The 461,373-nt window shown below is 70.1% G+C and carries 360 protein-coding genes, 1 tRNA gene and 28 pseudogenes (2 of these 389 cut by a window edge); 224 read left to right on the forward strand and 165 right to left on the reverse strand.

Annotated features, from left to right (window positions below):
- Window positions 1-146, reverse strand: the start of a protein-coding gene (locus tag ACH4SP_RS10435) for a sensor histidine kinase (RefSeq protein WP_398412699.1). It extends 1,603 nt beyond the left edge of the window; the window shows 146 of its 1,749 coding nt (coding positions 1-146); the start codon lies at window positions 144-146; its stop codon lies off the left edge, out of view.
- Window positions 147-450: 304 nt separating this feature from the next.
- On the opposite strand from ACH4SP_RS10435, the gene ACH4SP_RS10440 reads away from it, so the two are divergent.
- Window positions 451-1,986: a LuxR C-terminal-related transcriptional regulator gene (locus ACH4SP_RS10440; RefSeq protein ID WP_398412701.1), complete on the forward strand. Its 1,536-nt coding sequence runs from the start codon at window positions 451-453 to the stop codon at window positions 1,984-1,986.
- Here the strand turns inward: ACH4SP_RS10440 and ACH4SP_RS10445 are convergent.
- Together ACH4SP_RS10445 and ACH4SP_RS10450 are read right to left on the reverse strand one after the other, a co-directional pair.
- Window positions 1,875-2,525, reverse strand: a complete 651-nt coding sequence (locus ACH4SP_RS10445) for a TetR/AcrR family transcriptional regulator (RefSeq protein ID WP_398412703.1) — start codon at window positions 2,523-2,525, stop codon at window positions 1,875-1,877. The two genes, ACH4SP_RS10440 and ACH4SP_RS10445, sit on opposite strands and share 112 nt — an antisense overlap.
- 197 nt (window positions 2,526-2,722) lie before the next feature.
- On the reverse strand, window positions 2,723-4,009 hold the full coding sequence (locus ACH4SP_RS10450; protein WP_398412705.1) for an MFS transporter: 1,287 nt from the start codon (window positions 4,007-4,009) through the stop codon (window positions 2,723-2,725).
- Window positions 4,010-4,313: 304 nt separating this feature from the next.
- On the opposite strand from ACH4SP_RS10450, the gene ACH4SP_RS10455 reads away from it, so the two are divergent.
- The 6 genes from ACH4SP_RS10455 to ACH4SP_RS10480 all read left to right on the forward strand — a co-directional run bounded on the left by ACH4SP_RS10455 (window position 4,314) and on the right by ACH4SP_RS10480 (window position 18,264).
- A complete protein-coding gene (locus ACH4SP_RS10455) occupies window positions 4,314-11,609 on the forward strand; it encodes an amino acid adenylation domain-containing protein (RefSeq protein WP_398412708.1) in 7,296 nt (2,431 codons plus the stop codon).
- 1 nt (window position 11,610) lies between these two features.
- On the forward strand, window positions 11,611-12,849 hold the full coding sequence (locus ACH4SP_RS10460) for an FAD-dependent monooxygenase (RefSeq protein WP_398412711.1): 1,239 nt from the start codon (window positions 11,611-11,613) through the stop codon (window positions 12,847-12,849).
- 14 nt (window positions 12,850-12,863) lie between these two features.
- Window positions 12,864-13,799 (forward strand): SDR family oxidoreductase, encoded by a 936-nt coding sequence (locus ACH4SP_RS10465; RefSeq protein ID WP_398412713.1) that lies wholly within the window; start codon window positions 12,864-12,866, stop codon window positions 13,797-13,799.
- 20 nt (window positions 13,800-13,819) lie between these two features.
- Entirely contained in the window at window positions 13,820-15,643 is a 1,824-nt protein-coding gene (locus ACH4SP_RS10470) for an aldehyde dehydrogenase family protein (RefSeq protein ID WP_398413523.1), read from the forward strand.
- A 417-nt stretch (window positions 15,644-16,060) separates the two neighbouring features.
- A complete protein-coding gene (locus tag ACH4SP_RS10475; RefSeq protein WP_398412715.1) occupies window positions 16,061-17,152 on the forward strand; it encodes a hypothetical protein in 1,092 nt (363 codons plus the stop codon).
- A gap of 2 nt (window positions 17,153-17,154) precedes the next feature.
- Window positions 17,155-18,264 carry a hypothetical protein gene (locus ACH4SP_RS10480; RefSeq protein WP_398412717.1) on the forward strand — a complete coding sequence of 370 codons (1,110 nt, stop codon included), beginning with the start codon at window positions 17,155-17,157 and terminating at the stop codon, window positions 18,262-18,264.
- A 49-nt stretch (window positions 18,265-18,313) separates the two neighbouring features.
- On the opposite strand, the gene ACH4SP_RS10485 is transcribed toward ACH4SP_RS10480, so the two are convergent.
- Genes ACH4SP_RS10485 through ACH4SP_RS10520 form a run of 8 tightly spaced genes read right to left on the reverse strand, consistent with a single transcriptional unit; the run spans window position 18,314 to window position 32,453 of the window.
- Window positions 18,314-19,084, reverse strand: a complete 771-nt coding sequence (locus tag ACH4SP_RS10485; protein WP_398412718.1) for a thioesterase II family protein — start codon at window positions 19,082-19,084, stop codon at window positions 18,314-18,316.
- 38 nt (window positions 19,085-19,122) lie between these two features.
- A complete protein-coding gene (locus ACH4SP_RS10490; RefSeq protein WP_398412720.1) occupies window positions 19,123-20,361 on the reverse strand; it encodes a cytochrome P450 in 1,239 nt (412 codons plus the stop codon).
- On the reverse strand, window positions 20,358-22,199 hold the full coding sequence (locus ACH4SP_RS10495) for an amino acid adenylation domain-containing protein (RefSeq protein ID WP_398412721.1): 1,842 nt from the start codon (window positions 22,197-22,199) through the stop codon (window positions 20,358-20,360). The genes ACH4SP_RS10490 and ACH4SP_RS10495 overlap by 4 nt, the downstream gene beginning before the upstream one ends.
- Window positions 22,196-23,023, reverse strand: coding sequence for a hypothetical protein (locus ACH4SP_RS10500; protein WP_398412723.1), 828 nt, complete (start codon window positions 23,021-23,023; stop codon window positions 22,196-22,198). The genes ACH4SP_RS10495 and ACH4SP_RS10500 overlap by 4 nt, the downstream gene beginning before the upstream one ends.
- 4 nt (window positions 23,024-23,027) lie before the next feature.
- Window positions 23,028-23,399 carry a nuclear transport factor 2 family protein gene (locus ACH4SP_RS10505; protein WP_398412725.1) on the reverse strand — a complete coding sequence of 124 codons (372 nt, stop codon included), beginning with the start codon at window positions 23,397-23,399 and terminating at the stop codon, window positions 23,028-23,030.
- Complete coding sequence (locus tag ACH4SP_RS10510) at window positions 23,399-26,599, reverse strand: amino acid adenylation domain-containing protein (protein WP_398412728.1); 3,201 nt, start codon at window positions 26,597-26,599, stop codon at window positions 23,399-23,401. Before ACH4SP_RS10510 ends, ACH4SP_RS10505 begins: the two co-directional genes overlap by 1 nt.
- Complete coding sequence (locus tag ACH4SP_RS10515) at window positions 26,596-30,657, reverse strand: amino acid adenylation domain-containing protein (RefSeq protein ID WP_398412730.1); 4,062 nt, start codon at window positions 30,655-30,657, stop codon at window positions 26,596-26,598. Before ACH4SP_RS10515 ends, ACH4SP_RS10510 begins: the two co-directional genes overlap by 4 nt.
- Complete coding sequence (locus ACH4SP_RS10520) at window positions 30,654-32,453, reverse strand: condensation domain-containing protein (protein ID WP_398412733.1); 1,800 nt, start codon at window positions 32,451-32,453, stop codon at window positions 30,654-30,656. The genes ACH4SP_RS10515 and ACH4SP_RS10520 overlap by 4 nt, the downstream gene beginning before the upstream one ends.
- 489 nt (window positions 32,454-32,942) lie before the next feature.
- Here ACH4SP_RS10520 and ACH4SP_RS10525 point away from each other — a divergent pair, with 489 nt between their 5' ends.
- The 10 genes and pseudogenes from ACH4SP_RS10525 to ACH4SP_RS10570 all read left to right on the forward strand — a co-directional run bounded on the left by ACH4SP_RS10525 (window position 32,943) and on the right by ACH4SP_RS10570 (window position 41,053).
- Window positions 32,943-34,517, forward strand: a complete 1,575-nt coding sequence (locus ACH4SP_RS10525) for an AMP-binding protein (RefSeq protein WP_398412736.1) — start codon at window positions 32,943-32,945, stop codon at window positions 34,515-34,517.
- Window positions 34,514-34,777: an acyl carrier protein gene (locus ACH4SP_RS10530; protein WP_398412738.1), complete on the forward strand. Its 264-nt coding sequence runs from the start codon at window positions 34,514-34,516 to the stop codon at window positions 34,775-34,777. Before ACH4SP_RS10525 ends, ACH4SP_RS10530 begins: the two co-directional genes overlap by 4 nt.
- A 2-nt stretch (window positions 34,778-34,779) precedes the next feature.
- Window positions 34,780-35,817, forward strand: a complete 1,038-nt coding sequence (locus ACH4SP_RS10535; RefSeq protein WP_398412740.1) for an anthranilate phosphoribosyltransferase — start codon at window positions 34,780-34,782, stop codon at window positions 35,815-35,817.
- Entirely contained in the window at window positions 35,814-36,647 is an 834-nt protein-coding gene (trpA, locus tag ACH4SP_RS10540) for a tryptophan synthase subunit alpha (protein WP_398412742.1), read from the forward strand. Before ACH4SP_RS10535 ends, trpA begins: the two co-directional genes overlap by 4 nt.
- The gene (locus ACH4SP_RS10545) at window positions 36,644-37,018 is read left to right on the forward strand and encodes an ectoine synthase (RefSeq protein ID WP_398412745.1); all 375 of its coding nucleotides are present in this window, start codon (window positions 36,644-36,646) and stop codon (window positions 37,016-37,018) included. The genes trpA and ACH4SP_RS10545 overlap by 4 nt, the downstream gene beginning before the upstream one ends.
- A gap of 29 nt (window positions 37,019-37,047) precedes the next feature.
- The gene (locus tag ACH4SP_RS10550; protein WP_398412747.1) at window positions 37,048-38,187 is read left to right on the forward strand and encodes an acyl-CoA dehydrogenase family protein; all 1,140 of its coding nucleotides are present in this window, start codon (window positions 37,048-37,050) and stop codon (window positions 38,185-38,187) included.
- A 6-nt stretch (window positions 38,188-38,193) separates the two neighbouring features.
- Complete coding sequence (locus tag ACH4SP_RS10555) at window positions 38,194-38,904, forward strand: N-(5'-phosphoribosyl)anthranilate isomerase (RefSeq protein ID WP_398412750.1); 711 nt, start codon at window positions 38,194-38,196, stop codon at window positions 38,902-38,904.
- Window positions 38,901-39,542 (forward strand): annotated as a pseudogene (locus ACH4SP_RS10560) (indole-3-glycerol-phosphate synthase); the annotation flags it as partial. The gene ACH4SP_RS10555 and the pseudogene ACH4SP_RS10560, both read left to right, overlap by 4 nt.
- A 69-nt stretch (window positions 39,543-39,611) precedes the next feature.
- Entirely contained in the window at window positions 39,612-39,827 is a 216-nt protein-coding gene (locus tag ACH4SP_RS10565; protein ID WP_398413525.1) for an MbtH family protein, read from the forward strand.
- The gene (locus ACH4SP_RS10570) at window positions 39,824-41,053 is read left to right on the forward strand and encodes a Glu/Leu/Phe/Val dehydrogenase dimerization domain-containing protein (RefSeq protein ID WP_398412752.1); all 1,230 of its coding nucleotides are present in this window, start codon (window positions 39,824-39,826) and stop codon (window positions 41,051-41,053) included. The genes ACH4SP_RS10565 and ACH4SP_RS10570 overlap by 4 nt, the downstream gene beginning before the upstream one ends.
- A gap of 200 nt (window positions 41,054-41,253) precedes the next feature.
- Here the strand turns inward: ACH4SP_RS10570 and ACH4SP_RS10575 are convergent, their stop codons facing one another.
- Entirely contained in the window at window positions 41,254-42,933 is a 1,680-nt protein-coding gene (locus ACH4SP_RS10575; protein WP_398412755.1) for a fibronectin type III domain-containing protein, read from the reverse strand.
- 248 nt (window positions 42,934-43,181) lie between these two features.
- Window positions 43,182-43,925, reverse strand: coding sequence for a VOC family protein (locus tag ACH4SP_RS10580; protein WP_398412758.1), 744 nt, complete (start codon window positions 43,923-43,925; stop codon window positions 43,182-43,184).
- 163 nt (window positions 43,926-44,088) lie between these two features.
- Between ACH4SP_RS10580 and ACH4SP_RS10585 the strand changes: the two genes are divergently transcribed.
- On the forward strand, window positions 44,089-47,922 hold the full coding sequence (locus tag ACH4SP_RS10585) for a hypothetical protein (protein WP_398412760.1): 3,834 nt from the start codon (window positions 44,089-44,091) through the stop codon (window positions 47,920-47,922).
- Window positions 47,923-47,926: 4 nt separating this feature from the next.
- Window positions 47,927-52,231 (forward strand): hypothetical protein, encoded by a 4,305-nt coding sequence (locus ACH4SP_RS10590; protein WP_398412762.1) that lies wholly within the window; start codon window positions 47,927-47,929, stop codon window positions 52,229-52,231.
- Window positions 52,232-52,289: 58 nt separating this feature from the next.
- Here the strand turns inward: ACH4SP_RS10590 and ACH4SP_RS10595 are convergent, their stop codons facing one another.
- Window positions 52,290-53,081 (reverse strand): DUF2785 domain-containing protein, encoded by a 792-nt coding sequence (locus ACH4SP_RS10595; protein ID WP_398412766.1) that lies wholly within the window; start codon window positions 53,079-53,081, stop codon window positions 52,290-52,292.
- A 238-nt stretch (window positions 53,082-53,319) separates the two neighbouring features.
- Here ACH4SP_RS10595 and ACH4SP_RS10600 point away from each other — a divergent pair, with 238 nt between their 5' ends.
- Entirely contained in the window at window positions 53,320-54,324 is a 1,005-nt protein-coding gene (locus ACH4SP_RS10600) for a glycoside hydrolase family 5 protein (protein ID WP_398412769.1), read from the forward strand.
- A 205-nt stretch (window positions 54,325-54,529) separates the two neighbouring features.
- Window positions 54,530-55,225, forward strand: coding sequence for a restriction endonuclease (locus ACH4SP_RS10605; protein WP_398412771.1), 696 nt, complete (start codon window positions 54,530-54,532; stop codon window positions 55,223-55,225).
- Window positions 55,226-55,317: 92 nt separating this feature from the next.
- Here ACH4SP_RS10605 and ACH4SP_RS10610 read toward each other — a convergent pair whose 3' ends face one another.
- Window positions 55,318-56,400: an alpha/beta hydrolase gene (locus ACH4SP_RS10610; RefSeq protein ID WP_398412773.1), complete on the reverse strand. Its 1,083-nt coding sequence runs from the start codon at window positions 56,398-56,400 to the stop codon at window positions 55,318-55,320.
- Window positions 56,401-56,704: 304 nt separating this feature from the next.
- On the opposite strand from ACH4SP_RS10610, the gene ACH4SP_RS10615 reads away from it, so the two are divergent.
- Window positions 56,705-60,559 (forward strand): FG-GAP-like repeat-containing protein, encoded by a 3,855-nt coding sequence (locus ACH4SP_RS10615; RefSeq protein WP_398412775.1) that lies wholly within the window; start codon window positions 56,705-56,707, stop codon window positions 60,557-60,559.
- A gap of 161 nt (window positions 60,560-60,720) precedes the next feature.
- On the opposite strand, the gene ACH4SP_RS10620 is transcribed toward ACH4SP_RS10615, so the two are convergent.
- The 12 genes from ACH4SP_RS10620 to eccD all read right to left on the reverse strand — a co-directional run bounded on the left by ACH4SP_RS10620 (window position 60,721) and on the right by eccD (window position 93,632).
- Complete coding sequence (locus tag ACH4SP_RS10620) at window positions 60,721-62,166, reverse strand: hypothetical protein (protein ID WP_398412777.1); 1,446 nt, start codon at window positions 62,164-62,166, stop codon at window positions 60,721-60,723.
- Between the two features lie 55 nt (window positions 62,167-62,221).
- Complete coding sequence (locus ACH4SP_RS10625) at window positions 62,222-65,074, reverse strand: hypothetical protein (protein ID WP_398412779.1); 2,853 nt, start codon at window positions 65,072-65,074, stop codon at window positions 62,222-62,224.
- Between the two features lie 94 nt (window positions 65,075-65,168).
- Window positions 65,169-65,465: a hypothetical protein gene (locus ACH4SP_RS10630; protein ID WP_398412781.1), complete on the reverse strand. Its 297-nt coding sequence runs from the start codon at window positions 65,463-65,465 to the stop codon at window positions 65,169-65,171.
- Window positions 65,462-85,162 carry a hypothetical protein gene (locus tag ACH4SP_RS10635; protein WP_398412783.1) on the reverse strand — a complete coding sequence of 6,567 codons (19,701 nt, stop codon included), beginning with the start codon at window positions 85,160-85,162 and terminating at the stop codon, window positions 65,462-65,464. The genes ACH4SP_RS10630 and ACH4SP_RS10635 overlap by 4 nt, the downstream gene beginning before the upstream one ends.
- Before the next feature lie 42 nt (window positions 85,163-85,204).
- Window positions 85,205-85,528, reverse strand: a complete 324-nt coding sequence (locus ACH4SP_RS10640; protein WP_398412785.1) for a WXG100 family type VII secretion target — start codon at window positions 85,526-85,528, stop codon at window positions 85,205-85,207.
- On the reverse strand, window positions 85,525-86,031 hold the full coding sequence (locus ACH4SP_RS10645; RefSeq protein ID WP_398412788.1) for a YbaB/EbfC family nucleoid-associated protein: 507 nt from the start codon (window positions 86,029-86,031) through the stop codon (window positions 85,525-85,527). Before ACH4SP_RS10645 ends, ACH4SP_RS10640 begins: the two co-directional genes overlap by 4 nt.
- Before the next feature lie 77 nt (window positions 86,032-86,108).
- Window positions 86,109-89,210, reverse strand: a complete 3,102-nt coding sequence (locus ACH4SP_RS10650) for an AAWKG family protein (RefSeq protein ID WP_398412790.1) — start codon at window positions 89,208-89,210, stop codon at window positions 86,109-86,111.
- Window positions 89,211-89,273: 63 nt separating this feature from the next.
- Complete coding sequence (locus ACH4SP_RS10655; RefSeq protein WP_398412792.1) at window positions 89,274-89,732, reverse strand: type VII secretion system-associated protein; 459 nt, start codon at window positions 89,730-89,732, stop codon at window positions 89,274-89,276.
- A gap of 70 nt (window positions 89,733-89,802) precedes the next feature.
- Complete coding sequence (locus ACH4SP_RS10660; protein WP_398412795.1) at window positions 89,803-90,141, reverse strand: WXG100 family type VII secretion target; 339 nt, start codon at window positions 90,139-90,141, stop codon at window positions 89,803-89,805.
- Window positions 90,142-90,208: 67 nt separating this feature from the next.
- Window positions 90,209-90,562: a hypothetical protein gene (locus ACH4SP_RS10665; RefSeq protein ID WP_398412797.1), complete on the reverse strand. Its 354-nt coding sequence runs from the start codon at window positions 90,560-90,562 to the stop codon at window positions 90,209-90,211.
- 186 nt (window positions 90,563-90,748) lie between these two features.
- Window positions 90,749-92,227 carry a type VII secretion protein EccB gene (eccB, locus tag ACH4SP_RS10670; protein WP_398412800.1) on the reverse strand — a complete coding sequence of 493 codons (1,479 nt, stop codon included), beginning with the start codon at window positions 92,225-92,227 and terminating at the stop codon, window positions 90,749-90,751.
- Window positions 92,228-92,240: 13 nt separating this feature from the next.
- Window positions 92,241-93,632, reverse strand: coding sequence for a type VII secretion integral membrane protein EccD (gene eccD, locus ACH4SP_RS10675; RefSeq protein ID WP_398412802.1), 1,392 nt, complete (start codon window positions 93,630-93,632; stop codon window positions 92,241-92,243).
- Window positions 93,633-93,804: 172 nt separating this feature from the next.
- On the opposite strand from eccD, the gene eccCa reads away from it, so the two are divergent.
- Entirely contained in the window at window positions 93,805-97,794 is a 3,990-nt protein-coding gene (gene eccCa / locus ACH4SP_RS10680; protein ID WP_398412806.1) for a type VII secretion protein EccCa, read from the forward strand.
- Window positions 97,795-97,815: 21 nt separating this feature from the next.
- Here eccCa and ACH4SP_RS10685 read toward each other — a convergent pair whose 3' ends face one another.
- The 3 genes from ACH4SP_RS10685 to ACH4SP_RS10695 all read right to left on the reverse strand — a co-directional run bounded on the left by ACH4SP_RS10685 (window position 97,816) and on the right by ACH4SP_RS10695 (window position 104,463).
- Window positions 97,816-99,015, reverse strand: a complete 1,200-nt coding sequence (locus ACH4SP_RS10685) for a S8 family serine peptidase (RefSeq protein ID WP_398412807.1) — start codon at window positions 99,013-99,015, stop codon at window positions 97,816-97,818.
- A gap of 99 nt (window positions 99,016-99,114) precedes the next feature.
- Window positions 99,115-102,414 carry a right-handed parallel beta-helix repeat-containing protein gene (locus tag ACH4SP_RS10690; protein ID WP_398413526.1) on the reverse strand — a complete coding sequence of 1,100 codons (3,300 nt, stop codon included), beginning with the start codon at window positions 102,412-102,414 and terminating at the stop codon, window positions 99,115-99,117.
- Between the two features lie 162 nt (window positions 102,415-102,576).
- Window positions 102,577-104,463 carry a protein-arginine deiminase family protein gene (locus ACH4SP_RS10695; RefSeq protein WP_398412809.1) on the reverse strand — a complete coding sequence of 629 codons (1,887 nt, stop codon included), beginning with the start codon at window positions 104,461-104,463 and terminating at the stop codon, window positions 102,577-102,579.
- Window positions 104,464-104,752: 289 nt separating this feature from the next.
- On the opposite strand from ACH4SP_RS10695, the gene ACH4SP_RS10700 reads away from it, so the two are divergent.
- The 4 genes from ACH4SP_RS10700 (at window position 104,753) to ACH4SP_RS10715 (ending at window position 106,246) form a co-directional block, all read left to right on the forward strand.
- Window positions 104,753-105,310, forward strand: a complete 558-nt coding sequence (locus tag ACH4SP_RS10700; RefSeq protein ID WP_398412810.1) for a DM13 domain-containing protein — start codon at window positions 104,753-104,755, stop codon at window positions 105,308-105,310.
- Between the two features lie 136 nt (window positions 105,311-105,446).
- Window positions 105,447-105,629: a hypothetical protein gene (locus ACH4SP_RS10705; RefSeq protein ID WP_398412813.1), complete on the forward strand. Its 183-nt coding sequence runs from the start codon at window positions 105,447-105,449 to the stop codon at window positions 105,627-105,629.
- Between the two features lie 114 nt (window positions 105,630-105,743).
- Window positions 105,744-106,001 carry a hypothetical protein gene (locus ACH4SP_RS10710; RefSeq protein ID WP_398412815.1) on the forward strand — a complete coding sequence of 86 codons (258 nt, stop codon included), beginning with the start codon at window positions 105,744-105,746 and terminating at the stop codon, window positions 105,999-106,001.
- Window positions 105,998-106,246: a hypothetical protein gene (locus ACH4SP_RS10715; RefSeq protein ID WP_398412817.1), complete on the forward strand. Its 249-nt coding sequence runs from the start codon at window positions 105,998-106,000 to the stop codon at window positions 106,244-106,246. Before ACH4SP_RS10710 ends, ACH4SP_RS10715 begins: the two co-directional genes overlap by 4 nt.
- A 137-nt stretch (window positions 106,247-106,383) precedes the next feature.
- Here the strand turns inward: ACH4SP_RS10715 and katG are convergent, their stop codons facing one another.
- Window positions 106,384-108,633 (reverse strand): catalase/peroxidase HPI, encoded by a 2,250-nt coding sequence (gene katG / locus ACH4SP_RS10720; protein WP_398412819.1) that lies wholly within the window; start codon window positions 108,631-108,633, stop codon window positions 106,384-106,386.
- 251 nt (window positions 108,634-108,884) lie between these two features.
- Between katG and ACH4SP_RS10725 the strand changes: the two genes are divergently transcribed.
- Window positions 108,885-109,295: a Fur family transcriptional regulator gene (locus ACH4SP_RS10725; RefSeq protein ID WP_398412822.1), complete on the forward strand. Its 411-nt coding sequence runs from the start codon at window positions 108,885-108,887 to the stop codon at window positions 109,293-109,295.
- A 19-nt stretch (window positions 109,296-109,314) separates the two neighbouring features.
- Here ACH4SP_RS10725 and ACH4SP_RS10730 read toward each other — a convergent pair whose 3' ends face one another.
- The 5 genes from ACH4SP_RS10730 to ACH4SP_RS10750 form a co-directional block, all read right to left on the reverse strand.
- On the reverse strand, window positions 109,315-109,728 hold the full coding sequence (locus tag ACH4SP_RS10730; RefSeq protein WP_398412823.1) for a nuclear transport factor 2 family protein: 414 nt from the start codon (window positions 109,726-109,728) through the stop codon (window positions 109,315-109,317).
- Window positions 109,729-109,863: 135 nt separating this feature from the next.
- Window positions 109,864-110,838: a toll/interleukin-1 receptor domain-containing protein gene (locus tag ACH4SP_RS10735; protein ID WP_398412825.1), complete on the reverse strand. Its 975-nt coding sequence runs from the start codon at window positions 110,836-110,838 to the stop codon at window positions 109,864-109,866.
- Window positions 110,813-112,267, reverse strand: coding sequence for a VWA domain-containing protein (locus ACH4SP_RS10740; RefSeq protein ID WP_398412827.1), 1,455 nt, complete (start codon window positions 112,265-112,267; stop codon window positions 110,813-110,815). Before ACH4SP_RS10740 ends, ACH4SP_RS10735 begins: the two co-directional genes overlap by 26 nt.
- A gap of 454 nt (window positions 112,268-112,721) precedes the next feature.
- Entirely contained in the window at window positions 112,722-113,093 is a 372-nt protein-coding gene (locus ACH4SP_RS10745; protein WP_398412829.1) for a TraR/DksA family transcriptional regulator, read from the reverse strand.
- A 63-nt stretch (window positions 113,094-113,156) separates the two neighbouring features.
- Entirely contained in the window at window positions 113,157-113,486 is a 330-nt protein-coding gene (locus ACH4SP_RS10750; RefSeq protein WP_398412831.1) for a TraR/DksA C4-type zinc finger protein, read from the reverse strand.
- Between the two features lie 346 nt (window positions 113,487-113,832).
- Between ACH4SP_RS10750 and ACH4SP_RS10755 the strand changes: the two genes are divergently transcribed.
- The 4 genes from ACH4SP_RS10755 to ACH4SP_RS10770 all read left to right on the forward strand — a co-directional run bounded on the left by ACH4SP_RS10755 (window position 113,833) and on the right by ACH4SP_RS10770 (window position 119,813).
- Window positions 113,833-114,792, forward strand: coding sequence for a histidine kinase (locus ACH4SP_RS10755; RefSeq protein ID WP_398412833.1), 960 nt, complete (start codon window positions 113,833-113,835; stop codon window positions 114,790-114,792).
- Window positions 114,793-114,794: 2 nt separating this feature from the next.
- Window positions 114,795-115,505 (forward strand): response regulator, encoded by a 711-nt coding sequence (locus ACH4SP_RS10760; RefSeq protein WP_398412835.1) that lies wholly within the window; start codon window positions 114,795-114,797, stop codon window positions 115,503-115,505.
- Window positions 115,506-116,400: 895 nt separating this feature from the next.
- Window positions 116,401-118,719 carry a protein translocase subunit SecD gene (gene secD / locus ACH4SP_RS10765; RefSeq protein WP_398412837.1) on the forward strand — a complete coding sequence of 773 codons (2,319 nt, stop codon included), beginning with the start codon at window positions 116,401-116,403 and terminating at the stop codon, window positions 118,717-118,719.
- Between the two features lie 353 nt (window positions 118,720-119,072).
- Window positions 119,073-119,813: an SGNH/GDSL hydrolase family protein gene (locus tag ACH4SP_RS10770; protein ID WP_398412839.1), complete on the forward strand. Its 741-nt coding sequence runs from the start codon at window positions 119,073-119,075 to the stop codon at window positions 119,811-119,813.
- 45 nt (window positions 119,814-119,858) lie between these two features.
- On the opposite strand, the gene ACH4SP_RS10775 is transcribed toward ACH4SP_RS10770, so the two are convergent.
- Window positions 119,859-120,854: an alpha/beta hydrolase family protein gene (locus ACH4SP_RS10775; protein ID WP_398412841.1), complete on the reverse strand. Its 996-nt coding sequence runs from the start codon at window positions 120,852-120,854 to the stop codon at window positions 119,859-119,861.
- Between the two features lie 166 nt (window positions 120,855-121,020).
- On the opposite strand from ACH4SP_RS10775, the gene ACH4SP_RS10780 reads away from it, so the two are divergent.
- Both ACH4SP_RS10780 and ACH4SP_RS10785 read left to right on the forward strand, forming a co-directional pair.
- On the forward strand, window positions 121,021-121,617 hold the full coding sequence (locus ACH4SP_RS10780; RefSeq protein WP_398412843.1) for a TetR/AcrR family transcriptional regulator: 597 nt from the start codon (window positions 121,021-121,023) through the stop codon (window positions 121,615-121,617).
- A 50-nt stretch (window positions 121,618-121,667) separates the two neighbouring features.
- Entirely contained in the window at window positions 121,668-122,054 is a 387-nt protein-coding gene (locus ACH4SP_RS10785) for a hypothetical protein (protein WP_398412845.1), read from the forward strand.
- A gap of 193 nt (window positions 122,055-122,247) precedes the next feature.
- On the opposite strand, the gene ACH4SP_RS10790 is transcribed toward ACH4SP_RS10785, so the two are convergent.
- The gene (locus tag ACH4SP_RS10790) at window positions 122,248-122,961 is read right to left on the reverse strand and encodes a TetR/AcrR family transcriptional regulator (RefSeq protein ID WP_398412847.1); all 714 of its coding nucleotides are present in this window, start codon (window positions 122,959-122,961) and stop codon (window positions 122,248-122,250) included.
- Between the two features lie 131 nt (window positions 122,962-123,092).
- Here ACH4SP_RS10790 and ACH4SP_RS10795 point away from each other — a divergent pair, with 131 nt between their 5' ends.
- The gene (locus ACH4SP_RS10795) at window positions 123,093-123,485 is read left to right on the forward strand and encodes a nuclear transport factor 2 family protein (protein WP_398412848.1); all 393 of its coding nucleotides are present in this window, start codon (window positions 123,093-123,095) and stop codon (window positions 123,483-123,485) included.
- An 89-nt stretch (window positions 123,486-123,574) separates the two neighbouring features.
- Window positions 123,575-123,946 carry a nitroreductase/quinone reductase family protein gene (locus ACH4SP_RS10800; protein WP_398412852.1) on the forward strand — a complete coding sequence of 124 codons (372 nt, stop codon included), beginning with the start codon at window positions 123,575-123,577 and terminating at the stop codon, window positions 123,944-123,946.
- A gap of 15 nt (window positions 123,947-123,961) precedes the next feature.
- Here the strand turns inward: ACH4SP_RS10800 and ACH4SP_RS10805 are convergent, their stop codons facing one another.
- Together ACH4SP_RS10805 and ACH4SP_RS10810 are read right to left on the reverse strand one after the other, a co-directional pair.
- Complete coding sequence (locus tag ACH4SP_RS10805; RefSeq protein WP_398412854.1) at window positions 123,962-125,071, reverse strand: sensor histidine kinase; 1,110 nt, start codon at window positions 125,069-125,071, stop codon at window positions 123,962-123,964.
- Complete coding sequence (locus ACH4SP_RS10810) at window positions 125,064-125,759, reverse strand: response regulator transcription factor (protein ID WP_398412856.1); 696 nt, start codon at window positions 125,757-125,759, stop codon at window positions 125,064-125,066. The genes ACH4SP_RS10805 and ACH4SP_RS10810 overlap by 8 nt, the downstream gene beginning before the upstream one ends.
- Before the next feature lie 401 nt (window positions 125,760-126,160).
- Between ACH4SP_RS10810 and ACH4SP_RS10815 the strand changes: the two genes are divergently transcribed.
- The 9 genes from ACH4SP_RS10815 to ACH4SP_RS10855 all read left to right on the forward strand — a co-directional run bounded on the left by ACH4SP_RS10815 (window position 126,161) and on the right by ACH4SP_RS10855 (window position 141,124).
- Window positions 126,161-127,156, forward strand: coding sequence for an endonuclease/exonuclease/phosphatase family protein (locus ACH4SP_RS10815; RefSeq protein WP_398413529.1), 996 nt, complete (start codon window positions 126,161-126,163; stop codon window positions 127,154-127,156).
- Between the two features lie 92 nt (window positions 127,157-127,248).
- Window positions 127,249-127,479 carry a hypothetical protein gene (locus ACH4SP_RS10820; RefSeq protein ID WP_398412858.1) on the forward strand — a complete coding sequence of 77 codons (231 nt, stop codon included), beginning with the start codon at window positions 127,249-127,251 and terminating at the stop codon, window positions 127,477-127,479.
- Between the two features lie 73 nt (window positions 127,480-127,552).
- Complete coding sequence (locus tag ACH4SP_RS10825) at window positions 127,553-127,864, forward strand: trypco2 family protein (protein ID WP_398412861.1); 312 nt, start codon at window positions 127,553-127,555, stop codon at window positions 127,862-127,864.
- Between the two features lie 107 nt (window positions 127,865-127,971).
- Window positions 127,972-132,171, forward strand: coding sequence for a trypsin-like peptidase domain-containing protein (locus tag ACH4SP_RS10830; protein ID WP_398412864.1), 4,200 nt, complete (start codon window positions 127,972-127,974; stop codon window positions 132,169-132,171).
- Between the two features lie 155 nt (window positions 132,172-132,326).
- The gene (locus ACH4SP_RS10835) at window positions 132,327-133,109 is read left to right on the forward strand and encodes a S1 family peptidase (RefSeq protein ID WP_398412865.1); all 783 of its coding nucleotides are present in this window, start codon (window positions 132,327-132,329) and stop codon (window positions 133,107-133,109) included.
- A gap of 240 nt (window positions 133,110-133,349) precedes the next feature.
- Window positions 133,350-135,476, forward strand: a complete 2,127-nt coding sequence (locus tag ACH4SP_RS10840) for a DUF4157 domain-containing protein (protein WP_398412868.1) — start codon at window positions 133,350-133,352, stop codon at window positions 135,474-135,476.
- A 185-nt stretch (window positions 135,477-135,661) separates the two neighbouring features.
- Window positions 135,662-136,624, forward strand: coding sequence for a hypothetical protein (locus ACH4SP_RS10845; RefSeq protein WP_398412870.1), 963 nt, complete (start codon window positions 135,662-135,664; stop codon window positions 136,622-136,624).
- 1,171 nt (window positions 136,625-137,795) lie between these two features.
- Window positions 137,796-140,438, forward strand: a complete 2,643-nt coding sequence (locus ACH4SP_RS10850; RefSeq protein WP_398412872.1) for an NPCBM/NEW2 domain-containing protein — start codon at window positions 137,796-137,798, stop codon at window positions 140,436-140,438.
- A 32-nt stretch (window positions 140,439-140,470) separates the two neighbouring features.
- Window positions 140,471-141,124 (forward strand): hypothetical protein, encoded by a 654-nt coding sequence (locus ACH4SP_RS10855; protein WP_398412874.1) that lies wholly within the window; start codon window positions 140,471-140,473, stop codon window positions 141,122-141,124.
- Between the two features lie 70 nt (window positions 141,125-141,194).
- Here ACH4SP_RS10855 and ACH4SP_RS10860 read toward each other — a convergent pair whose 3' ends face one another.
- Window positions 141,195-142,169 carry an ABC transporter substrate-binding protein gene (locus ACH4SP_RS10860; protein WP_398412876.1) on the reverse strand — a complete coding sequence of 325 codons (975 nt, stop codon included), beginning with the start codon at window positions 142,167-142,169 and terminating at the stop codon, window positions 141,195-141,197.
- A gap of 139 nt (window positions 142,170-142,308) precedes the next feature.
- On the opposite strand from ACH4SP_RS10860, the gene ACH4SP_RS10865 reads away from it, so the two are divergent.
- Window positions 142,309-143,361: a FecCD family ABC transporter permease gene (locus ACH4SP_RS10865; RefSeq protein ID WP_398412878.1), complete on the forward strand. Its 1,053-nt coding sequence runs from the start codon at window positions 142,309-142,311 to the stop codon at window positions 143,359-143,361.
- Window positions 143,358-144,440, forward strand: coding sequence for a FecCD family ABC transporter permease (locus ACH4SP_RS10870; protein ID WP_398412881.1), 1,083 nt, complete (start codon window positions 143,358-143,360; stop codon window positions 144,438-144,440). Before ACH4SP_RS10865 ends, ACH4SP_RS10870 begins: the two co-directional genes overlap by 4 nt.
- Window positions 144,441-144,530: 90 nt before the next feature.
- On the opposite strand, the gene ACH4SP_RS10875 is transcribed toward ACH4SP_RS10870, so the two are convergent.
- Entirely contained in the window at window positions 144,531-148,196 is a 3,666-nt protein-coding gene (locus ACH4SP_RS10875) for an ABC transporter ATP-binding protein (protein ID WP_398412883.1), read from the reverse strand.
- A 6-nt stretch (window positions 148,197-148,202) separates the two neighbouring features.
- Window positions 148,203-149,462 (reverse strand): glycosyltransferase, encoded by a 1,260-nt coding sequence (locus ACH4SP_RS10880; RefSeq protein ID WP_398412885.1) that lies wholly within the window; start codon window positions 149,460-149,462, stop codon window positions 148,203-148,205.
- A gap of 226 nt (window positions 149,463-149,688) precedes the next feature.
- On the opposite strand from ACH4SP_RS10880, the gene ACH4SP_RS10885 reads away from it, so the two are divergent.
- Complete coding sequence (locus ACH4SP_RS10885) at window positions 149,689-150,900, forward strand: alpha/beta hydrolase (RefSeq protein ID WP_398412887.1); 1,212 nt, start codon at window positions 149,689-149,691, stop codon at window positions 150,898-150,900.
- Window position 150,901: 1 nt separating this feature from the next.
- Here ACH4SP_RS10885 and ACH4SP_RS10890 read toward each other — a convergent pair whose 3' ends face one another.
- From ACH4SP_RS10890 to ACH4SP_RS10900, 3 genes are read right to left on the reverse strand one after another with little or no spacing between them, the layout of a single operon-like run.
- Window positions 150,902-151,891 carry a hypothetical protein gene (locus tag ACH4SP_RS10890; protein ID WP_398412889.1) on the reverse strand — a complete coding sequence of 330 codons (990 nt, stop codon included), beginning with the start codon at window positions 151,889-151,891 and terminating at the stop codon, window positions 150,902-150,904.
- Entirely contained in the window at window positions 151,888-153,165 is a 1,278-nt protein-coding gene (locus ACH4SP_RS10895) for an MFS transporter (protein WP_398412892.1), read from the reverse strand. The genes ACH4SP_RS10890 and ACH4SP_RS10895 overlap by 4 nt, the downstream gene beginning before the upstream one ends.
- Complete coding sequence (locus tag ACH4SP_RS10900) at window positions 153,165-154,514, reverse strand: discoidin domain-containing protein (protein ID WP_398412894.1); 1,350 nt, start codon at window positions 154,512-154,514, stop codon at window positions 153,165-153,167. Before ACH4SP_RS10900 ends, ACH4SP_RS10895 begins: the two co-directional genes overlap by 1 nt.
- Window positions 154,515-154,863: 349 nt before the next feature.
- Between ACH4SP_RS10900 and ACH4SP_RS10905 the strand changes: the two genes are divergently transcribed.
- Window positions 154,864-155,769, forward strand: coding sequence for an NADP-dependent oxidoreductase (locus ACH4SP_RS10905; RefSeq protein ID WP_398412896.1), 906 nt, complete (start codon window positions 154,864-154,866; stop codon window positions 155,767-155,769).
- Window positions 155,770-155,842: 73 nt separating this feature from the next.
- Here the strand turns inward: ACH4SP_RS10905 and ACH4SP_RS10910 are convergent, their stop codons facing one another.
- On the reverse strand, window positions 155,843-156,268 hold the full coding sequence (locus tag ACH4SP_RS10910) for an SsgA family sporulation/cell division regulator (RefSeq protein ID WP_398412898.1): 426 nt from the start codon (window positions 156,266-156,268) through the stop codon (window positions 155,843-155,845).
- A 179-nt stretch (window positions 156,269-156,447) separates the two neighbouring features.
- Between ACH4SP_RS10910 and ACH4SP_RS10915 the strand changes: the two genes are divergently transcribed.
- Window positions 156,448-158,043, forward strand: coding sequence for a sigma factor (locus ACH4SP_RS10915; protein ID WP_398412900.1), 1,596 nt, complete (start codon window positions 156,448-156,450; stop codon window positions 158,041-158,043).
- Window positions 158,044-158,316: 273 nt separating this feature from the next.
- Window positions 158,317-159,216 carry a hypothetical protein gene (locus ACH4SP_RS10920; protein WP_398412903.1) on the forward strand — a complete coding sequence of 300 codons (900 nt, stop codon included), beginning with the start codon at window positions 158,317-158,319 and terminating at the stop codon, window positions 159,214-159,216.
- On the opposite strand, the gene ACH4SP_RS10925 is transcribed toward ACH4SP_RS10920, so the two are convergent.
- Window positions 159,198-160,256: a methyltransferase gene (locus ACH4SP_RS10925; protein ID WP_398412905.1), complete on the reverse strand. Its 1,059-nt coding sequence runs from the start codon at window positions 160,254-160,256 to the stop codon at window positions 159,198-159,200. The two genes, ACH4SP_RS10920 and ACH4SP_RS10925, sit on opposite strands and share 19 nt — an antisense overlap.
- Before the next feature lie 156 nt (window positions 160,257-160,412).
- Here ACH4SP_RS10925 and ACH4SP_RS10930 point away from each other — a divergent pair, with 156 nt between their 5' ends.
- On the forward strand, window positions 160,413-160,670 hold the full coding sequence (locus tag ACH4SP_RS10930) for a hypothetical protein (protein WP_398412907.1): 258 nt from the start codon (window positions 160,413-160,415) through the stop codon (window positions 160,668-160,670).
- A gap of 72 nt (window positions 160,671-160,742) precedes the next feature.
- Here ACH4SP_RS10930 and ACH4SP_RS10935 read toward each other — a convergent pair whose 3' ends face one another.
- The 5 genes from ACH4SP_RS10935 to ACH4SP_RS10955 all read right to left on the reverse strand — a co-directional run bounded on the left by ACH4SP_RS10935 (window position 160,743) and on the right by ACH4SP_RS10955 (window position 166,389).
- Window positions 160,743-162,077, reverse strand: coding sequence for a cytochrome P450 (locus tag ACH4SP_RS10935; RefSeq protein WP_398412911.1), 1,335 nt, complete (start codon window positions 162,075-162,077; stop codon window positions 160,743-160,745).
- Between the two features lie 151 nt (window positions 162,078-162,228).
- Window positions 162,229-162,906, reverse strand: coding sequence for a class F sortase (locus tag ACH4SP_RS10940; RefSeq protein ID WP_398412913.1), 678 nt, complete (start codon window positions 162,904-162,906; stop codon window positions 162,229-162,231).
- Window positions 162,907-162,992: 86 nt separating this feature from the next.
- Window positions 162,993-163,457, reverse strand: a complete 465-nt coding sequence (locus ACH4SP_RS10945) for a sortase-dependent protein (RefSeq protein ID WP_398412915.1) — start codon at window positions 163,455-163,457, stop codon at window positions 162,993-162,995.
- 126 nt (window positions 163,458-163,583) lie between these two features.
- On the reverse strand, window positions 163,584-165,698 hold the full coding sequence (locus ACH4SP_RS10950) for a sensor histidine kinase (RefSeq protein ID WP_398412917.1): 2,115 nt from the start codon (window positions 165,696-165,698) through the stop codon (window positions 163,584-163,586).
- Complete coding sequence (locus tag ACH4SP_RS10955) at window positions 165,667-166,389, reverse strand: response regulator transcription factor (RefSeq protein WP_398412920.1); 723 nt, start codon at window positions 166,387-166,389, stop codon at window positions 165,667-165,669. Before ACH4SP_RS10955 ends, ACH4SP_RS10950 begins: the two co-directional genes overlap by 32 nt.
- Before the next feature lie 194 nt (window positions 166,390-166,583).
- Here ACH4SP_RS10955 and ACH4SP_RS10960 point away from each other — a divergent pair, with 194 nt between their 5' ends.
- Window positions 166,584-167,396, forward strand: a complete 813-nt coding sequence (locus ACH4SP_RS10960) for an SDR family NAD(P)-dependent oxidoreductase (protein WP_398412924.1) — start codon at window positions 166,584-166,586, stop codon at window positions 167,394-167,396.
- Window positions 167,397-167,414: 18 nt separating this feature from the next.
- On the opposite strand, the gene ACH4SP_RS10965 is transcribed toward ACH4SP_RS10960, so the two are convergent.
- Window positions 167,415-167,768, reverse strand: coding sequence for a hypothetical protein (locus tag ACH4SP_RS10965; RefSeq protein ID WP_398412925.1), 354 nt, complete (start codon window positions 167,766-167,768; stop codon window positions 167,415-167,417).
- A gap of 175 nt (window positions 167,769-167,943) precedes the next feature.
- Here ACH4SP_RS10965 and ACH4SP_RS10970 point away from each other — a divergent pair, with 175 nt between their 5' ends.
- Complete coding sequence (locus ACH4SP_RS10970; RefSeq protein ID WP_398412927.1) at window positions 167,944-168,627, forward strand: isochorismatase family protein; 684 nt, start codon at window positions 167,944-167,946, stop codon at window positions 168,625-168,627.
- A gap of 105 nt (window positions 168,628-168,732) precedes the next feature.
- Window positions 168,733-169,644, forward strand: a complete 912-nt coding sequence (locus ACH4SP_RS10975) for an endo-beta-N-acetylglucosaminidase H (RefSeq protein WP_398412929.1) — start codon at window positions 168,733-168,735, stop codon at window positions 169,642-169,644.
- 64 nt (window positions 169,645-169,708) lie between these two features.
- Here ACH4SP_RS10975 and ACH4SP_RS10980 read toward each other — a convergent pair whose 3' ends face one another.
- From ACH4SP_RS10980 to ACH4SP_RS10990, 3 genes are all read right to left on the reverse strand, one after another.
- Window positions 169,709-171,190: an oxygenase MpaB family protein gene (locus tag ACH4SP_RS10980; RefSeq protein WP_398412932.1), complete on the reverse strand. Its 1,482-nt coding sequence runs from the start codon at window positions 171,188-171,190 to the stop codon at window positions 169,709-169,711.
- A complete protein-coding gene (gene uppS / locus ACH4SP_RS10985) occupies window positions 171,187-171,975 on the reverse strand; it encodes a polyprenyl diphosphate synthase (protein WP_398412935.1) in 789 nt (262 codons plus the stop codon). Before uppS ends, ACH4SP_RS10980 begins: the two co-directional genes overlap by 4 nt.
- A gap of 217 nt (window positions 171,976-172,192) precedes the next feature.
- Window positions 172,193-172,615 carry a MarR family winged helix-turn-helix transcriptional regulator gene (locus ACH4SP_RS10990; protein ID WP_398412937.1) on the reverse strand — a complete coding sequence of 141 codons (423 nt, stop codon included), beginning with the start codon at window positions 172,613-172,615 and terminating at the stop codon, window positions 172,193-172,195.
- A 202-nt stretch (window positions 172,616-172,817) separates the two neighbouring features.
- Here ACH4SP_RS10990 and eno point away from each other — a divergent pair, with 202 nt between their 5' ends.
- The 4 genes from eno (at window position 172,818) to ACH4SP_RS11010 (ending at window position 177,884) form a co-directional block, all read left to right on the forward strand.
- Window positions 172,818-174,134, forward strand: coding sequence for a phosphopyruvate hydratase (eno, locus tag ACH4SP_RS10995; RefSeq protein ID WP_398412939.1), 1,317 nt, complete (start codon window positions 172,818-172,820; stop codon window positions 174,132-174,134).
- 199 nt (window positions 174,135-174,333) lie between these two features.
- Window positions 174,334-175,914: an alpha/beta hydrolase gene (locus ACH4SP_RS11000; RefSeq protein WP_398413531.1), complete on the forward strand. Its 1,581-nt coding sequence runs from the start codon at window positions 174,334-174,336 to the stop codon at window positions 175,912-175,914.
- Window positions 175,915-176,029: 115 nt separating this feature from the next.
- Window positions 176,030-176,905: an SAM-dependent methyltransferase gene (locus ACH4SP_RS11005; RefSeq protein ID WP_398412941.1), complete on the forward strand. Its 876-nt coding sequence runs from the start codon at window positions 176,030-176,032 to the stop codon at window positions 176,903-176,905.
- A 175-nt stretch (window positions 176,906-177,080) separates the two neighbouring features.
- Complete coding sequence (locus ACH4SP_RS11010) at window positions 177,081-177,884, forward strand: S1 family peptidase (RefSeq protein ID WP_398412944.1); 804 nt, start codon at window positions 177,081-177,083, stop codon at window positions 177,882-177,884.
- Window positions 177,885-177,969: 85 nt separating this feature from the next.
- Here ACH4SP_RS11010 and ACH4SP_RS11015 read toward each other — a convergent pair whose 3' ends face one another.
- From ACH4SP_RS11015 to ACH4SP_RS11025, 3 genes are read right to left on the reverse strand one after another with little or no spacing between them, the layout of a single operon-like run.
- Window positions 177,970-178,671: a response regulator gene (locus tag ACH4SP_RS11015; RefSeq protein ID WP_398412946.1), complete on the reverse strand. Its 702-nt coding sequence runs from the start codon at window positions 178,669-178,671 to the stop codon at window positions 177,970-177,972.
- Window positions 178,668-179,879 (reverse strand): sensor histidine kinase, encoded by a 1,212-nt coding sequence (locus ACH4SP_RS11020; RefSeq protein ID WP_398412948.1) that lies wholly within the window; start codon window positions 179,877-179,879, stop codon window positions 178,668-178,670. Before ACH4SP_RS11020 ends, ACH4SP_RS11015 begins: the two co-directional genes overlap by 4 nt.
- 2 nt (window positions 179,880-179,881) lie before the next feature.
- Window positions 179,882-180,406, reverse strand: a complete 525-nt coding sequence (locus tag ACH4SP_RS11025; RefSeq protein WP_398412951.1) for a hypothetical protein — start codon at window positions 180,404-180,406, stop codon at window positions 179,882-179,884.
- A gap of 555 nt (window positions 180,407-180,961) precedes the next feature.
- Here ACH4SP_RS11025 and ACH4SP_RS11030 point away from each other — a divergent pair.
- The 22 genes and pseudogenes from ACH4SP_RS11030 to ACH4SP_RS11135 all read left to right on the forward strand — a co-directional run bounded on the left by ACH4SP_RS11030 (window position 180,962) and on the right by ACH4SP_RS11135 (window position 212,181).
- Window positions 180,962-182,440 carry a 3-phosphoshikimate 1-carboxyvinyltransferase gene (locus ACH4SP_RS11030; RefSeq protein ID WP_398412953.1) on the forward strand — a complete coding sequence of 493 codons (1,479 nt, stop codon included), beginning with the start codon at window positions 180,962-180,964 and terminating at the stop codon, window positions 182,438-182,440.
- The gene (locus ACH4SP_RS11035) at window positions 182,440-183,882 is read left to right on the forward strand and encodes an aminotransferase class III-fold pyridoxal phosphate-dependent enzyme (protein ID WP_398412955.1); all 1,443 of its coding nucleotides are present in this window, start codon (window positions 182,440-182,442) and stop codon (window positions 183,880-183,882) included. The genes ACH4SP_RS11030 and ACH4SP_RS11035 overlap by 1 nt, the downstream gene beginning before the upstream one ends.
- Entirely contained in the window at window positions 183,879-185,132 is a 1,254-nt protein-coding gene (locus tag ACH4SP_RS11040; RefSeq protein WP_398412957.1) for a Coenzyme F420 hydrogenase/dehydrogenase, beta subunit C-terminal domain, read from the forward strand. The genes ACH4SP_RS11035 and ACH4SP_RS11040 overlap by 4 nt, the downstream gene beginning before the upstream one ends.
- Entirely contained in the window at window positions 185,125-186,261 is a 1,137-nt protein-coding gene (locus tag ACH4SP_RS11045) for a 3-hydroxyacyl-CoA dehydrogenase NAD-binding domain-containing protein (RefSeq protein WP_398412959.1), read from the forward strand. The genes ACH4SP_RS11040 and ACH4SP_RS11045 overlap by 8 nt, the downstream gene beginning before the upstream one ends.
- Entirely contained in the window at window positions 186,258-188,225 is a 1,968-nt protein-coding gene (locus tag ACH4SP_RS11050) for a non-ribosomal peptide synthetase (protein ID WP_398412961.1), read from the forward strand. The genes ACH4SP_RS11045 and ACH4SP_RS11050 overlap by 4 nt, the downstream gene beginning before the upstream one ends.
- The gene (locus ACH4SP_RS11055; RefSeq protein ID WP_398412963.1) at window positions 188,218-193,008 is read left to right on the forward strand and encodes an SDR family oxidoreductase; all 4,791 of its coding nucleotides are present in this window, start codon (window positions 188,218-188,220) and stop codon (window positions 193,006-193,008) included. Before ACH4SP_RS11050 ends, ACH4SP_RS11055 begins: the two co-directional genes overlap by 8 nt.
- 2 nt (window positions 193,009-193,010) lie before the next feature.
- On the forward strand, window positions 193,011-194,042 hold the full coding sequence (locus tag ACH4SP_RS11060) for a MupA/Atu3671 family FMN-dependent luciferase-like monooxygenase (protein ID WP_398412966.1): 1,032 nt from the start codon (window positions 193,011-193,013) through the stop codon (window positions 194,040-194,042).
- A 136-nt stretch (window positions 194,043-194,178) separates the two neighbouring features.
- Window positions 194,179-194,394: pseudogene (locus ACH4SP_RS11065) on the forward strand (pentapeptide repeat-containing protein); the annotation flags it as partial.
- A 67-nt stretch (window positions 194,395-194,461) separates the two neighbouring features.
- Window positions 194,462-195,529 (forward strand): condensation domain-containing protein, encoded by a 1,068-nt coding sequence (locus ACH4SP_RS11070; protein ID WP_398413533.1) that lies wholly within the window; start codon window positions 194,462-194,464, stop codon window positions 195,527-195,529.
- The gene (locus ACH4SP_RS11075) at window positions 195,526-196,512 is read left to right on the forward strand and encodes an acyl carrier protein (RefSeq protein ID WP_398413535.1); all 987 of its coding nucleotides are present in this window, start codon (window positions 195,526-195,528) and stop codon (window positions 196,510-196,512) included. Before ACH4SP_RS11070 ends, ACH4SP_RS11075 begins: the two co-directional genes overlap by 4 nt.
- Entirely contained in the window at window positions 196,509-197,504 is a 996-nt protein-coding gene (locus tag ACH4SP_RS11080) for an acyl carrier protein (protein ID WP_398412968.1), read from the forward strand. Before ACH4SP_RS11075 ends, ACH4SP_RS11080 begins: the two co-directional genes overlap by 4 nt.
- Window positions 197,492-197,773: an acyl carrier protein gene (locus ACH4SP_RS11085; RefSeq protein WP_398412970.1), complete on the forward strand. Its 282-nt coding sequence runs from the start codon at window positions 197,492-197,494 to the stop codon at window positions 197,771-197,773. The genes ACH4SP_RS11080 and ACH4SP_RS11085 overlap by 13 nt, the downstream gene beginning before the upstream one ends.
- Window positions 197,770-199,173 carry an MFS transporter gene (locus ACH4SP_RS11090; protein ID WP_398412973.1) on the forward strand — a complete coding sequence of 468 codons (1,404 nt, stop codon included), beginning with the start codon at window positions 197,770-197,772 and terminating at the stop codon, window positions 199,171-199,173. The genes ACH4SP_RS11085 and ACH4SP_RS11090 overlap by 4 nt, the downstream gene beginning before the upstream one ends.
- Window positions 199,173-202,364, forward strand: coding sequence for an amino acid adenylation domain-containing protein (locus ACH4SP_RS11095; RefSeq protein WP_398412976.1), 3,192 nt, complete (start codon window positions 199,173-199,175; stop codon window positions 202,362-202,364). The genes ACH4SP_RS11090 and ACH4SP_RS11095 overlap by 1 nt, the downstream gene beginning before the upstream one ends.
- Complete coding sequence (locus ACH4SP_RS11100) at window positions 202,361-203,557, forward strand: alpha-hydroxy-acid oxidizing protein (RefSeq protein WP_398412978.1); 1,197 nt, start codon at window positions 202,361-202,363, stop codon at window positions 203,555-203,557. The genes ACH4SP_RS11095 and ACH4SP_RS11100 overlap by 4 nt, the downstream gene beginning before the upstream one ends.
- Window positions 203,554-205,518, forward strand: coding sequence for a CocE/NonD family hydrolase (locus ACH4SP_RS11105; protein WP_398412980.1), 1,965 nt, complete (start codon window positions 203,554-203,556; stop codon window positions 205,516-205,518). Before ACH4SP_RS11100 ends, ACH4SP_RS11105 begins: the two co-directional genes overlap by 4 nt.
- A gap of 143 nt (window positions 205,519-205,661) precedes the next feature.
- Entirely contained in the window at window positions 205,662-206,624 is a 963-nt protein-coding gene (locus tag ACH4SP_RS11110) for a GNAT family N-acetyltransferase (RefSeq protein ID WP_398412983.1), read from the forward strand.
- A gap of 763 nt (window positions 206,625-207,387) precedes the next feature.
- A complete protein-coding gene (locus tag ACH4SP_RS11115) occupies window positions 207,388-207,843 on the forward strand; it encodes a hypothetical protein (RefSeq protein WP_398412985.1) in 456 nt (151 codons plus the stop codon).
- Window positions 207,844-207,910: 67 nt separating this feature from the next.
- Window positions 207,911-208,990, forward strand: coding sequence for a PLP-dependent cysteine synthase family protein (locus ACH4SP_RS11120; protein WP_398412987.1), 1,080 nt, complete (start codon window positions 207,911-207,913; stop codon window positions 208,988-208,990).
- Entirely contained in the window at window positions 208,990-210,345 is a 1,356-nt protein-coding gene (locus ACH4SP_RS11125; RefSeq protein ID WP_398412989.1) for an MFS transporter, read from the forward strand. The genes ACH4SP_RS11120 and ACH4SP_RS11125 overlap by 1 nt, the downstream gene beginning before the upstream one ends.
- A 267-nt stretch (window positions 210,346-210,612) precedes the next feature.
- On the forward strand, window positions 210,613-211,269 hold the full coding sequence (locus tag ACH4SP_RS11130; protein ID WP_398412992.1) for a M15 family metallopeptidase: 657 nt from the start codon (window positions 210,613-210,615) through the stop codon (window positions 211,267-211,269).
- 345 nt (window positions 211,270-211,614) lie between these two features.
- Entirely contained in the window at window positions 211,615-212,181 is a 567-nt protein-coding gene (locus ACH4SP_RS11135; protein ID WP_398412994.1) for an EF-hand domain-containing protein, read from the forward strand.
- A gap of 24 nt (window positions 212,182-212,205) precedes the next feature.
- Here the strand turns inward: ACH4SP_RS11135 and ACH4SP_RS11140 are convergent, their stop codons facing one another.
- From ACH4SP_RS11140 to ACH4SP_RS11155, 4 genes are all read right to left on the reverse strand, one after another.
- Complete coding sequence (locus ACH4SP_RS11140) at window positions 212,206-215,109, reverse strand: hypothetical protein (RefSeq protein ID WP_398412996.1); 2,904 nt, start codon at window positions 215,107-215,109, stop codon at window positions 212,206-212,208.
- A gap of 201 nt (window positions 215,110-215,310) precedes the next feature.
- Window positions 215,311-217,248: an SMI1/KNR4 family protein gene (locus ACH4SP_RS11145; RefSeq protein WP_398412999.1), complete on the reverse strand. Its 1,938-nt coding sequence runs from the start codon at window positions 217,246-217,248 to the stop codon at window positions 215,311-215,313.
- A 79-nt stretch (window positions 217,249-217,327) separates the two neighbouring features.
- Complete coding sequence (locus ACH4SP_RS11150) at window positions 217,328-218,635, reverse strand: cytochrome P450 (RefSeq protein WP_398413004.1); 1,308 nt, start codon at window positions 218,633-218,635, stop codon at window positions 217,328-217,330.
- 34 nt (window positions 218,636-218,669) lie between these two features.
- Window positions 218,670-219,677, reverse strand: a complete 1,008-nt coding sequence (locus ACH4SP_RS11155) for a terpene synthase family protein (RefSeq protein WP_398413008.1) — start codon at window positions 219,675-219,677, stop codon at window positions 218,670-218,672.
- 652 nt (window positions 219,678-220,329) lie between these two features.
- Here ACH4SP_RS11155 and ACH4SP_RS11160 point away from each other — a divergent pair.
- From ACH4SP_RS11160 to ACH4SP_RS11185, 6 genes are all read left to right on the forward strand, one after another.
- On the forward strand, window positions 220,330-221,817 hold the full coding sequence (locus ACH4SP_RS11160; RefSeq protein WP_398413010.1) for a DUF4157 domain-containing protein: 1,488 nt from the start codon (window positions 220,330-220,332) through the stop codon (window positions 221,815-221,817).
- Window positions 221,818-221,978: 161 nt separating this feature from the next.
- Window positions 221,979-222,719 (forward strand): FHA domain-containing protein, encoded by a 741-nt coding sequence (locus tag ACH4SP_RS11165; protein ID WP_398413011.1) that lies wholly within the window; start codon window positions 221,979-221,981, stop codon window positions 222,717-222,719.
- Window positions 222,716-224,089, forward strand: a complete 1,374-nt coding sequence (locus tag ACH4SP_RS11170; protein WP_398413013.1) for a protein kinase — start codon at window positions 222,716-222,718, stop codon at window positions 224,087-224,089. Before ACH4SP_RS11165 ends, ACH4SP_RS11170 begins: the two co-directional genes overlap by 4 nt.
- Before the next feature lie 76 nt (window positions 224,090-224,165).
- Window positions 224,166-225,173, forward strand: coding sequence for a peptidoglycan DD-metalloendopeptidase family protein (locus ACH4SP_RS11175; RefSeq protein WP_398413016.1), 1,008 nt, complete (start codon window positions 224,166-224,168; stop codon window positions 225,171-225,173).
- Between the two features lie 85 nt (window positions 225,174-225,258).
- Window positions 225,259-226,221: a hypothetical protein gene (locus ACH4SP_RS11180; protein WP_398413018.1), complete on the forward strand. Its 963-nt coding sequence runs from the start codon at window positions 225,259-225,261 to the stop codon at window positions 226,219-226,221.
- Window positions 226,218-226,682, forward strand: a complete 465-nt coding sequence (locus ACH4SP_RS11185) for a hypothetical protein (RefSeq protein ID WP_398413020.1) — start codon at window positions 226,218-226,220, stop codon at window positions 226,680-226,682. The genes ACH4SP_RS11180 and ACH4SP_RS11185 overlap by 4 nt, the downstream gene beginning before the upstream one ends.
- Window positions 226,683-226,758: 76 nt before the next feature.
- Here the strand turns inward: ACH4SP_RS11185 and ACH4SP_RS11190 are convergent, their stop codons facing one another.
- From ACH4SP_RS11190 to ACH4SP_RS11220, 7 genes and pseudogenes are all read right to left on the reverse strand, one after another.
- Window positions 226,759-227,142: a VOC family protein gene (locus ACH4SP_RS11190; RefSeq protein WP_398413022.1), complete on the reverse strand. Its 384-nt coding sequence runs from the start codon at window positions 227,140-227,142 to the stop codon at window positions 226,759-226,761.
- A 157-nt stretch (window positions 227,143-227,299) separates the two neighbouring features.
- Window positions 227,300-227,650: a tRNA-binding protein gene (locus ACH4SP_RS11195; RefSeq protein WP_398413024.1), complete on the reverse strand. Its 351-nt coding sequence runs from the start codon at window positions 227,648-227,650 to the stop codon at window positions 227,300-227,302.
- A 71-nt stretch (window positions 227,651-227,721) separates the two neighbouring features.
- Window positions 227,722-228,660 carry a DMT family transporter gene (locus ACH4SP_RS11200; protein ID WP_398413027.1) on the reverse strand — a complete coding sequence of 313 codons (939 nt, stop codon included), beginning with the start codon at window positions 228,658-228,660 and terminating at the stop codon, window positions 227,722-227,724.
- Window positions 228,647-229,483, reverse strand: a complete 837-nt coding sequence (locus ACH4SP_RS11205; RefSeq protein ID WP_398413030.1) for a Rossmann-like domain-containing protein — start codon at window positions 229,481-229,483, stop codon at window positions 228,647-228,649. Before ACH4SP_RS11205 ends, ACH4SP_RS11200 begins: the two co-directional genes overlap by 14 nt.
- A 101-nt stretch (window positions 229,484-229,584) precedes the next feature.
- A complete protein-coding gene (locus ACH4SP_RS11210; RefSeq protein ID WP_398413034.1) occupies window positions 229,585-231,522 on the reverse strand; it encodes a B12-binding domain-containing radical SAM protein in 1,938 nt (645 codons plus the stop codon).
- Window positions 231,523-231,526: 4 nt separating this feature from the next.
- Window positions 231,527-232,927: an MFS transporter gene (locus ACH4SP_RS11215; protein ID WP_398413036.1), complete on the reverse strand. Its 1,401-nt coding sequence runs from the start codon at window positions 232,925-232,927 to the stop codon at window positions 231,527-231,529.
- Window positions 232,928-233,048: 121 nt separating this feature from the next.
- Window positions 233,049-233,768 (reverse strand): annotated as a pseudogene (locus tag ACH4SP_RS11220) (alpha/beta hydrolase fold domain-containing protein); the annotation flags it as partial.
- On the opposite strand from ACH4SP_RS11220, the gene ACH4SP_RS11225 reads away from it, so the two are divergent.
- The 3 genes from ACH4SP_RS11225 to ACH4SP_RS11235 all read left to right on the forward strand — a co-directional run bounded on the left by ACH4SP_RS11225 (window position 233,767) and on the right by ACH4SP_RS11235 (window position 235,764).
- Window positions 233,767-234,243, forward strand: a complete 477-nt coding sequence (locus tag ACH4SP_RS11225; RefSeq protein ID WP_398413037.1) for a MarR family winged helix-turn-helix transcriptional regulator — start codon at window positions 233,767-233,769, stop codon at window positions 234,241-234,243. The pseudogene ACH4SP_RS11220 and the gene ACH4SP_RS11225 sit on opposite strands and share 2 nt — an antisense overlap.
- Before the next feature lie 658 nt (window positions 234,244-234,901).
- A complete protein-coding gene (locus ACH4SP_RS11230) occupies window positions 234,902-235,486 on the forward strand; it encodes a DUF3291 domain-containing protein (protein WP_398413040.1) in 585 nt (194 codons plus the stop codon).
- A gap of 107 nt (window positions 235,487-235,593) precedes the next feature.
- The gene (locus ACH4SP_RS11235) at window positions 235,594-235,764 is read left to right on the forward strand and encodes a hypothetical protein (protein ID WP_398413041.1); all 171 of its coding nucleotides are present in this window, start codon (window positions 235,594-235,596) and stop codon (window positions 235,762-235,764) included.
- Between the two features lie 25 nt (window positions 235,765-235,789).
- On the opposite strand, the gene ACH4SP_RS11240 is transcribed toward ACH4SP_RS11235, so the two are convergent.
- Window positions 235,790-236,428, reverse strand: coding sequence for an HAD-IA family hydrolase (locus ACH4SP_RS11240; RefSeq protein WP_398413043.1), 639 nt, complete (start codon window positions 236,426-236,428; stop codon window positions 235,790-235,792).
- A gap of 681 nt (window positions 236,429-237,109) precedes the next feature.
- Between ACH4SP_RS11240 and ACH4SP_RS11245 the strand changes: the two genes are divergently transcribed.
- The 7 genes from ACH4SP_RS11245 (at window position 237,110) to ACH4SP_RS11275 (ending at window position 245,296) form a co-directional block, all read left to right on the forward strand.
- A complete protein-coding gene (locus ACH4SP_RS11245; protein WP_398413045.1) occupies window positions 237,110-237,586 on the forward strand; it encodes a hypothetical protein in 477 nt (158 codons plus the stop codon).
- A 596-nt stretch (window positions 237,587-238,182) separates the two neighbouring features.
- Window positions 238,183-238,986, forward strand: a complete 804-nt coding sequence (locus tag ACH4SP_RS11250; protein WP_398413047.1) for a DUF6193 family natural product biosynthesis protein — start codon at window positions 238,183-238,185, stop codon at window positions 238,984-238,986.
- A 381-nt stretch (window positions 238,987-239,367) separates the two neighbouring features.
- On the forward strand, window positions 239,368-240,105 hold the full coding sequence (locus tag ACH4SP_RS11255; protein WP_398413049.1) for a helix-turn-helix domain-containing protein: 738 nt from the start codon (window positions 239,368-239,370) through the stop codon (window positions 240,103-240,105).
- 69 nt (window positions 240,106-240,174) lie between these two features.
- On the forward strand, window positions 240,175-241,620 hold the full coding sequence (locus ACH4SP_RS11260; protein WP_398413051.1) for a CoA transferase: 1,446 nt from the start codon (window positions 240,175-240,177) through the stop codon (window positions 241,618-241,620).
- A gap of 181 nt (window positions 241,621-241,801) precedes the next feature.
- A complete protein-coding gene (locus ACH4SP_RS11265; protein ID WP_398413054.1) occupies window positions 241,802-243,013 on the forward strand; it encodes a CaiB/BaiF CoA transferase family protein in 1,212 nt (403 codons plus the stop codon).
- Between the two features lie 61 nt (window positions 243,014-243,074).
- A complete protein-coding gene (locus ACH4SP_RS11270; RefSeq protein ID WP_398413056.1) occupies window positions 243,075-244,247 on the forward strand; it encodes an acyl-CoA dehydrogenase family protein in 1,173 nt (390 codons plus the stop codon).
- Window positions 244,244-245,296 (forward strand): acyl-CoA dehydrogenase family protein, encoded by a 1,053-nt coding sequence (locus ACH4SP_RS11275; RefSeq protein ID WP_398413059.1) that lies wholly within the window; start codon window positions 244,244-244,246, stop codon window positions 245,294-245,296. Before ACH4SP_RS11270 ends, ACH4SP_RS11275 begins: the two co-directional genes overlap by 4 nt.
- A gap of 257 nt (window positions 245,297-245,553) precedes the next feature.
- Here the strand turns inward: ACH4SP_RS11275 and ACH4SP_RS11280 are convergent, their stop codons facing one another.
- Complete coding sequence (locus ACH4SP_RS11280; protein ID WP_398413061.1) at window positions 245,554-246,330, reverse strand: MerR family transcriptional regulator; 777 nt, start codon at window positions 246,328-246,330, stop codon at window positions 245,554-245,556.
- 304 nt (window positions 246,331-246,634) lie between these two features.
- Here ACH4SP_RS11280 and ACH4SP_RS11285 point away from each other — a divergent pair, with 304 nt between their 5' ends.
- Entirely contained in the window at window positions 246,635-247,864 is a 1,230-nt protein-coding gene (locus tag ACH4SP_RS11285; protein ID WP_398413062.1) for a serine hydrolase domain-containing protein, read from the forward strand.
- Between the two features lie 578 nt (window positions 247,865-248,442).
- On the opposite strand, the gene ACH4SP_RS11290 is transcribed toward ACH4SP_RS11285, so the two are convergent.
- Window positions 248,443-249,081, reverse strand: coding sequence for a TetR/AcrR family transcriptional regulator (locus ACH4SP_RS11290; protein ID WP_398413064.1), 639 nt, complete (start codon window positions 249,079-249,081; stop codon window positions 248,443-248,445).
- 154 nt (window positions 249,082-249,235) lie between these two features.
- Between ACH4SP_RS11290 and ACH4SP_RS11295 the strand changes: the two genes are divergently transcribed.
- Complete coding sequence (locus tag ACH4SP_RS11295) at window positions 249,236-250,105, forward strand: SDR family NAD(P)-dependent oxidoreductase (protein ID WP_398413067.1); 870 nt, start codon at window positions 249,236-249,238, stop codon at window positions 250,103-250,105.
- Here the strand turns inward: ACH4SP_RS11295 and ACH4SP_RS11300 are convergent.
- Complete coding sequence (locus ACH4SP_RS11300) at window positions 250,102-251,046, reverse strand: helix-turn-helix transcriptional regulator (protein WP_398413069.1); 945 nt, start codon at window positions 251,044-251,046, stop codon at window positions 250,102-250,104. The genes ACH4SP_RS11295 and ACH4SP_RS11300 overlap by 4 nt on opposite strands.
- Window positions 251,047-251,251: 205 nt before the next feature.
- On the opposite strand from ACH4SP_RS11300, the gene ACH4SP_RS11305 reads away from it, so the two are divergent.
- Both ACH4SP_RS11305 and ACH4SP_RS11310 read left to right on the forward strand, forming a co-directional pair.
- The gene (locus ACH4SP_RS11305; RefSeq protein ID WP_398413072.1) at window positions 251,252-252,103 is read left to right on the forward strand and encodes an oxidoreductase; all 852 of its coding nucleotides are present in this window, start codon (window positions 251,252-251,254) and stop codon (window positions 252,101-252,103) included.
- Between the two features lie 132 nt (window positions 252,104-252,235).
- Window positions 252,236-252,601 carry a hypothetical protein gene (locus ACH4SP_RS11310; RefSeq protein ID WP_398413074.1) on the forward strand — a complete coding sequence of 122 codons (366 nt, stop codon included), beginning with the start codon at window positions 252,236-252,238 and terminating at the stop codon, window positions 252,599-252,601.
- Window positions 252,602-252,991: 390 nt separating this feature from the next.
- On the opposite strand, the gene ACH4SP_RS11315 is transcribed toward ACH4SP_RS11310, so the two are convergent.
- Window positions 252,992-253,402, reverse strand: a complete 411-nt coding sequence (locus ACH4SP_RS11315; protein WP_398413076.1) for a winged helix-turn-helix transcriptional regulator — start codon at window positions 253,400-253,402, stop codon at window positions 252,992-252,994.
- Window positions 253,403-253,502: 100 nt separating this feature from the next.
- On the opposite strand from ACH4SP_RS11315, the gene ACH4SP_RS11320 reads away from it, so the two are divergent.
- On the forward strand, window positions 253,503-254,360 hold the full coding sequence (locus ACH4SP_RS11320) for an alpha/beta fold hydrolase (protein WP_398413077.1): 858 nt from the start codon (window positions 253,503-253,505) through the stop codon (window positions 254,358-254,360).
- Between the two features lie 192 nt (window positions 254,361-254,552).
- On the opposite strand, the gene ACH4SP_RS11325 is transcribed toward ACH4SP_RS11320, so the two are convergent.
- Window positions 254,553-255,407, reverse strand: a complete 855-nt coding sequence (locus tag ACH4SP_RS11325; protein ID WP_398413080.1) for a methyltransferase domain-containing protein — start codon at window positions 255,405-255,407, stop codon at window positions 254,553-254,555.
- Window positions 255,408-255,793: 386 nt separating this feature from the next.
- Window positions 255,794-255,970: pseudogene (locus ACH4SP_RS11330) on the reverse strand (transposase); the annotation flags it as partial.
- A 91-nt stretch (window positions 255,971-256,061) separates the two neighbouring features.
- Here ACH4SP_RS11330 and ACH4SP_RS11335 point away from each other — a divergent pair.
- Window positions 256,062-256,619: a DinB family protein gene (locus tag ACH4SP_RS11335; RefSeq protein WP_398413082.1), complete on the forward strand. Its 558-nt coding sequence runs from the start codon at window positions 256,062-256,064 to the stop codon at window positions 256,617-256,619.
- Here ACH4SP_RS11335 and ACH4SP_RS11340 read toward each other — a convergent pair.
- The gene (locus tag ACH4SP_RS11340) at window positions 256,616-256,789 is read right to left on the reverse strand and encodes a transposase (protein WP_398413085.1); all 174 of its coding nucleotides are present in this window, start codon (window positions 256,787-256,789) and stop codon (window positions 256,616-256,618) included. The two genes, ACH4SP_RS11335 and ACH4SP_RS11340, sit on opposite strands and share 4 nt — an antisense overlap.
- A 329-nt stretch (window positions 256,790-257,118) precedes the next feature.
- On the opposite strand from ACH4SP_RS11340, the gene ACH4SP_RS11345 reads away from it, so the two are divergent.
- Complete coding sequence (locus tag ACH4SP_RS11345; protein WP_398413088.1) at window positions 257,119-260,838, forward strand: helix-turn-helix domain-containing protein; 3,720 nt, start codon at window positions 257,119-257,121, stop codon at window positions 260,836-260,838.
- Window positions 260,839-261,042: 204 nt separating this feature from the next.
- Here ACH4SP_RS11345 and ACH4SP_RS11350 read toward each other — a convergent pair whose 3' ends face one another.
- Window positions 261,043-261,588 carry a hypothetical protein gene (locus ACH4SP_RS11350; RefSeq protein ID WP_398413090.1) on the reverse strand — a complete coding sequence of 182 codons (546 nt, stop codon included), beginning with the start codon at window positions 261,586-261,588 and terminating at the stop codon, window positions 261,043-261,045.
- Between the two features lie 1,119 nt (window positions 261,589-262,707).
- On the opposite strand from ACH4SP_RS11350, the gene ACH4SP_RS11355 reads away from it, so the two are divergent.
- The 6 genes from ACH4SP_RS11355 (at window position 262,708) to ACH4SP_RS11380 (ending at window position 269,534) form a co-directional block, all read left to right on the forward strand.
- Window positions 262,708-263,436 carry a flavodoxin family protein gene (locus tag ACH4SP_RS11355; protein ID WP_398413092.1) on the forward strand — a complete coding sequence of 243 codons (729 nt, stop codon included), beginning with the start codon at window positions 262,708-262,710 and terminating at the stop codon, window positions 263,434-263,436.
- Between the two features lie 360 nt (window positions 263,437-263,796).
- Complete coding sequence (locus ACH4SP_RS11360) at window positions 263,797-264,570, forward strand: glycosyltransferase family 2 protein (protein ID WP_398413094.1); 774 nt, start codon at window positions 263,797-263,799, stop codon at window positions 264,568-264,570.
- 634 nt (window positions 264,571-265,204) lie between these two features.
- Window positions 265,205-266,401, forward strand: coding sequence for a radical SAM protein (locus ACH4SP_RS11365; protein WP_398413097.1), 1,197 nt, complete (start codon window positions 265,205-265,207; stop codon window positions 266,399-266,401).
- A 437-nt stretch (window positions 266,402-266,838) separates the two neighbouring features.
- A complete protein-coding gene (locus tag ACH4SP_RS11370; protein WP_398413099.1) occupies window positions 266,839-267,000 on the forward strand; it encodes a hypothetical protein in 162 nt (53 codons plus the stop codon).
- 4 nt (window positions 267,001-267,004) lie between these two features.
- Window positions 267,005-268,903 carry a RiPP maturation radical SAM C-methyltransferase gene (locus ACH4SP_RS11375; protein WP_398413102.1) on the forward strand — a complete coding sequence of 633 codons (1,899 nt, stop codon included), beginning with the start codon at window positions 267,005-267,007 and terminating at the stop codon, window positions 268,901-268,903.
- Window position 268,904: 1 nt separating this feature from the next.
- A complete protein-coding gene (locus tag ACH4SP_RS11380; RefSeq protein ID WP_398413104.1) occupies window positions 268,905-269,534 on the forward strand; it encodes a DUF5825 family protein in 630 nt (209 codons plus the stop codon).
- Window positions 269,535-269,583: 49 nt separating this feature from the next.
- Here the strand turns inward: ACH4SP_RS11380 and ACH4SP_RS11385 are convergent, their stop codons facing one another.
- Window positions 269,584-270,951 carry a cytochrome P450 gene (locus ACH4SP_RS11385; protein ID WP_398413106.1) on the reverse strand — a complete coding sequence of 456 codons (1,368 nt, stop codon included), beginning with the start codon at window positions 270,949-270,951 and terminating at the stop codon, window positions 269,584-269,586.
- 297 nt (window positions 270,952-271,248) lie between these two features.
- On the opposite strand from ACH4SP_RS11385, the gene ACH4SP_RS11390 reads away from it, so the two are divergent.
- Window positions 271,249-272,010 carry a helix-turn-helix domain-containing protein gene (locus ACH4SP_RS11390; protein ID WP_398413108.1) on the forward strand — a complete coding sequence of 254 codons (762 nt, stop codon included), beginning with the start codon at window positions 271,249-271,251 and terminating at the stop codon, window positions 272,008-272,010.
- 48 nt (window positions 272,011-272,058) lie between these two features.
- Here ACH4SP_RS11390 and ACH4SP_RS11395 read toward each other — a convergent pair whose 3' ends face one another.
- The 4 genes from ACH4SP_RS11395 to ACH4SP_RS11410 form a co-directional block, all read right to left on the reverse strand.
- Window positions 272,059-272,742: a response regulator gene (locus ACH4SP_RS11395; RefSeq protein ID WP_398413110.1), complete on the reverse strand. Its 684-nt coding sequence runs from the start codon at window positions 272,740-272,742 to the stop codon at window positions 272,059-272,061.
- A 554-nt stretch (window positions 272,743-273,296) separates the two neighbouring features.
- The gene (locus ACH4SP_RS11400) at window positions 273,297-273,683 is read right to left on the reverse strand and encodes an RICIN domain-containing protein (RefSeq protein WP_398413113.1); all 387 of its coding nucleotides are present in this window, start codon (window positions 273,681-273,683) and stop codon (window positions 273,297-273,299) included.
- A gap of 243 nt (window positions 273,684-273,926) precedes the next feature.
- Entirely contained in the window at window positions 273,927-274,352 is a 426-nt protein-coding gene (locus ACH4SP_RS11405) for a peptidase inhibitor family I36 protein (RefSeq protein ID WP_398413116.1), read from the reverse strand.
- Window positions 274,353-274,440: 88 nt separating this feature from the next.
- A complete protein-coding gene (locus ACH4SP_RS11410; protein WP_398413118.1) occupies window positions 274,441-275,379 on the reverse strand; it encodes a hypothetical protein in 939 nt (312 codons plus the stop codon).
- 1,293 nt (window positions 275,380-276,672) lie between these two features.
- On the opposite strand from ACH4SP_RS11410, the gene ACH4SP_RS11415 reads away from it, so the two are divergent.
- The 3 genes and pseudogenes from ACH4SP_RS11415 to ACH4SP_RS11425 all read left to right on the forward strand — a co-directional run.
- Window positions 276,673-277,320, forward strand: a complete 648-nt coding sequence (locus ACH4SP_RS11415; protein WP_398413120.1) for a DUF6629 family protein — start codon at window positions 276,673-276,675, stop codon at window positions 277,318-277,320.
- Window positions 277,296-277,421: pseudogene (locus ACH4SP_RS11420) on the forward strand (transposase); the annotation flags it as partial. The gene ACH4SP_RS11415 and the pseudogene ACH4SP_RS11420, both read left to right, overlap by 25 nt.
- A 99-nt stretch (window positions 277,422-277,520) precedes the next feature.
- A pseudogene (locus ACH4SP_RS11425) lies at window positions 277,521-277,649 on the forward strand (IS5/IS1182 family transposase); the annotation flags it as partial.
- Between the two features lie 194 nt (window positions 277,650-277,843).
- Here the strand turns inward: ACH4SP_RS11425 and ACH4SP_RS11430 are convergent.
- The gene (locus tag ACH4SP_RS11430) at window positions 277,844-279,127 is read right to left on the reverse strand and encodes a hypothetical protein (RefSeq protein WP_398413123.1); all 1,284 of its coding nucleotides are present in this window, start codon (window positions 279,125-279,127) and stop codon (window positions 277,844-277,846) included.
- A gap of 200 nt (window positions 279,128-279,327) precedes the next feature.
- On the opposite strand from ACH4SP_RS11430, the gene ACH4SP_RS11435 reads away from it, so the two are divergent.
- Window positions 279,328-280,623, forward strand: a complete 1,296-nt coding sequence (locus ACH4SP_RS11435; protein ID WP_398413125.1) for a hypothetical protein — start codon at window positions 279,328-279,330, stop codon at window positions 280,621-280,623.
- Window positions 280,624-280,789: 166 nt separating this feature from the next.
- On the opposite strand, the gene ACH4SP_RS11440 is transcribed toward ACH4SP_RS11435, so the two are convergent.
- Together ACH4SP_RS11440 and ACH4SP_RS11445 are read right to left on the reverse strand one after the other, a co-directional pair.
- Window positions 280,790-281,524 carry a S1 family peptidase gene (locus tag ACH4SP_RS11440; RefSeq protein ID WP_398413127.1) on the reverse strand — a complete coding sequence of 245 codons (735 nt, stop codon included), beginning with the start codon at window positions 281,522-281,524 and terminating at the stop codon, window positions 280,790-280,792.
- Window positions 281,525-282,237: 713 nt separating this feature from the next.
- Window positions 282,238-282,610, reverse strand: a pseudogene (locus ACH4SP_RS11445) (ISAzo13 family transposase); the annotation flags it as partial.
- A gap of 213 nt (window positions 282,611-282,823) precedes the next feature.
- Between ACH4SP_RS11445 and ACH4SP_RS11450 the strand changes: the two are divergent.
- From ACH4SP_RS11450 to ACH4SP_RS11475, 6 genes are all read left to right on the forward strand, one after another.
- Window positions 282,824-283,159, forward strand: a complete 336-nt coding sequence (locus ACH4SP_RS11450) for a hypothetical protein (RefSeq protein ID WP_398413557.1) — start codon at window positions 282,824-282,826, stop codon at window positions 283,157-283,159.
- A 438-nt stretch (window positions 283,160-283,597) separates the two neighbouring features.
- Window positions 283,598-286,066 (forward strand): class III lanthionine synthetase LanKC, encoded by a 2,469-nt coding sequence (lanKC, locus tag ACH4SP_RS11455; protein ID WP_398413129.1) that lies wholly within the window; start codon window positions 283,598-283,600, stop codon window positions 286,064-286,066.
- Window positions 286,067-286,338: 272 nt separating this feature from the next.
- Complete coding sequence (locus tag ACH4SP_RS11460) at window positions 286,339-286,455, forward strand: class III lanthipeptide (RefSeq protein WP_398413131.1); 117 nt, start codon at window positions 286,339-286,341, stop codon at window positions 286,453-286,455.
- Between the two features lie 312 nt (window positions 286,456-286,767).
- A complete protein-coding gene (locus ACH4SP_RS11465) occupies window positions 286,768-287,904 on the forward strand; it encodes a YcaO-like family protein (RefSeq protein WP_398413134.1) in 1,137 nt (378 codons plus the stop codon).
- Between the two features lie 13 nt (window positions 287,905-287,917).
- Window positions 287,918-289,336 (forward strand): TfuA-like protein, encoded by a 1,419-nt coding sequence (locus ACH4SP_RS11470; RefSeq protein ID WP_398413135.1) that lies wholly within the window; start codon window positions 287,918-287,920, stop codon window positions 289,334-289,336.
- 19 nt (window positions 289,337-289,355) lie between these two features.
- Window positions 289,356-290,465 (forward strand): methyltransferase, encoded by a 1,110-nt coding sequence (locus ACH4SP_RS11475; RefSeq protein ID WP_398413137.1) that lies wholly within the window; start codon window positions 289,356-289,358, stop codon window positions 290,463-290,465.
- Window positions 290,466-291,049: 584 nt separating this feature from the next.
- On the opposite strand, the gene ACH4SP_RS11480 is transcribed toward ACH4SP_RS11475, so the two are convergent.
- On the reverse strand, window positions 291,050-291,319 hold the full coding sequence (locus ACH4SP_RS11480) for a hypothetical protein (protein WP_398413140.1): 270 nt from the start codon (window positions 291,317-291,319) through the stop codon (window positions 291,050-291,052).
- 732 nt (window positions 291,320-292,051) lie between these two features.
- Between ACH4SP_RS11480 and ACH4SP_RS11485 the strand changes: the two genes are divergently transcribed.
- The 12 genes and pseudogenes from ACH4SP_RS11485 (at window position 292,052) to ACH4SP_RS11540 (ending at window position 303,214) form a co-directional block, all read left to right on the forward strand.
- Window positions 292,052-292,636 (forward strand): RNA polymerase sigma factor, encoded by a 585-nt coding sequence (locus ACH4SP_RS11485; RefSeq protein ID WP_398413142.1) that lies wholly within the window; start codon window positions 292,052-292,054, stop codon window positions 292,634-292,636.
- A gap of 4 nt (window positions 292,637-292,640) precedes the next feature.
- On the forward strand, window positions 292,641-293,441 hold the full coding sequence (locus ACH4SP_RS11490; RefSeq protein ID WP_398413144.1) for an Ada metal-binding domain-containing protein: 801 nt from the start codon (window positions 292,641-292,643) through the stop codon (window positions 293,439-293,441).
- A 64-nt stretch (window positions 293,442-293,505) separates the two neighbouring features.
- A pseudogene (locus tag ACH4SP_RS11495) lies at window positions 293,506-293,598 on the forward strand (MGMT family protein); the annotation flags it as partial.
- A gap of 148 nt (window positions 293,599-293,746) precedes the next feature.
- A complete protein-coding gene (locus ACH4SP_RS11500) occupies window positions 293,747-294,025 on the forward strand; it encodes a 2OG-Fe(II) oxygenase (RefSeq protein ID WP_398413147.1) in 279 nt (92 codons plus the stop codon).
- 698 nt (window positions 294,026-294,723) lie between these two features.
- A complete protein-coding gene (locus ACH4SP_RS11505; protein WP_398413149.1) occupies window positions 294,724-295,737 on the forward strand; it encodes a 50S ribosomal protein L11 methyltransferase in 1,014 nt (337 codons plus the stop codon).
- Between the two features lie 65 nt (window positions 295,738-295,802).
- Window positions 295,803-297,221 (forward strand): iron-containing redox enzyme family protein, encoded by a 1,419-nt coding sequence (locus tag ACH4SP_RS11510; protein WP_398413151.1) that lies wholly within the window; start codon window positions 295,803-295,805, stop codon window positions 297,219-297,221.
- A complete protein-coding gene (locus ACH4SP_RS11515) occupies window positions 297,209-297,631 on the forward strand; it encodes a Rieske 2Fe-2S domain-containing protein (RefSeq protein WP_398413154.1) in 423 nt (140 codons plus the stop codon). The genes ACH4SP_RS11510 and ACH4SP_RS11515 overlap by 13 nt, the downstream gene beginning before the upstream one ends.
- A gap of 80 nt (window positions 297,632-297,711) precedes the next feature.
- A complete protein-coding gene (locus tag ACH4SP_RS11520) occupies window positions 297,712-298,962 on the forward strand; it encodes an acetyl-CoA carboxylase biotin carboxylase subunit family protein (RefSeq protein WP_398413157.1) in 1,251 nt (416 codons plus the stop codon).
- Window positions 298,959-300,293 (forward strand): MFS transporter, encoded by a 1,335-nt coding sequence (locus ACH4SP_RS11525; RefSeq protein ID WP_398413158.1) that lies wholly within the window; start codon window positions 298,959-298,961, stop codon window positions 300,291-300,293. Before ACH4SP_RS11520 ends, ACH4SP_RS11525 begins: the two co-directional genes overlap by 4 nt.
- A gap of 68 nt (window positions 300,294-300,361) precedes the next feature.
- Window positions 300,362-301,318 (forward strand): alpha/beta hydrolase, encoded by a 957-nt coding sequence (locus ACH4SP_RS11530; protein ID WP_398413160.1) that lies wholly within the window; start codon window positions 300,362-300,364, stop codon window positions 301,316-301,318.
- Window positions 301,305-302,567, forward strand: coding sequence for an ATP-grasp domain-containing protein (locus ACH4SP_RS11535; protein WP_398413163.1), 1,263 nt, complete (start codon window positions 301,305-301,307; stop codon window positions 302,565-302,567). The genes ACH4SP_RS11530 and ACH4SP_RS11535 overlap by 14 nt, the downstream gene beginning before the upstream one ends.
- Window positions 302,561-303,214: a LysE family translocator gene (locus tag ACH4SP_RS11540; RefSeq protein WP_398413164.1), complete on the forward strand. Its 654-nt coding sequence runs from the start codon at window positions 302,561-302,563 to the stop codon at window positions 303,212-303,214. The genes ACH4SP_RS11535 and ACH4SP_RS11540 overlap by 7 nt, the downstream gene beginning before the upstream one ends.
- Window positions 303,215-303,367: 153 nt before the next feature.
- Here the strand turns inward: ACH4SP_RS11540 and ACH4SP_RS11545 are convergent.
- The 4 genes and pseudogenes from ACH4SP_RS11545 to ACH4SP_RS11560 all read right to left on the reverse strand — a co-directional run.
- A pseudogene (locus ACH4SP_RS11545) lies at window positions 303,368-303,658 on the reverse strand (hypothetical protein); the annotation flags it as partial.
- Window positions 303,659-303,964: 306 nt separating this feature from the next.
- Complete coding sequence (locus ACH4SP_RS11550) at window positions 303,965-305,050, reverse strand: BTAD domain-containing putative transcriptional regulator (protein ID WP_398413167.1); 1,086 nt, start codon at window positions 305,048-305,050, stop codon at window positions 303,965-303,967.
- 187 nt (window positions 305,051-305,237) lie between these two features.
- A complete protein-coding gene (locus ACH4SP_RS11555; protein ID WP_398413169.1) occupies window positions 305,238-305,405 on the reverse strand; it encodes a hypothetical protein in 168 nt (55 codons plus the stop codon).
- A complete protein-coding gene (locus ACH4SP_RS11560) occupies window positions 305,399-305,839 on the reverse strand; it encodes a hypothetical protein (protein WP_398413171.1) in 441 nt (146 codons plus the stop codon). The genes ACH4SP_RS11555 and ACH4SP_RS11560 overlap by 7 nt, the downstream gene beginning before the upstream one ends.
- Before the next feature lie 756 nt (window positions 305,840-306,595).
- Here ACH4SP_RS11560 and ACH4SP_RS11565 point away from each other — a divergent pair.
- The 7 genes from ACH4SP_RS11565 (at window position 306,596) to ACH4SP_RS11595 (ending at window position 313,534) form a co-directional block, all read left to right on the forward strand.
- Window positions 306,596-307,909, forward strand: coding sequence for an ACP S-malonyltransferase (locus ACH4SP_RS11565; protein ID WP_398413174.1), 1,314 nt, complete (start codon window positions 306,596-306,598; stop codon window positions 307,907-307,909).
- Entirely contained in the window at window positions 307,906-308,649 is a 744-nt protein-coding gene (locus ACH4SP_RS11570) for a 3-oxoacyl-ACP reductase family protein (protein ID WP_398413176.1), read from the forward strand. Before ACH4SP_RS11565 ends, ACH4SP_RS11570 begins: the two co-directional genes overlap by 4 nt.
- 81 nt (window positions 308,650-308,730) lie before the next feature.
- A complete protein-coding gene (locus ACH4SP_RS11575) occupies window positions 308,731-308,991 on the forward strand; it encodes a phosphopantetheine-binding protein (protein WP_398413178.1) in 261 nt (86 codons plus the stop codon).
- On the forward strand, window positions 308,988-310,250 hold the full coding sequence (locus ACH4SP_RS11580) for a beta-ketoacyl-[acyl-carrier-protein] synthase family protein (protein ID WP_398413180.1): 1,263 nt from the start codon (window positions 308,988-308,990) through the stop codon (window positions 310,248-310,250). Before ACH4SP_RS11575 ends, ACH4SP_RS11580 begins: the two co-directional genes overlap by 4 nt.
- Window positions 310,247-311,527: a beta-ketoacyl-[acyl-carrier-protein] synthase family protein gene (locus tag ACH4SP_RS11585; protein WP_398413182.1), complete on the forward strand. Its 1,281-nt coding sequence runs from the start codon at window positions 310,247-310,249 to the stop codon at window positions 311,525-311,527. The genes ACH4SP_RS11580 and ACH4SP_RS11585 overlap by 4 nt, the downstream gene beginning before the upstream one ends.
- Window positions 311,524-312,312 (forward strand): SDR family oxidoreductase, encoded by a 789-nt coding sequence (locus ACH4SP_RS11590; protein WP_398413185.1) that lies wholly within the window; start codon window positions 311,524-311,526, stop codon window positions 312,310-312,312. Before ACH4SP_RS11585 ends, ACH4SP_RS11590 begins: the two co-directional genes overlap by 4 nt.
- Before the next feature lie 31 nt (window positions 312,313-312,343).
- On the forward strand, window positions 312,344-313,534 hold the full coding sequence (locus tag ACH4SP_RS11595; protein ID WP_398413187.1) for a thioester reductase domain-containing protein: 1,191 nt from the start codon (window positions 312,344-312,346) through the stop codon (window positions 313,532-313,534).
- A 171-nt stretch (window positions 313,535-313,705) separates the two neighbouring features.
- Here the strand turns inward: ACH4SP_RS11595 and ACH4SP_RS11600 are convergent, their stop codons facing one another.
- Window positions 313,706-314,587 carry a GyrI-like domain-containing protein gene (locus ACH4SP_RS11600; RefSeq protein ID WP_398413190.1) on the reverse strand — a complete coding sequence of 294 codons (882 nt, stop codon included), beginning with the start codon at window positions 314,585-314,587 and terminating at the stop codon, window positions 313,706-313,708.
- Between the two features lie 354 nt (window positions 314,588-314,941).
- Between ACH4SP_RS11600 and ACH4SP_RS11605 the strand changes: the two genes are divergently transcribed.
- Window positions 314,942-316,057 (forward strand): serine hydrolase domain-containing protein, encoded by a 1,116-nt coding sequence (locus ACH4SP_RS11605; RefSeq protein WP_398413192.1) that lies wholly within the window; start codon window positions 314,942-314,944, stop codon window positions 316,055-316,057.
- Between the two features lie 512 nt (window positions 316,058-316,569).
- Complete coding sequence (locus ACH4SP_RS11610; RefSeq protein WP_398413194.1) at window positions 316,570-316,953, forward strand: hypothetical protein; 384 nt, start codon at window positions 316,570-316,572, stop codon at window positions 316,951-316,953.
- A 482-nt stretch (window positions 316,954-317,435) separates the two neighbouring features.
- On the opposite strand, the pseudogene ACH4SP_RS11615 reads toward ACH4SP_RS11610, so the two are convergent.
- Window positions 317,436-317,749 (reverse strand): annotated as a pseudogene (locus ACH4SP_RS11615) (IS110 family transposase); the annotation flags it as partial.
- A gap of 615 nt (window positions 317,750-318,364) precedes the next feature.
- Here ACH4SP_RS11615 and ACH4SP_RS11620 point away from each other — a divergent pair.
- The 3 genes from ACH4SP_RS11620 (at window position 318,365) to ACH4SP_RS11630 (ending at window position 320,944) form a co-directional block, all read left to right on the forward strand.
- Window positions 318,365-319,717: an MFS transporter gene (locus ACH4SP_RS11620; RefSeq protein WP_398413197.1), complete on the forward strand. Its 1,353-nt coding sequence runs from the start codon at window positions 318,365-318,367 to the stop codon at window positions 319,715-319,717.
- A 223-nt stretch (window positions 319,718-319,940) separates the two neighbouring features.
- Window positions 319,941-320,681, forward strand: coding sequence for an SDR family NAD(P)-dependent oxidoreductase (locus ACH4SP_RS11625; protein ID WP_398413200.1), 741 nt, complete (start codon window positions 319,941-319,943; stop codon window positions 320,679-320,681).
- A 50-nt stretch (window positions 320,682-320,731) separates the two neighbouring features.
- Entirely contained in the window at window positions 320,732-320,944 is a 213-nt protein-coding gene (locus ACH4SP_RS11630) for a hypothetical protein (RefSeq protein WP_398413202.1), read from the forward strand.
- 474 nt (window positions 320,945-321,418) lie between these two features.
- Here the strand turns inward: ACH4SP_RS11630 and ACH4SP_RS11635 are convergent, their stop codons facing one another.
- Window positions 321,419-322,555 carry a PQQ-dependent sugar dehydrogenase gene (locus ACH4SP_RS11635; RefSeq protein WP_398413204.1) on the reverse strand — a complete coding sequence of 379 codons (1,137 nt, stop codon included), beginning with the start codon at window positions 322,553-322,555 and terminating at the stop codon, window positions 321,419-321,421.
- 801 nt (window positions 322,556-323,356) lie between these two features.
- On the opposite strand from ACH4SP_RS11635, the gene ACH4SP_RS11640 reads away from it, so the two are divergent.
- Window positions 323,357-323,680 (forward strand): hypothetical protein, encoded by a 324-nt coding sequence (locus ACH4SP_RS11640; RefSeq protein WP_398413206.1) that lies wholly within the window; start codon window positions 323,357-323,359, stop codon window positions 323,678-323,680.
- Window positions 323,681-323,819: 139 nt separating this feature from the next.
- Here ACH4SP_RS11640 and ACH4SP_RS11645 read toward each other — a convergent pair whose 3' ends face one another.
- Both ACH4SP_RS11645 and ACH4SP_RS11650 read right to left on the reverse strand, forming a co-directional pair.
- On the reverse strand, window positions 323,820-324,485 hold the full coding sequence (locus tag ACH4SP_RS11645) for a hypothetical protein (protein WP_398413208.1): 666 nt from the start codon (window positions 324,483-324,485) through the stop codon (window positions 323,820-323,822).
- A gap of 90 nt (window positions 324,486-324,575) precedes the next feature.
- A complete protein-coding gene (locus ACH4SP_RS11650; protein ID WP_398413211.1) occupies window positions 324,576-325,112 on the reverse strand; it encodes a dihydrofolate reductase family protein in 537 nt (178 codons plus the stop codon).
- Between the two features lie 46 nt (window positions 325,113-325,158).
- Here ACH4SP_RS11650 and ACH4SP_RS11655 point away from each other — a divergent pair, with 46 nt between their 5' ends.
- On the forward strand, window positions 325,159-325,740 hold the full coding sequence (locus tag ACH4SP_RS11655; protein ID WP_398413214.1) for a hypothetical protein: 582 nt from the start codon (window positions 325,159-325,161) through the stop codon (window positions 325,738-325,740).
- A gap of 244 nt (window positions 325,741-325,984) precedes the next feature.
- Window positions 325,985-326,650, forward strand: coding sequence for a DUF998 domain-containing protein (locus ACH4SP_RS11660; RefSeq protein WP_398413216.1), 666 nt, complete (start codon window positions 325,985-325,987; stop codon window positions 326,648-326,650).
- A gap of 322 nt (window positions 326,651-326,972) precedes the next feature.
- Here ACH4SP_RS11660 and ACH4SP_RS11665 read toward each other — a convergent pair whose 3' ends face one another.
- Window positions 326,973-328,097, reverse strand: coding sequence for an ISL3 family transposase (locus tag ACH4SP_RS11665; RefSeq protein WP_398413218.1), 1,125 nt, complete (start codon window positions 328,095-328,097; stop codon window positions 326,973-326,975).
- A gap of 181 nt (window positions 328,098-328,278) precedes the next feature.
- On the opposite strand from ACH4SP_RS11665, the gene ACH4SP_RS11670 reads away from it, so the two are divergent.
- The gene (locus ACH4SP_RS11670; RefSeq protein ID WP_398413221.1) at window positions 328,279-329,529 is read left to right on the forward strand and encodes a transposase; all 1,251 of its coding nucleotides are present in this window, start codon (window positions 328,279-328,281) and stop codon (window positions 329,527-329,529) included.
- 135 nt (window positions 329,530-329,664) lie between these two features.
- Here the strand turns inward: ACH4SP_RS11670 and ACH4SP_RS11675 are convergent, their stop codons facing one another.
- Window positions 329,665-330,231, reverse strand: a complete 567-nt coding sequence (locus ACH4SP_RS11675; protein ID WP_398413223.1) for a TetR/AcrR family transcriptional regulator — start codon at window positions 330,229-330,231, stop codon at window positions 329,665-329,667.
- A 101-nt stretch (window positions 330,232-330,332) separates the two neighbouring features.
- Here ACH4SP_RS11675 and ACH4SP_RS11680 point away from each other — a divergent pair.
- Together ACH4SP_RS11680 and ACH4SP_RS11685 are read left to right on the forward strand one after the other, a co-directional pair.
- Window positions 330,333-331,257: pseudogene (locus tag ACH4SP_RS11680) on the forward strand (NmrA family NAD(P)-binding protein).
- 612 nt (window positions 331,258-331,869) lie between these two features.
- Window positions 331,870-332,301 carry a hypothetical protein gene (locus ACH4SP_RS11685; RefSeq protein ID WP_398413226.1) on the forward strand — a complete coding sequence of 144 codons (432 nt, stop codon included), beginning with the start codon at window positions 331,870-331,872 and terminating at the stop codon, window positions 332,299-332,301.
- A 301-nt stretch (window positions 332,302-332,602) separates the two neighbouring features.
- Here the strand turns inward: ACH4SP_RS11685 and ACH4SP_RS11690 are convergent, their stop codons facing one another.
- Together ACH4SP_RS11690 and ACH4SP_RS11695 are read right to left on the reverse strand one after the other, a co-directional pair.
- Window positions 332,603-333,028 carry a hypothetical protein gene (locus ACH4SP_RS11690; RefSeq protein WP_398413228.1) on the reverse strand — a complete coding sequence of 142 codons (426 nt, stop codon included), beginning with the start codon at window positions 333,026-333,028 and terminating at the stop codon, window positions 332,603-332,605.
- A gap of 110 nt (window positions 333,029-333,138) precedes the next feature.
- A complete protein-coding gene (locus ACH4SP_RS11695) occupies window positions 333,139-333,444 on the reverse strand; it encodes a transposase (RefSeq protein WP_398413536.1) in 306 nt (101 codons plus the stop codon).
- Between ACH4SP_RS11695 and ACH4SP_RS11700 the strand changes: the two genes are divergently transcribed.
- Complete coding sequence (locus tag ACH4SP_RS11700) at window positions 333,367-333,540, forward strand: hypothetical protein (protein ID WP_398413231.1); 174 nt, start codon at window positions 333,367-333,369, stop codon at window positions 333,538-333,540. The two genes, ACH4SP_RS11695 and ACH4SP_RS11700, sit on opposite strands and share 78 nt — an antisense overlap.
- 19 nt (window positions 333,541-333,559) lie before the next feature.
- Here ACH4SP_RS11700 and ACH4SP_RS11705 read toward each other — a convergent pair whose 3' ends face one another.
- Window positions 333,560-334,351 carry an IS982 family transposase gene (locus ACH4SP_RS11705; protein ID WP_398413233.1) on the reverse strand — a complete coding sequence of 264 codons (792 nt, stop codon included), beginning with the start codon at window positions 334,349-334,351 and terminating at the stop codon, window positions 333,560-333,562.
- Between the two features lie 218 nt (window positions 334,352-334,569).
- On the opposite strand from ACH4SP_RS11705, the gene ACH4SP_RS11710 reads away from it, so the two are divergent.
- Window positions 334,570-335,361 carry a hypothetical protein gene (locus tag ACH4SP_RS11710; protein WP_398413235.1) on the forward strand — a complete coding sequence of 264 codons (792 nt, stop codon included), beginning with the start codon at window positions 334,570-334,572 and terminating at the stop codon, window positions 335,359-335,361.
- 366 nt (window positions 335,362-335,727) lie between these two features.
- Here ACH4SP_RS11710 and ACH4SP_RS11715 read toward each other — a convergent pair whose 3' ends face one another.
- Both ACH4SP_RS11715 and ACH4SP_RS11720 read right to left on the reverse strand, forming a co-directional pair.
- A complete protein-coding gene (locus ACH4SP_RS11715) occupies window positions 335,728-336,378 on the reverse strand; it encodes an SMI1/KNR4 family protein (protein WP_398413238.1) in 651 nt (216 codons plus the stop codon).
- A 366-nt stretch (window positions 336,379-336,744) separates the two neighbouring features.
- The gene (locus tag ACH4SP_RS11720) at window positions 336,745-337,392 is read right to left on the reverse strand and encodes a DUF4360 domain-containing protein (protein ID WP_398413240.1); all 648 of its coding nucleotides are present in this window, start codon (window positions 337,390-337,392) and stop codon (window positions 336,745-336,747) included.
- A 535-nt stretch (window positions 337,393-337,927) separates the two neighbouring features.
- Here ACH4SP_RS11720 and ACH4SP_RS11725 point away from each other — a divergent pair.
- Both ACH4SP_RS11725 and ACH4SP_RS11730 read left to right on the forward strand, forming a co-directional pair.
- Window positions 337,928-338,509 carry a sigma-70 family RNA polymerase sigma factor gene (locus ACH4SP_RS11725; RefSeq protein WP_398413242.1) on the forward strand — a complete coding sequence of 194 codons (582 nt, stop codon included), beginning with the start codon at window positions 337,928-337,930 and terminating at the stop codon, window positions 338,507-338,509.
- Window positions 338,494-339,186, forward strand: coding sequence for a hypothetical protein (locus ACH4SP_RS11730; protein ID WP_398413244.1), 693 nt, complete (start codon window positions 338,494-338,496; stop codon window positions 339,184-339,186). The genes ACH4SP_RS11725 and ACH4SP_RS11730 overlap by 16 nt, the downstream gene beginning before the upstream one ends.
- Before the next feature lie 233 nt (window positions 339,187-339,419).
- On the opposite strand, the gene ACH4SP_RS11735 is transcribed toward ACH4SP_RS11730, so the two are convergent.
- On the reverse strand, window positions 339,420-340,514 hold the full coding sequence (locus tag ACH4SP_RS11735) for a YncE family protein (protein WP_398413247.1): 1,095 nt from the start codon (window positions 340,512-340,514) through the stop codon (window positions 339,420-339,422).
- A gap of 1,321 nt (window positions 340,515-341,835) precedes the next feature.
- Between ACH4SP_RS11735 and ACH4SP_RS11740 the strand changes: the two genes are divergently transcribed.
- The 5 genes and pseudogenes from ACH4SP_RS11740 (at window position 341,836) to ACH4SP_RS11760 (ending at window position 345,015) form a co-directional block, all read left to right on the forward strand.
- Window positions 341,836-342,675: a class I SAM-dependent methyltransferase gene (locus tag ACH4SP_RS11740; protein ID WP_398413250.1), complete on the forward strand. Its 840-nt coding sequence runs from the start codon at window positions 341,836-341,838 to the stop codon at window positions 342,673-342,675.
- Window positions 342,675-343,706 (forward strand): L-histidine N(alpha)-methyltransferase, encoded by a 1,032-nt coding sequence (locus ACH4SP_RS11745; RefSeq protein ID WP_398413253.1) that lies wholly within the window; start codon window positions 342,675-342,677, stop codon window positions 343,704-343,706. Before ACH4SP_RS11740 ends, ACH4SP_RS11745 begins: the two co-directional genes overlap by 1 nt.
- A 314-nt stretch (window positions 343,707-344,020) precedes the next feature.
- A complete protein-coding gene (locus tag ACH4SP_RS11750; protein ID WP_398413254.1) occupies window positions 344,021-344,179 on the forward strand; it encodes a hypothetical protein in 159 nt (52 codons plus the stop codon).
- Window positions 344,179-344,322: pseudogene (locus tag ACH4SP_RS11755) on the forward strand (winged helix-turn-helix domain-containing protein); the annotation flags it as partial. The gene ACH4SP_RS11750 and the pseudogene ACH4SP_RS11755, both read left to right, overlap by 1 nt.
- Window positions 344,323-344,384: 62 nt before the next feature.
- A pseudogene (locus tag ACH4SP_RS11760) lies at window positions 344,385-345,015 on the forward strand (transposase).
- A gap of 5 nt (window positions 345,016-345,020) precedes the next feature.
- Here the strand turns inward: ACH4SP_RS11760 and ACH4SP_RS11765 are convergent.
- A complete protein-coding gene (locus ACH4SP_RS11765; RefSeq protein ID WP_398413258.1) occupies window positions 345,021-345,560 on the reverse strand; it encodes a GNAT family N-acetyltransferase in 540 nt (179 codons plus the stop codon).
- 1,159 nt (window positions 345,561-346,719) lie between these two features.
- Here ACH4SP_RS11765 and ACH4SP_RS11770 point away from each other — a divergent pair.
- Both ACH4SP_RS11770 and ACH4SP_RS11775 read left to right on the forward strand, forming a co-directional pair.
- On the forward strand, window positions 346,720-347,097 hold the full coding sequence (locus ACH4SP_RS11770; protein ID WP_398413537.1) for a transposase: 378 nt from the start codon (window positions 346,720-346,722) through the stop codon (window positions 347,095-347,097).
- Window positions 347,060-347,371: an NIPSNAP family protein gene (locus ACH4SP_RS11775; RefSeq protein ID WP_398413260.1), complete on the forward strand. Its 312-nt coding sequence runs from the start codon at window positions 347,060-347,062 to the stop codon at window positions 347,369-347,371. Before ACH4SP_RS11770 ends, ACH4SP_RS11775 begins: the two co-directional genes overlap by 38 nt.
- Here ACH4SP_RS11775 and ACH4SP_RS11780 read toward each other — a convergent pair.
- Window positions 347,368-348,054 (reverse strand): hypothetical protein, encoded by a 687-nt coding sequence (locus ACH4SP_RS11780; RefSeq protein ID WP_398413262.1) that lies wholly within the window; start codon window positions 348,052-348,054, stop codon window positions 347,368-347,370. The genes ACH4SP_RS11775 and ACH4SP_RS11780 overlap by 4 nt on opposite strands.
- A 23-nt stretch (window positions 348,055-348,077) precedes the next feature.
- Here ACH4SP_RS11780 and ACH4SP_RS11785 point away from each other — a divergent pair, with 23 nt between their 5' ends.
- The 3 genes and pseudogenes from ACH4SP_RS11785 (at window position 348,078) to ACH4SP_RS11795 (ending at window position 349,428) form a co-directional block, all read left to right on the forward strand.
- Window positions 348,078-348,410: a hypothetical protein gene (locus ACH4SP_RS11785; protein ID WP_398413264.1), complete on the forward strand. Its 333-nt coding sequence runs from the start codon at window positions 348,078-348,080 to the stop codon at window positions 348,408-348,410.
- A gap of 449 nt (window positions 348,411-348,859) precedes the next feature.
- Window positions 348,860-349,093 (forward strand): annotated as a pseudogene (locus ACH4SP_RS11790) (hypothetical protein); the annotation flags it as partial.
- 200 nt (window positions 349,094-349,293) lie between these two features.
- Entirely contained in the window at window positions 349,294-349,428 is a 135-nt protein-coding gene (locus ACH4SP_RS11795; protein WP_398413266.1) for a hypothetical protein, read from the forward strand.
- Window positions 349,429-349,510: 82 nt separating this feature from the next.
- Here ACH4SP_RS11795 and ACH4SP_RS11800 read toward each other — a convergent pair whose 3' ends face one another.
- The 3 genes from ACH4SP_RS11800 to ACH4SP_RS11810 all read right to left on the reverse strand — a co-directional run bounded on the left by ACH4SP_RS11800 (window position 349,511) and on the right by ACH4SP_RS11810 (window position 351,019).
- Entirely contained in the window at window positions 349,511-349,828 is a 318-nt protein-coding gene (locus ACH4SP_RS11800; protein WP_398413539.1) for a hypothetical protein, read from the reverse strand.
- A gap of 87 nt (window positions 349,829-349,915) precedes the next feature.
- Window positions 349,916-350,260: a hypothetical protein gene (locus tag ACH4SP_RS11805; RefSeq protein ID WP_398413268.1), complete on the reverse strand. Its 345-nt coding sequence runs from the start codon at window positions 350,258-350,260 to the stop codon at window positions 349,916-349,918.
- Window positions 350,261-350,512: 252 nt separating this feature from the next.
- A complete protein-coding gene (locus ACH4SP_RS11810) occupies window positions 350,513-351,019 on the reverse strand; it encodes a MarR family winged helix-turn-helix transcriptional regulator (protein WP_398413271.1) in 507 nt (168 codons plus the stop codon).
- 307 nt (window positions 351,020-351,326) lie between these two features.
- Between ACH4SP_RS11810 and ACH4SP_RS11815 the strand changes: the two genes are divergently transcribed.
- Window positions 351,327-351,830 (forward strand): cupin domain-containing protein, encoded by a 504-nt coding sequence (locus ACH4SP_RS11815; protein WP_398413273.1) that lies wholly within the window; start codon window positions 351,327-351,329, stop codon window positions 351,828-351,830.
- A 53-nt stretch (window positions 351,831-351,883) separates the two neighbouring features.
- Window positions 351,884-352,381 (forward strand): annotated as a pseudogene (locus tag ACH4SP_RS11820) (IS5 family transposase); the annotation flags it as partial.
- Here ACH4SP_RS11820 and ACH4SP_RS11825 read toward each other — a convergent pair.
- Window positions 352,370-352,781, reverse strand: a pseudogene (locus ACH4SP_RS11825) (transposase); the annotation flags it as partial. The pseudogenes ACH4SP_RS11820 and ACH4SP_RS11825 overlap by 12 nt on opposite strands.
- A gap of 200 nt (window positions 352,782-352,981) precedes the next feature.
- Here ACH4SP_RS11825 and ACH4SP_RS11830 point away from each other — a divergent pair.
- The 3 genes from ACH4SP_RS11830 (at window position 352,982) to ACH4SP_RS11840 (ending at window position 356,409) form a co-directional block, all read left to right on the forward strand.
- Window positions 352,982-354,001, forward strand: a complete 1,020-nt coding sequence (locus ACH4SP_RS11830) for a hypothetical protein (RefSeq protein ID WP_398413275.1) — start codon at window positions 352,982-352,984, stop codon at window positions 353,999-354,001.
- 546 nt (window positions 354,002-354,547) lie between these two features.
- Window positions 354,548-355,729 carry a hypothetical protein gene (locus tag ACH4SP_RS11835; RefSeq protein ID WP_398413278.1) on the forward strand — a complete coding sequence of 394 codons (1,182 nt, stop codon included), beginning with the start codon at window positions 354,548-354,550 and terminating at the stop codon, window positions 355,727-355,729.
- Between the two features lie 134 nt (window positions 355,730-355,863).
- Window positions 355,864-356,409 (forward strand): transposase, encoded by a 546-nt coding sequence (locus ACH4SP_RS11840; RefSeq protein WP_398413541.1) that lies wholly within the window; start codon window positions 355,864-355,866, stop codon window positions 356,407-356,409.
- 335 nt (window positions 356,410-356,744) lie between these two features.
- On the opposite strand, the gene ACH4SP_RS11845 is transcribed toward ACH4SP_RS11840, so the two are convergent.
- Window positions 356,745-357,332, reverse strand: a complete 588-nt coding sequence (locus ACH4SP_RS11845) for a TetR/AcrR family transcriptional regulator C-terminal domain-containing protein (RefSeq protein ID WP_398413543.1) — start codon at window positions 357,330-357,332, stop codon at window positions 356,745-356,747.
- A 79-nt stretch (window positions 357,333-357,411) separates the two neighbouring features.
- On the opposite strand from ACH4SP_RS11845, the gene ACH4SP_RS11850 reads away from it, so the two are divergent.
- The 3 genes from ACH4SP_RS11850 to ACH4SP_RS11860 all read left to right on the forward strand — a co-directional run bounded on the left by ACH4SP_RS11850 (window position 357,412) and on the right by ACH4SP_RS11860 (window position 359,788).
- The gene (locus ACH4SP_RS11850) at window positions 357,412-358,770 is read left to right on the forward strand and encodes an FAD-dependent monooxygenase (protein WP_398413280.1); all 1,359 of its coding nucleotides are present in this window, start codon (window positions 357,412-357,414) and stop codon (window positions 358,768-358,770) included.
- Window positions 358,771-358,982: 212 nt separating this feature from the next.
- A complete protein-coding gene (locus tag ACH4SP_RS11855; protein ID WP_398413282.1) occupies window positions 358,983-359,651 on the forward strand; it encodes a hypothetical protein in 669 nt (222 codons plus the stop codon).
- Complete coding sequence (locus tag ACH4SP_RS11860; RefSeq protein WP_398413285.1) at window positions 359,648-359,788, forward strand: hypothetical protein; 141 nt, start codon at window positions 359,648-359,650, stop codon at window positions 359,786-359,788. Before ACH4SP_RS11855 ends, ACH4SP_RS11860 begins: the two co-directional genes overlap by 4 nt.
- Before the next feature lie 1,689 nt (window positions 359,789-361,477).
- Here ACH4SP_RS11860 and ACH4SP_RS11865 read toward each other — a convergent pair.
- The 3 genes and pseudogenes from ACH4SP_RS11865 to ACH4SP_RS11875 all read right to left on the reverse strand — a co-directional run.
- Complete coding sequence (locus ACH4SP_RS11865) at window positions 361,478-361,828, reverse strand: hypothetical protein (protein ID WP_398413287.1); 351 nt, start codon at window positions 361,826-361,828, stop codon at window positions 361,478-361,480.
- Between the two features lie 620 nt (window positions 361,829-362,448).
- Complete coding sequence (locus ACH4SP_RS11870; RefSeq protein ID WP_398413288.1) at window positions 362,449-363,522, reverse strand: glycosyl hydrolase family 18 protein; 1,074 nt, start codon at window positions 363,520-363,522, stop codon at window positions 362,449-362,451.
- 562 nt (window positions 363,523-364,084) lie between these two features.
- Window positions 364,085-364,717, reverse strand: a pseudogene (locus ACH4SP_RS11875) (bifunctional metallophosphatase/5'-nucleotidase); the annotation flags it as partial.
- Between the two features lie 757 nt (window positions 364,718-365,474).
- On the opposite strand from ACH4SP_RS11875, the gene ACH4SP_RS11880 reads away from it, so the two are divergent.
- From ACH4SP_RS11880 to ACH4SP_RS11890, 3 genes are all read left to right on the forward strand, one after another.
- Window positions 365,475-366,113 (forward strand): hypothetical protein, encoded by a 639-nt coding sequence (locus ACH4SP_RS11880; protein WP_398413291.1) that lies wholly within the window; start codon window positions 365,475-365,477, stop codon window positions 366,111-366,113.
- A 156-nt stretch (window positions 366,114-366,269) separates the two neighbouring features.
- Window positions 366,270-366,647 (forward strand): hypothetical protein, encoded by a 378-nt coding sequence (locus tag ACH4SP_RS11885; protein WP_398413293.1) that lies wholly within the window; start codon window positions 366,270-366,272, stop codon window positions 366,645-366,647.
- A 49-nt stretch (window positions 366,648-366,696) separates the two neighbouring features.
- Complete coding sequence (locus ACH4SP_RS11890) at window positions 366,697-367,146, forward strand: hypothetical protein (RefSeq protein ID WP_398413295.1); 450 nt, start codon at window positions 366,697-366,699, stop codon at window positions 367,144-367,146.
- Window positions 367,147-367,450: 304 nt separating this feature from the next.
- On the opposite strand, the pseudogene ACH4SP_RS11895 reads toward ACH4SP_RS11890, so the two are convergent.
- Window positions 367,451-368,080 (reverse strand): annotated as a pseudogene (locus tag ACH4SP_RS11895) (ATP-binding cassette domain-containing protein); the annotation flags it as partial.
- Here ACH4SP_RS11895 and ACH4SP_RS11900 point away from each other — a divergent pair.
- Window positions 367,965-368,585 (forward strand): annotated as a pseudogene (locus tag ACH4SP_RS11900) (cation transporter). The pseudogenes ACH4SP_RS11895 and ACH4SP_RS11900 sit on opposite strands and share 116 nt — an antisense overlap.
- 128 nt (window positions 368,586-368,713) lie before the next feature.
- Here the strand turns inward: ACH4SP_RS11900 and ACH4SP_RS11905 are convergent.
- From ACH4SP_RS11905 to ACH4SP_RS11915, 3 genes are all read right to left on the reverse strand, one after another.
- On the reverse strand, window positions 368,714-369,943 hold the full coding sequence (locus ACH4SP_RS11905; protein WP_398413298.1) for a cytochrome P450: 1,230 nt from the start codon (window positions 369,941-369,943) through the stop codon (window positions 368,714-368,716).
- A 72-nt stretch (window positions 369,944-370,015) separates the two neighbouring features.
- Window positions 370,016-372,271 (reverse strand): MMPL family transporter, encoded by a 2,256-nt coding sequence (locus ACH4SP_RS11910; RefSeq protein WP_398413300.1) that lies wholly within the window; start codon window positions 372,269-372,271, stop codon window positions 370,016-370,018.
- A gap of 524 nt (window positions 372,272-372,795) precedes the next feature.
- Window positions 372,796-373,548 carry an SAV_915 family protein gene (locus ACH4SP_RS11915; RefSeq protein ID WP_398413302.1) on the reverse strand — a complete coding sequence of 251 codons (753 nt, stop codon included), beginning with the start codon at window positions 373,546-373,548 and terminating at the stop codon, window positions 372,796-372,798.
- Between ACH4SP_RS11915 and ACH4SP_RS11920 the strand changes: the two genes are divergently transcribed.
- Window positions 373,478-374,233: a DUF4118 domain-containing protein gene (locus tag ACH4SP_RS11920; RefSeq protein ID WP_398413304.1), complete on the forward strand. Its 756-nt coding sequence runs from the start codon at window positions 373,478-373,480 to the stop codon at window positions 374,231-374,233. The genes ACH4SP_RS11915 and ACH4SP_RS11920 overlap by 71 nt on opposite strands.
- Before the next feature lie 496 nt (window positions 374,234-374,729).
- Here ACH4SP_RS11920 and ACH4SP_RS11925 read toward each other — a convergent pair whose 3' ends face one another.
- The 11 genes and pseudogenes from ACH4SP_RS11925 to ACH4SP_RS11975 form a co-directional block, all read right to left on the reverse strand.
- Window positions 374,730-375,899 carry an XdhC family protein gene (locus tag ACH4SP_RS11925; RefSeq protein ID WP_398413546.1) on the reverse strand — a complete coding sequence of 390 codons (1,170 nt, stop codon included), beginning with the start codon at window positions 375,897-375,899 and terminating at the stop codon, window positions 374,730-374,732.
- A 383-nt stretch (window positions 375,900-376,282) separates the two neighbouring features.
- Window positions 376,283-378,430, reverse strand: a complete 2,148-nt coding sequence (locus ACH4SP_RS11930) for a xanthine dehydrogenase family protein molybdopterin-binding subunit (RefSeq protein WP_398413306.1) — start codon at window positions 378,428-378,430, stop codon at window positions 376,283-376,285.
- On the reverse strand, window positions 378,430-379,404 hold the full coding sequence (locus ACH4SP_RS11935) for an FAD binding domain-containing protein (protein WP_398413308.1): 975 nt from the start codon (window positions 379,402-379,404) through the stop codon (window positions 378,430-378,432). The genes ACH4SP_RS11930 and ACH4SP_RS11935 overlap by 1 nt, the downstream gene beginning before the upstream one ends.
- 4 nt (window positions 379,405-379,408) lie before the next feature.
- Entirely contained in the window at window positions 379,409-380,014 is a 606-nt protein-coding gene (locus ACH4SP_RS11940) for a (2Fe-2S)-binding protein (protein ID WP_398413310.1), read from the reverse strand.
- A gap of 123 nt (window positions 380,015-380,137) precedes the next feature.
- Complete coding sequence (locus ACH4SP_RS11945) at window positions 380,138-380,713, reverse strand: TetR family transcriptional regulator (RefSeq protein ID WP_398413313.1); 576 nt, start codon at window positions 380,711-380,713, stop codon at window positions 380,138-380,140.
- A gap of 270 nt (window positions 380,714-380,983) precedes the next feature.
- A complete protein-coding gene (locus ACH4SP_RS11950) occupies window positions 380,984-381,370 on the reverse strand; it encodes a hypothetical protein (RefSeq protein WP_398413315.1) in 387 nt (128 codons plus the stop codon).
- A gap of 298 nt (window positions 381,371-381,668) precedes the next feature.
- Entirely contained in the window at window positions 381,669-382,040 is a 372-nt protein-coding gene (locus ACH4SP_RS11955; protein WP_398413317.1) for a luciferase family protein, read from the reverse strand.
- A 73-nt stretch (window positions 382,041-382,113) separates the two neighbouring features.
- On the reverse strand, window positions 382,114-382,461 hold the full coding sequence (locus ACH4SP_RS11960; protein ID WP_398413319.1) for a hypothetical protein: 348 nt from the start codon (window positions 382,459-382,461) through the stop codon (window positions 382,114-382,116).
- Between the two features lie 296 nt (window positions 382,462-382,757).
- A complete protein-coding gene (locus tag ACH4SP_RS11965; protein ID WP_398413322.1) occupies window positions 382,758-383,996 on the reverse strand; it encodes an FAD-dependent monooxygenase in 1,239 nt (412 codons plus the stop codon).
- 142 nt (window positions 383,997-384,138) lie between these two features.
- Window positions 384,139-384,810, reverse strand: coding sequence for a DUF4331 family protein (locus ACH4SP_RS11970; RefSeq protein WP_398413323.1), 672 nt, complete (start codon window positions 384,808-384,810; stop codon window positions 384,139-384,141).
- Between the two features lie 580 nt (window positions 384,811-385,390).
- Window positions 385,391-385,842 (reverse strand): annotated as a pseudogene (locus tag ACH4SP_RS11975) (oxidoreductase); the annotation flags it as partial.
- Here ACH4SP_RS11975 and ACH4SP_RS11980 point away from each other — a divergent pair.
- Entirely contained in the window at window positions 385,799-385,921 is a 123-nt protein-coding gene (locus ACH4SP_RS11980; RefSeq protein WP_398413559.1) for a hypothetical protein, read from the forward strand. The pseudogene ACH4SP_RS11975 and the gene ACH4SP_RS11980 overlap by 44 nt on opposite strands.
- Window positions 385,922-385,980: 59 nt before the next feature.
- Here the strand turns inward: ACH4SP_RS11980 and ACH4SP_RS11985 are convergent, their stop codons facing one another.
- From ACH4SP_RS11985 to ACH4SP_RS12000, 4 genes and pseudogenes are all read right to left on the reverse strand, one after another.
- Window positions 385,981-388,806 (reverse strand): AAA family ATPase, encoded by a 2,826-nt coding sequence (locus ACH4SP_RS11985; protein ID WP_398413326.1) that lies wholly within the window; start codon window positions 388,804-388,806, stop codon window positions 385,981-385,983.
- Between the two features lie 121 nt (window positions 388,807-388,927).
- The gene (locus tag ACH4SP_RS11990; protein ID WP_398413328.1) at window positions 388,928-390,253 is read right to left on the reverse strand and encodes an RICIN domain-containing protein; all 1,326 of its coding nucleotides are present in this window, start codon (window positions 390,251-390,253) and stop codon (window positions 388,928-388,930) included.
- Window positions 390,254-390,331: 78 nt separating this feature from the next.
- Window positions 390,332-391,024: an alpha/beta fold hydrolase gene (locus ACH4SP_RS11995; protein WP_398413330.1), complete on the reverse strand. Its 693-nt coding sequence runs from the start codon at window positions 391,022-391,024 to the stop codon at window positions 390,332-390,334.
- Window positions 391,025-391,162: 138 nt separating this feature from the next.
- A pseudogene (locus ACH4SP_RS12000) lies at window positions 391,163-391,896 on the reverse strand (SDR family NAD(P)-dependent oxidoreductase).
- Between the two features lie 53 nt (window positions 391,897-391,949).
- Here ACH4SP_RS12000 and ACH4SP_RS12005 point away from each other — a divergent pair.
- A complete protein-coding gene (locus tag ACH4SP_RS12005; protein ID WP_398413332.1) occupies window positions 391,950-392,171 on the forward strand; it encodes a hypothetical protein in 222 nt (73 codons plus the stop codon).
- A 426-nt stretch (window positions 392,172-392,597) separates the two neighbouring features.
- Window positions 392,598-392,894, forward strand: coding sequence for a hypothetical protein (locus tag ACH4SP_RS12010; RefSeq protein WP_398413334.1), 297 nt, complete (start codon window positions 392,598-392,600; stop codon window positions 392,892-392,894).
- Window positions 392,895-393,281: 387 nt separating this feature from the next.
- Here ACH4SP_RS12010 and ACH4SP_RS12015 read toward each other — a convergent pair whose 3' ends face one another.
- The 4 genes from ACH4SP_RS12015 to ACH4SP_RS12030 form a co-directional block, all read right to left on the reverse strand.
- Entirely contained in the window at window positions 393,282-394,358 is a 1,077-nt protein-coding gene (locus ACH4SP_RS12015; RefSeq protein ID WP_398413337.1) for a polyprenyl synthetase family protein, read from the reverse strand.
- Between the two features lie 118 nt (window positions 394,359-394,476).
- Window positions 394,477-395,328 carry a geranyl diphosphate 2-C-methyltransferase gene (locus ACH4SP_RS12020; RefSeq protein WP_398413339.1) on the reverse strand — a complete coding sequence of 284 codons (852 nt, stop codon included), beginning with the start codon at window positions 395,326-395,328 and terminating at the stop codon, window positions 394,477-394,479.
- Window positions 395,325-396,473 (reverse strand): 2-methylisoborneol synthase, encoded by a 1,149-nt coding sequence (locus ACH4SP_RS12025; RefSeq protein WP_398413340.1) that lies wholly within the window; start codon window positions 396,471-396,473, stop codon window positions 395,325-395,327. The genes ACH4SP_RS12020 and ACH4SP_RS12025 overlap by 4 nt, the downstream gene beginning before the upstream one ends.
- Window positions 396,470-397,885, reverse strand: coding sequence for a family 2B encapsulin nanocompartment shell protein (locus ACH4SP_RS12030; protein WP_398413343.1), 1,416 nt, complete (start codon window positions 397,883-397,885; stop codon window positions 396,470-396,472). The genes ACH4SP_RS12025 and ACH4SP_RS12030 overlap by 4 nt, the downstream gene beginning before the upstream one ends.
- Window positions 397,886-398,839: 954 nt before the next feature.
- Between ACH4SP_RS12030 and ACH4SP_RS12035 the strand changes: the two genes are divergently transcribed.
- The 11 genes and pseudogenes from ACH4SP_RS12035 (at window position 398,840) to ACH4SP_RS12085 (ending at window position 411,291) form a co-directional block, all read left to right on the forward strand.
- Window positions 398,840-400,165 (forward strand): tol-pal system YbgF family protein, encoded by a 1,326-nt coding sequence (locus ACH4SP_RS12035; protein WP_398413346.1) that lies wholly within the window; start codon window positions 398,840-398,842, stop codon window positions 400,163-400,165.
- Between the two features lie 700 nt (window positions 400,166-400,865).
- Window positions 400,866-401,852, forward strand: a complete 987-nt coding sequence (locus ACH4SP_RS12040; RefSeq protein WP_398413348.1) for a beta-ketoacyl-ACP synthase III — start codon at window positions 400,866-400,868, stop codon at window positions 401,850-401,852.
- Between the two features lie 62 nt (window positions 401,853-401,914).
- Window positions 401,915-402,157 carry an acyl carrier protein gene (locus ACH4SP_RS12045; RefSeq protein ID WP_398413350.1) on the forward strand — a complete coding sequence of 81 codons (243 nt, stop codon included), beginning with the start codon at window positions 401,915-401,917 and terminating at the stop codon, window positions 402,155-402,157.
- A gap of 231 nt (window positions 402,158-402,388) precedes the next feature.
- On the forward strand, window positions 402,389-403,435 hold the full coding sequence (gene mvk / locus ACH4SP_RS12050; RefSeq protein WP_398413352.1) for a mevalonate kinase: 1,047 nt from the start codon (window positions 402,389-402,391) through the stop codon (window positions 403,433-403,435).
- Window positions 403,432-404,442: a diphosphomevalonate decarboxylase gene (gene mvaD / locus ACH4SP_RS12055; RefSeq protein WP_398413354.1), complete on the forward strand. Its 1,011-nt coding sequence runs from the start codon at window positions 403,432-403,434 to the stop codon at window positions 404,440-404,442. Before mvk ends, mvaD begins: the two co-directional genes overlap by 4 nt.
- The gene (locus tag ACH4SP_RS12060; RefSeq protein WP_398413356.1) at window positions 404,439-405,641 is read left to right on the forward strand and encodes a phosphomevalonate kinase; all 1,203 of its coding nucleotides are present in this window, start codon (window positions 404,439-404,441) and stop codon (window positions 405,639-405,641) included. Before mvaD ends, ACH4SP_RS12060 begins: the two co-directional genes overlap by 4 nt.
- 140 nt (window positions 405,642-405,781) lie before the next feature.
- Window positions 405,782-406,573 (forward strand): annotated as a pseudogene (fni, locus tag ACH4SP_RS12065) (type 2 isopentenyl-diphosphate Delta-isomerase); the annotation flags it as partial.
- Between the two features lie 160 nt (window positions 406,574-406,733).
- Window positions 406,734-407,840 (forward strand): hydroxymethylglutaryl-CoA reductase, encoded by a 1,107-nt coding sequence (locus tag ACH4SP_RS12070; protein ID WP_398413358.1) that lies wholly within the window; start codon window positions 406,734-406,736, stop codon window positions 407,838-407,840.
- Window positions 407,830-409,032, forward strand: coding sequence for a hydroxymethylglutaryl-CoA synthase (locus ACH4SP_RS12075; protein WP_398413360.1), 1,203 nt, complete (start codon window positions 407,830-407,832; stop codon window positions 409,030-409,032). The genes ACH4SP_RS12070 and ACH4SP_RS12075 overlap by 11 nt, the downstream gene beginning before the upstream one ends.
- 214 nt (window positions 409,033-409,246) lie before the next feature.
- A pseudogene (locus tag ACH4SP_RS12080) lies at window positions 409,247-409,615 on the forward strand (methionine adenosyltransferase); the annotation flags it as partial.
- Window positions 409,616-409,875: 260 nt separating this feature from the next.
- On the forward strand, window positions 409,876-411,291 hold the full coding sequence (locus ACH4SP_RS12085) for an FAD-dependent oxidoreductase (protein ID WP_398413362.1): 1,416 nt from the start codon (window positions 409,876-409,878) through the stop codon (window positions 411,289-411,291).
- A 760-nt stretch (window positions 411,292-412,051) separates the two neighbouring features.
- Here ACH4SP_RS12085 and ACH4SP_RS12090 read toward each other — a convergent pair.
- Window positions 412,052-412,726 (reverse strand): helix-turn-helix domain-containing protein, encoded by a 675-nt coding sequence (locus ACH4SP_RS12090; RefSeq protein ID WP_398413364.1) that lies wholly within the window; start codon window positions 412,724-412,726, stop codon window positions 412,052-412,054.
- Window positions 412,727-412,969: 243 nt separating this feature from the next.
- Entirely contained in the window at window positions 412,970-413,494 is a 525-nt protein-coding gene (locus ACH4SP_RS12095) for a hypothetical protein (protein ID WP_398413366.1), read from the reverse strand.
- A gap of 688 nt (window positions 413,495-414,182) precedes the next feature.
- Between ACH4SP_RS12095 and ltrA the strand changes: the two genes are divergently transcribed.
- Window positions 414,183-415,967, forward strand: coding sequence for a group II intron reverse transcriptase/maturase (gene ltrA, locus ACH4SP_RS12100; RefSeq protein WP_398413548.1), 1,785 nt, complete (start codon window positions 414,183-414,185; stop codon window positions 415,965-415,967).
- Window positions 415,968-416,235: 268 nt separating this feature from the next.
- Here ltrA and ACH4SP_RS12105 read toward each other — a convergent pair whose 3' ends face one another.
- Entirely contained in the window at window positions 416,236-416,994 is a 759-nt protein-coding gene (locus tag ACH4SP_RS12105; protein ID WP_398413369.1) for an SDR family NAD(P)-dependent oxidoreductase, read from the reverse strand.
- A gap of 151 nt (window positions 416,995-417,145) precedes the next feature.
- On the opposite strand from ACH4SP_RS12105, the gene ACH4SP_RS12110 reads away from it, so the two are divergent.
- Window positions 417,146-417,781: a TetR/AcrR family transcriptional regulator gene (locus ACH4SP_RS12110; RefSeq protein ID WP_398413371.1), complete on the forward strand. Its 636-nt coding sequence runs from the start codon at window positions 417,146-417,148 to the stop codon at window positions 417,779-417,781.
- 60 nt (window positions 417,782-417,841) lie between these two features.
- Here the strand turns inward: ACH4SP_RS12110 and ACH4SP_RS12115 are convergent, their stop codons facing one another.
- From ACH4SP_RS12115 to ACH4SP_RS12125, 3 genes are all read right to left on the reverse strand, one after another.
- Entirely contained in the window at window positions 417,842-417,973 is a 132-nt protein-coding gene (locus ACH4SP_RS12115; protein WP_398413373.1) for a hypothetical protein, read from the reverse strand.
- Between the two features lie 226 nt (window positions 417,974-418,199).
- On the reverse strand, window positions 418,200-418,523 hold the full coding sequence (locus ACH4SP_RS12120; protein WP_398413375.1) for a helix-turn-helix domain-containing protein: 324 nt from the start codon (window positions 418,521-418,523) through the stop codon (window positions 418,200-418,202).
- Window positions 418,524-419,248: 725 nt separating this feature from the next.
- Window positions 419,249-419,731 (reverse strand): hypothetical protein, encoded by a 483-nt coding sequence (locus ACH4SP_RS12125; protein WP_398413377.1) that lies wholly within the window; start codon window positions 419,729-419,731, stop codon window positions 419,249-419,251.
- A gap of 783 nt (window positions 419,732-420,514) precedes the next feature.
- Here ACH4SP_RS12125 and ACH4SP_RS12130 point away from each other — a divergent pair.
- A pseudogene (locus ACH4SP_RS12130) lies at window positions 420,515-420,895 on the forward strand (transposase); the annotation flags it as partial.
- Between the two features lie 48 nt (window positions 420,896-420,943).
- Here the strand turns inward: ACH4SP_RS12130 and ACH4SP_RS12135 are convergent.
- Window positions 420,944-421,903, reverse strand: a complete 960-nt coding sequence (locus ACH4SP_RS12135; RefSeq protein WP_398413379.1) for a phosphotransferase enzyme family protein — start codon at window positions 421,901-421,903, stop codon at window positions 420,944-420,946.
- A gap of 149 nt (window positions 421,904-422,052) precedes the next feature.
- Here ACH4SP_RS12135 and ACH4SP_RS12140 point away from each other — a divergent pair, with 149 nt between their 5' ends.
- Window positions 422,053-422,274: a hypothetical protein gene (locus tag ACH4SP_RS12140; protein ID WP_398413381.1), complete on the forward strand. Its 222-nt coding sequence runs from the start codon at window positions 422,053-422,055 to the stop codon at window positions 422,272-422,274.
- Window positions 422,275-422,462: 188 nt separating this feature from the next.
- Complete coding sequence (locus ACH4SP_RS12145) at window positions 422,463-422,993, forward strand: hypothetical protein (protein WP_398413383.1); 531 nt, start codon at window positions 422,463-422,465, stop codon at window positions 422,991-422,993.
- Between the two features lie 129 nt (window positions 422,994-423,122).
- On the opposite strand, the gene ACH4SP_RS12150 is transcribed toward ACH4SP_RS12145, so the two are convergent.
- Window positions 423,123-423,287, reverse strand: a complete 165-nt coding sequence (locus ACH4SP_RS12150; protein ID WP_398413384.1) for a hypothetical protein — start codon at window positions 423,285-423,287, stop codon at window positions 423,123-423,125.
- 132 nt (window positions 423,288-423,419) lie between these two features.
- Here ACH4SP_RS12150 and ACH4SP_RS12155 point away from each other — a divergent pair, with 132 nt between their 5' ends.
- Entirely contained in the window at window positions 423,420-423,851 is a 432-nt protein-coding gene (locus ACH4SP_RS12155) for a hypothetical protein (RefSeq protein ID WP_398413386.1), read from the forward strand.
- Window positions 423,852-423,984: 133 nt separating this feature from the next.
- On the forward strand, window positions 423,985-424,152 hold the full coding sequence (locus tag ACH4SP_RS12160) for a hypothetical protein (protein WP_398413388.1): 168 nt from the start codon (window positions 423,985-423,987) through the stop codon (window positions 424,150-424,152).
- Window positions 424,153-424,363: 211 nt separating this feature from the next.
- On the opposite strand, the gene ACH4SP_RS12165 is transcribed toward ACH4SP_RS12160, so the two are convergent.
- The 5 genes and pseudogenes from ACH4SP_RS12165 to ACH4SP_RS12185 form a co-directional block, all read right to left on the reverse strand.
- Window positions 424,364-424,717 carry a hypothetical protein gene (locus ACH4SP_RS12165; protein ID WP_398413390.1) on the reverse strand — a complete coding sequence of 118 codons (354 nt, stop codon included), beginning with the start codon at window positions 424,715-424,717 and terminating at the stop codon, window positions 424,364-424,366.
- 57 nt (window positions 424,718-424,774) lie between these two features.
- Window positions 424,775-424,960, reverse strand: coding sequence for a DUF1737 domain-containing protein (locus ACH4SP_RS12170; protein ID WP_344360816.1), 186 nt, complete (start codon window positions 424,958-424,960; stop codon window positions 424,775-424,777).
- 77 nt (window positions 424,961-425,037) lie between these two features.
- Window positions 425,038-425,586, reverse strand: coding sequence for a transposase (locus ACH4SP_RS12175; RefSeq protein ID WP_398413550.1), 549 nt, complete (start codon window positions 425,584-425,586; stop codon window positions 425,038-425,040).
- Entirely contained in the window at window positions 425,583-425,852 is a 270-nt protein-coding gene (locus ACH4SP_RS12180) for a winged helix-turn-helix domain-containing protein (RefSeq protein WP_398413393.1), read from the reverse strand. Before ACH4SP_RS12180 ends, ACH4SP_RS12175 begins: the two co-directional genes overlap by 4 nt.
- 142 nt (window positions 425,853-425,994) lie before the next feature.
- Window positions 425,995-426,123, reverse strand: a pseudogene (locus ACH4SP_RS12185) (transposase); the annotation flags it as partial.
- A gap of 74 nt (window positions 426,124-426,197) precedes the next feature.
- Between ACH4SP_RS12185 and ACH4SP_RS12190 the strand changes: the two are divergent.
- A complete protein-coding gene (locus tag ACH4SP_RS12190) occupies window positions 426,198-426,914 on the forward strand; it encodes a gamma carbonic anhydrase family protein (RefSeq protein ID WP_398413395.1) in 717 nt (238 codons plus the stop codon).
- A 172-nt stretch (window positions 426,915-427,086) separates the two neighbouring features.
- Entirely contained in the window at window positions 427,087-427,503 is a 417-nt protein-coding gene (locus ACH4SP_RS12195) for a hypothetical protein (protein WP_398413398.1), read from the forward strand.
- Between the two features lie 413 nt (window positions 427,504-427,916).
- Here the strand turns inward: ACH4SP_RS12195 and ACH4SP_RS12200 are convergent, their stop codons facing one another.
- Both ACH4SP_RS12200 and ACH4SP_RS12205 read right to left on the reverse strand, forming a co-directional pair.
- Window positions 427,917-428,183 (reverse strand): hypothetical protein, encoded by a 267-nt coding sequence (locus ACH4SP_RS12200; protein ID WP_398413400.1) that lies wholly within the window; start codon window positions 428,181-428,183, stop codon window positions 427,917-427,919.
- Between the two features lie 28 nt (window positions 428,184-428,211).
- Window positions 428,212-428,451, reverse strand: coding sequence for a hypothetical protein (locus ACH4SP_RS12205; protein WP_398413402.1), 240 nt, complete (start codon window positions 428,449-428,451; stop codon window positions 428,212-428,214).
- Window positions 428,452-428,679: 228 nt separating this feature from the next.
- On the opposite strand from ACH4SP_RS12205, the gene ACH4SP_RS12210 reads away from it, so the two are divergent.
- On the forward strand, window positions 428,680-430,344 hold the full coding sequence (locus ACH4SP_RS12210) for a hypothetical protein (RefSeq protein ID WP_398413404.1): 1,665 nt from the start codon (window positions 428,680-428,682) through the stop codon (window positions 430,342-430,344).
- Between the two features lie 404 nt (window positions 430,345-430,748).
- Here the strand turns inward: ACH4SP_RS12210 and ACH4SP_RS12215 are convergent, their stop codons facing one another.
- Window positions 430,749-431,681: a ScbA/BarX family gamma-butyrolactone biosynthesis protein gene (locus ACH4SP_RS12215; protein ID WP_398413406.1), complete on the reverse strand. Its 933-nt coding sequence runs from the start codon at window positions 431,679-431,681 to the stop codon at window positions 430,749-430,751.
- Between the two features lie 168 nt (window positions 431,682-431,849).
- On the opposite strand from ACH4SP_RS12215, the gene ACH4SP_RS12220 reads away from it, so the two are divergent.
- Both ACH4SP_RS12220 and ACH4SP_RS12225 read left to right on the forward strand, forming a co-directional pair.
- Window positions 431,850-432,437, forward strand: a complete 588-nt coding sequence (locus tag ACH4SP_RS12220; protein ID WP_398413410.1) for a ScbR family autoregulator-binding transcription factor — start codon at window positions 431,850-431,852, stop codon at window positions 432,435-432,437.
- Window positions 432,434-433,396, forward strand: a complete 963-nt coding sequence (locus ACH4SP_RS12225; RefSeq protein ID WP_398413412.1) for an NAD-dependent epimerase/dehydratase family protein — start codon at window positions 432,434-432,436, stop codon at window positions 433,394-433,396. The genes ACH4SP_RS12220 and ACH4SP_RS12225 overlap by 4 nt, the downstream gene beginning before the upstream one ends.
- Window positions 433,397-433,520: 124 nt before the next feature.
- Here ACH4SP_RS12225 and ACH4SP_RS12230 read toward each other — a convergent pair whose 3' ends face one another.
- Window positions 433,521-434,225, reverse strand: coding sequence for a TetR family transcriptional regulator (locus ACH4SP_RS12230; protein ID WP_398413414.1), 705 nt, complete (start codon window positions 434,223-434,225; stop codon window positions 433,521-433,523).
- A gap of 880 nt (window positions 434,226-435,105) precedes the next feature.
- On the opposite strand from ACH4SP_RS12230, the gene ACH4SP_RS12235 reads away from it, so the two are divergent.
- The 9 genes from ACH4SP_RS12235 to ACH4SP_RS12275 all read left to right on the forward strand — a co-directional run bounded on the left by ACH4SP_RS12235 (window position 435,106) and on the right by ACH4SP_RS12275 (window position 442,725).
- A tRNA-Leu gene (locus ACH4SP_RS12235) sits at window positions 435,106-435,192 on the forward strand.
- Window positions 435,193-435,283: 91 nt separating this feature from the next.
- On the forward strand, window positions 435,284-436,234 hold the full coding sequence (gene yidC / locus ACH4SP_RS12240; protein ID WP_398413416.1) for a membrane protein insertase YidC: 951 nt from the start codon (window positions 435,284-435,286) through the stop codon (window positions 436,232-436,234).
- Window positions 436,235-436,371: 137 nt separating this feature from the next.
- Window positions 436,372-436,989 (forward strand): ATP-binding cassette domain-containing protein, encoded by a 618-nt coding sequence (locus ACH4SP_RS12245; protein WP_398413419.1) that lies wholly within the window; start codon window positions 436,372-436,374, stop codon window positions 436,987-436,989.
- On the forward strand, window positions 436,986-438,629 hold the full coding sequence (locus ACH4SP_RS12250; RefSeq protein ID WP_398413421.1) for a DUF6297 family protein: 1,644 nt from the start codon (window positions 436,986-436,988) through the stop codon (window positions 438,627-438,629). The genes ACH4SP_RS12245 and ACH4SP_RS12250 overlap by 4 nt, the downstream gene beginning before the upstream one ends.
- A 182-nt stretch (window positions 438,630-438,811) precedes the next feature.
- On the forward strand, window positions 438,812-439,252 hold the full coding sequence (locus ACH4SP_RS12255) for a peptidylprolyl isomerase (RefSeq protein WP_398413552.1): 441 nt from the start codon (window positions 438,812-438,814) through the stop codon (window positions 439,250-439,252).
- A 1,517-nt stretch (window positions 439,253-440,769) separates the two neighbouring features.
- Complete coding sequence (locus tag ACH4SP_RS12260; protein ID WP_398413423.1) at window positions 440,770-441,303, forward strand: hypothetical protein; 534 nt, start codon at window positions 440,770-440,772, stop codon at window positions 441,301-441,303.
- The gene (locus tag ACH4SP_RS12265; protein WP_398413425.1) at window positions 441,300-442,013 is read left to right on the forward strand and encodes a hypothetical protein; all 714 of its coding nucleotides are present in this window, start codon (window positions 441,300-441,302) and stop codon (window positions 442,011-442,013) included. The genes ACH4SP_RS12260 and ACH4SP_RS12265 overlap by 4 nt, the downstream gene beginning before the upstream one ends.
- A gap of 44 nt (window positions 442,014-442,057) precedes the next feature.
- Window positions 442,058-442,273, forward strand: coding sequence for a hypothetical protein (locus tag ACH4SP_RS12270; RefSeq protein WP_398413426.1), 216 nt, complete (start codon window positions 442,058-442,060; stop codon window positions 442,271-442,273).
- A gap of 104 nt (window positions 442,274-442,377) precedes the next feature.
- Window positions 442,378-442,725, forward strand: coding sequence for a hypothetical protein (locus ACH4SP_RS12275; RefSeq protein WP_398413427.1), 348 nt, complete (start codon window positions 442,378-442,380; stop codon window positions 442,723-442,725).
- 304 nt (window positions 442,726-443,029) lie between these two features.
- On the opposite strand, the gene ACH4SP_RS12280 is transcribed toward ACH4SP_RS12275, so the two are convergent.
- Together ACH4SP_RS12280 and ACH4SP_RS12285 are read right to left on the reverse strand one after the other, a co-directional pair.
- Window positions 443,030-443,332: a zinc ribbon domain-containing protein gene (locus ACH4SP_RS12280; protein ID WP_398413429.1), complete on the reverse strand. Its 303-nt coding sequence runs from the start codon at window positions 443,330-443,332 to the stop codon at window positions 443,030-443,032.
- 135 nt (window positions 443,333-443,467) lie between these two features.
- Window positions 443,468-443,842 (reverse strand): hypothetical protein, encoded by a 375-nt coding sequence (locus ACH4SP_RS12285; protein ID WP_398413431.1) that lies wholly within the window; start codon window positions 443,840-443,842, stop codon window positions 443,468-443,470.
- 1,515 nt (window positions 443,843-445,357) lie between these two features.
- Here ACH4SP_RS12285 and ACH4SP_RS12290 point away from each other — a divergent pair.
- Entirely contained in the window at window positions 445,358-446,203 is an 846-nt protein-coding gene (locus ACH4SP_RS12290; protein WP_398413433.1) for a class I SAM-dependent methyltransferase, read from the forward strand.
- Here ACH4SP_RS12290 and ACH4SP_RS12295 read toward each other — a convergent pair.
- The 3 genes from ACH4SP_RS12295 to ACH4SP_RS12305 all read right to left on the reverse strand — a co-directional run bounded on the left by ACH4SP_RS12295 (window position 446,087) and on the right by ACH4SP_RS12305 (window position 448,925).
- Window positions 446,087-446,746: a transposase gene (locus tag ACH4SP_RS12295; RefSeq protein WP_398413435.1), complete on the reverse strand. Its 660-nt coding sequence runs from the start codon at window positions 446,744-446,746 to the stop codon at window positions 446,087-446,089. The genes ACH4SP_RS12290 and ACH4SP_RS12295 overlap by 117 nt on opposite strands.
- Window positions 446,747-446,806: 60 nt before the next feature.
- Entirely contained in the window at window positions 446,807-447,433 is a 627-nt protein-coding gene (locus ACH4SP_RS12300) for an ISAs1 family transposase (protein WP_398413436.1), read from the reverse strand.
- A 61-nt stretch (window positions 447,434-447,494) separates the two neighbouring features.
- Entirely contained in the window at window positions 447,495-448,925 is a 1,431-nt protein-coding gene (locus ACH4SP_RS12305; protein WP_398413438.1) for an endonuclease/exonuclease/phosphatase family protein, read from the reverse strand.
- A 214-nt stretch (window positions 448,926-449,139) separates the two neighbouring features.
- Between ACH4SP_RS12305 and ACH4SP_RS12310 the strand changes: the two are divergent.
- The 6 genes and pseudogenes from ACH4SP_RS12310 to ACH4SP_RS12335 all read left to right on the forward strand — a co-directional run.
- Window positions 449,140-449,289: pseudogene (locus ACH4SP_RS12310) on the forward strand (transposase family protein); the annotation flags it as partial.
- A gap of 20 nt (window positions 449,290-449,309) precedes the next feature.
- Window positions 449,310-449,825 (forward strand): annotated as a pseudogene (locus ACH4SP_RS12315) (ISAs1 family transposase); the annotation flags it as partial.
- Between the two features lie 74 nt (window positions 449,826-449,899).
- Complete coding sequence (locus tag ACH4SP_RS12320) at window positions 449,900-450,178, forward strand: ATP-binding protein (RefSeq protein ID WP_398413439.1); 279 nt, start codon at window positions 449,900-449,902, stop codon at window positions 450,176-450,178.
- Window positions 450,179-450,192: 14 nt separating this feature from the next.
- Window positions 450,193-450,558: a hypothetical protein gene (locus ACH4SP_RS12325; protein ID WP_398413441.1), complete on the forward strand. Its 366-nt coding sequence runs from the start codon at window positions 450,193-450,195 to the stop codon at window positions 450,556-450,558.
- Between the two features lie 43 nt (window positions 450,559-450,601).
- The gene (locus ACH4SP_RS12330) at window positions 450,602-450,739 is read left to right on the forward strand and encodes a hypothetical protein (protein WP_398413443.1); all 138 of its coding nucleotides are present in this window, start codon (window positions 450,602-450,604) and stop codon (window positions 450,737-450,739) included.
- On the forward strand, window positions 450,705-451,136 hold the full coding sequence (locus tag ACH4SP_RS12335) for a hypothetical protein (RefSeq protein ID WP_398413445.1): 432 nt from the start codon (window positions 450,705-450,707) through the stop codon (window positions 451,134-451,136). Before ACH4SP_RS12330 ends, ACH4SP_RS12335 begins: the two co-directional genes overlap by 35 nt.
- A 192-nt stretch (window positions 451,137-451,328) precedes the next feature.
- Here the strand turns inward: ACH4SP_RS12335 and ACH4SP_RS12340 are convergent, their stop codons facing one another.
- A complete protein-coding gene (locus tag ACH4SP_RS12340) occupies window positions 451,329-452,519 on the reverse strand; it encodes a hypothetical protein (RefSeq protein ID WP_398413447.1) in 1,191 nt (396 codons plus the stop codon).
- Between the two features lie 685 nt (window positions 452,520-453,204).
- On the opposite strand from ACH4SP_RS12340, the gene ACH4SP_RS12345 reads away from it, so the two are divergent.
- Entirely contained in the window at window positions 453,205-453,906 is a 702-nt protein-coding gene (locus tag ACH4SP_RS12345) for a histidine phosphatase family protein (protein WP_398413449.1), read from the forward strand.
- A gap of 1,159 nt (window positions 453,907-455,065) precedes the next feature.
- The gene (locus ACH4SP_RS12350) at window positions 455,066-455,824 is read left to right on the forward strand and encodes a hypothetical protein (protein WP_398413451.1); all 759 of its coding nucleotides are present in this window, start codon (window positions 455,066-455,068) and stop codon (window positions 455,822-455,824) included.
- A gap of 852 nt (window positions 455,825-456,676) precedes the next feature.
- Here the strand turns inward: ACH4SP_RS12350 and ACH4SP_RS12355 are convergent.
- Window positions 456,677-458,167, reverse strand: a complete 1,491-nt coding sequence (locus ACH4SP_RS12355) for a carboxylesterase/lipase family protein (protein ID WP_398413453.1) — start codon at window positions 458,165-458,167, stop codon at window positions 456,677-456,679.
- Between the two features lie 96 nt (window positions 458,168-458,263).
- Between ACH4SP_RS12355 and ACH4SP_RS12360 the strand changes: the two genes are divergently transcribed.
- On the forward strand, window positions 458,264-458,863 hold the full coding sequence (locus ACH4SP_RS12360; protein WP_398413455.1) for a TetR/AcrR family transcriptional regulator: 600 nt from the start codon (window positions 458,264-458,266) through the stop codon (window positions 458,861-458,863).
- A gap of 60 nt (window positions 458,864-458,923) precedes the next feature.
- On the opposite strand, the gene ACH4SP_RS12365 is transcribed toward ACH4SP_RS12360, so the two are convergent.
- On the reverse strand, window positions 458,924-459,577 hold the full coding sequence (locus ACH4SP_RS12365; RefSeq protein WP_398413456.1) for a transposase: 654 nt from the start codon (window positions 459,575-459,577) through the stop codon (window positions 458,924-458,926).
- A 462-nt stretch (window positions 459,578-460,039) separates the two neighbouring features.
- Here ACH4SP_RS12365 and ACH4SP_RS12370 point away from each other — a divergent pair.
- Window positions 460,040-461,117 (forward strand): annotated as a pseudogene (locus ACH4SP_RS12370) (UDP-N-acetylglucosamine--N-acetylmuramyl-(pentapeptide) pyrophosphoryl-undecaprenol N-acetylglucosamine transferase).
- 12 nt (window positions 461,118-461,129) lie between these two features.
- On the opposite strand, the gene ACH4SP_RS12375 reads toward ACH4SP_RS12370, so the two are convergent.
- Window positions 461,130-461,373 carry the 3' portion of a low molecular weight phosphotyrosine protein phosphatase gene (locus ACH4SP_RS12375; protein ID WP_398413457.1) on the reverse strand. 104 nt of this gene lie beyond the right edge of the window, so only the last 244 of its 348 coding nucleotides appear in the window; the start codon falls outside the window, past its right edge — the gene reads right to left on this strand; the stop codon is at window positions 461,130-461,132.

Raw genomic sequence — 461,373 nt, forward strand, 5'->3', positions numbered from 1 at the left:
CACACCGCCTCGACACCGGCCCGCCGCAGCCGCCGCCGGGACCCGCCGGCCCCGCCGTACTCGCTGGACCCGGCGCACCCGCCGTACTCGCCGGCGGCTGTGAAGGCGCTGCGCTCGGCGGACAGCAGGGACGTGAGGGAGGGCATACGCCCGATTATCGGGCACCACGGGGACGGGGCCGTGGGCCGGAAGGTTGATCGGGGCCTCTGCCTTTCGGCAGAGGCGCAGGAGACCGAGGGGGATGAACTCCTCTTTAACAATCTTGGGCGTGATGTCCGGTCAACCCGGCGGAACGCCCCGTGCCCAGGCGCCCTCTCAGCTCATATCCGGAGTTCGGGGCGGGTCGGGCCGCCTGTCCGGAACTCGAACGACTACGTGGAGGCGGTGCTGGGACTCGTGACAAGATCAGAACCACGTGCACACCGGGGGGTAGCTCAATATATGTCGTCTATGTCTCGAATATCGATGGTGCTCGACGCCCCGGCCCTGCGGGGCCGGCAGCGCGAGATGGCAGTGGTGCGGCAGATCCTCGTGGCCGGGCGCACCCAGGGCTGCGCACTCCTGGCGGTCGAGGGAATGCCCGGAATGGGCAAGACCCGGCTGCTGCGGGAGGCCGTGATGCTCGCCGGTGAGATGGGGTTCGTCACCGCGCGCGAACCCGCCCACATCCCGCGGCGCGAAACCAGCCGCTTCGACCGGGTGACGGGGGCTGCCCGGCACCACGGCGGCTTCACCCGGCCCGTACTGGTCGTGGTGGACGACGCGCACTGGCTCGGTGAGGAAGCGGCCGGCACCCTGCTGGCACGTCGGCACCAGCACCACGGAGCCCCGGTCGTCTGGATGGTGGGACGGCGCTCCGGGCTCGGCCCCAAGACCCTCGACGCGCTGATGGCGAGCCCTGTCGGACGGAGCGAGCGGATCACCCTGGGTCCGCTGTCGCCGTCGGCCTCGCTGGAGCTGGCGGTCGGGGTCCTGGGGGCGCAGCCTTCGCCCGCCCTGGCCCGTCTGGTGAGCTTGGCCGGTGGCCATCCGCGGTTGACCACCGATCTGCTGCGGGGTCTGGTCGAGGAGGGCTCGGTCAGTGTGGGCGGTCACGAGGCGCGGCTGCTCGTGGAGCGGCTGCCCGAGCGGTTGCACAGCCTGGCGCGCTCCACGCTCCAGGACTACTCCGAAGAATGCCGCCAACTGCTGCGGGTCTCCGCCGTGTTGGGGCGGCAGGTCATGTTCGAGAAGCTGAGCGCGATGCTGGAGATCTCGCCGTCCGGCCTGCTGCCCGTACTGGAAGAGGCGTGTGCGACCGGTGCGGTCGGATGCGACGACCTGGGCCTCTCCTTCCGCAACGAACTGCTGTGGCGGCTGATCGCGGAGTCCGTGCCTCCGTCCCTGCGCCAGGCGCTGCTGAGGCAGGCGACCGCGGTCGGTCCGCAGCCGGACGGGCTTGCCGTGACAGTGGCCGCACCAGCCGCACCAGCCGCACCAGCCGCACCAGCCGCACCAGCGGTACCGGCCGAGCTGGCCGAGCCGGCCGTCCCCGTCGTGCCACCTGCACCTGTCGTGCCTGTTGCACCTGTCGTACCCGTGGTACCTGTTGCGCCGGACGTACCCGTCGCGGCCGCAGCCCGTATGTCCACGGCCGCCCCGGCCACCACGGCTGTCCCGCCGGCCCCGTCCGATCGCAGGAAGCTCAGTGAACAGGAGCGCACCATCGTGCGATTGGTGGGGGAGGGGCTCACCAACCGGCAGATCGCACGGAAGATGGACATTTCGCCGCACACCGTCGGCTACCACCTCCGGAAGATCTTCCGGATCCACCAGGTGAACTCGCGCATCGAGCTGTTGCGCGCGGTCAAGCTGTCCGGAACCCTCGATCCCGCTCAACTGCCGATCTCGTTACCACCTTTAGCGATCGCTGGGCCACCCGTGCCGGAGGGGGCGAGCAGAAGTGACCTGAGCACCGCCTCGAACTCCGCTGCCGATGGCGGCTGATCGGTCAGCAGAGCCTGCAGCAGCAGACCGTCGACGACGGCGGTGACGGTCCTGATGCGTACCGGATCATCGGTGAAGCGGCGGGCGAAGTCGGCGAGTGCGTCCAGCCACCGGTCGGTCGCCTCGCGCAGCTCCGGCCGGCGGGCGGCCAGCAGAAACAGCTCGTACTCGGCCAGCAGGTGGCCCGGAGTGGCGACGACCTCGGCCATCAGCCCGGCCATGGTGTGCAGACTGTCGGCACCGGCGTCGGTCTCCGCGATGAGCTGCCGCATCCGGGCCGCGTCCTCGTTCATCACGCTGGTCAGCGCCGCGGTCAGCAGGTCGTCCAGGCTCTGGAAGTAGTACGTCGACGCCGTGGTCGGCAGCCCCGCCTCGCGGGCCACGGTGCGGTGGCTGACGCCGGCGGCGCCGTCCCGCTCGACGACGCGCAGGGTGGCCTCGATGATCGCGCGCCGACGGCGCTCGCCCTTGGCCCGCCGGCCGTCGGTCACGGCGGCAGGGACAGGGGCAGGGACGGGGGCAGGGGCGTTCAGGGCCATCTCCCTACTGTGACGGGGCGGGCACGGGTACGGACGGGTACGGGGATACGGGGGTACGGAGGTCCACGCGCGCCGAGGATTACGGCGCGACATTACTAGCCCGGTGGCCCCTGTCGGGGGACAGGGGCCACCGGTCGGTCGGACCGGCGGAACGGGGGAGACGCCGGCCCGAGTCTGTGGTGGAGGGCTGCCGTCGCCTACCGGGGCTCTCCGGCGGGCAGCGGCTCTCCTGCGGCGGGCGCCGAATCCGGCGTCCCGGCATCCGCCGTCCCGCTCTCGGCCGCCGCGGCCTCGGTCGCCCGGGCCAGCGTCCTTCCCAGCAGCCGGTAGCCGAGCAGCCCGACGAGCAGGGCGACGGCACCGGCCGTGATCGCGACGGCGAAGCCGCCGCGCGGGCCGAACTCGTCGACGACCGCGCCCGATACGGCCGCGCCGAGCGCCGCGCCGATGGCCAGTCCGGTGGTGGACCAGGTCAGCCCCTCGGTGAGCCGGGACGCGGGCACGATCTTCTCGACCAGACCCATGATCGTGATCATGGTGGGGGCGAAGAAGACGCCGGAGAAGAACACCGCGATCGCGAGCGTGGCGATGTTGTTGACCCACAGGAGCGGAAGCGTGGTGACGGCCGTGCCGGTGACGCCGTACAGCAGCAGCCGGGGGAGCGGCACCGACAGCTTGAGCGTGCCGAAGACCAGTCCGGCCAGGCAGGACCCGACCGCGTAGACGGACAGCACGATGCCGGTGGCGCCGGGCTGCCCCTGCTGCTCGGCGAAGGCGACGCTGACCACGTCCACGGTGCCGACGATGGTGCCGCCCGCGATCAGGGTGCCCACCAGGATCTGGAGCGCTCCGATGCGGATCGCCGAGCCGTTGCCGTCCTGGGTCTGCGGCTGTACGGGCGGCTCGGACTTGCGCTGCATGCTGAACAGCACCACGCCGACGGCCAGGAAGACGGCCGCCACCGCCGGTCCTGCCTCGGGGAAGAAGGTGGTGCACAGGATCACCGAGAGGGCCGGGCCGACGATGAACGTCAGCTCGTCGATCACCGACTCCAGCGCGAAGGCCGTGTGCAGTTTGGGCGAGTCGTGGAAGAGCTGGCTCCAGCGGGCACGCACCATCGAGGCCATGCTCGGCATGCAGCCGGCCGGCACGGCGAAGGCGAACAGTGTCCAGGCCGGGGCGTCGTAGTGCGCGCAGAGCAGCAGCGCACCGATGCCGGCCACGCTGATGCCGGTGGCCGGCAGCAGGATCCGGCCCTGTCCGTGCCGGTCGACCAGGCGTGAGATCTGGGGGCCCAGCAGCGCCATGGACAGGGTGAACGTGGCGGCTACCGCGCCCGCCAGACCGTACTGCCCGCGCAGTTGGGACAGCATCGTGATCAGGCCGATGCCGGTCATGGACAGCGGCATGCGGGCCACGAAGCCCGCGGCGGAGAAGGCCTTGGCGCCGGGCGCCGCGAAGATCTCACCGTAGGGGTTGGGCATGGTGCGCACCTCCTCCGGAGCGAAGGCGGGGGCGAGGGCTGAAGGACATGCGGGCCTCTCCGAGTCGGGTGTGCCGGTGGTGCACGCCGAAGAACTGGGACGTGTGTTCAGCTTTCTATCACAGGGTGCGCCGCCCCGACAGCCGGTCGCCCGGTGACTGCGTGAACACGTAGGGCAGCGACCGCATGTGTGGTCGCTCGGCTACCCGTTGATGTAGTGGAGTGCGCAGCACCTCCTGAACTAGCTTCGGTTGGGCCCCGGAAGATCCCGGAAATTCCCCAAGCTCCGCTGGAAGGAAACCCTGATGGTGCTCCCCCGTCGTTACCCGTTGACCGCTTATCAGCGCGATATTTGGACGGCGGAGCTCTACGCGCCGGGAACGTCTCAGTTCAATGCCGTCATGTGTGAACGGTTCGAAGGCGAAGTGGACGTCGAGGCGCTGCGCTCGGCCCTCGGCCGGGTGCTGCGCGCCAACGACGCATTCCGGCTGCGCTTCGACGATGCCGATGGAACTCCCGTGCAGTGGCTGGCGGACGAGGAACCCGTCGGCGAAACAGCGCGAATACCCGTCGTCGACTTCTCGGCCGGACCGGATCCGGCGGCCGCGAGCAGCGCCTGGCTCGGGCGCACCCTGGTCCGCGGATTCGCCCTCAGGAACGCTCCGCTCTTCGAGGCGACGCTCCTGAAGGAGAGCGACTCCGTGGTCACCCTCCATCTGAAGGCCCACCACCTCCTGGTCGACGGATGGGCGCTCAACCAGCTCAGCCACCAGATATCCGCCGACTACCAGCAGATCGGGCAGGTGGCCGAGGGCCAGGAGCCGACCGCGCCGGCCGGTGCGCCGTCCAGCCTCGCGGCGCTGGAGGACGAGGCCCGCTACCGCGCGTCCGACGCGTACGAGCAGGGCCGCGCCCACTACCGCGAGACGCTCGCCACCCTCACCCCCGCGCTCTTCGGCCGCAAGCGCAAGAGCGGTGAACGCCCCTCGTCCGCAACCTCTTTCACCATTCCCGGCGAGGTCGTCGAGCGAATCAAGCAGGGCGGGAATTCGCCGTTCGCCTACATCGCCGCGGCCTTGGGCGCGTATCTGTCACGCGTCCACCGCACCGAGGAAGCGGTGATAGGGATACCGCTCCTCAATCGCCGTACGGACGAAGAGAAGGCCACGGTCGCCGAGTTCGCCAACACGCTGCCGCTGCGCATACGTACGGCACCCGGACAGACCCTGCGGGAAGTCGCCACCGACGTACGGAGCGCGACCCGTGAACTCCAGAAGTACGAGCGATTTCCGTTGGGTGACGCGCTGCGTGAAATGCCGGTCGGCGAATCCGGTTCCCGGCAGCTCTTCGACGTGACACTCTCCTATCTGCGCTATCCCCGTCCGGCCGCCCTGGACGGGATCCGGCGCGACGTGGCCTTCATCGCCCAGCCGCACGACCAGGAGGCCCTGGCCGTCGTCGTCCGGGCCCTTGAGGACTCCGCCGACCTCCAGGTCGATCTCAACTACGCCCGCGACGTGTTCGACGCGGACAATCCCGCCGAGGCACTGGCCGGTCACCTCCAGGCACTGCTCGTCGGCGGCCTCGACCAGGCAGCCCCGCCCGCCGGTGAACTCCCCCTGCTCTCCGCCGCCGAGCGCGAGAAGGTCACCGCCTTCGGCACCGGCCCCCTCGTGCCGTACGCGAGCGGGAAGACCCTGCACGCCCTCTTCGAGGAGCGCGCCGCACTCGTCCCCGACCAGGTGGCCGTGTACGCGGCGGACGGCGAGGACTCCCTCACCTACGCCGAGTTGGACGCCAGGTCCAACCAGGTCGCGCACGCCCTGCGCGAGCGCGGTGTACGCCCCGACGACCGGGTGGCCGTCCTCCTGGAGCGCGGCCCGCGGATGTTCGTCGCCGTCCTCGGCGTGCTCAAGTCCGGCGGGGCGTACGTCCCGGTGGACCCCGGCTACCCGGCCGAGCGCATCGCGTACCTGCTGTCCGACAGCCGCGCCAAGGTCGTCCTGACCGGCCCGGCGGGCGGACCGACGGACGCCACGCAGCCCACCGTCGTGCTCGACAGCCTGCTGACCGGACCGACCGCGCCGCCGGAGCCGGTCGCCACCTCCCGCAACCTCGCGTACGTCATCTACACCTCGGGCTCCACCGGCAGGCCCAAGGGTGCGATGGTCGAGCACCACTCCGTCGTCAACCGGCTCGCCTGGATGCAGCGCGGCTACCCCATCGGCGAGAACGACGTCATCCTGCAGAAGACCCCGATCTCCTTCGACGTCTCCGTCTGGGAGCTGTTCTGGTGGGGCGTCGAGGGCGCGGCATCGGCCCTGCTGCCCGTGGGCGGCGAGAAGGACCCGCAGGAGATCCTGCGCACCATCGCCGAACGCCGCGTCAGCGTCATGCACTTCGTCCCCTCCATGCTCGGCCCCTTCCTGGAGCTGCTCGACAACAAGCCCGAACTGCTCGACGACGCCGCCTCGCTGCACACCGTCTTCTGCAGCGGCGAGGCGCTCACCCCGTCCGTCGTCGAGCAGTTCGCCGAGGTCTTCGCCCGTGCCGACAGGCCCGCGCCCAGGCTGGTGAACCTCTACGGCCCGACCGAGGCCACCGTCGACGTCTCGTACTACGACTGCCCGACCGAACCCGGACAGCCGGTCGGCCGGATCCCGATCGGCCGTCCCGTCGACAACACCCGGCTGCGGATCCTGAGCGCGGACGGATCCCTCCAGCCCGTCGGCGTACCCGGCGAGCTGTGCATCGGCGGCGTCCAGGTCGCCCGCGGCTACCTCGACCGGCCCGAGCTGACCGCCGAGAAGTTCATCCAGGACCCGTACGGGAACGACGAGGACGACGAGAGCACCGGCCGCCTCTACCGGACCGGCGACCTGGCCCGCTGGCTGGCCGACGGCACCGTCGAGTACCTCGGCCGCATCGACGGACAGGTGAAGATCCGCGGCAACCGCGTCGAACTCGGCGAGGTGCAGGACACCCTCGCCCGGGTGCCCGGCGTCCGCGCCGCCGTCGTCATCGACCACACCACGCCCGCCCGCGGCACCTTCCTGGCCGGCTACTACGTGGCCGACGACTCCACCGGTGCAGACCTCGACCCCGCCGTGCTGCGCACCCAACTGCTGCGCACCCTCCCGGAGTTCATGGTCCCGACCCACTTCCTGCGGATCGACGCGATCCCGCTCACTCCCAACGGCAAGGCCGACCGCAGGGCACTTCCCGCCCCGAACGCCGCCGCGCACCAGGCCGCCCCCGACCAGGGCCCCCGCAACGCCACCGAGGAGGCGCTCGCGGCCATCTGGCGCGACGTCCTGCAGACCGACCGGGTCTCCGTGCACGACGACTACTTCGCGCTCGGCGGCGACTCGATCCTCAGCCTGCGCATCCGCGCCGGGGCCGAGGCGCGCGGCATCCGCTTCTCCCTGACCGACCTGGTGCAGAACCCGACCGTGGCACGGCTCGCGGCCCTGGCCACCGTCGCCTCCGAACCCGCCGAACCCGAGCCGGACCTGCCCCCCTTCGCCCTCGTCTCCAGCGTCGACCGCGGCCGCCTGGAAGGCGCCGAGGACGCCTACCCGCTCACCCGGCTCCAGCTCGGCCTGCTCTACCACAGCCGCCAGCACGAGACCTCGGCCGTCTACAAGGACGTCTTCCAGTACACCCTGCGCATCGGCTGGGACGAGGCCGCCTTCCGCCGCGCCTTCGACCGGCTCGTGGCCCGGCACCCCGTGCTGCGCTCCTCCTTCGACCTGGCCGGCTTCTCCGAGCCGCTGCAGATCATCCACGCACAGGCACACGGCGGACTGGAGATCGCCGATCTGCGCGAGTACGACGAGGAGACCGCCGCCGCCGCGGTACGCGCGCACATCGACGAGCGGCGCTACCACCCCTACACGTTCGAGCAGGCCCCGCTCCACCTCTTCCGCGCCCATCTGCGCCCCGACACCGTGGAGCTGGTGTTCAGCTTCCACCACGCGATCCTGGACGGCGGCAGCGTCGCCAACCTGCTGAGCGAACTCCTCCAGGACTACGCGCACCACCTGGGCGCCGGTATCGGCCCGGTCGCCGAGGGCACCTTCCCCTCGGCCGTCCACCACGTGCGCGAGGAGCGGAGCTCCCTCGCGTCCGCGGCCGACGCGGCGTACTGGCGGCAGAAGCTGGACGGGGCCGAGGCGCTCCGCCTGGACGCCTTCCGGCCGGCCGAGCCGCCCCGCGGCGACGCCCAGGTCGTCCACCATGTCGACGTGCCCGAAGCGCTGAACCGCGACGTACGCGCCTTCGCGCGCACCCATGCCGTCCCCCTGAAGTCCGTGCTGTTCGCCGCACACTGCCTGACCCTGCGGATGTTCACCGGCGCGGGGGACCTGATCACCGGCCTGGTCACCCACGGGCGGCCCGAACAGGACGGCGGCGAGCGCACGGTGGGCCTCTTTCTGAACACCATGCCGGTACGGGCGGCAGCCGCACCGCAGACCTGGCTGGAGACCGTGCGCGAACTCTTCCGGCAGGAGCAGGAGAGCCACCCCCACCGGCGCTACCCGCTCAGCGCGATCCAGGAGGACCGGGGCGGCGACACCGTCGTGGAGACCGCCTTCAACTACGTCCACTTCCATCAGCTGGCCGAGGTCCTGGACCTGCCCGACGTGGCCCTTGAGTCCTTCCGCACCTGGGAGGAGACCAACTTCCAGCTCCTGGTCAACGCGATCAGCGACCCCACCGACGAGAGCATCCGGCTGCGCATAGACGGCGACGGCCGCTCCCTCACCCCCGCACAGGCGGCCCTGTACGCGGACGCCTACACCGGGATCCTGCGCCGAGTGGTCGAACACCCCGACGAGAAGCCGGACTTCGCCTTCCTCGCCCCCGCACCGGAACAGCGCGCGGACGACGTCGCGGACAGCGCGTACACCGATGTGGTGCGGCTCTTCGACGACACGGTCGCCCGGACGCCCGAGTCCGTCGCCCTGGTCTTCCACGAGCAGCACCTGACCTACCGGGAGCTGGACCGGTGGGCCGGGCGGGTGGCCCGTCGGCTGGTCTCGCTGGGCGCACGCCCCGGAGACCTGGTCGGCATCGCCATGGACCGGTCGCCCGAGGCGGTCGCGGTGACCCTCGGCATCGCCAAGGCCGGAGCGGCCGCCGTACCGCTGGACACCGGGTACCCGCAGGAGCGGCTCACCTCGATGCTCGACCAGGCCGAGCCCTTCAGGGTCGTCGCGCAGGCCGCGCACGCACACCTGATCGCCGACGCCTCGCTCCTGCTGCCCGCCGAGGAACTCTTCGCCGACGGGGCCGAAGGGGACGACGGCGACCGCGACGTGGAACTGCCCGCCGTCCTCGCGGCCGACACCACCGCCTACGTCCTGTTCACCTCCGGCTCCACCGGCGCGCCCAAGGGCGTGGCGATGCCGCACCGCTCGCTCGCCAACCTCATCGCCTGGCAGAACAGCGTGGACAGCGGCGCCGTCGGCGCCCGCACCCTGCAGTACGCCCCGCTGAGCTTCGACGTCTCCTTCCAGGAGCTGTACTCGACGCTGTGCTCGGGCGGCACCCTGCACATCGTCACCGAGGCCGAACGGCGCGACATGCCGGGGCTGTTGAGGCTGATCGACACCGCGGGCGTGGAGCGGGTCTTCCTCCCGTACGTCGCGCTCCAGCAGCTCGCCGAGACCGCGGACAGCCTCTCCATCGCACCGCGCGCCCTGCGCGTGCTGATCTCGTCCGGCGAGCAGCTGCGCGTCACCGACGAGATCCGCCGGCTGTGCGCCGCACTGCCCGGGATGATCCTGGAGAACCAGTACGGGCCCACCGAGTCGCACGTCGTCACCCGCTACTCCATGACCGGGGACCCGGCGGGCTTCCCCGCCCTGCCCCCGATCGGCACCGCCATCGACGGCGCCCTGGCCGTGGTGCTCGACGCCCGGATGCGCCCGACCCCTCCCGGGGTGAAGGGAGAGATCCACCTCGGTGGCGCGGCGCTGGCCGACGGCTACCTCGGCCGCCCCGACCTGACCGACGAGCGCTTCGTCCCGCACCCCACCCTCCCCGGCGAGCGGCTCTACCGCACCGGCGACCTCGGATTCACCCTGCCGGGCGGTGAGATCGTCTGCGTCGGCCGCGCCGACTCCCAGGTCAAGGTCCGCGGCTTCCGCGTCGAGCCCGCCGAGGTCGAACTCGCCATCACGGCCCTGGTGTCCGACCACCCCGGCATCCGCGAGGCCGCCGTGGTCGCCCGCCGCCGCGACGGCAACGACGCCTTCCTCGCCGCCTTCCTGGTCGGCGACCCGGAGCGGGCCGACCTGACCCGGCTGCGCGAGCAACTCCGCTCGACGCTCCCGGAGTTCATGACTCCGTCGCACATCGAGTGGCTGGACGCCCTGCCCTGGACCCCGAGCGGCAAGCGCGACGACGCCGCGCTGCGCCGGGTGCCGCTGACCGCCGCCGCCTCGCGCGACACCACCGAGCCGCGGGACGCGTACGAGCGGGGCCTGGTCGAGATCCTGCGCGACCTCCTCCAGGTCCCGCAGCTCGGCGTGCACGACAACGTCTTCGACCTGGGCGCCACCTCGCTCACCGCGATGCGGTTCGTGGTCTCGGTCGAGCAGCGCTACGGCGTCGGCATCCCGCTCTCCGGCTTCATCGCCGCCCCCACGGTCGCCGGCCTCGCCGAGCGGCTGCGCAGCGGCGACGCGACGGCCACCTTCGAGCCGCTGGTGCCGATCAGGCCGGGCGGCGACCGCCCGCCGATGTTCCTGGTGCACCCCATGGGCGGCAACGTGCTCTGCTACGTACCGTTCGCCAAGCACCTCCCCGAAGACCAGCCGCTGTACGCGTTCCAGGCGGTCGGCAGCGACCCCGGCACGGAACCGCTGGGTTCCGTCGAGGAGATCGCGGCGTCGTACATCGCGGCCATGCGGAAGCAGCAGCCCGAGGGGCCGTACACCATCGGCGGCTGGTCGTTCGGCGGCTTCGCCGCCTTCGAGATGGCCCGCCAGCTCCAGGACGCCGGACAGGAAGTGTCCAGCATGATCATGCTGGACACCGTCGCACTCAACCAGGGACGGCGCGAGACCTACTCCGACGAGGGCCTGCTCGCCTGGTTCTTCTGGGAGTTGCTGTGGCTGAGCCGGGGCGGCGACTCGCCGATGGAGGTCATCCCCGAGGAACTGACCACACTGGACGAGAAGTTCGACTTCATCGCCCAGCTGTCCGTGGACGAAGGGGTGCTGCCCGCGGGCAGCAACGGCTCGATCGTGCGCCGACTCTTCAAGGTGTACGCCGCCAACTGGCAGGCCACCGCCGCCTACCGCCCCGACAAGCGCGAGCTGGACTTCACCCTCATCCGCGCCACCGAACCACTGCCCGAGGTGCTGCGCTCCATGCACGGGGCCATCGGCAGCCTGCACGCCGACCCGGCCAACGGCTGGCGGGCGCTGACCAGCGGCGTGCTGGACGTCGTCGCGGTGCCCGGCGACCACCTGACCATCATGGAAGAGCCCTATGTCGAGCTCGTCGCCAAGACCGTCGCGGACATCGCGGACGCGGCCGGCAGCGCCCGTAACACCGATACCCGTAACACCGAAAACGGAGGAAAGTGACATGACCGCGAACCAGTCGGGCACCCGGCGGCAGGACGGGCGCCGCACCCGGGCCATCGTGATCGGCGCCGGCATCGGCGGCCTCGCCGCCGCCGTCGCCCTGCGCAAGGTCGGCATCGACGTCCAGGTCTTCGAGCGCGCCTCGAAGCTGCAGGCGGCCGGATCCGGTCTGTCGGTGATGAGCAACGCGCTGGCCGCCCTGGACTCCCTCGACATCGACCTGGAACTGGAGAAGTACGGGCAGACCCTGGAGTCGTACGACATCAGGAATCACCAGGGCGAGCTGATCAGGTCGCTGCCGATCGCGGAGGTCATCGAGGGGCTCGGGGCGCCCAGCGTGTGCATCAGCCGCCCCGCCCTCCAGACCGCCCTCCTCACGGCGGCGGGGGACGTGCCCATCGCCCTCGGCGCCGTCGCCACCGGCTTCGAGCCCGTCGGTGACGGGGTACGGGTCACCTTCCAGGACGGCAGCCACGCGGAAGCCGACCTGCTCATCGGCGCCGACGGCTTCCACTCCGCGATCCGCCGCGAGCTGGTCCGCCCCGAAGGGGCCGACGCCGAACAGTCGGGCCCCGAACCGCACAAGGACAGCGGCTACATCTGCTGGCTCGGCATCATCCCCTTCGAGCACCCCCGGATGACCACGGGTTCGGTGCACCACTACTGGGGCAGCGGACGCCGCTTCGGTCTGATCGACATCGGCCACGGCAACGCCTACTGGTGGGGCACCAAGAACATGCCCGCGGCCGAATCGGCCGACTGGCGCGGCGGCCCCGGCGGCAAGGAGCAGGTGCTGAGCGCCTACGAGGGCTGGGCGGACGAGGTGCAGCAGGCGATCCTGCAGACCCCCGAGGACAAGATCCTCGGCGTGCCCTCGCGGGACCGGGTCTTCCTGGAGCGCTGGGGCAAGGGCCCGGTGACGCTGCTCGGCGATGCCGCACACCCCATGCTCACCAGCCTCGGCCAGGGCTCGGGACTGGCGATCGAGGACGCCGTCGTGCTGGCGCAGAGCCTGCGGGACAGCACCGACCCGGTCAGCGGGCTGCGCAGCTACGAGGACACCCGCCGTGAGCGGACCAGGCAACTGGTCGCGGCCTCCCGGTCGTTGAGCGACTTCGAGCAGGTGGAGACCCCGGAGGCGTGCGCGGAGCGCGACGAATACTTCCGTACGGTGCCGCACCGGACGCTGGTGGAGCAGCAGACGGACTCCATGACCTTCCCCCTCCCCGCAACCACCTAATGAGGAGGGCGACCATGCTCCGAACCAAGGCGAGGACCGGCGGATTCGTCTCTCCGCGGGGGCGGTCGGTGCTGGTCACCGGTGCCTCCTCCGGGCTCGGCCGGGACTGCGCGCTGCACTTGGTTCGGGCCGGCTTCCGGGTGTTCGCGGGTGTCCGCCGCGCCGAGGACGGCGAGAGGCTCGTCGCCGGGACCGCGGCGGGCCGCATCCACCCCGTACGGCTGGACGTGACCGACGAGGAGTCGGTCCGCACAGCCGTCGGGGAGATCGCGGAGGCCACGGAGCTCGCGGAGAGCGCCGACGGGGCGGCCGGGCCGCCCGGTCTGTGGGGGCTGGTCAACAACGCGGGGATCTGCGTCTCGGGACCGCTGGAGTGCGTGCGGCCCGCGCAGCTGCGCCGGCAGTTGGAGACCAACGTCGTCGGCCAGCTCTCGGTGGTCCAGGCGGCGCTGCCGCTGTTGCGCGAGGCCAGGGGCCGGATCGTCAACATCACGTCCGGACTCGGCAACGTCGCGGTCCCCTACCTGGGGGCGTACGCGTCGGCCCAGTTCGCGAAGGAGGCGTTGAGCGACGCGCTCCGCCGCGAACTGCGGCCGCACGGCGTCGGGGTCAGCGTGGTCCAGCCCGGCGCGATCAGTACGCCGATCTGGGACAAGGCGTCCACGGCCGGGAACGACATGCTCGCCGGGTCGCCGGAAGCCGTCGCTGATCTGTACCGGGCCACGTTCGGCCGGTTCCTGCGCGCCCACGTGGACCAGGCGCGGGCCAGCAGGACCAGGCCCGAGGAGTTCACGCGCGCCGTGGCACACGCGTTGGGCGCGGCCCGGCCCCGTACCCGCTACCGGGTCGGAGCCGACGCCTGGCTGTCCGCCGTACTGTCCCGGGCCCTCCCGGACATCGCGCTGGACCACCGTCTGCGACCGGTCACGGCCGCAGCGCCCCAGGTGTGACCGTGGATCTCGACGTCCTGATGCGCCGTCACCGGCCGTTGCTGGAACAGGCCTTGGCGGCCATCAGGACCCGTGAGCAGTGGACGCCGTACCCGGACGATCCGGCCCGCTACGGTCCGGGGGCGTGGGTCGAAGGGGAGTCCGCCTTCCGCGCGCTGCTCGGCAAGCCGCTGGAGCTGGGCCAGCCGGGACTCGACGGCCACGTCGGGCCGAGTCCGGACCAAGGGGGCGAAGTGTCCCCGTACGGGCCGGAGTTGGGCATCCGCTATCCGCACGCCGACCCGGCGGTACTGCTGCCCGCCATGCAGGCTGCCCAGCCCGCATGGCGGGCGGCGGGGCCGGAGGTGCGGGCGGCGGTCTGCCTGGAGATCCTGGCCCGGATCAACGCACGCAGCCACGAGTTCGCCCTCGCCGCCCAGCACACCGGCGGTCATGGCCGGCTGATGGCCTTTCACGTCGGGGCGGCGCATGCGCAGGACCACGGCCTGGAGGCGGTCGCGCACGCCTACGCGGAGCAGACCCGGCTGCCCGCGGCGGTGCCCCTGCCCTGCGGCTCCCCGGGCAGCACCTTCACCCCGGTGCCGCGCGGCGTCAGCCTGCTGATCGGGTGCTCGGTCTTCGCCGCCTGGAGCGCGTACCCGGGGCTGTTCGCCTCACTGGCGACCGCCAACGCCGTACTGGTCAAGCCGCATCCACGCGCGGTGCTGCCGCTCGCACTCACGGTCCGAACCGCCCGCGAGGTACTGGCGGAGTGCGGGTTCTGCCCGGATCTGATCGCGCTGGCGGCCGAGCGGCCGGGCGAGAACACCGCACTGACCCTCGCCGCCCGCCCCGAGGTGCGGATCATCGACTACACGGGGTCCGCGCCGCTGGGCGAGAGGCTGGAGAAGCTTCGTGGGGGTGTGGAGATGCCTGACGGGGGTCCGGAGAGGCCGTGTGGGGGTGTGGAGATGCCTGACGGGCGTCCGGAGAGGCCGCGTGGAGGTGCGGGCCAAGTACGGGTGTACGCGCAGAAGTCCGGCGTCAACACCGTCCTGATCGACTCCACCGACGACTACGCAGGTCTGGTCGCCAACCTGGCCTTCACCCTCTGCCTGCACAGCGGCCAGCTGTGCACCACCCCGCAGAACCTCCTGATTCCCCGCACCGGCATCACCACGGACCAGGGGCACAAGAGCCACGACCAGGTGATCGACGACCTCGGGGCGGCCGTACGGGACCTGCTCGCCGACCCCGCGCAGGCGGGCGAACTGCTCGGCGCGCTGTCGGGACCCGAAGTGCTGCAGCGGGTGGAGCGCGCTTCGGCGGGCGAGCTGGGCGAGGTGGCCCTGCCTTCGTCGGCGATGGCACATCCCGACCACCCGGGCGCGGTGGTACGTACCCCCGTCCTGGTGAAGGCGGACGCCGGAGCGTCCGGAGACACGGCCGAACCGGCCTACGCCCGTGAGTGGTTCGGGCCCGTCTACTTCGCCGTGGCCGTCGAATCGACGGCGCACGGCATGGAGGTGCTGGACTCCACGCTGCGCGAACGCGGCGCCCTGGTGGTCGGGGCGCACACCGTCCGTGCGGAGGTGGCGGAGGCACTGGAGGAGATCTGCGCCCAGGCCGGAGCCCCGCTCTCGCTGAACTTCACGGGCGCGCGGTTCCTCTCGCAGTCCGCGGTCTACTCGGATCTGCACGGTGCGGGTGCCAATCCGGCGGCGAACACCGTCTACGGCGACGCCGCGTTCGTGACCGGCCGCTTCCACTGGGCACAGGTACGGCGCCACGGGCCGCCGCCGGGGAACGCGGACCCGGGCTCGCCCTGCCCGCGCACCCGAGCGGCGGAACCGTCACGGTCTTAAGGCGAAGGCCAGCGTGCGCAGTCGATTGCGCAGCCTCCGCCGAGTGCGCTGTTCCGGTTCAGGAACGCGGGCGCCCGACCCGAGGTGGAGATCGGCGCAGCGGTCGGCGTGCAGATGGTGCAACTGCTCGGGATGCAGCGGATTCACGGTGGTGCTCCTGTCTTGAGTGTCTTGCGTGCCCTGTGGCAGACGTCGCCAACGGCAGGCACGGAGGCCTGGAGTTGATCTTTGGGGAGGGGTTCACCGTAGGACGGTGAGCGGGTGCGGCGCGAGGGATTTATGGCGAGGGCGGCCTCCAGCGGGAGCCGGTGCCACCGGAGTTGGAGCCGGAGCCGGAGTGGTAGTCGGCCGAATGCCGCCTGTTCACGGGTGGTTGAACGCCAGTAGCCTGTGCGACCTTCGTGCCCTGGGGGTCTCGTGAACGGTCTCCGTGCGGTTGTTGTCTGTCTTGTGCTCGCTTGTGCCGCTGTGGTGCCGCCGGCTGTGTCGTCGGCGGTACCTGCACCTGTGCCCGTACCTGTGGCGCGGAGTTGGTCGGTGCTGCCCGTGCCGGCCGCGGCCCCGCCGGTGACCGTGTCCGACCTCGCCGCCCGCGGTCCGGGCGAGGCCTGGGCGACCGGGTACGAGCACGCGGCCGATGGACTGCGGCCCCTGCTGTACCGGTGGGACGGCGCCGCCTGGAGCCGGGACGCCACCTTCCCCGGCGCCGGTGAGCCGGGCCGGCTCGGCAAGGTGCGGTTCGTCGGCGAGGAGACGTGGATCTTCCACAACCGGGCGGGGGCGGGGGAGATCCTGCGCCGGTCGGCGGGCGGGTGGAGTGCCGTCCCGCTGCCGCAGACCCTGTGGACCTACCAGGACTTCACCGCGGTCCCGGGCGCCGCGTGGGTGGTCGGTGAGGACGACACCGGGCTGAAGGTGCTGCACTACGACGGGTCCGGCTGGACCGCGCAGTCCGTCCCTGACGGCGTGCACTTTCTGCTGGGGATCACCGCGCGTACCGCCACTGACGTCTGGGCCTGGGGAGACACCGGCACCGGGACCGCCGTCCTGCGCGGGGACGGCACGGCGTGGCGGGACGCGAAGGTGCCGCTGCCGCCGAACAGCAACGTGCACACGATCCTGCTGGAACCGTCCGGCCGGGTCACGATCACCGGCAGCCAGTACACCGAGGGCGTGGCCCGCACCTACCTGATGACGCGGAACGGGCCCGCCTGGCGCACCACTTACCCACCGCTGGGCGGCGACACATACGCCGGGGCCGTGGTGCGCGGTCCGGACGGCGCGCTGTGGCTGCCGGTGCGCAGCGACCGCGCGTTCCAGTCGAAGTACGCACGGGTGGACGGGGCGGACGGGACGCGTACCGCCTTCTCCTACGGCCTCAGGCGCACGAACGCGATCGACGTCGCACCGCGGGCCCTGGCGAAGGCCGGGAAGTCACTGCTGTCCTTCGGAACCGTCGAGATCTACGGCTCGAAACCGAACCTGATGAGCGAACGGCTGGGAGGCTGACCATGGCACGCAGACTTCTCGTCGCGGCCCTTGCCGTCGCCATGACCTGCATGGCCGTCATCGCGTCGGCCTCGGCGCGAGCCCCGTCCTGGCAACACGTTCCGGTCCCGGCAGAGGTACGCCCACAGGCCGGGCTGAACGAGGCCGTGGCGTTCGGGCCCGACCGGGCGTGGGCGGTGGGTGCCGATGCCGTCGGCCGCTCGGCGCCTGGCTTCCCGCTGGTGCTGCGCTGGAACGGAACGGCCTGGCAGCGCCAGAGCCTGCCCGGGGTCGGCTGGCAGGGAGAACTGCTGTCGGTCGCCGCGACCTCGCCGACCGCGGCCTGGGCGGTCGGCCGCGACGCGGCGGGCGGCGCCCGACTGCTCCGCTTCGACGGCACCGCCTGGCGCGAGAGCCGCCCCCCGAGAGGTGTCGTCCTCACGAAGGCCGTCGCGGGCGGCGGCGAGACCTGGCTGATCGGATCGCGGGACGGCGCGCAGGTGTTGCTGCGCAGGGACGGGCACGGCTGGCGGGACGTGCCGGCACCGCCCGGGTCCGTGTACGGCCTGCACGTGCGGGCTGCCGACGACGTCTGGGCCGCGGGCGCCACCGGCTCGGGCGCGGCCGTGTCGCACTGGGACGGGCAGGCGTGGCAGCAGACCCTCGTGAACGGGTTCCCGCGCTCGGCCGTGAGCAGCGTGCTCGCGGTCTCGCCCACGGAGGTGTGGGCGGGCGGTACGGCCGGGTTCGTCGGCGGCCCGGTCGGTAAGCCGATTCCGCCACTGCTGGTCCGCTTCGACGGGCAGGCGTGGAACCAGGTCACCGTGCCCACCGACTTCGGCTCGATCACCTCGCTGGCACCCGCCACGTCGGGCGCGCTGGCCTGGGTCTCGGTGGCCCGCTCGCTGAAGTGGGGCCCGCCGGGCAGCAATCCGCCGTTCGTCCCCGGGCCGGACTTCCTCGGCTGGAACGGGCAGTCGTTCACCGAGCACAGCGAACCCGCGGTGGCCGGGGAGGGCGACTCGTCGGTGCTGCGGCTGGCGCCGGTGCCGGGCACGGCGACGGTGTGGTCGGTCGGCCGCGCGGGCGGCCCCGAGGGCACCTTCGCCCCGCGCATCCTGCGGTTCGGCTGACCCGGTTCGGCCGACCCCGGGTCAACCGAACCGGGTCAACCGAACCGGGTCAGCCGTTCTCACCCCGACCCGCCCCGACCTCGGAGGCCAGGAGCGACAGCAGTTCCTCCGGCGCCTCGATGAAGCGGTAGTGGCCGCCCTCCAGCAGCTCGAAGCTCGTGTCGCCGCAGGCCGACCAGCCCGTCATCAGGGACGGCGGAATGCCCGTGTCCGCGGTCCAGCCGATCGCGGTGATGCGCGACGGCAGCCGGACCGGTTCCGGCACGTGGTAGCGCGTGTTCATGTCCACGTCCTTGCGCAGCACGCCCAAGTACAGGTCGAGCAGGCTCGGTTGCAGGGTGCCGCCCAGTTCCGCGACCAGTTCGTGCAGCTCGGCGGCCAGTTCCTCGTCGGTCATGTCCAGGAAGCGGCCGTACGGGCCGTCCTGCGGCGCCACCTCGGACGAGACGAAGAGCCGGGCCGGGGCGGGAGAGCCCCGTTGGACGAGGCGTACCGCTGTCTCGTACGCCGCCAGCGCGGAGCCGCAGTGGCCGAACAGCGCGTAGGGCCGGTCCAGATAGGGGTGCAGCGCCTCGGCCAGGTCGTCCGCCATGGACTCGTACGTGGCGTAGGCCGGTTCGCGCATGCGGTTCTCCCGGCCGGGCAGCTGCACCGGGCAGATCTCCATGCCGTCGATCATCGTCGGCCAGCGGCGGTACATGCTCGCGCCGCATCCCGAGTAGGGCAGGCAGAAGAGGCGGGCCGTGGCCGTGGGCGACGGTTCGCGCAGGAACCACTTCTTGCGGGGCGGTCCTGTGGGGGGAGGAGCGGGTGTGTTCATGATCGCGGGCTCTCTGTACGGGACCTACGGGTACGGGGCTACCGGCGGGGCTTCGCGGTGATCGGCAGGTGGGCGTAGCCCGCGATGATGTTCGAGCGCAGCCGGCTCGGTTCGCCGGCGGGTGCGAAGTCGGTGAACCTGGCCAGCAGTTCCGCGAAGAAGATCCGCAGGGTCACCCGGGCGACGGTGTGCCCGATGCAGTAGTGCGCGCCCACGCCGAACGCGATGTGCTTGTTGGGGGTGCGCCGGATGTCGAAGGTGTCCGGGTCGGCGAACACCTTCTCGTCGCGGTTGGCCGAGCCCAGCCACACCACGACCGGGTCGCCCGCCGGGATGCGTACCCCTTGGACCTCCACGTCGCGCGTGGTGTGGCGCATGAAGTGCTGGGTGGGCGAGGCCCAGCGCAGCGACTCCTCCACCCCACCGGTCAGCAGCTCCGGGTGGGCGGCCCAGTCGTCGAGGACCGGTGTCCCGGCGAGCGCGGCCATCGCCGCGTTCGGGGGCTGGGCCGTGGTGACGGTCGCGCCCAGCAGCAGGCTGTAGCAGTTGGACACGATCTCGCCGGGCGACAGCCTGCGCCCGTCCAGCTCCATGGTCAGCAGCACGCTGATCAGGTCGTCGCCCGGAGCGTGCCGCCGCCGGGTGACGACGTCCTGGAAGTAGGCGAAGAGTTCGCGGTGGGCGGCCCGCAGGGTGGCCTGCGGCCCCGCGGCGAGTTGGAACTCGGGGTCGTCCGCCGCGATGCACGCGTGCGTGAGTTGGATCAGCCGCGGCCAGTCCTCGTCCGGCAGCGCCATCATCGCGCCGATCACCCCCATGGGCAGGGCGGCCATGGCGGTGGCGAAGTCGAACGGGCCGCCGTCCGCGAGGGGTTCGATGAGGGCGACGACGGTGCGGCGGATCCGCTCCCGGTCGTTCTCCACGGTCTTGATGGACAGCGCCTGCTGCAGCGGGCCGCGCAGCCGGGCGTGGGCCGGCGGGTCGGTCACCGCCATCTGCCGTCCGCCCGCCGGGTCGCCCTTGCCGAGGAGATTGAGCAGCGTGCCCTGTTCGGAGGTGAAACTGTCGTGGTCGCGCAGGATCCGGCAGGCGTCGGCGTGCGAGACGACCGACCAGTACCCGATGTCGCGGACCGGCTGCCAGCTCACCGGAGCGTGCCGGCGCAGCTGCCGCCAGGCCTCGTGCGCCCCGTCCCCCCGGTAGAGGTCGGGGTCGATCAGATCGACCTGCTGCGGCGCGGTGACCGGGCACCGCCCGCCGGAAGGAACCGTCGTCATCGGGGCTGCACCTCCAGCTGCTCCACGAGCGCGGTGGCGAACTCGGCCACGGTCGGCGAGAAGAACAGGGTCTGCGCCGGGACGTCCACCCCGAACTCCCGTTGCACGGTGACCAGCAGCTCGGTGGCGAGCAGCGAGTGGCCGCCGAGGTCGAAGAAGTCGTCCTCGATCCCGATCGGCTCGATGCCCAGGAGTTCGCCCCACAGCTCGGTCAGCCGCGACTGCACCGTCGTGAGCGGTGCGACGAACTCGTTGGCCACGTTCCTGGGCACCCGGGTGGCGGTCGGCAGGGCCCGCCGGTCGACCTTGCCGTTGCGGTTCAGCGGCAGCTCGGGGCGGACCAGGATCGCCCAGGGCACCAGATATGCGGGCAGCTTCTCCCGCAGTTCCAGGCGCAGTTGGCGGCCGAGGCCGATCGCGCTGTCCGGATCCGGGTCGGTCGGCACGACATAGGCGAGGAGCCTGGTGCCACCGGCCGGGTCGGCCTGCGGCAGCACGACCGCGTGCCGCACCCCTGCCAGGTGCTCCAGTTCCGCCTCGACGGCGCGCGGCTCGGCGCGGTAGCCCTGCACCTTGACCTGCTCGTCCGCGCGCCCGACGAACTCCAGCGTGCCGTCCGGGGCCTGGCGCACCAGATCGCCCGTCCGGTACATCCTGGCCCCCGGCTCGGTCGCGAACGGGTCCGGGAGGAACCGTTCGGCGGTCGCGCCGGGCCGGCGCAGATAGCCGCGCGAGAGTCCGGCGCCCGCCGCGTACAGCTCACCGCATTCACCCCTGGGCACGGGCCGCAGGTCGCCGTCGAGCACGGCGACCCTGGTGCCGCTGATCGGACGGCCGATCGGCACGCTCTGCCCGGCCGCGAGGGTGCTGCTGGTCCAGCAGGTGGTGTACGTGGTGTTCTCGGTCGGCCCGTAGCCGTTGGTGAAGACCAGCTGCGGGTACGTGGTCAGCAGCCGTCCGACGTGGCTCGGCGACGCGACGTCGCCACCGGTGAGGACGTGGCGCACACCGGCGAACGCGTCCAGCCGGGAGCCCGCCATCTGGTGGAAGAGTCCGGTCGTCAGCAGGAGCACGGTCACGCCCTCGGCGCGGACGGTCTCCGCCACCTGTTCCATGGTGATCGCGACCGGAGGGAAGACGACCAGACGGCAGCCGTTGACCAGGGCGGCCCAGATCTCCAGCGTCGACGCGTCGAACGCGACCGGCGCGATGTGGAAGAAGACGTCCTCCGGCCGGACCTCCATCCAGTCCGCGCCACGCACCAGGCGGTCGACCGCCCGGTGCGGTACGGCGACGCCCTTGGGCTCTCCGGTGGAACCCGAGGTGTAGCTGACGTAGGCGAGCCGGTCGGGATGGCCGGGCAGCGACACATCCGACGACACAGATGTACCGGGGCCTTCCGCTATCGCGGTGATCCCGTCGGGCACCCGGTCCCGGAGCGCGTCGTCGACGAGCACCGTGCGCACACCGGCGTCCTTGAGCAGCGCCTCCCGTCGGCCCGGCGGATCGTCCGGTTCGAGTCCGAGGTACGCCCCGCCCGCGATGAGCACGGCGAGCAGGGCCACGATCAGCTCGGGCGAGCGCCGCATCAGCACCCCGACGACGTCCTCCTGCGCCAGACCGGCGGACCGGAGCCGTTCGGCGAGGTCCTGGGCGCGGGCGAGGAGCTGCTGGTACGTGAGGGTCTCGCCGTCGCAGGTCACCGCGGGCGCGTGGGGCGTGCGCCGCGCCTGCTCGGCGACCAGCTCATGAATCGGCCGTGCGGCGAACGGCGGCTCTCCACTGCCGATGAACCCGGACCTGTCGGTCGTGTCTGTGGTCGAGGCCGTCTTGGTCAACTGTTTTCCGCTTTCGTGTCCTGGGGCATTGCTGTCGGGCGCAGACGCACCCATGTCGCCGTCGAGCGGGCGAGTTCGGTTCCGTCGGGGAGGAAGAGCGCGGTGCCGCAGGTGTGCACCCGGCCCTCGCCGGGAACGCCGCGTCCCACCGCGACCACGGCCTCGCCGACGCGGGGAAGGGCCGTGATCCGGGCCGACATCCGGCCGAGTACCAGCGGGCTGCGCAGCGGGTCGAGCGTCCATCCGCCCGGACAGTCCAGCGCCGCCCAGACCAGCTCCTCGGCGACGGTGCCGGTTCCGGTCCCGTCGTCGGTGGTGGCGTCCGGCGTCCAGACGCAGGCGACGTGACCGCCGAGGCCCGGCACCGGGCCCGGCGCCAGCCGCAGCCCGTCCGGGTGGTCGGGACCGCACACGAAGCAGGTGGGGAAGGGGTTGGCGCTCTGCTTCTCGGCGCCCCGTCCGTCGGAGCTCTGTCCGTCGGCGCCCCGCCCCTCGGCGCTCCTTCCCTCGTACCCGAGCATTGCCTGCTCGGCGAGGTCCAGGGCAACGGATGCAGGGGCGTCATTGCCCGGCGCCTGGAGCGACGCGGTCGCGATCAGCACGTCGCCGTGCCAGACGTGGGCCCGCCGGCCGGCCCGGGTCGTGCGGAGATCGGTGTCCAGCGGTGGCGGGACGTGCAGCTGGACCACGAGGTCGTCGTCGGACGACCCCAGCAGCCGTCTCGCGCGCTGTGCGACGAGACCGGAGACATAGCCGCCGTTGGCGCTGTCCGGCGGGCCGTTGTAGCGGCGGTCGACCCGGATCGTGTCTTCGTGGATGCTCACCGGCTCAGACCGCCGGGACGAAGAAGAAGGTGTCCCGGGACGCGATGCGGCCCCGGGGCGCCATGCGGAAGAAGTCCGCGAACCGCAGCTCGACCTGGGCTCCGTCGCGCAGTACGCCGCGGAACAGTCCGTGCACCGCGATCTCGTCGTCCTCGGCGACCACCGTGGACAGCGTGTGCTCGCCCTCGCGGATCACCCGCTGCTCGCGGTAGAAGCGCTCCAACTCGGCGTGCCCCACCAGTGGTTGATAGCCGGGGCGGCGGTAGTGCGCGTCCGGCGTGAACAGGTCGACCAGCGCCGGTACGTCTCCGGCGTCGACGAGTTGGTAGTAGCGGCGTATTCGGGACACCCCGAGTGCGGCCGTCGTCTGGACCATTACGAGACACTCCCTGTGATCTCTGTCCGAGTGACTTCTGTCGGAGTGACTTCTTTCCGAGCTGTGGAACGTCGTACGGGGCCCGGCGCCGCCGAGGCCTCCGGGGCGCTGTCGACCGCCTCGGCCAGGAGGGCCGGGGTACGCGCCTGGAACAGCGCGGCCAGCGTGAGTTCGCGGCCCGTGCGCACCCGCACCCGGTTGACCAGCCGCGTCGCGAGCAGCGAGTTGCCGCCCAGCGCGAAGAAGCTGTCGTGGACGCCCACCGAGGGCAGCCCGAGCACCTCGGCGAACAGTGCGCACATGTCCTGCTCCGCAGGACTGCCGGGCGCCGACCCGGACGGCGGTGGCGTCAACTCGGGTACGGGTAGCGCGGACCGGTCGATCTTGCCGCGCGGCGTCAGGGGGAATCCGTCCAGGGGGACGAGCGCCGTCGGCACCATGTAGTTGGGCAGCACCGCCGCCGCGTGCTCCCGCAGCGAAGCCACGTCGAGCCCCTTGGGCCCGGTCGGCACCACGTAGCCGATCAGCCGCTTCTCACCCGCGGTGTCCCGGCCCGCGAGCACCGTCGCCTGGGCGACCTCGGGATGCCCGGCGAGCACCGCCTCGATCTCCCCCAACTCGATCCGGAATCCCCGGAGTTTGACCTGTTCGTCGACCCGGCCGAGGAACTCCAGTTCGCCGCCGGGGTTCCAGCGCACCACATCGCCCGTGCCGTACATCCGGTCGCCCGGTTCGCCGAACGGGCACGGCACGAAGTGCAGGGCGGTCCACCGGGGACGGTTCAGATAGCCGCGCGCCACGCCCGCACCGGCGACGTACAGCTCACCGGCCACGCCCGGCGGCACCGGCGAGAGCGACTCGTCCAGTACGTACACCCGCCTGTTGTCCATGGGGCGGCCGATCGGCACGACATCGGGCACGGGCAGGCCGGGGCGCAGCACGCTGCGGGTGGTGAACGTGGTGGCTTCGGTCGGCCCGTACCCCGCCACGACCACGGAGTCGGGACACCGGTCGAGCACGCGCCGCACCGCGTCGGCCGGGACGATGTCGCCGCCGGTCCACACCTGGGAGACGCCCGCCAGCACGCCGGGCGACTCCTCGGCGAGCACCCGGAACAGCCCGGCCGTCAGCCACAGTGCGCTGATCCGGTGGTCCACGACGAGGCGCTGGTACGCCGCGAGGTCCAGGTCACCGGGCGGGGCCATGACCACCTGTCCGCCGTTGAGCAGCGGCACCCACCACTCGAAGGTCGACGCGTCGAAGGCGTGCGGGGAGTGCGCGAGTACCCGTGCCGGGCCGTCGCCGCGCCAGCAGCGGTCCGCCGTCATACCGAGGACGTTGCGGTGGCTGAGGGCCACGCCCTTCGGCGCTCCGGTCGATCCCGAGGTGTACAGCACGCACGCCAGATGGTCCGGACGCAGCGGTACGCAGGGGTCGTCGGCCGGCTCGCCGGAGAGGCCCGATCCGGCGGCGTCGACCACCAAGTCCGTTGTCCCACAGGCAAGTTCATGGTTCTCGGTGGCCCGGTGGGTGAGCAGTACCGTGGCGCCGGTCCCGGCCAGGACGTCACGCAGCCGGGCGGCGGGGGAGCGGGTGTCCAGGGGCACGTAGGCGCCGCCGGCCTTGCTGATCGCCAGGACCGACACGACCACGTCGACCGAGCGTTCCATGAGCACGGCGACCCGGTGTTCGCTGCGGACGCCCAACGCGACGAGCCGGTGGGCCAGTTGGTTGGCGCGTGCGTTCAGCTCCGCGTACGACAGGGTGGTGTCGCCGAAGGTCACGGCCGTCGCACCGGGGGTGCGGGCGACCCGCGCGGCGAAGGCCTCGGGCACCGTCGTCGAGGGGAACGGGTGCGCGGTGTCGTTCCACTCGACGACCGTCCGGCGCCGCTCCTCGGGGGTGAGGACGTCGTGGCTGCCGAGGGGCCGGTCGGGTTCGGCGGCGACGGTCTCCAGGAAGTGCAGGAACCGCCCCTGGTGCGCGGTGAGTTCGGCCTCGGAGTAGAGCGCCGGGTTCGCGTCGACGTCGAGGCGCGGCTCGGTGCCGTCGGACCGGTCGTACACGGAGATCGAGAGGTCCTCGACCGGCCCGTTGGAGAGGTTGTGCGCCGTGGCGCGGACGCCGGCGAACTCCAGCCGGTAGTAGAAGGACATGATGTTGGCCACGGGGCCGAACGTGACCCGCTGCGGCTCGTCGGCGCCCAGATCCCGGCGGAGATCCTCGCCCCGGTAGCGCTGGTGATCCCTCGACTCGCCTATCTCGTCGGCGACTTGACGGATGAGTGCGGTCAGGCCCTGTTCGGGATCCACGCGGATCCGCAGCGGCACCACGTTCGCCACCATGCCGGGGACGGCCCGCTCGGCGGGCGCCGTACGGCCCGTCACGGGCATGCTGAGCACGACGTCGCGGGTGCCGGTGACGCGATGGAGGTACGCGGCGATCGTGGCGAGCACCGTGACCGGCCAGGTCGCCCCGGCGTGCTGCGCGGCACTGCGCAGCGCGGCCATGGTGGGGGCGGGGAGGCTGCTCGTACGGCGCAGGAAGCTGCCCGAAGCCGCAGCCGAACGGCCCGCCGGGCTCACCGGATCCTGCCGGTCGGCCAGCCGGTCCGTCCAGAACTCCCGGTCGCGCGCCCGCTGCTGTGATGCGCGGTAGTCCGCGTCGTGGGAGAGGAGGACGTCCAGGGGGCCGAAGGCGGAGCCCGCGCGGTGCGTGCCCTCGACCAGCCCGGTGTACGTCTTGGCCACGCGCCGCGCTATGAGCGACATGCTGAAGCCGTCGACCACGATGTGGTGGACCCGCTGGTACCACAGGAAACGGTCCGGTGCGATTCTGAACAGGGCCTGGCGGAACAGCGGGCCGCGCGTGAGATCGACCGGGGTGGCGAGATCCGTCCTCATCCACTCCTCGGCCGCCGCCCGCGGATCGGGTGCCGAGCCGAGGTCCGCCCGGTGCATCGACCAGTCGGGGGAGGGCTCGACGACCTGCCGGGGGCCATCGGCGCCCGGGGTGAACCGGACGCGCAGCGAATCGGTCTCGTCCACCACGCTGCGCAGGGCACGCTCGAACAGGTCCGGGTCGATCGGACCGGGGATGTCGAAGTACTCGCCGGTGTTGTACGCCGGGCTGTCCGCATGCAGATGGTGGGCGAACCAGATTCCGGACTGGGCCGACGTCAGTGGCAAGTCGGCACTCATGTGGCGGCCTTCCTGGAGGGGTCGAGGATCGAGGACAGGGTCTCGGCGAAGGCAGCGGCGTACGGCGGCGACAGCATGTCGAAGTGGTTGCCGGGCACGTCGAACACGCTCAGCCCGCCGTCGGTGTGCCGCTGCCACAGCGCGCGGTCCACCTTCGGGGTGCGGCGCGTGGGATGGTCGTCGGCGCTCACGAAGAGGTGGATCGGCGTACGCAGCCGCGCTGTCGATCGGTAGCGCGGGACGGCGTCACCGTTCGCGGCGAAGATGCGCTCCATACGGCGCAGCAGTGCGGACCGGCCGCGCGGCGGGAGTCGGTCCGCGCCGGAGTCGAGCAGGAACGGCGCGGTCCCGTCCCCCGCGCGGTCGCCCCGGTAGGTTCCGGGCGCCCCGACGTCGATGATCCCGAGGAACTCCGGTGCCTCGCCCGCTTCCTCCAGCTGCCGGGCCATCTCGAAGGCGACGAGCCCGCCGAAGGACCACCCCATCAGCAGGTACGGGCCTTCGGGCGCCACGCTCCGCAGCTCGCGGAGGTAGCGCTCCGCCTGCTCCTCGACGGTGGCGAGCGGCTGCTCGTCGGTGTCGTAGCCGACGGCCTCGATGCCGTGCACCGGCCGGTCCGCGTCGAGGTGTGCCGTCAGCGAGAGGTACCCGGACACGCCGCCGCTCTGCGGATGCACCAGGAACAGCGGCGCCCGCCGGGGGCCGCCCTCCACCAGGGGAACCACGAGCCGGCGCAGCGCGGCCGGTGCGGCGGGGAGTTCCGCGCACAGCCCCTCGACGGTGGGGTGGCGGAACACCGTGTGGAGCGGTGCGCGCACCCCCAGCTCCCGGTGGATCTCCTCCATCAGCTCCACCGCCCTGAGCGAATGCCCGCCCAGGTGGAAGAAGTTGTCCCGCACGCCGACCTCGGGGGAGCCCAGCACGCGCTGCCAGATCCTGGTCATCCGGAGCTCCAGCACGTCCCGAGGGGGCAGCGCCGGGGCGCCCTGGTCCCGGCGGGCGGGGGCGGGCAGGGCCGCGCGGTCCACCTTGCCGTTCGTGGTCAGCGGCACCCGGTCCAGGGCCGTCAGGGTCGCGGGGACCATGTACTCGGGGAGGGTCTCGTGCAGGGCCTGCCGGAGTGCGGTCAGCTCCCCTTCCCCGTCCTGCCGCACCACGTATCCGGCCAGTTCGACGTCGGCCCCGGTGCCCCGCACCGTGACCACGGCCCTCGCGACACCGGGCAGCGCGCACAACGCGGCTTCGATCTCGCCGAGTTCGATGCGGTACCCCCGCACCTTCACCTGTTCGTCGGTGCGGCCGAGGAAGACGAGGCTGCCGTCCGGCAGGTACCGGCCCAGGTCACCGGTCCGGTACAGCCGTCCGCCACCGCCGTACGGATCGGGTACGTAGCGTTCGGCGGTCAGCCCCGGCCGGTTGGCGTATCCCCGGGTGACCCCGACGCCCCCGATGTGGATCTCGCCGGGGACGCCGGCCGGCACCGGATTGCCCGCACGGTCGAGGAGGTGGATCCGGAGGTTGCCGAGCGGGCGGCCGATCGGCACGGAGGCGCCCGGCCGGTCGAGGTCCCGCGCGGCGTCCACGCGGTGGGTGACGGCGCCCACGGAGGCCTCGGTGGGCCCGTAGCCGTTCCACAGGGTCGACACCACGCCGAGCAGGCGGCGGGCCAGCTGCGGCTGGAGCGCCTCGCCCACGCAGATCGCCTGGAACCGGCCGCCCTGCCAGCCGCTGTCCAGTAGCAGGAGCCAGGTGGCAGGGGTGGCCATGAGGGTGGTGACGCCGAAGCGGCGCATCATCTCCGCGAGCCGCGGCCCGTCGACGGCGACCTCCGGCGGGGCGATCACCACGCTCGCGCCCCAGGCCAGGGGCATGAACACCTGGGGGACGAGTACGTCGAAGGAGATCGAGGCGACCGAGGCGACGACGTCGGAGCGGTCCAGGTCGAGCTGACGGCCGCGCACCACGAGGTAGTTGACGACGCCCTCGTGGGGGACCAGTACGGCCTTGGGGCGGCCGGTGGACCCCGAGGTGTAGATCGAGTACGCGAGGTTGGCGGGCGCCGCGAGGGCCGGCAGCGGCTCGTCGGACCGTGCCGCGATCAGGTCCGCCTCGGTGTCCGTCCGCACGACGTCGGCGCCGGTCTCCGGGATCCGGCCGGCCAGCGTCCGCTGGGTGACCAGCAGTGGCACCTCGGCGTCGGTGAGCATGAACGAGAGCCGCTGCTCGGGGAGTTCGGGGTCCAGCGGCAGATAGGCGGCCCCGGACTTGAGTACCGCCAGCAGGGCCACGACCAGGTCCACCGACCGCGGCAGGCACACGCCGACCAGCTGCTCGGGGCCCGCGCCCCGGTCGCGCAGATGACGGGCCAGCCGATTCGCACGGCGGTCGAGTTCCCCGTACGTGAGCCGCTCGTCGCCGCAGTGGACCGCCGGCGCTTCGGGGTGGAGCCCGGCCTGTCGCTCGATCAGCTCGTGCAGGCACAGTCCCGCGGGGACGGTCTCGGCGTTGTCGTGGGCCGCCGCCGGTATCTCCCGGCGCTCGGCTTCGGTGAGCAACTCAAGCCGTGAGAGCGGGAGTTCGGGGTCGTTCGCCGCGCTGTCGAGGAGGCGCAGATAGTGGCCGACCAGGCGCTCGACGGTCGGGCGGTCGAAGAGGTCGCGGTCGAACGCGACGGTCCCGGTGGTGCCCGTCGGCCGTTCGGCGACCACCAGACTGAGGTCGACCTTGGCGGTGCCGTTGTCCAGGTCGACCTGCTCGACCTCCACCCCGGGCAGCCGGGGCCCGGCGGCACTGCCGGACAGGCTCGCGAACAGCACCTGGAACAGCGGGTTGCGATCCAGACCGCGCTCCGGCCGCAGCTCCTGCACGAGCCGTTCGAACGGGACGTCCTGGTGCGCGTAGGCGTCGACGGCGGTGCGCCGGACCCGGCCGAGCAGCTCGGCGAAACCGGGGTCGCCCGACAGGTCGGTCCTGACGACCACCGTGTTGATGAACGCGCCGACCAGCCCTTCGAGTTCGGGCCGGGTCCGGCCCGCGACCGGCGTACCGACCGGCACGTCGTACTGGCCGCTGTAACGGGCGAGCAGGGCCTGGAAGGCGGCGAGGAGCGTCATGAACAGCGTGGTGCCGTGCCGCTGCCCCAGCAGGCGCAGCCGGTCCACCAGTGCGTCGGGGACCGTGAAGGTGATCCGCTCGCCGAGGCCCGAGCGGACCGGGCCGCGCGGCCGGTCGGTCGGCAGGTCCAGCGTGGCCACGTCCGCGAGCCGCTCGCGCCAGTGGTCGAGCGGGGCCCGCAGCGCATCGCCGGTGAGCCGGCCGCGCTGCCAGTGGGCGAAGTCCGCGTACTGGATCGTCAGCTCGGGCAGCTCGTGCTCCCGGCCCTCCAGGCGGCTCCGGTACATCGCGGAGAGGTCGTCCCACAGCAGTGGCATCGACCAGCCGTCGACCGCGACGTGATGGATGACGACGACCAGGAAGTGGTCGTCCTCGTCGACCCGGAACAGGGTCGCGCGCAGCAGCGGGGCGCGGGTCAGGTCGAACGGGCGCCGGATCTCGGCATGAGCGAGCGCGAGCGCCTGCTGCACCCGGCTCTCCTCGTCGTTCTCCCCGTTGCTGTTCTCCCTGTTGCTCTCCCCGTGCTCCTCGGATCCGACTCGCAGGTCCACCAGGGGCAGTTCGCAAGGGTGCGCCGGTGAGACCGAGGGCTCGGGCCGCCCGTCCCGCTCGGTGAAGACGGTGCGCAGCACCTCATGGCGGCGGATCAGATCCGAGAGCCCGTGCCCGAGTGCGGCCACGTCCAGCGGGCCGCGCAGCCGGAAGACCTCGTGGACGTTGTACAGGGCGGGGCCCTGGGACAGCTGCTCGACCAGCCACATGCGTTCCTGGGTGTACGAAGCCGACTGCGGGCCCTCGGGGCGGGGCTCCACCGCGTCCCCCGTGCCGCCTTCGGCGGTCTTCCGGCGTGCGGCGCGAATGCGCTGGTCGAGCAGGGCCCGGGTGGTGGCCGGGGCGGTGCCCGGCCGTGCGTCCGGTTGGGGGCGACCGGGGTGTGCCTTCATGGTTGCTGGTCCTCTCCGGCCGGAATCAGGGCCGGGTGGGAGTCGGGGCTGTCGAGGTCGGCCAGCAGCACCGCGTCGATGCCCTGGGCCAGTTCCGCGACGGTGGGGTGGTAGAAGAGCAGGGTGACCGGCAGTTCGAGGTCGAGCGTCCGGCTGAGCCGGGACATGACCCGCGACGCGAGCAGGGAGTGTCCGCCCAGCTCGAAGAAGTCGTCCCGCACGCCGCCGGGGGCGACGCCGAACACCTCGGCCCAGACCTCCAGCACGAGCAGCTCGGTCTCGGTGGGAGGAGCGCCGTCCGGCGCGTCCTGGTCGGCGTCCTGACCGGCGTCGCGACCGGTGTCCTGTCCGGTGTCCTGTCCGGCGTCGAGACCGGCGTCGCGACCGGTGTCCTGTCCGGCAGCCGGTCCGGCTTCCGGCCGGTCCGCGGGACCGGCCGGGCCCGTACGCGGAGCGAGCAGGGGCTCCCACGCCGAGATCGGCCGCTCGGGACTGCCGACGAGTCGGCCGAGCAGTTCCGCGTAGTCCAGGGCCAGCTGCTCCATGGTGGCGCGCTCGAAGAGATCGGTGGCGTAGCGGACCACGCCGGTGAAGCGGTCGCCGCAGTCCGTCAGGGAGACCTCGACGTCGAACTTCACGATGTCGTACGGAACCTGATGGGCGGTCACCTCGATGTCCGGCAGCCCGGACGGGAGCGCGGGCTCCCCCTCCACCTGGAACATCACCGTGAACAGCGGGTGCCGGCCGAGGTCGCGCCCGGGGCGCAGCTCCTCCACCAGACGCTCGAAGGGCACGTCCTGGTGGGCGTAGGCGTCCACCGCGCACCGGCGCACGCGACCGAGCGCCTCGGTGAAGCTGGGGTCGCCCGACAGATCGGTGCGCAGGACCAGGGTGTTGACGAAGAACCCGATCAGCGGTTCCACCTCGATGCGGGTCCGCCCGGAGATCGGGGTCCCCACCGGCACGTCGGGCTCGCCCGAGCTGTGCGCGAGCAGCACCTTGAAGGCGGCCAGCAAGGTCATGAACGGCGTCACCTCGTGGGTGCGCCCCAGCGCCCGTACGCGTTCGGTGAGTTCCGCCGGAATCCGGAGCTCGACCTGGTCGCCGCGCCCCGACCACAGCGCGGGGCGCGGCCGGTCCGTCGGGAACGCCGACGGGATCCGGCCGGCCAGCCGCTCCCGCCAGTGGGCGAGCTGGTCCCGCAGCGCAGGACCGGTGAGGTGGTCCCGCTGCCACTCGGCGAAATCCTCGTACTGGACGGGGAGTTCCGGCAGCTCGACCGGCCGGGCGGAGACGGCGGCCCGGTACGCGGCGGAGAACTCCTGCCAGAGCACCGAGAGCGACCAGCCGTCGGCGGCGATGTGGTGGATCACGAGGACCAGCAGATGGTCGTCGGCGGCGATCCGGATCAGCCGGGCGCGCAGCATCGGCGCGGTGCCGAGATCGAACGGGGTCGCCGCGTCGTGGACCACCAGTTCATGGGCCCGCTCCTCGGCCTGTGCCGGGGGCAGGGCGGTCAGGTCGGTGAGGGTCGGTACGAACGTGTCGACCGACTCCGTGACCTGGTACGGGCTGTCGTCGACCACGACGACTCTGCCGCGTAACACCTCGTGCCGCCGCACCACTTCGGTCACTGCCTCCACCAGCGCGCCCCGGTCCAGCGGACCCCGCAGGCGTACCGCGGCCGGCACGTTGTGATCGGGCCGGTCCGGCCTGAGCCGGTCGAGGAACCAGAGCCGCTGCTGCGCGAAAGACAACGTTGCCCGAGTGTCCACGCGCCGTTCGGAGGAAGGCATGACGGATTCACCTTTCACGGCATTCGGGAACTCTGCAGAGACATGGAAAGCCCCGCTGATTCGCTTCATCACGAACAGTAAGTCGGACGCTAGTCGACGTTCGCCCGACTCGGCAAGATCAAGTAGTCAGTAAGACGTCAAGAAATCTTCTCGTTGCATTCGGGCGCGTTCGATGGATAGCATCGCACCGTCGAACGCCAACGTGCTGTGCCGGGCCGTGAGTTGAATGGGTGCCCAGGTGTCAGCACCCGGAAGGTCGGGCGTTGATGCTGGTCAGATGTGGACTCGTGGGGGCGAGAGCATCGCACTGCGACCAGCGTGACAGTCTCATCTCGATGATTACCGGGCAGTATTTCGTGGCAATTAACTGTCACTTGCCGGGTGATTGTCGGTGCTCATTCATGCCGGTTTGTCATTTCGGGCCAAGTGCTTTAGGGAACCCTGTTGCAGGCACGTGGACAAGCAGGCAAGCAGGAACTCGGAGAAGTCATGACGCAACCGCAGAACTTAGTGAGTTCCTTTATCTCGCACGCCACCGACCACCCCGACGACCCGGCGTTGGTCTGGCACGGAGAGAAGACGACCTATGCGGAACTCCAGGGGCGGGCGGACCGGGAGCGCGCGCGGCTCACCCGGCTCGCACCGGGTCCGGACGCGCCGATCGGCATCCTGGCCGCCAAGTCGCCTGCGGTGATCGCACTGATACTCGCCTGTCTGATGGAAGGGCGCCGTTTTCTACTGCTGTCACCCTTGTTGACGACAAGATCACGGAATCGGTTGTTCGAGCAGGCCGGTTGCTTGCACGTACTGACACCGCAGGGCCCCGGGACGCCTCCGGCCGGGCCGGCCGCATCGCTGGAAGCAGCCGAAGCGGCCGAAGCGGCCGAAGCAGCCGAAGCGGCAGCGTCGTCGGAGCGTGCTGCCTTCGCGGAGCCGCGCCGGACCGAACCCGTCGACGTGTCCTTCATGCTGACCACCTCCGGTTCCACCGGCCAGCCGAAGATCGTCCCGCTGAGCACGGGCGCGGTGGACCGCTTCACCGACTGGGCGGGCGAGCACTTCCGGATCCGCCGGGGTACGACCGTGCTCAACTACGCCCCGCTCAACTTCGACCTCTGTCTGCTGGACATCTGGACCACGCTCAAGAACGGCGGCTGCGCGGTCCTGGTCGACCCCGAGCGGGCCACCGACGCCCGCCATCTGCTCGACCTCATCGCCGACCACGAGGTCCAGGTCGTCCAGGCGGTGCCGATGTTCTACCAACTCCTCACGGACGCGGCCGCACGGCGCGACCAGCGGCTCGACACGGTCGAGCACGCCGTCTTCACCGGCGACAGCATGCCCGCCCGCTGCCTCGCCCGGCTCCCGGAACTCTTCGGCAAGGCACGGCTCTACAACATCTACGGCTGCACCGAGACCAACGACAGCTTCCTCCACGAGGTCGACCGCGGCGCACCGACGGACGACGCCCCGGTCCCCCTCGGCAGCCCGCTGCCCGGGGTGCACGCCGTGATCGTCGACGCCGACGGCGAGATCCTGACCGGGCCGGCCACCGGCGAACTCCACGTCGCGACACCGTTCCAGACCGACGGCTACCTCGACGGGGCACAGGACGCCGACAAGTTCGCCACCCACTTCGACGGGCAGCACGAGCGCCGCCACTTCCGCAGCGGCGACCTGGTGCGCCGCCACCCGGACGGCCGGATCACCCTGGAAGGCCGCAACGACCACCAGGTCAAGGTCCGTGGCGCGCGGGTCAACACCCACGAGGTCGAACAGGTGCTGCTCAAGCACCCGGACGTCGTGGAGGCGGCGGTCCTTGCGGTGCCCGACCCCGTGGCCGGCCGCCTCCTGCACAGCGTTGTCCGGCGCACCCCCGCCAGTCGGCTCAACAGCCTGGAACTGCGCAGACACTGCGTGGACCTGCTGCCCGCCACCGCGATCCCCTCGACCGTGCTGATCGTGGACGACCCCTTGCCGAGGACGTCCACCGGCAAGATCTCCCACGCGCTCGTCGCGGCCGCCCACCCCCCTCGCGCACGAACGGAAGGAACGCTGACATGAAGCACGACACGGTGGTCAAGGAGTTCATCATCGAGGAGTTCCTGCCGGACGTCGGCATCGCCGAACTGGCCTCCGACTACGACCTGATGGCCGGCGGCGTCATCGACAGCCTCGGCCTGCTCAAGACGATGGCCTGGCTGGAGGACAGGTTCGAGCTGCGCGCCGACCAGATCGACCTCAAGCCCGAGAACTTCCGCTCCGTCGCCGAGATCAGCACGTTCATCGAGCGGGCCCAGAAGCAGCAGGCGGAGGCCGAGTAGCGATGCACGAGGTGCCCTTGGCGCTGCTCACCCGGGACCGCCCCGTCGAGCAGCGGATGTGGCGGTCCTTCTGGGACCGGCTGCACGAAGGCGGTCTCCAGCGGGGCGAGACGGTGGCCCTGCTGGCCTCGCTCTCCACCCGCATGCCGGACCCGGAGACACTGGGCGGGTTCCTGCGCTCACTGGACGAGCGCCGCCCGCAGCCCGTCGGGCGGCCGGACGGCACGGTCAACATCGTCGGTACCGGCGGCGGGCCCAGCACGTTCAACATCTCCACCGCCGCGGCGTTCGTCGCCGCCGCGATGGGGGTCCGCGTGGCCAAGACCGGCTCCCGCGCCTACACGAGCAGTTGTGGATCGTACGATCTCCTTGAACTGCTCGGCATCCCGCTGACCACCTCGTACGAGCAGACCGATGCCACTCTGGAGCGGTACGGCATCGCCTTCCCCGGGCCCTTCGTGTACCCCCGCGAGCTGATGCTGCTGGCGAAGAGCATCCTGCCGCTGGAGCTGCGGACGCTCGGGCGGTTCATCAACTCCGTCGGGCCGTTCCTGGCGGCGCTGCCCGTCTCGTACCAGCTCATCGGTGTCGCGGACCCCGCGCTGCTGCCGAGCCTGCGGTACGTCGCGGACGGCACGGCCGACCGGAGGATCTGGCTCTGCGGCAACGCCCTGGGAATCGACGAGCTGGTCAGCTCCGTCGACAACGTCATCCACGTGAACGACGGCTCGGGCGAGCAGCGGCTGCGTGCCGATGAGCCTGCCCCGACCTCGATCGCCGATCTGCGGCCGGCCGGCCACAAGGACACGGTGGTCGCCCACTTCCTTGAGGTGCTGTCCGGCAAGGGCGGGGAGCTCGCGACACGTACCGTCTGCCTGAACGCCGCCGCGCTGGCCGTCGCGAGCGGGCTCGCCGACGACTGGGCCGACGCGCGGGCGGCCGCGGAGGACGCCCTGATCAGCGGCGCCGCACTCGACCTCGTCCACCGGCTGCGGGCCCGACCGGTGCACTCGACCGCGGACGGGGCGGGCCGGCGGTGAGCGGGTTCTTCGCACGGCGAGCCCCCGACCGGCCGGGACTCGCCCTGTTCCTCAACGCCGGGGATCCACCGCTGCCCGTACTGGCCGACCTCCTGCGGATGCTCGACGACTGCCGGGTGGACTGCCTGGAACTGGCCGTGCCCTTTCCCGACTCCGTCACCGACGGGGAGGTCAACAGGCGCTCCGCACAACGGGCGTTGGAGCAGGGCGTCGGCCTCGACGAGGTGCTCGACCTGATCGGCGGGATCCGCCCGCACCTGCGCCATCTGCGGGTGGCGCTGCTGGCGGACTGGAGCCACACGGTCAAACCCCGGCCGCTGCCGGACTTCGTCGGCCGGGTCGCCGCATCCGGCGCCGACGGACTGCTGGTCCACGGTCTGCCGCCACGGCTGCGCACCGGCCTCCGCGAAGCGGTGCGGGAGGCCGGGCTGCCCCTGGTGACCACCTGCTACGCGAGTTCGACCGCCGAGGTGAAGGCCGAGGCCGCCGCGCACGCCACCGCGTATCTGTACCTGGTGGCCCACTACGGCCGCAGCGGCTCCACACCCACCGCCGAACCGGCCCAACTGGCCTCCACCATCGAGCTGTTGCACGAGAGGACGACGGCACCCGTCGCCGTCGGCTTCGGCATCCGCTCCCGGGACGACATCGCCAGGGTGCACGCCCTCGGCGCCGACGCCGCGATCGTGGGCAGCGCCGGAGTCGCCCGCGTCGAGCACGCACTGGCTCAACAGGCCGACGTGGTCGACGAGTTCCACACCTTCGTCACCACCCTTCTGCCCGCTTCCCCGACCCGCTTCCCCCACCCAGTCAGGAGTTCCACCCCATGATTGTCCGACGTCTTGACGATGTAGTGGCCGTGGACTGGGGCAACGGCCTCAGCCGCAGATTTCTCGTCGAAGCCGACGGCATGGGCTATTCGATGACCGACACCACGGTCCGCGCGGGCACCAAGTCCCCGCTGGAGTACCGGCGTCACCTCGAAGCGTGCTACTGCATCAGCGGCACCGGAGAAGTGGTGGATTCCGACGGTACGTCCCACCCGATCGAGCCCGGCACGCTCTACGCACTCGACCAGCACGACGCCCACTTCCTCATCGCGGGACCCGACGAGGACCTCCGGCTGGTGTGCGTCTTCACCCCCGCGCTGCACGGAGGCGAACGGCACAGCCTGGACTCGCCCGAGTTCTCCCAGTACTGACGGGACCGGCACATGATCAGGACTGAGACATGATCAAATGGAACGCCGACCAGATCGCCCTGCGCCAGGGCCTCGGCCAATGGCACCAGGCGCTCAGCGCCGGTCACATCGAGCGGGACGCCGCAGGTGTCTTCCCGCGGGACAAGTGGAAGCTGATCCAGCAGTCCGGAATCCTCGGCCTGCCCTTCGACGAACAGTGGGGCGGACTCGGCCAGTCCCTGCTCACCACCATGTACGTACTGGAGGAGCTCGGCGCGGGCTGCCGCGACGGGGGACTGAGCTTCTCGGTCTCCACCCACATGGTCAGCGTCGGCGTCCCCCTGCAGCGGTTCGGCTCGGAAGCGCTCAAGCAGCGCCATCTGCCCGGCATCTGCTCCGGCGAGACGATCGGGGCGCACGCGATCACCGAGTCCGAGAGCGGCTCCGACGCGCTCGCCATGCGGACGACGGCGACGCGCGAGGACGACCACTTCGTACTGCGGGGCACCAAGTGCTTCGTCAGCAACGGGCCGGTGGCCGATGTCTTCGTCGTCTACGCCCGCACGCACCCGGCGGGCGGGCCGCTGGGCATCACCGCCTTCCTGGTGGAGCGGGACACCCCGGGGCTCTCCGTCGGGGCACCCGTCAGCAAGATGGGCCTGCGGACCTCGCCACTGGGCGAGCTGCACCTCGACGACTGCAGGGTTCCCGCGTCCGCCGTCATCGGCAGCGTCGGCTCCGGCTTCCTGGTCCTGGACCACGTGATGAAGTGGGAGATCCTCTGCTCCTTCATCATCAACACCGGACAGATGCGCCACCGGCTCGACCGCTGTGTCGCCCACGCGGCGACGCGCACCCAGTTCGGGAAGCCGATCGGCGCGAACCAGGCGATCGCGCACCGCATCGTGGACATGCGGACCGGCCTGGAGACGGCCCGGAAGTGGCTCTACGACACGGCGGTCCGGCTGACGGACGGCGAGAACGTCACAACGGACATCGCCACCAGCAAACTGCTCGCGAGCGAGAGCAACGTCGCCTCCGCACAGGCGGCCGTGCAGATCTTCGGCGGCCAGGGGTATCTCACCGAGTGCGGCCTGGAGAAGGACCTGCGCGACGCGACGGCGAGCACCGTCTACTCGGGCACCTCGGAGATCCAGCGCAACCGCATCGCGTCGATGCTGGGGTTGTGACGCCCGATGCCGGTCAAGAAACGCCCGATGCTGGTCAAGATCTGCGGTGCCGGCTCCACCGGGGACATGGAGCTGCTCGCCTCGGCGGGAGCCGACCTCGTCGGTGTGTGGCACGGGGTTCCCGGCGGCCGCACGGACCTGTCCGCACAGCGACTGGCGGTACTGGCGGCGGCCGCACACCGCACGGAACGCCTCCGCCCCGTCCTCGTCACCTTCCTCAACGACGCCGAAGCACTGCAGGCCGCGCTGACCTCCGCACGGGTCGACTGGGTCCAGCTGCACGGCTACCAGACACCGGGCACGGTCCGGGCGCTGAAGAGCGCCGGGGACTTCACCGTGGTCAAGGTCGTGCACGTCGGAGCGGGGCGGTGCCCGGAGCTGCCGCTGATCCCGTCGTACGAGCGGGCGGGAACGGACCTCTTCCTGGTGGACGCCACGGCCGAGGACGGCCGCATCGGCAGCACCGCACAACAGGTGGCAGCCGGGGCCGTCCTGGAGGTCGCGGAGCGCATGTCGCGGCCCTTCCTGCTCGCCGGTGGCATCTCCGGGGACAACCGCCCGGACTACCGGGCCGTGCTGGAGCACCCCCTGTTCCTCGGCATCGACGTGGACACGGCGGCCAAGGACCCCGACAGCGGCCGGATCACGGCCGAGCGGGTCGCGGCGGTGGTCCGGGGCTGGCGGGCGGGCGGCGACGGCACGGGGGCGGCGCCATGACGACCGCGTTCATCGAGGCGCTGCGGGGCGCCCACCGGCCGGTGATCATGGAGCTCAAGCGGCGGGACTCCACGGGCCGCGACCTGTTCGGCGGCAGATCCGTCGCCCGTATCGTCGCCGAGTACGAGGACGCGGGGGCGGCGTGCCTCTCCGTGGTGACGGGAGAGTGGTTCGGCGGCACCCCGGCCCTGCTGGACGAGGTCGCGGCGGACACCGGACTCCCCGTACTGCAGAAGGACTTCATCACCCGGCGCAGCCAGCTGCAGCGGGCGAGCGAGAGCGGTGCGTCCGCCGTGCTGCTCACCGCCGCACTGCTGCCGCGATCCACTCTGAGCAGTCTGATCGACCACAGCGTGGGGCTCGGCCTGACCCCGTTCGTCGAGGTGACCACGGAGGTGGAGACGCTCCGGGTGCCGCGCGGCGAGGACTGTGTGATCGCGGTCAACAACAAGGACATCGCGACCCGCGAACGCGGCCCGGGGGACATCGGACGGAGCACGCGGCTCCTGCCCGCGCTGCTGCGCACCGGCACCCCGTGCCCGGTCAGCGCCAGCGGCATCGAGCAGCCGGACGTCGCCGCCCGGCTGGTGCGGGACGGCTTCGCCGGAGTCCTCGTCGGTACGGGACTGCTGCGCGCCGACAGCGTGAACGGCTGGCTCGACGACTTCGACCGACACCTGAATCACCCGACAACTGGAGGCAGGGCAATGAGCAGCGGTACGGCAGCACAGGAGCAGTGGAAGGTCGTCGTCAACGACGAGGAGCAGTACTCGGTCTGGAGCGCCGACCGCGAGTCCCCGGAAGGCTGGCGCGAGGTCGGCGTACAGGGCACGAAGGACGAGTGCCTCGCGCACATCGAGCGCGTGTGGACCGACATGCGCCCCCGGAGCCTGCGGACCGCGACGGAGACCGGTGCCCGGTGAACCAGGCACTCTCACCGGGCAGTTCGGTCGACCCTGGCAGTTCGGTCGACCCTGGCACTTCGGTTGACTCGGGCAGGTCGATCGACCCGGGCAGCTCGGTCGACACGGCGCGGCCCCTGCTCTCCACCACCCTGCACCTGCCGTCGGGCGAAGCCCAGGGGTGGGTCGTCGTCGACCGCATGGTCGACGGTCTCGCCATGGGCGGGACCAGGATGACCGCGACGGTGACCGAGCAGGAGCTCGCCCACCTCGCCAGGGCCATGACCCAGAAACTCGCGCTGGTCGGCCTGCCCATCGGGGGAGCGAAGGCCGGAATAGCACCCGCGCCCGGCGCGCCCGTCCAACGGGCCGACCTGATGCGGGCGTTCGGCCGTGCGGCGGCCCCGCTGCTGCACGGCGGCGTCTACCTCGGCTGCGACCAGGGCACCACCTACGCGGACCGGCAGACGGCCTTCGACGCCGCCGGGTACGACGTCGCCCACCGGCCGGGCGCGACCCGGCTCACCGTCGGCTGGGACGAACTGTGGACCCACATGGCCGACATCACCGGGTACGGCGTGGCCGTCGCGGTGCTCGGCGCCCTGCGGGCCGCCGGTACGCGGACCCCGCAGCGCATCGTGATCCAGGGGTTCGGCACGGTGGGCCGCGCGGTCGCCCGCCATCTGGCCGACCACGGGCACCGGGTGGTGGCCGTGGCCGACGTACGGGGCACGATCGAGGATCAGCGCGGGCTGCCCGTCGCCGATCTCACCGCGCTCACCAGCAGCGACGGCACGATTCGTAGGACCGGGCTGCCCACGACGGCCCGGGTCCACCCGCCGGGCAGGGCATGGCTGCAGGTCGACGCCGACGTCTTGGTCCTCGCGGCGTCCGCGGCGGCGGTCCGGGAGGACACGGTGTCCGAGGTCAGGGCCCGGACGGTGGTCGAGGGCGGCAACATGAGCTGCACGGAACCCGCCCGCCGGCTCCTGCGCGCGGCCGGACACACCGTCCTGCCGGACGTCGTCGTCAACGTCGGCGGCGCGGCGGCGACCGGCTGTGTACTGGCGGGACTCGCCCCCTCCGGCCTGCCGCTGCCGAGACTGTCCGCGTGGCTGCGCGCCTGGATCGCCGCCAGGATCACCAGGAACTGCGAGCTCGTCCAGGAACTGCAGACCTCGGGCAGCACCGACCCGGTCGCACAGCTGCTCACCGCGAAAGGGGTGCGCCAGGACCCCGTCGCGTAGCGGCCTGTGCCAGGGCGAACCGCAGAGCGGCCAGGACCGGCAGCCCGTCCGTGATGAGGGGCGGGCTGCCGGTCCTGGCCGGTGGTCGTTCAGCGGGGTCGTACCCGGTGGTTCAGCGGGTCGTACGGACCTGGACCAGTGGGTCGTACGGCTGGTTCAGCGGGTCGTACGGACCTGGATCAGCGGGCCGTACGGCTGGATCAGCGTCCGCCGAAGGAGATCTGGCCGCCGGCGCCGCCGATCCGGCCGCTCACACTGGCGCCGCCGCCGTTCTTGTAGAGCGCGATGATCTTGCTGAAGTCGAACGGCCGCTGGTCGATGCACGTACAGCGGTACAGGTCGGGGCAGCCGGCGCCGACCGTGCAGGCGGGCACGACGTCGGGGTTGCCCTGGTTGTGGTCGCGGGTCGCGTCCCAGCCCGACAGACAGCCGAGCTTGTGCTCGTGCGCGAACTCCACGAGCTGGCGCATGTGCTCCAGGGTGAAGCACTTGCCGTTGATGTGGTAGCCGAACATCGGGCAGGCGCCGATGCGGTGCCAGACGGTCTCGGACGTCCAGTTCGGCCACAGTGTGGAGACCTGGGAGTGCATGGCCCGCAGCCCGATGATGGTGCACTCACCTGCGTCGGCCGGGGAGCCCTGACCGAACTCCATCAGCATGCCGTTGATCAGCCCCGGCTGGATGCCGGCATTGGCGACCACGGTGAGGAAGCGCAGGCCGGACGGGCTGAATCCGGCGGATCCCGCGGTGAGCTGGGCGTCGGCCGGCAGCGTGTAGGAGATCTTGAGCTTGGGGTGCTTGCGCAGGAGTTCGGCGACGGCCGACACGTGCCGCTCGTGGGCGGCGGAGTCCTCAAGGAAGCCGCCCTCGAAGTCGAAGTCGAGGTGCGTCAGCTGGTAGTTGGCGATCACGCCCGAGTACTCGGCGACGATCTTCTGCACGTTCTCCTCGACGGCTTCGAGCGGCTGCCCCGAGGCCCCGCCCACGGACACCACGACCTTGCCGCCCGCGGCGCGGAACGCGGCGATGTCGGTCTTGCCGTGCGAGCTCTTGTCGGCCTGCCACTCCTCGCCCGCGATGCCGCCCCAGGACAGCTTCTTCTGCGGGTTGGCGACCAGGAAGCCCAGCATGAAGCCGTCCAGCCCGCTCTCCTCGCCGTACCGGCTGACCTGCGGGTTGGGCCAGGCCATGTAGTCCACGAACGGCGCGCGCGGGACGTCCCACTGCCCGGGGTCCGGGATGGGCTCGGTGGTGGTGAACTCCAGCTGCGGCGACAGCCCGGACCGGTTGCCCGCCAGGTCCACCGCCTCCACCTGCACCCGGTACCCGGTGGTCGGCTGGAGGTTGCGCACCTGCGCGGACGGCTTGGTCACCCGCATCACCGGCAGGTCGCCGGACAGGTGGACGTCGTACCCGGCGACCGCGATGTTGTCGGTGGAGGGGTCCCACGCGATCGTGGCCTGGGTCGCGCTGAGCAGCTCGGTGCGCAGGTTGGCCGGGACGGTCGGCGGCTCCTTGTCCTCGGGCGGCACCGCGTTGTAGCCGTTGACGGTGAACTCCCGGGGCAGCGGGCCGACTCCGGCCGCGGCGCGGCTGATGCCAATGGTGAAGACCTGCGAGTCGCCGGCGGGTATCACCTTGCGCTCGCCGACGAACCGGCCGGTGATGGCGTCGCCCTCACGGGTCCAGACGAGGCCGTAGTTGTTGGTGATGTTCTGGTCGGAGTCGACGCGGAAGGCGATCTCCGGGTCGATCAGGTCCTCGTTCTGGTAGTTGCTGACGGTGATCTGTGCGTTGGCGTACCACTCGCCCTGCGACAGCCACTCCGGTACCGCGTACACACGCTGACCCTGGTCGGCCATGACGATCCCACCCCTCATGATTCGCTGGATGACTCCGTGGTTCCCCCGGTCAACCGCAACCTAGGCACAGGGGAATGCACCGACAAGGGGTCCGTTGTCCGCTCCGGGGGTTTCCGGTCAAAGAGCCGGGTTGCATCGAATGGCCGGTTTGGCCATGGACGTTCGCACGGACCTTCACCGGCTGCGGGGCCGCGGCCCGGAGCACCCGGGATCATGGCCGACGGGCACACACGGCGCACGGGCCGGAGTGTCGTGAAGACTCCGCGTCAGCGGAGCCCGAGCACGCAGAACTCGTGGCCCTCCGGGTCGGCCAGGCACTTCCACGGGGTGTCGCCCCTGCCCGGGTCCAGGTCGGTGGCGCCGAGGGACCGCAGCCGGGCCACCTCCGCCTCCCGGTCGTCACCGGGGTACGGCAGCAGGCCGATGCGGACGCAGTCCGGCACGGTCTTCGCACCGGGCGTGCGGAGGAATTCGAGGTACGGGCCGACGCCCCGGGCGGAGCGCAGCACGGCACGGTCGTCGGCGACCTCGTGCAGGGTCCAGTCCACGGCCCCGCCCCAGAACTCGGCCATGGCCCGCGGGTCCGCGCAGTCGATCACCACCGCGGCGATCGGCCCGGTGTCCCGGTAGACCTCCCGGGGCTCCAGTACGCAGAACTCGTTGCCCTCCGGGTCGGCGAGGACCGTCCACGGCACGTCGCCCTGGCCCACGTCGGCGGGCGTCGCACCGAGAGCCAGGAGACGCGCGACCAACTCCGCCTGGTGGGCCGCGGATGTGGTCGCGAGATCGAGGTGCACACGGTTCTTCACCGCGGTCCTGGGCTCCGGGACGGTCACCACGTCGACGCAGAGGGCGACCGGGTCCGGCCGGACGAATCCGCCGGCGGGTCCGACACGGGTCACGCCGGGGCCCTCGCTGGAAACGCCCCAGCCGAGCGCCTTCGCCCAGAAGCGGCCGAGCGCCGCGTCGTCAAGGGCCTTCACGTTCACATTCACAGGTCGCAGCGCCATGCCGGCGACCCTAACAACGCCCGACGGGTGTACCCGATTGGGCTAACTCGCGGTGCTCCGTCCGGGGTAGGTCACAGGTGCCATCCAACCCGGCCCGGGGTCTCTGTCGTACGAAGCGTTCCACCGCGTGAGTGCCCGCCGCCGTACAGCACGAGGGGGCGTCATGAGCACTCCGGCACCGGTGCGCATCCTGCGCGGCACCGATCTGTTGGATCTTTCCTTCAGCTTTCCCGGGCTGAAGTCCGAAGGCACCGCGGGGGACAGGCGACTGGTGCGGGCGGGGCCGCAGAGCGACGGTCTGATCGTGGTCACGTTCGGACCGCAGCACGTCGTGGAGCAGGCGTTCAGCGACGAAGTCCCGGGCGAGCCGCGTGACGTGCCGGTGGGATCGCTGATCAGCGGCAGCAGCGCCCTCGTCTTCGAGGTGGGTCCTGGGGAGTCCGTTCCCTTCTCGGAGGAAGGGTTGCTCGACGCCATGCGCAGGCTGCCCCTGCGCGTCGTCGACGCGGCGCGCGAACCGGACCCGCCGCCGGTCCTGTCGATCCGGCTGCCCGGGGCCGACGCGAGCGGCGGGGGCGAGGGCCAGGACTCCGCGGACCGGGCCGTCGCGCTGGTGCGGATGCTGCGCACCACGGCGGAACTGACCGCGCGCTACGGCCTGGAGACGACCCTCGCCGCGGCGCGGGCGGCGGGCGCGGTGATCGAGACCGGCGGTCCGGGGGTCGGCGGTCCGGGGGTCGGTGATCCAGACACCTGTGATCCGGACACCTGTGATCCAGACACCGGGGGTCCTGGCACCGGTGGTTCGGGAACCGCTGGTTCCGGTGCGGATGCCTCGGCCGCACCGGCAGGTCCGCAGGACCCGTTCGCCGACCCCGCCCGGCCCCGTACTGGCATCGAACTGCCCTACCGCCTGTACCTGTCGCCTTCGCAGAAGGGGCGGTGGATCCACCGCGGCGGCCTCCCGGAGCCGGAACCCGGCGCTCGCGTCGAGCTCTGGCACACCAGGCTCGAAGGCGACACCGTGCGCGCCGTGTGGAACAGGGAGCGCGGGGGCGACCCCGGCGCACCGTACGACTTCCGGCAGGCGCTGGAACCGGCGGACCGCCGGGACATCGTCGACCTCACCACCGGGGCGGGACTGGTCAAGCCCGACGGGACCCCGTACCTCCCCCGGCCGGTCGCCGCGCGGCTGCTGATGCTGTCGGCGGTCGGCGGCTGGCTGGACGCCCTCGGCAGCTGGCCGGAGCGCCCGGTGAACGTCTCGCTCTCCGAGTGGCGACACCGTACGTCCATGGGCCGGGACCACTACGTCCGGGTGATGCGGGAGGGCTATCTGTGCCCCTTCGGGCACAAGGCGGTCCATGTCCGCGTCACGGAGCGGAAGTTCGACGACTCCCGTGGTGCCTCTCTCGTACAGCGCGAATTCGTCGTGGTCCGACAGCCGCTGAAGACGTACGACCCCGCCGTGCCGCTCCCGGCGGGACCCGGCGCGGCGGACGAACTGACGAACATGCTGTTCCCGTTCACCAGCGTCCGGCTCGACACCCTGGTCACACCGAATCTCGTCCCGCCCGCCGACCGGCTGAAGTTCTTCCCCGAGACGCCCGCCGAGAGCCCGTTCCACTTCAAGGTCACCGCGGTCGACCACGGTGGGAACGTCGTGGAGTTCCGCACCCCGCTGCGCTTCCTCGACGAGACCCTGGCGTCCGGTGCCGCGCTCGCCGCCGCCGCGCAGGAGTACAACGCCAAGGACAGCAGCCCGCCGACGGTGCCCACGGCCGGGGCCGACGCCACGGCCGTGGCCGTCGCGGCGGTAGACATTCCGCCGGAGACCAGCGCCGAGCTGCTCGGCCAGGCCGTGGCCCTCGCGCCGACCGTCAAACCCGACGACACCCGGCTCGACGTGGTCCGGATGGTGTGGGGCATGGCGACGCCGCCCGCCCTCGCCGATCCGTCCGCCACCGACCCCGCCGTCTCGAAGAACGCCCAGTTCCTGCCCCAACTGCGCTGGGCACACGCCGTGGTGCCCGCCGTCGGCCGGCTGAGCGGCGCGGACGCGGTGGTCCCCGTCGGCTACGCGAAGCGGTACGCCCTCTCCGGCTTCGACACCGTGGGCGGCCCCGTCCGCACCGCGAACAAGGGGCAGGTATTCCTGAACCTGCTCACCCCGGCCGGCTCGCCCCTCAAGATGGACTTCGGCGACCAGAGCGACCGGTCAGGCGCGCTCGCCGCCCCCAGCATGATCGTCTCGGGTCTGTCGCGGCTGACCGGACCGGTCTCGGGCCTCGCAGAGACCGCAGGGCAGGACCCGCTCGACAAGATCGCCAATGGCTCGTTCCAACCGGAGGAGTTCTTCCGCCCGTTGAGCGTGCTCGACTCCGTCGGCCCCAGTCTGCTGGGCGTGATCCCGCTGGCACAGGTGATCCAGCGGGTGGACGGGCTGACCAAGTCCCTGAAGGTGCCGAACTTCTTCACCGAGACCATCAGCACGGTCACCGGCCTCCTCTCCGACCTCGGCCGCGCCCGGCAACTGCTCACCCACGAACTCGACCGCTACCCGCCCGCCGCCCACCAAGTCGCCGACACCGCCGAGAAGTTCCTCACCGTCGTCGGCGACTTCATCCGCCAGGGCCTGGCGGGGCGCACCGGGCCGATCACGATGGTCCAGGTCGACGACGCCTTCAACGCCTTCGCAGCCGCGCTCACCCAGCTGCTCGACACCCTTCCCGCCGATGTGGACCCAGGGGTACGGGCGCTGCTGGCGCGCGTCCAGCAGCAGTTGGCGACCTGGACCCGGGCCGCCGGGGAGGTGATCTCCCTGCGCGACGCCGTCCAGCAGGCCGCCGCAGGGTTCCGGCTGCCCGAGACGGTCAATGTACGGCTGGAGTGGAACCCGGACCTCCAGCCCGTACTCCTCGACGGCTCCCCGGTCTTCCTCCCGGACCCACCGGGCGTACCGAACGCACCCGCCGGCCGCTTCTCCCTCGTCGTGGACCTGCGCGGCTCGCTGCGCCGGGACCTCGCCGTCGGCGCCGACGTCAGCTGCAGCCTGGAGAACTTCAGCCTGATCCTGGTGCCGAAGTTCCAGGCCCTTCAACTGCGCTTCAAACACGTGCGGTTCATCGCCCGCGCCGGTCGCAAGCCCGAGATCGACGTCGTCCTCAAGGGCGTCGACTTCATCGGCCCGCTCTCCTTCGTCCAGACGCTGCGCAAGCTCATCCCCGTCGACGGCTTCAGCGATCCGCCGGCCGTCCAGGTCACCCCCACGGGCATCGTCGCGCGCTACGCACTGCCCCTGCCGAACCTGGCGATCGGGGTGTTCAGCCTGGAGAACCTGCGGCTTGCGGCCTCCCTCGACCTGCCGTTCATCGGTTCGGCGATGGAGGTCGGCTTCTCCTTCTGCACCCGGGAGGCCCCCTTCCGGCTCACCGTCTCCCTGCTGGGCGGCGGCGGCTTCTTCGGCATCGTCCTCACCCCGAAGCGGGTGGCCGTACTGGAGGCGGCCCTCGAATTCGGCGCGGCACTCTCGCTGAACTTCGGTGTCGCCAGCGGAAGCCTGTCGGTGATGGCGGGCATCTACTTCCGGCTGGAGCTCGGCACCGGCGAGTCCCGGCTGACGGGCTACTTCCGGGCCAGGGGCGAGGTCGACGTCCTCGGCATCGTCTCCGCGTCCATCGAGATCTACCTCGACCTCACCTACGAGTTCGCGACGAAGACCGTCTACGGCCGGGCGAAGATCTCCATCAGCATCCACATCGGCTTCTGGTCGCAGTCCGTCACCATCGAGTGCGAGAAGCGCTTCGTGGGCTCCGGCAACGCCCTGGCCGGTACGTCGGTCGACTCCCCGGCCGGTACGTCGATCGGGCCGGCCGCCGCCGGACCCCCGAGGCCGCCCACCTTCGCCGAAATGATGGCGCCGTACGTCGACCCGGTCACCGGCGCCGGCCGCGACCCCGTCACCGAGTACTGCACCGCCTTCGCGGAAGTGAGCTGACACCATGCCCGAGACGATCCGGTGGACCGTACTGCCCGACGGAACGACGCCCGAGGGAGCGCTCAGGCTGACCGTACTGATCAGCCCGCGCCTGACCGGGGGCACCGTCCTCGGCGACTTCCCCGGCTTCCGCGACTGGCCGAAGACCCTGCGCGACGTCCTGCCCGCGCTCCAGGTGGAGTTCGCCGCACCGGGTGCACCGGGCCCGGGGGGCATGGTGGCGACCGCCGCCAGGCCTGGCGGCTTTCCGTCGGCCGACAGCACGCTGTGGGCCGGGCTGTTCACGCCGGGCACCAGGGTCAGCCCGCCCGCCGGTGCCTTCACCGCCGCTGCGGCGGCCGGACCGCCGACCCTGCGCTCGTTCCCCAGCAAGGCCGTGCACGCCCAGATCGCCGCCCTGTACGAGACGGCCGTGAGCGCGACGGCGGAGCGCAGGGCCTTCCCGAGGCCCCCGGGCGGCAGCCACGAGAGCACGGGGGACGACGCGTACGCGGCACGCGCTGACGCCGAAGCCGGGGCCGATGCCGGGACCGCCGCTGTCGCCGAAGCCGGACCGCCGCCCCGCTGGGACCACCCCGAGCGGGGTGACCTCCTCGGCGTCCTCACCGGCGACCTCAGGACCTTCTCCCGCCGGGTCGACGGGAGTTACACCCGCCTCGACGACCTCCTCACGCGCCCCGCCGCCACCGGACAGGACGCCGCGCCGCAGCCGAACGACTTCCGGCCCCGCCACATCGACCGCACGCGGCCCCCGTACACGGAGGACGGCCCGCTGCTCGCCCTCGCCGAGCTGTACCGGTTCTACGACCGTACGCCCCGGCCCGCGACGCCCGAAGAGGCCCCGGCGCGCGGCGATGCGGTCGCCGAACCACCCCCGGAACCACCGGAGTTCGACTTCCACTCCGCTTGCGCCCTGCTCGCGGACTACCCCGAGCTCCTGCGCCGCTTCGGCCTGGCCGTCGACCTGCTGGTCACGCCCCCGGCCGGGCTCGCCGACCGCTGGCAGGCGCGGGTGTCCTTCGCGGCCCCCCGCGGCGACCTCAACGCCGACGAGACGCTCCGCCCCTGGACCGCCCTGCGCCACGTGCCGGGAAAGCGCTTCGAACCGTACGCCGAGGACGACGGGTTCTACGGCCACCGGATGCTCAGGCTGAGCGCGGACGAGGTCCACACCCTCGACCTCGACGTGGACGGCGCGGCGCTGAAGTTCGTCGAGTTCTCCCGGATCGTCGACCAGTTCCTCCAGGGGCGCAACGAACCGGGAGCGGCCGTCGCCGCCGACCCCACCGCGCCGCCGGCACTCCAGGGCGCGGGCCTCACCGTGCTCCACGAGAGCCGCGACAGTTCGCTGGCGGACCAGCTGGAGGCCGACGCCCGGCACATCGCGGGCGTCGACTCCGGCGGGCGCCCGGTCACCGCGGCGGTCCTGCACGCCGCCCACCTCGTGCGCGGCTACCGGGTCGACGTCGGCACCGTCGACGGCACGACGGGCCGCGTCGCCGTCTGGCACCCCCTGTGCGCCCGTACCGGCGACTACGCGATCAGGCGCCCCGGCCAGCCGCCCGTCCCCCTCACCGCGGCCCCCGACGAGGGGCACGTCAACGCGGCCGCGGTGACCCAGCACCGGACGGCCGCGAACGAGCTCTACGTCCACCAGGCGCTCTTCGGCTGGACCGGCTGGAGTCTGGCGGCCCCGCTGCCCGGCCGGACGATCGGCGCCGACAACCACGTCCAGGTGCCGAACCCCGAGGTCTCCGCCGACTTCCCGCTCGACACCAAGTTCCGGCCGACCCCCGGCACGCTGCCCGCCCTGCGCTACGGCCGCACCTACCGGCTGCGCGCCCGGCTGGTCGACCTCGCGGGCAACAGCCTCGGCCCCGGGGCGGCCGCGGTCGAGGGCAGCGCGACGGATCCCGTCACCTACGCGCGCTGGGAGCCCGTACCGCCGCCGGTGCTCGTCCCGCGGTGGCCCTTCCTGGAGGGCGAGTCGGAGCCCCGGCTGGTCGTCCGCTCCACGGTCGACGACCGGGGGCGCCCGCTGACGCCGCAGCAGTGGGCCGCCCTGCGCAACCCGCAGGTCCCCGACCACGAGGAGACCTCGCCCGCCGACGGACTTGACCGCCGCTACCGCGCCTTCGACGAACGGCACATCAGCCCGCCGAAGAGCTCGCTGCAGATGGCCGAGCAGCACGGCGTGTACGACGACGCCTTCGGTCCCGACACACCACCGGCGGTACGGCGCGCGTACTTCGCCGCGGCGTCCCGCGAGGCCGGTACGTACCTCGACACCGTGGTCAGCCTCCCGGAGGACCCGCGGGTCACCCGCGATCTCGCCGCCGCCGGCGAGATCCACGTGGCCAAGCACAACCCGCACGACCTGTCGCCCCTCACCCCGCTGCCCGTCCCGCGCGGCGACGGCCTGGCGAACGGCGAGTACGTCGTGCACGACGCCGGTCAACTGCTGCTGCCCTACCTGCCCGACGTGCTCGCCCGCGGTGTGTCGCTGCGCGGGCTGCCGGGCGACGGCGCACCGTCCGGACTCGCCCACGACTTCACCGGAACGTGGCCGCAGGCCCGGCCGCTGCGGCTGCGGATCGTGGAGGGGGACGGGCCGGTCGGGCCGCCGGTGAACGGGGTGCTGACCGTGCCGCTGCCCAAGGCCGAGGTCGTGACGCTCCGGATGAGCTGCCGGGTCGACGCGGGCGACCTCGCGCTGTTCCGCGTCTGGCAGCTGCTGACCGGCTCCCCGATGTGGAACGACCCGATGCGCCTCCCCGAGCAGAAGAAGGCGGAACTCACCGCGGCGTCGGCGGCCGGCGAGAACTGGATGATCACCCCCTGGACCGAAGTGACGCTGGTCCACGCGGTCGAAAGGCCGCTCGCCCCACCGGTTCTGGGAGACCTGGCCGTCCGCCGCGAGGGCGGCGAGACCTTCGCCCTCCTCTCCGGCACGGTCGGATCGCACGCCGGGAGCACCGGCCGCATCGACCTGGACGCCACCTGGAGCGAGTGGCTCGACGACGTGCGGGAGGACGCGCCGCGGCGGATCACCGGATACGACCACGTCGGCGAGGTCACCCCCCACCCCTTCCAGAACGACCTGGACCTCGACGAGCTGCGCCACGAGTTCCGCGACACCCGGCACCGCAAGGTCTCGTACACGCCCACCGCGACGACCCGGTTCCTTGAGTACTTCCACCCCTCCCTCACCGCGCGTCCCGAGCTGATCACCAGCGTGGGGCCCGCGAGTTCCGGTCCCATCGGGCAGGGCTGGCCGATCCCGAGCAGCCGGCGGCCGGAACCGCCGGAGGTGAGCCACACCGTGCCCACCTTCCGCTGGACCAGGACGGTCGACCACGCCCTGCACCAGGTGACCCGGACCCGCAGGACCGCCGGGGTCAGGGTCCACCTCAGGCGTCCGTGGTTCTCCTCGGGGGACGACGAACTCCTCGCGGTCGTCCTGGACCCGGGGAGCACCCTGCCGGCCGAGCTCGTCACCCGCTGCGGCAACGACCCGGTGTGGGCGGACGACGCGGTCCTGCCCCGCCTGCGGCAGGCCAACTTCCCCCGGGCGGCCCGAACCGCCACGGGGCGGCTGCTGGCCGAGACCGTCGGCGGCCGCCCGGCGGCCGTCTCCCTCACCGCGTACGTCCCGCAGTACGACGCGCAGTTGGGGCTGTGGAACTGCGACATCGACCTGGACCTCGGCGACCTCGCCGACAGCACCGCGTACTTCCCCTTCGTGCGCCTCGCCCTGGCCCGCTACCAGCCGTACTCCGTCGAACCCCACCACCTGTCGAAGGTGGTCACCGCGGAATTCGTCCAGCTGCCGCCCGAGCGGACGACCACCGCCGCCATGACGGCCGACGGGCGGATCCGCATCGAGCTGAGCGGACCCACCGCGACCGACGACGTCGGGCAGTTCGTCGGCCGGGGCGTGGCGGGAACGGCGGCGAGCCGCCGCGTCGTCGCCACGGTGCAGCAGCGCGGCCGACGCACAGGCGACCTGGACTGGGAGCCCTCCGGGCCCCCGGTGGAACTGACCTGTGCGGCACGCGGATCCGGCTTCGTCTGGACCGGCCGACTGACCCCGCCGACCGGGCAGTTCCCCGCCGTCTCGCTATACCGGATGCTCATCGAGGAGTACGAGACGTACTTCACCGACCGTACGACGGCCACCGCCTCGGTCACCGCGAACGGCGTCACGCGCCCGGTCGCCCGGCGGATCGTCCACGCGGACTGCTTCGCGCTCACGACGACGCTGCTGGGAAAGGTGGTACTGGACGAGGACGAGCAGGCCGCCGGATGAGAATCCCCCGCCGCGACGTCTGCTGAGGCACCGTCAGAGGTCACCCGGGTGCCGTCGGTCAGCGTTTGACGATCCGGTCGAGGACGGTGGCGACGGCGGACTTGACCGCGTCGCGGTGGTGGAGGGGTTCCGCGGGCAGTTCGCTGGTGGGGCGCACGCCCCGGTCGGCGAGGATGTGGAGCAGGCGCAGGGTGCGCAGGCAGTTGCTGATGTGGGCGGGCATCGGGCCGCTGATGTTGTCGGTCCCGAAGCGGTCGGCGATCGGCTCCAGCCAGCCGACGGCGTCGCGTTCGCTCAGGTCGGTGCGGGTGAGGACCCGGGCGATCGCCCGGGCCAGACGGTCGTCCTCCATCTGGTCGTAGACGTGGCTGGTGGGTGCCGTCAGCCGGGCGGCGGCGAGGTCCAGCATCCGCACCGGCGCCACCTCGGGGCGATGGCCGAGACTGGCGAGCAGGTCCGCGCCGTGCGCCACCGCGTGCAGCCAGCCGAGCGTCCCGTCGTGGCCGCGCAGATCCCGCTCCGCCGGGTACCAGCGCTCGAACGCGTCCACCCAGCCGGCCTTGAAGTCCCCCGCGGTCACCAGCATGTCGAGCACCAGCGGCGCGAAGGTGCGGGCCTCGACCCGCGGGTCGGTGAACCGGGTGGCCATCTCGTCCCCCAGCTCCAGCCGCCGCTCCGTCCCGATCGTCCCGCGGGCTATCCAGGTCGCGAGGACGGTGTAGGGCGCGCCGTCCCGGACCAGCGGATCGGGATCCGCCAGCGCACGGGACAGCTCGCGGACGAGGTCGCCCATGGGTCGGTCGGAGGGCACGGCACAGTCGTCGGCCTCGATGTTCTTCCAGTCGATCATGGCGGGCAGAGTAGGTCCTCACCGGTGCCGTGCGCCTGCGAATTATGTCCAGGAATCCACCTCGACCCATCAACTGCCCGACAGGTAACGGCAGTTCCGACGCCCCCTTAATAGTTAGGAAGGTTTCCCAACACTCTTGACGCTCCCGGTGAAGGGCCCTAGCTTTCACGCCAGGAACGCACGCCCACCCCCACTCCTGGAGCCCGTGATGCATCGCTCACGTCGATCTGTCATGTCCATGGCTGCCGGTTCCACTGCGGCTGTCCTCCTCGCGCTGTCCGGCACCACCTCGGCGACCGCTGCCGGGTCCCACCCCTCCGCCCCCGGAACACAGGAGATCAACGGCCCGCTGAAGGTCTGCGGCACCCAGCTCTGCGACGGCAGCGGGCAGGCCGTCCAGCTCAACGGCATGAGCACGCACGGCACGCAGTGGTACCCGAAGTGCGTCACCAGCAAGTCGGTCGGCGCGCTCGCCACCGACTGGCGCGCGGACGTACTGCGCGTCTCCACGTACGTCCAGGACGGTGGCTACGAGGACGACCCGGCCAAATTCACCGCCCGCGCGCAGAAGTTCGTCGACATGGCCCACGCCAAGGGCATGTACGCGATCATCGACTGGCACATGCTCGACCCGGGCGACCCCGACTTCAACCTGGATCGCGCCCGGACCTTCTTCACCGCCATGGCGAAGAAGTACAAGGACCACCCCGGCGTGCTCTACGAGATAGCCAACGAGCCGTCCGGGGTCAGCTGGTCCCGGATCAAGTCGTACTCCGAAAAGATCATCCCGGTCATCCGCGCGCAGGACCCCGACTCGGTGGTCCTGGTGGGGACCCGCGCCTGGTCGTCCTTCGGAGTCTCCGAGGACTCGGACGAGTCCGAGGTGGTGAAGAACCCGGTACAGGCCTCGAACATCATGTACACGTTCCACTTCTACGCGGCCTCGCACCGCGAGGAGTACCTGTCGGCCCTCGACCGGGCGTCCGACAAACTGCCCGTCTTCGTGACCGAGTTCGGCACTCAGAACTACGAGGGCGAGGGCGCCAACGACTTCGCGATGTCGCAGAAGTACCTCGACCTCATGAAGCGCAAGAAGATCTCCTGGGTCAACTGGAACTACTCCGACGACCACCGCTCGGGCGCCGTCTTCAAGGACGGCGTCTGCGACTCCGACGACAAGTGGACGGGCACCTCGGTCCTCAAGGAGGCGGGCGTCTGGATCCGGAACAAGATCCGCGCGTGACCTGCCCGCGCACGCTCAGCACGCTCCGCATGCTCGGCACGCTCCGTACCTGAACACCCGGCCCCCGTCGCACGCGCAGTGCGGCGGGGGCCGGGCCGTTCCCGGATGCGGGTACGGGTACGGGAGTAGGCGGTCTTGCCGTGACCGTCCCCGCTTCCCACACTGCGGACAGGGGGTCCGGAAGTCCGGAAGGGGGCGGGGGAGCATGTCGGCTCGGCGGCGCCGGAGGCGCTCGAAGCGGCAGCGGCGCAGCACGGCAGTCGGGTGGGCCGCGTCGGCGGCCGGGATCCTGATCCTGGTGCTGGCGGCGAACTGGCGGAGTGCGTGGCCCTATCTGCTCGGTGTGCTGGTGACGGCCGTCCTCGGCGTCGCGGGTCTCTGGCTGTGGCGGTCGCACCGCAGGGCGAGGGCGGGGGACCTGGCCTGGCGGAAGGGGGAGGAGCGCAAGGCGAGAGAGCTGTCCATGGCGGCGGTGGACGCGCTGTCGTGGCAGGAGTTCGAGGAGTACGTCGCCGAGCTGTGCCGCCGCGACGGCTGCACCCGGGTGGAGGTGAGCGGCAGGAGCGGTGACCTGGGCGCGGACGTGGTGGGGCTGCTCCCCGACGGACGCCGTCTGGTGGTGCAGTGCAAGGCCTATGCGCGTGAGCGGTCGGTGCCATCGGCGGACATGCAGAAGTTCGTGGGTACCGCCAGGCCCGAACACCGGGCGGACGTGGCCCTGTTCGTGACCACCTGCCGCGCCTTCACCCGTGACGCGCTCGGCCTTGCGGTGCGGCAGGACATCTTCGCCATGCACCGTGACCTGCTGGGGGCGTGGGTCGGGGGCGCGACCCTGGAATCGCTGCTGCCGCTGAACGGAGCTGGGGGAGGAGCCGCTCGCCGCCCTTGGGGTCGGACTTGAGCGGCACGGTGACGTCGTCGCCGAGCGAGCCGTTCTGCATGTCGAGGGCGCGGCCGTTGCCCAGCGACGTGAGGCACAGGCCGGCACCGGGGTCAGGTGGCGGCGAATCCCGCTTCCAGGCGAGGTACGAGGTCCACGAGGTCCTGGGCCCAACAGCCGCTGGTGTGACCGCCCTTGCAGTGGGGGCCCCAATTGGCCCCGTTGCCGTAGTCCACGTAGTGGTACGGGATTTTGTGCGCGTCCAGGCCGTTCCTGGCGTGTTCGGCGGCCGACTTGACCCAGAACTCCATGTCGGTGGCCGCGCCGTTGCCGTTGCCGGTGTAGAGGGAGATGTTCATTCCGGCCAGGGCGCCCATGTGCGAGGAGGGATCGGCCGCGTTCCAGCGCCAGTCGGCGTCGAGCACCGGATACGGCGTGCCGAAGATCGCGTCGCTCGACACCGTGGGGCCGAAGTCGAGGCTGCAGGTGGGAGCCGAGCTCCCGCAGAGCGCGGCGCCGGCGTTGGTCAGCGTGCCGACGACGGCGCCGCGCATGACGGCGTGGTTGCGGGACAGGTCGCTGGCGCCGGAGAGCGACGCGACCTGGCTGAAGAGTTCGGGTCTGGTCTGGGCGTAGTGCAGGGCGCCGAAGCCGCCCATGGACAGGCCGCCGACGGCACGCCCCTCTTTGGTGGCGAGGGTGCGGAGGTTGGCGTCAATGAAGGGGATCACCTGGCCGAGGTGGAAGTTCTGCCAGTTCTGCGCGCCCGCGGCGGTCTTCTGGTCGAGCCAGTTGGTGTACCAGCCCCTGAGGCCCCCGTCGGGGATGACCGTGATCATCGACTGTGCCGCGGTGAGTGCGGGGTAGGCCAGGCCCGGGTTGCCCGGGTCGTCGGAAGCCCCGTGCAGGAAGTAGAACACCGGGTAGCGCTTGGTGGGGTTGTCGGCGTAGCCGGCGGGCAGCAGGATCCGGATGCGGTGCTCGCCGGAGACCTGGGGCGTGGACACGGTGATCACGAAGTTGGTGGCGGTGCCGGTGATGGGCGCGGTCCTGGTCAGTCCGAAGCCGTCCGTCATCTCCGGCGGTGCGGGGGTGTCGGCGCGCGCGGCGGGCGTCGCCAGTACGAGGAGCGCGGTGACCAGTGCCGCGGCCACCGCCTTCACGCGTGCGGCACAGGCGGACCGGGCTCGTCTCATCAGCAGTCCTCAGGTGGGCCGGATATGTGGTGAAACCCGTGTTCGAGGCTTCAACGTGCGGAATCTCAGGGGCAGTTGCTTGATCGCGATCGCAGCGGACCAGGACCGAGTGTGGCCCAGCGGGCGGTCCGTGCAGAGACGGTTTCCGGAAAAAATCTCTGGTCCGATTCCGGGCGGTTCACATGGTGTCCGCGAGCGAGCGCCGCACGGGTGCGCCAAGTGTTCATTTGTTCAAAGCGGCCCAATGGACTAGACCTTGGGGCTCTTGTCTTCGCACGGCCCGCACATCTCCGAAGGATCTTGAATGAAACGCCTCCCCGCCTTCTCCCGAAGACGGTCCGTCGCCCGCGGTTTCCGCCACAGGACGCGTCTGCTCGCGCTGTCCCTGTCCGGCGTACTGCTCGTCTCCGTGGCGCAGACGGCCGCCGCGCTTCCCGCGGCCGCCCTGCCGGCCGCCCCCGCTCCCGCCCCCGGGGCGGCTGCCCTTCCCGCCGGTCCTCCCACCGACACGACCGTGGTCATCCAGAGCGTCGGCGGCTTCCTGGACGGCGAGGGACGGCCCGACGGCCTGGGCGGCGGCGGATATCAGATATCGGGCACGGAGCTGCTGTTCCGCGCGACCCCTCCCAAGGGGGACGAGGCCGACCAGTGGTGGTACCTCCAGCCGTCCAGGACCGTCAGCGGTGCGTACCAGGTCAAGAGCCGCACCAAGGGCGACCGTTGCATGGGCCGTGATTCCAACTCCGAGGGGGAGGCGCGGCTCGCCTTCCGCGACTGCGCGGGATCGGGCACGGACTGGCTCTTCGAGCGGGTGAAGGGCGAGCGGTACAAGATCCACCCCGTTGGTTACGAGGAAACCCTCCAGACCCCCGCGAAGGTCGACCAGAAGGACCGCAAGCAGGGCGGCGACGTCACCTTCGCCTCCGGTCCGCAAGGCAACGCGGACTCCCTGACCTGGTACGTCACCCAGGTCGAGCCCCCGCACCAGGCGATGCCCGCCGACCCCACGTTCGACCAGCGGACCTTCCTGACCTCGCACAACGCGTTCAACAACCAGGAGGACGCCGACGGCGGCGCCCCCCTGCCCAACCAACCGCACTCGATCCGCAAGCAGCTGGCGAACGGCGTACGGGCCCTGATGCTCGACGCCGCCCAGTCCAACGGCAGGGTCCGTATGTGCCACGGCGGCGCCTGCCTGCCCACCTTCCGGCCGCTGTCGGACGTGTTCACCGACATCGCGGACTTCCTGAAGGCCCCGGGCAACGAGAAGGAGATCATCACGGTCTTCATGGAGGACTACACCTCCTACGCCGACCTGAACGCCGAGGTCGGCGACGACCTCCGGCCCGGCGGACAGCTCCACGGCATGGTGTTCAACCCGGAGACCCAGAACGTCAGGACCCAGGGCTGGCCGCGCCTGTCCAAGATGGCCGCCGACAACACCCGGCTGCTGCTCTTCACGGACAAGGGGGTCGGCCCCGAGGCGGAGGGCCAACCGGGCAAGCGCGACCTGGGCTTCCAGCACCAGGCCGACTGGACGACCGAGAACTACTGGTCGATGGGCAGCGGCATCGGCAACTCCGACTGGACCTGCCGCACCCGCTGGGACGGGATTCCCCTCTCCCAGGAAGAGAAGGGGTTCCGCCGGCTGTCCGTCATGAACCACTTCCGGGACGGCCCGGTCGACGGAACCGCGGGCACCGACAACGAGAAGGTGCTCAACAGGGCCCAGCGGTTCTGTTCCCCCGCCTCCCGCCGGAAGCCCAACTTCCTCGCCGTGGACCGCTACCAGAGCGGCAACCCGATGAGCGCCGTCGACACCCTCAACACGTACGCCTACAGCGGTGACACCCCCGGCTTCGGAGGCACCCCCGACGAGCCGGCCGACAACTGGACCGTGCCGCGCCTCGCCGTGATGCCGCTCGGCGACTCGATCACCGAGGGCGCCGGCAGCACCACCCGCTCCAGCTACCGGGCCGAACTGTGGAACCTGCTCAAGGGCCGCGCACCCGTCATCGACTTCGTGGGGTCGCAGAAGCACGGGCAACTGCCCGACACCGACCACGAGGGCCACTCCGGCTGGCTGATCGAGGGACTCGCCGCCAACATCGACACCTGGCTCGCCGAAGCGAAACCCAACGTGGTCCTGCTGCACATCGGCACCAACGACATGGACCGTGACCACCAGGTCGCGACCGCCCCCGCCCGGCTCGCCGCACTGATCGACCAGATCATCGCCGCGTCCCCGGACACCGCGATCGCCGTCTCCTCCCTCGTCCCGTCCGCCTCCCCGGCGGTCCAGTCGAGGATCAACGCGTACAACGCCACCATCCCCGGCATCGTGGCCGCCCGGCAGGGCCAGGGCCACAAGGTGTCGTACGTCAACATGTCCACGGCCCTGACCACGGGCGACCTCAACGACCGCCTGCACCCGAACAACGCGGGCTATCTGAAGATGGCCCGCGTCTTCTCCGACGGCGTCTCCCACATCGCGCAGCAGGGGCAGATCGTCCCTGAGGTCGTCGTCAGGCCCGCCCCGCCGCGGACCTCCCTGGGCGACTACCAGGTGGACCTGAACGCGGACGGCCGCGCGGACTACCTCGTCGTCGAGGAGAACGGTGCCGTACGGGCCTGGCTGAACAAGGGCGGCAACGGCCGCGGCGGCTGGACCGACGCCGGCCGGATCGCCTCCGGAGTCGGCGCCCCCGGCTCCCAGGTCCGCTTCGCCGACCTCAACGGCGACGCCTACGCCGACTACCTGGTGGTGGACCCGGCCGGTGCGGTGCACGCCTGGCTCAACAAGGGCGGTACGGGCACGGCCGGCTGGACGGACGCCGGTCAAGTGGCCTCCGGCGTCGGCGCCCCGGGCTCCACGGTCCGGTTCGCCGACCTCAACGCGGACCGCCGCGCCGACTACCTGGTGGTCGACGCGAACGGTGCGGTGCGCGCGTGGCTGAACAAGGGCGGCACGGGCACGGCGGGCTGGACGGAAGCCGGCCAGATAGCCTCCGGCGTCGGCGCCCCTGCCGACCAGCTCCGCTTCGCCGACGTCAACGCGGACGGCTACGCCGACTACCTGGTGGTCGACGCGAACGGTGCGGTGCGCGCGTGGCTGAACAAGGGCGGCACCGGTACGGCGGGCTGGACGGACACCGGCCAGATCGCCTCCGGCACCCACTCGCCCGGCTCCTCGGTCCGGTTCGCCGACCTCAACGCCGACCGCCGCGCCGACTACCTCGTCGTGGACGCCAACGGCGCCGTACGCGCCTGGCTCAACAACGGCGGCGACGGCACCGGAGTCGGCACCGGCTGGACGCCCTCCGGCACCATGACCCCGGGCCCCGGCGACGCCGGCTCCCAGGTCCGCTTCGCCGACATCAACGCCGACGGCCGCCCCGACTACCTGATCGTGAACGCTGCCGGAGCGGTACGCGCCTGGCTCAACAACGGCCCGGTACAGGGCGGTTGGACCCTCGTCGGCCAGATCACCGCAGGGGTGGGAGCCCCCGCCGACCAGGTCCGCCTCGCGGACATCAACGCCGACGGCCGTGCCGACTACCTCGCGGTAGCAGCCGATGGCTCGGTGCGCGCCTGGCTGAACAACGGCGGCGACGGCCAGGGCGGCTGGACCCCGCTGGGCACGTACGCCTCCGGTACGGACTCACCCGGCTCCTCGGTCCGCTTCGCGGACGTCAACGCCGACGGCCGCGCGGACTACCTCGCGGTCGCGGCGGACGGCTCGGTGCGCGCCTGGCTGAACAACGGCGGCGACGGCCAGGGCGGCTGGAGCCCCGGCTTCCGGCTGGCCTCCGGCACGGGTGCGACCGGCGACCAGGTCCGTTTCGCGGACGTCAACGCCGACGGCCGCGCGGACTACCTCGCGGTCGCGGCCGACGGCTCGGCGAAGGCCTGGCTGAACAAGGACGGCAAGGGAGCCTGGACCCCCCTCGGGGCCTACGCACCGGGCGTGGGTGCACCGGGCGCCCAGGTCCAGTTCGCCGACGTCAACGGCGACGGCCGCGCCGACTACCTCACCGTCGCCCCCGACGGCTCGGCCGGCATCTGGCTCAACAACGGCGGCGAACTCACCGGCGGCTGGGCCGGCCTCGGCACCATCGCCTCCGGAGCCGGCGCCCCGGCAAGCCAGGTCCGCATCTGACCCCGGCTGCCTGACGCGACGACAAGGGCCCACCGGCACAGTGCCGGTGGGCCCTCCGCATGCCCCGGCCGGTCGGCCACGACGCCCACGCTCACGTACGGGCTTCAGGACGCGAGACGGGGTTCAGCACGCGAGGCACGGCTGAGCACGCGAGGTGCGGCTCAGGACGAGCAGCTCACCTTGACCGGTGCCGCGGCGGCGTGCCGGTTGCCGGAGGTCTTGCCGCGGTTGTCCATGACGACGGAGACCTTGCCCGTCGCCGGGAACGAACCGGCGTAGACCCACTGGCCCAGGTGTGCGGTCTGGTTGATCTCGAAGGTGCCGATCACGGTGCTCGACTTGGGGACGAAGGCGCGGTGGACGGTGTAGTAGGCAGGGCTGCCGCCGACGTAACTGATGTCCTTGACCTTCGGGATGTAGACCGAGACCTTGCAACTGCCCTTCGTCACCGACCCGGTGGAGAACTTCCACTGGGCGAAGCCGTTGGACTTCGACGTGCTGTTGGAGAGCGGGACGCTGTAGTAGAAGCCGCTGCAGCCGGAGACCGTCTGGCTGCCGTTGCTGCCGCGCCATCCCTTGTTGCTGTCGCGCCACTGGTCGGAGGTGGCGAAACCGGCGGTGTTGCAGCCGGGGCCTATGAGGTGGTTGTACGTGACCGGCGGCGCTGCCTGCTTCTCGTTGCCCGCGGGCTTGTCGGCAGGGGGCGGCCCGGCCGGGACACCGGGCTTGGCCGGGGTGCCGGGGGCGGCGGGCACGCCGTTCTTCTCGGCCGGAACGGTCTGCACCTCCTTGCCGTTGGGGCCGGGGCCCGCTCCCGTCGTGCCTTCGGTGTTGGCGGTGCCCTTCTTCTCGGCGCCACCGCCACCCTCGTGGATGCCGCCCGCCTGGCCGGAGCTGCGCTCCGCGGTCGCCCCGCCCGGCTGGGCGTTGCCGCCACCGGTGTTGGAGACGTTCTCGCCGGGGGCGTTCTGCTGGCCGGGCACGAGACCGGGCCCCGAACCGTCCGGCCCGATCCGGCTGCCCGCGGGCGCCTGCGCGGACGCGGGGGCGACGTCGTCGCCCGAGTCGGACAGCCCGGAGATCAGGAACGGCACGCCGACCAGGATCAGCCCACCGGCCACCGCCGCCGCGAGCATGGGCTTGCCGGGACGGCCCAGGGGGAGACCGCTGGTGCGGCGCGGAGGGGTGGCCGTGGCCGTCGCTGTGGTGGTGGCGTTGCCTGTGGTGGTGGTGGCGGCGGTGGTCGCGGCTGTGGCTGTGGTGGCAGCGGCTGTGGTGGTGGTCGCCTTGCCGGTCGGCTTCTTCTTCTCCTTCGCCTTCTCCTCGGTCTTCGAGGCAGCAGAAGGCGTGGAGGCCGAAGTGACGGCGGGCTTCTTCGCCTTCGCCTCCTCGGCGGCCGGCTTCTCCGACGCCTCCTCGGCGGCCGGCTTCTCCGATCCCTTCGGCTCCGGCTTCGGCTCCGGCTTCTTCGGCTTCTCCGACTTGTCCGGCGGGAACAGGCCGGACGTCGGTTCCTCGGCCAGTACCGCAAGTGCCGCCGCGCGGGGGACCGGTGAGCCGGTGGTGCCGGCCGTTGCTCCGGCCGTGGCTGACTCGCTGGTTGCCATGACGTGCCTCTCTGAGGGGGACGGGATGAAGACGGGGGTCTACGGGGCTACTGGCTCACGGGGTGGGGAACGGGCCGGAACAGCGTTCCGGCCACTGCGCCCCCGCCGGGTCGGCACTCCGGCAGGCCGCCGCGTCCAGCCGGGCGACGGCCTCGTCCGAAGGCGCCCGGAACTGTGCGCTGCCGGACGGCACTTCGGCGAGCAGGACCCGTGCAGGAAGGTCGTCGGTGGCCCGGTGCACGTCCAGTACGGAGAACTCGGTTCCCGCGGCGAAGAGCGCCGCCGCGCCGCTGCTCCCGGGGCGCGCCAGCACCGACGTACGGCGCGCGGTCACCGGTCGCACGACGTACCGCACGTACTCCTCGGGCGGGAGCGGCGCACCCTTCTGCTCCAGATGTACGACGTCCAGTGGCGCGGCGCAGTACAGGTACGCCCCCGGAACGATGTCCTCCGGGATCTCGGGTCCCGGCACGGCCCGCATCAGCGTGCCCCGCAGCGCCGGCAGCCTGCGCAGCCCGGAGGACAGGCACGCGGCGTACGGTCCCAAGTCGCCCGAGCCTGAGCCCGCTTCCGCTTGCGCAGCGAGCGCGCGGGCGCCGAACCGGCTGTCGGGCGGCGACGACAGATACAGGTGTACGGCGATGAGGTCGGCCCGTGCGGCGGCTTCGCCGGGGCCGCGCAGGGCGGGCAGCCGGATCAGCGCCTGGTTCACCGGCCCGGTGTGCTCCTCCCAGACCGCCGCCGCCAGCTCCCGGAACGCCTCCCGGTCCGCGTCGCTGCTGAAGCCGACGGGGGCGACGGCGAGGCGACGGGCGGACGCGACGGAGACGCGGACCGGGGGCGTCGTCACCTTCGGTGCCGGGGATTCGCCCGGAGGGGTCTGTTCCGAGGGGACGGTGGCCGGTGCTTCCGAGGGCTCCGTGTGCGCGGAGCGCTCGGCAGGCGACTCGCCGGACCGGGTGAGGGGTTCGGCCGTCGTCGCGGGGGACACCGGCTCGCCGACCGGGGCCGGGGACCCGACCTGGAGGGCAGCGGTGTGCTCCGCCGCGGCGTTCCCCTGGCGTGCCCCGGTGGGGCCGTTGCTGGTGGGACTGCTGGCAGGGCTGCTGCTGGTGGACGGACGGGGAGCAGGAGCGGAGACCGCGGGCGTCGTCGCGACAGCGGCCGCCGCGGAGTTGCGTACGGCGGTGACCATGGCAGTGACGGAGGAGGTCGCGGTGGAGGCGGTGGTGGAGGTGGCGGTGGAGGTGGCGGCGCTCGACGCGGAGGCGAGCGAGTCCGGCCGGACGGGCGTTACCGGCGTTACAGGCGTTACAGGCGACCACGGCGTATCCGGAGCGGGGGCGGGGGCGGGTGCCGCGTGCTCGGTACGCGCCGGGACGGCGGCTCCTGCCTCGGAAGGGCCGGGCGTCGTGGCGAACGTCAGGCCGTTGCGTACCCCGAAACGGCGCAGCGCGGTCACCGTCTCGGGGCCGGCCCCGGCCGGAGCGGTGATCTCGGCGTGCTCGCGCACCTGGCCGTCCAGTTCCGGCAGCAGGGCGGCGAGCGCCTTTAGAAGTGCGCCGCGGGCCCTGTCGTCGTCGGCCGTGTCCTCGACCTCGATCCGTACGGCCCGCGCCTCGGCCGGCCGGTCCCGGACCGGGGCAGGGGCGGTGGCGGAACCGCCCACCCACAGCCCGGCCCGTACCGCGACTACGTACTGGCCGTCGGGCAGCCGCAGTGCGGCGGGTTCAGGACCTGCCGTGCCCACGGCGTCGGGAAGCAGCCAGTGCACCGGGCGCGGCGCCGGACGCGGCTCGCCCGGTTCCGTCGGGGCGCAGACCACGGCGGTGAGCAGGGCGGGCCAGGTGCACTCGCCCTCGGGGGAGTGCAGCCGTACGGACTCCGGGTGCCCGGCGGTGCCCGGGGCGGCGGCAGCGGGCAGGGGGTGGGGCAGGGGGAGTCCGGTGCAGACCTCCACCTCGGTGCCGAGCAGGTCCGCCACGTGCTGGGCGACCGGCAGCAGATCGTGCCCGTCGCCGGGGGCCAGCCGTACCCGGCCGCGCAGTTCCCCCGGGAGCCGGGCCAACAGCGCCGCCAGGTCCTCCGCGAGGTCCTGCCCGGCCGGTGCGCCGCTCACCAGGACGGTCAGCCGGTCTGGGTGCACGGTCAGGGCGAACGCCAGATCGCCGGGGCGGGGTGCCGCCGTGCCCGAGGGATGCAGCAGCAGCCCCGCGGGTATCTGCCGCACCGTGCAGCCGCCCAGTTCGCCGAGCGGCACCCGGGCCAGTGCCCGCTGCCAGTTCGGCGCGGGTATGCGCGCGCCCAGCGCCTCGGGTTCCGCGCCGGGTGCGAACCGCCACCAGCCGCCCGCCGGGCTCGCCGGTTCGGTCACGTACAGCCCGCCACCGGGCACCAGGACGGCCGCGGCATCGGGTGCTTCGAGCTCCAACTCCCAGGCGTCCGCGAGACGTTGGGCGAGGGGCGGCTGACCGTCGGACTTCCGGGCCGCGGCACCCGACATGACCAGGCGAGCGGCGGTGCGCCGCTCGTCGCGGAGCCTGCCGAGCAGGCCGCCCAGTTCCTCGCCGAGATTTCCGGCGGCGTCGGCGGCGACGTCGACGATGACGACAGGGCGCTCCCGTTCGACGGGCAGGCTGCGGGCGAGCTCCTGCACGGAGGTGCGGCGGTCGGCGGACGAACGCAGCAGGAAGCCTGCCGCCTCGTGCGCGCTGTGTGCACCGTGTGCGACAGGTGTGCCGTGCGTGCCCAGTGCGCCACGTGTGCCGTCGGGTCCTGACCTGCCGAACTCCTCCAGGACCGTGTGCGGGGCCCGCTCGGCGGCGGAGCCAGGGCCGGGGTCGGGAGTCGACGTCGTCGCCGAGCGCCGTCCGCGCCACCGGGGCAACCGCGAGGTCAGTCCGCTCATCGGGAACCCTCCCGACGGCTGAAGCTGCTGCGCTGCACTGACCCTCCATCAACGGTGGTGCTGGGGTGTGACGTTGACCATAGCTTCTGCATGGTCATGCGGTGCTCTTGGGGTTGGTGGTACGGGAGGTGGTTCCGCCGGTGAGTATGTCGAGGGCGCGGTCGGAGAGGGCGGAAGCGGGCGCGGGGGCCGTGGCAGCCCCGGACGCCGGGTGTTCCTCGTCCTGCGCGTCCCGCGCCCCGAACCGTTCGACGGCGCGACTGGTCCGCTCCACCTCCCGCGTGGCGAGGCGCAGTTGCTCCCTGCGGAACAGGGTTTCCCGCTCGGCGAGGGCGACCCGTGCCACCAACTCCTCGGTGGAGACGACGGTCGGCCGGGAGGATGTGGTCACGAGCCCTCCCGCGCGTCGAGGGAACCGGAGCCCGGTCCGTCACGGTGGGAACTCGAACCCGGTCCGCCGTGCCGAGGGGCGGAGCTCCCCGTCGAACCACCGAAGCCCGTGCCCGCCAGGATGTCGGCGATCTCGGTGGCGCCCCGGCGCAGGGTCGGCGGGGCGAACTCCTGCTTCTGCGGGTCCTCCTGGCTCTCACGGCCCCTCTGTGCCTCCCGGTTCTTCTGGCCGTCCCGGTGGTTCCTGGCTCGCTTCGGGTCGCTGGGGCCTTCCCCGCCCCTGCCCTTCCTGGGTTCGTCACCATCGGAGTCGGAGTCGTCGGGCCTCCTGCCGCCGTCGCGGTACGTCTCGTACTCGAACCTCGCCCGCCAGCTCCCGAGGTGCCTCGTGGACCCAGGGATCTCGGGCGTGACGGGGATCTCCTGGATCTGTCCCGGGGGAACGGGCGTGACCGCCCCCGGGGCCACGGGCCGGACGGGGTTGCCCCACAGGTCCAAGTGGGGTGCCACCTCCTCCAGGACTTCCCAGGTGAGCAGCAGGCGGGAGTGGCTGCCGATACCGGGCGGCCTGATCAGCTGCTGTATGCCGTTCGGGGCGGTGACGTGGATGCTCACCTCCAGTGCCCTGGCGTACTGGGTCAGCAGGAAGACGGCAGCGGCGTCGAGGCCGAACTCGTTGCCGGGAACGCGGAATTCGGTGAACGGGGTCGATCTCACGCTCACCGAGCCCGTCGACGTCTTGACGTTCGGGTGGAGGGCGCCGGTGGACAGCCTGGTGAAGAACTCCTGGACCTGCATGCCCGTCGCGAGCGCACCCGTGGTCAGTTCCCGCAACCGCACCAGGTTCTTGAGGTCGTCGGCGCTCTGCCTCCTCGCGTCCACCAGGGCATAGAGGTTGTTCAGCATGGTGGTCAGGGCGTTCTCGCCGGCCGTGGCGTTGGGGAGGCTGGTCGCCTGGAGCGCGGCGAAGAGAGAGCCCTTCGGGGGCTGGAGCGTGCTCTTGGGTTGGTGTTGGTGGTCCTCGGCGAATCCGGGCAGGTACTCGTGGGCGAAGTACCTGAGGTGTCGCAGCAGCGTGTGCTCGTCGGAGCTGAGGGTGAGCGCCTCGGCGAACAGCGCGACCTGTGACGGGTCGAGACCGAACCACACGCCGTCCGTGTCGTTGAGGGGAAAGCCGTCGGGGAGGTCGTCGGGCACCTTCATGGCGATCGCCATCGTCACCGGCTGGCCGACTCCGAGATGCGGATTCCGGTGCGCCTCCGGGTACTTGACGACGTCGGGGGTGTTCTCCCACTCCTGCCTCCTGCGGAGCGTCGCCTCCTGGTGCTCCGCCTCCCTGGTGGCCCGGGTCGCCGGGTCCGGGACGTTGCTGTCCCAGTGCACCGGGCTCTTCGCATGGTGGACGGGCCACTGCACGTCGTGGGTGCCGACCTGCCGGAACGTACCGAGTTGCTGCTTCACGCTGTTGCTGAGGTTGGTCTCGGGAATCGCCACGAGGAGGGACCCGTTGTCGTGGTAGGCGGCCTTTGTCCAATTCTCCAGGAAGGCCGCGAAACTCACTCCCTTGCGGTTCCCCCGAATTTGCTTCTCGACCAGGTTCTGCGCTTTCCCGGCGAAGTCCGTGTGGAACATTCGGCTCAGCACGTTCGTGAGCTTCAGATGGCTCTGCGGCAGGCTGCCTGTTGCCATCAGTCCGCCCACCAGACGGGAGAGGTCGGTCTCGATCGAGGCGTTCTGGAACTCGGCGACGTATGCCGGTCCGCGCAGCGGCAGGACGCGATGGGCGGCGTCCATCTTCCGGAGGTTTTTCTGGTCGTTGGCGAACGTGACGGGATCCCGTGGATCCGCGGAATGCTCCCCGGTCTTCACGAGAGGGAGGCGCTGGGAAAGCTCCCAGGCCCCCAGCAGGTTCAGGGATTCTCCGAGGCCACGGAATTCCGACGTGCCCTCGCTGAATTGAATCGGGAATGCCAGACCGGTCACCAGGAGCGTGGCGGCAGCGTCCACGAAGAGGTTCGGCTCCGGGGAGTAGGGGAGTAGCGGGTGGGTCATCGCCAGTCTGTCGCGGGTCCGCATGTCGTGCTCGATGGCAGCCCGGCCGGCGCCCACGAGGTAGGCGGCGGCAAGCTCGTCCAGGGCGGCTTCCTCGCCGAACGTCCGGTTGAGCCAGGCCCCCTTCCTCCTGAGCAGCGTTTCGAGGGGCCTGCCCGCCCCCGCCCACCGTTCGGCAGCGGGCCTCGCGAGCAGATGGCCGAGCTGTGCCTGGTCCCTGCTCCGCTGTTCGTTCACCGACGCGACCCTGGGGGCGAGAATGGCTTCGGCGCTCTGTTCGTCCGCTGTCTTGTGCGCCCCCGGATTCCGCTTGCTGAGGGCCAGGAAGAGGTTCTTCTGATCGTCCTTGAGGTTTCCCGCAACCTTCTTCAGCAGGGTTTTCCGGTCGCTTCGATCCGTGGGCGACAGGGTTCCGGGCGCAGATTCCAGAAGTCTGAGAAGGCTCGCTTCATCGATCTCCTTCTGCACGTCGTCACCCCATTTCTTCTTCAGTTCCTTGTCGAAGTTCTTCCGTGTTTCGGCCCGTGCGCCCTCCATTGCCATGAGGTCGCCCGGAGTGGGCAGCCGATATCCACCGGACATCATCAAGGGGCGGAAGTGCGCCGGGTCTTGGCCGAGAGGGCCATCGGTGAGACGCGATTCGAAGTAGTTGAAGATGTGCTTTCCGCGCGGAGTGATGTGCGGGTACTGGTCGAAGTCCATGAAGGAGAGGTACGGGTGCTTCTCCGAGGCCATCATGGTGCGTATCACCTGGCGGTTGGCCTCGCTGGTCAGTACGGCGTTGCGGGCCTTGCCGTACTGGAACCCCTGGGTCTTCTGCTGCCCGATGACGGTGGGAACCAGTGCCAGCGGGAAGGCGAACTGAGCGTGTTGCGCAGCTGCCGTGATGGCGGTGTGGATCCTCAGATACTCCTGCCGGACGGCCTCGGCGGCCTGTTCGGCGTCCCGGATGGCCTTCCGCTGCTGTCGAGGGGTCATCGGCACCGGTGGCAGCTGCGGGTTGGTGGGCCGCGTCTGGACGGTGCTGTTGACGCCCACCACCACGGCGACCCGCCCGTGGAAACCGGTCAGGTCCTTGGTGACCGAGTCCAGGAACGCCTGCAACTTGCCCGGATTCTCCGCCAGTTCCCTGGCACTGACCATGGAGTTGACGACGTAGGAGATCGGGTGCTTCTCGTCGACGCTCCTGGTGACCCAGTTGAGGTATTCGTTGCCGGACAGCAAGGGGTTGCCGGACGGGGTCCGATCGGTGCTCAGCAGGTCCTGGAACGCCTGGTTGACGTAGGTCTGCTCGTGCGGATTCGTGACGGGGGTGGGTGCGGCCCACGGGCGGTCCGGCCGGCTCGGCAGCGGGGTGTCGAGGTCCATCGTGGCGGAGCTCTGCGCGGCAGCCGCCTGCGGTGTTTGGGACTGGGCCTGAGCCTGGGACTGGGTCTGGACGGGGGCTGCGGACATCGGCGTGTCCGTGTCCATTGCCATGTCCATGTCGGTGTCCAGGTCCATCAGGTTCGAGGAGCCGCCGGGTGCCTGGGAGCCGCCGCGCAGACCACCGCGCTGTCTGCCGGAGGCTCTGTCCGCGGCCCTGTTGGCGAACTCGACGAGCTTGGCCATGGCGTCCGGGAGGATGTTGCGGGCGCGCAAAGCGGCTTCCGAGCGGGTCAGTTCACCGCGTGCGTCGGTGAGCTGCCGGTCGGCGGACTGCTGCGCGACGGTAGGTCCCCGTGAGGAACCCTGTCCCGACGGCGGCGTGACCCGCGTGACCTGCTGCTGCGCCACGGCGACGGCGACGAGCGCGCTCTGGTAGTCGGACCAGGCCCGGATTCTGGCCTCGGCCTCCGTGCCGGTGGTGTCTCCCACCACGAGCCGGTGCACGGCGTTCATACGGTCGTCCTCGGCGGTCACCAGGCGGGGCGGGGCGGCTGCCCGGCGCTCGGCCTCGCGCGTCTGTGCGGCCAGGCGCTGTTCGGCGGCCCGCGCGGCCTTCTCCGCCCGGTCATGGTGTTCGGCCCGGCGTGCGGCTTCTTCGGCCTGGCGCTGTTGAGCCGCCTCCTCGGCCCGGCGGGCCTCGCCTGCGGCTACCGTCGACTGTTCGGCCTGGCGCCGAAGCGCTGCCTGCTCGGCCCTCTGCCGGAGTTCGGCCGCGGCGGCACGTTCGGCACGGGCGGCCTGATCGACCTCGTCGGCGAGGCGTTGCTGCTCAGCCTGCTGGGCCTGTTCCGCCAGATGCTGCTGCTCGGCCTCTTCGGTCTGTTCGGCGAGGCGTTGCTGCTCGGCCTGGCGCTTGGCCTCGTCGGCGAGGCGTTGTTGCTCGGCATGGTGCTCGGCTTCCTCGGCCTGGCGCTGCTGCTGGGCCTCTTCGGTCTGTTCGGCGAGGCGTTGCTGCTCAGCCTGCTGGGCCTGTTCCGCCAGACGCTGCTGCTCGGCCTGTTCGGCCAGGCGCTGCTGCTGGGCCTGTTCGGCCAGGCGCTGCTGCTCCGCCTGTTCCGCCCCGCGCTGCCGCTCCAGTTCCGCTGCCAGGCGCCGCTGTTCGGCCTGTGCGGCTTCTTCTTCGAGGCGTTGGGCCAGTGCCTGACGTGCCGCCGCCTCAGCCCGTTCGGCCTCGCGCAACAGTCGTTCGGACTCCTGCTGGTGCAGCAGGGCCGCCTCCGCCTCGGCCCGCAGTTCCTCCGGCGACCGGTGGTCGTCGCCGTCCTGGGTGGTGTCGGCCTGCTCGTTCGTGGCCTCGGCCTGGGTGGGCGTGTGGAGGGTCGGTACGACGCCGGCCGAGGTCAACAGGTTGAGCTCGACGGGCCGGTTGAGGAACTGCGCCACCTGATCCGCGAAGAGGCGCTCGCGCTCCCGCGCGGTGTCCTCGTCCGGGGTCCCGGTCCTGGCGGGCGCTCCGTCGCGCACGTCGAGCCACAGTTCCGCACCCGGCACGTTCGGTTCGGCCGTCGAGATGTGGTGCGCCAGGTCCTGCGCCAGTTCGTTCCGGGGGCGCTCGGTGTGCGACGGCTGGTCCAAGAGCCATCTCGTGACGTCGAAGACGTGATCGGTGACCCGGAACGGCAGCACGCCGAGACCCAGCAGGTCGCGTTCCTGCACCCGTATCAGGGCGGATCCCCGCACGTGGCGCACCTCGCCCGACGGGCCCGACACCGTGATCAGCGTGGTGGCCGTCGCCAGGTGCGTCTGCCAGGTGCGTGCGCCGGCCGGTTGCGACGTGACCCCCTGCCGCTTCCAGTCGCGAGTGGTGGCCGTGTGTGCGTCGGCGGAACCGGGCTGCTGGGTCTGGGTCTGGAGGAGCGGCACGTTCGGGCCGAACGAGGCGGTCTTCGACTCGTTCAGGTCGTACTTGGTCTGGAGGGTGAGGGCGGTCGCGCTCGACCGGGCCGCCGACGAAGTGCCCGAGGTGGCCTGGATGAGCACCCGGTCCATCGCCAGAGCGCCGGTGGGGGAGAGCAACGAGGGGTTGTGGAGCTGGACGGACACGGACACGGGCCCCAGGGCCGCGGAGTGCGTCGACAGGGTGCCGTCGAAGAGCGCGGCCAGAGCGACCTCGCTGAGCCGCGTCGCGTCGAGCGCCCCGAGCGCGGTGGCCCGGGCGAGTTCGGTGAACTGCACCGCTGCCCGGTCCCCCGCCTCCGTGCCGTCCGTGCCGTCCGTGCGGACGTCGGCGTCCGCACGCGGCGGCACCACGCCCCGCGCCACGAGCTCCGGCGCCACCTCGGCCAACGCTGTGCGCAGCTGGTCGAGCCCGGTGAACCGGTGCACCGTCACCGGCCCGGACACGATCATCGACCGTGGCAGCCCGGCCGGCCGCTCGCGCGTCGGCTCCAGCGCCGGAGCCAGCCGCGACTCGGCCTCGTGCACGTCCGTGCCGGTCAGCCGGAGATCCACCCGCACCGGCACCGAGCCCCGGCCCGTCTCCGGGTCGGCCCGGTCCGCCCACTGCCGCAGCGAGTCGAGCCCGGTGAGGTGCAGCAGCGACCGGCCCAGCAGGGACGGCAGCTCACTCGGTGAGAAGGGGAGCGTGTGGGTACGGACCTCCACGTGGTAGTCGTATTCGGCCGTGTATTCGACCGCGTTGTCCGTGCGCAGCCAGTAGCGCTGGTCGCTGGACGTACCCGAAGCGGTGCTCACCGCACGCGTCGAGCTGTGCATCGCCTTCGGGGTCGTCACATCGGTGTGCGCGCCGACCATCTGGCGTTCGTAACTGGTGCCGATGGTGGCGTTGACGCTGTGCTGCACCGAATTCGACGCGGAGACCTGGGTGTTTCCCGGCGAGTGGGCGAAGACGTTCTCCTGCCCCGACCCTCCGGTCGCCTCCTTGCCCCTGAGCTGTGCCAGGTCGGTGAAGGGGCTCGCGTGGACCGACAACTCCACCAGCTTGACCGTTCCGTTCCGCACGTGAACGAACTGGTGGCGGATCGGATCGTCCTGCCCCCGCGAGGGGAGCGCCCGCATGCCTGCCGTCGAGCTCAGCCCGTGGATGCGCTCGCGCGCGCCGGGGCTGAACGAGTCGCCGGGCGTCAGCAGACCGGGCGCCGCCCGCTCCACCAGGTCGCTCATGAGCGAGCCGAACCGGTCGCGTACGGCCGTGTCGGGTACCCGCTCGCGGGCGTCGCCGTTCGTCGGGTGGCCTTCCGGACGGGCGCTCAGCGGCACGGCGTTGAGCACCGCGCCCACCCCGAAGCCGCGCCCGTCCCGCAGTGACTCCGGGAAGGCCCGGGTCGTCGGCGGGAGGGGGGCCGGGATCTCCAGTCCCTCGATGCCGTCGGCGAAGAACTCGTTGTTCCGCCTCAACTGGTCCGGTGTGGTGAGGTACTGAAGGCCGCCGGGCACCTGGACCGTCACCCGGAACTCCCGCGGGGCGAGCCCTGCCAGGTTCTGCAGTGCCTCAGGGGCGGCGTTCAGGAAGAGGTTGCGGTGACCGCTGCGGATGGTCACCACGAAGGTCGCGTCCGACTCCAGCCGGCGCAGCGGCATCGACTCGGCGGGCGTCCGCGTGACGGTGGTGCTCGTCGTCAGGCCAGTGGTCCGGTCCTGGCGCGAGGTGTACGAGTAGCCCCCCGACGGCTGGATGCGCGGGAACTTCGCCAGCGTCGTGGTGAGGCCGCCGCTGTGTTCGTCGGCGTCGCCCACGGTGCGCTGGAAGGCGCGCGAACGGGAGGTGTTGGTCCCGGTCTCGATGTACTGGGCGTTGATGTCTGCGCCGGTCAGCGTACGGACCGGACCCGCGTACGCCTGGATCTGTACGGAGTACTCGGTGTCGGCCGTCATGCCGGGCAGCACCAGGCCCTCGATGACGTAACTTCCCTTGAACAACTGGTGTGCGCGCGCCGCGAGTTGGGTCGAGTTCAGCGCCGTGTGCAGTTGCTCGGTCAGCGGGGTGCCCCGGTCGCCGACCTGCCCGCCGAAGGTGGCGCGGGCGAGCCGGTTCCAGGAGGAGGTGCCCGTGGCGGGGGCGGTGCCGGGAGAGGGCGTGGCGGAGCGGCCGTTCGCCTCGGGCCCCCCGTTCTCGTCCGTGGCGAGGAGCTGGCGGAATCCGGCGGTGACGGCCTGACGCAGTTGCTTCGCACCCCGTACGAGGTCCACGAAAGCGTCGTCGGGAAGCCGCGAGGTGCCAGGACCGAAGGCCAGCGAGTCCGCGTCGTCCTGCGAGGTCTCCCTGATCACGGGGTGCGCCACCGGAGCGTTCTGCGGGCCCGTGGGGAGGGTCCGCTCCGACGGCACGGCCAGCAGTACGCGGCCCGCGGGCGTCGGCTCCATGGCGATCGTCGTCGAGTCCGGCGGAGCCGGCGAAGGGGCCGAGCGGTAGGACCTGACCGGGAGCTCGCCCGTGCCTTCGTACAGCGAGAGCGTGTAGTCCGTGGGGATGGAGAAGACCTCGGTCGGGCCGTTCCTGGTCAGGACCAGCTGGTCGTGGCCGAGCCCGTTGCCACTGGTCACGGTGGCGCCCCAGCGGTTGAACGTCCGGGTGAACTGGTAGTTGCCCGCGACCGTGGCGCTGGGGGCGACCCCGGTCGAGGGCGCGCCGGGCGTGCGGGAGAGCGTGGGGCCCGACAGGGAAGGGCCGCCGCCCAGGCTCGCGGCCGTGGTCGCCGCCCGCTGCTCGGTGCCGGGCAGTGACAGCGCCACCATGTTGATGGTCTCGACGTCCGCGAGGGACCGCTCGTGGGTCGAGTGGTCACCTTCGCGCCGCAGCGCCGACAGTGCCAGCTCCACCCGGCGCTCGCCCCTGGTCAGGCCCCCGGGCAGGGTGAGCCAGGTGCGGTGCGCGTCGCCCGCCATGTCGTCGAGCGCCGCCCGCAGCCCGAGCTGCGACCGCTTCTGCTCGAACAGCCGCAGGTTGGCGAGCTGCGCCGCGCGCGTCGCCTCGTCCGGACGGCTGAGCAGGTCGGACGTCAACAGCCGCGCCCTGTCCAGCAGTTGGCCGAGAGTCCGGGGCCCGTCGGAGGAGAGGTGGTGGGCGGGCGGCAGGAAGCCCTCCTGGCGCAGCCACTGCTCGGCCCGGTCGAAGAGGTGATCCGTACCGTCGACGCGCAGCGGGGTGGCCGACACCCCGACGCCGTGGAGCCGGTCCAGCTCGGGCGGGGGGCGCCGGGAGCCCGATGCGGGGGACACGGCCCGGTCCTGCGGCAGCATCCGCAGCCGCAGCGACGTGTCCCCCGGCAGGGGGAAGGGCCGGCTCTGCCCGTGCCGGTCGATGAGGTGCACGGTGTACGAGGCGAGGTAGGGCACGGTCTGGTGCGCCCTGACGGTGCGCAGCGTGTGGTTGACCATGGCGGAGCCGCCCGAACCGTGTCCGTGGGTCCAGGCGCGCTTCGCGCCACCCTTGCCGCCGAAGCCGAGTCCGGCACCCGCCACCGCGCTCGAAACCTTGCTCCAGAGGGTGGAGTTGATCAGGAAGGAAGGGTTCACGGCCACGTCGAGGCCGAGCCCCGAGGTGACCTTCAGCTGGGTGTCCAGCTTCACCGTACGGGTGAGATGGCTTTCCAGGAAGAAGTCGCCCGAGAGCGAGGAGCGGGTGCCGTTCGGGTCCGGTCGCAGGTCGGCGGTGAGGCGCAGCACGCCCATGACTTCGCCGCCCGGGGTGTAGAGGCGCGGGCTGTACTGGCCGCCGCGGCCGCCGTCCACGAGGCGTCGGCCGCCGGGGGTTCCCGTGCCGTCGGTGTGCCCGGCCCGAGGCTCGTACGCCGGTGCCTGGTGCAGCCGCTGGACCGGGAGCCCGCCCCGCAGGTTGGCCTCGCCGAACAGGGTGGCGACCTCGGCACGCGACTGGTCGGAGAGCGTCTCCAGGAAGTCGCGGAGGGTCGGGACCGCTTCCGCGTGGCGGCTCACGAACCCCGGGTCCCGCAGGGAGTCCACGGCCCACAGCGGTAGGTCGTCGAGGTCGGCGTGCGGCGCCGGCACGACGGTTTCCTGCGCCTGCGCTTCTTGGATCTGCGCTTCTTGGGACTGTGTTTCGTGGGTCTGCTCGGCGGTTTCGGACACGGTCGCCACCCGGTCGGGGAACTGCACGACGAGCGATGAGCGCACAGGCGTCTGCCGCTGGTCAGGGCCGGGCCGCGTCGAGTCCTGGCCCACCTGCCACACGGCCGTGAACTCGACCGGGTGCGAAGGGGTGTTGTTGCGCATCGCCTGCGTCTGGGCGACGCTCTCGGCGGTGGTGGCGCTGAAGGCCCGCTGGTTGTGCGTCACCGTCAGGGCGGGACTGATGGCGGTGCCGGTGTAGAAGGGGGTGAGTGAGGTGAGGAGGTTGCCGGTCAGCGGGATCGGCAGCGTACGCGGATTGACCGACCCGGACGCCGAACTGTTGTCGAGGGAGCTGGTGGCCCGCTTCTCGATGCGCCGCTGGGGGTCCTCCGCGGCGTATGCCCCGTGGCGCGAGGACGTCCGGGGGTCGGAGAGCGCGAGCCGCAGGGTGATGCTGCGCGGTCCTGCGGACAGCGGCACGGTGAGCCGGTGCCCGTGCTCGCTGAGCAGGTACGGCATCCGCGAGTCCAGCGCGGAGGGCCCCAGCTCGCGCTCCAGCGTCTCCCGTACGGTCTGCCCGTCCGCCTCGTCCGGCCCGGTGCCCAGCGCCGCCATGACGCTCTGCTGCAACCCGGTCATGGTGGCCGGGGAAAGCGGCTCGAAGTGCTCCATGCCGACGCCGGGGAAGTTCGCGGTGCCGAAGCTCCGTACGTACTCCGACAGCGGCCTGCTCCAGCCGGGCGGTGCCGAACTGGTCGGCCGGTCGTCCGAGTCGGCGTCCGATCCCGCGAGGCGCGGAACCCCGGAGCCGGGCACGTTCGTGGACACCGTGTGCAGCGGGATCACCGCATGTTGGCTGACCTGCTCGATCGTACGGAGATAGTCCTGTGGCAGCGTACGCAGCGACTCCTCGTCGGTACGCACCATCAGACCCTCCTGCCGCACCCCGGAAGCGTCGGGGGCGCGCCGGAACAGGTGCCGGGTGTCGGGTCCGGTCCTGGGCTTCGTCTCGGAGTACTCGTCCGCGAGGCCCAGGTAGTGCAGGATCTCGTGGGTGAGCACGGCATCGCTGTGCCCGACGTCCCAGGTGCGCTGGTCGGCGCGCGGCGGCGTGCCGTCCGACCGGGACAGCGTTACCGCCTCGCTGTGTGCGGACGACTCCAGGAACTCGGCCGTCACGTGCAGCTGGTCGCCCGAATCCGGCAGCCGGTAACCGGTGTTGACGTACGTGTCCAACGTGGACCGCACCCGGGCGTGCAGCGCGGCCAGGTCCACCCGGGTCAGCCCGTCGGCGAGCCTGAACGGGAGGGTCACGTAGAACTGCCGGACCGTCCGCCCGTCGTCCGTCCGCACCCGCCGGACGTGATTGCGGATCAGCGTCATGGAACCGTCGAGCCGTCCCCCGGCACGCCGCGACTGCACCAGCTTCGGGTCGAAGCGCTCCGTGTGCACGGCGGCGGTCGTTGTCGCGCGGAAGGCCGCCACCTCGTGCGGCAGTACCGGATTCTCCGCCCGTCCGCCCGCCGTGCGCGAGCCGGTCGTGCCGGGCGCGGGCACCGAGTCGCCCGGAGCCCGAGGAGCCCTCGGCGCAGGCCACTCGGGAGTCAGCGAGGCCAGTGACTGGGCGGTCGGGTCGGCGGGCGGCGGCACCGGGAGGCCGGGGACCTGAGCGCCGTCGGCGCGGTGCGCCTCGGCGACCCTGCGGCCGAGGGTGAGCAGCTCCACGTTGGCCGCGATGTGGTGGTCGTTCGCCCTGTCGCGGTTCTGCCGCGCCTCGTGCCACTGGAGGTCCAGCCGGGCGGCGGCCTCCTCGCGCACCCGAAGCTCCAGCAAGGTCCGTGCGTCGTTCCTGGTCCGTTCGGCCGTGCGCAGATTCTCGTACGCCCTGACGTCCCGCTCCAGCGGGTCCCGCGCGTCGAGCAGCATGGACTCGCGCCGGGTCAGCGACTCGACCCGGTCGGGGCCCGCCGTGGCGAGCCGGTCGCGGGTGGACTCCAGCATGCGGGTGGCGCTCGCGAGGGCGGCGCGTGCGTCGGTCTCGGTCCGGTCGAGGCCGGCCACCAGGGTGCTCTGCTCGGTGTGCGCCAGCTGTGCCCCGAGCAGGTCGCTCTCGGCGGCGGTACGGAGGTCGGTGGCCCGCCGGAGCGCCGCGTCCGGTTCGGGGCCCGGGGTGCGGGGGCCGTGCTCGGCCTCGAAGAGGCGCAACTGCTGCCGTGCGGCGTCGAGTTGGGCCTGTGCGCCGTCGACGTCGGGGAACACGGAGCTGTCCGGGCGCAGGGTCCAGACGCGGGTTCCGTCCCCGTCGCGCAGCGCGAGCTCCACCGTCAGACCGCTCGCCCCGGCCACGGACTGTGCCCGGTAGAGCGCCATGACGCGCTCCTGGGGGGTGGGGGTCGTCCCCAGGTCCAGCCACAGCTGCGGGACGGCCCCCGTCGGCAGTCCGCCGACGGAGGGGGTTGCGGTGATCAGGCCGGCGAGAGCGGAGGGGGTGAGGTTCCGGGCGTCCGGGGCGGACAGGTCCCACACCCCGTCGCCCCGGTCCGCCTCGGGGAGCACTCCGAGGCCCAGCAGGTCGCGCTCGGGCAGCCGCAGCACCGCGGTGCCCGTCGCGTACCGCACCTCGCCTGTCGGGCCGGTCACCGTGGTGACGGTGTCGACCTCTACCTCGTACGTACGCAGCCCCGTGCCGGCCTCGGGCGCGCCCGGGGTGCCGGTCTTCTCCCAGTGCCGGGCGAGCGCGGACACCCCGCCGCCCTGGCCGCCCGGGGTGGACTGGTGCGAGAGGACGGGCGCCGAACCGCCGAAGGTGAAGGCGCCCTTCGCATCCGGGGTTCCGGACACGCCCAGGGTGAAGGCGCCGCTGCGGGACGTCGAGGAGCCGGAGGTCGTACTGAAGCCCGTCACCCGCACCCGGTCGACCGCCACGCCCCTGGTGTCGGAGATCGGCCGGGGGCGGAACACCTCGGTGGACAGGGTGACTTGGGGGTGGGTCGAGGTTCCGGTGAGGGCGCCGCCCGCACCGGCCGCCGCGCGCACCGGGTCCACGGTGATGCTGCCGCCGTGCAGCAGCTCGGTCAGCCTGACCGCCGCGCCGTCGGTGGAAGTGCCGGACGTGAGGCCCTTCTCGGCGAGAGCGGGGGCCAACTCCTCGATGACGGTGAGCAGTTCCTGCTGATTGCTGAGTGCGTACGCGACCTCGTTGCCGGTCGGTCGCAGCGGCGTCTCCGCGTTGAGGGGGCGCGAGGTCCGCGGGTCCTGCTCGCTCACCCCGTACGTCAGGTCGTCACGCCCGGCCAAGGACGCCTGAGCCTGCTCGGGGTCACCGGCGAACCGCAGGGTGACCCGCCCGTCGACGGGCTCCGCCAGCCGGTGCACGGTGTCGTCGCCGTCGAAGCGCAGCTCGGCGTCGAAGAGGTACCCGAGGGTGAACTCGTTGCCGCCCTCGGTGCGTTGCCACACCCGGTCCTCGGCGGTACGGCTCGTACTCACACTGTCGGTGCGGGTCGTCGAGCCGCTCACGGAGGGGGCGACGGCCAGCTTGCGGGAGGACTCGCCCGACGTCGGCACGGTGAGCGTGCCCGGCACGGTGAAGCCCCAGCGGGTGGTGCGGCTCGTGGACTCGGTGACGTTCGCGGGGGAGTGCGCGGAGAAGTTCTCCACCGCCGCACCCGGTCCCGACCTGCGGCCACGCACGTACGAGAGTTCGGCCGGGTTCCAGGCGGGCCGGCCGTGCACCGACACGGTGATGTTCCGCGTGGTCAGTCCGGCCAGGCCGCCCGTGTACGGGAAGGTGAAGGTCAGCCGCCCGTCGCTGCCACGGCCCGGCAGCGCGCCGAGAGCGGCGGGCGAGGTGTAGTCGGCGATGCGCTGGCGCAGCCCCGGCACGTAGTCGCGGTGGCCGGGGGTGAGACTGCCCGGCGCGTGCTCGGTCACCAGGGCGGTGAGCCGCTCGCGCAGGAGATCGGGCCGCCGAGGGTCTTCGTTGGCGGTGGGCGGGGTCTGGACGGGCTCCTGCTGGACGGGCGCGGGCGAGGACGGGGCCGTCGTGTCCTGCCCTGTCGTGGCCGGCGCCGGAGCTGTCGCGGTCGGCTGCGGCGCGGTGGCCGGGTTCACCGGCGTGGGCAGCGGTGTTGCCAGTGGGGTGGCCTCCAGCACCGCCGCCAGTCCGAGCGCACCGTGCTGGACGAAGCGGTACGGCAGCCGGACGTCGGTGGGGCGCGTCGTGTCGGTGTCGGCTCCCGCGATGTACCCCAGCATCGTTCCGCTGCGCCGCAGTTGGTCGGCGGTGGCGAGGAACGTGATGCCGCCCTCCACATGCACCGTACGGGTCACGGAGTCCGCGCTCCGGTTCCCCGGGGAGGGCCGCCGGTGCCCCCGGTGGACGGTCACCTCGTAGGTGATGTCCGCACTGATCCGGTGCTGCTCGCCGCTCTCGGACGGCACCCGCGTCATGCTCGTCGTCGCGGACGTCGTCGCCGAGCTGCTGCTTCCCCGCCCGTAGACGCCCTTGGCGCCCGCGCCGCCCGTGGCGGGTGGCGCAGACTTGGGCGCGGCCGGATCGGTGGACGCGGGCTGCGCGGCGGCGGCCTCGACCTCGGCCCGGCTCTTGCCGTACTTCATGGTGATGCCGGGGCCGCCCTCGTGCGAGGTGGCCTCGGTGACCTGGTGGGAGGCGCTGTCGGTGGCGCCCAGGTCCGTCTCGCCGTACTGCCGTACCGTGCCCAGGCTCTGCGGATTGGTGAGCACGGCCCGCACCTCGACCACCAGGTCGGTGCCCGCCAGCACCCCCGGCACGAACAGGTCGTCGATGACGAACTGCCCCTTCACCATCTGGTGCGCCCGCGACATCAGGGCGGCCGGGGCCAACTGCGCGTGCAGCGCCTCGTGCAGCAGCAGCCCCTGGTCGGAGCGGTCGCCGCCGGACACGGTCTGCTGGACCACCGTGCCCAGGTGGATGACGGAGTCGACGACGGACTTCGCGGTGTCCGCGGCGGCCGTCCACCAACTCGACGACGCGGGGGCTGTGGCGGTGCCTTCCGGGCGGGGTGCGGTGGTCGGCAGGCCCTGACCGACGGCGCTGGTGGTGGCCCGGTTGTCCAGCGCGATGTCGTCCCTGTTCATGCCCGGGAACGTGTTCATGCCCGGGAACGAGCCCGGCATGGACGACGACGGCTGCGGTACGGAGTTCTGGTGCGGTGCGGAGTCCTGGTCGGAGGCCGGGGGTGCGGAGAGCTCCGACAGGATCGAGTCGACCGCCTCGTACAGCGTCCTACTGCCCCGGATGACGTCGACGAGGGAGCTGTCGGGCAGCAGGAAGGTCTCGTTGGCGGCGGGCAGCGGGGTGCCGGCGGGCTGGAGCTGGGCGGGTCCGTACGCGTACGGACCCTCGGGCGTCCCGGTGCGCTTCTCCGGTACGGCGAGGTCGACGAAGACCTCCTGACCGTGCGAGGTGAACGAGGTGTCGGCCCCGTTGGTGGTGGCGGCCCCGTTGGCGGTGCCGGTGACGCTGGCGTGGCCTGTGACGCTGGTGATCTCCACGCCGAACACGGCCGGGATCCGGAAGACCTCGGTCGTCTGATTGGTCGTCAGGACGAACTGCGAGTGCGCGACCGACGCGCCGACCGTCGACGTCTCCGTCGACTGCCGGGCGCCCTTGTAGTCGGCGGTGAAGCTGCCCCGGAGATTGCCGGGCGCGAGTCCCGTGACCTCGCCGCCCGCCTGGAAGGCGTAGGTGGTGCCGGACGACTGCTGACTCGTGCCGGGCACGGACATCCCGCTGGAGTTGGGCAGGTGGACGTCGTTCAGCGTGGTGCGGTGGTCGACGGCCGAGGAGGTGTCGCGGTCCAGGGTGAAGCGCAGCCGGGCGCGCTCCACGCCGCCGCCGGGTCCTGGCTTGCCGAAGTGCAGGGTGAGACCGCCGTCGACCAGCTCGTCCATGGTGCCGAGGAGCCCGTTCTGGGAGCCGAGCAGGGAGAGCTTGCGCAGGTTCTCCAGCCGGGCCTTGACCAGGGACTGGTCCATGAGCGGGCTGCCCTGCTCGCCCCGCTTCGGCAGATAGCCGTTCTCCTGGAGCCAGGCGCGTGCTTGGTCGAGCACCGGACCGGCGCCCGCGCCGTGCACCCGCAGCGGGGTGGTGGACAGCCCGATGCCGTCCAGCTGCGCCACCTCGCGGGGCGGCTGCTTCCGCGCGCCCGCCGCGGGTGTGGTGCCCTGTGCGGCCTCCGGGGTGAGGGTCCTGATCCGTACGGGCGTGGCGGGCGCGTCCCAGGACTGGCCCCGGGTCCCGTCCGACGCGATGAACTCCACGGTGTACGTCACGTTGGCCGGGGTCAGCACGTGCCCGCCGTTGGTGCGGATGTTGTGCGTCACGCTGTGCGTGGCACCCGCGCCCAGGCTCTGGTCCTTCTGGTGGCTGACGGTTCCCTTGGGCAGTACGGAGCCGCCCAGGTGGAAGTCCCGGAACGACTTGTCCGACTCGGCCGGCTTCGAGTTGAGGGCCACGCCGAGCCCGCCCTCGACGCCGTACGCACGGGACACCTTCGACAGGGAGTCGGACTTCAACTGCCGGTCGAGGAAGCGTTCCAGGCTGTACTTCGGACCGACCTTGATGTCCTGGCCCGCGCGGGGGGCCACCTGTGCGGTGACCTGGAACAGGCCGACGGCGTTGCCGCTCGCGTCCAGCAGGACCGGCGACCAGGTGCCGGTGGAGCCGCCGGGGTCGGTCGTGCTCCGTTGCAGGGGGAGGGCCCCGAGCAGGTACTCGCCGCCGAAGAACTTCTCCGCCGCTGCCAGCGACTCGGGCGAGAGCAGGCCGAGTTGTTCGTCGAACCGGGTCCGTACGTCGCGCAGCAGACTGCCGGGGTCGGACATCGAGTCCATGACCCACAGCGGCGAACCGTCCAGGCGGGTGTTGAACTCGGTGGAACTCAGGCCGGCGAAGACGTTACCGGTCTCCGTGCCGTAGCCGGGCGTGGCCAGGTGCTCGGGGAACCAGGCGGTCACCGTACCGAGTGAGGCGGTGCCGTCCGGGTTCGGGGCGAGCGGCGCGAACGGGGTGGCCGAAGCCTCCCGCACCCGGCCGAGCGCCGTGAAGTCGAAGGGGCTGGACGGCTCCGTACTGCGCAGCAGGCTGGTGGAGTTGACGGTGCCGCTCACGGTCGTCGACAGGCTTCGCTGCTGGTGGGTGAGCTGGAAGCTGAGCGTGGCGGGCAGACCGGTCAGCGGGCCCGCGCTCACGCCGATGGTGTGCGAGAACGGGTTGACGGAGACGGTACGGACGGCCGTGGTGGAGGCCGTCGACGTGCTGTCGAACGCGGCGGTCTGACGCTGCTCGTTGTTGTGCGGCGGCATGCGGTTGCCGGCGCCGAACTGTGCGGAAGGCCTGGGCCGGTCCAGCTGGAGCTGTACGTCGAGGGCGCGCGGAGTGCCGTCGACGTCCACGGTGACGCGGTGACCGTCCCTGCTGAGCAGCATCAGACGGTTGTCCTGGAGCGCCTGCGGGGACAGCAGCACGGCGAGCTGGTCACGGGCCCCGGCGCGCTGTGTCTCGGTGAGGGGGCCGGCGATCCGCTCCAGCTCGGTCAGCGTCCGCCCCTGGAGGGCCGTGGCCACCCGGTCAGGGATCGGGGCGAGATGGACACCGCTGACGCCTTCGCCGGTCTGCCGACCGAAGCTCCGCACCTCGGCGGAGAGCGGGGAATGCGGGGGCGGGGGAGGGGGAGGCGGCGGGGCGAAGTTGCTCGGGCCGGGACCGCCGTCGTTCTCGTTGGTGTTGGTGTCGAGGCTGCTCATGTCGACGATGTGCGACGGGGACAGCGGTGCTTGGCTGTTGGCCCAGGCGGGGACGTTGGCCGTGGATTCCGTGGATTCCGTGGACTGTGTGGATTGCGTGGACTGGGGCTGCGTGGTGTCGGCGGAGTCGTCGGACGGTGCGAGGCGGGACTCGGCGGATGAGGGGGCGGGCGCGGTCTCGTTCTGCGAGAGCGTCTGCGGTGCGGACTGATGCTCGGACTGCTGCTCCGGCGAGGGGTTCTTCCCGTGCTCCTGGCCCTGCTCCTGCTCCTGCTCCTGCCCCTGTTCCTGTTCCTGTTCCTGGGTAGTGGTGTCGTCGGTGGAGAGGGTCTGGAGCGGGGCGGGCGAGTCCTGCCCGGAGGACGTCTCGCCGGAGTTCTCCGTGGAGGTGGTGTCCGACGAGGTGGTGTCCGACGAGGTGGTGCTCGGCCCCGTTGTCGGGCTGCTGGAGTCCGTGGAGTTCGCCGAATTCGAGTTCGACGTCGAGTTCGAAGTTGAGCTTGAGGCCGCCGAGTTGGACGAACTCGAAGTGTTGGACGGTGTGTTGGAGCTCGAAGCCGCTGGTGCTGAGGAGGACGGCGCGCTCGCCGAGGTCGTCGAGGGCCCTGCGGCCCCCTGACCCGTGGGCGACGGCTGGCCGGCGAAGGGCTGGGCCGTGTTCGGCGCGTCCTCGTCCTGGGAGTCGGGGACGACCTTGCCGTCCTCGTCGCGGGAGGGCCCCGACACGTCGAGCAGCTCGTTGCCCTCGTCGTCGTACAACGGCCCTGATTGCGCAGGGGAGTTGCCTGACTCCGAGCCGTCCGCAGACTCGTTCGACTCGTTCGACTCGTTGGAGTGGAGCGACGAGGTGTCGGAACCGTTGTCGTCGCCATCCAGGGAGAGGTTGTCCGTGGAGGTGTTGTCGGACGAGAGCAGTGACGTGTTGCCGGACCCGCTGCCAGAGTCGGAGTCAGAGCCGGATCCCGACCCCGAACTCCCGCCATCACTGGCCGTGTTGGGGCCCGCACCGGCGCTCGTACCGGATCCCGCGCCCGTACCACTGCCCGCCCCGGCTCCCGCGGAGCCGCCCCCGCCCGAGAACTCCATCCCGCTGCCAGGCAGCTTCAGCCCTGCCTCCAGGACCGAGTTCCGCAGGTTGTTGCCGAGCTGCCCGCCCAGGCTCTCCATCCCGCTGCTGACGCGTCCTTCGACCATGCCCGAGCCGAAGGTCAGTCCTGAGGTCTTGAAGGAGTGCTCGTCGCTGAAGATCAGGTTGTACATGCCTTCGGAGACCGCCGCGTGCGCGCCCTCGAAGAGGCCCTTGCCGGTGTGATTGAGGCCCGCCCGGAGGATGTTGCTGCCGAGTACGTCGGCCGCGCCCTGGCCGAGCACCTTCCCCAGTGGGCCGTTCGCCACGTCGCCCAGCGGCTTGAGGGTGTTGCCCAGGGTCTTCGGGAAGTCCTTCTTCCCGGTGTTCTCCAGCAGTTCCCGCGCCCACTTGCGGCCGACGTCCCGGGCCTCGTTGCCGCCCAGGTGCTTCTTGAAGGACTCGCCCACCGAGTGGACGAACTTGTCACCCGCCTGCTTCGCGCCGGGGCCGAAGGTGCGGGGCAGGTGGTCCTTGAAGTTCTTCGCGATGTCGTCGCCGAAGGTCTTCGGCGGCTTGGGACCGACGCCCTTCGGCCCCTTCGGGCCCTGTACCGGCGGCGGCGGAAAGGCGTCGTCGATCTTCTTGCCGAGGTTCTTGCCGCCGTCCTTGCCGAACAGGTTGGCGAGGCCCTTGCCGAACTTGTTGCCCAGGAACTGGAACGGCCCGGCCAGCAGGCCCTGGACCATCCCGGACAGGGCCGCGTTCTTGGTGAGGGAACCGTCGTACTCGTCCCTGCTGCCCTGGTTGAGCTGCGACCACTGGACGAGGAGGTCCATGGCGACGCCCATGCCCACGTTGATCACCTGGTGCATGAGCAGCGTCAGGACCATCCGCCCGAGCCACGAGCGGATCAGGAACCGTGTGATCGCCATCTTCGCCAGGTACGCCTGGATCGACGCCCCGAAGAAGAACGACAGTGCCGCCGCGACGATCGCCTCGACCAGCAGCTCCACCAGCTGGGCGATGATCATGTACTTGGTGTACTGGAGCTGGGTGGCGCCCTTGCGGGTGTAATCGCCGAGCAGTTTGGCCTGGTCGGCGACCGCGTCGAAGTAGCTGAGCCCCTCCTCGCCGATGAAGCTCTTCATCGCCGCCTGGTACATCTGGGCGGCGTCCCCGTCGAAACTCTGCCTGGTGAAGCCGAGGGCTTCGGAAATCTGCTGCTTGAGGTCGTTCGACAGCTTGCCGTGCAGGTCCTTGTGGACCTCGGCAAGCGCGAACAGCTTGTCCTCGTCGCCGTTCGGCGGCTTCTCTCCGGTCAACGCCATGAACAGCCAGGCACATTCGGGTGGGAACTCAAGGGACACGGGTCAGCGCCTGCTTCCGCCGTGCTGGCCGAGCCCGTCGAGGATCTGCTGCTGCTGGTTCTTGAAGTCCTTGGCCGCGTCCTTCAGGCTCTGCGAGCTGCCTTCCAGCGCGCTGCTGAGTTCCTTCACGCCCTTCCGGGCGGCGTCGACACCGGGCAGGTACTTCTTGGCGAACGCCTCGCCGAACTCGCCGTCGCCCCAGCACCCGTGGTAGGAGGTGATCTTGTCGATGTAGTCCTCCTTGATCAGCTTGATCTTCTCGGCGACCTTGTCCAGGTCCGCGCTGCTCTTGCCGAGCTTCTCCGGGTCGACGTCCAGCGTGCTCATCGCCCGGTCTCCCCGCCCCGTACGCCACCCGTGGCGCCGTCTTCCTCGTCCTCGACCAGTTCGTCCAGCAGTGCGCCCGAGGACTTGGCCGGCGGTGCCTTCACCGGCGGCGTCGGCAGGCCCTCCTCGCGCATCGGCGCGAACAGCGCGTCCCAGTCCAGCTCCTGGAAGCCACCCTCGGCGTCCGCCGACATGCCGGGTATCGGCCCGAACGGCCGGTAGACGTCGGCGAGTTGCTCAGCGGCCTGAGCCCTCGCCGCGCTGATCGTGGCCATGAGCACGTCGGCGAGCTGCGCCGGGGGCATGGTCCGGTAGCGGGCGGTGGGGAAGCGCAGCTGGGTCAGCTCGCCCTGGGCGCCCACCGTGGCCTCCACCGAGCGGTCCTTGGCCGTGACGGTCGCCGAGATCCTGGCCGCCGCGGCTCCCGCGTCGCGCAGCTTCGCCCGGGTCTCCTCGAACTCGGCCAGTGCTGCCGCCAGTTGCTCTTCCATCGGGTTGCTCATGTCTTGTTCCGCCGTATTCGTCGATGCCGGGTGGAGTGGTGGAGCGGTGGAGTGTGCTGTGGAGGGTGTGGGGCGGCTCAGCGGCCGATCACCGCCGAGACGCCGCCCTCGTCGGTGCCCCAGGTCTCCTCGTCCTCGCTCACCCAGGTGGACCGCTCCCGCTCGTCGCTCTGGGTGTTGGCGCCCCCGCCGCCCATGCCGCCGCCCATCGGGGGCATCATCGGCATGCCGCCGTTCGAGCTGGTGCTGGGCCGTCGCGCCAACGCGGCCTCCTCGGCGGCGAGTTGAGCCGCCCTGCCCTGGCGTGCGGCGTTCGCCTCGCCCGCGGCCACCGCCCGGGCGCGCTCCCCGGCCAGGCCCGCTCCCGGCGCCCCTCCGGCACCGCCCGGTCCGCCCGGGGTCAGTCCCTGCCCGCCGAGCGGGTTCAGCGGAATCCGGGGGTTCTGGCTGCCGGTGTCCCCGCCCCCGCCGCCGTAACCACCGCCGCCCAGCGGCGACTTGCCGTTCTTGCCGTCCGGGTAGTCGTAGTAGTCGAAGCCGCCCGAGCCGCCGCCGATCTTGTTGGGGCCGAGTCCGCCTCCGCCGCCCGCACCGCCCGTGCCACCGGTCGTCCGGCCGTACACGTCGGTGGTGACCGTCCGCCCGTCCGGGTAGGTGATCTGGTGGCCGCCGTTCTTGAGCTGCTTGTCGACGGTGCCGTCCGGGTACTTCGTGGTGGTCGAGCCGTCCGGGTTGTGGGTGGTCTGCGGAGTGCCCGGGCCGCCCGTGGTGTTCAGGTGCTCGGTCTTCTTGTGCCCGTCGGCGTCGGTGGTGGTGTACGTGCCGTCCGGGCCGAGCTTGGTGGTGCTGCCGTCCTTGTACGTCGTCGAGACGGTGCCGTCCGGGCCCACCTGGGCGACGGAACCGTCGGCGTACGTGATGGTCGACGTGCCCTTGCCCAGGTGCGAGACGGTCTTCGTGCCGTCCGGGTCGACCGTGGTGACGGTGCCGTTGGCCGCCACGGTGGTCTTCGTGCCGTCCTCGTGCGTGGTGGTGGTCGCGCCGTCCTTGCCGTACACCGTGGACGAACCGTCCGGGTTCTTCACGGTCGAGCCGGGCTGCGGGTGGCTGGTGGTGCTGTTGCCCTGCGCGTCGGTGGTGGTGAGCGTGCCGTTCGGGGCGAGCTTCGTCGACGAGCCGTCGGGGTACTGCGTGACGGTCGAGCCGTCCGGCTTGACCGTGGTCTTCGTACCGTCCTGGTACGTGATGGTCTCGCTGCCGTCCTTGTTCAGGACCGTCTTCGAGCCGTCGGGGTTGTTCGTGACGGAGGTGCCGTCCGGGCTGACGGTGGTGGTCGTGCCGTCCTTGTGGGTGGTGGTGCGCGAGCCGTCGGAGTTGTACGCGGTCGTACTGCCGTCGGGGCCCTTGACCGTCTTGACCGGTGTGCCACCGGTGCCTGTCCCGGCGCCGCCGCCCCAACCGCCGCCCACTCCATTGGGGTTGAGGGGAGGCGGCGGGAGAATGCCAGGAGGCACGATCTCCTTGCGCCCGTCCGGGTGGGTGATGGTCGTGGAACCGTCGGGGTTCTTGGTGGAGAGGGACCCGTCGGGGAGCTTGGTGGTGTTGCCGGCGCCGCCGCCGTTCAGACCGTCGCCGTTGTTGCCGCCGATGCCGTTGAGGCCGAGAGGCGGGGGCGTCTGACCGGTCGGAGGCTTCTTGCCGTCGAGCCCGCCGGTGCCGCCCGCACCGCCGCCTGCGCCACCGCCGCCGAACTCGTTGCCGCCGATCTTGTTCGGGTCGAGCGGGGGAGGCTTGATGTCACCGGTTCCGCCGCCGCCCTTCTCCTTGAGGTCCTCCATCTCCTTCTTGGCGTCCTCCTTCTCCTTCTTCATCTCCTCCTTCTGCTGGTCCAGCTCCTTCTTGGCATCCGCCTTCTCCTTCTCGGCCTCGGCCTTGGCCTTGCCCGCTTCATCGACGGCGTTGGCCTCCTTGAGGCTGTTGACGCCGGCCTTGAAGGGGAAGGCGGAACCGCCCGAATTCAGGTTGTACAAGGCTTCGTTGAGATCCGTCATGACCTTTTCCGAGGTCACGTCGAGAGGACCGAGGGTGGCGAGCCAGTTGCTGCACGCGAGAGTGGATATGTTCTTCCAGTCGCCCTCGACGGTGAGGTTCCCGTAGACGGGATGCTGGTAGAGAAATCCCTCCCCCGTCTTGTTGTTGCCGAAATGCTGCCACATCTTGCTGATGTTGTTCTTGTTCAGCCAGTCCGCCAACTCATTGAGCAGGGCGTCGAGATGGGAGGTGCCAAGCCATACGTTCGCCGGTCGGAAAGCAGGATTCGCGTACTTGCTGTCGACGACTGCCTTTATTGCTGGTTCCTGACCTGATTGCCAGCCTCCCCAGGCCGTGGCCAGCCTGTCGACAGCCGTCCAGATGGCGAGTTCCCCGTCGATGAGTCTGTCTCCGACCGCGGACCTCGACTTGAAGGTGCTGTTGCTCTTGAAGGCCCTGCCGCCCCCGGGTGCGACCACACCCGATTCAGGAGCGATCAGAGTGAGGAAGTCCTTGTAGCCGAGGCTCACCGCGTCGACGAGGTCACGGAAGACGTCCGCACCATTGCCCTGGTAGGCCGAGAACTCTCCGTCGAGTTGCTTCACCCATTGTTCGAGATCGATGGATTTGGCGGAGAAGTAATCGACGACCCGATTGAATGCCTCGGCCATCGGGCTGAAGTTCTTGAGATTTATCGCGTCTGCTTCGGTGACGGCCTTGTGGTGAGGGTACCCGCTTCCGAAGCCCTGACTGGTGTAGGTGTCCCTCAGGGTTTCCAGCGCTTTCCCGTAGCCCCAGTCGTAGACTCCCGCATTTCCGGCGTCGCTCCAGTCGGCGCCGGTGGAGGAGCTCCAAGGGAGGGAGATGGTCGCCTTGTAGACGACAAGGGTCGTGCCCGCCTGTCCGCTCGGCGGGCCGTAGAACTGTATGACTCGTTCGTGCTTACCGGCCGTATCGACGTCGCCCGCGGTGTTCCGGTCGTCAGCTACGGCCACCTTGATGACCTTTTCCACCTTGACCTGCATCCACTCGCTGCCGTTCCCGACCGCGGCGTCCGCCCCGCCCACGGCCGCGACATTTTCCCGGGTGCCGCCGTCGAAACCGGTGATTTGCTTGACGACGGATTCCCATTTTGAATCAGCGGCCACGAGCAGAACTCTCCTTGTACGACAGGCAATTGCGTCGAGAGTGGAAGGGGGGTGCGGAAGGGGTCAGGGCTTCTGGGGAGCGAGGTCCCCGTCCACATCACGCAGGTCGTTCAGGAATTCCTGACTCTTGATCTTCGTCAGGCTGTCCGCCTGGTTCTTCTTCATCTTCTCCAGCACGGCATTCATGTTCCTCTTGATGTCCTGGAAGAGCTTCAGCTGGTTCTTGATGACGGTTCCCTGCTCTGTCGAGGAACCCTTGAGATAAGCCACCAACGGGCTTGCGTCAATCGGCGTCGCCTTCTCCGCGCCCAGCTTGCCCAGTTGGAGCGTGTGGCTGCTGAGGCCGACTTCGAGATTGGCCATTTGAGGGCCGAGGTATTTCAGTGCGGTGATCCTGTACCCGTCCTGGTTGCTGTCCTCGTCCAGCGCTTTCAGCAGGGTGATGATCGACTCTATGTCGTTGTCGATGAACTTCCTGAGGGTGGGGATGTCCAGGTGCGACAGATCGGTGGGGGACGCCATGTCATCTCGCAATCAGGCACGGGGAGAGGGAGCGCGCAAGAGGTGGGACGGGAGCGGGCGGGACGCGGGATCACCCGCCGATGCGGACGTTCCCCCACTCCTGTGCGTTCCGGTTCTCGTGCTTGCGGTACAGGTCCGAAATCTCGTTCAGGGTCGCACTGTGCTTCGTCAGCACCTGACCCAGCTGCTCCGTGGCGCTGTTCCACTGGTTCTGCAGACCCCCGTACGTGGACGCGTCCGCGCCCTGCCAGGCGCCCCGCAGGCCCGCGAGCTCCTCGTTGAGGGCGGTGACGAGGCTCTTGATGCGCTGCGTCTGCATACGCATGTCCTCGGCGGCCTGGTCCACGGACTTGTACTCGACGTGGATGATGCCGTCGGTCTTGTTGGAGTGGTCGTACGGAGTGGTCATGGCGAACTCCTGCGGGGAGAGGGGGAGCCGGGCGGCGGAGAAGGGTGGGCACCGAAGTGCCGGTCCGTCAGGTCAGCTGGTCGAAGACGTTGTTCGACGCACCGCTGCCGGTGATGATGTCCGTCGTCTGCGCCTGGAGGCCCTTCTGGGCCAGGCCGGTCTGCTCCAGCTTGGTCATCATGTCGCCGATGTTCTTCTTGATGAGGTCCACCTGGCCGTTCCAGTCCGAGAGCAGCTTCTGGAACGCGCCGCCGTCCTGGCCTCCGTACGCCGTCATCAGCGCGGACATGGTGGTCTGGACCTCCTGCTGCGACCTCTCGATGCCCGACTTGACGGTGCCGAGGGCGGTGTGGCCCTTCTGGTTCTCCGACTGCGACGAAGTCTGGAGACTGCCCGGGGGCGGGGGAGTGGGAGTGGCCATGAGACGTCCTTCCAGGGGGCATGAGGTGCCCCTGATGCTAGGGATGCTGATGTGACATGAGCAATGCTTTGACGGAAATCTGAGCTCAGCTTGATCTTTGGATCGCCGAACAAAGGGAATTGGCCGTTCCGTGGCTGGAAATCAGCCGCTGACCGGGGAAGTTGGCGTCTGACGGACACTCACTGTTCATCCGCAGGACGCCTCAGGACCCGCCGATCGGGCCGCCGCGGCGGGCCGTTCGCCCTTCGCCGCCGCCACGTCAAGCACCGGCCCCGTCGGCAGCATGTCGAGCAGCCGGGACGGGACCGCCTGCGCGTGACCGCCCTTCAGCCCGAGCCTGGCCACCGCGTCGGCCGTCGGCAGCCGGTACTTCACGCCGACGTCCGTCACCAGGTACGTCGTCGTGCCGATCACCGTGCCGCCCGCGCCCAGCGCCTGTACGAGGGCGCCGCCACCGGGACGTACCGCCACGCCGTCCACCGCCAGGCACGCCCGGCCGATGTCCGGGCCCGACGCCGGGGCGTCCGCGCGCTCCGGGCCCGGCAGCAGCGCGAGGTGCACCCTCGGTGCCGCCCCGTCCGGCTGGATCCGGGCGCACACCGAGGCGCCGGGCGCCACCGGCTGGACCGCGGGGGTACGGGCGGGCCAGCGCGCCGGGTCCTTGGCGGCCTTCGCCGCCGGGGCCTGATACCGCGTCAACTGGTCGGCGGTGAGCCGGATCGCGGCCGGTGCCTTCCCCGGGTAGGCGAGCTTCGCCGTCCGGTCGTCGCCCAGTACGAGGGCCGCGCCGGTGGCGCTCAGCGCCCGCAGCCCGGCCTTCTCCAGGAGGAAGTGCTGCGGCGCGGCACCGGGCGAGTCCAGGGCGTACACCTGGCCGATCCGGCCGGTGGCGCCGCCGATCCGCGGGCCGGCCGAGCCCCGGCCCGCCACCTCGGGCGCCGTCAGGTCGGGGCCTGCCGGGACGCTGTCGAGGAACGCCGCCGACACGTGCACCGGGGCCGCCCCCGAGTAGCCGAGCGCCTCGGCCGCGCCGTGCGCGCCCAGCCGCAGCCGCCGGTCGCCCCACAGGGCGTACCGGCGCCCGTCCGGGCCCTGCACCAGGACCGCACGGTCCGCGCCCGGCGACGTACCGGCCGGTGCCGCGCCCAGGCGCAGCGAGGTGACCGGCTTGCGGCCGGTGCCGTCGGGGCCCGTACGGGCGGGTTCGTCCGCGCACACCTGCCAGGCGCCCTGCTCCAGGTCACCGAGTGCCGGGAGGGAGTCCGGGGCGCCGGGAATGCCCACCGGGGTGCCGTGCTGCTCGCCGGAGAGGGAACTGCCCGACGCCGAGACCGCCTTGAGCTTGTCGGCGGCGATCAGCCGCGCCGAGGCGTAGTTGCGCACCGGGTGGAGCTTGCCGCCCAGGTAGAGGTAGCGGGTGCCGGTGTCCTTCTGGACGATCAGTGCGGAGTCCTGCCGCCACGCCTTGTTCCCCGCCGGGGAGATCATCCCGTACAGCAGGAATCCGACGACGAGCACGACGCCGAGGCCGATGCCCCACGCCATGCCCCGGTTGGTGCGGCCCACGGGCGACTCCGGGGAGTCCGGATCGCTGCGCAGCATGCCGCTGGTGAGCCGCCCCATGACGAACATGTGGGCCTGGACCTGGTCCTTCTTCGACTGCATCGCGCGTTCCCCCTCAGCCGTTCGCGCCGCGCAGGGCCGCGTACACGCCCAGCACCCACAGGGCGAGCGGGATCAGCGCCACCGCGGACAGGGTGTGCAGGATGTCGGCGGCCCGCCCCCAGTGCGGGATCATGCGCCGCCCGGGAACCGTCCACGAGGCGATCGCCGCCCCCGCGGCGATCGCGAGCAACGCGGCCAGCAGCACCGGGCGCTGTGCGGCGGGCAGTGCCCCGGCCGCGTGCACCGCCATCAGCACCAGTCCGTACAGTCCGGGCAGCAGCACGGCGGGCCGCTGCCAGACATTGCCGATGCCGCGCGAGTGCAGCAGCAGGAGCAGGCACAGCACGCCGGACGTCACCAGGGCGGCCGTGCCCGGGCGGTCCAGGACCAGCGCGGTCAGCACACCCGCGCAGACCAGGCCGGTGGCCGAGTAGAGGGCGGTCATCCACTCCTCGGCGAGCGCCGTGCGGGTCACCACCCCGGGCTGCGGGTGCGGTTCGATGCCCTCCTGCAACTGCTCGGCGTTCGAGGGCAGCGCGGGCAGCTTCAGCCCGGACAGCCGGAACGCGATGCCCGGCACCATCCCGCCGAACACCACCGCCAGCACGGCGACGATGCTCGCCGCGTGCGCGGCCGGCACGTCCATGGTCAGCATCAGTACGCCCCACACCGCCCCGGCGACCGCGACCACCGCCGTGCACAGCAGCAGCGGTACGAACGCGGCGACCGCGGCCACCGCCAGGATCGCCCCGCCCGCCGCCGCGGCGGAAGCGGCAAGCAGCCGCGAGCCGAGCAGCTGCGGTCCCGGATCGCCCACCGGCAACAGCGCACCGGCCAGGGCCAGATACGGCGCGACCAGCACGCCGAGCGCCGCGCCAGCCGCCGAGTCGCCCACCGCGCGGCTCGCGGACGCCGCCCCGAACAGGATCAGCAGACCGGTGCCCGCCGCGACGGCGGCCCGTACCGGCGCGGAACCGCCCGGCAGCGCCAGCACCAGCAGGCCCGCGGCCAGCATCGCCACGGCCGTGCCGCGCAGCAGCCACCGGCTGGTGCGGGCCGCCCAGCCGTGCGGGCGCCCGCGCATCGTGGTGGCGACCCCGTCGACCAGGTCGTCGAAGTGGATCGGCGGCAGGGCTTCGGTACGGGGCCGCAGCAGCAGGGTCTCCCCGTCGCGGAGCTGGAGCGACTCGGGCGTGCCCTCCTCGTCCAGGGGCTTCTCGCCCAGGCGCTGCAGGATCCAGCCGCCGTGCTCGATGCCCTTCTCCGCCAGGCCGTCGCCCGCGTGGTCGAGCAGGATGGGCAGCAGATCGGCGACGGGTACGTCCGCGGGCACCGCGAGGTCGACGAGCCGCTGAGGGGTTCTTACCGTGAGCCGGCACAGGCCGGGGGCGGATATTTCAGTCATGGCGGCGGGGCCACACCTCTCCGAAGGGTTCGAGGGGCCGGGATACCGAAGTAGATCACGGCACACTACCTTTGAGCGCACGTCAGTTCGTACGGCCCTCGCCGGAAAGCCCCAGGTGGCCCCGGTCGCCGACGGCTGCGTCCGGCGCGACGAGCTCAAGGAGAAACCCCGCGTGAGCACAGTTCTGTTCCGCCGTCCCGCCCGCAGGCGCGGGCCCGACATGCCGGACGGCGAGATCAGCCTCCAGGAGCCGCCCACGCTCCCGGAGGCGGAGCCCAACACCTCCGCCATGTGGATGTACCTTCCGATGGGCCTCACGTCGCTCGCCATGCTGATGATGTTCATCAGGCCGGGACAGGCGACCGCCTTCAGCTACTTCGCGATAGGGCTGATGCTGCTGTCGTCCGTCGCGATGATCGTCGGCCAGGTGATCCGCACCGCGGGCGACCGCAAGCGCAAGCTCAAGGGCGAACGCCGCGACTACCTGCGATATCTGGCGCAGACCCGCCGCAAGATCCGCCGCACCGTGGCGGAGCAGCAGAAGGCGCTCGCCTGGCGGCACCCCGACCCGGCCGCCCTGTGGGCGCTCACCAACACCAGCAGGCAGTGGGAACGCCGCCCGGCCGACGAGGACTTCGCGGAGGTGCGCGTCGCCGTCGGCGAGCAGAAGCTCGGCACCCGCCTCGCCCCGCTGGCCACCAAGCCGGTCGAAGACCTGGAACCGCTGTCCGCGCACGCCCTGCGCAGCTTCATCCGCGCCTACGGAACCGTGCCCGAGCAGCCCATCGCGCTCTATCTGCGGGCCTGGTCGCGCATCCTCCTGGAGAGCCCGGACGACGGCGACGACGGGTCCGGGGCCCGCGCCCTGACCAGGGCGCTGATCGCCCAACTCGCCGCTTTCCACGCCCCGGAGGAGCTGACAGTCGCGCTGTGCGTGTCGGACGCGCGGCGCCCCGACTGGGAGTGGACGAAGTGGCTGCCGCACGCCCAGCACGCGTACCAGCGCGACGGCGCGGGCACCGCCCGTACCGTCGCCGCAGGCCTCGTCGAGCTGGAGGAACTGCTGGGCGCCGACTTCACCGAGCGCCCGCCCTTCGACCCGGACACCGCGCCGGGCCGTGAGGAACCCTTCACCGTGATCGTCGTGGACGGCGGCATCGTGCCCGGCGGGCACCGCCTCGAAGGCCCCGGCTACCGCAACACCGTCGTCCTCGACCTGTCGGGCTCCTTCGCCTGGAAGCCCGCCCGGGGCACCCTGCGGCTGCGGCTGACCGGCGAGGGCCTGCACCTGGTGCGCACCGACCGCGAGCGCAAGGAACAGTCGACGCTGCTCGGCACCCCCGACGCGCTCGGCCCGGTCGCCGCCAGGACCCTGGCGGCCCGGCTCGCCCCGTACCGGCTCGGCGGCGGCGCGGTCTCCGCCGAACCCTTCGCCACCGACACCGAACTCACCACCCTGCTCGGCATCTCCGACCTGCGCAGGCACGACCCCGAACGGCTCTTCGGCCGTCCGCTGGAGAGCCGCGAGCGGCTGCGGGTGCCGATCGCCGTCGGCGAGGACGGCACCCCCGTCGAACTCGACATCAAGGAGTCCGCGCAGGGCGGCATGGGCCCGCACGGCATGCTCATCGGCGCCACCGGATCCGGCAAGAGCGAACTGCTCCGCACCCTGGTCCTGGGCCTCGCCCTCACCCACTCCTCCGAGACCCTGAACTTCGTCCTCGTCGACTTCAAGGGCGGCGCGACCTTCCTCGGCATGGACACCCTGCCGCACACCTCGGCCGTCATCACCAACCTCGCCGAGGAGACCCCCCTCGTCGGCCGTATGCAGGACGCCCTGCACGGCGAACTGATGCGCCGTCAGGAGCTGCTGCGGCGGGCCGGAAACTACTCCTCGGTCCTGGAGTACGAGAAGGCGCGCGCGGCCGGCACCCCGCTGGCCCCGCTGCCCTCCCTCTTCATCGTCGTCGACGAGTTCTCCGAACTCCTCGCCGCCCACCGCGACTTCATGGACCTCTTCGTGATGATCGGCCGCCTCGGCCGCTCGCTCGGCGTCCATCTCCTGCTGGCCTCCCAGCGGTTGGAGGAGGGCCGCATGCACCAGCTGGAGTCCCACCTCTCCTACCGCGTCGGCCTGCGCACCTTCTCCGCGATCGAGAGCCGCGGCGTCCTCGGCGTCCCCGACGCCTACCACCTGCCGCCCACCCCCGGCAGCGGCTACCTCAAGAGCGGCGTCGAAGCCCTCACCCGGTTCCGCGCCGCGTACGTCTCCGGCTCGTACAAGCCCAAGCGCGGCAGCGTCCAACAGGCGCAGATCGCCCGCCAGGTGGTGCCGTGGGGCACCGGCTGGGTGGTGCCGCGCACCCTGCCCGCAGCACCCGACCCCGACCCGGCGACCGTCGAGCCCGACACCGGCGAGTCCCTCCTCGCGCTGGCCATCGAGCGGCTGCGGGACAGCGGACCGCCCGCCCACCAGGTCTGGCTGCCGCCGCTCGACACCCCGCCCGCCCTCGACGCTCTGCTGCCGCCGCTGGTCCCCGACCCCGACTTCGGACTCACCACCGCAGGCTCCCCGGACCGGGGCAGGCTCCGGGTGCCGGTCGGCATCGTCGACAAGCCCTTCGAGCAGCTGCGTGAGCTGCTCACCGTCGACTTCGCAGGAGCGGGCGGGCACTTCGCCGTGGCGGGCGGCCCGCAGAGCGGCAAGTCCACGGTGCTGCGCACCCTGATCACCGCGCTCGCTCTCACCCACACCCCGCGCGAAGTGCAGTTCTACTGCCTGGACTTCGGCGGCGGCGCCCTCCTCGGGCTCGCCGGGCTGCCGCACGTCGGCGGCGTCGCGGGCCGCCTCGACCGCGAACGGATCTCCCGTACGCTCGCCGAGGTCACCTCGCTCCTCAACCGGCGCGAGGTGTTCTTCCAGGAGCAGGGCATCGACTCCATGGCCACCTACCGCAAGCGGCGGGCGGCCGGACAGTACCCGGACGAACCCTTCGGCGACGTCTTCCTCGTCGTCGACGGCTGGTCCACGGTGCGCAGCGACATGTTCGACGACATCGCCGTCTTCAACGGCCTCGCCACCCGCGGCCTCAACTACGGCGTCCACCTCATGGTCAGCACCTCCCGCTGGGTGGAACTCTCCGCCGCCCTCCGCGACCAGGTCGGCAACCGCCTGGAACTGCGCATGGGCGACCCGATGGACTCCATCGTCGACATCCGCAAGGCGGGCACCGTGCCCGCCCTGCCAGGCCGCGGCCTGAGCGCCGACAAGCTGCACTTCCTCGTCGCACTGCCCCGCATCGACGGCGGCGAGGACGCCGAAGACCTCACCGAGGCCCTCGCCGACCTGGTCGAGGCGGTGGCCGAGCACTGGGACGCCCCGGCCGCCCCGCCGGTCCGCATGCTGCCCACCGGCTTCACCTCGGCCGAACTCCCCGCAGCGGCACCTGACACCCCGCTGCGCATCCCGCTCGGCCTGGACGAGGCCGAACTCGCCCCGGTCTGGCACGACTTCGCCCAGAGCCCGCACCTGATGGTGGTCGGCGACACCGAGAGCGGGAAGACCAGCGCACTGCGTCTGATCGCCCAGCAGATCGTCGCCACCCACACCCCCGAGCAGGCCCGGATCCTCGTCGTCGACTACCGCCGCGAACTCGTCGAGGCGGTGCCCGAGGCGTACCGCCTGGGCCACGCGGTCGCCGCCGACCCGCTGCGCGAACTCGTCGACGGCGTCACCCGGGCGATGGTCGTCCGCGCCCCCGGCGAAGACATCTCACCGGCCCGGATGCGCCGCGCCGACTGGTGGACGGGCCCGCGCCTGTTCGTCCTGGTCGACGACTACGAAATGGTCGGCTCCGCCTTCAACGGCCCCTTCGAGCCGCTGCTCCCGCACCTCCCGCTGGGCTACGAGGTCGGCCTGCACATGGTCGTCGCCAGGTCCGCCACGGGCGCCTCCCGCCCGGACCCCCTCATGCGCAAGCTCCAGGAGGTCAACTCCCCGGCGCTGCAGCTGTCCTGCCCGCCCTCGGAGGGTTACGTCTTCGACAGCGTCAAGGCCCGCATCCTGCCGCCGGGCCGCGCCCTGCGCATCGCCCGCCGCAAGGCGGCGCTGGTGCAGCTGGCGCTGCCGGCGGACGTGCCGGAGACGGAAGAGGAGAGCTGAGCCAGTCCTTACGAGGAGGCGCTACGGCGTACGGGGCGTGCCGGGACCCTCGGGTCCCAGCCGTCCCGGCCGCCACCTGCGGGCCCTGCCGCGCGGCAGGACGGCGCCCAGCAGTACGACCAGCAGCACCGTCGCCGTCGCCCCCGCCGCGACGAGCAGCGCGGTGTTCCGGGCGCCCGCCGTCTCCGGGGGCGTTCCGAGCCGTACGGGCTCGGGGCGGGCCGCCGCGGCGGGCGCGGCGGCCGCGGTGACGCCCGCCACCGCGCCGTACGGGTCGAGGGCGGGCAGGTCGCCCGGATAGGCGGTGCGCAGCAGCCGCTCCCGCACCTGCGGAGCCGTCAGCTCCGGGTGGTACGAGCGGACCAGGGCCGCCGTGCCCGCCGCCACCGCCGCCGCCAGCGAGGCCCCCGAACCCGTCCACTTGCCGTCGCCCACCGGCCCGGGACCCACCAGCGCGTCGCCCGGCGCCGTGAGATCGGCCCTGGTGAAGCCCGGCGCGGTGTCGGGCCTGGTGCCCTGCGGTCCCGTGTCGAGGACGGCCAGCGCACCGGGCGGCGCGGCGGGAGCGGGCTTCGCCTGGCCGGCCGTGGTGCCCGGCGGGACGCTGTCGGCCGCCGCCGGCACCACCACCAGGGCGTCCTTCTTGGCGGCGACCGCCAGCGCGTCCCGTACCGCCTTGTCCGCGCCGTCCAGCGGGGCCGTCACCGTGATCACCCGGGCCCCGGCCTGCGCGGCCTCCCTGACCCCGGCCGCGAGGCGGCCCGGGTCAGGGTCACCACGCTCGCCGGTGCCCCGTACCGCGAGGATCTGCGCCTGCGGGGCGACCCCGGAGAAGCCCTGCCCCGGGGTCGTCGCCCCGGCGACCAGACCCGCCTGGAAGGTGCCCCGGCCCACGCAGTCCTCGCCCGCGTCGCCCAGCGCCTTCACGCGGCCCGCGAGCACGGCGGGCGCGTCGCTCACCCCGGTGCCGACGACCGCGACCGTCACGCCCCGGCCCTGCGAGAGGGCCCACACCTGGTCGAGCCCGAGCGCACCGCGCGTCCAGGGCGCCTCGGAGGTGGCCCGCCCCTTGAACGCGGTGCACTTCTGCCGCGCGTCCAACCGCTCGGGCACCCCGGGCAACACCACCTTCCCGGGCTTGCCCTCATCGGCCACGGCAAGGGGGCCGGGCAGGGCGAGGGCAGTACAGAGCAGCAGGCTGACGGTCGTACGACGACGCATGGGGGCCGTTCCTCGGTTGGGGAGACACAGGCTTAGGGAGCGCCCGAAGGGGCGCGGGGAACTGCGCGACCAGCCACAACGGACCCGCACAGACAAAACTCACCGTTCCGACGCCAAGTCCTCCGGCAGCAGAAGCCTCAGATCGTCCAGACTCGGCGCGGCAACGCCACTCAACCGCCCCGCCTGCCGCGTCATCATCTGCTCCAACGTCTGCCGCGCCAGCCGCGCATTGCCGAACGTACGCCCCCTCGGCAGCCCCTCGAAGTGCTCCCGCAGCGCACTCGCCGCGCCCGGCGCGCACTCGTAGCCGTTGTCCACGGCGTGCTGGCGCACGATCGTGACCAGCTCGTCCGACGAGTAGTCAGGGAACTCGATGTGCCTCGGGAAACGGGACGCGAGCCCGGGGTTGGAGCCGAGGAAGCGCGCCATCTCCTCCGTGTAGCCCGCCACGATCACCACCACCTCGTCCCGGTGGTCCTCCATCAGCTTCAGCAGTGTGTCCACCGCCTCCTGCCCGAAGTCGGAGGTCCCGCCGCCGCCCGCCGGGGTCAGCGTGTACGCCTCGTCGATGAACAGGACGCCGCCCAGCGACCGCTCGAAGACCTCCCGGGTCAGCTGCGCGGTGTGGCCCACCCAGCGCCCCACCAGGTCCGCGCGCGAGACCTCGACCAGCTGGCCGCGCGGCAGCACCCCCAGCGAGGCGAGCAGTTCGCCGTACAGCCGGGCCACCGTCGTCTTGCCGGTGCCCGGCGGTCCCGCGAAGACCAGGTGGTTGCTGATGCGCGGGGCCGGCAGACCGGCCTCGGTACGGCGGCGCGCCGCGGCGAGCAGGTTGACCAGGTCGCCCACCTCACGCTTGACCGCCGCGAGACCCACCAGCGCGTCCAGCCGCAGCAGCGGGTCGTTGCCCTCGGCCGCGGCCGCCGCGTGCTCGCTCACACCGACGTCCTCGGCGGTCAGCACCGCCAGATCGCGCTCGTTGACCTCCAACAGGCTGGACAGGCGCGAGGCCTGACGGTCCACCATCTCCTCGAAGACCTTGCGCGCGGTACGCCCGTTGCCGAAGCCCGCGTCGCGCGGGATGGACTCGAAGTGCGTGCGCAGCGCGGTGCGGGCCGCCGGCGCCAGCTCGTAGTGGTGGGCCGTGCACATCCGCTCGGCGATGGTGACCAGCTCGTCCGACGTGTAGTCGGTGAACTCCACGCTGCGGGTGAAGCGGGAGGCCAGACCCGGGTTGGAGGCGAGGAAGTCGGTCATCTCCTTGGGGTAGCCGGCCGCCACGACGACGACGTCCTCGCGGTGGTCCTCCATCAGCTTCACCAGGGTGTCGATGGCCTCCCGCCCGAAGTCCGCGCCCGAACCGCCGCCGTCCGAGAGCAGCGTGTACGCCTCGTCGATGAACAGCACCCCGCCGAGCGCCTTGTTGAAGGTCTCGGTGGTCTTGATGGCGGTGCCGCCGACGATCTGCGCCACCAGGTCCGCGCGCGACACCTCCACCAGGTGCCCGGAGCGCAGCACCCCCAGCGAGGCCAGGATCGACCCGTACAGCCGGGCCACCGTCGTCTTGCCGGTGCCGGGCGGGCCCGCGAAGACCAGGTGGCGGCTCATCGGCGGGGCGGGCATGCCGAGACTGGCGCGGCGCTGCGCCAGCCGGTTCAGGTTGATCAGCGTCAGCACCTGCTGCTTGACGTCGTCGAGGCCGATCAGCGACTCCAGTTCGGCCACCGGGCCCGTGCCCTTCTCCGGCTCGGCCGCGACCGGGACCGCGCCGCCCGGCAGCCGTCCGTCGCCCGCGGCCTCCGCGCCCGCGGCGCTGCCCCAGGCGTCCGGCGACCCGTTCTCCGCACTGCTGAGGCCCTCGACGGCGAGCCTGTCGCCCGGCATCGCCTGCCGCAGCCCGCTGCCCCTGTTGTCCCGTACGGTGCAGCCGATCAGCGACACCGGGTCGGTGCCCTCGACCCGTACGCCGTCGGCGCCCGAGCCCGTCACCTCGCACGCGTTCAGCGCGGCCCGCGCACCCGCAGCGACCAGCACACCGTGCTCGCCCGCGCCCGTCACCCGCAGCCGGGCGGCGGACAGTTCGCCCTCCGCGTCGACCTGGACGCCCGCGCCGCCCGCCGCGTCCACGGAGGTGTCGCGCAGGGTGAGCGTGCCGAGCTTGCCGACCACCGCCCCCGCCTCCGCCGCGGTGCGCAGCGTGCTCCCGCCGACGTACAGGTTTCCGTGCCCCGACACGTGCACGGCCGAACCGCCCGACTCCTCGACGACGCACTCCTCAAGACGTCCCCGGCCGTCCTTGGCGACCTCCACCCCGTGCGCGGCGGACCGGGCGACGGCCGCGCGGCGCAGCAGCGGATTGGCGCCGCTGCGCACGACGATGCCCGACGCGCCGCTGTCCCGTACCTCCAGCCGGTCGAACTCGGCCGCCGAGTCCTCGTCGAGCAGCACCCCGACGGCCTTGGCGTCCTGCACCACGGTGCCGGTCAGCACGGGCGATGAGAGGCCGGTCACCCGGATCCCCGCGTCCTGGGCGGCGGCGAACACGCACTCCGTGAACGTCCCGCGACTGCGCTCGGTCACGAACAGGCCGTGCCCAGCCGTCCGTTCGGTACGGCAGCGGGTCACGGCGGGAGAGCTGCCCGCGCCAAGGACCAGCCCGTGCCCGGTCGTGTCGCCGACCGTGATGTCCTCCAGCACCGTCTGCCCGGTGGAGCTGACGTACACGCCCACCACGGACTCGCGCACCGTCCCGCCGGACATCCGGACCGAGCTGTCCTCCTCGACGGCGACCCCCGGCTTGTCGGCTGCGGATATCGCACAGTCCTCCAGGACCACCTGGGCCTGACCGTTGGTCAGCACCCCGTTCCCCCGGGTGTCCCGCAACCGGCTCCTGCGCACGGTGATCCGCCCGCGCTCGCCCGCCACCACGGCGGAGGTCCCCAGATGCTCGACGAGGCAGTCCTCCAGGAAGCTCTCACTGGCCGAGGTCGACACGACCCCGGCCCCCGCCGGATTGCTCACCCGGCACTCGCGCAGCGCCAGCGACCCGCTGCCGCGCGCGAACAGCGCGGCCCAGGCGGAGCCGTGCACCTCGCACCGGTCCATCGCGAGCTGGCCGCGCGGTGCGTCGACCACCGGCAGCTCGTCGTCGTGCCCGCGCAGCACCAGGTCGCTGACCATGACCGCGTCCCCGGTGAGCGTCAGTGCCGTCCCGCGCCGGGGCACGATCTCCACGCTCCCGGCGCCTTCGGCGGCCGTCAGGGTGATGGCCGCCGAGACGGTCAGCGCCTCCTCGTAGCGGCCGGGAGCGATGCTGATGACCGCTCCGGTACGGGCCCTGGCCACGGCCTCCGTGATGGTGAGGAAGCCGCCCGTACCGTCCGCTGCGACGGTGAGCATCTGACGTGACACTTATCTGACCTCCCGGCCCCCGGGGCCGGTGAGGCACGACGGGGACGCGCGGCATGTGGGGCGTACGGAACTGGTGTGCCCATCATGCCTGTTGTCGCAGGTGGCCCGCCACGGCTGTGGATCATGTGCCGGTCCTGGCCTTCGCGTCACTCACCCCCGCCACCACGGCGCGGCTCCGGACGTGTCCCGCAGGGCGTTCGTCGCGCAGTGCACCTCGCCGCCCGCCAAGTGCGCCCACTTGAAGTTCTCCACCCAGTGCACGCGCACGCCCTGGCGGCGCAGCGCGCGCTCCGTCGCCGTACGGAACAGGTCCTCGCCGCCCACCCTCGGGCCGTGCGGGTCCGGGGCCGCGTAGTCCCGGGCCGTGAGGGACAGCCCGTTGGCGAGGCCGGGGGAGAAGGCGATGGAACGCTCCTCGGGCACCGAGGGGTCGAACCTGCCCGTCGCGTACAGCACGGGGACCCGCACCAGCTCCGACTCCTTCAGGCCGGTTTCCCGTATCAGCGTCGCGATCTGTCCGTCGATGTGCCGGGCGGCGCTCTCGTTCCCGGCGAGGAACTTCGCGTCGCCGAGCACGGCGTCCACCGTCGGACGGTCCTCGACGGTCGTCCCCTCGAAGAGCCGCCGACCGCCCTCGCCCCGCTCGGACGCCTCGCGCAGCAGCCGTGTCGCCAGCCGGGGATCGGAGACCATCAGGGTCCAGCCGCGCGCGCTGTCGGCACGTACGACGTGGACGGTCTCGTCCGTGTGGCCCACGAACAGCCAGGAGGTGTCGATCGCGATCGGCCGCTGCTGCCCCTGAGCGGCCAGCATCCGCACGAAGGACGGGTCGGGCGCGCGCTTCGCACTGGTGCCGTGGACGATGCGGCCCTGCGGGTGGCCGGGGTACGGGGGTACGGACTCGAAGTTCCCGGCGAAGTTCTGCAGGTCGTCCACGTTCGCCGGGCGGTCGCGGGTGAACTGCTGGACGACGCCGACGTCAGGACCGCGCAGCTCCCGGAACAGCAGCCGCGCCGAACGGCTCAGCGTGCTCGGCCCCAGCTCGCTCTTCGGCCACACCACCGGTGCGCGCAACAGGATCCGCATCCGCTGGACCCCGCCCGCCGCCGGCACGCTCACTGTGCCCGGCTCGACCATGTCCTGCCGCCAGATGTCCCGCCACCACTGCGCGGTACCGGGCGTGAACGTCACCTTGTCGCGCGGCAGCCCGGCCCGCTCGGCCGCCTTGCGGAGCGAGTCCGCGAACGGCTTCCACTCGGTCGGCCTGTACCGTGCGCCGATCCAGTTCGGCACGATGCCGCTGCCGGGACCCGGCGCGGCGGCGAACACGGACTCGGCGCGCTGGAGGTCGTGCTGTACGAGCACCGGCGCGACCTTCATCCGCACGCGGTCCGACGCGCTGCGCGCGGCCGCCCCATCGCCCTGGCGCACGGTGAGGACGATGTCCACCTCGCCGTTCCAGCGCCGCGTGTCGCGCACCACGTCCCGCCCCTCGACGGCGAGCTCGACCCCGGCGCGCAACTCATCGGCGGTCAACTTGCCTTGTAGTGGCGTGAGTTGACCGCCCCGGCGGATGAAGATGCGTACGTACGGAGATCCGGCCGGCGCGACCTCGACCCGGCCGGCCGCATCGTCGCCGACCCGCATCGGCCGCACCCGCAGCGGGGCCAGGTCCTTGGCGTCCTGCTCCCCGTTCACCTGCTCGTCGGCCGCGTCGTGGCAGGCGGCGAGACGCTCGTCCACGGCGGGGTCGACACGGTCCAGATCGCCGGGGGTCGTCCGGCAGCGACGGGCGTCGTCGTCCAGGTTCGGCAGGAACACCGCTCCCCGCCCCGGCCGCCACTGCTCCTCGCCGCTCTCGTCCGTACTGCCGGTCATGTCGACGCGCCCGTCCTGATCGACGTCGGCACGCAGGTCGGGAGAGAGCGGTGGTGCGGTCGCCGAGACCGGAGAGGGCGCCAGCGTGACGGCCGCTCCGGCCAGCAGGGCGACGAGCGCGGCCGAGGCGGTGCGGGTGAGGGTACGGGTACGAGGCATGACGCGTCCTTCCGGAAGAGGGAAGAAGAGGGAAAGGCGAGAAGGGGAGAAGACCTGCTCCACTTCTTCCAGATTCGGGCCCTTGCACCGTGTATGCGTCGTCCGGCAAGACGAAACGGAGGTACACCGTTGTGCGCAGTCGCACCTTCCCGCGCTGGTCAGCGAGGTATTACCGGTCTCTTACGACAGGGCCCCAGCACTGGCCGACCAGGTACGGCTGCGGCTTTGCTGGACACACGAGGGCCGGACCGATCGTGGTCGGTCCGAGCACCACCCCACGGAGGCCCCGGTGTCCACAACTCGCAAGCCCCGCCTGCCCCACTTGCCCCGTCGTGTCGTCCTGCCCCTCCTGCTCGTCCTCGTGGTGGCCGCCGGTGCGGGGCTCTACGCCTTCCAGCCCTGGAAGGCGTTCACCACCACCACGGTGAACGAATCGCTGCCCGCCGCTCCCCCCTCGTCCGCCGCCTCCCCCTCGTCCCCCGTCGCCCCTGCCGCGCCGACGGACCTCGCCCGGGGCGCCTTCGTCAGTCACGAGCACACCACCAGTGGCACCGCCCGCACGGTCCGGCTCGCGGACGGCGGGCAGTCGGTGCTGCGGCTGGAGGACCTCGCGACCTCGGAGGGGCCGGACGTACGGGTCTACCTCTCGCGCCGTGACGCGGCGGCGGCAGAAGGGGGACTCGGGGAAGGGGCCGTGGAACTGGGCAGGCTCAAGGGCAACCGGGGCAACCAGAACTACACCGTCCCGACCGGCACCGACCCGGCCGCCTACCGCTCCGTCGTGATCTGGTGCGCACGCTTCTCGGTGTCCTTCGGCGCCGCCGATCTGGCCCCGACGGGCGTCTGAACCCGGCCGGACCCGTCTTCCCGCGGTTCAACTCGCCATGTCCGGGGCATCCGTGAAACCCAAGGGGCACCACGCACCCTGGTGGGCCCGTGTGACAGCCGTCCACAGTGACGGTGCCGGTGGTTCGGGAGGACGTATGCACGATCGCGGATTCTTCTGCCTCATGGAGCGGCTGGCGGCCCAGGCCGACGAGGCGCAGGGCGCACGGGCGGCCGGGCGGCTGCTCGGCACGCCCCGGCTGCGCCACGTGGTCACGCTCGCCGGAGCGGTCGCGGTGACCGCGGTCGGCGTCAGGCTGGCGCGCGCCCGGCTGGCGTGACCGGGCGTCGTACGAGTGGTGGATCGTCCGACGCCCGGTGGGCCGCCGTACGAGTGGTGGACCGGCGCGACAGGGCCGGTTCCCGTAGCGGTAGCGGATCGCTAGGATTCCGCTATGGCAACGACTCAGTTGAACGCGCGAGTGCCGGAGGAACTGGCCGCGCAGGTACGGGCCTCCGCCTCCCGGGCCGGTATGAGCATCGGGGACTACGTTGCCTCCGTGCTGGAGGCGGACCAGGCGGCGGCCGCGGGCAGCCGCGAGCTGCGCGAGGCACGGGCCCGGATGCACGCGGCGGCGGCGTACCGGAAGTGGCTGGCGGCCGGGCAGCCGGAGTCCGGTGCGATGAGCATGGACGAGGTCTTCGGCGGGTGACCGCGATCCCGGCACGGTTCGCCGCGCACGTCGGCCGGACCATCAAGGACCTGCCGGCCCCGGCCAGGGAAGAGCTCCGGGCCGCCGTCCTCCGGGCGTGCGCCGACCCCTGGTCCTGGCCGCAGGCCGACAAGTACGAACTGGACGACACGGTGCGCGTGATCACCACGCCCGCCGCCATCGTCCACTACGCGGTCCTCACGGGCGCCGACCCCCACCTCTGGGTCTTCGCCGTCGTCGTCTGAGGGCCCGCGACCCGGCATGCCGGGGGCAGACCCCGCGCGGGCCGGTACGGAGCCGGGTGCACGGCTCCGTACCGGCCCGAACAGCGCGGTCGGACCGGCCGTCGGACCGTCCTTCAGGCCGTCCTTCAGGCCGTCCTTCAGACCAGGTCGAACCGGTCCAGGTTCATCACCTTGTGCCACGCCGCGACGAAGTCGGTCACGAACTTCGCCTTCGCGTCGTCGCTCGCGTAGACCTCGGCGACCGCGCGCAGCTCGGAGTTCGAGCCGAACACGAGGTCGGCCCGGGTGCCCGTCCACTTGACCTCGCCCGAGGACGCGTCGCGGCCCTCGAAGGTGTCCGCGTCGCCGGAGACCGACTGCCACGTCGTGCCCAGGTCGAGGAGGTTGACGAAGAAGTCGTTCGTCAGCGTCCCCGGGGCCTTGGTGAGGACACCGGCCTGCGAGCCCTGGTGGTTGGCGCCGAGCACGCGCAGCCCGCCGACGAGGACCGTGAGCTCGGGAGCGCTCAGGTTCAGCAGGTTCGCCCGGTCGATCAGGAGGTACTCGGCCGGCAGCCGGTTGCCCTTGCCGAGGTAGTTGCGGAACCCGTCGGCCGTCGGCTCCAGCGCGGCGAACGACTCCACGTCGGTCTGGTCCTGCGCCGCGTCGACACGACCCGGGGTGAACGGGACCTGCACGTCGGTGCCCGCGTCCTTGGCGGCCTTCTCGACGCCCGCGCCGCCCGCGAGGACGATCAGGTCGGCGAGGGAGATCCGCTTGCCGTCGCTGCGGCCGGAGTTGAAGGACTCCCGGACGCCCTCCAGCGTACGGAGGACCTGCGCGAGCCGGTCGGGCTCGTTGACCTCCCAGCCGCTCTGCGGCTCCAGGCGGATCCGGGCGCCGTTGGCACCGCCCCGCTTGTCGCTGCCGCGGAAGGAGGAGGCCGACGCCCAGGCGGTGGACACCAGGTCGGACACCGAGAGACCGGAAGCCAGTACCCGCTCCTTGAGGTCGGCGACCTCGGCGGCCCCTACGCTCTCGTGCGCGGCCTCGGGCAGCGGGTCCTGCCACAGCAGCGTCTCGCTCGGCACCTCAGAGCCCAAGTACCGTACGACAGGGCCCATGTCACGGTGCGTCAGCTTGTACCAGGCGCGGGCGAAGGCGTCCGCGAACGCGGCCTGGTCGTCCTTGAAGCGCCGCGAGATCACCTCGTACGCCGGGTCGAAGCGCAGCGACAGGTCGGTCGTCAGCATCGTCGGGGCGTGCGACTTCGACGGGTCGTGCGCGTCGGGCACGGTGCCCGCGCCCGCGCCGTCCTTCGGACGCCACTGGTGCGCGCCTGCGGGGCTCTTGAACAGCTCCCACTCGTACCCGAAGAGGATGTTGAAGAAGGTGTTGTCCCAGGTGGTCGGGGTGTCCGTCCAGATTCCCTCAAGACCACTGGTGATCGCGTCGCCGCCCTTGCCGGTGCCGTGGCTGTTGCTCCAGCCGAGCCCCATCTGCTCCAGCGGGGCGGCCTCGGGGTCGGCGCCCACGGCGTCCGCGGGCCCGGCGCCGTGCGTCTTGCCGAAGGTGTGGCCGCCCGCGATCAGGGCGACGGTCTCCTCGTCGTTCATCGCCATCCGGCGGAACGTCTCCCGGATGTCGCGGGCCGCCGCGATCGGGTCGGGAGTGCCGTTGGGGCCCTCCGGGTTGACGTAGATCAGACCCATCTGGACGGCGCCGAGCGGGTTCTCCAGCTCGCGGTCGCCGGTGTAGCGCTCGTCGTCGAGCCAGGTGGTCTCCGGGCCCCAGTAGACGTCCTCGTCGGGCTCCCAGACGTCCGCCCGGCCACCGGCGAAGCCGAAGGTCTCGAAGCCCATCGACTCCAGGGCCACATTGCCCGTCAGGATCAGCAGGTCGGCCCAGGAAAGGCTCTGCCCGTACTTCTTCTTCACCGGCCACAGCAGACGGCGCGCCTTGTCGAGGTTGCCGTTGTCCGGCCAGCTGTTGAGCGGGGCGAACCGCTGCTGACCGGCGCCCGCGCCGCCGCGGCCGTCACGGATGCGGTACGTGCCCGCACTGTGCCACGCCATCCGGATCATGAACGGGCCGTAGTGGCCGAAGTCGGCGGGCCACCAGTCCTGCGAGGTCGTCAGCACCTCCGCGATGTCACGTTTCACGGCGGGGAGGTCCAGGCCCCGGAACGCCTTCGCGTAGTCGAACTCCTCGCCGAGCGGGTTCGCCACGGCGGGGTTCTTGGCGAGGATCTTCAGATTGAGGCGCTCCGGCCACCACTGACGGTTCCCACCGCCCTGAGTGGGGTGTGCGGCACGTCCGTGCGCGACGGGGCAGCCCCCCGTCTCGCCCGCTGCACCTGTTTCGTCAGTCTTCGCGTCGGTGACGATCGCGTCGTGGTTGTCAGCCATGAGGGTCCTCTCGCAACTGGGCAGTTCTGCAAGTTGAGTGAGCGGGTGGCCGTACCGGAGTGCCGGGGTGTTCCTCGGCAGGTCCGGAGCGTCGCCAGGAAGCGATCCTATGGTGGACAGGTTCCAGGTCAAGAAGCCCACCTGTTCCATAATTCATTCGCACTCTGACAACTGCCTTTAAACTCCCGGTACTTCTCCGAACCTCTCCGCACTTCCCCTGAACTTCTCCGACAGCGATTGGGTGGTCCGTCATGAGTGACCTGCTTCAGCGGCTGCGCGGGCGCGGCTGGCGAATGACCTCCCAGCGGCGTGTCGTCGCGGAGGTGCTCGACGGCGACCACGTGCACCTCACGGCGGACGAGGTGCACGCGCTCGCGGTGGACCGGCTCCCCGAGATCTCCCGGGCGACCGTCTACAACACCCTGGGCGAGATGGTCTCCCTCGGCGAGGTCACCGAGCTCTCCACCGACGGCCGCGCCAAACGGTACGACCCCAACGCGCACCGCCCGCACCAGCACCTGGTGTGCTCCGGGTGCGGTGTCATCCGCGACGTGCACCCGGCCGGCGACCCCCTGGACCGCCTTCCCCCGGACCAGCGCTACGGCTTCGAGGTCTCGGAGGCGGCGATCACCTACCGGGGGCTCTGCCCGGCCTGCGGTTGACGGCGGCGAGGAGGCGGGGTCAGTCCACCAGCCCGGGTGCGAAGTAGTCGCGCACCCGGGCGATCTTCCCGTCCCGGAGACGGAAGATCTGCACCAGCGAGACGGTCACGCCGTCCCCGCTTCCCTCCGTGTCGAAGACCGTGTCGATCTCGGCGATGAACACGTCGGGGTCGGAAGTGGTGTGCAGTACGTACGCGGACTTCGCGAGGTTCGGCGTGCGGACGCTCTCCACGGGCTTCGCGTAGTACGCGGCCATCGCCCGCCGGATCTCCTCGCGGCCCACCATCCTCCGGGGGAAGGAGCTGTCGGCGGACAGGAGCGGCGCTTCGAAGACGGCGTCCTCGGTGAAGTGTGCGGCGAGGGCGTCGGCATCCCGGGAGAGGGAGCCGGCGTGGACGTAACTCTCGAAGATCTGCTGCGGCGTGCGGGACACGGCGGCCTCCCTGGGCTCGGGCACGGAAGACCACCGCATCACGTCGGCACCGCATCTGTCAGCACACCGGCGGAAGTCGCCGGGCGGCAGCCGGTCGCCGCTGTCGGCGTTCGTCCCACGGGACCGGACGCTCGGTCAGTTGCTCAGGAGGAAGTCGATGAACCTGTCGAACTCCACCTTGTTCGTACTGGAGACCCAGAGTTTGTCGCGGAACAACAGGGGGATGTCGTCCGTCACCGCCTCGGCCAGCAGCAGCGGGACCACGACCCTGGTCGAGTCCCCGCTCAGCTCGGCATTGAGGATGCCGCCGTACTCGGCCCTGGTCCAGCCTCGTTCGGAGATGTGGCTGCTCACGCACGGGATGACGTAGTGGCTGCCCCGGAGCCCTTCCTCGATCTTCTCCGAGACCCGGTCGCCGAAGGTGATCTGCTCCTTGTCCAGCCAGTAGCTGACGCCCCTGGCGGCCAGCGCCTCGGCAATGGCGGACACCTCTTTCGCCGTCTCCGACGCATGGCAGAGGAACACGTCGTACTGGAACATTTGCCCTTCCTTCCGTCGCGACCCCGCCGACACGAAAGGAATCCTGGTCCGTTCCACGGACCAGGAACGCGCCAGCACCCCCGCCGCGTAGAACTTGACCAGTCCCGCGTACCCGGGGAAGGGGATGTGGGCGCAGCTGGTCTCCAGCTCGTACGTCCGCTTTCCCGCCCGGATCTCGCCGCGCACCTGGTCGGAGTAGAACTCCAGGGAGAAGTGGTTGAATCCACGCTCAAGCCGGACCGGCTCCTGGAGCTGGGCGATCGGCGTCAGAACCCCTTCGAGGAACACGCCCAGCCTGGCGACGGTGGACTCGTCGGCCATGTCCTGAGGCGCCGTGTAGAACGCCAGGAACGTCCAGTCCTGGTCCGCCCGGCACACGAGACCGGCGCCCGTGGCGGCCGAGTCGGTCAGCCGGACGTCCGCGGAGACAGAACCGTTCAGGATCCTGCCCGGCGCGCGATCGACGGTGTACGACGCCTCGTAGGGGCCCATGCCGCTACCGATACCGGCGATCAGCGCGTCGCCGACCCGTGTCCACTCCCGGCTATCGGAAGAGTGCCAGTCGCTCACTGAGTCTCTCGCGCTTCTCTTCCAGGTCGCTCCGGTGTTCGGGGAGCCGACGGGCCAGCAGGTCGGCGACGGTGATGGCGTCCACCAACAGTGAGGTTTCGACCTCGATGTCCTCCTTGTGCACGTCCAGCCAACCGCCGCCCCGGCGTGCCTCTTCGTGCATGACGCTCTTGCGCCAGTCGTTGAGCAGCCCGGCCACCTCGGGCTCCTGGACGTAGGTCTCCACGAGTTCGTAGACGAGCATGGACGTCTCGTCCATGCGACGGTGCTTTTGAATGTCGCCGAGCTCGTCCCCCATGCGCGTCGCATCGAGCGAGTTCCCCATGGCCAGTACCTGGGCCTCGGTCCTGAGCATCCGTGCGATCTCGGCCTGGAGCATCTCCTTCATCCCGGCGAGGTCGCCGGAGGCCATGCCCGCGAGCATCTTCTCCTTCGTGCGCTCGGCCAGATAGCGGGAGACCACGCTGTTCACCAGGGCGTGCACGGGACTGGTCACCACCTCGGCCCGGGACGCCAGCGCGACGGTCTCCACGGTGGACACCATCTCGCGAGTGCCCTCGTAGAGCGTCGCCCCGATGGTGAACTCCGAACCGTCCACCTGCGCCGGGTCGATGCCCAGGCGCAGCGCGAAGCTGAAGGTGTCCTGACCCCGCAGCGGCCGCAGCGAGTAACAGCGGTTGACCTTCTGGAGCGAAGCCAACTCCTTGTTGATCGTCACTCCGGCCGGCAGGCTCAGCTCCACCCGCGGCCGATCGAGGACGATGGTGAGGGCGCTACGGAACTCCTCCTCAAGGATGTTGTCGATGCCCGAGTCTGATATGTACCAGAACCGGCCTCCCGAGGCCGTGGCGATCGCTTCCAGGAGATCCTCCTGGAAGTCGGCGCCGATCCCGATGGTCGAGGTGGTGATGCCCTCGTCCCGGGCCCGGGAGGCCACCGCGGCGAGAGCCGTCTTCTTGGTCTCGCCCGCGTTGGCCTGGCCGTCCGAGAGAAGGATCAGACGGCCGTAGTGACCGGCCGTCATATGGCTCTGCAGTTCCAGCAGTCCCTGGTACCAACCGAGGGAGAGATTGGTCATCCCGCCGGACTGGATGGCCCTGATCCGCTCCTCGACCTGATTCTTGGGAGTCTGCGGGTTGACCGCGACCTGGGCCATGTCGTCGAAAGTGACCACGGTGAACAGGTCGTCACCTTTGATCCGCCGGAAGATGTCCACGCAGCTGCGCTTGGCGGTTTCGAGTTTGTCCGCCGAATCCATGCTGGCGCTGCGGTCGATGACCAGGCAGAGATTCATCGCGCCGTCCGAGCGGTCGATGTTCTCGTCCGAGCGGCAGCGGACCTCGATGACCACATCGAATTCCGTCACCACGTCGCTGCGGGCCAGAGGCCGCTCAGGCAGGACGAGGATCTGAACGGGTAGATCGTCCATGTGTGTCCCCCTAGGTCTGACCAGACAACCACAATCCGGCTTCTTCGGGGAGATGTTGGGCGGTGGCAGTGAGCCGCTGGAGCGCGGCGCCCAGCGGCATTCGCCCCTTCCCTGCGGATGCTCCTGCCGGCCCCGGCTCCGCGATGCCGGAGGACGCTACGGCGGGCCGAGCGCCTGCGCGCGCGCCTGACCGTCGGGACCTGCGCCAACGTGCCCCGTTCCGAGCGGGGGGACTCGCTCGGGACAGCAGGGGACTCACTCGGAACAGAGGGGGACGCACTCGGGACACTGCTCCCGAGCGCCCGTGGATCTGGGCCTCGCCGTCCCGCTCAACGCCGGTCGGCCTCGGGTTTTCGCCCAGCCGTGGCTACGTACTCGTACGTAGCCGAAGGAGGCCGGGGGGAGGGAGGGGGTGCGGGAGCTTCGGTCGCGGAGGAGTCCGCCGAGGCAGTCGTCATCGGCCGGCCTCCCGCACCTGCTGGCACCGTGTGCAGTGGCGGGCCTGCGGCACGATCACCAGGTGCTCGCGGTCGACGGGCCTCCGGCACAGGTGGCAGGTGCCGTAGCGGCCTTCGGCGATGCGTTGCAACGCCGCCCGGACATCGGCGAGGACCATGCGGGCGGAGGCGGCGAGCTTGACGTGCACCTCGGCCTGGGCGGCGGAGCGGAGCGGGCACGCTCCCTGGGCACGGGGCGCCGCGGCGGCGATCTGCCGTAGCTGTTCCTGGCGGAAGAGGAGTTGTTCGCGCAGGTTCTCCCGCAGCGCGGCAAGGTCCTCGGGCGACAGGTGCGTGGCACGGTCGCGGATCATCTGGTGGTTCACCACTTCACCCCTTGTGAGCAGGGCAGGAGACGGACGGGACGGTCGGTCGCAGCCGGTGGCGGAGGGTCAGGCGGCGGCGCGGCGCTGGCAGGCGACGCAGTACCGCGTGTAGGGGAGGATCTCCAGGCGCTCCACGGGGACGGCCTTGGAGCAGTTCAGGCAGGCGCCGTAGGTGCCGTTCTCGATGCGGGCGAACGCCTCCTCGATCTCCTTGAGGACTCGTCCGATCGCCTCGGCCTGGGCGGACATCAGGTGGTCGTCCGCGCTCTGCCCGCTTGCTTCGAGGGCCTGCAGCTGGGCTTCGCGGGTGTGGTGGGCGTGTTCGAGGCGCTGGCGCGCGTCGGGGGCGGTCAGCCGTCCGGGGTGGGGGCCGGTCCGGGAGGTGTCCAGGGACATGTGCCGAGTCCTTTGTGAAGGGGAGAAGGGGGTGCGGGTGCGGGATGGGGTGCGGGACGGGTGCGGGGATGCGCACCAGTTGGTGACCCCGACTCTGCTCGTCTCCCGGTCGAAAACCCATCGGGCACGGGCCCCATTCGTGCGGGGCCGCAATAGCCACGGGGCGGAGACGGGTGAGCATCGGATGACCTGCGATATGGGTAGCAAAACCCATGGACCGTGCGGCAAATCCAAGGCAGAGTGGGCCGAGATCGGTTGCAATGAGAGGCTATGGCTCCGTCCCGGGGTGTGCGACGACCGACGGTAGAGCTCCACGAGGTCGGACCGCAGAAGGAGGAGTTTCCCGGTGTCGCTGTTCTGGCGGGTCTTCGGGCTCAACGCGCTGGTGCTGGGCGCCGCGACGGCGCTGCTGCTGTGGGCGCCGGTGACCGTCTCCGTACCGGTGCTGCTGACCGAGGCGGTCATCCTGGTGGGCGGTCTCGGCGTCATGCTGATCGCCAACGCAGCCCTGCTGCGCTGGGGCCTCGCTCCGCTGGGTCGGCTGACCCGGCTGATGGCCACCGTCGACCTGCTGCGCCCCGGACAGCGGCTGCCCGCGCCAGGTCCCGGCGGTGGCGGGGAAGTGACCGAGCTGATCCGTGAGTTCAACGCCATGCTCGACCGGCTGGAGCACGAACGGGCCACGTCCAGCGCGCGCGTACTGCTCGCCCAGGAGTCGGAACGCCGCCGCATCGCCCAGGAGCTGCACGACGAGGTCGGGCAGAGCATGACCGCGATCCTGCTGGTGCTCAAGCGGGCCGCCGACGCCGCCGACGAGCCGCTGCGCGAGGAGCTGCAGCAGGCCCAGGAGATCACCAGGGGCGGCCTGGACGAAGTCCGCCGCCTCGTACGCCGCCTGCGCCCGGGTGTCCTGGACGACCTGGGGCTGGTCAGCGCCCTGACCTCGCTCTCGCACAACTTCGCCACCCACACCGGGCTGCACGTGGTCCGCCACTTCGACGGCGACCTGCCCGCCCTGGACCAGCAGACGGAACTCGTGCTGTACCGGGTGGCCCAGGAGAGCCTGACGAACGCGGCCCGGCACGCGGAGGCGGGCCGCGTCGAGGTGAACCTGCGCCGGGCCGAAGAGGCCGTGGTGCTGGAGGTCGCCGACGACGGCCGCGGCATCGAGGCCGCCTGCGAGGGCGCCGGGATCCGCGGCATGCGCGAACGGGCCCTGCTCGCCGGGGCCGCGCTGGACCTGACCTCCACGCCCGGTACCGGCACCCGCGTCCGCCTCACCACCCCCGTCCCCAGGAAGTCCTGACCATGCCCGACCCGGCACAGCCCCCCGAACCCACCGCCGCCCCTGGGCCGTTCGCGGCCCCGTCGGCGCCGATCCGCATCCTGCTCGCCGACGACCACGCCCTCGTACGACGCGGCGTACGCCTGATCCTGGAGCAGGAAGCGGACCTGCGGGTCGTCGCCGAGGCCGGGGACGGCGCCGAGGCCGTCGAGGCGGCCCGCGGCCAGGACATCGACCTGGCCGTCCTGGACATCGCCATGCCGAGGCTGACCGGCCTGCAGGCCACCCGCGAACTGGCCGCGCTCAAGCCGGGCCTGCGCATCCTGATGCTCACCATGCACGACAACGAGCAGTACCTGTTCCAGGCGCTGAAGGCCGGGGCCTGCGGATACGTACTGAAATCCGTCGCCGACCGCGACCTGGTCGCCGCCTGCCGGGCCGCGATGCGCAACGAGCCGTTCCTCTACCCCGGTGCGGTCACCGCCCTGATCCGCAACTACCTGGACCGGGTCCGCCACGGCGAGGAGAACCCCGACCATCTCCTGACCCCGCGCGAGGAGGAGGTCCTCAAGCTGGTCGCCGAGGGCCACTCGTCCAAGGACATCGCGGAGTTGCTGTTCATCAGCGTCAAGACGGTGCACCGCCACCGGGCCAACCTGCTGCACAAGCTCGGCCTGCGCGACAGGTTGGAGCTGACCCGGTACGCGATCCGAGCCGGCCTGGTCGAACCCTGACCACTGTCACTCCTGCCCCTGCTCGCCGGGGGCTCCGGCACCCGACCACTCGACCACCCGGACCGGAAAGGGAACGGTGCATGCGCTCAATACCCAGCACCGTCCCGTCGGCACCACACGGCACCGCCCCGTCGGCCGGCCACCGGTTCGCCGCGTCGCTCGCCGTGCTCCTGGCCGTCCTGCTGGCGATGCTCCCGGCGGACACCGCGCACGCCGACACCGGTCCGATGCGGAGCGCAACCGCGCCGACGACCACGGGCACGGACCGCGCGCACACCGCCCCCCGCACGGACGCCCCACGCACCGACGAAGGCACACCCACGGGCCCCCGCGCCTGCGTTCCGAGCGAACCCACAGCCACCGACGCCCGCGCCTGCACCGCGAGTGAGCGCGCACCCGCTGACTGCCGCGCCGGCGCCCTGGGGGGAGGTACGGCCGCTGACACCCGCGCCGCGAGTGAACGTGCACCCGCAGAATTCCGCGCCTGCACTGCGAGCGAACGCGCCCCCACCGACTCCCGCGCGGGCACCGTGAGCGAACGCGCCCCTACCCACCCCCGCCCCGACCCCGAGCACACGCACACCGCCCCCCACGCGAACGACCCATCGGTCCCCGGCTGCTTGGCCCAGGTCAGGGTCCGGTGCGACCACCCTGTCGACCGTCCCTCCCTGCCGGACCGTCATCCCGCAAGCCTCCGCGGTACCGCCCTCGCCCCGTCCCACGGGACGTACGCCCCCACGCCCTGTGCGTGCCCGCCCGTCTCTCCCGGCAGGTCGGCCCACGACCGTGGCCGGGCGCCTCCCGCACCCACCGGTAGCTGACGCGTCACCACCCCTTCTTCTCTCCGCCGCGGTCGCGCACACCGCTGCCGCGGCATGCCTGCCGGAGGCTCCTGTTGAAACGCCGGAAACACTCGCTGCGCACGCGCGCACTGCTCGCCCTCGCCGTGATCGTCGGATCGTTGGCGATCGCTCTGACCGTGCCGGTCCGCCTCGGACTCGACCTGCGCGGCGGCACCCAGATCGTGCTGGAAACCCGCTCCACCCCCACCACCCACGCCGACCGCGAGGCCACCGACCGCACCGTCGAGGTGCTGCGCGGCCGCATCGACGCGCTCGGCGTCGCCGAACCCACCCTGGTCCGCTCCGGCGACCACCGCATCCTCCTCGAACTGCCCGGCGTACAGGACCCGAAGAAGGCCGCCGACGTCCTGGGCCGTACCGCCCAACTCACCGTTCACACGGTGCTCGGCGAGGCCAAGGGCTCCGAGGCCAAGGCAGCCGACGCCCCCGCAGCGAAGGGTGACGCGGCCGAGCAGCGCGTCCTGCCGGACGAGTCCGGGCGGCCGCTGCGGCTCAAGGCCGCGGATCTGACCGGACAGGACGTCAAGGGCGCGGACGCCAGGATCGACCAGCAGAACGGTGCCGGATGGCACGTCACCGTCGACTTCTCCGGCACCGGCCGTGACCGATGGACGCAGGTCACCGCCCAGGCCGCGTGCCATCCGGCCGGAGACCCGCAGCGCCGGGTCGCCATCGTCCTCGACGACAAGATCATCTCCTCGCCCCAGGTCGACCCCTCCGTGGCCTGCGGGGCGGGCATCCCGGGCGGCAGCACCCGGATCACCGGCTCCTTCGACGACACCGAGGCCCGTGAACTGGCCCTGCTCATCTCCGGCGGCGCCCTCCCCGTACCTGTGGAGACCATCGAACAGCGCACCATCGGCGCCACCCTCGGCGACGAGGCCATCACCGCGGCAGCGAAGGCCGCCGTCATCGGCACCGTCCTGACCGCACTGTTCGTCATCGCCGTCTACCGGCTCATGGGCCTGCTCGCGACCGTGGGTCTGGCCTGCTACGGCCTGATCTCCTACGCGGCACTGGCCGCGCTCGGTGCGACCCTGACCCTGCCCGGACTCGCCGGTTTCGTCCTTGCCATCGGCATGGCCGTGGACGCCAACGTCCTGGTCTTCGAACGCGCCCGCGAGGACCATGCCGCCCGCAGCCGCCCCAGTACCCGCTCGGCCCTGACCGCCGGATTCCGTGGCGCGCTGAGCGCCATCGCCGACTCCAACATCACCACACTGATCGCCGCCGGCCTGCTGTTCGCCTTCGCCTCGGGCCCGGTGCGCGGCTTCGGCGTCACCCTCGGCATCGGCGTCCTCGCCTCCATGATCAGCGCGCTGCTGATCACTCGGGTGCTCGCCGAGTACGCGGCGAACCGCCCCGCCGTCCACCGCAGCCCCCGCATCACCGGCATCGCGAGCACCGGATGGGTCCGCGACCGGCTGCTGCGCCGCGACCCCGCGCTGATGCGCCGTCCGCGCCGCTGGCTGGCCGTCTCCGCCGCGCTCCTCGTCATGGCGGTCTCCGGCATCCTCGTACGCGGCCTCGACTTCGGCATCGAGTTCACCGGCGGCAGGCTCGTCGAGTACGCCACCAGCACCCCCGTCGATCCGGACCGGGCACGTACCGCCCTCGCCGACGCCGGGTTCCCCCGCACGCTCGTTCAGTCGTCGGGCGACGCCCGGCTCACGGTCCGCTCCGAAAGGCTGACCGACATCGAGGCGGTCACCCTCACCGAGACCATCAGCGGGCTCGGTGGCGAAACGAAGAAGGTACGCGACGAACTGATCGGCCCCACCCTGGGCGAGGAGCTCCGCCGCAACGCCCTCATCGCCTTCGGCCTCGCCCTCGGCGCCCAACTGCTGTACCTCGCCGCCCGCTTCCGGCTGCGGTTCGCCACCGCTGCGGTCGGCGCACTCGCCCACGACGTGCTCATCCTCGTCGGCGTGTTCGCGTGGCTCGGCAAACCCGTCGACGGCATCTTCCTGGCCGCCCTGCTCACCGTCATCGGCTACTCGGTCAACGACTCCGTCGTCCTCTTCGACCGCATCCGCGAACTCCTCGCCAGGGACCGCCACATGCCGCTGGCGCGCCTGTCCGACCGAGCGATCCTGCAGACCCTGCCACGCACCGTCAACACCGGCATGGGCGCGGCGCTCATCCTCACCGCCCTCGCCGTCCTGGCCGACGACGCGCTCACCGACTTCGCCCTCGCCCTGCTCATCGGCCTGGCGGTGGGCACGTACTCCTCCGTCTTCACCGCGACCCCGCTCGCCATCGAACTGCACCCGCGCCGACGGACATCCGGACCGGAGAGGAGCGCCCGAGCGCGGACCGGCTCACCCACCCGCACCCATATGAATGAGTGAGCGATTGACCGGACAGCGATCAAGGGAAGTGGTGAGGAGCCGATTCCGCTTCCTGTCCCGAAGGGCAACGCCTTGCCAGGTCCTCCTCACATGTGGCCGCGTTCCCGCTCCCGGAGACGCACCGCCCCAGAGCTCCTCACGCTCCCTCCGACCGGTTCCCATCTGACGGTCCCCGGCACGGCTCCGGCGACGCCCCGCGTCTCCGGAGCCGTGCCGACGGGCTGGGGGCCAGGGGCCCAAGCCGAAGTCTCCGTCGCCCCTTTCGCTGTCCTGCCCCCAGCCCTGCCTCCAGTCCTGCCCAGCGCCCTTCTCCCTGCCCTTCTCCCTGCCCTTCTCCCCGTCAGGACCGCCCGATGATCCTCGACCGCCGTACGCTGCTCACCACCGCTGCCCTCACCGCCTCCGCCACGCTCCTCCCGGTCGCCGCGGGCGCGCCCGCCACGCCCGTGCCCACCCTGGTGGCCCCGGGCAGGCCGCTCCGATACGCGGTCCTCGGCGACAGCATCACCGGCCGTGGTAGCTTCGCCTCCCACGAAGCCAGGCCGTGGACCGCCCTGCTGCAGGCCAGGTTGGCGAGGACCTGGCAGATCACGCGCGTCAACGGCGCGACCTCCCGGGACAAGCAGGGCGTGACGTGCCTGGCGACCGTGGACACCGTCCCCTTCGGGTGCGACCTGGTCGTCGTCGGCCTCGGCTCCAACGACTGCCTCGCACAGCGGGACGGCAGATACGTCTACACGCCCGACGACACCTACGCCGCCGCCCGAACCCTGTTCACCGCGCTGGCCGCCGCCAACCCGGACGCGGTCGTCGTCAGTCTCGGTGTGTGGGGCGACAGCACCGTCCGGTGGACGAGGAGCGGCTCCGCGCACCCGGTCTCCAGGGTCGAGTGCTTCGACGAACTCATCGGCGAGTGCTGCGCGGAGAGCGGCGGCACCCTCATCCCCTGCTCCGATCTCTACAACCGCTCCGTCAACCGGCTGCCTGCGGGCCGCCGGGCATTCGGCGGCTACACCACGGACGGATACCACCCGAACGACACCGGGCACGAGGCGATCTACCAGCGGGTGGCGGGCTGGCTGGACCTGCCGTGACCCCACCGCGCCCCGCCCCGGTGCACGGCCAGGCCAACTGCCCCGCTACTTGAACTCGATTCGCCCCACCGGGTCGGGACCGGACAGCAGCGCCTCGCACGCGGTCTGCCACGCGGCCTGCCGCTCGGGGTCGCCGGGGTGGAGCCGGGCGCGGAGGTAGGCCGCGGTGAGCAGGGCGAGGGCCGCGACCCGCTCGGGGTTCTCGTCGGTGGTCTCGGCGGCGTCGTAACCGGCGATCCCGCCGAGTCCGTGCTCCGCGTCGAACAGGGTGAGGAGGGTCTTGGGGCCGGGGGCGAGGGCGTACGGGTCGGCGTGCCACGCCGGCCCCATGTCCGTGAAGTGCCGGGAGTCGTCCTTGTCGCCGGCGACGACGAGCGCGGGTGCGGTCATGGTGGAGAAGTCGACGGCCCCGATGATCGGCCACAGCTCGGCCATGGGCCCGTTGAGGACGTCGCCGCCCCTGCCGGGCGCGGCGAGCAGCACACCCGCCTTGATCCGGGGCTCGGCCACCCGCACCAGGTTCCCGGTGGCGGGGTCGGTGATCCCGGCACCCAGCAGGAGGGCGCCGGTGAAGCCGCCGAACGAGTGCCCGGCGAGGGCGACCTTGGTGTGGTCGATCCGTCCGGCGAGCTGCGGCACGGCGCTCTCGATCAGGTCGATCCGATCGAGGACGTGCGTCATGTCCTCGGCGCGGGAGCGCCAGAAGTCGGGTGCTCCGGGGGCGTCCGCGACCAGGTGGCTCAGGGTCCTGGAGGTGAGGTGGGTGGGCTGGACGACGACGAATCCGTGTGCCGCCCAGAAGTTGGCGAGCGGCGCGTAGCCGTTCAGCGAGGAGAGGTGGTGCGAGGGGCCGTGGCCGTGCGAGAGGAGGACGACCGGGAGGCCGGTTCCCGTCGCGGGTGCGGAGACGCGCACCTGGAGGTCCACGGGACGTCCGGGCACGGCGAGTACGACGGGGCTGAAGGACAGGACAGGGACGGGCGTGCCCAAGACGGTGGCGCTGGTGGATGTGGCAGCGGAGGTGGACGTGGATGTGCTCACGAGTGGGTTCCCCTTCGGTGGCACCTGCCGTGGGCCGGTCTCCGGGACCGGCGACGGACAGGACGGTCCGGAGCGCCCCGCTTCGGTTAACCTGAAACGGAACGTCGCTCCATTTAATATTCGGAGCGCTGCTCCGCTTTGTCAATCGGTAGTGAGGGAGAACGTGATGGTCGTCGAAGGCCCTGCCGGGGAGCCGCCGTCCCGAAGCAAGCGGGCCGACGCCCAGCGCAACCGGCAGACGGTGCTCACCGCCGCCGCCGAGGTGTTCGTCACCTCCGGCGTCGACGCGCCGATCCGTCAGATCGCGGCTCGGGCCGGCGTCGGGATGGCCACGATCTACCGCCACTTCCCGACCCGGGCGGACCTTGTCACTGCCGTCTACCGCCACCAGATCGAGGCATGCGCCGATGCCGGTCCGAACCTGCTGGCCGGTGCCGACTCCCCGCTCGACGCGCTGCGCCAGTGGATCGACCTCTTTGTCGACTTCCTGGTCACCAAGCACGGACTCGCCGACGCCCTGCAGTCCGACAGCGACCGATTCGCCGCGCTGCACGCCTACTTCCTCGACCGGCTGCTGCCCGTCTGCGCCCAACTGCTGGACGCCGCGGTCGAGGACGGCGGCATCAGGCCGGGCGTGCAGCCCTACGAGCTCATGCGCGGCATCGGCAACCTCTGCATCGGACGCGACAACGACCCCCGATACGACCCCCGACGTCTGATCGCCCTCCTCCTCCAGGGGCTTCAGCAACCTCAGGCGTCCTGATGCCGACGGGTGGAGGGTGTCGAGGAGGACATGTCGGAGAGGAGAGCGGAATGTCCGTGGTGACCCACCTGGTCACGCATGCCGATCTGGACGTCGGCGCTACGAGCGTTCGGCAGATGTCGGTGTCGGCACGGCTTGAGGCCGTACTCGCGGACGGCCGAAGCCTGGTCCTGCTCGACGATCGCGGCTGGACCTCCTCGGGCCCCGCGGGCCTGAGGGCGCTGATCGCGGTCGAGGACGTCGAGAGTACGGCCCGGACGGTGGTCGGGCCGGACGAACCCTTCGACGGCCGGACGCACGAAGAGATGGAGGCCGGTCACTGGAGCTTCCTGGCCGAAGTCCTCGGGCAGCAGGGCGTTGACGTGGCGGCGGAAGAGCTAGGGCGGCTGCCGCATGACGTCGTGCTCAGCGAACGCCTTCGCGCATGGCTGACCTGACGACCCGTCTGACCCACCGGGCGTGTGGCCAACCGCGCGTGTGAAGACGCACTAGGTGTCACTCGTTACGGGGGTGGCGGCGAGCGCGTCGACGGACGCTCGCCCGGGGCTTTCGTACTCCCGGCGGTTTGCCCAGCCCCGGAATGCCGCCGGAATGCCACCCTGGGCGTACCCCCGTTCATGCGGCGCTCTTTCAGGCGCCTTCGCGTTCGTCGGCCGGGCGTACTCGGTGGTCGGCGGCCGGGCGTGCTCCGTGGTCGGCGAGGCCGTGGGCGAGGAGGGCGAAGGCCTTCGCGCCGTACTCGCGGACCTCGGTGGCGAGCCGGTCGGGCGTCTCGTCGGCCAGGACGCTCCGGCGCACGTGGTCGATCAGTGCGCGGTGGACGCCCATCAGGGCGTTCGCGGTCACGTACGAGGTGACCTCGGCGTCCGGCGCGTCGGTCTCGGCGGCGAGCCGGGCGGCCAGCGCGGCCGTGGTGTCGGCGATCGCCCGCTGCTCGCGGGCCCGCAGCGCGGGGCTGTCGGCGACCATCCGGTTGACCGTCCGCAGCCGCGTGAGCGCGTCGTGGTCCCCGGCTCCGGCCTGGGCGAGCATCCCGGCCGGCTGGAGCAGGAACCGCCGTACGGCATCCAGGACCGACTCACCGGCGGCCCGGGAGTCGACGGCCTCGACGAGCCGTTCCCCGAACCCTTCGAGCCGGGAGTAGAGCAAGTCCTCTTTGCGCGGGAAGTAGTTGAAGACCGTGGCTTCGGAGACCCGGGCCTCCCGGGCGATCTCGGCGACCGGCACGGCGTCGAAACCCCGGTCGGCGAACAGCCGCCAGGCGGTGTCCGCGATCAGCGTCCGCGTCTCTTCCTTCTTCAGCTCGCGAAGGCCCCTCTTCGCCCCGTCGCCCGGAGGATTCATCCGCACCTCTGCTCCCTGGATCCCTGCTCGTTTCCGCCTCTCTTCGGACAAGAGGGGCGACAAATAGTTAGGGTGACCCTATGCTTAGGGTAACCCTAGCAAGGTCCGTGGATCTTCCTCAAGGAGGTCGCATGACCACGCAGTCCGACATCCTCGACCTGGTGGAACGCTGGGCCGCGGCGGAGCAGCACAACGATGCGAAGCTGCTCGACGGACTCCTCACCGACGACTTCACCGGCGTCGGCCCCGTGGGCTTCGTCATCTCGCGCGCGCAGTGGCTCGACCGTTTCGACAAGGGCCTGGAGAACCGCGCGTTCACCGTGGAGGAACCGCAGGTGCGCAGCTACGGCGACGCGGCGGTCGTGGTCGGCGTCCAGACGCAGAAGACGAGCGTGCGGGGGAGCGACAGCTCCGGCCGTTTCCGGGTCTCCCTGCTGGCCGTGCGGCCCGGTGACCACTGGCTGCTCGCCAACGTCCACATCGGTCCCCTCCAGTACCCGGGCGCCACCCGGACGTCCGTATGAGCACCGGGGAGGTTAGGGGCGAAGGGAGGGCGGCGCCCCGGATTCCGTACCTGCGTCCTCCGTGGGGAGCGCGGGTCGTCGGAAACCGGATGGCCAGGCTCTTCGCCCGGTCGGTACTGAGCACCCTGAGCGTCCGCGGCCGGAGGAGCGGCCGTTGGCGCAGCGTGCCGGTGGCCGTGCTCGACCACGGGGAGGAGCGCTACCTCATCGCGCCGCGCGGCAACACCGAATGGTCCCGCAACCTGCGTACCGCGGGGAGCGGACGGCTGGACCGCAGGGGCCGGGCGGAGGAGTTCGACGCGGTCGAAGTGCCGGTGGCCGAGCGGCCGCCGCTGATCGCGGTCTACCTCGAACGGTTCGGCCGGTTCCCCACCGTGGCCGAGACCTTCCGCCGACTCCCCGATCCCGCCGACCATCCCACCTTCCGGATCGTCGGGTCCCGCCCGTCCCCGTCCGCCTGACGCGGCGGCCGCGCATCAGTTCCCGGATGCTGCGCCGTCGACGTGCGGGAATGCCGCGGGCAGTTCCACGGTGACGCGGATCCCGCCGGAGGAGCGCGGGACGAGGGTGAGGGTCCCGTCGTGTGCCTGGGCGATGGTCTTGACGATGGCCAGGCCCAGACCGACGCCCGCGTGGGCGGAGTGGACGCGCTCGGTGCCGCGCAGGAAGGGTTCGGTGAGGGTCGAGACCAGTTGGGGGGTGAGCCGCTCCCCGGTGTTCTCGACGGTGAGCACCACCGTCCGGGGGCGGACGCCGGTGCGGACCCGTACGGTGCCGTGTTCCGGCAGGTTGTGGACGATCGCGTTCTGTACGAGGTTGGTGGTCAGCTGCAGCAGGAGCGCAGGCGATCCGAGCGCGGGGGCGATGTCGCCGCGGGTCTCGATGATGACGCCGTGGTCCTCCGCGAGGGGGAGGAGCGTTTCGGTGGCCTCTTCCGCCAGGAGGGACAGGTCGACGGGTTCCGGGGTGAAGGACCGCTGGCTGGTGCGGCTGAGCAGGAGCAGCGCCTCGGTGAGGTCGATGGCCCGGGTGTTGACGGCGCGGAGGCGGTCGACGAGTTCGCCGGTGTCGTGGTGCGGATCGGTGCGGGCCACGTCGAGCAGCGTCTTCGAGATGGCCAGCGGGGTGCGCAGCTCGTGAGAGGCGTTGGCCGCGAATCTCCGCTGTTCCGCGACGTGCGCTTCGAGCTGCGCGAGCATCATGTCGAAGGCGTCGGCGAGTTCGCGGAACTCGTCCTTGCGGCCCGGCAACCGGATCCGGTGGGACAGCGATCCGGCCGCGGCCGTGCGGGTGGCGTGTGTGATGCGGTCCAGAGGGGCGAGCATGCGGCCGGCGAGGATCCATCCTCCCAGGAGGCCGAAGACCAGGAGGAACGCCAGTACCGCGGCTGCCGTGGGGGCGAAATCGCGCACGAAGAGGGTGCCCGGAGTTACTCTCACCGCCCCCGTTTCGTTGGTCTGCCACCACCCCTGTCGCAGCAGGAACACCCCCACGGCGACGAGCAGGAAGGCACCGGCGAGCATGAGGAATCCGGCGTAGCTGAGGGTGAGCTTGAGGCGGACGCTCACCCCGGGCCGCCTATCCACGGTCTCCTCCCGCACTCCCGGCGCCGGATTCCGCGCCGATGCGGTAGCCGACGCCCGGCACGGTGGCGATGATCCAGGGCTCGCCGAGCCGCTTGCGCAGGGCCGAGACGGTGATGCGTACGGCATTGGTGAACGGGTCGGCGTTCTCGTCCCACGCCCGCTCCAGAAGATCTTCGGCGCTGACGACACCGCCTTCGGCGCTGACGAGGACTTCGAGCACGGCGAACTGCTTCCGGGTGAGCGCGACGTAGCGGCCGTCCCGGTAGACCTCGCGGCGGAACGCGTCCAGACGCAGACCCGCGATCTCTTGTACGGGCGGCCTGTTGTGCGCGCGCCTGCGGTCGAGCGCTCGGAGCCTGAGCACGAGTTCCTGCAGTTCGAAGGGTTTCGTGAGGTAGTCGTCGGCGCCGAGTCCGAACCCGGTGGCCTTGTCGTCGAGCCGGTCGGCCGCGGTGAGCATGAGGATCGGCATGCCGCTGCCCGAGGCGACGATGTGTGCGGCGATCTCGTCACCGGAGGGGCCGGGGATGTCCCGGTCGAGGACGGCGATGTCGTAGGCGTTGATGCCCAGCAGCTCCAGAGCAGTGTCGCCGTCCCCCGCGATGTCGGCCGCGATCGCCTCCAGACGCAGGCCGTTGCGGATGGCTTCTGCCATGAAGGGCTCGTCCTCGACGATCAGTACACGCATGCTCCGAGGCTACGAGCCGGCACATATCGTCCGCATACCGAAAACCGGCTACACGCCGGCAACACCGCGCTGCCTTGACTGGCGGCATGACGCGAACCCCACCAGACGAGGCCGCCCGCTGGGTGGCCACCGCGGCGACGTCTCCGCATGTGTCGGGCGACGCGGTCGACATCGGGTGCGGCGCCGCGACGGCGTGGCTGCCCGCGGACGTACACCGACCCGACCCAGGACCCGAGGACGCAGCAGTGACCGGCAGCACACAAGGACAGACGATGACGCAGCCGGAGACGGAGACGGAGACGGAGACGGAGGCGGCGGAGGCGGGCACGGCGGAGGCGGAGTCCGGCCAGGAGGAAGGCGCGGGCCGCCGCGACACCCGCTCGGGCACCCGGCGCGCGCGCATGCGCCGGGCACTGCGCAGCGTCTCCCGGCCGGGGCCCTGGAGGCGCGGCCTCGTTCTCGCTGCGCTTGCGCTCCTGCTGGGCCTGCTCATGCTGCTGCACGCGCAGATCACGGACCGCGGGGGCCTCGGCAGTCTGGTGGAGTCCTTGCTGCCGTGGTTCGGGCTGTTCGTCCCGGTGCTGCTGGCCGGGGCACTGCGGCGCCGCTCCGCATCAGCGGTGGTCGCGCTGCTGCTGCCGGTCGTCGTGTGGCTGAATCTCTTCGGCGGGCTGCTCGGCGACAAGTCCCGTCCGGGCGGCGACCTCACCGTGGTCAGCCACAACGTCGGCGCCGAGAATCCGGACCCGGCCGGCACCGCGCGCGACCTGGCCGCCTCCGGGGCGGACGTGCTGGCCCTGGAGGAGCTGACCGCGGAGGCCAGGGGCACGTACGAGAAAGAGCTGGCGAAGGCGTACCCGCACCACACGGTGCTGGGCACGGTCGGGCTGTGGAGCAGGCTGCCGCTGTCGGACACCCGGCCGGTCGACACCCAGCAGGACGTCGGGCCGCTCGGGGACAGCAAGCCGACCGAGGTCAAGCTGGCCCACAACCGGGCGCTGCGCACCACCGTGGCCACGGACCACGGGCCGCTGGCGGTGTACGTGACCCACCTGGGATCCGTACGCGTGCAGCCAGGGGAAGGCTTCTGGACGGACAGCCGGGACAGAAACGCGCAGGCGCTCGCCGCGGCCCTCGCCACCGAGCAGAACGAGCGGGTGGTGCTGCTCGGCGACCTGAACGGCACCACGGACGACCGCGCGTTCGCCGGTCTCACCTCGCGACTGCGCTCGGTCCAGGACACGGCAGGGGACGGCTTCGGCTTCAGCTGGCCGGCGAGGTTCCCGGTGGTACGGATCGACCAGATCCTGGTCCGCGGCGTGGCGCCGAAGAACTCGTGGTCGCTGCCGGCCACCGGAAGCGACCACCTGCCGGTGGCGGCCCGCGTCAGCTGGTGACCATCGCGCGAGGACGGCGGGGGCGACCGGCCGACGAAGCCGGCCCGGCGCTATCGTGACCGCGGGAGTCCTGCCGAGGCGCGGAGGTCCGGATGGCGAGGTTCAAGTGCCAGTGCGGTCACGGGCGTTACCAGCACGGCGTGCCGGACCGGTGGGGCCGGTGCGGGAAATGCGCGTGTGCGGCATACGTGTACGCGGCCCAGGCCGTCGCGCAGTCCCGTACCCGCGCCGACGAGCAACCGGAGGGGGACCGCGCACCGCACCCGCTCTGCCCGCTCGGAGACCCCGACTGCACCGGCTTCCACCCGACGATCGGCTGGTAGCCCGAACAGGGGGCGCAGGAGGCGGACTTGTAGGATCTGGTTCCGGCTACCAGGGGATGCGAGAGGAGAGCACGTGATTGAACTGTCGGACATGATCCGGGAGTTGAGGAATCAGTTGACGGCGGCCCTGACCGACGGCGCGGACGAGGCGGTGCGCTTCGAGCTCGGTCCTGTCGAGCTGGAGGCGACGGTCGCCATCAGCCGTGAGGGGGGAGCGGACGCCAAGGTGCGCCTCTGGGTCGTCGACGCCGGGGCGAACGGGAAGTACGCCCACGCCCAGACCCAGCGGATCACGGTCACGCTCATGCCGAAGGCCGAGGTGCCCGGCGGGGCCGGGACGCGGCCGCTCCTCATCGGCGGCGAGGAAGTCGAGGGCGAGCGGTGAGCGTGCCCGGATGCCGGATCTGAACGGCTCGCGTCCGCACGGCGCGCATTCCCACGGCTCGGCACCGAACCTGCCGCGTCCGAACGGCTCGTACGAGAGGTGACCGGGTGCTGAGGGCGGAGCGGGTCGCCGAGGTCGTCGTCGCGTCGGCCGACGGCGGCCGTGGACGGCGCGGTTCGGGCTACCTGGTCGCACCCGGCCGGGTGCTGACCGCCGCGCACGTCGTCGACGGGGCGTCGGACATCCGCGTGCGCTTCGAGGCCGACCGGCCCGGTGAGCGGACCTTCACGGCAGCCGTGGAGTGGCAGCACCGGGGAATCGACGTCGCCGTACTCGCGGTTCCCGACGACGGATCGGATGTCACCACCGTCTCGTACGGCCGCCTCGGCGAGCACGACGCCGTGGTGCGCTGCACCGCCGTGGGGTTCCCGCGCTTCAAGCTCCGTACGGACAGCGACGGTTCGCGCTTCAGGGACGCGGAACACATCCACGCGAGCTGCGCCGCACTGTCCAACCGGCGCGAGGGAACCCTCGACCTCGGCGTCGACCCGCCGCCCGCCGAGGACCCTGCCGCCGGACGGGACAGCTGGGAGGGGATGTCCGGTGCGGCCGTCTTCAGCGGCGGCCACCTGATGGGCGTGGTCACCCGTCACCACCTGTCCGACGGACCGGGCCGCATCGCGGCGGGCCGTGTGGACCGGTGGGCCGAGGCCCTGACACCCGACGAACTCACCTCCCTGGAAAGGGCGGTGAAGGGCGGACTGCGTCCGCACTCGCTGCCGGACGTCCTGCCCGCGCCCCCTCGCGGCCTCCTCCAGGAGGCCTACCGGGCACAACTGGACGACTTCGCACCGCAAGAGCTGGTGGACCGCAGGACCGAGATCGGCTCCCTCGTCGAGTTCTGCGGCGGCACCGAACCGTACCTCTGGGTCCAGGGCGCCCCCTGGGCGGGGAAGACCGCACTCACGGCCTGGTTCGCCCTGCACCCGCCGCGCGGGGTGGTGCCGGTCTGGTTCTTCGTCACCGCGCGCTATGCCGGCCAGGCGGACAGCGGCGCCTACGTCGAGGCCGTCGTCGACCAGCTCGCCGCGATCGCCGGGCGCGAACCGGTCAGCCGCGACCCGTCGCCCGCGCACAACGGCGAGCGCAGCCTGCTGCTGCGCCACGCGGCGGAACGGGTGCACAGGGACGGCGGCACCCTCGTACTGATCGTGGACGGCCTCGACGAGGACCAGTCCCTCCTGCCGGGCGGCACCGGACGGAGCATCGCCTCGCTGCTCCCGGAGCGCCTTCCGCCCGGCGTCCGCGTCCTGGTCACCAGCCGGCCGGGCCCCGGTGTCCCGGCGGACGTCAGGGGCGGACATCCGCTGCGCTGCTGCCCCGTACTGCGGCTTTCGGCCAACGCCGCGGCGCTGCACACCGAGCACGAGGCCAGGTACGAGCTCCGCCGGGCGCTGTCGGGCACCAGCACGGAACGCGACCTGGTCGGTCTGTTCACCGCCGCGCGCGGCCCTCTGCAGGTGCAGGACCTGCGCGCGCTCACGCAGGAGCCCGAGTTCGCACTGCGCGGGCTGCTGGACAGCGGCTTCGGCCGCATCCTGCGGTCCAGCGGCGGTGCACCGGACCCGTCCGGCGAGGATCCGGCCCCCTCCGGGCGGGAGCGCGGCCATGTGTTCTCGCACGAGACCCTCCTCGCGGTCGCCCGGGAGGAGTTCGGTCCTGATCTCGCCCCTTACCTGGAGCGGCTGCGCGCCTGGGCCGCCGGGTACGCCCGGGAGGGATGGCCCGCGAGCACCCCGGCGTACCTTCTGCAGCCGTACGGTCGCATGGCGGCGGCCCTGCGGAACCCCGAGGACGCCCGGCTGGCCGTCTCGCTCGTCACGGACCCCCGACGGCACGCGCGGCTGCGCGCGGAGACGGAGAACGACGCGGCGTGCCTCGCGGAGATCGCCGCGGTGCACGAGACGGTACGGGGCCTGGGCACGGACGACCTGGACGCGTTGACGGCGCTGGCGGTGGCGGGCGACCTGGTGGCCCGCCGCAACGAGGAGCTGCACCTGGACGTACCGGCGGCCTACGGCCGGCTGGGCAAGGTCCGGCTCGCCGTGGGACTGGCCCGCAGCGTCTTCCATCCGCTGAACCGGGCGATCGCCATGGCGAAACTGGCCCGCGTCCTGGGCAGCGCGGGCGACCGGCGGGCGGTGAGCCTGGCGGAGGAGGCAGTGCGGCTCGTCGAAGGGGAAGCCGGCGGAGAGCACAGGGACGTCGCCGTGCGGTCCTGGTGGAATGCCCAGGGGGTCCGGGCGGCGGCCCTGGCCGGCACCGGTCGGCCACAGGAGGCGGTCCGGCGGCTCGCCGAGCTGCCCCGGCCGGAGGCCCCCGAGGACATGGCGGGGTACGCCCGGGCAGTGACCTTGGCGGCCGTCGGCGTACGGAACGCGGAATCGATGTCGGGCCTGCTGCGTGCGGCAGAGGAAGCCCTTGGCCGCTACGGGTACGCGACCCACCGTGCGCGTCTGCTGGCGGACCTCGCTCAGGCGTGGGAGGACTGCGGTTCCCCGGGGGAACGGGACCGGCTGTACGACGAACTGCTGGCCCTCGTCGGGCAGCACCCCCAGGACCTGCGCCTTTCGCAGATCGTTGCCGAAGCTCTGCGCGTGGCGCGCCCCGGGACGGCGCAGGCCCTGAACGCGACGGCCCTTGCCGAGTGGTTCGATCCGAACGCGCACGTGGGGACCGGAGGCGCGCCCGGCGCCGTGCGCGCACTCGTCGCGGCCCACCGGATGGAGGAGGCCCAGCAACTCGCGTCGACCATGGTCCCCGATGCCACCAGGGGGAGTTGGGTCGACGAGATGTACGCCTGGGGCGAGATCTCAAGGACCCTCGCCGAGGGACGGGCGGGCGCAGGAGAGACCACGGCGGCCTGGACCGCCCTCGCGCCTTCGTGGAGCAGCGACACCGTGGACATCTACCAGGCCGGCAGCGCGGCGGCCGTCGCCGGGCTGCTCGCCGAATCCGGGCGGAGCGAAGAGACCGAGGCCTGGCTCGCCACGGCGGTCGGGGTGCCTCGGGCAGTCACTGACGAAGCGTTGTGCGCACTGGCCCTCCACCACGCGGCGGGCGATCGGGAGCGGGCGCTGCGGCTGCTCCACGGGGCGGTGAACGGGTTTCCCGGCGACGGGCGGACGCTCTCCTTCTACCAGCAGGACCAGTTCGTCGACCTGGCGGGCCCGGTCGCCTCGGCGGGGCGTCCCGAAGACGCCGAGCAGCTGGTCGCCGCGCTCGCCGACACGACGGTACGCGCCCGGGGTTGGGCCGCGGTGTCCCTGGCGGTGCAGCCGTCGGACCGGGGCCGGGCCCTGCGGCTCGCCGAGCGGGCGGTATCCGTGCTGTCCGAGGCAGACGACGTCGGCAGGTTCCCCGGCGTGGTGACCGCAGCCGTTCAGGCGCTGGCCCGCGCCGGTGCGGAGGGAAGGGTGGAGGAGGTGATCGAGGCACACACCGGAGGGGTGTTCTCGCCCTTCTCCGACTATCTGCTCCGGACCCGGATCCAGGCGGTCGCGCAGCTGTGGGAGCACGCCCCGGACACAGCGGGCCGCCTGGCCGACCTCGTCCTCGGTGAACTGACCGACCAGACGGGTGGCAACCCGCTCATCGCCGAACTGCTCGTGGCCGTCGGCCGCCACGACGACCAGCGAGCTTCGGCGGTCAGGGAATTGCTCGACGCCCGCTCCCCGGGTTCGTACCTGCGCCACCTCGACCCGCAGCGGACGCGGTGGTCGCGGGTCGGGATCCCCCCACCGAGCTGGGTCGACACCATGCTGGCCGGTCTGCTCGAAGCTTCGGACGACCGCGACCACGCACTCCGCCACTACATTGGCCCCATCGCCACCGAGGGCCGGGAGAAGCGGCTGCCTGGTACGCGGGCCGGGACGGTCGCGCTCGCGTACGCGGCACTCGGGGACCACGACGAGGCACTGACCCAGGCCCGGCAGGCCCGGAGCGAGGCCGAGCGCTCGGAGGCGCTGGCGCATCTCGCCGCCCACGCCGCCTGCCTGCCGACCGACTCCGTGGTGGTGCCCCGCTACGAGGACCAGTACGACGTCCTCCCCGTGGTCCGCGGGCTGGCCACCCTGCTCCTGCCTCCTCCGGCAGGACCCGACCTCCCGCGAGCCAGGGCCCTGCTGGCCGAGGCGCTCACCCCGGGCGGCTGGCACCACGCCGTACCGGTGCTCGTGCACCTGGCTCCCGACGCTGTCCTTCAGGCGGGGGCGAGCGTGCTCGCGGAGCTCGAGATCGACACATGAGCCATCGACTGAGGACTGGCTGAAAACAGGTCCTTGTCGGACGGCCGGTCAACTTCACATAATCCAGCAGCACGTTGACGAGCTCATGCCATCACTTCGTCGGTGTGCGCTCTCCACGTGCACTTCCTTCTCCATCCCCCACGAAAGGCACTCCGTTGAAGAACGTACTCCGTGCCCTCAAGAGATCCGCGGTCATAGGCGCCGTCGCCCTCGCCGCCGTCAGCCTCCAGCCCGCCGGGGCCTCAGCGAGCTCCACCCCCAGCCCGCAACCCGTCGTCGGTGGAACGCGCGCCGCCCAGGGCGAGTTCCCGTTCATGGTCCGGCTCTCGATGGGCTGTGGCGGCGCGCTCTACGCCAAGGACATCGTCCTGACCGCCGCCCACTGCGTGGACGGCTCCGGCAACAACACCAGCATCACCGCCACCGGCGGTGTCGTGGACCTCCAGAGCGCGAGCGCGATCAAGGTCAAGTCCACCAAGGTCCTCCAGGCCCCCGGCTACAACGGCAGCGGCAAGGACTGGGCGCTCATCAAGCTCGCGAAGCCGATCAACCAGCCCACGCTGAAGATCGCCACCAACACGTCGTACAACTCGGGGACCTTCACGGTCGCCGGCTGGGGCGCCAACCGTGAGGGCGGCGCCCAGCAGCGCTACCTCCTCAAGGCGCAGGTGCCGTTCGTCTCCGACGCCACGTGCAAGTCCTCGTACAGCGACCTGATCCCCGGCGAGGAGATCTGCGCCGGGTACGCGCAGGGCGGCACCGACACCTGCCAGGGTGACTCGGGCGGCCCGATGTTCCGCAAGGACAACGCGGGCGCGTGGATCCAGGTCGGCATTGTGAGCTGGGGCAACGGGTGCGCGCGGCCGAACTACCCGGGCGTGTACACGGAGGTCTCCACCTTCGCGTCGGCGATCGCCAAGGCGGCTTCGACGCTGTAGCCCGGTGGGCCCTGTAGCCCGGTAGGCCCTGCGGCTCGGCAGGCCTGGTGGGTTCCACGGGCCCGGTGGGGTGGGGAGGGGTGCGTGAGCGGGGCCGGTGGGAGCTGCCGGTCGGCCCGCGGGCGGCGCAGGCCCCTCCCCGCCCCTTGGCCGATCGTGCACTCAGGACTGCCTGTTCGGACCTTCCCGGTCGGCCTCCGTCTCTGTAGAGAGGGACAGAGCCCCGAGGAAGGTCCCGCCATGCACATGAAGGAACAGCCGGAGAAGGGCACTGCTCCACGGCACGTGCCGAATCCGCCGGAGCAGGCAGCCGCAGTGGTGCGGCTTCCCCTCGGGGACATGTCCCCGGCGGCACTGGTGAGTTTGCAACGTACGGCCGGAAACGCAGCGGTGGCACGGATGGTCGAGGAGCGGCGGCGCGGTGCCGGCGCGGACCGCGCGGACGCACCGGCTGTGCAGCGGTCCACGGTGCACGACACGCTGAACTCGGCCGGGCGGCCGCTGGACGGGCCGCTGCGCACCGAGATGGAGGACCGGCTGGGCGCGGACTTCGCCGACGTCACCCTGCACACCGGCGCCGGCGCACAGCGTGCCGCGGCCGACGTGGGCGCCCGTGCGTTCACTTCCGGCAACCATGTGGTCATCGGCGACGGCGGCGCCGACAAGCACACCCTGGCGCACGAGCTGATCCACGTCATCCAGCAACGGCGGGGGCCGGTGGCGGGAACGGACGACGGAACAGGGTTGAGGATCTCGGACCCGTCGGACCGTTTCGAGCGCGAGGCGGAGGCGGGTGCGACCGAGGCTCTGCGCGGGGAACCCACGCGCACGGCGGAAGCATCCGCCCCCGTACAGGACGAGACCCGGGCCGGGGCTCCGGTCGCCCCGGTCCAGCGGGTGAAGCGCTCGGCCTCCCAGGCCCATCTCGATCTGCCCTTCCACAATGCCGAGTTGGCGGAGCAGGGCCCGCACCAGATGGGTGTGCACGGCCGTTTCCACACCCCCACGCCCGCCCTGACGGACGAGCAGAGACAGGACGGGCGGCTGCGCCGGCAGATCACCCCGGACCAGGCGGAACAGTACAAGCGGATACAGCAGGAGGTCATCGCGAAGGAGGATGAGCACGGCGCCGATCACTACCCCTTCTTCCACGCCCAGGATCCCCGGATCCGGGTGGCCCAGGACATCTACAAGAAGGTCTACTCCCACCACCACGGTGAGGAAGTGCCGGAGGATTTCCACTTCCTGAGGTATCCGGGGCCCAAGGACACCGACTACGCGCAGTACGAGAACATGGCGGAGTTCTTCGAGACGGACATGAAGCAGCACGGGCTGATCGACGACAACATCGTCCCCACCAAGTCCAGCATCATCTCCGCCAACCTGTCCCTCCACGGTGGCCTCAACCACTCGGGTGAGGAGACCTTTCACTACTTCCAGGTCGGCAAGGGCCAGACGGAAATCCCTGTGGCGTCCTTCATCGAGGACTTCCTGACGAAATTCGGTCTGGACACCAGTGGCGTGGCCAGGATCTACCAGGAAGCCGAAGCGCTCAACGACACCGCAGAGGGCAGCCTGTTCCAGATCCTCGTCCCCAAGCAACTGGCCGACGACGTCGCCTACATCGCCCATCCGCACGGTCTGCCGCACGACGACGAGCTTCTCGACGACCTCCACACGCTCGGCCCCATCCGCTACGACAAGCCCACGGCCTCCTCGCTGGAGGAGCCCGACGGCACGAGGTCCGGGCTTCCCGTCAACAACGAGCGGGAGAAGATGAACGACGAGATCACCAGAAACCTCCACGACGTCCGCGAAGTATGGAACGAGGACGTCGAGGAGCCGTCCCCCGTCCCGGACAGGGGCACTTTCCCGCCCGGCCCCGGCACGACCGCGAAACAGGTGGAAGCCGCACGTCCGGAACTTGCCGCGCGTACGGAGCAGCGGCGCAAGTGGCGCCTGAAGCAGCAGGCCACAGAGCTCCACGACAGGACCGTCGAACGGTTCCGGCAGGGCGCGTACGCACCGACCAACCACCTCGACGACTACGTGAACGAACCGGAGAAGCTGAGCCATCCGGAACTGCCGCGGCAGCGTGAACTCGTCGAGCAGAACCCCGAGCACTTCCAGGGCCAGGGAAAGAAGAGCCGCCACGAGATGATGCGGGTGGCGAACCGGCAGAACTTCATGCAGGCCCGCGTTCTCCTGTCGGAGAAGTACATGCTGAACCCCCGCAGCGGAATCAAGATCGTCCGGCACACCACCATGGACGAGGAGAACGCCGCGAAATACGAGAAGCTTCTCGCCGGGTACGTCGAGAAACTCTTCGCCGAGCAGGCGGCGAACCGGCAGAACCCCGGCGATTGAGCGGCACACCCCGGGCGCAGGCAGGGTGCTCATGGCGCCGAGGCCGGGATCCCATGCCCGGATGTTATGAGGCGGATGACATTGGGCACGGGGTGCGCAGGGCCCTAGGTTGCTTGGTCAGCGACGGGCGGCGCAGCGCCCCACCCTGCGGCGCCTCCGCACGATCGCTTCGAGATGAGGTCCTCGTGAGCCGTAGAGTTTCCCGCCGTCTGCTGACCGCATGTCTCGTCCTGACCCTGGGGTCGGGCACCGCACTCGCGTCCGGCCCCGCGTCGGCCAGCCCCTCCGGAGACACCGGGCAGATCCGTGTCCCCGATCCCTACTGCTACGACGAACCGTCGCAGCCGAACGCCGACCTGAGCGACCTCAAGGCGGCCTTCAACTCCTCGAACTGGATGCGGACCCTCCAGGCGATGTACAAACGGCGCTGGCCCAGCGGCGAGGCGCTGGCGATCGCCCAGGCCAACGATCAGTACTGGGACCAGTTCGTGGACAAGCGGAGCTTCGACGGGTTCGCCGAATCGATGATGGTGGCGATCCACGAGGAGACCCACATGTGGGACCTCGACCCGTCCCGGACCGACTGGGACGTCCGGACCGCTGCGTGGATCAACGGCAGTCAACAGGCGCTGAAGGTGCCCGTGCACGGTGGCTTCCCCCGCAAGGAGATCCTGCCGCTGATCAAGGACAGCCTGAGCTCCACCATGGACGACATCTACCTGCGGGACAGGACGCAGGGGGAGTACCGCCTCCAGGGGATCCTTGCGGAGCAGAACGCGGGGCTGACCGGACTGCCGGCGGTGACGGTGCTCCAGGAGTACATCAAGGGGGTCGGCGCCAGCAACGCCCGGGACATCGCCGCCACCAACCTGCGGTACCTGCTGCTCTACCTGCGCGTCGCCAAGAACAAGCACCCCGACTACTGGGCCAGGATCAAGGCCGAACCCAAACTGCGCGACCTGGCTCTGACGCAGTTCCTGCGGACGGCCTACTGGCTGGAGAAGTCCGCGCCCTACACCGGCAAGCTGGGCAGCCGGGACGCCGACAGGATCACCGCGACGAACTACTCCCCGGAGAACATCGCCGTCCTGGAGGAGTTCACCGGCCGCAAGGTGCGCCTGGACGCGCAGAAGCACTGCACCGCGTGACAGACCGCCGCGGACCGTCCTCCAGGACGTAGCCGCGCCCCGGCGCCCGTGGGCACCCGCTCCGATGGGTGCGGTGGTTGGGGCGCCCGGGGTGTGCGGGCTGCCTGGTACGGGGCCGGGGGCAGGGTCCGCCGCTGCTGGAGCAGGGTCACCGCGTGCGCCTGAGTCCGCGCGTCAGGGACTCCGCCCGCGTCACGCACGCGCGTCCGGGCGGTGGCGTACGCGGTTCCCAAGGCCCTTGCCACGACCGGGAGTTCCTCGCCGGAACCCAGCGGGCGGCGAGCGGCAGGCCGACACTGGCCCTGTCGGCATCCGGGTCGGCCGGGACGCTCGTCGGCAGCCGCACCGTCTGCCCGTTGGTGGCGAGGCGGGGACTGCGTCCCGTACAGCTGCGGCTGCCGAGTCCTCCTCGCCGACCGGGGAACGGCCGGGCCGCCGGAACTTGGCGGATGCCTGCGTCGATGGCCAACGGCAGACCGGCAACCGGCAGACCGGCAACCGGCAGACCGGCAACCGGCAGACCGGCGGTCCGGCGGACGCCCGGCCGATGCCTTTCGTCGGCGGACCGGGACCTCACCTCGGTGGTCGGCTCCAGGTCTTCGAGGACCTCGATCAATCCGGCTCGACGCTGCTCAGCCTGGAGGCGACCCGGTACGCCTCCACCGCTGACGCGCCAGCCTGCCTCCCCCTCGGCCAGAGCAGAGCTGTTCCGGGTGTGCGGTTGTGAGTCTTGCGGGTCGGAAAGTTACTCGCGCTTGCCGCACTATGCAATGTCACATGGGAAATTTTATGAATCAGCGCCGGTCGGCGACTGCAAGTTGATGATCGGGCCCGCCTCGGATGCTCGGTCGACCCGCTCGTTTCACGCCCCTGGCCTGCGGATACCTGACCTTGTCCAGGCGGACGCGATGGGGATCGGGGCGGGGTGCCGGGTCCGTTCGGGAGTGCGGGAGCAACAGCCGGGTCCGTCACAGCTCTTGACAGTGCTTCGCCGTGAAGTCCTCAATATTCAACGCGGTTCAACGTCTTCCAACATGGCGAGTGACGGATGGAGCCGCCGAAAACCGCCGGGAGCGCTCCACCCCGGCACGTTCCACATCCCCCCACGGTCGGGCGGTCGAGGTCGACCGTCCCCGGAACGAGAACCCCCACTCGAAAGGACCGATCGCGCATGCGCAGATTGGCTTGTGCCTTAACCGCCGTACTGGCGATGGCCGGTACCGCGACAGCCCTGCCCGATTCGCCCGCGGCGGCGGAGGCGGCAGCAGGGCCCTACGTGCTCGAAGTCGAGAGCATGTCGCTGACCAACTTCGCGACGGAGACCGTCGACCACACCTGGCAGGACAAGCCGGTCGACAAGGTCACCTACGCCCTCGGCGCTTCGGGGCGGACGAGCACCGCCAAGACGGTCTTCGACGGCGCCGACGGGACGTACGACCTCATCACGCGCTACAACGGCAAGGCCGAGAAGGGCGTGACGTACAAGCTCTCCGTGAACTCCACCGAGGTGGACTCCTGGGCGGCGTCCCTGCGCCACGGCCGTGACCACACCGACCCGGTGAACATCGACACCCGGACGTCCAGCAAGGTCGCCCTCAAGGCCGGTGACACCATCGAGCTGACCGCCACGTCCGCCGGCGACGTGCCGCGCGTGGACCGGATCACGATCCAGGCCCACGTCGGCCCGCCGACCAGCACGCTCACCGTCAACTCGCCGAACGCGACGCTGAACGACGGCTTCAACTGGGGCAAGAACCGGGCCCTCGGCATGACCTTCTACCCGGGCAACCCGATGATGGGACACGAACCGGAGTGGTGGCGCCTCAAGGACGCCACCCACACCTCGGTGACCCCCGGCTACTGGGGCGCGTACACCAACCGGGAGTCCTTCTACAACCGGGACATCTCCCACCAGTCCGACGGCGCGCACGCGGTCGGCCTGGACAAGGAGACCTTCAGCATGCTGAAGACCTTCGCCGCCGACGCCGACGATCCGGGCCAGAACGGCTGGCCGCTGTGGGCACACAGCTCGTACGGCGCCATGTACTACATCGACGGCACCGGGTTCCGGGAACTGCCGTCGCCGTTCAACGTGATGGCCAAGGCGTACAAGCAGTACCAGTGGACGGGCAACGCGGACTGGATCAACGATCCGACCCTCTCCGCGTACTACGACTCGACGATGAACGAGTTCCTGACCGACCACGAGGTGGTCTGGGACGACGCGAACCCCTCCGCCGAGCAGCCGGTCTCGAAGAAGCAGGAAGGCGAGTACACGGCGACGTACTTCGAGTTCCCGAACGAGAAGCTGGTCTCGGCGGGCGACTCGCTCGGGTACCAGTACCAGTCGATGCTGGCCTACTCGGAGATCCTCAAGGCGAAGGGCAACACCGCCGACAGCACGAAGTGGGCCGACCGCGCCAAGCGGGTGCGCGACCACTTCGAGGCGAAGTGGTGGGACGCGTCGAACAACCGGTACGTCCGGGGCAAGGACGCGGCCGGTACGGGCTTCAGCAGCTGGGGCCACGAGGCCAGCTTCCTGATGATGCTGACCGGTCTCGGCGACCACGGCCCCAGGACCAACAGCTATCTGGACTTCATCGCCGCCAACGACGACGACCTGAACGTCGAGGCGACCTCCTACCTGCCGGAGATGTACTACCAGTACAACCGGCCGGACGAGGGCTGGGCCTGGCTCAAGAAGCTCATGACCGGCCGCAACACCTACCCGGAGATCGCCTTCCTCGCGGTCAGCAGCGTCACCGACGGCATGATGGGCGTGCAGCCGGACGCCCCGAACCACAAGGTGGCCACCGTCTCCCGGCTGACCGCCGAGACGCCGTGGGTGGAGATCGACCACCTCAAGGTCGGTGACAGCGACCTCAAGCTGAAGCACACCGGCACGACGGCCTCCACGCTGACCAACAACGCGGGCTCCGCCGTCACTTGGGAGGCCCAGTTCTACGGAACCCCCGCCTCGATCACCGTGAACGGTGTCGCGCAGACGCCGAAGACCAAGTCGCTGTACGGCAAGACGGTCTCCTATGTGGAGGTCCCGGTGGCCGCCGGTGCGTCCGTGACCGCGAGCACCGGCGCCACGGCCGGTGACACCGAGGCCCCCAGCGTCCCGGCCGGACTGACGGCGGCCGGCACCACCGCCACCAGCGTGGACCTGAAGTGGACGGCCTCGACCGACGACGTCGGTGTGACCGGCTACCAGATCTACCGGGGCAGCACGCTCGTCGGTACGTCCACAGGCACGAGCTACACCGCCACGGGTCTGACGGCCTCGACGTCGTACTCGTTCACGGTCAAGGCGGTGGACGCCGCCAAGAACTCCTCCGGCGCCAGCACCGCCGTCTCCGTCACCACCACCGCCGGGAGCGGGGGCGGCCAGTCGGTCGATCTGAGCGATCTCACCTGGAGCGACGCCCGGAGCGACTTCGGTACGGTGCGCAAGGACCGGAGCGTCGACGGCAATCCGATCGGGCTGAACGGCACGGCGTACGCCAAGGGCATCGGCACGCACGCCAACAGCACTGTGACGTACGCCCTGAACGGCGCCTACTCGCGGTTCCGGTCGGACGTGGGCGTCGATGACGAGGTCGGTGCGAACGCGACCGTCGGGTTCGAAGTCTGGGGCGACGGCACCAAGTTGTACGAGACCCCGGCGGTGCTGACGCCGACGAGCCCGGCCCAGACCGTCGACGTCGACGTCAAGGGCGTGAAGTCCCTGGTCCTGAAGGTCACCGACGCGGGTGACGGCATCAACAGCGACCACGCAGACTGGGCGGGTGCCAAGTTGCTGGCATGACGTCCGACCCCCTACCCCACAGGAGACAATCCGTGCGCCCGACCCAGCCGTTCCGCAATCCGCTCCGAGCCGCCCGTGCACCCGGGCGCGGACTCACCGCGGTGTGCGCCCTGGCCCTCCCGGCGGTGCTCCTCGCGTGCCAGGTCGGGCTCGGCTCCGCAGCCCATGCCCAGGAATACGGGCCCGCAGCGGCAGGGACGCACGCAGCGGCCGACCCGGCGGTGCAGGGCCGGGCGAAGGTCCAGGACCGGGCGAAGGCCCAGGACCGGGCGACGATCACGGAGGGCCAGGTCAAGGAGGTCGGGCCCGGGGGTGTGATCACCTACCCCAGTGTCACCAGCTGCCTCACCGTCACCGTGCGACTCGGCGACGGTGGGCTGGCAGGTGCGCACGCCAGCCTGTTCCAGGTGCCGGGCGAACTGCGGTCAGACGAGATCCTGACCGCACTCGCGAAGCTCGTCGGCGGCCGCTCCGTGACCGCGGTCCAGGTCAAGGGGGCGGTGGGTGCCTGGCACCCGAGCTACTTCACGAAGGCCGTGGAGAGTTACGGCGAGGGCGAGCAGGTGCCGGTCCCGGCCGGGCCGGACTTCGACGGGCTCGGCCGCGAGGTCGCACAGGGGCTCGGGCTGCCCCGCGACCTGGTCACGGTCGAGGACGTACCCGACGGGGACCAGATCGTCGACTGACGACGCCCGGCCCCGGAACGCCCGGCCCCGGAACGCCCGGCTCACGGCGGGGCGTTCCGGGGCCGGGAGGTCACTTGGTCAGGGCCCCCTTGAGGTCGTCGAGGACGACCTGCGCGGAGAGCGGCCCGCCGGAGCTGTTCCACGCCGAGCCCTGGATGACCACGACGTGTCCCTCCTTCTCGGCCTTCAGGCTGCTGAAGTTGGTGACCTTCCGGGCCTCGCCGAACGCCTTCTCACTGTCGGCCTTGTCGCCGAGAGTGCCGAAGAACATCCAGTCGCCGTCGATGGTGTCGAGCTTCTCCAGGGAGACCGGCTCGCTGTGCCCGCTGCTCGCACCCTGCTGGTCCTTCGGCCGGGTCATGCCGAGCGCCTTGAGGGTGGAGCCGACGACGCCGCTGCCCTTGCCGACGACGGACGGCGCGCCGTCCTGCCAACGGATCACGGAGACGGACTTTCCGGCATTGCCGCCCAACTTCTTCTTGGTGTCGGCGAGTTGGGTGTCGAAGTCCTTCAGCCACTTCTCGGCCTCGGGCTTCTTGTTGAGGGCGTCCGCGGTGTCGGTGAAGGACTTCTTCCAGTCCTCCTTGAGCTTCGCCGTGACGACGGTCGGTGCGATCGCCTGAAGCTTCTCGACGGTCTTCTTCGCGCCTGTCGTCTCGTCGAGCAGGATCAGGTCGGGTTCCAGTACGGATATCTTCTCCAGGTCGGCCTCGGCGACGGTGGCGACGACCTGCGCCTTGCCCGCCTTGTCCGCGAGGTACGTGGAAACGCCCTTCTGGCCGCGGCTCGCCGTCGCGCCGATCGGCTCCAGGCCGAGCGCGAGCGCGGCGTCCAGGGTGGGTTCGCTGAGCGCGACGACCTTCTTGGGGGCGCTGGGCACCTTGACCGTACGGCCCTTGGCGTCGGTGATCTGGCGGTCGCCGGCCGACCCGGCCTTCTGCGTGTCGCCGCTGTCACCGCCGCAGGCGCTGAGGGACAGGGCTCCCGCGACGGCGACGGCGCAGGACATCAGGACCGTACGGCGGAAGGATCGGGGGGAGGACATGTGCGTGATGCTCCTAAGCGCGATGGGCGGAACGGTTCGGCAACTACCGCGGAACGGTTCGGCAACTACCGATACCGGCTGCGGGAGTTCGACGGCGCAACGATGAACAAGGTCAGTAAGGTTAGCCTAAGCTAACCATATGCTCACTGAAACGCGGCTCCGTCCTGGAGAAACCACAGCACCACCACCGGCCCCCTCCCGAAGTCGCCCGCCCCGCCTGATGGGTCTGGTCATCGGCGTGCTGCTCCTCGTCGTGGCGGCCCTGCTGTCGCTGGCCGTGGGCGCGCAGCGGATTCCGCTCGGCGACGTCTGGTCCGGCCTTTTCTCGCCCTCGGGTTCGCGGTTCGACAACATCGTGCGGGAGCTGCGGCTGCCACGGACGCTCATCGGGATCGCGGTCGGTGCGGCGCTCGGTCTGGCCGGCGGTGTGATGCAGACCCTGACCCGCAACCCCCTTGCCGATCCGGGTCTTCTGGGGGTGAACGCGGGAGCGTCTGCCTCCGTCGTCACCGCCATCAGCGTGTTCGGCATCACGTCGTTCACCGGGTACCTGTGGTTCGCGCTGGCGGGCGCGGCCGTCGCCGCCGTCGCCGTGCACGCGCTCGGGGGCACCCGCTCGGCCACCCCGGTCCGGCTCGCGCTCGCGGGGACCGCCGTCAACGCGGCCCTGTTCGGCTACGTCAACGGACTGCAGCTGTGGGACCTGAGCACGCTCGACCAGATGCGCTACTGGGCCGTCGGCACGCTCGAAAAGCGGGACCCCCAACTCCTGCTCGCCGCACTGCCGTTGCTGATCGCCGGCGCCCTGCTGGCGTTCGCCCTGGCCCGGCCGCTCGGTGCCCTCGCGCTCGGCGACGACCATGCCCGCGCGCTCGGCTCCTCGGTCCGGCGCACCCGGATCCTGTCCATCACCGCGATCACGCTGCTGTGCGGCAGTGCCACCGCCGTGTGCGGGCCGATCGGCTTCATCGGCCTGATGATCCCGCACGCGGTGCGCGCGTTCACCGGGCCCGACCCGCGCTGGCTGCTCCCGTACTGCACCCTGTTCGCGCCAGGACTGCTGCTCGTGGCCGACGTGATCGGCCGGATCGTGGTGTCGCCCTCCGAGATCCAGGCGGACCTCGTCACGTCGTTCCTCGGCGGCCTGCTCTTCATCCATCTCGTACGCCAGCGGAAGGTGGCCAAGCTGTGAGCCTGGTCGAGGACACGAAGAAGAGGAGCGACCAGGTCCGCCTCGAACTGCGCGGCGACCGGCTCCGTACCGGCCGCTACTCGGTCCGCCTCAGACCGCGCACGATGCTCGTCTGTGTCGCGCTGCTCGTGCTGACGGCGTGCGTGGTGGTGCTCTCCGTCGGTACGGGCAGGGTCGAGCTGTCGCCCCTGGAGGTGCTGCGGACGTTCGCCGGGGACGGGCCGCCCGGCGCCGGTTTCATCGTGCTCGGCCTGCGGCTGCCGCGCGCGCTGGTGGCCGTCCTGATCGGCTTCGCCTCGGGCATGGCCGGCGCCGTGTTCCAGTCGCTCACCCGCAACCCGCTGGGCAGCCCGGACATCATCGGGTTCGGCAACGGCGCGTCGGCCGGCGCGCTCGTCGCGATCATCATCCTCAACGCGGGCACCGCGCAGACCGCGATCGGCGCCCTGCTCGGCGGCTTCGCCACGGCCGCTGCGGTGTACCTGCTGGCGTGGCGCCGCGGTGTGCACGGCTACCGGCTCGTCCTGGTCGGCCTCGGGGTGTCCGCGGTGCTCGGATCCGCTACCGGCTTCCTCTACATACGCGCCGACATCGGCAAGGCCGCCCAGGCCGCGAGCTGGATGTTCGGCTCCCTCAACGACCGGGGCTGGAACGAGGTCCTCATCGCCGCCGCGGGCCTGGTCGTCTGCGTCCCCGTCGTCCTGGTCCACGGGCGGCGGCTGACCATGCTGGAGATGGGCGACGACACGGCGGGCGCGCTCGGCGTGCCGCCCGAGCGAAGCCGGCTGATCCTGCTGTGCGCGGGCACAGGACTGACCGCCATGGCGGTGGCCGCGGCAGGACCGATCCCGTTCCTCGCGATGGCCTCGCCCCAACTGGCCCGCCGCATCACGCGGGCGCCGGGACCGAACGTACTGCCGTCCGCGTGGACCGGCGCCCTCCTGGTGACGACCGCGGATCTCGTGACGCAGCGGGTGACGGGATCGGCGCTGATGCCGGTGGGTGTGGTGACGGGGGTGGGCGGCGGCCTGTTCCTGGCGTGGCTGCTGCTGCGGGAGCGCAAGGCGCAGCACGTGTGACGACGTACGCACCACGAGGACGACGTACGAACAACGGAGAAGCCCCCTCGCACGTGCCGTTCGCGAGGGGGCTTCCCCATGGGGAGTACGTCAGACCATCGAATCGACCTCCTGCCTGGGCTCCGGCGACTTCCGGGACGGCTCCTGCGGCTGCGCGCTGCGCCACAGCCGCGCGTACGCCCCGTTCTCCACGAGGAGTTCCTCGTGCGTGCCGTACTCGACGGGCTTCCCCGCGTCCATGACCAGCACGCGGTCGCACCGCGCGGCCGTGGTGAGGCGGTGTGCCACCAGCAGGGCCGTCTTGTTCCGCGCGGCCCGGAACATGCCGTCGAGCACCGTGCTCTCCGTACCGGAGTCGAGCATCGCGGTGGCCTCGTCGAGCAGCAGTACGTCCGGGTCGACGAGAGCCACCCGGGCGAGCGCGACGAGCTGCCGTTCACTGGCCGACAGATTGCCGCCCGCCTGACGCACGGCGTGCCGGAAACCGCCGGGCAGGCGGGCGATGGTCGCCGTGGCACCCACCGCCTCCGCCGCGGCGGCGACCTCTTCGTCGCTCGCGTCGGGGCGTCCGTAACGGATGTTCTCCGCGATGTCGCCCTCGAACAGGTGGGCCTCCTGCGGGACGATGCCGACCCGCTGCCGGTAGCCGGCGAGGTCGTACCTGCCGATGTCGACCCCGTCCAGGCGTACGGTGCCGGACGCCGGGTCGTAGAACCGCGCGAGGATCTTCACCAGGGTCGACTTGCCCGCGCCGGTGGCGCCCACGACGGCGATGCTCTGCCCGGCCTCCAGGGTGAGGCTGCTGACGGTGAGCGTGTCCTCGGCGGCCTGCTCGTACCGGAAGGTCACGTCCCGCAGTTCGATGTGGCCGTGGAAGCGTCCGGAGACCGGGACCGGGTCGGCGGCGGGGCGCTGGGTCGGTTCGGTGGCCAGGAGCTGGGTGACCTGGCGGACGCTGGTGCGGGTCTGGAGGTACGAGTCGTAGATGGACGACAGCTGCTGGATCGGCCCGTAGAACTGGCCGAGGAGGAGCAGGAACGCCGCGAGCACACCCGTCGTCACCGAGCCGCTCGCCACGAGGTATCCGCCGGCCAGTACGACCAGGGCCATGGACAGTTCGGAGCAGAACGCCAGGAACGGGAAGTAGAGCGAGATGTAGCGCTGGCCCTTCACCTGGATGAGCCGGTTCAGGTCGGACAGTGCGCTGAAGTGCTTCGCCGTGCTCTTCTGCTTGCCGTGGGCCTGGGCGAGGCGCAGGCCCGCGACGTTCTCCCGCAGCGAGCTGTTGACCTTGCCGAGCTGGTCGCGCGCTTCCTTGTACGCACCCGAGCTCAGCCGCCGGAAGACCGGCGTGATCAGCGCGATCACCGGGAACGGAGCCAGTGCGGCCAGCGCGAGCCGCCAGTCGAGCACGAACATGGCGACGGCGATGCCGCCCATCGTCAGGACGCTCACCAGGCCCTGCACCATGCCCTGTTGGAGGAACTTCGACAGGGAGTCGATGTCCACGGTCATCCTGGTGAGCAGGCTGCCCCCGCTCTCCTTCTCGTAGTGGTCGAGCCCGAGCCGGTGGAGGTGGCGGTAGCTGCGCAGCCGCAGGGCGTACTGGAGCGCCTCGGACGCGCGGGCGCTGATCAGCGTCTGGTACGTGTAGACGCACCAGTTGGCGGCGCAGAGCAGCAGGGAGAGCCCGGCGATCCACCAGACCGTGCTCATGGTGCCGGGCGAGATGCCGTGGTCGATGCCGCGTTGCAGCAGTACGGGGACAAGGACTCGGGCCAGCGCGTCGAAGGCGATCAGGCCGAGCGCGACGGCCAGCAGGCCGCGCACCGGGCGCAGGATCGTCCTCAGGGTGGGCCGGGTCTCCTCCTGTCCGACGTCGGCGAGCACCTTGGCCGGGATCTCGGCGAACCGGTCGCGGCGCTCCGCCGGAGGGTCCTCCTCGTCCGCGGGCTCCGGGTCCGGCCACAGCTCGCTCGCCGTGCGGGCCGTACGGGCGTCGATGTCGTCCGTGTCACCCGCGATCAACTCCTGGAAGACCACGCTCCGTTCGGCCAGTTCGGCGTACGTGCCGCTGTCGGCGACCCGGCCCCCGTCGAGCACCACGATCCGGTCGGCGAGCTCCAGGGTGGACCGGCGGCGGGCGATGAGCACGGTGACCCGGTCGCCGCCGACGTAGTCCTCCAGGGCGCGGTGGATGGCGGCCTCGGTGGTGGCGTCCACCGCGGAGGTCGCGTCGTCGACGATGAGGACCGGGGGCCGCTTCAGCAACGCCCGTGCGAGCGAGAGGCGTTGGCGCTGTCCGCCGGAGAGGTTCTGGCCGCGTTCGGTGAGTTCGGTGCCGTACCCGGCGGGCAGTGCGGTGATGAACGCGTGCGCGCCCGCCGCCTCGGCCGCGGCGACGATCTCCTCGTCGGTGGCGTCCTCGTGGCCGTAGGCGATGTTCTCGCGGACGCTGCGGGCGAGGAGGAACGGTTCCTCGAAGACGACGCCGACGTGCGACCGCAGGGAGTCCAGGCGCAGGTCGCGGATGTCGGTGCGCCCGTTCGCGGTCCCCAGGGCGACGGTGCCGGACGTCGCGTCGTAGAACCGGGGGATCAGCAGCGACAGCGTCGACTTGCCGGACCCGGAGGGGCCGACGACCGCCACGGTCTCCCCGGCGCCGACGCGGAAGGAGACGTCGCGCAGGACCGGATCGTCGTGGGTGTAGCCGAATCCGACGTTCTCGAAGATCAACTCGGTGGGTTCTCCGGCAAGTTCGGCGGTGCCGTCGTGGATCTCCGGCCGGGAGTCGATCAGCTCGAAGATCCGCTCGGCGGACGCGCGGGTGCGCTGGCCGATCACCAGGTACGAGGCGAACACCCGGGTCGGCCCCGTCAGCATGGTCAGATACGCGGCGAAGGCGATGAACGTACCGATGTCGATCGAGCCGTCCATGACCATGCTGCCGCCGTACACCAGCACGGCGATCTGACCCAGGACGGGGAGGGCGAGCATGGTCGCGCCGGGTGCGGCGTGCACCCGCATCATCCGCATGCGCCTGCCGAACAGGCCGCGGGTGGCCCGCTCCAGCCAGCGGATCTCGCGCTCCTCCTGGCCGAAGCCCTTGACGACGCGGACGCCGTCGATGACCTCCTTGAGGTGCTCGGTCACCTCCGCCGCGTCGTTGGCGGCCCGCGCCGAGGTCTCGAAGACCCGGCGCCTGGTCCACATCGCGACGGCGCCGAGCGCGAGGACCACGACCACGGTGACCACGGTCAGCCGGGGCGAGAGCCAGAGCATCGCGGCGATGCCGAAGAGGTAGTACGTCACGACGGTGAGCGGCACCGGCAGCATCGTCAGCATCTGCTGGATCTGCTGGAGGTCGCTGTTGGTGCGGGAGATGACCTGGCCGGTGCGGAGCCTGTCCTGGCCGGGACCGTCGAGCCGCTGGATGCTCCGGAACACGTCCTCGCGCAGGCCGTGCTGGACGTCGAGGGCGAGTTTGCCGCCGGTGAAGCGGCGTACGTAGTTGCCGACGAAGTCGATGACCGCGATGAGCACGAGCCCTGCGGCGACCTTGGCGATCCCGCTGTTGTCACCGGCGACGGCCTGGTTCACGCCGTCCTTGGTCAGGAGCGGGCCCAGTGTCACCAGGACGATGCTGAGGATGGACGAGAACACGATCGCGGTCATGAGCCGTCGGCGGCTCAGGCAGATGCGTATCAGCCGACGCAGCCAGCCGGCGCGGGCTGTGGGGGGAGGTGAAGTCGGCATGTCTCCTCAGACGTTCTTGAGTGCGGGTACTGCCACCAGGTCGGGGTGGGCGTCCGGGCCCGGTGCCTGACCGGAAGTGGTGGCCGGGCCCGCGGCGGGACCGGAAGCGGCGTCCGGGGCCGAGGTCAGGCCGGGGCGCGTGCCCGACCCGAGGCGGGAGCCCCAGGAGACGAGGTCGGCCAGCCGCCTGGCGACGACCACCGGCGGGTCCTGCTGCCGCATCTCGTCCCGCACCTCGGCGGCGGCCGCCTTCAGCGAACCGTCCGTCAGCAGCCGGTCGATGTCCGCCTTGACGAGCCCCTGCTCGCCCGGCACGAACCCGCAGCCGCGCCGTTCCACGGTCCTGGCGTTGGTGGGCCGGTCCGCACCCTGGCCGAAGACGATCTGCGGAACGCCCGCCGAGAGAGCGGTCAGCGTGTTGCCCGCCCCGCCGTGGTGGATGAACCCGGAGGCGCGGCCGAGCAGCGGCCCCATCGGGATCCACGACACCAGACGGACGTTGTCGGGCAGCGAGTCGATCTCCTGCTGCCCGTGCTCACCGAGCGACAGGACGAACTCCGCGTCCACCTCGTGGGCGGACTCCACCACCCACTTGATGAGGTCGATGCCGTCGACCATCGGCTTGAGCGTGCCGAGGCTGACGACGATGCGCGGCCGTCCGGTGTCGGCGCTCCACCAGTCCTCCAGGACGGTGCCGCCGTTGAAGGGCACGTACCGCATCGACCAGAGGTCGGGCTCGTCGAGCACCCGCATGCTGGGCGGGGCCACGTCCAGCCACAGCAGGTCCCGTTGGGGCGCGGCGACGCCGTGCCGGGCGTACGCGTCGGCCATCGAGCGGGTGACGCCCTCGACGTGCCAGCGCTGGTGTCCGAAGCCGACGGTCTGCATGACCACGGGCACGTCGTACTTGGCGGCCACCAGCGGTCCCGCGACGCCGAGCGGCGGATAGACCACCAGATCCGGCCGCCACTGACCGGCGAAGTCCACCAGGGCGTCCGCCATCTCGTCCCCGAAGAAGGAGAACTTCCCCATCTTCGTACCCAGGTTGAGCTTCTTGCGACGGCTCTCTCCCCGGCGGTACTCGGCCTCGGAGTCCAACTCCGGTGCGGCGTCGAAGCCCACGAGCCCGGCCTCGGCGACGCGCTTGGTGAAGTCCCCGGCACTGGCCACCACGACGTCGTGACCCTCTGCCCGGAACGCCTGCGCCAACGACAGGACCGGGTACAGCAGTCCGTACAGGGGCGGTCCGACGAAGAGCACTCGCATAGATCTTCTCCCGACTTGCTTAGGTTAGGCTTACCTCAGTTGCTATCACAAGTTTCCCGGAGGGGGCGAGCAGGCCATGGCGATCTCGACAGTGGGCGCGGAGGTCGAAAGTCCACGACTGGCAAGGCTGTTGGGGGAGGTGAAGGCGCAGGGCAGAGAGGCTCTCGATCACTTTTGGCGAGAACTCGCCGCTACGGGTGCACCATTGATCGAACCCGTCCCGGGGGTGCCCGATGAACGTCTGGTGACGGTGGTGTGGCGCGAAGACCAGGACGAGGGCAAGGGCGAGGGCAAGGGCGAGGGCAAGGACCAGGACCGGGGTGGGGACCAGGGCGGGGGCCAACCCGTCGCGGGCGTCTATCTGTTGGCCAACCGCATCACCGACAAGCACCGTGTACGGCGCGGGATGATGCGCCGCCTCGACGGCACCGACGTCTGGTACGTCAGCCTGCGGCTGCCCGAAGGCCTGCGGTGCGGCTACCGCATCCACCCGTTCGGTCCCGACGATCCGTACCTGACACCGGAGGGCCCCCGCAGCGGCTCGTCCCGCGGACTGCCCGACGACAGGATGGACCCGCTCAACCGCCGGGCCGCCGGGCCGTTCGGCTCGCTGATCGAACTCGACGGCGCACCCTCACTGGCCGACTGGCCCACGGAGCCCGCCGTTTCCCCAGGGGACGCGGGCATGGGCGCGGACGTGGGCCGGACGGATGCCTTCGACTTCACCGCCGCCGACGGAACCACCTACCGCGTACGCCGGTTCGTCCCCGCCACCGAGGACTCCGGGGCCGAACTCGGACTGCTCGTCGTGTTCGACGGCGAGCAGTGGTTCGACCGGTACGGCATCACCGCCGCGATCACCACGGCCGCACGGGCCGGCCGGATCCCGCCCATGGCCGTCCTCGGCATCGAAGCGGGGGCCGACCCCGCGGCGCGCATGCGCCAACTCGGCGCCAGCCCGCACTTCATCGATATGCTCACCGACGAACTCCTGCCCGCCGTCACCGCGGAACTCCCGAACTGGGCCGGGCCCCGGCACACCGTCCTCTGCGGACAGAGCCTGGGCGGACTCACCGCACTGGCGACGGCCCTGCGACGCCCGGCCGCCTTCGGCACGGTGCTCGCCCACTCGGCCTCCACCTGGTGGCGCCCCGGAATGACCGCACGCCCGGAGGCGACCGCCCCCGGCGCCGACACGTGGATAGCCGAGCAGGCCGCCGCCGCACCGGTCGGCGACGTCACCATCCGCATGGACGTCGGCTCCAACGAAGGCGCGATGGTCGACGACCTGCGCACCCTGCACGCACGCATGACGGCCCGGGGATTCGACGCCTCGCTCAGCGTCTACTCCGGCGGCCACGACCACTCCTGCTGGGCAGCCGCCCTCATGGAAGGACTCGGCGACACGGCCGCGAGGGACCGCGGACGGGACGCCTGAGTCAGCGCACCGCGACCGGTGAGGAGCCGCCCGGGACCATGAGACGGGCAGCGCCGGTGCCGTCCGCGGGGGCCGACCAGATGTCACTCCTGCGGCCGTCGCGCCCCGGCAGGGCGTAGCCGACGGTCGCGTCGTCCAGCCAGGCGGCCTGGTCGTCGACGCTGCGCGTCTCGGCCAGGGGGTGCTCGCGCATGTCCGCCAGCTCGATGACATGGAGCCGCCAGGGCGCCCCGGGGTCGTCGGAGACCTTCTTCTTGAAGGCGAGCCGGGTGTTGTCCGGTGACAGCGAAGGGCATTCGGCGTTCTTGCGCAGCGCCCTGGCCGACCACTTCCGCAGGTCGCCCTCGACGAGGTAGGTGCTGCCCTTGGACGAGACGGTGGCGTAGAAGCGGTTGTCGTCGCGGGCGAAGGTCACGCCCCAGTAGTTGACGTCGGGGGAGTGGTAGCGGGCTCCGTCGACGGTCAGCGGGATCCCCTCGATCGACTTGACCAGATAGCCGGTGCGCAGGTCCAGGATCGAGGTACGGGTGGAGAAGGCCGAGGTGGCGTACGAGTCGCCGGTCGCGAACGTCGTCCAGGACAGGAGGTGCCCCGAGGCGGACACCCGGGCCCGGTTGGGGATCCCCGCGACCGTCACCCGGCGGACCTCCTTCAGCCGCCGGTCGAGCACGAGGGCCTGGGAGCGGGCGGGCACCCCGGGTAGTTTCCGCAGGCACAGGGCGCGCTGCCCCGCCGCGTAGAACCGGTCGCAGGAGGGGCCGCCGCTCACGCGCGGCGCCGCGCGGCCGGGCTGCCGCGCGACCCGTCCGGTGGCCGCGTCCCGGAAGTAGAGTCCGGGCTCGGCGAGGGTGAACGAGGCGTCGGCGTGGGCCTGTTGCGGCGGAAGCTCGCGCTGCCGTGCCTGCAGTACGTACCCCAGGGAGCCGCCCCCGAGAAGGAGCACGGCGGCGACGACGAGGCCGAGGCGGAGCTGCCGGTTGCGGAGATTCATGATGCCTCCGGAGCGGGAGAGGGCGGGGACGGCGGGGACGGCGGGGTGGCGGCCGGGGTGACCGCGGCGGGCAGGACGCGCCAGGCGGCGGCCAGCGCCCCGGCCAGCGCGAGTGCCGCCACCCACAGGGCGGGCCCCTGCCCCCAGAACGTCCAGGCCGCCCCGAACCCGGCGGCGCCGACGAGCCGGGCCAGCGCCTGGCCGGTCTGCAGGATCGCGAGCCCGCTCGCCCGGCCGTGCGCGGGCAGCACGGGACCCGCGAGCGCCATCAGGACCCCGTCCGTGGCGGCGTAGAAGATCCCCAGAAGTGCCAGGACGACCACGAGGGTGGTCCAGGAGACGGGGGCGAGCAGCATGGCGTACGCGCCGAGCAGGGCGGTGTGCCCGAGCAGGAACGGCAGCCGGCGCCCGGTCCGGTCGGCGATCCGGCCCGCCGGGACGGCGAGCAGCAGATAGCCGGCGGCGGCGCCGAGCGGCAGCAGCGGGAACAGGGTGGGCGGGAGGTCGAGAGAGCGCTGGAGCAGCAGGTAGAGGAAGGCGTCGCCGATGGTGGCGGCGCCGAGCAGGGACGCCGCGTACAGGATGCGGCGGAAGGCGGGGTCGCGAAGTGGCCTGTGTTTGACGGTGGTTGTGGGGGCGGGCGGTCCGGAGACGGCGCCCGGGACGTACAGGACGAGCAGCAGCACGCCGAGCAGGCCGACGGAGAAGCTGACGACGAACACCGCGTCGTAGGCGTCGGCGGTCGCCCACAGCACGGCGAAGGCGACGAGCGGTCCGAGGAGCGCGCCCGTGGTGTCCATCGCACGGTGCACGCCGAAGGAGCGGCCGAGTGTCTCCGGCGGGCCGCTGAGCGAGATCAGGGCGTCGCGCGGTGCGGTGCGGATGCCCTTGCCGAGCCGGTCGGCGGCGAGCGAGGCGGCGATCCCTCCGGTGGCGCCGCCCGCGAGGAGCAGGCCGAGCCGGGAGAGCGCGGAGAGCAGATAGCCGGCCCCCGCGACCCGCTTGTGCCGGCCGCCGCGGTCGGCGAGCCGCCCGCCGAGCAGCCGGACGAGCGCGGTCGCGCCGTTGAACAGGCCGTCCAGAAAGCCGAATTGGAGCGGCGAGAGGCCGAGGCCCAGGACCAGGTAGAGCGGCAGCACCGCCGTGACCATCTCGGAGGAGACGTCGGTGACGAGGCTGACCGCGCCGAGCGCGAGGACGGTGCCGGGAACGCGCCGCCGGGCCCCTGCGGGGCGGGGCGGCGCGTCCGGGCGGCCGTTGGCTGCCAGATACATCAGTGGCAGCTGTACTTCGGGCTCGTGTCCTTCACCTGACCGTCGGTGCCGACGTAGCTCCAGCCGTAGCCGGAGTCGGTGAAGTCCATCTTCAGCACGCCGTAGGGGCCGCTGATCCGCTTCTGGCTGTTGGGCTGGATCTCCTCGATCGGGTAGGGCTCGGCGCCGCCCATCCCGCCGACGATCTCCACGATCCCGTCGGCCTTCGCCTTGCCCTCGGGGTCCTGCGGGGCGAACCGCTCGTAGTGGTGGTCGTGCCCGTTCAGGACGAGGTCGGCCTTGGCGCCGTACAGGATCTTCCACACCGGCTTGGAGACCGGCTCGTTGCCGTGCCCGCCGGACGAGAAGAGCGGGTGGTGGAAGTAGGCGGCGACGCACTTCTTGCTGTTGGCGGCCAGGTCGGCCTTGAGCCAGTCGATCTGGGCGCTCTTGTCGAAGGAGTTGGAGTCGAGGGCGATGAAGTGCCAGTTGCCCTCGTCGTAGCTGTAGTAGCTCTTGCCCTGCGGGTAGGCGATGGAGCCGAAGTACGACTTGTATCCGGCGAGGGAGCCGGCCGGGTCGTACGTCTCGTGGTTGCCGGGGACCGGGCGGGTCTTCGCCTTGAAGGCGCCCCAGGTCTTGTCGTAGTAGTTGCGGTAGTCGACGAGCCGGGCGTCGTCGTACTGGTTGTCACCCATCGTCAGATAGAACTTCGGGTTGATCTGCTGGGCGAGCTTGGCGGTCTTGGGGTGGGCGCACTTGCTGTCGGACGCCGTGCACTGGGCGGCGATGTCACCGGCCGCGACCACGGTGAAGGCACCGGTCGGCGGCGGGCCGCCGTCGAGGGTGCCGTACACCTCGGCCTCGAAGAGCGAGTAGCCGTACGAGGTGCCGCGCGCGGTGCCGTACACGCGCAGGTACCTGCCCGTGCCGGTGAGGCCGGTCAGGTCGTCGGTGCCGCCGTCGCCCGCAGTCTCCTGGGCGATCGGGGTCCACGTCACCCCGTCCGTCGACATCTCGACGCGGTACGCCTTGGCGTGGGCGGCCTCCCAGTTCAGCTTGACCCGGGAGACGGCGGCGGTGGCGCCGAGGTCGACCCGGACCCACTGCGGGTCCGTGCCCTCGGTGCTGGCCCAGCGGGTGGCGGGGTCGCCGTCGAAGGCGTACTGGGCGCCGAGCGCGGAGGTCTCGGCGGATGAGGCGGTGGCGGGTTTCCCGGTCGAGACGATCGGGTCGGCGGCCGCCCCGGCCCGTCCGGACGAGGCGAGCAGAAGTCCGCCGACGAGCGCGAACACGGCGGCGAAGGTGAGGAGGAGGGTGGGATGTCTGCCGTGGGACGTGGGGAGGTGGGCTGAGACGTTCAGGCGCATACCTGGACTCCCTGGCATGGGGGGACGGCGAGAGCTGGACACCGGTGCGGATCGCCGCACCCGGAGCAGGGGGCGGCGACACGGCGGCCGGGTCAGAGCTCTCGCTGAGCGCGTCATGCCCATGGCAAGTCGGGCACCGCGCCAAGCCGCCGTCAGGGAGAGTAGTGGATAGGAAGGTTTCCTACCAGTGCTTCAACAGAGGCTCTGGGGAGCGGAGTTGAGGGCCGGGTTGAGGGCTGAGTCGAGAGCGGTGTCGAGAGCGGCGTCGAGGTCGGGGCCGGGTCGGGAATCCCTTGATCATTACGGGTGTTGGGCCCTGTCGTCAGACCCGTCATGTGAAGGGCTTTTCGTGCGCGCCATACAGATAGACCGCTTCGGCACCCCTGACGTCCTCGACATCGTCGATGCCGCCGAGCCCGAACCCGGCCCCGGAGAGGTGCTGATCCGCACGGTGGCGACCAGCATCAACCCCGTCGACGACAAGACGCGGGAGGGAGCCATCGGTGAAGGAACGCCGCCGCTGCCGATGACGCTCGGCTGGGACCTGGCCGGCGTCGTGGTCGACGCGGGCGACAGCGGGCTGCGAGCCGGTGAACGCGTCATCGCCATGTCGCACCAACTCGGCGCCGGGCGAGGGACCTGGGCCGACCTGGTCGCGCTGCCCGCACACGCCGTCGCCGCGGCACCGCGGTCCGTCGGCCCGGCCGAGGCGGCCACGTTGCCGCTCCCCGGGCTGACGGCCCTGCAGACGCTGGACTGGCTGGCGGTCACGGCCGGTGACCGGCTGCTGATCGCCGGAGCCGCAGGGGCGGTCGGCGGGCTGGCGCTGCAGATCGCCCGTGCGCGCGGCGCCAGGGTCGACGCGCTGATCTCCCGGGACGAGCAGGCCGCCTTCGCCCGCGACCACGGCGCCGACCTCGTCACCACCGACCGCGACGCTCTGCGAGAGCGCCACTACGACGCGGTCTTCGACACCTTCGGGGCGTTCGTGACCGGGGCGGTGGCCGACGGCGGCCGGTACGCGTCGATCGCCACCCAGGCCGGTCCGGTCCCCGACCTGTCCGCCCGTGGCGTACGCACCACCGTCAACCAGGTGCGCGAGGACGGTGCGGGACTCAACGAGCTGACCGGGCTCGTCGACGACGGCTCCCTGCGACTGCGTGTGCACTCCACCTTCGCCCTCCAGGAGATCCGCGCCGCGCACGCCCGCTTCCTCCAGGGCGGTCTGGCAGGAAAGATCGCCGTGGTCCTCTGAGCCTTCGAGGTCGTCCGCGTCGTCTGCGTCTTCTGGGTCGTCCGCGTCGTCCGCGTCGTCCGCGTCTTCCGGGTCAGACTCCGCCGAAGAGCGTGGCGAGCCCGCGCTCAAGGCCGGGGCCCAGATCCTCCTGCCCGGCCGGCACCATCGCGTACGAGCGCAGCAGGAAGCGGCGCAGGACGGCCGTGTCGAACTGCACCAGGGCCAGCCCGTCCGGCGAATGGAGCTCCACCACGGTCTGCGCCCTGCCGCACGGCCAGATGTGCACGTCTCCGCTGCCGGACGGGGCGCGCAGCCCCGCATCCAGCAGCTCGCGGGCGAACGTCCAGACCGCAGGGGTGCCGTCGAGCGAGAATTCGGCGGCGAAGGTGGCGTGGACGGCCAGGGGGTCGTTCGCGTCGTAGTGGAGGACGACCGGCACGGCCCGCTCGTACTGCTCCGGCTGCTCCGACGTGATCAGGCGGGCACGGGTCGGCTGGTCGAATGCGGTGATGGTCATGGTCGGCTCCACTTCTGCGTGTTTCCTGTGCCCTTACGACCACCGGTGACCGACTTTTATTACGGCGATCCGGCGAGCATCTGATGTGACCTGCGCCACAGGGGCCCCAAAAGCGGACATTCAATCCTTAAGCTTTCGAACTCATCCAATCCCTCGCAGTGGGACAGGAGCGTTCTGCCATGCCCGACGGCCCTACCGCCGTGTCGAAGACCGCTGTCCCGACCGTTGCCGGGCCGCCCGTCGCCGGGTCGGCCACCGCCTCGTACGCGCAGATCTACGAGGAGCAGCAGCCGCAGCTCGTCGCCTACGCGCGCTCGCTGACCGGCAACCCCTGGCTCGCCGACGATCTGGTCGCCGAGGCGCACTTCCGCGTCTGGCGGCGTCTGTCCGCCGGGCACTCCATCGACAACGTCCCGGCCTACCTCACGACCACGGTGCGCAACCTCGCCGCGACGGTCGGTCGCAGCACCCGGGAATCCCCGCAGGACCCGCAGGACGACCAGGGTCCGTGGGGCGCCGAGCCCGTCGCCGCCACGGGCGACGACCACGACCCCGGCACCCGGATCGCCTCGGTGGACCTGCTGACGCGCGTCCTCGGGCAGCTGCCCGAGCGGTGGGTGAAGGCGCTCTGGCTGGCCGAGGCGGAGGACCAGCCGCTGGAGGCGGTGGCCAGGGGAGTGGGCGCCGGGCGCGGCGCCACGGCGGTGCTGCTGCACCGGGCGCGCGAGGGGATGCGGCAGGCGTTCCTGCGGGCACATCCCGGCACGCCGATGGACCCGGCCTGCGACGCGTACTGGGAGCGCATACCCGCGCACGTACGGGGTGCGGACTCCGAGCGTCAGTCGGACAAGCTCCAGCGGCACCTCGACGACTGTGCGGACTGCAGGGACCGGCTCGCCGTGCTCATGCAGGCCAATACGCGGCTGCCCGCGCTGGTGGGACCGGCGCTGCTGATCTTCGTGCTGGGTGGCGCGGCCAAGTTCCTGGTGCCGGCGGCCGGTGGCGCAGCTGTCGCGTCGGCGTCGGCGGCGTCCGGGTCCGGGTCGGCGTCGGCAGCGGCGGGCGGGCACGGGTCCGGGCCGCTGCATGCGGTACGCCACGTCCTGACCGGCGGCTCGAAGGTTCCCGCGACCGTGCTCGGAGCGGTGGCGGTATCGGTGGCCGGTGCCGTGGTCGCGGCAGGGCTGACACTCGGCGGTTCGGACGCGCCGGTGCCGCAGCAACGTACGGCGACGGTGGAGAGTGCGGTGCCCGCACCCGCGCCCACACCCCCACCCAGGGCTGAGCCCCCGGCCACCCGGCCGGAGCCGGTACCGGCGACTGAGGATGCGCCCCGGGCTCCGGAGCGGCGCGACGAGCGGGCACCCCTATCGGTACCTGCCCAACAGGCCCCACCGCAGGCGCCGGACGAACCTGATCGGGCCGCGTCCCAACCCGAGGCACCCGTACCCGTACCCGAACCCGTACGGACGGAGGCTGAGGCAACGGCCCCGGCGCGGACGGAGGAGCCGACCACGGAGCCGACTCCTGTGCAGCCGACTCCTGTGCAGCCCACGCCCGTTGAGCCCACACCCGTGGAGCCGACTCCGGTCGAGCCCACGCCCGTCGAGCCGACACCTGTGGAGCCGACCCCTGTGGAGCCGACCCCCGTGGAGCCCACGCCCACGCCCGTCGAGCCGACTCCGGTCGAACCGGAGCCTGTTGAGCCCACGCCCCCGCCCGAGCCGGTCTGCAAGCCCTGGCTCGGTCCCGTCTGGCTCTGCCGCCTGCCCTGAAGTCGTACGCCTGCCAAGGGCCGACAGATGCCGCGCGGGCCCACGTCCGGCCGGGTGGTGGCCGAAATCCCTTCCAGGTAAAGGGAGTTCACCGATGTGGTGGTGGGTCGCCCGGTGTTGTGCCATCGAATGGCAAAGGTGCCTGGCACAACTGGTGGCGCTGGGAGTACTGGAACCGCTGTGCGACCCCGGCGGACCCGGCCGGCCCCGGTACCGGATGGCCCGGCTCGCCCGGGACTTCGGCAGGGAGCACTGCGGGAGGCGGACGAGCTCATGGCCACGTACGAGCGGCGTCTGATCCACTACGGCAACCTGGCCGTGGCCGCCGGGCGCCTGTGGGACAACGGCTGCCAGAGCCAGGCCGCCCTGCTGGTCCAGGAGGAGCACGAGGACCTCACCGCCACGATCCAGTACGCGCTCGGCGACCCCGGCCACGCGGAGGCCGCGCTGGAGACCGTCACCGGTCTGTGGTTCTGGTGGGCGGTGCACGGCAGGGCGGACGAGGGGCACGCCCATCTCCTGCAACTCCTCGACGGGCGCCTACCGGACGGTCCCGGGACGGCACCCGCCCTGCTGCTGGCGGCGTGGCTGACCGCGGGCAGCGACCCGCACTCCGCCCGTGTCCTGCTCGGCCGGGCCTGGACCTGTGCCGTGCTGGCCGGCGACAGCGTTGCCCTCGGCCGGATCGCCCACGTCCAGGGCCTCCTCGCACTGCACCGGCAGGACCACGAGGCCGCCGCCGCCCACTTCCAGGAGGCTGCCGACACCATTCCGCGCCACGCCACGGGCGGTCTTTCAGCGGCCGTCAGCCAGGCTGCCGCCGCCCTCGCCCAGGCCTCCTTCGACCCCGGTGCCGCCCGCGTCAGCGCACGACGCGCCCTCACCGCTCCCGGCGCCCAACCCGATGACTGGGCATGCGTCACCGCCCGATACGCCCGGGCGTTCGTCGACCACCAGGAGGGCCGCAGCGGCCGTGCCTGGCGCCGCGCGCAGCGCACGCTCGCCACCCTGGACGACCGGCTTCCCACGCCCCACGGCCATCTCGCCCTGCGCCGGTTGGTCAGCGACATCGAATCCGGCGCACCGGCCGCGCCGTCCCTGTCCTGCGGCCCCCCTCCCCGCGCACGAGTTCCCGCACCCGTCACGGACCCCGGTCAGGTCGTCGGCCCGTGACCGTCCTCGGGCCGGGGCAGCCGGGTGGCCTCGACGACGCACATCGGGCCGCCCGTCTCCCGGATCCTGTCGAGGCGGAAGTCCGCTCCGCCGAGCAGGGACCGCCAGTCCCCGCGGGTACGTTCGCGGCCGTGGAGCATCCCCATCATGGTGAGGTCGAGCAGGGTGGCGATCTCGGGCGGGGTGCCCTCGCCGAGCACGGTTTCGACGAGGAACAGCCTGGCGCCGGGGGCGGCCGCCTCGTGGATGCGGCCGAGGATGCGGGCGGCCTGCTCGTCGTTCCAGTCGTGCAGGATGAAGCAGGCGAGGTAGCAGTCGGCGCCGGACGGTACGGCGGTGAAGAAGTCGCCGCCCACGGCGGCGATCCGGTCCTCGACGCCGCGGCCGCGCAGGAGGCCGGGCGCCGCCGCCACCACGTGCGGCAGGTCGAAGACGGTGCCGCGCAACTGCGGGTTTCGTACGGCGAGTTCGGCCAGGGCGGTGCCGTCGGCGCCGCCGATGTCCACGAGGGTGCGGACGCCGTCCAGTTCCAGGGCGGCCAGCGCGTCTGCCCGTACCGCACGCATCAGGTCGCCCATCGCGCCGCTGAAGGTGGCGACGCCCGCCGGGTCCTTGGCCAGCCAGTCGAAGAACGGCATGCCCAGTTCCGCTTCGGCCGCGGGGATCCCGTCGTGCAGAGTGCCCCAGAGCCCGGCGAACGGGCGGTAGTGGGTTTCCATCCACATCAGCGCCACGTTGCGCACGGATTCGGGGACGTCGGTGCGCAGCGTGTGGCCGAGCGCGCCGAGCGACACGCCGTCCGACGTCTCGTCGTAACCGAACACGCCCTCGGCGGCGAGCGTGCGCAGCAGTCTGCGCAGCAGCTCAGGGCGCAGGCCCGTCCCCTCGGTCAGTTCCGGTACGGTCCGCGGTCCCGCCGCGAGCCGATCGGCGATGCCGGCGCGCGCCGTGACGTACAGGGCCTGCGAGATCTGGAAGCCGCCGAGCAGCCGGAGCATCGACACGGCGGGGGTGGGAGCCGTGGTGGGTGGGGTGGTCATGGCGCGAAAGTACCGGTCCCGCGGGTCCGCGACCGGGCGTGTGCGGGCGTGGTTCACCCGGTCGGCACCGTCGATCGGGGGCGGCCGGACGTTCCCTTTCCTGTTCCCGCGTGCCGGACGGGCGATCGAGGGGTTCAGGCACTTGAATGACGGACCATGACCACGCAACCGCCGCACTTCACGGTCCTGTTGATTCCCGAGCACATCGAGGGCGGTGGCACAGTCCCCGCAGAGGACTCGGCCGTCCGCTCGGCGGTGGTCGAGGCGACCGGCGAGACGGGTTCCTCGGGCTACCCCCGTTACGCGGGAGAAGGCATGGAGGCCGACATCGACCCGAGTTCACGCACGGTGGAGGCCCTGCTCGTCGACGGGCAGGAGCTGGTCTACGGGCTGACCGCCAGGATCGCCGGCTGACAGGCCGGGGCGCAGAGCCGGGGCGCCGGGCCGGGGCACGGGCCCCGGTCCGACGCACGGACCGCAGGAGCGTCAGGGTTTCAGGGTGGCGCAGGCGGGTCCTTCGGGGCGGACGGTGATGCCGTACGCCGTCCTCGTGGGGACGGCGGAGAACACCGGAGTGTGCACCGGCAGCAGATGCTCCAGCAGGACGGTCGATTCCCGGATCGCGAACTGCAGGCCGAGGCAGGCGCGCGGGCCGATGCCGAAGGGGTAGTAGGCGCCCGGCCGGGCCGGGCGGCCGTCCGGGTCGGTGAAGCGCCGGGGGTCGAACCGCTCGGGATCCGGCCAGAGTTCGGGGTCGCGGTGCGTGAGGTACGGGCAGACCAGCAGGTCCGTACCGGCCTCGACGGTGAAGCCGCCGACGAGGTCGTCCTCGGCGGCGTGGCGGGGCAGTATCCAGGCGGACGGGTAGAGCCGGAGCGTCTCGTGGACCAGGGCCTGGAGGGCCTGTCGGCGTTCCGCCGAGCCTTCGCCACCGGCGGCCAGAGCTTCTTCGCGGGCGTCGGGGTTTTGGTCGAGGAGCAGATGGAGCCAGGTCAGGGTGGTCGCGGTGGTCTCGTGTCCGGCCGCGAGCAGGGTGACCAGTTCGTCGCGGACCAACTGGTCGGTGTACTCGGGGCGTTCGGCGCCCGCACCGGTCAGGACGTGCAGCAGGCCCGGCCCGTCGGGGCCCGCCGTGCCGCTGCGGGCGGCGTCGATGGCATGCCGGGCCAGCGCGTCGATGCGGGCGAGATCGGCGGCCACCGTGTCCTGGGCTCCGACGGCATCGGCGGGCAGCGTCGGCAGGGCCTCCATGACAGCGCCCACCGAGGTCAGTACGTCCGCGGTCGCCTCGTCGAGCGGATACCCGGTGAGGGAGCGCCAGATGGAGTCCAGGGCGAACCGGCGCATCTCGTGCCCGACGTCGAAGGTCTGCCCGGTGCGGGCGTACTCGTCCCAGCGTGCGGCGGTGGTGCGGGCGGCCTCGGTGATCCGGTGTTCGTAGCGGCGCATCCCCGGGCCGGTGAACTGGGACTGCAGCAGGCGGCGTTGCCGCTTCCACGCGTCACCGGTGGCCGCCAGGACACCGTCTCCGACCAGTAGCCGGGCCCGGTGGGAACGCTTGACGTACACGTCCGCGTGCTGGGCCAGGACGTGCTGGACCGCCTCCGGGTCGGTCACGAGAACGGTCCGGGCCGAGCCGTTGCGGAACGCGGCCACACCGCCGCACCGCTCACGCACCCGGGTCAGCAGCTCGACCAGTTGGCCGCCCTCGGCACGCCACCGCTCCACGAGTCCCGGCTCGGCCTCCGGGACCGGCCGCCCCTCCGGCCGCCCCTCCGGGCGGGGGCAACTCCGAGACACGTCGGCCGTATTGGTGTCCATGCTTCGCCTCCAGGTCGACTGCCGGAACTGCCACACGGAATGTACGGGCTCGGGCACGGCCGGTAAAACCGGGCCCGCTCCGTTCACGCCGAGTCCGGCAGCCGGTGCGACCGCTCCGCGACCCTTCGGGGAGCCCTCCCCGCTGCGGGGGTCAGACCTTCATCGCGTACACGATCAGGTTGTCCAGCGTGTGTCCCTGGGCGTCGAACGCGCCGTCGCAGGTGATCAGCCGCAGCACACGCCCCTCGGTGCGGCCGTAGACCCGCTCGGTGGGGAACGTCTTCTTGCCGACCGTCTCGCGTCCTGTGACCTTGAAGCGGATCTTCGTTCCCCCGGCGTCGCGGACGACGATGTCCGCACCCTTGGCGATCTTCTTCAGGTCGTGGAAGACGGCCCGCCCGTAGCGGGTGTCGTTGTGTCCGATCAGCACGGCGGGACCGCGCGCGCCGGGCACCGGGCCGCCGGAGTACCAACCGGTCGTCATGCCCTTGTCGGAAGGCGGCACTTCCACTGTGCCGTCGGTGTTGAGACCGAGCCGCATGATGTCGCTCTCGACCCCGATCGAGGGGATGGACACATGCGCGGGCGTCCCCGGGCGGGCCTCGTCGGAAGACGAGGAAGAGGAAGAGGGGGAGGAAGGAGGAGGGGCTGTACGGGAAGCGGGGCCGCTCGGTGGCGGGTCGGCCTGGGCAGCCGCTGCCCGGCCGGATCCGGGCCGGGCGTCGACGGCGGCGGTGGTACAGCCGGTCAGGGCGAACAGCGCGGTCGTGCCCAGGCAGGTGAGTGTCAGCAGAACGGAGGGCCGGCCGGGCCGGGACGTACGGGACATGGGTGCAGGCTCCTGGGAAGGCCGACGGCCGGTGGGACGGCGACCCGTGCGGGACGTCGCCTCCACCGGCCGTCGGATCGGGTGGGTCAGCCGTCGCGCCGGTCGGCGGTCCGACGGCGGATCACCACGGTCGTGGCTCCCGCGAGCAGGAGCGCCGCTCCTGCGGCGGCACCCAGGGTCGCAGTCGAACCGCCGTTGGACGCGGCCTCGGGCTGCTCGCCCGCGGCGACCCCGCCGCGCGGCGGGGTGACGGACGGGCCGCTCTCGCCGCCGCCCGCCGACGGGGTGGCGGTCGGGGCGGACTCGCCACCGCGCGACGGGGTGGCACTCGGGCCGGTCTCGCCGCCGCCCGCGGACGGGGTGGCGCTCGGCGGGGTGGCGGTCGGGCCCGTCTCGCCGCCGCCCGCCGACGCCCCACCGGCCGTGGAGGGAGCGGCCGGCTTCGGGGCGGTGTCGGCGAAGGCCGTGGTGGCCGGGAGGCAGATCGCGCCCGCCGTGACAGCGGCGAGTACGGCATGGCGCAGGGGAGTCTTCAGGGACAGCAACGACATCTACAGGGCTCCGTTCCGATTCGGCCTCTTCGACGGCGCGGGTACGGACGCGTACCGCGCCGCGAGGCGTGCCCACAGGCTGGCGCGAAGTTATGAAGAAGCTGTCAGGAAGCTGTGGTCCTCGGATCAGGCCCGTTCTGGGCCGAGTTTCGGGCCGGGGCCGAAGCCGGGGCCGAAGCCGGGGTCGAGGCCGGGTTCGAGGCCGGATTCTGGGCCGGATTCAGGGCCGGATTCGGGCCCCCGCCCGGGGCCCGTCGGCGCGGTCCGTTCCGGCGCGGTGGGAAGGCGGAGGGTGAACACCGATCCCGCGCCGGGAGAGCTCGTGGCGGACACCGTGCCCCCGTGCGCCTCGATGAGTTTCCGTACGATCGCCAGTCCGAGCCCACTGCCTCCGGTGCGCCGGCTGCGCGACTTCTCGGCGCGCCAGAACCGGTCGAAGACGTGCGCGAGGTCCTCGGGCGGAATGCCGACACCGGTGTCCGCGACCTCCACCAGCACCGCTTCCCCGTCCGGTGACCCCAGCGCGCGCAGGGTGACGCGGCCGCCCGCGGGAGTGTGGCGCACCGCGTTGGAGACCAGGTTGCCGACGGCCTGACGCACGCGGACCGGGTCGGCCGTCAGCGCCGGAACGGGGCGCTCCGGCGGCGGGGAACACACCGTGAGCGCGACGCCCGCCGTCTCCGCGTGCGTCCGGTGAGCGGCGGCGACCTGTGCGAGCAGCCCCTCGACGCGCACCGGTTCCAGGTGCAGCCGCAGCGCCCCGGCGTCGGCCTGGGCGAGGTCCTGGAGGTCGTCGATGATGTGCTGGAGCTGCATGGCCTCCTCGTGCAACGAGGAGATGAACGCGGGATCGGGTTCGGCCACCCCGTCCTGTACGGCCTCCAGCCAGCCGCGGATGTTGCTCAGCGGGGTGCGCAGCTCGTGCGCGACATCGCTGACCATGGCCTTGCGCTGCCCCTCCAGTTGGGAGCGGTGCGCGGACATGTCGTTGAACGTCGCGGCGAGCCGGCCGATCTCGTTGTCGGCCGCCACGCGCACCGGCGTGGTGTCCGCGCCGTCGCGCATCCGCTGGGCGGCGCTCGTCAGCGCCTGGAGGGGACGTACGAGCCGGATGCCCGCCAGCACCGAAGCGCCGACCGTGAGGGCCAGTACGAGTGCGGCGGCCCCCGCGATCTTGGCGGTGTTGGCGGGGGAGAGGTCGAACCCCGGCACGGTGGCCGCCCCCGCGTCTCCTATGAAGAGCAGCGCGGGCGAGGCGACGTACGAACTGAGCTGCTCGCGGCGGGCCGTTCCCACGCAGGAGGCGATCGCCCGGTCGTCCTCGGAGTCGCGGGGGACCATCCTGGTCTCGCCGCCGCCCAGGTAGCTGGGCGTCGCTCGGGGAGGGACCACCTGCGGGGGCTCGACGGGCCCGGCCTCCTGACCCCAGGAGAGGTCGAGTCTCAGCCGGATGCCAGGTCGGCCCTGTCGTTTCAGGCAGGCGTCGGCGAGTTGGTTGAGCGCGCCGAGCGCCTTGCGCTCGGTGGCGGTGGGCAGGTCCAGGGCGTCGGTCGGACACCGGGACTCCTGGAGCCGTCCGGGATCGTTGCCCACCACCTGGACCGTGGGGCGCCCGCTGGGACTCGTCACCACGTCCGAGGCGATGCCCGAGCCGTCGAGACAGGACACCAGCCGGTCGGCGCTGCGCCGCAGGTTCCTCAGCTCCGCCGCCGGGAGCCGGAACGGGCCCACCGCCCGCGGATCGACCCGGTCCGCCGGGGTCCCTGCGCTTCCGGGACTCTCCGCCGCCAGCGCGGTGTCCACGGAGAGCGGGTCGACGACCGCCGAGGCCTGGGCGGGCAGTGCGGACGAGGCCGACGGAGGGGCGGAGTCGGCGAGCGGCGTCCTGACCTCGGTGGTCAGGGCGACCCTGCGGCCGGACTGCTCGGCCAGTTCGCGCACGGTCTTCTCGACCCCGTCCCAGGTGCGGTGGGCCGCCGCGTAGCCGAGCAGGGTGTGGTAGATCCGGGCGTCGGCGGTCAGGTTCTGGCCCTGCTCCTGCCGGATGGCGCCCGATGTCGTCTGGACGGCGATCCAGGCGGTGGCGGCCACCGAACACGCCGCCACCAGCGCGGACACCGCCAGCAGACGTCCCAGCAGACTCTTGCGCAGCGGCAGTCTCGTGCGCCGCGTCGCAGCCCCCGGCACCGGGGCGTCCCGGTGTCCGGCCCTACGACGACGCACGGGACGCCTTCGCCGCATCCGTCAGCTTGTAGCCGACACCGAACACGGTGAGCAGCCGGACCGGGCGGCGCGGGGCCGGTTCGATCTTCTTGCGCAGGTTCATCACGTGCACGTCGACGGTCCGGTCGCTGATGTACCGGTCGAAACCGTGCAGTTCGGCGAGCAGTTGCTGGCGGGAGAAGACCCGGTCGGGCTCGGCCGCGAGAGCCGCGAGGACGCGGAACTCCCCGGGCGTGCAGTCCACCGCCCGGCCGTCGACCGACACCAGGTGCCGGGCGGAGTCGATCACCAGCCCGCCCACGCTCAGCACGCCGTCGGCCACGGGGGCGCCGTCGGGGGCACGCCGGGCGCGGCGCAGCAGCGTACGTACCCGGGCCATCAGTTCCCGCGGACTGTACGGCTTGGTGACGTAGTCGTCCGCCCCGAGGTCGAGGCCGAGCAGCAGGTCGTCCTCGGTGGAACGGGCGGTCAGCATCAGCACCGGCACCTCGCGCTGTTCCGCCCGCAGGATGCGCACCACGTCCAGTCCGTCGGCCCGCGGCATCATCACATCGAGGATCAGCAGGTCAGGCTCTCCCTGCCGGACCGCCTCCAAGGTCGCGAAGCCGTCGCCGACCGCGGTGACGGCATGACCTTCGCGTTCCAGGTAGCGCCGCAACAGCTCGGCCTGCTTTTCGTCGTCCTCGGCGATGATCACATGAGCGCACACGGGTCAGATCGTATAGGCATGCGAGCGGCGGGCGGCCGGGGCGGGGAACGGCGGCCCGCACCGGCCGTGCGGTCGAGGGCCGGTTCCGTACAGGATTTCCGGCACCACCACCACTCCCGCCAAAGCTCCCGCCAAAGCCCCCGCTCTCCAACGGAATTGACTTCACCAAGACCGCTCGGCGCAGAATCACTCCCATGGACAACACACCGACCACCGACACCACCGACACATCCACCGCCCCTGCCGCGCCGGGCCTGTTGGCCGGCAAGGTCGCCTTCATCACCGGTGCGGGTCGCGGCATCGGCGCCGCAGCGGCCCGGCTTTTCGCCAGGGAAGGCGCTCGGGTCCTGCTCGCGGCCCGTACGGAGGACCAGCTGAAGGCGGTCACCGAGGAAGTCAGGGCGGCGGGCGGCATCGCGGACTACGTGGTGTGCGACCTGGCCGACGCGGACAGCGTGCGCGCCGCCGTCGACCGGACCGTGGAGGTGTACGGACGACTCGACGTCGCGTTCAACAACGCGGCGACGGGCATACCCCCCGGCCCGATGGACCAGGTGTCCGAGGCTGATTTCGACCACATCTACGCCGTGAACCTCAAGGGCCCGTGGCTGGCCATGGTCGCCGAGGTCGCCGCCATCCGCGCCACCGCCGGAACGGGGGCCATCGTCAACAACTCCAGCATCGGCAGCTTGAGGGGCAACCCCGAACTGCCCGCCTACGGTGCGACGAAGCGGGCGCTCAACAGCCTCACCGAATCGGCTGCCGTCACCTACGGCCCGGAAGGCATCCGCGTCAACGCGATCGCCCCCGGCACCACGCTGACCGAGATGATCCGTTCCTGGGAAGCGGATTCGCCCGGTGTGATCGACCGGCTCAACGCGAAGACTCCGCTGCGCCGCGCAGCCGACCCCGACGAAATCGCCCAGGCCGCCGCCTGGCTCCTCAGCGACCGCTCCTCCTATGTGACCGGCACGGTCCTCCGGGTCGACGGCGGCATGCGGGCCTGATCCGGCCGAGAGGTCATCTCAAGGGTGCTCGGGCGGCGTGTGCGTGGGGTCCAACTCCGCCCAGGCGCGATGGACATGGCCGCGGGCCCTGCCGAGGTGCAGGGCGAAGCGCGCGTGGGACAGCGGACGGGTGAGGAAGTTGCGGCGGTGCGCGAGTGCCGCCGCCTGCGCCGCCTCCAGGACGCGGACGGCGGAGGCGAGATGCTGCCGCGCGGCGCCGGAATCGCCGACGTCGGCCAGGCCTGCGGCGCATGCGCTGAGCGTCTCCGCGGTCTCCGCCAGTTCGGCCGTACGCCGGATGCTGGAGGGTTCGGCGAGGGCCTTGAGTCCGGCTTCCGCCTTGCGCAGTTCAGTGATGTGCTCCGTATGCATGCGTGCATTATGCATACCGGAATTGGCCGCCGCCCTTGACGGCATCGAACGGAAGGTTCCGGCGTTCCTGCCCCGCCTGAGAACATCCAGATTCCCGATGGCAGGGGACGCGGTGTGCAGGGCTGCGCCGACCTTTGATCTGTACGTCCCCATTCTTGGCAAGCAAGCGAGGGCAATGATGCAGGCCGATTCCAAGCTTCACGACTGGCGGATCGAACCCCGGGAGTACGCGCGGCAGGAGGAGCGACGCGGGAGGAGGCACGCGTACGAGTACCTCGACCCGGCGCGTACGGCACTGATCGTGATCGACATGGTGGAGTTCTTCGCCAGGTCGAATCCCTACGCCCGCGGCATCGTGCCCCACATCAACCACCTCGCCGAAGCGCTGCGTACCGCTGGCGGTCTGGTCGCCTGGGTGGTCCCGGCCAACGAGGCGCCGCTCGGCGATGTCAGCGACGAGTTCTACGGACCGGCCGTCAGCGCGATGTTCGCGGCGACCGGCGGCGAGGGCCCGCCGCGCTCGCGCCTGTGGCACGCGCTCGACGTCCGGCCCGACGACCTGGCCGTGGAGAAGAGCGCGTACAGCGCCTTCTTCCCCGGGCGTTCGCCGCTGCCGCGACTGCTGGCGGAACGCGGGATCGACACCGTCCTCGTCACGGGGGCGCTCACCAACGTCTGCTGCGAGTCATCGGCCCGGGACGCTGCCACCTCGGGCCTGCGCGTACTGATGGTCGCCGACGCGAACGCGGCCCGGCGCGACCGGGACCACAACGCGGCGCTGCACACGATCTACCGGTCGTTCGGCGACGTACGGACGACCGGGGAGGTACTGGACCTGATCGGGCGACACCCGCGCTGACGGTTTCCGGCTCTGCCCACGGTGGGCAGGTACACGACACCTCTTTGCCCTGATGCTCGGAACAGGGTTCAGGAAGCGAACCTCTCGAAGGGAAACCGACCAAAGATGCTGACTTCTGGTCGAAACAGAGTGCGGACGGCTGCGTTTGCCCTCCTGGCAGCGGTGCTCGTGGCCGGCCCCGTGACCACCCCCTCCGCGGCGGCGGCGCCCGCCGAGAAGGAAGGGCCGATATCGGTGGCCTACGTCGAGGTGAACAGCAACAGCATGCTCAACGTCGGCAAGTACACACTGGCCAACGGCGGCGGCAACGTGTTCGACGTCGCGGTCATCTTCGCGGCCAACATCAACTACGACAGCGCCAAGAAGTCGGCGTACCTGTACTTCAACGAGAACGTGCAGCGCGTCCTGGACAATGCGCAGACCCAGATCCGGCCGTTGCAGGCCAAGGGCATCAAGGTCGTGCTGTCGGTGCTCGGCAACCACCAGGGCGCCGGCTTCGCCAACTTCCCGTCCAAGGCCACGGCCTCGGCGTTCGCCAAACAGCTGTCCGACACCGTGAGCAAGTACGGGCTGGACGGCATCGACTTCGACGACGAGTACGCCGAGTACGGGAAGAACGGAACCGGTCAGCCCAACGCCGGTTCCTTCGTCCACCTGGTCTCCTCGCTGCGCGACAGCATGCCCGACAAGCTCATCTCCCTCTACAACATCGGACCGTCCGCGACGAGGCTCTCCTACGGTGGTGTGAACATCGCGTCGAAGTTCAACTACGCCTGGAACCCGTGGTACGGCACCTGGCAGGTACCGGGCATCCCGCTGCCCAAGTCGTCTCTCTCGCCCGCGGCCGTCGATATCACCAGGACGCCCGTGAACACCGCGGCCGACCTCGCCAGGCGGACCGTGAGCGAGAACTACGGCGTGTACCTGACCTACAACCTCGACGGATCCGACCGGCACACCTACGTGTCCGGCTTCACCAAGGAGCTGTACGCGAGCGAGGCCGTCTACACCCCCTAGGTTTCGGGAGGGCTGTCCCGCGACGGCCCGGGTGCGAGGCAGGCCGCCGCGTGAGGTCGGCCGGTCACGCTCCGGCGAGCAGCGGGTCGAACGGGGTGCTGCGCTGCCGGCCGGACATGAAGGTCAGGAACTCCCGCACGAAGGCGCTACGGGTGTACGTCACGCCCCCGGCACCGGAGACGTCCCGGTGGAACGCGGTGCGGAACAGGGTCCGGTACTCGTCCGCGTCGATCTGCTGGTCGCCGTTCCTGTCGGTGACCTCGAAGAGGGTTTCGGCGACCCTGATGAGAGCGGGCCCGGCGAGGCCGGGAGCGGCGGCGGCGTACTCCTGGGCGCTGATGCTGCCGTCGCCGTCGCTGTCGAGGGCGCTCTGGAGTTCGCGCCACCAGTCCGCGAAGGCGTGGTAGAGCCTGGTCTCCTCGGGTTCGTCCAGGTCGAGGCGGCCGGCGAGTTCCCGGGCCATGGCGGCGAGGTCCGGCCAGTCCAGGGAACCGTTGCCGGTCTGGTCGAGCACCTGCCGGAAGAAGCCCTCCGCGTCCTGTCGCTGTGCCGAGTCGGTGGCCGACGCCGTGCGGCTGGCGGGGGCGCTCTGGGCGGGCAGCGGGGTGATGAGCCTGAGCAGGGCCCCGGCGCGCTTCATCCTGGAGTGCAGGGCCGCGACCGTCCGGGCGCGCGGGTCGTCGCTGTCGGGAGACAGGGCGAGGAGGTCGATGACGGCTTCCGGCTGGATCCAGCCCGCGGGGAGGAAGCGGGCCAGGCCGACGGCCAGGTAGGTGCCCTGCATCAGGGTCTGGGCGCCGGGCATCTCGGGCAGCCCCGCGCGGCGGCGGAAGGACTCGGGGAGAGAGGCGACCGCGATCGCCCCGACGACCGGCCCGGCGACGGCGCGGCCGGTGGCCCACAGGGTGGGGAACCCGCTCAGGAGAGGAGGGGCGGGGAGGTGGTCGAAGAGCTTGTACAGGATGATGCGCATCGCCTCCGTGTTCTCCAGCTCCTCCTCCACCGTCCTGTCGAAGTACTGCCAGAACTCGGGGAGGGAATCGGGCAGTTGGCCGGGCTCGTCCCCCATGGTGGCGAGCACGGCCCGGAATTCGGCGTACAGCTCCTCCATGAACGCCTGGTCCAGGGGCTGCCCGCTCAGCCGGCACATGGTGACGGAGCTTTCGTACAGCGTCGCCACCACCCAGGCGCGCGCACCGGGGTCCATCGCGTCGTAGGGACGGCTCCGGGGGTCGGTTCCCTTCAACCGCTCGTGCATGCGGTTCAGCCGTGCCGCTTCCCTGCCGCGCACCTGCGCGTCGGCTCCGATCATGCGCTGCATGCTCAGGAAGGTGTTGTGCAGACGCCGCCAGGGGTGGGCGACGAACGTGGAGTTGTCGATGAGGGCGGCCCCGATCTGCGGGTGCGCGGCCTCCAGCACCGTTGCCCTGACCATGGCGAGCGCCCAGCGGGGGTCGTTGAAGAACGTGTGTAACCGCGAGTCAGGGCCGGCTACGGGCTCGGGCCCGGCGTCGGTGCCGGGGTTCGTGGTGTCCGAGGTGGTCACGGTCGTGATGCTCCGTTCTCGTCCGGCAGCACGCCGCCGAAGCGGCGCTTGCGGTGCCGGTATTCGCGTAGGCATTCAAGGAAGTGGGAGGAGCGGAAGTCGGGCCACAGGACGGGCGGGAAGACCCATTCCGCGTAGGCGACCTGCCAGAGCATGAAGTTGGAGATCCGTTGTTCCCCGGAGGTACGGATCACCAGGTCCACATCGGGCGTGTCCGGGTACGGCAGGTGGCTGGCGAAGGTCTGCTCGGTCACCGCGCCGGGGGGCGTTCCACTGCGGAGCAGCGAGCGCGCCGCCTCGACGATGTCCCTGCGGCCGCCGTGGTCGAAGGCGACGGTCAGCGTCATGCCCCGGTTGTCGCCGGTCAGCGTCATCAGGTCGGCGAAGTCCTGGGCCAGGGCCGGGGGAATGCGCGGGTCGCTCACGCCCAGGAAGCGGCAGCGGATGCCGCGGGCGTGCAGGAGCAGTGCGTGCTTGCGCACCACACGTCGCACCAGTTGCATCAGGAAGTCGATCTCGCCGCTCGGCCGCCCCCAGTTCTCGGTGGAGAACGCATACAGGCTCAACCACCCCACTCCGGCCGTCCGCGCGGCCTCGATGACGTCGATCACGGTCGCCTCCGCTGCGCTGTGCCCGGAGGTGCGCGGCAGCGACCGCAGTTGCGCCCATCGGCCGTTGCCGTCCATGACGCAGGCGACGTGTCGAGGCACTCCGTCGGGGCTCCCGTCGCCTCGGTGGGGGAGGGCGCCGGGAAGCGGGGATGCCCCGTCGACTGTCTGCTGCATGCTGGTGTCTTCCCTGCTGCGGTGCGCTGATCTGATCAACACGAGCAGTGTGTCACCGGTCCGACACGTGGAGTGTCCAAAGTGCCGCGGAATCACTCTTGGGGCGTCCCCGCGAGTCAATTCGGGTGCCCGTCAGGGGAATTCCGCCGCGGGCCTCGAAGAAACGAGCGAAGCCGCGCCTTGTGCAGCCGGCGCCAAGCCCTGCGTTTCGGGCGTACTAGCGGGTGGCGAGCCGATCCAGCAGGGCGGCGCTCCGTGCCAGCAACGCCCGCTCCTCGTCCGTGAGTTCGGCCTCGATGGCCTGTGCGAGCCAGCCGACCCTGCGGCCGCGCTCCGCTTCGAGTGCGGCCCGGCCCGCGTCCGACAGCTCGACCAGTGACTTGCGGCCGTCCGTGGGGTGTGCCCGGCGCGTGATCAGGTTCTGTTCCATGAGCAGCCCCACCGCCCGGGCCATCGACTGGGGGCGTACGCGCTGATCGGCGGCGAGGTCGCTGGTGGTCATGGCGCCGTCGCGGTCGAGTGCGCCGAGCACGGCGACCTGGCCCAGCGGGATGAGGTCCTCGTGGGTGACGCGCCGGGTGAGCTTGCCCATCGCGGTGCGCAGTTCGGCGGCGATGGCGGCGGCTTCCGAGATGGGCATAGGGCACTTTACCCCGGTGGACAGCATTGCTGTGCACCTGACCTGCACGGCAACGGTGCGCAGCAATGCTGTGCAGCAATTCTGCACAGCAGAACTGAGCAGCAAAACTGAGCAGCATTGCTGTATGGTTTGGCGTTGTCGGGCTCAGCGCCAGCGTTGTCGCAGCCGGGGCCACGGCACACGACAACGGCAAGGAACTCCCATGTCCGCAAAGGCAGTCGAACCCGTCGGAATCACCGACGCCACCATCGAGACCGTCGCCGCCCGCCGGATCATCGACAGCCGGGGCAACCCCACGGTCGAGGTCGACGTCGTCCTGACGGACGGGTCCCTGGGGCGCGCGGCTGTCCCCTCCGGCGCCTCCACCGGTGCCAGGGAGGCCGTGGAACTGCGCGACGGGGACTCCGCGCGCTGGCACGGCAAGGGCGTCGACCGCGCGGTGGCCCACGTCAACGGGGAGATCGCGGCGTCCGTGCGCGGCCGGGACGCGACGGACCAGGCGGGCCTCGACGCCGGGCTGGTCGCCCTCGACGGCACCGCCACGAAGTCCCGGCTCGGCGCCAACGCGATCCTCGGGGTCTCCCTCGCCGCCGCCAAGGCCGCTGCTGCGGCCCACCGCCAGCCTCTGTACCGCTACCTCGGCGGCGCCGACGCCCACCTCCTGCCGCTGCCGATGATGAACATCGTCAACGGCGGCGCCCACGCGGACAATCCGCTGGACTTCCAGGAGTTCATGATCGCGCCCGTGGGTGCGGACACCTTCGCCGAGGCCGTCCGCATGGGCAGCGAGGTCTTCCACACCCTGCGCCGCGATCTGCTGACCGCCGGGCACTCCACGGGCGTCGGCGACGAGGGCGGCTTCGCGCCCGCGCTGCGTACCGCCGAGGAGGCGCTCGACTTCGTGATGGCCGCCATCGAGCGCACCGGCTACCGCCCCGGCACGGACATCGGCCTGATCATGGACCCGGCGTCCTCGGAGTTCTTCCGCGACGGGGTGTACGACTACGCGGGCGAGGGCGTGCGCCGCACCCCCTCCGAGAACGCCGACTACCTGGCCAAGCTCATCGACGCCTACCCGGTCCTCTCCATCGAGGACCCCATGGCGGAGAACGACCTGGACGGCTGGCGCGAGCTGACCGCCCGCGTCGGCGACCGCTGCCAGCTCACCGGTGACGACGTGTTCTGCACCAACGAGACGCTGCTCCGCGAGGGCATCCGCACCGGCGTGGGCAACTCGGTCCTGGTCAAGGTCAATCAGATCGGGACCCTGACCGAGGCGTTGGCCGCGGTGGACACGGCCCACCGGGCGGGCTGGACGGCGGTCATGTCGCACCGCTCGGGCGAGACGGAGGACACCACCATCGCGGATCTGGCGGTGGCGACCGGCTGCGGCCAGATCAAGACCGGCTCGCTCTCCCGCTCCGACCGCACGGCGAAGTACAACCAACTGATCAGGATCGAGGAGGAGTTGGGCGGATCGGCGCGCTTCGCCGGCCGTTCGGCACTGCGCCGGGCGTGAACAGCGGGTGGAGGTGACCCCAGTGAGGTTGGGGGGACAGCCGTAGTGAGTGGGAGGGAGTGCTCCGCTTAGCGTCTGACGTATCAGGCACATGCGGAACAGGGCAAGAAGCCCTCTTCCGCAGACGTCGGCCCGTGGGCACTCCCGACCGCAACACCCAGCACCTCCAGGAGATTTCGTGATCACCCCCAGTTCGGCCATGCGCTCCAGCTCGGTCATGCGCCGCACCTCGGCCGTGGGCCTCGCCCTCGCCGCCTGTCTCGGCGCGGCCCCCACCACCACGGCCACCGCCACCACGGCCACCGCCACCGCGGCCCCCGCCGCGTCGAAGTCCGGGGCCGGGCTCGACCGCTACTACAACCAGCGCCTGGGCTGGGGCGGTTGCTCCAAGGGCCCGGACGACACCATGGGCCGGGACCTGGACAAGGCCGGTGTGCAGTGCGCGGACGTCACCGTACCGCTCGACTACACCGCCCCCCGGGGCCGTACGATCACCGTCGCGATATCCCGGCTCAAGGCCACCGACACCCGCCACCGCATCGGCTCGATCCTGCTCAACAACGGCGGCCCCGGCAACACCGCCCTCCAGTCCCCGCCGGAGTTCCACACGTGGATGAAGAAGACCGGACCGCGGTACGACATCATCGGCTTCGACCCGCGCTTCATCGGCCGCAGCACCCCGCTGGACTGCGGCCTGCCCGTCGGCACCAACCTCTTCTCGGCCGGTCTCGGCAGGGCGAGCTTCGAGCGCCAGGTCGCGCTCCAGAAGGGCCTGGCCGCCAAGTGCCGCGCCACCAACGCCGCCGTGCTGCCGCACGTCAGCACCCGCAACACGGCCCGCGACATGGACGTCGTCCGGGGTGCGCTCGGCGAGAAGAAGATCTCGTACTTCGGCTATTCGTACGGGACCTACCTGGGCACCGTCTACACCCAGATGTTCCCGGGCCGCACCGACCGCATGGTCCTGGACGGCGCCATCGACCCGCGCAAGTTCGGCCCCCGGCTGCTCCGGGAGGCCGTCGGCGAGAACGAGCAGGCGCTCGCCGACTGGGCCACCTGGGCCGCGCGGCGCGACGGCACCTACGGCCTCGGCCGCACCCGGGCCCAGGTCCTCGCCACCATCGACCGCGTCATCAGGACATCCGCACGCGGCCCGCTGACCGTCGGCACCGCCCCTGACGACTTCCGGCTCGACGACACCCAGGTCCCGTTCGTCCTCCTCGCCGGGCTCGACAGCGACACCGACACCTCCCGGGCGTCCCTCGCCGAGCAGGTGTCCGTGCTGAACAAGGCCGCAGCCGGGCGGCCGACCAAACTCTCGCCGCAGTTCGCCGGGCTCCTGCGGCTCGCGACGACCGGCGACATGTCGCCCATGGCCAGTTCGCAGTCCGCGGTCATCTGCGGGGACGCCCCGGCCCCGCGCGATCCGGAGGTCTACTGGCGGGACATCCAGCGCAGCCGCGCCGCGTACCCGCGCTTCGGCGCGCTGAACAACAACATCGGCCCGTGCGCCTTCTGGGACCGGCCCCGTGAGAAGCCCACCCAGGTGGAACGCGACGCCAAGGTGCTGATCGTGTCCGCCACCGGCGACCCGCGCACCGCGCACAAGGGCGCCGTCGCCCTGCACGGCCTGCTGCCGAGCTCCAAGCTGATCACCGTCAAGGGCGCCAACCGGCACGCGGTCTACGGCCTGTACGAGAACGCGTGCGTCGACAACAACGTCAACCGGTACCTGGCCACGGGCAAGCTGCCCGCGAGCGACCGGACCTGCGCCAAGTAACGGAGGGTCAACCCCCGGTTGGCCGACTTGTCACTGTTGATCGTCCCCCGGGGCAGCGCCAGGCTGGTGCCGGCCGTCATCGCGGCGGTGAGCGAGGAGCGAGGAGCGCGCGCACATGAGCAACGACAGGACCGCACTGGGCAGCAACGAGGACGCGACCCGCAGCTACTACGAATCCAGCGACGTGGACGGCTTCTACGACGCCGTGTGGGGCGGCGAGGATATCCACACCGGCATCTACGCCGACGACCGGGAGCCCGTCGCCGACGCCTCCCGGCGCACCGTCGAGCGCGTGGCCGACCGGCTCGCGGACCACCTCGGCCCCGGCAGGACCGCCCTCGACCTCGGCTCCGGCTACGGCGGCACCGCCCGGTACCTGGCCGACCGCTTCGGCTGCCGCGTCGTCGCGCTCAACCTCAGTGCCGCGCAGAACGAACGCCACCGCGCGGCCAACGCCCGGCGGGGCCTCGACGGCCTCATCGAGGTCGTCACCGGCTCCTTCCACGAAGTTCCGTACGAGGAAGGCCACTTCGACGCGGTCTGCTCCCTGGAGGCGTTCTGTCACAGCGGCGACCGGCCCCGCGTCCTCAGTGAGGCCGCACGCGTCCTCAAGCCCGGCGGGGCCCTCGCCTTCACCGACATCATGGCCGACGAGGGCGCGTCCGCCGAGGCGCTGCATCCGGTCGTCTCCCGCCTCGGCGTGGACGCGCTGGCCACCCCGTCCTTCTACGTCGACCGGCTCACCGAGCTGGGCCTGGCCCCAGTCGTCTTCGACGACCACAGTGCCCAACTCGGCCACCACTACGTCCGGTTGACCGCCGACACCCGCGCCAAGGAGGCCGAGCTGCGCGCCACCATCAGCCCCGCCTACGTCGACGGCCTGCTCGCCAACCTCCCCCTCTGGGTCGACGCCACTCGCGCCGGACGGCTGCGCTGGGGCATCTTCAGCGCCCGGCGCACCGCCGCGCGAAGTGGGATCAGCGGCGCCTGATCAACTTCGCGCCGGTACGGGGGAACCCGAGCCGGGGGCGGACCGTCATGATCAGTGACCGTAACCGTGTTCCTGACGTACGGCGCACGGGCGGCACCGGTACCGGCATCGACCGGGCCGCACACCGCTCGTGCCACCGCTCGTACGACGTGAACCTTCCCCGGGGGGAACCCTCGTGCCGATCCACCACCGCCGTTCCAGGGCCGCCGTGTTCACCGCCGCCGCGGCCCTCGCAGCCGCGGGCCTGGCAGCCACCGCGACTCCCGCCGCCGCGATCCAGGGCGGCAAGAACGCCACCACCACGGACCACCCGTACACGATGCAGCTCCGCAGCAAGGCGAGCGACGGCACCGCGAGCGAGCACATATGCGGCGGCACCCTCGTCGCGCCGAACAAGGTGCTGACCGCCGCCCACTGCGTCGCCGAGGAGGAGGGGCGGCCCCCCGTCACCTACGAGGTGGTCGGCGGCCGCACCGACCTGCGGACCACCAAGGGCACGGTCCGCCAGGTCGCCTCGATCAAGATCCACCCGAAGTTCGAGGCGGCCAACTACCTGTATGACGCGGCCGTCCTCACCCTCGCCAAGCCGATGCCGTACAAGCCGCTGCCCGTCGCCGGGGCGAAGGACACCGAGCTGGTCAAGTCCGGCCGGTCCGCGACCGCCCTGGGCTGGGGCCTCACCGCCACCGGCACCAAGGGCGTGCGGCTGAAGGCGGCACAGCTGACCCTGTCGCCGCTCAAGGGCTGCGACCCGTACACCGCACCCACCGACACCCCGCTCCTCAAGCTCTGCGGGACTCCCGCCACCGGCACCTTCGACAGCATCTGCCATGGCGACTCGGGCGGCCCGCTGGTCGTGGGCGGCAAGCTGGTCGGGATCACCTCCTCCGGCAACAGTTACTGCAACAAGGAGTACCCGACCGGTCTCTTCACCCGTACCAGCGCGATCGTCGCCGGGCTGGGTCTGCCGACCGGCTGACCGGAGGCCGTACGCGCCACCGAACGGAGTCGTCTGCCGCGATGAGGGGGGTGCGCCGGGTCCCGGGCGTGAGACCCCGCACCGCTCAGGCCAGGCCCGCCTCGATGGCGCGGCGGACGGCGTCGGCCCGGTCGCGGATCCCCGCCTTGGCGAACAGGTTGTTGATGTGGGTCTTGACCGTGGCCTCGCTGATGAAGAGCTTCTCGGCGATGCCCCGGTTGGGCAGCCCCCGGCCGATCAGCGTGAGCACCTCGCGTTCGCGGGGTGTGAGGTCCTCGGGCAGGGCCTGCCCGAGGACCGGTGCCTTGGCCCTGACGGTGGCGAGCAGCCGGTCCTGGACCTCGCGGTCGAGTACGGACTGACCGGCGGCAGCGGCCCGGATCGCCCGGATGATGTCCTGGCGTCCCGCGTTCTTCGTCAGGTAGCCGCGGGCCCCCGCGCTCAGCGCGCCCAGGATCGAGTCGTCGTCGGCGAATGTGGTGAGCACGACCACCGCCACCTCCGGATACGCCTCGCCCAGCCGACGCGTCGTCTCGATCCCGTCCAGCACGGGCATCCGCAGGTCCATCAGTACGACGTCCACCGGCCCTGCGGCGACAGCCGTCAGCACCTCGCTCCCGTCGGCGGCGGCCGCGACGACGTCGATGTCGTCCGACAGCCCGAGCACCGCGGCGAGCGGCTCCCGGACGGCGGCCTGGTCGTCGGCGACGACTACCCTCAACCGCCGCGGATTCTCCGTCGGTTCACTCGGTTCACTCGGTTCATTCGTCCCACTCGTCCCACTCATCCCGGGATCGCTGCCTCCACTTGCCAGCCGTCTCGGTCCGGCCCCTCGGCGATCGGCCCCGCGGTCACGGACCCGCCCAGCAGAGCGACGCGTTCGCGCATTCCGATCAACCCCATTCCGCTGCCGGCCCCCGCCGTCACCGTACGGGTGGCGGAACGGTTGCGGATCCTCAGGGTGGTCGACGAGGCGCCGAACACCAGCTCCACGCGGACCTCTCCGCCGGGAGCGTACCGAGTGGCGTTGGTCAGTGCCTCCTGGGCGATCCGCAGCAGGTTCTGGGTCACCGCTGCCGGTGTCGTGCGGACGGTCCCGGTCACGGTGAGCGCGTCACGGTGGCCCGACGATTCGAGCATCGCGGTCAGGCTCTCCCGCAGGGGCAGCGTGTCCTCGCGCAGTGCGTGCACGGTCCACTGCGCCTGTTTCAGGCTCTCCCTGACCAGGTCGTGGGCCTTGTCGTTGGCCTCCCTGACCTTCTCCAGGTCACCGGTGTCGAGCAGTGCGTCGGCCAGCTCCAACTGCATGTTGATCCCGGCGAGAGAGTGCGCCAGAACGTCGTGCACGTCCCGGGCGATCCGGCTGCGCTCGGTCAGCACGGCGGTCCTGGCCTCGGCCCTGGCGGCGCGTTCGGCCGACTCGGCCGCTGCGATCGCCGCCGTGACGGCCCGGCGCTGACTGCGGTTGACGATGCCGACCAGGACCGGGGCGCCGGAGGCGAGACCGAGCGTCCAGTGCGTCTGGTGGTACCCGGGACCGAGGTGGAAGTACAGGACGGCGCCGCAGATCAGGCTGCAGATCCCGGCGAGGACGAGGGCCTCCTTCGGCTCCAGCCGGTAGCCGATGTGACCGGCGATGAAGAAGGCGAAGAGGAAGCCCGTACCGCTGCTGCTGACGCCGATCAGGGCGGCCGCCGCGACGACGCCGAAGGAGAGCCAGAGGAGAGCGAGGTGCCGGGGAACCCTGTGCTCGGGCAGCCGCCGGGCCAGCAGCGACGCGGAGTTGAGCACGAAGAGGACGGCGACGGCCAGGCCCCGGCCGCTGAAGCCCATGGGGCGGATCGTCAGTGCGCCGATGACGACGACCGTGAGGGTCAGCACCCACTGCACCCGCGGGTCCTGTCCGGTGACCGGCCGCGGGGCCGCCCCCCGGGCCGTGGACTTCCCAGGGGGCGGAGCGCTCTTGGTCAGGGGCACCTGCCGAACATAACGCACGGTCAGACCGTGCGGTCGAGGACGGCCACGGGACGGGTCACCGTCCGCGCCCGGCTGCGTACGAAGATCGTGGCCAGCCGCGTGACCACTTCGGTGACTGCCATCAGCACGAACGCCGTCACCCAGGCCTGGTCGCCGGTGATCTGGTGGGCGATGCTGAACCGGGCGACGTCATCGGCGCCACCGCCGTGTTCGACCCACAGCTGGAACCCCATCCGTGCTCCCATCCCCACGATCCACAGGATCGCCGACACCGCACCGGCCTTGATCAGAAGGTGCCCGTCGACGGCGCGGATCCGGGTGTAGACGCCCCCGGCGACACCGAGCGCGGCACCCACGCCCGTCAGGACCCCGACCAGCACCAGGTCGTTGCCAGCGGTGGGAAGGGTGTCCAGGTACGAATGGGCCACGAAGGCCACGATGCCCAGGGGGATCAGGAAGGTCTTGAGGTCGAGTCGGCCTTCCCGCAGCTGCCGGAAGACGACGAGGAGGAGGGCGATGTCGGTGATCCACTCGGTCGTTGTCATGCCCTCAAGACTGCTGCGACGCGGCCCGCAGCACCTGGACCCCTGGGTGGAGTAGTGGGTGGAGTTCCACCGCCCATGTCGTGTCCACCCCCGCCGGGCGGACCGCACACTCCCTTTTGAATTGGTGCGTGAAGTCGGTGAATGGATCCTTGCTGCGATGAGCCTTTTCGGAGTGACTTGGATCGCCTTTGCGGGTGGTGTGATTGCGGGGGCTCGCCGGGGGGAAGTGGTCTGTATTTCAGAGGTGTTGGGTGACTGGTGAGACTTGTTGAAGCGGTCAACGTTTCATTGACAGTTGCTCTGTGCGGGTGATTGAGTCGGGCTCGTCGCGAGGCCGTGGTCACGGCTTGTCGAGCAAGGTGGAAGGGGTGCGCTGTCAGCGGATTCTGTATCTTTCACCAGTTCGTTTCCGCCACGGTGGCCGGTTTATTTCCACTGCGGCCACCGGTTCGTTTCCGTGACGACGGCCGTGGATTTGACCGAGGTTTTTCCTTTTCTTTTCCCGCGCTGTTGGTCTGCTCGTAGGTCCCCGAAGTCCAGGAACAGGAGCAAGGTGTGCTTGACGCCCGGAGAGGGGCCCGGAAGGTATTCGACAAGCCGGGTACCGACTCGGCGGACCTGGCGGTGGACGGCGGGCGGAGTGAGGAGGCCGTCGGCGCCGACGCGTTGAGCGTCGGAGTGCCGGGGGACAAGTCGGTCACCCACCGGGCGCTGCTGGCGGCGCTGCTGCCCGGCGCGCCCGAGGTGCTGACGGTGCGCAACGCCAACCTGGGCGGCGCCGTGCGTGCGCTGCTGCCCGCGATGCGGGCGCTGGGGGTGGAGACCCGTACGGACGGCAGCACGCTCACCGTGCGGCGCGGCGCGTTACCGGTGCCGCAGCAGGTGCGCGACCACCCGGACGTGTCCGGCTGGCCGGAGGGCGTGCCGTACCTGGAGACCGGAGGGTCGAGCGCCGCGGCCCGGCTGCTGATCGGGGTACTGGCGGGCAGCGGCACCGCGGCGGTGGTGGACGGTGACGAGGTGCTGCGGCACCGCCCGATGGACTGGCTGATCGATCCGCTGGTCGAACTGGGCGCGGACATCGCCTACTTGGGGGACGAAGGCCGCCTTCCCGTCCGGGTCAAGGGGGCGGTGTGCCGCTCGGGGACGGTGAAGCTGCGGGTGGGAAGCGCGCAGGCGCGGTCCGCCGTGCTGCTGGCCGTGGCCGCCGCGGGGCTGCCGGCGACCGTACGGCACCCGGTGCGCTCCCGGGACCACACCGAGCGGATGCTCGCCGCGTTCGGCGGCGGACTGCACGAGGACGACGACGAACTCGTCTGGGACGGCGCGGCGTTCGAGGTGCCGGAGGTCATCGACGTGCCGGGCGATCCGTCCCTGGCGGCGTATCCCGTGGCGGCGCACCTGCTGTGGGGCGACGGCGGGACGCTGCGGGTGCCGGGCGTCTGTCTGAACCCGACCCGCACGGGCTTCTTCGACGTGCTGCGCACGAGCGGGGCCGACATCTCCTACGAGGACCCGCACGGGAATTCCTGGGAGGGCGGGCACGCGCGCGGCGGCGAACCGGTGGGGACCGTGGTGGTCCGGGGCGGACTGGACCGGGTCGAGTCCGTCCGGGTGGACGAGCCCGCACTGCTGCACGCGCTGATCGACGAGGTGCCGTTGCTGGCCCTGGTCGCGGCCCGGCTGCCGGGAGTGTCGTGGATCGGGTGCGCGGAGGAGCTCCGCTTCAAGGAGACGGACCGGCTGACGGCCACGGCACGGATGGCCGGGGCGTTCGGCGCCCGGGTCGAGGTGGCCGAGGACGGACTGACCGTGCGCGGCGGCGCACCGCTGCGGGCCGGTGAGGTGCCGGGCTTCGAGGACCACCGGATCGCGATGGCCGCCGCGACGCTCGCGGGGTGCCTGTCCGGGCGCACCACGGTGCGGGGCGGCGCCTGTCACCGCACGTCGTTTCCCGACTTCGCCGATGTGCAGCGGGCCGTCGGCGCCCGGATCGCAGAGGACCCGACGAACCGAACGAAGGACTTCCGGTGATGAACAGTGATGTGGGTGCCGAAGCGCGGTCCACGGGGAGCGCCCTGGGGCCGGAGTTCAGCGGTGGCAGCGGTCCCTGGCTTTACACCGAGGACGGCACCGCCTGGTTCGACGGGACCGCGGGCAGCGGCGCGGCGACGCTGGGACACCAGCACCCCGAGGTCACCGCCGCTGTGACCGCCCAGGCCGCACGCCTGGCCCACACCGGCTGCAAGCTGGCATCGGACGTCCGCAGACGGATGATCGAGCGGCTCTGCGCACTGTCGCCGTACGAGGAGCCCGCGGTGCTGCCCACCGCGACCGGCTCGGAGGCGGTGGAGTCCGCGCTGAAGATCGCCCGTGCGGCCACCGGGCACCGGGCCGTGGTCGGCTTCCGCTACGGCTTCCACGGCAAGACGGCCGGGGCGCTGGCACTCACCTGGCGCGCGGAGTTCAAGACCTACAGCGGCTACGGGAAAGACGGCTCAGGGAAAGACGGCTACGGGAAAGACGGCTACGGGAAAGACGGCTCAGGGAAAGACGGCTACGGGAAAGACGGCTCCGCGGACGACGGCGCCGAAGGCTCCCCGCCGGTCGTCATCGCGGAACTGCCCGACCCCCGGGAGCCGGGAGCCGACGACGTCGCCGGTTTCGCGGCCGGGCTGTCCGCGGCGCTGGACGCCGCCGACCGGCGCGGCGGCACCGCGGCCGTGGTCCTGGAACCGGTCCAGGTGACCGAGGGGGTTCTGGACGTACCGCCGGCGCTGCTCGACGAGATCGCCCGGCAGGCGCACTCCCGGGGCGCGCTGCTGGTGCTGGACGAGATCTACACCGGGCTCGGCAGGGCCGGGCGGCTTTTCACCGCCGAGCTGATGACCGAGAAGCCGGATCTGACGCTGCTCGGCAAGACCCTGGGCAATGGGTTCCCGGTCGGCGCCGTGGTGGGGGAGCGTGCGGTGCTCGACGCGCTGCCGCCGGGCGTGCAGACCTCCACCTTCTCCGGGCATCCGGTCTCCTGCGCGGCCGCCGAAGCCGTACTGGACATCGTCGTACGGGAGGACGTGGCGGGCAGGGCGCGGGAGTTGGGCGCGCGGCTGCGTGCCGACCTTGAAGCGCTGGCCGCCCGGCACCCCTGGATGCGGGCGGTCCGGACGGCCGGTGCGCTGGCGGCCTTCGACTGTGTACGGGAGGGGCGGCCCGATCCTGAGCTGGCGCGGGCCGTCACGGGCGGCGCCCTGCGCGGCAGGCTGCTGCTGTTCGGCGGCGGGCCCGAGGGCGCCACCGTCAAGATCGTGCCGCCGGCGCTGCTGGACGAGGACGGCTACCGGTTCCTGATCGAGGGCATCGGGGCGGCGGTGGCCGAAGCGGCCCGGCAGGAGGAGCACACCGGGGCCGGCCGCGACGGCGGAACACGGCATGCCGCGTCACACGGTGCGCCCTTGTCGGAAGGCGGTCGCTTATGAGCTTCCAGCAGCTTGAAAGGGACGTACTGGAACCGGAGTTGTGCACCGTGTGCGGGGTCTGCGAGCTGGCCTGCCCGGCCGGGGTGATCGGTTTCGAGGGGCTGGACCCGGTGCTCACCGTGGCCTCCTGGACCGCCGCCGACTGCGGGGAGTGCACCGACTGCGTGGACGTGTGCCCCGGGGCCGACCCCGGCACCCCGGCCACCGAGGAGCGGCTGTTCGGCCGCACCCGCACCCCGCAGGAGCGCTGGACCGGGGTCTTCGAGGAAGTGGTCGCCGGGCACGCGCTGGACCCCGTGGTGTACGAGGCGTCCGCCAGCGGCGGCAGCCTCACCGCGCTGCTGCAGACCGCCATGCGTGAGCTGGGCGTGACGGCGGTGCTGTCCATGGGGCGGGACGCCGATGAGCCCTGGCGGGCGGCGCCCGCGCTGACCCGCGATCCGGGTGAACTGGTGGAGACCGCCCAGTCCACCTATCAACTCGCCCCGTATCTCGGCCTGTTGCGGAAGATGATGACCGAGGAGCCGGACGCCCGGGTCGCCATGTCCGGCGTGGCCTGCCACATCCAGGCGATGCGCAAGCTCCAGGCCATGGACACCGAAGCCGGGCGGTGGGCACGCGATCGCGTGGTGCTCCTGGTCGAGCCCGCCTGCTCGTCGAGCACACGCCCCGAGGGCACCGCCGCGGTGATCCGTGAACGCGCCCACGTACCCGTCGAGTCGGTGGTGCGACTGCGCTACCGCGAGGGCGAGTACCCCGGGAACATCGGCATCCGCACGCGGGACGGCATGGACCACGAGGTGCAGTTCTGGCAGGCGGTCCGGGACTTCGCAGGCAACAAGACGTACCGCTGCCTGTCCTGCGGGGACTGGATGTCGGGGCTGGCCGACGTGAGCGTCAGCGACGGCGACCCGAACATCTTCGCCGCGAGCGTGAGCGGCGAGGGGCAGACCAAGCACGGCCGGGTGTTCATCCGCACCGCGGCAGGCGCCGATGCGGTGGCCGCCGCCCGGGAGCACGGGCTGTTCACCCACGAACCGGTGGACCTGGCGGGCCTCAACCTGGGCCTGGAGCGCAAGCGCAACCGGCGCGCCAGCTACGAACGCGGCGACCGGGCAGTGCCGTTGGGTCCGATCCCCGGACACCGCGAGGAACTGGACGTCGTGCCGGACGAGCGGTGGATCCCGGCGCCGGACCGGGCGGGGAAGCAGCAGGCAGAGGGGACGACGAGGGAGTGCGGCGATGACTGAACAGGCGTCGGTCCGGTCGCTGCGACGGGTGCCGGACGCCCCGACAGCCGGCCCGTCCGGTGACGTACTCCCGCTGCCCGTACGGCAGTTGGTGGCAGCGGGCGGTACGGATCCGGTCCTTGAGGATGTGCTGCGCCGGCCCCCGGGCCGCGGCGAGATACGGCTGCGCGCCGAGTGGAGCCTGGTGAGTCCGGGCACCGAGCTGCACTATCTGGACCGGTCGGCCCGCACCGGCGAGCGCTTCGTCCTCGGGTACTGCTCGGCCGGGGTGGTGGAAGCCGTCGGCCCGCAGGCCCCCGGGTTCGCGCCGGGCGACCGGGTGATCGCCATGGGCTGGGACGAGGCCGTGCACAGCGGAGCGGTCACCGTGCCGCACCGGCTGTGCCGCCGGGTCCCGGACGGCCTGGACCTGGCGGACGCGGTGGTGGCGGGTCTTGCGGCGACCGCCGTGCACGCCGTGGACCGGGCGGTACTGGAACCCGCGGACGAGGTCGCCGTGGTGGGCGCCGGAATGGTCGGCCAGCTGGTGGCCCAGACCGTGGTGGCCCGGGGCGTCCCCGTCACCCTGCTGGACCTCCGCCCGGAGCGGCTGCGTACGGCGGCGGCCCTCGGACTGGCCACCGCCGACGGGGCGTACTTCGCGACGGAGCGGGAGGGCTCGGACCCCGGACGGGCCGGGAACGGCGGCCGGTGCGTCTTCCTCTGCGGCACCGGGGACGCCGGCGCCACCGTCGCGGCGGCGGCCCGCTGGGCGGGCCGGGCCCCGGGACGCCCCCGGCTGGTCGGCGTCGGCCGGTTCGCGGCACACATCGACTTCAGCGTGGAGCTCGGCAACCTCGACATCCGGTACGCGGCCCGCTGCGGCGCCGGATACCGGGACGCCTCCTACGCCCGCGGACTGACCGACGTCACGGCGCCTGACGGCGAGGGCACGGTCACCGAGAACCTCCAGCGGGCACTGGACCTGATCCGCTCGGGCGGGATCCGCCCCGCCGCCATGGAACTGCCGCGTTTCCCGCTGGAACGGGCCGCCGAGGCCTACGCACAACTGCGCGAGCGACCCGCGCACCCCGCCGTGCTCTTCTCCCACGGCCCGGTCGACGGGACGGAAAGGGGTGCGACGCCGTGACCACGTCCCTGACCGAAATACCCACAGGACACCGGCCGTTCCCGCCCGCCGAGCAGGCCGGAACGCTCGTCCACCGCTTCCTGGAGCAGGCCGCCGCCCACCCGGAACGGGAAGCCGTGGTCACCCCCGAGGTGCGCTGGACCTACCGGGAGACCGCCGGGCGCGCGTCCCGGATCGCCGCCTCGCTGGCCGCTGCCGGGCTGCGCCCCGGCGACCGCGTCGGCCTGCTCTTCTCGCACGGTGCGGAGATGATCGCGGCGCTGCTCGGCGTGCTGCACGCCGGACTGTCCTACGTACCGCTGGACGCCGCCTACCCCGAACAACGCCTCGCCCTCATGGCGCGGGACGCGGGCGTACGGGCCCTGGTCGCCACCGCACCGCACCTGGCTCTGGCCGGTCAACTGGCCGAGGAGCAGCCGGTGTTGGTGTACGACGACCTGGCGTCCCGGCGGGCGGGGAAGAGCGAGGACCCGGAAGTGCGGGCGCGGCCCGACGGGGAGGCGTACGTCCTCTACACTTCCGGGTCCACCGGGCGGCCCAAGCCGGTCGCGCAGACCCACCGCAACGTGCTGCACCACACGCGGGTGTGGACCGACGGCCTGGGCGTCGGCCCGCGGGACCGGCTCACCCTGCAGTCCGCGTACAGCTGGGACTCGGCGGTGCAGGACACCTTCGCAGCCCTGCTCAACGGCGCGGCCCTGTACCCCGTCGACCTCAAGTCGCTCGGCATCAGCGGCCTGCTGGAGTGGATGGCGGCCGAGGACCTCACCGTCTACCACTCCACGCTCCCGGTGTTCCGGGCCCTGGTGCGGGCCATGGAGTCGCGGCGGACGGCACTGCCCGCCATGCGGATGCTCGCCCTCGGCGGTGACACCCTGCACCTGGCCGATCTCGACGCCGCCCGGCGGGCGTTCGCCGAGCACTGCCGGGTCGCCGGGGCCTACGGCTCCACCGAGTGCTCCTGCGCTCTGTTACGGGTGGCAGACAGGGACTACCGGCCGCCGACCGGCGTCTTCCCGCTGGGCCTCCCGGCGGCCGACACCCAGGTGTGGCTCCAGGACGAGCGCGGGCAGCCGGTCGAGGGGCCGGGCGAGGGTGAACTCGTCGTCGCCAGCGACTACTTGGCGCCCGGCGCGGTCCCGGACGGCCGCACCTACCGCACCGGGGACCTCGCCCGGCGGCTGCCGGACGGCACGCTCCTGCTGATCGGGCGCCGCGACTTCCAGGTGAAGATCTCCGGGATCCGGGTGGAGACCGGGGAGGTGGAGAGCGCGCTGAAGGGCCTGCCCGAGGTGCGCGAGGCCGTGGTGATGCCGTTCACCGACCGGCTGGGCGAGCGGCAGTTGGCCGCGTACCTGGTGGTGGCCGACGGAGCGCGGGCCGAACCTGCCGTGCTGCGGGCGACGCTGCGCGGGGTGCTGCCCGACCACGCCGTACCCACCGCGTACGTCCTGCTGGACGCGCTTCCGCTGACGCCGAACCACAAGATCGACCGGGCGGCACTGCCCGACCCCCTCGCCGCCCGGGAGCCGGGACCGGACGCGGGTGTACGCGGCGCCGGGCCGCTGGAGCGGGCCGTGGCCGAGGCGTGGCGCGAGGTGCTCGGCACCGGCGCCGTCGCCCTGGACGACAACTTCTTCGATCTGGGCGGTACCTCCCTGCGGGTGGCCGCCGTCCACGAACTGCTCACCAGGACCGTCGCGCCCGGACTGCGGATGACCGACCTGTACCGGGCACCGACCGTCCGCGCGCTGGTGCGGCTCATCGGCAGCGGCCGGGCGGACCCCCCGGAGGATTCCGGGGCGCCCGCCGCACGGGGCGCCCGCAGACGCGCCGCGGCCCGCGGCGGCGCCCGCCGCACCGCGGCCCGCACCCGACCGGCCGTGCCGCCACCGGACCCGCCGCACGCAGGACCGGCCGTTCCGCCGCCGAACTCCCCTCACACAGGAGGTACTTGTGACTGACCGCCCCTACGCCGCCGTGGCGGACGGCGCCGATCTCGACGGACGGATCGCCGTCGTCGGGCTGGACTGCCGGCTGCCGGGCGCCCGCGACCACCACGAGTTCTGGCGCAACCTGCTCGCGGGCACCGACCAGATCCGCGACGTGGACGAGGAACAGCTCGCCGCAGCCGGGGTGGAGAGCAGGACCCTGGCGGACCCCCGCTACGTGCGCAGGGCCGCGACCGTCGACGACGCCGACCTCTTCGACGCCTCCTTCTTCTACCTCAGCGCCCGCGAGGCCGAGCGGATGGACCCGCAGCTACGGCTGTTCCTGCAGTCCTCCTGGAAGGCGCTGGAGCACAGCGGCCACGACTCCGAACAGTACGAGGGCCGCATCGGCGTCTTCGCGGGCGCGCTGAACAGCACCTACCTGCTGCACAACGTGCTGACCGGCGAGAAGGGCTTCGGGGGCTCGCTGCCCAAGCTCCGCCAGGACCTGTCCGCGCTGATGGGGAACGACCCCAACTACCTCTCCACCAGGGCCTCTTACCACCTCAACCTCACCGGCCCGAGCCTCTCCGTGCAGACCGCCTGCTCCACCTCGCTGGTGGCGGTGCACCAGGCGGCGCAGAGCCTGCTGGGGCAGGAGTGCGACGTGGCGCTGGCCGGAGGCGTGGCGCTGCGCTTCCCGCAGGAGGCGGGGTACCTCCACGAGACCGACGGGATCGCCTCGGCGACCGGCACGGTGCGGCCCTTCGACGCGCACGCGGACGGCACGGTCTTCGGCAACGGCGTCGGCGTGGTGGTGCTCAAGCGCCTGTCGGACGCACTCGCCGAGGGCGACACCGTCTGGGCGGTGCTGCGCGGCTCCGCGATCGGGAACGACGGCGCCGACCGGGTCGGCTACAGCGCACCGGGCGTCACCGGCCAGGCCGCCGTCCTCGCGGAGGCGCTGGCCGTCGCGGACGTGGACCCGGCGACCGTCAGCTACCTGGAGGCCCACGGCACCGGCACCACGATGGGCGACCCCATCGAACTGGCCGCCGCCGCACAGTCCTACCAGGTGGACGGCGCGCCGCCGCTGACGATCGGTTCGGTGAAGGCCAACCTCGGCCATCTGAGCACCGCGGCCGGCGTCACGTCGCTCATCAAGTGCGTGCTGATGCTGCGCCACCGCACGCTGGTGCCCACCCCGCACTTCACCGAGTGGAACCCGCGGTGCGAGGTCGACGGCACCCGCTTCCGCATCGGCACCGAGACCGAGCCGTGGCAGGCGCAGGCCGACGGCGGCCCGCTGCGCTGCGCGGTCACCTCCACCGGCATGGGCGGCACCACCGCACACGTCGTACTGGAGGAGGCCCCTGCCCCCGATCCGGCGGCACGGCCCGCCGCGCCCGCCGCCCCCGTCGCGCTGCTGCCGCTCTCGGCGAAGTCCCCGGCCGCGCTGGAGAAGGCGCGCCAGGAGCTGGCGGACCACCTGGAGGCCACGGCAGCCACGGCAGCGGCAACGGGGCAGGACGCATCCGGGGGGCTCGGCGACACCGCCCTTGAGGACGCCGCCCACACCCTGGCGACCGCCCGCCGCACCTTCAACTACCGTGCTGTGATCACCGCCCCGGACCGGGAGACGGCCGTGCGCGCACTGCGCAGCGGCGACCCGCGCTTCACCCACCAGGACTCCGGACAGCCCGCCGACCGGCCCGTCGTACTGCTCTTCCCCGGCCAGGGAACCCAGCACCCCGGCATGGGCCAGGGCTGGTACGAGCACCTCCCGGTGTTCCGCCAGGTGCTGGACGAGTGCGCGGAGCTGCTGAAGCCGCACCTGGGCCTGGACCTGCGGGACGCCCTCTACCCCCGGCTTCGGGAGTACACCGGCACCCCGTACGACCTGGGCCGCACCCGGCTGACCCAGCCCGCGCTGTTCACGGTGGAGTACGCGCTGGCCCGGCAGTGGGCCGCCTGGGGCGTGCGCCCGGCCGCGCTGGTCGGGCACAGCGTCGGCGAGTACGTCGCCGCCACGCTCGCCGGGGTCTTCGCGCTCCCCGACGCGCTGCGGGTGATCGCCGAGCGCGGCCGACTCGTGGACGGGCTGCCCGGTGGCGTGATGGCCGCGGTGATGCTCTCGCCCGAGGAACTCGCCCCGTACCTCGACGGAGAATCCGAGGACTCCGGGACCGGACGGGTCGCGCTCGCCGCGGTGAACGAGCCTGCGGTGTGCACCGTCGCCGGATCCAGGGAAGCCGTCCGCGCGCTCACCACCCGCCTCACCGCCGACGGCGTCGCCCACCGCAAGGTCGTCACCTCGCACGCCTTCCACTCGGCCATGATGGACCCGGCCGTAGGCCCGCTCACCGAGCTGCTGCGCGGCGTCCCGCTGCGCCGCCCCGAGGTCCCCTTCCTGTCCAACAGGACCGGCACCTGGATCACCGACGAGCAGGCCACCGACCCCGCGTACTGGGGCGGGCACCTGCGCGAGACCGTACGGTTCGCGGACAACCTGGCCACGGTGCTGGACGGCGAGGCCCCGGTCTTCCTGGAGGTGGGACCCGGCCAGACGCTGGCCACCTTCACCCGTCGCCACCCGGACCGGGAGACCGGCGTACCGGTCGTGACCTCCGCCGCCCGCGGGCGGGACGCGGGCGCCGACCTGACCGCGGTCACCGCCGCCCTCGGCCGGCTGTGGGCGGCCGGACTGCCCGTGGACTGGCAGGGCTACTACGCGGGCCGCGGGCGCGGCCGGGTGCCGCTGCCGACGTACCCCTTCGAAGGCACCCGCTACTGGGTCGAGCCCGGCACCGGGACACTGACGGGGGCGGGCGGCGGCACCGGGAACGGGGTGCGCAAGCTGCCGCTCGACCAGTGGTTCTCCGCGCCCGTGTGGCGCCCCGCCGTCGGCACCCTCGACGCGGCCGCCGAACCGGTCACCGACCCCGTACTGCTCTTCGCCGACGAGCAGGGCACCGCCGGCCGGATCGCCGCGCACGCCTTCGAGGGCGAGGTGCTCACCGTACGGGCCGGAGCCGCGTACGGGAGGGAAGGCGACACCTGGACGCTGCGGCCGGACTCCGAGGAGGACCACGCCCGCCTCGTCGCCGACCTGTTGGCGGACGAGCGGCTGCCGGACCGGGTGCTGCACGCCTGGTCCACCGCACCGCTGCCCGCCGAACGCGGCAAGGAACGCTTCGAGAGCGCCCAACGCCACGGCCTCTACAGCCTGATCGCGCTGGTCAAGGCCTTCAGCGAACACGGCGTCACCAAGCCGCTGCAGCTCGACCTGATCAGCGCGGGCGCCTACGCCGTCACCCCGGCCGAGCCGGAACCGGCGGCCGAACTCGTCACCCTCGCCGTCGCCGCCCGCGTCATCGGCCAGGAGCACGGCAACATCGGCGCCCGGCACTTCGACCTGCCGGCCGCCGTCGACGAGCACTCGCTGCGCACGCTCGCCGCCGAACTGGCCGGGCAGCGCCGCCCCGAGGTGGCCACCACGCTGCGCGGCGCCACCCGCTGGATCACCGACATGGCTCCGGTACGCGCCGACTGGACCGCCAAGGCGGCCTCCCGGCTGCGCGAGGACGGCGTCTACCTCATCACCGGCGGCCTCGGCGAGATCGGCTCCACTCTCGCGCACTGGCTGCGCCGCGAGTGCCCCGGCGCCCGCCTGGCGCTGCTCACCCGCGATCCGCTCCCGGACCGCGCGGAGTGGGACGGCTGGCTGGAGAGCCACGAGGACGACGACGGGACGTCGCTGCGCATCCAGCGGCTGCGCGCCCTGGAGAGCGACGGCGACCGGCCCTTCCTCGTCCACGCGGACGTCGCCGACGAGGAAGCGCTGCGTGCCGCGGTGGATCAAGTCACCGCCCACTTCGGTGCGTTGAACGGCGTCGTGCACGCGGCAGGACTGCCCAGCGAGCAGTGGGACCGGGCGATCACCGCGGCCAGTGTCGAGCAGTGCGAGTGGCACTTCGCCTCCAAGGCGTACGGACAGATCGCCCTGGAGAAGGTCCTGGCCGACCACGACGTGGACTTCGCCCTGCTGCTCTCCTCGCTGGCCGGTGTGCTCGGCGGGCTGCGGCTGCTCGGCTACGGCGCCGCCAACCACTTCATGGACGCGGCCGCCGAACGCGCCAACCGGGGCCTGGACCGTACGGTGTGGATCAGCGCCGCCTGGGACGTGTGGCAGCACCACCAGGACGAGAAGCGGGCCATCTCCGCCATCGGCCGCAGCATGGACGACAAGGCGATCCAGCCCGAGGAGGGGCTGGAGGCCGTCCGCCGTCTGCTGACGCTGCGCGACGTCTCCCACGTCGCCGTCTCCACCTGGGACATCGGGCACCGCCTGGACCAGTGGGTGCGCGACGAGCGGATCGCGCGGCCCGCGGCGGGCGCCGTCGCGGCGGCGGGCACCGAAGGAGAGCAGGCCGGGGACGACCTCGTCGGCCAGGTGGCGCGCCTGGTGCGCGACGCGCTGGGCGCCGAGGAGATGCCGCTGGACGCCGACATCTTCGAGTTCGGCGGCGACTCCCTGCTGATCGTGCGGCTGCTGTCGAACCTGCGCGACCAGTTCTCGGTGGAGGTGCCGCTGGCGGACGTGCTCGGCGAGCCGACGCCCAGGGCGCTGGCCACGTTCGTACAGGAGCGCCTGGACGCCCGGACGGAGACCGCGACCGGGGCGGACGCAACCGCAGGGAGCGGCGAGGACGACATCGAGTCGCTGGCGGCGCTGCTGGCCGAACTCGACCCGGACGACATCGAACGCCTGCTGGCCGACGCCCAGCAGGACGGCGACAAGGAACAGGAGCGCTGACCGTGGACTTCAGCCTGATCTTCTTCTCCGGGGACGAGAAGAACAAATACCGGTTCGTGCTCGACGCGGCCCGCTACGCGGACGAGAACGGCTTCACCGCGATATGGACCCCGGAGCGGCACTTCCACCGGTTCGGCGGTCTCTACCCCAACCCCTCGGTGCTCGGCGCCGCCCTGGCCATGCACACCCAGCGCCTGCAGATCCGGGCCGGCAGCGTCATCCTGCCGCTGCACAGCCCGATCAGGGTCGCCGAGGAGTGGGCGGTGGTCGACAACCTCTCCCGGGGGCGGGCCGGCATCGCCCTGGCCACCGGTTTCAGCCCGCTGGACTTCGCCATCAGGCCGGACGGCTGGTCCGACCGCAGGCAACGCACCTTCGACGCGGTGGGCACCATCCGCGAGCTGTGGGAGGGCGCGCCGGTCTACGTCCAGGACGGCCTGGGCAACCACGTCGAGGTGGAGCTGCATCCCCAGCCCGTCCAGCCCGAACTCCCCATCTGGCTCACCTGTTCCAAGAACCCGGAGACCTTCGAGACGGCCGGACGGCTCGGCTGCAACATCCTGACCGCGCTCATCGACATGACCAACGAGGAGCTGGAGGAGAAGCTCGCCCTCTACTACAAGACCCTGGAGGAGTACGGGCACGACCCGGAGAGCACCACGGTCACGCTGATGCTGCACACCTTCATCGGCACCGACCTGGAGGAGGTCCGGGAGACCGTCTGGCCACCCTTCAGCGACTACCTGCGGTCCTTCTTCACCGTCATCGACTCGCAGAAGAAGAACCTCGCGCCGGGCGCGGGCGTCCGCGACATCTCCTCCGACGACCAGGACGAACTGATCAGGTTCGCCTTCGACAAGTACTTCGAGAAGGGCGCGCTCCTCGGCACCCCGGACTCCTGCGCGGCCGTGGTCGACCGCTTCGGGGGCATGGGCGTCAACGAGATCGCCTGCCTGATCGACTTCGGGGTCGACGAGGAGCTCGTCGTGCAGAGCCTGAGCCACCTCAACGAACTCCGGAGGCGCTACGCATGACCGCCGCCCCCTCCCGGGCCGACCTCGCCGCCCGGCTCGCCGACCTCACCCCCGGCCAGCGGGCCCGCCTGCGCGACCGGATCAACCGCCAAGCAGTGCCGGGACAGGGCCGGTTGACCCCGGGCCAGCACCGGCTGTGGCAGACCCAGCAGCGGCTGCCCGGCAGCCCGGTGGACGTGGTCTGCCAGGCCGTGCACCTCACCGGCGGCCCCGTGGACCTCGACCGGCTCGGCGAGCGCGTCAGGGGCTTCGCCGAGCGGCACGAGGCGCTGCGCACCACCTTCGAGGAGCACGGCCTCCAGGAGCACGGCTCCGGGGAGCGCGGCTCCGGGGAGCGCGGCTCCGGGGAGCGCGGCTCCGGGGAGCGCGGCTCCGGGGAGCGCGGCTCCGAGGTGCGCGGCCGGGACATCCGGCCGGTGGTGCACGAGCACCTGCCGCCCCGGCTGACCCGCACCCGCGTCACCGGCGCCGCCGATGCCCACCGGCTGGCCCGGGAACTGGCCGCCGAGCCGTTCGACCTGACGGCGGGACCGCTGCTGCGGGTCACCCTCGCCGAGGGGCCGGCCCCCGACGAGTCCTGGCTGCTCGTCGTGGTGCACAACCTGGTCTTCGACGCATGGTCCTTCGAACTGCTGCTGGACGAGCTGGCCCGGCCCGAGGGCACCGCGCCCGCCGCCGCGCCCGCCTTCAGCGGCTTCGCCGGGGAACAGCGGCAGTGGCTCGAAGGCCCGGCCGGCCGGGCTGCGGCCGCGTACTGGGCCGGCGAGGTGGCCGACGCGCCGCCGCCGCTGCCCACCGACCGGCCGCGCCCCGCCGACGGCACCGCGCGCGGCGGCGGCCGGGTGGAGTTCGCGGTGTCCCGCGCCGTGACCGAGGGGATCGCCGCGGCGGCGCAGCGCGAGGCGGCCACCGCGTACACCGGATGGCTGGCCGTGGCCTGGTCCGCGCTGGCCGAGTTCGGCGGACAACAGGACGTGCTGCTCGGCACGTTCACCGCGGGCCGGGACCGGCCCGGCACCACCGAAGTGGCCGGCTATCTGCTCAACGTGCTGCCGGTGAGGCTGCGGGAGGCGGACGACGGCTCGCACGGCGCCCGCACCCGCGCCGTCCGCACGGCGACCCGGGCGGGCCTCGGGCACGCCGCGTATCCGGGCGAGCTGATCGCGGCCGGGGCGGAGCACCCCCGGGTGCCGGGCACCCACCCCCTCCTGGACGTGGTCTTCGTCTTCGACAACCTCGGGGCGGACGGCCGCGAGATCCAGGGCGCCCGCGCGGACACCGCCGACCTGGACAAGGGCACCACGCGCTACGACCTGACACTGGCCGTCTACCCGGGCCCGGACGGCACGCACGGCTGGCTGGAGTACGACACCGAGCTGTACGACGCGGCCACCGCACGCCGCCTCGCCGAACGGTTCACGGCGCTGGCCGAGTCGGCGGCCGACGGTGCGGCCGACGCGCGCGGCGCAGCCGGAGGGCAGGGGTGATCACCGCACGGCTGAGCGCCCCGGCCTACGAACTGGGCGAGTACGCCGACCCGGTCACCGAGCTCCCCGAGCTGCTGGCCGACCCCCGGGCGGCGGCCGAACTGACCGCGCCGGCCGCCGGGTTCGACACCTACCGCTGGTCGGACGCGCCGGTGGGGGAGCTGATGGCGGCCGCCGCCCAGCGCACCCTGGGCGAGGCCGGGGTGCCGGGCGACGAGGTCGATCTGGTGCTGCTGGCCACCGACTCGCTGCCCCCAGGCCGCTCCGCCCACCGGGACGTCGCCGAACTGCTCGCGGAGGCCGGGCTGACCCGGGCCACCGCGAGCACGCTCAGCCTGATGGACTGCGCCACCGCCATGGCAGCCGTGGGCACCGCGGCCTCGCTGGTCCGGGACGGCAGCGCCCGGCACGTCCTGGTCGTCTCCGGCGACCTGGCCGACCGTGCCACCGGCGGCGAACGCATCGTCGCGGGCGGCGCGGCCATCGCCAGTGACGCCGCGGCCACCGCCCTGGTGTCGGCCACCGCGGCGGGGCTGCCGGTGCTGGGCATGGCCCATCACACCGCCCCGGAACCCGTCCGGGAGGATTCCCCGCGCCGACAGTTGGCGTCCAGGATCGCCGCGCACCGCGAACTGTTCGCCCGGCTCGCGGACCGCCACCCCTTCAAGCCCGAAGAGGTGCGGGCCGTCCTGCCCAGCAACTTCGCGCGCAACGTGCTGGAGATCTACCTCTCCGACGTCGGCTACGGCGGCGCCAGGCTGGCCCTGGGCAACGTCGGCCGGATCGCGCACTGCCTGGGCAGCGACCCGCTGATCAACCTCGCCGACCGGCTCGCGGAGGCGAAGACCGGCGGACCGGCGCAGGAGGACCGCGCCGAGGACCGGCTGATCCTCCTCGGCGCCGGAATCTCCCACCTGGCGGCCGTGCTGCTGGGCGCGCGCCCGCTGCCCGCCGTGGAACGGGCCGGAGAGGGGGCGGGGTGAGCTCCGCGACGGCGGGGGCGAGCGCCGCGACGGCGGCCTATGTGCACGGCTGCGCCGCGCAGTTGGGCGCGCTCCGCAGAAAGGTCGCCGAACTCCCCGAGTACGCGGCCGGACCACCGGACCCGGGCACCGGCTTCGTCGAGTACCGGGAGGCCGAGGGCGACATCCTCGGCCTCATCGGCCCGGCCGTGCAAGGCGCCCTGGACGCCTCGGGGACCGACCCGGCGGCGGTGGACACCGTGCTGCTCGCCACCGAGTCGCTGCCCGCCGACGGCCCGTCCGGCAGTCCGTCCGCAGGCCCGGCCCGGCATGCCGTCATGGAGCTGCTGAGCGGCCTCGGACTGCGCCGCGCCTACCCGCTGATGCTGGGCCTGGCCGACTGCTCCACCGCCACCGCCGCACTCGACGTCGCGGCGTCCCTGGTGAGGTCCGGCGCGTCAGGCACGGTCCTGGTGGTCTCCGGCGACCTGGTGCGTACGGTGCTGCCGGACTCCAGAGTGGTGCTGGGCGGCGCGGCCGTCGCGGGCGACGGGGCCGCCGCGGCCGTGGTCTCGGGGCGGCGGCACGGCTGGGAGGTGCTCGGCGGAGCCCGCCGGATCGCCCACGAGCTCTTCGAGCCGGTGCCGTCCGGCCGCCGACTCGGCGCCCAACTCGCTGCGTACCAAGGGGTGTTCGCCGACCTGTGGGCCGCCACGGGGCTGACCGCCCGCGAGCTGGGAGCCGGTGCCGTGCTGCCCAGCAACCTCTCCAGGGACACCCTGCGGGTGTTCCTGGGCGAGGCCGGATTCACCGAGGAACAGCTGTATCTGGACAACGTCCCGCGCACCGCGCACTGTCTGGGCAGCGACCCGCTGATCAATCTCGCCGACCGTACGGCCCAGGGCGACGCGTCGTCCACCGTCGTACTCCTCGGCTCAAGCGCGGCGCACGTCGCCGCGGTCCTGCTCCGACCCGTGACGTCCCGTGGAGGAATGAACGCATGCCGACCGTAGAGGAGAGGGTCGCCGGAATCTGGCGCGAGATCCTGGACCTGGACACCGGGAAGGACCTCGGCCCGAACGACGACTTCTTCGCCCTGGGCGGCACGTCCCTCCAGGCCATGTCCCTGGTGCAGAGGCTGCGCGAGGAGTTCGACGCCCCGGTGGCCCTGAGCGCACTCCTGGCCGACGCCTCGCTGCGGGCCGTCGGCGCCGTGGTGACGGCCGCCGGTTCCCCGGTGACGGCCGCCGGTTCCGGGGAGCAGGAGACCGCCCGGCCGTGAAGATCCAGTCGGTTGCCGCGCTGCGGCAACTCCCCGTGCGCACCCAGGCGGTGATGGGTGCCAACGTGATCAGCTCGGTGGGCACCGGTCTGGTGCAGCCCTTCCTGGTCCTGTACCTGACCCGGGTGCGCGGGCTGCCCGTCGGCACCGCCACCGCCGTCATCTCGGTGATCGCGGTGGCCTCGCTGCTGGGCGGCCTGCTGGCCGGACGCATGGCCGACCACTACTCGCTGCGCGCAACGGCCGCCGCCGCGATGGCGACCGCCGCCCTGGGCACCGCCTCCTTCGCCCTGGTCACGGGGGTGTGGGGCGCAGTGCTCGCCGGGCTGGTCTACGGGCTGGCCTACGGAGCGATGCTCTCCGTGTGGAACACCGCCATCGCGCGGAGCACGGAGGGAGAGGCCCGCTCCACCGCGTTCGGGCTCCAGTTCGTCGGGCTCAACGTGGGCGTGGGGATCGGTGGCGTACTCGGCGGGATCCTCGCCTCGACGGCCGACCCCGCCCGCTTCCAACTCCTGTACGTCGTCGACGGGTTGTCGTTCCTGGTGTCCGGAGCCGTCCTCGTCCTCGCACTGGGACGGCAGCCGAAGGCGGAGGTCGTCGCGGCGGTGGCGGCCCCCGAGGCCGGCCCCCGCGGCTACGGCGTCGTCCTCCGGGACCGCGCGCTGCTCAAGGTGCTGGCCCTCACCGTCGTCCTGATGGTGGTGGGGTACGGGCAGTTGGAGTCCAGCATTCCAGGGCTGGTCGCGGTGGGCGGCATGGACGCGCGGATCATGGCGTGGGCGTTCGTGGCCAACACCTGCTGCGTCGTGCTGATCCAGTTCACGGCGGTCACCCGGATCTCCCGCTCCCGGCCCGCCGTTCTGCTCGCCGGGACCTCCGCGAGCTGGGCCGGGTGCTGGCTGCTGCTCCTGCTGGCCACCACGAGCGACGGCACGCCCGCGCAGGCCACGCTGACGATCGCCGCGCTGGCCGTGTTCGCCGTCGGGGAGGCGCTGCTGGCCGTGGCGCTGCCCACGCTGGTCAACACCCTCGCCAGCGACCGGGTGCGCGGCCGGTACAACGGCGCCTACTCCGCGGCCATGTCCGGCGGCCTGGTCCTGGGCCCGCTGCTCGGCGGCTGGCTGCTCACCGGCGGACGGCCCTGGCTGCTGTCCGTGGTCCTGGGCGCGGGCTGTCTGGCGTGCATCGGGGCGGCGCTGCGATGGGGACGGCCGGCCCCACGGGAGGACGGTGCGGCCGTGCTGGACGGTGCGGCCGTGCTGGACGGTGCGGCCGTGCTGGAAGGTGCGGACGGTGCGGCAGTACTGGACGGGCCGGCCGTGCCGGACACCGAGGAGCGCAACGATCGGTACGTGGACGACAACCGGCCGCAGCGGCTGGGATCCGGGGGTGCGTGATGACGCTGGTGCATGAGGTCTTCCGGCGGCGGGCGGCGGAACACCCGCGGGCCACCGCACTGCTCCACCGGGAACGGCCCGTGAACTACCGGACGCTGGACCGCGCGTCGGACGCCTACGCGGCCTCACTCGCAGCGGCGGGCGTACGCGCAGGGGACATCGTGCCGGTACTGCTGCCGCGCTCCCCGCGCTGCGTGGCGACGATCCTGGCCGTACTCAAACTCGGCGCCGCCTACGCGGCCCTGGACCCCCGCTGGCCCGCGGCCCGGATCGTCGAACTGACCCGGCAGGCGGACGCCCCGCTGATCGCCGCGGACCCCTCGCACGTACCCGCGAGCGGCCTGCCGGTCCCGGTGTGGACGCCGGGCCAGGACCTCGCCGAGGCCGCCGCCACCGGCGATGCCCCGCCGCCGCTCTCCGTACCCGTACAGGAGACGGACACCTGCTGCGTCTTCTTCACCTCGGGCAGCGCCGGCCGCCCCAAGGGCGTGCTCTCCCCGCACGCGGGAACGGTACGGCTGTTCGCGCCGACGGAGCCGAAGGCCCGCTTCGCGGACCTCGGCCCCGGCACGGTCTGGCCGCAGGCCGCCCCGCTGCCCTGGGACGCCGCGTCCCTGGAGCTGTGGGGAGCGCTGCTGAACGGCGGCACGGCCGTGCTGGTGGACGAGCCCTATCTGACGGCGGACGGCCTGCGCGACCTGGTGCGCAGGGCGGGCGTGAACACACTGTGGCTCACCGCCTCACTGTTCCACCTGTTCGTGGAGGAGGACCCGGGCTGCTTCCAGGGGCTGCGGCAGCTCATGGTGGGCGGTGAGCGGCTCTCGCCCGACCACGTCCGCCGCTTCCTGCGGGCGCACCCCCGCATCGCCCTGGTGAACGGCTACGGACCCGTCGAGACCACGGTCTTCGCCACCGCCCACCGGATCTCGGCCGCCGACGTCGCCGACGCCGCCGACAATGAGGCCCCCGGAGGACAGATCCCGGTGGGCAGGCCGGTCGGACGCACCGAAGTGTTCGTCCTGGACGGGGAGTTGAGGCCGGTCGGCCCCGGCACCACCGGCGAGATCTGCGTCGCGGGCGCCGGACTTGCCCGCGGCTACCTCGCGGACCCGGAGCAGACCGCGCGCGCCTTCGTCGAGATCACGCCGGACGACGGCACCGCGCGCCGGGTCTACCGCACCGGCGACCTGGGCTTCCGCTCGGCCGACGGGACGCTGCACTACGCGGGCCGCCGCGACCGCCAGATCAAGGTGCGCGGACACCGCATCGAGCCGGGCGAGGTGGAGGCCAGGGCGGCCCAGGTGCCCGGGGTGCTCCGCTGCGCCGTCGTCCCGCTGATGGCGGACGGCGGCTGTGTGGGTCTTGCCGCCGCGTACACGGTGCGCGAGGACGCGGGCCCGGTGCCCGAGGAGACGGTGCGCGGCGCGCTGGCCGAGCGGCTCCCGGAGTACCTGGTGCCGAGGGCGCTGGCCGCCGTGGACGCCTTCCCGCTGACCGAGACCGGGAAGCTCGACACCGCCGCGCTGCTGGCCACGGTCATGGCACGTACGGAAGCGGCCCGGCCCCGGACGGACGCGCACCCGCACCCGCCCGCCGCCCCCGAGGACGGCTCGGTGGCGGGCCACGTGGCCGCCGCCTTCGCGGAGGTCCTGCGCACGGCCCCGGGAGAGGTCCCCTGCGACACCTCGTTCTTCGAGCTGGGCGGCACCTCGCTGGACGGCGCCCGGCTGTGCGTCCGTATCGGCGCTCGTACGGGCGTCCCCGTACCCGCTTCCGTACTGATCGCGGGCCCGACGGTCCACGCACTCGCGCGCTGGATCGAGAAGCGGCGGGCGGAGCCCGAAGTGAAGCCCGCAGAAGGGGAGTTGGAGGAGTCCGCGGACGTGGGTCCGCTGCCGCTGCTCCCCGTACAGAGCGGCTTCCTGTTCGCGCAGCAGCTCGACCCGGCCGACACCTCGGCGCACTGCGTCCTGCTGTGGCGGGTGAGCGGCGGCTTCGACCCGCGGGCGTTCCGGGCGGCGGCGGACGACGTGCACCGGCGGCACCAGGCGCTGCACGCCCGCTACGTCTTCGACCGCAGCCCGGTGGCGGTGCTCGACGACGGTCCGGGCACTTCCGTGGACGTACACGTCCTGGACCCGGCCGTGGACGGCACGGCCGCCCTCGCATCCCTGCGCACCGTCCTCGACCGGCCGCTGGACATCGGCGCAGGGGTCAACTGGCGTTGCGCCATGGTGCCTTCGGGAGAGGGCGAGGGCTGGCTGCTGGGCATCGTGGTGCACCACATCGCCTTCGACGGCGGCTCCGCACGGCCGCTGGCCGATGACCTGTCGGCGGCCTACGCGGCCCGGCTGCGCGGCGAGGCGCCCCGCACCGCGCACCCCGTACCCCTCGCGGCCGTCCTGGCGGGCCACCGCGCCCAGGTGGACGAGACCGCGCTGGAGGACCAACGCGCCTTCTGGCACGGCGAGTTGGACGGACTGCCACCGCTGAGCCTGCCGTCCGCCGCAGTGCTCCCGGACGGCGCGGTCCCGGTCTCCCGGGCAGTCCCCCCGCCCCGCTTCTCCCTCTCGGCCGCCGAGTACGCGGCGCTGGACGATCGGGCCAGGCGCGGCGGCAGCACCCGTTTCGCGGTGCTGCTGGCGGCCTACGCCGAGGCCCTCGGCGCGGAGACCGGGCAACGGGACCTGGCGGTGGGCGCCCCCGTCGCCAAGCGCTACCACCCGGACACGGCCGACGCCGTCGGCTGCCTCATCGACGTCGTCTGCTTCCGCGTGCGCCCGGCCTGCGACGGCACAACGGACGCGCTGCCCCGGCTCCTTGAGGGCATCCACGCCGGACTGGCCGCGCAGGACGTGCCGTTCGAGGAGGTGGTCCAGCTGGCCGCCGACCCGGCGCGGGACAGGTCCCGGCACCCGCTCTTCCAGACGATGTTCGCGCTCCAGGAGGCACAGCCCGGTCAGTTGGCCCTGGAGGGCTGTGCGACGGAGGCGGTACGTGAGCCGGAGCCACGGGCGGTGCACGAACTGGAGGCGGAGGTGTGGCCGGACGACGCGGGCGGCGCCGAGGTGGTCCTCGCGGGCCGGCCGGACCGTGTCTCCACCGCCTTCCTGGGAAGGCTGGCCACGGCCTATCGCGGCATCCTGCGGCAGCTGGGACAGGACGAACGAAAGGAGCACATCAGCACATGACAGCACCCGAACGCGGCTACGCCGACTACCAGTTCCAGATCTACACGAGGGGACTCCAGGACGAGATCCCGCCGTTCACGACCGACTTCTCCGCCCTTGAGGGCGTGGCCCGCGACCGCATCGGTCCCAAGGAGTACTGGTACATCGCGGGAGCGGCCGGCACCGGTGCCACCGCCCGCGCCAACCGCGCCGCCTTCGACCGGCACCGCATCGTCCCGCGCATGCTGCGCGACGCCACCGCCCGGGACCTGCGCACCACCGTGCTGGGCGAAGAGCTGGCGGCCCCCGTCGTACTCGCCCCGATCGGCGTGCAGTCCCTGGTCCACCCGGACGGCGAGCTGGCCACCGCGCGCGCGGCCGCCGCGACCGGCCTGCCGATGGCGCTGAGCACCGCTTCCTCGCACACCATCGAAGAGGTCGCCGAGGCCAACGGGGCCGGAGGACAGCGCTGGTTCCAGCTCTACTGGCCGCACGACGACGAGGTGACCGCCAGCATCCTGGGGCGCGCCCGCGCGGCCGGATACACGACTCTGGTCGTCACGCTGGACACCTGGCAGCTCGCCTGGCGCCCGCACGACCTGGACCAGGCGTACCTGCCGTTCCTGCGCGGCGGCGGGGTGGCCATCCCGCTGTCCGACCCGGTCTTCCGCTCCCGGCTGGCGAGGCCCGTCGAGGAGGACCCGCAGGGCGCGGCCATGCAGTGGCTGCCGATCTTCAGCGGCAAGGCTCACACCTGGGACGAACTGGGCTTCCTGCGGGAGCACTGGGACGGGCCGATCGTGCTGAAGGGCATCGTGCACCCGCAGGACGCGCGCCGGGCGGTACGGGCCGGCATGGACGGCATCGTGGTCTCCAACCACGGCGGCCGTCAGGTGGACGGGGCGGTGGCGGCCCTGGACGCACTGGTCGACGTGGTGGCGGAGGTCGGCACCGAGACGGAAGTCCTCTTCGACTCCGGCGTCCGCGGCGGCTCGGACGTGTTCAAGGCGCTGGCCCTGGGCGCACGGGCCGTGCTCCTCGGCCGCCCGTACGTCTACGGGCTGGCACTGGGCGGCGCCGCGGGCGTGGAACACGTCGTGCGCGGCCTGCTCGCGGACTTCGACCTGACGATGGGCCTGACCGGCTGCACGAAGATCGCGGACATCGGCCCGGACATGCTGCACACGGGCAGCGGCGGGGAGGCCCGCCGGTGAAGCGTCTCGTGCGCAGGCCCGCCGGACCCGCGCTCGCCGCGGCCTGCGCGCTGCTGGTGCTGAGCCCGCTGGCTCTGACCGCCTCCGGGACCCGCGCCGAGGCCGCCGACGGCGCGACGGCCGCCCCTGCGGCCGGACCGGGCCCGGACGACGGCAGCTGGCCGCCCAGCACCGGGAAGGGACCGTGCCGGGTGGGCACGACCACGGACGTCGGCGCGCGCATGCGGGACGGCACCGTGCTGCGTGCGGACGTCTACCGGCCGCGCACCACGGAGAAGGTCCCGGTCATCCTGATGCGGACCCAGTACGACAAGAAGGAGGCCGAGGTCCAGCCCTCCAGCTACCAGTCGCCCCAGTGGTTCGCCTCGCACTGCTACCTCGTCGTGGTGCAGGACGTCCGCGGCCAGTACGCATCGGACGGCGACTTCTACGAGTTCGCCCACGAGGCCGACGACGGCTACGACAGCGTGGAGTGGGCGGCCCGGCTGCCGGGATCCAACGGCAGGGTGGGCATGTACGGCTCCTCCTACGTGGGCGCCACCCAGTGGCTGGCCGCCAAGGAGCGCCCGCCGCACCTGAAGACGATCGTTCCCGACAAGACCTCCGACGACTACTACGACGGTTGGACCTACGAAGGCGGCGCGTTCCGGCTGAACTTCGTCGTCCCGTGGGCCATGCGCAAGATCGTCCCGTCCGCCGCCGCCAACCGCGGCGACTGGGACACGTACCACCGGATCAACCGGGACTACAAGGACGTCAGCAAGTGGCTGGGCACCGCCCCGTACAACCGCCTGGCGCCCTTCCACCCCGGCGACCCGAAGGTGGCCCCGTACTTCTTCGACTGGATCGAGCACCGCACCTACGACGACTACTGGCGTCGGTGGGCACCGAAGGAGAACTACGAGAAGGTCGACATCCCCGTCCTCAACTACGCGGGCTGGTACGACGCCTTCCTGGACGGTTCGATCCAGAACTACCAGGGCATGGTCGAGCGCGGCGGCTCGCCCCGGGCCCGCGCGAACCAACGGCTGGTCATCGGCCCCTGGGACCACACGGGTTGGGGCCGCCCGACCAGCAAACCGGCCCCGATGCTGCAGCAGATCGGCCCGGTGGGCAACAGCCCCATCAACGAGATGATGCTCGCCTGGTGGGACCACCACCTCAAGGGCAAGGACAACGGCGTCAAGAAGAACGGCGTCGACTACTTCGTCATGGGCGCCAACCGATGGCGCACCGCACCCTCCTGGCCCCTCCCGCAGACCCGCTGGACCGACTACTACCTCTCCAGCACCGGCCACGCCGCCGGGAACACCCAGGACGGCACGCTGTCCACGGCCCCGCCCGCCGAGAACACTCCGCCCGACCAGTACGCCTACGACCCGCGCAACCCGGTGCCCAGCGTCGGCGGACACTCCTGCTGCACGGCGGCCATCAGCACCCAGGGCCCCTACGACCAGCAGCAGATCGAGCAGCGCCCCGACGTCGCCGTCTACACCGGCGCCCCGCTGACCAAGGACACCGAGGTCACAGGGCCCATCACGGTCAAGCTGCACGCCAAGTCCTCGGCGCCCGACACCGACTGGACCGCCAAGCTGATCGACGTCCACCCCGACGGCACCGCGGTGAACCTCAACAGCGGGATCGTACGGGCCAGTTACCGCGAGTCGCTCAGCGACCCGAAGCCGATCGTCCCGGGCAAGGTGTACGAGTACACCATCAAGGTGTGGCCGACCAGCAACGTGTTCAAGAAGGGCCACCGCATCCGGCTCGACATCTCCTCAAGCGACTACCCGCAGTTCGACCCGAACCCCAACACCGGCAGCTGGCTCGGGGAGTCGACGGAGACGCGCACCGCGCGGCAGACGGTGCTGCACGACGCCGCACACCCCTCGAAGGTGACCCTCCCGGTGATCCCGGACGGCGGCCGGGGCAGCGGCAGCGACACGCCGCCCCAGAGGTGACGACGCTCCCGGAGCGGCCGCGTGCACCCTCGTGAGGGGGAGGCACACCGCATCCGACGCGGGCTTCACCACCGGCAGAGCTTCACCACCGGTAGAGCTTCACCCGTCAGAGCTTCACCACCGACAGAACAGAGAGGCAGGACATGTACGACGTACGCCAGGCCCGAACGGCCGACTACCCGACACTCGTGCGGTGCGTACAGCGGTGGTGGGGCGACAGCCGCACCCCCGAACAGGCCCGGGAACTCTCGCTGTTGCTGCCCCGGCTGTTCCTGCAGCACTTCGCGCACACCAGTCTCGTCCTGGAGGACGAGGGCGGGATCCGGGCGTTCCTGGTGGGCTTCCACTCCGCCGACCACGCGCACGAGGCGTACATCCACTTCGTCGGCGTGGACCCCGCGCTGCGCAAGCGGGGAGTGGCCCGCCGCCTCTACACCGCCTTCTTCGAGCGCGCGGCAGCGGCCGGCCGCACCGAGGTGCGCGCCGTCACCTCGCCGGGGAACACGGGATCCATCGCCTTCCACCGGGCCCTGGGCTTCGAGCCGGACGCGGGCGACCGCACGGTGGACGGCCTGCCCGTGCACAGCGACTACGACGGTCCCGGCCAGGACCGGGTGGCCTTCCGCAGGAAGCTCGGTGCGCCGGAAGTGCGCACGCTGGAGCCCTTCACGACGCGGGCGGCGGTGCCGCAGGACTTCGACACCGTCGTCTCAGTGGTCGACGACTGGTGGGGCCGGCCCGCCTCCCGCGATCTGACCCGGGTGTTCGTGAACCACTTCTACGACACCAGCCTGGTCGCCGAGCGCGACGGCGAGCTGGCGGGCTTCGTCATCGGCTTCCTCTCCCCGTCCAACCCGCAGGAGGCGTACATCCACTTCACCGGAGTGGCCCCCGACTGGCGGCGCACCGGCCTGGGCCGCTTCCTCTACGAGCGGTTCTTCGACATGGCCCGTGCGAACGGCCGAACCTCCGTCAAGGCCATCACGTCCCCGCAGAACGACCGCTCCATCGCCTTCCACAGGGCTCTCGGCTTCACCCCCTCCGCCCCCATCGCGGATTACGACGGCCCCTCCCTGGACCGCGTCACTTTCCGACGCGACCTCTGAGCCCGGCCTGCGGGATCCGAGCCGGTTTCGTCCGGGTCCGGGTCCGGAGCCGGGTTCGGGGCCGGTTCCGGGAGCAGCGAGCCCATGGGGCCGCTGCTCTTCTTGGGTCACGATGTGTCAACGAGAAATTACTGGACAAGATTACGGCGTGGTCACGGAACGGTCGCCTTTCGGTATGGCGCGGACCCGCTCTTCGCGGGGGCCGCTGCGCCTGCTGTGGGTGGTCGCGCTCGTGCTCGGGTTCGTGCTCACCCACGGGGTGAGCACGGAGAGCACCGAGGGCCATCTGGCCACCGGCGCAGGGTCGTTGGCCGCGGCGCAGGTGACGTTGGCAGGCGAGGCCGTGGAGGTACATCCGGTCGAGCGGACCGTCGGGTCGTCGCGTGGCGGTCACGGCGGTCACGGCGGTCACGGTGGGCACGGGCCGGAGCAGCCGGGTGAAGGCTGTGCGGCCGGCCAGCCTCCACAGGGGCCCGGCCTGACCGCTCCCGGTCTCGTGCCGCTGCCCCGCATGGCAGTCCGTGCCACACCTGGTGAGGGCCGGTCCCCGAGCGCGGACGACAGGGCCGTGTCGGTGAGGACAGGCACAAGGGCCTCTGTGGTTCAGAGGGTCTAGACCCCGAAGGTACGCGGCGACCAGCGTCCAGCCCTGTGAAGGGCGGGCGTCGGGACGCGTACGCACCTTCCCGTCCCGGCCCCCACGGACACCGCTGCCTCGCGCGTTCACGCGACGAGACGCTGCGGTCACGCAGAGGACATCCCTGTGCTCTCTCACCTCCCTCACCTCCCGCACCGGACCGGCCCGCGCACCCGACTGATCCTGCTGGCTCTCGGCAGCCTGCTGCTCATGGCCGTCATGTGTTCCGTGACGCACGCTCAGGACGGCCATGTGCACGGAGTGGAGAGCATCGCCCACCCGGCGGTGAACGACCACTCCGAGATGCCGTGGCCGCAGGAGCAGGAGCAGGAGCAGGAGCAGGAGCAGGAACAGGAGCAGCAGCAGGACGCCGAGGCCGCGTGCCTGCCGATCGCGGTGGTGCCTTCGGGCGGCGCCGCCGCGGGCCCGCCCGTCGCGGTGCCGCTGCTGCTCGCGTTCACCAGGGCGGAAGCCGCACTGGTCGCGGCCCGGTCCGGCGTCGGGCGCGACCGTACGAGAAGACCGTACGCACCACGCACCTGTCGACAGACACTCAGCACCGTCTGCCGGTGGCGGATTTAGCAGCTCTCGCTCGCAGTGAAACCCACCCCCGTGTGCTTCATCGAACGAGAGCGAAACCATGCAGTCGTTGAACAACACCCATGCCCACTCGACGCGTTCACACCTGACCGGACTCGTTGGGAACACCCCGCTGCTGCGGATCTCCGAACCCTTCACGCCGCCCGGCCGCGGCTTCTGGGCGAAGCTGGAAGGCTTCAACCCCGGCGGCATCAAGGACCGTCCCGGTCTGCACATGGTCGAGCGGGCGCGGGCACGCGGCGACCTCCGTCCCGGCGGGCGGATCATCGAATCCACCAGCGGCACGCTCGGTCTGGGGCTCGCGCTGGCCGGACTGGTCTACGGGCACCCGGTCACCCTGGTCACCGATCCCGGTCTCGAACCGTCGATGATCAGGCTCCTCACGGTCTACGGCGCGGAGGTCGACCTCGTCGCCGAACCCCACCCGACGGGCGGCTGGCAGCAGGCCCGCCGCGACAGGGTCCGGCACCTCCTGGCACAGCAGCCGGACTCCTGGTGCCCCGACCAGTACAACAACCCGGACAACACCACGGCGTACACCCCGCTCGCCCTCGAACTCGCCGCGGAACTCCACCACATCGACGTACTGGTGTGCAGCGTCGGCACCGGCGGACACTCGGCGGGCGTCGGCCGGGTGCTGCGCCAGCTCTACCCCGACCTGCGGATCGTGGGCGTCGACACCATCGGCTCGACGATCTTCGGGCAGCCCGCCAGGACCCGCCTGATGCGCGGGCTCGGCTCCAGCATCTACCCGCGCAACGTCGCCTACGACCTGTTCGACGAGGTGCACTGGGTCGCGCCGCACGAAGCCGTGTGGGCCTGCCGCAAGCTGGCCGGCTCGCACTACGCGACCGGCGGCTGGAGCGTGGGCGCGGTGGCGCTCGCAGCGGGCTGGCTGGCCAGGACCCAGGCCGCGGACGCGCGGATCGTGGCGGTCTTCCCCGACGGCCCGCAGCGCTACCTGGGCACGGTCTACGACGACGACTACTGCACCCGGCACGGACTCCTCGACCCGCCGCCGGCACTCGAACCCCAGGTCATCGGGCGGCAGGACGAGAAGGAAGTCACCAGCTGGACCCGGTGCACGGAGATCGCCGCCCCCCGCGCCCGGACGGAGGGGGCCCGCTGATGGGGATCGTGAAACAGCTGCGTTCGTACGAGCGCAGCGTCCAGCTCCTGATGGTGAATCAGTTCACCATCAACCTCGGGTTCTACATGCTCATGCCCTACCTGGCGGCGCACCTCTCCGGGACGCTCGGTCTGGCCGGCTGGCTGGTCGGACTCATCCTCGGCGTACGGAACTTCAGCCAGCAGGGCATGTTCCTGGTCGGCGGCACCCTCGCGGACCAGTTCGGCTACAAGCCGCTGATCGTGGCCGGATGCGTACTGCGCACCGTCGGCTTCGTGACGCTGGGGCTGGTGGACTCCCTGCCCGCACTCCTGGCCGCGTCCGCGGCGACGGGCCTCGCGGGCGCACTCTTCAACCCGGCGGTCCGGGCCTACCTGGCTGCCGACGCGGGGGAGCGCAGGGTGGAGGCGTTCGCACTGTTCAACGTCTTCTACCAGGCGGGAATCCTGCTCGGCCCGCTGGTCGGCATGGTGCTGACCGGCGTGGACTTCCGGGTCACCTGCCTGGTCGCGGCAGGGATCTTCGCGCTGCTGAGCATCGTGCAGATCCGCGCACTGCCCGCGCGGCGAGCGCCGGACGCCCGGCGGGGCACCGGCAAGAAAACCGACGAGAAGACCGACGAGAAGACCGACGAGGGCTCCGAGACGAACACCGGCAAGAAGAGCGTGCTGTCGCAATGGCGCACGGTCGTACGGAACAGGCCGTTCCTGCTCTTCTCCGCGGCCATGATCGGTTCGTACGTCCTGTCCTTCCAGGTGTATCTGGCCCTCCCGCTCGAAGTGCGCAGGATCGGCGGCGAAGGACCGGGCGGCACGGCTGCGGTGGCGCTGCTCTTCGCCGTCTCGGGGCTGAGCACCATCGTGTGCCAGACCCGCGTGACCGCTTGGTGCAAGGAGCACCTGGAGCCCGGCCAGGCGCTCGCCCGCGGGCTGCTGACCATGGGCCTGGCGTTCGTACCTCTGCTGGCACCGACGGTCGTCGCGGTACCGGCGGGTGGGACGGGGCGGTGGCTCCTCGCGGCGGTGCCGCCGATGCTCTGCGCCCTGCTGCTCGCATTCGGCACGATGATCGCCTACCCCTTCGAGATGGACACCATCGTCCGTCTCTCCGGTGACAAGCTCGTCGCCACGCACTACGGGCTCTACAACACCATCTGCGGAATCGGCATCACCCTCGGAAACCTGCTGACGGGCGCGTCGCTGGACGCGGCCCGCGCGGCAGGACTCTCCGCCCTCCCCTGGCTGGTCCTGCTCGCACTCGGCGCGGCCTGTGCCGCCGCTCTGTACGGGCTGCGCAGGACAGGGCGCCTGGACACTCCCGCGCCCGCCCCCGACGCGCAGGCCGCCAAGGCCTGACCCGCGGTCGGCCACGAAAGGCAGGGGGCGGGCACCGAGCAGTGCCCGCCCCCTGCCTCCCGCCCCTGCCTCCCACCCTCTGCCTCCCGCCCCGGGAGCCGGTGGTCCCGCACGGATCGGGAGGAGAACGTCCACGGCTCCGTGTGCGTGCGCGGCCCGCGTTGGTCCGATCGGCCTCTCATCTCACGGCGGCAGTCGTGTCGGTGCACGGCGCAATGATCTTCGCCCTAGGTTGCGCTCGTGAATTTCGGACTTCGCCTCGCAGCCTTGACGCTGCCTCTCGCCCTGCTCGCGCCCGGCCCGGCGGCCGGGCAGACTCCCGTGGCGCCGGGCCCGTTGCCGGCCGTCGCCGCGGCCCCGACGCTGGGCGCCGTGGTTACCGCGGTACCGACGGTGAAACTTCGTTTCACCCACCGTCCCGGCTGCCCCGTGGCTCCGCGTGACCTCCGGCTGATCCGGATGAACCACTGGGGCTTCGACGGACGCGTACACCGCGGGGAACTCATCGTGCACAAGCGGGTGGTTCCCGCCGTCACCCAGGTGTTCGGCAAGATGCTCAAGGCCCGTTTCCCGATCCGCAAGATGAGGGTGCTGGCCGAGTACCGCGGCAGCGACGAGGCCGCCATGGCGGACGACAACACCTCGGCGTACAACTGCCGCCGGGTGACCGGCAATCCGTACAAGCTCTCCCGCCACTCGTACGGCGACGCCGTGGACATCAACACGGTGGAGAACCCCTATGTCGACGCCTACGGAAGGGTCCATCCCGCCGGGGGCCGGCGCTACCTGCGCCGTGACCGGGCGCTCCAGGGCATGATCCGGCGCGGCGATGTGGTGACGAAGGCGATGGCACAGGTGGGCTGGCAGTGGGGCGGCCGGTGGGGCAACCCGGACTACCAGCACTTCTCTGCCACCGGCCAGTAGCGGCGCCAGGGCTGCCCGAACACGACCGCGGCGGTCTCGCCCCCTCCGCCGAAGTTCACGCCCACCACCCCTGTGCGGGAGCCGTCGGCACCGGCGATGCTGCCCCTGCTGTGCAGATACTGATCGGCCAGCCACAACGGCAGGGGCTCGGTGCCCGCTCGTGCGGCGGCGGCGCGTGCCTTCCTGGCCGTTTCGGGGGTGCGGAGGCGCAGGGGCGGCGGTCAAGGCGGCGGTGCTCCCGTACCGCCAACGAGTGCCATATGGGGCGCGATGCGTGTCAGAGGGTTTGGCCGCGCGGCTGAACGACCATGGTCCGGTGGTCAGTTCGTTTCCCTTGGAGGTTCCATGACCAGTGATGTGCGCGGCCGCGAGTACGACCTCACCTTCGACACGCTCGACGCGAACGCCAACGGAGTACTGGAGGAACAGGACTTCGTCACTCTCGGCAAGTCGATCGCGCGGGCCGCGGGCATCGCGGAGAGTTCGGCCAAGGCGACGGTGCTGACGGGGGAGTGGCGGCGCTGCTGGGTCTTGCTGCTGGAGCACGCCGATGCGAACGGGGACGGTCTGATCAGCCGCGAGGAGTTCCGTCGGGCGATGTCGGGAGCGCTCGGGGACCCGGCGGTCCTGGAGCGCAATCTGCGTGCCGGGTTCGAGGCCGAGTTCGCCGTGATCGACACCGACGACGACGGTGTCGCCGCCGTTGACCAGATGGAGGCGTTCCTGGTCGCCTGGGGTCTGGAGAGCGATCTGGCGCGCACGGTCGCGACGCGGCTCGACCGGAACGGTGACGGCCGCATCACGCGGGAGGAGTACGTGGCGGGATGGATCGGCTGCTTCATGGACGAGGGCGAGGGTGAGGGCGAGGACGCCGGGGGTGTGGGCAGCCCCCTGCTGGGGCCCGTCGGCTGACCACCGGACCGTCGTTCCAGGCCGTCAGTTCCGGGCCGGGCAGGGCGGAGCGTAGTCCACGTCGGGGAAGTAGCGGTCCCACTGCGCGCGGGTGAGGGCGGTCGGTCTCCGGGCGCAGACCTGGGAGGCCGCTCGTCCCGGGTCGGTCGGCCAGAGACGGGCGTCGCTGTCCTCGCTGCCCGTGAGCAGGGTCCGTCCGTCGGGCGACAGCGCCACGGTGTTGAGGGCGCCTCCGGGGCCGCTGAGCACTCCTGCGGACCGGGGGCGGCGCGGGTCGGTGATGTCCCAGAGCCGGGCGACACCGTCGTAGCCCCCCGAGGCCAGGAGCCGTCCGTCCCCGCTGAGCGCCACGGAGATCACCACTTCGGTGTGGCCGGTCAGCGTGGCGAGCGGGGCCGGACTTCGAGGGCGGGAGACGTCCCAGAGACGTACGGAGTGGTCGTCGCTGCCGGACACCAGAGTGCGACCGTCGGGGCCGAAGGCCAGGGACGTGACGAAGTGGCGATGGCCGGTGAGGACCGACAGCCTGAGCGGCGTACGGGGCCGGGTCACGTCCCACAGTTGCACCGTCCGGTCGTCGCCCCCGGTCGCCAAGTACCGTCCGTCGCGGCTGAAAGCGACGGCTTTGACGTTCAGGCGGTGCCCGGTCACCACGGCCAGGGCCACGGGCCGTGAGCGCGTGGTGAGGTCCCACAGCCGCACCGTGTGGTCGTAGCTGCCGGTGGCCAGGGTCCGCCCGTCGGGGCTGAAGGCGACGGCGAAGACCACGCCGGTGTGCCCGTGGAGAGTGGCGACCGACACGGGGCGCCGACGGTCGGACACGTCCCACAGCTGCGCCCTGTGACCGAAGCCGCCCACGGCCAGCGTGCGGCCGTCGGGAGCGAACGCCACGGACGCCACAGGACCGGTGCCCGCCACCCCTCCCGTTCGCACCGGCGGACCGGATTCGGGTACGTCCCACAGCTGTACGGCGTCGCCGCCCGTCGCCAGCCCGCGCCCCGCGGGGTCGAACGCGACCGCGGAGACGTTGCGGGCGCGGCCTGGGAGTGCCGTGGCGGCCGCGCCGAGCAGGCCGTCGCGGGCCCCCGCGACGGGCGAGAGCCGGTAGGCCGCTGTCATCAACTGGGCGTACAGCGCGGGTTGGGTGTCCCGCAGCGGGTCCGCCTCGGTCACGACGTTGCGGGCGAGGACGTCGTTGCGCTGCTGGGTGATCTCTCCCTGGACGTACAGGGCGTAGGCCGCCGCACAGGTGGCGAGGAGAGTCACTGCGGTCAGCAGGGCGACGAGCCGACGCAGCCGCCTGGTGTGCAGGGCGGCCTGCCGTTCCCTGTCCTCCTCGGCCGACACGCTGGCGTCGAGGAAGGCCCGCTCGCGAGCGCTGAGGGCGCTCCGGTGCGGCGGCTCGTCGAGGAACTCCCTGGCCATCGCGAGGCGCGCGCCTCGGTACAGGGCGTCCGGGTCCCCGTCGAGGGAGTCCCAGAGCAGTGTCGCCTCGGTGAGCCTGCGGTGGCGGCGCAGGCTCTCGCGGTCCTCGGACAGCCACTGGTGCAGGCGTGGCCAGCACCGGATCAGCGCCTCGTGCGTGATCTCGGCGTGGAGGTCGTCGAGGGTGAGCAGGCGGGTGCGGGCGGCCTGCTCCAGGACGGCGGCGGCGTCGCCGCTGCGGTCGAACTCGGCGCGCGGCAGCCGTCGTTTGGTGTCCTCGGTGCCTTCGCCCAGTGCGGTCAGACGCAGGAACAGCTGCCGGGCCAGCTGCTGCCGGGCCGGAGCGAGTGAGGCGTAGAAGGACTCCGCGGTCCGTGCGAGGGCGCCTTCCACGCCGCCCGCGGCCTGGTGTCCGGCGAGCGTGAGCGCGTTGCCCCGGCGGCGGTGCCAGGTCTCCAGCAGGGCGTGCGAGAGCAGCGGGAGCACTCCGGGCCTGCCGTGGCACTCGGCGATGAGCGACGCCACGAGCGGGCCCTCGACGCTCAGCCCCGCGCGCACGGCGGGCTGGACGATCGCCTGGCGCAGCTGCTCCCCCGTCATGGGGCCGAGGCTGATCTGGCCGTCGGCCAGTGCGGCGACGAGTTCCGCGTAGTGCGTGCAGTGGGCGTAGAAGTCGGCGCGTACGCCGAGCACGACGCGGCAGCGGCTGTTGGGAGCCTGCGCCGCGGTACAGAGCGCGGTGATGAAGGAGGACCGCTCCTCCTCGCTCGGGCACAGGGTGAAGACCTCCTCGAACTGGTCGACGACGAGGACCGCCTCAGCCGTGGCGGGCCGCTCGGACAGCAACTGCCGTACGAGGCGGTGCAGGTTCGCCGGATCGTCCGCCAGCTCGGCGTGCAGCGCCCCGGCGGTGGTCCCCAACTGCCCGGCCAGCATGACCGCGCACTCTTCGAGCGGGTGCGGGCCCGGAGTGAGGAGCAGTACGGCCCCCTGCTCCGCCGCCGCGTACAGCCGGGGCAGCAGCCCGGCTCTCAGCAGGGAGGACTTGCCCGAACCGGAGGCTCCGAAGACTGCCACGAACCGTCGTCCAGACAGGCTGTCGACCAGGGCGCTCGTCACCTGCTCGCGGCCGAAGAACCGCTCGCCGTCCTCGGGTTGGAACCCCGCGAGTCCCGGGTACGGCGCGTCGGCTGCCGTGGCGTCGGTGCGGTCGCTCTCCGCCGGGGCGGCGTCCGCAGCGAGGTCCGCGGCGGTGCTGTGCCACAGCCGCTCCCACTCGTCCACGTCGCCGTCGCAGGCGCGGACGTAGGCGAGGGTGACCGGGAGCGAGGGCAGACCGCGGCCCGCCGCGGCGTTGGCCAGGGTGGTGACGGAGTAGTGGGAGCGCTGCGACAGCACCCGATAGGTGGGGCTGCCGGCCTTCTGCCGCAGCAGCCGCAGGGCCGCCGCCAATCTCAGTTCGGGGCTGTCCCCGTCCTCCAACGGCCGTTCGCTGCGTGGCACCGTCACCCCTCTCCGCGTAGCTCATCGCTCCCGTGATTGTTTCTCATCCGTTTGTTCCGCGCCTTGCTTTCGATGCCGGACAACGCGGCCCGGCCCATGTGCCGAGGGTCAGCCCGGCGTCGAACTCGTGGGAGGAACAGCGATGTTCCGGAAACTCATGACCACCGCGGCCGAACTGGGGCTCGCGCTCGTTCAGCTCGGTCAGCCTGCGGGACCCCAGTTCACGCTGATCACGGTGTAGCTCTCCCCGTCCTCGGGTGGCCGCGTCCAGGAGCGGGTGGTGAACGTGTGCAGCCGGCCGTTCGTGATCGCGTGGCGCGGTAGGCGGACACCGAACTCGCCGGTCACGGCCTCCAGCAGCGACCGTTCCGCCCCGGTGTCCTCCGCCCCGGTGTCCTCCTCCTCGGTGTTCTCCTCCCCAGAGCCGAAGAACTGGTCCGGGTCCAGTGCGGGTGGTATTCGTCCCGTTCGGTGTGTCTCCCCGTCCGCGTACGTGAAGGCGTACTGCTCGGTACCGTCCAGTGCCACGGAGAGGTGGAAGGACGGTTCTCCGTGCGAGGTCCTCAGACCGCCCCACACGACCACCGCGCGGGTGCCCGCGCTGGCGGCCGCGGCCGGGGAGACGAACCGCTGCGGGTGGAAATGCGCGGGATCGCCGTCGAAGGCGAAGCTCCAACGGGTGCCGGCCCGGCCGACCGACATGAGGGCCCTGTCGTCGTACGAGGAGAACTCCCGCTGTCCTTCACGCAGTTGGCGGCGCGCCCGGTGGGAGGTCATGGGGACGTCCAGTGCGGCCTCGTCCGGGTCCGCGAGGCGTCCGGGCAGGTCCTCCGGTTCCACCCCTTCGACCAGGACGAACCGGTAGGACGTGAGGTCGTTGTGGGCGTCCGGTTCCGCGAGCCACGCCAGGCCGTCCGGGTCGATCCCGGCCGACCGGGGCGGCGTCCCGCCGGACTGTCCGCCCCTGGGGGTGGACAGCAGCTCGCGGCCCCGGTCCGGGGTCAGCAAAGGGCCGAGCAGGGGGTCGGCCAGCCACCCCAGCGGTGCCAGGTGGTCGGGTCCCAGCGGCTGCCATTCCGGCAGGGCGTCCAGCAGCGTCCGCCATGCCCCGTCGGTGTCGCCCCACCGTGCCAGCTCCCGTGCCCGTTCGACCGCTGTGCCGAACGGGCCGGCCGCCGCGTACCGGTACGTACCGCCGCGCACCTGCTCCAGCGTCGCGCGGGCGGACGACACCACGTCGTCACCGGCCCCCGGCAGGTGGAACATCAGCGTGGAGTCGTCCCTGTACGAGTGCGCCGCGTGCTCCGCGACCAGCGTCGGCAGCAGGTCGGGCGCATACCGCGGGTCGCTCACCAGGCCGTCGAAGTACACCAGGTAGGTCTGTCCGAGCAGACGGCGTATCTGGTCGCCCAGTCCGACGGCCCGCGGCCTGCCGTACTCCTTCGCCTCGTCCAGTGCGTGCACGGCCCGTTCCCAGTCGCCGCGCAGCGCATCCGTCCTGGCCTGCTCCACCAGGGCGTCCAGCTCTCGCGTCGTGTCGTTGGCGAACTCCGGCTTCCCGTCGGCCGGGCGGGCCCGCAGGCTGTGGAACTCCCGGTGCATGTCCCGCATGAACTCGACGAAGTTCGCGTACCGTTCGGGTGGCGCGGCCCGCCAGCTCGCCCATGTGTAGACGGCCCACTCGCCGTCCTCGTCCACGTCCTCGGGATCCAACAGGACGTGGGTGATGTCGGATTCGACGTCGAGCTGGAGTCCGCGCCGCCAGATGTCCGCGTCCCGGCGCTCTTCAGGGTCGGAGTCGTCGTCCAGGTCCTCCTCGAAGATGTCCGCCAGCTCGGACTCGTTGTTGTGCCAGCGGGCGTCCGTGGTCCCCGCCAGCAGCCAGACGAACCCGCCGGCGTGCTGCCACCCGTCGCTGACCTTGAGGAACTCCCGGTACGACGGGGGCATCCGCCGACCGAGGCGCTCCTCCATGGCCACGATGCGTTCCTCGGGCGCCGGCGGGAAGCCCAACCAGCGCGCCCGGCGGGCGGCTTCGTCCTCCGCGCTGGGCGTCTCGTCGTCGGGCAGGGAATCCGACCACTCCCCGCTCCACTTGAGCAGGAACGGCCGCCAGTCGAACGCTGTCGTTTGCGTCATGTTCCCGATGTTGCCATCCGCCACTGACAGTGCTCCCTGATGTCTGGCGGCAGGGGGCGGTCACCGTGGAGCCCGGTGCTCAGGCGGCGCAGTAGCGGACCTGGACCGAGTGCGGGGTGGTGAGGTTGACGCCGTGCGAGCGTGGCTGCAGTTCCGCGTCCGCGCCGGACAGGCCGAAGCCGTCGAGCCGGAGCGCTTCGGCCAGGGTGAGCTTCATTTCCAGTTCGGTCAGTTGGGCGCCGAGGCAGCGGTGGGCGCCGATGCCGAAGGGCAGGTAGCGCATGTGGTCGGCGGGCCTGCCGAGGAACCGCTCCGGCCGGAACCGGGCGTGGTCGGGGTAGGTCTGCTCGTCGTGGTGGGCGAGGTGGATCGCGACGATGATCTCCGTCCCTTCGGGGAAGTGGTAGCCCTCCTCGGTGAAGGGCGCCGTCACCCGACGCGCGGCGCTGGTGGGGGTGACGGTCGGGACACGGAGGGATTCCCTGCACACGGCCGACAGATAGGGCAGCTGCGCGATCTCCAGTGCGGGGGCGTCGGCGGGCAGTGCGCGCAGCTCCGCCGTCAGCCGCTCGGCGACGTCGGGCCGGTGGTGCATCCAGTAGAGGGCCATCGACATGCCGTTGGCCGCGGTGGTGGTGCCTCCGGTGAGGACGCTGACGATCTGGTCGCGGATGTCGTGGTCGGGAAGCAGGCCGGGTCCGGTCAGCAGTGCGGAGAGCAGCGAACCGTCGGCGTGACGGTTTCCAGCCGTACGGGCACGGGTGATCTCCGCCGTCAGCAGACGATCCAGTGCGTCGCGGGCCCGGTGGTAGTCGGCGTCCAGTAACGCGCGCCGCCCGGGGTCGGCCGTGCGGGCGTCGTGCAGGGCGTTGAGCACGGCGGTCAGTGACTCCTCCATCGCCTGCCCGGTGTCGGGCGTGAGGGATGGGAAGGTCAGGGCGTTCATGATCCGTGCGGTGATCCTGAGGGTCGTCCGCGACAGCGGCTGGGAGGGGAGCCCGCGCAGCTCGCTCAGTCCCTCGACGATCAACCGGTGCACCGTACCGGCCTGTTGCTGCAGTGACGCGCCCACGAACGGTGGTGTGGCGATCCTCCGGATCTGTCGATGCTCCGTTCCGGACAGTTTCAGCATGCTGCGGGGGCCGATGAGGTCGTTGTACCTGGTGGTGCCGAGCCCGGGCAGCTCCTGGTCGTGGCGCAGCAGGATGTTGCGGAAGTGGTGGGGGGAGGAGAGGAACACCCTCGGCGGTTGGTCGGGCCGGTGGAGCGTGAACAGGTCCCCGTGGACGGCGCGGATCTCCTCCAGCATCGATGGCTGCTGCTCCAGACGCCAGAGCTCGTCGGGAGTGAGGGTGACCCCAGGAGGCAGAGAGGCGGTGAGGTTCATGGCGGGCGGACGTCCTTAATCGTGTGGGTGTCGCCTAGCCGACCGTGCCGGGCGCGGGCGACAGGGGCGCGGCGGCGGTGCGTCCGTAGCGGGCGCTGTCCCGCAGGGACCAGGCGATGGTGCCGGCCATCCAGTCCTGGCAGCCGTCGATCCACCCCGACATCTGCGGTCCTGCGGTACGGCGGACCACTGCGGCGAGGTCGGCGAACCGGGCGATCTCGGCGTGCGTCCGGGCGACCGCGAGGTCGACGGCGTCCTGCCAGGACCGGCCCGGCCCTGCGTCCTTGAGGACGGTGACGAGGCTGCGGGTCGACGGCTCGTGCACCTCCACGGGGGAGCTGAGCACGTCGTTCGACCAGGCCACGACGTTGCAGGCGTAACGTTCCAGCAGGCGTGCCTCCGGCGCGTGGAACTCCTCGGACGTGATCGGTCCTGCATTGGCCAGATCCACGACCGCGAACGGCGGTTTGAGGCCGGCCGAGTACTGCCGGTAGGCCGTGTAGGACCGGGGGTCGACTCCTTTGGTGCACAGCTGGTCGAACACCTGCAGGGCCAGCGAGAGGAACCACATGCGCATCGCGTTGGCCCAGCGCTGGTAGTTCTCGTCGGCCGGCGCCAACTCCCGCAACCGGTGGCAGAGATCGAGCCAGGCCGTCTCACCGTGCAGCGGCCGGTCGCCGGTGGCGTCCAGATCGACCGTGTCCAGCATCGCGGTCAGTCGGCGGACCATGTCCGTGGCCCGCTCGTTGCTCTCCACCCGGTCGGCGGTGACGTCGTCGAAGAGGAAGAACCAGAGCATGAAGTCGGCGGCCCACTGGGCGAACACCCGGTCGGCGCGGGGGAAGCAGCGGCCCGCCAGCCAGGCGAACCGGTAGCCGGCGTAGCGCTCGCGTTCGGCGGCGTCCCGCAGCAGCCCGTGGCTCTCGGACCAGTCGACGAGGGCCAGATGTGTGGCCTGTACGTCGGGGTGGAGGCCGGCCGTCCAGGGAAGCTCGAACTCGGGCAGGACGACCTGGTCGAAACCGGTGAGATCGTGTCGCATGCTGCTCCCTCGGGCGTGTCATGACAGTTCATGAGCATCGGTGCCCGCTCCGGACGTGCGCGGCACTGCGCCCCGGGGGGAGAGGCGGGGTGCGGCGCGGCGCCCTGCTGTCGCAGCACACGTGGTGCTGTGACAGCACGTACGTTGATGTGTGTGCGGCGCGGCGTGCATCGCCCTGTGGGGACGCGGCATGCATCGCCCTACGGGACATGGAACGCCTGCCGCCCGAGGATGGCAAGAGCGCTTGGACGCGGTCGGGGACAACTGGACGCTTCTGCATGTGTATTCGGCCGCGGTTGCCTGATGTCTCAGGTGTACGACGGTCAGGTCCTGAAGGCGGGCAGCGGAGACGCGGGCGGGCCGGGTGGCCGCCTCCTGACCGGCTCGGTCCCGTGGGTGGTGCGGTTGTCCACAATGAGGTGTACGTCCAGGTGGGTGCAGTGTGCCCTTGCGGTCAGCGGGTCTGCCCCTGCACCTCTGGCCCGTGCCGTCGCCGGTGTTCAGGCTGGAGCCTGGTTCGCTCTGGAGCGCGGGAGGCACGCAGGTGAGTTGGGCACGGGACGACAACAGCAAGGCCACGCCGGGGCGCGCGCCGCAGCGAGGGCGGTCGGCCCGGGCCACTTCTGCCCCTGTTGACCAGGCAGTTCAGCGGATGCTCGCCCTGCAGGGTTCCGCGGGCAACGCGGCGGTGGTCCAGATGCTGCGTCAGGCCGGAGGCGCACCGGCGCACGAGTCCGGCTGCGGGCACTGCGCACCGGGATCACAGGTCCAGCGCTCCGTTGCGGGTGCTGAGCAGGAGGAGCACGCACACGGCACCGGCCATGAACACGGCGCTGTGGCGGACACCAGCCCCGAGGGGCAGAGCGCGCTGCTCGCCGCCGCCCGAGAGTCCCCCAGTGAGTCCCTGCCCGCGTCCGTGGTGGCCAAGGCCGAACCCTTCTTCCAGAACCCGAAGCTCTCCTCCACGCGCGTCCACCGTGACGCCGTCGCCCAGCGTGCCACCGCCGCCCTGGGCGCCCAGGCCATGACCGTGGGCAACCACATCTTCCTGTCGGCCAAGGCCGTAGGCGACGAGGCGACCCTGGGCCATGAGCTCAGCCACGTCGACAAGAACACCAGGAACATCGCCGAGACCGGCCGTGACAACGGTGCCGGAGTCACCGTCACCCACCCCGACCAGGGCTCTGAACGAGGCGCGGAAATCGACGGCGCCGCCTACGCGGCGGGGGAGAAGACCGCCCCGTCCGTCACCGCTCAACGCAGCGTGGGGCAGCCGGTGCAGCGGTCGCCGAAGACGGTCGAGGAGGAGGAAGAGGAGCTCACGGCCGACGGCCGGGCGGTGCAGCGGGCCGTGCACGAGGAGGGAGGGGCGGAGCAGACCGTGCAGCGGGCGGGCGGGCACGGAACCTCCTCCCGGCACGGCGGCCACTCCGGCGGGTCGTCCACGCGACGGCGGCTCATCCCTGTCACGTCGTTGCCGCACGCGTACTACCTCCGACGTCCGCATTACGACCCTCCCCGGCGCAGGGGCGGCGGCACGTACACAACCGTCACGCTGGGACCGTACGGATTCTCGGACCGGAGGAGCGACGCCGATTCCCATCTGCCCCCGGCCATCGACGACGCCCGGCACCAGTATCCGAACGAGACCTTCAAAGCCGGGCACTTGATCAACGCGTCCTTCGGCGGTGACGGCAGGGATTCGGCGAATCTGACCATTCTGACGACCCGGGCGAACAACTTGATGCGCGGCTTCGACGATCCGATCAAGCATGCCGTGGGGCACGTGGCGAGCATCTACGAGACTCTTTCCGCCATGTACGAGGACATCCGACTCCTTGAGCTCGGGGTCAAGGTCACCGTCACCCCCGCGGGAGAGAACCACACGTGGGAGACGGAAGGCCCCGGAAAGTACATTTCGTCCTACATCGCCTGTCGTGCGAAGGTCGTGGGAGCCAGTGCGCTGGAACGCTGGATCGACCAGGCGCTGGCCAACGACCCCTCCGATCCGAACTGGCGGTACATCAAGAGCGAACTGGCGCTGGTCGACCACTACGTCGACTCCGCGAACCTCTCCGACCTGATCGACAACGACGCGACGTACCCCTTCGCGCCCTACAAGAAGCCACGACGCCGCTGAGGTGTGGCCGCGGAAGCGGCCGAACGGTGGTGGGCGGCGGACCGGCAGGGGATCGCCGCAGCCACGCGCCGTACACCCACCAGAACCGTACGTGTGTGCGTTTGGCGGTTGTTTATCGCGAGTTCCTATGGTGACGCCCACCCCCGGCGTGAGGACTCCGCATGTACAGCATCATCGTGGTGCCCACGGGCTCCACCGCCCCGGAAACCCAGCTCAGACTGGGGCCGGGCGACACGCTCCACTTCGGCCGCGGCACACCGGCCGCCGGCCGCCGCCATCTCGACATCCCCCATCCCGGGGTGTCCCGCACGGCGGGTGAGCTCACCACCTGCGGGACGTACTGGACGCTCAGCAACTACAGCCGCGCGTCCACCTACGTGGTGGAGAACCCCGAGGGCGCGGGCGAGCACGTCAAGATCGCACCGGGCCGGGCCGAGGCCCCCATCCCCTTCGAGTTCTCCCGGGTCGTGCTGCCCGCGGGCGGCGATCTGCTCAGCTTCGACGTCTGGGCGCCGCGCCACGACTACGTGCAGGAGCCCGAACCCGTCACGGGCGGCGAGCGGACCGCGCTCGCCTTTCCGCTCGACCACACCAAGCGCTACTTCCTCGTCCTCGTGGCCCTGTGCGAACTGCGGCTGCGCGGCGAACCGCACGCTCCGCCGCCCACCGTCGAGCAGATCACCGAGCAGCTGCGGCCCGCCTGGCCCGGGGCGAACCGCGCCGCCGTGCAGTGGAACATCGACTACCTGGCGTTGAAGATGCGCCTCAAGGCCGGGCCCGATTCGGTGGATCCGGGGCCCCGGCTCAACAACAAGAAGGAAGCGCTCGTCTCGCTCGCGCTGCGCTTCGATCTCGTACACGAAGAGGACCTCGCCCTGCTGAGAAGACCGGCGGCCCGGTGAGCGACCGGACGTACAGCGTCTCCGTTCCGTACGGCTACCGGGTCGGCCCCTGGCGGGTCGGCCGTGCCCTGGGAGCAGGCGCCTTCGGCAGCGTGTACGCGTCCCGGCGCATCGCCCCCGCCCCAGGGACGCCGGTGCGGGCCGCGCTCAAGTTCCTGCCGACCGGCACCAGCACCCCGCGCCAACTGAGCCATCTGCGGGAGCTCGCGGAGCGCGAGGTCGACCTGCTGCGCCGGCTGCGCTCACCGCGACTGATCCGGATGTACGACGTCCTGACGGTGGACGATCCGGCGAACCCTGAACTCGACGGCGCCACCGTCCTCGTACTGGAGGAGGCGGAATGCTCCCTGGACACCCTGCTCGGCGAGCCGCCCGGCGCCCCGGGGGAGGACGGGCCGCTCACCGCGCTCCTGGTCCAGGTCTGCGAAGGGCTGCACCAACTGCACCGGGCCGGCTGGGTGCACGGTGACCTCAAGCCGGGCAACGTCCTCCTGATGGCGGACCGCACGGTCCGGCTCGGCGACTTCAGCACCGCGGCCGAGCTGGAGGGCACGCACGCGTACGCCCCCGCGTTCTCGACCCCCGACTACACCCCTCCCGAGCTGCTCTGGTCGGAGGCGGGCGAGCGCGGCACGCAGATCCGCTCCTCGTCGGACATCTGGGCCTTCGGGGTCCTCGCCCACGTCGTCCTGACGGGTTCGCTCCCGCTCCCCGGCGGCACTCCGTCCGCCCGCAGGGACGCGGCGGTGCGCTATGCGCGCGGCATCGACGAGCTGCGGCTGTCGCCCGAACTCCCGCCGCTGTGGCGGCAGATCATCACGGACTGCCTGAGCCGTACGCACCGGGAACGGGCGGCGCACAGTGCGGGTTCACTGCTGCGGCGGCTCGGAACGCCACCGGCGGCCGACCGTTCCCCCGCCACCTGGCGCCTGCCGGGCCGCCGTCCCCGGCTGTGGAAACCGCTGCTCGTCACCACGGCCCTGACGGCCGTGACCGCCACGCTCGGCTTCACGCTCAGCGCGCTCGCGGAGGGCCGCGAGGCCGCCGACGAGGGGTACGCACGGTGCGTCGAGGGCAGCGTCTGCTTCTTCAGCGAGAAGGACGGCAAGGGCGAGATGTGCGCCTGGGTCGACGGCGAGAAGGACTGGATAGGCGGGGGCATCCGGTGCACCTGGGTGACCGGGAAGCCGGTGAAGTCCGTCTACAACCACGGACACGGCCCAGAGCAGGGCGCCAAGCTCATCGACGTCCCCTATTTCTCCAGGCCCGGCAACAAAGAAGGTCGCCTGGGCTGCGTCGAGTTGGGGACGAAGGAGAATCTCGACGTCCCGGTCAGCCCGCGCTCCCACGCCTGGCGGACGAGCTGCTGACCCTCGGACGTACGAGTACCGCGGAACCGGTCCCTGCCGGGACGCTGTGGCCCCACCACCACGAGAGGGGAAGCCCATGTTGTTGCGGTACCCGAGGAAACACTCACCCGGAAGGCTGCGATCGGCGGTCCTGGCCTGTGCGGCCGCACTGACCCTGGGGATCGGTACGGGCGCGGGCGCGGCGGCCGCGCCCGCCGACGGAGCGCCGGCGGTCGGCGCGCCGGCACCGGTGGTCAGCCTGGTCGCACCGGCGGCCGGCCAACTCCCCGCGGGCAAGCCCGATTTCCAGCTGCCCTTTACCTGCGGAACCACCTGGCAGCTCAACGCCTACGACGAGTCTCCCGACCCGAAATACGACCACAACCCGGCCCTGGACATCGTTGCCGAGGGCAACCCGGGCTCGGACGGCCGGCCGGTGCTGGCCTCCGCTGCCGGGAAGGTCTCCGCGATGTACTTCGACGCGGGTTCCGGCAACACCATCCAACTCAGCCACGGCAACGGCTGGTTCACCGCGTACTACCACCTCGAAGCCGAGAAGACGCCGCTCGTGACGGTGGGTCAGGAGGTCAAGCTCGGCACCCGGATCGGTCGGGTGGGCGCGACGGGCAACGCCAACGGCTGGGCCCATCTGCACTACGAGCAGCGCTACTTGGCGTCCGGCGACTTCACCTACGAGCGCGACCGTGTGCCGGTGCACTTCAACGGCGTCCAGTACACGGGCGAGAACGGCGTATGGCCGAGCGTGAAGAGCGCCAACTGCGCCACCCCGCAGCCCTATCAGTGCCAGCCGGGCTTCGTCTGCTTCTACGCGGAGACCGACGGCAAGGGCTCCGTCTGCTCGACCGACCGCAACACCCCGGTCAGCAACTGCGGCTTGCGCAAGTCGTACTTCAACAACGGCAATCCCCAGGAGGGTTACGACCATGTCCGGCTGACCTTCAAGGAGGGCGGCGGCCAGTGTCTGCACCGCGGCTGGACCGAGGGCCACGGCAACTTCCCCGAAGGGGGCCGCACGATCACCTCCGTCACCTGGGGCCCTGAGTGCCCGGCCACCCTCGTACCGCCCGGCCGTCCTCGTACATAAGAGGTACCCCTGGAGCCACCCCTGCGGAGATGGTGTCACCGCGACCCGCTGACGGGGCGCGGTGACACAGGGGGGCGGCACCGCAATGAAGCACCTGCTCGTTCGCGCGTGCACTGCCGTGGCGGTCGCTTCGATCGCCACGGCCGGTTGCACGGCACAGGGACCGGACGGATCGGGCACCACAGCGAAGGACGAGGCGCCGCCGCGGGTACGCGAACTGACCGATGCGGACCGCCTGGTCCTGAACCGGGCCGAGCGGCTGCACGTACGGGACTGCATGACCCGGCAGGGCCACTCGTACTGGGTCGGCCTGCCACCGGGCGCGGACGAGAGCCGCAGCACCGGCTATCTGTCGACCGACGTGGGCTGGGCCAAGAGGCACGGGTACGGCAGCCGGATCACCGCGAAGGTGCTGAAGGCCCGGAGGACCAACCCGAACGTCCTCTACCGCGAACGGCTCTCACCGAGCCGCCTCCATGCCTACGACAGCGCGCTGGAGGGCGGCCGGGGGACCGCGGTGCTCAAGGTTCGCGTACCCTCCGGCGCCACCATCAGCAGCCGTCTCGGCGGCTGCGAGGCAGAGGCCCAGGAGTGGCTGTACGGCGACCTGAAGACCTGGTTCCGCGTCAGCAGGATCGCCACCAACCTGACCCCGCTGTACGCGTCGAGACTCATGCGGGACCCCGAGTTCACCACTGCCCAGTCGGCGTGGGCGGCCTGCATGCGCCGGGGCGGGAACAACTACGCGACCCCGACCGGGGTCCAGGACGCGCTCCCCTCCCTCACCCGGGGGCTGCCGGAGAAGAAGGCCTTCGCCGTCGAGGTACGGCTTGCGGTGGCCGAGGCGACCTGCGCCGGGTCGTCCGGGCTCGCCGGGACGGGCAGCCGGCTGGAGCGCCACTACGTGAACGGGCTGCGGGGCGAGTACGGAGACGTGCTCGACGACTACGCACGGCTGGAGCGCACCGCGCTGACCCGTGCCCGCACCCGCGTCACCCCATCGACTCCCGTGGCAGACGGCCACGGGCGAACGGAGGAAACACCATGAAGCGCACCATCGGCATCGCTGTGACAGCGTTCGGCCTGGCGGCCGGCTCACTCCTGATCGCCACCCCCGCCCAGGCGTCGGCCGCCTGCGACTCGGCCTACCGGGCGGCCACGTCCGGCCATGTGTACGCCTACAACCTGCCGAACTGCTCGGGCCTGCTCGGCCACACCGCGGGCGACGACGCCGACTGGGGCGACGGCGCGGGGCCGTTCACCGGCAGCGACACCAACAACGCCGAGTCCGTACTGAACAAGGGCATCGAGGACGGCTACTCCACCGTGCGCTTCTCCAACTACACCGCCTATGACACCGCGAACGGGTACGGCTGCCTGAAGAGGGGCGAGCTGTACGCCGACACCCTCTGGGACAACAAGATGAGCAACGGCTCACCGGCCGCGAACAGCATCAGCTCACACAAGTGGGTGGCCACTAGCTACGGCTGCGCGAGCATCTTCCGCTGACCCCTGAAGCGAGACGGCCCGCTCTCCGACGGGGGAGCGGGCCGTGCGCACGCGAGGGGCGGGTCGGCTGCGGCCGCTACTGGCTCGGCGTCACGCTTTCGCGTGTGAGGAGGCAGAAGGGGTGTCCCACCGGGTCGGCGTACACCCGGTAGCCGATGGGCTTGTCCGATCCTTCGAGCAACGTGGCGCCCAGGGCGAGTACCTGCGCCTCTGCCACATCCAGGTCATCGACCATCACATCGACATGCATCTGGGCCGGACGCTCGGGGTCGGTCCACTGGGGCGGCCGGAATTCGCCGACGCGCTGGAAGGTCACGATCTCCGTGCCCGCCGCGTTCGCGAGCACCACGTAGTCGGACGAGTCTTCCACCCGCGGCAGCGACAGCAGGCTCTCGTAGAAGCTCGCGAGCTCAGACGGGGCTGGACAGTCGATGACGAGGGAGAACAGGCGTCCGATCATGTTGATCACACTATGGCGCGCACGGAGGAAGAGGAAGACGCGCCTGCACGATTCACGTCAGCATCCCGACGAGACCGTCTGGACCAGGCGGCCCCCACCATCCGGCGGGAGCCGTCCCAAGGCAGGCCGAGACGCGGCAACGCCGAGGTGTCCCCGGTCAGCCCACGAGGTCACCCGGTGCTGCGCCCTGTGCCGGTACGAGGAGTTGAGCCCGGCCCTCGGAGTCGTACGAGCCGAGCAGCAGGAACTCGCTCCGGAAGCCCGCGACCCGCTTGCTCTTGAGGTTCACCACGCCGACTACCAGCCGGTCCCGCAGAGTTTCCCTGTCGTAGTGGGTGACCCGTGCGCTCGTGCGCAGGATGCCGGCGGAGCCGAAGTCGACGGCCACCTTGTAGGCGGGTTTCCTGGCTTCGGGGAAGTCGTCGATCTCCACGACCCGACCCACCCGCAGCTCGCAGCCGAAGAACTGTCCGGCGTCGATCTTCTCCATGGCTTCCATGTTCCTCATTTCGGTTCGGTGGTTCGGTGGCTTGGTGGTTCGGCGGTCCGGCCGTTGGCTCAACCAGACGTATCGGCACGCTACTTGCGGTTGTCGAGGATGAGCAATCCGACACCGACCAGGACGATTCCGGCCCAGCCGAGCGGGGCCAGGTGTTCTCCCGCCACTGCCACGCTCAGCACTGCGGCCGCCACCGGCTCGATCAGGATCAGGGTGGCCGCCGTGCTGGCCGTGACGTGCGTCAGACCCCGGCCGAAGAGGAAGTACGCGAGCGCCATGGGCACCAGCGCGAGGTAGCCGGCGACCACGAGCCCCGTACGGGTGCTGAACAAGGGGCCTCCGGTGACGACGAGCACCGGGATCAGCAGGAGCCCGCCGAGGCCGAACATCACCCCCATCACCGGGCGGGACGACGCTCCTTGGCGTATGAGACGTCCCGCGGTGTAGGAGTAGACGGCGTACGACGCACCGGCCAGCAGGCCGAGGGCGACGCCGGCGACGATCTGCCCCGTCCCGTGCGGGCTCTCGTCAGGGTGCCGCTGTCCGACGACGACGAGCGCGACGCCGACCGTGGAGACCGCGCTCGCTCCCATCCAACGGCCGTGCGGCAGGGCCCGTTCCCCGATCACCTCGCACAGTTTGGTGAAGACGGGGGTCGAGCCGACCGTGACCACGGTGCCGGTGGCGATGCCCGTGAGGTCCATCGAGGTGTAGAACGCCAGGGGGTAGACGGCCACGGCGACCGCGCCCGCCAGCACGGTGCGCCACGTGCGGGCCCCGCCGCGCAGCACCGGAAGCACCGACCGGCCCGCGACGGCCAGGAGCACGAGGCCTCCGATGCCCATGTTGGCCGCGCCCACGGAGAGGGCGGAGGCGCCCTCCGGGGCGAAACTGGCCGCGGTCCCGCTGCTGCCCCACAACAGCGCGGCCACGAGGATCGGGAGGACTCCCGTGACGAAGTGCCTGTCCCGGGCGGCTCCGCCCACGCCTCCGGACGGCTTCGGTTCAGTGCTGACCATGAGCCCCGAGGGCGTCCTTCCGGTAGATCTCCAGCGTCGAGGGGCCCTGGAAGAGGTACTGGGGCTGGGGTTCGGCCATGACCGTGTCGATGCCGAACGTGCCGCAGTACTCCTGCGCGAAGTGGCAACCGGTCACGGCGAAGACCACCAGTCGGGTGTCGTGCTCCGCGGCGGCGGCGACCAGCTCCCCCAGGGTCCGGCTCGCCAGTGTCTCGCCGCACACCAGCGCCACGTCGCTCTCCGCGACGAGCCGTGCGCTGTCCTCTCCGGGGGACACCGGAACGCCGAGTATGCCGTTCTCGATGAGGCAGGGGTCGAAGTCGCTGGCGGTGATCTCGACGTCCTCCTGGCGGAGGTGGTGGATGAGGTTGCCCATGACCCCGATCTGGGCGACCTTGCGGCCTCCCACGCGCGTCAGCAGCCGCATCGTTTCGCCGACCGCGGTCCGTGCCCGAGTCAGTGCCTTGACCTCGGGTCGCCCGTCGATCGTGAGAGTCTCCGCCGGAGTGCGCGGCAGCGCGCCGAAGGCGGCGTCCAGAATGGCGATGTCCTCCTCCAGGCTGCTGCCGCGGGCCAGCCGTGCGTCCTTTCCGATGAGCCCGTCGCTGCTCTCACCGAGCCGGACGGTGCCGAAGTCGGCGTAGCAGCACCCCTGTCGGACGGTCTGCGCCAGCACGAAGCTGTAGGCCATGAACCTTTCGTACTCGGTGGGTTGTGACCGGTAGTCCACGCACCACATGCCCCGCAGCCGGAAGTCGTCGTCGGGCAGATCGCGGCTCCTCTCGGCCAGGACGGTGCGCAGGGTCTCCAGGATGTCGTTCATGTGCCTCGCGGCTCTCTGTGTCGGCGGTGGGATGAGAGGGGATCGGCGGATACGGGAGATCGGCGGATTCGGGGGGATCGGTGATCGCGGGGGAACGGCGGCTACAGGAGGTCGGGCTCGGCGGAGTTGCGGACGGTGCCCCACCGCTTCGCCGTCGCCTCGTGGATGAACCAGATGTCGTCCTCCGACAGACGGCGGGAGACGACCCCCGGGAACGCTTCCTCGAAGTAGATGTACGGAGGCCGGTTGTCGACGTCAGGGGAGTGGTAGTCGAGCCTGTCCTGCATGTCGTGGTCACGTGTGATCCGGGTGGCCGGGTGGTAGGTGAGGATGTTCGGGCTGGCCAGCATGACGAGGCCGTCGTCCACGAGCCGGCCGACCTCCTCGACGGTCTCCTCGATCGACTGACGGGTCTCGCCCTCCAGCCCGAAGAGGACCGAACTGCCCACGGGTATGCGGGCCTCACGTATGCGCGCCAGGGCGGTGCGGACCTTCTGCTTCCACGGCAGATCGGCGACCCGGCGGATGTTCTTGTGCACGTGCTCCATGACCTCGTCCGACATGCTCTCGATGCCCATGTAGAGGTAGGTGCAGCCCGCTTCGCGCAGCGCGTCCAGCATGTCGCGCACCTCGTCCTCGCTGTGCAGCGTGGTGAGGAGGTCGGCCGTCACCTGGCAGCCGAACTGCAGGTTCCGCAGCCGCTGCCAGTCGTCGCCCCCGACGATCCACCGGCGGCAGCGTTCGGGGAGTTCGTCGGAGCCGGTGGCGGTGCGGGCGGAGTGCAGGGCCGCGCAGAACTCCCGGATGGCGCGGAAGGTGCCGCTCCAGAAGATGGAGTCGTCGAAGAAGACGGCCTCGGCGCCGTAACTGACGTACTCGCACACCCGCTCAAGTCCCGCCTGGGCCGGCGACGCTCCGAAGCGCTTCAGCCCGCCGACGACGAGAGCCGACTCGGAACAGAAGTCGCAGTGATAGGGGCAGGCGTTGGACACCGTCATGTGAGCCGTCCTGGCGGGCCCGCCCCCGAGGACCGGGAAGACCGGGAAGCGGGAGCGGATGGCGAACCCCTGGTACGGGGAGGGCAGTTCGGCGAGGTCGTACTTCTCTCCCCTGACGGGAAAGGCATGCAGGTCCGAGCCGTCGCGTGCGCACAGGAGCGAGTTTCCCGGCAGGCGCAGCCCGGCGGCTCCCAGCAGGGACAGGGTCTCGACCACGTCGCGGACGCGGGCCCGGGTGCGGTCGAGATCCATGGTCAGGGCTATCGCCTTCATCAGGAGGTCGAGCGCGAAGTACCCTTCGCCGCTGACGCAGAAGTCCACCACCGGCTCCGCACGCCCCTCCTCGATGGCTCGCAGGGTGCTGCTGTACTGCAGGACGACGGACCGGCCGGCCGGGGCGTAGCGCATGGTCTCGTCCATGTGCCGTCCGCCGAACACCACAAGACAGTCAGGGGTCTCCTCCTTCACCACCCGGGCCATCTGCAGGGCGTACCGGTGCCCCGGCGAGACCGTACTGACGAGGAAGACCTTCGGGCGGAGCCGTCGGGTGCAGGCCCGGAGGTCGTCGCGGGCCCGGTCGTCCCACACCCGGGGGTCGAAGACCGCGCTGTCGGGGGTACCCGCGGCTTCGGCGTCCGGGCGCAGGCCGTGCCGCGCGCCCAGGCGCCGTTCCTTGCTGGGGGGACATCGCCAGTCGGGACACAGATCGGTGAACGGCATGTCCTCGGCACCGTCCGCCGTGAGCCGGGCGGACTTCAGGGCGCTGTCGACGACGACGCTGAGCGCCGCGTACAGGCACATCGGGTCACCGGGATAGGTGATCTCGCCCTCGGGGGACGTCATCACCGGTGCGAGCGCGGCGAGCACGGGGAAGGTGCGTAACCTCCACGGCACCTGGTCCAGGCGCTTGCACCCGGCCCGTTCGAGCAGGCCGCCGCGCCGGGACCTGCGCAGCGCCGCGAGCGTCCGTGCCGCGGGCCCGTCGACCTGTGCGGGGCGGTGGAAGGTGTCGTGGACGACGGTATGGAGTACTGAGGGCACGACGCTACCTCTCGTCGGTGGGGGGATTCGGCAATGCTGAGGGAGGGCTCACCGCCGGGGGGCCTGCCTCGCCGCCGGTCCGGCGAGGAGCGCTTTCCGGGATCGCGTGCAGCGTCACGGCCGCGAGGGCGAACGTCGCGGAGACGTAGGCGAAGAACCACAAGGGGTGTCCGAGCGCCGAGAACCAGACGGCCAGATAGGTCGCGGTGCCTCCGAACAAGGCCGTCACCAGGGAGTACGCGATCCCCACCCCCAGTCCGCGTGCCTCGGCGGGGAACTGTTCACTCATCAGCGCGGGGAACGGACCGTGAAAGGCGGTGAGCAGGACGATGGAGCCCAGCAGGAGCGGAAGGGTCACCCCGACGTCGCGGGACATCAGGGCGACGGACGGCACCAGCACCACGGCCAGCGCCAGCGCGCTCCACCCCATCACCGGGCGCCGGCCCAGCCGGTCCGCGGCCAGACCGGCGAAGGGCGGCAGAATGCTGTAGAACACCAGCACAATGCAGTTGATCATGAACGCGGTCGAGGGCCGCATGCCCACCTCACGTGTGAGATAGGTCGGCATGTACACCGTCAGCGTGTAGAAGCCGACCGTGGCAGCGATTCCGAACCCGACCACGCGCAGGACGCCCCTGTACTGGGCCCGTGCGGTGCGCACGATGCCGCTGGGCCGGACGCGGCCCCGGCCCCTCGGCTTCCGGGGCGCTGCGTCCCTCGCCTTCCGGGGCGCTGTCGGAGGCAGCAGCTCCGCGGCCGCGGCCGCGGACGGCTCGGACAGGCGCAGCGAGCGGCGCAGCACGAAGCCCGTACAACCGATCAGGGCACCGGCGCCGAAGGCGATGCGCCAGCCGAAGTCGGTCATCTGCGTCTGGGTGAGGGCCAGGGTGAGGAACCAGCCCAGCGCGGATGCCAGCAGCACGCCGATCCCCGTGCCCACGAAGATCGACGACGAGTGAAAGGCACGCCGCTCGGCCGGGACCGCCTCGGTGACCAGGGCCGTGGCCGCCGGCATCTCCCCGCCGGCCGACAGCCCTTGGACCGCGCGGGCCAGGACCAGCAGTACCGGTGCGGCAGTGCCGATCTGCTCGTACGTGGGCAGCACGGCGATGGCCAGGCTGCCGCCGGCCATCATGAGAATGGTCAGGTTGAAGACGGCCGAGCGGCCGATGCGGTCGGCGCAGTGCCCCAGCACCACCCCGCCCAGCGGCCGGAACAGGAAGCCCACCGCGTAGACGGCGAAGGCGGACAGCAGGGCGGTCGTGCCGTGGTCGGCCGGGAAGAAGCTGTCGGCGAAGAACACCGCGAACGACGCGTACAGGGTCCAGTCGAACCATTCGATGACCTGGCCCACGCCGACGGCCACCGTGACCCTGCCGCGCGGGACCCCGGCCGGCACGCCCACGGCTGGACGGTGGGCCGGCGTTGTCCCTGTCTCCTCGGGGTTCAGCATGGTCGCCCTCTGCCTGACTGCGATCTGCGGTGCTCCTCGTCACCCGGTGACGGAGTGTCCCTCCGTACATGGCTCCGGTGTGTTCCAGGCCCTCACGCGTGAAGAACGGGTCGACGCTCGCCTTGGTGTCCATGCTCTCGCCTGTCCGGGTCCCGTCGAGTCCGGGGGAGAACGCCAGGATCGCGGCGGGCATGGGCAGGCCCGCGTCGCGGGCGGCGAGGCAGGTGGTGACAGTGAGGCCGCCACCGGCGGAGTCGCCGGCGAACACGATCGCCGAAGGGTCTTCGCCGCTGTCGAGAAGTGCGCGGTAGGCGCTCAGCCCGTCCTCGATCGCGGCCGGGAACGGGTGCTCAGGGGCAAGCCGGTAGTCGAGCGAGAACGCCCTGAACCCGGTTCTGGTCACCAGGTTCCCCGTCAGTGACATCGCCGTCTCCGGCGAACCGACCACGTAAGAGCCGCCGTGAAAGTAGAGGATCGTCCCGGCCTTCGGAGTGCCGGTCTTCGGAGTGCCGGCCGGCTCGACGAGCACCGCGGGTCGGCCGCCGAGCGTCGCGGTCCGGGTGCGGATACCAGCCGGGACGATCATTTCCCCCATCATCGCCCTGAACCCGGCGCGGAGCTCCTCCACCGACCGGGGGCCCGCCGGCTGAGGCCGTCGGGCCATCGCGTCGACCTCCGCGCGCTGTTGCCTGCTCATGACCGCCTCCATCTCATCCGTCTCATCCATCTCGCCCATCTCAAGTACATGCCAAGGAACTACATTCCCAGGCATGTAAGTTACAGTAGATGCCATGGCATCTAAGTCAAGCCGTGGCCCGATCGACCTCCCGGGCTTCTTCGCCGATCTCGTCCGCTGCGAGACGCGCCTCTACAACGCGCTGAACGAACGCCTTCGCGAGCGGCACGGGATCGTCACCTCGCAGTTCGAGTTCCTGCGCTTCCTGCGCGACCACCCCGGGTCCCGAGTCGCGGACCTCGCCACCGAATTCGCCATCGGGATCGGCGCGACCAGCAAGGGCATCGACCGCCTGGAGAAGCAGGCATGGGTCATGCGGCGAACCAACCCATCGGATCGCCGCTCATCGCTGCTGGACCTGACCGCCGGAGGCCTGCAACTCATCGAAGCGGCGGAGGCGACCTTCACTGAAATACTGGCCGAGCTGACCGCAGACGTCCTCGGCGGCCCCTCGGGACTGGCCGCCGTACAGATCCTCTCGGAGCTGCGCTCCGTGCTCGAACGCGACCAGATCGGTCTGCCCACAGGCTGACGGGCATGCGCGTCGAGTGCGGCTGCCCGTTGGCTGCGTGATCAGCGTTTGTTACGAGGGCGAATCCCGCGGATCGATCACGGCTCGATACGTACGCTCAAGGTTGTCCCGAAGCCGGTCGCGGTACTCCTCCGGGCCTGCGGTGTACGCGACCGGCCCAGCGCGTCCTTGCGGGCCTGCGGGCCTGCGGGCCTGCGGGGCCACCCGCATGCGGCGGGGACCACCCGCCTATCGCGGCGAAGGCCGTGTCCACGTCCCTCGGCGTCTCGCTCCTGTCCGGCCGGGTGCGGTCGGCAGAGGCGTCAGGCATGTTCGGCAAGTGCCCTTCAGGCGAAGTGCCTTACAGATATCCGAGGAGGGCAAGGCAAGTTGGGCACGAGTTGGACGGGGACGGCCGTGCGAGTGGCATCTGCAAGAGGCCACTTGGACAGGGAAAACGCAACTTCGACAGGGCCTGCAGCGGGGGCTATCTTCACCTGACATTCGGCGCCGCCCGCAGTCGCGCAGGGGTTCCATCAGCCTGATCACCCGCAAGGGGACGAGTCGATCACGCCCACAGCTCCCCGCCCCCACGCGCAGGTCACCGAATCGAGTCCACGCCCAGACAGCGAGAGCGTCAGGGACTTCCACACCAGGCCCCTCGGCCAGGGAGAGACACATGCCCCAGCTTGCTCTGTACACGTTCGGCGTCCTGAAGTCGCCCCTCACCGATCCCGCACGTCTTACGCGGGAGTTCCACGAGAGCGGTGAGGCCGTCTACCGGGAGATCGGCCAGCACCCCGGATATGTCGCTCGTGCTGAAGCGGTGGATCGCAGCCTGGGCGCACGGACGGATTTCGACTCGGACTGGGGTGAGTGGGGAGAGTTTGTTGTTCCGACCTGGTACGGGAAAGGCCGTACTGCGGAAACCGTCGCCCTGGCCGCGACCCTCTCACTCTGGACCGACCTGCGATCCGCCTTCGACTCCATCTACAACGGCCTGCACCGCGCGGCGCTCAACAGGCGTTACGACTGGTTCGAGAGGACGGGACACCCGGGTTACGTGTCCTGGTGGGTCGCCGACGGCACGATACCGACCTGGCAGGACGGGGTTTCCAGGATGGAACACCTCCACGACCACGGCTCCGCGCCGTACGCCTTCTCCTTCCACCACTCGTTCGATCCGGGCGGAACACCGGCCGGGCTCAAAGGCATTGGACCGAGGAGCGAGTCGTCCGTGCCCGACTCGTCTACGCGCAGCTGACGATGTCCGAGGTGGCGTGCGCGCCCTGAGGGGCTGATGCGGGAGCCCCTTGCCGGTCGAGTACGGGAAAGGTCCTGGTCCGCGAAGGTGCGCTTGCCGAGCGGCCCATGCGGACGGACGCAAGTGGCGAGTCCCTCGGCGAGATCGGCCGCCAGACGGAGATTCGGCACATCACCGAGCAGGCATCAGAACTCCACGTCGGACTCGGCCTCGGACTCGACGCCGGCCTCGGTCTCGGTCTCGGTCTCGGCGAGCGCAGCAATGGTGGAGTCGGGTAGTGGCACTCCCGAAATGCCCTCATGCTCAGCTCTCGCGCGGCTCTGAACCGGACCCGTCGAGTAGCGGTGCGAGCGTCTGGCGTAGATCTTCGAGTCGGCGGTAGTGAAGGGCGGTCATTCCCGCCTCGCGCGCTGCCACGACGTTGGCGGCGGTGTCGTCTATGAAGAGGCAGCGGTCTGCTGCGGCGCCAGCTTGTTCGGCGGCGATGCGGTAGACCTGCGGGTCGGGCTTGGCGACGCCGATGCGGGCGGTGTTGACCACGGCGTCAGCAAGGTCGGCGAGTCCCTGTCGTTCCAGGTCGGACTCCAATCGGGTGGTCGCATTGGAGACCAGGGCGACGGCCGCGACTTTGCGTACTCGTCGAAGCAGTGCGACTACTTCTTCATCGACCACCGGAAGGAGATCAGACCAGGCCGTGACCGCGGCGCATGCCCGCTCGCGGGATCCGCAGCTGTCGGCGAGGTCGGCCGCGACTGCGGACCGCCATTGCTCATCAGTGATCTTCCCTGTGATGGCGGGCAGCAGGCGGCTCGGTGCGAAGGCCGCGGCTGCGAGAGCGCCGAGGGGCAGGCCGTGGGCTTGCTCAAGCGCGTCGGCGGCGGGCCAGTGCCGGAGGACGCCGTCGATGTCGCAGAGCACGGCGTCATAGGGCGGAAGCGGCATGGTCGATTACTCCTTGTTGGTCGTTCGACGGCTGATCTCGGCAGCGTAGAGGGGGTGGTGCTGTCGCGCTGCGGTCAACGTCTGTGCAGGCAGGCGACGTTCGCCGAGCAGTCGACGGGCAGACCGTCAGGTACGGACGACGCAGCACAGGGCTGCGGACGGTGCGGGAGTGTCTGGCGGTGATGCCGGCCGGCCGAGCCGGTGCCCGCCTGTCCCGGACTCTGGCGGCCGGATTGAGCAGGCCGACGTTGCTGCGCTTGTCCGTCGCCTTCCGTCGCCTTCCGTCGCCTTCCGTCGCCTTCCGTCGCCCGAGGCCTCGACTCCGCGGGTACTGTCGCCGGACCACACGACGCCGACGGTCGCTCCCCGGCAGCCAGGAAGCGGGTGTAGTCCCGCGCCCACGTCCGTACCACCTGACTTCACCGATCCCGTCCAGGAGCGCGAACGCCCCCGTACCGCCCCGCGAACGCACCGCGACCGGGGCACACCGGAACTCCCGGCCGTCTAACTGCCGCCCCCCGTGTCCAGGCGTTCCACCACTGCCAGCGCGTTCCAGGATGCTGCTGCGTGGGGTTGTCGCTGTGTCACTCGTCCAGCTTCGCCCGCTCGCGTGCCCGAACAAGAGCGGAGATGGTGAGACGGACCTGCTCTGGCGTGAAGTGTAGGAAGGAATCAGCTTTCATGCGTACGACCATCGCAACAGCTGTGGTGTCCGGTCTGCTGCTCGGCCTTGCCCCGCTCACCGCGGCTGTCGCTGCACCGTCGGGTGGCGACCTGCCCCCGGGGTGCAAGCGGCACAAGCAGTACGGCCACACTTTCGTCATCTGCAAGGGCGAGAACGGCAAGGACGGCGCGGACGGGAAGGACGGCCCCCAGGGCCCGGCAGGGCCGGTGCGCGCACCCCAGGTGCTGACGGGGCCCGAGCAGGAGGTACCGGCAGATACCTCGAAGGAGTATGCCGGGCCCGAATGCCCGTCAGGCACAAGCATCGTCGGCGGGGGGCACTACCAGGTCAAGACGCCTTCCTTCGCCCTGGTCCAGGGCGACCGCCCCGACGGTCAGCAGTGGAAGGTGTGGCTGAACAACGCCCACGTCGGAAGCGCCAAGACCACCGCCACCTCGGTCAAGGTCTATACGATCTGCCTGCCTGTCGATTAACACCTGCGCGGTCCAGCCGTCGGTCAGCTGCGCAGAGGGCCCGGCCCCCGCCTGGGGACAGGAGTGGCACCCGAGGCGCCAGCGAATGAACTGTGCCTCCGCCCGGGTGCCATTGGCGTGTTGGCCAGTAACTGGACCGGATGCCCCGTTCCCCGGATGAGCGCCGGGCCGCCGCCGTGTGGGGCGCCCCGCATACGTGAAGTCGGTGAGCGGGGCGGAGCGGGCCGGAAGGTCCCGCATCCGATTGCGGACCGGAGATTCCGGTTGGCAACTGCCCCGCCTCCACGGTGAGTTGTGGGACAACTCGGACGAGCAGCCGAAGCAGGGTGCCACCCGGACGCCGTGGGCCGCCACCGAGCAGCGGTCGTTGTGGCCGCGCAGGCCTACGGGTAGCAGTGCTCCCCGTGCGTGCGGGGATGAGTCCTTCGACCTGACGGTGGGCGTGCGGATGGTCGGCGGGCTGCCAGTGTTCTTCGGCGAGCATCTGCAGTTCGGGTCCGTCCCTGCGGGGTGTCCAGACCTTCCAGTGCCGTGCCAACGGCCAGAATGTCGGCGCGGGGTGGCCAATTCTGCAAGGCAGACGGCAGACTTCGGCGGTGAACTCACCTTCCCCTCGCCCTGCCACTCCCGCCGACGCTGATCTCTACCCGGATCTTGTGGCTGCCGGCAGTCTTGCCGCAGCTCTGGAGCTGACCGCTGCCGAGCAGGGGCTCGATCTGGATGCGGTGCTGACCCACGATTCGGACCCGCTGCGGTCAGCTGGGGTCGCCAGCACGGTTTCTGACCGGGAACCCTGCTGGATTTCCATCGGGTCGGCGAGCCGTTGGTTCATCATCAATGGCTGGCGGCAAGGCGTTCAGTTGCTCTCTGGGTCGACCTCCGATCTGGGAGAGCTGGCCCGAGCCGCGGCAGGTTGGCGTAACGGGGCCGAACTCCGCGAGATCCAGAAGGTTGCTCCCTTCATCGAGGTGAGTGACCTGGCCGAAGCGCATGAACGCGGTCCGGCCGCAGCGGTCAACGTGCAGTGGCGATTTCTCTTGGAGGACTTGCGCCAAGAGGCCGATCGGCTCGACCTTGCCCGCCGGACACTTGAGCTCGCTGAGGCCGCGTCCGCCGAACCGAAGCTGCGGCAGTTGTATCCGTTCACCAGTCACTGGTCGCTTCACTTCACCACCTGCACCGGCTTCCCGTACTCATGGGACGTGCCGTTCGTCGATCCGTTGAGCAACGGCCGCTATCGCGTCTGTGGCCCGTCCCGTGGAACAGTCATCGGCGAAGCCGGGACTGCGGAGGACGCTGTCGCACTGGTGGTGAATGGCCTTCCAGAAAACTGCGGACCGGCGGTCGCCGGGTCCACGAATGACCGGCGTCGGCAAGAGGGCACTTGGTCACCTGCGTGAGCGAAGGCCCCTCGACAGCTGTGGCGGCGTTCCTGCCGAATGGAGTGGGCTGCATGGTTCGGCCATGGTCAGCATGCCAACGGGAGTGCATCAGCCAGCAGACTTGGTGAGCTCATAGAGGTGATGGCACGTTGCGCGGCGGACGGCTTCGGCCCGGAGACGTGTCCTTCCGCCTTCACGTGAACCACCTTCTGCTGCCGTGCTGGTGACGTCTGCGGAGACCGGGGCCGAATTGCTCGTCGGGGTGGTGGGGGAGAATCGGCGGGCCGTGTCGGCGCGATCGGCCGATGACGGCACAAGGCCGATGACGGCACAAGGCCGACGACGGCACAAGAAGGACAAGGAAGCACAAGGAAGCACAAGAAGAACAAGGTGGGCGGGATGGGCGAGCACGGCCAGCGGCGGCGTCACCGTACGGTGGACCGGGTCGCGTGGATCCTGGAGGCCGCCGCGCGGGCGCCGGGCGGGGTGACCGTGGCCGAGTTGGCGCGGACGGTCGGGGCGCCGGCGAGTTCGGTGCAGGATCTGGTCAACGGCCTTGTCGCGACGGGCTTTCTGCTGGAACAGCACGGGCGCTTCAGGCTCGGGCCCGCCCCCCACGTCCTCAACCTCATCGCCGGCCGGGTCGTCCCGCGGATCAGCCAGGCCGAGCTCAGCGAACTGAGCCGTGTCGCGGGCACCCCGGTGCTGCTCACGGTGCGGGTCGGGCTCGACGCCGTGCACCTCGCGCGCGGCGGCGAGGACGAGATTCCCCGCCTCGTGCCGCTCGCCGACGAGCACATGGCCCGGCCGCTGCTGCGTACCGCCGCGGGCCGTCTGCTGCTGGCCTTCACCGACGAGACGGAGCGCCGTGGGCTGCTCGACGAGCTCGCCCGCCACGACCCCGAGGCGGTCGCCGAGTTCCGCCGCGCTCTTCCCGCGATCCGCGCGTCGCGGATCAGCCGCAGCGAGGGTCTGGCCGACCCCGAGGTCAGCGCGCTCGCGATCCCCGTCACCGACGGCCCCGTCGTCACGGGTGCCCTTGTGCTGACGCACCGGCGTCGTGGCCGCTCGGAGCGGCTGAGTCTGGACCGGGCGGCGGCCCGTCTCCTCGCGCACATCCAGGAGAGGCGGACGTGACGTCCGCATCGATTCACGGATATCCGTGAATGCGGGCGCTCCTACGGTGCCGGGAACGAGCATCCCGGCATGACTTCGAACACGCTGACCACGGCCGATCCGACGCCTCCGTCGTCCACCGGCGAGATGGTCTCCCGGCTGCTGCACACCCTCGGCGACCCCGATCCGGCCCGGGGAGCCGAGGACATCACCGTCGTCGGGGCCGATCCCCTGGTGCCCTCGGTGCACCGCCTCGCCGATGCCATGTCTGCCGCGATCGGTGTCTTCGGGCGGCAGACGGCGGCCGTCGGTGAACAGCGCGGCCATCCGCACCAGAGGGTCCAGGTGCAGGCCGCGGCCGCGATCGACCAGCTCATGGCGACGTATCGCACGACCCTCTCGGGACGCCCGCTCAGTGCTCTCCTCGACGATCCGACCCTGCTCGGCAACAACGACTTCTACCGGGCGCGCGACGGCCGGTGGATCTTCATCATCACCACCTATCCGCATCTGCGGGACGCGGTCCACTCCGTGCTGAGGTGCGGGCTCGACAAGGTGGGGATCGCGCAGGCCGCGGCCTGCTGGGATGCCTTCACGCTGGAGGAGGCCATCTGCGCGCGGGGCGGCGTCGCCTGTGTGGCGCGCAGCCGGGACGAGTGGCTCGCGCACCCCGCGGGGCGCCATGTCGCGCAGCGCCCGGTCGTCGAGATCGAACGCGTCGGTGACGGACCGGTCCGGCCTCTGGAGCCGATCGGTGAGGCCGATGAGGCGCTTGCGGGCGTACGGGTGCTCGATCTCACCCATGTCATCGCAGGTCCCGTCGCGGCGCGGCTCCTCGCCCAGTTCGGCGCCGACGTGCTGCACCTGTCGCGTCCCGACCGCCCCGACCCGATCCCGATGATCGCGATGACCGGCGGCGGCAAGCGCAACGCCTACTGCGACCTGCGCGACGATCACGACCGTGCGGCCTTCTACGACGCACTCCAGGACACGGACGTCTTCGTGCACGCCTACCGGGGACTTGCCCGGCACGGGGCGTCGACCGAGGAGCTTGTCCGGCGCCGCCCCGGACTCATCACCCTCGAACTCCACGCCTGGGGCGCCGACGGACCCTGGGGCGAACGCGGCGGGTTCGACCAACTCGCCTGCTCCGCAACCGGGTTCGCCGTCGAGGAGTGGACCGACCGGCCGTCGCTGCCGCCGACGTACCTGCTCAATGACTATCTCGCCGCCTACCTCGGGGCCGCCGCCGTCGCAACGGTCCTGCGCCGCCGTGCGGCGGAGGGCGGCTCGTGGCGGATCCGCGTGACCTTGGCCGGGGTGTGTCACTGGGTGCGGGAACTCGGACTCCTTGCGCGGGAGGACGTACTCGGCCTGCCCCGGCCCGGGTACGCGCCGCTCGCCGCGCTGTCGACCACGGGGACCGACTTCGGCCCGCTCACCGAACCGGCGACACCGTTCGCGTACAGCGGGCGTGCGGTCCCCCAGCCCGGTCGGCGTTCCCCGCTCGGGTCTGCCGCGCTCCGGTGGCGCTGAGCGCTCCGCGAGAAGTCCGGTGCGTCATCCGCGGGTCCGTCGTGGCTGGTCGCTCCCCCAAGCTCTCAACTTCGTTCGAGCAGGGGGCACCTCCCTCGCGGCGGAGCCGCACATGTCACAGCCCCGCGCCCCTTTCGGGGCGCGATCCCGTCCCCCTCGACACCCCAGGAGGCACCAGAAGATGTCCCAGCAGCCGAGCGGCCCCTCCGGCCGCGGACTCCTCGCCGGAGTCCGCGTCGTCGAACTGGCCAGCGTGATCATGGCTCCGTACGCCGCACAGCAGCTCGGTGACCTGGGCGCCGACGTGATCAAGGTCGAGCCGCCCACCGGTGACATGACGCGCCACTACCCGCCTCAGCGCCACCCCGGCATGGGCGGCCCGGCACTCAATCTGAACCGCAACAAGCGCAGCGCCGCCATCGACCTCAAGGCCCCGCACGGCCGCGACGCCCTGCTCGCCCTGCTGCGCACCGCCGACGTCTTCATCACCAACCTGCGCCCGCAGGCCCTGGAGAAGCTCCGCATCGGCTACGACGACGTCGTGGCCGCCAACCCCGGCCTGATCTACGCGAGCGCCCACGGCTTCCGCAGCGACAGCCGCCACGGCACCCACGCCGCCTACGACGACATCATCCAGGCGGCCAGCGGCCTGGTCTGGCTCAACCACCAGGTCTGCGGCCAACCGCACTACGTTCCCACGGTCCTTGCCGACAAGATCTGCGGCATGCAGATCGCCCAGTCGGTACTGGCCGCGCTGCACCACCGGGAGCACGGCGGCACCGGACAGCACATCGAGGTCCCGATGGCCGACACCATGCTCGCCTTCAACCTGGTCGAGCACCTGGGAGCGGCCGCCCTGGAGGCCGACGGAGAGTTCGGCTCGGCCCGCTCACTCAGCCCGCAGCGCCGAGCCCTGCGCACCGCCGACGGCTGGATGTGCATCCTGCCCCACAGCGACGGCAACTGGCGGGACTTCACCGCCTTCGTCAACCGCCCCGAACTGGCCGCCGACCCACGCTTTGCCACCGGCCCCGACCGGGCCCGCAACGCCGACGCGTTCTATCCGCTGCTCGCGGAGCTGACGCCGCAGCACACCAGCGCCGAATGGCAGGAGTTCTGCGACCGGGCGGGCATCGCCGCAGCCCCCGTGCTCGACCTGGAGTCCGCCGCCACCACCGCCTACGCCCAAGAGGGCGGCCTGCTGCACGAGGCCGAACACCCCACCGAGGGCCGCTACCGGGTCATCGGCCGCCCGGTCCGCTACTCGGCCGACCCGGAGCCGGAGCTACGGCCCTGCCCGGCCATCGGCCAGCACACCGACGAAGTGCTCCGCGAAGCCGGCTTCGACCCTGCCCTGCTGCACCCCACGTCCCTGCTGCACCCCACGCACTGACCGATTTCCGTAACGAAACGCAGCGCATCCACTGATTCACCAACCCGGGAGCGAATGAACCATGTCGCCTTCGACGCTTTCACCGATCGCATTCCCCGCTGTCGCCCTGCCCGAATCGGCCCGCCTGCTCCGCACCGAAGCCCGCGCCTTTGTCGAAGAGGAGCGCGCCCGCGGCACCGTGCTCGGCCGCCCCGACTCCTGGCTGGCCGGCTGGGACCCCGACTTCAGCCGCCGCCTCGCCGGGCGCGGCTGGGTCGGCATGGCCCTGCCCACCGAGTACGGCGGTGCCGGCCGCGGCTTCCTGGAGCGCGGTGTGGTGATCGAGGAGCTGCTCGCCGCCGGCGCCCCGGTCAGCGCCCACTGGGTCTCCGACCGGCAGGCGGGACCGTCCATCCTTCAGCACGGTACCGAGGAGCAGCGCCGCTTCTTCCTGCCGAGGATCGCCGCCGGACGGTGCTTCTTCTCCATCGGCATGAGCGAGAAGAGCAGCGGATCCGACCTGGCCTCGGTCGCCACTCGCGCCGAACGCACCGCGGACGGCTGGCGGTTGACCGGCACCAAGATGTGGACCGGCGGCGCCCACGTCAACGACTACGCCATCGTGCTGGCCCGCACCGACACCGCCGAGGACAGGCACGCGGGGCTCAGCCAGTTCATCGTCGACCTGCGTGCCCCGGGCGTGCGCATCGAGCCGATCCGGCTGATGAGCGGCGAGCACCGCTTCAACGCCCTGCACCTCGAAGGCGTCGACGTCCCCGACAGCATGCTGCTCGGGCAGCGGGGCGACGGCTGGAAGCAGGTCACCGGCGAACTCGCCTTCGAACGCAGCGGCCCGGAACGCTACCTGTCCACCTTTCCCCTGCTGGTCTCCCTGCTCCGCGAACTGGAGCAGCGCCCGGCCACGGCCGAACAGCTCACCCGGGTCGGCATCCTGACGGCCCGTCTGCACAGCATCCGCCAGCTCTCCCTCGGCGTGGCCGCGGCCCTGGACGCCGGAGCCCACCCCGACACCCAGGCCGCCCTGGTCAAGGACCTCGGCACCCGGCTGGAGGGCGCGCTGGTCGACACCGTCCGCAACATCCTGCCGACCCCGGCCGACCCACACGCCACCCCCGGCAGCCACCCCGAACTGCTCGCCTTCGCCCTGCTGCACAGCCCCGGCTACACACTGCGCGGCGGCACCAACGAAATCCTTCGCGGCATCATCACTCGCGCTCTGGAGCAGCACCGATGAACACCCACACGATCGACACAAGCGCCCCCGTCATCCCCGCCGACGCCTACGACACCACCGCCTTCTACGCCGATACGGACGCCATCGCCACCGTCACCAACACCACCGCCCCCGACGCCGTGGCCCTCCCCTCCCCGTACGCCTCCACCGCCGAACTCCTCGCCGCCGCCCAGGAAGCAGGACGCCGCGCCGTCCCCGCCCCCTTCGCCGAGACCGCCCTGGTCGCCCGCCCCCTGCTGCGCCGCGCCGGCCTCCCCGTCCCGGACGGCCCCCTCAGCTACGCCATCGCCCCCGAGCTCACCATCCGCTACGCGCACCAGGCCACTTCCCCCGTAGGCTCGGCCGGCTGCCTGGGCGACGACGACACCCTGCTGGTCACCGGCATCCTGCGCCGCGTCCCCTGGGCCCGCGCCGCCACCGCGGTGGTCGTCCTGGCCGCCGCCCCCTCCGGCCCCGTCCTGTTCACCCTCGCCCCCGACCAGGCCGTACTCACCCCTGGCGGCAACCTCGCCGAGGAACCCCGCGACGACCTGCACCTCGCCGCCCTTGAGATCCCCGCCTCGCAGGTCCGCCGGATCTCCCCCGAACTGCTCGACGAGGCCCGGCTCCGCGCGGCCCTGGCCCGCTCCGCCCTGATCGCCGGAGCCGCCGAACGCTGCGTCGACCTGACCGTCGCCCACACCACCACCCGCACCCAATTCGGCCGCCCGATCGGCCACTTCCAGGCCGTCAAGCAGGAAGAAGCGCGGCTGATCGAGGAGACCGCCCTGGTCCGCACCGCCGTCCAGGCCGCCGCCCCGCTGGACCCCGGCGGCCCGGCCGCGCACATCGTCATCGCCGCCGCCAAGACCCAGGCGTCCGCCTCGGCCGCCGAGATCGCCCGCATCGCCCACCAACTCCACGGAGCCATCGGCATCACCCGGCTCAACCCGCTCCACCTCGCCACCACCCGTCTGTGGTCCTGGCGCGACGAAGACGGCGACGAAACCTACTGGGCCCTCCGCCTGGCCCGCCCCCTCACCGCCACCACCCTCACCACCACGCCCTGACCCCGCGCCCTCCGCCCTGCCTCGCCGCCGACCGGCCCAGCCCGGCCGGCGGCTCAGGACGCCATGCCTGGGTGCGGAAGGGCACGGAACGCCTCGCCGAGCGAGGCGTTCCATACAGATCTGCCTCCCGGATCTCCGCGAAGGGCCACCGTCAGGTCAATGGTTGTACGTACGGCCGTCCGCGGGGCAGATCCCGGTTCGGACGCGGCGGTACGAAGCGGGCGTCTCGCCGCAGTGCCGGGCCTGCCGGGCGGTCGTCACTGATGCGGAACGGCGATGCCGGCCGCGCGCAGGTTCGCCTCGATCAGCGTGTTCAACCGGGCGATGGACGGTGACTGGTCTTCCCGGTGGTGGTTGACCATTCCGTACCGGGAGGCGGCGTCGGGCTGGTTCTGAAATTCGGTCGGCATCGCCAGCAGCGCGCGGTTGGTCAGCAGCTTGTCCGCCAGCGTGGACGCCAGCTCCTCGATCCGCGGGTCGTCCGGATCCCAGGACCTCGCATCCCAACCGCGCTTGGTCAGCTCGACGGACTCGGGATCGTCAAGTGAATGTCCGAGCCGGGTCAGGAAGCTGTCGAAGATCTCCGGGACCAGCGCCCGGGCCAGCACGAGAGCCTCCCGTTGACCGGCCACGTAGTCGGGACTGAAGCCGAGTTCGGCGAGTCGGTCCAGGACCGCGCAGGCCCGGTCGGGCAGCAGGGCCCGGTCGCCATGGTCGAGACGGTGCAGCCTGTCGCGGCGTGCGATCAGGTCGTCGATCCGTTCGGTGAGCTGGTGATGGATGTCGTCCAGGGTGGCGGCGAACGTCGTGGGATCGGCGTCGAGAAGGTCGCCGATCTCGGCCAGCGGCACGCCTGCTGCGGCCAGGGTCCGGACCTGGACCAGCCGGAACAGCTCGCCCGATCGGTAACGGCGGTAGCCGGAACGGTCGCGTTCCGGCTCGGCAACCAGGCCGAGCCGGTGATAGTGCCGCACGGTCTTGATCGTGACACCGATGAACGCCGCCGCCTGACCGATCGTCAGCCCGTCTGCCATCGGCTCAACACACCTCCAGGTCGCGGGCGGTTGCGGTCTCGCGAACCGCGTCGGCGACGGCCGGGAAGTCCGGACGAGCGCAGGGGTGAGGATATCGCGCACCAATTCCAGCCCATCCGCCCTGCCTCGCTGCCGTGGAGGAGGACCGGGACGCCTGCGGTCGGTGCCGGTCACCCCTTTGATCGCGACGGGGGGTTGACCTTGACCTTGGGTCAAGGCTGGAGGCTCTGCACATGGCCGCTCCAAGGGCCAGGCGGCCACCGGGGCCGCCGTGGGAACTCACACTGTGAACAGGAGATTCATCATGGGAACAAGCAACAGCGGCTTCTCCGACGCAGGGCTGCGCCGACTGCGCGAGGTGCTGGAACGGCATGTCGAGTCCAAGAGGATTCCCGGCCTTGTCGCCCTGGTCGGCCGCGGCGGCCGGACGCACGTCGAAGCGATCGGGACGATGCGTCATGACGGTGGCTCGCCGATGTGCCGGGACACGATCTTCCGGATGGCGTCCACGTCCAAGCCGGTCACGATGGCGGCGGCAATGATCCTGCTCGACGAGTGCCGGCTGCGGCTGGACGACCCGGTGGATCAGTGGCTGCCGGAACTCGCCGACCGGCAGGTGCTGAAGCGGCCCGACGGACCGCTGGACGACACCGTGCCGGCACAGCGGCCGATCACCGTACGGGACCTGCTCACCTCCACGTTCGGGCTCGGAGTGGACTTCGAGTCGATGGCTTCGCCGATCAGGGCCGCGACCTTCGAGCGTCTCGACTACAGCGTGGCGTCCGGGCCGGCGCCCGAGCCGGACGAGTGGATGCGCCGCCTCGGCGAGCTGCCGCTGCAGTACCAGCCCGGAGTGCGGTGGCAGTACGACCTCAGCAACGAGGTGACCGGCGTGCTCGTCTCCAGGGTCACGGGACAGTCGTTGGAGACGTTCCTGCGGACGCGCATCCTCGATCCGCTGGGGATGAAGGACACCGCCTTCCACGTGCCCGCCGACAAGATCGACCGACTGCCGCCCCTGTACGGGCCCGACCCGCAGACCGGCGAGTTCGTCGTGTGGGACGAGGCGGCAGGGGGAAGGTCCAGCGTGCCTCCCGCGTTCCAGGGCGCCGGCGGCGGGCTGGTCTCCACCGTCGACGACTACCACGCCTACTTCCGGATGCTGCTGAACCACGGGATGCACGGGAACGAACGGATCTTGTCCCGGGCCGCCGTCGAGCTGATGACGACCAACCGTCTCTCGCCCGGGCAACTGGCCGCCCGGGACGCCATGTTCAGCAACGTCGCCCACCTTTCGTCCGGCCAGGGGACGGACGGCGGCTGGGGCTTCGGGATGGCGGTGCGCACACATCGCGGCGACTACGCACCCATCGGCCAGTTCGGCTGGTTCGGCGGTACCGGCACCACCGCCTACGCGGACAGGACCAACCAGCTCATCGGAGTCCTGCTCACCCAGGTCGGACTGTCCACCCCGGACTCGCCGCGTGCCATGAACGACTTCTGGACCACCCTCTACCAGGCAATCGACGACTGACCTCCCTGCCTGGCCGGGTTCGGTCCCGACGGAAGACCTCGGCCGGGCTCCACCCCGCGGCGACTGCCGCCGGCCACGGTCGAGGGTTGTGGACCGTAGGCTCGGAGGTTCGCTCCGCACGGGTGATTCAGATCCGTTCGTGTGCCGAACTGCCGGATTCGGCCGGGCCTTTACGTTCGTGCTGTGTCGGCCCGGCTCCGCGTCCTCGGGCACACCTGCCGGCTACCTGCGCGACGCCGAGCGCAGCGCCGGCCAAGGGGCCACGGAACGATGACCACGATGAACGCCTCGCTGTCGACAATGCGGTCGGACTTCACCGCCCGCCCGAGCGTGGAGTGATGTCCACACACTGGGCGCCTTCGTCATGGAGTTCGGCTTCCGTGCAGCGGCCGGCTCCGCCTCGACCTCTCCGCCGCCAGGCGGGGCAGCGGTCGGCGCCGAGCGGGCGCCGGAGCGGTGTCCGGGTCGGGGCCCAAGCGCCGTACGGCGCACGCTGGACGAAGACCTTCCCCGATCCCCGGCTCTGCGCGGCCGTGGTCGACTGCCTCACCTTGAACGGCGCGATCATCTGGTCGGAGTCAGACCGCTCCTTCAGGGCTGGGCAGCGGTCCCTGACCCGGGTGGACACGGAGCCCGTCGAGAACAATCGCCAGATAGCGTCGCCACATCTCGGACGGATGCTCGCCGGACAGTGCCAGGACGGCATCGATCATCGCGGCAATCGGAGCGATGTCGGCCTCGGTGACGCCGGCGCGCAGTGCGCCTTCACCTCGGGCCCGCTCCACGAGGTGCTTGCAGTGCGACATGATCTCCCGCCGGGCTCGGGCGAGGCCGACGGCCTCGACGGTGCCCTGGCGCATCAGTTCGCGCAGCCCGCGGTTGTGTGCGGCCCGCGCCAGGGCCCTCTCAAGGAATCGGGCCAAGGCGTCGAAGGCGTCATCCTCGCCCCGGGCCTCCTGGGCCATCGCTGCGATCTCGGCGAGCTCTTCGCCGAAGACGGCTTCCGCGAGCGTCTGCTTGTCGGGGTACTTCCGATAGACGGTGCCGACTCCAAGACCGGCGTGATGCGCGACATCGTTGAGGGTGGCCTGAAGGCCGCGTGCGGCGAAGACCTCCCGCCCGGCCTGGAGGATGCGCTGACGATTGAGTTCCGCGTCCCGCCTCAGCGGGCGTCCGCCTCTCGCAGCGGCTTCCTCGCCCTCCGGCTGACTGCCCATGAACAACTCCTTGCACCGAACCGACCGAACCGGATAGAGCATATCCGGTTCCATGGTACGGTCCCACCTAAGCGGATATCGGATATCCACATAGTGATTCCGTGGCGCCGGGCTGCGCATCCTGCACCCGAGGCCGCAGGAGAGGGAGCCAGGGATGCAGACCGTGGTCATCACCGGGGGAACCGACGGGCTTGGCAAGGGACTTGCCCTGTACTACCTGCACCAAGGAGCGCGCGTGCTGGCCGTCGGCAGCACTCCTGCCAAGGGCGAAGCACTTCTGGCGGAGGCGGCGGCCATCTCTGCCGTCGACCGCATTGACTTCCTGCAGGCCGACCTGACGTCGGTCCCAGCGGCCAAGGCGCTCGTCGCCCGCATAGAGAGCGCCTGCTCCTCGGTGGACAAGCTCGTCCTGTGCGCTCAGCGGTACCGTCTCTTCGGCCCCCGCACGGTCACCGGTGAAGGGTTCGAGTACAGCTTCGCTCTCGCCTACCTGAGCCGATTCATCCTGAGCCACGGTCTGCGCAACATGATGGAGAGCGCGCAGCAACCCGTCATCATGAACGTCGGAACCCCCGGCATTCCTCTGGGCCGGATCCACTGGGACGACCTGCAACTCGCACGACGCTACGGCGGCACGAAGGCCACTCTGCAGTCCTTCCGGGCCAACGATCTGCTCGGTGTGGCCTTCGCCGCCGTGCACGCCGACACCCGGATCCACTACATCGGCTACAACCCCGGTGTTGTGGCGACCGGTATGCCGAACCACCTTCCGCGGCCACTCCGCACCTTCGCCAAGGCGTCCTTCGCCGTGCTCGCCGACTCCGTGGCAAAGGCCGTAGCCCCGATGGCCCAACTTCTGGACGGACCGCCGGGCGAAGGATTCACCGCCTACCGCGGCACGCGCCAACTCCCCCTGAAGGGAGGGGCGTTCGATGAGGATGCCGCACTGCGTCTGCACCGTCTCACCCAGGACCTGCTGCATGACCGCACGGGCACAGAATCCGGTGTGCGTCGGGGGCGCTAGGTCTGGCTGCGTCCTATGACCCGTCCCGGGCCGGTACGGCCGTCCGCTCCTCGCGGGCCGGTGGGCGTCTCATGATCTGCGTGCTGCCCGTGCGAGGTGTCGGGCTGCCGTATCCATGCGGCCAGTAGCCGAAGCGCCTCTTCGGAGCTGGAGGCTGCCTCGGCGGTGTAGACACTCAGCCGCTGGTCCGGGTCGGCGGGCAGGGTGAGGGACTCGTAGTGGAGGGTGAGCGGGCCGACGATCGGGTGGTGGAAGTGCTTGCTGCCGTGCGTGTGGCGATACACGTTCTGGTCGGCCCACCAGCGGCGGAAGTCCTCGTCCCTGATCGAGAGTTCGCCGACGAGCTCGGCAAGCAGCGGATCGTGGGGATGGCGCCCGGCGTCGCGCCGGAGCGAGGCGACGATGTCCTGGGCGTGGGTGTCCCAGTGGGTGTACAGCGAGCGTGCGGTCTCGTCGCAGAACATGAACCGCACCAGGTTCCGCTCACGGTGCGGCAGCGCGTCGAAGTCGGTGAGCAGCGCACGCGCCATCTGGTTGGACGCGAGCACGTCCAGCCGCCGCCCCAGCACGAGGGCGGGGGTGTGATCGAGGATCCGGAGCAGGTCGCGCAGCCCCGGGCGGACCGGCTGCGGACGCGTCGCCGTGCGGCGGGGCCTGCCCGCGGCGGGCTTGGCGAGCTGGAACAGATGGGTGCGTTCGACGGGATCGAGACGCAGCGCGCGGGCGAGGGCGTCCAGCACGGACTCGGAGACGTTCAGCCGGCGTCCGCGTTCCATGCGTACGTAGTAGTCGACGCTCACGCCCGCCAGTTGCGCGATCTCTTCGCGGCGCAGTCCTGGCACTCGCCGCGAGCCGCCGTCGTCGGACAGGCCCGCCTGGCGCGGGGTGATCCGTGCCCGCCGAGAGCGGAGAAACTCGCCGAGAGCTGTGTTGCGGTCCATGCCGTTCACGATAGGGCTCAAGATCACCCCGACGGCCCGCGAAGGGGGGACTGGCATTCCCCCGGTCCGGCTGTCCCCGGGGAGAAGCGGACCCCCTGGAAGCCGATCAGCGGCCGGTTCCGGTGCTGAAGTGGAACGTGTCGAGACCGGTCGGGGCCGCACCGCCCGGGTCGGCTTCTGTTCGCATCGTACGAAGGGAACTCCTGTGTCGGACCTCAAGACATTCCTGATCACCGGCGTCAGCACCGGCCTGGGCCGCGCACTCGCGCGTGGGGCCCTGGCCGCGGGCCACCGGGTGGTGGGCACGGTCCGTACGCCCGCCGACGCACGGGCCTTTGAAGCGCTTGCCGGTGACGCGCACGGCCGCATCCTGGACGTGACCGACCATGCCGCGGTGGACACGGTCGTGGACGAGGTCGAGCGCGACCTGGGCCCGGTCGACGTACTCGTCGCCAACGCCGGGTACGGCCATGAAGGCCTCTTCGAGGAGTCGTCGATGGATGACCTCCGCCGTCAGTTCGAGGTGAACGTCTACGGAACCGTGGCGGTGATCAAGGCCGTGCTGCCGCACATGCGGAAGCGCCGTGCGGGCCACATCCTCGCCGTCACCTCGATGGGCGGGCTGGTCACCATGCCGGGCCTCAGCCTTTACCACGGCAGCAAGTTCGCGGTGGAGGGCATCCTGGAATCGCTCGGCAAGGAGGTCGCCGATTTCGGCATCCGTGTCACCGCCGTCGAGCCGGGCAGTTTCCGGACCGACTGGTCCGGCCGCTCGATGATCCGCGCGCCCCGTGCGATCGCCGACTACGACGAGCTGTTCGAGCCGCTGCGTGCCCGGCGCATCCACGGCGGCGGGCTCCAGCCGGGCGACCCGGACAAGGCCGCGGCCGCGGTGCTGCGCATCGTGGCGGCCGACCAGCCGCCGACTCGCCTGCTGCTCGGCACCGACGCGCTTCGGCTCGTCCGGGCAGGACGCGAGGACTTCGAGCGCGACATGCTGGCATGGGCCGAGCTGTCGGCCTCCACCGACTTCGACGACGTCGGCCGGCCTGCCTGACGTCACTGGCCGTCGGGGCCCCAGCGCGGGGCCTCGACGGCGACCGGGCCGCGCGCGGCCTCGTTGCGGGCGGTGTGCTCGTGCGGCTGGGCGGATGCCCCGCACACCCTGGACTGGGAGGAGTTCGGGCGGGTGCCGCTGTGTGAAGCCGGGGCGCTGGTGGCAGAGGACTGCCGGGAGGACCAGGACCGTCACATTGTCCAGGTGGCGGCGTCGACGGCGGTCATGCCCGAGGAGCTGACCGCGCTGGTGGAGCAGGTCGAGCTCGAAGTCGGACGTCTCAGCGGGGGAGTCCCCGGTCGCCGTGCTCAAGCTGGCCCTGAAGCTGGAGGCCATCGCGGCCACCGTGGGCCGCGAAGCCGCGTACGCCGCGGTGGAGAAGTCGCGTACGTCGCGGTGGAGAAGTCGCCGGAGGACGTCGCGGCCGGGCTCGGCGTCACCCCGGACGCGGCCCAGGAGCTCATGGCCCGCTTCGGACGGTGGACCATGTACCGCTGACCTGCCCCGCCCGCCGTGCAGACCACCGCGTACGCGGTGGACGTGGGGCGGTTGGGACGTATTCTCACGCAGGATGTTCGGGACGCATGGAGAACCATCCTTGAACTCTGGCCGATCGCGCGACCGCCGCCCTCAACGCGGACACGGGGGTAGGGCCCGAAACGCTGCTTCCTCTGCAAAGTGCCTGCGAACCACGCACGACAAGGACCTCGACAAGGACCTCGACAAGGACCTCGACAATCCTCATTGTCGCTGGGCAGAGGCAATTTCCGCTTCGTGATCAGGATCCGGACAGCCCGCCGCGCGAAAGGCCGAAGCTAAGAGGCAGCGCGGGGACGCCGACTGCATCGCGTACCCGAGCGACCAGTACCGGACGCGGAACCGGCCTGCCTATCCCTCGTCGGCCTCCTGGTCGTTGGCTTCGTTGGCGCGGTCGATCTCGGCCATGTGCTCCTCCGCCCAGGTCCGCAGCCCCGCAAGCGCGGTTTCCAGGGACAGTCCGAGTCCGGTGAGTCCGTAGAAGACCCGCGGCGGCACGGTCGGTTCGACCCGGCGTGACACCAGCCCGTCGCGGGTCAGGCTTCGCAGCGTCACGGACAGCATCTTCTGCGAGACGCCGGGCATCCGGCGTCTCAGCTCCGCGAAGCGCACCTCGTCCGGTGCGGCATCGGCGAGCGTCTTGACGGCCATGGACGTCCACTTCGTACCGATGCGGTCCAGCAGTTGCCGTGTCGGGCACTGGGGATCGAACAGATCGCCGCGTACTCCACGACCGGCGGGCCGGGCTCCCGGGGTGGTCACCTGTGGCTCACCACCTTTCCTGAAAGTGCCGTCTAGGAAGCGGCCGGGCAGTTACCTATCGTTTGGTGGTCACCGATGGTAACCAGTTGGAGGAGCCGTCATGCCCGCCACCACCGCACACCAACTGCGCCGCATCGCGACGAACGGGGTCCAGCTCAACGTCGCAATCGCCGGGGAAGGACCTGCGGTTCTCCTGCTGCACGGCTTCCCGCACACCTGGCGACTCTGGAGCGGCATCATGGGGCAACTGGCCGGGCAGTACCGGGTCATCGCCCCGGACCTGCGAGGCTTCGGTGCCAGTGCGCGTGCCGTCGAGGGGTACGACGCAGGCACCCTTGCCGCCGACGCCGAAGGGCTGCTCGACGCACTCGACGAGCCCTCCGCAGCGGTGGTCGGCATCGACGCGGGCACTGCACCCGCCGTCCTGCTCGCGCTGCGCCGGCCCGGCCGCGTCCGGCGCCTGGTCGTGATGGAAGCACTGCTCGGCCGCCTGCCCGGAGCAGAACACCTCGTCGCGGGCGGCGCCCCGTGGTGGTTCGGCTTCCACGCCGTCCCCGGCCTCGCCGAGACCGTCCTGGCCGGCAACGAGGCCCCGTACATCGACTTCTTCCTCGACTCGGGGACGCTCGGGCGAGGAGTACCCGACGACATCCGCGCGGCCTTCGTCCACGCGTACACCGGGAGCGAGGCCCTGCGCTGCGCGTTCTCCTACTACCGGGCCCTGCCCACCAGCGCACAGCAGCTCCAGGACGCCGCCGCGACGACCCGGCTGACCATGCCCACCATGGCCGTCGGCTCTCACCCCGTCGGCACCGGACTTGAGCGCCAACTCCGTCCCATCGCCGATGACCTGGTCGGACACCACCTCCAGGACTGCGGCCACATCATCCCCCTCGACCGCCCCGACGCACTGTTCGCGCTCCTTGCTCCCTTCCTGGCCGCCGATCTGCCGAAGTGAGCCGACGCGGGACCGAAGGATCACGACCGGCGGCCCGGACGTTCGCGTCGGCCGCGGATCGCTGTGACCTGAGCCTGTTCCACAGCAGAGGTCCTCCACCGTGCCTGTCCGTGCAACCTCTAAGCCCCATATCCCCGGCCTGGAGGCGGCCGATCTCACTGGACTCTGACCGGCCGGCCGATGGGACGACTGTCAGTGCGCGGTGACCGAATACGCGGCGAGCGCGCGGTTGTCGCGCGGCTTGGCGATGGCCCGAAGAACGTCGACCTGGCTCAGGACGAGTTGTCGTACCGCCTCGGGCAGTGTGGCCAGACGCTCCTCTGTTACGGCCAGGTTGAGGCAAGCAGCGATTTCCCAGTCACCGTCCTGAAGCTCTTCGGTATCGACCGACCCGCTGCCGTCGGCCGTCCAGCCGGCCTCGGGCAGGAGACGCAGCATCCCCTCACGGGAGAAGGGCGTGCGGACGTTGCCCTGACCATGCGACCCTGCGGCCTCGATCTGCCCCTGGATCAGCACGGCGAGAAGGTGCGCCAGCTGGTCACCAGAGGCAGGCGTCAAGTCCCACTCGGTGAACCACAGTTGCCGCGCCCACGGCCGTACCCGGGCCAGTGTGTCTCGAAGTTGTCCAAGCGATGCGAAATACCAGGAACAGTGTGCGAGCACCACGTGGTCAAACGCCCTTTCGGGGAAGTCCACTGATGGGTCGAGGACGTCGGTGCCGAAGCGGAAGTCGATGCGCGGCCCGAGGGGGCCCGCCGCGAGCCGGGCTTCCGATTCCCCGAGCGTCACCGGCGCCCCGTAGGAGGGCTCGGCCACGTCGACGGCCACCACGCGCCCTTCGGGCCCAACCGCCTCTGCCAGGACGGCGGTCATGTCGCCCTGGCCGCAGCCCAGTTCGAGGACGGTTGAACCTGGCGCGATGTCCCAGCCCGCCACGAGCGCGGCGCGGTGGCGGGTCTGGGACAGCTGGCTGTCCGGGCTGTGATCGGCGGCGGCCATGCCGGCGGCGAGCGAGGGGGCCTTGGCGCGAAGGTCGGAGAGATTCACAGAGTCCTTGGTGATGCTCGACGGGGCGGTGGTGGCCGATGGTATGAGACGCGGGGGGCAGCACACCTCATATTTCCGGGGCATCCTGTGATGCCGCAGCCCGAGCAGATGAGAAGCACGCGGTCGGCAGCCGGGCTCTGCACGACTGCCTGCCCGCGCACCTCTGGCGGATCCTGGTGGCCACCGCCGGTGACCCCGGGTCCGGCACGGGAGCGCTGACCGGGAAGATACGGTTGCTGATGCGGGAGGACGTCCCGCCCGTAGGCCTTGAGCCGTCCGAACAGACCCACACGGTCAGCCGGTTCATGCCGCGGCGGCTGTCGCTCGCCGGACTGGACGACATCGTGCACTTCGGCAGAATCGTCCACTTCGGCAAAGAGGTGGTGGGGCGGGAAGCCGTGCGGCAGCAGCCGCCAGGAACAGTCGGCCCGTACCCAGTACGCCAGGGCGTCAATGATCTCCCGGCGTGGGTGCTTCGGCGGTCGCCCGCCCTCTTCCGGTGGCGGCACAAGCGGCGCCGGCACCGCCCACTCCTCAATGGCTGGGGTTATGGCGGTACGCAGTCGAAGCCGGTCCTGGCGAGGAAGCCCTCGGTGAGGGCGGGGTGATCTTGTTCCTGGAACGATGTCAGAGCGGCTGGTTAAGCTCCCGATCATGAGCGAATCAACTCCCCAGTCACCCCCGTCCGCGACCACTTCTGAGGCGGAGTCCCTGAGTTCGGTGCTTGAGCGCAACCGACGGACCTTTGCCTGGAAGACGTCCGGGCTCGATGAGGCCGGGCTGCGGGCGACCACGGCCGCCAGTTCGATGACGCTCGGTGGCCTCGTCAAGCACATGGCTCTGGTCGAAGCGGACTGGCTGGCCGTGAAGCTGGCCGGCCGCGAGTACGGGGCCCCGTGGGACGCTGTGGACTTCGACGCCGGCCCCGACTGGGAGTGGCGGACCGGGGCGCTGGACTCTCCGGAAGACGTCCATGCAGTGTGGCGCGCCGCGGTCGAACGGTCGCGGGAACTCGTGGCCGAGGTCATCAAGGAGCGCGGACTCGACGGACCGGCGTCGTTCACCTGGCCGGAAGGTCGCACACCCAGCGTTCGCGACATGCTCTTGGACATGATCGAGGAGTACGCACGACACACAGGCCACGCCGACGTTCTCCGCGAGGCGGTGGACGGCCGCGTCGGCGAGAACGCACCCAAGGACTTCACCATCTAGAGATCCTCAAGGGCGGTGGGTTGGTCAGCGGGCTGATGCCGTGCCTGGCGAGGTTGGCCAAGGATCGTTCGAGGTGGGGACCAGACGGCCTCAACCGGGTTGAGTTCGGGGGCATGTGGCGGGAGTTGACAGACAGTCAGCCACTCGCGGGCAGCGATCAGTTGTCGCATCGCGCGGCCGACGACGGGGTGCGGTGCAGATCAGCGCGGCCAGCGAGATCCGCTCGGTGTCGGCCGCGGTCGCCGCCACCACCGGTGTGTGCCCGCGCCGGACCCCAGTCCGGCCCTTGGGCGGCCTCAGTCCCTGGCCGGACTCATCCCGGATGACGCCGAACCGGCGACGGATCACCTCGGCGATCCGCGCCGGCGTCCAGCATTGATCCTCACGCTCCCGGGACGTGGAGAGCGCCTCCCGGATGGCTGGAGCGTTGCTTGTCGTGGTCGTTGGGGGGCTCGTAGCCTGACGGCAGTTGATCATCCGGATGGTCGGGGGGACCGGGATGGGGCGTCAGGAGAAGGCTGTTGATCCGGCTGCGGGGCCGGTCCAGCAGTTCGCGTCCGAGTTGCGGAAACTTCGTCAGGAGGCCGGGGGTCTGCCGTACCGGCAGATGGCGAAGGGTGTCGGCTACTCGGTGACCGCGCTGTCCCAGGCGGCCGCCGGGGCGAGGCTCCCGTCCCTGCCGGTGGCCATGGCCTACGCACAGGCCTGTGGCGGCGACGCCGAAGAGTGGGAGCAGCGTTGGTGTACTGCGGCACAGCAGGAAGCAGACCACATGCCCGCTGCCGCGGAAGACGACGCTTCTTCGCCGTACCGTGGCTTGTCCCGCTTCGAACCCGGCGATGAGAAGCTCTTCTTCGGCCGCGATCACATCACCGCCGAGCTGGTGGAGCTGGTGGGCCGTCACCGGTTCACCATGCTCTTCGGCCCGTCCGGCAGCGGCAAGTCCTCCCTGCTGCGCGCGGGTCTCATTCCCCGCCTGGCCGACCCCACTGACCAGCGGTTGTGTCCGGCAGCTCTGCGGATCCTCACACCGGGCGCGCATCCCCTGCGCATCCATTCGCGGGTACTGACTCCGGCAGAAGCCGACGGGGACACCTGGCTGATCGTGGATCAGTTCGAAGAGCTCTTCACCCTCTGCCACGACCTCGACGAGCGTGCCGAGTTCATCGCCACCCTGCTGTCCGCGCAGGCCCCGGAGAGCCGGCTGCGTGTCGTCGTGGGCGTACGCGCGGACTTCTACGGCCGGTGCCTGGAACACGAGGGCCTGGCCTCGGTCGTCCGCGAAGCGAGCCTGCCCGTCAGTCCGATGACGTCGGCCGAACTGCGCGAAGCGATCATCAAACCGGCTGCCGCAGCGGGGCTGATCGTGGAGCGGGCGCTGACCGCTCGCCTCGTCGAGGAGGTGAGCGCGGAGCCGGGTGGACTGCCTCTGCTCTCCCACGCCCTGCTGGAGACCTGGCACCGGCGCCGCGGTCGTACGCTCACACTTGAGGCGTACGGGGCCGCAGGAGGTATCCGGGGCGCCATCGCGCAGTCCGCCGAGCAGTTGTACACACGGCTCACCCCGCAAGAGGCCGGCCACGCGCGACGCGTCCTGCTCCGGCTGATCACCCCGGGTGACGGCACCCAGGACACCCGGCGCCCCATCGACAGCGGGGAGCTGGACTTCGCGGACCCCGACGACATCAGCCGCGTACTGACGGCACTGGCAGCCGCCCGGCTGATCACCCTGGACTCCGGCATCGTCGACCTCGCGCACGAAGCACTGATCACCGCGTGGCCCCGGCTGCACGCCTGGATCGACGAGGAACGCGACCGACTGCGCACCCAGCGCCTCCTGACCGAAGCGGCCCGCACCTGGGACGCACTCTCTCAGGACTCGGGTGCCCTCTACCGCGGCGTCCGGCTGGCCGCCGCCGAGGAACTCCTGGACGAGCCGGGCCAACTCACCTCCCTGGAACGCTCTTTCGTGTCCGCCGGCCGGGCCGCCCGTGCCCGCGAACAGCACAGACGGCAGTGGCTGCTCGTCACTCTGACCGGATTGGTCGTCCTGGCCCTGGTGGCCGGAGGGATCGCCTGGCAGCAGAGCCGCACCAGCGACCGGCAGCGCCAGGAGGCGGAAGCGCGGCGCATCGCCGCGGTCGCCACCGGTATGCGTTCCTCCGATCCGATCACGGCGATGCGGCTGAGCCTCGCGTCCTGGAAGCTCGCGGACACCACCGAGACACGTTCCGCCCTCATGGGCGCCATGACACAGAAGGAGCAGGGCACGTTCCGTATCCCTGGGATCGACACTGAGGAGAGGAACCACCATCTGATCGACAACGGCCGCCGACTCGTCTCCGTCGGCAACGACCGCATCCGGGTGTGGGACTTGCCGACCGGCCGCCAGATCGCCACGTACCGCGGTGTCGGAGACCAGAAACCGTTGGGGCAGGTGCTGTTCAGCAGTGACGGCCGCACTCTCGCCATGAGTGTCGAGGACGGGGTCCGCCTGTGGGACGTCCGTGCCGGGCGTGCCCTGGGCACCTTGCCCGAAGTGACGCCGTCGAGCTGGACGTTCAGCTCCTCCGGGCGTCTTCTGGCCATCGACGGGCAGGATACCGAAAGCGTCGACGAGGACAACTTGGAGCGCCCGCTCGACGGGCTGACGGAGATCTGGGACGTCACCAGCCGCCGTACGCTCCTGCGCCTCACCGACCCCGGCGGCCGGGCACCCGTATCGAGTATGGCGATGAGCCCGGACGACGGCCGGCTTGCGGTGTGCCGGGAGCAGCGCCCGCTGGAGGTGTGGGACATCCGTAAGAAGCGGCGGATCACCTCGAAGACCAAGGTCACTTGCGGTGACGGGCAGGTCCGGTTCACTCCGGACGGCCGCAGGCTGGTCCTGGCGACCGGCACGGGCCTCCAGGTGTGGGACGTGGCCTCCGGCAAGGAGCACGCCCGGATCGGGGCCACCGAGATCGCGACCATGTACATGAGCGCGGACGGTGCGTTCGTCGCTGCCACGGTGGAGAGCGAGATCCTCGTGTGGCGCCTTTCCGCACCGGACACCCCGGTGTTCCGCTACCCGCTGGTCAACGAGTGGCCCGGCCAGCTGGCCATCGATGTGGAGAACGCCACGCTCCGGTTCGTCAACGCAGGGGGAAGTGCCGTCCGGACGCTCGGGCTGGGACGGGCGACGGACAAGCGGTGGCAGCAACACCCGTTGGCCGCAGGCACGTTGAGTGCGGACGGCGAGGTGCTGGCGGCCGTCCGCGAGCGCGGCTCCCCGAGCCTGGACCTGGTCGAGACGCGCACCGGCCGAACCCGCGGTACAGGGCTCGGCAAGCCTTGCCCGAAGAGATCCGAGGAGTGTTTCGATCATGTGGCGTTCAGTGCGGACGGTCGCCTTGTCGCCCATGCTCGCGGCTGGGGCAACTGGGCACCGGATGACCCGTCGCCTGTACGGATCACTGTGGGGGACGTCCCGACGGGGCGCGTCCGTACACACGTCGACGTACCCGGCGCGGGGCTGAAAGGTATGGCGTTCGGCCCTGACGGCAACACCCTGATCGTGTTCCGCACCTCCATGGAGCACTCGCTCGAATTCTGGGACATCGCACAGGGGAAGCGGACGAAGACGCTGCTGTCACACTCCAGCAGCCGGTTCGTGGCCCGCGACGACGGGAAGAAGCTGGTGTCCGACGGCGGTGATGTGGTGGACCTGCCCTCGGGAAAGGTGACACGGCGAGTCCTGACCTCCGACACGATCGGGGCGCTGGCCTTCAGCCCCGACGGGACGTACCTGGCCGTGGGGGACGAGGCGGGTGGCCTCACCCTGTGGGACGGGGAGGTGCGCAAGCAGGTCGGGGCGCTGCCGGGGATCTACTCGGGTACCAAGAGCGGTCGGCCCGAGATCCTGTCCGCTCTGGCCTTCTCCGCCGACAGTCGTTTGCTCGCGGTCGCCGGTGACAACGGCACGGTCCACGTCTGGGACGTGGCCTCAAGCCAACTGCTCGGCTCCGCGCTGCCCGGGGCAGGTGACGTGATCACCTCGCTGGCGTTCAGTGCCGACGGTCGGAACCTGTACGCCGCCGGATGGCACGTGCCCCTCCAGAAGCACGACATCGACCCGGCGTCCCTGGCCGTTCAGGTATGCCGCAGGGCCGGATCCGGCCTCTCCCGGGCCGACTGGGCGACGTACCTGCCCGGCATGGAGTACCGCGACGTCTGCTGAAGAGGGATGCCTGGGCCGTACGGGGCCGGTGGGCGGAAGTGCCCGCCGAGCCACTGCCTCGCCCGGGGCGTCGGCATCGTGATGTGCCTGTGCCCCGGTCCGTGGTGAGGGCCGGGGCACAGACGGAGGTGCGGGGGAGCAGCGCCAGGTCCGGCGAGCTGTCGCTCAGCTACTGGCACCGGCCCGATGATGGTGCTTTTGCAGTCAGGGCTTGCACCGGTACCAAGTCGTCCACTTGGTGTCGGTCCAGTGGGAGCAGTACGCCTTGCCGTTGGTGCCGATGACGGCCACGCGAGGCTTGTAGTAGCCGATCATCTTGACCTTGGGGTAGCCGCGAACGATCTTGGCCCTGCCACCGTTGGGCATCTCGTACCACTTCGTGACGCCCGACCACGCGTGGTAGATCCTCTGGTTGGTGGCGACGACGAACCATTCGTTGCGGCCGTTGGGGTACCTCACCTTGGCAGTCGCGGTGCCCTTGGCCTTGTAGCCGACGACGGCCCCGTACCTGCCGTAGGGGAACTTGACCTTGGTGCGGGCAGGCGCTGCCTCGACAGCCCCAGAGCCCTGGGGCGCCTCCGCGATCACGGCAGCCTTCCCGGCATCGGCGACAAGCGCCTGCACCGTCGCCGTCGGGGAGGTCCGGGTGGGCTGGGAGCCGGTGAGCGCGCCGGCTGTGGGCGGCACGGCGAGTCCTGCGCCGAGGACGGCTGTGGTCGCCGCGAGGGCGATCTTCCTACGTGTATTCATGGCCGAGCATCCTCCTTGGGTGTGTGGGTGTACTCCCGGCCCGCTGTCTGTGTTCTGACTGGCTTTCCCGGGAGGCCGGGCGGACGAGGACTCGAAGCTCCTCATCCGTGCGCCGGCAATCGGCGCACTCCGCGACCCAGTTCCGGCGACAGCGGTTCCGGGGCTTGCACCAGTGATTTCAACGGTGTGACGGATGTTCAGCAGCCCGTTCTTGTGCCGCTGAACAAAAAGATGCGGGAGGGCAGTGGGTCCGGGGGCTCATGGAGGCCTGCGTGGAAGCAGACGTGATGCACGAGCCTGGCGGCCCCGGCGATGAAGCCCTGGCCGACGGCGATCAGATCGCTGAACTCCATCGCCCGGCCAGGGAACGACCTGCTCGCCTTCTTGCTCGTAGTGGCCGAAGGCCTGGTCGCGGTCCTCCTCGAACTCGTCCTCTTCGAGGAGCTCCCTGTTCGAACTGGGCCTCGTTCCCCCGCTCCCCAGCCAGCGGGTCGCGCATCGCCACCGACCCGGGAAGCACCGCGGCCGACGTCACGGCGCAGCTCGGCCACCCGACCCGCACCGCCCGCTACGCCACCGCGATCTGCGTGGTCGCCACCGACAACCTCTCCACCGACAACCTCTCCATCGGCGTCGTCGGCTCCCTCACCGACATGGTCATCTTCGCCAAGCGCGCCGCCCACCTCGCCGCAGTCACCCCGCACCTCGCCCCTCCGCACCCCGCATCCCGCACCTCGCCCCCGACGGCGGCAGCGCCCTCCACACGGTCACCGGGGAACTGTTCTTCGCCGCATCCAACGACCTCTACGGCCCGTTCCAGTACGCCACCGATCCCGACCAGGCCGACTCGCTCCGAGCTTCCCGCCACGTTGTACGCAAGGCCCTGACGGCCTGCTCTCCGCCACCGCCGTGCACGAGGCACGGTCTGAGGTTCTCCCGGAAGCTCAACCGGATCAGCGGCACCGCCCGCCTCTCCCGCATTCGGACCTCCACCCGGAATCCGCATCCTGACGTCCGTCCCGGTGCACGACGCCCGTGCGCGGAAGAAGATGCGTAGGTACGTCACAGTCGGCGAGCACCGTCCGTTCGTCGAGCGATCTCCCACGCCAAGGAGGCCACATGTCCGCTGAACACGGTGTTCCCCCCGCTCGCTACGACGACCTCCGAGCCCTGTTCATCAACTGCACTCTCAAACGCTCCCCGGACGTCAGCAACACACAGGGACTGGTTGACATCAGCAAGTCGATCATGGCCAAGCACGGGGTCCAGGTGGATGAGTTCCGCGCCGTCGATCATGACATCGCGGTGGGGGTACGCCCCGACATGCGCGAGTACGGAGCGGCCACGGACGAGTGGCCGGCCCTCTACGAGCGGGTCGCGGCCGCCGACATCCTGGTACTCGCGGGCCCCATCTGGCTCGGTGACAACAGCTCGGTCATGAAGCACGTCATCGAGCGCCTCTACGGAGTTTCGGGCGTACTCAACGACCGCGGTCAGTATGCGTACTACGGCGGCGTGGGCGGCTGTCTCATCACGGGGAACGAGGACGGCATCAAGCACTGCGCCATGAACATCCTCTACAGCCTTCAGCACCTCGGCTATACGATCCCGCCGCAGGCCGACGCCGGGTGGATCGGCGAGGCCGGACCGGGGCCGAACTACCTCGACCCCGGATCAGGCGGCCCGGACAACGACTTCACCAACCGCAACACCACCTTCATGACGTGGAACCTCCTCCACCTGGCGCGCCTCCTCAAGGACGCGGGCGGTATTCCGGCCTACGGCAACCAACGTTCCGAGTGGGAGGCGGGCTGCCGCTTCGACTTCGAGAACCCCGAGTACCGCTGAGAAGGCGACCCCGTGCGACGTGGTTCCCGTGCGGGGTCGCCCAGATGCGCAGGCGCTTCCTGCCCACGCGTACGGCCCCACCCGGAACGCAGGCTCACACGGTGCAGCTGGCGTACACGTCCTTCCAACGGGCGAACCCGGCGCCGGGAAACCCCGTCGCAGGAGGGCCCCGGGCCGCTGCGGACCATCCGGCCGAGCGCCGTGTTGTGCACCGATTCCCGCGGGCGGCTGCCGGGGCAAGGGACCGGTCTGGGGAGGCAGCGTGCAGCCCTGACCGGCGACGGCTGTCCGCATGGCAGTTCCTCCTCGATTGCGGTGCTTGAATGGACCGTCGTTCCTGGTCCGGCAAGGAGAAGCGCTGTGCCCCTGGTGTCTGTCGTCATGCCCGTGTACAACTCGCAGGCGACCCTCGGCGCAGCCGTCCGGTCGGTGCTCACGCAGACCCACAGTGATCTGGAGCTGCTGGTCACCGACGACCAGTCCTCCGACGGCTCCATGGACCTGCTCCGCGAGTTCGCCGAGCAGGACGAGCGCGTCCTGCCGGAGTCGGCACCCGAACAGGGCGGTGCGGGCCGGGCCCGCAACCTCGCGATGGAGCGGGCCCGCGGGGACTACATCGCCTTTCTCGACAGCGATGACATGTGGCTCCCGGAGAAGACCGAGAAGCAGCTCGCCTTCGCCAAGGAGGGCTCTGCACCCTTGACGTACACCTCGTACTTCAAGATGAACGCCGACTACGACGGCGAAAGCACCGACTGGGTCCCGAACGGGCGGGTGATCCGTGCGCGGGAGCACGTGGACTACCGCGCGATGCTGGTCCAGGACCACATCGGCGCTCTCACCGCCATGTACGACCGCACTGTCCTGGGCACGAGGCTGATGCCGGAGATGCGCAAGCGCCAGGACTACGCCCTCTGGCTGTCGATCATGCGGGACGGCGCTGACGCCCGGGGCCTGGCCGAGCCGCTCGCGGTGTACAGGGCCCACCAGGCAGGATCGCTGTCCTCCAACAAGCTCTCGCTCGTGCAGCACAACTGGTCCCTGTACCGCGAGCACGAGCATCTGTCGGTCCCGCGGGCGGCGCGGGCGCTGGCCGGCGCTGTGCGGCAGTCGCTGCGCAACTCGCGCATCTGACGGACTGCCGCCAAGCGGTTTCCGCGAAGTTCCGACTCGCGATGATCGCCCCGATGGTCCGCCGCCTCACCGGCGAATCGGACGGCCAGGGGCTTGTGTTCCGGTGAGCGGAAAAGAACTTGGAGCGGGGCTTTTCACGCGCGCATCGTGAGCGTAGGAAGGCGGCTCAGTGAGCGGCTTCCCTGATCCCGTCGCTGCCCAGTCATGTGCACGCGACGTTCTCTGGTCGAAGTATCGAAGGTGCGTACGTTCGAGATTCATCGATTGCCGGAGGGAGGGAACAGCATGCAGATCGAGGTATTTGAGCGCGCGTCCGAAGCGGGTGCGGTGGTGTGCGGGGCAGGTTACGGGGGGCTTTAGCAGGAGCAGACGCCGGACTTCTGTCTCGGAGGGAGGGAACAACATGCAGATCGAAGTCTTCGAGCGCGCGTCCGAAGCAGGTGCGGTGGTGTGCGGGCTGGGTTACGGGGGCCGTTAGCAGCCGCCCCGCCCGAGGTGTGCACCTGTCTCACTGGGCTGGCGGACAACCACTGCCGCCAGCCCACCCGTACGTCAACGGAAGGGCACCGAGCCGATCAGTGCGGCAATTCGGCAATGCGCTCGGGCATGTTTCCCGGGTAAGGAGGAATTATCCATGCGCATTATCAAAGGGGAGGGCTGTTACTGGGCTGTGGGCAGCCACAGCGTCGCCAGGCTCCCCAGCACGGCGGTGGACGCAGACGGCGCCCTCGTCGAGGAGGCCCGCGAACTGCTGCTGAATTCCGGAATTGGCCGGGACCGCGACTCAGGCGTCTACCACGTGACCGTACTGATCACCACCAAGTGCAATCTCGCGTGTTCCTATTGCTTCCAGAACACGGAGATACCGCTGGCGGGTGTCAAGGGAATTCCCGTACGGATCGCCGGTACGACCCTGGACGATGCCCGTATCGGTGACATCCTCTCCTTCGTCCAGCGGCAAATGCAGCATTACGCAGCGCAGGAACTGGACGTGATGCTCTTCGGTGGCGAGCCGACCCTGCACATGGACCTGTGCCTGCGGTTGCTCACAGGAGCGCAACGCCTCGGTCCCGTCACCGCCTCCATGATTTCCAACGGCACGCTCTTCACCGTGGCGGACATGCGCCGGCTCGAAGAGGCCGGTCTGCGGTCTGTGCAGGTCACGTTCGACGGTGACGCCGGCACGCACGACCGTTCACGGATCACCATCGGCGGACACGGCACCTTCGACAGGATCATGCGCAACCTGCAGGCCGTCTCCGAGCACACCGAGATCGCCTGGCAGCTGCGGGTCAATCTGACGGCGGAGTCGATCGTCGGCGCGGACGCGCTGATCGACCGCCTCCGCGCCCGGCTGGATCCCGTGAAGTGCGCCTTGTCCTTCGCGCTCGTCAATGACCCCGGCCTCGGCTACGCCGACGCGATGGCACACTCACCGGCCCTGGCCCGGCGCGTCGGTGCACTGTACGAGCACGCTGTCGACGCGGGGTTCGCGGTGCCGGTACCCAGCACGGCTGCGTGCATGGCCTGTGGGGAGGTGGGCGGGCGCGGCGGTGCGGTGGTCAACGCGAACGGAGCACTTTACAGCTGCTGGGAATCCGCAGGGCGTGACGGAATGGAGGTGGGCACGGTGACCGAGGGGTACCTGTCGGAGGAACTCGTCGTCTCCCGCTGGGTGGCCTGCGAGTACAACGCCCGTGAGAGGACGGATCCGGAGGCCGAGCGTGCCTATCGCGACACCCTCGACGCCCTCGTCCTGGACAGCCTCTACCGCAGGAGGCGGCTCGGAGCGGCAGCTGCCCACCGGGCGGCCGGGATGAAGACGGCCTGAGGTGCCGCGCACCATGCGGAACCTGCGGCGGCTGATCACTGCCAGAACGTGCTCGCTGCGCGGGGACCCGGCCGTCCCCATCGCCGTCCCCTTCACTGTCCTGGATGTCCTGGATGTCCTGGGCGTCCAGGACATCCAGGACAGGGGCCCGACGGCGGTCAGGATCGCCCTGGGATCCCAGTTCACGGAGGTGCTCGTCCTCCTCACCGTCGGAGGGGTGCACAGCGACCGCTTCGCGCCCCATCGCGTGACGGTCGCCTCCGGCTCCGTGTCCGCGCTCGTCCGGACAGCCGTCGCGGTACTGCTCGCCACGGGCAGGACGAGCGTGCTCCTGCGGGCCTCACGTGCCGGCCTCACGTGCTGGCCTCACGGATGTTCGCCACGGGAGCCGCCTCCGCCTTCCCCGGCCGGCCCCCCAAGCCCCGGTGCCTCAAATCGTGGAGCGTGACGCGCTCCAGGCCGCCCACGCCCGTCTGGGCGCGGCCGCCGCCGCGGGACCGATCCTGCCCGTGCCCGTCCTGCTCCTGAAGGACGTCCGGGCGCCACTGAGCACAGCCAACGCACAGCACACCGTCCTGTCACCGACACCTCCGAGGTAGCGTGATGCGCGTCGTTCTCGTCAACATGCCCTGGGCCTCGGCCGAGGTGCCCTCCCTGGCGCTGGGCATCCTCAAACGGGCCGTCACCGCCGCCCTGCCCGAAGTGACCGTCGAAGTGCTGTACGCCAACCTCGACTTCGTCGACTGGATCTGCGGCCGCCGGTCCTTCACCGCCGACGACTACCAGTTCTTCTCCCACGGCTCCTACTTCGACGGCGCCGGCGACTGGGTCTTCTCCTCCGCCCTGTACGACGCCCCTCAATGGCGTGCGGAGGAATTCACCGCCGCCAAGAAGGACCGGCTGCCCGGCGACCGCATCGATCTGTGCCACGAACTGCACGCTGTCGTACCGGACTTCATCGACGGCCTCGCCGCCCGGATCTGCGCGGGACCGGCCCCGGACGTGGTGGGCTTCACCACCACCTTCCAGCAGAACACCGCATCACTGGCCGCGGCCCGTAGCATCAAGCGTCTGTCCCCACGCACACTCACCGTCTTCGGCGGCGCCAACTGCGACGGGGCGCAAGGCGAGGCGCTTCACCGCAACTTCCCCTTCGTGGACTATGTCCTGCGCGGCGAAAGCGAAGTCTCCTTCCCCAGGCTGCTCGACGCCCTCAAGCACAGCAGGGCGACCGACGGCATACCGGGGCTGTGCCACCGTTCGGCCGACAGCTCATCGAAGTCGACCCCCATGGCCGCCGAGCCGTTGCCGCCCGCCGCGGTGCCCGGTCCCGACTACGACGGCTACTTCGAACGGGTCGCTGCCTCCCAGGCACGGCACTGGTCCGACCCCCAACTGGTCCTCGAAGCCTCCCGGGGCTGCTGGTGGGGAGAGAAGCACCACTGCACGTTCTGCGGACTGAACGGATCCTTCATGCAGTTCCGCAGCAAACGCCCCGAGGTCTTCTTCGACGAGATCACCGACCTCGTCGCCCGGCACCGCGTCCTGGACGTCGTCGTGGTGGACAACATCCTGGACATGGGCTACCTCACCTCGCTCCTGCCCCGCATCAGCGCCAGCGGCTACGACCTGCGCCTGCACTACGAGATCAAGTCCAACCTGCGGCGCGAACAGCTGCGCGTCCTCGCCGATGCCGGGCTGCTCCGTGTCCAGCCCGGCATCGAAAGCCTCAACAGCCACGTCCTGAAGCTGATGGACAAGGGCGTCACCGCCTGCCAGAACGTCCGCATGCTCCGCGACGCCGCCACCGTCGGACTCGTCCCCGAGTGGAACTACCTCTACGGCTTCCCCGGTGAGACCGAGGCGCACTACGAGCCGGTCGTCACCCAACTGCCCGCGCTGCACCACCTCACCCCGGCCGAATCCGTCGGCCGGATCGCCATCGAGCGGTTCAGCCCCTACTTCGACCGCCCCGAACTCGGCTTCGCCGATCTTCGCCCCGACACCCAGTACGAACTCATCTACGATCTGCCTCCCGCGGAACTCATGGACTTCGCCTACCTCTTCGAAGCCACACCGCAGGGCATCAGCGAGCAGACGGCCGACGCCCTGCGCGCCGCCATGCGGGAATGGGAGGATGCCTGGTCCTCCAGCCATCTCGACCACGTCGATCTGGGCAGCCGCGTGGTCCTGACCAACAAGCGCCGCCACTTCGACTGGAGCGTGCACCAACTCCGGACCCCTCTGGAGGTGAAGCTCTTCCATCTCCTCGACCAGCCGCGCACCACCGCCTCCCTCGAACGCCGGACCGGAGCCGGCTCTCGGGAAATCTCCGCGCTGCTCGCCCAATGGCGGGAGCTGGGCCTGCTGTTCACCGACGACGAGCACGTCGTGCACGTCGTGCCCGCCGCCACCAATCAGGAGCTCCTGCGTCTGGAACCCGAACGCCTGCAGAGCGGCGGGCCCTGGCCCACGCCCGCGATCACCGGAAGGAACGAATGACATGGTGCAGTGCGTCCTGCGGCGGCATTACGCAGCCGACACCGCCGAGCTGCCCGGTATGGGCCTCGGCACGCTCACCGTCGACGCCACCGGTTCGGCCGGCGCCGCGCGCGACGCGTACGAGAGCGGAGCCCGGCATGCCCTGCTGCGGCAACCCGTCGACCTCGACGGAGACGATCCTGCGAGCACGGTCGCCGCCCTGGTCCTCGTACGAGACCTGACCAGCTACGGCATGGTCGTCGACTGGCGGCTCGTCCACGGCGACGCCACAGCGACCTGGCGCCGGCTCGCCCACCTCCACCCGCCCCGTGAGCTGCTCGCCCCGGGAGGCGAGGACGCCTTGAGCCAGTGGCGTGCGAGCCACTGCATCGGGAAGTGCTTCCACCGCAACGGCCCCGGCTTCGTCCAGGTCCGCGATTGGCGCACCGGCCAGTTGCGCAGGATCACCATCGACGAACCACGCCACAGGGCGGCCGTGTCCCCACTCCTCGAAGGCGCCCTTGCCCAGGACATCGACCAGGAGGTACTGGCCGACTACACGGCCGCCGGGCTGGTGGACATGCTGGGTGCCCACGCGTGGTGGATGCCGTACCAGGTACGACGGTGGCCGCAGTCGCACACCGCGGTGTGACCCTTCCCCCCCGCATTGTCGGCAGCTCCCACGTCATCGGCGGGGCACGTCATCGGCGGGGCAGAGGGTGCAGAGGACGCTCGATAGCGCGAAGGCGCAGCGCGGCGGGGGTGAGTGAGGTGTGCGCGACGGGCCTCACCTCGGCATCCGACAGTGCGGACAGCTGCCAGCGGCTGCTGAAGGTCGCCAGGGCCAAGGCGGCCAAGGCCATGCCGTACTGGTCGCCGATGCATTTACGGGGGCCCAGCCCAAAGGGGATGAACGCGTGGCGGGGTGGCTGCGGGCAGTGTGCGCTGTCCCAGCGGTCGGGGTCGAAGCGCTCGGGGTCCGGGTAGACGTCGCTCTGACGGTGCAGGAGGTAAGGGCTGAGCATGATGGCCGACCCGGCCGGGATGGCATGACCGGACAGTGTGGTCTCTGCGGTCACCTCGCGGGTGACCATCCATACCGGCGGATAGAGCCGCAGCGTTTCGCGCATCACGCGGTTGAGGAACGGAAGCCGGTCCAGATCGTCCAGGCACGCGGGGGAGGAGCCGGCCAGGACGGAGTCGACCTCGGCGTGCAGGCGCTGTTCGATCTCTGGGTGGCGGGAGAGCAGGTACAGCGTCCACGACAGGATGTTGGCCATGGTCTCGGACCCGGCGGCGAAGAAGGTGATGAGCTGGTCACTGATCTCGGCGTCGGCCAGGGCGCTCTCGCTGCCGTCGTCGGCGGTGTCCCGTGCAGACAGCATGGCCGACAGCAGGTCTCCGTAGTCCTTCCCGGCCTGCCGTTGACCGGCGATGACCGTCTGCAGGTTGCGGCGCAGGCGCTGGCCGGCCGCGTGATAGCGGCGGTTGCCGACGGTGGGCAGACGGTTGAGAGCCGGGGGCAGCATGGTCCGGCGGTGGATGGCGCGCAGGATGGTGCGGAGGTCGTCGATCGCGTCCTGGGCCGTCTGCGGGTCAAGGGCGCTGGAGAACAGGTTCTGCAGCAGTGCCCTCATGGACAAGGTGAGCATGAGCGGGGGTACGTCGATGACCTGGCCGTCGTGCCAGCCGTCGCTGACCGCGGTGGCCCGGGAGACCATCGTCCGGGCGTACCCGGGCAGACGCGAGGGGTGGAAGGACGGCTGGATCAGCCGCCGCTGGCGGCGGTGCACGTGGTGGGGGCAGGTGACCAGCCCGTTGCCGATGGTTTCACGAATGCGGTCGTACCAGGGGCCGCCCTTGTCGCAGATGTCGTCCGCGAGCAGCAGCTGACGGGTCAGTTCCCGGTCACAGACCACGGTGACCTTCATGGTCCCCAGCTGGATGTCGACCAGATCGCCCTGGGCCGGAAGGGACGACAGGAACCTGAGGGGATCGCGCAGCATGCGCGGAGCATGCCCGGCGAACGGCAGTGTGCCGAGGGCGGAGGGTGTCGTGCGGGTTGTCATGAATCTCCTTGGGACAGTCAGGCGTTCGGTGGTCTCCGGTGGTCTCCGGTGGGTGTCCGGTGGTCTCCGGTGGTGTCCGGAAAACCCGGCGCCGTGGACCGGTCGGTGACCGCACAGCACGCGCTCTCCCCTCACATGCGGCAACTACAGGTCAACTACCTTCCCCCGTACGCCTGTTGAGCCGGGGATGTGTTATGCCTTGTCCAGTGTGTGTGCGTGCCGGCGACGCACGTGCACGCGGTTCCGCTCAGCGGAACCCGTGATGCCGCAGTCAGGGCCGGGGACCGGAGTCGGGGCATGACAGTGGAGCAGCACCAGTGGAATGAGCTCCCGCACCATGGGACCAGGACCCCGGCGGCGGGGCGTGGGGTGCTGGAGGGGGCTTTCGCGTTGCTGGAGGAACTCTCCCGCCTCGGCGAAGCACGGCTGACCGATCTGGCAGTGAACACGGGGCTGTCGAAGTCCACCGTGCACCGCCTGTTGTCCCAACTGTCCGCCCTGGGCGCGGTGGAGCAGTTCCAAGGCCGTCATCGCGTGGGCTCGACAATCGTGCGCATGGGCCCCTCCCGCCACCACCACTTGCTGAGCAGAGCCTCCGATCTGCCCCTGCGCCAGCTGATGGCGTCCACCGGGGCCACCGTCTGCGTGGTCGCACCCTCCGCCGTCGGCCTGACCGTCGTCCACGGAATCCCTGGGGCGGTCAGTGAGCACTTCCCCTTCCTGCGGGGGCAGACCCTGCCACCCGACAGCGCGGCGGACGTCGTCTTCGCGGCCTTCGCACAACCCACGGAACCGGCCCCGGCCCATTCCACAGCCCAGTGGAAGCGCCGCCTGAACCGAGCGCGCGAGCTCGGCGCGGAGATCCATGAGTACGAGGGGGACGCACGGCACGCGTGCCTGGCGATACCGGTCCACGCCTCTTCGGGCCAGGTCGTTGCCGCGGTCGGCGTAGGGGTCCCCGACACCCGCCGCCTGCCCGCCGCCGTCGCCTCCGCCCGGCGCGCCGCCCACACGCTCGGCGCGAACCTGCAGCGGCTGCACCGCGACCGCCTGCTTTGAGATGCGAGGATCGCTATGGATGTGGGTACCACAGGACCGTCTGCGCGGCTACAACGCCCCGAGTCTTGCCCTCTCCATGAGGTCGATCACATAGTGGACCAGCTCAACTGGCATGGTGGTAGCCCCAAAGATCCGGCGATCAACTCCCCGTTCAGGGTCGAAGTTCCCTGCATAGATGAGAACGGGCGTATGGATGCCGTACCGCTCCAGTACTCGCAACATGGCGATACCCGCTTGTTGATCGCCATCGCGGTCGATGTCGCTGATGATGATGTCGTAGGTATTTCGGCGAAACAGGGGTGTTGCTTCTTCAGTCGACACGGATACGTCGACCTCTATGCCTGCCGTCCGGAACAGCTCGACAAGCGAGGCATTCCCTTCGGGGTGGTCATCGATCCATAGGATTCTCCCGCCTTGCAGTACATCGGCAGCGTGCTCCAATCTGCCCAGCGCGGCACGTCGATCAGTGGCGGTGGCAGTGGCGACCGTCTGACTCTCGCTCTGAGCGCGGTCGAGCAGCTCGGCAGCCAATTCAATCTCAACACCAAGTGCTCGTACTGCTGTCAGCCTTGGAACCATGCGTTGAATGATCGTCCCTCTCAGTGACCAGTACACGGCAGCCGCGAAGGCCACCCAGAGTATCGACGGGACTGTTCCGATGAGCTTGGTCCATAACGCCTCAGACATCTCAGCATCATCGGGTACAGGCACCGCACCGCGCAGTGCGTTCATGCAACATCGCTGAGAACGCGACCTGTGGCGACCGAAGCGACCGTTGTCCATGGCAGTACACGTGGAGCTGCGGGCCAAGAGTTGCGTCTGACCAGGAAGCTCTGTGCGGGTGTCGGACTGCGTGAGCCACTGACTACCGTTGCAAATGCTGCGCAGTCCGTACTGGTGTCGACCTGACCACTGGGCGGGAAGGTCGTCGAAACGAGACCGAGCGAAGAGCCGATGGCGCGGACGCGATATCTGAGAGAGGGCATGGCGTCCACTGTTGCCCTGCGTCGGGCGCACGCCGACTTCGCTGCACGCATGGCCCTGCTTTCCGCCTCACCAACGTCGTCGCGCGCCGTCAGGTTGTCGTGGGTCTCCTCCAGCCGGGGCCGTTGAGCCGGATCCACCCGCAGGAGCGGCCTCCGGATACAGCTGTGCTCATGCTGGCAGCCCGTGCCGTACGCGTGTCCGCACTCGCCGAGGGCGACTTCGCCCCGCTCGAAACAGGTCGTTCCCGTACGAGCGGGGCGAGTGAACGGTAGGGGGCCTTCCCCGGACTTCACAGCATGTCAGTTGTCGACTCCGTAGTACTGGGCCATGAAGGCGGTGACCTCCTTCGTGTGCGGTGTCAGCTCCGGCAGGTGGGACGCGAGGGCCAGGCGGACCGCCTCACCGAGCGAAGTGAGGCTGGTGGCACTGGACTTGACGTACGGGTCGATGCGGCGGATCAGTTCGTAGTTGCTCTCGACGTCCACCTCGCGCATCGAGACGGCGCCGGCGGTACGTTCCCCGGCAGGGCCTCCTGGCCGGTGCCGGGTGTTCGGACGAGGGGGTTCGAGGCGGAACTTCGGGTGGTCGGCGTTGGCCCACTCCTGCTGGCGTACCGGTGCCCCGTTGCGTGTGCCGTCGGTGCCCACGGTGATGTGCAGGACCCGGCCGCTGTGGCGGGCGACCACAGGGGCAAGGCCCCTGCGAGAGCTTCACAGGCGTGAGGGAACCTTACGGTGCAAGCGTAAGGATCGCTGTCGCGCTGTTGTTGCCTCGGCCTTCGGCGGGGGGGGATCCGCCGAGCCTCAGCGGTGGAATCCGGCCGACGGGACGGTGGCGAGTCCGGCCTGGAGCGTACGCGCCGATGGAACCGGGCGCGGCCACGCGGCCGCGCCCGGTTCCAGCCTGGCCGGAGCCAGGGAACTAGGGAACTAGAGGTTGGTCCACTTGTGCGACGAGATGTTGTCGTTCAGCTGCTGGCCGGAGCCGCTTCCCGTGTTGGGGTCGAAGGTCCACTTGGTGAGGTTGTCCAGGCCCACCCCGTTGTGCACACCCCGCTTGGCCCCGCCGTAATTGGGGGCATAGTAGACCCAGACGTCGTCCAGGCTGCCCGGGTATCCGGAGTTGCGAAGCGAGGAAACCTTGTTGCGGCAAGTGCCCCAGTTCGTCGAGTTCCCCGTCCACGCGGCGCACTCGCCGACGTAGTTGAAGTCGAGGTAGACGTGGAGCTTGCCGTCGGCGGCGGCCCCGCTCGGCGCCGGGACGGCGGGTGCTTCGGCCGCCTGGGCCGTCACGGGCAGGGTGGTGAGTGCCAGGGCGATGCCGGTGCCGGCAAGGGCGGTACGCAGTCGATTCATCGTCGTGCCTTTCACAGTTCGGTTCACGAATGGATCGGTGTGCTGTTGCGTTGGGTTGTGCGGTGTCGCGCGGGCACGGGGCCCGCGCTCATCCCCCGGCCGTGGCGCCGTCCACGACGGACCGGGCGCGGGGAAGCGCGGTGAGCTGAAGTCGCCGTTGCGCGTCGGCCTCGGCTTCGCGCCCCTGGCGCAACCGGGCGGCGTGCTCGCGGTCGAGCTCTGCTGCGGTGGCGGCCAGTCCCGAGCTGCGGGCGCAGCGGGCCTCGGCGAGGGCCATGGCCACTTCACGGGCCTTCGGCAAGGACCGCTGCGTTCCGACAGCCGCCCGTAGTCGGGCAGGGTCGGCGTACGAGTGTCCCGCCTTGCGCATGCAGGCGGACCAGGCCCGGGCGGCCTCGGCGTACGCGGGATCGGCGAGGACGCGTTGCCGGCGCAGCTCGGCCAGTGATTCAGCCGTCGAGGCGGCTTGGAACCAGCGGCCGAGGTCGCCGTAGAGCGTGCGGTCGGACTCTGCCTGGCAGCCTTGGTTGCTGCGGGTGAGGACCGCGCCGTCGGCCGTACGCGCGGTCAGCCCGGCCAACTCGGGTCCGTTGGCGGTCCGCAGGGCGACGGCTTTCCGTTCCGGCGACAGGGCCCGGAAGTAGACCTGGTTCGGGTCCTGCCGGCGGATCCGTTCCCGCTGCCGGTCGATGTCGGACCCCAGCCCGTGCCTGGCCGCCCAGGCCGGATCGTCGATGCCGTACGGGAAGTCCCGGGCTTCCGGGACTGGTTCCCGCGGCACCGGCAGGTAGACAAAGCCGTGGGCCCGCATGCAGTCGCGCAGCAGGAGCTGCTTCGCGCGGTGGAGCAGGTCCAGCTCCTGGGCAGTCACCGCGCGTGGCGGGACGGCAGGAGTGGAGGCCGTGGTGGGTGGGGTTTTCGCCGCCCCGCCCGGCTGGCAGGCGGTGAGGCCCAGGCCGGCGACGGTCATCACGCTCAGCAGGGCTGCTGTGACCGGCCAGGTCCGTGCACCGTTCTGCTTCGGCATGCGTTCGGCTCCTCTTCGGCAGGGGGCGGGGTCGTACTCCCGGAAAGGCGGACCCGTCGCCCGGGGCAGCCGCGACCCTGTCTAGCCCGACGACGTTGTTCGGCATCGGACGGTCCCCGCCGTACAAACGAACCCCGGACAACCGGCACCGCATCTGCCGGACCACCCGGCGGAAGACCACAGCGAGTGCTTCCGGCGCTGTAGGACCTCTCAACCGGTGGCCCGAGCCTGTTACTTGCAGGCGTCGCTCAGCGGAAGCCGTGCTGCTGGCAGGCAGGAACACCGTGAGAAGCCGGTGCGTGGCGGGGCAGAGCGGCTGAACTTCCGGGGGACACGGCGGGCAACCGGCCTGTGCCCCTCCTGCAGTGCGTCGCCACGGGGAAGGTGGTGGTGCCCAGCCGTTGCACTGACAGAGTGCCGAGACTGCAAGCCGCGTTCCCCGGAATGTGCGGGAGGAGGGACATCGGGAAGGGTGCGCTGCCTCCGCTCCTCCCCGAGCGGGTCGTCCGGACGTCGGAAACACGGGTTCCAACAATCACCTCTGCGCGGTGCCTGTGATGGGCAACGGCGGAGGCGGCGGGAAGAACGGAGCTGAAGGGGGCGGCGGATGGCGACCCTCGTAGGGGGATTCCGGCTGGGCAACGACCTCACCCGTCCGCAGGCGACCGTCCTGGTTTCGGAGAACGGTGTGCTGCACCGCGCCCAGGGCCTCTACGGGAGACCACCGCGGATCTCCCACCCGGAAGTCTCTCCCGCTCTGCACCCGCACTTTTGCACCCCCGGCCTGCGTACGCCTGGACGTCGAGGAGAAGGTGCCGGCCCGGGGCCAACGCGTCCCTTCTGACGCCGAGTTGTTCGCTGCGTTCCTCGGACAGTCGCCGCAGCAACCCCGCTCGCTGGACGACGGAGTCCGGGCCTTCCACACCGCGCTCGGACGGCCCTCCAAACCCCTCGGTGTGACCTGGGTTCCGCGGCAGGCACCGATTCCGCCGCACGTCGAGGCAATGCTCCGCACGCTCGCCCACGGCACGCCGCTCACCCACAGTCGGGCCCAGAGCGTCGGTTGGACCGTCACCCATCACCACGTTCGCCTTCACGCCGGCCCTGCTGGCGCCGCTCTGGACCGGCAGGACGTCATCGACCTCCCGGCCGCACTCAGCGCAAGAGGGACGCCGTGCATGCCGGTCATGTTCTGTCTGCGTCACTCATGGCGCCGGAGGGGTGATTGCCGGCCGGACGGTATGAGGGAAGCCCGGCATGCTTCGCTGCCGGGGCGGCCGTAGTGTTGCTGTCATGTGCTGGAGTGCAACGGCCGATCTCGTTGCGGGCACGGTCATCACGGCGGTGGGGGTCGTCGCGGTGACCGTGGCGGTCCGGCACCCCCGTGACCTTCCGCTGGCCGCGCTGCCCCTGCTCCTGGGTGCCCACCAGATCATCGAGGCCGCCGTCTGGCACCAGGGCGGCGGCACCGGGCCCGCCACTGTCACCTGGAGCGTCATCGCGCTCCCGCTGTTGGCGCTGTGGGTACCGGCAGCCGTGCTGTGCGCCGCTCCGCCGAGCGCCCGCCGGCGTCTGCTTGTCCCCCTGGCGGCGGGAGTCGCGACAGCGGCAGTGCTCGCCCACGCGCTGGCGACCAGTACCGTGACGGCGGAGATCAGGGGACACACCGTGGGGTACTCCCTGGGACTGCCGCAGGCGGAGCTGATCGTCGTCGGCTACCTCCTCGCCACTCTCGGCTCCCTGTTGCTGTCCGGTGACCGGGGGATCGTCCTGTTCGGTGTCCTGGTCACCGTTGGGGCCGCCGTGTCCCTCGGGCTGTGGCGGCAGGAGTACATCTCGACGTGGTGCGCGTTCGCCGCGGTGTGCTCGGTGGTCCTGTTGCTCTGGGCCAGAAGGAGCCGTCCGCACCGATCACCATGGGAGACAACCCCGAGCGGCTGAAGACCGAAGCATCCTTTGCCGCTCTGTGCGGAGTGATCCCCGTCGAGTACGCCTCGGGCCGTCGGAGCGCGCGTCGGCTCGACCAGGGCGGCGACCGGCAGGCGAACGCCGCCCTGCACCGCATCGTGTTCACCCGGCTGCGCTTCGACGGGCCAAGCGCCCGCTGCTGCGCGGCCAGGAGGAGGACAACGCCGCGCACCCGCAAGGTGCGGGCCCGGGTCGAGCACGCCTGCGCCCGGATGAAGAACTGGAAGATCCTCCGCGACTGCCGCCAGAAAGGTCCCGGTCTTCACCACGCCGTGGCCACTGTCAACAGGCCTCGTACATAAACGAATTGGCCTCGCTTCTGTCGTCGGGTTGAAGCGCGCACCACCCTGGCAGGGGTTCGCCGCATGCAGCAGGGGACGTTCAGCCGCGGGCCCCGGTCCCCGAGGCCGGGCGCGGGGTAGAGACGCGGAAGGCCCCGCACGGAACCGGGAGGCCGGGGGTCACGTGCGGGGCCGCGCTCACGGAGTGGGGGCCGTCAGACTGCGGTCAGGGTGTACGTACCCGTTCCGTCCTGTCGGCCGCTGGAGTACTGGCGGATGAGTTCCCCGTCCGCGTACCGGTCGTGGCCCAGCATGGAGCCGGTGTACTTGTTCTGCAGACCGATCTTCGTGCTGCCGGGTACGTCGCGGTAGATGTAGAACCGCTGGAGGTCGTCCTCCCCGCAGGCGGCCGTCGTCAGGTAGGCCTGCTCCTGGTTGGCGATGTTCGCAGGGATGGTGGCGCATCCGCCGTTGCCCCAGTTCCACAGGGACGCTTCGATGACTCCGTTGCGCTCGGTCACGTTGCACAGGCGCCAGTTGTCCAGGTGGGCGCTGGTCCAGTTCGATTCGCGCAGGCGGACGCCGTCGTTGGCCAGGGCCGGGGCGCTCCAGTTCAGGGGCTTGCCGGGGACATGAATCCGGTAGACGGCGGGCTGGCAGTTCAGGGCGGCGCGCGGGGCGGGCTTGGCGGCCTGGGTCGCCTTCATGTTCTGGGTGGCCTTGGCGGCTGTTGCGGCGTTGTCGGCGTCGTGCTTGGCCTGGTCGGCCTTGGCCGAGGGGACGGGACCTGCCGGGTGCTTCGCGGTGGCGGCGGGGGAGCCGCAGTCCAACAGGCCCTGGGCCTTGGCCATGATGCTGTTGGCGGGGACCTTGTCCTCGCAGCGCACCGCGCCTTCTTCGAGGGTGGTGAAGGTGGTGTAGCTGCCGGTGTCGGGGCCCTCGGTCCACTTCAACGCCCAGCTGCCGTCGCCCTGTTGGGTGCGGTTGCAGTTGAGGCTGCCGTAGGTGCCGGTGACCTTCTTGGTGCCCTCGTAGAGCCCGTAGTAGCCGGGCTGGTAGAAGTCCCAGGTGATGGACTTGTTGGTGCTGCTGGTGGAGGTGTAGTTGACCTGGACGTTCAGGCCGAGGCTCGCGCCGACGGTGCCGAGGGCCTCGACGGCGAAGCTGCCCTGAACGGTCCCGTTGACGCCCACGGAGACCGAAATGGTTTCCTGGACGTTGGTGGAGATGGTCTGGGTACCGGTGGAGCCCTGGGTGACGTACCAGCCCTTGAATTGGGTGATCGTCGGGGTGACTTCGGTCGTCTTGATGACCGGGTGGCGTTTGCCGAGATCGGCTGCGGTACAGGTCTGGCCGGGCTGGACCGTCTGCCCGGCGGCGGCCGGAGCGGCGGGGGCCGGGGAGGCGGCGGCCGGGGTGGCGGCCAGGCCCACGGCGGCCGTCGCGGTGGCTATGAGCGCTCCGAGCCCTCTGCCCAAGCGGGTTGTTGTGCGGCGCATCGTTGCTTTCCCCCTGTGTGAGATCTGTGAGGTGAGTGTGAGCGTGAGTGAAACTAGCGCCGTCGGGGGCGGCAGGTCTGCACCACAACTGGCCAAATGCGATCACGAACTGTCCCGTTCTCGGTGGCATGAACGGGAGTTGACCGGTTCCATGCCTTCGGTGTGCCCGCCAAGGGGCCGCCGGAGGAAGGGACCACCCTTTGAAACACGTCAGACGCGGCCTGGCAGCGATAGCCTCGCTCGCCCTCACCGCATCCCTGTGCGCCGCAGGCGCCACCCCCGCTGCCGCCGCCCCACCCGGCGCGGCCCCTCCCGGCCACGGAACGTGCGTGGCCACCGAACCCGGCAGCCAGCTCCACCGCCAGGGCGCGGCCTGGACGTGCGTGAGGACCACCGACACCGCCCCCGCAGGCGCCGCCGCCCCCACCTCCGCCGCCCTCGCACCAGCGGCCCGCGCCCAGGCCGCCGATCCCAAGCCGAATCCCGGGCTGGGGATGTGTACCGGGGCCGATCCCCGCCAGTCCAGCCGCAAGGCCTACTGCGTACGCCACTGGGTCATCTATGAGGCCCTCGGCAAGGACGGGCGCGTGGCCGACCACGCCACGGTGTTCGTCGCGGCGGCGGCGTCCATGGACTCCCTGCCCCAGGCGGCATGGCGCGAGGACATCATCACCGAGGTCGTCGAGATGACGGAGAAAATGCCCCCCGTCACGATGGCCCTGAGCTCGACCTGCAGCGGCCAGTGCTCGCCCGGGTCGTCGGCCTGGGATGGCGCGGCCGTCCGCTTCCGCCGCCTCCACGAGGGCAAGGACGGCAGCCTGAGCTACAGCTCGTCCGTGGGCAAGGGCTTCAACACGACGATCCTGCCGACCTACCGCGTGCAGGGGGCCATCCTCAACGGATCGGGGCCGCCCACGCACATCCGCCCGGAGTGGAACGGCATCGAGGTTCGCTGTGACGATGACTCGGGCAGCTGGCCCGGCTGCATCGTCCCGCGCCACATGGCCAACGTGACGTTCAGCAAGGCCCGGTACCGGGGGGCGGCCATCGCCTATGAGTGGGCGCAGAAGAACCTGACCGGCAAGTTCGGCGACCGCGACCACTCGCTGAACCGGTTCACCGACCCTCTCGACCCGAAGAACGACAAACGGCGTGACAAGACCTGTGGCATTGGCGGGCCGAACAAGTTCATTGGGGGCGCCACCGGTGTCCCCAACGACTCCTGTGACGAGTACCCCTTCGCCGGGTCCTGGCAGGGCGGCAATGACGGGAACCAGTGCGTGGACATCACCCCGCGTGCGGTCGGCGGCGTGTGGGACATCGCGAACGTCACCGTCGACCGGGCCGCCCAGACCACCCCGCCCTACAACGCGCCCTGCATCCGGGCCCATGTCGACAACAAGGACAATGGTGACGCGGGTCTGGAGTACGGGCGGGCGATACAGTCCGACCGCATCATCGACAGCGAAGCCTTCGAGGTAATCATCGCCCCGTGACCGGGGCGGTGCCGCAGGGCCGCCCCCGGCGTGGGGGGGGCGGCCCAACCCCCTGGCCGGGGGCGGCGGTTAGGTTCCGTCTGATGGGTCAGGCACGAAGCCACAGGCGTATGGCCGCAGCGGTCCCGTGCCGTAGAAGACTTGGGCCCGCACCGCGCCTCGCGGGCTACTGGCCCGTCACGCGGCGGATCCAGGCGAGCTCCTGAACGATCTCCCCGGCCTCGGCGAACTTCTCCCGGTCGGATCCGTTGAAGACGCCGAGGAGGACTTCCTCGCCCTGCGGGGCGATGCTCATCACCGGGCCGCCCGAGTCGCCCCCGGCGGGAATCCCGGTCACCTTCTGCATGCAGAAGTCCGTGCCGCCAGGACCGGTGCTGCGCGCGCACCGGGGATCGCCGGAACGTACCACCTTCAGGTCCGACTGCTTGAGCACGGGGGACTGGCAGGCGCTCTCGTCGTTCTCGCAGGTGGCGCCCCAGCCGTACTGCCGGACGGTCTGTCCGGCGCGGACGCCGGTGGTCGCCAGGCGCGCGGTGCGGATCTTCATCGGCGGGACCTTGATGAGCATCATGTCGGCCCGCGCGCTGTCCGTACGCTTGCCGGGCACCGGGCGGACGGTGACGCCCTTGCGCATGTCGAGATTGCCGACCTTGAACGCGATCCGCTTGTCGGAGATCGGCTGTCCCTGCTCGAAGAAGCAGTGCGAGGCGGTCAGGATCCACTGATCGGTGACCGCGGTCCCGGTGCAGGCCGGCTGGCCGTCGACCAGCATCCGCACCGCCCACGGGCCGTATGTGCTCTTCGATCCGCCGATGACCGCGGAAGCCTGAGTGGACGTCACGACCAGCCCCGTCACCACCAGAAGGACAGTCAGCAGCAGTGCACGAACACGACGGACCATCGGGAACAACTCCATTCATCGGGGCTCAGCCGTACGGACGGTCAGACAGCCCCCGAGAGGAGTTGGTTCCGCGGATGAGCCAGTTTCCGCAGTTCCGTACGGAACGGGGACCGACGGAATCCCGGTCGCAGTCGGTCCCACGGTGGATCCGGGTGGCAGCAGGCGTACTTCACCGCGTACGAGGAGAGCCCGGACGAGATCCTCGACAAGGCACTGGCGATCGCCGCCGACGAGATGGGGCGGGCCACTCACTGCAACAGGCCTCGGATGCACCGCAGTTGATGGAGGGTCACCTTGCCGCCTGCGGGCGGGCCGCCACCCAGTAGCCGCACGGCACCTTCACGGACGGCGGGTGGGGGCAGACCGCACAGCCCTCACCCGCCGTGGCGGCCGAAGTTCCCCTGCCTGATGAGGGTCAGGCCGCTGCTGCCGCGGCGACGCCGTCCAAGGGCTCGCAGAGGAATCAGCATGCGGATTTGATCTCTGCCGAGGGCCGTCTGCCGTACTTGTCGAGGTGGGTGACGACGTCTGTCGGCTTACGGAATCGGGCTGTTGACGAAGACAGAGCACGGTGGCGAGGATCCGGTCTGCGTCGGGGAGCCTGTCCCTTTCCGGGTTGCGCAGAGAGTCGACGTCGACATCGTCCACAAGCGCAGTCGTACGGACCTGAGCTTTCGGTCCTGTCTCATGGCGTGGGGCAGGCGGGGCCCGGTGGGGTGCAGGGTGTGGCTCCAGTCGCCGTGGAAGCGGTGCCGACTCATCGCCAGCGCGTCGATCGGGCATCGCTGACCTCCACGCCGGTGTCGCCGGTGTCGTAGTCACCGGTGTCGAGGCGGGCCTCGACGGTCAGTCCGGTGTGCCCGGCGGTAGGTGACACACCGTGATGTCCAGGCTGGTTCCGATGGCCGGGGCGGCGGGCTCGCTCTTTCAGGCGCGGGTGCGGTAGCCGTTGGCCCCGCCCGCGTCGGCGGTAGTCAGCAGCCGTGCGGCATGCGGGTAGTCGTGCCGTCCGCGGGCCTGCCACCAGCGGCGGATGGACTCCACCGCGAACGCAGCGGTGTCGTGGTCGGTGCCGACACTGACCCAGTCGGGGTCCGAGTTGTCCGGCGTTGTAGTACCGGCGCTGATCCGCCAGTCAGCGGCCCGGCCCGGGGCGAAGGGGTGTGCGTGCCGCGGCGCAGCTGTTCGTCGATGGCGGCATCGGCCGGTAGCCGCGGCCGGGCACGGCGCCGGGGCTCCCTGCTCCGGCCCGAGCCGATCGTTTATCAGGTGTTGATCGAGGGGTGAACCGTTCGCGGTGTGCTGGTGGTGACCAATCGGGCTGTGGACCTGGAGGAAATGGTGTTCAGACGTGATCTCACGAGGGTGGCCATGGCGCTGGCTGCTGCCGGTGTGCTGCTGTCTGCGCTGCCTGCGGGCGGGGGCCTCCGCGGCGGGCCAGGCTGCTCCTGGTGGCGACGTACCGTCAGTTTCAAGAACGGCGATCCGGTGATCGCGAAGAAGGAGAAGTGTGGTCTCCGCCAGAAGGCAAGCCTGGCCGTAGCGAATACAACGCTCGGTGCGAAAAAGAGCTCCGCAGGGATTCCCGCATTCGTGGAAAAGGCGAAAAGGCGTTCTGGTCATCAGCCACAGTAAGAGCGTCGGCGGTCCCGCAGCATCACACCGCTCCCTGACTCACGGTCCTTCCGTCCCGGTTGCGGCAATCGAGCCGCCTCTCCGGCAGATCGGCGATGCGACCTGGGGGCAAGGCAAGGTTGCGCCGCCGGTGGAGGGCCAGAGCGCGCAGCCTGGCACCCACTGCCTGTCGACCACCTGGCCACAGGGCGTCGGCACCCTGTCCTCCGCTGTGCTGTCCGCAGCCCAGAAATGTCCAGTTCGGGATTTCCTGACAGGAATTTATCACGGGGAAGTGCGCCCCAATGAATAACCATTCCCCTATTCGTACGGTTCGATATTGAGGGTCAATTGGCTTGCATCTGTCAGTTCTGGTGAGAATGGCCTACTGTAATTAGTCGCCGGGTTCGACGATATTCTTCGTCCAGAGAATTATGTGCACGCTAAGGGGTGAACTCGATGGGATTAACAGGATTCGACTTGTATGCGCTCGCGCATCCGCAGTTCTATGAAGCGCCGGAATGCATTCAGGACGAAGCCAAGCGCTGGCCGGCTCCGGACATCGGTGCTGGTCGTCGTACTGAGGGCCGTGACGTGTGGGTGCGGGTGAGCTACGGAAACCCCCTCCCGGCCCAGGGTTGGAAGATCCACGTCTCCGCCACCGCCGACAATGCCGAGGCGGCGTTGCGGGTCGTCGCGGCCATCTGCGCCCAGCGGCAGACCGACTTCAAGTACCTGCGCAGCAGCACCCTTCTGAGCACCTTCAACTCCAAGTACGCCCACCGGGGTTCGGCGGGGAAATTCATGGCGATCTACCCCTTCGACGAAGCGGATCTGAAGGATCTCCTGGAGGAGCTGTCGACCGCGCTCCGGGGATTCACCGGACCTTACGTCCTGTCCGATCTCCGCTGGAGCGACTCCAGTCCGGTCTTCATCCGGTACGGCGGCTTCGCGGAACTGTGGGTCGACGGCGACGACGGACAGCGGGTCATGGCGATCACCGCCCCGGACGGAACACTGGTTCCCGATCGACGGGCTCCCTTCTTCGAGGTCCCGGTCTGGCTGGACGTTCCGGGGTTCATCCAGGACCGCATCAATGAGTTCAGCAGCGCCAGCCGTGTCGATATGCCCTACACGCAGATCGAGCCGCTGCACTTCTCCAACGGCGGTGGCGTGTATCTGGCCACGGACCCGGACACCGGCGACAGGGTCGTCCTGAAGGAAGCGCGCCCGCTGGCCGGCACCGACGGCAAGGGCCAGGACGCCGTGACGCGGCTGCAGCGGGAACACGCCATGCTGCTCGCCCTGGCCGGCACCGGGTACGTGCCCAAGGTCATCGGCTACCACGTGTTGTGGGAACACCATTTCCTCGTGCAGGAGTACATCGACGGCGACACTCTCACCTCTGCCGTCCTGACCCGGCATCCGCTGCGCCAGACCACGGCCTCGGACGAGGACGTCCAGGACTACGCCGCATGGGCCGACGAGACGATCAGCAAGGTCGAAGCCGCGCTGCACGCCGTGCACCACGAGGGCATCGTGTTCGGCGACGTGCATCCCCACAACATCCTCGTGCGCCCCGACGGGCGGATCACCCTGATCGACCTCGAAGGGGCCCACGCCATGACCGGGGAGCGTACGGGGCTGCACGGCGCCCCCGGCTTCGCGGCGCCACTCGGGACGAGCGGTGTCGCGCTCGACGATCACGCTCTGGCCGCGCTGCGCGTGCACACCTTCATACCTTTGATGACGCTCGCGGCGCTGGATCCGGACAAGCCCGCCCAACTGGCCCGCTGGGCGGGCGACGTGTTCGGAGCGTCCGCCGGTGCAGCCGGCCAGGCAGCACACCAGCTCGACCGGCTGCACAACCGAACACCGGCACATACGCAGTTGCTGGAGCACGTGGCCCCAGCCGACCGGGCGAGGCTGATCGCTGACGGCATCAACGCCTCGGCCACCCCTCATCGCAGCGACCGGCTGTTTCCCGGCGCTCCGGCCAGTACCACCCCCAGCGGGGCGATCGACGTGCAGCACGGCGCGGCCGGGGTCCTGTACGCCCTGCACGCGGCCGGCCTGCCCATCGATGACGCATGGACCGCGTGGCTGACGAAGGCCGCGGCACGCCGGGCCGCCACCACGCCGCTGGGGCTGTTCGACGGGCTGCATGGAATCGCCACGGTGTTGGATCTGCTCGGCCGCCGCGATGAGGCAGCCGACTTGCTCGACCGCGCCGCCACCCGCGCTCTGCCCTCGGGGCTCGACCTGGCCACCGGCCTGCCCGGCATCGGCATCTCCCTGCTGGGGTTCCACCTCCGCACCGGTGACCCGGCCTATCTGCGCAGGGCCGGACAAGTGGCCGGACAGGTGGCCGACCTGCTGGCCGAGCATCCCCGCGACAGCGCCGACTTGACCAGGGGAGTGGGTGGGGCGGCGCTACTGCTGGCACGCATGTATCAGCACACCTCGGAGCACGCCTACCTGGAGCAGGCCAGGCAAGCACTCATCGCCGGCACGAGTGCCACACGCACCGGCGATGGCGAGGAGGTGGGTCCGTCGCTGGCGACCGGCGCCGCCGGCGCCGGTTTGGCCCTGGCCGCGGTCCTGGCGCACCAGCCCGACGACGAGCTGACCGCCGCCCTGGATCAGGGCCTCACCAGCGCTTGCCTGCCGCTGACGCTCGCTCCCGGGCTCTTCGACGGAACGGCCGGGCAGCTGTACGCCCTGAGCGCGTGCGGAGATCCTCGGGCGTCCCGACTGGCGCAGATCCTGTGGCGCTACGCCGTTCCCTACCAGGAGGCCGCCGCCATGCCGGGGGGCAATCTGATGCGGCTGTCCATGGACGTGGCCACGGGCGGAGCCGGCGCCCTGCTCGCACTCGAAAGCCACCGTTCGGGCACCGACCTCCTCGGCCCGCTCCTCGCCGCATAGTGCCGCGTTCTCCACTGGCTTCCGCCCCATGAGCGCACCGCTCCGAGCCGGTTTCACGCGGCCGTGAGATTGCAGACTTCCCAGACCGATCCCGGTCCGGGCGAACCCCACGAGCTCAGAAAGGAGGAACCGACTCATGGAGATTCTCAAGCTTCAGGCCATCGAGTTGTCGGCCGAGGTCGTCAACGAGCCCGCCGTGGCTGCTCATACCACCAGCACCGTGACGGTCACGACCGTCGTGACCGTCCTCTGACGGGAAGAGGAGACAAGCAATGGAAGTCCTCAAGCTTCAGGCCATGGAGGCCAAGACCGAGACCGAGTCCGCGCAGGTCGCCGGGACCGGCACCATCAGCACCGTCACCGTGACCACCATCTCCACCGTCCTCTAATCACAGAACAGGAAACCCATCATGAACATCCTCAAGCTCCAGATCATGGACGCCAAGGTCTCCCTTGAGAACAAGCAGCTCCCCACCTCGATCACGTTGACGACGGTGTCCACCACGACGACCACCCTCTGATTCAGCGGGATCTGAGGTGACCTGTGGGGGGTTCGGCCTGCCGTACCGGGCCGGGCCCCCCACACGGTTGATCCGCGCAGCAGGACGGAAGCAGACCGGCCCGTGTCACGCGCCGAAGACGCGTTCATGATCGACCGGTGAAGTCCAGGTCGGGAATCTTATGAGTCGGGGACCACATCCATGAACGGGCAGAAGAGTTATTTCTCCGGCACGCACCGCGTGTGCCCGCCGGAGCAGACGTGGGAGCGGATCGTGCCGCTGTTCCCCACCTTCGGCATCACCCGGATCGCCGACATCACCTGGCTGGACGACATCGGCATCCCGGTGTACCAGGCGATCCGCCCCAACGGCCGCTACCTGTCGGTCTACCAGGGCAAAGGGCTCGACACCGTGTCGGCGAAAGTGTCCGCCGCCATGGAGGCGATCGAACGCTGGCACGGCGAGCACCTGGACCTGCGCCCCGACCTGGTGGCCACCGCGCAGGAGATCGCCCCCGAGCTCGGCTACGGCCTGGACGAACTCACTCTGCATCGGCGCAACTGTCTGAATCCCGGCAGCCGACTGGCGCTGCGCACAGCCCGGCGGCTCAGCGACAGTCAGACGTCTTTCGTACCGGTGGACTGCCTGAACATCGACCTGCGGGTGGACGGGCAGTGGCAGCCACCGGTGTTCCGGGCCACCACCAACGGACTGGCCAGCGGCAACACCGTCGACGAGGCGATCCTGCACGCCCTGTACGAGGTGATCGAACGCGACACCCTGGCCCGGCTCGAATCGGCCCCTTGGTCGACAGTCGGCCCTGACACCGTCGTCGGGCACAGCCGAGCCCTGCTCGACCACTACCGGGACGCCAAGGTCAAGGTGCTGATCAGCGTCCTGCCCTCGCCGCTGGGAATCCCGTGTTTCAGCGCGACGATCTGGAACGACAACTTCCCCGTTCCCCGCAGCGGCTTCGGCTGCCACTTGGACAGCGATGTCGCGCTGTGCCGGGCTCTTACGGAAGCCGCGCAGGTCCGCGTCTCCTACATCGCCGGGTCCCGGGACGACCTGCAGGACCGCGAGTACCGCGACGTCCAACGCGCCATCGCGAACCCGGCCGGCGCCGCCATTTTCGAGAGGGCCGAATCCGCTGCCGCCGTCGACTTCACGACGCTCCAGTCGCTGACCGTCCGCGACCTCCGACAGGAGATCGACGAGCTCAGCACGCGCGTCGTGGACGTCACCGGCCGGTCCCCGCTCGTCGTCGACCACACCCGTGACGACCTGGGGATCCCGGTTGTCCACGTGCTCTGCCCAGGCCTTGCCTTCCCAGTGTGAGTGAGATCCGTTCATGACCCAGCTGTATCTGTTCCTCGGCCCCACCCTCCCCGCCTTCGACGGCCCGGCGGACATCCGGATCCTGCCTCCGATCGTCGCCGGCGACCTGCTGCGCCTGCCCTTGCGGGAGGGCGATGTCGTCGGGATCGTCGACGGCTACTTCCATCAGCAGTTGTCGGTCCGGCACAAAGAGATCCTCGCCGTCATGGAGCGGGGGGTACGCGTACTCGGGTCCTCCAGCATGGGCGCTCTGCGGGCCGCTGAACTCGACGTGTTCGGCATGCACGGGGTGGGGCAGGTGTACGAGGACTACCGCGCAGGGCGGATCGACGGCGACGACGAGGTCGCGCTGCGGCACGGCCCGCCCGAGAGCGGCTACCGGGCGATGTCGGTGCCGCTGGTCAACATGCGGGAGACCCTCGCCGCTGCGCACCGGAACGGCATCTGCTGCCGGGAGACCGCCGACCGGATCATCGACGCCCTCCACTCGATTCCGTACGCCCAGCGCACGTATCGGCTGCTGCCCGCGCTGGCCGACGAGGTGGCTTGCTCGAAGCAGGAGCTGGCCGAGATCGAGGCCCACTGTGTGCACAATCCGGTGGACGTCAAACGGGCCGACGCCCTGGAACTCATCACGCGGATGCGGCAGCCCGAACGGGAACCGGACCGACGGCCGCCCGTGAACCGAACCGTGCACCTGGTCGCATGGGAACTCGCCGCCCGGGGACGCGCGTACACCGGCCAGGACTTGTCTTCCTCGCCAGTTCCGGGAGACCTGGACGCTCTCCGGGTGCTGCAATTGTTCTCGGCCGACTATCCGGCGTTCCTTCACGAGGAACGGCTGAGCCGGATCGCCGAAGAGTGCGCCGAGCTGTGCGGAACCTCCAGCACCCGGACCGGACACGCAGCAACCGCCCTCGCACACAGCGGCCACCGGGGGGTCTTCGATGTCGACGGAGATCTCGGCTTCCTCGACAGCTGGCTCACCGCGGGCGAGCAATCGGATTGCGCACCGCAGGAGAAGTCAAAGCTGTTCCTGGCTCGCAGTTTCCAGATCCGCCCCGGTGTCGCACGGGAAGAGCCCCTGCTCGATCGGCTTCAGCACACCCCGGGGTTCGCGCACGCCGCAGTCATCGCCCAGGCGTCCCACGAGGTGGAAACGGAGCGAGTCCGCCGGGACCCGGCGTACTCGAACGCTCTCCTGGCGTTGGAACCGATCAGACAACTCCTGATCGACCTGTGGGGAAGCACCGAACGGGATGCGGACATCCATGCGCTGGACCGCGGTTTCAGCTCCCTCCAGGAAGCGGCGGACGCGGCCCGCCCGTTCTTTCTCATCGTCCACTGCGGTGCCGACCTCGGCGAGCTGTCCGACTTCTCGGTGAAGGCACCGTCGGCGGCCTTGGCCGGCACGAGCGCGACGTCCGACTGATCGCGAGACCAGGCCGTTGGTGAGCGAGCCGGCGGACCGAAAAGTTCCGAAATTTCCATTCAGACCAGGGGGAAGAGTGTCCGATTCAAGGCCCCAGCATGATGTGACGACGATTTTCGCGCCTTTGGTATTCAACGTCCTCGCCTTTCACGCGTTTTCCGCGGCGGTAGGCCTGGGACTGCCGGACGCTCTCGCGGACGGCTCTCTGCGCACGAAGGAACTGGCCGCCGCCACCGGAGCGGACGAAGACTCGCTGCTGCGGCTCCTTCGTACTCTCAGCGCTTTCGGGGTGGTGCACCGTGACGGCGCGGACAGCTGGTCCCTGGCCTGTGCGGGCGACCAGCTCCGCGACGGCGCGCCCGAGGGGCCTGCCGACTTCATACGGTTCTACGGCAACCCGCTCACCTGGCGTGCCTTCGGCGCGATGGAGGAATCCGTCCGCACCGGAACGGCTGCGTTCGAGCAGATCGGCGGCGAAGCGTTCTACGACTACCAGAAGCGGGACACCTCCTACGCCCGCTCCTTCAACGGCGCCATGCGGGCCGGCCAAGAACAGTTGCTGCCGCTCTTGGTGGACGGCTACGACTGGGGCGCTGTGCGGCACCTCGTCGACGTCGGGGGCGGCGACGGCAGCACGCTCGCCACGATCGCCGCTGCCCACCCCGACCTGCGTGGGACGGTCATGGACACCGAGGACGTGGTCCGGGCGGTATCCGGTGTCGTCAGTGAAACCGGCGTGTCCGAGCGGTGCTCGGGCACCGTGGGAGATTTCCTGGCCGGGGTCCCGGCGGGCGGGGACGCCTATCTCCTGAAGAACGTCCTGTTCGAATGGGACGACGCCTCGTGTGTCAAGATCCTGCGGAACTGCCGCGAATCGATGACCGAGGAGGGGCGGGTCCTCATCGTCACGGCCCTCATGCCCGAGTGGGACGCGGAAGACCCCGTCGGCCTGATGTTCGCGGCGATCAACGACATCCAACTGATGTCCCTGGGAGCCGGAAGGGAACGCGGCGAAAAGGAGTACTCAATCCTGTTCTCGGCTTCCGGGCTTCGGCTCCATCGCATCATTCCATTGCCGCCCCTGCCGAACTACCACCTCATCGAGGCGGTCCGCGTCTGCTCGGGCTGAATCCGCGCTGTCCGATACTCAACCCGAGTATGAGGGTTCACCGTCTGCCAACGCGGCCGCGCCGGCGAACGCGCGGCATGCCGTCGGTCCGGCAGATCGAGTTCCGCTCGGACGGTCTACCCCAGGGGTACGGGGTCGAGTACGGTCCACCGGTCGGCCAGCGCTTCGACGAGGAGCAGCGCCCGCGCCCGGTTTCCAACTCGCCCTACACAAGGGCGAGGTGGACACCTGGCCCGGGTGACCCCCTCTCCGACTCCCTCGCCTACGGCTGGCAGTGCATCACCCAGCACCAGATCCTGCCCACGTCGGCCTACGACGGAGTGCAGGTCACGACGTTTTGTGGGCGCCTCACGATGTGCCTAGTGCGGGGCAGGAGGGGCCACATGGCAGGGCGGGATCGGGTGCCCCGTATTTCCTGATCTCTGTGAGTGGCGCTCGCAGTTTCGATGCCCTGTTCGGCCCGGAGAAGATGGCTCTTGTCTCCGGATCAGCAGCCTGAAGGACCTCCGTTCGTTCGGTGCCTGCCCGGCATTGCTGCCGGGCAGGCACCGCCTTGAGGACAACGAAATGGCCCCGATCCTTGGTCATGAGGGCTCGGTGAGAACCCACAACTCCCAGACTCCGGCGGCCCGGCACTCGTAGGCGCGTACGCCGTTCTCCAGGTACCATCGGCCGCGCTCATGACAGCGGTTCTCCTCGGTCGGAGGAAAGTCCGCCACGTGGTGCCAGCCGGGCCCGGCTGCCGGCGTGGACTGTGTGGGTGCGGGTGTGGAGGCCGCGGCAGTTGCGCCGTGGCTCGCCACCAGCAGCGACGCGGCCGCAGCCGCGAGGAGAACGCGTTTCAGGGATCGCATGGAACGCATCCTTCCGCAGCTGGCGGGCCCACATCGATGGAGACCGCTCCGCCTTCCTCCGATTGGCCTAACGAGTGATACGTGCTGTCTGAACTGCGGGACATGACGCGGTTCTTGAGGGCGGGGAAGTCTGCGTGCCCGCTCATCGCCACCTTTGACTCATCGCGTTCTCGGCTTGCGGTTTCCGGCCCGGTCTTTCGCGATCTTTAACGTCTTCTTGCTGCAGCCTGACCCGGCGAGCAGGGCGAGTACCGCCGGCGACATCGACTGCTCGGCGAGGACGCGCTGCATCCAGTACGCGACCTTCGCCAACTCGACGCACGTGGCGGCGGATGAACTCGCGATACCTCTTCGCTTTGAAGCAGTTCGACCGACCACTGCCGGGGCCGTAGCGGTGGATGGGTGCCGCGCACCCCGCGCACGGGCCGATATGCCATTCCGCGCAGCCGTAGAGGGCTGCGGCTTCCCGGCGTTGCTGCGGCGTGATGTCGAGGCTTTGCCGTGTCGGTGCGGGGGCGCCGAAGAGCTGTCGGGGGATGTCGTCGAAGGTGTGGAGTGCGGTGGCGTCGCCGATGGCTCGGCGTGGGCGTGGGTCGTTGAAGACGAGGGTTTCCTCGCCGTACCGGCAGGTGTGGTCGAGGGGCCCCATGGCATCAAGTCGACAACCTCGCCCGCAGGCGCGGACGAGACACCGGTGCAACCATCCGACCAGACTTGGTGTTTCAGTAGGCGATGGACGCCAACGCCGAGCGGCAACTGACCGAGCTCCTGGCGGTGGACCTCGACGACGGCTTCACGGAGCTGGTCAGGGTGCATGCCAGGGCCGTGTACGTGTACCTGCTCCGGGTCTCCGGTTCGCCCGCCGAAGCCGACGACCTGGGACAGGACACCTTCCTGCGCGCCTACACGGCCCTGCGGGACTACGGTCCCCAGCGCCGAGCAGAGCTCAGGCCGCGTGCCTGGCTGCTCACGATCGCGGCGAACGTGTGGCGCAACCACCTGCGCACCTGCTCCCGCCGGCCGGCCCTGGTCGGGGCGCCGGTGGAGGAGTCCCAGGACGTGTGGGCCGACCCCAGACCGGGACCGCAGGAGCGTGCGGTGCTCGCCGACGACCGGCAAAGGCTGGTCGCAGCCTTGCTCGAACTACCCGAGCACCACCGCACACCCGTCGTGCTCCGGCATGTCCTGGGACTCAGTTACGGGGAAGTGGCCGAGGTGCAGCAGTGCGCGATCGGCACGGCCAGGGCTCAAGTCTCCCGGGGGTTAGCCGGTTTACGCCGGATGATGGACCCCGACGCAGCCGAACCAAGGAGGTGACGACATGAGGAGCGGCCAGCATGCCTCGGGCCCGCCCGCGGACGGGCCGATGCTCGCCGGACTCGCCGAGCAGGCGCCCGCCGACTTCGGCGTGCGCGTGTTGCGCATGGCCGGGATCCCGCGCGAGGTCTACGACGTCTACGTACGCCTCGACACGGCGGCGGGTGGACTCTTCGTGGCGTCGGGCCAGGAGGCGGTGACCGGTACCGCCCTGGACGCCGGAGAGCTGGACGCGACGGCCTTCGAGGAGCTGCACCGCGGCCGCACCGGACGCTCGGCGCTGCCCACGGCCCGGCCCTTCCCCGGTGTCGTCCCTGCCCTGCGCACCGGCCGTGCCCGGCGGCTGCGCATCGACCTCTCCCCACTGGACCCGGTGGACCAGGACGTCCTCGAAGCGGTCCGCGCCATCCCCGCCGGGCAGCTCCGCCCGATCGGCTGGATCGCCCGGGAAGCAGGGGCCGCACCGGACGAAGTCCTCGTCGGGCTGGCCCACAACCCGGCCACCGTGTTGATCCCCGGCCACCGTGCGGTGTACGACGACGGCACACCCTGCGATCTCGCCCACCCGCCCGGTGCAGCTGAGGCGCTGCGCGCCGCCGAGGGCGTCGACATGCGCAGAGTGGCTGAACTGCGCCGCCGCGGTGCGGTGTTCCTCGGCAGCGACACCACCCGCATCTACTGCCATCCAACCTGCGCGCACGCCCGCCGCATCACCCGGCCCCACCAAGTGCCCTTCCGTACCGCCCGGGAGGCGGGTCGGGCCGGGTACCGAGCCTGTAAGAGCTGCCGGCCCGTCACCGTGTGACGGCCGACGCGATCCACGTCTCACCGTTACGACGCCGGGTACGTTCGTGCCCTACGGGCACACCGTGAGCTACGCACAACTGGCCGAGGCCCTGGACCGGCCGTGCGCGGCCCGCGCGGTCGGCACGGCCCTGGGCGCCAACCCGTTGTGCGTCGTGCTGCCCTGTCACCGGGTCCTCGGCTCCGGCGGCAGCCTCAACGGATACGCGCCTGGACTGGTCGGCCCTGGCCGCCGACCTCGATACGGACGGCGTCGCTCTCACTCCACCGCTGCTCACCTCCGAACAGTGCGCCCGGGTACGGGAGATGTACGACGAGCCGGAGTCGTTCCGCAGCACGGTGACGATGGCCCGGCACCGGTTCGGCGAGGGCTCCTGCCGCCACTTCGCCAACCCGCTGCCCGACCCGGTCCCCCCTCTGCGCCAGAAGCTGTACCTGCCGCTGGCACGCATCGCCAACACCTGGGCCGCGCGGCCCGGCGAGCCCGGATTCCGATTTCCCGAGCGGCACGAGGACCTGCTCACCGAGGGCCGGCACCGGCCGACGCCGTTGCTGCTGCGCTACGAAGAGTCCGGCTACAACTAACCGTCTGCACCAGGACGTCTACGGCGACCTCACCTTCCCGCTGCAGGCGGCGGTGCTCCTCGTACGCGGCGTGATCTTCCATGGTGCGCGGTTGCGGCCTTGCGCGGGGCCGGTCGGACTTGGGGGTTCGGTCGGGTGAGGGTGACCGGGGCGCTGCGGAATGCTCTTGCGAAGGAAGTGGGGAGCAAGGCCATCGGCAGCCCGTGGGCGAGGCAGCCGCAGACCGGCCGGAACGTTCACGCACCGCGCCTCGGGCCACGTATGACGCCCGCGGTCTCAGACCTCCGGGCGAATCCGGCCCGTCAAGGACCCCAAGGACCGTGACAAGCGCGTAGTCGGGCACAAGGACCGTCACATGCGCGTACGGCACTCGGATCCCGCGTACGAACGCGCCCTGCGCGGTCCCCGCGCCCGCGCCTGCGGCGAACTCGTCCACGACCGGTGCGCCGGTCCGTTCTGCCGCCTCGTTCCAGCAGACCGGAAACGGCTACGTCGGCCCTGCTCAGCGGCGCTCCGCTGACGAAGGACCCCGCCGCTGCCGGTCAAGTGCCGCTGGAGAAGCGCCGAATCGCGTCTACGTACGGTCCTTGTACGGCGACGGGAAGCACACCGACCCGCGTCGTCCCACGAACCCGCGAATCGACACGAGGAGAAGTAGCACCCGTATGCAAGACACACAAGGGGCACGAGTCACACCGGTGAGCGGCACCCCGTATCGCCTGGGAGCGGTCCTGCTGGAGTCGCTCGCACGGGAGATGAGCGCGCTCGCCGAGGAGACGTCCGTACTGTTGAGGACGTCCGCGGAGAGCCTCACCCCGGACGCGGACATCTTTGCTCACATTGCTCGCAGGAACGTTCCACGCTGGCACTTCGCCATGCTCAACGACACCGCTCGCAACGAGGCCCTGGTCACCTCGCTGGAGCGGGGCATCCCGTCCGGTGCGAGGGTCCTCGACATCGGCTCGGGCAGCGGGCTGCTGGCCATCGCCGCAGCGCGGGCCGGGGCCGGCCGGGTGTTCACCTGCGAGATGAACCCCCTGCTCGCGGAGGTCGCCCGCAACATCGTGGACGCCCACGGACTGTCCGACGTGATCACCGTGATCGGCAGGCCCTCCACCGAACTCGACGCCGAACGCGACCTGGGCGGACCCGTGGATGTCCTCGTGTCCGAGATCGTCGACTGTGGCCTGATCGGTGAGGGACTGCTGCCCTCGGTGCGGCACGCCCGCGAGCACCTGCTCACACCTGGCGGCATCATGCTGCCCTCGGTGGGCCGGCTGCGCGGCCAACTGGCCAGCAGCGATGCGGTGCTCCGGCTCAACCAGGTCACCGCGGCCAGCGGCATCGACGTCTCGCTCATGAACATGCTGGCCACCCGCGGCCACTTCCCGGTCCGGCTCCACACCTGGCCGCACCGATTGCTGTCCGAGTCCGTCCCGGTCGTCACGTTCGACCTGGCGCGCGACGCCCTGCAACCCGGTCAGAGCGATCTGACGATCCCCGCCACCGCCGACGGGGAGGCCCAGGCGCTCGTGGTCTGGTTCGAGCTGGACATGGGCCACGGCATCGTCCTGTCCAACCCGCCGGACCACCCCGAGTCGCACTGGATGCAGGGCTGGATCCCCCTGGACAAACCCGTGCCGACCAAGGCGGGCGAGCCCGTGTCGCTGCGGCTGTCCTGGAGCGACTTCAGCCTGCGCGTACGGGTCTGACCCCGCACCGGCGTCGGAAGGCGCCGCAGTACATCCCCATCCGCCTGCGAACCAAGAGGTCAGCGATGAGTCACGTTCCCGCCCACGTCCCGTTCGAACTCAGCGGGGCAGAACTGCGCGACGCGGTGGTCCAGTACGCCACCGCCCCGATCTACCACGACAGCCTGGACTGGCTGAACCACGACAACCCCTACCGCCGCCAGCTCAGGCCCCAGGTCCTGCCGCTCCTCGACTTCGACAGGACACCCGCACGCGACGGCATCCTCAACTATGCGAGCCTCGCCGCGCAGCGCGTTCTGACCAGCATCTACGAGGCCGACCTGGTGTTCTTCCCGAAGTCCGGCCTGCAGGGCAAGGAGGAGGACTTCAAGGCCTTCTACAGTCCCGCCAACCGGGCTCTCGGCGAGCGGATCCGGCCGGCCCTGGAGCGCTACGCCTTCGGTTTCCTCGACGACGAGGTGGAGACCTCGGGCACCTGGACCGCCAAGAGTCTCGACGCCTACCTCGACTCCCTGGACGCCGGCGCCCCGGCACAGGCGTCACCTGCCGAGCAGGCCGTCCGCGGCTCCGCCGACAAGGAGCGGGCGGCTCGCATGTGGCTGGTCCAGTTCATCCCGGACTTCCTCTCCGAGGCGTCGCCGATGATGCGGAACGTACTCGGCTACTACGGACCCGCCCAGTCCGAGTGGTTCAAGGTCCTCATAGACGAGTACGGCTACGGCGTCCACGAGACCAAGCACAGCACCCTGTTCGAGAAGACCCTGGAGTCGGTCGGGCTGGAATCCGAGCTCCACCGGTACTGGCAGTACTACCTCAACAGCAGCCTGCTGATGAACAATTACTTCCACTACCTGGGCAAGAACCACGAGCTGCTCTTCCGCTACGTGGGCGCGCTCTATTACACCGAGACCTCCCTGGTCGACTTCTGCCGCCGCGCCGACCGGCTGTTGAAGGACGTCTTCGGGGAAACGGTCGACACGACCTACTTCACCGAGCACGTCCACATCGACCAGCACCACGGCCGGATGGCCCGAGAGAAGATCATCAAGCCGCTGGTCGAGGCCCACGGCGAGGGGATCATCCCGGAGATCGTGCGCGGCATCGAGGAGTACCGGGTGCTCGTGGACGTCGCCGACTTCGACTTCGGTGAGCAGATCGCCTGGATGGACGCCCAGCCGGAGCTGAAGAAGCTGCACGGCCCCGTCCACGCGGCCATCCTTGAGGGCCGCGTACAAGCGCCCGTGGCCCATCTCGTCGAACCCTTCAACGAGCTCTCCAACACGCACTGCCACGAGGGCGACGAACTCTGCCACATCGTCTCCGGCACCATGCGCTTCGAAAGCGGCCTGGGTTCCTCGCTGACCCTGGAGGCCGGCGAGGGCGTGGTCATCAAGCGAAACCGCCTGCACGGTGCGGACATTCTGTCCGACGAGTGCGTCTACGAGATCCACTCCGTAGGGGATTACCGGAAGTGTTTGTCGTGACGTTCGCCGCCGAGGGGCGGGACAACTGTGCGGTCGTGGCCGGAACACCCTACGTCTACGCCACGGTCCGGGGCCAAGGGTTCGTGATGCGGGCCGACTGCCCGCACCGCGGCGGCCCGCTGCACCTGGCCGACCTGGCCGACCTGGCCGACCTGGCCGACCCGGCCGACCCGGCCGAGGACGGCATCCGGCTCGTGTGTCCCTGGCACGAGCGCAAGACGTCATTGACCCGGCTGCGCGCGCAGATCCCGGCGGTGCGTACCGGCAACCGGGTCACCGCGGTCCTGCCCGACCGGCCGCGGGCCGGTGGCCGGCCCGCGCCGCGGGCGGCCTGTCCCGGTGCGGTCCTGGAGCACCGGCCGTTGTCGCCCGGCCTTTCCGGCCGGCCGCTGTCGCGCGCAACGCCCTGAGACCGGTCGGTGTTCTACAGATGTCCGGTGCGCGGCCCGCTCCTTGGGCCACGGACGACCACATGCGAGGAGAGCGGATCATGGGCACGGACGGTGGGAAGCCGCTGCTGCTGCTGATAGGCAGCAGCGCCCGGCGCAGCCGGGAGTTCATTCTCAAGGCGGTCAGCGGCCGCTATGCGCTCTGGCTGCTGCAACCGGCCCCGGTGACCTGGGAGGAGTCCTACGTCGTCGGCGGCACACAGGTGGACAACACCGACCCCGGGCTTCTCGTCGAGGCCGCGCGTCAGGTGGCCGCCGAGCGCGAGGTGGCCGGAGTGTTCTGCTACGACGAGGGCCTGGTCACCCCGGCCGCCCACGTCGCGCAGGCGCTCGGCCTGCCGGGCAACTCGCCCGAGACGGTCATCGCGTGCCGCGACAAGAACGCCACCCGGATCGCGCTGGAGCGGGCCTCGGTCGCCCAGCCCGCCTCGATCGGCGTGTGCTCCCTCGACGAGGCGCACGAGGCGGCGCGGAAGCTGGGCTTCCCGGTCGTGCTCAAGCCCCGCGGCCTGGCCGGGGGTATGGGTGTAAGCCGGGTCGACGGCTCCGAGGACGTGGCGAGCGCCTATCTGGCGGCGTCCGGCGCGTCCTACCCGGGCGTGCCCGTCTTCCAGGCCTCCGTACTCGTCGAGGAGTACGTCGAGGGCCCCGAAATCAGCGTCGACGCCGTGTTCTTCGAAGGTGAGGGCACACCGCTCGCGGTGGCCCGCAAGCACGTGGGGTTCGCGCCCTTCTTCGAGGAGACCGGCCACGACGTCGACGCGGCCGACCCGCTGCTGACCGACCCAGGACTGCTGGAGGCACTGCGCGCCAGCCACGCCGCGCTCGGTTTCCACACCGGCGTCAGTCACACCGAGTTCCGCCTCACCGCGGACGGCCCCCGGCTCATGGAGGTCAATGCCCGCCTCGGCGGCGACATGATCCCCTACCTCGGCGAGCTTGCCACCGGCGTCGACGTGGCCCTGGCCGCGGCCGATGTCGCGGCGGGACGCCGGCCACGGACCGAGCAGACCCGTCGCCGGGCCGCGGCGATCGCCTTTCTGTACCCCGAGCGGGACGTCGAGATCGAGACGGTGGCCGTGCACGAGGACCGGTTCACCCCCGAGATCCACAGCGCCGACGCCATGGCTGACCCGGGCGCCGTGCTGCGGCTGCCGCCACGCGGCTACATCTCCCGCTACGCCCGCGTCATCGCGCTCGCCGACACTGTCGAGCAAGCGCGGACGGCGCTTGAGCAGGCGACGCACATCGTCGAGCTCACGCACCGACCGGCCGAGGAGCCCGCCCGATGACCGAGCAGAAGTCCGCCGCCCCCGGCGGTGGACCGCACCCCTCCGTCATGCAGGCCCTGCGCGGCATCCCGGGCCCCATCCGGCTCGTACTCGTCGGCATGCTGGTCAACCGGCTCGGCAACTTCCTCCAGATCTTCCTGATCCTCTACCTCACCGCCAAGGGCTTCTCCGCGACCGAGGCGGGCCTGGCGCTCGGCGCCTACGGCGCGGGCTCCGTGGCCGGCGTCCTGATGGGCGGCTCGGCCTCCGACCGCATCGGATACGCCTGGACCATCGCCGGCTCCATGGCGCTCGCCGGGCTCGGCACGCTGATCCTGCCCCACTTCGATGTCCTGCCCCCGATCATCGTGGTGTCCGCACTCATCGGGCTCCTCGCACAGATGTACCGCCCGGCATCCGCGGCCCTCCTGGTGGAACGCACTCCCGAGGACCACCACGTCATGGTGTTCGCCGTCTACCGCATGGCGTTCAATCTCGGCACCACGGTGGGTCCACTGCTCGGCGCCCTCCTGATCAGCCACTCGTACAACGTCATTTTCTACCTTGAGGCCGCGGCGCAACTGGTGTTCGCCGTCTTCGCCCTGACCCTCGTGCGCTCCGGCGGCGGCTCCGCGCAGCCGTCGGCCGACGACAGCACACCGGGACAGTCCCGCTCGTACACGGCCGTCCTGCGGGACACCCGCTATGTGCTGTTCCTGCTCGCGCTGTTCCTCAACGCCGTCGTCTACATCCAGCACACCTCGGCACTGCCGCTCCAGGTCAAGGCCGACGGACACGGCGTGGGGTTCTACTCCGCGCTCCTGTCGCTGAACGCCGTCATGGTCATCTGTCTGGAGCTGCTGTTCACGAAGTACGTGCAGCAGCTGCCGGGACGGATCGCCGTAGCCCTGGGCGTCGGCCTTGTCGGCGTCGGCATGAACCTGTACGTGGCCGGGCCCAGCATGGCCATGTACGTGGTGGCCACGATCGTGTGGACGTCGGGCGAGATGATCGGCACCCCGACGGCCTCCGCCTGGCCGGGCCGGGTCGCCCCCGGGCAGCTGCGGGGCCGCTACATCGCCGCCGCCGCGTTCCCGATGCAGATCGGCTACGCGATCGGCCCCGTGCTCGGCGTCGCCGTATGGCAGGCGTCCTCGGCGTCGGTCTGGTGGCTGTCCGGGGTGCTCACCGTCGGGGCCGTCGCCGCCGCCTGGGTCGGCATGCGCGACCCGCGTGCCGGCAAGCCCGCCGACGCGGGCCCGGCCGTCGGGCCGTCCGGTTCCGCCGAGCCGGCCACCAGGGCCGCCGAACCAACGGGCGGCGGCGCTCCGGCCGCCGAGAACACCCTCTGACTTCCGCCCCTCTCTCCGGTCCTGGCCACCCGGCCCGGCACCCGTCCTCGGAAGCGAGCGAGTCACGCATGACGTACGCAGATGGCATCGAGAAGTTCGTGGAAACGGTCAACGGCGCGCTGCCGCCCGACTTCTACACCTATCCCGTCGCACGGCAGCGCGCCCTGTACGACGGACTGACCGAGGTGCTGCCCGTCCCCGTCCCCGACGGCGTGACGCACCGGGACGCGACCGTCGCGCACGAGGGACGCACCGCCCGCATCCGTATCTACGAACCGGCCCGACGCACCGGCCACGCAGTGCTCTTCTACATCCGCGGCGGCGGCTTCGTCATCGGCTCGCTGCACAGCCACCACAGCCTGGTCGCCGAACTCGCCGACCGTACCGGCCTGGTGAGTGTCGCCCTCGACTTCGGCATGGCGCCGGAGAACCCGTTCCCCGGCCCCCTGGAGGACTGCTACGCGGGCCTGTGCGGCACCCTCGCCGACCTGCCCGCGCTCGGCCTCGGCACCCTCGACCCGGACGGCGCGGTGCTCTGCGGCGAGAGCTCCGGCGCCAACATGGCGGTGGTCCTGTCGATGATGGCGCGCGACCGCGGCGGCCCCCGGCTGCGCGCCCAGGCCGTGATCAGCCCCGTCCTGGACTTCACCCGCTGGCGCCACGGCGGCGAGGACGCACCCTTGCTGTCGGGCGGTGAGATGGAGTTCTACACCGCCTGCTACTGCCCCGAGCCCGAGCAGGCGGCCGACCCTCGGGTCTCGCCGTTGCTCGGTGCCTCGTTCGAGACGCTGCCACCGGCCCACGTCGTCGGCTGCGAGCGGGATTCGCTGTGCGTGGACGCCGAGAAATACACCGCCCTGCTGCGGGAGAGCGGCACGGCGGTGACGTACGTACGAGAGGACGGCATGGTGCACGCCCCGGTGCGTGCCCGGCGTGTCAGCGAGCCCGCGGCGGACCTCTTCGCCCGCTACTGCGCTGCTGTTGCCGCGCTGGCCCGCGGGGAGGTGCCCCATGACGGGCGCTGAGCCGGGCCGGGGCCCCTGCGTCATCGTCGACCCCTACTCGTCGGGCGCCCTGTTCGCACAGGCCCTGCGTGCCGAGGGCGTCCCCGTGGCGGCACTCGTCACCGGACCGAACCCGCTCGCGGCGTACGCCTCCTCCTATCGCCCGGCGGACTTCCCCGACGTCATCGTCCACGAAGGCGACCTGGACAAGACCGTACGCAGGGTGCGCGAGCTGGCCCCGCGCTGCGTCATCGCGGGCTGCGAGTCCGGCGTGGAACTGGCCGAGCAGATCGCCCCCCGGGTGGTGCCCGCGCGCTGCAACGTGCCCGAACTGGCCGGGGCGCGCCGGGACAAGAGCCTGATGGCCGTGGCCGTACGGGCCGCCGGGCTTTCGGTGATCCCGCAGATCTGCACCGGCGACGTCGAGGAGGCGGCGGCCTGGCTGGACCGTGCGGGCCTGACCGGGTCCGACCTCGTGATCAAGCCGCCCAAGAGCGCCAGCACCGACGGCGTCATCAAGGTGCCCGGCGGGTCGGGATGGCGCGAGGTGTTCACGGGACAGCTCGGCCGGGTCAACCAGTTCTGTGAGCGGGACGAGCGGCTTCTGGTGCAGAAGTTCGTCACCGGCACGGAGTACGTCGTGGACACCTTCAGCCACGACGGCCAGCACTCCCTCGTCGACGTCTGCGCCTACGGGAAGACCGACAACGGCCCTCACATGGCCGTTTACGACACCATGCGCTGGCTGCCCCCGGGCGATCCCGCCGTCACGGCGCTGGCAGGCTACGTACACGGCGTCCTCGGCGCGGTCGGGATGCGCTTCGGCTCCGCGCACGTGGAGGTGATGGACACCGCGGACGGTCCTGTCCTCATCGAACTGGGCGCCCGGCCTCATGGCGGCGGGCAGCCGCAGTTCAACCGCAACGCCACCGGCGACAGCCAGATCGACCGGACGGTGCGCTGGCTCACCGGCGGTGAACTGCCGCAGAGCTATGAGCTGTTGACCCACCAGACATGCGTCTTCCACATCGCCCCGCGCTCGGGGACCGTGCGCGGCACAGGCGTCCTGGACGCGATCCCCCGGCTGGCGAGCCACCACTTCTCGGTGCAGGCCCTGTCCGACGGCGACTACGTCCCGGTCACCAGGGACCTGGTCGACAGCCTCAACTTCGGCTTCGCCATCCTCGCCCACTCCGACGCCGGACAGATCGAGCGGGACTACCGTGCCATCCGCGCCCTGGAGCAGCGGCTCGTCATCGGAGAATGGTGATCAACGCCCTGGCGTTCCTGGCCAGTTCCCTGGTGGTGATCGTCGCGCCGGGGCCCGACCTGGCCCTGATGACCCGGCTCGTCCTGGAAGGCTCGCCCCGTACGGCCGCTCCGGCCGCGTTCGGCATGATCACGGCGGGGGCCGTCCAGGTGACGCTGGGGGCGCTGGGGCTTGCCGCGCTGCTCGCCGCCCGTCCGGACCTGTTTGCCGCGTTCCGCCTGGCGGGGGCCGCTGTGCTGCTGGTGTGGGCGTGTCTGGCGCTGCGTGCGGCTCTGGGGCCAGGGGACGCGCCGGTCTCCTCTCCGGGCGGTGCCCCGCCGGTCGGTGGGCGGGGGGCGTGGGGGAGGTGGGGTTGGTGGCGGATGTTCGGGCTCGGACTGCTGTGCACGGGGTCGAACCCCAAGGTCGGCATCTTCCTGATGGCGTTCCTGCCACAGTTCGTGCCGTCGGGCATGGACCCAGCCGCCGGCCTTGCGCTGTTGGCGTGCTGCTATCTCGCGCTGGGGCTGGCGTGGCTGCTGGTGTGGATGAAGCTTGTCCACCGGCTGTCCGGGCATCTGGACTCGCCTTCGGCGCGGCGGGTCATCAGCGGGCTCACCGCCGCGGTGTTCGCGATGTTCGCGCTGCGTCTGGCGCTCGGTGGCTGACCGCGACGCCCGGGGCCGCCCAGGCGGCGGGGGGCTGCTGCCCCTGGTCACGCAGAGACTGGGCGTACCGGAGCAGTGGCGCGGGTGCTGGACCAGCTGGGCGGCGTAGGTGCGGATCACCGGCGGCAGCCCGCGGCAGTAGCGGCACAGGGCCACGGCGGCCAGCGGCTCCGCCCCGATCCGCTGCGGACCGAGGAGCTTGGTGAGCAGCAGCAGTGCCTCTTCGTTGTCGAGCACGTCGACGGTGATGCGCCGTACGCCGTCCCTGGCCACCAGGCCGGGCAGAGTGTTGCGGCTGGTGATGAGCACGGCGCAGCCCGCACCGCTGGGAATCAGCGGGCGTACCCGGTCCTCGTCGCGCGCGTTGTCGAGGACCACCAGGACCCGCTGCCCGGACAGCTTCGTTGGAGAGAGGCTCTCGGCCCTGTCGAGCGTGTGCGGCATGCCCCGGGCGGGGACGTCGAACGCACGCAGGGACCAGGTCGGCGCGTCCTGGGCGGTCAGCGGACGGGTGCGGGCGTGACCGCGCAGTTCGAGAGAGAGCTGCCCGTCCGGGAAGTGCTCGACGGTCCGGTGCGCCCACCGCAGGGCGAGCGCCGTCTTGCCGCCGTCGGGCGGCCCGGTCAGCAGTGCCGCCGGCACCTGCCCAGCCCGCGCCCCGGGCGTGAGGGGTACCTGGTCCCGCTCCCGGATGAGGGCGGTGCGTCCGACGAAGTGCCGTGACCCGGCCGGGAGTTGGGAAGGCGTGGTCTACTGCTGCGCAGAGCGGACCGGGTGCTGGGACTTGGGCAGAGAGTCCGCGGTGGTCAGTACGCTCTGAGGCCAGGCAAGGCGCTGTTGCAGCACCTGCAGCTGGGCACGGCGCATCTCGGGTCCGGGCCGCAGGCCCAGATCGGTGTCCAGGCGTCGGCTGACAGCGGAGAAGACCCGCAGCGCCTCGGCCTGCTGGCCACAGCTCGCCAGGGCCAGCACGAGCCGGGCTTGCACCCCCTCGTGCAGGGGCTCGTCCTCGGCGGCGGCCCGCAGCGCGGACACCACCAGCCCGGGCTGTTCGAACTTCAGCGCGAGGTCTGCGTACAGGAGAAGGTTCTCGATGCGGCGCCGGTTCGCGGCGATGGCTGCCGGGTGCTCGGCCAGCAGCGGCTCCGCCGACAGGACCGGGCCGCGCCAGCCCTGCTGCGCCAGCGCCGCGAACTCGAATGCGGCCCGCTCTTCGCCGCGCGCGTGGGCCTGCCGTCCCTGCTCCGCCAGGTCTCCGAAGCGGGTCAGGTCAACTTGGTCGCGCCCCACCGACAGGGCGTAGCCGGTCGGCGTCCGGACCAGGTACGAGGGGTTGCCGGAGCCTGAGCCGGAACCCGCGGACCTGAAGAAGGTGCGCGCCTGGCTCACATAGGTGTGGATCAGGTTCCGATACGAACGCGGCCGTTCCCCCTGCCACAGGGCGCAGGCGATCTCGTCGAGCCCGGCCGGGTGCGGATAGCACAGCACCAACAGCGCCATCAGTCGCCGCAGCTTGCAGGCCCGCATCTCCCGCTCGACGCCGTCCAGCTCGATGCTCAGGCTGCCGAAGACGCCGATTCGCAGGCCGGTCCTGTCGTGTGGGGCCGGTGCTCGCTGCGGGGCGAGCGGGCACCGGATCTCCTCGACGTCGAGCCCGAGGACCGCCGCCAGCCGGCACAGTGTGCGTCGCTGCGGCCGGCGTACGTGTCCACGCTCGATGTCACGCAGAGCCCGCACGCTGATCCCCGCGTCCGCAGCCAGCCGGCTCTGCGTCAGCCCGGTACGCCTCCGGTGAGCGCGCACGCGTGCATCGAGGGGGTGTCGTGCTGTGGGCATTGTGGTGTCCTTCCTGCGGTGGCCAGACGGTGCTTCACCGGTTGGCTGGTGGGTGGGCCCTTACGACCCTGCTCGTCGGGACAGAGCCTCGGTCCGTGAGGGGCGTGTGGTCCGGCGAGTCCTGAATCATCAGTTGCGGAAAGGCTTTGCGTCCGAACCGCTGCACGACCCTTCCGGAGCAGCGCGCTCAGCGGACGATCGTGCTGCGCCCGGCCGCGAGTCCGGCGAACGCGATCAGTAGCCACACCGGCCCGACCACGCCCTGGAAGGCGGGGAGTCCGGTCGCCCGCGCGAAGACCGTCACCACCAGCACCAGCACCAGCACCAGCACCAGCACCAGCACCAGGCTCAGCACGTCGATCCAGCGCGATACGTGCGTTCGCGCAGAGCCATCCACGCAATTGCCCCGGCGTCGTCGCCGAAGGACTGTTCATTCATCCCGGCCGGCAGATGGATGGTCAGCGTTCCCTTCCAGCCGTATCCGTACGTCAGCCCGACCGCCGAGGCCGTCACCAGGCCCAGGTGGGCGGTACCGCGAGAGACCTCCAGCACGTCGGTGACCGTGCCCTCATCGCTCTCCGCACCGGCCAGGGCGAAGCTGTTCCAGAACGGGGTGACGCGGATGCCAGGGCCGTCGGCGGGGACGAGGACCACGGCGAGTTGCTCGCCGGGATCGTCCTCGCGCGGAACCAACACACTCGCGGTGAGCAGGCCCATCGAGCGGACCGGGCCGCACGGCTTCTTGGTGCCGCTGACCACGAGGCCGGCGTCGGTGACCTTGGCCGTCATGGTGGTGGCCGCCGCCCGACTCCTTGAACGGTTTGATACCGGGACTGCCCAGCCGTTCCAGATCACCGAGCGGGGAGGCGGCCAACTTGGCCTCCAGACCTGGCAGGAGGGCATCGAGGGCGGCCCGTTCAGTCGACAGGAACCTCATGGTGTGTCTTTCAACAGGGTTGAGGGGAGGGGGGAATGCAGGCGGTGGGGGATTCAGCGGACGGACGCGCTGCTTGCGCTGTCAGAGGCGGGGGTAGCACGTACGGATCTGGTCCAGAGCCCAGCGCATGCGGGCCACGGAAGTCTCCGGATAGTTGCCATAGGCAACGGCCAGGACAACGACACAGCCGCGGGTTCCACCATGGGCGCGAATCGCCCGCCGAACAGCGACCCCGACCTCCGACCGTGTCAGGGTGGAACCAGTGGGCAGGTCGCTGCTGAACAGGGCCTCGGCCCTGGCAGCCGTCAGGGGGTCGGTTGAGCCGGTCATGGTGTGCCTCGCTGCCCGTCGTGTGAGAACGCCTGGCGGACCGGCAGATGGCTGGGCCCGGCAAGCGAGGGGTCGGTCGCGAGACTCACTGTGCGTTCCCGGGTTGCAGGACTGATTGCAGCAGCCGCTGCAGTCGGAACGGCAACAGCTCAAGCGCTGGGCAAAGCAGGCTGCCGCTGAGCCGCTGAGCCGCTGAGCCGCTGAGCCGTTGAGCCGCTGAGCCGTTGAAGGCACGTTGAGCGGTTTGAGCTGCCTCGCGGTCACGCCGGGCGTGCGCCGTGGACGAGCAGGTGCAGGCAGGGCTCACCGTGGACTCCCGCATGGATACGCCATGGCAGGTCGGACGATCGGTGGATGCCTCAGGCACGGCGTGCGCCCTCCACGAGTGCGCCACGGCGCACTTCGTAGCGCGCGTATGCATCGTGACCCAGCTCTTTGCATCTGCCGGAGATCACGAGCAATGGGAGATCATGGGGCTGTGGCCCGTTCGGGCAAAACCACTGATTCCTGGCGTCCGTCTTCCTGTTCGCGGACGTCCTCATCGCCGCATCACCGTCATCACCGCCCTGGCCGTACGGGCGGAGCGAGGAGCGCAGGCAATGAACATGGCCCCTTTGAGATCTCCCGCGGTGCTGTTTCCCGGGCAGGGTTCGCAGGGCCCCGGCATGGGTGTGGCTTGGCGAAACGATCCCGCGTGGGCGGTCGTCGAGGAGGCCGAGGGCGCCCTTGGGCGCCCGCTCGAACCGATGCTGCTGAGTGCCGATTCCGTCCCCACGTCGACCACGGACACACAGTTGTCGGTGGTGCTGTGCTCAATGATGTCCTGGAAGGCGCTGGCTCCCGCTCTCGCCCGTGAGGGGGGCGTTCGGCCTCTGCTGGCCGGCCACTCCCTGGGGCTGATCTCCGCCCTGCACGCTGCGGGCGTACTCACTGTCGGGGACACCGTGCGCATCGTGGCGTTAAGGGCCCGCCTCACCGAAGCCGCCTGTGACGGAACAGGCGGGATGACGGCCCTGCTGCTCGGCTTCGACGGGGCCGCGGCGGCGTGCGCCGACATCTCAGGATGCTGGGTCGCCAATGACAACGCGCCGACGCAGACGGTCATTTCGGGGAAGCACACCAGCCTGCGGGAGGCGGAGGCGGCCGCTACGGCATTGGGAGCGGGTGATGTCATTCCGCTCGATGTCGCCGGACCCTTTCACACTCCGCTGATGCACCGGGCATCCGAGGAATTCCTGTCGGAGCTGGGCGCCATCCCCTTCGGCAGGGCGCGGGCGGTGATCGTTCACAACGGACGCGTGCATCGGCCCGGCGCCACCGGTCCCACCGCATGGCGCGGGCTCGTTGCGGCCGACCTCACCACTCCGGTCCGGTGGCGCGACACCCAGCACGCTCTCGCTCGCCTCGGAGCCGACGCCGTTGTCGAGGCGGGCTACGGCCGCACGCTCACCGGTCTGGCCAAACGCACGCTGGGACGGGTCCGGCTCTACAACGCGTCGGCACCCGACGTCTGCGGCTCCCTCTCCGAACTCGTTCGAGCGTCCGACAACAACGGTGCGGCGCCGCCCCTCAAGACGGGCGCCTCCTCATGACGGTGCAGGAAGTCGGCGCCAAGGTCGCTTTGGTCACCGGCGGGTCGCGGGGCATCGGCGCCGGCATCGCGGCCGTGCTGGCCGAACAGGGGCACCGGGTCGCAATCGCCTATTCCCGGGACCGGACTTCGGCCTCCGAGGCCGCCGCGAAGACCGGGTGTCTGGCCGTGCAGGCCGATGTCACCGACCCCCCGCAGGTCGACGCTCTGTTCCGCAAGGTCGGTGAGCACTACGGCTCGGATGTGCAGATCCTCGTCAACTGTGCAGGTCTGCTGTCCGACGCGCTGGTCGGTGAGATGACCGTCGCTCAGTGGCGGGCCGCGCTGGAGGTGAACCTCACCGGTCCTTTCCTCTGCGCGTCACGCGCCGCCGCGGGCATGACCGCCGCACGGTGGGGCCGGATCGTCACCGTCGGATCGGCCGCGGGCGTACTCGGGTCGGCCGGGCAGGCGAACTACGCGGCGGCCAAGGCGGGGTTGATCGGCCTGACCAGATCGCTCGCTCGCGAACTGGCGCCGTACACCACCTGCAATCTCGTCATGCCAGGGCCTGTCGACACCGCGATGATCAGTCATCTGACCGCGAAGCGCCGACGCCAACTGGCCGACATGATCCCGTTCAAGAGGTTCGGGACCGTCCTTGAAGTGGCGTCGGCTGCTGCCTTTCTGTGCTCGGCGGAGGCGAGCTTCGTCACGGGTGCCGTACTGCCCGTGGACGGCGGGATGTCCATGGGCCACTGAGCCCCTACCTGTCTCAACCCCTCAACTCGACGGCTGCGCCCGTTCGGCGCGCCGCGACCCCACCCGAAGGAGTAGTCCGCCATGAGCGACCCCCAACCCGACATCCCGGTCTCCAGCGCCGTCACCGAGATCCTGATGCGCATCCTGTCGGTGTCCGAGGACGACGTAAAGCCCGAATCCCGGCTCGCCGATGACCTGGACGCCGATTCGCTCGACCTCGCCGAGATCGCCGCGGCGCTCGCTGCACGCGGGTTCCTCGTGGACAAGTCCGATGTGAAGGCTCGGGCCTCGACGGTGGCCGAACTCGTCGCACTCGTCGGCTCGCCGTCCGAACCCACATGAGGAACGCGCAGCCGACCCGACGACCAGTGGCGGTCACCGGGATGGCCACGACCACGCCGGCCGGAGTCCGCACCGAAGACCTGTGGAGCGCGCTCCTCGCGGCCAAGGGGACACTGGCCGGCGCGTTCGGGACGCCGGATGCCGGCCGCGGGACCCCGGGCTTCGCCTGCCGATTGCCGGCCGCCGCCGACGAACGCCAACTCGCCCTGCGGTTGGGCAAGTTGGGTCGCCGCCTCGACCCGGCCACCCGGCTGGGCGTGTTCACCGCGCTCAACGCCCTCGCCGACGCGGGCCTGACCGACCGTCCCCGGGACACAGGACGTGCCGTGTCCGGCCGGTTCGCGGTGGTGGCGGGAACGGCGTTCGGCGCTTCCACCACCTTGGAGGCCCCGGAGCGGGGCACCTTCTTCGTGCCGATGGCCATGCACAACGCGCTGTCCGCCTCGATCAGTCTGGTCGCCGGTTTCACCGGCCCGTCACTGGCCGTCAGTGCCGCATGTGCCACCGGCGCGGTGGCCGTCGGCGAAGGCGTACGGCTCATCCGCGAGGGCATCGCCGATGTCGTCGTCGCGGGTGGAGCCGAACTGCTCACCGCGAAGTCGCTGGCCGGGATCGGAGCCAGCGGCGCGCTGTCCGCGCGAGCCAGCGAACCGCTGCGCTCGGCACGGCCGTTCGACGCTGACCGGGATGGAACCGTGGCGTCCGAAGGAGCGGCGTTCGTGGTACTGGAGAGCCTCGATCACGCCGCCCGCCGGGCCGCCCGCGAGTACGGCCGGATCAGTGGCTACGCCACTACCTGCGACGCCCACCACTTGACCAGCCCCAGCCCGGGAGGCGAGGGAGCGGCCGAGTGCATGCGCGCCGCCCTGGCCGATGCCGCCGTCGACGCGGCGGACATCACCCACGTCAACGCCCACGCCACCTCGACACCGGTCGGCGATGCGGCCGAGGCCCAGGCGATCGCATCGGTCTTCGGCCCCCGCCGGGTGCCGGTCACCGCCAACAAGGGCGTCACCGGCCACATGATCGCTGCCTCCGGTGCCGCGGAGGCGGTCGCCTCCCTTCTCGCCCTCGCCCACGCCGTGGTCCCGCCGACCGCCAACACCGTCAAGGTCGACGACGCCCTGGAGATCGACTTGGTCATGGGCCGGTCCCGGGCACTGCCGTCGGGCCCCGTGCTGTCCAGCTCGTTCGGGTTCGGCGGCCACAACGCCGCCCTGGTTCTCCTCCCGACGCCCCACGGGCCGGAGCGGTCATGACGTCCCGCGAGAAACTCCTCGACCACCTGGGCCGCCGTCGGGTCGTCGTCACGGGCATCGGTGTCACCACCCCGGCCGGCTGCGACCTCGACACCTTCACGGACACGGTGATGGCGGGCGCACCGACCGCCGGCCCCATCACCCGGTTCGACCCGACCGGGCTGCCCACCCGATTCGCCTGCCAGGTCAGCGGATTCCGGCCCGAGCGGTATCTGTCCGGCAAAGACCTGCGCCGTGCGGACCTGTTCGCCCAGTACGCCCTCTGTGCCGCGCTGGACGCCCACGCCGATGCCGGTGAACCGCCCAGCGACCCCACCCGGAGCGGCATCGTCTGCGGGTCCTCCTTCGGAGGGGCCCACTCCTACACGCTCCAGGCGCTCAACTGCCTTGACCGGGGCCCTGAAGAGGTCAGCCCGCTCACGACCACCCTGTTGATCCCGAACTCCGCTGCCGCGTTCATCGGCATGAAGCTGGCCTGGCACGGCCCCTCCACCACCCTGTCCACCGCCTGTGCCTCCGGGATCGACGCGATCAGTACCGGAGTCGGCCTGATCCGTGACGGACGCTGTGATCTCGTGCTGGCCGGAGCCACCGACTCCGCAGGGGTGACCCTGCTGATGATGGCCGCCTTCTGTCAGTCCGACGCGCTGTCGACCCGTAACGACGACGTCGCCACCGCATCCCGCCCGTTCTCGGTCGGCCGTGACGGCTACGTCATGGGCGAGGGCTCGGCCTTCCTGGCCCTGGAGCCCCTGGACGACGCGCTCGCCCGTGGAGCGAGGATCTACGCCGAGATCGCCGGCACCGCGCAGAGCACTGACAGCCACCACCTCACCGCACCGAATCCGGCCGGCACCTGGGTCACCGCCTGTATGAACACCGCCCTCGCCGACGCCGGGCTCACGCCCGGCGACATTGGCTCGGTCAACGCACACGGGCCGTCCACCCCGCTCGGTGACGCGATGGAAACCCGCGCCCTGCTCGCCACCTTCCACGGCACGCCCCCACCGGTCACCAGCTCCAAGAGCGTCTTCGGCCATTTGATGGGGGCGTCGGGCGCGGCCGAGGCCGCGGTTGCCGCCCTCACCGCGTTTCGCGGCCTCGTCCCGCCGACCGCGGGCCACGACAAGCTCGCCGACGACTGCGCGGGGCTGGACGTGGTCACGGGCCGACCACGCGACACCGGAGGCCGGCCGGTCCTGTCCAACTCCTTCGGCCTTGGCGGGCAGAACTCCTGCATCGTCCTGACCCCACCCGGATGGAGCCCCCTGTCATGAAGGGAACCTTCGCCGACGAGGTGGTCCTCGTCACCGGCGGCGGACGCGGAATCGGCCGCCACATCACCCAGGCGTTCGCGCGCGAGGGCGCCCACGTCCTCGTCAACTGCTTCCGCGACCCCGAATCCGCCCAGCGCACCGTCGACGAGGTACGGGACAGCGGTAGCAAGGCCGACCTGGTCCCCGGCAACGTCGCCGACCGGGCCGCTGTCACTGCCCTGTTCGATACGATCTCCGAACGAACCGACCGGCTGGACATCCTGGTCAACAACGCCGCCGCGGGCCGGTTCGCCGCAGTGGACGCGGTCCACGAACGGCACTGGCTCAGAGCTCTTTCCACCAACGCGGCCGGCCCCCTGTGGTGCTCACAGGCAGCCCGGCCTCTGCTGGAGCGGGCACGACGACCCGCCATCGTGAACGTTTCCTCGTCCGGGGCGGGCACCGTGCTGCCCGCCTATGCCGGCACGGGTGCCTCCAAGGCCGCACTCGAAGCGCTCACCCGCTACCTGGCAGTCGAGTACGGGCCCGCCGGCATCCGGGTCAACGCCGCGTCAGGCGGCCTGATCGAAGGAGACGCACGAGCCGGAATGCCCGGGAACGACCGCCTGGAATCCGCCGCCCGCGCCAGCACACCGCTGCGCCGGATCGGCACACCGGACGAACTCGCGCAGGTGGTGCTGTTCCTCGCGTCACCAGCCGCGAGCTGGATCACCGGGCAGGTCCTGCACGCCGACGGCGGCCTGTCGATCACCCATCCGGCATACGCCTCGACGATGGCCCACTGAAGCGAACAGCACCCGAGGGAAAGCGACCGCCATGATCCAGGGCAGCACCGCTCGTACGGCCCTCTCGATTCCGCCCACAGACCTCCGGCTCCCGGCCGACATCAACCCCGGCCGCACAGCACAGCACGAACCCCCACCGGACGTACTCCTCACGGGCGCGACCGGCTATCTGGGCGCGTACCTGCTGCGCGAGCTCCACAACTCCACCCCGGGAACGGTCCGGTGCCTGGTGCGTGCCGCCGACGGCCGGGAAGCAACCGCGCGCCTGGCCGCACGCTGCGCCGAGGTGGGAGTCCCCGCCGAGGCAGCCGTCGCGGTCGCCGGCGACTTCACCCGGCCGCAGTTCGGCCTGGACGACGCGTACTACCAGGCCCTCGCCGACCGCACCGGAACCGTCTACCACTGCGGTGCCTCGGTCAACATGAACGACCCCTACCAACTGGCCCGCGTCCCCAACGTCCAAGGAACCGTCGAGGTCCTGCGGTTCGCCGCGTACGGGCCGGCCAAGGCGGTGCACCACGTCTCGACCATGGCGGTGTTCATCTCCGCGCGTGCCTGCGGAACCGACCTGATCGGCGACGACAGCGCGCCGTCGCTGGAGTACTCCGGCACGTTCGGCTACCCGGCCTCCAAATACGTGGCCGAGGAACTGGTGCGACAGGCCGCCGCACGCGGCGTCCCCGCCGCGATCCACCGTCCGCCGTTCGTCCTGGGGGACAGCGCCACCGGCATGGTCGCCACAGGTGAACCGCTCAGCACCCTCATGAGGGTGTGCGTCCAGCTCCGCACGGCTCCCGAGACACTGCCCCAGGTGCCGGTATGCACCGTCGACCACGCCGCGCGCGCCATCACGGCACTGGCCCCGGGCGCGACACGCACACAGGACCTCCAGGCGTTCAACCTGCACGATCCGGACCTGTTCCCGCTCGACGAAGCCGTCCACGCCCTGCGCCGGGCCGGGCACGAGATCACATCCGTACCCCTCGACGATTGGCTGGCGCAGCTGGCTGCCAACCGCCGCGTACAGCCCGCCCGGTCGCTGTACGCGATGTTCGACATGCTCCCCTACCTGGTCGAGGCGACCCCGGAACACCGCCTGCCCACCCTCGCTCCGTCCCGTGTCACGTCCCTGCTCACCGCCAGGGGAATCGACGCCCCTGTGATCGACGAGGCGTACCTGGCCAGACTCACCGCCTGGACGTTCCCGCCCGAGAGCAACTGACCATGACGCCAGAGGCTTTGGAGCACAGCTCCCCTCGCCCCTTCCCGGCGGGGCCATGGACCTCTGCGCCGCGTACCTGCGGCACCGTCCTCAACCTCAGTGCCGATCCACTCAATCCGGGGAGGGGGCGTCCAGGTCAATCCGGGGAAGGTGGCGTCCAGGTGCTGGTGTTCACACGCCGGCGCTCGCGCTGCTTCGCTCGACCGGGATCCACAGCTGGGAGTCGGTCTCCGCGCCGATCTCTACCGGCCTCGTCAGCAGAAGCTCCGGGCCGGGCCGACTCACGTACGGGTTCGAGGGGAACCACTGCGTGAACACGTCCCGCCACAGCTCCTGGAGGGCGCTCGGATAGGGCCCGTGGTTGTCGAAGACCGCCCAGGTCCCGGCCGGCACGTCGAGGGCGTCGAGCTCCTCGGCGGCCACCTCGGGGCCGGTTGCCACGCCGATCCAGTAGTCCGCCTCGACGCCCTCCTCCCGGCTGTCGGTCAGATACACCGCCGCCGACAGGATCCCCTCCGGCTCTCGACCGGCCAGCTCCTTCATCCGTTTGATCGCGTGCGCGTCCAGGCTTTCCACGTACGCCGCGGCCACCGCGTTGATGCCCTCGTGCACGAGAGGGACCCGGGCTTTCCTGCCGACGATCCGAAACGGTTCCTTCTTCACGATCCGGTACCGCATGCTTGTACTGCCTTCGACGACAACACGGAAGGACATGCGGGGCTGTGTCGTGAGCACCGCACCCGTGCGTCGGGCCTCGCCCGGCCCGATGCCGTGCACGGACCGGAAGGCGCGGGCGAACGCCTCGCCCGAGCTGTACCCGTACCGCACCGCGACATCGAGCAACGTCAGCTCCCGGGCGAGTACTTCGGCCGCGGCGAGCGTCATCCGCCGGCGCCGCACGTAGACCGGGAGCGGCATCCCGGCAAGGGCGGAGAACAGCCGCCGGAAGTGGTACTCCGACACTGCGGCGACCCGGGCGGTCTCGGCCATGTCGACCTCCCGGTCGAGGCAGGCTTCCAGGTGGTTCAGCGCCAGATTCAGCCTCTCCAGCACTCTGCTGCCTCCTTTCCTTTCCCTCTCGTGTCTCCTCTGCAGCAGCGCACACCCAGCCGCAGGAGCTGCAGCGGCCGGCACCCGCGCCCCAACCAGAGCGGCTGGCCACGGCCGCCATCGACTCTGCGGTCTCGGGCGCCGGCCCGACTGCCGTGACGCACATGCTCGACGAGTGGCCCCCGGGCGTTCCCGGTGGGAACAACTACCGCTACGGCGGGTCGGCCGTCGGGCCGACCGCGCGGCCGTCGGGCCGCTGTGCTGGAGCGAGAAACACTCTGTGGTCCTGCCCCGCCCGACAAAAGTAGAGCGGGAATTGATGGGAAGGAAGCTGCGGCGCTCCCTGAGGCTTGGCCCATGAATCACCTCCAAGGAGTGTGCGAGCCGCGATTCGCCGCAGTAGGTGCAGCCCTGTCAGCTTCGCTCGGCAAGGACGATGTGGGCGCCTCGGTCGCTGTCTACCTCGACGGCGAGCCGGTGGTCGACATCTGGGGCGGGTACGCCGATGCGGACCGCTCTGTCAGCTGGGGGCGCGACACCCTCGCTGGTGTGACCTCGACGACCAAGACCATGACCGCCCTGTGTGCGCTCCTGCTGGCCGACCGGGGCCTGCTCGATCTGTCCGCGCCGGTCGCCGCCTACTGGCCCGAGTTCGGCGCGGCCGGCAAGGAGAACGTGCTGGTGCGGCATGTGCTGTCCCATACCGCGGGGCTGCCGGACCTGTCCGGGCTGACGGCGGTCGAGGACCTCTACGACTGGCATGGCGTGACGACACGGCTGGCCGCGCAGGCTCCCGAATGGGAACCCGGGACGGCTGCCGGTTATCACGCGCTGACCTTCGGGTTCCTGGTCGGTGAGATCGTCCGGCGCATCACCGGCCGCGGCCTCGGTGAGTTCTTCGCCGAGGAGGTGGCCAAACCGCTGGGTGCGGACTTCCACATCGGGCTCTCCGCCGAGCACGACCGTCGCGTCGTACCGCTCATCCCGCCGCCGTCACTGACCGACGAGTACGCCTCCAGCGCACCGCTCGGGCTGGACGGCACCCGCCGGGAGCACACCGGTGCCGCGGTCCGGGTCAGGGATGCCAACTCCGTGGCGTGGCGCCGTGCGCAGATCCCCGCGGTGAACGGCTTCGGCAATGCCCGGTCTGTCGCCCTCGTCCAGTCGGTACTGGCAAACCGGGGTGCGGCCGGCGGGGTGCGCCTGCTGTCCCCCCGGGGCTGTGAGCCCGCGTGGCAGGAGGTGTTCCGCGGCGAGGACCGCGTCCTGCGGTCGCCGATGTCCTGGACCGTGGGCTTCGGCAAGTTCGGCAGCACTTTCGGCTGGGGCGGCTGGGGCGGCTCGCTGGTCGCGAGTGATCCAGGCGCTCGCATGACGGTGGCGTACGTCATGAACCAGATGCTGGACCGGGACCAGCAGGAGGACAACCGCGGCATGGAAATCATCATGGCCGCCTACAGCGGACTGCAGTGACAGCCAACGGAAAGGGGGCAGTCCATGCAGGCGCGGACAGACGTCCAGTGCGCATCTGAAGGTCCTGCTCAGACTGCTGAGGCAGGGCATCCTCAACGAGGCGACCGGCCGGAAACTCGCGGCCGTCTCAGCGGACACCGCGATACGGGCCGGCCGGTACCTCTTCGACAGCGGCGCGCACTCCGCAGCACAGAATCTGCTGCTGGGCGCACTTCGCGCAGCCCACGCTTCGGGCGACAGCCGCCTCAGGGCTGGCGCGCTTTCGTTCCTGGCCCTCCATGACTGCTCCGTCGGCGACCCCCGAGACGCGATCACCGCGGCGGGTACGGCCCGGCAGACCATCGCGGACCATGACGCACCGGTACTCAGAGCCATGCTGCTGACCAGGAAGGCCCGCGGACATGCCCGGTTGAAGGAGAACCGCGACGCCCAGGCGGCTGTGGACGAGGCGCATTCCCTCCGCGGCCGAGGGTGCGGCGAGGAAGGACTCGTAGCCCTTTCCAACGTTCAGAATGCCGACCTTCGAATCGGGACTGCTCCTGGCCCCGACAGCTGTGCCCAAGGCCTGGCGGCCGCGCACCTGTGACGGCCGTGGACTGCGCTGCGCGCCGACGGTGACCGACCCTGACACCTGTCGAACGCTCAGGCGGAATCTTGACTCTGAGGAGAGCGGTGATTCAGAAGTCGGTACCCAGCAAAGCGAGGGGGCGACGATCGAGCTGAGCGATGCGGATCTTCTCGCGCAGCCAGTTCGCGACATCACCTTCCTGTTCAAGCAGGAGGGCAATCTCCTGTGGATGAACAGCGCGATCGACAGCGCAGACACTCCGTACTGGGCATGCTCGCCACCCGCGGATTCTCGACCGCGGTGCCTATTTCCTGCGCCGCCGCTGTGAACACGCACCACAAGGGGACAACTGTCGTATGTGCGGGCAGGGTTCAGCCGCCGGACACTGGCTTCAGCCTGCGTGCATCCGGCCTGGTTGCACATCGTCTACACAGACGGCAAGGGCCGGGCTTCGTCCATCGGCTGCAGGGAGATGTCATGCCAACAGGGACTTGGGCACGGATCCTCAGGGTGACGCTCGCGCGCGTCACGGCCCTGGCTCTCCTTCAGCTCGGGGCCGCCTCCAGGTCGGCGTCGGCCAGGAAGGTGTCGGCGAGCTCCCCCTCCTTCCGGTAGAGAGCGAAGACCTCCTCGGCCGTCATTTCCGGGGCGGGCTGCCACGCGTTCTCCCGGGCCCTCCAGGATGTCCAGGACGTGCCTGCGCTTGCTGTTCAGGGCGTTGAGCAGCGTCGTCAGTTCAGTGTCAGCCATGGGCCGGACCCATGCGGCGGCCCCACTAACATCCGGCTCACTGATTCCTCATGCGGTCTGTCAAGCCGCTGGAGCGACGGGTGGTGTGGCCTCGTAGCATCGCCCGTCGCGGAGAAGGGCCCAGCGGACATTGACGCGGCGGCGGGCGAGTGCCGGCACGGCCTGGACGTGGCTCTTGCCCTCGGCGCGTCTGCGTTCGTAGAACCGGCGGGAGTCCTCGCAGCGTCGGATGCTGAACAAGGCGGAGGTGTAGAAGACCCGTTGGAGGCGACGGTCGTGTCTCTCCGAGGGTGGCGGATGCGTCTTCGAGGGCGGCGGAGGTTGCCGCTCATCCTGCCGGAATCGCGGGGTACCGGTGCGACGCCCCCGAAGCCGTCAACTGGACCTCGGTTCCCCTGAGTTGGATGAAGATGGAAACGCACGAGCACGGGGAGCGCCCCGGATCTCCTGCGTGCGGGCGGCGAACGCCTTGGCCGCACGGGCATCGACTACGTCGGCGTTGCACAGGGAGGTGACCGCTGGCGACTGGTTCTGGTTCCGGTCTCGGCGCCGGCTCTCTGCTGGAAGCCCTCCTGCGGGAAAACGCGCGCGCCCATCAGCTGGTCAATGCGCTGACCGGCGCCTGCGCCGACTGACCGAACACTCTCGGACGCATCCCGGGGCCCGCCCACCAGAGGAGCCGGACGCGTTGGCCAATGCACGGACCAGAATTCGCCCGAGGTGCGACCGGCAGAGGCCACGCCCTTGTTTCGGCCAGACAGAGGCGAGTAGTGGGCAACATGTAGATGGCATCTACCGCAGTCGTCACTCGTGCACCAGTGTTGTGTGCATCGCCAATGCAGGGCAAACAAGTCGACGTACCTGGGGAACGCGGGTGACCCGGCGGCCTGGTGGGCGCGACCGAGAACCGGCCGGTTCGGCAGGCCTGTGCTTCGGGACCGCGCCCGCCACCCAACCGTCCATTTCCGCGAAGGGACCTGACACTCACCATGGTTGCTGCTCCTTCCCGTACGACCGCTGCAGACATCGGAAGTCTCAGCCCTGCACGGGCACGCTTCACCAAGCGCTGGACACCGCGTCTGGTCGCGTTCGGTGAGTTCATCGACGGCTACGACCTGCTCGTCATGGGTTCTGCGCTGCTCTTCCTCAAGCCGGCCTTCGATCTGACGCCAACTGAGGTGGGCTGGCTCGGTGCCATCGCGTTCATCGGCGCGGCAGTCGGCCTTGTCGTATTCGGTGACCTGTCCGATCGGTTCGGACGGAAGGTCATCTTCGTCATCAACCTGGTCTTCTTCGTCGTCGCCTCACTCGCTGCCGCGTTCGTGACCGAGGTCTGGCAACTGATGCTGGCCCGGTTCTTCATCGGCGTCGCCGTCGGCATGGACATCCCGACCTCGCACGCCTTCCTCACGGAGATCGCACCCAGAGCGAGGCGCGGCCGGGTCGCGGGATCGCTTCCCAACATGATGTGGCTGAGTGGTGCGATCACGAGTGTGCTCATCGCGCTCGCACTGCGCGACGTGGCGGGGGAGAACACCTGGCGCTGGCTGTTCGGGCTCGCGGCGATCCCGGCACTCGGTGTACTGATTGCCCGTCAGTTCTTGCCGGAATCTCCGCGCTGGTTGCGGGCGCAGGGGCGCCACGAGGAGGCCAGGAAGGTATTCACGATCCTGGGCATCGAGGAGCCGGCCGCTCCTGTCGGGTCCGTCGGCAGGAAACGTCATGTGCGTGAACTGTTCGCCGCCCGGGCGGGATTGCGCCTCGCGGCGGTCACCGGGTTCTTCGCGATCCAGGCCTTCGGCGGCGCGGTCGCCACCATTGCGGGCCCGCTCGTCATGGCGGCCAGTGGCATCGGAGCGCAGTACTCGCTGTGGTTCTCGCTGGCCGGGTTCGTGGCGGGCCTGGGCGCCGTGGTCGCGGGTGCCCAGCTGATCGACCGAATCAACCGCAGGACGCTGGGCATGTGGTCCTGCGTCGGCGTCTTCATCGCAGGTCTTGGCATTGCCTTCCTCGGTCCGAAGTCTTCGGGACTTCTGCTGACCTTCTTCGTTCTCTACTCCCTGCTCACGTGGTTCGGGCCTGGCGTGCTGTCCTGGGTGTGGTCGTCCGAGGCGTTCCCGACGCATCTGCGCGGCATCGGCAGCGGTATCGCACAGGCCGTCACCCGCCTCATGATCGCGTTGAACGTGGTCCTCGCGCCGCATCTTCTGGAGCGGTTCGGGTTGCGTTCCGTCGCCATCTACGCGTCCGCCTACGTGATCGCCGCAGCCGTCGTCGCAGCCTCACCCTTCCTCGCAACCACCGGCAAGGAACTTGAGGACATCAACATCGGCCGGGAATAGACGAGGTGGGCTGCACATGGATGGGCGTCCCGCACCACGTGCACGAGCACGTGCACCGCCCACCCTCGGGTCCACGCCGCGGCAACTCGGTGGCCATTCGTGTCGGCGATGCGCCAGGGCCGGACCGGGACCGCGCACACGCGCCCCGGTGCCCTCTTGCGGTCGACGACTGCAGGGCACGGCCGCGCTGCACCACCCCTCGTACTACCGGAAGGTGACAGCTTTGACCACCGCACTCATTCTCGGCGCTGCGGGCGGGATCGGCCGGGCCGTGGTCGCCCGCCTGCTCGCCGACGGCACCACAGTCATCGCCGTCGACCAGGACCCGGCCGTGCACCGCCTGCCGGGCGTGACGATCGCGTTCGACGGTGACGCCACCGACGAAGCCCTCATCGCCCGTGCCATGGACGCTGCACCCGAGCCTCCCTCGATCCTCGTGCACGCACTGCTGAGTGAACACCGCGCCCCGCTGCAGGACGTGGCGCCCGAACACTGGCACCGGGTCTTCGACGTCGGGCTCGTGTCGGCGTGGCAGGCGGCCACCGCACTCGTCCGCCGCAAACCTGCTGGGCGACCCGCCTCCATCGTCCTGATCGGCTCGGTGCATGCCCACGCTGCTGCTCCCGGCTTCGCCCCGTACGCCGTGGCCAAGGCCGGACTCGGGGCGCTGGCCCGCGCCGCGGCCGCCGAATGGGGACACCGGGGAACGCGTACCAACGTGGTCGAACCAGGCTTTGTCGCCGTGGAGCGCAACGCCCACCGCTGGCAGGACCCCGAGGAACGGGAACGGATCCGGTCTGCCTACCCGCTGGAGCGCCTGTGCTCTCCCCAGGAGGTGGCCGAGGTGGTCGCCTTCCTTGCCGGGCCCTCGTCCTCGTACGTCAACGGAGTCTGTCTGCCTGTGGACGGCGGAGCGCTGGCCGTCCTGCCCGAAGTACATCTCAGCCGCAACAGCCATGGGTAGCCGGCAACAGTCCCTCGTACATGACGGCTGACGATCACGCAGGAGAACACATGACGCGCAAGGGCCGGCCCGTCGTACTCCAGGCGGTCACGGCGGTCACGGCGGTCACGGTGCACTGTGCGGACACCGGCGAGCATCCGCAGACAGCCTTCGGCGATCCGGACGCCTACGCCGTGCAGACCGGCGCGTGGCTGGTGCCGTCCAGCGTCGATCTGAACACCCCGGCGAGCAAGCCACCCTGTGGGTCGACTACGTCGCGCTGACGGGCAACCCCCCCAGGTTGGCTTCATCTACGTGCCGCGCACCGGTGCGACGGCCGACACTGTTGCGCCGCTCGCGCCGCTCGCACTGACCGCATTGACGTCCGTACGATGCGAACACCCACCGGGGCGTCCTACCAGTACGAGGTGCGTGCACCATGGACAAGGCGGGCCGCGAGTCCGCCGAGAGCACCGCCACGGCGGTCACCACCGTGGCGCGCACTCCTCCCCACCCGGCCGGGACGCAGCTCTCTACGAGGTCCATGCGGCGTCCGTACCGGAGAAGGCCCGTGACAGGCCCGGCGCGCAGAGCACGCGCGCGCTGCCGCACGGCTTCAACTTGCGTTGGTTCGGAGGCTGGTGGCGGTGTTGCCTGCGTCGGTGGCACAGGTATCGATGCCGCCGGTGTGCCCCACCGTCAAGGGCAGAGGGCCGGTGCCTGGGTCCGGGCACCGGCCGTGACTGCCGGGGCAGTGCTCAGGCGGGGTCGATGCGGGAGATCGTGCCGCCGATGTCGAGCACGTACAGTTCGCCGCAGCCGTCCTGCGCGAACGACACGACCTCGCCGCCCTGCACTCCGAGGTCCGCCTGCCCGGTCACCTTGCCGTTTTCGATCGTCAGGGTGCGGACGGTGCCGTCGCAGTAGTCGCTGTAGACGTACTGGCCGGCCAGGTCGGTGATGGCCTTGCCCCGGTAGACGTATCCGCCGGTCACTGAGCAGCCCAGGCCGCTGCGGTCGTACTCGAACACCGGCGGTACATGGTTCGCGGGCTCGATGCCGCCGCGGAAGGGGTGGTTGCCCTCCATCTGCGACCAGCCGTAGTTCTCCCCGCCCTTGCTGCTCGCGGGCGCCCAGTCGACTTCCTCCCAGTCGCTCTGGCCCACGTCGGCGATCAGCAAGTCACCGGTTCCGGAGTCGAAGGAGAACCGCCACGGGTTGCGCAGTCCGTACGCCCAGATCTCGCCCTTCGCCTTCGGGTCGCCCACGAACGGGTTGTCCGCCGGGATCGCGTACGGCTTGCCGCCCGACGGGTCGATCCGCAGCAGCTTGCCGAGGAAGGTGTCGAGATTCTGGCCGTTGCCGTGCGGGTCGCCGCCCGAGCCGCCGTCGCCGAAGGCGATGTACAGATAGCCGTCGGCGCCGAACCGGATGTCGCCGCCGTTGTGGTTCGAGTACGGCTGCGTCTGCGTGAGTACGGTCCGCCGCGTGTTCGGTTGTAACTTGCCGCGCTTGAGGGCGAATTCGTCGATGGTGCTGGTGCCCTTGCGGTCGGTGTACGAGATGTAGAAGTGCGCGAAGTCGTTGTCGAACGCGATGCCCAGCAGCCCGCGCTCACCGTCGGTGGTGGTGTCGCCGGAGATGTCCAGCACCGGCGCACCGAGCCCTTGGGCTCCCAGCACTCGTACGGTGCCGGCGCGTTCGGCGATCCATACTCTGCCGTCGGGTCCGGCGGCAGCGGCGGAAGGATTCTTGGCCGTGGCCACAGCCTTCAGGGTGACCTTCGGTGCCTGCCGCGGTCCGGCAGTCTCGTCGGCATGGGCCGAGACGAGACCGAGTGAGGCGACCAGGCACAAGGCGCTGACGGCGGCCAAATGCTTCGGACGGAACTTCATCGTGATCCTCCTGGCGGTGGCGAGTAGGGGGGAAGAGAGATCACCGGGCGACCGGGACCGGAACAGCCGACAGTGCCCGCGCCAGTGCACAACAAGGTTGGGGGACAAGGGAGTTGAGAATCACTGGCTACCGATGAGGGTACTGAGACGGGACTGCCGGGAACAGACCGCCACTGGCGGGGCGGACATGGCGGCGAGGGCACAACGGTGTGGGTGTGGCTGACGGCGCCTCGCCACCTCGCTCGGGGGTGTCACCGGCACCGAAGGTGGAGCGGTCCCGGGATCCGCTGCTGGCACAGGGTGAGCTGTGGCACAGACCAGTCCGGTCGCGTCGTCCGTCGTCCGTCGTCCGTCGTGTGGGGTCCGGGGTTCGGCTGGTGTGCCGCCGCGGACTCGGCCAGTGGTCCGGCGTGCTCGTACCGAGAGGCTGCACCCCGTGGCGGCGATGCGGCCGGAGCCCGGGTGCTTTGCAGGCGGTTCTCGGTCACTGAGCTTTCGGGTGTGTTGTCGTGGGGGTGAGTCCGGGTGGCGGCGAGGCAGTCGTCGATGACGTCGCTGCGGTATTGGATCTCGCGGAGGGTCCGGCGCAGGACGCGCATCAGATGGTCGGGGTCGGTGACTGCAATGTTGTTCCGACCCGCCCGACGGACTAGAGGACGTTTTCACAGGAGCAACTGGACCCGCAACGAAGGAGGTTGGAGCAACCACTGAGACCCGTGGAGTGACACAAACTGACAGAAAACGCCCTCTGATCAAGAACACATATGTTCTTCTGGCTGCGTTCATGGAAGGCTGAAGGTCATGACCTCAGCCAGACAGAACACCCCCGGGCAGGACCTCTTAGCGGGGCTCTTCTTCCTTGCCCTCGGCGCGGCGATCGTCTTCGTCGGATTCCAGATCAAGGGTTCGCCTGCCGACTGCGGCGGCGAGAAGATGTCGGCGGACGACACCTGCGTCAGCTACTCAGGCGGCGACCAGACCGGAAGCAAGAACCTGGACGAGCAGACGTCCGACAACTCGACCATCGCAAACGTGGCGTTCGTCATCGGAGGGCTCGTGATACTCGGCAGCGCCTGGTCGAGCATCGGGGCCCTGGGACGCATGAGCGGTTCTGCTCGCCGCTGACTGCCCAGTTGCCTGCTTCCTCGTCCGGAGGGCGGCCCTGCTCTGGTCGCGTTCGAGTATCTGGTCAATGCCGTCCTTGACGGCCAGGAGCTGCCCACGACTTGAGGTCTTGGGACGTAGAACGGGCAGCCTCCGCAGGTCAGTTGGTGGGGCACGTGGCGAAGAAGTCGTAGTTGCAGTAGCCCTCACCCAGGTCGTTGTACTTCCAGGGCTGTTCGCCGCTGGCGGCAGTGCCCGGGAGGATGGATTCACGGTCGATGAGGACCTGGATGGTGCGTACGTTCCGGGCGAAGGAGTCGGCCTTCTTGTAAGCCGCTGACAGCGTCCGCTGGAGGATCTTGGCGTAGTGGCGGGTGCTGGAAGGATGCTTGTGTCCCCGCCATTGCTGCAGGTCGGCCAGAGGCAAGGGGTCTTTGGCGTTCAGCAGTTTGGTGGCGATCGTGGCGCGAGCCCGATGGCTTGTGAGTGCGCCGGGGGAGTCGGACTCGGGGATGCCGGCCTTCGTACAGAGACCGCTGCCATACGTCCTCGTTTGCCATACGTCCTCGTTGGGGATCCAAGGTGCCTGCTCCAGGCGCCGCACGAGCCCCTGCCGAGGAGGGCGGCCACGGCGGCTCGACTTCCCTCGACGTACGGGATTTCGTTCGCGCAGCCCGTCTTCCACCAGGTACTCGGAGAAGGACCGCACGGCCACCACACGTGGTTGGACGGTCGCGTTCGCCAGTCCCGTCTCCGGATGCAGCGGCGCCCCGTACGCGTCGATCGTGTGGGAAGCCGACCGATGTTCGCCATGAACTGCAGCCACCGTCGGGCCAGTTGATGTGCGGAGAGAGTGGGGAACTTGCCCCACGGGATGGGGGAGGGACATGACAGCAGGCTGGTAGTTACGACCGTGCTACTTGCGTACGTGAAAGCGCAGCATGGTGACCCCGCCCGACTGGACGTTGCTGAACGGTTCCAGGTCGATCCGGTCGAGGCCCGGAGGTGCGAAGCGGACGCCGTCGCCGAGCAGCACCGGCAGCACGTACACCAGGATCTCGTCGACGAGGCCGCGCTGCAGGCACTGGGCGGCCACGTCGGCGCCGAGGATCTCCAGGTTCGTGTCGCCGGCGGCGCGGCGTGCCGTGGCCACGGCTTCCTCGATGTCGCAGGTGAGGAAGGTGACATTGGGGTCCGGCTCGTCGGGCGGGCGATGGGTGAGGACGAACTGCGCCCCGCCGTCGTAGTCGGATTTCTCGTCGGACATGCGCTTGCCGACCTCGTACGTGCCCCGGCCGATGAGCATGGCGCCCGTGGCCGCCATGACCTCCGGGAACGTCGCCGACGTCATGTGCTCGAAGATCCAGTCCATCGTGTGGCCGGGACCGGCGATGAACCCATCGAGGGACATCACCCTGTTCACGACCACTTTGCCGGTGCTCGCATCCGTCATGCGTCTTCTCCAAGCAGGTGGAGGGCCGGGACCGCATCATAGGTCGGTGAGCAACATCTTCTCCGGCGGCAGCCACGACCTGGACCTGTCCAATTCCGCCACCGCGGTGTTCATCGACGTGCTGATGCTGGCCGTGTCCGATCTCGCCTCCGAGGACTGGGACTTCCGCTTCGCGGCGCTGCTGACCCTGCAGGACCAGAACGTCATGGGGCGCGGTGCCGTCGGATTCGACCTGGCGGAGTTCGACTGGGGTGCGACGGAGCGGGAACGCGCCCGCGCGAAGGACTTCGTGCTGCGTGCCACAGCACTCGCGGCGAGCGGACATCGCTGGAGCGAGCTGGGCTACCACCCGCCCCGTGTGCATGACTACCTGCACCGCTTCACGACCATGGTGGAGTCCTGCACCCCGCCCCCCGACAGCAGCGCCGCACGCGGCTTCCCCGGCCCGGACGAGGCCGCGACGGCCTCGTGCGTGCGCCACCGCGTCCTCAGGGCGCTCCCGCTCTGGGACGGCTGCTTCCTCTGCGATCGGCGGCGAGATCTTCGACCGCTGTCGCTACTGAGCGCAGGAGCGGAGCGGTTGGCAGAGGGTGGCTCTGTCGGGATTCCTGGGGGTCAATACAACTAGGGCGCAGTGCAGGTGAGGGTGTGAGGGTTTCCGTTTCCGCGTGTCGCGCCGGTCTTCGTCCAGAGCTACTTCACCGACAGCCGGGGCGCATCGGGTGGCGCACGCCCACCGGTGCCGGGCTGCTGTCTGAGGCCGCCGCAGTAGGGGCTGCCCCACCCTGTTCCAGGGGGCTCCTCGGAGTGACTGAGTCCGCCACCGCATGATCGGCTGTCCGCACGGGATTCGCGTGACGGAAGGTGGACAAGTGAGAGTCCGAATCGGGTACTGGGCATGGGTCGTGGGTGTGATGCAGTTCTTCGTCATCCACTGGATCGTCGAGTCGGCTTGGGCCAGACCGTACAGCTGGGCGCGGAACAACCTCAGCGACTTGGGCAACGCTCTCTGCGCGCTGCAGTCAGAGCCCGAGCCGCGGTACATCTGTTCCCCCGAGCACGGTCTGATGAATGTTTCATTCGTCGCCCTGGGAATGCTGCTCGTTGTTGGCGCCGCCCTGACCGGTGGTGTTCTGTGGCGCAGAGGCCGGACCGCTGTCACGGCCCGTCTGCTGCTCGCTGGTGCCGGCGTGGGATTCGTACTGGCCGGGCTGGCTCCTGCAGATGTCAACGAGAACCAGCACGTCCTGGGTGCCCTCCTCATCATGGCAGCGGGCAACATCGGTCTCGTCCTGGCGGGGTTCGGCCTGGCAGAGCACATACCGGCCTCCCTGCGGTGGGGCACCGGCCTGCTGGGCGTCACAGCGGTTGCCGCCTTCGGGCTGTTCCTCTCCCGTCACTACCTCGGTCTCGGCATGGGAGGCATGGAACGGGTCGCCGCTCTGCCTCTCCTGTTCTGGGCGCTCGCTGTCGGCGTTCACGGCGTCGTCCGTCGGGCACGTCGTACGCACGGGGCGATCGGTGTCGGCGACGCCTGAAACAGTGGCTCATCTTGATGCGGTTGTTGTGGCCTTCGACGACGCCGGAACTGTACGGCGGGCTGAGCCCGGCGACCACGGCGTACGGCGTCGATGTCCTGGCCGAGGCCGGTGATGAACGTATGCAGGGCGGGCAGATCGTCGTCCTGAACCTGGGTGATCCACTGCTGAAGGTGCTGTCCGTCTCGCTTGTTCATCAGCTCGGCGAAGACCCGGACGTGGTGGGCGGTCCGCTTGAGCTCAGGGCAGCGGGTCAGAAGGGTCTTGAGCTGCTCCGACTGCTCTGCAGTGAGGCTCGCGGGAGGGCGGGTGATCCAGCTGGTCACGTTCCGCACCGACGGTGGCCTGCCGGGTTGTCGGTGAGGGAGTGCGTCGCGCAGTTGACGGACGTACTTACGGACGACGACTTCGCCGCCTCTGAATCCTTGCTCACGGAGCGCCTTGAACAGACGGGTGCCGATGGTCTGGCCTTCGGCCCACCGCTGGTGCAGGAACGGCTTGCAGGGGTCCAGGATGCTGGCGCGGTCGGTCCACTGTCCGACCGGCAGCTCATCGGGGCTGGCCGCGCGGGCGAGACGGCGCACGGTGTTGCGGGCCAGGACCAGTCTGCGACCGATGGGACGCAGTCCCATCCCTCGGGCGAGCAGTGCGTGAACGGCGGTGTGCTGGTCTTGGACCCGTTTCGGAAGTCGCCCGGTTCACGCAGCAGAGCGCAGTGGTGGACGACGGTCTCCTCAACGGCCTCGGTGAGGTTCTTCCACATGCGCCAGCGGTCCGCCACGTGGATGGCTCTGGGGGCGCCGAGCCGACCGGCTTCAGCGAACGCGAGGGAACGGTCACGGCAGATGACCTCGACACCGGGGTGGTCGACGAGCCAGCCGGTCACGGTGGGCACGGTCCGGTCGGGCAGCAGGTCGACGGGCCGGCGGGTCTCGACGTCCACAAGGACCGTGCCGTAGACATGGACCTCGCGCAGGGCGAACTCATCCATCCCGAGCGCCCGCGGTGTCCTTGCCCTGGGCACCGGAAGCTCCATGACCGTGCGCAGAACGGTGTTCTTGCTGACCGCGATGCCGAGCCGGCGAGCGAGCAGGGATCCGGCACGGCCGGCCATCGCGAGGCCGATCACTCCGAGGACGACGCACAGCCGTTCCGTCCAGCTTCCGGAACGCCGGGTCAGCCCCTCGGCCTGCTCCACGAACGTACGGCGATGGCAGGCGATGTTCACGCAGACGAACCGACGCACCCGCAGCACGATCACCACGGGCTGCCCCGCGATCGGAACGTCCGCGGGAAACCGCAGGCAGGAGCCGTGTATTCGTTCCGGCCCGGATCCGCAGTCCGGGCAGTGCGCCCGGTCCGCGGTGGTGGCCGCCTCGATCCGGAGCACCCTGTCGACCGTGTGCACTTTGGTGGGCGCGGCCCCGAGCGCGCTCGGGAAGAGCAACCGAGAGCGGCATCCTGGTGTCGTCCAGAGCGCCCGAGAGTGGGGGCGACCAGTTCTCCAGGAGCAATGCTCAAGACCTGTGGATCGGGCTCGGGTTGGTGCGCGAGGGGCGTACCTTCCCGAGTGGTCGATAGGTCACCGAGTAGACCGACGTTGCACCGTCAGTTGGGAAGGCGCGCCCATGCTCAGCGTAGTCACCGCCGACGGCATCACCGCCGACGGCTCCGCACCCATCGACGAGATCGTCCGGGAGGGCGCGAGGCGGATGCTCGCCGCGGCTCTGGAGGTCGAAGTCGCAGCATGTATAGCCGAGTTGGCCGACGAGAAGGATGAACGTGGGCGGCGGCTCGTGGTCCGCAACGGCCATCACCAGCCCTGCTCGGTGACTACTGCCGCCGGGACCGTGGAGGTGAAGGCCCCACGCGTCAACGACAAGCGCGTCGACGAGGCCACCGGCGAGCGCAATCGGTTCTCCTCGGCGATCGTGCCGCCCTGGGCCCGCAAGTCCCCGAAGATCAGCGAAGTGCTGCCGCTGCTCTACCTGCACGGCATGTCCTTGGGCGATTTCGTGCCCGCACTGGAGCAGTTCCTCGGCTCCTCGGCTGGCCTGTCCGCGGCCACGGTGACCCGCCTCACGCAGCAGTGGCAGGGTGATCGCAAGGCATTCGGCGAGCGCGATCTGTCCGCCACGGACTACGTCTACGTCTGGGCCGACGGCATTCACCTGCGGATACGTCTGGAGGAGACGAAGGCCGCGGTCCTGGTCGTCATGGGCGTGCGCACGGACGGCACAAAGGAGTTGATCGCGATGGCGGACGGCTACCGCGAGTCGTCCCCGTCCTCGGCGGGCCTGCCAGCGGCGCGGCATGCGCGCCCCGGACCTGGCCGTCGGCGACGGCGCCCTCGGTTTCTGGAACGCGTTGAACGAGGTCTGGTCTTCCCTGAAACCCGCCACCAAAGGTGCTGGGTTCACAGAACGGCCAACTGCCTCGACAGCCTGCCGAAGTCGGCCCAGCCCGCGGTGAAGAAGGCCATCCAGGACATCTGCAACGCCGAGGACAAGGAGCACGCGGCCAAGGCCGTCGCCGCGTTCACCAGGCAGTACGGCGCGAAGTTCCCCAAGGCCGTCAAGAAGATCGTCGATGACGAGGACGAGCTGCTGGCGTCCTACGACTTCCCCGCCGAGCACTGGATCCACTTGCGGACCACGAACCCGATCGAGTCGACCTTCGCGACCGTCCGCCTGCGGACCAAGGTCACCAAGGGGGCCGGCTTTCGCGCGGCCGCCCTGGCGACGGTGTTCAAGCTCGTCGAGTCCGCTCAGCAGCGGTGGCGGGCTGTGAACGCACCCCACCTCGTCGCCCTCGTCCGCGCCGGAGCCCGCTTCGAACGCGGCGTGCTCGTCGAGCGATCCGACGAGCACGCCGCCTAGCCTGCCGCCGACGGAGCCGGTTAGGTACTGTCCGGCGGATCATGGCCGGTGGACGCTGCGAGCGGGTCGCTTCAGTGGTGAGTGCGCCAGGAGAGGTACAGGCCCGTTCTCGGCTCTGCCGGTCGTGCGCCTTGTTCAGCTCTGCGGGCTCAGTCCCGCCACGGCCAGCCGGAACAGCCGCTCCGCCCGGGCGGCGGGGTCGGGGTGGTGCTCCGTGGCCAGGACGATGCCGACGACCAGCGTGATCAGGTCTGTGACGGTGACGCCTGCCGCCACGGCGCCGTCCCGCTCGGCGCGGCGCAGCAGCGGGCCTGCCGCCTCTTCCAGCGCTGCCGAGCAGGCGTTCTCGTGCACCGGGTCGGACCCGGCACCGTCGTAGGCCAGTACGGCTGCCAGGCCCCGGGCGCAGATGCAGTAGGCGACGACATCACCCAGCCACTCCAGGAGCGCGTCCCGGCTGTCGTCCTTGCCGGTCAGGTCGTGGGCGTGGGCGCACAGGGCTTCGATCCGTTTCCGGGAGACCGCCTCCAGTAGTGCGCGGCGGGTGGGGAAATGCCGGCGCACGGTCGCCGAGCCGACCCCTGCGGTGCGGGCGATCTGTTCCAGGGAGGCGGCGGTGCCCTGGGCGGCGACCTCCTCCTCTGCCACGGCGAGGATCCGGGCGTAATTGCGCCGGGCGTCGGCGCGCTGTCGGTCTGGCATGGCGTTCACTCCGTGCTTGCTAAGTGGCGGGCCCCGCCATATCGTACCGGAGCAGAAACGGCGGGCCCCGCCGTTTATTCGCCGCGCACCCGAGGAGCATCATGTCCACACACTCCGCGCCCGTCCTGGTCACCGGCGCCACCGGCAAACAGGGCGGCGCCACCGTCCGTGCCCTGCGCGCGGCAGACGTGCCCGTCCGTGCCCTGGTGCGCGACCGGGCCACCGACCGGGCCAAGGCCGTCGAGGCGCTCGGCGCCGAATTGGTCACCGGCGACCTTCACGACCGCGATTCCGTGGTCCGGGCTGCCGAGGGTGCCCGCGCCGTCTTCTCCGTGCAGATGCCCGCCATGACCGCGGAAGGCTTCGATTTCGAAGGGGAGGTGGCCCAGGGCGCCAACCTCATCGAGGGCGCGAAGGCCGCCGGAGTGCGGCAGTTCGTGCACACGTCCGTCTCCGGCGCCGGCCAGCACACCGCAACTCCCGGCTGGGCCGAGGGCCGCTGGGCTTCGATGGAACCCACAATGAGCGCCAAGGCCGCGATCCAGGACCGGCTCCGCGCGGCCGGGTTCCCGCACTGGACACTCCTCAAGCCAGCCACCTTCATGGAGAACTTCCTCCCGTCCATGGCATTCCTGTTCCCGCGTGGCATCGAGGGTGGCCTGGTGACCGTCCTGAACCCGGAGACCCGGGTGTCCCTGGTCGCGGTGGACGACATCGGCAGGGCAGCCGCCGCGGCCCTCGCCGCGCCGGAGCAGTTCGACGGCGTCGAGCTGGAGCTGGCGAGCGACTACCTGTCGATGACCGAGATCGCCGAGGTCCTCTCCCGCGCACTGGGCGCGCAGCTTTCCGCACCGGACATGACCGAGGAGGAGGCCCCTCGCCGCCGGAATGCCGGCGTACGCCGCCTCTTACGAGTGGCTGAACGTGGCCGGCCAGCCGGGCCGCCCGCACTACGCGAGGGACCTCGGCATCCCACTCACCAGCTTCGAGGAATGGACGCAGGAACACATGCGAGCCAAGGCCTGACACGGCCCCAGGTCTCGTCCGGTTCGCCAGGAGGGCCAATTCCTCTCCAGCTACGACGCAACCCACTCATCACGAACACAATCCTGAATCCCACGCAAGCCGTCCACAGAATTTGACAATTCCTCGTTCTCCAGCGAGCCGGGCGAATGCGGAGCATCGGGTGCACAGCCTGATAAGCCGCACGCCGCGCGCGGTACGTCCGCACGCCGCACGCCGCGCGCACGGGCCCCCGGACTCAACGCACCGACTACCGACGGTCGTTCAGCTATCCAGCGTCACCCTCCACACAAAGCGGGACTGAGCCACTTCTTCACGCGTCCCACGACTACAGCTCCGCCGTGGCGGGGCCGTGTGCTCGCTGCCACCCTCTTGTGCTGTCCGCTGTCCATCTGTTTCGGATCGGCCCGAAAGTCATACCCTGGGCCTGAGACTCCGCGCCAGTATCAACAGCACCGCACACTTCGGGCGAATAGTGGAGGGGAAACGAACCGACGTATTCCTGCTACGGCATCGGCATTCGCCGTGACGGCCATGCTTCTGGGCACGGGGGCCACATCCTCGGCGCAGGCTTCGCCGTCACACCAGCGGACTGCGGCCGTTGCGGATTCCTCGGTGAAAGGCGGGAAATGCCACTACCGCGCCTACTCCGGCGTGGGTGTCGGAGCCACGCACAAGGGGGCAGGTACGGAGAAGTACAACTACGGCATCACCAAGCGTGGAAGCCGGTACCTCGTACTCCAGACTGGGAAGCTCTACGACCGGTCAGCCGCAGTGCTGTACGGCGCTCGCAAGGGTGACAAGGTCTGGGTCACCATCAGCCACTCCGAGGGCAAGAACTGGGCGAGCTGTGGCCATAAGAGCGCCACGAATAGCCCAACTACGCTCACCTCCAAGGCCTACCAGCACAGCAGTAGCGATGTGCAGGGCCACTACATGCGGGCCTGCGCCAAGACCGACGGCAAAGTATGGTGCGCCACCAACGGGAACAAGGCCAACCGGAAGCACTCGGACAACAAGAAGCGCTACTGGTGGACCGACAGCTAATCTCGCCCGCCTGTGCACAGACGGGCGCCGTGCATCCAGCATTGAGGACAGGCGCCGGCGGAGATGGCCGTCATGTCCCAGCACGGCGGTGCCGGGCCGTACCGGACAACATGACGTTCGGCTTGAGTTCGACCGGCGCGGCCGCGGAGGTCCGGCCGCCGTGCCTCAGTGGCACCAGCCTCCGACGACTGATGCTCACTTCGACGGTGAACCACACACTCCTCCCCCCCCCGGTGAGCGGGATGTTCTATGAGGCTGTCAGGTGTGAGGCGAAGACCTTCGGACGGCGACAAGTCCCCGATCAACTGGCCAGGCGAAAAGGCTCGTTCGCCCCGGGGCGGTGCCGGTCGAGCTCTTCCCGTACCCGGTTGCGGAGGAGCTCGTACTCCTCACGGAGCCGTCGCCACTCGGTCACGGGCGGCCGAGGGACGACAGTGCCGCCGGTGACGATCTCCTCCGGCCGGAATTGCTCCCGGGTGAGGTCGATCTCGACTCCCAGCCCGAGGCGATTCCACCAGTGGTAGTCGCTGAACTGGCCGTTGACCTGGACCTCGCCGCGGATCAGCTCGCCGCCTAGCAAGTCGTTGAGGACCATGGCGGTGACTCCGCACTGGGCCCGGGCCGGGTTGTCCGGGCTCCATCGTGACCGGAACTCCGGCGGGCTCGTGTCAGCACCCCAGCTACTGCGAACAGCACGCTCGATGTCAGTAAGAAGCAATGGAGTCATGGCGAGCATCCTCGCAACGACCACTGACAACGGGTCTGATCCGGACACCCGTCCACGGCGGGCACCTCGGTAATTACGTGGTTCTGGCCGCGATTCCGCGAATCCCCAGGTCATGATCGGAGCAGGATTTGGGTGCGGAGGAGGCGGAACGAGGCTCGGCCGTACATCTGTCGCTTGATGGTCTTGATGCGGTTGACGTGGCCCTCGACCATGCCTGAGCTCCACGGGAGGGTGAGGCCGGCGGTGACGGCATCGATGTCGAGGCACAGGCCCTGAGCGAAGGCGAGGATCGGTGCGGGGGCGTCGCGCTCCGCCACGCGCACCCACGCCAACAACTGGTGGCCGCAGCGGTGTTGGACCAGGTCGCGGAAGGTGCGGGCGAGGTCGCAGGCCCTGGCGATGTCGGGGCAGGCCAGTCGGACCGCGAAGAAGTCGTCGACGCCCGCCTCAGCCCGCTCACCGACCTCGACGAACCGCTCTCGCTCGGCGCCCCAAACACGGCGACGACCTAGACGAGTAGTTCCTATGTGTTCAGTGATCGAATGCGGTCAGCGAGCGCAGGACCGGTGCGGCGGTCTTGTGGTTGTGCCAGATTGCGGTGGCCATCGCGAGGATGCGTTGGGCGACGCGGACTGCGACGCCCTCGAAGGTGCGTCCGCCGTGCCGTTCCAGGTCGAGCTGGCCCTTGAGGGTGTCGTTGACTGAATCGATCAGTTGTCGTACCGACTTCAGGAGAGACTCCCCTGTGCGGCGTTTCTCCCGTTTGCAGGACGGCCGGAGCAACTCGATGCCCTGGAAGGCGAGATCGGTCTCGAACTCCTTGGAGGCGAAGCCCTTGTCGGCGATCAGCAGCAGGCCGGGCCGTTCGGCAGTCAGGCTCGGTTCGCGGTCCAGCATCGCGGCCAGGACCTCCCGCTCGTCGATCTTCGGGTTGGCCAGGGCCCATGTGATCGGCATGCCGGTCGGGGTGCAGACCAGGAACAGGCGCAGGCGCCAGAAGAAGCGGGAGTGTGAAGCGCAGTACCCGTATCCGGCCCAGCCGACCAGCTCGGATCGCTTCACCGTCGGCCGCGACATGCCGCATGGCACCGGTGTGGAGTCGACGACCCAGTGGTCGTCGAACCAGAAGTCGGTGTCGGTGGCGAGCATCCGTACCGCCTTCTTGACCAGCGGCAGTGCGGCCCGCAGCCGCTTGTTGTACCCCGGACGCTGCGGCAGGCATGGAAAAATCGGTCGCAGGTGGGCGCGGGCGAATCGCAGCCACCGCGCCTCCAAGGAGAACCCCAGCAGGGCTTGTGCGGCGGCTAGTGCCGCAGCAGGCAACGTTCGCCCTGTTGTGATGTGACGCGCACGTCGCTCTGATGCGGTATGGCGGTATGGAGGTGCGCTGCGGGAGTGGTGGTGCCGATGAGGGGATGGCATCTGGGTGATTCGGACGACGTGGCACCGGTAGGTTCAGTCAATTGCGGTGGGGTGGTCTGGAGACTGTCGCACGATGCTGTCGTCTCCTAGCGATGTGGGCACTCATGAAGAAGAAGTCAATGTTCGTCACCGCAGCTGGAACAGCCGCGCTGCTGGTCGGCGGGTTGTCCTTCGGGCACACAGCCCTCGCACAGCAGAGCAGCGGGCCGGAGGAGCACTGCGCGTCCTCGACCACGAAGATCACGGGGGACGGGGTGAAGGCCAACGTGCGACCGTGCGTGTCCACCGACGGACAGTTCATGAAGGTAAAAGCCCGCGCTGACTGCTTTATCTCCAATGGCTACGGCGGCTACAACCAGTACAAGAGGTGTGTCACGGACGGACGGTGGACGCTCTCCCGCGAAGGGAAGGACGTCGCCAAGGGCGTCGTGGGCGGAACGACTCGCTACGTCGGGCCCGGCACATATACGTTGCACCTGGAGGCCAAGGCCTACGGGCGTGACGACAACCCTGGTGGCAGCTTCCAGTCCGGCCCGGTCACCGAGCAGTTCACCTTCGCCACCCCCCTGTCCGACCTGCCCTTCAGCGTCCAGGCGAACCCCGCCGCCTTGGCTGCTGGACCGAACGCGGCGCAGGCCTTCACCATCACCCGTAACAGCACGGCGGGCGTCAAGGACGTGACCCTCGTACTGCACACATCGCACGCGTGGCCCCAGGGCCCCCGGTGCAACAAGGTCCCACAGGTTTTTGGCGCCCCAGCTGCAACCGTGTGTCACGTGAAGCTGGAGCCGGGCGAATCCACACAGGTCAAGGTCGCCCTGAAACGGCCCGGGCAGCCGTGCACGCCTCTGAAATGGAGCCTGACCTGGGCAAAGAACGGCCGCGAGGACGGCGTTGTGCCCTGCGCCTAGAGGCGACATCTCGCGGGACAGGGAACGTGCGGGCGCCCAGGCTTCTCTCCGGGGTGATCTCCCCGTTTCACGCGGACGACAAGGCCTCTCGGTAGCCGGGGACGCGAGTCCAACAGGGCAAACGTTCCCTGTCACGGCACTAGACAGACCAGCTCGGAATCGCTCAACCGTGGAGGTCCGCCCTGCCGCCGGAGCTCGACGATCTCGGCGTCGATCTTCACATACAGTCCGGTGTGAGGGCGCCCAAGCGTTCGTTCGTCACACAACGACCTTGGACGCCCTCACCGCGCTGCCGGAGCCACTCTCAGCAGTCGGAACCGCTCCTTGGGCAGCCTTGGCCCGGCGCCGCGTGGAAGAGCCGACCGGCTATGAATCCCAGTCGAGGCGGCCGTTGACGACGGGTGGCGGCCCGAAGCCGTCGAATCCGGGCCGTCCCTGTCCTGCCTCGAAGGCGTCTGCCACGGTCGTCAGGTAGGCGGCCAGTGTCGGTCCGCCGGGTTCGGGAAGTGCCCCCAGCAAGAAGTAGTGGCCGAGCTGCCCGTAGGTGTCCGAGTCGGACGTCATGTCGATGAATTGGCCAGAGACGCCAACGTCGCCAGCGCTGAGGAGCGGCAGATACTTCGGGTCCTCTTCCAGTCCTATATACGTGTGGTCGATAAAGTCGCGGGTTTCAAGTGGATAGATGCCAAGCCCGTCGGGCAGGGGGTAGCAGCACGGAGCGAGGGGGTCCCATTGCTCCCACTCCTTGCGGTCCTCCTCGCTCCTCAACGGCCCCAGGCTGGTGGGGGTCTTGTCGAACTCGTCTTCTGAGCCGGTGCCGTTGCGCATCAGGTAGAGGGCGCGCACATCGGCGGGCAGGGCGGCGTCGAGCCGTTGCTCGTGGGCGCGGACCTGTTCCTCGGTGCAGGGCGGGGGCAGAGCGGCGTAGTTGCGGGGTGCGTGCTGCTTGAGCCACAACTCGATCCGGGCCCAGGCGGCGCGGGTCTGCTCGGCCCGTATCTGATCGTCTTCGGTCATGGTCTGGACCTTAACCACGGGGTATGACAACGGGTGCTCCGTACGAGCGAGCGTTGGCCAGCTCGACCAGGCCGGAGCCGCCGACAAGGAGGAACTGCGGGAGACAGGACCGGACTTGACCCGGCCGGCCCGGTCGATCGCTTCCCGGACCGAGACCGAGAGCCACTTCAGGATGTGAGTCCCTCTCGGTGAGGGCACGTGGAGTGCGTCCGGCATTGCTGCACCGGTGACCTGATGCGGTGACGGTCGGCCTCCTCGTTCGGGGTGGGCGGCTGGCTGTTGGCCTCAACCGGCGTGCAGAGAAGCACCGTCGGGCGAGCCGCGGACGCTGTGCTCCCGGCTCGCCCGAACCCGTGCAGTGCGGCTCTAGGACCGCTTGCACTCCTTCCAGGCCAGTTGGTAAATGGTGTTGATGTCGCCGTCCGTGGCGTCCATGGTCATGAAGCTGGTCTTCGCGGGGTCGGACGTGCCCGCGTCGACGCGCAGTTCAGTGTTGATGTTGAAGTTGCGCTGCACGCCGCAGGGCGCCCAGACCAGCTGTGCCCAGTCGGTCTTGTCGGTGGCCTGCCAGTTGTCGTTGAACGGACCTGTGAACGGGTGGGTGATGGATGCCGTGTTCGGGGATCCCTGGAAGTAGTACGAGGCCTTCTGGGTGCTCCTGGCGCCGGGCTGGAGTGAGGCGAATCCCCGGTAGTCGGCGCTGGCGATCGCGTAGGTGAAGCCTTGTGGGACGTGTACGACCAGGTTGAGCTGGCAGTTCTTCCGGAAGTCGGTCGGGTCGGACGTTCCGCCGGCTTTGGCGAGGTAGTCGCTGTACGTCACGGTGAAGGCGGTGTTGTCCGCTGAAACGGCGACGGCGGCCGTTCCCTGCGGGCATCCCGAGCCGTTGACCGTCGCGACCTCGATCACGATCTTGTCCGGGGGCGGGTCGGTGATGGCGGACGTGCTCTGCGGGGAGAGCGCCGCGGCGAACAGACCCACTGCCGCGCTGCTTGCGAGAATTCCGCTGAACATGGTTCTCCGATCGCTTGCCTTGGGGGTTGTGGCGGTGCGGAGGAGTTCAGGACATGTACATGAAAATGCGATCGGAATCGTACGCAGCCCAGGTGGTGCCGACTAGAGCGAAGTCCGGCCAGGGGAGAGGGGCAGGGGAACGGCAGGAGGCCCGGGTCCGGAGAGGCTCTTCCTCTCCGGACCGGGCAGCAGCATCCTGTCCACGGCCCGGCCGTACGGCTGGGCGCTGTCCCGTCGCACCGAACTGGGGCCTGCTGCCGCAGGGGAACTCGGATCCGTACACCCGGATCAAGGTCCGCCCGCAGTTCGAGGAAGCACTGAAGACCGCCCGGGAGGCCAAGGCGCACGCCCCACACTGTCGGTGCAGCGCCCGAGATGGAGGAAGAAGGCCCGAGGTGTCTCGGGTGACTGCGACATTCCTTCCCTGCGTTTCAACACATGCGGCGGGGCCTGCGTATCCCTTGGTGAACGTCGTCTCCGGAGATGGGGAGCACCATGAAAGTTGGGCGCGGAACGGATGCGAGTGGTTGTGGCTGTGAGCGGTAGCCCGCTGCGGTGGTTTCGCGGGCGGGCTGCAGGGAACCGTTCGGAACCCGCCGGACTGCGGACCGAACGCGAGGTGCAGGCCGCTTACGATCTCTACGGCGGTGAGCTCGTCGGGTTCGCGTTCAAGGCGCTGGACGACCGGCAGCTCGCCGAGGACGTGGTGCAGGAGACCTTCATCCGTGCCTGGAGGTCACCTCGCGGTTTTGATCCGGATCAGGGCAGCTTGCGTACATGGCTGTTCGCCATCGCCCGGAACGGCGTGGTGGACGCCATGCGGCGGCGCAGAGTCCGGGAGGGGCCAGGCATTTCGTCATGGGACGCGGTGTCCGAGTCGTCCTCGGCGTTCGACGCCGTTGACCGGCTTCTTGACCGGATTCAGCTCGGTGAGGCATTGGAGCGGTTGAGCCCGCAGCACCGGGAGGCGGTGGTGGAGGTGTACTTCGGCGGTCGTACCTGCGCCGAACTGGGTGCGGAACTGGGTGTTTCGGCATCCACCATGCGCAGCCGGCTGTACTACGGCGTGCGGTCGTTGCGGCTTGTCCTGGAGGAGAACGGGTGGTTGGCACCATGAACAAGGACTGTTTCGGTTTCCGCCCGCTCCTGACCGAGCATCTGCTGCTCGGGACGCTGCTGCCGGAGGAACTGTCCCGGCACCTCGGCCAGTGCCCGGACTGCACTCGCGAGGCTGCTGAGACTGATGACGTGGTCCGGACGCTGCAGCGGATGAACCCGCTCGCGGACTTGGCCCACCCACGGGCGTCGGCCGTGCATGTGCGGCCGTCGAGGGATCTCGGCGACCGGATTCGCCGGGACACGGCCGGAGCGAAGGGGGACACGGCCGGAGCGAAGGCTGTCCGGACCGGTCGCGGCCGGCGGCTCGCTCTGGGCGTTGCCGCTTCACTCGTCACGGCAGCTGCGGTGCTCATTCCCCTCAGCACGTCCGACCAGGGCCAAGCCCCTGGCACATCCGTTGCGCTGGTACGTCAAGGCCAGATGGTCGATCGGTCATGGGGCACCGAGGTCCCCGTGGCGCTGTCGGGCCTGGAGGCGGGGGAGACCTACCGCATGATGGCCGTCAACGCCGACGGCACGCGCCTTTCGGGCGGCACCGTACGGGCCGACAGCGGCGAACAGGTCTCCTTCCGCATGATGACGGCCATGGACAAGCACACCATCACCGCGCTGATCGTGGAGGACGAGGAAGGACGCGTCGTGAGCCGCGTTTCCGTGCGGCCTTCTCCGGCCTGACGGCCGAAGCAAGAACTTCCTGAGACCGGCCTCTCTGGCGGCCGGGCGATCCGTCACACCCAACAAACACACCTTGGACAACGGTGGTTCGCTCTGTGCCGGGGCCGCTGGAGGAGTACGTGGTCCGGTTCGACGATCCGTTCCGCCGGAACGGTGAAGATGATCCGTTCCGCCGGAACGGTGAAAGGGATCGAGGGCGGAGCCGGCCGCACCTGACGACCGGCTCCGGGCGGTCAGCGTCGACCGAGGGTGCGGGTCACCGCGAGGGCGCTCACGTCGACCTCCGCGACGGTCAGGTCCTCGTTGAGCACCCACGCGGTATGCGAATCGGCGCTGAAGCTGATTGCCTGACGGGGGCCCTTCAGGGCGCCCGTCGGACCGCTCTTCACGGTACCCACCGGCTTGTTGGTCTTCGGGTCCACGGCGGTCAGCGTGTTGTCCTTCATGTTCCCCGAGAACAGGACCGACTCGTCGGGGGAGAGCGCAGCACCGTAGGGCTTCTCACCCACGGGGACCTTCGTGATCGTCTCACCGGACGCGGTGTCGACGACGGAGATCGTGTTGCTCTTGCTGTTGGCCGCGTACAGGCGGGTGCCGTCGCGGCTGATGGACAGCCCCCGCACGTCGTCGAACCCGCCGATCTCCTTCCTCTCCAGATTCGCGCTCTTGAGGTCGACGGCCGTGATCCGGCCCCTGCCGAAGTTGGTGACGTACAGCTTGTCACCCGCGTACGAGAGCTTGATCCCCTGGCGCGGCTCGGCGAAGCCGGTGATGACCTTCGCCGGCCTGTTGTTGGCGAGGTCGACCACTGAGACGGTGTCCGCCGCCGCGTTGTTGGCGTAGAGCCACTTGCCGTCCCTGCTCTGCGCGGTGCCGAACACGCCGGCTCCGAGCGGCAGACGCTGCTGGACCTGGAAGGTGAGCATGGAGATCCGGTCCACGACCCCGCGTGCGCTGTCGGACACGGTGAAGCTCTTGTTGTCCGGGGCGAACAGGATGTTGCGCGGGCTGACGTACCCCTTGATCTCGACGATCTTCCGGCCGCTTCGTACGTCGATCACGACCAAGTGGTCGGAGTCGGAGTTCGCCGCCACGGCGAAGCGCTCGTTGGGACTGATCGCCAGGGTGTTGTTGGTGGCGTTGACGGTGGGGTCGCGGACCTCGCCGACGGCACTGGTGTAGGCGCCGAAGGACACCACGGTGGTGTGGAACCCCTGCGGCTTCTTCGGTGAGTCCGTGTGGGCCGAAGCCGCTGCGCCCGACAGGGCGAGGGCGCCGAGCACGGTGGTGGTGAGAATTATCCGGCGCGTATTCCTGAGGCTCTTCACCTGGAATGTCTCCTTGTTCTGCGTATCCTCCGCCGTACGCACACGGACGGGGCCATGCGCCACTGCGGTACCGGATCGTTCACGGAACGGTTTACGTGCTCTGTCAGCTCCGCAACCGTTGTCATGAGGGGATACGCGGTCGCATCCCGTTGTGTTGAAGGAGAAGTGGATCAAATGATCTGGAGCGGCCCGACCGTCACATGGCCGTCCGTCAGCGGGACACCCGTGCTCACCTGCGGACCCACGCCGATGCCGGAAACCGTCGTGGTGGCGGCAATGACGAGGCTGGCCCGTTCAGTCGATATTGCGCCTGACCGCCAGGACGGCATCGGGTCTGGCGCAGGGCCGCCAAGGCGGACAGGGAACACGAAGCCGAGCCATCACGTGGGGTCCGCACGGGACCTCGGTGAAGCTTGCGGAGGCGGTTGTCGATAGAGACCAGCCCGGAGCGCGGCAGCTCCAGCCTCTGTGGCGCCGCGTGACCCGCAAGCCCACAAAGACGCGAGCACAGCTGCTCGACAGCGCGCTCGAAGCGGCACGCACCGCCTGGAAAGCCGTGCGAGATTGGACCCGGTGCTACCGTCGCGCACTTGTGCGTCGTGCAGGGTGCCACTGCCGGCGAAGAGGAAACGATCGCGAATCAGTCCACCCTCCTCGACGGAGCACGGATCGGTGCGCGCACCATGATCGTCGCCGGGTCCCTCCTCACTGCCCGGCGCCGTGATTACCGAAGAAGCCCTTGTCATGGGGCGGCCTGCCCAGGTCAAGGGCCCCATCGAGGGGCCAACGCGCAAGAGCGGATGCGGGCCGGTCCCGGGATCCATCAGGACCTGGCCCGGCGCCACGGCAACGCTGTCCGACTCCTCGTGCAGTGAACCGCCGACGGCTTCCGGCGCCGGACCGTGCCGTCCCACCTGGACGAGTGGCCGATCGTCGAGGGCACCGTGATCTGTCTCAAGGCCGGCCGTCTGCCCAACGGCGCGGACCCCGAGCCCGTCCGGCTGTGGTAGTCGGGTACCGGTCTCGGTATGCGCAGACAACGCACGGCGAGACCAGCACGTTCCATCCGCAAGATCGTTCTCTGAAGCGATACCGGAGCGCCGACGACAAACGCAATGCCGTGGCGGCATTGACGATGAACGGCAGCCTGAAAGGTCGCGGCCCGCACCCGAGCTCGTGGTGTTCCACGATGGTCGGCAAGAATCCCGCACGGCAGGCTGGCTCCTGATCATCGACCTCTGATCGATGACCGATGCGCTGCGTCCCCGGGACCTCGCCGAGCGGCGCCGGACCGGATCGCAGCGCGTACCGAAGGAGCCTTGTGCAGACCATCAATTCCACTGCGGGCTGGACCGCGGCGGCCCGAGAGCTGGAGAACGCGCGGGAGGACCGGTTCCTGGCCGACCCGCTCACCCTGTGCACGGAGGCGGAACGCCGTCAGTGGCACGACGTCGTGGTGTCCGTGCTCGGTTACTCGCCGCCGGTCGTGTCCGTACGTGCCCGGCTGGGCGACGAAGTGGTGCGGGCGGCCGCCGCCGACGGCGTACGACAGGTCGTCTCGCTGGCCGCCGGCCTGGAGTCACGGGTCTTCCGGCTCGACCTGCCGGCAGACCTGCTGTATATGGAGGTCGATCTGCCCGCGCTGTTGGAGGCAAGGAGCGAACGCCTGGCCGGGGCCGGGCAGTCCTTACGACCGACCTGCCGCAGGGCCGAGGTCTCCGCCGACCTGAGCAAGGACTGGAAGCGCCCGCTCGAAGACGCCGGATTCGACCCAGGGGCCCGCACGATGTGGGTGGTCGAGGGACTGCTGCCCTATCTGGAAGCCGATGTCTGCCGCACACTGCTGCGTACCGTACGGGACCTGTCGGCCCCCGGGAGCCGGCTGTGGTGCGACCACATCCACCCCGACGTGCTCACCGCGAAGCACTACGCGCCGGTCCTCGACCGCCTTGCGGAACTCGGGGTTCTGTGGGCGAGCAGCTGGCCGGATCCCGTGGCCCAGCTCAAGGCCGGCGGCTGGGAGGCCGGTGCCTGGACGGTCAAGGATCTGGCGTACCCCCGGCCCGGCAACCCTCCGGCGGCGTGGATGCCACCGGTTCCCGCCAGGGCGGACACCTCCGACTCCGGATACCACTGGCTGATCTCGGCGCACACCGACTGATGGCGTCCTCGGTTTCCCCACGCAGCGAAAGCAGGCCGCAGGCCATCGGTGCGCAGGCCCACCCCGAAACGACGACGGCCCAGCACCACGAGCTGCTGTCCGGACTGACCGCACGGCCCAAGCACCTTGCCACCAAATGGCTTTACGACGCCTGTGGCAGCGTGCTCTACACGGACATCATCCGGCAGCCCGAGTACTACATCGACGAGGCCGAACGCGAGATCATCGGCCGACACGGTGCCGAGATCGCCGCGCTGACCCGCGCCCGGTCCTTGGTGGACCTCGGCTCCGGCTCCGGCCGCAAGACCCGCCTGCTGATCGACGCCCTCCTCGCCACCGGCTCGCTGGAGCAGTGCGTGCCCGTCGACGTCAGCAGCGCCGCACTGCGGACCGCAGCGCGAGCCCTGGGCTCCGACTATCCAGGGTTGCGGATCCTGCCGTACGCCGCCGAATTCACCGCCCCGCTCGACCTGAATCCACAGGACGGCCCCGTCCTGTTGACCTTCTTCGGTGCCACCTTCGGAAATTTCCGCCCCCTGGAGCGGCGAAGGTTCCTGGCCGCCCTCCGGGGCCGGATGCGCCCCGGCGACGCGCTGCTCCTGGGCACCGACCTGGTCAAGGACGTGGCCACCATGACGGCCGCGTACGACGATCGCGCCGGGGTGACCGCAGCCTTCGTCAAGAACGGTCTGACCGTACTCAACAGGGAACTCGACGCCACCTTCCGCCAAGGCGACTTCACTCACCGCGTCACCTGGAACCCCCACCTGGAGCGCGTGGAGAACGCACTGCAGGCCCGGCGCGCACACCGCGTCGACCTCGCCGCGCTGGGCCGCACCATCTCCTTCGACCACGGAGAGCTGCTGCATGTGGGGGTGTCGACCAAGTTCCGTGAGCGAGGCGTCCGTGAGGAGGCTGCGGCCACGGATCTACGGGTGAGCCACTGGTGGACCGACAACGCCCGGCGCTATGCCGTATCCCTCATCACGGTCGCCGACCACGCCCATGCCCACGGCACGCACCCGCACTGAAACAGCTCCGGTGTCGTTTCGTGGGGGCATCACGCTGCTGGCCGAATGGCCCGCCGACCAGGCCGAGCGCATGCGGTTGTGGCTCTCCAACCTGCCCGAGAAGAACCCAAGGTCCACCCCGGGGCCTCCTGGATCAGGCGGCGAAACCAGCAGGGGTTCGCGCCAGTTGAGAGTGGCTTCGCCGGTGGGTCTGCGGGCCTGCGGGCCATGAGGGCGGTCATCGCGAGGTGGATCGTGGCTTCGGAGCGGCGGCGGTTTCGTGAGGGATCCGGTATGACGCGGGCGTGCGGCTCGCTCGCGGGGACAGGGCTGCGGTGATCGCGAGGGATCTGCGGGTGAGTGAGCGGTCGGTGGAACGCTGGCGGCGTGCGTGGCGGGAGTGCGAGAGGGACGCTCTCGCCTCCCGGCGCCGGCGCCGGCGAGGTTGCCGAAGCTGTCCGAGGGCCAATGTGCCGAGCTGGAGAAGGAGTTGATGCTGGGACCGGCCGTGCACGGCCGGGAGGACCAGCGGTGGACATGGGCCCGGGGCAGGGTGCTGATCGCCCGGAAGTTCCGGATCGCGTGCTCGATGGCGGGGGTGGGGCGGCTGCTGCACCGGCACGGCCGGTCCTGGCAGTGCCCGGCCCGCCGCGCACTGGAGCGCGACGAACATGCGGTGGAGCTGTGGAAGAAGGACGTGTGGCCGCAGGCGGAAACACGGCGGCGGCGCCCGGAGCTCACCTCGTCTTCGAGGAGGAGGCCGGATTCTCGACGACGCCGCCCAACACCCGCGCCTGGGGGCGGCGCGGGCACACCCCCGTCGTACGAGTCCGCGGCCGGTCCTGGCGTCCTGCGAGATCGCTGCCGTGTGCTGTGACGGGCCGGGGGAAACCTCCCGGCTCATCCACCGGCCACGCCGCCACCGAAAGCACCGGGGCTCCGGGCGCAACAGCTTCGCTGGACCGACTACCGGGACCTGGCCGTCCGCGCGCACACCCAGCTCGGCACCCCCAACGTCCTTGACTGGGACAGTCTGAACACCCATCGGACGGCCGGGCTGCGGCAGTACGCAGCCGATCACACCTGGCTCACCATCGTCCAGCTCCCTTCCTGCGCACCGGACTTCAATCCGGTCGAAGGCATCTGGCCGCTGATGCGGCGCGGCCCGCCGGCCAACGTGGCCTTCACCGACGACGAACACCTCGAACGCACCCTTCGCCAGGGACTCGGCCATGTCCAGCGCCATCCCGAACTCATCGAGGGTTGCCCGGCCGAGACCGGCCTGGCCCTCCACCATCCCTCCCCGACATCAAGCCGAAGGGATCAGTAATGAGCTCAACCGGACGGCGTGGCCGGGGGCCGCAAGCCGAGCCACTGTTCGGCGTCCCAGGCGTGGAAGCGCTCCAGCTCGGTGAACCCCAGCTTTGCCGCGAGGCGCATTGAGCCGACATTGGCGGTCTGAGTGGCGAGCACCACCGGCTCGCCGGGAAGGACGCCGTCGAACCAGTCAAGTGCCGCCGTGCACGCTTCGGCGGCATACCCGCAACCCCACGCCCGCGGCAGGAACAGGTAGCCGAGATCAGCTTTCCCCACGGCAGCCGGCCGATGGTGCCCCGGTGCTCTCCTGAGCAGGATCTGGCCAATCATCGCTCCGTCGAGATCAACGACGAAGCTCCCCGGCCACCGCTCGGGCACGCCGGGCACCTCGCGCTCAAGCTCGTCACGCGGTCGGGGACCACCAAGGTAGGTGTGCACCTCCGGCGACGCCAGCATCTCGATGAACACCGCACGGTCTCGCGCCTCGGGCTCACGAAGCACGAGCCTGTCGGTCCTGATCGGGGCAGGTGGCCAGGCGACGGGTCCGAGCTCAGTCATACCGGTCAGCCAATCAGCAGGCTCGACAACGATCAAGACCCGGGCCGCCCAACCCACCTGCCCTGAACCGTCCGTCTTCCCTCACGCTCCCTCCCACAAGCCACAACCTGCATGGCCCGTCCTGCGGGTGCCTGCTCCCCGCACGCGGGGATGGACCGCACCCGGCTCCGCCGCCAGCTGCCCCCGTGCACGCGGGGATGGTCTCGTGCCGAACACCGCAGCGCGCATCCAGGCCGTTTTCCCCGTCCCCGCACAGGCATACCGGCTCCTGGTGGCTGCCGATCTCCTGTAGTCCGCAAGCCGGGGCCGTCCGTCGCCGTCGCCGTGTGCAGGCTGGTGGTATCGGCGGACGCCGCAGTTGGCTGACGGCAGGCCGCGCGGTATCTGCCCTGCTCACGAGGTCAGGCTCAGGGCGCCGATCATCACCGGTCCGGGGCCGAACCGCCGGGTGAGTCGACGGGTGGTCAGTGCGGCGAGGATCTCTCCGGTGGCGGGCCCACGCTCATCACGAGCGCGAAGACCTCGGGCGGCCAGGGGAGTTCGGTCACGAGGTTTGTTTCCGCAGAGGTCGTGTCCCCTGCATGTCGTGCCGCTTTGCGCCGGACCTGAACCTCTGGCCCGTGTCCCACAGCGGAGGACCATCGAGTCCGATTCCGCGCGAGTGATGTGATGGAGGTCACGTCTCGTCGAACCTGGCGGCTACGGAGCACTCTGCGGCCAGGAGGAGTCGAGAGTGATGATCTCGATGCTGTCTGCCGACATGGCCGCGGGTTGACCCAGGCTTCGCAGATACGTTCAGAGGGCGTCGCCGCAGCGTCGGTAAAAGTGGTGGTTCGGTCAATGAACTCCCTTCAGTCTTCCTGGACTTGGTCACTCGGCTAGCGTCCTGGTAATGGTGACTGACCAGCCCTTTCGGGAGGATGTGGCTGCTCCGTCGGGTGCGATGGTCACCGTGGCACCGCGCGGCCCTTCACGATCCAAGCGGCACAGGCCACAGCGAGCGGCAGATCCCGGGCCGGCACGCCAATGGCACTGCCGGACCTGGACGGATGCGAACAGAGCAGCCCGGAGTCGAACGACATCGGCCAGGCCATCGACGCGTCCCTGACCTGGCAACGCGACCACATCCGAGCATCAGCAACGAACTTCACCCAAGCCGCTGAGAACGGAAGGACAAACTAAGGCGCGGTGCACCTGCTCGAAAACCGGCGGCCGGTTTCTCTCCCGGCAACCGCGAGATCGGGAAGAAGCTCTCGACCACGCCCGAGCCCAGCAGACCGACGAGCAGCGGCGCGACAAGTACGCCGCCCGCGCTGGTGTCGAGGGAACCATCCACCAGCCCGTCGCGGCCACCGGCATGAGATACGCCCGCTACCTCGGCCTGCGAAGGACCCACCCGGAGCACGTCTTCACCGCTGGCGTGCTCAACCTGATCCGCCTCGACAACTGGTGGAGCGGGCATCCTTGGGACCACACCCGTCACACGGCATCATGCAGGCATGATTACTGTTCATCTGAAGTACGAGATCGACGCTGACAAGCTTGAGGATTTCGAAGAATACGGTCGCCGCTGGGTCCGGCTCGTCAACCGTTTCGGCGGGACGCACCACGGCTATTTCCTGCCGAGTGAGGGTGACAGCGACATCGCCTACGCCCTCTTCTCTTTTCCCAGCCTGGCCGCGTACGAGCAGTACCGCACGGACAGCATGTCCGACGCGGAGTGCCAGGCTGCGTTCGAACTGGCTCGTGACACCCGCTGCATCAAGCGGTACGAGCGCCGCTTCCTCCGGCCGCTCGACGGCCTGTCCTAGACCGCCGGGAAGTGCGTGGTGCGACCCTGCCGCGCGGCGGTGCGCAGTGCTGCGATCACGGCGGTGGTTGTCGGGTTCGCGGTTTCGGTGCGACGCGTCGCGACGAACAGTAGGCGCAGGATCGACCGATCCTCGATGGGTGCCGTGCGGATTCCGGGTGTGGCCGGGTCGATGGCCGCTCGGGGGACGAGCACGATGGCGAAGGCGAGCTGGGCGGTGATGTCGGCGGTGATGTAGCGCGTCGTGGGTGTGAAGCCGACCTGGTGGCAGGCGTGCAGGATGGCCTGTCCGCTGTCCGCTGTCCGCTGTCCGCTGTCCGCTGTTCGTGGTCCGTGGTCGGCGGCGGCACGGCGAGGCTGTGCGTGGCCAGTTCCCGCAGGGCGATGGGCCGCTCGTCGGCTTGGTCGGTCGAGGTGACGACGAGCAGCGGCGAGATCTCCGATGCCCCGGGGCGCGGTATCGGGTAGGTGGTGATACCGCTGCCCCAGCACCACATCGACGGTGCCGAGCGTGAGTTCTCGCAGTTGCGCCTGGTCGGTGACAAGACAGGTCACGATGAGCTGCGGGTGGTATGAGACCAGTGCGGTCGGCGCGGGGGCCACGATCCTGGCGACGGTCGACGGCAGCACGCCGTCCCAGCGGCTGTGTCCGCCGCCCAGGCGCACGGTGAAGCGGGACGTCATGCTCCGGAGAGCGCGGACTTCTGGTGGGGCATCGCCGTGGGCGCCGACCACGGGGTGGCGGCGTACTGCCGCACCTGCACCACCTCGCGCGCGGGGAGACCCGCGAAGCCGTCCACTGGCGGCAGCAGATGGTGCAGACCGCCGCCCTCACCGACGAGGAGCCGGTCGACGAACGGTTCCTGGAGTGGATCGACGTCCTCGCGCACTGGGTGCGGGCGAACGGGTACGCCGTGACCGGCCCCACGGAACTCCTGCGAAGGGAGATCGCCCGGCTCGCCTGGAACGGCTGCCGCGTCATCAGCCACGACCCCGACGAGCGTCTCGCCGAACGGCTGCGCGACTTCGTCCGTCGCTGAGCCCCACCCGCACAAAAGGGGAGGGGAGCCCCTTGCCGTCCTCGGTTCCTGGGCCACCGGCCGGACAGGGCTCCCCACGCAGCAACCCCGTGAGAGACCACTGCCACGACAACCAACCACGCCGCACGTGCCGCCGCATCACAACTGCTGCGCGGCGCCTGCTACGGAGCGGGCACCGACTGCGCCAGCCTGCTCGCGCTGTGGGTCCAGAGCCGCGTGTAGCGGGGCCGGAGGACAAGACGGCTACCCTGTCCGCCGTGTCGTTGGTCAGGTCGACGGGAATCTCCCGTCGGTCTGACTGGTCGGCCGGCTGGTCCAACTGCTGTGGGCACTGCTGCTGTTCGTTGTGATGTTCCTCAACCTGGCGGGTGGGTGCACAGCTTGAGAGCTGCCCAGTTCACCCACCGTGTTGAAGTCGCTGTACGGGCCGATGCCGACACTGGCGGGGGCCGGAGGAACGGGCGCCCACCGCCTTCGCCCGCGGCCAGCTCACCGCGGTCCGCATCTCGGTTTCGCAAGCGATCGGCCACCCCATCAGCTGGGACGACGAGCCGCGCCCCCTCCACCGCGGCCAAGAGAGCCCAAAGGAGGAAGGCTGTCTGGCCACCGGCCTCGGCTGGCTCAGCCTCCTGTCGTGGGGCCTGCTGGGGATCGCCTTCTTTGCGGTCTGGGCACTGGGCCTCGTGACCCTCGCTCGCTGCCCTGGTCCTAGCACGACGTGGTACCTCCCAGCCGACCTCCCACGCGTGCGCCCACTCCAGGATTTCTGCGGCGCCCTGACGAGCGACTGCTTCCGGGGCCTGGACCAGCCCTTCGCGCAGGGCTGGGAAGTTCGGGCTGGTTCGGCGAGGTCGAGGGACTACAGGTCAGCTTCGACGCCGCGATGGCCAAGCTCAACAGCCTCAAGAACACCCCCGCCGACGGACGCCCTCAACTGGTCGACCTCGGCATGCCCATCCGCACCGACAACGCACCACCGCCTCAACCCGAGGCAGGGGACCCCGGGCTGCCAGGCTGACGACTTCCCACCACCGAAGCACTCACCGGCCCCGCCCCAGGCGGGGCCGCTCTCGCTACCGTGGTCAGGAGATCGGGCCCAGCTACTTTTCAGGTCCACTGTCCTGGACCGGGCACTGCCAGTCGGCCGCATCGATCGCATCGCCCGCCATGTCACTGAGGTGGAAGCAGTTGCCGTTGGCCCACACCGTGACCGCATCCCGCCGATGGTCGACCTGGAACGGCTCGTCCCCACGCAGTGTTCCGGGCCAAGAACCGTCTTCTGTCGGCGAGTGAGTGACAACGACGCAGGTCTGCCCCGGCAGGAGCTGGTAGGCATCTGCCCACGGCTCCACGGTCAGCTCCAGCGGTGCTTCACCGTCGTTGCTGACCAGCAGCCGCGCGGTTCCCCCAGCGAACATCTCAAGCACCTCTCATTGGCCCTGCGGCGATTTCGCCTGCGCCCCAAAGATGGGCCAGGCCCCTGCCTCGACTGCTGATCTGGCGACTCAGGACCGCAGAGTTTCTCCTTGCGGGTCAAAGCAGATCAGCCCGTACGCGCGCGCCGGCGCAGCGGCATACTCGGAGACTTCTTCGGCCCTGCAGGACATGAGTACGTACACGATCGGCCCCGAGGCTTCGTCGATGACCGGAGGAGATACCCATGGACTGTCATGGGCATCCTCCGGACAGCGCTCGACCAGGGCGTCCACATAGGCCTCAATGCGCGGGGAGGGCAGCGCAACCGCATCCCCTGAGTCGAGGTAGCGTTCGTACAACTCATCGAAGGCCGAGCCCGCCTCATCGTCATCGAGCGGGCGCTCACCGTCCCACACAGCAAGGTCATGGCTCACGACCAAATGTTCGCAGGCGTGGCGACGGATCGAGTCAGTGCCTCGGGTGCTGGGCCGGCCACTGCCAAACTTGCGGCGGCTTCAACGCCCCAGCCCGCTTGTGCGCTCAACTTTGATCGTTCTTTAGATCGTGTCCCATGTGGGGGCATCCTTCGCGGGGCGGGGGAGTGTGGGGCTGGATCGTGCCGGGCGGTTCGTGGGAGGTCGCTTCACCTCTGACGCTGCCTCAGAGGCAGGCCGAGTTACTCACGGTCAGTCGAGTGCGATGTCGCCCTGGGCGGTCAGGATCTTGCGTAGGCCGGAGGAGATCTGCTCGCGTTCGTGCGGGGCGAGGGGCGAGAGGATCTCCTCGTAGTCGCGCAAGTGGGCGGCCAGCGCCTCGACGGCGAGGGTTGTGCCGCGTGCGGTGAGGCGGATCTGCACCGAGCGGCGGTCGCTGTTCTCACGGACGCGTTCGACCAGGCCTTTGTCCTCCAGGCGGTCGATGCGGTTGGTGACGGCGCCGGGGCTCACCAGGGCGGCCTTGGCGAAGGCGCCGGCGGTGAGGGTGTAGGGCGGTCCGGAGCGGCGCAGCGTGAAAATCATGTCGAGTTCGCCGAGGTTCAGGCCGAACGCGTCGGACAACTTCTTGAAGTGCCGGTCGTAGACGCGCTGCATCCGCTGGATGCGCCCGAAGATCTCCATCGCCCCCAGGGCGTCGGCCAGTTCGGGGCGCTCCGTGCGCCACTGCTGGGCGATCAAGTCCACCGCATCGGTCATTCCGGCGCTCCCGTGCCATGTAGTTCAACCTTAAGAGACTTGCCGTTGAAGGGTACGGCATGATTTTATTTCGACGTCGAAAGATCCAACGTCAAAGCATGCGCCTGGAGTGCCGCCATGTATCACTGCCCTCACCGCCCGGTCGCGCCCCTGACCTTCACCTTGCGCTGAGGGGGCCACCCCGGCTGACCTCGCCAACACCAACACCAACACCAACACCAACACCCTGATCCCCGGCGGCCCGGCAGCGTGCTCCCGCCGTTCACGCGGGATGAGCACCCCCAAAACCCTTACGAAAGGCTCTGCCATGTCCTACCCCGCACCCCGTTACCACGGCGACAAGGGTGAAGTGAACGCCTCCTTCCGTACCGCCGATACCCCGCCCGACCTCACCTCGCCCCGCGGTGATGCCTACCGCTACCTCGCCACGCACGAGTCCACCGGCGGCGAGTACGGCCTCTACCAGGTGGACCTGGCGGCACGGGCTGCCGGAGCCAAGACCCACTTCCACAAGGCGATGTCAGAAGCCTTCTACGTCCTCTCCGGCGAACTGGAACTCTTCAATGGTGACAAGTGGGTGACCGGCCGAAGCGGCGACTTCCTGTACGTACCGCCCGGTGGCGTGCACGCCTTCAAGAACGCGACCGACGAGCCCATGTCGATGCTCATGCTCTTCTCCCCGGGCGCCCCGCGCGAGGAGTTCTTCGAAAGGGTCGCGGAAATGTCACAGCGCGGCAGCGAGGAACTCAAGGAGTTCCGCGTACGGCACGACAGCTACTTCGAGGAGGACTTCGAGGCTGGGGTGGTGTAACGGACTGCAGTCAAGACCGGCCCCTGTGCGGTGAGGCGGAGTGGACCCTCAACATGGGCCAGGGGACGTGGAGTTGGATTGTTCCGGACGGGCTGTGGGAGATCGTCAGGCCGCTGATCCCGCCGTCGAGGGGGCGGCCGCAGGGCGGTGGAACGCAGAACACTCCTGAGGAGACGTTGTTCGCGGCGATCGTGTATGTGCTGGTCAGCGGGTGCCTCTGGCGGGCGTTGACGCCGTGCTTCGGGGTGTCGAAGTCGACGGTGCACCGCCGGTTCCTGATCTGGTCGAGATCCGGTGTGTGGGGCCGGCCGCACGCAGCGGTGTTGCACCGCCTCGACGACGCCGGTCTCATCGATGTCTCCCGCGTTGTGCTGGACTCCGCGTACGTGCGGGCAAAGGGGGGCGAACACACAGGTTCGAGCCCCGTGGACCGGGGCAAGCCGGGTTCCAAGATGCGCATCCTGTCGGACGCGAACGGACTGCCCCTGGTCGTCGGCCTCTCCGCCGCCAACGTCCACGACAGCCTCGCACTGAAGCCTATGGTCCAGGGGACGGGCCCGGAAGACGGTCAGCTCCGCGTCGAGGTCACCGCAGACCCGTAATGCCTCGGACTTGGAGATCCCGCTGTCCCCGCCCAACGCTTTGACCAGATCGTCCACGCTGCGGGTGGACACACCGTGCACGTATGCCTCCATGGTGACGGCATAGAGGGCCTGGTCGATGCGCCGCCGGCGCTCCAGCAGGGACGGGAAGAACAACCCGGTGCGGACTTCGGGGGATCGCCAGGTCCAGATCCCCGGCCTGCGTGGTCAGTACTCTCTCGCGGTGCCCGTTGCGCATCGTGGTGCGGGCGGCGGTGTGCTCACAGGTCTCCGCGCCGATGTGGGCGGTGGCCTCGGCTTCGATGAGTTCCTGCAGGATCCGCTGGGCCAGGACCCTGACCAACTCGATTGGGTGTGGCTCTTGGCTCGTACAAGATTTTCGTAGCCGTTGATCGACTCAGTTGAGGTCGTGACATGTCGTTGCTCCAGCGGGATGCTGACGGTGTGTGATGACGTGTTGGAGCTGTTGCCGCAGCTTGCTGCGGTGGAGGTCGGCGCCAGGAACTGGAGGCGGACTGTGCTGCCGCCCTCGTCGTTGGCGGTCTGACCATGGCTTCGGCCTTGCAGGCCGTGCACACGCTCGACTCTGTATGGCGCGATTTCCGCTTTCACTGTGTCGCACTTCGCAGCAGCGAGGACCCCCTGCGCGCCTTCCAGCGCGTGCTCGACGACCTTCGGTCCGGTGGGCATCGGATGCCTCCACCGGGGCTGGACGACCGGCAGGCCGCACGCAGCCATCCCTCTCTGGAACGCCGCCTGGCCGCACTCCGCCATATGTCCGATCCCACCCCGCGAAAGGTGAGAACGGACATGCCGTCCCTGCATCTGCTCGGTGAAGACCCCACGCCGTACGCCGAGTTCGCGAGGCACGCCTTCCCCGACCTCGACAGCAACCCGGCCGGGCGGCAGACCGCGGAACGGCTCGCCGCCCGGCTAAGCTCACTCATTGAGCGCTACAACCAATACCGCGGCTACGAAGCGACGCCACTCCCCGCGGTGCTGCCCACGCTGCACGGAGCCGTGCGCCTGTTCAGCCTCGCCCAGCAGTCGGCGCCTGTGGCCGCAGTACTGGCCTCAGCCGAGCGTGCCGAGCAATCAGAGATGCCGCACCGCCCCCTGCTGATCCTGGCTGCCATTCAGACTGTCGCACCGCTCGACCGCCCCCGGCACCTGATGACAGCCGACACCCAGTACGCCACGTACCGCGCTCTGCACGATTCCCGTGTACCCGACCTGATCGAGCACCTGCGGACACAGGGGGTCGACGTCGACCTCCAGCTGCCCTCCCGAGCAATGGCGGAGCCTCACAGCACACCGCGGACCTGGAAGATTCAGCGCTGGGGTGTCGTCGTCGCGGCGGTCACCGGCCCGGTGGCCGTGATCGGGCTCTACCCTGATCCGGAATGGCGGCCCATCGGCTATGCCGTCGCCGCGTTCATCCTTGCCCTGGTCGTCCGCTACTTCACCACAAAGAACGCGGCACGGCAGCAACGCCTCTTCGTGCGCATCCTGACCATCGTTGTGGTATTCCAGGCGACAGCCATCTACCAGCAGCAGCCCCCGACGTGACGGACACTCGCCATCGGCAGTCGCACCACTGGTGGCCAGGAGGTGGAGATCCTGGGCAAGGGGGAACTCCCGGGAGACCACGCGGTCTGCTGTTTCCTAGGAGCTCGTAACGGGATCTTGCTGAAGCGCCCTGGTGGGACTGAGTGCGCTACGCGGTTGTGACCTCGCTTCTGTGATGGTTACGGCTTGAGCGGTGGCGGTGGCGGGAGTTCGGCGTTCTGGCTTTTCGTGCATCTGGAACTAAATTTCGGCATGATCTGGGCAAAGCTGAACGTGTTTGTCGTTTCAGCCCATTCTGTTCCATGGGTGGGCATGCCGGTGCCATACTGCGGACTCGCCAGGGGCAGCCCAACTCCACTGAGAATTGGGTCAGTTGATTCCGCCGCGGCCCGGCCCCCGCCCGGCGGCGAGTAGCCCAGGGTGTGATCCCTGGCTCTCTTCCAGGCTGCTGGTCTGGTCTGTCGTAGCGATCCGCACCGCCGTGGGTCCTCAGGGGATTCTTCGGTCCCCACCGCCGCGTTGCGGACACGGAAAGGGGACACCACCATGACTTCGACCACGCACACCGGTCTACCGCACCGCAGACTGCGTCACCGGCTGGCTGTCCTGCTCTCCGCGGTGGCACTGGCCATCGGCGGCATGTTCGCCGTGGCGGGTCCCGCGCACGCGGACGACCACATCCAGATCGCCGACTCGGCCGACCCCGTCCCGGTCAACACCTCCTACGACTACATCGTGACCATCCCCGACCCCTTGTACCAGGGCGGCTTCGGTGAAGTCACCATCGACCTCAGCGGGGCGGCGGCCACCTTCACCGGCGTCACCTCCAGCATCCCCGGTGCCCTGTCGTGCAGCGGCTCCGGCACCCACGCCGAGTGCAACTCGGCCGGCCATCCCGGCACCGCCCCTGTCACCATCACCGCCACCGTGCTGCCCACCGCCACGGGAATCGTCACCGCCAACACCCTCCTGGAGGGCATGGGCCCCCTCGGCGCTGACAGCACCACCACCACGATCACCGACGCGCCGCCCGCCGGGGCCGACCTGGCGACGACCGTCGCCGACTCTCCCGACCCGGTCGCGCTCGGTGACTCCTTCACCGACACCGTGACCGTCACCAACAACGGCCCCGGCAACGCCACGTCGGCCGCCACCTCCATCGCCTACACCGGCGCCGCGGTGACCGTGGGCAACGTGACCTCCAGCCAGGGCAGCTGTACCCCCAGCGGCTCCACGGTGAACTGCACTCTCGGCTCCCTGGCCAACGGGGCCTCGGCCACCGTGACGATCACCGCTGACCCCTCGGCGACCGGCACCGTCACCGCGACCGCCACCACCAGCGCCACCGAAACCGACCCGGTGCCCGGCAACAACGTCGCCGCCGAGTCCACCACCGTCAACAACGCCCATGGCTGCACGATCACCGGAACCAGCGGCAGCGACACCCTCACCGGAACCAACGGCAACGACGTCATCTGCGCACTCAGCGGCAACGACACCGTGAACTCCAGCAACGGTGACGACACCGTCTACGGCGGCAACGGAAACGACAACATCACCACTGGCAACGGCAACGACCACGTCTACGGCGGTCCCGGAGACGACACCATCAGCACTGGCAACGGCAACGACACCATCGACGCAGGCACCGGGACCGACACGGTCAACGGCGGCAACGGCACCGACACCTGTCCCGGCACCGAACACCCCACCAGCTGCACCGCATAACAGCCGGAGCAACCAGCACCACCATCCTTGAGCAGCGCGCTCAGCCGCACCCAGCAGAGCGTGACCCGCATGATGATCCGGTCGCTGGCGAGAAGGTGACCAACCGGCCGTGGCTCGTGGACGACGACTTGGGGATGCTGATCGAGCCACTGCTGCCGCCGTGGCCGGAGCGGTCGCCAGGGCCCCGGCCGGTACCGGACCGGCTGTGTCTGCAGGGCCTCCTGTACGTCCTCTACCACGATGTGGCCTGGCAGCACCTGCCACTGGAGCTGGGGTTCGGCTCCGGCCAGACCTGCTGGCGAAGACTGGGCCGTTGGCAGCAGGCGGGCGTCTTCGATCAGATGCACCGCATCCTTCTCGCAACGGGCGTACCCGATGCGAGATGTCGACGGTCGGGGTGTCCGGCGCGAGGGCGAGCGGGACCGGGGTGCCGGGGCGCCACGGCTGGCCGGGCCCGCGGTCGGCGGGGGTCGGCACGCGCAGGAGCTTGGCGAGCCGGGGCCTTGGTGAAGCGGCCGGTGTGGTGGGTTCCGGCGACCGCGCCGGAGCGCGAGCGGCAGGGCGAGCCGGGGGCGGCCGTGCAGCGCGGGCAGGAGTGGCGCTCGGCGTCGTCGGCGTCGCTCGGTGTTCGGTCGCAGATATCTCCGGGTACGGCGTCCCTCCTACCTGCGGTGCCCTGACTTGGGTACCTGCGGTGCCCGGACTTGGGTGAGACGCCCAGCTTGCCCGGCGTCTCCAAGAACTCCGGGCAACTGCCGGTGCGGTCGTCGGACCGGAGAGGCCGCGGCGCCCGCGACCAGCGCGGATGGCTACCGCGCCCGGACTTGCGCGGGACGTCGGGCTGGACACCCGGAGATCTTGGAGACTGCCCGGACTTCGGCGAGACCGGACACTCGGTGTGACTTAGCGCTTCAGTCGGCACTGTCGGCCGACTGAGATGCCGTGTGCACAGGGCCTACGCGGATGGCAGCGCGAAGGCGAGCCGGCGTGGCCCGTCCTGGTGACGGTGCGGCGATCAGTGTTCGGATTCAGGATGGGCCGTGGAGCCGGTCGGGGCGGTGCGCTGCAGGAGGCCGCCGAGGATGAGGGCGAGGCCCGCCTCGAATGCCGCTTCGTGGTCGAGGACCGGGACATCGGCCGGCAGGTCCTCGTTCGGGCCCGCGTCCGCCTGTTCCTCCAGCACGCAGCCGACCGTGTACCGGCCGGCGGCCAGCATCGCCATCTGTGCGTCCTTCTCGGGTACGCCGGAGGCGACGAGGAAGTTCATCTTGTGCCGGATCCGGTCGAGGTCGCCGGCCGGGGTGCTGCCGGCGTGAAGGCGTGCGCCGTCGCGGCGCTGCAGCAAGGTGCGCCGGAAACTGCGCGAGTTCTCCAGAAACCACTCGTGCCAGTCGTCCTTGGGCGTCGGGAGCGGTGCGGTGGTGTGAGGGGCCATGGCGGCCGCGGCCATGGCCGCCAGGAGGTCCTTCTTGGTTCGGAAGTGGTAGTAGAGCGAAGGCTGTTCGACGCCGAGCCGTTTGGCCAGCCGCCTGGTGCTCACGGTTTCCAGGCCCACTTCGTCGAGCAGGTCCAGTGCCTCAGCGACGACGGTCTCGCGGTTCATCTTGGTCACGTTGACATTCTATCGGTGATAGAAGAGCCTGAAGAGGAATCAATCACCGATAGAATCTGGAGTGGCTGTCATGACGGACGAGATCACGAAGCCTCCACTGCGGGTTCTCGTCGCCGGTGGCGGCGTCGCTGGACAGGCGCTGGCCTTCTGGCTCTCCCGCGGCGGTCACCGGGTGACGGTCGTCGAGCGTTTCCCGGCGCTGCGCGCCTCGGGCGCCCAGGTCGACCTGCGCGGGCAGGGCATCGAAGCAGTCGAACGCATGGGGCTGCTGTCCACGGTGCGCAGCCGGCTGGTGGACGAGGCGGGCGTCGCGTTCGTCGACTCCCACGGGAAACCGAAGGCGACGATCATGGCGAACACCTCCGGCCAGGGCCGCCAGACCCTCACCTCGGAGTACGAAATCATGCGCGGGGACCTGGTGCGCATCCTGCACGACGCGGCCAGGGACGACGTCGAGTACGTCTTCGGCAAGGGCGTCGACGGCTTCGACCAGGACGAGCGCCACGTCACCGTCCATTTCTCGGACAGAACCTCCGGCGAGTACGACCTGCTGGTCGGCGCGGACGGCCAGGGCTCACGCATCCGCCGGGCGCTCCTGCCGGAGAGCTTCGACCCGTACTGGCGCATCGGCATCCACATGGCGTACTGGTTCGTGCCGCGCATCGCCTCCGACACCAACATCCGCGACACCTACATGGTCCCGGGCGGCCGGCAGATCATGCGGCGCAGCCACAACGCGACCGAGACCCAGGTGTACTTCGTGATGCGCGAGGAGTCGGCGGAAGCCTCCGAGATCCACCGCGCTCCCTTCGATCGGCAGCAGGAGTTCTGGGCCCGCCGCTTCCGCGATGCCGGATGGCAGACCGAACGGTTCGTCGAGGGCATGCGGACGAGCCCGTTCTTCTACTCCCAGGAGATCGCCCAGGTGCGCACCGACACCTGGTCCAAGGGGCGTGTGGTCCTGGCCGGTGACGCCGCGCACTGCGCCTCCCCCTACAGCGGCATGGGCATCTCCGGCGGCCTGGTCGGCGCCTACGTCCTGGCCGGTGAGATCAACCGGCACGCCGACGACCTGCCCACCGCCCTGGCGAACTACGACCGCGTGCTGCGGCCCTTCGTCGACGGGATCCAGGCCGAGGTGAACCCACGCCTGCTGCGGGTGGGCATGCCCATGGGCCGACACGCGATCAGCGCCTTCCAGACGGCCACCGCGCTCGCCTGCTTCTTCCGCATCCCCGACCTGGTCGCGCGGTTGTCCAAGCAGGAACGCGGCGGCGACTGGCAGCTCCCGACGTACCCTGCCCCGGTCGCCGACCAGAAGCAGAAGCACGTAGAAGCCTCTGATCAGAGGATGCGCCAGCACCCTGCGCTGCCATCTCAAGCGCTCACGGTGCCAACTGAAGTGCTCAAGCGCCAGCTGAAGCGCTGAGTCACACTCGGGGAGGCTTCTTGAGGTGTCCCGTCTCAGTCGATCTGGCTCCTGTCTGAGATGATCTGGTCCAATTCGCTCGCGGTCGCAGTTGATTCGGTCCGTCGAGGGCTCCTCGTAGATGACCTCGGCGAAGCCGTCGAAAGCCTCGTCTCCCGTCACCGTGATCTCCTGCGCGGCCTCGACAAGCCGGAACCCCGCCCGAGACGGAGTTGCCGACGGTTGAAGCACCGTCGCCCGCCCTCTATCCGCCGGGCAGGTTCCTCGACCGGCTCCGCGATGCCCACGCCGCCGTCCGAGCCCCGGTCGAGCAGGGGCTCAGCCAGCGTGAGATCGCTCGTCGGCTTGGTATGGGCTGCCACACCGTCCGCAAGTACGCCCGTGCGATCAGCCCGGAGGCGATGCTCCACGGCCAGTGGCAGAACCGCACCAGCACGTACCGCCCCTACTTGGAACAACGCATCGCCGAGGGCTGCACGAACCTGCTGCAACTCCACCGCGAACTCCAAGAACACGGAGCCCGCTGCAGCTACAGCACCCTGCTCAACTACGTCCACCCCCTGCGCCCTAGGAAGCCACCGTCCTTCGGCAGGCCGCCCATGGCCCGGCCACCGTCACCTCGACAAGCCACCCGCAGGATCATGAGTCACCCCGACCACCTGCACGACGCCGACCAGCAACGGCTCAAGATGCTGTTGTCCCGCTCGCCCGAACTCACCGCGGCCGCCAGCCACGTTCGCACCTTCGCGGCCGTCATGACCAATCGTGACGGCGGTCAGCTGACCCCCGGATCGCCGACGTCTGCGCCGACCGGCAGTGCAACCTGGACACCTTCGCCGCCGGACTACTCACCGACCTCGACGCCGTCATCTTCGGCATGAGCACCAACTGGTCTTCCGGCCCCGTCGAGGGCCGCGTCAACGACCTGAATGCCCTCAAGCGCGGCATGTTCGGCCGCGCCCGCCTGCCCCTCCTGCACAAGCGGCTCCTCCTGACCGCAGCCAGCCGCCGACCCTAACCTCTGCCGAGCCGGGCCTGACAGTCCAGAAAATCGATCAGTCGCATTGCCGAACGCAGAAGCCGCTCTCGTTGCTCAGGAGGAACAGAGACGAGTGCGTCGACCAGGACCTGCATGCGAGGAACGTGAACCAGGTTGCTGGAGTAGACCCGGCAGCCCGAGTACCAAGCGAACCCGATACATCGCTCGAACATGGAGGACTTGGGTGGATGGACGCGGTACTGATACGAGCAGACGGACGTTCCGCAAGCGGCGCAGACTCGCCGATCGCCGTCGGGAACCGCGTCCCGGGTCGTGACCTTCCGCCAGTTCTGCCGTCCGGCCGGTGCTCTTCAAGTCGTCATGCCGAGCACTCTCCCTCACAGCGGCCCGCCCAGCACAGTAACCGAGCAGGATTCCAGCCGGGCTACAGACCGTAACTGCTCAGCGTGCCCTTCACGGAATTCGCGCCTGAACCCAAAGAAGTGCGTACAGACATCGACCTCTGTTCGTGTCGTCTGGCCGGGTGAGAGGTCGCCCATCACCCGCGTGCGGGGCCCGTCATCGACGTCCTGGCAGCGGCCGGGCGGGCCCACGGGCGTCTGACCGGCGCGGTGGTGCGCACAAACCCTGGCACCGTCCTCCACGATGGGGGAAGTTCGGCACCGTATCTTGATCCGGAGGCTCTCAGCTCATGCTCAGGCGTGTTCCTCTTGTGCTGTCCGCAGCGGTTGGTGTGCTGATCCTGGCTCAGTCGGCCGCCTCTGCCCGCGCCAACGGTCCGGGCGGCCTCTCCGCCACTTCTTCCGACGGGTGCCCGTCCAAGTTTGCCCCCTCTGGCTCGCACGCTGAGTGTCTGGGCGACAGCGTCCCCATCTGGGATGAGTTCCTGGAGATTCGCTGGAACCTTGAGGAGATCTCCGGCCTTTGAGGGCGTGATGCTGCCGTTGTTCATGTCGCTCAGGTGGTCAGGGTGAGCCGGGAGTCGGTATGCCTCCGTACGCTTCCTGTGCTCCGTGTCGCCGCGCTGGGACACGGTGCCAGGATGTGCCCGTACGGCACGGCCCTCGCACACCATTCGGTGTGTCTCTCCGGGGGCAGGCGGCAGGCAGCGTGATGAAGTGGTCACGAGAACTCATCGGGAACCTGGGGACGAACTACGGGCGTCTCCCGCTCCTTTGCTGGCTGGCCGAGGGCAGCGGAGCTGCCGCTGACCGGCGGCTGCGGATGGGACTCTAAGGCGCTCCGTTCGCCCTGCTGTTCAGGGATACGAACGTCCACCACATCTCGTACGGCGAAGGGCCGGGCCTCGACGCGAGGCGTCGCCTTCTGACGACTCATGCCGCTGAGGACATGACCCACTCGCAGCTGTACATCGAGGACTCACGGACCCTCGACCGAGACGGGCCCACGGAGTTCACGCGGCCGCGGCCCTGGAGTGGCCGACCACCGCGCCAGCGACGGAGATCGACCGTGCGGTGGCGGTCCGGCTGGCCGCGGCCGAGGACGGTGCACGACCTCATTCGGCATGCCCCAGCATCTCGCCGTACGGGCACCAGGTCATGCTCTTGGCCCGAGTGATCACCGGCTACCGAAATCTTGCATGAGCCGAACGTCCTACAGTCCCCGAGAGGCTGCGGGCCGGCGCAGGGCGGTCGCGTGAAGGGGCGGCGTGGCAGTGGCAGATCGTCGAGGAGGACCTGGCCGCGTTCATCCCCTACCTGAGGCCTCGTCATGCGGTTCGGTGCCTACGCCATGGCGGTGCTGACTGTGCACCCGGCCGCGTTCGACCGGCACCTGGATGCGGCCGGGGGTGTGCGCCGGCCGGGGAGCCAGTTGGAGGGTGAGCAGGTGGAAGGCGGCCAGTTGGGTCGCGATGCCGGCCAGTCCGGCCAGGGTGGTAACCGGGTCGGTGGTGTCTCCGTGTACGGCGATGATGGCAGGCCAGGCCACCAGGGGCAGGAATGCCAGATAGCCACTGCCGATGAGCGGGATGAGCAGGAGCCATTGAGCTCCGTCGAGTCGTCGGCCGAGGTGGAATACGAGCCCCCCGAGGCACATGGTCGCTACGAAGAAGGCGGAGGGCCAGACCAGCGGGATGTTGAACAGCTGGAGTGGCTGGTTTCAGCCGGGGGGGCGCTGGGTTGAAACTCCCGGTCGAGAGTGAAAACTTTCCCGTTGGGGGCGCCGTGCACACGGCGCCCCCAACGGCGTTTCACCGGTGCGGCGTGAGCAGCCCGCGCATCACGCACTTCGCCCTCGTGCGCGCTCCGGGTGTGTGTACTCGGGCTTCCGCCGATGCACAGCTTCCGACGCCCGGCCGGGGTTGAGCGCGGAGTTCTTCCGCTCGCCCCCTCGCCGAGTCGGGCGGTCTACGCGATGCTCCGCGACAGCCCCCTCCGCGCACACCGAACACCCGCCTCGACCTCTGGTGGTGCCGCGTCCTTGTTGCCCTGGTGCTGGAGCGAGCGGGGGAGACGTCTTCGCTTCCCCTGCGCAAGCGGAGACGGGTCTTATCAGGAGTTCCCCCGGTTCGCTCAACACGCCGCAGTCCGGCCCCTTCGACCGCTCGCCGGGAGAGGCATCCCGCAGCAGGTCTGAAGCATGACCGGGTACGACGGCTGACCCCGGTGACCTTTCGGACGTGCGGTGGGTGCTGGTTTGGCGGCTGCCCCGGGCCGCTACCGGTCCGCGACGGCTTCCCACATGGCAGGGTCCTCGAAGCCGAGGGCCCAGAGGCCGGTGGCGGCGATGCCGTGCTTGCGTACGACGTTCAGGTGGGCGGCGGTGCCGCGGGCGTCCTGGTACCAGACCTCGTGACGCTTGCCGCCGTCGTCGGTGTACGCGAAGTGGGGGGTGCCGGAGGCGGTGTCGAAGACGTAGACGGCCTTCTTCTTCCGACGCAGGGCCTCGGCCTCGTGCCAGGTCACGTGCCGGGCCCGGGTGCGGGAGCCGACCGTCCAGTCCCAGCCGTAGCCGGGCAGGGCGACTTCCAGTTTCGCCCGGGGCACGTGCGCGGTGGCGTGGGCGAGGATCTCCTCGTACCAGGCGAGCGAGGAGATCGGGCCGGGGCCGCCCTTGGCCCAGTGCAGGTCGTAGCCCATGATCCGCAGCCGGTCGGCCGTCCTGCCCAGGTGCGCGTAGTCGAAAGCGTGGCCCGTAGTGCGGGTGCGGGGCATCACCGTGAGGACGCACTGCATGTGCTGGTTGTGGAGCATGGCGCAGAGTTCGTCGGCCAGTTTGTTGTAGCCGGTACGGACCCGCTCGCGGAGTGCGTCGTCCTTGGTCTCGGCCATCTTCTCGTAGTCGAGGTCGAGTCCGTCGTAGGAGCCGCTCTCCGCGATCTTCATGAGAGCGTCCACGTGGGCGGTGCGGCGGGCGGGGTCGTTGAGCAGTGCGGCCATGGCCGTGGCGTCGAGGGTCTCGGTGACGGTGGGCACGACACGGATCTTCTTTGCGTGGGGCCCGTCGACGATCCGCTGGTCGTCCGCGCCGGGGTGGGCCTTGATGGACGCGTCGGAGGTCGCCTCGTACCAGAACGGACTGACGGTGTGGAGCTGGTCCGTGTGGGCGAGCGCGTCCGTGTAGGCGGTGTCGGCGTTCCAGTACGGCAGCCAGGCGGAGATCGCACGGGGTGCGGACGGCCCGGTCGCACTGGCGGTGTGCGGGGGGCTGCTCGTGGCGAGCCCTGCGGACAACACGAGCGCGCAGGCCAGCACTCCCACGGCGCGAAATGGGGCAGAGAGAGGTCTCATTCCTCTGCTCTGCCCAAGAGAGGCCACCGGGCAGGGCGGACAACCCGAACGAGTGCTCTCTGTCCCCCTGACGGTCCAGTTCTCGGGGGGCGAGGGGGACGAGGGCGAGCTCGGCGGGGACGTGCCGGTGGATGTTCGAGTCGTCGTGCGGGGGAGCAGGCCTTTGCGCTGCCCACAGTGCCCAGTCCGCGGCGAGACTACCCATGGTGCTCTGGCCGGCAGTGTTGCGGGTGCGGGTGAACGGGCCGCTCTGCCGGCCGATGCGGCTGAGCCGACGTACGGCGGCCTCTTTGGCCCAGTGGTCGGCGATGGCCTTGAGCTCGGGGTGCGGGGTGACGTCGAGGGTGTTGGGGTGGTTGGTGGAGACGGTGAGTTCACGGATCACCCCGCCGGTACGGGGGTCGAGGTGCAGGTTGATCTCGTTGATGACCTGGCCGTGGAATCCTGCCTCGACGAAGGGTCGGGGCACGCCGTTCGGGTCGGGCAGCATCATGTTGAACCGGGTGTGCCAGTGCCCGGTGACGATGGCGTCGATGTCGGGGGAGACCTTGAGGGCCAGTTCGTAGGCGGGCCCGGTCGGATTGCTGCCGCTGTTGAAGTCGTCTCCGGCGAAGGCTCCCTCGTGCACACTGAGCACGATCGCGTTCACGCCGTGCCGTTTGAGCTTCTTTGCGCAGCGGTTGGCGGTGGCGAGCAGGTCGAGGGTTTTCAGCCCGGGGTGGAACGAGTTGTCCATCGACTCCATAGCGGCGGCGGTGAGGTGAATGAACCCGATCGGGATCCGCTGCCCGGCCAGACCCGCTACCCATTCGATGTTGTACGGGGGCAGCACGGTCCGTCCAGTGCGGGTGTGGACCACGTTGGCACTGTAGTAGGGGAAGTCCATGCCGTGGTACCGGTTTCCGGTGGAGTCGCGGAATCCTGTGTCGCGGCCGATGGCCGGGCAGGCGTGACCGTTCTGCATGTGCCGGATCAGTTGGGTCGGCGACTTGTCGAGCTCGTGGTTCCCGGCGGTGGCGAAGTCGAGGCCGAGGTTGTTGAGCGCCTCGACGGTCGGTTCGTCGGAGAAGGCGGCGACCTCGAACTCCCAACCGGCGAAAGGGTCGCCGGTCCCGAAGAAGAACGAGTTGCGGTGTCCGTCCCGCAGCCGCTCCAGGTGGGTGCCCATGGCGGCGACACCGCCGACCACGTACATCTCGCCGCCGTTTCCCCCAGATGAGGGAGTCACCGCCTGTCGGCCCCTGCAAGTACCCGTGCAGATCGCAGATGTTGAGGAGCTGCACGGATACGTACTCGTCGGCGGTCGAGGTGTCGCGGGCTGCTTCGGAGGCGTAGGCGGGAACCCCCAGCGCAGTGCTGGTGACGAGGGCTCCCACCGCGGTGAGGAAGGTCCGCCGGCTTCGCCGGCTACGGGCTGACTGGGGACGAGTACAGGGCCCACCGGCTGCTCTAGTACGGGAACTGACACTCCGCCGGCCGGTCCCGCTGCGTGCCCCGCACGAATGCCGGAACCGTCGACGCCGGGACCGGGATGCCCACCCGGTTCGCGGGACCAACGGCGGGCCACCCGCTACGACGTCGGACCGGCCCTCGCAACTGATGGCAGGCGGCGCCGCTCCGCATGCCTCCGGCCTGGCGCACTGTGCTCGTAGCTCAAAAGCAGCCGGTCCTTGCCGTCCGTGTCCTTCTCCTCGCGCTTGAAGAACCGCTGGTACTCGGTGAACTCCGCGGGCTGCGGTGCGGGACCTGTACGCGGGCATCGACGTCACCGCTACTGCGTTGTTCAGTGGGGTACGCGGGGCTCAACCCGGGGTCACCTCACATCGGCCCTGCCACCACCAGGAGGAGCAACGTGCTCGGTCGTGCCGCACGCGCCGCCACCTGGCTCGGAGCCCGTGCCCTACCTTTCGTCCAGGCCGACCGCGCCCCGGCGACAGAAGGAGAGACACTGAATGGACGAGGAAGTTGCCGATCAGCAGGCGGAGATCACCAGACTGCTGATCTACTACACCCAGACGCCCTTCGTCGGGTCCAGTTGCGTGCGGGGAATTCTCCCCGTTCCTGGTCCGGGCGAATCGACTCGCATCGTCACCGGCAACGAGAGCGCCCACGTCCCGGACGGCCTGACGGTTTACGAGATTCCCCTCCGCGTGGACGAGGATTTTCTTCACGTGTACGAAATCGCAGCCATTCTCCGGGCTGTTCATACCGGCCCGTACACCGCGCCCAGCGTCCGTGCTCGCACTGTTCTGGGCATGCCTTTGGTTCAGATCGATACTTCCGTCGTGGAGACGGCGGGGGAATCTCCAGAGAGCAGGGCTTTCATCATCCTGCGCACGCTCGTCCACCCGTTCACCGAAACGAAACCCGTTCCACGCCTGCTCGGGTTCCTTTGTCGGGAGCCCGACCTGTTGCGCCTCTACGTCGACACCAAGAACATCCCAGGTGTGCTGGCCGTGGACGTTCGTCCGTCCGGTGCTCTCACTGCCCTCCTGGCGGCGCTGCCCTCCCTCATCGGCGAAGAGGGCAGAGTGGCGGCCGAGGAAGCGGACCCACACGCCTCGTACAGGGTTGACCTGACCTACTGGTGACCGTGTCCTGCTCCCGTGCGGCCTGTCCCGGACAGCGTGCTGACCAGGAAGGACGGCTCAACTCTGTCCGGGACAAGGATGAATCGTTGTGCTGCCCCGTGCTGGGCGTGAGGCTCCGGAGCAACAGAAGCGCTTAGAGGAAGTGGGGTTCTCTCCATGGCTCGCATCACGCTCGGCACACGATTCAGGGTCGCCGCGGCCACGACCGCGATGACCGTCGGAACCGCACTGATTCCGCTGTCCTCCGCCTCCGCAGCACCCGGGACGGAGGTCGGACTCGGGGGCGGCGTCACCATGCTCGCGTCGGCGAACGCCTCGTACGAGTGCCCGCGGATCCACACCAGCGAAAACTGGGCCTACACCTGGTGCCGCGTCTACAGCGGCAAGGTCCGGCTGATCGCGGACTGCGTCAAGACCCCCGACATGCCGTCCAAGTGGATCTACCGAAAAGACGGAAACCCGACTCAGCGTCTGCAGGCCGGCCGTTGCCCCATCGGCGTGGGACCGGACAGCGGAGTTCAAGCGGCCGGCTGACCTCCTGGCAACCCGGACCAGCGGACATCTCTCATGTCATGGAGGACAGATGAGGAAGTTCACCCCATCGCTCGCCGCAGCAGCGGTAGGCACAGCCGCTCTCTTCGTCGGTACGGTTGCTCCGGCGCAAGCCGCCCCCGCCTGGAACAAAACCGTGAAGTGTGAGCAGCGGGACGCGGACAACCGGAAGATTCCCACCCGACAGGGAAACGCCGAGCTCGGCTGGATGCACTTCTCAGGAAAACACAACATCAAAAAGTGCAGCGTCGTCAACAAAGCGCTCAAGAACCATCCCGTGGGCAAGGACGGCTCCAGCTTCACTTACGAGGGGCAGGTAATCAGTAGCTCGGGGCGCGTCAAAGTCGTCGTCATCGTCCAGTATTCACGCAAGACAACGGACAGCCGTTACGACGCAGGAGCAGGTCAGAAGATCGGTGTCATCACCGCCTACTGCGAGGGCACGAACAAGAACAAGTGCCCTCCCTGGGTCAACGATTAGCACCTCCCGCACAAGCACAACCGAACGGCGGAAAGCCCAGGGTTGATGCGCTCGCACTCGGCGAGACATGCTGATCGCGTGGGCATGCGGCCGGGTGGACGGATCATCCGCGCAGGAGACAAGGAGCCTTTTCCAACCTGGCGGCAGTGGGAACGAGTTGGGCGGTTCTGCGAAGCAGTGAAGCTCCTGGTAGACGGTGTCACGACCAAGATCCACCGTGCTGCCAGGAGCCTCCGTGCTTGTCCACGCGTCGTCGATCGGCCTGTTCAGCCGCACCCTGCGGTATCTGACTGGCCGACTCGCCTCCCGGCGCCGTGCCGTCCCGCAGCATCTCACCGTCCGTGGGCAGGCACAGGCCGCTGACCAGCTTCGACAGGGTGGACTTCCCCGACCCGTTGTAGCCGACCAGCGCGGTCACCTCCCCACGGCGCAGGGTGAGCGACACCTGCGACAGTGCATCGCTGTCCTTGCCCGCGTAGCGATGAGTGACCGCTTTGACCTCGATCGTCTTCGGCGGTGCGGGCTTGTGCGCGCCCCTGCGCATCCGGAAGCGACCCGCTTTGTCCAGGAAGTTGTTCCCGTCGTCCATGTAGAGCCCGGTGCGTACGGCTCGTGCCCCGACGGCCACCAGCCCGCGCACCGACTGCCCCACCATCTGCAAGGCGAACACGGCCGTGCCGGCGTGTCCGATGCTGATGCGGTTGGTGGCCAGCAGCCAGACGACCGCCGCCCACACGGTGGCCGAGCCCAGACCGCCGACCAGCGCACCGGCCAGGGACATACGGGCCCCGGTGTCGGCCGCGGCCCGGTCCTCTCGGTTGATCCGGGAAACGGTCTCCCGGTACCGGCCGGACAGGAATCCGGCCATCGTCCAGGCGCGGATCTGGTCGGCCGCGTCTTTGGTGGAGATGTGCCAATGCAGCACGGACAGCATCTCGGGAGCGCTGGCTTCGTCCACTGCGCTGATCGGGTTCGGTCTCGACTCCGTCATCGAGGTTTCCTCCGCCGCCGCGGTCGCCTGGCAGTTCTCCGCACGCGACCACGCGCTGCGTGAGGCCCGCGAGCAGCGCACCCTGCGGATCATCGCCGCCCTGTCCCTCGCAGTCATGCCGTTCCTCTCCGCCGCCCAGCGCCGCGCGGGGTGCGAACTGGGTTCCGCCTCGGTGGTCGCCGACTCCCAGCAGATCCTGCTGTGCACGTACCTGTCCGCCGTGCTCCTGGTCGGCCTGGTTCTCCACGCCACTCTCGGCTGGTCGTGGGCCGACCCCGTCGCAGCCCTGGTGATTGCCGCCATCGCCTTCAAGGAAGGGCGCGATGCCTGACAGGGCAAGGGCTGCTGCGCGGCTCCGGCCGCGATCACCGGCGAGCGCCAGGAGGTGGGCGAAGCGGAAGCGGCGAGGGCCTGCGGCTGCCGCCCCGGCTGCGCCTGCTGCGATTGAACGTTCTTCGCAGTGCGTCAGGGCGGTGGTCTCGACTCCGGCTGGACCGGTCCCGGTTCAGCCGGAGTCGAGCGACCGGCATACCGCCGCAGCCGCCGCCGAGGCGGATCAGCTGCGGCGAACCCTCCTCAGAATCGGACCGGCAGCCGGAGCGGGAAGGTGCCTTCACCGGCGAACCCGATGCGCTCGACCGCGTTCCGCTCGATGGCCAGGGCGAGGGTGTCACGCTGGAGCAGCAGGTGGTCGAGGACGATCTCGGTCTGGAGGTTGGCGAGCGCGGCGCCGATGCAGCGGTGCGCACCGTGCCCGTACGCGATGTGCCCGGCGCCGCGCGCCGCCTCGCGGGAGAGGTCGAGCCGTCCGGCGTCGTCGAAGGTGCCCGGGTCGCGGTCGGCGGAGAGAAGCCCGGCGGTCACGCCTTCGCCCTTGCGGACGAGGACTCCGCCGAGTTCCAGGTCCTCGGTGGCGTAGAGGGTGGCGCCGACGTGGACGGCTGAGACGTAACGGAGCAGTTCCTGTACGGCGCGCGGGAGCAGCTCGGGCTGGGCGCGCAGCCGGGCCAGCTCCTCGGGGTGGTCGAGGAGGGCCAGGACTCCGTCGGCGAGGAAGAAGGCCGACGGGGCGATCCCCGTGTTGATCAGGAGGAAGACGAGGGCGATCATCTCCTGCCGGCTGAGCTGCTGCTCCTGCGCCGCTTCCGCGTTGGAGCGCAGCAGGTCGGAGGCCAGGTCCTCGGCAGGTTCGGCGGCGCGGCGGTCGAGGAGACCGCTGATGTACGCGGCGAGGTGGCCGATGCCGGGGAGGAAGCGGTCGGGCTCGCCCGACTCGTAGTCCCGTATCCAGCCGCTCAGTTGCGGCCTGTCTGCCTCGTCGACTCCGATGATCTCGCAGATGACGTTCGTCACCAGGGGGTAGGTGAAGGAGTGCAGGAGGTCGAAATCGCTGTCCTTCGCGGCGAGTTCGGCGGTGAGGTCCTGGGTGAGCCTGTCGATCCGGGGGCGGAGCGCGGCGATGCGGCGGGGTGCGAAGGCGCGAATCACATGCGTCCGCAACCGGGTGTGCTCGGGGCCGTCGACCATGACCAGGATCTCCAGGTACTGCCGGTACTCCGGTGGCAGTCCCGCCTCGTCGAGCATCTCCGCGCCCACTCCGCCGCCCTGAGTTCCCGGGATCTTCGCCGGGTCGCGGACGAACCGGCTGTCGCCGAGCGCCTCCTTGACCACGTCGTACCGGGTGGCCAGCCAGACCGGGGTCTGCGTCAGAGGCAGCGTCACGCGCATCAGCGGGGCGTGACCGTGGGAGACGTCGTCGATGTGGGAGTGGGTCAGTTCGAGCGGTGCGGCGGCGGGTTCGGACATGGTCGTACTCCGTTTCGTGGCGTGCGCGAGTCCGTTGGTGTGTGCGAAAGGGGGCGCTGTTGTTGATCGGTATCAGCGGTTCGCGAAGTCCGCGTACGGGCGCGGCTGTTCGTGCTGAGGAGAGTGGTGACGTGCGGGCGCGGGGGTGGGCAGGTTCTCGCCCTCGACGTCGAGGTTGGGGAGCAGCCGGTCCAGCCACTTCGGCATCCACCAGGCGGACTTGCCGAGCAGGGCGAACAGGGCAGGTACGAGGGCCATCCGTACGACGAAGGCGTCGAAGAGGACGGCCACCGCGAGGGCGAAGCCGATCATTTTGATCAGGTCGTTGTGCTCCGTGACGAAGCCGGAGAACACACTGATCATGATGATTGCGGCCGCGCTGACCACCCGCCCGCCGTACCGGAATCCGGTGACGACAGCCTCACCCGGCCGGGCGCCGTGGACGTGGGCCTCCCGCATGCGGCTCACGAGGAACACCTCGTAGTCCATGGCGAGCCCGAAGACGACCCCGATCATGAGGATGGGCACGGTGCTCATCACCGGGCCGGGCTGCTGGATGCCGAACACGTCCGCCAGCCAGCCCCATTGGAAGACCGCCACCACGGCCCCGAGCGCGGCACTCACCGAGAGCAGGAAGCCGAGGGCCGCCTTCAGCGGGACGAGGACCGAGCGGAAGACGACCATCAGAAGCAGGAACGCTAGGCCCACCACCAGCGCGAGATAGGGCAGCAGCGCGTCGTCGAGGGTCTGGGAGAAGTCGATGAACATGGCGGTCTGGCCGGTCACGAGGATCTCGGTGGCGCCGGCGCCGGTGGCGATGCCGCTCGCGCTGTCGCGAAGGGAGCGGACGAGGTCCTCGGTCCTGACGTCGGTGGGGCCGGTCGCGGGAACGAGATTGAGGATCGCGGTGTCGTTCGCCGTGCTGGCGGCTGCAGGGGAGACCGAGACGACGTCGCTCCTCCCGGCGAGGGACTTGCCCACCGCGTCCGCCGCCTTCTTCGCGTCACCGGCACTGACGGTGACCGTCAGCGGCCCGTTGAACCCGGGGCCGAAGGACTCCGAGAGCATGTCGTACGCCTTGCGCTGAGAGGTCTCCCGCGCCATCGTGCCCTCGCCCGGCAGCCCCAGTTCCAGCGAGGCGGCGGGCACGGCGATCGCACCCAGGCCCAGGACGCCGACGACCAGGACGGCTGCCGGGTGGCGCAGGACGTAACCCGCCCAGCGGGCACCGAGGTTGGGCTTCTGCCGCGCCGCCTCCTTGGCGGCCCTGCGCCGTTGACGTGCCGAGAGCGGCTTGCCCCGGAGAGCCTTGCGGTCCCTGCGGCGCAGCACCTTGACAGGGGCGAAGCCGAGCAGCGCCGGGACCAGGGTGATCGCGATGAGGACGGCGACGGCGACCGTGCCGGCGGCGGCCATGCCCATCTTGGTGAGCATCGAGATGTTCACCACCGCGAGTCCGGCCAGCGCGATGATGACCGTGAGACCCGCGAAGACGACGGCGGATCCCGCGGTGCCGACGGCGCGGCCCGCGGCCTCCTGGCGCTCGCGGCCCTCCGCGATCTCCGAGCGGTAGCGGGAAATGATGAACAGGGCGTAGTCGATGCCGACGGCGAGGCCGATCATCATCGCCAGCGTCGAAGTGGTCGAGGACAGACCGAGAGTGCTGCCGAGCGCGGTGATGGCACTGATGCCCACGCCCACCCCGATGAGGGCGGTGAGCAGCGGCATTCCGGCGGCGATCAGGGAACCGAAGGTGATCAGCAGGACGATCGCGGAGACGAGGACGCCGATGCCCTCGGCACCGCCCATCGCGGCGTCCACCTTGATGGCGTCACCACCCGCCTCGACTGTCAGCCCCTCGCCGCGGGCCTTGGCCAGCGTCCGTGCGAGCGCGTCGTGCTGCACCTCGGTCAGTTCGAGTGCGGCGACCTTGTAGGTGGCGATGGAGTAGGCGGTTGTGCGGTCCTTGCTGAGGGTCTTCAGAAGGTACGGATCGGTGGCCGCGGTGACTCCGGAAGCTTTGGACAGGTCGGCGACGAGAGCGTCGACCTTGGCCTTCGTCGCGGGGCCGGTGATCTTCTGGCCCTGGGGCGCACGGATCACCACACGGGCGCTCGCACCGTCGGTTCCGGCTGCGGGGAACCTGTCGCGCAACAGGTCGAAGGCCTTCTGCGATTCCGTGCCCGGCATCGAGAACGTGTCGGTCGGAGGGGCAGGGGCAGTGGAGGCGGCGAAGCCCGCTCCGCCCAGGATCAGCACCCACAGCAGCACCATCAGGCCTCGCCGCCTGAAGGCCAGGCGGCCGAGTTTGTAGAGGAACGTAGCCATGACGAAGTCAGTCTCCTGTCGGGTGGGGCGGGTGTGAGGGGAGGCCGCGCAGGCGTTCATCCGTGCGCGTCTCCACGGCCCGACGGCCGTCGGGCGTCGATGGGCGCGGGACGTTGCGGTGATCCAGGAAGGGAGGCCCGAGCCGTCGTGCCCGTGTGGCATCACGATGGCACTAAGTTGGCGCCATGACAAGGCGTGATGAGGTGTCGTGGTGCCATGGTGGCGTCATGGTGGAGGATTTTGATCGGTTATGGCCGGAAAGAAGGCATGTGCCGCTTCCCGGAACCGGGCGACGGCACATGGAACTGTCATCGCTGGTGGAGGCCGTCGATTAGGGGCCCGAGCGAGAGGACGGGTCGAAAGTTGAGAAGTGCCAGGACGGCGGCGGTGGCGGGCGAAGGGTGTCGGCCCGCGTCCTGCCGCGGCTCTCGGCGACCGCAACGGTGAGGTTCGCCACGTATGCGTCAACAGGACCGGTTAATAAGCGAGTTGGATCGTTGGCCGGACATCGGGACGTCTGGCTTTCAGCCGGTCAGGAGCTTCACGCAGGAGAGGACCGCGGCGCCACAGGTGACTCGAAGGACGCCGGCAGGCTGCGGGTCCCCGTCACGCCAGCTGTCCTCGGGGATGGGCCGTACGGCAGAGCTGTCCGCGGCTACGGGCCCGTATGAAGGCGCCGTCCTCGGATTCGGCCGTGAGGCTGAGAGGGCAGGGGTGGCCGACTGCGGGTCGACAGTGACGTAGTGGACGCCCAGCGGCGCGGTGAGTGCGCGCAGGGCGGGCTCGGAGAGCCTGATCCAGGGCCGGCCTGCGCCCAGGGTGACGGTGAGCCGCTCCTCCGAGGTGAATCCGACTGCCGTACGTACACCGGGTGGGGTACGGAAGAACCGGGCGGGGCAGCTGGCGGAGCCCGGCCGGAGGGGGACGAAGAGAGGTCCGGCCGGGCCGCGCCCACCAGGCTCGTCCGTGAAGTGATCTGTCGGGGACGATGCGTTCCTCCAGGTGCGGTACTTCCGGCAACACGCCCCGGCCTTCTCGGTGACGGCCGGGGCGGCCCTGCGCGTCCGGTGCCGCGGAAGCGAGGGAGCGCCGGGTGGCGCATCATTCGGCGGACCGTACGCCCTCGCCGTCCCGCATCGAACCTGGCGAGGCTTCCGTCTCCCGCTCGGGAGGGGCATCGTGGGAAGCGGGGCGCAGGAGGTGCTCATGTCCGGTTTCTCGCTCTCCGCGTTGTCCGCCCGGCGCCCTGAGTCCCGCCGCTTCGGGACTTCGGGCATCGGTTTTCCCCTGCGGGACAGGATCGCGGTGGTCGCGGCCCTGGCTGCGCCGCTCGGGGCCGCCGCGCTCCCGATCCCGTTTCGCGCCGGTATGGCGTCTGCCAACATGGCACTGATCCTCGTGGTCGTCGTCGCGGTCGCCGCCAACGGCCACCGGCTTGCGGGCGGTCTCGCGGCCCTCTCGTCCGCGCTCTGGTTCGGCTTCTTCCTGACCCGGCCGTACGAGCGCTTCGCCGTGGACAGTCGGGGCGACGTGACGGCTGCGGTGCTGCTGCTGGTGGTGGGCCTCGTCGTCTCCCAACTGGCGGCGCGGGCGCGCCGGTTGAAGGTCGTGGCCATCACGGATGCCGATCATCTTGCCCGCATCCACGACACCGCACAGTTGACGCAGTCCGCGAAGTCCGCCGACGCCGTGGTCGGCCACGGGACCCTCCTCGGACGCCCGCCCCGGATCGAGCAGAGCGGCGACCTCGTCGTCGGCGCCCGCACGTGGGACGTGGAGTGGCACGGCTGGCCGCAGGAGGAGATCGAACTGCGCGCCTTCGGCAACCGCTACTGCGGCAGGTTCATGCTGAGGACCTCGCCGGGGACGGCCACCACGCTCCAGGCGAGGCTCGTCGCGGTGACGCTCGCCGACCAGGCCGGGCCGGCTCTCGCCCACCCGGAGGTCGTACGGGGCGGCTGACCCGGGCTGCGCCCGCCACGGTCCCGATCCTGCCGGTCACCTCGCTGACCTGGCAGTTCCCGGCGTCGTCAGGATGACGTCAAGCGGGGCCCGTACACCATCAGGAGGTCGTCAACGCAGCCGATGACCGCGCACAAGCGTCCGATGCTGGTGATCACACGGGATCGTACGAACGGCCTGGGTACGAGGCTGGAGGGCGAGTGACGATCACCGCTGGCACCGAGCAGAGCCAGGGTGCGGGGGCCCGGACGCTGCGACGGAAACCTCACCCGGACGTTTTGCGACGGGGGAAATCCCGGGTCGCGGCTCTGAGGGGGGTCGCTGGACGGACAGCCGGGTGATGGTCTCCATGACGTCGCCCGGCTGGTCCGTCGTCGGAGCCGGTTCGGGACGGGGAGCGGTGTCACGTTCGGGCACAGCCACGTGGGCGGGGCGCTGCGCGCTGCTCGCCGGGGTGCTCCTGGTCGCGGTCGGCGGATACGGGCCACTGCCCCAGCTACCCGTCGGACGTGTCCTGGGTGACCTCGACGAACCTTCGGACAGGTCTCCGCGCCCCGTCGTGGTGGATCGGTGTGTGGGCTCCGGCCAGCGGTGCCCCGGAGCCGCCGTGCCGGACAGCTACGATCTCCGCCGCGATCGACAGCGCCGTCTCCTCCGGCGTCCGTGCGCCCAGGTCGAGTCCGATGGGCGAGTGCAGGCGGGCCAGTTCCAGTTCGGTGACGCCGGCTTCCCGCAGGCGCTCGTTGCGTTCCAGGTGGGTACGGCGCGAACCCATCGCGCCGACGTACGCCACGGGCTGCTTCAGCGCCCTCACCAGCAGGGGTACGTCGAACTTGGCGTCGTGGGTCAGGACGCAGAGCACCGTCCGGGAGTCGAGTCGCGTCGATTCCAGGTAGCGGTGCGGCCAGTCGACGACGACCTCGTCCGCCTCGGGGAAGCGTTCCTTCGTCGCGAAGACCGAGCGGGCGTCGCACACCGTCACGTGGTGGCCGAGGAACTTCCCGGCCCTCACGAGCGCCGCGGCGAAGTCGATCGCACCGAAGACGATCATGCGGGGTGCGGGGACGCTGGTTTCGATGAGGAGCGTCAGCGGCTGTCCACAGCGCGAACGGTCCTCGCCGATGACGACGTCGCCGGTCCGGCCGGCGCCGAGCAGGGCACGGGCCTCGGCGGCTGCCGTCCGGTCCAGGTCTGGGTGACCGCCGAGGCCGCCCTCGTACGTGTCGTCGGGGTGTACCAGGAGGGCGCGGCCGAGCAGTTCGGGCGGCCCTTCGGTGACGCGGACCAGTGCCGCTGGCGACCCCTGTGCGGCTGCGGCGTACGCGGCGGCGAGGACCCTGCGGGCCGGTGAGCCGCCCCGTACCGGTGTGATCAGGATGTCGATGACGCCGCCGCAGGTCAGGCCGACGGCGAATGCGTCGTCGTCGCAGTAGCCGAAGCGTTCGAGGACGGTCCGGCCGTCGTCCAGGGCCTGCCTGCACAGGTCGTAGACCGCACCCTCCACGCATCCGCCGGAGACCGACCCGATGGCCGTGCCGTCACTGTCGACGGCGAGGGCGGCACCGGGCTGCCGGGGTGAGCTTCCGTTCGTGGCCACGACCGTGGCGACGGCGAACTCACGTCCCTGCCGCACCCACCGGTCGAGCTCGTCGGCGATGTCCAGCACGGCGGTCTCCTTCAGGGCGTTGGCGAGATCCGGGGAGGCCGGGTTGGAGGGGTTCACACCCATTGACTTGGCACCGAGTGGACAGGTCGCATGACGAGGGGTGCAGGTTGGTGTCGAAGCAGGCCGGACGCTGGTGCCCAGCTCGGTTTCGACGGACTTCGGTTCGGACTCTGTCCACCTGTGGTCGCCATCGGGCTGGAGCCTCTCACGCGGGGTGTGTCATCCCGCGCAGCACGATCGCGTACTCGTCCGTCGCGTAGCGCGTCGGCTCGGGGAGACCGTGGAACGTACCCAATGATCCGCGTGGGTACTGCGGAACTTGTGCGCGAGCGACCCGTCCCGATGCCGCTCGCGCCACCGCGCCGCGAGGCCGTACATGTACGTCAAAGCAGTGCTTCAGGATGGATCGGCAGGTCCGTCAGGCGTTTGCCCGTCGCGTTGAACACCGCGTTGCCGATGGCGGGCGCCACCCCGACGATGGTGATCTCACCGAGTCCCTTCACACCGATCGGATCGGCCTGCGGGTCCTCGGTGTTGATGAAGGCGGCGTCGAGGTCGGGGACGTCCGCGTTCACCGGCACGAGGTAGTCGGCGAGGCTCGCGTTGACGATGCGGCCGTTACGGTGGTCGGTGACGGTGCCTTCGAGGAGGGCCATTCCGATACCGCCGACCATGCCGCCGATGGCCTGGCTGTGGGCGAGTTTGGGGCTGATGACCCGCCCCACGTCGTACGCCGCGAAGATCCGCCGCACGCGGACGAGACCGAGGAGGGGATCGACGGAGACCTCGGCGAAGACGGCTCCGTAGCCGTAGGTGGAGATCTTTGAATCGGTGTCGCCGGGACCCCAGGTGCCGGTGGTTTCGAGGCTGGGCAGTCCGGCGCGGCGCAGGATGTTCCGGTAGCTGTCCCGGGCTCCTCCGTCGGCGGCCGACAGATGGCCGTCGCGGGCGCGCACATTCGCCGGGTTTGCACCGTGGAGAGGCGAGTCGGGGTCCGCCACCGCCCTGCGGATGAACTCTGCCTTCAGCGCGTTGCAGGTGGTGTGCGCGGCCGAGCCCACGCTCGCCATGGTGCAGGCTGCCGCGTGCAGGGGTGCGGTGGGGTAGCTGGAGTCGCCCAGCCTGAAGGTGACCGCAGAGGCGGGCAGCCCGAGGGCGTCCGCGGCGACCTGCATGACGGAGGTGGTGGTGCCGGGGCCCATGTCTGCGGTGGCCGCGAAGACTTCGGCGGTGCCGTCGGCGTTGATCCGGGCTCGTGCGCTGGAGTCGCGTCGGTTGTTGTGGTAGCTGGCGGTGGCCATTCCCATGCCGATGAGCAGGTCGCCGTCTGTGCGCGAGCCCGGCTTGGCGTGCCTGCGGGACCAGCCGAAGCGACGTGCGCCGGTGTTGTAGCACTCGCGCAACTTCCGTGTGGAGAAGGGGAGTCGGGAGACCTCGTCCCGGGTCGGCTCGTTGCGCAGCCGCAACTCAATGGGGTCCAGGGCAAGTTCGTGTGCGAGCTGGTCCATCGCGGTTTCCAGGGCGAAGTTGCCGAGTGCCACGCCGGGCCCTCGCATGGAGGCCGGGGAGTGGACGTCGACGGGCGTGACCCGGTAGGCGGTACGGGTGTGGGGGACGCCGTAGAGGAACTTCGGCAGGTCGGTCAGACCGTCCGTGTAGGTCCGGTAGCGGGCGTTCTCGATACGGACCTCGTAGACGAGCGCGCTGAGGCGCCCCGCCGTACTGCTGCCGAGGGTCATCCGGTGGCGGCTGGCGGGCCGGAACCCGGTGCCGTAATAGAACTGACGCCTTGTCAGCACTACCTTGACGGGCTTGCCGACCTCGCGCGCGGCGAACGCGGCCAGGATGACATGGTCGTAGGTCTGGATTCCGCTGCCGAACCCTCCGCCCACGAACTTGTTGTGCACGCGCACGTTGCCGACGGGGATGCCGAGCGCGCCGGCCACGTTGCGCGCGGCGCCCTGTGACCACTGGGTCTTGTCCCAGAGCGTCAGCCGTCCGCCCTGCCAGCGGGCGATGGTCGAGGGCAGTTCGATGGGGTTGTGGTTCTCCCGGGCGCTGGTGAGTTCCAGGTCCACCTTCACCTGCGCCGAACCCAGCGCGCCCGCGGGGTCGCCGCGGCTGTAGTCGGGCTCGTCCTCGGGCGTCTGCGAAGGGGCTTTTGGATCGTCGAAGTCGGTGACCGCGTCCTGCCGTTCGTACGTCGCTTCGACCAGCGAGGCGCCATGGGTCGCCGCCTCCAGGGTCTTTGCGACGACGACCGCGAGGGGCTGGCCGTAGAAGGCGATTCGATCGACCGGGTGGGCCAGCCGCAGCTTGCTGAAGTCGGTCAGGACGCGCAGGACGCCCGGGTGGCCGAGCGCCGCGTCCACCGAGATCCGGCGCACCGTGCCACGGGCCACCGTGCTGTTGACGATCACGCCGTACAGCAGGCCTTCGACGCGGTGCTCGGCCGAGTAGGTGGCCGCGCCGGTCACCTTGAGGCGGGCGTCGACACGGGAGAGCCGCTGCCCGACGACGGTCTTCGCCATCACTGTCCTCCGATCGTCATGAGTTGACGGCGTACGGTCCGTTCGACCAGCTGCACCTTGAAGGCGTTCTCGGACAGCGGTACGGCGCCCTCGGCCGCGAGGGCCGCGGCATCCGCCCACGTCCGGCGCTCCGGCCGCTTGCCGCGGAGTGCCTTTTCCACCTTGGGCAGCCGCCACGGCACGGTCGCCACACCGCCGACGGCCACCCTGGCATCCCGCACCACGCCGCCCCTGATGTCCAGCGCCACCGCTGCGGACGCGAGGGCGAACTCGTACGACTGCCTGTCGCGGACCTTCAGATAGCCCGACCGGCGCGTGTGCGCCCCCGCGGGGACGGATAGGGAGGTGATGAGTTCGCCCGGCCGGAGCGAGTGCTCGTTCTGGGGCGTGTCTTTGGGGCGGAGGAAAAAGTCCTGGACCGGGATGGAGCGGGTGCCGTCGAGGCTCCGTACCTGGATCACGGCGTCCAGCGCCACCAGAGCAACTGCCAGGTCGGACGGATGAGTTGCCACGCAGTGGGTGCTCGTCCCGAGAATCGCCTGCATGCGGTTGTCACCCGCGCGGGCATCACAACCCGAGCCCGGGTCGCGACGGTTGCACGCGGAGTGGACGTCCCGGAAGTACGGACAGCGGGGCCGCTGCATGATGTTGCCCCCGATGGAGGCCATGTTGCGCAGCTGGGCCGAGGCGCCGAGTTCGAGGGCCTGCGAGAGGACGGGGTAGGTGGCGCGTACCTGCGGATGTGCGGCGAGCTCGCTCATCCGGACCAGGGAACCGACGTGCAGCCCCTGTCGGGTGACGGTGATGTCCTTGTACGGCAGTCCGTTGATGTCGACCACGTGCGCGGGGCGCTCGACGGTCTCCCGCATGAGGTCGACCAGTGTGGTCCCGCCGGCGATGTAACGGCCGTCGCGGGCACCGGCGTTGAGTGCGGCGGTGACGGTGGTGGCTCGGCTGAAGGCGAAGGGATGCACGCGGTCATGCCTCCTTGGCGGTCTGCTCGATGGCGGCGACGATGTTCGTGTACGCCCCGCACCGGCACAGGTTGCCGCTCATCCACTCGCGGATCTCTTCCCGGGAGCGGGTGTGGCCCTCGGCGATGCAGGCGACGCCCGACACGATCTGCCCCGGCGTGCAGTAGCCGCACTGAAGGCCGTCGTGGTCGATGAACGCCTGTTGCAGCGGGTGCAGTTGTTCGCCCTTGGCGAGCCCCTCGATCGTGGTGACGCGCGCGCCCTGGTGCATCACGGCGAGGGTCAGGCAGGCGTTCACCCTCCGGTCGTCCACGAGCACCGTGCAGGCACCGCAGGCTCCCTGGTCGCAGCCTTTCTTCGTACCGGGGAGGTCCAGGTGCTCACGGAGGAGGTCGAGGAGCGAGGTGCGGTTGTCGACCTGGGCGGTGCGCTGCTCGCCGTTGACCGTCAGGCGGACGGTGGAGAGCCGGTCTGCCGGCACCGGCACCGGTTCCGACGCGGGTGTGGGCAGGTGAAACGGGGTCAGCAGGGGCAGACCGGCCGCCGCTGTGGATCCCGCGACGAAGGTTCGTCGTGTGAGCGTGGTTGTCTCGTCGAACGTTTCCGGCATGCGTGATGCACCCTCCCGGTCGAACGCGTGGCAAGTGATGACACCTGGTGTCATCGTAACAGTGATGACACCAGGTGTCATGGATGTCGACAGCGGCAAGAAGGGCGTGGCGGTAGCTGTGTCTTAGGACGCGAGCGGGGCCGCGACCGCGGCCCTGAGCTCCTCGACGGATTCACGCAGCAGGGCGTGCAGGTCCTGTGTCTCCGGACCCTCGATCCAGCATTCGCGCGCGGCCCTCCATGCGGCGGCACCCGCCGCGGCGGTCAGGAAGGCAGTCCGCGGTGCGACACCGCGCTCGCACAAAGCCTCCGTCACAGCCGCGCTGGTCGCGGCGAACTTGGCCTGCTCGCGTTCCCGAAGCTCCGGGTTGGCCACGATGACCGCTCGCCGACGCCGGGCGTGCGCATGACCCGTGTTCACCAAGTCCACAGCGGCGCCGTACCCCTCCAGGGTGACGGCGAGCGGCGAGAGGTCGGCCGGTGCGGCGGCCATGGCCTCGACGATCACCTCGTGAATCCGGGCCGAGAGTGGGAACAGCACCTCGCGCTTGTCGGGGAAGTATCGGAAGAACGTCCGCTTCGTCAGACCGGCCCGCTCGGCGATCTCGGCGACCATGGTGTCCTCGAAGCCACGCTTCTCAAACAGCTCAAGCGCGGCCCGCGACAGTCGTCCCGCTGCGCCCGGCGTCCATCTACCCATGTCACTCATCCTAGTGATGTCACTCAATGTCATCGGGTATGGGGCGATGAATCCTGGGCCTGCTGGCGCGGTCGGCAGTGCAGGTGGGTGAGAAGCTCGTCGCCCAACCCCGCGGTTGGGCCGCACCACCAGGACCCGCTGTCCCGGCTGAGCGCGGCCCCGGTGACGTGTGCGGCGACCTTGGCCTGCGGCCCGGCGCGCCCACGCCGAGAGGCCGCATCCCGTGGCGGCGATGCGGCCGGAGTGCGTGTGCTCCGCGGGGGTCCGCGGTCAGCAGGGGCGGTAGGACGAGATCTTGTCGTTGATCCAGTTGGGGATGGTGGCCCACCACTCGCCGGGGCCGATCCGGAATTCGAGGCCGCCGTAGTTCTTGTGCTCGTAGAAGCACATGGAGAGGTTTGTGCTGTTACCGATGGAGGAGGTGGAGTCCTTGCCCGATCCGGTGAGCTCACCGACCGTCACAGGTGCACCGCTGGGGTACACGGGGATGGAGTAGTTCGGGTTGGCGTAGATGAAGACGCCAGCGAAGTTGGCGTCCGTGGTGGCTGCGGCTGCGGCGGCGGGGGTGGCGGTTGCCGCGACGCCCGCTGTTGCGGCGAGGGTGCCTACGGCGGCGGCCAGTGCGAGCTGCTGCTTGGTCTTTGCCAGGAACGACATGAACTCTTCCTTCTCTTCAGGGAGGAGTCCGGCCTTGGAGCGACTCGCGCCAAGGTTGGAGGAGCCTTGCCATATCGCAACGTCGCGCAAGAACTTGCTGCAAGTGCTTGGAAAGCATTGCATGAGGTTTCCATGCGAGCAACTCCCGTGCACTCACGAATAGTTGGCGGACGGCGTGGATCGATCCTTCGCGCCAGGATTCGGCGCGACTTTGCCCAGCACCTGGGGTTGCTGGCGGCTCACATGGTGTTCCCAGTTCCAGGGCAGGCGGCGCCGCCTTCGAGGGGCCGCTACTCCTTCACAGGCATTGGATGCGGGCGTTGTTGCAACGGTCCTGGCGGGTTTCCCCGAGGAGGGGCCACGTCTGATCGGCTTGAAGGGCGACGCTGACCAGCATGATGAGGAGATCGATGTCCGCGTCGCTTTCGAGGTGAAGCGTCACCCACGGGGATCCGGGCACCACCCGGACGGCCGGCGACGCCGCCAGGTCTTCCGCAAGGCGTCGTACGACCCCGACGGTCAGTCGCAGATCGGCGTCCTGGCCGGAGTGGAAGTGGAGCAGCTCGCCCCGCACGGAACCCATGCCTTGTCCGGTTCCGCAGCTTGGTCCGGCCTCGGAAAGGTCCGGCCAGTCCCTCAGTTGTGCCATGGCGCGTGCGGCCAATGTCATGGGTCGATGATGGCCGGTCCACCGGCTGGCCGACAGGCCATCGGGAGCCGTAATCCGGTTGTGGCGAGCATGTTCAACTCTCGCGCCGGACGCGGATGCTGAGGGCAGCAGGCGCGTCCTCGATCACTTCGAGGTGCGGCGGGAAGTCCCCGCTCGTATGTGCGCGCGGAGTGTCTTCCCCGGCCCAGCGTACGTGGACGATTCCCCGGCCTATGACCGTTGCGGGAGGTGCGGTGGACTGTATGCGGATCTGCATGTCCTCCTCCGCGCGACTCTCCCCGGTGTCCAGGAGTACGTCGCTGTAGCTCGCTCCGGAGTCCATGCTCACGGTGGACGTGCCCAGGAGTGGAATGACCGTCAGCCGGTAGGTGCCGCGAGGATTGCCGAGCAGGTCGACGAGGCGGACCTTCAAAGTGCGCATCGCGGAGGACCCCTTGAGTGGCTGCCGTGGTGCGGATGTCCGGTGCAGCGTGCTGCACGCACATCATGGCCCGGAAAGCGGAACACGGAGTGGCCCCCTGGGGACTTTGGCCTGATGCCTGTCTCGCCGGGAGGTGTCCGGCCGGACAGGCGCACTCGATCGCGGCGGAAGCCGGTACGCCGGACATGCCGCCATCGGAACCTGTCGGCACGGCGAGGGCCGCGTCGTACCGGCCGAGGTCGTTGAGCAGGACGGTCCACGCGGACGCGCATCGGTGATGGCCACGTCGACACGAGCTACATACGTCCGACGGTCCATGAGGCATGGGAGTTGACCTGGTCCGCTGTCGCCCCGGCCAATTCCTTGTAGTTGTTGGTCAACGCAGAGGCTTCGTCGACTGGCAGTGTTCCGCCGCGCGCCTCAGCCTGTGCGATGACTGCTTCCGGTCCCAGCTCGCGGTTGGCCAGCACGATCGCGTTGACCGCCGCCCGGCGCATCGTCTCGTAGCGGTGCAGCGCGGTCGCGGGGTCGGGCTCGCGGGCCAGGCACCAGGCCAGCACTCGGGCGTCGACGATTGACTGTGACCCGCCGTTCATGCCCATCGGGAACATCGGGTGTGCGGCGTCACCGAGCAGCGTGATCCGGCCGAAGCTCCAGCGGGGCAGGGGATCGCGGTCGAGCATGGGGTACTCGAAGATCGCCGACGAGCGCTCGACCAGCTTCGCCAGGTCGATCCAGGGCAGGTTCCAGTTCGCCACGCCCGCCAGGGCTTCGGCCGTCATGATGCGGCGGTTCACGCGGTCCAGGGGTTCGACGCGCACCCCGTGACGCACTTCGAGCACCCAGTTCATCAGGGCCTCGCCGCCCTTGGCCGCCGGGTCCTCGATCGGGTAGGCGACGAACTTCGCGCCGGGGGTGCCGCCCGCCACCACGATCGTCCGGCCGTCGAAGAGGTGCGGGTACGGGGCGACTGCGCGCCACATGTGGACGCCGTTGAAGTGCGCGGGGCCTTCGGACGGGTACAGCTGGGCGCGTACCGCCGAGTCCATGCCGTCGGAGCCGATCAGGACATCGGTGTCCTCGGCCACCGTGGTCCCGCCGACCCGGTCCAGGAAGTGTGCCCGGACTCCGTGCGGGGTCTGCTCGGCGCGCCGGAACAGCAGGCCGGTGCGGATGCGGTCCGCCCCCAGACGTTCGCGTACCGCAGCCAGGAGCATCAGGTGCAGACGGCCACGGTGCACGGAGTACTGGGACCAGCGATACCCGGCCGCAAGGCCGAGCGTCTCGTCCCACACCGGCTCGCCCGACCGGTCGCGGTAGCTCAGCCGGTGTGGGGGCAGTGCGATGGCGGCCAGTTCGTCGGCCAGGCCGAGTTCCGCGATTTCCCGTACGGCGTGCGGCAGCAGGTTGATCCCCACGCCGACCGCCTCGATGGACCGGGCTGCCTCCCGTACCCGCGGCCGGAAGCCCGCGGCGTGCAGGCTCAGGGCGCAGGTACGACCGGCGATGCCGCCGCCGACGATGGTGACGTGCATGGGCCGTTCCCCGTTCTGTGGAGTCAGCTCGGAATGTCGACCTTACGGTCCAACTCCGTTTGAAGGGCGACCACTTGCATGTTCAGCGCGAAATCGAAGCGCTCCTCGTAGGTGCCGGCGGCGACGTGTGACGCGGCTGCGCTCAGTGCCGGATACGCGGGGGCGTTCTGGTTGAAGTTGTTGTCGATTCCGGGTCGCCCGGCGCGGTCGCCCTGGACCAGGCGGCCATCGTGCGGGACCAGGACCAGGACCCAGATGCCCACGTGCCCACGTGCGGGTTTGGGCCAAGCGCGCTGTTGGGGACTTCCAGCACGATGCTGGACACGTGCTTGTCAGCGAAGAAGTCCGTGCCGATCCACTGGGACTTGTCGTTCGCGCCGACGGGGTCGGCGAAGAACGGGTCTCTGCGGAGTCCGGCGAAGAACCTGAAGCCGCCGGCCCCGGAGATCTGTGGTTCGGAGTCGAAGGTCACGGGAACGTCGGCAAGGATCGTATCTCCCGCGTCGGGGTCGGCCGCGGCCTCCCGGCCGGTCGCCCGTTGCAGGCTCGCGGTCTGCGCGTTGTCCCGCACGGGTGAGAAGCGGATGCGGAAGGCGATGTCGGTGACCGCGTCGGCGTCGGTGTCCACGCCGAATTCGTAGACCGACTTGTGGTCGACGGCGTCGTCGGTGATCGGTGAGGTCGGATTGATGTTCATCACCAGGATCGTCTTGCTCGCGTCACTTGGTTTCTGGAATGCGTAGAGGTCGCTGATGTTGCTCCTGGGGTCCATGCTTGTGGGGCTGATGCCCAGGCCGGAGACGTGATGTGCCATGGCGAGACGCCTCATCAGGTGGCGTGGAAGTGCCGGTGGAACATGGGTGTGGTGCGTCGCGTCAGATGCTCGGCCCAGGTGTTGCGCTCCCCTCCGTCACGACCACCCGCCGCTGCCTTGCGCGCGGGCCGTTGCCTCCCTCGTGACTGGAGGAACGTCGTGAGCCACGATCTTCCTGTCCGCAGCCGACTGCATATCCGTCAACCGGTGTATTTGCTCCGGGTTTCGGGACTCCGCGAGCAGCCTTTGTACAGCCGCCGGGGTCTGGGGGTGGTGGGGCTGCTTGAGGGTACGGACGGAGGTGATCCTGCCTGCGATGAGGGTCACTTCGACCTGCACGTAGCCCTTATCGGTGGGGACTGTCGACCCCGTGAGGACTTGGGTTTCGGAGCCGGAGTCGGGTGTGTGCGAGTGGGGGCGCCGTCGTTGCCGTGCTGCGAGGTGACTCGGTCGACGTGCCGATCGAAGGCGCGTAATGCCAGACCGGGAACAGGTCGGCAACGGACAGGACCAGGACGGGAAGTGCTCGTTGCACGGTGGTGTTGCCCTTCGCTCGGAAGCCCGGCCGTTTCGGCTCTCGGGCCAGGCTGAAGCGTTCGAAGTGGATCTGCGCCTTCGGTACGCCGAGTGTGCGCAGGCCGCGCTGCACGGCGTTGGTCATGCCGGGCGGCCCGCAGATGTACATATCGCGCCCGATGAGGTCGGGGACGAGGGCGCTCAGTGCGGCAGGGGACAGCGGGTCGGGGTGCGGCAGGCCGCTGATCAGGTGCAGCAACGCGCCCTTGGAGAAGGCGAGGTCACGCAGTTCGTCATAGAGGACGGCGTCCTTGCGGGCGGAGACCCGGTAGATGAGGACGGCATAGCCGTGCGGTCCTCCAGGAGTGCGCGGATCGGGGTGATGCCGACGCCGCCCGCGATGAGCAGGGCGTCCGGGCGGGTGCGGTGGAGGGTGGTGAAGGCGCCGTAGGGGCCTTCGGCGAAGACGCGGGTGCCCGGCGCGAGGTGGCGCAGCGACGCGGAGCCCGCACCGGAACACGGGGGCACGCTGACCCTGGGCAGCGAGCCGGGCGCCACCGCCTTCGTCCTGGAGCTTCCGCGCACGGAGGCCTGAGGGCCCGCAGTTGCTGTGGCCCGTTCATCAGCGCCTGGCCGGGGCCGAGGGCACTGCCCTCATGGGCTGCGCGGGTTCAGCGCCGAGGACGTCTCGTCGGACGGTGCCTCCGCGAGTGCGTCGCGCAGTGCCGCGCGGGAGGTCACGCCCAGCTTGGGAAAGATCTGGTACAGGTGGGTGGAGACGGTGCGCGGGGACAGGAAGAGCCGTTCGCCGATCTGCTTGTTGGTGAGACCGGCTGCCGCAAGTGTGGCGATCTGCCGTTGCTGGGGTGTCAGTGACGTGGGTCCGGTGCTTGTGTCGTGTCCGACGGAGACTCCGGTTGCCCGCAGTTCGTTGGTGGCCCTGGTGGTCCAGGGGGCGGCGCCGAGGCGGCGGAAGGCGTCCCTGGCGTCGCCGAGGTGCGTGCGCGCCTGTCTGGTCAATTTCGCCCGTCGCAGGTGTTCGCCGTAGGCGAGCTGGACCCGGGCCCGCTCGAACGGCCAGTGCTCGGCGCCGGGGACGGCGAGTGCCTCGTCGAAGAGCTCGCCTGCGCGGCGGCCGGCGGCCACGAGTGCTGCGGACGCCTTAACGGTCATGGCCAGCCGTGGCGATATCGAGCCGACGTCGTTCTGAAGTACGGCTGTCACATGGGCTGTTGCCTCCGTGGAGCGGCCCGTTCTGATCGCGGCCTCGACGAGATCCATGATGACGAACAGGGCCGTGGGTACGTACGGGGCGAGGCCACCGGCACGGCTGATTGCGGTCACGTGCCGGTAGGCGTCCTCGTACTGGCCCTGGCCGAGGGCGGCGAGCGCCCTCGCGTGCGCGGCGCACGACAGGAGGAATCTGACCCGGCGGGATGTCGCCCACAGGATGATCTCGTCGGTCAGGGCTCGGGTGACGGCTTCGTCGCCCCGTGCGGCGGCGGCCAGCGCCCGTTGGTAGCGGAAATCCATCGAGAGCAGGTGGTAGCTGTGTGCTTCGCCGAGCTGTTGGCCGTGCTCGGCCTGCGCCACCAGTTGGTCCCACTCGCCTGTCGCGAAGCGGTCCCTGCCGAGGAAGACCATTCCCTGGAGTTCCAGGGTGAGTGAATTGCTGTCCCGCCCGGAGCTGAGCACGCGTCGCAGCGCGGTCCTGCATCCGGCAAGTCGGTCGACGTAGAGGGCAGCCATGGCGATGCGGATGACCCGGGCCGGGTCGGACTCCTGGTCGAGCGTGGCGATGACCGCGTCGAGCTCTGCGAGCGCGGTGGCTGTGCTGCGGGCCGGGTCGGCAACGGGGCCGAGGATCAGGGCCAGCCGGTCGGGCACATGTGGCTTCAGCACATGTGGCTTCAGGAGGTCGAGTGCCCGGTGAAGCGGCTTCCACAGCTCGGCACGCTGACCGCCGTGGCACACCCAGGCGAGGGTGTAGAGCGCCTCGACCATGGTGATGTCTGTCGCGTCGTAGGGCTGGTGCTGCATCTCGATCGCGCCGACGAGCAGCCGGTGTGCGGTGTCGAGATCGCCCTCACCGCTGAGGAGGATGTGGTGGGCTGCGGCAACCGCCGCGACCAACGGCCCGGCCCGGCGGCCGTCGGCCTGGCGGGCCTCTTCGAGCAGGCGGGGCACATCCCGCAGATCACCGGTCAGGTCCGCGCCGAGGTAGGCCGCCTCCGCGATCCGGCGGCTGCGGTCGTCACCGCGCGGGCTCAGTTCCGCGGCGCGCAACAGTGCGGCGACGGCGCCGCCCGCGTCGCCGCGCCGCACGATGTCGTGCGCCACCTCCTCCAACAGGCTCGCGACCTTCTCGGTGGGTGCGACAGCGGCCTGGGCGAGGTGCCAGGCACGCCGCTCGGGCCGGTCGGTCCGCTCGGCAAGGGCGTGGTGGGCCTCGCGGCGCTGAGTGCTGGTCGACAGTTCCACCACGGCGGAGCGCGTCAGGGGGTGGCGGAAGAGCAGCTGGTGGGTGCCGTCGTCCACCCGGACCAGGCCCGCCCGCTCGGCGTACGACAGATCGGCCAGGCCGGACGGCGGCAGGACGCTCAGGTCGCCGGTGCCGTCCAGGACCGCGTGGAGCAGCAGCAGACGGGTGGGCGAGGGCAGGTCCTGGACCCGGGAGGCGAACACGTCCTGGAGCCGGCGGCTCAGCGGCAGCGTGTCGGGCAACCGGACTCCGGAGCGTTGCGTGCCGCTGAGGGCGATCGGCAGTTCCAGCAGGGCCAGCGGGTTGCCCCGGGCCTCGGCCAACAGCCGTGCGCGCACGCGCGGCGCCAGGAACGGGAAGTGGCCATGGACCAATGCCGCTGCCGCGATCTCGTCGAGGGGCCGTACGTGATGTTCGGGCACCCCGACGCGTGCGAAAAAGCACCCTTCTTCCGGCCGGTACGCGCCGAGGAGGCCGACCCGGCTGCCGTCCAGGCGGCGGGCGACGTGGCCCAGCACAGCGGCACTGGCACGGTCCAGCCACGGAAGATCGTCCACGGTCAGCAGCAACGGGCGCTCCGCGGCGGCGCGGGCGAGCAGCGCCAGTGCCGCGTTCGACACCAGAAGCTGTGCGGGCGGCGCCCCGCCGTCCAGGCCCAACGCGACGCTCAGCGCCTCGTGGTAGGGGTCGGACAGCTGCGCGAGCCCGTCCAGGATCGGGTGGAGAAGCTGGTGGAGGCCCGCGAAACCGACTGTGCTCTCGAACTCCACGCCGACGGCGCGCACGACCCGCATGCCCGCGCCATGGGCATGCGCGGCCGCGGCATCCAGCAGCACCGTTTTGCCGACACCCGCTTCCCCGGACAGCAGGAGGGCTCCGCCGGAGTCTCCTGCGTCGTCGACGAAGCCCCGTATCCGAGCGAGGTCGTGGCCGCGCCCGATCAGCTGCCCGTCGGAATCCGCCGGTAACGGCCCCTCGCTGCCCACGTCGCTGCCCACGCACCCCCCTCACCCCTCCGGCACCCTACGCCGAAGTCGCCCGCGCAGAACCGGACTTGGGGATGCAGGTCAAGAGAGACCGGCCCGGCTCTCTGAGTCGGGCCGATCCGGTGCGCGGTGGTCAGTCGGCGGCCACTGTCGGGTGAAGGTAGAAGGTTTCGTTGGAGATCGGTACGGGACCGATCTGGTCGGGCCACTGGACGACCCAGGCGCCGTCGCCGTTCTCGCCCCCGTTGATGTTGGCGAACAGGCCGGTGGAGTTGTTCCGCAGCATGGTCAGGTTCGGCCGAGTGGGGACGGGGTGCTCCAGGGTCCAGTTCTGGGTGTCGCGCTGGGGGCCGCCGGGGTCGGGCTGGCCCTCCCTGCCGTGGCACGTCCAGATGTTGAGCCAGTCGCCCCGGGTGGAGGACTGGCCCCGGTTGACGTCGAGGCACTTGCCGCTGTCGGAGCTGACGATGCGGTAGAGCGGGTCTCCGTCCGGGGCTGTGTAGCCGTTGGGCACCAGACGCCACCTCTGGTTGACGGCGCCGTTGTCGTGGTACTGGACGACGTGTGTGCCGTCGCTGTCGTTGCCGCTGAAGACGTCGAGGTTGCGGCGGCTGTTCTGCGCGTGCACGGTCAGTTCACGCGGCTCGGCCTGGGCCCGCAGCGAACCGAAGTGAACGGGCCAGTGGTCGCTGCCCCGGTTGATGCCGCGGGTGGCCTGCCAGTTGTCCGTGTGCACGTTGGAGACCATGTAGTCCAGTTCGCTGCCACCTTGGTGGGTGGCGAGACCGGTGTTGTACACGTAGCTGCCGGGCGGCAGGCGGAATGGGGGCAGGGTGGAGGGGTCCCGGTTGTAGTCGCCCAGCGCCGCCCAGTTCCGGACGCCGTAGAACGTGGCGTCACGTGCGGTGTTGCTCAGCAGTTGAGGGACGTCGAAGCCGCTGCCGGAGGCGGCGTGCAGGGAGGCGAAGAGCACGTCGTCCGCCTGCCTGACCACGCCGAGCGCGTTCCGGTACTGGCCGCGGATCTGGACGACCCGCTCCGGCCGGAAGCTGGTGACGATGCCCACGTTGCGCGAATCCATGCCGAGGACGTACAGATAGCGCCAGTCGCCGCGGCCGACGTCCCACCGGTACTCGTCGATGCCGTTGATCCGCCCCATGTAAATGGACCCGGCGGGCTGAGTGTTGGGTACCTCCTGGAGCGCGACCACGCTGTTGTCCCGTGCCAGGACACGTACGCCCTGCCACCGGTCGCTGCCGACCTGCATGTTCCACGTGGCGACGCGGTGCGTGTCCGGGTTCGCCGCGTGCGCCGTGCCGCCGCCCGCCACCAGGAAGGTGCTGAGCATCAGCGCGGTCGCCAGTACGGCGCCCAGGCGACGCAGGGCACTGCGGTGGACCGCGTGCTGCGTTGCCGGGCCGGGTAATCCCCGGTCCCGCTTCGTACGTCTGGATTTCATGAGTTCTCCCGGAAGTGTTCGACGTGATGGACGTCCGGAATCGGACTTTCCGTGGGTCCGGACCCGGTCTCCTGTTGGTCAGTGCTCGGCGGCCTGCCTGATCAGGGCCGCGACCTCGGTGGGCTGCGAGAGGTAGACGGCGTGGCTGGCGGCGACCTCGACGACCCGTGAGCCCGTCCGCTCGGACATCGCGCGCTGGGCCGCCGGAGGGATCATGCGGTCGTCGGTTGCGACGAGGTACCAACTCGGCCTCACCCGCCAGGCCGGCTCCACCACTGCACCGGACAGAGCGTCAACGCCCCACGGGACCTGGGAGTCGGCCATGAACGCCGCCTGTTCGGCGGGCAGGTCACCGGCGAAGGCCTCCGCGAACTTCTCCCGGTCCAGGAGCAGGAAGCCGCCCTCGGGCGGCAGGATCGGCGGCACGGGCGCACCCGGCGGAGGGTCGGCGATGAGCGTGTTCACCGATTCGCCCTTGTCGGGTGCGAATGCGGCGATGTAGACCAGGGCCGCCACCTTCGGATGCGTGCCGGCCTCGGAGATCACGGCACCGCCGTAGGAGTGCCCCACGAGGACGACCGGATCGTTCTGTGCGTCGAGGACCTGACGCACGGCTGCGACGTCCCCGGCCAGGGACAGAGTGGGATTCTGGACGACGCTGACGCGGTACCCGTCACGCTTGAGGAGGTCGTACACCCCCTGCCAGCCCGACCCGTCCACGAAGCCCCCGTGAACGAGAACGACATTCTTCGCTTCCGAGCTCGTACTCATGCCCCTCCTCTGGTGTTTTGGGCCGTTGCGGCCACGCGACGAAAGGTAGGCGGAGGGCAGCGCGGTTGATACCGTCAAGTGACGTACTTCGACCTACGTGTCCGGCGCCGCATGCGCGGGGTGAACAGCGGACGCGGCTCAGGTGTTCTTGATGCTTCGGAGCGAGTGCCGGGGGAAGGTGACGCCTGTCAGTTCTTCGGAGACCTCCCAGAGGCGGTGTGCCGGCTCGGCGTTCCGCGCCCTTGCGGAGCGGCCGACCGATTTCGGTGCGCCACGGCTCTCCACGAAGCCGCCGGGCCCCGCGTAGCTGTCGCCCGGGATGTCCGTGACGGTGGCGATCACGGGTGAGCCGACGCCGTCGAGTCGTCGCTGGAGTTCCGAGGTGAACAGCAGGTCGACGAGTTTGGACTGCGCGTAGGCAGACATCGCCCGGTACCGCTTGTGCTCCCAGTTCAGGTCGTCGAAGTCGATCGAACCCGTCCGGTGAGTGTGGGACGACACGGTGACGGCCCTGTTCCGGATGCGTGGCGGCAGCAGGTTCGTGAGCCCGAAGTGGCCCAGGTGGTTGGTGCCGAACTGCAGTTCCCGGCCGTCGGCGGTGCGAGTGGGCGGCGGAGTCACGGCGCCCGCGTTGTTGATCAGTACGTCGATGGGCTCGGTGACCGCCTTGGCGAACGCGCGGACCGAGGAGTGGCCGGCAAGGTCCAACCGCCGGACCTCGGTGCGGCCGGTCACGGTGGCGGCAGCCGCTCGTCCCTTCTCGGGTCACGTACGGCCAGGACGACATGGGCGCCGCGGGCAGCGAGCACGCGGGGGGCGACGCGGCCGATCCCGCTGTTCGCGCCGGTGATGACGACCCTGAGTTCCGTCAGAGGGAGACGTCGGAGGAGGAGACCGGGGCGCCATCGCGCAGTCCGCCGAGCAGTTGTACACACGGCTCACCCCGAAGGAAGCCGGCCACGCGCGACGCGTCCTGCTCCGGCTGATCACCCCGGGTGACGGCACCCAGGACACCCGGCGCCCCATCGACAGCGGGGAGCTGGACTTCGCGGACCCCGACGACATCAGCCGCCTACTGACGGCACTGGCAGCCGCCCGGCTGATCACCCTGGACTCCGGCAACGTCGACCTCGCGCACGAGCACTGATCACCGCGTGGCCCCGGCTGCACGCCTGGATCGACGAGGAACGCGACCGACTGCGCACCCACCACCTCCCGCACTGCCGCCAGGAACTCCTCGGTGTGCGGGTGCGCGGGGCGGACCGGGTGGGTGAGGTGAACCGTCGCTGCGGGGGCGTCGACGAGCGGGACGAAGTGCACCCCCGGGTGACTGTGGCTCTGCGCTGTGCCCGCCGCGCCCACCCCGAAGGCCCCGCCCGTGGCGATGAGGTTCAGCCACTCGTCGACGTTGCACACCTCGACCGTGCGTCCGGGGCGCTGCGCCGGGGGTCTGAGTTCCACGGACGCCGTGCCGGTGTCCGGCCACAGGGCCAGTGGCAGCGCGGGGCCGGCGGTCGCTGCCGTCGCAACGGGAATCCCTGAGTGCGACCTCGATGTGGAACTCTTCGAGGTCGTGCCACGCGAGTCCGACTCCTCCGAGGAGCAACTTCGTTCCGGTGACATCGAGGAGACCACTGGCCCGGTCGAGCGGGCCCGGTCCGAGGGGCGGCAGCCGGCCGGTGCGGGCGGGCTGCCGCGGCAGCTGACCAAGCGGGTCCTGGAGGTTGCTCCGGAGGGCGAAATCGCCGATCGCCTCGGCCATGACAAGCAGGACGTGCGGTCCGGGCGACTGCTGGTGAAAGGGCGGCTGCTGGTGAAACGAGGGTCGAGGTCATCAAGTAGCGGTACAGGGTCCCGCCGGACGTGGTGACAGCGCCGCGCATGCTCTGTCGGCCTCTGTCGGCGTCCGCGCGGCGCTCTCGCGCCGGGTGCCTCGTTCTCCGCATCCGGCGCGCGGTCGGACCCGTCTGCCGGACTTGTCCCAGGCTGCCCTGGCCTCGTCGTTCCGAGTGCGTCGGCCGGTCCGCCCGGGGCAACCGGCGGGCCTGTTTCGGTAGAAACGGTGCGAGCGCGGTGCAAGCAGCCGTTTCACGGCGTACGGGCCCGGCTCCTGGCGGCCGGCGGCCGGCGGGAGGCGGGAGGCCCAGGTCACGGTTGCCGGCCCTCGACGCACCGGACCCGACCGATCACGACTGGAGGACGGGGTCCGCTTCGCTTCCCGCCGGAGCAGGCCGGACGGACGGCCGACCGGCCGCGATCACCTGTCCCTGTTCGTGCAGGACTCGGCGAGCTGGGCGAGAGCCTCCTTCGCAGGATCGGAGAGCGGCGCGGTTTCCAGCGCCCGGAGCGCCTGACGGTGCCGGTCGGCGATGCGTGCCTCGACCATGTCCCGCGCCCCGCAGGATTCGATGATCCGACGGGCCGTGGTGACACCGTGGTGGTCGAGCCCCGGGTCGGCCAGGAGCCGTTGGAGCTCTCGGCGGTCGGCCGGGGAGGTGTGACGCAGCGCAAGCGCCGCGAGGACCGTGTGCTTGCCGTCGGTCAGGTCGTCGCCGACCGGCTTCCCGGTCTCCTCGGTGTCCCCGAACACCCCCAGGACGTCGTCACGCAGCTGGAACGCTTCTCCCAGCGGATTGCCGTAGGCGGCGCACGCATCCAGCGTCCCGGGCTCGGCGTGATTGAGGGACGCCCCGATCTGGAGGGGCCGCGTGATCGTGTAGAGCGACGTCTTGAGATGGACGATGGCGCACGCCACGTCCAGGTCCCGGCTCGGACACCCGGTGTGCCTGAGGTCGAGGAACTGGCCGGTCAGCACCTCCTCCCGCATGGAGTGCCACAGCGGCATGACCTTGCTCCGCTGCGCATGGGTGAGTCCCGCCGTCGACACGAGCTGGTCGGCCCACACCGCTGCCAGGTCACCCGTGTTGATGGCCGCGTTGACACCGAAGCGCAGTGCCTTCCTCCCGGGGGTGGGCGCGCCGTAGAAGGGTGGGAGGGCGTGGTGGACGGTGGGCTTGCCGCGGCGCGTGGCGGACTCGTCCATGACGTCGTCGTGGACGAGGAGGGAGGCGTGCAGCAACTCGATGCCCGCGGCGATCCGTGTGATCTGACGGGCGTCGCCCGTGCCGCCGGTGCCCTGCCATCCCACGGCGGCGAACAAGGGACGGATGCGCTTGCCGCCGGCGACGAAATCGCGGATGGCGTTGGCCATGACCGACAGGTGCGGGTTGTTCTGGTCGGCGGCCTTCTCGTTGAAGAGCCGCGTGAGACGGGTGTTGACCTGGGCGCGGACACGTTCCGGGTCCAATTCGGAAACGTCGGCTTGAGTACGCACGGAACCTCCCGGTCTGTGCAGGCACAACGGAGGAACAACAGATGTCCGCTGCCCGGCACCGGAGAGGTCGGGCGTCCAGGCGCCGTACCGGTGCCGGGCTGCGGACGAGGGGGTGGCGTCAGACGCGGTCCGCGGCGATCATCAGGTACTGGAAGGCGCCGGTCTCGTAGGCGTCGATGAAGTGCTCCTCGACACCGGTGGTGAGTTCGGGGTCGGTGGTACGCAGTTTCCAGTACGGCAGGGTGGCCTGCGTCAGGTCCGTGACTGCCACCGGGACGAGCCGGTTCGCGGTCATCTGCTTGAAGTACTCGCTGCGCCGGTGTACGTCACATGCGTACTGGGCATTGATCATGGAGACCGCGCGGGAGGCCCGTCCGTACCCGTCGTTGATGCAGCCGGTGATCGTCACGTACCGGCCTCCCGGCTTGAGGAGGCGCCGGTACTCGGCGAACAGCAGGCCCAGTTCGACGTACATGGTCGACTCGTTGTTCCAGATCGCGTCGAACGAGCCGTCGGCGAACGGCGTCTGCAGCATGTTCGCGACCTGGTAGCGGGCGCGCTCGGCCACCCCCCGCGCGGCGGCGGACCTGTTGGCGTCCTTGGCCTGCTCCGCCGACAGCGTGATCCCCTCTGCTGTGCAGCCGAAGCGCTCCGCGGCCATGATGGACGTCGCCCCGCGTCCGCAGCCCGCGTCCAGGATGCGGCTCTCGCTGGTGAGCGCGCCGAGCTGGGAGATGAGGTAGGCGCCCTGGTCGGTCTCCAGCCGGTGCAGCTCCTGTACGACGGAGTCGTGCCGCGTGGGGCCGTCGGTGATGTTGTCCCAGTTGACCGGGCCGATGCCGTAGTGGTGGTGGAACAGGCCGTCCACGGCGCCGAGTTCGTGGTTGACGGGATTCTTCTCCGCGTTCCAGTAATCGGCGATCGTGTGCTGGTAGGCGGATGCGGCGGCCGTGTCGGTGGTGACGCTCATGAGGGTGTTCCTTTCAGGAAGGGGGGAAGGTGGTAGCGGGCGATGTTGGTGCGGTGCCATTCGTGGGAGCCGTCCACCCATGCGTTGACGGAGGCCACGTAGCGGGCCGCGTGCGCGACGGGGAGCGTCGCGGTGGTCGCGGAGGCGTCTTCGAGCTGGTACATCACGTCGTTGTGGATTTCGACCGACCGATGAAACGCTTCTTCCTTGCTGACGTTCTCCTCTTCGGCCACGCACGTCGGCAGGTTCGGGTGGAAGCGGGGCAGGTCGTGCTCCTTTCCGTAGGAGTACAGGTCGTTGGCCAGAGTGGTCGCCAGACCGGCGAGCGCGAGCATCCGCTGCACCGATTCATGGGCGTGCAACTGCGGCGGGATCTCGTAGCCGTCGATCGCGTCGGCCACCGACAGACACGGTCGGAAGCTGTTCATCTGCCGGATCACCAGGTAGCTCCACACCGGGGGTGGTGACGAGTCGATCTTGTGCGCGGCCTCCGCCAGATACCCCAGGTGCAGCTTGGCCAGGTCGTGGACCTCCCGGTCGGCCTGCGCGGCGGACGCGAGCCGGCGGAAGTACGCCATCGACGACCGGTACGCCCGCAAGGGCGCCTCCGCGTCAAGGGCCGCTCGCCACTGCCGTCCGTAGGGGGGCGGGTGCACCGTCGGATGGAGCGCGGACTGTGCCGTCAGGAGCCGGGCCGCCAGTCCGTGGGGGCTGCCCCCGTGGTCCTCGCAGTACATGTCGTCGACCGCGTTCTCCGCGAGCAGCAGTCGCGAGGCGGCCATCAGGTGATCCAGGGTCGGTGCCCCCGGGTGGCACAGCACCACCGACCGGCCGAGCTGGAAGTCGCGGAACTCCCCGGCCCAGTCGGGCGGGTACAGGTCGATCTCGTCGCGCGCCCACGCGTCGGTGAGCTCATCCACGCGCTCGACCAGCGTTGCGTTCGGCGGCGGCACGGGGCGCCGGTACACGCCCGGAATGTCCAGCACCCCCACCGACTCCTCGCGCCCGCACGGTGCTTCGGGTTCGCACGGTGCTTCGGGTTCGCACGGTGCTTCGCGTTCGCACGGTGCTTCGGGTTCGGCGGACCGCGCGCGGCGCGCGTCCGGGAAGCCGGTCGCCAGTGCGGTCGGCAGGGTGCCGGTCACTTGTGCACCTGCCCGATCGAGGCGTTCTCCAGGATCCCGGCCGCATCCGGTGTCAACAGCGCGCACGAGTAGTAGCAGGTCACCAGGTAGGAGATGATCGCCTGGTCGTTGATCCCCATGTGCCGTACGGACAGCCCGGGTTCGAGCTCCTCCGGCAGCGGCCCGGGCAGGAGCCCCACCACGCCCTGCTCGTCCTCGCCGAGCCGCAGCGCGATGAACGAGGACGTGTACGTAGGACTCACCGGGATCTTCGAGCACGGGTACATCGGCACACCGCGCCACGTCAGGAACCGGGAGCCGTCGTCCCCCCGCGTGGCATCCACGGTCAGCCCTTGCCGGTTCGCCTCCCGCAAGAACGCGGTCAGAGCCTTCGGATGCGCGAAGATCGCATGGGTGGAACGCCGCATCGCGATCAGGTTGTCGATGTCGTCCGGCGTCGGCGGTCCCGAGACGGTGGAGATCCGCTGCTCGAAGTCGGTGTTGTGCAGCAGTCCGAAGTCCGGGTTGTTGACGATCTCCCATTCCTGGCGCTCGCGCAGCTCCGCCACCGTCAGGCGCAGCTGCTCGGCACTCTGGTCGAAGGGGTCGTTGTACAGGTCCGCGACGCGCGTGTGGATGCGCAGGATCGTCTGCGCCAGCGACAGTTCGTACTCGCGCGGCGCGATCTCGTAGTCGACGAAGGTGGCGGGGAGGTCGACTTCGCCGTGGTGCCCCGAGGATGTCGTGATTTCGGCTTCGCCCTTGTGGTTCTGCGGGCGCTTCTGGCGCTCCACGAACGCTTGGAGGTGTGCGGCGAGGCCCGGGGCGCTTGCCAGCAGGTTGTGGAAGTCGGCCCAGTTCAGCACGAGAGCGGTGGTGTTGGTGTCCGCCCGGGTGGTGAACGGCCACACCGATTCCTCTCCCTGGTCGAGAACCTCCTCACCCACCTGGCCGCCGTCGGTGACCACCCCCAGGACCTGCAAGTCGCCGAACGGGCCCTTCGCGTACCGGGTCAGACGCCCGTGGGCGATGAGGAAGGCCTCCCTGACCGGCCGTCCCGCCTCGGTGATCATTTCGTTCGCGCGGATGTCACGCGGACGGAACAGATCGGCGATGCGGTCCAGAACGGTTTCGTCCTCGAAGCCCCGCAGTGAGGGAAGTTCGGTGAGGGTGGCGGCGACGACGCGGACGGTGCCGCCGGTGTCGCGGGTGAAGGAGCACCGGCCTCGTCCCGTGCGCAGGGTCAGGCGCCGGTTGACGCGGTAGGTGCCGCCCTTGACAGGGACCCAGGGCAGTTTGCGGCTCAGCCAGCGACTGGTGATGCCCTGCATCTGGGGTGGCGTCTTGGTGGTGGTGGCCAGCAGGCGTGCGCCCGCGGTGGTGAGGGCCTGCTGCTTCTGGGTTCCCTCGGAGTGTTCAGGGCGGAGAGCCATGATGCTTCCTCACAGGTGGTCGATGGGCGCCGGGGGTTGCCGCGATGGCGCACAGGGGCATGGGGGCGGACCGGTTGGCGTGGGGGAGCACGAGTGCGCCGGTGCGGCGCCTCGGCGTGCCGGTGAGCCTTTCCGTACGGACGGGATGATGCTTCGGGGGAGGGGACAGCGGGTCGCGTTGCGCTGCCCGATCGCGACCTGGGACTGAGTGAAACCGTGCCGCTGGAACAGTGATGTCTTTTACGAAGACGATTCCGCAGAGGCCGTCGGGCCTGCACTTCGGTGCCTCGCCCACAGCCTTTTGCCGAGTGACCCGGCGTTGGTTCCCCTATGGATGGGCACCCCTGCGGAATCGTCCTTCTGTTTGATTTCTTCGTTTCTTCTTTGTCCTTCCCGGGGTTGCCCGTATCGGCGTACGCCGGGGCATTCATCGGGCCGTTGGACGGGGGCGGGCACCGGGGACAAACGGGATCGAATTTCCGTGAGACCCGTGGGGAGTGGAGAGAGACGAGGTGGTCGTCGAATGTGTTTGAGGCCAGAAGCGCTGAGGTAGTAACCCTGTCGCCTCAAGTTTCGCGACCAGGTACTCACTGACAGTGCATAACCTCTCCGGCGAGAATCGACGGAATTCCCCGATGGGATGAGGGCGGGCTCGCCCGGGGCGGTATCGGTCCCCCCGGGGTGGGTGACGTCCGGCCGCGGAAAGGCGGCGGACGGTGATTGGGGGGCGGCGTCATCGGGCTTCTCTCCCCACCGGTCCCTTACCTGTATTGAGTCGTTCCACCTCGGCGCGGTCGGCGTGAGTGCAGCCATGCCGAGGAGGACGGGGCAATAGCAGTGCACCAGCTACGAGGTGGGTGGTGCAGCCCCCGAGGGCGGTGGACGCAGCACAGACGTTGCACCCTTGTGCGGTTGTGAAGCTCCCGTGCGGAGGAGACAGTAAGGAAGGCAACTGTGTCTCGGACTCCCAATACGCGATTACGCTCCCTGCTGGAGGCCACGGGCTGGAGCAGTGCCCAACTGGCCCGGATGGTCGTCGCCATAGCGGCCGAGCACAGCGAACACCTCACCTGCGACCGGTCGACCGTCAGCCGCTGGCTGGCAGGCCACCAGCCGCGCCCGCCCGTCCCCACCTTCCTTCTGGAAGCGCTGGCGCGCGGGCTGGACGGGATCGTCACCGCACAGCAGGCCGGACTCTCACGCGCCCCCGAACTTGTTCATACCAACTCCTTGGGGGACGACCCCGTGCTCAGGCTTGCCCAACTCACCTCGGTCGAACTGGACGGCACGCGGCGGAAGTTGATCGGTGCCGCCGCGTTCAGCCTCGCCGCTCTGGCAGTCCCTGCCCTCGCCGCCCCGTCATCGCGCCCGCGACCGCTGAGAATCCAGGAACAGGGTGTGGAGGCACAGGTGGCCCAGATGCGGGCCATGGCCACGATGTTCGCCAACGCGGCCGAGACCCACGGGGGTGGCAGCATACGGGCACCCCTGGCCGCCTACCTGGCGCACGACGTGTCCCGCTGGCTGCGCACTCCCATGAGCGACGAGAACTACCGCCAGCTCCTGTCGGCGGCAGCCCAACTCGCCCTCCTGCTGGGCACCATGTGCGTCGACGACGGTGACCACGCGCTGGCCCAGCAGCACTTTCGCACCGCAGCGGATCTGGCCGTCGAGGCCGTGGACCACGGCATGCTGGCAGTGTCCTTCCGTGCCATGGCCACTCATGCCTACGAGATGGGTCACCACGGCAGCGTCGTACTGCACCTCACGGAACGGGCGGTGGAGGCTGCCCGCCGTGCCCCCCGCGTCACCCAGGTTTACGCGCAGGCTCACCTGAGCGTGCTGCTGGCCCACCATGACCGGAAGGCCGCACTGGCCGAGCTGGCCCGCACGGAGAAGCTCTACGACCAGGCGGATTCCACGCCCGGGGCCTTCACGGCCTACCCGCCCGGCGGGCTGCAGTACCAACGCGCGCAGGTCTTCTCCGCTCTGGGGGAAGCCTCCCAGGCCGCTGCCGCACTCAAGACCTCACTGCGGCTGCGTACCCCTGCCGAGCACAGGGCAAGCGCTCTGACCCATGCACGTCTCGCGGAAATACTCCTGGGCGTGGGGCACTTGGACGCGGCGCTCGCGCACTGGGGCGACTTCCTCTCCGCCTACCCCGCACTGCGTTCGGCCCGGATCGCTCAGCGTCTGGCCGTGATGCGCCAGAAGCTCCAGCCCTACGGCAGACACAGGCCCGTCGCCACGCTGTTGAACCGGGCGCGAGAACTCATGTGACGTGACCCATCGACGAGGCAGGTGGGGTGGACTTTGAAGTCGGGCAAGCGGGCCGGTCGGTGAGCAGCTGGTGAGCAGCCGGTGGGCGGCTGCCGCGGCGGTACCGGCCCGTCACGCGGAAGGCGCGGAGCCATGCTCATGCCGTGAGTGCCCTTGCAGAAGCGTGGGTGCCGTGTTCCGCCGGCGCACTCAGCGCACACGCGCATGCACGTACATCCGGTGTGATCACCGGACGACGTCCCGGGCCGTTCCCCTCGGCACGGCGGAGCCGGTACGTGGACCGGAGGCATCCACCGGCACCAGAGGGAGTGCAATGGCGCGGGCGGTGCCGCTGCGTGCCGGGCCGCTCCGGTGCAGGGGGTTGAGGTCCCTCGCGCCCCGATGAGCATTCCCGTAGAACCGGGACAGACACAGCCCCTCGTCGGCTGTTCACAAACGCACAACACTTCAACAGGTGCACGCCTCCCACCGGGTGGGCCCCTGGCGCAGCTCGGGTGCGTGGGGCTTCCTTGATGTGCGTGCCACCGCTTGACGGTCAGATTCCGATCAGCTTCTGCCACGTGCACGCCGTCCATCTGACCTGCGACGCAACGGCGTTGTGGCCGCCCTGCGGCTGTCGCTGTCGAGGGCCCGGTCCATCGGGTCCGCGGGCGCGAAGCCAAGCGCCGCACCGCTCTCATCGGCCCTGTTGGAGTGTCATATGCATCAGCCTTCGCAGGCGGCCGTTGCCGCAACAGCCGGTGGGCCCCAGCCGGGCTCGCGACTGACCGGTCTCGGCGCCCACCGTCCCGAGCGCGTCGTGTCCAACGAACAGGTAGCAGTCCAGGCGGGTGTGGAACCTGAGTGGATCACCCAGCGTGTGGGTGTGAGGGAACGGCGCTATGCCAAGGACAGCGAAACGGTGGTGTCCATGGCGGCGGCGGCCGGGAAGGATGCGCTGGACGACGCCGGGGCCGCTCCTGCCGATGTCGACGTAGTGGTGCTGGCCACGTGCTCCATGCCTTCGCCGATGCCCAACGGGGCCGCCAGGGTGGCCGCGTTGCTGGGATGCCGAGCGGTAGCCGCCTTTGATCTGAACGCGGCGTGTTCCGGCTTCAGCCATGGCCTGGCGGTGGCAGACGCGCTGGTTCGTGCCGGAACCGCGCGCTCCGTGCTGGTGATCGGCTCGGAGCGGATGAGCGACTGGGTGACGCCGAAGGACCGCAACACCGGGCCGATCTTCGCCGACGGAGCGGCGGCCGCACTGGTGCAGCCCGCGCCGCTGCCGCACATCTTCCCCGTGGCATGGGGCAGCGACGGCAGTCAGGCCGATCTCATCAAGATCGATGCCACGTCCAGGCACATGGAGATGGCCGGACGAAAGGTGTTCCGCTGGACCACCAGTGCCCTCACGGGCGTCATGCAGACGGCATGCGAACGCGCCGGTCTGCCCCCCGAACACCTGAAGGCGTTGATTCCGCACCAGGCGAACCTCCGCATCCTCGACATCCTCCAGCGCGGAATCAACGTCGATCAGCTTCCGGTTGCCGACGATGTCGTCGAAGCAGGCAACACCTGCGCGGCCTCGGTGCCCCTCGCCTTTCACGCGCTTCGCCAACGCGGGGTGATCGCCGCCGGTGATCCCGTCCTGCTCTTCGGGTTCGGAGCCGGCCTGACCTACGCGGCACAAGTCGTCCACTGTCCCTGACCGGCCCACCGAGCCCACCGAGCCCCCGAGAACGGCGTGAACCAGCGCAAAGGGAGAACACCATGAGTACGCACACGCCCACACTGGCCCTGGTCCAGCGCCTCGTCGCGTTGATCGCCGAACGCCCGGCGGCAGACATCCAGCCCCACCACCGGCTCCTGGAAGACCTGAACCTCGACTCCCTGCAGGTCACCGAACTCGCCCAGAAGCTGGAGAACGAGACGGGCAAGTCCATCGACGAGGACCTGCTGAACGCGGACGGCACCACCGTCGCCCGGTGCGCCGGCATCACTGACGCGGCCTGACGCCCCCGTACACCGGCCGACGGCACCGGCCCCCAGCACAGAGGAGTTGCGAGCCGTGACCCTCCCCGTCCCTTCATCCGGCGTGGCCGACTTCCACACCTGCGCCGAGACCACCCGCGACATCCACCGGGCGGCACGCCCCGCGGCAACGGTTCGTGCCCCGTACCACCGCCCTCCACGCCGGGCCGCGTCGACGCGCCGTACCCGGATACCGAGCAAGGTCTTCCGCACATGACACACAACTCGTGTGAGCCTGCCCGCGATGTGCCCGCCCTCGCCCCTGCCCGGCCCCACCAGGGCAACGACACCGCTCCGCCCGGTGGCCGTGCTCATGGCAAGGTGATCCTTCTGGGGGAGCATGCCGTGGTCTACGGTGCTCCCGCCATCGCCCTGCCCGTACTGAGCGCGCAGTGCCGTGTCCTCGCGGTGCCCGCCGAGGGCAGTGGACGCGGACTCGTGAGCTTTCGCGCCTGTCAGTACACAACGTCCCCGCCCGCGTCTGCGACGAAGGCACCGGACATCGAGCCACCTCAGGCGTTCCGGGACATGGTGGACGCAGCCCTGGGCGCTGCGCCGACCCACCAGGTGCGGGGAGTCGACCTCTACGTGGAGAGCAACATTCCGCCCGGACGCGGCCTTGGCTCCAGTGCGGCCTGCGCACGGGCGGTGGCCGAGGCCCTCGACCAACTGCTGCACCTGCACCTGAGCCCCTCCGCCGTCCACCAACTGGTACAGCTGGCCGAGACAGTGGCCCACGGCCGCGCCAGCGGTATCGACGCCCATGCCACGGGCAGCCCGTATCCGCTCCTCTTCAGGGACGGTCTGACGAGCACTCCCACCGTCGCACGCCGGGCGTGGGTCGTGGTGGCCGACAGCGGGACGTCGAGCAGCACCCGCCGGGCCGTGGAGATGCTGGGTGATGTCTTCGCCCGCGATCCGTCCCGTCGCCGTGCCTTCATCGAACGCTCCAGGATCCTCACCGAGGAAGCCCTCGACGGTCTGGCCACCGGCGACTTGCCGGGTGTGGGCATGCTGCTGACCGATGCCCACTGCCGGCTGTCGACGCTGGGTCTGGTGACGGAGCAGGTCAACGCGTTGGTGAAGGAGGCTCAGGCCGCCGGTGCGCTCGGCGCGAAGATGACGGGCGGCGGACTGGGCGGCTGCGCCATCGCCCTGTGCGACTCGGCAGCCGGTGCGGAAGCCGTGGCCGCACGACTGCGTGCCCACAGCGCGGCATGCACCTGGATCGTCCCGCTCACCCAGGAGGGCACGTCATGACGACGCATCCGATGGAGGCAACGTCCGTCGCCCACCCCAACATCGCTCTGGCCAAGTACTGGGGCAAACGAGACGAGACCCTGGTCATCCCGAACGCGGACAGCCTGTCCATGACACTGGACGTGTACCCGACGACGACGACCGTCCAGCTGCGCCCCGGCGCCGTCCACGATGCCGTATTCGTCGACGGCGAAGCGGCGCGGGGCGAGACCGGACGGCGGGTGACCCGTTTCCTCGACCTGGTGCGGCGGCACTCCCCGGTGCGGGATCCGGCAGCAGTGCACACCCGCAACACCGTTCCGGTCGGTGCAGGGCTCGCTTCCTCGGCTGCGGGATTCGCCGCACTGTCCCTCGCCGCCGCCACTGTCTACCGGCTCGACCTCGACGAGAGGGCGCTGTCGCGGCTGGCGCGTCGCGGCTCGGGATCAGCCGCTCGTTCCGTCTTCGGCGGCTTCGTGCATTGGCACGCGGGAGACGCCGATGCTCCCGACCCGGATCTGGCCTCCTATGCCGAGCCCGTGACCGGTGTGCGGCTGGACGCGGCGCTGATCGTCGTTCTGGTGGAACGCGGCCCCAAACCCGTCTCCAGCAGGGAAGCCATGCGTCGGACACAAGCCACGTCGCCCGCGTACGCCGACTGGCTCGCCACCACCCACGCCGACGTTCCCCTCCTGCGCAAGGCCCTTGTCGCGGGGGATCTGGACACCGTGGGCCACATATCCGAGCGCAACGCACGAGGCATGCACCTGACGATGGAGACCGCCGTGCCGCCGGTCGTCTACCGCACGCCCGCATCCCACCGTGTTCTCGACCACGTGGGCCGACTGCGGAAGTCCGGGGAGCGGGTGTGGGCCACGATGGACGCCGGCCCCAATGTGAAGGTCCTCTGCCCCGCGGCCGAGGCGGAACGTCTGGCCGACCGGCTGCACGCAGTGACCGACTGCCCCACGCTCGTCGCACACGCCGGTCCCGGTACCACCCTGCGCCGGACGGGAGCAGGCCCATGAGTCCCACGAGCCCCACCGCCGTGACCGCCAAGGCCCCGGGCAAGCTGATGATCGCCGGTGAGTACGCGGTCCTGACCCCCGGCCGGCCCGCGATCGTCGCCGCCGTCGACCGGTACGTCTCCGTCACCGCCGCCCCGTGTGCCACCGGCAGCGACGTGGAACTGAACACGGATCTCCTTCCCCGCCCCGTCCCGCTGCGCCGTACGGCAACAGGACTGAAGGCGCTCCACGATCAGGACCGGGAACACCTGACCGGGGCACTGGTGCACCTGGTCGCGGTCGTGGACCTGGTCGACGGGCTGCGGGCCGAACTCGGCTTGCAGCCCCTACGGGTGCGGTTGGAGGTGCACAGTGACCTGCACGAAGCCGGTACGAAGATCGGGCTGGGTTCCAGCGGGGCGGTCACCGCTGCCGCCGTACACGCCCTGACCCGGTTCACCGGCATGCCCCTGGCCGCCGAAGTGCGGTTCAGGCTCGCCCTGCTGGCCGGCGCCACCGTCGATGCCGCACCCTCCGGAGCGGACGTCGCGGCCAGTGTCTGGCACGGCTGGATACGCTACAGCCCGCCGGACCGCACCGCGCTGCTCTCCTCCCTGCGACGGCAGGGCATCGTACGCACGCTGTGCGCACCCTGGTCCGGTTCAGCGGTCCAGACCCTCCCCCCGCCCGCCGATCTGACGCTGATGGTGGGGTGGACCGGCTCTCCCGCCTCCACGTCCGACCAGGTGGGCGAACTGCGCGCCCGCGGTTGGTGGAAGTCCCGGGCGCATCACGACTTCCTGGCCCGGAGCGACGGGGTGGTCGGCGACATGAGCAGCGCCCTCGAACGGCGCGAGCCGCAGCCGCTGTTGAACGCCCTCGGCCAGGCCGGCGCCCTGCTGGCCGACCTCGACCGGGAGACCGGGCTGAGCATCTTCACCGACCGGCTGACCGCGCTGTGCCGCGCCGCACAGCAGTGCGGGGCAGTGGCCAAACCCTCCGGTGCCGGAGGCGGAGACTGCGGCATCGCGCTCCTGTCCTCCCTCGTGTGTCCGGAGACGCTGCGACACCGGTGGACCTCCGAAGGCATCACGCCTCTCGCACTGTCCACCGCGCCCCCGCCCACCGCAGAAGCCGCCCCGCCGGCCCGGATCGGCCCACGGGCCCCCGGCTACCTGCGCGGCGCGCTGACCTCACCGATCGAAGGGGTTCCACGGTGAACGCATCCCGCAAGGACGACCACGTGCGCCTGGCGCTGGCCCAGCACGCCCGCAGCTCCGCGTCCGACCGGGCCCGCCCCGCTTCCGGTCCCGGCCCCGGTCCGCACGGCCGGGCGAACCCGTTCGACGATGTTCACTTCGTGCACCACGCTCTCGCGGGCACGGACCGCGAGAAGGTCGGCCTCGTCACCGAATTCGCGGGCATCACCTGGCCCGTGCCGCTCTACATCAACGCGATGACCGGAGGCAGCGTCAAGACCGGTGAGATCAACCGCGACCTGGCCATCGCCGCCCGCGAAACCGGACTGCCCATGGCCACCGGTTCCATGAGCCCTTACCTCAAGGACCCCACCACGGCGGATACTTTCGCGACCGTACGGCACCACCATCCGCACGGCTTCGTCATGGCCAACATCAACGCCCTCGCCACACCGGAACAGGCCCGGCGGGCTGTCGGCCTCCTGGACGCCGACGCACTGCAGATCCACCTCAACACGGTGCAGGAGACGGTCATGCCGGAAGGCGACCGGTCCTTCGGCTCCTGGCCCGCCGCCATCGAGGCCATTGCCGCAGCAGTGGACGTGCCCGTCATAGTCAAGGAAGTCGGCTTCGGCCTCAGCGGTCGTACCGTGCGCCTGTTGACCGGGCTGGGCGTAGCAGTCGCCGACGTGGCCGGGAGCGGCGGCACCAACTTCGCCGCCATCGAGAACACCCGCCGTGCACACGCCGACTTCGCCTTCCTTGAGGGCTGGGGCCTGAGCACGCCCGCGGCACTCCTGGACGCACGCGGCAGCGGCCTGCCATTGCTCGCTTCCGGAGGCATCCGACACCCCCTGGACGTGATGCGGGCACTCGCTCTGGGCGCACACGCGGCAGGCGTCTCCGGACTGTTCCTCAGCACGCTGCGACGCGACGGGCTCGACGCCCTGGTCGCCCAGATCCGTCAATGGCTGGAGCACATCACAGCCCTCATGACTCTTCTGGGGCCCGGACACCCAGCGACCTGGCCTCCAGCGACCTCGTGCTCACCGGCGACCTGGAGGACTTCCGTACGCAGCGCTGCCCGGCCCCGTCCGCCCCGCCGAAGGGAACATGATGACCGCGTCCACCGTGCCCACCGGTTCCGTACCACCGCGGCGCACCGAGCCGAAAGAGGCCTCCGCACCGGTTCCACTGCGCTGGGTCGGCCCGCTGAGGATCTCCGGCAACGCCGCCGACGGCGAAATCGACGTCCCACTGGCCACCTACGAGTCTCCCTTGTGGCCCTCGGTGGGGCGCGGCGCCCGCGTCTCCCGACAGGTGGACGGCGGCATCACTGCCACTCTGGTCGACGACCGCATGACCCGCTCCGTCCTGGTCGAGACGGCGGACGCCGCCACCGCACTGGCCGCAGCCCGCGCCGTCGACGACCGCCTCGACGAACTGCGCGTCCTCACCCGCACCACCAGTCGCTTCGCCCGCCTCCTGGCAGTGCGGCACGAGATCTGCGGCCCGTTGCTCTTCCTGCGCTTCGAGTTCACGACGGGCGACGCCGCGGGCCACAACATGGCAACCCTCGCCGCGGACAAGCTCCTGGCCCACCTGCTGGAGACGGTTCCCGGTACGCGCTACGGGTCGATCTCCGCGAACTACTGCACGGACAAGAAGCCCTCCGCCGTCAACGGCATCCTCGGTCGCGGCAAGAACGTCACCGCCGACATCCTCATCCCCCGGCAGACCGTCACCGACCTCCTGCACACCACCGCCGGACGGGTCGAGCATCTCAACGTCAGCAAGAACCTGGTCGGCACCGTGCTGGCGGGCGGTGTCCGTACCGCCAACGCCCACTACGCCAACATGCTTCTCGGGTTCTACCTGGCCACCGGTCAGGACGCCGCCAACATCGTCGAGGGCTCCCAGGGAGTCACCTACGCCCAGGACCGCGGTGGCGACCTGTACTTCTCCTGCACCCTTCCCAACCTGATCGTCGGCACCACGGGCAACGGCAAGCACCTTCCCGCAGCCGAGGACGCGCTCAGGCGCCTGGGCTGCCGCGAAGAGCGGCCGGTCGGAGACAACGCCCGGCGGCTGGCCGCCCTCGCCGCCGCGACGGTCCTCTGCGGCGAACTGTCACTGCTGGCCGCCCAGACCAACCCCGGCGAACTGATGAATGCCCACACCAGCATCGAACGCGGCGGCGGAGCCCCTCATGCCCACTGACCCCAGGCCCACCGACCTCCCGGTCGGAATCCACGACCTGACCTTCCGCACCACCAGCCTGTCCCTGACGCACGCCGAGCTCGCCCGGCACACCGGCGCCGGCCTCGCCAAGTACCACCAGGGAATCGGTCAGCGGGCCATGAGCATTCCGGCAGCCGACGAAGACATCGTGACCATGGCCGCCGACGCCGCAGCCGCCCTGACGGAACGTCACGGCACGCACCAGATCCGCACCCTGCTGTTCGCCACGGAAACGAGCATCGACCAGTCCAAGGCGGCAGGTGTCTACGTCCATGCCCTGCTGGGCCTGCATCCGCACATGCGCGTCGTCGAACTCAAGCAGGCCTGCTACGGAGCCGCCGCCGCCGTACAACTGGCCACCGCCATCGTCCACAGGGATCCCGCCCAGCAGGTCCTCGTCGTCGCCAGTGACATCGCCCGCTACGACCTCGACAGCCCCGGCGAAGCGACCCAGGGCGCCGCCGCGGTCGCGATGCTCATCGCCGCCAACCCCGCCCTGGCTGCGATCGACCCGGTCTCCGGTCTCTGCACGCGGGACATCATGGACTTCTGGCGGCCCAACTACCGCACCACCGCACTGGTCGACGGAAAGAAGTCCCTCGACGCCTACCTCCACGCCCTGGACTGCGCCTGGGTCGACCATCAACGGTGCGGCGGACCGGCCCTCAAGGACCTGCACACCGTCTGCTACCACCAGCCCTTCACACGGATGGCCCACAAAGCCCACCGGCATCTGCTGCACACGGCGGGCGTCGAGGCCGAGCACGGCGACATCGACGCGGCCATCGCACCGACCACCACGTACAACGAGATCGTCGGCAACAGCTACACCGCTTCGATGTTCCTCGCCCTGGCGGCCCTCCTGGACAACGCCGAGCCCCTCGACGGCGTCCCCATCGGTCTCTTCAGCTACGGGTCCGGCAGCGTGGCGGAATTCCTCACCGCCCGCGTCACCCCCGGCTACCGGGACTTCCTGCACGTCGCGGAACACCAGCACGCCATCGCTCAGCGCCGCGAAATCACCTACGCGGACTACCGGCAACTACGTGCCCACACCCCGCCCGTCGACGGAGGGCGCTGGGAAGCCCCCCGGGCCTCGGCGGGACGTTATCGACTGACCGGTATGCATCGACACCAGCGGCTCTACGCGTCGACCACCGCGGAGGGGTAGTGCGCCGGTGAATTCTTCTCGGCCCGGAACGCACGGGCCTGCGTGGGCTCCCCGATCTCCGCCAACTCCCCACGGTCTGAGGACCGTGGGTGTCACCTCTGGCGCTTCCGTCCTCGAAGTCCTGGTCGAAGGAGCCCTGCACCGGCCGACGGACCACGGCTTCGGAGAGGCCGACGTCATCCTCTCGACCGAGGAGGCCCAGCATGTCGCCCTGCTCCTGGAGATCGGCTACGACTCGTCGCGCAAGGGCTTCGACGGCCACTCGTGCGGTATCTCGGTGTCCATCGGTACACAGTCTCCGGACGTCGCGCGAGGCGTTGAAACAGGTGGCCGGGAAGGCCTGGACGGGCTGGACCGCCAGGGCGCGGGCGACCAGGGCCTGGTGTTCGGCTACGCGTGCGACGAGAAACCCGAGCCGATGCCCTTGCCGATCCACCTCGCGCACCGGCTGTCGCGGCAACCGACCGAGGTCCGCAGATACGGGACCATCCCGTACCTGCGCCCCGGCGGCAAGACTCAGGTGACCATCGAGTACGACGGCGACAGAGCCGTCCGCCTCGCCACCGTCGTCGTCCCCACCCGCGATCATCCGCGACCTCGACCTGCTCCGTGCGATCCACGCCCGGACCGCCGCCCACGGGCGCTTCGACCGCGAGCTGCCGGATTTCACCTGGGAGCGCACCGACCGCACAGACGTCCTGCGCGAAGCGGCCTTCCGATCAGCGCAGTCCGCGCAACACCATGGAATGCGGGGCAGCCCCCTCCACACGGCCGACTCCGCTGCCGGGTGAACGTGCGAGGGCAACACCGCGACGAGAGAAGGCGGTTCCCATGGACAGCCCGATGAGCCGAACCGAAGAGCAGTGGGGCAGGGCAGTGGTCGTAGGGGGTGGGTACGCCGGCCTGGTCATCGCCCGCGTCCTGTCCGACCACTTCAGCGAAGTGGTCGTCCTGGAACGGGACGTGGTGGACGAGAACACCGGCGTCCACCCGCACGCCCCGCAGGGCCATCACGCCCACGCCATGCTGGCCAAGGGCGCCGAAGTCCTGGAGAAGTACTTTCCCGGACTGCGCGCCGAACTCCAGGAACAGGGCGCACCGGTCTACGACTACGGTCAACGCATCAGCTTCCTGCTGCCGTCCGGGTTCGCCCCGCGCTGCCGTACCGGGGTGCTGATCCAGTCGTTCACCCGGGACGAGCTGGAGCGCCGGCTGCGGCGCAGGGTCCTCTCGCTGCCCGGGGTGAAGCTGCTGGGCGGGGTGCGGTGCGAGGGACTGCTCATGGCGCTCCCGGGCCGGGTCACCGGGGTGCGGTACCAGGCAGACGGGGCGGCGCGACCCACCGAGCTGGAGGCAGACCTGGTGGTCGACGCCTCGGGCAGGTCCAGTGCCCTGGACAGCTGGCTCCACGAACTGGGCATGCCTGTGCCGGACAAGCGGGTGGTGCAGGCGAAGATCACCTACACGTCGATGAACTTCGACCGCCCGGCGGGTGACCCCCCGGACTTCCATGTCGCGTACCAGATGACGTTCGCCCCGGACATCCCCCGGGGCGGGGTCGTCCTGGGCGTCGAGCGAGACCGTTGGACCTGCTCGCTGTTCGGGTTCGGGGACCAGCTGCCTCCGACGGACGACAAGGGGTACCTGGACTTCGCCAAGGGCCTGGACAACCCGCACCTCGCCGACCAGATCGAGCGCCGGACCACCCAGGAAAGCGTCCACCGGTACACCAACGTCAACAGCCAGTGGAGCCCGTATCACACCTGCAAGGAATGGCCGGAGCGACTGCTCGCCGTGGGCGACTCGGTCTGCGTGTTCAACCCGGTGTACGGACAGGGGCTGACCGTGGCCGCGCTCGAAGCGGACCTCCTGCACCGCACGCTGACCCGGCGCAGGTCACGCGGCCAGAACCTGACCGGGCTGAGCAGGACGTACCAACGCGGGGTGGCACGGATCGTACTGGCCCCGTGGACCCTGTCCAGCAACTCGGACCTCATGTGGAATCCGCACCGCCAGCCACGGTCGGCGAAGGCCGCCCACTGGTACAACAAACGCCTGCTGGAAGTGGCCGTTCGCGATCCCCGCGTCTGGTCGCGCTTCGTACGGGTCGTCAACATGGTGGCCCCACCGGCCCTCCTCTTCCACCCCGCCGTACTCGTCAAAGTCCTCCGCCACGCCCTCTTCCGCTCTTCTCCTCGGCACGACGGGCCCCACAACCTCGCCACCGGTGCGCGCCCGGCCACCAGCAGCAGCCCGTGACATCGACACTCGCTGGAGCACCGGTTTCCGGCCTGCCCGGTGGGGCCTGCGCATTCGGCCCGATCGAATGCGACCGACCACTCATCGCCGGGCAGCCGGTTTCCGCATCGGAGCACGGATGCGCAGTCGTGCCTTGAGCCGTCTGCGTACGGTGCCGTCCCGGAGGCAAAGGCCGGTGAGAGCGGGCGACGCCGGCGTTGGAGTGTTTCCGTACGTGCTGGGGCGCCGGGTGCCTGCACGGGGGCTCGGCACCACCACCGTGCGAGCGCTGTCGTCGGCCGCGGCCACCGGCCGGCGGCCGTGACGCGTGCTGTGGCCAGGAGCTGTCCGGCCCCGGTGGGTGCGCCCCAGCCGGCCTGCGCATCGTGTGCGGACGGTCGGGCGTGGTGGGTGGGAGGGGTACGGACGGGGGCAGGCGGCGGTCAGGAACGGGTGGTTCATGGGTGACCTCGCGGGACCGGTGCGGGTGGTGCTCCGTCATGCTCCTGCTGGTTGTGGTCGTGCAGAAGGGTGCGTGTACCGAGGCTTGTGGTGCCCATGCCACATCGGGGTGTGCATCCGCACACGTGGTGCGAGGGCCGGATCGGCGAGCGGTCAGGTGACGGTGGGGGTGAGCCGGGGGACAAGCGCCGCATCCTGACGCGTCGTACCACGAGCCCTGGCTCCCTCTGCGCGAGCCCGCGGGGGAGGTCCGCTGGGGACACTGTCTTCGCCGCAGGGCTGTCATCCGGGGGTGAGCGGAGGCAGCCGGGCTGTCTTGTTACCTGCCGGGGTGCCGTCCCAAGGGGGGATCGGCCTGCGGGACACCGTCTCGTGTGGATGAGAGGGGCATGCCATGGCTCTCGCCCTTGTCTCCTTCCGTCGGATCGTGCGTGACGTGGGCAGCGGTGGGGGCCCTGTCCGGGGACGTGGAGAGGCCCGGGCTGTGGGAGAACGGATCATTCACTCCGTCAGGAAAGGGCCAGGCCCGTCGGCCGGGGCGCACGGCGCGGGTGCTCGGGGCAGGGCTCACCCCTGAGGGGTACCGGGCTTGCGCCGCTTGGCATGCAGCCCCCTGGTGGGTGTGGGTGTTCCGGTGCTCCACCGGTGCCGCGGGGTGTTGCGTCGCGGGGTCGGGTTGGTGGGGGATCTTGTCGAGGTGGCGGTAGATGGTGGGGCGGGTGACACCGAACTCTTCGGCGATCTCCTGGGCCGTGTACTTGCTGGTGCCGTCCGGGAGGGTCTCGTCGTACATCTTCCGTACCAGCTGCACCTGACGGGGACCGAGCTTCGGCTTCTGTCCGCCGGTACGGCCGCGGGCCCTTGCGGCGGCCAGGCCATCCCTGGTCCTCGGACATGAGGGCGTGCTCGAACTCGGCGATCGCCCCGAGGATCTGAAAGAACATCCGGCCCATCGCGGCCCGGACTGTATCGGATACAGGGGTGCGCGTGACATAGGAGCGGACACGGGAAGCGTTGCACAACCCACCTGCAGTGACGTCGAGTTGCTCTTCGTGTCTCACGAACGATCGATAGAGATACGACCTCTGAGGTGTCTGGTAGCGGTGCGCTGGCCGGGGTGAAGTTTCCCCCGTGATCTCGGACACGGTCTCGTTGCGCCGCGAGGCTCTGGTCCTGCTGGAACTGAAAGCCCACCAGCAACACGCACTCACGGCCATCGCCGTGAACGTCGAACGCCTCAGCAGCTGTTCAGCGACCAAAGAAGCGACTCCACACAGACCCCGACCGCCTCCCAGACCTTCCTGGACCGGCACGAGATCCCCCGGCCGAAGTCCTGGAGAACCCTCGGAACCATACGGTAGGCACCGATGGGACCATCTTCCGCATTGAGCCGTGGGTGCGGCACGTACCGCTTGTGGCCAAAGACGATCAAGTCCGGTGTGGCATCACGTACCAGCCAACGGTTCATGGCGCTGCTCACGGGAACCTCCAGGACACGTGCTGCGAAGCTTCCCAGGGAACGGGGCACGCGAGGCAGCGTGATGCGCGCGCTCGACGTCACCCAGTAGCGGATGCGCCAAGGTGCGATCGGGGTGGCGAGGACCCATGTCGTGGCGGCGAGAGCTGGCGACACCTGGATCTGGGCCAGAACAACCTGCCGCAGATGATCCGTACGCGTCTGCTCCCTCGACACCCCGTAGCCGCGCAGTACCGCGACCGGCAGGCCGAGCTGCCGGGCCAGCCTGCCCACCGCCATGAGCACCGTTCGAGCATTTCCGCGTGATCAGTGCGACACGAAGTCGCTCCCAACGAGTAGGTGAACTGAGAGGAGAGGAAAGAGCAGGACACCTCGGACCAGTGCCCAGGTCCGTCCCCACGCTCGCATGCGTCGCTGGCAACGGCGGGGTGTGAAGCCGAGCGCAAACGCCCAAGAGCAGACCAGGCCATCAGGAAGCAACAGGCAAAGGGGAAGACTGAACGGGCGAACGCAAGTGAACCCTTGACGACACCTCGTAACGGAAAGGCCGCGTCAGATGGCAATGCACGCGGTGGCTTAGGACCTAGTGCGGAAGAGCACAGAGCGACTCTCCTGGTTGATCACAGGAGAGGCGGACACCGCTGGTCCCGGGGTTAAGAGGGCGCCCACCCCAGTCGCATCTCAAAGGAGCGGAACGTGGAAACCCCGTCGGAGTCCGGATTAGGTCCGGTAAGCCAGAGGCAACGAAGGCCCAACTCTCCGGCGGGCCAGGATGATCCGAGAAGCGAAGGCTGGCAGGGCGAAAGCCCAGAGGAAAAGAGATGACGGGATCCTCACCCCTCTCGTATAACTCGCCAGATACGGGCAGTCTGCCCGGCCCGAAAGGGCGCCCACGCGGATCAGGTAGGCCCGTGCAGGGACTCTGCAAGGCAGTCAGAACCAAGGGACAAGTTAGACAGCGGAGGTGGAAACGATGAGGTCGGCAACAGCGCCCCAGGCGCCCGCCCCGGTGAACGGACCCGAGGACTACGCCTCGGCGTGGCACAGCATCGACTGGGCCACGGCAGAGGGGTCGGTACGACGGCTTAGGCAGCGAATCTTCACGGCCACGCAGAATGGTGACCTGAAGCAGGTCAGGAATCTGCAAAAGCTCATGCTTCGTTCTCACTCGAACACGCTGGTAAGCGTCAAGAGGGTGACGCAGCTGAGTACTGGCCGCCGAACGGCTGGGATCGACGGAGAGAAGGCTCTTACTCCCAAGGAGCGGGGGCAGTTGGCGGCACAGATATTCATGGAGCTGTGCCCATCCGGTGCCCGACCCGTTCGGCGTGTGTACATCCCGAAGGCCAATGGGAAGCAGCGCCCTCTCGGTATCCCGGTCATCCGTGACCGGGTGCACCAGGCGCGCACCAAAAACGCGTTGGAGCCCGAGTGGGAGTCCCGGTTCGAGGCACGGAACTACGGTTTCCGCCCCGGGCGGGGATGCCAGGACACAATAGCGGCGATCTACAACACGGTCGCGGGCAAAAGGGCCAAGCGTGTATGGGCCCTGGATGCTGACCTGGCAGGGGCATTCGACCGTATCGATCACGCCCACCTGATGGACAGCATCGGGATGTTCCCCGGCCGGGGGATGATCCGGAGCTGGCTCAAGGCCGGCGTGATGGAAGACGGACGGTTCACGCCGACTGAGGAGGGGACTCCCCAAGGCGGCGTGATCAGCCCACTGCTCCTGAATGTCGCGCTACACGGGATGGGTACGGCCGCCGGATGCCTTGAAGGGGCGAGTCAATACGCCCGTTTGAACGCACCCGTGCTCGTGCGTTACGCCGATGACCTGGTTGTGCTCTGCCACAGCGAGGACGCAGCTCGTCGGGTCAAGCAGGATCTGGCCCGATGGTTGGCACCGAGGGGCCTGACCTTCAACGAGGACAAGACGCGCATCGTCCACCTCAACGAGGGCTTCGACTTCCTCGGGTTCAACGTCCGCCGATACGACGGGAAGCTGCTCATCAAGCCGAGCAAGGAGGCCGTCAAGAGGATCCGGAAGAGGCTTCACGACGAGGTACGGGCCCTGCGCGGGTCCAATGCCGGAGCCGTAGTGAAGAAGCTCAACCCGATCATTAAGGGGTGGGCAACCTACTACCGGACGGTGGTCTCGTCCAGGATCTTCGGGAGCCTGGACAAGTACATGTGGACGCTCACTTACAAGTGGGCCAAGCACTCCCACCCGAGGAAGCCGAAGACCTGGGTCGTCTCCAAACACTTCGGCCAGTTCAATGCGTCTCGCAGGGACAGATGGGTGTTCGGCGACCAGGTCACCGGCATCTACCTGTTCAAGTTCGGCTGGACCAAGATCGAAAGGCACGTGGGTGTCGCCGGGACGAACTCCCGCGACGACCCGAGCCTGACGAACTATTGGGCGGCACGGACGCGTCGAAGGATGCCAGCGACGGTGGATCGAATGTCCATCAGCCTGGCAGCCCGTCAGAGGGGGATCTGCCCGCTGTGCAAACAGCCGCTGATCTTCGGTGCCGAATACGAACCAGACGACGTTCGATCATGGGCGGCTTGGTTCTCGGCATCCATGAAGCAGTTACACAAACACCACTTCGTGCAACGACGGGACGGCGGCACAGACGACAGAACGAACCTCCGCCTCGTCCACGCCGAGTGCCATCGCCAGCACCACGCTGTCGACAACGGCACTCGGGCCAGGCAGAAGACGCCAATCAGCGTGGCCTCAGGGCCCGCTTGAGCCGTGTGCGTCGTGAGGCGCACGCACGGTTCTGAGGGGGCCGGGGCGTAGCAATACGCTCCGGCTACCCGACTGGGCAACGGTAGCGGTCAGTTGCCAACTGTTGACGATCTTCAGGTTTGGGTGGTGTGCCCGCTTCGCACCGTCCCGGTTTGGCCGTAGCGAGTCGATGAACGCTCGGACGGGCGGCGCCTCCTCCGCCCGGTGTGGCGCGGGTCCTTGTGCTGGGGTGAGAGTGCGGCCGGTCTTGGCATACGACGATGTCCCGCTAGAGCAGGGCGCCGCCGGAAACCTCGATGCGCTGGGCGGTGACCCAGCGCAGTCCGTCGGAGGCGAGCGTGGCGATGGCGTCGCCGATCTCGGCGGGCTCGCCGACGCGGCCCAGAGCGGTCTGCGCCGCAAGCCCCGCTCGCAGGTCGCTGTCATCGCGCATGGCACCGCCGTTGAAATCGGTGGCGGTCGGTCCCGGGGCGATGGAGTTGACCCGGATGTGACGCGGGCCCAGTTCCAGGGCCAGGGTGCGACTGAGCACTTCGACGGCGGCCTTGGATGCCGAGTAGACGGCGGTGGCCGGGCTGGTGTGGCGGGTCAGGGAGCTGGAGACGTTGATGACGCTGGCGGGGTCGGCCATCAGCGGCAGCAGTGCCTGGATGAGGAAGAAGGTCCCACGGACGTTGGTGTCCATCATCGCGTCGAAGTCCGCGACACCGACCTGCTCAAGAGGGGTGAAGATCCCCACACCTGCGTTGTTGACCAGGATGTCCAGCCGCGTGGCGTCCCAGGGCTGCAGGTGCTCGCCGAGCTCGGCCGCGAAGGGCGGGAACGAGGCGACATCGGCGATGTCCAGACGCAGCGCGAGGGCATCGGACCCGGCCGCCCGCACCGCCTCGACCGTCTCTTGCGCCCCGACCTCATCACCCCGGTAAGTGACGATGACCTTGATGCCCCGCTGTGCCAGGGCCAGCGCCGTGCTGCGGCCCAGCCCACGGTTGGCACCGGTCACCAGCGCGATCTTCTTGCTGTCCATGGAGCTGCTCCTCGGAAGGGAGGGGGAAAACGCTGCAGGGCCTACTGCCCGACGCGGAGAGGCGAGTCGATCGACTCGCCTCTTTCACCGTAGGCCCGCCCCCAGAGGCGAGTCAAGTGACTCGCCTCGCAGCAGCGGGCATACTGGCTCCATGACAGAAGGACTCTCCGACCACCACCGACGGCTGGCGCAGCAGAAGCGGGAGGCGATCACCTCGTCCGCCACCGCCCTGTTCCTCGACCACGGCTACGCAGGGACGTCACTGGCCCGGATCGCCGAGGCGGCCGGGGTGTCGAAGTCCACGCTGTTCAAGCAGTTCCCCACGAAGGCGGCCCTGTTCGAGGCCATCGTGAGCGAGTCGTGGAAGCGGGGGTCCGGTCACGCTTCGACCCCGCCCCCGGTCGGCGACCTGCGTGCGGGCCTGATGGCCATCGGCCACCGTTACGCAGACCTGGTCGGCCAGCCCGGGATGACGGCCCTGTTCAGGATCGTCATCGCCGAACTGCCGCGCCTGCCCGAACTGGGCAGGATGCAGTTCCAGCTGGGCAAGCTGCCCTACTTCGACTCCGTACGGCTCTACCTGCAAGCCGAGCACGAGGCCGGCACCGCGCGTGTGCCCGACGCAGAGAGCGCCGCCAACCAGTTCCTCGGCATGATCGCCAACTTCGTCCTGTGGCCCCGGATGCTGCTCACCGACTGGAACCCGGCCGCCGACGAGACCGACCATGCCGTCGTCGAGGCCGTGGAGACGATGCTCGCCCGCTACGCCACCGGTCACCAGAAGTAGTCGCCCTCGCTCGCGCCCCCGATGCGTCGCACGGACCGGAGCGCGAGCCGCAACGTGCGGTCAGTGCCGGGTGGGGCACGTGCCGTTGACGTCGATGGGCGCGCCGCCGGGCTTGTCGCCGCCGCCGAGGAGGTAGACGGTGTGCCCGCGCATCCTCATCGCCGAGCTGCCGCGCACCGGGTCCTGCGGCACGTCCGGCAGCCGCTTCCACCGGTCGTGGTGCGGGTCGTGGTGCGAGTTGTAGACGAAGCTGGCCTCGGTGGCCTGCTACGAGGCGCCTCCCGTCAGACCGCCCAGGACGCTACCGGTGAGCCCGCGCCCGAGACGCCCACGGCAGCGCGCCGGCGCGGGACGTAGTCAATGATCACCGGTTACCCCAACCGGTGAAGGAGCCCTCCCCAGACCCGGGACACCGTCGTCACGTCCCAGTCCGCCGGGCCATCGGTCGGGTCGACCAGTGGGTGGCGTTCTTCGGCTTCGTTTCCAGCGTCAGGCGCACCAGTTCGGCGACCTGCTCGTCGGTGACGGTCCGCACCCGGCCCGGCCGGGGCGCATCGCCCGGCCCATCCAGCCGGTGGCTGACGAACCGGGCCCGCCACTTGGACACCGTCTCGGTGGTGATCCCGTACTGCCGGGCCACCGAACTGGCCGACCGCGGCAGCCCCTCCGACGCGACCTCCGCACACGCCAGCACGATCCGTGCCCTCAAGGCCAGCGCCTGCGGGATTGATTGAGCCCGCACTCAGCCAGTACCTCACGCTCGCGCTCCGACAACACCAACTCAGCCAACCGCGGCCCCGGACGCCCCACGCATATCAAACGACGCATCAACGACTCAGGTCACTAGGGTGTGTTCGAGGAAGACCTGTACGCCACTTTCAAGAAGGCCAAGGACGCAGGGGAGCAGCGCTGGTTCGGCCCCCGTGGTGACCTGAACCCTTCCCAGCTCGGCCGCCGCCTGGGGCAGAGCCGCAGAACGGTCGAAAGAACGTCGGCCCGCGCTTCGAAGCCCGGTATCGGGCGGAGGCGCAGGCGGAGTACGGCGTGGGCGTGGACACTTTGAAGCCGGTAGCGAGGCGGCGCAGGCATCCTGACGATCCGTACTGGCACAACCATGCGGCGGGCCCCCGAACCGGGGTGCCCGCCGCCGGCATGGTCGGACCCGTCATGAAACTGGAGACCCTTGCCCGGCTCGTGGCTGCTCGGGTGCACCGCGACTTGTCCGAACCTTGCGCGGCAGGGGGTGGCCGTACCCGTTGAAGCGGATCTTGAGGAGGCGTAGTCGAGTGGTTGGCGCACGTGGTCGCCCTTCACGAGCGCGACGACGTCTGCTGTTCGACTGAGTGCCGTCCAGATCAAGGCGTCGTACCGGTACGGCCGTTTCGCTGGCTGCGTGGCGAATGCCCATTCCAGGGTTGGTGCTGGGGCGGCATCGGCCGAAACGGCGCGCCGGTCCCAAGACCCAACTCAGTACCAGGCCGTCCGGGCGTGGACGGTGCTGCCGCAGACCAGGGCGGCCCGTGACACCCGGCCGTTCAGGTTGTTGCCGACCTGGGTGTAGGCGTAGTTGATGCCGGAGTCGACACTCTCGCGGACCCAGTCCCAGCTGGTCGGATTGCCGGAGGGGACGTAGGACGTGCGGTCGAGCCAGGCATAGCAACCCTGGGGGGCGTTTTCGATGCGGGCGAACGAACCGCAGCCGCCGGCGTAGAAGTACTTGAGGGTGATGGTCCTGCCGTTGACGTTGGCGCTTGTGCGGTGGATCAGGCTGTAGCTGCCGCTGCAGGGCGTGTTCTCGGGGTACTTCCCCTCGTATGTGAATTTGGGATAGTTGCTGCTGTGGGAGGGCGCCGCACTGGCGGTGCCGGACAGTGCGGTCGTCAGAGTCAGCGCGGTGGCTGCCACTCCGATCAAGGCCTTGAGGCGGTGAGGCACGGTCAATCCCTTCATGGGCCTGTCTGTTGCCCGGAGTTGTCGGGCGCAACCTACGATGGCATGTCCCTGATGTGCGGGGTATCCCCTTCATCGTGAATGTCGCAAAGTGTGTACGTAGGGCACGGTGCGATTCCGCGAACGACGTGGCCGGGCGGGGTTTCCGGGCGCCAGCGCGGACGAGCGCATATGCCTGTTGTCGCGAAACTGCCGCGCTCCTGAGCGTTCGGCTTCTGCTGGAACACCTGGTTCACCCCCGACCCGCCCGCCGACGAACGCGAGCCGGCTCCTGCCCCAGAGAGGGGGCACACCCTCGCCCCACCGGCCCCGGACTGCCTGCTGGCCCCAGGCCATCCGCGCTGGCCGTGGCTGGCTGACGCCCTGGGCAACGGCTGCGACGCTACTGGCGAGCCTGGACGACCAGGCCCCCGCCCGCCGAGTTCCAGGCCCTACTCGACATCGTCGGTACCGGCAGACCTCTTGATCTCTACCGCCCGGTCTAACAAATCACCGCTAGGTGTACGAACTCCCCGTTCTCGGCGGCAAACCGAGCGAGCAGTGTTGGCACTGGATGGTCGGCGCGCGAACCTGCCGATCTCGCCTGCCTCCTGGTCGTCGCCGACGTCGACGACTGCCCGTTCACGACCCTCCGGGACGTGCCCGGCGCCCACTGGGTGCTGCCCTGATTCGTCAGCGAGGTCCGCTTTGCCATCCGCTCCAGGGCCGGACGCCTGAGCTTGTCCTACGTTTTTAGTGCGGGCTGGATCCGGTCATTCGTAGGATCGGTGAGGCCCGGGGGCTCCGGGTACGGGCCCCATGCGCGGCGCGGAGTTCATCGCGGCCACCGGTGGCGACATGGGCGCCTTCGGCACAGCCGACCGACTGGCAGCGTTCGCCGGCCTGTCTCCGGTGCCCCGCGATTCCGGCCGTATCAGCGGCAACATGCGCAGACCTCGCCGCTACCACCGCGGCCTGCTCCGCACGTTCTACCTCTCCGCCATGGCCAGCTTGAGGTCCTGCCCCGCGTCCCAGGCGTACTACCAACGCAAACGAGGCGAGGGGAAGGGGCATAAGCAGGCTGTGCTGGCTCTCGCCCGGCGCAGAGCCAACGTTCTGTGGGCCATGCTCCGCGACGGAGCGAGCTACCGAGTCGTCCCACCACCGGACATCGAAGCGGCTTGACATCCCTATTGGGAAGTTCTTTGTGGTGGTGTCGGGCCTTCTCGTGCCCTACAGAGGGAAACTGTTCGGTTCTGTCTCGGCGAGGTTGCGCAGAAAAGCCCTCTGGTGTGGGTCCTCCCAGTCGTTCCACTCCTCAGCGGCGATCAGCGACCACACGCCCCACTCAAGGAGCATGTACCGCAGGGCGGTCGGCCAGGCGGTGCGCTCTTCGGGCGTGAGCTGGACATGAGCGGTGTAGGCGTCTCGGAAAGTTGCCCACTCGGCCGCGTCGAAGAGGCGGGGCGGACCGCCGGCGGCCTCGTTGTGGAAGAGAAGGACGGCCAGGGCAAGGTCGAGCAGGCGGACGGCGACCTCTGCGTTGTCCGGGTCGATCAGGGTGGGAGTGTTCTCAGCGTCGTAAACGAGGTTGTTCGCACGGAAGTCCATGCTGACGGGAGCAGTGGGAAGGTTCGCGCTGCGGATGGAGACCAGGGTGTCGGAACGGAAGGCGTTCAGCCAGGCCGTCAGGCGGGGGAGGGCGCTGTTGGTCAGGTCCGGGGCGTACTTGGCGAGGACCCCGGTCAGGCCCGCGATGTCCTCGTCCGTCGAGGCTTGATCGGCCTGGGGCCACTGGAAGCGGAACATGCCGGCTCCTGTGACCGGCGCGGCGTGGATACGTCCGAGGAGGTCGCCTGCGCCCGAGAAGTGGGCAGGTGAAGCGTTGTAGGGGATGCCGTCGATCCATGGGTAGGCGACCCAGACGTGTTCGCCGAGGGCGGCGGGATTGCCGAGGCAGGGCAGGGGCTGGACCGTCCGTATGCCGAGCAAGGAGAGCTCACGCAGCCACTGGGCGATGCCTTCGGCGTAGGGAAGTGGGCCCCTGGTCCGCTTCACCGCGGCCGGAGTTCCGTCGACGACGGTCTGGAAGACAGGCGCGTACGGGTAGCAGGAACTGTCGGGTATGTCGGAGGACTTCACCTTGAAGTGTCTGAAGACTTCAGCATGCTCGCTGCTGGGAGCCATGATCATGTCGCCATGTGAACACGGATGGTGTGACCTCTGCCCGGAATATCGGTGAGCGGGGCACGAGCCCGAACGGCATCTCGAAGGTTCGCTCGCCTGGGGATTCATCGCTGGCGTCGACTGTGGAAGTCCGTCCGGTGGTACAGGCGGCGGGCATGATCTGTGCGCCCGGGAAGACGGTGGTGGACCGGCAGGGGGCGTGCCAGCAGACGTCCGGGCAGATCGGTATCTACGAGGCGAAGACGAAGAAGCGGGTGGGGACGATGTATGTCTCCCTTTCCCAGCGCACCACGCTGGCGGCGCGGGACTCCCGCAGGCGGAAGCACGTGGTGACGGTGCGGACCACCAAGGTCACCGGGGCGGCCCGGGGCAGGTGAGCACGTGGTGCAGGCGGGGCGCCACGGCGTGCACGGCCACGAAGAGCGGAGCGCCGCAGAAGCTGACAGGGGGCTCCACCGCGACCCTCGCGTTCACCTCATCGGGAGCGGCAGGCTCGCTCAGCATCTGGACGGGAGGACCCGTATCGATGAGCACGTGACTGAACGGTGCTGGCATCGTGTGGCTCATGGCAGCGAGAGAAGATGAGTCCGAACCTGGTATCTCCGTACTCCGCATTCCGATGTCCCTGGAGGAGGCAGCGTGGCTCTATCAGGCGGACGAGGTGTGTCCGGAAGACCTGCCGATGACCGCTGCCGAAGCGCTCGCTGCAGGGGTGGACTCGCCGACGCTCTGCGAACTCGCCGGGTTGCCGCGCAACGCGGACTCCCGAGAAATTCGTGACGCCTTCGAGCAGGCGCTCGCGGAACTGGAAATCGCGTTGCCCGATCCCGCTCTGGCCCAGCGCTATGCACTCCGCAGGCTGGCCGTCAGATTCGCCGCAGGGGAGGTGGGCCTCACGGATCTGGCATCGGATACGTGGTGGGAGGTGGAGGTCGAGACCGCGGAGGAGCAGGCGTTCGTGGCACTGCTTCGGACGTGTGCGTGCTGCAGCGAATACACGCTGGGGCTCGACGAGGAGGCATGGAAGTCCCAACTGCGACTCGCAGCGCTCGCTCTGGCTTCACACCCTACGGTCGGGCCGGAGAGCGTGAGGTGACATCAGAAGGTGGCTCTGGCACAGATCTTGGGGAGCGGTCGAGGAGGGCGACGGTGTCGTGCGATTGCAGGGGGAGGGTCACGAGCTCAGGGCCCCTGTTTCGGTGCACTTTGGTCGCTCGTCCGGCACTCATCGGCCGCATGGGCACAGGATCCGGTGGGCGTCGGTCAGGGTGAAGGTGTCTTCGCTCCCAGAGCAGACCTCAAGCCACGCGAGATACCCGTCCTCGGCGAACACCAGAACCTCGCCGACGGTCTCTCCGCGCGCGCCGAACAGTTGCATGTCGGCCACCACCTGCGTGCCCGTAAGCGCGGGTGCGGGTGCGGGTGCGGGTGCGGGTGAAATACCGTCCGCATCGAGACTGAAGTACGTCGAACCGCAGCCGCACGCACAGCACTTCTCCAATCGGAGCTGTCACATCTGCCGATGCAGCGCGAGACCTGGGTCCGCCACCATGCTCAAAGCGGCGTCCAGCACGTGAGCAACGTCAGCAGGCAATGCTCTGGTCATGTCTGCAAGATATCGACCTGCGCAGTACTTCCCGGTTCTCGCGCGGCTCCTGGAGAGCGTCTCGTAGCGCTGCTGGAGCAGGATCATCTTTCGGAGAAGTTCGAATCCGGCTCGGCCGTAGAGCCGCCGCTTGATCTTCTTGATGCGGTTGACGGCTCCTTCGACACTGCCGGAGCTCCAGTGGAGAGTGTGACCGGCTGTCACTGCGTCGAGGTCTCGGAGCAGATGGAGTGCGAAGCCGGTGAGGCCGGGCAGTTTGGTCGGCGCGAGCCCCCCTCGCACCAGGGCGTGGTGGAGCCGCCCAGGACGGTGTCCTGGCCGTCGCCGACGACGCCGCGCTCATCCTGACCGGTCTGCACCGGCAACGTCCACGTCACCGTCCAGCCGGCATCCGCCGACCCCGGCGTCGCCCCCGGACCGTGGGAGCACATCGTCGAGACCACCCTCACCTCCACCACCGGCACGCTCGTGGTGCACGGGTATGAGGACGGCCCTCGAAGACCTGCCCACCCTGCCCCCGCGCGGCCCCGGCACCTACCCACTACGCCTCCACAACCAGGGGCGCATCCACGCACTCGCCCTCGACACCACCGACCCTGACGAAGAGTCCGGCGAGCACCACCTCCTGCAGACCTGCCCGTCGACGTGAGACCGCTGGTCAGGCTCCGGGCGGAGTACGGGGCGGGCGGTACTGCCTGACCCGCCGACATTCGAGGGCCCCGAGCCCGCCAGGCGCCTCCCGAAACCGGCAACAAACGCCTCCCTCAGATACTTACCTAGGGCCGCATCAGGCAACGTTCGCCCTGTAGTGCCTTACGACCTTGGGAGCGATTGAGGTCGGGGCATGCTGGCCTGGCGGGTCAGCTGGTAGGTGACCAGCAGGCAGCCTGCCGGGCGAGCAGGAGTTCGGTGCCGGGCTTGCGTGCGGAGCGGTCGGAGACCAGTCCGACGATGGCGAAGTGGATCTCCGTGTAGGTCTCACGGCGGCCGGTGAACCGCTGCAAGGGCCGCCACTGCTTGTACTCGGCGTTGGTGTGCTCGACATGGATCCCGTGCTGAGGACCGTCGGCGATGTCGCTCGCGCCAGGCGTGGTGATCGCCCAGTGGGGCGTCGTCCTTGGGCTTCTTCGGTGGGGCGTCGATCTGGTCAGGAAACTGGTCAGCCAGCCCGCGGCAGGATGGGAACAGGCCGCACGGGCCCAGGCAAGCGTCACAACTCGCCTAACCCGTACGGCCCTTCTCGTGTCAAGGGCAGATCGTGACCCCAAGTCCTACGACTGTGCTGGCCATACCACCGCTTGGGCGACGATGACCCTTTCACCGTTGAAAGTGACCGCAGGGCCTTCGTGCAGTTCGAAGCCGAGAGCTATCGCTTCGCTCACACGATGGCAGAACGCGGCGTCGTCCGGGCCGGTCAGGACTCGGTAGATAGGCAATCCATCTGGTGGTGTACTCATGAAGAGGAAGATCTCATGAGACCCGTCCACCCAGCCAGGCGACCAGCATTCCCGAGGGCCAATCGCTCCCAAGGTTGTTACTGACTTTGTCCGGGTGGTGTCGTGATGGTGAGTCCGGTCGCGGCGAGGCAGCTGTCGATGATGTCGCTGGGGTACTGGAGTTGGCGAAGCCCATGACGCAGAGCGCCGATGAGGTGTTCGGGGTCGGCGAAGGCGGTGTTGGCCTGACAACTCCTGCGCAGAAGGGACCAGATGCCCTCGACCGGGTTGAGGTCGGGTGCGTAGGGCGGCAGGTAGTAGATGGTGATCCAGTCATGGTTGTTGGCGAAGGCCCGCAGCCGGGTGTCCTTGTGCACATTCCTGTTGTCCCAGATGAGGGTGATCGGGCCGCCGAGTTGCTGCTGGGCGGCGACGAGCAGGTCGCGGTGGTCGGTCCGAGCGAAGCTTCTGCGAGCGGTGCTGTCGTGGCGTCCGTGCTGCTTGGGCCGGAAGATCGGAGGGGACCGTTCGCCGCGCCGGTAGCGGGCGAGGGCCGCAAGGGAGAAGCGGCGCTGGGAGCGGCCCCGGACGCGGATGACGGGAGTGCGCCCGCGTTTGGCCCAGGTGCGGGAGGTGGGCGGCGTCATCGAGAAGCCGGTCTCGTCCTCGAAGACGATCCAGCAGTCGAGTGCCGCCGCAGTGCTTCCGCCTGGGGCCACGTGTCCTTCACCCGGCCGGTCACCTTGTCCTCGTCACGTTCCAGCGCCCGTCGGGCGGGCACATGGTGGCTGAGGCCGTGGCGTCGCAGCATCTTCGCGATGCCGGACAGCGTGAAACTCTTGTGGAAGCGGCGCCCGATGAGCGGTTTGATTCTCGACAGCGTCCAGGTCTGGTCCGGCCAGCCGTGCACCACCGGCCCCCTTGGCCGGCTCCTGTTCCAGCACCGCGAACAGGGCTTCGCTCAGTCCCGGCCGAGACACCGGCCCCGCCGAGCACAAGCCCTGCGGCCCCGCCGATTTCCCGGCCCGGCGCCACCGTTGCACCGGCCGGACGGTGACCCGCAGCCGTTGCGCGATCACGTCGTTGCTCTGCCCGGCGGCGAACATCTCGGCCGCATCCATTCGGATGCGCTCGCGAAACACCTGACGTTCAGCGGTCAGACCACCGCCCTGCGGATACCTCATGACATCGGCGTACTGCAGGGATCAGCAACTGTCGGCCCTCACGACACCACCCGGACAAAGTCAGTAGATCGCGGATGGCACATGTCTCGGCGAACGCGACGTCGGAAATCCGCCAGCATGCTCGCGGTCGGTCGGGCGAGAATCCGCTCATGATCGCTGAAGCGCAGGGAATCCGCATCCGGCACCGCGGGCATGAACCGCAGGTCCATCCCACCGCCTACGTCGCCCCGACGGCCACCCTCGTCGGTGATGTCCACGTGGGGCCGAGGGCGCGGGTGATGTACGGCGCGGTGCTCGATGCCGAGGGGTCTCGGATCGAGGTCGGGGAGGCGGCGGTGATCTGCGAGAACGCGGTGTTGCGCGGGTCTGCGGTCGCCGGCGATCAGCCGGTGCTGGTCGGCGACCACGTCTTCGTGGGGCCGCATGCCACGCTGCTGGGCTGCGAGGTCGGCAGGTGCGTCTATGTGGCGACCTCGGCGACGGTCCTGCAGTGCGCACGGTTGGGGGCCGGCTCGGTTGTCGCTGTCGGCGCGCTCGTCCATGCGCGCACCGTTCTGCCGGACGAGTACTTCGTGCCGCCGCACACCGTGGCGCTTGACGCGCCGGTGCGGCTGCTGGCCGCCGGCGATCCGGGCCTGGCCGAGGCCGTCGGGCGGGTGGGCTTCGCGCAGGTGGCGTTCGGCGTCGACGCGGAGTGGACCGACCGGATCAGCCGGTACGAGCACATCGCGGAGGTGCGCGTCGCCGAGTTCGGCAAGCACGCGGACGATGAGGTTCTGCATCGCGGCTAGCCGTGCCGTGGCGTCGATGGGCGGGGTCTGCTGTCCGGGAACTCGGCGGGACGGCGGGGTGACCTGGAGGGACAGCATGGGCCTTGTCCGGGACACCGGCGGGTTCTGGTGCGTACCGACGGGGTCTCTTCATTCTTGGGTCGTCAGTGACCGACGGTCTGAAGGGAACGACATGAACGTGCTCAAGGGTTTGGGTGTGTCCACGGTGGCAGCTGCGGCGGCCTTCGCGTTGGCGGTGCCGGCGGCGGCGTCGGGCGCGGGTGTTCAGCGGGCCATCAGCCTCTCCAGCGCCGATGCCACGTACAGCGGCTCGATCGTGGTGGGTTCGGGGAAGGTCAAGGCCAACGGAACCATTCGTGACACCGGGTTCCACCGGGGCGCGAGCGAGCTCTGGATCTCCGTCACGACCACGGAGGGCCCCTTCAACAGTGCCTTCGCGACAGTCAGCAACGGCAAGAGCTACACCTTCGCGACCCGCGAGCTGACGTACCCCGGCACGTTCGTCAGGGGCAAGGCCACGCTGTGCTCGTGGAAGAACTCCGGCAGCTCCAGTGTCTGGTCGTGCGGGTCGCCCAAGTCGATCGGCTGAGCCTGCTTCCACCCGTCCACTGTTAACAGTCCCCTGCGCCCCCGACACCCCTGCTCAGGGCACCTCGTCCGTCCCGATCCGGGGCGGACGAGGAAGAGCCCCCGCCGCGGAAAGCGGGTGTCGGGTCCCCGGACTGCTACGGCGGCGCCGCGATCGAGACGGCGTGGATGGAGGTCGGCCCCGACCGGCTGGCCCTCATCCGCGACGGCCGTGTCCTCCACCTGATACGCGTCGTGCTCTTTGCACTGAGTGTGCGTCATCTGTGTGCACTGCTGCGGGGCTGTGGCTGGCAGGGCTGTTGACGGTATGGGTGTCGCCGGACTGGTGAAGAGTGCTGTCGTTTCCCGGGTAAAGCTGGTGACGTGCGTGTGGCACGGTGCGGACGGCGGGGTACACGATCGCGGCGGAGACCACTACCGCGGAGGCGGAGGCCCGCGCGGTGGAGGCGACGGCGGCGGCCAGGGCGAGGTGGCGCAGACCGTCGCGGCGGCGCGGGCGGAAGCCGAGTCGCGTACCGCGGTTCTCGCGGCGGAGGCCGCCACCCTCCAGGCGGAGCGGGACGCGGCCGCAGCGCAGCGGAGCGGACTGCCGCCGCCGAGGCGCAGGCCGAGGAGAGCGCGCGTACGGCCGCGCTGCGGGCGCAGGCAGCGGCCGGTCTCCTCGCGGACGCCCGGGAGCATCGGCCCGTCCTGCCCTGCCGCAGACCTGTCATGCCTCCGGTGGGGGCCGGTGGGCGTGGCGCTGCGCGCGCCGTTTGTGGAGGTAGGCGCGGCGGTTCTGCCACCAGGTGAGGCGGTCGCGGGAGTTCTGCGGGAAGACCCTCTGGAGGATGCCGAGGACCAGGCTCACGGCGAGGAAGCTGATGGCGGACCAGGGGGGTGCGCCGGCGATTGCCTGGGCGAGGCCGCCCGCGCCGAGCAGGCCCGGTATCAGGTTCTGCGTGGTCATCGGCGGTGCCCTTCGCTCGCGGGAAGTGGATGGAACAAGCGAACCGAAGGGTGGCGGTGTTGCGTGAGAGGCAACCGCGGATTGCTCCCTTGCGGAAGATATTGCCGGGAGGGCAACGGGGGGTGCGGGTAAAGGGGTATACCGGGAGCAGGGCCGTGCTGGAGCGGGCGGTCACCAGTGCCTCTTCCCCTGAACGGCAGGGCAGCCGGGCACGGGCCGGGGGAGGCCATGACCATCGATCCGCGGAACCTCAGCGGTCCGCCGCGGGGCGAGACGTACGGGGAAGCGGTCAGGCGGCTGTTGAGCGCCCGCGGCTCCAGCCAGCGTCTGCTCGCCGCGCATGTGGGCAAGAGCGAGGGCAATGTAAGCAAGATCCTGAGCGACAAGGACCCCACGTACTCGCCGACGGACGTCTTTCACGCTGCCGTGCTGACCTTCCTCGGCCTGGACAGCGAGCAGGCCCGGTACCTGGAACCCCTCTACGAGGCGGCCCGCAACGCTGAAGGGGTGAACTACTGGCAGGATCAGACCAGCCGGTTGCGTCTGACGGTCGACGAGTACTCGTTGCGCGTGGAGGAAGCGACCCAGGGCCGCGACGCCGCGCAGGGCGCGCTGGCCGAGCTCCAGGAGCAGCTCGGCCTGCTCAACACCGAGATGGAACGCGTCAACCACGATGCTGCCGCTCTTGCCCAGGAGCACAGCGCGCTGCGGGCACGCACGAAGCAGCAGAAGAACAAGTACAAGCACAAGCTGGACCAGGCCACTGCCTACGCCAGGGCGCAGGAAACCGAGCGCCTGGCGGCTGAGGAACAAGCGCGCGCCCTGGGCAGGGAAGTCGTCGTTCTCCAGCGTCAGGTCCGCCTTCTGCAGGAGGAACAGGCTGGTCACCAGCCTGTTGCCAGGGTGGCAATCGGCACCAGTTATCAGGAGGCCGCCGCACGGGCCAGGGCCCGCAAGGCCCACGCGGGCGACGCCGCACCATTCCACCCGGCGGCGGAACCGGTATCGTCCCCAGCCTCCGTCGTACCGGCGCTTGGGACCGACCGCCCGTCCGTGACGGAGCTGCCGAATCCCCGCGACTCAGAACTCCGATTGAGGCGGATTCCCCACTCGCCGTCGACTCGTCCACGAGACTGGTACCTGTCCCTGCCCCCGATGCCTGAAGCCGAAGCCGGTCGGACTCTGCCGCCAGGGCGGGGGGTTGAGGGCACGCCGCCCGCCGCCCGGCTGCCCGTCGTCTCGTCCCCGCCCCCGTTCCTGCTCCCGCCTCCCGAAGCCGAAGCCGAAGCCGGGGCCGAAGCCGGTCGGACCCTGCCGCCAGGGCGGGCTCCCCAGGTCCCGCTGTCTGGGGAGCCCGCTGCTAGTGGAGCCCGCTCGGTGCCTGTGGAGCCCGCCGACTCGCTTTCGTTGCATGGGGGCCGGTACTGCCTTGCGGCCCTGACTGCTGGCACGCTCCTGGTGGTGCTGACGGCCTTCGGGTTCCTCTCCGGGGCCTGGTTCACCTACCTCGCGCCTGTGCCTACGGACATGGCTGAGGCCTGGCACGAGCTCGAAGACTCGTTTCCTTTCTGGCGGCGGTGGAGCTGGGCCGGGGCGTTGCACGCCTGGGTGTATCTCCTGGTCTGCAGCAACTTCTTCGTGCTCTGGTACGTGCTGTACGAGAAGGCCTACCGGTTCATGTTCGGCACGGACTGGACTCGCATCTCCAAAGCGGGACTGCCCACGCGTACCGTCTTCCGGCTCAGCCGCCTGACCTACCCCGGCTCCGGCCGGTTCGACCCGCGGTTGGTCATGCTGGTCTACGGGACGGTGGCGGCCGTGGTGCTGTCGATGACCGCCGACCTGGCGCCGCTGGGCCAGCGCATCGACGAAATCATCCACTGGAGGTTCTGACTGAGCGTTTCGCCCTGTGAGGGAACTGGCCCCTGCGGGCACGGAGTAGGTGGTCGTGCCCGGTGTGGCAAAGACTGTGGGCCCGGCCGCAGAGGCAGCACCCGTCACGGCGGGAGAGGCCCCAGCCGGTGCGACGCGTACAGAAACGAGGGGGGAGCAAGTTCGCTGTCATGGTGGAGTCTCAGTCCCTCCATCCTTTGATCTGTAGCCAAGGAGGCTCCGCTGTGATCTTGCTGCCTCCTGCGCAGGGGCTGGAGGGGCTGGAGGGGCTGGATTTCGGGCATTGGCACGGTGATGTCGGCGTACGGTCTGAGTCGCCGGACGAGCCTGCCCGTGGCAGGGGCGCCCTGCCTGACAGTCAATGGCGTCCGGGGCAGGTCAGTCCGAGACGATGGTGGTGACGATCAGACGCCTGTCAGCGTGGCGGCGGCGGTGAGCATGACTCGGCCCTCCTGTATTGCCTCGATGCGAACGCGGCGCTGTGGGGCGTCAGTCGGGCCGGGTGCGGGATGCGCTTCGATCCAGCACGGGGAGTCGAATTCGACGTATTGGACGAAGGCGACATCCATGCTGGTGGGCATCATGTGCTGGCCTGCCGGCTGCACGGCGAGGCCGGCCTGGCGGACCGCCTCCAGGAGCAGCATCCCGGGTGCGTGGTCGACGGCGTGGTCGAACAGGACGGGGTGGGATGTGTCGGCGCGCAGCTTCCAGCGTCCTGCGTGGGGTGTCTGGGCCAGGACGACGTCCTGGTGGCGGCTTCGGCCGACGAGGCGGCGGGAGATCGGGGGCGGGGGGAGAGGGGCGCTGCCGAAGACGTGCTGGAGATCGGCTCGGGTCGCGCGCAGCCGCTGGTAGACGGCTGGGGCGAGGATGCCGATGCGGGTGGACGCCGTCGCTACCTGTCTGCCGTCCCGCAGGACGGCGACCGACATGCTCATCTCGGTGGGAATGCCGCGCCGGAGGCGGATGTCGGAGCAGGTGATGAGCAGCTCGATCTCGGCGGGTGCCGAGGTGATCGCCATTTCCCGTGGGTCCAACGTGTACTGCAACTGGTGCCAGAAGAGCTGGTGGCCGAAGGGGACGCCGTACTCGGCGTGGTTCAGCAGGGGAAAGGTCTGGCGGAAGGTTTCGCAGAGCAGGAGCGGGTCGTAGAGCCCGTGCTCCCACTCGTAGAAGCCGTGACTGCGAGGCCACTGTGCGGTGACGCGGAAGGTGTCCTTCGCCGTGGCTTCCCACCCGGTCAGGAAGACGTCGGCCAGCGCGGCCCGGTGGACGTACTCCCGGGCGACGGTGGCCGTGAGTTTGGGCGGGGTGCCGAGGCGATCCTGTACAAGCATGGTGGTCCCCCCTGGAGACGTGATGATTTCTATGTAAAAAGGGCATGCGGATGCCTGTGGCAGACGTCTACGGTCAATACGGCCCGTAGTAAAATAATGGTTGTTCGTTTTGTTTGTCGAGGGAGGGTGGTCCTGATGGAGCTCACGGAGCCGAAACAGGAACGGGCGGTGAGGACGCGACAGATCGTTCTGCACGCGGCCGCAGAGGTCTTCGACGAGTGCGGTTACGGCGCTGCCAGCATCAGCAAGATCATGCAGCGGGCCGGAGTGACCCAGGGCGGCATGTACTTCCACTTCAAGTCCAAGCTGGGCATCGCCGAGGCCATCATGGCCAGTCAGCAGGACTTCATCGAGCTGCCCCTCGGTGAGGACGGACTGCAGCGGCTGATCGACATCACGACGCACATCACCCACGAGCTGCAGCACAACGTGCTCTTCCGTGCGAGCGTGCGCCTGGCGGTCGAGCAGGAGGACTTCGGCCGGCACGACGCCACGGCCTACCAGGAGTGGGCGGATCAGTTCCGCACCCAGCTCGTGGCTGCCCGCCGACGGGGCGAGCTGCTCGACGAGGTCGACGAGGACGAGTTCGCGAACCTCCTGGTCGCGGCCTACACCGGAACCCAGATCTTCTCGACCATGGTCAGCCGTCGGGCCGACCTGCCCGAACGCATCAGTACCCTCTGGCGCTACCTGCTGCGCGCCATCGCCACACCGCAGGCCCGCGAGACCCTGCGCCTGCCCGACAGCGGCGCATGAGGGCAGAGCGGATCGTCCTCACTGGAGCCACGGGCTACATCGGATCAGCCGTCCTGCGTGAACTGGCCGGGCGCCATCGCGGCGCCGGGGGAACCGCCCCGCACCTCACGGCCGTGGCCCGCCGGCCTCCGGTGGACGAGGGCCTGGCCGACACCTGGTCAACCGCCGACCTCAGCCGGCCGGACACCCTGCGCGGCCTGTGCGAGGGTGCGGACACCCTCCTTCATCTGGCCTGTGCTCTGGGACCGGACACCGCGACCTGCACCGCCGTCAACGTTCGTGGCACCGCCGCGCTGATGCGGGAGGCCCGCAGAGCGGGCGTGCGCCGGATCGTGCATCTGTCCACGGCAGCCGTCTACGGACCCGGCCCGCACGACGGCGCCGATGTCGCCGAACTGGTGCCCGCCCCGGCGTCCCCCGCCAGTTGTACCCGCCTCGCTGGTGAACAGCACGCACTCGCGGCCGGGGCGACAGTGCTGCGGCCCGGTCTGGTTCTGGGAGCCGGAGACCGCTGGGTGGTGCCGGCCCTGGCCGAACTCATCGCACGCGTCCCCGCCAGGTGGGACGGTGGCCGGGGCCGCCTCTCCGTCATCGGGGTCACCGACCTCGCCCGCCTGATCGCCGCTCTCGCGCAGGATGCCCCCACGACACCCAGAGGCGTATTCCACGCCAGTCACCCCGAGCCGGTGCGCAACGCGGATCTCATGGCCGCGCTGGCCGTCCACGGGGTGCTCCCCGCAGCTGACCGGGACCTCTCCTGGGACCAGTGCCTCGACCAGCTGCGCGCCACCCGGGGCCGGGTGAGTGAGCGTCAGTTCGGCCTGCTGGCCCGCGACCACTGGTACCGCAGTGACCAGATCTGGGACATCGCACGCCGTACTCTCGAACGGGACCCTCTCCACTTCCTTGCCGGAGCGGCACACTGGTACCGCACGCAGACCGCGGTGCTGCGGGCGTGACAGAGAGCCGATTTCGGTCTTCCCGCGGCCGCCACATCAGCGGGGAGCGAATGCAGGCCAGATGGTCAAGGAAGCCCCCCGCTTCGTGCGTTGTACGGGCAGGGGCCCCGCCCCTCATCCCCGTCTACGGGGCGGTGCGATCGCCTTCTTGGAGGCCTCGGGGAGCCGGGAGGTCCGGGGGGACCGACGGAGCGAGCGGTGCCGGTGATACCCCGTCGAGAACGAGGCGCCAGATCTTGTGGAGCCGCTCAGACGGGTCTTCGGCCCCCGGCTGCCCCGCGATCCGGTCCCTGAGGTACCCCTCGGCTCCATTTACCAGGTGCTCGACCAGCACCGACAGATCCTCCGGCGGTGATGCCGCGCGGAGCTCGCCGGCCGCCCGGGCCTGGAGGAGCAGGCCGTGCACAGTGGGAAGATACAGACCGGACCATGACACCGCCTGCGGTCGGTCACGGGTCAGCCGCAGGGCCCCCCATGCGCGGATGTCCTGTTCCAGCAGTCGGGTGAGCTCCACGGCGATGTTTAAGACCTGCTGCAGCGCAGGCCCGCCCTGACCGGCGACACGTTGCACGACCTGCTGTGCCGCCCGCCTGCCTTCTTCCAGGACCGTGTCCGCCAGATCGCTCTTGGACGCGAAGTGGAAGGTGAGGGAACCGATGGAAACCCCGGCCGCCGCGGCGATCTGCCGGTAGGTGACACCGTCGTAGCCTTCGCGGGCAAACTCAGCGGCGGCGGTGTCTACGATGAGCGCCCGCGTACGGGCTGCCCTGTCCTGCATGTTCTTGCACTCTCCACGTGGCTCACTGGCAGACATGGCGAGCAGCCGCACCCGACGGGAGACCTTGCGGTCCAGACGGGCCTGCTGCTGGCATCAGCACCGAGTCTTCAGTGTCATGAGGCCTGCCGCAATGCCGAGTTGCCGCATTTGGGGCAGACTTCGCATCTTTCTGCAGCATCCCTGCCCAAGTACCGGAATCTTTGCACCAGTAGTTCCGCTTTGGCGCTTTCGTGCAGTCCGGAGCTCGTGGGCGCCTGCGACGACCGCGGTGCCGTCTTGAAAAAAAAGAGATGTTCGTTATTATTTTGATCCGTCACCGCTCCTGCCCCCTGGGGCCGGAGCGGCACCGCCGATTCCCGCCCTTCTGCGACGGGATTCGGCGCGCACGCAGCCGGCGCGGTGGCAGGTGGGGTCAGTGGCACAACCGCAGCTGACGCCCCAGAGGACCCCACACGGCGCAGCGTGCCCACGCTCGCCATGGAGTCCTTGACGCGGTGGACGGAACGGCTCCACCGCAGCGGATCCACCCCGCAGTTACCAACCGGCCGTGCCTGCGGGGGCAGTTCATCTGATGCGAGAGGAGCAACCATGCAGCACGACACGAAGCAGCAGTCGGCCACTTGCGCAGCGGCGGATTCGCCGTCAAGAAGCAACAGCCACGCTGGCATGATGCTGCTCGCTGCCGCTCTCCTGGCCACAGCCGCACCCATCAGGAACACCGACGGCGCCTTACGCATCGGCCTTTCGGTACTGCTCCTCGCCGCCCTCTGGCACCTTGCCGCGCGCAGCAGCCAATCCCTTCAAGCCCCGGTGCGGAGGTCAAGCCTCAGCGCGGAGGGAGAGTCACACGCGACCCAACGCCCAACTGCACGGGCTCGACCAGGATCCCGGACCGACAGGCGGTCGCGCAGGAACCGCAGATGAGCGTTATGCCCGGGTGGTGGAATCGGTTAGACACTGGGTCCTTAAAACTCCCTGGCCCATGGCCGTGCGGGTTCGAATCCCGCCCCGGGCACCACCAGCCGCGGATCAGCCACTCCAAATACCTGGCCGGGTACCGGAATTGTTGATTCGTCACTTAGCTTCATTGGTCACATGCATTCTTCTGGATGCTCGATAACGTGTCTCCGCGCCCAAGCGCCAGGGGCACCGTCGCGTGGAAAGATCTCAGGCTCGGTGCTCATTGGGTGACAAGAGGGTCGCCGTATGCCGTAACAAATAAGGGTTTCAACGCGCTCGACTGGCTTTACCACATCGTCTCCATGTTTTTGAACTGGATTCATTCCGGACTCCGGATGGCAGGGTTCGACGGAGGCAGTGGATGGGCGTGGGCGGGCGCCATCGTGCTGCTGACAGTCTTTCTGCGCATCCTCTTGCTCCCCCTGTACATCAAGCAGGCAAAGGCCACACGCCGATTGCAGCAGCTGACCCCGAAGGTGCAGCAACTCCGTGCGAAGCACGCCGATGACAAGCAGCTCCTCAACCAGGAGCTGATGCGCCTGTACCGGTCAGAGGGAAGCAATCCACTGGTGAGCTGCTTGCCCATGGTCGTCCAGATACCTGTCTTCATCGGCCTGGTACAGGTTTTGCACCGCATCTCGGAGGCTGCTGCCGGTCAGGATGCCTACGCGACCTCCGCACAACTGGTCCACAGTGCACAGCATGCGAACGTGTTCGGCGCGCACATCTCGGACACGTTTCTACGGGCAATGTCCACAGGGCAGGGCGCGGCCATTACTGTCACCGCACTGGCCGTCGTGATCAGCTCCTGTTCGACCTTCCTCTCGGTACGTGCCTCCACGCGACGCCAGAAGGCCACTCAGGAACTGTCGGCCACGCCTGCGGTGATTGTCCGCTCGCAGAAGATCCTGCTTGTGCTGGCCCCCATGTTCGGAATTGTCGGCCTCGCACTTCCCGTCGGTGTGCTGCTGTACTGGGTCACATCGAACTGCTGGAACCTGGTGCAGCAGAATCTGATCCACCGTCTCATCGCTCGCCCAGAAGGGCCGAGGAAAGAAAAAATGAACGACCCGTACGAGAGTGAAGCCGCAGCCTCGTGAAGAATTCCCACACCGGAAAGCTCGGATCTGCAAGGCGCCGACAGAAGGTGGCACGTGTCAAGGACGGCACCCGTGCACGCACAGAACGCGTTCCCCTGCTCCGCCTGAGCGATGTATCCCGTACCTACGGCGATCGCGTGGTCCTCGACGGAGTCACCCTGGCAGTGCACCCGGGGGAGTGCGTCTCCCTGATGGGCGAAAACGGCTCGGGGAAAAGCACCTTGTTGCGCATCTCGGCCGGCCGTGAAAGGCCCACCGGGGGCAGGGTTCTCTTCGACGAGCAGCCCATCGACGAGGACGCGCCCACTGTCCGCGCGCGCGTGGCATCCGTCATGGACCCCGGAGCCTTCTACCCCGACCTCACCGTGCGCGAACACCTGGAGCTCGTGGCCCTCTCCCACGGCATGGGAACGGCCGCGGCAGACGCCGTCGAGCGGGTCCTGCGGGCACACCGCCTCGAAGAACAGGCCCGGCAGGTCCCGTCGGCACTCTCCTCGGGCCAGACGCAGGCGCTGTTGCTCGCCCTGGCGTTCGTCAGACCGTACGACCTGCTCCTTCTCGACGAACCGGAACAACGGCTCGACTCCGCCGCCCGGCGCAACCTGGCGCAGCTGATCGCCGAGCAGTGCAGGAACGGACGGGCGGTCCTGATGGCCACCCACCACCAGGCACTGAACGACGTAGCCGACCGGATGGTCGAGCTCGGCACGGCCGGGGCAGCACCGGACGTCCTCGCGAAGGAACCGCAGCGATGAGCCGGCGGCACCACGGCAGCACCGAGGCCGAGGCGCAGGAGGCCCTGGACTTCCTGCACCGCGCCAGGCACTCCACGCGAGCACAGCGGCGCAGGAGCGCGGGGCTCATCCTCTACACGGTGGCCCTGCTCGGCGGCTTCTGGGGCATCCCGGCCCTCATCATCTGGTCGAGGTCGGCACCGGCGGCCGGCCCCACGGCCGCCGTTTCGGAGCAGACCTGCACCACACTGCTGTTCCTGCTGCCCACATTCCTGCTCTGCGTGCTGCTCTTCATGGCGCGCGGAGCAATGTGGCGGGGCCCGGTGGTCCTGGACGGAGCCACCACTCGTCTACTCCTTCCCTCGAAGGTGCACCGGCGCGCGTTGCTGCTGCCCAGACTGCTCTCCTCGACCGTTCTGGCAGGCGGGCTGGGATGCGCCGCCGGAGCCGTGGCCGGGTTTCTGCTCCAGGACCTGTCCGCTCTCCCGTGGACCGTCGTGACCGCGGCGGGAGCGGCGTCCGGACTCTCGGCCGCAGTTGTCTCCACTGCCCTGGGTGCTCTGGTGGAACGCCATGCCGAGGCCATGGCGCGCCGGGCCGGCCAGTTCTTTGCCCTCGGCTGGGCCCTGGCTGCCCTGGCCGCCGCCGGCACTGTCATCGCGTGGCGCGGCCACGAAACGTACGGGCTGGAGCAGATGTTGCTCTGGTCCGGCCCCTGGGGGTGGGCCGGCCAGCCCCTTCTCTGGGCGCTCGGCACGATGGGGCCGCCGGCTGCCGCCGGCACCGCGCTCGCCCTCTGCACCCCGGTGCTCGGCCTCCTTCTGGCAGTCCGGGAACTGCCGGACATCCCGCAGTCCGCCCTGCGCCTGAGGGCCACCGTCGCCGCACGGGTGGGCGCTTCTGTCGCCATGCTGGACTTCCGGCAAGCCAGGTCGGGAGTGCCCGTACTGAAGGAGCAGCGCACCACACCACTGCTCCGCCTGCCCGTACCCCGGCAGCACAACTTGCTGGTGCCATGGCGGGACCTCACCTGCCTGCTGCGCCAGCCACGCCGGATCAGCTGGGCCCTCGCATGGACCGCCCTCGCGTTCCTGGCAGCGGCGGCGGCTCCCTCCCTCGCGGCCTCCCCCCGGCAGTTCGCCACCGCGATGTCCCTGCTCGCCCTGTACCTGGGGGCCGCGCAACTCACCGAGCCCGCACGGCTGGAGAGCGACGACATACAGCGCTCGACCGGTCTGCCCTGGTCCTTCCGGCGCCTCGCGCTGCTCCACTCGGTGGTGCCGCTGGTGCTGCTGCTCACCGCGACATCGGTGGGCATGGCGGTGTGCGTCGTTTCCGGAGCACCCGCGCGAGCCGCTGCACCTCTGCTCGCCGCGGTGCCGGCACTGGTCGCCGCCGCGCTGGTGAGCTCCTACCGCGGTGTCATGCCGATGCATCTGGCGATCGGAGTGGACACACCCATGGGCAACACCGGTCCGTACCAGGCCGCGGCCTGGTACGTGCGGGGCCCCCTCCTGGTGATCTGTCTGCTCCTGCCGGTCTGTCTCGCCAGTGCGCGCGGAGCTCTCTACGGCGTGACGCAACTGCTGTGGCAACTGGCCGTGGCCGGGGCAGCGATGTGGTGGGCACGGCACACGGCTCACCGGCTCCGCACGCGGTAGGAGGCCGCACTGCCCTGGTCACCCTCCGCACGAACACCTCCCCTTTGGGCGCTGAAATGCCTATTGCTAATGGCATTGCACTTCTGCGTCCTTCACCATCCTCCTTCGACCCTGCACGCGTGGACACTTGGGCGAACTGACGGTTCCTTCACTTCGCCACGGGCGCGGGCACTCCTGGATACCTGTTCGCCGATGAGAACCTGGCGGGCGCCACCTGCCCGGCGGGCACGGTCGCCATGGCCAACAGCGGCCCCAACACCCATGGCTGCCAGTTCTTCCTGGTCTACTCCGACTCGCCGCTGCCCCCGAACTACACCCCGTTCGGGCGTGTCACGGAGGGCCTGGACGTCATGCAGAACATTGCCGCAGCCGGGGTGCAGGGCGGCGACGACGGCGCTCCAGCCGCCGAAGTCACCCTGAACTCGGTATCCACCAGCGCTGATGACCCGCTCGACCCCGGGACGCCAACGCCGGTGGCCGGCCTGCCCAGCGGGGTGGGGATCGATCCGATGCGGCCCGGCGGTGGACTCTCGCTGCAGCGTGGTGGCGGGGCGCCCGGCGCCCCGCCCGGCCGCCCTTCGCGGTGGTGCGGCGGAGCTTGGCGAGGATTCGCCGGTTCTTAGGGTGGGCGAGGCTGTGCTCGACGGGTGCACGTCCGACGGCGAGGACCCGGTGGGCGGTCTTTTGGCCGGGGTGAGCTTGTGCGCGGGCGGGACGGTGAAGCCGGTGACGGTCATGGGGGTCGTGTGCGTTCGGTGTCCTGGCCGCGGAAGGCGAGGTCCGCGAGGGAGCCGAGACCGGCGGCGCACAGGTGGGCCAGGACGGAGCCGAAGCGGGCGGCCGGGCGGTCGGCGGATTCGGGGTGGCAGGGGGATGGCGTCGGCCTTCGAGAACCGGCTGGGGTCTTGAAGGCCGACGCTGTTGTGGGGGCGGGTGTCAGGAGGGTGTGATGACTACACGCCCGTTTGCTCCCGGTGCCCTGGTGGGGGTGCAACCCGTCCCGGCAGCGGCTCCCTCGGCTCCGGTTCCCGGGGTACCGGCGGCTCCGGCAGGGTTGCCCTGACCGCCGCAGCCGCCGTTGCCACCGCCGCCTCCGCCGATCCCTTGATATCCGGCCCCGCCGTTGCCGCCATTACCACCGCGCCCCCCAATACCCTGAGAGCCCCATGAAGTCTGGTCGCCGCCTGGGGCTCCATTCCCCCCTGCGCCTCCGAAATTGCCTTCCCGGCTTTCCAGCTTCGTGGCAGAGACGCTGAACAGCCCGGCACAGACTGTGATGTCCGAGCCAGCACCGCCATAGCCGAATTCCCCACCTGCGCCACCACGGGCATTCGACAATCGGCCTTCACCTTCGTGGCCGTAAGACCCGTCACTGCCGTCTCCACCGGCCAAGGCGCTGACATGGACCCCGGCCGTCAGGCTCCGCACACGGCTCGCTCCCCAAGAGCTCGCCCCCGACCCGACGGTGACTCCGAAGGTCTGCCCTGGAGTGACCTTGGTGAGCTGGCACTTGATGTACGCGCCACCGCCGCCACCACCGCCGCCACCGCCACCGCCGCCACCGCCGCCACCACTGAACGAGTAGCCGCCTCGCCCACCCAGGCCACCGTGACCGCCGGGGCCCCACACTTCGACAGTGAGGGAACTGGCCCCTGCCGGCACGGAATAGCTGGTCGTACCCGGTGTGGTGAAGATCGCGGGCTCGGCCGCAGCGGCAGCGCCCGCCACGGCGGGAGAGGCCCCGGCCGGAGCGGCGAAGGACGAGAGGGTGACCGCTGCGGCGGCACAAGCCACCATCCCGTAGGACGAACGTCGTTTCATTGCGACCCTTCTGGCAGAAGCCGGATGCACTGAGCAGTGCCAAAACGACGCTAGGCCCGCCATAGGCCCAGGAAGACATGCTGCTAGACCATGCGGGTGCCGCCCTCGGCGCCCGGGCCACCGCGTGAATTCGCCAGCAGCCTTGCGTGGCGTCCTCCACCCACGCGTCTCCTGCGGCCGGCAGCCCTCTACGCCGGGTGGGGATCGACCGGTTCAGGCCAGCCTTGTCGAAGATCCGGTGGGCCGGTGGTGCGGTCGCGATACTCGAAGCCGCATACCCGCCGCGTGCGGGATCGGGGCGTCTGCGACGGGGGAGTCAGTGGCCGGGACGGAGCACGAACTGCGCGAACGGCACGGGGATCTCACGCGGGCACTGGCCGATCAGTATGCGCGCGTTGCCGCCCTCGGGGCCGGAGAAGCGGTGCCCGACGAGGCGTTTGAAACCCTGGTGGAACGTGCGGAGACGCTGCTGGCGTTTGAGCAGCAGCAGCTGCCGGGCCGGCTCGCCGAACCGCAGCGGCTGCGCAGTCAGAAGGTCATCTTCTGGTCCTGGCGCGCCCAGTCCGGTGTGGCCGCTGTGCTCATCGCCATGGTCTTCTTCTTCGGACACACCGCATGGTGGCTGGTGCTGACTGTGCCGCACTTTCTGGCCACTGTTGCCGGGTGGTCGCTGAAGGCATCGCCCAAGGACCACCGGGCCCGTCGTGCAGCAGCCATCGGCCTGCACCTGCTGGGGGCCTTGGTGGTGCTGGTCGTCCTCGGAGTGCTGTCCGCCTGGTTCATCGCCGCTGTCCTTGTCGGCTGGGCTGTCGTGGGAGTGCTGTCCGCGGACGGGCAGGAGGCGGCGAAGTGAGTGACGACTTCGAGTACCGGATGCAGAGCACCGATCGGAAGGTCCGTGACCTGGACAGCCGTCTGGACGATCTGGAGAGCGAGCACGAGAGCCTGAAGGGCCGGTTCGGGTACACCGACGACCTGGACTACGAACTGCGCAAGATCCGCAACGACATCTCCGAATGCGAGGAAAAGGCCGAGCGGGTCGATGAGATCGAAGAGGAACTGGGAGACCGCGTCACGACGGCGGAGCAGGCCGTCACACGGCTCACCCAGCACGTGCGGCTGCTGGAGGGCCAGATCATGGCCGCCGGTGGGGCCGCCGCTGCGGACCTGGACACCTTCACCACCGACCAGCGCGCCCTGGCCCGCACCATGCAGTCCGGGTGGGACGCCGCCGACGCCCTCCTCGACGAGGATGAACGCGACCTGCACCGACGACAGGTCAAACGCTTCCGTGACGCACAGGACCAGCACCGCGCGGCCCGCGGGGAAGTGGTCGAACTGGCCGGTGCCCTGGCCGACAGCAGGTACGGCACACAAGGCCGCGCCGACACCGCCGCCCGGCTGCGCAGTGCCATCGCCAGCGAGGCCGCCCTCCAGCAGGGCTTGCGCCCCGGCAGGCGAGCCAGGCGAAAGCGGCCTCTGCCGCGCTGGCCGCCGACACCGCCGCCCGCGCCGACAAGCAGCCGGCACTTGCCGCGGGCGCCCGGGCGGAGAAGCGGCTGACGCTGGCCCTGCGCAGCAGACTGGCAGACGCCGTCAGCAACCGGTTGCTCCTGCCCGTCTGGTTCGTCACCGTTCTCGGCCCGGCGCCTCCGGCCCGGGGCACCGAGCAGTGGCTGGAGTGCGCCATCCGCGTCCTGTTGTATCGCCTCACTTGCGCCATCGACGACCAGGTCCTCGCGCTCGGTCCCCAGCCGGACGCGGCCGCCCACCACCGGTACTGGTGGCACAAGGAACTCCGCGAGAGCCTGCGCCGCTGGTAGAACCCGGTGCGGCACCCCGGCGGAAGACGGTTTGGGGAAAGCCGCTCGGTACGCGGGCACCGGCCTCGATACTGACGGAACATCTCACGGAAGGAACCCGCACCTTGGACGCTGAACAGCAGCTCGCTGCCCTGCTCAACGATCTGCCCGGCCATCACGAGGCCCGCTTCTGGCGCGACTTGAAGGACGCCGCCGGCCTGTACCGCATACGCTCCACCATGGCTTCTGCCGTGCAAGAGGCGCAGAACGGCGACTTCGACCCGCTGGCCGCGTTCGTCCTTGATGTCTTCAACCGCGAGGACCAGCTCAAGGACATCACCAAAGTTCTCGCCACTCATCTCGGCACCACCGTGCGGGCACGTGCCTGGATCAGCGACGCCATTGCGGCAGCCGACCGCTTCAGTCGGGCACACGCCGTGAATCCGCTCGAGGACCTCGCCGAGAAATGGTGACGACCGGTACCTGGTCGAGGTGTACGGCGCGGTGGCAGGTGTTCCCGGCGGCAGCATCGGCTTCATGAGATGGGCGCTGCCGGGCAGCGTACAGAGTGACATCCGGGGGCCTGGCCGCCGGCAATCGGGGCCCGAAAAGGCCGTACCTTCAAGGCGTCAGGCCCAGGCACGGTGCGGCAGCGGGTCGTTCAGCAGGGCAACAGCGGGTGTATCAAACTGGTCGGGGCCTGCGTGGACTCGCCGGACGGATGCAGTCGGAGAGCTTCCGCGACTACGCCGACGCCACAGCCGCTGACCGGCCAGCTCACCTCTTCAGGCTCGTCGTGCCAGCCTGTTCTGTTTCCTGCGCTGCGAGTGCCCGGTGCTTGATGTTGACGGCTGCGCCGATGTCGGCGTGAGTGCTGTGGCCGCAGCCGGTGCAGGTGAACAGGTCACGAGTGCGGCGGCTTTTGGCGTCCAAACGAGCCGCCCCCAGAGCCGTCTCCCAGCTGAACGAACTCGGCTGCCGCGTCACCCTCGACCCGATGGAAGCCGCTGGATGGACGAGTACGGGCGAAGCCCGGCGGAGAAACCCCGACCGGGCCAGCACTTCTGCCCAGACCCCCACCCACCTGCAGTTATTTACGCGTCAGAGTCAAGCTGAGCTGGGCCCGTTACTGTGGGCGAGACTTGCTCGGACCGCATGGTTCCCCACTGGTCTGAGGCAGTGGGGAACCACGCCGCGAGTGAGGCGGACCTGCTGTCAGTTGTGGACGGTCGTCCAGTCACTTGGCTGGCTTACTGGGATATACGCACGCAGCATCGGCTTCTCTGTGCCCCTGCACCCTTGTTTCGACCACTGATGAACGTTGACCGAGCCCTTCCACCACCAGCCCGCGAGATGGGTGGTGGCTGTCGGCGTGTTCCAGCAGTGGCCCACCACCTGTCCGTGCTGGTTGTGACCCTTCACGTAGACGGAGTTGGCGATGTGCTGCCGGTCTTCGAACTTGATCTGCTGGCCGTTGGGGCCCGCAGCCGCGGGCTGGCCGCCGACCAGCAGGCCCGTGGCCGCAAGCACAGCTGCGGCGCCGAGCCCAGTAACCCTGCGTGCACGCGGCGTTCGCATCAATCGAGTCATGTCTGCTTCCTCCGTCTGCCGATGCGGGGCAGATTTCTGCCCCGCGGCCTGTCCGGTTCGCTTCTTCCGGGTCGCCGGGCTCACGACCAACAATCGGGGCAGGCCCTCGGGCCTGCGATGTATTCGGCCCTGGCCGAACCGTCGCCGTCGCGGGCCCGTGCTGAGGAATCAGTCAAGAGGGGGCGGGAATGCTGCGGGTGGTTTTCACGGCTGAAGACCTGCTGCGAGTGACGTTCGCCCGTGAGCCGGCACCGATGATGGAGCTGGCCCTGACCTTGGCCGCACTGCAACGTCCCGATCTGCCGCCCGCCTTTGGTAGATGGCGGCAGTCGATGCGCCAGGCCCTTCCCCACGGCGCAGGCCCACTGACAGAACTGGTTCCCCCCTCCGGACGAGGACCAGTGTTCATGGACCCGCTCAGCCGAGGACTGTCCGACGGCCTCGATCAGATCCGGTCCGCCCCATCCGGATTCGTCCGCTCAGAACTCGCGCGTGTATATGCCCCCGGGGGTCGCCCGCCCACTGGGTGGATCCATGACCTCGCCGACCAGGATCGGGAGGCCTGGCAGCTCCTCGCCGGTGCGGTACGTACCACGTACAACAGCCTGCTGGCTCCGTCCTGGCACCGCGTTCAGGTCGGGTTCGACTCCGAGCGTGCTTGGCGCACCAGACTCCTGGCTGAACAGGGCATCCGTGCCACGCTGGCCGGGCTGTTTCCCGGCACGCGTTGGCAAGGAGCGGCGCTGGAACTCGACCGGCCCCGTGACACCGAACTCGCTCTCGATGGAAGGGGATTGATTCTTCTGCCCTCGGCGATACGGCCCTTCCGGCCTATGCTCGCCCCCCCCCGCCCCGGCGCACCCACTCTTCTCGTCTACCCGGCCGTGACCCCGCTTCCCCTGCTCGACGCGCCGACCGCTGTCGACCCCCTTGCAGCTCTGCTCGGATCCACCCGGGCCGCTGCCCTCGGTCTGCTCACTACTCAGCGCAATACCACGGACCTTGCGACTGAACTGTGCATCGCCAAGTCGTCCGCGTCCGAACATGCCAAGGCCTTGCGTTCCGCCAGCCTCGTTACCACCCAACGCGACGGCAAAGCCGTCTGGCACTCATGCACGCCACTCGGCCTGGACCTGCTCGCCGGATCAGCTAGACACGTTCCCACTCACCCGCCGCCAACGGTGCGGAGCGGGCTGGGGAGACAAAGCCGTGTACTGCGTCGGTACCTTGCCGGTGATCAGGACTCCCCGTGCGGGCCAAAGGCCGTGGGCCCGCAAGGTATCTGCCGACCTGGCGACGACGGGCTGCAGGGCCCACGTGCAGGTCACGTCGACCGGGGAGGGAGCCGTCGGTGAGCCAGGGCCACAGTGGTGCTGCGATTTGGGGTCGTAGAGTCAGTGCGAAGGCCGCCGGCTGGACTCGGATCTACGTACTGCCGCAGTGGTGCTGTGACCCGAAGTCGCAGCGACAGGCCGGAGTGGGCGCGCGTGGGTTCTGGCCGGCGAGGAGGAATGCATGGAGAGCGCGCCGAGCAGGACGGCGATGTTTGCGGCCGTGTCGCGTGGATTGTTTCGTCTGGAGACGGCGTCGCCTTGGGTACTGGACGATGTGCTGGCCCTGGTGCTTGTCGGCCCGGTATGGCGGGAGCTGCGAGACCGGTTCGATCCGCTGTTCCCCGGCCCGGTCCGTCGCGAGTCCCGCGCGGCTGTCTGCACCCGCAGCCGGTACGCCGAGGACCGGCTGGCTGCCGGCGCCTTCACGCAGTACGTGATTCTTGGCGCGGGGCTTGACTCGTTCGCGTGGCGGCGGCCGGATCTGCTCGGCTCGCTGACGGTGTTCGAGGTTGATCATCCGGCTTCCCAGGCCTGGAAGCTCGAGCGGGTCAGGGTGCTCGGCGTGCCGCTCAGCGACTCGCAGGTGTTCGTGCCGGTTGATTTCGAGGCCGAACCGGTTCAGGGTGCTCTGGGCGCGGCCGGGTTCAACTGGGCGCAGCCGGCGATGTTCTGCTGGACGGGTGTCGCTCCCTATCTGACGGCGCAGGCGATCGAGTCGACGTTGCGCACGATCGCGGCGGCTGCTCCCGGGTCTGAGGTGGTGCTCTCCTACCGGGCCGAGGACTGTGTGCTGGACGACGCGGGGACGGAATTCGCCCGGATCTACACGCCGATCGCGGCTTCTGCCGGCGAGCCTCTTCAGCCCGGTTGGCCGGTAATCGAGATCGAGAGGCTGATCAGCCGGTGCGGGCTAGAGGTCGTGGACCATCCCGCACGTGCAGACCTCCAGCAGCGGTACTTCGCCGGCCGTACCGATGGGCTGCGGCCCTATACCTTCGAGACCCTGGTGGCCGCGCGGGTCACCTGAGCGAACGCAGCCAGGTCCGGCAACTTCACCCTCTTCGAGGGCCAGGCGGTGAAGGTGCGGCAGAGGAGTACAGCTCCCTGCAGTGCCTCCTGCTTCCCCCAGGGCTTCGGAGTGGTCGATTGGCGTCCGGTTCGTGATGATCTGCCAGCTCGGCGGGTTGCCTTGGCTGGTCCCGGCCACGTTTGCCGAGGTCTTCACGCTCTGGGCGTCCACCACGGCAGCCGGTGGTTCCGCGGCGCGACCGTGGGCGCGGCGGGTCTTGTCCCGCAGCGGATCGTGGACCCGTCCGGTAGTGCCGCCTGCCTCCCGCTTCGCGGAGTGGTCGTAGACGGTCTTGTGCGGTGGGAAGTCGTGGGGCAGGTACTCCCACGGGATGCCGGTGCGGTTGACAGAGAGGATCGCGTTCACGATCTCCCGCAGGTCATGCACCCGCGCCGCCACACCGGGCCCGGTCCGCCCGGATCGCCACGCCGCGAACACCGGCTCGATCAAAGCCCACCGGGCATCGGACACATCACTGCGATCCGGGCGACGAGTGCTCACCCGCTGTGCAATGACTCATCATCGCCAGCAGTCACAAGAACATCCCAGATCACCAGCTACCTAGCTCAGATGCCCTCTGAGCAAGCTTCCGAGGGGGCGGACCCTACGGCGTGGGCGTCCCAGGGCGTGATCAAGTTCCGGTAAGAGCCTGGTTGTTGGTGATGCCCGGGATCGGGAGGGCCCGGTGGGGGTTGTCACGGATGGCGCGGTTGCCTTGGCGATGTTGGTTGCTCCAGCGGCCTTCAGGGTGCCGGTCGCGAGGTTGCGGAAGGCGGCCATCGCGCGGGGTGCGGCGCCGGCGTGCACCCTTGAGGCGTCCTCGTGGAAGGTGATGTCCCTGATGTGGTGGCTGGAGTTCTCGATGGCCCAGTGTCCGCGCAGGTAGGAGGCGAGTGCGGCGGGGGCGGCCTGGTGGGCGTCGAGGCTGGTGACCGCGTAGACGGTCTCGCGGGTCTCCTTCTTCCCGGTCTGTTTGCGGCGGTGGTGGACGCGCAGGGCGAGCCGGGTGTGGGGGAGGGCGATGCCGCCGAGGCTGTCGTCGATCCCGACGGTCCTGATCGGGCGGGACTCGCGGCGGCCGTGCCCGGAGTTCGAGGCGGTGTGCCGGACGGAGACGGCCATCCGCTCCAGGCCGTCCCACTGGTCCCGGGCACGTGGCTGGTTGGTAACGAGAAGGCTGCACCACAAGATCACGACTGTGGTGCAGCCTCTGGACCGGACACTCTCCGGATTGGCCGGTCGGCCGCGATCAGTATGCGGGGAGGGAGATCACCGAATGGATCGAGTAGTGGTCGGAGCGACCGGTGTAATTCTCTATCGAGCAGGAACTGGTGGAGTTTCCCGGACCGAAGATGTAATCGATCTTCGCCCCGCTCATGGTGTCCCTGCCGTCGCCCGGGGCGATCGGAGAATTCTCGTCACACTCCTGGTATCGGTCGTACATCGGCTTGAGGACGTTGAAACCCCGCGCCGGCGGAGTGACGTTCAAGTCACCGCCGAAGATGGGTCGATAGCCGCGCTGATCAGCGGCCTCGATCAGTTGGGCGGCTTGCTGCCGCTGGAAGGTACGAGCGGGGTCGTCCCAGTTCTGGCCACCGGTGCTGAAGTGCGCCGAGCAGTACATGGCCGCATGCGAGGGAACTGTCGCACAGATCGCAGTTCGCTGCTCCACCTTGTACTTCTGACCATTCTTGTTGACGGCCTCGGCGGGGGACTTCAGGTCGTACGCCTGGTACCAGGTGTTCTCATCAGGAACGGCCACAGCGACACCGTAGGCCCCTCGGTCGTAACCTCCGGCATCCGTGCACTGCTTCTGCGCCTTCATGCCGCTGGCGCCTTGGACGTTGTAATTGATGGGCGCGAACCGCACGTCCCATCCGCGCTTTGGTTGCATGCCTTCCAAGAGCAACTCGATGGGCTTGGCGTGCTTTTCGCAGATTTCTTGGAAGAAGATCACGTCGGGAAGCGTGCCGTGCCGTGCCAGCCGGGACTTGAGGTCCGCGGTGAGCGCGTCCTTGCCTGTCAGATAGTTGGCACAACCGTTGTTGTTATTGCCGCAGAGGTTCCAGGACATCACCTGTGTCGTGCGCCGGGAAGCGGTCGAAGGAGCGAGGGGAGGGAGAGCCTTGCCGAGCTCAGTGCCGCCGGTTCCGGCGATGGTGGCCTTTTCCAGTGTGAAGCGTTCCCAGGAACCGATCGTCGTCGAGCGGGCGCGCAGCAAGCCGTTGTCGCCGCCCGAGTCGTTGATCTCAGCTGATACGTAGAGGCCGTTCGCCTGTGATTTCAGCGCGTACTTCCCACTGCCCTGCGATATCAGGGAGAACCGCTCCCAGTTGCCTGTCTTGGCCCCGCGGGCGCGCAACATACCCTTGTGGGTGTCGCTGTCCTGGACTTCGGCGCTGGCGAAGTAGCCGCTGGCCTCGTAGCGCAGGCTCACGGTCTCAGCCTTGTCATCGGTGTGCAGCGTGAACCGCTCCCATGCCCCAGGGGTGTCCGCTCGGGCGCGGAGCTTGGCCCACTGGTCGTCGCCGTCCTTGATCTCCGACGAAACGTACTTGCCATTCGCTTCGGACTTCAGGACCCACTTCTGGCCGGCAGACTTCGCAATCGCCCCGGTATCGGCGGCCGAAGCCGCCGGAGCGAACACCAGCATCGCCCCGAGCAAAGCTCCCACGGCCACGATCCGGCTACATATTCGATAGAACAAAATCCCCCCATTTCATGGACATCACAGACGAAACATCCTACGGGGCGTGAGCTGGCGGGTCCGGTTGTGTCGGGTTGGGCCGGACAGCGAAGCGGACACGGCTTCGTGATCCTTGTGGTGTCGAAGCCCAATGATCACGAGGTAGCCCGTGTCCGCCGCTCCGTCTTCTCCGATCCCTGCCGTGCTGATGCAACGGGATCCCCTCGGCCCGGACGACGTCACCGACGTGCGCCCCTTCCTGGACGCGATACCCGATCCGCGCTCGCGGCGTGGTCGTTGGTACCCGCTGGCCCCGATCCTGCTGATCTGCGCGGCGGCGACCGTATCGGGCGCCCGGAGCATCGACGAGCTCGCCGAGTGGGAAGTCCGTGCGGATACCGGGCTGCTGAACCTCCTGGGCGTGCGGCGGCACCCGCTGGGTCGGCGGCAGGGCCGTCACGCTCCACGATCGGCCGGGTCCCGGAACGTCTCGACGGTGACGCGCTGGACGCGGCCATCGGGTCCTGGCCGGCCAGGCGGCACCGTGAGACCGGCCCGGCGTCCGAAACGACCGGACCTCGCGCGATCGCCGTCGACGGGAAGTCCCTGCGCGGTTCGGCCCGGTTCCAACAGCCCCGCCGGCACCTGCTGTCCGCCTTCGCCCACGACCGCCCCTTCACCCTCGCCCAGGCCGAAATCGGACGCAAGACCAACGAGACCACACACTTTCAGCCCCTCCTGGTACCCCTCGACCTGCACGGAGACGTGATCACCTTCGACGCCCTGCACTCGGTGAAGGCCAACGCCACCTGGCTCGCGGAGACCAAGCAGGTGCACTGCATCGCCGTCATCAAGACCAACCAGCCACGCGCCTGGGACCAGTTGGACGGCCTGGACCGGATGGCCGTCTCCGTCCAGCACACCGCCTCGAACTCCGGGCACGTCAGGGGTCGGAGGCGGACCTGGAGTTGCCCGGCCGGATACGGAGGATCGCGGCGGCGAGGCTCCGCCACGGTGGCGCCTCTGAGGAGATCGTGGACCGGGTCCGGCTGGTCGTCACGGAGCTGGTCACCAATGCTGTACAGCACGCGGACGGCGAGAGGATCGACTTCGCGCTCCTCCTGCACTCCGGTCTGGTGGTCATCGCCGTGGACAGCGGTGCCGCCTTCACGCCGACGATCCGCCAGGCGGGTCCCAACGAGCAGAACGGGCGCGGTCTGTTCCTCGCCGGGTCCTGCGCCGCCTGAGGCCTGCTGTCTCCGTGTCCGGCATCCGCTCGGCCAGGCTGCTCACCGGCCAGATGGAACTCCCCGCCGCCTTCACCGCCACCCCGTACGCCCGCAGGCTTCTCGGCGACGAGATCGCCCACTTCATGGCCTGGACCTGGCAAGACCGGAACTACCACCACGGTGCGCTCGCGGTACGCGGCAAGTCGATGAACATGCGATTCGATACGGGCGCCCGTGCCTTCGAGGCCGCCACGGGGTGCCGTAGCCGCGGCTGCCGAGGCCAGCTCTGGTACCCCATCACTGCCGCCGACGACCTCCTGGCACTCCACCGCGGTGAACCCGTACGCGGCGCTGTCTCCCCGTACAGCCGTTGCGGACGTACAGCCACGACAGCGTGACCGCTCACCATTCCCTCATGTCCGAACACGTCAAAGGAGCACGATGAGCACTGACCTCACCGACCAGATCCGACTCGAACTCCGGCTCCGCGAGAAGTACGTGAGGGCACTGCACGGCGCCACTGGCCCCGACTTCGACGGAGCCCGTGCGGCAGCCTTCATCGAAGACCTCCCCCCTTGACTCCCCGGCCGACTGGCCGCACATCGTCGTCCTCTGCGGCAGCACCCGCTTCTGGAACGAGCTCCAAGAGGCCAACGCCCGCGAGACAGCCGCAGGTCACATCGTTCTGGCCCCCGGCTGCGACATGAAGCACCCCCACGCCCTGTGGGAAACCGCAGCGCAAGCCGAGGTACTGAAGCCGAAGCTGGACCGGCTGCACCGCCAGAAGATCCTGCTCGCCGACGAAGTCGTCGTGGTCGCACCCGGCGGATACATCGGGGCATCCACCCGCGCGGAGATCGACTACGCCGACGAACTCGGACGCCCCGTCCGCTACGCACACCCGCCGACCACGGCCCCCGCCCCACCCCGCACCGACGCAACGGCCCCTCAGCCGGAAGGCAGCACCCGCCAATGAAGCGACTCTTCCGCCACCGCTCCCACGCGCCCGGCATCCACTCCCCGGAGGATCAGTCCGCCGTCCACGCGTTCCGCGCGATGCTCGTCGCCGTAGTCAAGGACTGACTTCTGGGGTTCAGCTCCGGGGGTGCCGTGACGCCGCGACCCGGCGAAACCGGGGAACTGAGCCGCCTGCTCCGGCCGGTGGGGCTCAGCGGCCCCGGTGGAGGCAGAAGAGGTGGTCAGCGCGTGCGTGCTGGTCCTGGTAGAGCGCCAGGGCGGGGGAGAACTTGCTGGTGTGGCTGGGGAACTGCTGGTCCTTGTCCCAGCTCGTTCCGTCGAAGGTCGTCCACATCAGACGCTCGTCGCTGCCCTCGCCCCGGTACGCGGAGTACAGCCGGTTCTGGAAGACAGCGAGGGAGGGGTCGGCGGCTGTGGTGATGCCGGGGATCTGGGTGTCGCCGGACCAGGAGGTGCCGTCGTAGGTGAGCCAGTACTGGGTCTGGTCGTTGTTGGCGCCGCGGTGGACGCAGTGCAGCTGGTTCTGGAAGACGGCCAGCCCCGGGCCCGTGGCCGTGGAGATGTCGGGAATCTGGGTGTCTTCGCTCCAGGAGGTGCCGTCGAAGGCGAGCCAGTACATCTTCTGGTCGTTGTTCGCGCCGCGGTGGACGCAGTAGAGCTTGTCGCGGAACACGGCCAGGGCCGGTGAGACCGCCGTGGAGATGCCGGGGGCGATCAGGGTGTCGCCGGACCAGGACGTGCCGTCGTAGGTGAGCCAGTACAGCGACTGGTCGTCGTTGGCGCCGCGGTGGACGCAGTACAACTGGTCCTGGTACGTGGCCAGCGCGGGCCGCATCCGGCTGGAGACGCCCGGGATCGGCCGGTCGTCGGTCCAGGCGCCGTTGCCGTCGTAGGAGGTCCAGAGCAGGCGCTGGTCGGAGTCCATGCCGCGGTGCACGCACACGAGGGACTTCCGGAGGACGCCCAGGGCTCCGCCGTCCTGGCTGAACTCGTGGCTGAACTTGTGGTCGGGCGACCACCGGGTCCCGTCGTGGACGGCCCAGTACAGGCTCTCGTCGCCGACGTCGTCCTGGAGCGGGGTCGGGATGAGCATGCCGGGGGCGATCCAGGGGGAGGTGAGCTCGACACCGCCGCTTCCGGCGACGGCCTTCGTCAGCGCCCACCTCGCCTTGACGATCCAGCTGACCACCTCGATCACTTCGCCGATTCCGTCGCCGTCCAGTGCCGCGGACAGGATCTCAGCGATCGCATCGCCCGCTTCGATGGCCTCGTCGAGGGTCTCCATGCCCTCGCGGTTGAGGAATATCTGGAACCCCCACCAGTGGGTCTCGGACCAGATGCCCTCGGTCGAGTACGTAGTGGCCTGCGTGGAACTACTCATTGTGGTCCTCACCGTTCGTGACAGCGGAAACAACAAGGCGAAAGGCTCTGACGGAAATCCAGGAGGCCCAGCTCGTGCACCTTCTTGGAGGGTGTACGAGCAGGGCTCCGTGCTGACGGCGCACGACACTTCGCGGCTCGCCGTCCGGTGACTACCGGAGGACTTCGTCGGTTTTCGTGCACGGTCGCTTCAAGGCGCTTTCAGGAAACGCGCTCGAAACCCCGGCACTGGTGCGGCAGCGGAGCGGGGTCGTCCTGAAGGACCAACTGCGTTCCTTCGTGTGCGTTGGGGAGGGGAAGCAGAGGCCGGTGAAGAGCATGGTGACCTGGTGCGTACACCGGACCCACGGGGCCGATCGCCCAGGTCTGGGAGTGCTTCTGGACCGAAACCTGCGGCCGCCTCGCCGACACGATCGATGCCCCGACGCAGACGTTGCCCACCGCGCTCTTGATGCGAAACAGATTGAAGTTACAGATTGAAGTTGTTGACGGATGTGAGAATCCGGATCTGGTTTCGTCCTTGGTCCTCTGGTCCTCCCGAGGGTGACGATGCCGGCGATTCACTTTCAGCGCACACCTTATGAGTGGGTCGAGAGATCCGTAACGAACATTTCCAGTCAGAGAATTTCTTGGTCGGCTCCTTCGTTCCGGCTGTGGTGAGGCGGCTCCACTGGGCTGCGAGTAGCGTGTGGGCAGTACCCAGGGCGAAACATCTCTCGGTAGAGAACGCCACCAAGTACACCGGCTTCTATGCCCGTCCCCGTCCCCGTCCCCGGCCGTGGACCGGGCCGGCCGACCACGCTCTGTCCCGCGACATCATCGGCCTGACTCCCCGCGGCTTCCTCCAGTGCCTGTGGCTGCGGGACACACTGCGCGACCTGACCGCACCGGGCCCGGCGATCCACACCTCGCAGTACCGGCGCGCCATCGACCGCCACGCTCGCCCTGCCCGGCACCCCCTTCGAAACGACGGCGCTCCTCAACGAGCAGCACTACGGCGCCGCCACCTGCATGACCAAGCAGGAGCTGTACGCCACCTGCCCCGAGGAGCTGTACGCCACCTACCCCGAGGAGCGGAGGACCGGCAGACCCGCAAGCACCTGTGGACGCCTCCCGGCCCCGGTGGCGAGTCCCTCACCGAAGGCGTCCTCGGACGGGCCACCGCGTTCGCCAACGGCCTGCCCGCGCTGCCCGAGGTGGACGTGGTGGCGTTCACGCACCACACCACGCTCCTGGCGCTGCGCGCGGTCCTGGAGCGCCGGCCGGTGACCGACCTGGTCGACGAAGCACGCCTGCACAAGACGTCCAACGCCGCCTTTCGGATCTACGAACAGGCCGCGACCGGCGGCCTGTTCCATGCCCGCGGTGCGCTCCGGCCGGACTGCTGAGGAGACCGATGACGGATGTCCTGCACTTCAACGGGCCCGTGCAGAACGGGCTGTTCACTTTCCACGACCGGCCGGGCAAGGCAGCCGGTATCCGCGCGGCCGCAGCGCTCAGCACCCTTCTGGGCGCCGGACCCGTTCCGCACCTGTGGAACACCGTCACGCTGGCCGGAGACCTGCGCCACCGTGATGCCGGCGACCGGGACACCGTCGGCCGACCGGGACGCCTCCCTTGCGGTTCACAACCGCGGTCATACGTGCCACGAGGATGCTCCGATTTCCGTATTCTTCCCGGCCGCAGGGGCGGCCGGTACTGGCGGACCGGAACAGGGTGCCACGTGTGAGGCGCCCGACATGCTCCGGTCCAGGCGATTCGTTCGGTGAGTGGTTTCAAAACCGGGTTTTGAAGTCACGAGTGCCACGGCACCGTTCATGGCTGACGAAGTCGCGCGAAATCGAAGCGCAGTCGGTCCCGCCCTTGGCGACACCGAGCGGCCAGCATTGCTCGGGGACCGCTGGCTGCCATGGGTGACGTCGGCGTCCGGGCGACGTAGCAGTTCCGTGAACGTGCTCTCGGTAACCGGGGAGTCCACTTGAGCCAGCTGCGCCAGCCGCCGACACCGTCCAGGTCCAGGGCGATGGGGCGCGTCCTGAAGGACATTCGTGGCTTTAACGCTGTTGAGCGGCCCCACTCCTCCGGCCTCGTCTGGACCACCCCAAAGCGGGCGTAGCCCGTTCCGGCCTCCGTCGGCCCCGCCTGTCGCCTGCCCCAGAACCGCAGTGAGGGGCCAGCGCGAGCCGGAGTCGAACGCACCCGTGGGTCCAGTCCGAGCCGAGTCCGGTGGGGCCAACTGCACCGTGAATGCCAGGAGACTCGGGCGGAACGTATCAGCGCATTCGGAACGTATCCGCGCGCTACGGCCCGGATCCGGAACGGCATGACCGGCCAAGTCACGTCTGCCCGCACAGGCCGTGACCGCTTCGCCCTATGGTCGTCGCTCTGGCAGAGCCGCCCTGTGACGACTCCAGCTCAGCGTCCACTGCCCCGTGAGCGGTGTACTGCGTCGACAGCTGAATTACGCGCCGCGTGATCGCTTGCTGGCCTTCTGATGTCATCACCGCTGCCAGCGCCGGGTCACGGGGCAGGCGCGGAAGGCACCCCATGAAGTCCCATAACCAGGCGCGGTCCAATGCAGCCCGACGGAGGCAGGCCGAAGCCGGCGGATCCTACGCAGCGGCGCTGCAAGCGGTCCGACGCGACCGGTCCGCCGGAGCGGAAGAGTGCGCCGAGCCAGCCCGTGCTCAAACCGGCAGAACCATCTGGGACTTCCACGACATGCCTGTCCCTGAAGTGCTGACTGAACTCGTGCGATACCACTCGAACCGCATCGGCAAGCACCTCCACCTCGCCATGGACGAAGGACGCTGGAACACGGACTTCGCGGAGTGGCAGGCCATGACCTTGTACAAGCTCACCGACGCGCTGGAGCACCTGCATCTGCTCATCGGCACCATCAGCGCCTATCTGCGCAACGAAGGGGTGAGTCGGTACTCTCTACGGCGCTACCTCCAAGTCAACGACGATCGGAAGGTCGAGGCGTACTTCACCCCGGTCGTGGAAGAGCACCTGGCCGGGCTCACGGGACAGGAAGCGCCCGGGGACGCATGTGTCTGGTATGCGGTGGGCAGCGGCATTGCCGGACAAACCGGGTGGTGTGATTCGGAACGGAACGACACGCTTGAAGCAGCGCTGCACGCCCTCTACGGCAACTACCCGGACGGCGAGCAGGATCTCGACCACCTGCCAGAACCTCTCCGGGCCCAGGTACTGGCCTTCCTTGCCGCCCCTCATCCCGACAGCCACAGTGACTGTGCGGACAGCAAGGACGCTCCCGGCCGTGTCGTCGCCGACGACGCATAGGCAGCGGGACGTACAGCAGAGCCGAGGCTTTGCCCCGCGCCTGCACACAGCACCGGCAGGTGGCTCAGACCCACTGGCCCTGGCCCTGCGGATGGTTCTTGGCCAGAACACAGAACTGACCGAAGTGGCACAGAGATATGGATAGCCGCATGACGCAACTCACCTGGCGGCGATGGATCTTTGCACCCATCACGTCCTGGCAGGCTCGCAGACTCTCACGTCTGCTCGGGACTACACACAACGAAGCATGGAACAGGATTCGCATCGCTACCCATCCTGAGGAAGCGGTCTACCAGCGCCATCTGTACGCCGGGCAGGAAGATACCGGTCACTAGCAGCGCAGCCTCCGGCCCCCTCCCTCCCAGCTCACTCCTAAGGGCGACCTCTGACCTCGGCGGCGGAGGAGCACCCTTTCCGAACCCCTGGCCTGCTCAGGTTGAGGAATCGCTGGGGAACGGGCGCCGGCCCCGGACAAGTCCGCCTGTCCGGGGCCGGCGCCCGTCACGTCTCGGCGACCACATCCAGAACCCGGGGCAGCTCATGCAGGACGGACACGTTCCCCTGGGCCAAGTGGCTCGGGTGAAGTTGCTTGTGTTGGGCAGGTGTCCTTCGGGAGGGACGTCATGCCGAACGTCCTCCGCGTTGAGCTGACTCGATGGCCCACCGTGTGGAGTGCGTCGTGATGGCAGGCCCACCACGACCGTGCGGACCAACTGTCCCTCGGACCACCCTCGCGTGGGATCTGATGCCAAGCGGGCCGGGCGGAGCCTGGCAGTACGCCAAGTCGCGCTGTCCCCGATGGTCAGGTGAGTGGCGGCATCGCCGTCGTAGGAGTCGAGTCGACCCGGACGGTTACGAATGGTCGAAGGGGGCGGGGGAGTTGCCTTCCCAGATCTGGCGGGATGCCTGTTCGGGGTAGGGCAGAGTCTTCGACTCGGTGTCCAGGACGCGGGTGAGGTGCTCGTCGGGCCGGTGGGCGGGCCAGCCCGGGTCGCCGGTGGTGACGAAGCGAACCCATGCCTCCTGGAGTTCGCGGGAGAGCGCGACGGCCTCGGGAGTGGGCTCCTCGCCGATGAGCTGGGTGGCGACGGGGCTGTCGAGCGTGCCGAACGCCAAGGGTACGTCGAGGCTGTGGCAGGCGCCCAGGATGCCGCCGAGGGCCGGGGCGACCCAGCACAGTTCGAAGAGGTACGAGGTGCCGCCGGCTGCGGCGTTCGCCTCGGCCAGCTTCTGTGACGGCATGCGGAAGAGGGCGTCGGAGTACACCGTCTCCACCAGCTCCTCCGGGCCTGCCTGCGGGAACGCGGCACGGTAGGCCCGCGCGCCGTCCGGTTGCGGGGCGAGCAGTTCCAGGGCTGCGTGGGCGTCCTCCTCGGTGAAGGTGCCGTACCGTCCGCTCACGACGCTGAAGTAGCGGAATTCGTCCCGGGCGTGGCCGACGAGCAGTTCGGTCCCGCTCGCGCGCAATCCGGTCAGCGCGGGCCAGGGTGTTTCCGGGAGGACCTCGCCGTCGACGACGGGGCACAGCGCGGTCCCGGTCTCGGTGAGGCGTCCCCAGCTCTCCCGGTGGGCGTGGAGGCCGGAGTTGAAGGAGGTGAGCTCGGCGGCCAGGTGCCACGGGTCGATGTCGCGCAGGGCCTCGGCGGTGGGGGCCTCCGCGCCGAGCCGGTCCGCGAAGGCGGCGGTGACCTGCCGTGCCAGCGCGGGGGTGCTGTGCAGCCCCGGCACCGAATGGGCGATGGCCCGCCGGAACAGGCCGCGCGCGGACTCCATCGTCAGCAGGGCGGCGACCGAGCCCGCCCCGGCGGACACCCCGCCCACGGTGACCCGGCCGGGGTCGCCTCCGAAGGCGGCGATGTTGCGCTGCACCCACTCCAGCGCCGCGATCTGGTCGAGGAAGCCGCGGTTGGGCGGCACGTCGTCGAGGAACGCGAATCCCTCCGCGCCCACACGGCAGTTGATGGTCACCACGACGACTCCCGCCCCGGTCAGCGCTGCCGGGTCGTACATCGGATCGCTCGACGCCGCCGAGAGGTAACCGCCCACGGGGATCCACACCAGCACCGGCAGTCCCGCCGCGCCGGGATCCGGAGTACCGACGTTGAGCGTCAGCCAGTCGGTGCCCTGCGGGGACACGTCGATCGGCAGGGACAGCGGCACCGCGGGGCCGAACTCGACCGCCTGCCTCGTCCCCTCCCAGCGGTGCGGCGGCGCGGGCGCGGCGAAGCGGAGCGCTCCGACCGGGGGCTGGGCGTAGGGGATGCCGCGGAACACTGCGTGCCCCTGCCGCCGGAGCCCCTGCACCACGCCTTCCGTGGTGCGTACCTTTGGCTGTTCGGACATGACGACTCCTTCCCTCGGGTGGACTCCAGGGTTATAGGTCAGATGTATTATGTCAACCGTATTGGAACAGTTCAGAGCACGAGGGAGCGGCCGACGATGCCGAAACAGGTGGATCACCGCGGACGCCGCGAAGCGATCGCCCGCGCACTGTGGCGGGTGGTGGAGCAGCGCGGCGTCACACAGCTGACGATGCGCGTGGTGGCGCAGGAGGCGGGCATGTCACTCGGGCAGCTGCAGCACTACTTCGCCTCCCGGACCGCCATGCTCTCCTTCGCCATGGATTACGCGTCCGAGCAGACCTCGGTACGCGTGCGACAGGGGCTCGAAAGGCTCGGTGACCGTCCGCACCCCCGTGACGTGCTGCGACTGACGCTCGCGGAAATGCTCCCCCTGCATGCCGACGCCCGCGCGACCAGCCGGATGAGCGCCGCCTACGTCCTGGAGGCGCTGCACGACCAGGCCGTGCACGAGCAGGCGCGCCGCGGTCTCGTCCAAGGGCGCTCCCTCGTCGAGCAGTTGGTCCGCCGGGCCATCGCCGACGGGCACATCGACTCCGGCCGCGACCCGGCGACCGAGACCAACCTGCTCCTCGCCCTCACCGGCTTCACCTCCCTGATCGAGCTCGACGTGATCGAGCCCCAGGACGCGCTCGCCGCGATCGACGTGCATCTGGACCGGCTGTTCAGCAGCACGTGAGCTGCCCCGGGTTGAAGCTCGACCAGGACGGTGCCGTCAGGCTGCGCCGCCCCTCGGCCGTCAGCCCCAATGCTCAGGTAGGTCGGCCAGCACCTGCTGAGCGGCTCGGGTGAAGTTCGTTGCTGTTGCTCGGATCCGGTCGCGTTGGCAGGTCAGGGCCTCGTCGACGGCCTGGCCGATGGCTTCGGTGCTGGTCTGGGTGCGCTGCGGGCAGTTCGTGTACGTCGCCTGACGCCAGATGAGTTCGATGTCGTTCAACTCCGGGCTGCAGGGCGGCAGGTAGAACAGCTCGACCCCGATCTTCGCCAGTTGCCGGCGGCGGTCCTTGAACGCCTTGGCCGTGTGGGCCGAGACGTTGTCGAGCGCGATCGTGCACGGCTGGCGCCGTTCCCGGACCGGCATAACGTCGGCGCCGAGGCCGTCGGCGGCCGGGTCCAGCACCTCCGCGCCGCCGCCCAGGCCCGCCAGGCGGGCAAGGATGAACGCCAGCAGTACGCCAGCGTCGATCTTGCCATTGGTGCGCTCCCGGACCAGGTCCGGCTCTGCGCCGACCATCTTTGCGCCGAGCACGTTGACCCGCCCATTGCGGGTGTCCTCCTTGGACACCACAGCCCGCTGCCCGATCCGCGACCAGGTGCAGCCGGTTGGCGTGGTCGGGGCGAAGCCGGACTCGGCCAGGAAGATTTGCCCGAGCGAACGGCAAGACACGATCACGAAGCGATCGGCGTGAGCCGACGACCAATTCGACCGGGGGCCAGTGCAGGACGACGTCCGGCGTCATGAGGCGGCGGGCCCCGAAGCGGGCGAGCGAGACCAGATCGAGAGCATCGTCGAAGACTTCAGACAGGACATCTGGTGGGCGGTGCGCTGCAGTCGGTGCCTTCGGCGGCTGCAGAAGTGGGTGGAGGCGGTCGCAGAGTTCGGAGATGCCTGCGACGTCAGTAGCGTCGCCGCTCTCTGCCGGTCTGCCGCCAAAGTGCTCCATGCGCAGTGTCCGGAAGGCTGGAGGCCAGCACACCAGGATGGGGGCAGGGGATGCGTGTTTCCCGGCCGGAAGCAACCAGTAGGGTGCGCCGGGTGACTACTGCTTCTCGTGTGCCGCGCCCCTTCCGTCTGATCGTTACGGGGGGAGGTACGGGGGGCCATACCTATCCCGCGCTGACCGCGATCCGTGCTTTGCAGGCCCGGCTGGCGGCGGACGGCCGGATGCTCGACGTGCTGTGGATCGGCACCGCGGACGGGCTGGAAGCCCGGGTCGCTCCGGCCGAGGGCATCGCGTTCACCACGGTCGCCACCGGAAAGATCCGCCGTTCCAGCAATCCGCTCAAGATGGTGTCGCCGGCGAACGTGAAGGACATGGCGCGAGTACCGCTCGGAGTGGCGCAGGCCCGGAAGATCGTCGCTGACTTCCAGCCGGACGTCGTGCTGGCCACCGGCGGATACGTGGCCGTCCCCGCCGGCCTGGCCGCGCGGATGTGCCGCCGCCCGCTGGTCCTCCACGAACAGACCGTGCGCCTGGGCCTGGCCAACCGGAAGCTGGCGGGCTCGGCCACCCGGGATCGCGGTGTCCTCCGAGTCGTCGGTCCCGCTGCTGCCCGAGGCGGTACGCAATGCTGCGGTCGTCACCGGCAATCCGATCCGTCCCGAAATCCTGACCGGACACCCTGATAAGGCGGTGGGCGCGCTGGGTCTGCACGGCTTCGACCGGCGGCGGCCGACTGTGTACGTCACCGGTGGCGCGCAGGGCTCCCAGCAGATCAACGAGGTGGTCGCGGGCGTACTGCCGTGGCTGCTGGAGCGGGCGAACGTGATCCACCAGTGCGGCCCGGCCAACGCGGAAGGACTGCGGCGGAACGCAGCATCCCTGCCGCCGGAGCCGGCGGGCCGCTACTACCTGGCCGGATTCGTCGGCCCGGAGCTCCCCGACGTGCTGGCGCTCGCCGACGTGGTCGTCTCCCGGAGCGGGGCGGGCACGCTCGCCGAGCTGACCGCCCTGGGCAAGCCCGCGGTGTTCGTCCCGCTCGCCACGTCGGCCGGCAACGAACAGGCCCACAACGCCCGCCACTTGGAGGAGGCCGGTGCCGCCGTCGCCCTGCTCGGCGAGGTCACCGCCGACCTGCTGAAGAACGCGATGCACCCGCTCCTCACCGACCCCGCACGCCGGCAGGCGATGGCGGAGCGGGCCAGGGCACACGGACGGCCGGACGCGGCGGACAGGCTCGTCGACGTCATCCTGTCCGCCGCATCCGGCTGACCGACACGGGAGTTACCGGCGACGGCCCAGGTGGAGCGCCGTGCCCGCCTCGATCAACACGGCGCATTCATGGAACACCTCGTCGCCCTGGCCCGTCGGGTCGGGGACGTCACGGTCGCAGAGGCAGAGGCAGAGGCGGAGCTTGCGTGCGTGCTCCTCACCGCTGATCGCCCGGAGCGTACCGAGGACGGCGGCGTCCATCGCCAGGACGTCGTCCGCCCACTCCAGCATCTCCAGAGTGACCTGCTGCGCCCGG

This window comes from Streptomyces sp. NPDC021093 (assembly GCF_044333135.1).
Taxonomy (GTDB): domain Bacteria; phylum Actinomycetota; class Actinomycetes; order Streptomycetales; family Streptomycetaceae; genus Streptomyces.

What these genes read in the sequence shown, in the direction of transcription:
- ACH4SP_RS11970 (WP_398413323.1), bottom strand. Translation starts at nt 384,810, where the DNA reads ATGGCACATCACGTCTCCGGCCTGGGCATCAGCCCCACAAGCATGGAC.
- ACH4SP_RS11100 (WP_398412978.1), top strand. Translation starts at nt 202,361, where the DNA reads ATGACAGCACCCGAACGCGGCTACGCCGACTACCAGTTCCAGATCTAC.
- ACH4SP_RS10690 (WP_398413526.1), bottom strand. Translation starts at nt 102,414, where the DNA reads ATGCTCACCGTCGCAGCGGACGGTACGGGCGGCTTCCTCACCATCACG.
- ACH4SP_RS11540 (WP_398413164.1), top strand. Translation starts at nt 302,561, where the DNA reads ATGGTGATCAACGCCCTGGCGTTCCTGGCCAGTTCCCTGGTGGTGATC.
- ACH4SP_RS10505 (WP_398412725.1), bottom strand. Translation starts at nt 23,399, where the DNA reads ATGGTCCAGACGACGGCCGCACTCGGGGTGTCCCGAATACGCCGCTAC.
- ACH4SP_RS11280 (WP_398413061.1), bottom strand. Translation starts at nt 246,330, where the DNA reads ATGGCAGACGGGCTGACGATCGGTCAGGCGGCGGCGTTCATCGGTGTC.
- ACH4SP_RS10990 (WP_398412937.1), bottom strand. Translation starts at nt 172,615, where the DNA reads ATGCCCATCTCGGAAGCCGCCGCCATCGCCGCCGAACTGCGCACCGCG.
- ACH4SP_RS12355 (WP_398413453.1), bottom strand. Translation starts at nt 458,167, where the DNA reads ATGTCCGAACAGCCAAAGGTACGCACCACGGAAGGCGTGGTGCAGGGG.
- ACH4SP_RS12135 (WP_398413379.1), bottom strand. Translation starts at nt 421,903, where the DNA reads ATGATCATGGCTCCCAGCAGCGAGCATGCTGAAGTCTTCAGACACTTC.
- lanKC (WP_398413129.1), top strand. Translation starts at nt 283,598, where the DNA reads ATGGGATTAACAGGATTCGACTTGTATGCGCTCGCGCATCCGCAGTTC.
- ACH4SP_RS12160 (WP_398413388.1), top strand. Translation starts at nt 423,985, where the DNA reads ATGAGGACGGCCCTCGAAGACCTGCCCACCCTGCCCCCGCGCGGCCCC.
- ACH4SP_RS10640 (WP_398412785.1), bottom strand. Translation starts at nt 85,528, where the DNA reads ATGAGCACGCTGGACGTCGACCCGGAGAAGCTCGGCAAGAGCAGCGCG.
- ACH4SP_RS11175 (WP_398413016.1), top strand. Translation starts at nt 224,166, where the DNA reads ATGTTGTTGCGGTACCCGAGGAAACACTCACCCGGAAGGCTGCGATCG.
- ACH4SP_RS11035 (WP_398412955.1), top strand. Translation starts at nt 182,440, where the DNA reads ATGAACAGTGATGTGGGTGCCGAAGCGCGGTCCACGGGGAGCGCCCTG.
- ACH4SP_RS10600 (WP_398412769.1), top strand. Translation starts at nt 53,320, where the DNA reads ATGGCTGCCGGTTCCACTGCGGCTGTCCTCCTCGCGCTGTCCGGCACC.
- ACH4SP_RS10550 (WP_398412747.1), top strand. Translation starts at nt 37,048, where the DNA reads ATGATCAAATGGAACGCCGACCAGATCGCCCTGCGCCAGGGCCTCGGC.
- ACH4SP_RS11605 (WP_398413192.1), top strand. Translation starts at nt 314,942, where the DNA reads ATGAATCACCTCCAAGGAGTGTGCGAGCCGCGATTCGCCGCAGTAGGT.
- ACH4SP_RS11950 (WP_398413315.1), bottom strand. Translation starts at nt 381,370, where the DNA reads ATGTCGTTCCTGGCAAAGACCAAGCAGCAGCTCGCACTGGCCGCCGCC.
- ACH4SP_RS12350 (WP_398413451.1), top strand. Translation starts at nt 455,066, where the DNA reads ATGAAGTCCCATAACCAGGCGCGGTCCAATGCAGCCCGACGGAGGCAG.
- ACH4SP_RS11235 (WP_398413041.1), top strand. Translation starts at nt 235,594, where the DNA reads ATGCGGACGGACGCAAGTGGCGAGTCCCTCGGCGAGATCGGCCGCCAG.
- ACH4SP_RS11795 (WP_398413266.1), top strand. Translation starts at nt 349,294, where the DNA reads ATGGCCAAGCTCAACAGCCTCAAGAACACCCCCGCCGACGGACGCCCT.
- ACH4SP_RS11380 (WP_398413104.1), top strand. Translation starts at nt 268,905, where the DNA reads ATGGTGCAGTGCGTCCTGCGGCGGCATTACGCAGCCGACACCGCCGAG.
- ACH4SP_RS12200 (WP_398413400.1), bottom strand. Translation starts at nt 428,183, where the DNA reads ATGCTCCCGGGCGTCCGCGAGGAGACCGGCCGCTGCCTGCGCCCGCAG.
- ACH4SP_RS11290 (WP_398413064.1), bottom strand. Translation starts at nt 249,081, where the DNA reads ATGGGCAGTCAGCCGGAGGGCGAGGAAGCCGCTGCGAGAGGCGGACGC.
- katG (WP_398412819.1), bottom strand. Translation starts at nt 108,633, where the DNA reads ATGGCTGACAACCACGACGCGATCGTCACCGACGCGAAGACTGACGAA.
- ACH4SP_RS11205 (WP_398413030.1), bottom strand. Translation starts at nt 229,483, where the DNA reads ATGAACGACATCCTGGAGACCCTGCGCACCGTCCTGGCCGAGAGGAGC.
- ACH4SP_RS12250 (WP_398413421.1), top strand. Translation starts at nt 436,986, where the DNA reads ATGAGCCGGCGGCACCACGGCAGCACCGAGGCCGAGGCGCAGGAGGCC.
- ACH4SP_RS12030 (WP_398413343.1), bottom strand. Translation starts at nt 397,885, where the DNA reads ATGGCTCTCCGCCCTGAACACTCCGAGGGAACCCAGAAGCAGCAGGCC.
- ACH4SP_RS12070 (WP_398413358.1), top strand. Translation starts at nt 406,734, where the DNA reads ATGATGACCGCGTCCACCGTGCCCACCGGTTCCGTACCACCGCGGCGC.
- ACH4SP_RS12340 (WP_398413447.1), bottom strand. Translation starts at nt 452,519, where the DNA reads ATGAGTAGTTCCACGCAGGCCACTACGTACTCGACCGAGGGCATCTGG.
- ACH4SP_RS11640 (WP_398413206.1), top strand. Translation starts at nt 323,357, where the DNA reads ATGACCTCAGCCAGACAGAACACCCCCGGGCAGGACCTCTTAGCGGGG.
- ACH4SP_RS10970 (WP_398412927.1), top strand. Translation starts at nt 167,944, where the DNA reads ATGATGCAGGCCGATTCCAAGCTTCACGACTGGCGGATCGAACCCCGG.
- ACH4SP_RS11165 (WP_398413011.1), top strand. Translation starts at nt 221,979, where the DNA reads ATGTACAGCATCATCGTGGTGCCCACGGGCTCCACCGCCCCGGAAACC.
- mvaD (WP_398413354.1), top strand. Translation starts at nt 403,432, where the DNA reads ATGACGACGCATCCGATGGAGGCAACGTCCGTCGCCCACCCCAACATC.
- ACH4SP_RS10645 (WP_398412788.1), bottom strand. Translation starts at nt 86,031, where the DNA reads ATGAGCAACCCGATGGAAGAGCAACTGGCGGCAGCACTGGCCGAGTTC.
- ACH4SP_RS12225 (WP_398413412.1), top strand. Translation starts at nt 432,434, where the DNA reads ATGAGGGCAGAGCGGATCGTCCTCACTGGAGCCACGGGCTACATCGGA.
- ACH4SP_RS11690 (WP_398413228.1), bottom strand. Translation starts at nt 333,028, where the DNA reads ATGACTCCATTGCTTCTTACTGACATCGAGCGTGCTGTTCGCAGTAGC.
- ACH4SP_RS11375 (WP_398413102.1), top strand. Translation starts at nt 267,005, where the DNA reads ATGCGCGTCGTTCTCGTCAACATGCCCTGGGCCTCGGCCGAGGTGCCC.
- ACH4SP_RS10585 (WP_398412760.1), top strand. Translation starts at nt 44,089, where the DNA reads ATGAGCACTCCGGCACCGGTGCGCATCCTGCGCGGCACCGATCTGTTG.
- ACH4SP_RS10595 (WP_398412766.1), bottom strand. Translation starts at nt 53,081, where the DNA reads ATGATCGACTGGAAGAACATCGAGGCCGACGACTGTGCCGTGCCCTCC.
- ACH4SP_RS11045 (WP_398412959.1), top strand. Translation starts at nt 185,125, where the DNA reads ATGACTGAACAGGCGTCGGTCCGGTCGCTGCGACGGGTGCCGGACGCC.
- ACH4SP_RS11350 (WP_398413090.1), bottom strand. Translation starts at nt 261,588, where the DNA reads ATGAATACACGTAGGAAGATCGCCCTCGCGGCGACCACAGCCGTCCTC.
- ACH4SP_RS11295 (WP_398413067.1), top strand. Translation starts at nt 249,236, where the DNA reads ATGCAGACCGTGGTCATCACCGGGGGAACCGACGGGCTTGGCAAGGGA.
- ACH4SP_RS11930 (WP_398413306.1), bottom strand. Translation starts at nt 378,430, where the DNA reads ATGGCGAAGACCGTCGTCGGGCAGCGGCTCTCCCGTGTCGACGCCCGC.
- ACH4SP_RS11610 (WP_398413194.1), top strand. Translation starts at nt 316,570, where the DNA reads ATGCCGACCTTCGAATCGGGACTGCTCCTGGCCCCGACAGCTGTGCCC.
- ACH4SP_RS10840 (WP_398412868.1), top strand. Translation starts at nt 133,350, where the DNA reads ATGCACATGAAGGAACAGCCGGAGAAGGGCACTGCTCCACGGCACGTG.
- ACH4SP_RS10575 (WP_398412755.1), bottom strand. Translation starts at nt 42,933, where the DNA reads ATGAGGGGTGGGATCGTCATGGCCGACCAGGGTCAGCGTGTGTACGCG.
- ACH4SP_RS12105 (WP_398413369.1), bottom strand. Translation starts at nt 416,994, where the DNA reads ATGGACAGCAAGAAGATCGCGCTGGTGACCGGTGCCAACCGTGGGCTG.
- ACH4SP_RS11510 (WP_398413151.1), top strand. Translation starts at nt 295,803, where the DNA reads ATGAGTCACGTTCCCGCCCACGTCCCGTTCGAACTCAGCGGGGCAGAA.
- ACH4SP_RS11810 (WP_398413271.1), bottom strand. Translation starts at nt 351,019, where the DNA reads ATGACCGATGCGGTGGACTTGATCGCCCAGCAGTGGCGCACGGAGCGC.
- ACH4SP_RS12090 (WP_398413364.1), bottom strand. Translation starts at nt 412,726, where the DNA reads ATGTCACGCGCACCCCTGTATCCGATACAGTCCGGGCCGCGATGGGCC.
- ACH4SP_RS11835 (WP_398413278.1), top strand. Translation starts at nt 354,548, where the DNA reads ATGACTTCGACCACGCACACCGGTCTACCGCACCGCAGACTGCGTCAC.
- ACH4SP_RS10655 (WP_398412792.1), bottom strand. Translation starts at nt 89,732, where the DNA reads ATGGCGTCCCCCACCGATCTGTCGCACCTGGACATCCCCACCCTCAGG.
- ACH4SP_RS12290 (WP_398413433.1), top strand. Translation starts at nt 445,358, where the DNA reads ATGGAGAGCGCGCCGAGCAGGACGGCGATGTTTGCGGCCGTGTCGCGT.
- ACH4SP_RS10785 (WP_398412845.1), top strand. Translation starts at nt 121,668, where the DNA reads ATGTCCGTGGTGACCCACCTGGTCACGCATGCCGATCTGGACGTCGGC.
- ACH4SP_RS11940 (WP_398413310.1), bottom strand. Translation starts at nt 380,014, where the DNA reads ATGCCGGAAACGTTCGACGAGACAACCACGCTCACACGACGAACCTTC.
- ACH4SP_RS10895 (WP_398412892.1), bottom strand. Translation starts at nt 153,165, where the DNA reads ATGTATCTGGCAGCCAACGGCCGCCCGGACGCGCCGCCCCGCCCCGCA.
- ACH4SP_RS10810 (WP_398412856.1), bottom strand. Translation starts at nt 125,759, where the DNA reads ATGCGTGTACTGATCGTCGAGGACGAGCCCTTCATGGCAGAAGCCATC.
- ACH4SP_RS10780 (WP_398412843.1), top strand. Translation starts at nt 121,021, where the DNA reads ATGGTCGTCGAAGGCCCTGCCGGGGAGCCGCCGTCCCGAAGCAAGCGG.
- ACH4SP_RS11905 (WP_398413298.1), bottom strand. Translation starts at nt 369,943, where the DNA reads ATGTCCGAACCCGCCGCCGCACCGCTCGAACTGACCCACTCCCACATC.
- ACH4SP_RS11160 (WP_398413010.1), top strand. Translation starts at nt 220,330, where the DNA reads ATGCTCGCCCTGCAGGGTTCCGCGGGCAACGCGGCGGTGGTCCAGATG.
- ACH4SP_RS11840 (WP_398413541.1), top strand. Translation starts at nt 355,864, where the DNA reads ATGCTGATCGAGCCACTGCTGCCGCCGTGGCCGGAGCGGTCGCCAGGG.
- ACH4SP_RS11720 (WP_398413240.1), bottom strand. Translation starts at nt 337,392, where the DNA reads ATGTTCAGCGGAATTCTCGCAAGCAGCGCGGCAGTGGGTCTGTTCGCC.
- ACH4SP_RS11470 (WP_398413135.1), top strand. Translation starts at nt 287,918, where the DNA reads ATGACCCAGCTGTATCTGTTCCTCGGCCCCACCCTCCCCGCCTTCGAC.
- ACH4SP_RS11385 (WP_398413106.1), bottom strand. Translation starts at nt 270,951, where the DNA reads ATGACAACCCGCACGACACCCTCCGCCCTCGGCACACTGCCGTTCGCC.
- ACH4SP_RS11395 (WP_398413110.1), bottom strand. Translation starts at nt 272,742, where the DNA reads ATGAACGCACTGCGCGGTGCGGTGCCTGTACCCGATGATGCTGAGATG.
- ACH4SP_RS11480 (WP_398413140.1), bottom strand. Translation starts at nt 291,319, where the DNA reads ATGCGATCCCTGAAACGCGTTCTCCTCGCGGCTGCGGCCGCGTCGCTG.
- ACH4SP_RS11185 (WP_398413020.1), top strand. Translation starts at nt 226,218, where the DNA reads ATGAAGCGCACCATCGGCATCGCTGTGACAGCGTTCGGCCTGGCGGCC.
- ACH4SP_RS11520 (WP_398413157.1), top strand. Translation starts at nt 297,712, where the DNA reads ATGGGCACGGACGGTGGGAAGCCGCTGCTGCTGCTGATAGGCAGCAGC.
- ACH4SP_RS11430 (WP_398413123.1), bottom strand. Translation starts at nt 279,127, where the DNA reads ATGCGCCGCACAACAACCCGCTTGGGCAGAGGGCTCGGAGCGCTCATA.
- ACH4SP_RS11990 (WP_398413328.1), bottom strand. Translation starts at nt 390,253, where the DNA reads ATGAAATCCAGACGTACGAAGCGGGACCGGGGATTACCCGGCCCGGCA.
- ACH4SP_RS12075 (WP_398413360.1), top strand. Translation starts at nt 407,830, where the DNA reads ATGCCCACTGACCCCAGGCCCACCGACCTCCCGGTCGGAATCCACGAC.
- ACH4SP_RS10815 (WP_398413529.1), top strand. Translation starts at nt 126,161, where the DNA reads ATGCGCCGGGCACTGCGCAGCGTCTCCCGGCCGGGGCCCTGGAGGCGC.
- ACH4SP_RS11780 (WP_398413262.1), bottom strand. Translation starts at nt 348,054, where the DNA reads ATGACGTCCCGCTTCACCGTGCGCCTGGGCGGCGGACACAGCCGCTGG.
- ACH4SP_RS11530 (WP_398413160.1), top strand. Translation starts at nt 300,362, where the DNA reads ATGACGTACGCAGATGGCATCGAGAAGTTCGTGGAAACGGTCAACGGC.
- ACH4SP_RS10445 (WP_398412703.1), bottom strand. Translation starts at nt 2,525, where the DNA reads ATGGCCCTGAACGCCCCTGCCCCCGTCCCTGCCCCTGTCCCTGCCGCC.
- eccB (WP_398412800.1), bottom strand. Translation starts at nt 92,227, where the DNA reads ATGCAGTCGAAGAAGGACCAGGTCCAGGCCCACATGTTCGTCATGGGG.
- ACH4SP_RS11245 (WP_398413045.1), top strand. Translation starts at nt 237,110, where the DNA reads ATGCGTACGACCATCGCAACAGCTGTGGTGTCCGGTCTGCTGCTCGGC.
- ACH4SP_RS11275 (WP_398413059.1), top strand. Translation starts at nt 244,244, where the DNA reads ATGAACACCCACACGATCGACACAAGCGCCCCCGTCATCCCCGCCGAC.
- ACH4SP_RS10625 (WP_398412779.1), bottom strand. Translation starts at nt 65,074, where the DNA reads ATGAGCGGACTGACCTCGCGGTTGCCCCGGTGGCGCGGACGGCGCTCG.
- ACH4SP_RS10620 (WP_398412777.1), bottom strand. Translation starts at nt 62,166, where the DNA reads ATGGCAACCAGCGAGTCAGCCACGGCCGGAGCAACGGCCGGCACCACC.
- ACH4SP_RS12175 (WP_398413550.1), bottom strand. Translation starts at nt 425,586, where the DNA reads ATGACGCCGCCCACCTCCCGCACCTGGGCCAAACGCGGGCGCACTCCC.
- ACH4SP_RS11300 (WP_398413069.1), bottom strand. Translation starts at nt 251,046, where the DNA reads ATGGACCGCAACACAGCTCTCGGCGAGTTTCTCCGCTCTCGGCGGGCA.
- ACH4SP_RS12140 (WP_398413381.1), top strand. Translation starts at nt 422,053, where the DNA reads ATGATCTGTGCGCCCGGGAAGACGGTGGTGGACCGGCAGGGGGCGTGC.
- ACH4SP_RS11860 (WP_398413285.1), top strand. Translation starts at nt 359,648, where the DNA reads ATGAGCACCAACTGGTCTTCCGGCCCCGTCGAGGGCCGCGTCAACGAC.
- ACH4SP_RS11965 (WP_398413322.1), bottom strand. Translation starts at nt 383,996, where the DNA reads ATGCACGTCACCATCGTCGGCGGCGGCATCGCCGGTCGTACCTGCGCC.
- ACH4SP_RS10770 (WP_398412839.1), top strand. Translation starts at nt 119,073, where the DNA reads ATGATCCTCGACCGCCGTACGCTGCTCACCACCGCTGCCCTCACCGCC.
- ACH4SP_RS12190 (WP_398413395.1), top strand. Translation starts at nt 426,198, where the DNA reads ATGGCACATGTCTCGGCGAACGCGACGTCGGAAATCCGCCAGCATGCT.
- ACH4SP_RS11265 (WP_398413054.1), top strand. Translation starts at nt 241,802, where the DNA reads ATGTCCCAGCAGCCGAGCGGCCCCTCCGGCCGCGGACTCCTCGCCGGA.
- ACH4SP_RS11575 (WP_398413178.1), top strand. Translation starts at nt 308,731, where the DNA reads ATGAGCGACCCCCAACCCGACATCCCGGTCTCCAGCGCCGTCACCGAG.
- ACH4SP_RS11460 (WP_398413131.1), top strand. Translation starts at nt 286,339, where the DNA reads ATGGAAGTCCTCAAGCTTCAGGCCATGGAGGCCAAGACCGAGACCGAG.
- eno (WP_398412939.1), top strand. Translation starts at nt 172,818, where the DNA reads ATGTCCGCAAAGGCAGTCGAACCCGTCGGAATCACCGACGCCACCATC.
- ACH4SP_RS10935 (WP_398412911.1), bottom strand. Translation starts at nt 162,077, where the DNA reads ATGGACACCAATACGGCCGACGTGTCTCGGAGTTGCCCCCGCCCGGAG.
- ACH4SP_RS11535 (WP_398413163.1), top strand. Translation starts at nt 301,305, where the DNA reads ATGACGGGCGCTGAGCCGGGCCGGGGCCCCTGCGTCATCGTCGACCCC.
- ACH4SP_RS11410 (WP_398413118.1), bottom strand. Translation starts at nt 275,379, where the DNA reads ATGCCGAAGCAGAACGGTGCACGGACCTGGCCGGTCACAGCAGCCCTG.
- ACH4SP_RS10865 (WP_398412878.1), top strand. Translation starts at nt 142,309, where the DNA reads ATGCTCACTGAAACGCGGCTCCGTCCTGGAGAAACCACAGCACCACCA.
- ACH4SP_RS11285 (WP_398413062.1), top strand. Translation starts at nt 246,635, where the DNA reads ATGGGAACAAGCAACAGCGGCTTCTCCGACGCAGGGCTGCGCCGACTG.
- ACH4SP_RS10480 (WP_398412717.1), top strand. Translation starts at nt 17,155, where the DNA reads ATGGCACGCAGACTTCTCGTCGCGGCCCTTGCCGTCGCCATGACCTGC.
- ACH4SP_RS11590 (WP_398413185.1), top strand. Translation starts at nt 311,524, where the DNA reads ATGAAGGGAACCTTCGCCGACGAGGTGGTCCTCGTCACCGGCGGCGGA.
- ACH4SP_RS11270 (WP_398413056.1), top strand. Translation starts at nt 243,075, where the DNA reads ATGTCGCCTTCGACGCTTTCACCGATCGCATTCCCCGCTGTCGCCCTG.
- ACH4SP_RS10900 (WP_398412894.1), bottom strand. Translation starts at nt 154,514, where the DNA reads ATGCGCCTGAACGTCTCAGCCCACCTCCCCACGTCCCACGGCAGACAT.
- ACH4SP_RS12285 (WP_398413431.1), bottom strand. Translation starts at nt 443,842, where the DNA reads ATGACTCGATTGATGCGAACGCCGCGTGCACGCAGGGTTACTGGGCTC.
- ACH4SP_RS10880 (WP_398412885.1), bottom strand. Translation starts at nt 149,462, where the DNA reads ATGCGAGTGCTCTTCGTCGGACCGCCCCTGTACGGACTGCTGTACCCG.
- ACH4SP_RS11125 (WP_398412989.1), top strand. Translation starts at nt 208,990, where the DNA reads ATGGGGATCGTGAAACAGCTGCGTTCGTACGAGCGCAGCGTCCAGCTC.
- ACH4SP_RS10510 (WP_398412728.1), bottom strand. Translation starts at nt 26,599, where the DNA reads ATGAGTGCCGACTTGCCACTGACGTCGGCCCAGTCCGGAATCTGGTTC.
- ACH4SP_RS12210 (WP_398413404.1), top strand. Translation starts at nt 428,680, where the DNA reads ATGACCATCGATCCGCGGAACCTCAGCGGTCCGCCGCGGGGCGAGACG.
- ACH4SP_RS10660 (WP_398412795.1), bottom strand. Translation starts at nt 90,141, where the DNA reads ATGACCACTCCGTACGACCACTCCAACAAGACCGACGGCATCATCCAC.
- ACH4SP_RS10465 (WP_398412713.1), top strand. Translation starts at nt 12,864, where the DNA reads ATGCTCCGAACCAAGGCGAGGACCGGCGGATTCGTCTCTCCGCGGGGG.
- ACH4SP_RS10750 (WP_398412831.1), bottom strand. Translation starts at nt 113,486, where the DNA reads ATGTCCCTGGACACCTCCCGGACCGGCCCCCACCCCGGACGGCTGACC.
- ACH4SP_RS10605 (WP_398412771.1), top strand. Translation starts at nt 54,530, where the DNA reads ATGTCGGCTCGGCGGCGCCGGAGGCGCTCGAAGCGGCAGCGGCGCAGC.
- ACH4SP_RS10535 (WP_398412740.1), top strand. Translation starts at nt 34,780, where the DNA reads ATGCACGAGGTGCCCTTGGCGCTGCTCACCCGGGACCGCCCCGTCGAG.
- ACH4SP_RS10960 (WP_398412924.1), top strand. Translation starts at nt 166,584, where the DNA reads ATGGACAACACACCGACCACCGACACCACCGACACATCCACCGCCCCT.
- ACH4SP_RS11710 (WP_398413235.1), top strand. Translation starts at nt 334,570, where the DNA reads ATGTTCGTCACCGCAGCTGGAACAGCCGCGCTGCTGGTCGGCGGGTTG.
- ACH4SP_RS11465 (WP_398413134.1), top strand. Translation starts at nt 286,768, where the DNA reads ATGAACGGGCAGAAGAGTTATTTCTCCGGCACGCACCGCGTGTGCCCG.
- mvk (WP_398413352.1), top strand. Translation starts at nt 402,389, where the DNA reads ATGACACACAACTCGTGTGAGCCTGCCCGCGATGTGCCCGCCCTCGCC.
- ACH4SP_RS11365 (WP_398413097.1), top strand. Translation starts at nt 265,205, where the DNA reads ATGCGCATTATCAAAGGGGAGGGCTGTTACTGGGCTGTGGGCAGCCAC.
- ACH4SP_RS11830 (WP_398413275.1), top strand. Translation starts at nt 352,982, where the DNA reads ATGGCTTCGGCCTTGCAGGCCGTGCACACGCTCGACTCTGTATGGCGC.
- ACH4SP_RS11650 (WP_398413211.1), bottom strand. Translation starts at nt 325,112, where the DNA reads ATGACGGATGCGAGCACCGGCAAAGTGGTCGTGAACAGGGTGATGTCC.
- ACH4SP_RS11955 (WP_398413317.1), bottom strand. Translation starts at nt 382,040, where the DNA reads ATGACATTGGCCGCACGCGCCATGGCACAACTGAGGGACTGGCCGGAC.
- ACH4SP_RS10790 (WP_398412847.1), bottom strand. Translation starts at nt 122,961, where the DNA reads ATGAATCCTCCGGGCGACGGGGCGAAGAGGGGCCTTCGCGAGCTGAAG.
- ACH4SP_RS11440 (WP_398413127.1), bottom strand. Translation starts at nt 281,524, where the DNA reads ATGGTCCGTCGTGTTCGTGCACTGCTGCTGACTGTCCTTCTGGTGGTG.
- ACH4SP_RS11150 (WP_398413004.1), bottom strand. Translation starts at nt 218,635, where the DNA reads ATGAACCTCACCGCCTCTCTGCCTCCTGGGGTCACCCTCACTCCCGAC.
- ACH4SP_RS12040 (WP_398413348.1), top strand. Translation starts at nt 400,866, where the DNA reads ATGCATCAGCCTTCGCAGGCGGCCGTTGCCGCAACAGCCGGTGGGCCC.
- ACH4SP_RS11585 (WP_398413182.1), top strand. Translation starts at nt 310,247, where the DNA reads ATGACGTCCCGCGAGAAACTCCTCGACCACCTGGGCCGCCGTCGGGTC.
- ltrA (WP_398413548.1), top strand. Translation starts at nt 414,183, where the DNA reads ATGAGGTCGGCAACAGCGCCCCAGGCGCCCGCCCCGGTGAACGGACCC.
- ACH4SP_RS11320 (WP_398413077.1), top strand. Translation starts at nt 253,503, where the DNA reads ATGCCCGCCACCACCGCACACCAACTGCGCCGCATCGCGACGAACGGG.
- ACH4SP_RS11675 (WP_398413223.1), bottom strand. Translation starts at nt 330,231, where the DNA reads ATGCCAGACCGACAGCGCGCCGACGCCCGGCGCAATTACGCCCGGATC.
- ACH4SP_RS11415 (WP_398413120.1), top strand. Translation starts at nt 276,673, where the DNA reads ATGTGCTGGAGTGCAACGGCCGATCTCGTTGCGGGCACGGTCATCACG.
- ACH4SP_RS11560 (WP_398413171.1), bottom strand. Translation starts at nt 305,839, where the DNA reads ATGACGGCCAAGGTCACCGACGCCGGCCTCGTGGTCAGCGGCACCAAG.
- ACH4SP_RS11995 (WP_398413330.1), bottom strand. Translation starts at nt 391,024, where the DNA reads ATGAGTACGAGCTCGGAAGCGAAGAATGTCGTTCTCGTTCACGGGGGC.
- ACH4SP_RS10725 (WP_398412822.1), top strand. Translation starts at nt 108,885, where the DNA reads ATGAGTGACCTGCTTCAGCGGCTGCGCGGGCGCGGCTGGCGAATGACC.
- ACH4SP_RS11190 (WP_398413022.1), bottom strand. Translation starts at nt 227,142, where the DNA reads ATGATCGGACGCCTGTTCTCCCTCGTCATCGACTGTCCAGCCCCGTCT.
- ACH4SP_RS10615 (WP_398412775.1), top strand. Translation starts at nt 56,705, where the DNA reads ATGAAACGCCTCCCCGCCTTCTCCCGAAGACGGTCCGTCGCCCGCGGT.
- ACH4SP_RS10485 (WP_398412718.1), bottom strand. Translation starts at nt 19,084, where the DNA reads ATGAACACACCCGCTCCTCCCCCCACAGGACCGCCCCGCAAGAAGTGG.
- ACH4SP_RS11225 (WP_398413037.1), top strand. Translation starts at nt 233,767, where the DNA reads ATGGCATCTAAGTCAAGCCGTGGCCCGATCGACCTCCCGGGCTTCTTC.
- ACH4SP_RS10875 (WP_398412883.1), bottom strand. Translation starts at nt 148,196, where the DNA reads ATGCCGACTTCACCTCCCCCCACAGCCCGCGCCGGCTGGCTGCGTCGG.
- ACH4SP_RS11500 (WP_398413147.1), top strand. Translation starts at nt 293,747, where the DNA reads ATGTACGACGAGCCGGAGTCGTTCCGCAGCACGGTGACGATGGCCCGG.
- ACH4SP_RS10890 (WP_398412889.1), bottom strand. Translation starts at nt 151,891, where the DNA reads ATGAATCTCCGCAACCGGCAGCTCCGCCTCGGCCTCGTCGTCGCCGCC.
- ACH4SP_RS11345 (WP_398413088.1), top strand. Translation starts at nt 257,119, where the DNA reads ATGGGGCGTCAGGAGAAGGCTGTTGATCCGGCTGCGGGGCCGGTCCAG.
- ACH4SP_RS10705 (WP_398412813.1), top strand. Translation starts at nt 105,447, where the DNA reads ATGCACGATCGCGGATTCTTCTGCCTCATGGAGCGGCTGGCGGCCCAG.
- ACH4SP_RS12020 (WP_398413339.1), bottom strand. Translation starts at nt 395,328, where the DNA reads ATGAGCGTCACCACCGACACGGCCGCCGCATCCGCCTACCAGCACACG.
- ACH4SP_RS10580 (WP_398412758.1), bottom strand. Translation starts at nt 43,925, where the DNA reads ATGGCGCTGCGACCTGTGAATGTGAACGTGAAGGCCCTTGACGACGCG.
- ACH4SP_RS12360 (WP_398413455.1), top strand. Translation starts at nt 458,264, where the DNA reads ATGCCGAAACAGGTGGATCACCGCGGACGCCGCGAAGCGATCGCCCGC.
- ACH4SP_RS10520 (WP_398412733.1), bottom strand. Translation starts at nt 32,453, where the DNA reads ATGCCTTCCTCCGAACGGCGCGTGGACACTCGGGCAACGTTGTCTTTC.
- ACH4SP_RS10860 (WP_398412876.1), bottom strand. Translation starts at nt 142,169, where the DNA reads ATGTCCTCCCCCCGATCCTTCCGCCGTACGGTCCTGATGTCCTGCGCC.
- ACH4SP_RS10945 (WP_398412915.1), bottom strand. Translation starts at nt 163,457, where the DNA reads ATGTCGTTGCTGTCCCTGAAGACTCCCCTGCGCCATGCCGTACTCGCC.
- ACH4SP_RS11095 (WP_398412976.1), top strand. Translation starts at nt 199,173, where the DNA reads ATGACGCTGGTGCATGAGGTCTTCCGGCGGCGGGCGGCGGAACACCCG.
- ACH4SP_RS10760 (WP_398412835.1), top strand. Translation starts at nt 114,795, where the DNA reads ATGCCCGACCCGGCACAGCCCCCCGAACCCACCGCCGCCCCTGGGCCG.
- ACH4SP_RS11870 (WP_398413288.1), bottom strand. Translation starts at nt 363,522, where the DNA reads ATGAGACCTCTCTCTGCCCCATTTCGCGCCGTGGGAGTGCTGGCCTGC.
- yidC (WP_398413416.1), top strand. Translation starts at nt 435,284, where the DNA reads ATGCTCGATAACGTGTCTCCGCGCCCAAGCGCCAGGGGCACCGTCGCG.
- ACH4SP_RS10450 (WP_398412705.1), bottom strand. Translation starts at nt 4,009, where the DNA reads ATGCCCAACCCCTACGGTGAGATCTTCGCGGCGCCCGGCGCCAAGGCC.
- ACH4SP_RS10440 (WP_398412701.1), top strand. Translation starts at nt 451, where the DNA reads ATGTCTCGAATATCGATGGTGCTCGACGCCCCGGCCCTGCGGGGCCGG.
- ACH4SP_RS10635 (WP_398412783.1), bottom strand. Translation starts at nt 85,162, where the DNA reads ATGGCGTTGACCGGAGAGAAGCCGCCGAACGGCGACGAGGACAAGCTG.
- ACH4SP_RS11110 (WP_398412983.1), top strand. Translation starts at nt 205,662, where the DNA reads ATGTACGACGTACGCCAGGCCCGAACGGCCGACTACCCGACACTCGTG.
- ACH4SP_RS10515 (WP_398412730.1), bottom strand. Translation starts at nt 30,657, where the DNA reads ATGAAGGCACACCCCGGTCGCCCCCAACCGGACGCACGGCCGGGCACC.
- ACH4SP_RS11260 (WP_398413051.1), top strand. Translation starts at nt 240,175, where the DNA reads ATGACTTCGAACACGCTGACCACGGCCGATCCGACGCCTCCGTCGTCC.
- ACH4SP_RS12170 (WP_344360816.1), bottom strand. Translation starts at nt 424,960, where the DNA reads ATGAGTACACCACCAGATGGATTGCCTATCTACCGAGTCCTGACCGGC.
- ACH4SP_RS11145 (WP_398412999.1), bottom strand. Translation starts at nt 217,248, where the DNA reads ATGACGCAAACGACAGCGTTCGACTGGCGGCCGTTCCTGCTCAAGTGG.
- ACH4SP_RS11405 (WP_398413116.1), bottom strand. Translation starts at nt 274,352, where the DNA reads ATGAATCGACTGCGTACCGCCCTTGCCGGCACCGGCATCGCCCTGGCA.
- ACH4SP_RS12085 (WP_398413362.1), top strand. Translation starts at nt 409,876, where the DNA reads ATGAGCCGAACCGAAGAGCAGTGGGGCAGGGCAGTGGTCGTAGGGGGT.
- ACH4SP_RS11335 (WP_398413082.1), top strand. Translation starts at nt 256,062, where the DNA reads ATGAGCGAATCAACTCCCCAGTCACCCCCGTCCGCGACCACTTCTGAG.
- ACH4SP_RS11745 (WP_398413253.1), top strand. Translation starts at nt 342,675, where the DNA reads ATGGCGTCCTCGGTTTCCCCACGCAGCGAAAGCAGGCCGCAGGCCATC.
- ACH4SP_RS10925 (WP_398412905.1), bottom strand. Translation starts at nt 160,256, where the DNA reads ATGACCACCCCACCCACCACGGCTCCCACCCCCGCCGTGTCGATGCTC.
- ACH4SP_RS12045 (WP_398413350.1), top strand. Translation starts at nt 401,915, where the DNA reads ATGAGTACGCACACGCCCACACTGGCCCTGGTCCAGCGCCTCGTCGCG.
- ACH4SP_RS11630 (WP_398413202.1), top strand. Translation starts at nt 320,732, where the DNA reads ATGACGCGCAAGGGCCGGCCCGTCGTACTCCAGGCGGTCACGGCGGTC.
- ACH4SP_RS10930 (WP_398412907.1), top strand. Translation starts at nt 160,413, where the DNA reads ATGACCACGCAACCGCCGCACTTCACGGTCCTGTTGATTCCCGAGCAC.
- ACH4SP_RS10915 (WP_398412900.1), top strand. Translation starts at nt 156,448, where the DNA reads ATGCCCGACGGCCCTACCGCCGTGTCGAAGACCGCTGTCCCGACCGTT.
- ACH4SP_RS11390 (WP_398413108.1), top strand. Translation starts at nt 271,249, where the DNA reads ATGACAGTGGAGCAGCACCAGTGGAATGAGCTCCCGCACCATGGGACC.
- ACH4SP_RS10565 (WP_398413525.1), top strand. Translation starts at nt 39,612, where the DNA reads ATGAGCAGCGGTACGGCAGCACAGGAGCAGTGGAAGGTCGTCGTCAAC.
- ACH4SP_RS11040 (WP_398412957.1), top strand. Translation starts at nt 183,879, where the DNA reads ATGAGCTTCCAGCAGCTTGAAAGGGACGTACTGGAACCGGAGTTGTGC.
- ACH4SP_RS10685 (WP_398412807.1), bottom strand. Translation starts at nt 99,015, where the DNA reads ATGCGTCGTCGTACGACCGTCAGCCTGCTGCTCTGTACTGCCCTCGCC.
- ACH4SP_RS12330 (WP_398413443.1), top strand. Translation starts at nt 450,602, where the DNA reads ATGAGCACTGACCTCACCGACCAGATCCGACTCGAACTCCGGCTCCGC.
- ACH4SP_RS10490 (WP_398412720.1), bottom strand. Translation starts at nt 20,361, where the DNA reads ATGACGACGGTTCCTTCCGGCGGGCGGTGCCCGGTCACCGCGCCGCAG.
- ACH4SP_RS10820 (WP_398412858.1), top strand. Translation starts at nt 127,249, where the DNA reads ATGGCGAGGTTCAAGTGCCAGTGCGGTCACGGGCGTTACCAGCACGGC.
- ACH4SP_RS11525 (WP_398413158.1), top strand. Translation starts at nt 298,959, where the DNA reads ATGACCGAGCAGAAGTCCGCCGCCCCCGGCGGTGGACCGCACCCCTCC.
- ACH4SP_RS10975 (WP_398412929.1), top strand. Translation starts at nt 168,733, where the DNA reads ATGCTGACTTCTGGTCGAAACAGAGTGCGGACGGCTGCGTTTGCCCTC.
- ACH4SP_RS10920 (WP_398412903.1), top strand. Translation starts at nt 158,317, where the DNA reads ATGGCCACGTACGAGCGGCGTCTGATCCACTACGGCAACCTGGCCGTG.
- eccD (WP_398412802.1), bottom strand. Translation starts at nt 93,632, where the DNA reads ATGACTGAAATATCCGCCCCCGGCCTGTGCCGGCTCACGGTAAGAACC.
- ACH4SP_RS11015 (WP_398412946.1), bottom strand. Translation starts at nt 178,671, where the DNA reads ATGAGTGGGACGAGTGGGACGAATGAACCGAGTGAACCGAGTGAACCG.
- ACH4SP_RS11880 (WP_398413291.1), top strand. Translation starts at nt 365,475, where the DNA reads ATGGACGAGGAAGTTGCCGATCAGCAGGCGGAGATCACCAGACTGCTG.
- ACH4SP_RS11580 (WP_398413180.1), top strand. Translation starts at nt 308,988, where the DNA reads ATGAGGAACGCGCAGCCGACCCGACGACCAGTGGCGGTCACCGGGATG.
- ACH4SP_RS11960 (WP_398413319.1), bottom strand. Translation starts at nt 382,461, where the DNA reads ATGCGCACTTTGAAGGTCCGCCTCGTCGACCTGCTCGGCAATCCTCGC.
- ACH4SP_RS11135 (WP_398412994.1), top strand. Translation starts at nt 211,615, where the DNA reads ATGACCAGTGATGTGCGCGGCCGCGAGTACGACCTCACCTTCGACACG.
- ACH4SP_RS11765 (WP_398413258.1), bottom strand. Translation starts at nt 345,560, where the DNA reads ATGACTGAGCTCGGACCCGTCGCCTGGCCACCTGCCCCGATCAGGACC.
- ACH4SP_RS12125 (WP_398413377.1), bottom strand. Translation starts at nt 419,731, where the DNA reads ATGAAGGGATTGACCGTGCCTCACCGCCTCAAGGCCTTGATCGGAGTG.
- ACH4SP_RS12195 (WP_398413398.1), top strand. Translation starts at nt 427,087, where the DNA reads ATGAACGTGCTCAAGGGTTTGGGTGTGTCCACGGTGGCAGCTGCGGCG.
- ACH4SP_RS11485 (WP_398413142.1), top strand. Translation starts at nt 292,052, where the DNA reads ATGGACGCCAACGCCGAGCGGCAACTGACCGAGCTCCTGGCGGTGGAC.
- ACH4SP_RS11800 (WP_398413539.1), bottom strand. Translation starts at nt 349,828, where the DNA reads ATGTTCGCTGGGGGAACCGCGCGGCTGCTGGTCAGCAACGACGGTGAA.
- ACH4SP_RS11570 (WP_398413176.1), top strand. Translation starts at nt 307,906, where the DNA reads ATGACGGTGCAGGAAGTCGGCGCCAAGGTCGCTTTGGTCACCGGCGGG.
- ACH4SP_RS10910 (WP_398412898.1), bottom strand. Translation starts at nt 156,268, where the DNA reads ATGACCATCACCGCATTCGACCAGCCGACCCGTGCCCGCCTGATCACG.
- ACH4SP_RS11885 (WP_398413293.1), top strand. Translation starts at nt 366,270, where the DNA reads ATGGCTCGCATCACGCTCGGCACACGATTCAGGGTCGCCGCGGCCACG.
- ACH4SP_RS10695 (WP_398412809.1), bottom strand. Translation starts at nt 104,463, where the DNA reads ATGCCTCGTACCCGTACCCTCACCCGCACCGCCTCGGCCGCGCTCGTC.
- ACH4SP_RS10455 (WP_398412708.1), top strand. Translation starts at nt 4,314, where the DNA reads ATGGTGCTCCCCCGTCGTTACCCGTTGACCGCTTATCAGCGCGATATT.
- uppS (WP_398412935.1), bottom strand. Translation starts at nt 171,975, where the DNA reads ATGCAGCAGACAGTCGACGGGGCATCCCCGCTTCCCGGCGCCCTCCCC.
- ACH4SP_RS10800 (WP_398412852.1), top strand. Translation starts at nt 123,575, where the DNA reads ATGGCCAGGCTCTTCGCCCGGTCGGTACTGAGCACCCTGAGCGTCCGC.
- ACH4SP_RS10795 (WP_398412848.1), top strand. Translation starts at nt 123,093, where the DNA reads ATGACCACGCAGTCCGACATCCTCGACCTGGTGGAACGCTGGGCCGCG.
- ACH4SP_RS11945 (WP_398413313.1), bottom strand. Translation starts at nt 380,713, where the DNA reads ATGGGTAGATGGACGCCGGGCGCAGCGGGACGACTGTCGCGGGCCGCG.
- ACH4SP_RS11890 (WP_398413295.1), top strand. Translation starts at nt 366,697, where the DNA reads ATGAGGAAGTTCACCCCATCGCTCGCCGCAGCAGCGGTAGGCACAGCC.
- ACH4SP_RS11670 (WP_398413221.1), top strand. Translation starts at nt 328,279, where the DNA reads ATGCTCAGCGTAGTCACCGCCGACGGCATCACCGCCGACGGCTCCGCA.
- ACH4SP_RS11085 (WP_398412970.1), top strand. Translation starts at nt 197,492, where the DNA reads ATGCCGACCGTAGAGGAGAGGGTCGCCGGAATCTGGCGCGAGATCCTG.
- ACH4SP_RS10610 (WP_398412773.1), bottom strand. Translation starts at nt 56,400, where the DNA reads ATGAGACGAGCCCGGTCCGCCTGTGCCGCACGCGTGAAGGCGGTGGCC.
- ACH4SP_RS11915 (WP_398413302.1), bottom strand. Translation starts at nt 373,548, where the DNA reads ATGCCCGAAGTCCCGAAGCGGCGGGACTCAGGGCGCCGGGCGGACAAC.
- ACH4SP_RS11000 (WP_398413531.1), top strand. Translation starts at nt 174,334, where the DNA reads ATGCGCTCCAGCTCGGTCATGCGCCGCACCTCGGCCGTGGGCCTCGCC.
- ACH4SP_RS10940 (WP_398412913.1), bottom strand. Translation starts at nt 162,906, where the DNA reads ATGTCCCGTACGTCCCGGCCCGGCCGGCCCTCCGTTCTGCTGACACTC.
- ACH4SP_RS12155 (WP_398413386.1), top strand. Translation starts at nt 423,420, where the DNA reads ATGCAGCGCGAGACCTGGGTCCGCCACCATGCTCAAAGCGGCGTCCAG.
- ACH4SP_RS11775 (WP_398413260.1), top strand. Translation starts at nt 347,060, where the DNA reads ATGATTACTGTTCATCTGAAGTACGAGATCGACGCTGACAAGCTTGAG.
- ACH4SP_RS10950 (WP_398412917.1), bottom strand. Translation starts at nt 165,698, where the DNA reads ATGCGGCGAAGGCGTCCCGTGCGTCGTCGTAGGGCCGGACACCGGGAC.
- ACH4SP_RS11635 (WP_398413204.1), bottom strand. Translation starts at nt 322,555, where the DNA reads ATGAAGTTCCGTCCGAAGCATTTGGCCGCCGTCAGCGCCTTGTGCCTG.
- ACH4SP_RS12145 (WP_398413383.1), top strand. Translation starts at nt 422,463, where the DNA reads ATGGCAGCGAGAGAAGATGAGTCCGAACCTGGTATCTCCGTACTCCGC.
- ACH4SP_RS10740 (WP_398412827.1), bottom strand. Translation starts at nt 112,267, where the DNA reads ATGGACGATCTACCCGTTCAGATCCTCGTCCTGCCTGAGCGGCCTCTG.
- ACH4SP_RS12060 (WP_398413356.1), top strand. Translation starts at nt 404,439, where the DNA reads ATGAGTCCCACGAGCCCCACCGCCGTGACCGCCAAGGCCCCGGGCAAG.
- ACH4SP_RS10460 (WP_398412711.1), top strand. Translation starts at nt 11,611, where the DNA reads ATGACCGCGAACCAGTCGGGCACCCGGCGGCAGGACGGGCGCCGCACC.
- ACH4SP_RS11340 (WP_398413085.1), bottom strand. Translation starts at nt 256,789, where the DNA reads ATGCGACAACTGATCGCTGCCCGCGAGTGGCTGACTGTCTGTCAACTC.
- ACH4SP_RS11910 (WP_398413300.1), bottom strand. Translation starts at nt 372,271, where the DNA reads ATGGCTACGTTCCTCTACAAACTCGGCCGCCTGGCCTTCAGGCGGCGA.
- ACH4SP_RS10470 (WP_398413523.1), top strand. Translation starts at nt 13,820, where the DNA reads ATGCGCCGTCACCGGCCGTTGCTGGAACAGGCCTTGGCGGCCATCAGG.
- ACH4SP_RS12110 (WP_398413371.1), top strand. Translation starts at nt 417,146, where the DNA reads ATGACAGAAGGACTCTCCGACCACCACCGACGGCTGGCGCAGCAGAAG.
- ACH4SP_RS11845 (WP_398413543.1), bottom strand. Translation starts at nt 357,332, where the DNA reads ATGAACCGCGAGACCGTCGTCGCTGAGGCACTGGACCTGCTCGACGAA.
- ACH4SP_RS11865 (WP_398413287.1), bottom strand. Translation starts at nt 361,828, where the DNA reads ATGTGCCTCGGGGGGCTCGTATTCCACCTCGGCCGACGACTCGACGGA.
- ACH4SP_RS10530 (WP_398412738.1), top strand. Translation starts at nt 34,514, where the DNA reads ATGAAGCACGACACGGTGGTCAAGGAGTTCATCATCGAGGAGTTCCTG.
- ACH4SP_RS11200 (WP_398413027.1), bottom strand. Translation starts at nt 228,660, where the DNA reads ATGGTCAGCACTGAACCGAAGCCGTCCGGAGGCGTGGGCGGAGCCGCC.
- ACH4SP_RS11240 (WP_398413043.1), bottom strand. Translation starts at nt 236,428, where the DNA reads ATGCCGCTTCCGCCCTATGACGCCGTGCTCTGCGACATCGACGGCGTC.
- ACH4SP_RS11850 (WP_398413280.1), top strand. Translation starts at nt 357,412, where the DNA reads ATGACGGACGAGATCACGAAGCCTCCACTGCGGGTTCTCGTCGCCGGT.
- ACH4SP_RS10525 (WP_398412736.1), top strand. Translation starts at nt 32,943, where the DNA reads ATGACGCAACCGCAGAACTTAGTGAGTTCCTTTATCTCGCACGCCACC.
- ACH4SP_RS10710 (WP_398412815.1), top strand. Translation starts at nt 105,744, where the DNA reads ATGGCAACGACTCAGTTGAACGCGCGAGTGCCGGAGGAACTGGCCGCG.
- ACH4SP_RS11005 (WP_398412941.1), top strand. Translation starts at nt 176,030, where the DNA reads ATGAGCAACGACAGGACCGCACTGGGCAGCAACGAGGACGCGACCCGC.
- ACH4SP_RS11180 (WP_398413018.1), top strand. Translation starts at nt 225,259, where the DNA reads ATGAAGCACCTGCTCGTTCGCGCGTGCACTGCCGTGGCGGTCGCTTCG.
- ACH4SP_RS11195 (WP_398413024.1), bottom strand. Translation starts at nt 227,650, where the DNA reads ATGAGGAACATGGAAGCCATGGAGAAGATCGACGCCGGACAGTTCTTC.
- ACH4SP_RS10850 (WP_398412872.1), top strand. Translation starts at nt 137,796, where the DNA reads ATGCGCAGATTGGCTTGTGCCTTAACCGCCGTACTGGCGATGGCCGGT.
- ACH4SP_RS11155 (WP_398413008.1), bottom strand. Translation starts at nt 219,677, where the DNA reads ATGCGACACGATCTCACCGGTTTCGACCAGGTCGTCCTGCCCGAGTTC.
- ACH4SP_RS10590 (WP_398412762.1), top strand. Translation starts at nt 47,927, where the DNA reads ATGCCCGAGACGATCCGGTGGACCGTACTGCCCGACGGAACGACGCCC.
- ACH4SP_RS12215 (WP_398413406.1), bottom strand. Translation starts at nt 431,681, where the DNA reads ATGCTTGTACAGGATCGCCTCGGCACCCCGCCCAAACTCACGGCCACC.
- ACH4SP_RS11715 (WP_398413238.1), bottom strand. Translation starts at nt 336,378, where the DNA reads ATGACCGAAGACGATCAGATACGGGCCGAGCAGACCCGCGCCGCCTGG.
- ACH4SP_RS11595 (WP_398413187.1), top strand. Translation starts at nt 312,344, where the DNA reads ATGATCCAGGGCAGCACCGCTCGTACGGCCCTCTCGATTCCGCCCACA.
- ACH4SP_RS10665 (WP_398412797.1), bottom strand. Translation starts at nt 90,562, where the DNA reads ATGGCCACTCCCACTCCCCCGCCCCCGGGCAGTCTCCAGACTTCGTCG.
- ACH4SP_RS11230 (WP_398413040.1), top strand. Translation starts at nt 234,902, where the DNA reads ATGCCCCAGCTTGCTCTGTACACGTTCGGCGTCCTGAAGTCGCCCCTC.
- ACH4SP_RS10545 (WP_398412745.1), top strand. Translation starts at nt 36,644, where the DNA reads ATGATTGTCCGACGTCTTGACGATGTAGTGGCCGTGGACTGGGGCAAC.
- ACH4SP_RS11490 (WP_398413144.1), top strand. Translation starts at nt 292,641, where the DNA reads ATGAGGAGCGGCCAGCATGCCTCGGGCCCGCCCGCGGACGGGCCGATG.
- ACH4SP_RS11025 (WP_398412951.1), bottom strand. Translation starts at nt 180,406, where the DNA reads ATGACAACGACCGAGTGGATCACCGACATCGCCCTCCTCCTCGTCGTC.
- ACH4SP_RS10965 (WP_398412925.1), bottom strand. Translation starts at nt 167,768, where the DNA reads ATGCATACGGAGCACATCACTGAACTGCGCAAGGCGGAAGCCGGACTC.
- ACH4SP_RS11550 (WP_398413167.1), bottom strand. Translation starts at nt 305,050, where the DNA reads ATGCCCACAGCACGACACCCCCTCGATGCACGCGTGCGCGCTCACCGG.
- ACH4SP_RS11920 (WP_398413304.1), top strand. Translation starts at nt 373,478, where the DNA reads ATGTCCGGTTTCTCGCTCTCCGCGTTGTCCGCCCGGCGCCCTGAGTCC.
- ACH4SP_RS11355 (WP_398413092.1), top strand. Translation starts at nt 262,708, where the DNA reads ATGTCCGCTGAACACGGTGTTCCCCCCGCTCGCTACGACGACCTCCGA.
- ACH4SP_RS11255 (WP_398413049.1), top strand. Translation starts at nt 239,368, where the DNA reads ATGGGCGAGCACGGCCAGCGGCGGCGTCACCGTACGGTGGACCGGGTC.
- ACH4SP_RS11815 (WP_398413273.1), top strand. Translation starts at nt 351,327, where the DNA reads ATGTCCTACCCCGCACCCCGTTACCACGGCGACAAGGGTGAAGTGAAC.
- ACH4SP_RS11620 (WP_398413197.1), top strand. Translation starts at nt 318,365, where the DNA reads ATGGTTGCTGCTCCTTCCCGTACGACCGCTGCAGACATCGGAAGTCTC.
- ACH4SP_RS10555 (WP_398412750.1), top strand. Translation starts at nt 38,194, where the DNA reads ATGCCGGTCAAGAAACGCCCGATGCTGGTCAAGATCTGCGGTGCCGGC.
- ACH4SP_RS12205 (WP_398413402.1), bottom strand. Translation starts at nt 428,451, where the DNA reads ATGACCACGCAGAACCTGATACCGGGCCTGCTCGGCGCGGGCGGCCTC.